This window comes from Pseudarthrobacter sp. S3 (assembly GCF_050156905.1).
In the GTDB taxonomy this organism is placed as follows: domain Bacteria; phylum Actinomycetota; class Actinomycetes; order Actinomycetales; family Micrococcaceae; genus Arthrobacter.
Genome location: NZ_CP189583.1, coordinates 788,145 through 1,246,410 on the forward strand (window position 1 = coordinate 788,145; position 458,266 = coordinate 1,246,410).

The following is a 458,266-nucleotide window of genomic DNA, read 5'->3' on the forward strand; positions in this document are numbered from 1 at the left end:
GGCAGGAACAGCAGGCGCCGGCCGAAAAGTCCCGTGACGGAGCGTGCCGCGACGTTGGCGCGCTCCTGCCAGTCGGCGGGCTGCCAGTTGGTGGGTTCGGCATCCGTCATCCGTTTAGCCTAGCGGGTGCGGCCCGCCCGAATTTCAGTTAAGATTCACTAACTTTTGTTTCGCGCCGGTCGCCGGTGTCGGAGCCGCATCAAGGAGGATGTATGGACGTCTTGGGTACTGTCGCGCTGATTACGGGTGGGGCGTCCGGCTTGGGGGCTGCCACAGCGAAACGCCTGTTCGACGCCGGCGCCTCGGTGGTGCTGATCGACCTGCCGTCCTCTGCCGGTGCGGCCTACGCCGCCGAGCTTAACGCCGCCGGCAGCGGTTCGGGGCCACGAGCGGCCTTTGTCCCCGCAGACGTCACCAACGAAGCTGAGGTGCAGGCCGCCGTCGACACCGCTGTGGCGCTCGGGCCGCTCCGCATTGTTGTGAACTGCGCCGGCGTCGCCACGCCGGGCAAGGTCCTGGGCCGGGACGGCGTCCTCCCGCTGGACACGTTCAACCGCGTCATCCAGGTCAACCTGATCGGGACTTTTAATGTGCTGCGTCTGGCGGCCGCGGCCATGGTTTCAACGGAACCTGTGAATACTGAGCTGGGCGGCCCTGAGCGCGGCGTCATCATCAACACCGCCTCCGTGGCTGCCTTCGACGGGCAGATCGGCCAGCCGGCCTACGCCGCGTCCAAGGGCGCCGTCGCCGCCATGACACTGCCGCTGGCCCGGGAACTGGCCCGATCCCTGGTGCGCGTGGTGACCATCGCCCCGGGCATCTTCGAAACGCCCATGATGGCGACGCTGTCTGACGAAGCCCAGGCTTCCCTGGGCCGGCAGGTTCCGCACCCGTCACGTCTGGGCAGGCCCGCGGAATACGCCAGCCTGGTGGCTCACATTGTGGAAAATGCGATGATCAACGGCGAAACCGTCCGGCTCGACGGCGCCATCCGGATGGGACCGAAATGAGCCGGCCCCGCACCGCCGAACCGCCCGCCTCCGAGCCGGCCATTTCGGGACCCGCAGCTTCGGGACCCCCAGCTTCGGAACCAGCTACCTCCGGGCCAGCGATCGACGACCTGCCCACTGCCGATTTTTTCGATTACGAGTCCTTCCTCAGCGCTAAGGAGCGGGCCAAGCTGGCCGAGCTGCGCGAGTTCCTGGCCACGGAGATCGCCCCGTACGCGTCGGACTGGTGGAACAAGGCGGAGTTCCCGGCGCACATCCTGCCCAAGCTCGCCGCTCTGGAGCTGAGCACGCCGGCTCAGCGCGGCTACAGCAATCTCTTCGCGGGACTGGTCATCGCCGAGATGACGCGCGTTGATACGTCGATCGCCACATTTTTCCTTGTTCACCACGATCTGTTTGTGGAGTCGCTCTACGGGTTTGGTTCGGCCGGCCAGAAGGCAAGGCTGCTTGCGGACGCGTCAAGCCTGCGCATCACCGGCGCGTTCGCGCTGACGGAGCCCGGCCATGGTTCCGATGTGGCCGGCGGCATGGAAACCCGTGCCCGGCGCATCTCCAGCGCAACGGGAAAGCCCGACGACGGCGGCGACTCGTGGGTGCTTAACGGCGCCAAGCGCTGGATCGGGAACGGGACGTTCTGCGACTACCTGCTGGTGTGGGCCAGGGACGAGGCCGTGGCCGCCGACGGGCAAGGTGCCGTCCGCGGGTTCATCGTTGATGCTTCATTGCCGGGTGTGAGCCGGAGCCGGATCGAGAACAAGATTGCGCTCCGGACCGTGCAGAACGCGGACATTGTGTTTGAGGATGTCCGGGTCGCCGAGTCCGACCGGTTCGCCGGCATCAGCAGTTTCGAGGACACCAACCAGCTCCTGCGTGGCTCGCGGATCATGGTGGCGTGGCAGGCCGTGGGGCAGCAGCTGGCGGCGTTCGACGTCGCCCGGCAGTACGCGGTCGAACGCCACCAGTTCGGCCGGCCGCTGGCGAAATTCCAGCTCATCCAGCAGCAACTGGTGACCATGCTGGGCAACGCGGTGGCGAGTATGGCCATGATGGCGCGTGTTGCCCAATTGCAGGACGACGGCGCGGCGGACATGCCGCAGGTGGCGCTCGCCAAGTCCTATACGAGTGCCCGGATGCGCGAGACCGTGGCGCTGGGGCGGTCCATCCTTGGCGGCAACGGGATCGTGACCGACTACAGGATGGCCAAAATCTTCGCCGATGCCGAGGCCATCTACACCTACGAGGGCTCGTTCGAAATCAACATGCTCATTGTGGGCCGGGCGGTCACCGGCGTCTCAGCGATCGTCTGACCCACCATTTAGCGCGAAAGGACACATGAGGCCCCGTTCCGCTGGGGCTTAAGTGTCCTTTCGCGCTCAATCAGCGAGGAGAAGCAGCTTTTCGCCGGCTTCGATCCTCGCATCCAGGCTGTTGCCTTTCACGGGCATGGGGCAGGTGCCGTACGGGGTGAAGGCGCTGGGGTAGTTGATGGCGCGGTTGAAGTCCAGAACCACAGTGGCCTTCCCTGACGCGTCAACCCGGGGCCGGGGGGTCGAGACTTTGCGCCATTCATCCGTTGATTCGCCGTTGGTTTCGTCATGGAACGTGATGGTCAGCGCCCCCAGTTGTTCCTCCTCGGCGTGCAGCCGGTACTCATGCTCAATCCCCGGTAGCCGGAAAACCACCTCACCCACCGAATAATGCACCCCGTCCACCAGCGGATTGGCGGTTCCGATCGGGATCGCCACAGGCTCGGGATACGCCTCGTAGGCTGCCTCGATCACCAGAGCCGGGTTGTAATCGAAGGTGGGAACGCCGTCGAACTCCGTCAGCACCGGCGACCCGGAATCGTGGGTCCGGATGGCGTACCGGTCCGCGCGCATGGCGAGTTCCACTACTACCTGCTGCCCGTCCGCACCGCCGAACTGCACCCACATCAAGGATTCCTCGTTGGTGAGGGAGGCCGTAATGGTCCCGTCCACGGGCTCGCTGGTTTCCGCCAGCGTCAGGCCGTGGTGCGCAGCAGCGGTGAGCGTCGCCGTCGTGCCGTCCGTTGACCAGAGGCCGGGGACCAGGTCGACGGCGGCGGGCCGGGATTCCAGCCACTGGAAGGAGGTGAGGGTCAGCCAGCCGTGGCGGGTGGCGAGGGCTTTGTTCCGGTTGGCGCGGAAACGCTGCCAGCGTTCCAGCTGCGCGGCGGCGTTGGCGGTGGTATTCATGATTCCTCCAAAAGGCGTCTGCATACAGTTCATTCCACCACGGCCGCGCTGCTGACGTGGCTCTTGTTCTGCCGGTAGCGGAGAGTAACGTCGAAAGCGGCGGAGTATCGTTCCAGAACTCCCACGGCGGAACTTGGAGGAACTATGAAAATCGCGGTCCTGGGTACGGGTTTTGCAGGCCGGACCCTGGCGGGCGCGCTGTCCGCGCTGGGACACGACGTGGTGGTGGGAACCCGCGACCCGGGCAAGACTCTTGCCCGCAGTGCGCCGGACGCCATGGGCACGCCACCCTTCAGCGAGTGGCACGTAGCCAACCAGCACATAGCACTGGAAACGTTCGCGGAGGCAGCAGCCGGGGCGGAACTGTTAGTCAATGCAACGAACGGCGCGGGTGCGCTCAGTGCCCTCGGTGCGGCGGGGTCGGCCAACGTGTCGGGGAAAGTGGTGGTGGACGTTTCCAACCCGCTCGACTTCTCCCAGGGCATGCCGCCGGTCCTGAACCCGGTCAACACGGACAGTAACGCCGAACGGATCCAGCACGCGTTCCCGGAGGCACGGGTGGTCAAAACCCTCAACACCATGAACGCCGGGCTGATGGTTGACCCCGGGCGGCTGGGCGGCGGGGACCACTCGGTGTTTGTCTCCGGCGACGACGCAGACGCCAAGAACACCGTGACGGCCCTGCTCCGGGAGCTGGGCCACCGCGATATTATTGACCTCGGAGACATCACCACCGCTCGTGGGACGGAGATGATGCTCCCGGTGTGGTTGCGCCTGTGGTCGGCGCTGGGGACTCCGGATTTCAATTTCAAGATCGTCCGCTGAGGTCCATTCCGGCAGGGCGGAGACCGGTGCAATATCTGAGACGGATTCCGCCTTCGCCATCCCGTGCAGGTAGCATCGATAGCTAGTAACGTGGCTCACAGTATCCAGCGCAGTGTACGAGCCAAGTCCGAACCCTCGAAAGACAGTTTCCATGGCTAACACTGCAATGAATTCCGCAACCGACCTCGCCTCTGAACTGAGGGCCGATGTCCGGCGCGTCTCCACTCTCCTTGGCGAATCCCTGGTCCGCCAGCACGGGCCCGAACTCCTGGATCTGGTGGAGCAGGTGCGCCTCCTCACCAAGGAATCCAAGGAAGCCGCCCGTGGCGGTGCCGATGCTACCGGCCCCTGGAGTGCGCACGACGTCGTCGAGCAGGTCCGCGAACTGCTCGGCTCCCTGCCGATCGAGCAAGCCACGGACCTGGTGCGTGCGTTCGCGTTCTACTTCCACCTTGCCAACGCGGCCGAGCAGGTCCACCGGGTCCGCGGCCTGCGGACGCGGCAGGAGAAGGACGGGTGGCTGGCCAAGGCCGTCACCGAAATCGCCGCGAAGGCGGGGCCCGAAGTCCTTCAGGAAGTGGTCAACGGGCTGGACGTCCGCCCCATCTTCACCGCCCACCCCACCGAGGCTTCGCGCCGTTCCGTGCTGGACAAGATCCGCAGGCTCTCCGATATCCTGGCCGAGCCCACGAGGGAAGGCACCACCGCGCGCCGCCGGCAGGACCGCCAGCTTTCGGAAGTCATCGACCAGATGTGGCAGACCGACGAACTGCGCCAGGTCCGCCCCACCCCGGTGGACGAGGCCCGCAACGCGATCTACTACCTCGGCGGCATCCTGACCGACGCCATGCCCGAGATGCTCTCGGACTTCGCGGAACTGCTCGGTGAGCACGGCGTCAGCCTTTCGTCCCAGGACGCACCCATCCGGTTTGGGTCCTGGATCGGCGGCGACAGGGACGGCAACCCCAACGTCACGGCGGCGGTCACCAGGGACATCCTGCAGATCCAGAACCAGCACGCCGTCCGCATCAGCATCGCGATGATGGACGAGCTGATCTCCATCCTGTCCAACTCCACCGCCTTGTCCGGCGCGGACCAGTCCCTGCTGGACTCCATCGACGCGGACCTGAAAAAGCTGCCGGGCCTGGACCGGCGCGTCCTGGAGCTCAACGCCCAGGAGCCTTACCGCCTCAAACTCACGTGCATCAAGGCCAAGCTCATCAATACGGGCAAACGGGTTGCCGCGGACTCCACCCACGAGCACGGCCGTGACTACATGTCCACAGAGGAACTCCTCAACGACCTCGAACTGCTGGAGCTGTCCCTCCGCAATCACTCGGCGTCGCTCGTTGCCGATGGCGCGCTGGCCCGGGTCCGCCGCGCCGTCGCCTCCTTCGGCCTGCACCTGGCCACCCTGGACATCCGAGAGCACGCCGACCACCATCATGACGCCGTTGGCCAGCTGATGGACCGGCTGGGCGGCCCCGGCATCCGCTATGCGGAACTGAGCCGCGTTGAACGCTTTGAGGTTCTCGGTTCGGAGCTGGCGTCACGCCGGCCGTTGTCCGGCCACCCGATTAAGCTCGACGGCGTTGCTGACGGCACGTACGACGTCTTCCGCGAGGTCCGCCGCGCTCTGCGCACATATGGCCCGGACGTCATCGAGACCTACATTATTTCCATGACCCGCGGCGCGGACGACGTCCTGGCCGCGGCTGTCCTGGCCCGCGAGGCAGGCCTGATCAACCTGTTCGGCGAATCTCCCTACGCCAGGATCGGGTTCGCGCCCCTGCTGGAGACCGTGGAGGAACTGCGAGCCTCGGCGGAGATCGTGGACCAGCTGCTGTCCGTTCCGTCGTACCGAGACCTGGTCCGGCTGCGCGGCGACGTCCAGGAAATCATGCTGGGTTACTCGGATTCGAATAAGGAATCCGGCGTGATGACCAGCCAGTGGGAGATCCACAAGACCCAGCGGAACCTGCGCGACGTGGCGGCCAAGCATGGCGTCCGTGTCCGGTTGTTCCACGGTCGCGGCGGGTCCGTGGGCCGCGGCGGGGGACCCACCTATGACGCAATCATGGCCCAGCCCAACGGCGTGCTCGAAGGCGAGATCAAGTTCACCGAACAGGGCGAGGTCATCTCGGACAAGTACTCGCTGCCGGAGCTGGCCCGGGAAAACCTGGAGCTGTCCCTCGCGGCGGTACTCCAGGGCTCGGCCCTGCACCGGGACCCGCGCACCTCGGATGACCAGCGCGAACGGTACGGGCACGTTATGGAGATTATCTCCGACGGCGCCTTCGACCGGTACCGGAAGCTGATTGACCACCCGGACCTGCCCGCGTACTTCCTGGCCTCCACCCCGGTGGAGCAACTCGGCTCGCTGAATATCGGCTCCCGTCCGTCCAAGCGCCCGGATTCCGGGGCAGGGCTTGGCGGACTGCGCGCCATTCCGTGGGTGTTCGGCTGGACGCAGTCCCGGCAGATCGTGCCGGGCTGGTTCGGTGTCGGCTCGGGCCTGAAGGCTGCCCGCGAGGCCGGAAACTCCGCCCAGCTGGTGGAGATGATGCAAAACTGGCACTTCTTCCGGTCCGTTGTCTCCAACGTTGAGATGACGCTGGCCAAAACGGACCTGGACATCGCCGGGTACTACGTGGCCACCCTGGTTCCCAAGGAATTGCACCACATTTTCGCGGCCATCCGTGAAGAGTTCGAACTCACGGTTACCGAGATCCAGAACCTGACCGGTGAGAATGTACTCCTGGACGCGCAGCCGACGCTCAAGCGTTCGCTTGAGATCCGTGACCAGTACCTGGACCCCATCAGCTACCTGCAGGTGGAACTGCTCCGCCGTGTGCGGGCTGCCCAGGGCGCCGAAGACGAGAGCATCAGCGGTGCCGAGATCGACGAACGTCTCCAACGGGCCATGCTGATCACCGTTAACGGGGTAGCGGCCGGCCTGCGCAACACCGGCTAACCGCAAACGCTCTCTCACTGGCCGCCGTAGTGCACCGCTACGGTCCGGCGGGTGTTGCGGCCGTCGACGTAGGCCATGGTGCTGACGCCCACGCCGTACAGGGCCGTGAGTTCCTTCTCGCTCAGGAGCTCCAGGGCATCACCGGTACGGGGACCGCCGGCCGTGAGCAGGACGGCCCGGTCCGCGAGGTACAGGGCGTGGTCCGGGTGGTGCGTGCTGAGGAGTACTGCCATGCCGTCGGTCATCAGTTCGCGCAGGAGCCGCAGGACGCGGACCTGGTTTTTCAAGTCCAGGCCGGTGGCGGGCTCGTCCAGCACCAGGACGGGGCAGCCGGCGGCGATGGCGCGGGCGATCAGGACCAGCTGCTGCTCGCCGCCGCTCAGGGTGGGGAAGAACCTGCTGCGGAGGCCGGCTATACCCACCCTGTCCATGGCCTCCAGGGAAACACTCCGGTCCGCCGCGCCGGGCGAGCGGAAGAGCCCGATCTGCCGGGCACGTCCCATCAGCACCATATCCAGGGCCCGGTAGGCGAAGGTACTGCCATGGGCCTGCGGGACATAGCCTGCCCTGGCCGCCCGCGTGACGCTGCCCTCGACTGGGTTCAGCAGGCCGGCGGCGCAGCGCACCAGCGTGGTCTTTCCGCTGCCGTTGGGACCGAGGACGGCGGTGGCGGTTCCCGGCAGGACCTGGAAGCTGACGTCCCGGAAGACCCAGTCCGTCCGGCCGTATCCGAAGCCCACGCCGTTGAGCTCAAGCACTTTCCCAGATCCTGTCCCGGTTCCGGCGCAGCAGGACAAAAAACACGGGCGCGCCGATCAGCGCCGTCAGCACACCGAGCGGGATCTCACCCGCGGTGGCGGTGCGTGCCACGCTGTCCACGAGCATGATGTATGCGCCGCCCAGGAGGAAGGACACCGGCAGCAGGACCCGATGGTCCGGGCCCACCCACATCCTGGCCAGGTGCGGGACCACCAGGCCCACCCAGCTGACTGCGCCGCTGACGGCCACCGCCCCCGCCACAATCAGTGCCACCGAAACCAGTACCACCCAGCGCAGCGGCCGGGGCCGGATCCCCAGCGCGGTGGCGTCGTCGTCGCCCAGCGAGAGCACGTTGATGCGCCACCGCAGGGCCAGGAGCACCAGCGCGCCCCCGACGACGGGAATGAGCGCCACCGCCACCTTGCCGAACGTGGCCGTGGCGACGCTACCCAGGAGCCAGAACACAATGGCCGGCAGGGTGGTGTTGGGATCCGCGATGTAGGTGACCAGGGCTACCAGCGCGGAGAAGAACGATCCCGTGACCACGCCGCCCAGCACAATCATGAGTAGGGGAGTCCCGCCGCGCCCCGACGTGATGAGGAACAGCATGGCCAGCGCGATCAGTCCGAATGCGAAGGAACTGGTGATCAGCGCGAACGTCCCCAGCCCCAGAAGTATCGCCAGCGCGCCGCCGAAGGATGCGCCCGCGGACACCCCGATGATATCCGGGCTGACCAGCGGATTGTGGAAGATGGCCTGCAGCGCGGCGCCGCCGATCGCCAGGCCGCCGCCCACCAGCAGCGCCAGCAGCACGCGGGGGAGCCTGACAAGGAGCACCACATTCTGCTCCGTGGCGGTGGCCTCGGAGGGGATCGGGACGGCCTGCCCCACTAGTATCTGCACCACGTGCCAGAGCGGAACGTTGTAGCGGCCCACAGCCAGGGCCACCAAAGTGACGGCAACCAGGAAGATGGTGCTGATGGCGATGGGTTTCAGGGCCGATGGGACTGGCCGCCCGTCACGCGCAGCGTCCCCATCCCCCTCACCGCCACCGGCCCGCTCATTGTTCCGGCCGGCGTCGTAGGCGTCCCCTGCGGCGCCGGTGTCCAGCTCCGGGCCACCGGGCGCACGGGCGCGGCTGGCGTCAAGCCGTTCGTCGCTGGCGTCATGCAGCATTGAACTGCCGGTAGTGGTCAGAACCAGCGTTGGCTGCGGTCCACAGGACCTTGTCCAGCTCCGCCGCCGTGGGCTTGTGGCTGTACAGGAAATCGAAGTACTCGGTGACCTTGTTCCGGAGGAGGGAGCGCTGTTGGGGGAACGCGATGTCGCTGAGCCAGTGCCACATCAGAGGTGACTCCTGCCCCGGCGGATCCCACCGGTACCCGCCCAGCGGCACCTTGTACACACGCCGGTTCTTGACCGCGGACACGGTCTGCCACACGGGGTCTGAGTAAAGATCCCGGGGCATGGCGGCGTCGAAATTTCCCAGCAGGATGATCTCAGGATCCCACCGCAGGACCTGCTCCACGTCCAGTCCCACCATCCCCGAGCCCTGCAGCGGATCGTCCCCGGTGGCGGGATTCGTGCCGCCCACCAGCTTGATGTAGAAATCGTTGTAGCTATTGGCCGCGGCCACCTTCAGGCCGCCGGTGAACCGGTTGAAGTACAGGATGCTGGGCCGCGCGGAGTTCCGGCCCGCCGCGATCTTCTTGATGGCAGCGAGTTCCATGTCGCTGCGGGTCTTGATATCCACGGCTCGTTCGGGCTTCCCCAGCATCGTGGCGAACATGGCCATCCACGCGTCCACGTCCTCCTGCTTGCCGGTGTTGGTCAGCCCGATGACGTTCAGACCGGCTTTTTCCAGCGGGTCGATCAGCTGGGCGTCGGACCACTGGATCACCACGTCCGGGTCCAGGGCCCGCACACTCTCCACATTGGCCGTGAAGTCCTGGGTGGCGATCTCGTGCGGCAGGTCCAGTGCCTTGGGAAAGATCGTGCCCATGATGCCGTCGCGCATGGCCACCCAGGAGGCGTTGTGCATGGCGGCGAGGTGGTCCGCCGTACGGTCCACCGCTACCAGCAGCGACGCCGCCGGCATGGGGATGGTCACCACCCGCGTCACCGGCCGGGAAAACGTAAGGGTTTTGCCGCGCTGATCGGTGACGCTGATCGCGCCACTGCCACCGCCACTGCCGCTGTTCCCCATGTTCGTTGCAGGGCCCGACGACGGCGGGGAACCGGGGGTGCCCGCGCATCCGGCCAGCAGGGCTGCAGAGCCTCCCGCCACCAGAAGTTGAAGGGCGGCGCGGCGGTTCAGGTCAGTGGTTGCCATGGTGCGTTACCCCTGCTTTCGGTCCGACAGCCGCCGCACAAGGTCGGAGGCTGTTAACGGTCATATTATGGTGCCCCGGTTGCTAACGCGCCCTTGTCCGGGACCGGCTGCGGTGCTACGTTCGAAAGACCCTCGGAGAAGGTGGCCACGCGATGGTTATCGACGGCGCCCAGATGTTTGTGCGGTATGCCTACCCGCCCAATTCGCGAGGCAGCTGCGGGCCTCCGGACAGTGACGCCCTGCTCCACTACGGCCAGTCCGGGGTCACCGACCAAGGCTTGCGGGAGCTCGCGAAGGGTTTTGCCGGCGCCTTTCCCTACTTGGAACTGATTGCCGGTGCCCACGGCATCCCGGACCCGCTCGACGCCCGCGTTGTGGAGGCTTACTGGGTGGGAAACAATCTGCTGGACACCGTGGGCATCAGCACCATGGGCAACTCGATGGAAGACCGGTTCCGCGCACGCACCGGTTGGCAGTTTCCGCACCTCGTGGAAGGCGTCCTGGCTGGCGGCGTCCCGCACCACAGCTTCCACGTCTTGGAGATCTATCCCTGGCTGGGCCTGCTGCGTGATGACCGCCGGTATGCCACTGCGCTGAACGTCCTGGACCGCTGCCGGATCCGGTGGGGCGAGGTCCTGGCCATCACGGGCGACGAAGCCGTGGTGAAGTCGCGTCCCCTGACCTGGGACGGAATGACCCTGGCCGTCGGCGAGCCTGTTGTGGAGACCGCCAAGTATGCCGTGAACGGAACCGGCTTCATTGCCGGACTCGTGGCGGGCGATGTGGTCTCGCTCCACTGGGACTGGGTCTGTGACCGGCTGACACCCCGCCAGCTGCAGCAGCTGAAGCTCTTCACCGGCAGGCACCTCAAGATCGCCAACACCGGAGTGGAGCATCGCGGCGCAGCCATCGCCCTCGAACGATAAATCGCACTGGAATGCTGAAGAGGCGAACGCTGGACGCCGTCCCATCCGCCTATCCGCCTTGGCTGACGTCGCCGGGTTGCCGTGGCTGGCCCATGAGTTCCAGGCCGCTCATGGCCCGTTCGGCGCCTGCATCATCCACCCGTTCAAGCGCAAAGCCCATGTGGATCAGGACCCAGCTGCCTGGGGGCAGCGGTCCGTCATCCAGGAGCCCGATGTTGATCTTGCGCTGCACTCCGGCCACGTCCACCAGGGCGAGCTGGTTGCCGTAGCCATCGATGGGGCCGATGACCTGGCCGGGGATTCCGAGGCACATGGTTGGTCCGCCTTAGGTCTATTTGGAGGTGTGCTGGCTGAGGAGCTTAACGACGGCGGCCATCGCCGCCGGGATGGCCGCAGACACGGGCGGGGTCAGTCCGATGCCATCGGTGACGTCGGCCGGAACGCAGCCCACCACATAGGTCACGGGGGCCTTGCCGCCCAGCGATCGGAGCCTGCCCAGGACGGCGGCAGGGTCCATGCCATGCGGGTCCAGCGTGGCGCCGGCGTCGAGATCTTCGCTGCGGATCCGGAGCACACGGAGGCTGCCGGGGGCTTTGTTGTGTTCGGTCCCGCGCTCCGGCGGCACGGCATCCACAAGCACCAGCATGTCCACTCCGGCCAGGAGATCGTAGGCCAGGTGCATGCCGCGGATGCCGTAGTCGGCTACCTCGACGCCGGGCGGCAGGTCCCCTTCCGAGGCCAACCGGCGGGCGACTTCCGGGCCGAAGCCGTCGTCGCGCAGGAACATGTTGCCCACGCCTGCCACCAGCACAGTCATACCGGGCTCACATCCGCCGTGCCTTCAGGTAGCGCTGGACGTCGGGGACCGAGCGGATCCCCACGTAGACGGCGCCGAGTGCCAACGCCGCCAGAAACGCTACGGTGGCCATTCCTATGATTCTCATGGCGGGCTTTCCTTTCCATCCTGCCCCAGGGGTTCGAGCTCTTCCGGTGAGTAGTAGAAGGACCGGCCGTAGCCCTCGTGGAGGTCTGCGGCGGGGTCCTGCTCGAGGACCAGGCCCACGTGGGTGCTGCCGTCAACATCGAAGTGCACGTTGGTAACGCGGCCCGTTTGCCCGGCGAAGAACAGGTCCTGTGCGTCGGCCCGCCGGCTCGGATTCACCCGGACCCGGCTGCCCCTGGCCACCGGAACCCCGTTGATCAGGACCGCATCCAAATGCGGCTGGACCAGGGCTTCGGCCTCGGGTGTCCACCATGCGGCGTCCGCACCGCTGCGTCCGGGTATGGGTTCCCGGCTGTCCAGGGCGACGTCCAAGGCAGCGACATCCAGGGCACCACTGTCCAGAGCGCCATCCATTGCAGCCCCGTCCAGGGCATGCGGACTGCGCAGGATGCCGTGCAGCTGCTGCAGTTCCGCCGGGGACATGGCCTCGCACCGGTCGATGATGGCCGCCGCCCGCGGATCCGTGGCCCGGGCTTCGGCTTTCTCCTCCTCGGTGAGGGTCAGCACCCGCAGGGTGAGGATCTCGTCGATTTCGGTGGCGTCGTACAGCGCCACCGAGCTTTCGGGCGCGACGGCGGGGTGGTCGTAGAGGATGATCGGGGATACCAGCAGCACATCCGACTGCCTTTCCGGACCGGCCAGGACGGGCCAGCACCGGTGCTGTACGCAGGCGGCCGCGGCGGCCTGCGCGCTCGGCGGTGGCTCAAGCAGGGAGACAAAATCACCGTCCTGGAGGCTCAGGAGCAGGTGCGTGCCAATGAAGGATTCCGCGATGGCATGCTGTCTTGTCCAGCCATCCGCCGCGCCTGACGCAGGGGCCGCTGCCGCCGTCATCGCCGCCACGTTGGCAACCCCGACGCGCATCCTGACCAGCGGTCCGCCGGCTGGCGAAGCTGCCAGCCTCACCTCGCCCTGAAGCGGACGACGACGGCGGACCAGCCGCCCGGTCAGCCGCCCCGAGGCGTCACGGAGTTCCTCGGTGTCCTCCCCGCCGGGAACCTCAACGGGCAGGACTGTCTTCTGCCCGCTGAACCCGGCCACGGCGAACGGTCCCAGCGTGACCTCCCGCTCCACTGCCTCGTCCCAGCTCAGCCAGCGGGCGGCACCGACCGTAAGCTCATCCACCGCCGTGAACCCGCCGTCGTCGTCCAATTTCTCGGCGGTCCGGCTCTGCAGCTGCAGGAAGCGCACGTGGATTTCGATGGCGGCCTGCGGACCGGGGGTGAGCAGGCAGTCCGCGAACATGTCCGGCTCTTCGCCGGTGCCGGCTGCGGCGGCGCCAGGCGGGCCGAGGATGCCGAACTGCCAGCGGGCCTGGTTCTTCTGCGAGGACGCACGGTACGGGTAGAGCAGGTAGCCCTCGTAGAGGACGGCATCGGCCACGGCGCGGGCCAGGCTCAGGCTCATGTTCATGGCCGACCGTCTCCTGACAGTCCCGCGGCGGCTGACGCCGCCGGAGCTACCGCTGCGGGTGACAATACTGCCGCGGACACCGCCGTGGCGTCCGCCAGCAGGCTCTCCAGGGTGGCGTCCCATGAGGTGAGGCCGCGGGCCGCCTTGTAGTGCGCCAGTGCGGTGAGCACGTCCCGGTCCAGGCGGAGCCAGCCGGTGTTGGGGAAGTACTGGTCCATGAGCCGGCGCCAGGCGTCCACGGGTAGCCGGTAGGAGGCTTCGAGGTCCCAGGGCACCTGTTCCACGCCGAAGCCAGCCTCGCCCCGGGTGAAGACCGTGCCGGAGAACAGCAGTTCCAGCGGGACCAGCCCGTCCCGCAGGGACTGCAGGTACTTGGCCGCGGAGACGTCGAAGTCAAAGGTGCAGGGTAGGGGCAGCCGCACCTCAGTTTCCCCGGTGAAGCCCTGGACCATGGTGCTGCACTGCAGCCAGAGGAAGGACTTCAGTGTGGTGGGCCACCGGCCGCGCTCGCCGAAGAGGTCCAGCAGGCCGGCCTCTTCCGCCGGCGTGTAGCCGCGGCGCTGGGGCAGGATCCGGACCTGGCAGCGCAGGGCGATGGCGTGCACAGCGGCTCCGGTGGACTCGGTCACCCGCAGCGTCGCGGTGAGCTGGGGTGCGGCCGCGTACGGCTCCGGCAGGATGTCCAGGACCTCGAATGCCAGCGCAATCACTGTGGGCCTCCGGAGGCTGATTCCCGGGTGGCTTCATGGACCGGCTTGCTGCGGCGGCTGACTTTTTCGAAGAAAGCGGTGAGCTGGTCGCGGGCCTCCTGGCCGCCGTCGAACCCCCGCCACAGGCGCCGCAGGTGTCCCACCAGCTCGTAGCAGGCGTCCACGGGGACCAGGTGGCAATCGGCCTGGGGATGGTCCCCGCCGGGGCCCCGGATCAGGAGCGCCTCGGTGTCCGGGGCCGCTATGGACAGGGCAGGATTCCGCGCCATCACGGCATCCCACGCGTCCAGGGGCAGCTCGGATTCGGTGGCGCCGGCAGGGCCCGGATAGAACGCAACCGTCCGCTCCATTCTGGAACTGCGGAAGAAGAATGCCAGTCCCACGGGTATCTCCAGCTCGTCCCACTGGCCCAGGCCCAGCTCGAAATCGGGGAAGGACAGGTACCGGTCCGGCACCGACCGGTACCGCAGGTGGGCGGTGCTGTCCGTGAAGAGCAGGTAGCACGGCCGGCACGTGCACATCATGGCGTGGCTGTCCAGGTCCACCACGTGCTGGTGTTCGGCAGCGATGGGCTCCCCGCACATTTCGCAGCGCTCGCCGGCGGGCGCTGCCGGTCTCGCGGCGGCGATCCGGCGGAGCAGTGTAACGGGCAGGCCGGGCGCCTCCATGTCAGCCGCGCTTTCCGGCCGCGACCGGCACAGCCACGGACATCACGCCGCTGCGCACGAGCAGGGGGAGCGGGTCCAGGTGCAGGCTGCGGTCTTCAAGGCAGGAGCCTGCCTGGCGGACGTCGAAGTGTGCTCGGCAGGTGGGGCAGCGGAGCAGGCCGCCGCCGGTAGGGGCGGCCAGGGCGCGCTGCAGGGCGGCGCCGGCCATGGACCCGTCGCAGCGCGGGCAGCGGTCCCGGTAGGCGTAGACGTCCTGCCCGGTCCGGCAGGCCAGGAGCGCATAGCCGCCCACCTGGAACCCGGCCACGTTGCCGGGTTCCAGATCGGCGACGCCGGGGACAGGCTCCCAGGACCCTTCCGGCAGGTCGGTACTGTTCAGCCGGACGAGCAGGGATTCCAAAGGGATGAAGGCCGGGGTGGCGGCGTGCTTTTCCGCCTCCACCACTTCGATGGCTGTGACCTCCGGGGCTGCCGTTTCAATCGCCTCTTCGACGGCGAACTTCAACGTAACGGACGACGACGGGCAGCCCTGGCAGGTGCCCAGCAGCTTCAACCGCACGACGCCCTCCGGGCTGATATCCAACAGTTCCACGTCCCCGCCATGGGAGCCCAGGTACGGCCGGACGCTGTCCAGGGCGCCGGCCACCCTCGTCTCCATCGACTCGGGATGCAGGCCGTGGATGATCAGCAGGCCGGACACCAGTTCGTCGGAGGCGAGCGCTGCCAGCGTCCCGCCGTCGAGTTTTCCCTGCTCATCCAGGATTTCCAGCATGCGTTCCAGTCCCGAGCCGTACATGTCGGTGACCTGCCGGACCAGGTCTTCGGCGCGGCCGCGGGCCACCGCCCCGCCGGCGCCGAGGGCGTCGAGGAGCGTGCCGATCCGTTCTCCGGGATGCAGTTCGCTGGTCTGCACCGGCCGGTCCGCGCCGGGCATGGCAGGTTACTCGCCGGTCAGGGTCTGCGTGGGCGAGTGCAACATGTCCAGGGTCTGGCCGTTGCCCAGGTACATGTGGACCCCGCACGGCAGGCACGGGTCGAAGCTGCGGACGGTCCGCATGATGTCGATCCCCTTGAAGTGCTCGCGGTCGTTCTCCTCGAAGATCGGCTGGCCCTGCACCGCGTCCTCGTAGGGTCCGGAAATCCCGGCCGAGTCCGTGGGGCTGGCGTTCCAGGGAGTGGGCGGATACGGATGATAGTTGGCGATCTTGCCGTCCCGGATCACCATGTGGTGCGACAGGACACCGCGGACCGCTTCGGTGAAGCCACAGCTGATGGCCTCGTCCGGAACAGTAAAGCTCTCCCAGGTCTTGGTCCGGCCGGCCCGGATTTCCTCCAGCGCCTTCTCGGCGAAGTGCAGCGCCGCCGCGGCCGCGTAGGCCTGGAAGTAGGTGCGGGCCCTGTTGCGTTCCAGCGTGTTGCTCCACTGCGGGATGTTCCATTCGAAGGAAACGGGACCCTTCAGGGCAGTCTTGGGGAGGTTGATCTGCACGCTGCTGCCGGTTGCCTTGATATAGCCGATGTCCACCAGCCCGGCCAGCGCCGTGGCCCAGAGCCGCGCCAGAGGTCCGCCGCCGGTGTCCAGTGCCAGGTTGTCCTGGCCGTCGAACCAGCGCGGGGACATGACCCAGCTGTACTTCTCTTTGAGGTCCCTCTTCTGTGGCCTGGGGTTGGTGTGCTGGTTCCAGGGGTGGCGGCGGTCCACCGGGTTGCCCAGGGGATCGTGGGTCACGAACATCTCCTGGTCTTCCCAGTCGTCGTAGTAGGAGGAGCCCAGCATGATCCGGATGCCCAGGTTGATCCGCACCAGGTCGGTGGTGACGAGCTTGCCGTCCACCACCACGCCCGGGGTGACGAACATCTTCCGGCCCCATTCGGTCATGTCCTTGTACTCGAAGTTGCAGTAGTCAGGGTCCTGGAGGGAGCCCCAGCAGCCCAGCAGTGTCCGGCGCAGGCCCACCTGCTCGTAGCCCGGCAGTGCCTCGTAGAAGAAATCAAAAAGATCGTCATGCATTGGCACGACCTTCTTCATGAATTCCACGTACCGCATAAGCCGGGTGATGTAGTCCGTCATGAGCTGGATGGTGGCCACGGTCCCCACTCCGCCGGGGTAGAGCGTGGACGGGTGCACGTGGCGGCCTTCCATCAGGCAGAACATCTCGCGCGTGGACCGGCTGACCTGCAAAGCCTCGCGGTAGAACTCCCCGGTGAACGGATTCAGCGAGCGCATGATGTCCGCGATGGTCCGGTAGCCGTGGTCCCCCTCGTGCGGGGCCCGCGTATTTTCTGCCTTTGCCAAGACGCCGGGGTTTGTCTCGGAGACCATCTTTTCGCAGTAGTCCACGCCGACCAGGTTTTCCTGGAAGATGTTGTGATCGAACATGTATTCGGCGGCCTCGCCCAGGTTGACGATCCACTCACCAAGGTTCGGCGGCTTCACACCGTAGGCCATGTTCTGCGCGTAGCAGGAACAGGTGGCGTGGTTGTCGCCGCAGATCCCGCAAATGCGGCTGGTGATGAAGTGGGCATCCCGAGGGTCCTTGCCCTTCATGAAGATGGAATAGCCGCGGAAGATCGAGGACGTGCTCTTGCACTCCACCACCTGGTTGTTCGCGAAATCGATCTTGGTGTAGATGCCCAGGCTGCCCACAATCCTGGTGATGGGATCCCAGGCCATCTCCACAAGGTTGCTGTTGTCCGTCCCGCTCCCGGACGGCATAGGAATCGTTGAGGTCATGTTCTTCACCTGTCTGGAAGGGGGTGGATTTACCAGGTGCGCTGTGCGCCGGTCAGCAGTTCGGTGCCGGGCCGGCGCCACTTGGGCTCCTGGTCCAGCGTGTGGGTGGTGATGCCGCGCAGCGCCCTGATGGCGGCGCCGTAAGGACGGATGGCGCTAGTGGAGAGCTTGCCGCCGGGTGGCTCGTCCATAAACGGCATGAACTTGTCCGGGAAGCCCGGCATGGTGCAGCCGATGCAGATGCCGCCCACGTTGGGGCAGCCGCCGATCCCGTTCATCCACCCGCGCTTGGGCACGTTGCACTTGACCACCGGACCCCAGCAGCCAAGTTTGACGATGCACTTGGGGGAGCCATACTCGGTGGCGAAGTCGCCCTGCTCGTAGTAGCCCGCCCGGTCACAGCCTTCGTGCACTGTCTTTCCGAACAGCCAGGTGGGCCGCAGCGCATCATCCAGCGGGATCATAGGGGCCTGGCCGGTAGCCTGGTACAGCAGGTAGGTCATGGTTTCGGAGAGGTTGTCCGGCTGGATGGGGCACCCGGGGACGCAGACGATCGGGATGCCGGCCTTGGACTTCCAGTCATAGCCGAGGTAGTCCGGGACGCCCATGGCGCCGGTGGGGTTTCCCGCCATCGCGTGGATGCCGCCGTACGTGGCACACGTGCCGGCCGCGATGATGGCCGTGGCTTTGGGCGCCAGCCGGTCCAGCCACTCGCTGGTGGTGATCGGCTGGCCGGTGGCCAGGTCGTTGCCGAACCCGCACCAGTAGCCGCCTGGATCGTGGAGTTTCTCGTTCGGGATAGAGCCCTCAACCACCAGGACGAACGGCTCCAACTCGCCGCGGTCTGCCTTGCGGAACCACTCCAGGAAGTCGTCCGCCCCTTCCTGGGGGCCGCATTCGAAATCGATCAGGGGCCAGTGCATGGCAATGCGGGGCAGGCCGGGCAAAGCGCCGAGCGCGATCTCCTCCACGCTGGGCTGGGTAGCCGCTGTCAGGGCGACGGAATCGCCGTCGCAGCTCAGCCCTGCGTTGATCCAGAGCACGTGAATCAGGGTTTCTTCGGCCCTGAGGGAAGTTTCGGTAGGCATCGTTGCCTCTTTCCGCGGCCCGTGAGGGGGCTCAGTGTGCGTCTGTCAGGGACTCTTCCAGAGACCCTGTCAAAGACCCTCCGCGGGTCTCTGTCCGGGAGGGGCGGCCGTCCAGCCAGTCATACCAGGCGGCGACGCCGTCGCCGGTAGTGGCCGAGAGGACCAGGAATTGTGCGTGAGCATTCAGGCGACGGATGCGGCGAACGCAGGCGTCGACGTCGAACTCGACGTAGGGGAGCAGGTCCGACTTGTTGATGATCACCAGGTCGGCCGCGAGGAACATGTGCGGGTACTTCTGCGGTTTGTCATCACCTTCCGTCACTGAGACGACTACTACTTTCGCTGCTTCGCCCAAGTCGAACAGGGCGGGGCAGACGAGGTTTCCCACGTTCTCGATAAACACGGTGGAACCCATCGGGGGAGCCAGCGCGTCGAGTCCGCGGCGGAGCATGTCGGCGTCCAGGTGGCAGCCCGCTCCGGTGTTGATCTGCACCACGGGCCGCCCGGTGGCCCGGATTCGGTCGGCATCGAGGGAGGTTTCCTGGTCCCCTTCAATGACGCCGGCCTCCAGCCTGCCGCCCAGCTCCGTGAGCGTCCGCACCAGGAGTGTGGTTTTGCCGGAGCCGGGGGAGCTCATCATGTTCAGCGCGCGGACCTTCCTCCCGGCGAGCCAGCCGCGGTTCCGTTCCGCGAGGAGATCGTTCTTGGCCAGCAGGTTCTGTTCCAGCGGGATGAGTTCCGGGGCGTGTATGTGGCCGTCGGTGTGGGGGTGGTCGTGCTCGTGGTCATGGCTGTGAGGGTGGCTATGGGTGTGCCCGTCGTGCGTGTGCGAATGCCCAGGTTCGTGGGAATGCTCATGTGCCTGCGCCCCCGGCACTTCCAGGGAGTACACCCTGGGGGCGGCTTCATCGCCGCAGCCGCACGTTGCGCACATGTCGCTACGCCACCTCCACCGAAACAAGGTTGAGTTCCCGCCCGCTGACCACTGCGACGTCGGCGCTCCCGCAGGGGCATAAAAGGAAGATGTCCGTCATTGCGAAGTCTGTACCGCACTCGCGGCAATGCCCTCGGGCCTGCGGCTCGTCGATCCGGAGCCGCGCCCCGGCCAGGGTGGTACCCGCTGAAGCCACATCAAAACAGAAACGGAGGGCGTCCGGAAGCACTCCCGCTAACGGCCCGATCCGAAGGTTGACACCCATGACTGCCTGGCCGCCGGTCCTGTCCAACACCGCGTCAATAAGGCTCTGTGCGATCGAGAGTTCGTGCATGGATACTGCCCCCTCTCTGCCCAAGATAGGCTCGTCGAGGCCATAAATCAACCTCAATATTTGACAGCTGCGCATGCATCGACTAAAGGCGTATAGTCATCCCAGTATTCTGCCATGACGCGGAAACCGGAGGCTCGGTAATGCAGCAACCGGAAGCTGGAGGCAACACGCCGCCGCAGGCCAGGACGGGCCGGTCCAGCAACATGCCCGGACGGTCCAGGAACGCACTGACCGGCTGGGAACGGGCATCGATCGGTGGAATGGCGGCCGTTGTGTTGCTCCTGCATGCTGTGGGCTGGGGCGTTCTTTTGGCTGTTGTTGCAGCGGAGATCCCTCCGGCGGGTTCCTCGGGCGTTTTTGGGGTCGGCCTCGGAGTTGCCGCCTATACGCTGGGGCTTCGCCACGCATTCGACGCGGACCACATCGCCGCCATCGACAACACCACCCGGAAACTTGCAGGCGACGGACACCTGGGCGACGGGCGCTCCGGCGGCGCCGGCATCGGGAAAGCCCGAACCGGGAAAGCCCGTACGGGACAGCCGGGCAACCACCGGCCCATGACTGTGGGCTTCTGGTTCTCTCTGGGCCACTCGAGCGTCGTTTTTGGCCTGTGCGCGTTGCTGGCGGCCGGAATCCGGAGCATGTCGGACCAGGGCGGGATGGTTTCCGGCGAAACCGAGGCGGGCCTGCAGATCTTCGGGACGGCAGTCTCCGGCGTCTTTCTTTACCTCATCGGCGTCCTGAACCTGATAATCCTCCTGGAGGTGCTTCGGTCGGCGCGGCGGCTGCGGTCCAGCCAGGACAACGGCGCCGGACTGGAAAACCAGCCTGCCCCCGGTGGCCTGATGACGCGGCTTTTCGGCCGGTTGACCGGGCTGATCACCAAGCCCCGGCAGATGTATGGCGTGGGACTGCTGTTCGGTTTGGGCTTTGATACCGCGACGGAGGTGAGCCTCCTGATCCTGGCTGCCGGGGCCGCCGCCTCGGCGCTGCCGTGGTACGCGATCCTCACGCTGCCGGTCCTCTTCGCGGCGGGCATGAGCCTGCTGGACTCGCTGGACGGCTGCCTCATGACTTTCGCGTACCGCTGGGCACTTTCCCGGCCGGTCCGCAGGATCTACTACAACGTGGTGGTGACCGGGCTGTCCGTGGCCGTTGCGCTGGGCGTCGGCTCCGTGCAGCTGATTTCCCTCCTGGTGGACAGCGCCGGAATCCGGTCCGGGCCGCTGGCTGTGATCGGCGGACTCGACCTGGCCGCAGTCGGCTACACAACCGTGGCGCTGTTCATTTTCACTTGGCTCCTTGCCTTGGGCGTGTGGCGCTTCGGCCATATCGAGGAGCGCTGGTCATTGCCCCTCCCGGAGAGCGGCCCCGAGTAGCAGGACCGGCGGCAGGGCCGGCGGCGGACTGGCCGGTGGCGGGACTGGCCGGGCCAGCGGACAGCCGGGATAGGGTTGAAGGCATGCCTTCGTTCCAGACGCGCTTAAAAATCACCGGACTGAAACCTGGCAACCCGCCGGAAGCCGTGATGGCCGCCGCCGTTGAGGCATTGGAGATCCGCCACCATGTGGAATCCAACCAGATCGAACTGGCCGCCGGCATCCCACAGCTGAATCTCCGCTTCCTCGTGGAGGCGACCGAATACAGCGGTGAGAACCAGCAGGCACGCGAATCGGCAGCGATGATGCGCGACGCCGTCGAACGCGTTGCGCTCACCGGCTCACTGACGGTGCTCCGCCGCAACCGCGGCCGCTGGGCGCCTGTTTAGCTCACTCGCCGGGGGCGGGCTCGTCCACGGGCGAGCGGGTGCCACGCCGGCGGGTGACGATGATGCCGACGACGACGCCGATCACCAGGCCCAGCACCACACCGATCAGCGAACTCGCCCAGAACGGCAGCTTGGTTGCCGATCCCGTGAAGTAGCCCAGGCCCACTAGCCAGCTGGCCCAGAGGACCGCGCCGAGGCCGGCGCACAGGCTGAAACCCCGGGCGGAAACATCGGCGATGCCCGAAGCGGCCGACGTCGCCAGCCGCCCGCCGGGGATGAAACGGGCGCCGATGATGGTCCCGTAGGTGGAGGAGCGGCCAGCCTTGGCGATGGCCTTATGGATGCCGGTATGGACTTTGCGGCCCCAGCGCCAGCGGTCCAGGACATGGCTGAGCCGGCGTTTGAAGAGCTGGAACACCACCATGTCACCAATCCAGGACGCTACCGCGCACAGTGCCCCCACCAGGAAGACGTTGGCCCGGCCGTCGGCGGAGAGGGCCCCGCCGGTGATCACCAACATTTCTGACGGGATGGGCGGGAAGATGGCATCGCCGAGGACCGTGGGGATGATCCAGAAGTAGATCGCCGCCCCCCAGCTGTCGGCATCGCCAAAGTCCATGGCCATAAAGTACCGCACTTTTGCGCGGCCGCACGGCCTGAGCTGGCCGCCGGCACGGACTTCCCCTCACTGGGTTCAGCGAGCGTCCCAGTACTACGCGTCCCAGTACTACGCGTCCCAGTACTACGCGCGCCAGTACACGGACCTCAGTACCCGGCGCCGATTTTCCGGCGGCGTGGCCGTGGGACTCCTCCGCGAACTTCCCTGGGAACATGGCTGAGGTGCCGTCCCGCGAGGAAATACCAGTACGGCCACGCGACCCACGCGACGGCGCCCACGGCAATTCCGGCCCCGCCGAGGCCCCAGCGGATCCAGGCAGGCGCCGGTTCCAAGGCCGTCAGCGCGGCCAATGGCAGCGCCACCACTAAGGCGCCGCCGATAAACTCTCCCAGCTTCGCGAGATCCCGTGGACAGCCGCCCGACTGGAGCAGTGACCGGTGGGCCAGCAGGAACCAGCCGGCCTGGACCACCATTGCCCCCACCGAGATGCCGGTGGATACATTGAAATCGAGCTTCTTCGCGACGAGGAGGAACGAGCTTGCCGATCCTGCGGCGCTGGCCGCGATCACCAGCCATTTGGCTGCCTCGGAGCCGGGTGTACGGCGCAGGCGCCGGTGGACCTGGACGATCACCGGGATGATCGTCAGCTGGAAGACGCCGCCGGTGGCATCGTTGATGGTGCCGAAGATGTAGGGTCCGTTCCTTGGCACCTCGATGGCGAACATGGCGCCCAATGTTGCCACGCCCACTACGCCTATGCCCGCGGACGCGTAGGCGAACTTGGCCGCCGTTCGATCGCCCGGGATTTCGATGAGGGTATCCATGATGCTTCCTCGCTCAGTCTGGATTCTCGCTCAGTGTGGATTCCGGCTCGCGCTGTTCCCGGCTGGCCACCGTCAGGGTATTGCTGCCGCGGCGCAACCGGCAGCCCCCCAGCAGGCTTAATTCCCAACCCATGCGAGAGCCAGCGTAATGCCTATCCCCTTCAATCGACCGGACAACACGCGATACCCCAGATAACTATCGTGGCACTGGGGCGCATCATGTCAAGGCAGTTAGTAAAGGGGGTTTTGCTGGGTTGCCTGCAGGCAATCTCCATCATTTCTTGCTCCTGCCCGGATGACTGGAGATCAGGCGTGCTGCTGCGGTTATGCGGGGCCTTTGAGCCGCACCTCCTAAGTGGGAAACTGGCGGCATGCGGATCACCATCCTCCAAGGCGATATCACCACCCGCACCGTTGACGCGATTGTGAACGCTGCAAATTCCACGCTGCTGGGCGGCGGCGGAGTGGATGGGGCCATCCACCGGGCCGCCGGACCCGAACTGCTGGCCGCCTGCCGGGCATTGCGCAACACGGATCTGCCGCACGGACTGGCTGTGGGTGCCGCCGTCGCCACCCCGGGTTTCCGGCTCCCGGCCCGGTGGGTCATCCACACCGTGGGGCCGAACCGTCGCGCCGGGCAGACCAACCGGGCGCTGCTGGTGTCCTGTTTCAGCGAAAGCCTGCGGCTGGCGGATTCGCTGGGCGCGGCTTGCCTCGCACTTCCCGCTGTGGGCGGGGGAGTCTACGGCTGGCACCGGCGCCAGGTGGCGGAGGCAGCGCACGACGCCGTTACGGGGTTTGGTGCCTCACATCCGGCCAGCGCGCTCGAGTTGGTGGAGTTTGTCCTGTTCGGCCCCGAGATGGAGCTTGCCTTCAGGACCGTGTTTGATCAACGCGGTGCTTGAGCAGCCTCGCTGAGGTGGAGCCCGCTGCGGTACTCCACGGGCTTTTTGCTGATGGGGTCCACAAAGCGGATGCCGCGGGCCAGGAGCTGCAGCGGTTTGGAGTAGTCGTCCGGAGCTTTGTCCAGGAGGTCCGGGTAAAACGCGTCGTTCACGATGCCCAGTCCCAACGAGGCCATGTGCACCCTCAATTGGTGCGTCTTTCCGGAGTGCGGCTCCAGCCGGTACCGCGCCAGGCACGGCGTAGTACCCGCGTCCGCGTGGATGCCAGGGGCTCGGGCACCAGCGTCGCAGGTGCCGGCGGCACCCACGGAAGCGCCGCCGTCGAACGTTTCCAGCCGTTCGATCCGGGTTTCCGCGTTCGGCTCGCCCTCGATGACTTCGGCCAGCAGGTAGCTGCGGGACTTGGTCATCCGGTTCCGGACCACCACGGGGAATTCGACGGCGGGGTGTCCGGCGGCGGGCTCCGCGGCGGACACACACTCGTATTCCTTCTGCACCTGCCGCTTCTCGAAGAGTACCTGGTAATTTCCGCGGGTTTCCGGGTTGGTGGACAGCAGCAGCACGCCGGCGGTCATCCTGTCCAGGCGGTGCATGGGGATCAGGTCCGGCAGGTTGAGCTGGTTCCGGAGCCGGACCAGGGCCGATTCCTGGATGTAGGTGCCGCCCGGGGTGGTGGGCAGGAAATGCGGTTTGTCCACCACGAGCAGGTGATCATCCTGGTGCAGGATGCTGATGTCCACCGGGATGCGGGTCTCCGGCGGCAATGAGCGGTAGTACCAGATGAAGGTGTGGTCCTCGAGCCGGGTGGCCCGGTCCAGGGCGACGCCGCCCTCGCCCACGATCTCGCCGGCGTCGAACCTGTCCTCGATGCCCTGCGGATCGATGTGGCCCCAGCGGTGCATCATGTAGTCCATCGCGGTTGTCCACGGCCCCTCGTCCGGGAGGCGCAGGCGGGTGGCGTTCACGCCGTCGCGCACGGGGAGGGGGGATTGCATCACCGGTCCATTCTACTTATTCCTGCCAGGCGCGTGGAGGACCCCGACGTCGGCGGCCGGCCCGGCGGGATGCGGTCTCAGGCGATCGCGACGGCGGGCAGTGCTGAAGGATGGCGCCGCAGCGTCGGGGCCGAGTCCAGCCTGTCCTGGGCGGCACGAAGTGCCAGTACCGCGGTTTCCAACTGATCCGACGGCAACGTGAACGGTACGCGGAGATAGTGCTCCAAAGCGCCACCAACGCCGAATCGGGGACCGGCGGCGAGGCGGAGGCCGAAGTCCGGAGCGATGACGGCAAGTGCAGTGCTGACCGGGGCCGGGAGGCGGCACCAGATGGACAGGCCGCCGTCGGGCCGTTCCGCCTGCCACGAGGGCAGATGCTCGGCGACCAATGACAAGAGGGCCTCACGGTTCTCGCGGAGCATGCCCAGGCGTGCCGGGAGCGGTTCGGTCAGGGAATTCACCAGATGGGCCGCAGCCAACTGTTCGACGACGGGTCCGCCCAGATCCAATGTGGTTCGTGCGGCGGCGAAGCGCTGGATCAGCGGCTCGACGGCGCGGATCCAGCCCGTCCGCAGGCCGGCCCAGTGCGACTTGCTGAGCGACCCGATCGAAACCACAGCCGGGCTGAAGGCAGCCATGGGAGTGGCCGCCTCTGCGTCGAGGTTCAGCTCCCGCAGGGTCTCATCCACCACCAGGACGGTGCCGGACGCCGCGGCGGCGCGGACAAGCCGGCGCCGCTGCGGATCCCGCATCAGCCGCCCCGTGGGGTTGTGGAAGTCGGGGACGACATAGGCCAGTGCCGGCCGCTGTTGCAGGGCAGAGTCCATTGCGTCCAGGTCCCAGCCTGAGGGTGGCCCCGCAGATGGTTGTCCTCGCGGCGCGGCCGGAGGCATCGCTACCGGCACCGGTCTGCAGCCTGCGGCCCGGATGGCATCGAGGGCATGGGGATAGCTGGGGTTCTCTACAAGTACCCTGTCTGCCCGGCCCGTGAGGGTGCGGAGGACAATGTTCAGGGCATGCTGCGCGCCGGAGGTGACCAGGATCTGCGCAGCGGCCGTCGGAACCCCGGCCGCGGAGTACCGCGCCGCAACCGCCTCCCGCAGGGCCTGGACACCAAGTGCGTCGTACCCGAATCCCGGAAGCAGGGCAGGAAGTTCTGTGAGCGCGGCGGCGAACGCCCGGTGGACGACTTCGCCGCTGGCAGGCAGCGAGGCATACGCCAGGTCAAGGAGTCCGTCTGGAACGGCCAGTCCAGGCCCGCCGCCGAGTCCTGGTCTTGTTGTCCGGACGGCCGCGTTGACCTCGGGCCCGGGGATGCCGGTCCTGCCCCGGCTGCCCTGGCCGCCCCGCAGAAGTCCTTGCTCCCGCAGCGAAGCATAGGCGGCCGTGACGGTGGTACGGCTGATGCCGAGGGCGGTAGCGAGGGAACGTTCACTTGGGAGGGCGACGTCGAGCGGAATCCGGCCGTCCAGGACCAGCAGGCGGACGACGTCGGACAACTCGCGGTACGCCGGGGCGGCGCCGGGATTCCACCGGCCGAGCAAGCGGGCGAGGGAACTGGGGGCAAGAGAGCCGGACATAGGGCCAGTATCTCAAACTGGCTATGGATTGCAAGGCCAGTTGCCGTCAGGATGGAGACATGATGACGCGCAGAATTCTCCAGCTCCTGATCGGCCTCGCCATGTACGGCATTTCCCTGGCGATGTTCATCCGGGCCGGGCTCGGGCTGGACCCGTGGGACGTGTTTCATCAGGGACTGGCCGGAAAGACGGGCCTGAGTATCGGCACTGTGGTGATCGTTGTCAGTTTCCTGGTCCTGCTGCTCTGGATCCCGCTCCGGCAGCGGCCGGGGTTCGGGACACTGAGCAATGCCGTGCTTGTGGGGGTCTTCGCGGATGTTGGCCTCGCGCTGATCCCGCAGATCACCCAACTAGGCGGACAGATCGGGATGCTCGGCGGCGCCGTGCTGCTCAACGGCGTCGCTTCGGCCTGCTACATCGGCGCCCGCTTCGGCCCCGGCGCCCGGGACGGGCTGATGACCGGCCTGGCCCGGCGCACCGGCTGGTCGGTGCGTACGTCCCGGACCGGGATCGAAGTCGTGGTCCTCGGCGCCGGCTGGCTGCTGGGTGGCTCGGTCGGCGTCGGGACCGTCCTCTACGCGCTGGCCATCGGCCCGCTGGTGCAACTGCTGCTGCCGCGGTTCATGGTGCCGGAAGGGCTGGTGCCCCAGGCCGCCGCTGCCGAACAGGAAGCGTCGCAACCGGTGGCCTCGGAACCGGGCGCATAGAACGAGGACACCTCGCCGGGTGTCGTTGACCCGGCCCGGCCTGGAAGCCGTTCGACTATAGGTCTTGACACTGCCAAAACGTTTTGTATAGAGTGTGAGCAACACAACAGCCAAAACGTTTTGTAAAGGAATGTCGAAGATGACAAGAGTCGGGATACGGGATGTGGCGAAGGCCGCCGGGGTTTCGGTCACTACCGTCTCCCACGCGCTCAACGACGTCGACGGCTCCCGGGTCAAAGCGGAAACACAGGACCACATCAGGGCGATCGCCAAAGACCTTGGCTATGCCCCCAACCGGCTCGCCAGCGGACTGCGCAACCAGCGCTCGCAGATTATCGGCCTGGTCAGTGACGAGATTGCCACCACCCCGTTCGCGGGTGACATGATCCGGGGGGCGCAGGACGCCGCCTACGAACGCGGCTACCTGCTCATGGTGGTCAACTCGGGCCTGGACCGGCGCCTGGAAGAGCACGAAATCCGGAGCCTGCAGCAACATCAGGTCGACGGGATTGTCTACGCCAAGATGTTCCACCAGTCGACGGAGGTTCCAGCTGGCCTGAAGGGCATCCCGACGGTCCTCTTGGACGGCACGTCGGGAAACCCGGAAGTTTCCTCGGTGGTGCCGGATGAGGTGGGGGCTGCGGAGGCCGCCGTCGAGGTACTGATCCAGGCCGGCCACCGCCGGATCGGGATGCTCAACAACGTCGACGACATTCCGGCAACGCATGGCCGCTACCAGGGCTACCGCAGCACATTGGAGCGCCACGGCCTGGCGTTCAATCCCCAATACCTGGCCACGGACCGCCCGGACGCCCGTGCCGGCCGGGAGCAGGCTTTGAAGATGCTTTCGACGGCGGAAGGTCCGACGGCCTTGTTTTGCTTCAGTGATCAGGTGGCCATGGGTGCTTACCAGGCCGCTGCGCAATTGGGTCTCCGGATTCCCGAGGACCTGTCCATCATCAGTGTGGACAACCTGGAGATCGTTGCGGGGGCCCTGTGGCCAGGGTTGACCACCATGGCGTTGCCGCACTACGACATGGGGCGTTGGGCAGTTACCCGGCTCCTTGACGACATCGCCACTCCTGGCCGTCCGCCGGAGCAGGAAGTACTAGCGTGCCCGCTCGTGTCCCGGGGGTCCGTCGGTCCGCCGCCGGGCTGACCCGGCGCCGAGTTCCGCCGCGAAATACCCAAATTTCAACCAAACCCAGCAGGGCTAAAAAAGGGGCGCGGCCGTTGCACCGGCCGCGCCCCCAGGATCCCTGCGCCCTCACCAATCATCAGAAAGGTTCACACGACATGAACAAGAAAGTCAGCCGGGTCCTGGTAGCCAGCGTAACGGCCGCCGCCCTCATCGGCACACTGGGTGCCTGCGGAAAAGGCAGCGCCTCCGCGTCCTCCGGGGATGCCAACGAAATCACCATGTGGACGCACAACGCCGGCAACGTCGAGGAACTCGGCGCCATCCAGAACATCGTGGATGCGTTCAACAAGGAGTCCGACGTCAAGGTCAAGGTCCAGGCCTTCCCGCAGGAGTCGTACAACGACTCCGTAGTGGCGGCCGCGTCCGCCGGCAACCTGCCGTGCATCGTGGACATCGACGGGCCGAATGTTCCCAACTGGGCCTGGGCCCAGTACCTGGCACCGCTCAAGCTGACCACCGACCTCAGCACGCACCTGCCCAGCACCGTCGCAAAGTGGGAAGGCGAGACCTACGCGGTGGGCTACTACGACGTCGCCCTGGCCATGATGGCCCGCGCCTCCGACCTGAAAGAAGCCGGAGTCCGGGTGGCAACCATCGAGCAGCCCTGGACCAAGGCAGAATTCGAGGACACCATGACCAAGCTGAAGGCCCTTGGAAAGTGGGACTACCCGCTGGACATGGGCACCGCCGGAACCGGTGAATGGCTGCCTTACGCCTATTCGCCGTTCCTGCAGTCCTTCGGCGGGGACCTCATCGACCGCAAGGACTACCAGTCTGCGGACGGCAAGCTCAATGGGGACGCAGCCGTCGCCTGGGCGGGCTGGTTCAAGGGATTGGCCGATCAGGGCTTTATGGCAACCAAGAGCGGCAAGGACAGCACCCAGGACTTCCTGAACAACAAGAGCGCCGTTCTCTACACCGGTTCCTGGGCTGCGGACAAGGCCCGCACCGCCCTCGGTGATGACCTCGTCGTAATGCCGACCGTTGACCTTGGCAAGGGCCCGAAGATCGGCGGCGCTTCCTGGCAGTGGGGCGTCACCACCGGCTGCGCCAACTCCCAGGCAGCGATGGACTACCTCTCCTTCTCCCTGAAGCCGGAAAACGTGGCCGCAGTGGCCACAGCGACTGGGACCATTCCCGCCAGCACCGAGGCCGCCGCGCTGATTCCCGCCTTCGCTGAGGGTGGCGTGAACCGCGACTTCCTGACCTACTCACGCGATTACGCCCTTATGCGGCCCGAGACCCCCGCGTACCCGATCATCGCCAACGAATTCGGCAAGGCAGTCCAGGACATCCTGGCCGGCGCCGACGCCAAATCCGCCCTGGACAAGGCCACAAAGTCCATTGACACCAACATCAAATCCAACGGCGGCTACAAGAACTAGCCAGCGCCTACGGTGCTGCGGGGGCGGGACGCTCCCGCCTCCGCAGCACCAGCCGCTGGGTTCACCCCCGCCGTTCCGTGTCTGGAGAATCTCATGGCCATTAGTCCACTTCCCACCCGTTCGCGGGCCAACCGCGCCGCTGACCGTGCCGCGTCCACGACGACGCCCGCTCCCACCCGTCGCCGGTCCCGCAACCTTCGCGAGCAGCTGCGCGGGTGGGGCATGATCGCCCCGGCCGCGATTCTGCTGCTCTTGTTTATCTTCCTGCCGGCGATCATCGGCTTCGGCCTGGCTTTCACGAACGCCCGGCTCATTTCGCCCCGTCCCGTCGAGTTCGTCGGAGTGGACAACTTTGCCCGGCTCTTCGCCGATCCCTCCTTCTGGCGGGCACTGCTGAACGTCGGGTACTTCGCCGTCGTCGTCGTCCCCGTCCAGTCCGCACTGGCCCTGGTCCTGGCGCTCCTGATCAACAAGAAGTTCCGCGGCGTGAACTTCTTCCGCACCGTCTACTTCCTGCCCGTCGTGACCTCCATGGTGGTGGTGTCCCTCCTGTGGCTCTTTATGTACAGCAAGGACGGGCTATTCAACGAAATCCTTAACAGGGTGACGTTCGGCCTCTTCGGCGGCATCGACTGGTTGAACGAAACCACAACGGCCATGCCGGCCATCATCATCCTGTCCATCTGGCAGGCTGCCGGATTCCATATGATCATCTGGCTCTCAGGGCTGCAAAGCATTTCCGGGGAGCTCTATGAAGCCTCGCAGCTGGACGGCACCAGCCGCTGGCAGCAGTTCAAATACGTGACGTGGCCGGGGCTGCGGCACACCCGCAGCCTGATCCTGGTGACGATCACCATCCAGGCCCTGGCACTGTTCGACCAGGTCAACGTCATGACCCAGGGCGGTCCGCTGGATTCCACCACAACCATTGTCTACGAGGCGGTCCAGGCCGGATTCAGGCAGCAGGACACCGCCTACGCGTCGGCGATTTCACTCGTCTTCTTCGCCGTCGTCCTGCTCATCTCAGTCGTACAGCGCCACCTGACCCGAGAAAAGGACTGATGTGAAAAACACACTCCGCCTCACCAATGCCGGAACCATGCTTGCGCGGATCCTTCTGGCCATCGCTGCAGTTTTTCCCATCGTCTTTATGCTGGTGTCATCGCTGAAGCCTGACACCCAGATCTTCGGCGACATGTCCTCTGTGGCCGCCTTCCTGCCGATCGGCAACATTTCGGTCGACAACTACACTGCGGTCTTTGACCGGGTTCCCGCGGCCAGGTTCCTGATCAACTCGATCGGCATCTCCGCCATCACAGTTGCCCTGGGCGTGGTCATCAACAGCATGTGTGCCTTCGGCCTCTCCCGCATGCAGGTCCGCGGCAAGCGGATCGTGTTCGGTGCCATCCTCGCCACCCTGATCGTGCCGTTCCAGACCCTCGCCCTGCCGCTGCTGTGGTGGGTCAACCAACTGCCCTGGCTCGAAATGAACGGCTTCAGCCTGGAACTCTCAAAGGGCTGGCTGGACACCTACCAGGTGCAGATCATCCCGTTCATTGCGAACGCATTCTCGATCTACCTGTACCACCAGTACTTCGAATCCATCCCGAAGGAATTGGACGAGGCAGCGCGGATCGACGGGGCGGGCTGGTTTAAAATCTACCGTCAGGTGGTTATGCCGCTCGCCGGTCCGGCGACAGCGACGGTCGCCATCCTGACCTTCCTGCCTGCCTGGAACTCATACCTCTGGCCGCTCATGGTGGTCCAGTCGGAGGAGCTCCGTCCCGTGATGGTCGGCATGCAGTACTTCTTCCAGCTCAACGTCTCCTGGGGCCAGGTCATGGCCTACGGCTCCCTGATCACCATTCCCGTGGTGGTGATGTTCATCGCCTTCCAGCGCTCGTTTATCAACAGCATCGCCTCCAGCGGCGTCAAGGGCTGACTCGGTCTTCCTCCTGCACCCCCCACAGAAAGCCACGAAAGTACCGAACAATGACCACACTTTCTGCTCCAGACAAACTCAACCAGGCCGTGGCCGCCGAATCTGCCGAAGTCTTACGTCCCGCCCTGCACTACACAGCGGACACCACCTGGCTCAATGACCCCAACGGCCTGATCTACCACGACGGGCTCTACCACCTGTACTACCAGAACAACCCGTCCGGCAACGCCTGGGGCAACATGTCCTGGGGTCATGCGACATCCACGGATCTGTGCACCTGGATCCAGCAGCCCGTAGCCATTGCATGCGACGATCAGGCCGACATTTTCTCCGGCAGCATCGTCTTCGACCGGCTCAACACCAGCGGTTTCGGTACCGGACAGGTGGCCCCGCTGGTGGCTGTGTACACCAGCGCCTTTAAGCCTGGATCGGGACTCGAAGGCCGTCAGGCCCAGTCGCTGGCGTACAGCCTGGACGGCGGCTACAGCTGGGAGAAGTACCGGCACAACCCGGTACTTGACCGCGAATCGACGGATTTCCGGGACCCCAAGGTATTCCGCTACGACGGCGACGCCGGAACCTACTGGGTCATGGTCGCCGTTGAGGCCCTTGACTACCAGGCGGTGCTGTACCGGTCGGACAACCTCAAAGACTGGGAGCTGCTGAGCACCTTCGGCCCGGCGAATGCCACCGGCGGAATCTGGGAATGCCCGGACCTGTTCGCCCTGCCGGTCGACGGTGACGAGGCCAGGACCAAATGGGTCCTGACAGTCAGCCTGAACCCGGGCGGCCCAAACGGGGGATCGGCGGGCCAGTACTTCGTGGGCGACTTCGACGGCGTCACCTTCACCTCGGAATCCACCGTCTCGGAAGGTCAGCACGAGAAGTCCCGACTGGCTGACTTCGACTGGCTGGACTGGGGCCGCGACTACTACGCAGCCGTGACGTTTGGCGACGTCCCTGACGGAAGAACACTCATGATGGCGTGGATGAGTAACTGGCAGTACGGCCACGGGATCCCGGCCTTCCCGTGGCGGAGCGCCATGGCGTTGCCGCGGGAGGTGTCCCTGCGCAGCGTCGGAGGTTCCTTGCGGCTGGTTCAGCAGCCTGCAGCGGAAGTGCTGGCCCTTCCTGCCTACGGACCGGTGTATAGCACCGGACCGGTTTCCATTTCTGAAGAATCGCGACTCCTTGACGGTGCGGCCGGTACGGTACAGCGGATCGATGCCCTCTTCACACCGGGAACAGCAGCTGAATTCGGCCTGATCGTCCGGGGCAAGGACGGACAGGGCACCAGGATCGGGATCCGTCCGCGCGATGGCAGGCTCACGGTGGATCGCCGGTCATCAGGGCAGACCGATTTCCACGAGACGTTTGCCTCGGTCGACGTCGCGCCGCTGGCGGCCAACAGCAGCAGCTACGAGCTGACGGTCTTCGTCGATGAGTGCTCCGTGGAGATTTTCGCCCAAGACGGCCAGGTGACCATGACGGAACTCATTTTTCCGGCAGAGGGAAGCACCGAAGTTTCCGTTTATGCGACGGGCGGCGCAGCCACAGCGACGTCGCTGACCGTCCGCCAGTTTGCCTGACCGCGGTGCCCTTGCGCACGACTAACCTCGCCGCCAGCGACGGCCTGCTTCGGCGGACGGTGCTGCGTCAGTCAGTGCGCGGAACCCGGCAGCGGCTGGCATTGGGGGCAGAAGTAGATGTCCCGTTCCTCGGTGCCCGTTCCTTTGGCGAGGACCCCGTGGCGCACCGGGGTCCGGCATTTAAGGCAGGCCTGGTGTTCGCGCCGGTAGACCCAGTAACCGGGCAATCCGGAGGTCCGGCCGACAGGTGTCCCGCGCGGGTTGAGTACGGTCACCCTGCGCCCTGGCCCCAGGTTGGCTTCCAGTAGGACCTTCGCGTCGGTGATCATGGCCGTGAGGTCCGGCACTGCGGACACCGGTGCGGCGGGGTGAACTCCGGAGAGAAAGCACGCTTCGCAGCGGTAGATATTGCCGATCCCAGCGAGGTTCCGCTGGTCCAGCAGCGCGACTCCGATCGGGACGTCGGGGTTGGCGCGGAGCCGGGCTTCGGCTTCTGCAAGGTCCCAGTCAGGCCCCAGCAGGTCGGGCCCGAGATGTCCCACCACAGTGTCCTCGTCCGAGGTGCGGACCACTTCGACGACTCCCAGCGAGAAACCCACGGCGTCCGCCGTGGCGGTCCGCAGTACGCACCGGGCCGTGAACCCCGGTTTCCGCCACCGGCCGCCCGGCGGATAGACCTGCCAGGCGCCCTCCATCTTCAGATGTGAGTGGATGGTCAGCCCCTCGTTTGCCCCGCCTGACCGGATTGGGCCGCCAGCGGCCAGGCTGCTGTCACCGGCCCGGCTGTCCGCGGCGCCGGCCGGGCGCCGGAGCCGCATCAGCAGGTGCTTGCCGCGCGGCACGACTTCGGTCACGGTCCAGCCGGCCAGGTTGAGCGTCGCGAAGCGCGGCACCCGGAAGTCCGAAGAGATGAGTTCCTGCCCCGCAAGGGCGGCATGCAACTGGGCGGTTGCCCGCCAGACGGAATCTCCCTCAGGCACGGATCCTCAATCCTTTCGGGGTGGAGTAGGCGCCCGCGTGGGCCAGAGCCGCGGCGACCGGTGTGTCCAGGATGCCGTGTCCGTTGACTTTTTCCATGATCAGCTTGTCCACCGCACGACGGGTCACGACGCCAACCAGGGCTTCTCCCGCGGCGGCAAGGATGTCGGAGTCGTCCGTGAATGCCAGCAGCGTCTTGCCGCCGCGTTCGACGTAGAGGACCAGAGCGCCGTCGACCAGCACCACGAGGGCACCGGCTTTCCGGCCCGGGCGGTGGCCGGTTCCTGCCTCGACGTCGAGGGCCGGCCACGGCAGGGCCGCACCGTAGGGGTTGGCGGGGTCAGTCGCCGCGAGGGCCAGCGCCACGGGATCGGGCCTGGACAGTTGGCTGTCCTCGGAGTAGGAGCGCAGCCGGTCGACGGTGGCGGGCACCGCGAACTGGGCAGCGCCGAGATGTTCGATGAAGTACCCCCGGCGGCAGCGGCCCGCTTCCTCCAACCGGGCCAGGACTTTATACATCAGGCCGAAGCCACCCAGGATGTTCTCCGCCATGACCGATCCGCGGGTCAGCACACCGTAGCGGTCCAGCAGTAATTCCGCGGTGGCCCGGGCATGGATGGTCGGGTCAAGCTCGGGGGCGGGTAACGCGGACCAGCGTCCGGCGGCCAGCGGGGGCGTGGGCAAACCTCCCCCGAGGGAGCCGTGGCGTCCGCCATCGAGTCCGGGCGACCCGAGCAGCCCGGTGCCGTGCGCCCTGCCCAAGCGGCTCAGCCTCGGCGCCCTGGCACGAGGTGCCCGCGCGGCCTGCCGGTGGGCGGTGTGCCCGCCGGCGATCATTGCCCGGACGGGGCCGAACGTGTCGCCGGTGATCCGGCCGGCCCATACGAGGTCCCACAGTGCGGACACGACGTCCTGATCGCCGAGCACGGCGTCCATTCCGCCGGCAATCTCCTTCAACTGCCGGTAGAAGTAGCCGCCGCCGTTGGTCTTCAGGTGCTCCAGCAGCCGCTGCTGGGCGTCCCCGGGCTCGTGGTCGATCAGAGGATTCAGTGTCAGCTCGGCAGAATCTGCCAGATGCAGGCTGATCCAGCCATCGTTCCCCGGCAGCGCCCCGGCGCCGGACCAGAGGACCTCCCCGGCGGCCATCAGTTCGTCCAGCATGGCCGGCTGATAGTCCGCCACGCGGCTGGCCAGGATCAGTGGTTCCCATGCTGACGCGGGGATGGGCACGCCGGAAAGCTGGTCGACGGCGGTGATAATTCCGTCGAGTCCGCGCAGGACCGACTGGCCCCGCTGGCTGCCCGGTGCGCGGACGTTTTGCCAGGCGGGGAGGAACCGGCCATAGGCGGCGGCGTCGACGGGCTCGACCTCGGCCCGCAGGGCTGCGAGTGAGCGGCGGCGAAGCTTGCGCAGCACCTCGGCGTCGCACCATTCGCTGGCTCCGGCGAGCGGCTGAGCGACGGCGGCGGGTGAGGGAATGACCGCCCCGGCGGCTCCGGCCCGGTCATCAGCGGTTGCAGCGGCCTCGTCCGTGACGGCCAGGTCCTCCGGCAGCGCGGAGTGCGGGCGGAACTCACCCTCGACCACGCGGCCGTCAGCTGCGAGCCGCTTCAGCGCAGTGCCCACGACGGCGACGCCGAGTCCGAGCCGGGCCGCCGCTTCGGCCGCGGTGAACGGCCCGTGGGTGCGGGCGTACCGGGAAACAAGATCACCCAGGGGGTCAGCGACAGGTTCGATAAACGCCAACGGCACGCCCATGGGCAGCGGAACACCGAGGGCATCACGCAGCCGGGCCGCATCCTCGACTGCGGCGTGGTGTTCGATGCCGCCGATGTTGACCTTGATGGCGCGGTTGGCCCGCAGCAACGCGGTCAGGTGCGCAGCAGCGTCGACGGGAGCTACCGCCGGCGCCGGAGCGCTCTCTGCGGTCACGGTCTCCAGCCTGGCGGCTACCTCGTCCGGGGCCAGCGGCCCGAGGAGGCGCAGCAGATCGGCGACGCCTTCCATGCCGCGTACCTTCCGGTCCGGCGCAAGCCGCTGCAGTTCCCGTTCCGTGGCGTCGATGACCTTGGCGTCGAGGAGCTCGCGCAACTCGACCCGGCCGAGGAGCTCGTTGAGCAGGGTCGAATCCAGCGCCAGCGCGGCGGCACGGCGCTCGGCAAGCGGCGAATCGCCCTCATACAGGAACTGGGCGACGTAGCCGAACAGCAAGGACTTCGCGAACGGTGAGGGCTGCTGGGTGGTGGTCTCCACGATCCGCAGTTCACGCCGTTCCACCGCGGCGGCGAGGTCCTTCAGCGCCGGCAGATCGTAGACGTCCTGCAGACACTCGCGCACGGTCTCGAGCACGATCGGGAAGGTCGGGTATTTCCGGGCGACGTCCAGCAGTTGGGCCGAGCGCTGGCGCTGCTGCCACAGAGGCTGCCGCTTCCCGGGGTTCTGCCGCGGCAGCAGCAGTGCCCGTGCGGCGCACTCACGGAACCGCGAGGCGAAGAGGGCGCTGCCGCCCACTTCCGCCGTCACGATCTGTTCCAGTTCCTCGGGATCGAAGAGGAACAGTTCCGCGCCGGGCGGCTCGTCCTCCATCATGGGCACCCGCAGGACGATGCCGTCGTCGGCAGCCATTGCGGAGCCGTCCAGCCCGTAGCGTTGCTGCAGCCGCTGGCCTACCGCGAGGGCCCAGGGAGCATGGACGGGCATACCGAAGGGGCTGTGCAGCACCACCCGCCAGTCACCGAGCTCATCGTGGAAGCGCTCGACGACGAGGGTTGTGTCGCTCGGGACCACCTCGGTGGCGAGTTTCTGCTCGGCCAGGTACTGGAGGAGGTTGTTGGCGGCGAAATCGTCCAGCCCGCTGGCCTTACAGCGTTCCGTGGCCGGCCCGACGTCGGACGCGGAGAGTTCACGGACGAACGCACCGAGGGCGCGGCCCAGATCGACGGGACGGCCCAGGGAGTCGCCCTTCCAGAAGGGAAGCTTGCCGGGCTGGCCGAAGGCGGGGGTGACCAGGACACGGTCGTGGGTGATGTCCTCGATCTTCCAGCTCGTCGCCCCGAGGGCGAAGACGTCCCCGACCCGTGATTCATAGACCATTTCCTCGTCGAGTTCGCCGACCCGTCGTCCGCCCTTGGCCGCGGCAGCGGCCGGGCTCGCGGCCCGTCCGTCGCCGCCCGCGGAGCCAGTGCCCTCGTTCTCGGTGCCAATGATGTAGACGCCGAACAGCCCGCGATCCGGAATCGTCCCGCCGGAAGTGACTGCGAGGCGCTGCGCGCCCGGGCGGCCTTCGATAGTGCCGGCGTTGCGGTCCCAGATGATCCGCGGACGCAGTTCGGCGAATTCGTCGGAAGGGTAGCGCCCGGCCAGCAGGTCCAGGGTGGCCTCGAACGCCGAGCGGGGGAGCGAAGCGAAGGGGGCGGAGCGCCGGACGGTCGCGAACCATTCCTCCACCTCGATCGCGCCGAGCGCGGTCGCGGCCACGGTCTGCTGGGCGAGGATGTCCAGGGGGTTGGCGGGGACGCTGAGCCGTTCGATCTTGCCGCCGAGCATCCGCTCGACCGTGATCGCGGTGTGCACGAGGTCCGCCCGGTGCTTGGGGAACAGGACGCCTTGGGAGATCTCGCCGACCTGGTGCCCGGCGCGGCCTACGCGCTGCAGGCCGCTGGCCACCGACGGCGGCGATTCGACCTGAACGACCAGGTCCACGGCGCCCATGTCGATGCCGAGCTCCAACGACGACGTGGCCACGACGCAGCGCAGCCGGCCGGACTTAAGGTCGTCCTCGATCAGGGCACGCTGGTCCTTGGATACCGATCCGTGGTGGGCGCGGGCCAGCACCGGATCGGCGCCGGCGGTACTGCCGGCCTGCGCCATCATGTGCGCCGGGGTGGCCGTCGACGTCAGCGCCAGCGCGGACCCGCCGGCCGTTCCCGCCCCGCCAGCCGCCCCGCCAGCCAGGCTGTCATCCTGCGGCGAATCCCATCCGCCACCGGCGGCCATGAGTTGGCGTTCAGCATAGATCTCGTTGAGCCGGGCCGTGAGCCGCTCGGAGAGCCGGCGCGAGTTGGCGAACACGATGGTGGACTGGTTGGCCAGCACCAGGTCCACGATCTTTTCCTCCACATGCGGCCAGATGGATGCCTGCGGCTGCAGGCCCGAGGCCGGGCCGGAATCGAATGCCCCCGCGGCGCCCTGGAGATCGGACATGTCCTCCACCGGCACGGAGACAGTCAGATCCCAGTTCTTCCGCGATACCGGCGCAACAATTTCCACCGGCGCCGAGCCGGCCAGGAACTGCGCCACGAGTTCCCGCGGCTCCACGGTCGCGGACAGGCCGATCCGCTGTGCCGGCTTGGGCAGCAGTGCATCCAGGCGTTCCAGCGAGACGGCGAGGTGGGCGCCGCGTTTGGTTCCGGCGACGGCGTGCACCTCATCAACGATGATGGTGTCCACCTCGGTGAGTGTCTCCCGGGCCTTGGACGTCAGCATCAGGAACAGGGACTCGGGTGTGGTGATGAGAATGTCCGGCGGGTGGCTGAGCAGCGCGCGCCGGTCAGCCGTCGTCGTATCCCCGGAGCGGACCCCGACGGTGATCAGGGGAGTAGGGAGGCCGAGTCGTTTGGCAGTCTGGGTTATCCCGATCAGGGGTGAGCGGAGGTTGCGTTCCACGTCAACGCCCAGTGCCTTTAGGGGAGAGATATACAGGACGCGGGTCTTGCGTTTGGGCGCACGGGCGCGCACGCCCTTGACGGGCGCCCCGACTGTCCCCCCGGCTTCGCCCTTCACCGGTGGGGCATCCATGCCGGGCAATTCCGGGGCCGCAGCGAGCAGCCGGTCCAGTGCCCAGAGAAAGGCCGCGAGCGTTTTGCCTGAACCCGTGGGTGCCACCACCAGGGCGTGCGCACCGGACGAGATGGCGTTCCACGCGCCGGTCTGCGCCGGGGTTGGCTCCGAAAATGCCCCAAGGAACCAGTCCCGCGTGGACTGGCTGAACTGGTCCATTTGAGCGCCGGGGAGGACGTCCGGACCAGTTCCAAGCGGCTTGATCTCCTGCATGCCTCCATCATGCCCTAACCCACTGACCTGATTACCTGCGGGGGCAGACCGCCGGCAACCGTCCGGATCAGGCAGGTCCAAGCCTCTGCAGATCCTTGGTGGCTGGGCCTTCGAGGAGCTTGCGCCGTTCACCGTAGAGACCGCCACCGGTCGGCTGCAGTCGCGGATAACCGTTGCCTCTCCGGTGGCCGTTTGGGCAGCGTTCGAGCGCGTTGGCGGGGTTCGGTCAGTGGCCATCCTGCCCCAGTCGCTGGCCAGCTGGCCGGCCACGCTGGCGTTTACAGCCATGGCAGCCAGAGCGCCGGAGGGCGCGGTGACGCGGTGATGAATCGTATTTGCGCCAAAGGAGGGCATCAGATTGGTGACCTGGTAGTCCTGGGCTGATCACATGTGCGTGGGCACGGCGCCGGGAAAGTGCGCCAGGAGCCAGTCCAGCAGACCCGACGCGTGGGACTTTTGGGAGTCGGTCCGCGCCACATGGTGCCCGTCTCCGCCTCCCAGCAGGAGCCGACGCCCCTCGGCCTCGTAGTCTTGCAGTGAGGTCAACGCAGGCCCCGACCTGCTTCTGCGGAAAACACCGGGCCAGGCTGGACGGGACGTCATAGACACTAGGTGTACTTACCGAGGCCGGCCGGGCCCAGAGCATCAGGCGGGCTGGAAGGCTCCGACGCTCAGGAGGGCGATGTTCGCATTTGTGCACGCGCTGGTGGGCTGCGGCAGGAACAACGACGCCGTATCTTCCGGCGGGTAGATGCGGTAACCGGCCGCGTCCGTCAGCGTGCAGTCGCTGTAATTCGCGGCCTGGGTGTAGCGGAGGACGGCGGTTCCGGTCTGGTCCGGCGCGAGCAGGACGTCCGCTACGGGGGTGGTTTCGTCGCGGGTCGCCGCCGCGCCAATCGGTGCGCCGTCGGCGTTGGCGGTCAGCGAAACCCCCGGGTATCCCTTGAGCAGGCAGGGCGCCGTGCCCGTGTTCGTGAGGTTCAGTTTCATGTAGACGCTGCCCGCCGCGCCCCCGCCGGACGCATCGGTAGCAGCCGACAGGGTGGCCGCCTTGCAGAGCGCGGGACCGGCCGGGGTGGTGGTGGACGACGACGGCGACTGGGACGCGTCCGGAGACGCCGGCGTGGCGGACGGGCTGGCGGAGTTGGTCCCCTGCGTTGTCGTCCCCGGCGTCGCGGTCCCCTGCGTCTGCGGCTGGCTCGGTCCGCAGGCGGTGAGCATCAGCGCCGCCGCCGCGACCGCCGTCGTAATAACAAACCCTTGTGAAATGCGCTGAGACGTCATGGCACCACCTTTGTTGCTGCTGTGACGGGAGTCAACGCTGCCACGGGCCTGCGGGAGGATTTGATGCCCGGATCGTGATCATCCGGGCATCAAATCCGGCGATGTTACGCGGCCGTTTCCTGTCGGCGCTTTGAGCTGCTGCGGGCGAAGGCCACCCCGCCAAGGGCGAGTCCGCCGAGACCGGCAGCAAGCCCCGCCCAGCTGCGGGCGTCCGCACCGCTGTCGGTCACTGCAGATGCCTGCTCGGTGGTGTGCCCCGCTGAAGCAGCGGCCCCGTGGCCTTCCGCGCTGGCCGCCTCGGTGATGGTGATGGACGGTGCCGGCGCCTTCAGGGAATGCGGGTCCTGGCCGTCCTTGGCGATCTCCGACCAGTCAGTCTGCCCGGTTTCGCACGACTGCAGCGTGGGGAAGTAGAGCGTGGAGCCGGCCGCGTCGGGCAGCCTGACCGACAGCACCAGGGCATCGCGCAGCTCGTGCTCCAGCGGAGCCTTGGCCGTGTACACAATCTGGCTGGTCCGCTTGGTGATGGACGTGCCGTCGGCCAGTTTCTTCGGCTCGGCAAGCTGTTCGGTCACCTTTTCCACGGTCCAGTTGGGGTTAACCGTGGGCTGGGCGTCGTTGAGTTCAGCCGGCAGGGTGATGGCCACCTTGGTGGTGCCGGACTCGTCGCAGCCGTGCGGGATGCCGAACGTGAGCAGGGCATAGGAATTGGCATCGGTTTTGTTCGGGGTGACGCCGACGTGGGCCGACGCGCCAGCTGCTCCGGTCAGGATCAGGACGGCTGCGCCGCCCGTGGCTGCTGCGGCGGTGAGGGTACGGCGAAGGAATGAGGTGGTCATGGGGTTGCCTTTCGGACGCACGCCGGTTGGGGGCGTGCGGGAGTACGGGGTGGGGCCCGCGGCCTGCGAAATTGCGGTGCGGGCGGAGTCAGGAAAGTACGACGGCGGAAGGCGGGCCGCGTCGGCTGTGTTGCCTGAGGTTCCGCCAGGGGCGGAGGGGGAGAACCGCTGATGGGCCGGGAACCGCCCGCGGCGTGCCGGCGTCGGGCGTTACTGCTTCGGGGAGCCGGACAAGCGGCCTCAGCCACGCGGCCAGTGCCCACAGCGCGGCCTCGCCCTTGGCAAGCAGGAGGGCGCACGCGCCGGTGGCGAGTGCGTGGGTCAGGAGCATCAGGATGCCCGCTGATCCGGAATCGTGGACGTGTCCGGCGGCCGTGATGACGGGTGCAGCGGCGCCCGCGAGGTGGGCGTTGTGGAGCCCGGAGGCAGCACCGCTCCCAGCCGTGCCCCATGAACTGAAGGCCGTGAAGGCTTCGTGCAGGATGAACTGTCCTGCCCCGAGAACGCTGAGCATGGCTGGAAAATTGAGCCGCAGCCTCGTGGCGGTGGTGGCCGCCAGCACTGTCATGGCGAGCACGGCCAGCAGGATGCCTGGGGCGGGAAGGCCGCCACCGCCGGCCACGTGGGCGCCGGCAGCAAGAGTCAGGACTCCCGTGGAGAGGGACGCGGTGCGAAGGAAACGGAAGGGTGGCCGGGCGTGGTTGGTGCGCACGGATCCTCCTTATTTCGTTGGCCGATGACGGTGTTCAGTCACCTTGTTACGATGCCTCTTCAGCAACGTTCAGATTCTACCGGCCTTTGGGCGGGCCGCCGGTGTGTGACCGGCCGTGCAGCGCGATCACGTTGGACGGTGATTCTGTGGCGTCGGATGGCTCGTCTGCCAACTTCAAGAAACCCATAGCAAGCTCGAGGCACTGGATGGCCACCGGGGGAACGCGGTAATCGGTCGCCGCCTCCACCAATCCCAGTTCGGCGAGCAGGGACAGCTTCTGCTGCGCCTGCAGGGCCGCGAAGGACGCATAGATCTCCTCTAGTGCTGTGTCCTTGAGCTCGGTGTTGTCCTCAAGGTCCATGTCCTGGCGCAAGGCGCCCTCAAGGTCCGGCGACGCCATCCGTTCGAGTTCGGCCACGAGCATGGGTTCATCGGTGGTGCCATAGGTGAGGACGGCCAGCAGTGTCCCGGCAACAGCTTCCTGGTCCCACTCGTCGTCCTCGTCGGTGAGCACTCCGACCAGAAGGACCACCGAAAGCTTCCGGCGGATGTCCAGCCGTTCTTCGATCCTGGTGCTGTTCCAGGCGGTCACTTCGGGGCCTGGAGTGGCTTTCGTGGATCCGAGACTGATCAGGCCTGCCCCCACCAGCGCTGACCAGATCTCGCGGAGTACCGGTACGTCGTGCATGGTTCCGACTTCCAGCAGCGTTTCGGGTTGGCTCCCGGCAGTTTCCAGATCGAAAAGTGGCGCGGCTCCACTCGCGCCGCGCTTTCCACGGGCCTGGACTCCTGCGGCTGCGGCGGCCGGCTCGATGTCCTTCAGACGTAGGGCACCAGTGCTGGTGATTTCCTTGCCGGTTCCGATCCAGTCCAGGAGGGCCGACGCACGCTGGATCAGCGGCATGGCATTGAAGGCAGCCTCCTGGTGGTCGTCGCTGAGGTCAGGTACCTGGATAGCCGGCAGTTGCGGGACTGCCGCGGCGATACCGTTTCCCAACACTGAATGGAGTTCCTCATAGGCGGCGTCCGTGCCGCTCCAACGGCCGGTGCCTTTCAGGAAATGGATGTACGAGTGAAGGGCAAAGTAGATGTCGTCGAAGGCCTCATCCATGTCGTCGGGGTCCAACGACGCCGCAATTGCTCCGGCCGCCTGATCCAGGCTTTCACTGTCGATGGCGGTGGCCGAGCTCGAACCGTTGATGGCGTGCTGGGAGGTGAGGAAGAGTTTGACCAGCTCGAGGCACTCGAAGGCACCGGCAGGATCAGGGTCTTCGGTCGCGTGCCATTGAATGAAGTCAAGAGCCATCGAATCAAGCACCCGGTGGTTCAGGACCAGCTGCAGGGGCATCTTGGGGGCCGAGGGTACGGCCTTGAGGTGCCGCCGGTCCTTGTTTCTACTCTTGGATTTGCCGGTCTTTTTCGTCAAGGATTGCCTCCGGTGTCAACGGGCGCTCGCCCCAGGTTCGCTGCCTGGGATAACCGCGGATGTATCGAGCTTACAAAATTGCGGTGCCGGCGAGCAGTTCGGCGAGGACGTCCGCGGCCGAGTCATGCCGGATCAGCGCTGCGGACTGCCCCGCCCAAAGCGACATGAGGTCCGTGTTCCCTTGGGCGGCTGCCTCCGGCCGGAAGCGGCCGGTGAGCCAGTTTTGGGCGGGGAACGGCGCTATTCTTCGCTCCGGGATTCCAGCCTCCGAGAGCCCAGCCGTTACCATGTTGGCCGCTGAGAGTTCGGCGATGAGGCGGTTGGGGATGCCGCGGGCAAGCCGTCCGCTGAGGGCACTTGTCAGCACCGTTTCCCGCGCGGCGGGGCTGTGGAGGACGGCCCGGTACGCAGGCACGGCCGCGGATTCGCGAGTGGCTAGGAACGCCGAGCCCACCTGGACCGCGTCGGCGCCAAGGGCCATGGCGGCTGCATAACCGCGGCGGTCCGCGATTCCCCCGGCAGCGATGACCGGGATGGTGACGGCATCAGCCGCCTGCGGAACCAGTGCAAAAGTTCCGATCAGGGACTCCTCGGCGGGCTTCAGGAACGAAACGCGGTGGCCGCCGGATTCCATGCCACTTGCGACCACGGCATCCACTCCACCGGCTTCCAGAGCAACAGCTTCCGCCACGGTGGTAGCGGTCCCCACCACGACTATGCCTCTCCGGTGCGCCGCCGCGATCAGTTCCGGCGCGGGCACACCGAACACAAAGCTGACGACGGCGGGACCGGCCGCCAGCGTTGCCTCCACCTGCTCTTCATAGTCGGGCAGGTAGCGGTCCGGCATGTGCGGAAGCGGAAGTGCCAGTTCGCCGAAGTACGGCTTCAGGGTTTCCAGGTACCGGTCGAAGGCCGCCTGGGGGAGCAAGGTGGTTTCGTCGCCGGTAGGAATCCAGAGGTTAAGGGCGAACGGCTTCGCCGTTGCCTTCCTCAGCTCAGCCACTGTGTTCCGGATGGCGTCGGCGCCATAACCGTACAGTCCGTAGGAACCCAGCCCGCCGCCGTCGCTCACGGCTGCTGTCAGCTCCACGGAAGAGACCCCGCCGAAAGGGCCCAGCACCACCGGAACGTCCGTACCGAACAGATCGGTGATGCGGTTTAGCCGGGCAGAGGTGCGGTGCTCCGGCGTCATACGGCGGCTCCTGAAAGGTCGATGGTTTGGCTTCAGGACCCAGTCTCGCAGGGCTGGGCGCTGCTGCCCAACCTATGGCCGGGGAGTCAGTCTGTTTCCGGGCCCGAGCAGTAGTGGCAGTCGTCGGGGCACGTATCGGTCACGTCTGGCTCCATTGGAGTTCGAGGCAGTCGCTGCCCCGGTCGCTGACCTGGAAGAGTCTGCGGCCGCCGAATAGCGCGATTCGTCGTCGAAGTCACGGTTCTTCCTTAATGATCGGGTGCCGGTCAGGCGTGCCGGTCCAATTCATCCAACCCGAAGGGCTCTGGTCAGCTCAATGGAGGATGTGACCAGGATTGCGGCATCCGTTTGTGCAGGCATCCAGTAGGGCCATGTACCGCGACACGGGGCAGGGCTAGACTGCTGGCGTAAGTCGCCAACCACCTCAGGGAGCACACGATGAACTACTCAGGAACTGGCAACGAGAAAGCCACCCCGGCCAGCGAACTCAACAGGACCCATGTGGGTCAGACAGTCAGTTTTGAGCCGGACGAATTCACACTGGTGTTCGGAAAAATCGCGGCCATCGCGCGCAAGGAAGGCAGCGTGACCATCGCTTTGCAGGGCGTTGAAGGAAGCGGCGGCCTGCAGTCCAGTTACAGCCTTCCCGGCAGTCGGCACGTGTATTTGCAGCCGGACATGCTCACCAATACCGAGTCCACCATCAAAGACCTCTTCGGCAAGGTCCAGGAGAACCTGCGCGGCGGGCACAAGGGCGATGACAGGACGGACAAGCTCTAGCGGGGGAACTATCCGTCGGGTACAGCAAATGTCGTTGCCTTCTAAGCCGGGGACGGTCCAAATTGGGCTGAGGCGTAGGGTTGACGTTAGACGGAAGGAGCACTTCATGAAGAAAATCCTCATGGTACTGACCAGCGTTTCCGAGATCGGCGATACCGGAGAGAAGACCGGGTATAACGTGGCCGAGGCTGCACATCCTTGGAAAGTCTTCAAGGATTCCGGTCATTTCGTCGACTTCGCGTCCATCCAGGGCGGCCAGCCCCCGCGCGACGAGGTGGACTCAAAAGATCCCATCCAGGTTGCCTTCACAGAGGACGAGACTACGCGCGCCGGTCTCTACAACACTGCCCGCGTCGACGTCGTTGATCCTGACCAGTACGACGCCATCTTCCTTGTGGGAGGCCATGGCACCATGTGGGACTTCCCGGACAGCGAAGGCTTGCGGAACCTTGTAGCCGGTGTCTACAACGCCGGCGGCGTGGTGGGCGCGGTCTGTCACGGGCCGGCGGGACTGGTGAACGTTGAGTTGGCCAACGGCTTTCGGCTGGTCGAAGGCAGGAAGGTCGCTGCTTTCACCAACGATGAGGAAGTTGCCGCAGGAAAGAACAAGGTCATCCCGTTCTTTTTGGCCGACCGGCTTGAGGAACAGGGTGCCACCCACGTCTCGGCTGGTGTCTTTGAGGAAATGGTAGTGGTTGACGACCGGCTGGTGACGGGTCAGAACCCGGCCTCAGCCGCTGGCGTGGCCAAGGAGATGGAGAAGCTCCTGGCAGAGGTCATCCACCAGGAAAAAGCCGAGGAACAGCACGAGGCGGAGGCGCTGCGCGCCGAAAAAGACGCCGAGAAGAGCGCCAAGAAGGCTGCTGCGGCAGGCGCCGAGCACTAATGCCCGCAGCGCGCTAAACTGGCGGCCGCCAGTCGGCCTATGTGCGCCGGCGACACCTCAGCAAAGCAAGCATCAGACGACGGTCCACGCCTATCGGGTCCGGACAAGACAGAAGTTTGTTACCGCTACGTTACTGTTGGCGTCTGGCGCGCAAAGCAAAAGGCCCTGCTTCCCTTTGTTTACAAGGGAAGCAGGGCCTTTCTCATTGGCGGTGACGGTGGGATTTGAACCCACGTTGGCTTTGACACCAAACAACATTTCGAGTGTTGCACCTTCGGCCGCTCGGACACGTCACCAACCTGAATAGGTTACCGGAGCATACCGCCCATCCACAAAACGGCATGTGTTCAGCCCCTCATGGCGAAGGGACACTTAGCGCAGCTCCATTGCGAAGGGGCAATTGAGTCCCACGCTTCAGCTCGAACGGACAGTCGACGGCCTCCAATGTAGCGCCCTCGACGTGCTGCACGATCAGGGGCCGAGGAAGGCCGCGGAGTTATGCACATAGCCATTGGGCTTCGGCGTTATTGTCGGACCCTCACGGGATGATTTGTGTATGGATAGCAGAGGAGCTGTGGCGGCGGCGGAGGCCCTTTCGGCGTCCTTCGCTGAGCTAGCAGTGGCGCTCCGCGGCGGGACCGTTTCCTCCGGGTCCTGGGATGCTGATCCGTTGCGCCGGGTAGCGGATGGTTTGCTGGACGGGCTGGCCGAGATCTCACGGTTGGACGCGAAAAGTGCTGCCCTGAAGGTCTGGCTGGCTGCCGGTTACAGCGCCGCTGCCGAGGCCCTGGCGGGCCCTGCTGAGTCGCCGCAGGACCATAGCGGGCAGGAGATGGCTGTCGTCGCTGAGGTCGCGTGCGTGCTGGCGGTCAGTGAACGCGCCGCCAGTGCGCTGCTCGCGGAGGCGCGCGCGCTGACCACGGCCCTGCCGCTGACGTTCTCGGCGTTGCAGGCCGGGGTCATTTCGTGGCAGCACGCCCGGATCATGGTCGATGAAACCACTAACCTCGACAGGGCGGCCGCGGCGGCCCTCGAAGCGCATTTCCTGGACCCGGACGTCGCGAATCCGGCCCGTGGCTTCGCCGGTGAGCTCATCCCCGGCCGGTTCCGGCACAAGGCCGGCACCTGGCGGGAACGCCATCATCCGGTCAGCATCGAACAACGCCACCTACGCGGTATCCAGGACCGGCGGGTGGAGTACGCCCCGGACCGTGACGGGATGGCCTGGCTCTCCGCGTACCTGCCCGCCGATCAGGCCGCGGGGATCTGGGACCGGACCACCGCCGCCGCCCGGGCCCTCCAGGGGCCTCATGAGGGCCGGACCCTCAGCCAGCTCCGCGCAGACTCCGTCGCGACCTGGCTCCTGACCAACGCCAGCGCCAGCGCCGGGGCCGGAACCGGTGATGAGGGTAGGGAAAACAGCGGCAGCGCGACCGGTGAAACGAGCCACCAAGAGACCGGGGGCATCGCCGTGAGCGGCGGTGTTCCCTCGCCGCGGGCACAGGTGTTGATCACCGTGCCGGTGTTTGCGCTGTTGGGCCTCACGGATGAACCGGCCATGCTCGACGGATACGGACCGATCCCACCGTCCATGGCCCGCCAACTCGTGGCGGAAGGTGCGGAGTCCTTTCACCGGGTCCTGATCGATCCGCGGGACGGTGCTCCGCTGGAGATCGGGCGGACCAGCTACCGGCTCACGAAAGCGCAACGCCAATGGCTACGGCTGCGGGACGGCAAATGCCCGTTTCCCGGCTGCAGCAACCACTCCGTCGACAACGAAGCCGACCACATCCTCCCCTGGTCCCACGGCGGCACCACCGGCATCAGCAATCTCGGTCAGCCCTGCCACAAACACCACCGACTCCGCCACACCACAGCCTGGAAACCCACCGCAGCCAACAAGAACGAGCCACCCGGCTGGATCTCACCCACCGGACGCCACTACACCAGCGAACACCCCGACTGGGAACCACCACACTGGCCACCACAACAGTCGGGCCAATGGTCCGCGCTGGCGCCCCGTGCAGATTGAGGAGTGCCCGAAGACGAAATTCCGGGCGAACCCGTGGGGGCGATCCCTTTCCCAAACTGGGACTTCTCCCTCACTGCCCGCAGCAACGTCTGACCACCAACCCCAAAGAGAATGCAGCGTTATGGCCGTGGCAGGACTGTAACGCGGGCAGGGTTAGGGCTGGCAAGGCTGAGGCGGGCAGTACAGGGCCGCCTCCCATTAACAGTGCGAACGGACAGTTACGGCCCCGATTTCAAGGGCTTCAAGTGTCATCTCGACCGGAGTGGGTGTCGCGGAGAGCGCCCGCGGACTAGATTCATAAGCAAGATGGCGAACTCAGACAAAGAGGCACAGGCAACCGCGTACTGGACTACGGGGCCGGAACACGGCGAGCTTCGGAACGAGGCTCTGCACGCCCCCGGACCCGGCGAAGCTTTGGTCCGCACGCTGTATTCAGGCATCAGCAAGGGCACGGAAATTGTGGTCCACACCGGCTCCGTCCCACCACGCGTGGCCGAGGAGATGCGCGCGCCGCACCAAGAGGGCACCTTCCCGTCGCCCGTGAAGTTCGGGTATCTTTCGGTGGGCATTGTGGAGGAGGGGCCCGGAAACTGGGCGGGCCAGAAGGTCTTCTGCCTCAATCCACATCAGGACCGCTACGTCATTTCCACAGACGCCCTCACCAGGATTCCCGACGGCGTCCCGGCCCGCCGCGCCGTCCTCACAGGCACCGTGGAAACCGCCGTCAATGCCCTCTGGGAAGCCGGACCGAGGCTGGGGGACCGGATCGCCGTCGTCGGCGCCGGTCTGGTGGGCGGTATGGTGGCCACACTCCTGCGCACGTTCCCGCTGGCACGCCTCCAACTGGTGGACCTTGACCCGGAACGTAGGCACCTGGCGGACAAGCTGGGCGTGGGGTTCGCCCACCCCGATGATGCCAAATCGGACTGCGACATCGTATTCCACTGCTCTGCCTCCCAGGAAGGCCTCGAACGCAGCCTGCAGCTGGCCGGCTATGAGGGGGAGATCATCGAGATGTCCTGGTACGCCAACCGCAAAGTCACGCTGCCGCTGGGAGAGGACTTTCATGCACGCAGGCTCTCCATCCGGGCCAGCCAGGTGGGAGTGGTTGCCCATGCGCGGCGCCACCGCCGGACCACGGCCGAGCGCCTGGAACTGGCTGTTGAGCTCCTCAAAGACCCCGTCTTCGATGCCTTCCTTACCGGCGCCTCTCCGTTCACGGACCTGCCGGCAGTAGTGCAGGATCTCGCCGATGGCAAGCTGGAAGCCCTGTGCCATGTGATCGAATACCCCAACGCTGACAGCCTTGGAGCGTACAACCCCGGGCACGACAGCCCGGCAAAACCGGCCCCAAAGACAGGAAGTAGCCAGTGTTCAGCCTGACCGTCCGACGCCACTTTATGATCGCCCACAGCCTCCCGCGGGAGGTATTCGGCCCGGCCCAGGCCCTCCACGGGGCGACGTTCGTGGCGGAGGTGACATTCCGCCGTCGTGCGCTGAATCCGGACTCGATCGTCCTGGACATCGGGGCTGCGGGCGGCATAATCGAGGACGTGCTGTCCGGCCTCAACTACAAAAACCTGGACGAACATCCGGACTTCGTGGGCAGGCTTAGCACCACCGAGGCACTCGCGGAATACATCGCCCACGCCGTCGCAGCCAAGCTCAGGGATGACGACGACGGCCGCGGGCTCGCGGGAATCGACGTCACGCTGCGCGAAAATCCGGACGCCTGGGCAACTTACGTATACGATCTGTCCGCCTGATCCCATGCTGGTCAGGTTCCTGGTCCCCGCCAATATCCGCCACAACTCCGGCGGCAATATCTACAACGCGCGGCTCACCCACGGACTGAGAACGCTGGGCGTTCCTGTGGAGACCCTGACGGTGGAGGGTTGCTGGCCGGAGGCCAGCGCCACGGAACGACGGCGGCTGGGCGGCCTGCTGGGCGCCTGGGACCCAAAGGTGGACGCGCGGCAGGCAAACGTCACTCCGGAAACGGTCACGCTCGTAGACGGACTGGTTGCGTGCGGCGCCCCCGACGAACTGGAGTATGCCGCGGCTGCCGGACAACACACCTGGGTCCTGCAGCACATGCCCTCGCCCAGCCACCCCGACGGCGAAGGGCGCGCGCTCCGGGCGGCTACCGGAGTGATCTGCACGAGTTCGTCCGCCGCCGCCTCGGCGTCGGAAAAGCACCGGCTCCCCGCCAGCCGGGTTGCCCTGCCCGGGACGGACCCCGCACCGGTGGCGCCGGGTTCGGCGCCGCCACACATCGTTGCGGTGGCAGCGCTGCTGCCCAACAAGGACCAGTTGCTGATTGTGGCGGCGCTGGCCAGGCTCCAGGACCTCGCCTGGACAGCGTCCCTGATCGGAACCGACGACGCCGATCCCGCCTATGCGGCACAGGTCCGGGCGGCCATTGCCTCCTCTGGAATGGAGGACAGGGTGCGCGTGACAGGCCAGCTCGCCGGGACCGCACTGGCGGACGAATGGAACCGGACAGACCTGAGCATTCTTGTGTCCCGGGCCGAAGCCTTTGGGCTTGTGGTGACGGAAGCGCTGGCCCACGGCATCCCTGTCATTGTGCGGGAGGGAACCGGCGCCGTGGACGCGTTGGGACTGGCCGCGAGACTTGGCGGCAGGCTCGCGGGAAGACCGGACGGCGAGCGTGGTGGTGAACGTGATGGCGGGATATATGCGGTGCCAGGTGCCGCCGTCGGACTCGCCGGATCCGAAGGCGACGCACCTCGTGGCAATGGACCTGAAGACCACCACGCGGACGTGCTCGGTTCAGTGATCCGGCAGTGGTTGGTGGACGAATGTCTCCGCGCTGCCTGGCGTGCGGCTGCCCTCGCTGCACGGGAACGGCTGCCCGGCTGGGACTCCACGGCCCGGAACGTCCTTGAAATCCTCGGTGGATCTGCTGAAGCAGTGACTGCCGAAGGGAAGCCTATCGCCACGGGGACGGCCGGTGGACAATAAGCCATGACCACGCTCCCAAGCTCCGCCACCGTCTTGATCCCACCGGCGATCCCTCCGGCAGTAAGCCACGATGCCCCGGATCCGCAGGTGCTCACTCCAGAGCTCCTCAGGGCTTGGGCCTGGCACAAGCAGGGCCTCGATGGCACACTGCTGGGCGCGGACGCCGCCGACGTGTATAGCAGGGCCGGCTGGGCCCGTTCCGTCGGCGGAGCCAACCCCTACCTCACGCTCTTTGCCCGCGCCGGCACCAGCCGCGCGCAGGCGGATGCCGACGTCCTGGCGCTGAAAATCCATGAGCTGCCCACCGCCCGCGGCTGCACCTATGTGCTGGGTCGGGATGACTTTGCGTGGGGCCTCCAGATCGGCCGGGACGCCGCCGTGGCGCCGTTCCGTGTGCTGGCAAGAATGGGCGTTGAGCGTGGCGAGATCACGCTCCTGGAGGAGGAAATCCTCCACGCCCTGGCCGAGTCCGGCAGCCCGCTGGACCCCAAACAGCTCAAGGACCTGCTGGGCGCCTCGGTCCGGAACCTCGGCGAGGAGGGCAAAAAGAAAGGCGCCGCCACCACGTTGCCCACGGCCTTGGGCCTCCTCCAAGCGGACGGCCGGATCCGGCGCGTACCCGCCAACGGCCGGCTGGATCAGCAGCGCTACACCTACACACTGTGGGGTCTGGCGCGCACCGCCATGGACGACGACGCCGCCCGCAGCCTCCTGCTGCAGCGCTATCTCGGCTGGACTGGCGGTGCCACGGTCAAGCAGTCGCAATGGTTCACCGGGTTCACCCTGGCCCATACCAAGGCTGCGTTGGCCGCCACCGGGGCGGTGGAAATTCCCACCGCCAAGGGCGAGGTGCTATGGGTGCTGCCCGACGACGTCGGACGGCTTGCGTCGTTCGAGGCGCCGGCCGAGGAACAGATTCAGCTGCTGGCCGGCACTGACTCGTTGGTCCTGCTCCGCAGGAACTCGGGGGATCTGTTTGCCGAGCAGGACAAGGGAAAGCAGGTCCTGGGGTCCACGTTGGCGTTGCAGGCTGATCTGCCGGACCACCCCATCTTCGACCGCGGCCGGATCATCGGACTGTGGCAATACGATCCGGGGGAATCCCGGATCGCCCATTGGCTGTTTGGCGGGGCCACGCCCGCAGTATCCCGGCGCATCGGCGAGGTAGAGGCCTAGATCCGGGAGGAACTGGGCGACTTCCGCTCCTTCAGCCTAGACTCACCAGCCTCGCGCCAAGACAGGATCGACGCCCTTGATGCCGCCGGCTAAGCCGCGTTACTGCTGGCTGCGGTGCGCAGCGAAAAAGTCCCTGAGGACCGTTCCGCACTCCTCTTCCCGGACGCCGCCGTACACCTCAACCCAATGGTTGAGCCGGCGCTCGCGGAGGACATCGAACACGGAGCCCGCCGCTCCGGCCTTCTCGTCCCAGGCTCCGAAAACCACGCGGGGAATCCGGGCCAGCACCACCGCGCCGGCGCACATGGGGCACGGTTCCAGGGTCACCACCAGTGTGCAGTCCGCAAGCCGCCAGCCATCCCCGGTGCCGCCGTCGAGCTTGGACAAGGCACGCAACCTTTCCGCGGCCTGACGGATGGCTACCACCTCGGCGTGGGCGGTGGGGTCTCCCAGTTCCTCCCGCTGGTTCCGTCCGGTACCCAGCACGGCGCCGTCGGGCCCTATCACCACTGCGCCGATGGGCACGTCATCGGTGGCCAGGGCGCGCCGGGCTTCGTCCAGGGCAAGACCCATCCATTCGAGGTGGTTTTTTCCTGCAGCGGCCATGGCTCAATGATAGTTTCGAAGGATATCCATCCTTGACACCCACTGACGCCAGGAGGAATGCGTGGACGGCGATACATTCAGGGGCCGTGTAGGCCAATGGTTCAAGCCGTATGCCGCCTTGTGGCTCACCATGCTGGTGGGTGGTGTGCTGGTGGTCATCCTGGCACTGCTGGGTGCTGAGGTTTACGACAACGTAGTGGACGACGCGGGACTGACGTCGTTGGACCTGCCCGCGCTGGAGCTGTCCCAGAGCCTGCGGAGCCCGGCACTGGATGCCGGGGTAACCGCTTTTACCAACATCGGCGGGGGCATTGGCATGCCCATCCTGGCCAGCATCCTGACCGGCTGGCTGACGTTCCTCAGCCGGACCTGGCGTCCGATCATCCTGGTGGGCGGTGCCGCGGCTGTCTCCACAGTGGCTACCACTGTGGGCAAGCGCTTGGTTGGCCGTACCCGCCCGGACCACTCCGAAGCGGTCCCGCCCTTCGAGACTTCGCCGTCCTTTCCCAGCGGCCACACCCTGAACACGACGGTGGTGATCGGCGTCGTGGTGTACGTCATGTGCCTGCAGTTCGAAATGCTGTCGGCGCGCATCACTGCCATCACCGCCGGGGTGATCTTCATCATCGCCATGGGCCTGAGCAGGGTGTTCCTGGGCCACCACTGGCTCACGGATGTGATGGCCGGCTGGTTCCTGGGCCTTGCCTGGGTTGGCATCGTGATCCTGGCGCACCGGCTCTTCCACGTGCTGCGGAAACGCGAGCACGCGGGCCCGGCGCCGACGTTCGAACACCCAGTCCTGCGGGATGATCCGTCGAGCTGATTCCCGGCCTGAGGCTGCCCGCGTGGGTGATAGTTTTGACGCATGCGCACTCTCGTTGTGGACCACCCGCTGGTCGCCCATAAACTCACCGTCCTGCGGGACAAGAACACTCCGTCGCCGGTCTTCCGGCAGCTGACGGAAGAGTTGGTGACCCTTCTGGCCTACGAAGCCACCCGCGAGGTCCGCACCCAGCCGGTCACCATTGAGACGCCGGTCAGCACCACCGTGGGCACCGCTTTCACCAAGCCCACGCCGCTGGTGGTTCCCATCCTGCGCGCCGGGCTCGGCATGCTCGAGGGCATGACCAAACTGGTCCCCACCGCTGAGGTGGGCTTCCTGGGCATGGCCCGCGACGAGGAAACTTTGGACATCATCACCTACGCGGAGCGGCTCCCGGAAGACCTGACGGACCGGCAGATCTTTGTGCTGGATCCCATGCTTGCCACCGGCGGAACCCTGCGCGAAGCCATCAAGTTCCTGTTCAAGCGCGGCGCCTCAGACGTCACGTGTATCTGCCTCCTGGCCGCGCCGGAAGGCCTGGCCAAGCTCGAAGAGGAGCTCGCCGAGGCGAACGTCACCATCGTCCTGGCGTCCATCGACGAACGGCTCGACGAGAAGTCCTACATTGTTCCGGGGCTCGGCGACGCCGGCGACCGCCTGTACGGCATTGCCGGCTAGTTATGCGCTGCTCCAGAATTTAGGTCTTCCGCTTTCCCGCCGCCGCAGTTAACGTGTGGCCGAGGGAAGGCCTCCGCTTCGTCCAGCTGACCCCGCCGGGTTCCGCCTGCTCCATCTGTCTCGGCGAGGGCCTCAATGACGCCCCTCCAGGCACGGCGCCAAGCCTGCAGATGGTGGTCAGTGACATCCAGGCCGCCCACGACCACCTCAAGGGCAAGGGGGTGGAGGTCAGCGACATTGACGTGCAGGGCTGGGGGGCACTTCGTCTACTTTGCGGATCCCGACGGCAACAAGTGGGCGGTGCAGTACATCCCGGGCCGTGACGCCTAAGCCCGTGGCGTGTGAGGCAAAATAGGCAGCATGAACATCCCCACACCTGCCGCCACACGAACACCTGCCGCCACACGAACACCTGCCGCCACACGAACACTGACCTGTCGTGCCGTCCTTTTCGATATGGACGGCACTTTGGTGGACTCCACGGCAGTGGTAGAAGAGGTATGGGGAGAATTCGCCGCCAAGTATGGTCTGGACATCGCCGAAATCCTGCGCACTTCGCACGGCATCCAGGCCGCGGATACGGTGCGCCGGTTCGCGCCGGCCGGAGCCGACGTTGTGGCGCTCACTGCCGAACTCGGCGCCGTGGAAAGGGTGCGGACTTCCGGTATCGTCGCGTTGCCTGGGGCTGCCGAGCTGCTTCGAAGCCTCCCGGCCGAGGCCGTGGCACTGGTGACCTCAGCGGACAGGACCCTTGCAGACATCCGCATGGACGCCGCGGGACTCGCCATGCCAGCCACGGCCGTGACGGCGGAACTGGTCACACGGGGCAAGCCGCACCCGGAAGGGTACCTGAAGGCAGCCGGGCTGCTGGGCGTGCAGCCGGCGGACGCCCTTGTGTTCGAGGATGCACCCGCCGGAATTGCGGCAGGTGTTGCCGCGGGGATCCGGACTGTGGCCGTGGGCCCCAACACAGGCGCATTGCCGGCAGGAGTGCTCCACATCCCGGACTACGGTGCAGTGACAGTCTCCGTTGAACCGGACGCCGCGGGCCGGCAGATCATTTCTTTCCGGCTTTGACGCCGGCCTTTAACGCCGGCAGATCAGCTTCGTGATCCGCTGGCGCAGCTCAGCGACGCCGGCCGCCGCCGCCGCTCAGCCGGCCTAGTACCAGTTGTGCGACAGGTGGAAGTTCAGGGCGCCGCACGGTGACTGGTAGCGCTCCTGGATGTAGTTCAGGCCCCAGTTGATCTGCGTGCGGTAGTTGGTGAGGTAGTCCCCGCCAGCGCTCGCCATCTTCTCAGCGGGCAACGACTGGACGATGCCGTACGCGCCGCTGCTGGCGTTGGTGGCCGTGGTGGTCCAGTCGGATTCCTTGGTCCACAGCGTCTGCAGGCACTGCATCTGGTCAGCGGACCAGCCGTAGGTCTCCAGTTGACCGGCGGCGTAGGCCTGGGCTCCTGCGGGGTCGTTGACTGCCACAACAGGTGCCGGGACAGGCTCGGGAGCCGGCGCCGGGACGGCCTCGGGAGCCGGCGCCGGGACGGCCTCGGGAGCCGGCGCCGGGACGGCCTCCGGGGCAGGTGCGGGGGCAGGTGCCGGTTCGGCAGCCTGGGGCGCGACGTTGATCTCGGCCGGTGCAGCTCCCGGGGCGGCCGGGGTCTGGATCTGGGCTGCTTCGAAGCTCAGCTTCGACTGGGCGCTGGCTTCTTCGGCGGACTGGTCCGCGCTGGCTGCAAGCGACGCGGATTCGGAAGCGTGTGCTGCGGCGCTGACGCCCACCAGGAGGGCGCACGCCGTCGCAAACACGGCGACGCGCTGGCCCACGGAGGGAATCCGGGCCGCCTTGGACAGTGGGGACATAGCTGCACCGACGCGGGTCTGCTTGCGGCGGCGGTTGGACTGTGGGTCGCCCTGCGGGCGTGTTTCTACCTTGAATTCAGACATGGTGGATCGCCTCTCACACCTGCGGAGTTAGCTGTCGGGTTCGGATGAGGGCATCCGGCCACACGGCACAATCACGTGTTGGCTTAACCCCAAAGGGCACTTGGTGCCCGGGACGGTGGGTCCCCCGCCTCTGCCTCTGAAACGGGAATCCGGGAAGCGGCAGAGCTTGGCGTCATCCGGATATGCGGCCCGAACGGGATCCGCACCTGTTCGACGGTACAGGAGCTGGAAGCTTAAGTCACATTTCGGTAACAGGAATCACGACGACGGTGTGTCGCCTTGCTGTGCTCGCGCTTCAGCTGGTTGCGCCACCGCACCGGCTGGGAGGAGTAAGGCGAACTCTGTCCGCCCGGCCCGCGATGTCACGGCCACGCTACCGCCGTGCGCCGCCATGATGGACTGGACAATGGACAGGCCCAGGCCGCTGGTGCCCTCCGATGCCCCGGAGCCCGAGGCCGGTGCCGTGCCCTTGCGGGCCGCGTCTGCGCGGGCAAACCGGGAGAAAATGTGGTCCACGAACTCCGCAGGGATGCCGCCGCCGTCGTCCGTTACCGTCACCGCTGCGCTGCCATCGGCAGATCTCGTAACGGCGGTGACCACGGTGGTCCCGGGCGGCGTGTGCTTGCGCGCATTCGAGAGCAGGTTGACCAGCACCTGACGCAGTTGGGAAGCATCACCGGTGACGGCGAGCGGTTCGTCAGGCAGTTCAAGGCGCCAGCGGTGGTCCGGGGCTATGACTTTCTCGTCACTGACGGTTTCGATGACAAGCTGTGTGAGGTCCACCTCACTGAGTTTCAGGGGCTGCCCCTCATCGAGCCGGGCCAGCAGGAGCAGGTCCTCCACCAGGGTGGTCATGCGTTCGGACTGGCTCTGGACCCGCGCCAGGGATTTCCGGCCGTCCGGCGTGAAGTCCTCGGTCATCCGCATCAGCTCCGTGTAGCCGCGGATGGCGGTCAGCGGGGTGCGCAGTTCGTGGGACGCGTCCGCAACGAACTGCCGCACCTTGGTCTCGCTCCGCTGCCGCGCCTCGAGTGCGTTGGCGACGTTATCCAGCATCAGATTGAGGGCGTGTCCTACGCTGCCCACTTCGGTTCCGGGGTTGGAGTTCGACGGCGGGACGCGCACCGCGAGTGCCACCTCGCCCGCATCCAGCGGGAGCCGGGCCACCCGGGTTGCAACCTCGGAAAGCTGCTCCAACGGCTTCATGGTGCGCCGGATGAGCACGGTTCCTGCCAGCCCGATCAGCGACAGGCCGCCAAGGGAAACGAACACAAAAGTCCAGACCAGCGACGTCAGCGTGCTCTCCTTGGCAGCGAGCGGAAGTCCCGTGACCAGGATATCGCCGTAGCCGGTGTCCACGGCCACAATCCGGTAATCCCCGTTGGACAGCGAACGGTCCACAGGAAAGCCGGTCCGGGTCAGCGCCAGCAGGGTTTGCTTATCTTCCGGGTCGAGCGCCAGGCGTGCGGTGTCCGAGTTCAGGAAGCCGCCGCTGGGGATCTGGCCGTCCAGAATCCGCGCATTCAGCGTTCCCACGCTCTGCCCGCGGGCGTCGAGCGGGTCTGTCCGGCCGTTGAATCCGCCCAAACCCGGACGGCCAGGACCGTTCGAGAGTTTGGCGGCCTGGCTCAGTTGTTCATCCAGCTGGCCGGTCAGAAAGTTGTCCATGGAAGTGTAACTGAACAGGCCCACAGCGCCGCAGATGGCCACCAGCAGTGCCATGGCCAACAGGATCAGTCGCGTGCGCAGATGCCACGTGTCAGGTTTCAGCCAGCTCCGGGCCGGTGTTGGGGTTGCTCGCGGTGAGGACATGGCCTAGTCCGCCGGCTTGATGACGTATCCGGCGCCGCGAACAGTGTGGATCATGGGCGGATGTACGGCATCCACTTTCTTTCGCAGATATGAGATGTAGAGTTCCACGATGTTGGCCTGGCCGCCGAAGTCGTAATTCCAGACGCGGTCAAGGATCTGGGCCTTGCTGATGACGCGTTTAGGATTCTCCATGAGGTACCGGAGCAGTTCGAACTGGGTGGCCGTGAGCTGGAGGTCATCGCCCGCACGGGTCACGTCGCGGGTGTCGATGTTGAGGACAAGATCGCCCACCACAAGTTCGGCTGTGTCCATCGCCGCAACGCCGGACCGTTGGACCAGGCGGTGCAGCCGCAGCAGGACCTCCTCCATGCTGAACGGCTTGGTCACGTAGTCGTCCCCGCCGGCCGCGAGACCCAGGATCCTGTCCTGGACGGCGTCCTTGGCGGTCAGGAAAAGCGCAGGCACCTCCGGGGCGAAGGTGCGGATCCTGCCCAGCAGCTCAACGCCGTCGAAGCCTGGCAGCATCACGTCCAGTACCAGGACGTCCGGGCGGAACTCCTTGGCGAGCTTCACGGCCTCGGGGCCATCGGCGGCAACGGCAACAGACCAGCCGGCCATGCGCAGCCCCATGCTCATCAGTTCGGAGAGGCTGGGTTCATCGTCAACCACCAGGGCACGGATGGGGGAGCCGTCCGGGTGGGTCAGTCGCGGAAGGTTGTTGGTCATGGAGTGCGAAGTGGCCATGGGACAACTCTCCGATCATTGAGTTAGCCCGCGCCATGGGGTTCCTGTGCGCACGCTGTGAATCCCAGCCTAGCGAGCTGAGTGCTCAGAGATGGGTGCAGATAATGCACGGGCTGGAGCCGTTTCCGCCGGACAGGCGGCAAAAGGCAGTAAGCAATTTCAGGAAGCCATACTGCGGTGAATTTGAAGGACTTAAAACTGCGAATGGACGAATATTGTTCGCAAAAATGGGCTATTTGCACACCTTCGACGGACAACAACCGCTATTTTGTCGTCATATCAGAATGGTGATCCATGACACAAATCCGCATTGTGTCTCACTATGCGGAACAACGCACCCATTGTTACTTGCAAGTTCTCATTGTTACGTTGCACACTTTGAATTGTGAACAAGAACTCAACAGCACCTGCAGCCGCAGAATATTGGTCCAGCACATCCGCTGCTGCCGACATGCGCTGTTGTCGAATGCACGCCTGACCTTCAGACCCCACGGAGTTCCTAGGCATTCGCCCCCAAGCCCAGCGCCCCCAAGCCCAGCGTAGGGCGCCCTCCCCAGATCTCATTGCGGGGAAATTCAGCATTCGAGCCGCGATGACGGCCATTCACATTGAGGTAAGCATTCATGTCAGTTGCATCCGGATACGTCCATATCTCCGTCCGTAACGCAGGCAAGGCGGGCCAGGCCTCCGGCCTCCGCCAGGGCTTCGGCGCCCGGCCGGCATTCGTCCCGGCAGCCCCCGGCGCCAGCTTTCCTGCCCCCGGCTACGCACCGCAAGGCTACAATCCAAATTCCTACGGCCAGCTCCGCGCTGTCCAGCCTGCCGAAGCCGCGCCGCTGACCGCGCCCACCCCGCTTATCGCTGGTCCAAACGCCGTGCGGCCGGTCGCCAACGACACCGTTGCCCGTGGATTTGTCCTCTACATGGGCATCGACGAGGAAACCGCAGCGGCTGCCGGCACCTCCATTGCCAAGCTTGCCCAGGAAATCCGCACTTACGCACAGTCACTCGTGACCGGCGCCGAAAGCTACGCCGCCGTTGCCGTGGCCCCGGCCGGCACCACCGGTTCCGCGCTCGACGTCGTCCGGTCCACCTTTGGTGACCCCACCGTGAATGCACAGAAGCGCACCGAGACTGCCCGGCTTCAGCAGCCCCAGGACCCGCGTCCGTCCGGCGTCCTGATCGACCTTGCCCGCCGCGAAGTCCACCTTGACGGCGAGTCCCTGAACCTGACCTTCAAGGAATTCGAACTCCTGAACTACCTGGTGGAAAACGGTACCCGCACGGTTGGCCGCGATGAGCTGCTTGAGGGCCTGTGGCGCAACGCCGAGGAAGTCCCCAACGAGCGCACCATCGACGTCCACATCCGCCGGCTCCGCTCCAAGCTGGGCCGCCTCGCCAACACCGTCCGCACCGTCCGCGGCCAGGGCTACCGCTTCTACGAGCATCCCGAAGTGATTGTCTGGGCCGCTCCGGAATACTCGATCTAGTCCTTACTTCAGTACCGCGAAAAGGCGCCACGACCCCTCTGCGCCTGTTGCTCGACGGCGGCGCCGTGGGTCCTGCGGGTCTAGGCTTGGGGGATGAGCGACCACCACATCAAACGCCTGGTGATCATGCGGCATTCCAAGGCTGACTGGCCCGGAGGCGTGGCGGATCATGAGCGGCCGCTGGAGGAACGGGGCCACCGCGAGGCGCCGCTGGCCGGCAAGTGGCTGGTCAAGCACGGTATCCTCCCGGATTTCATCCTGTGTTCCAGCGCGCTCCGCACCCGCCAGACCTGCACCTGGGTGTGCTCCGAGCTGGGGGACAAGGCCCCGACGCCGAAACTTGAGGACGGCCTCTACGCGGCCTCTGCGCTGCGGATGCTCGCCGTGGTCAACCATGTGCCTGACACTGTGACCACGCTGATGCTCATCTCGCACATGCCTGGCGTCCAGGACCTCGCCATGCACCTGGCCGCACGCGACTCAAACCACGACGCCTACATGGATGCCGCCACACGCTACCCCACCAGCGCGCTCACGGTGCTGGAAACGGAAAAGCCCTGGGCCGAGCTGGACGGGCAGGACGCACGGCTAACCAAGTTTAAAGTCCCGCGAGGCCACTGACCGCAGGGGCCCGGCAGCTCCGGGAGTCGCGGCGACCTCGCGCAGCAGTCCGGCGACGTGCTGGACGCCCGGGCTGGCCGCCATGGTCCGGCGGTACACGATGCCCACCTGCCTGACCTGCATGGGGTTGACCAGGGGCAGGGCGACGACGTCCGCTGGCAGCGCGGGCCGGCCGAGGCGGGGGACCAGCGCAACCACGGCCCCCTGCTCCACCAGGGCGATGTGGGTTGCAAAGTCAGGATCGTAGACCCGGATGTTCGGCACCCGGCCTCGATCAGCGAAGATCCGCAGCAGGGCCTCGTTGCAGATGGCACCGTGCGGTGTGCTGATCCACCGTTCGTCGACGAGGTCGGCCGGTTGCACCTCGCTGCGTCCGGCCAGCGCATGGTCGCGGTGCACCAGGACGTCCGCAACGTCCTCGCCAAGCCAGTCGAGCGCCATGTGCTCCGGTATCACCAGCGGGACAGAGTTCCAGTTGTGGACCACACCCAGATCCGCCTCCCCGTTGGCCACCCGCGCTACCGCTTCCCGCGGGTCCTCCGCCAGCACGCTGATGTCCAGGTCTGCTCCGGATGAAGCCAGCCGTCCCAGCAACGGCCCCACCAGGCCCCGGCAGGCGGTGGAAAAGGACACAACCTTCAGGTGGCCTGTGGGTTTGGTCGGATCCGCCAAGAGGGTGGATTCCAGCTCCTCGAGCTCCGACAGGATGCGCCGGCCGTAGGCTGCCAGGGTGAGCCCGCGCTCGGTCAGCAGCACGCCGCGGCCGCGGCGCTCCAGGACGGGGAACCCGGTCTGCTTCTCCAGCTTTTTGATCTGCTGGGAGACGGCCGAAGGACTGAAGCCCATTACCTCCGAGGCCGCTATGACCGAACCGTGTTGTTCAATCGCAGCCAATGCCCGGAGCGAGCCGATCTCAATCATGAAGCAAACGTACATGATGTGAGGCAAAATTCAACGCTGGTGCTTCATCTGCCCTTCTGCGAGAGTGGGACCGTGAACCTCCGCCACTCCCTCCTCGCCGCCCTCGTCGCCGTCCTTTGGGGCCTGAACTTCGTGGCCATCGACGTCGGCCTTCATGCGAACGGCGGTGAGGTTCCGCCGCTGCTGTTTGTGGCCCTGCGGTTCCTCCTCGTGGTCTTCCCCTGGATTTTCTTCATCAGGAAGCCGGACGTCAGCTGGAAGGCGATCATCGGCGTCGGCGCCTTTATGAGCGCGGGCCAGTTCGGCCTCCTCTACCTGGCCATGGCGCTGGGCATGCCGGCAGGGCTGGCCTCCCTGGTCCTCCAGGCGCAGGTGCTGCTCACGGTGCTTCTGGCTGCCGGGTTACTGCGCGAGCGGCCCAGCCGGAGCCAACTGGCCGGCGTCGTTCTCGGCGTTGCGGGCCTGACCGTGGTAGCCGTCGGCCGCAGTGCCGTGGCCCCGCCGCTGCCGCTCATCATCGTCCTGGGAGCCGCGCTGTCCTGGGCTGCCGGGAACGTCATTGCTCGGCAGGCCAAGGCCGCCTCCGGGCTGGGGCTGGTGGTCTGGTCCGGAGCAGTAGTGCCCCTGCCCCTCGCCGGACTGTCGCTGCTGGTGGACGGCCCGGAGGCGGTGTTCAGCACCCTGGCAGACCTCCAGCCGGCCACGGTCCTGAGTGCGCTGTACACAGCCATTTTCGCATCGCTGGTGGGGTACGGAATCTGGAACCGGCTCCTGGCCAGCTACCCGTCGTCGGCCGTGGTGCCTTTTACCCTGCTGGTTCCCGTGGTGGGCATGAGCGCTGCCTGGCTGGCACTGGGGGAGGTCCCGACGCCGGCTGAACTGGCTGGCGGGCTGCTCCTCTTGGGAGGAGTGGCGACGGCGGTACTCGCTGGCCGAGGCCGGCGCGGCCTGCGGCTAAGTCAGCGGCGGGGTGCCGGTTTGGCGCCCGTTGTGGTGCCCGGTTTGGGTGCCGGCTTGCGGACCGGGGAAGCGGACGACGACGGCCGCTTGGCTGCCGAGGCAGGCATCCGGGCGGGTGCGCGGAGCCCTGACGCGCGCTGAGCTGTGGCCGCACCCCGTGGTGCCGCGCCACGGGTGGCCGCGGTCCGTGTGGCGGTGCCCCCTGCTGCCGGGCGCCGCCCAGCGGGCCCTCCTGCGCCGGACGCGCGCCGCCGCTTGGCCGGTGAGGGCTTCCGTTTCACAGTTCCCGGACGCCTTCCCGCGGGCCAGACGGTGCCAAGGAAGAGGATCACGAGGGTGGCAACTGCTGAGGCCGCACCCCAGTAGAAATAGTTGTCCGGATCCCCGGTGGGGAGCGGTGTGCTGAAGAACGATGATTGCTCGGCGAAGGCCAATTCCCAGGTGCTGACGAAGGCCAGGGAGAAGGCAATGGTGAAGCTGGAACCCGCAGCGGTGGCCATCAGCACAAAGCGGCGCCCGCGGGCCAGGACCTCCGCTATGGCCGCCACGTAGGCCAGCGCAACCAGGCCCAGGAACGTGACCATCACGGCTTCTTGCAGGGTGATGGCGGTGAGCACCAGCATGCCCAGGGCGGCGACCGCCGCGATCACGGCGAACTTCCCGCTGTTACCCATGTGGCGCATGTGTTCAATCATCCTGCTACTTCACGACATAGCCATGCATGATTGCCATGATTGCTGCAACGCTTTGGTCACGGGTGCGTTCGGGGTTGTAGGTCTGCCGGTCCAGCCCCACCACAAAGCAGGCGCCAAAGATCGCCGTTTCCAGGCTGCCCCGCGAGATCGTTTCGTCCACCGGATAGACGGCAGCCACGTTCTCTATGGCCGCGCCGATCACTGCCAGGAGTTCAGCCCGGAGCGCCGCGAACGTGTCCCGCCATTCGCTGGGAGTCCGCCAGTTTTCGCTCATCCACAAACGGGCGAAGGATGGGTAATCGGCCATAAAATCCATGGCCTGCCCGATCATTGCCTCCATGGACACCAGCGGATCGGAGCCGGGCTGCCCGGCCTCGCTGATCAGGCGTGCCTTCAGGATGTCCACGCCGTGCCGCAGCAGCTGCGCGATCAGGTCCGACTTGCTGCCGAAGTTGTAGTAGACGGTGCCCTTGGAGACACCCGCCGCCGCGGCGATCTCATCCACGGTGACGCCAGCTGCGCCACGCTGGCCGATCAGCTCCATGGATGCGTCGAAGAGCTTCTGCCGGGTGGCGTTGGTCCGGGCCGGGCGGAGTTTCTTCTCGGCCGGCCCATGCAGGGCCGGCTCGGGCCCGGCGAGAACATGGTCAACAGGATCGTGGACACCAGGATCAGACACCCCAGCTCCGGGCACGGGCTGGCTCATACCGCGATCTCCGGTTTGAGCGTTTTGAGCGTCCAGTACTTGTGCTTCCGGACCGCAAAGGTGGACATCGCAGCGCCCAACAACGTGTAGCCGAGCAGCCCCAGGACAGTGGGCACGATCCCGGACAGCTCCGCGCCGTAGATGAGGTGCCGCATGCCCGTGACCACGTAGCCCATTGGCAGGATTTCGTGAACCACGTGAAGCGGCTGCGGGGTGGTCTGCCAAGGGAACGTGCCGCCCGAGGAGACCAGCTGGAGCACCAGCAGGATCAGCACCACCAGCTTGCCGGGCGACCCCAGCAGCGCCACGATGCCTTGGATGATGGCGCTGAAGGCCATGGCCGCGGCCAGCATAAACAGCCACATCAGCACCGGATGAGCGGGGTTGAGGCCCAGCGCCAGATCCACCACGAGGGTCAGCAGGCTCGCCTGCACCACCGAAACGGCCAGGAACGGAAGCCATCCGCCGACGGCGATCTTCCAGGCCGGGGCGTTCGACGCCAGGGCCCGCTGGGTGATGGGCCGCATCGCCTGGACCAGCATGAAGATGCCGATCCACAAGGCGAGCGTCAGGAAGAACGGTGCCAGCCCGGCACCGTAGGAGTCCGCCTTTGCCTGCGAGACGTTGCTGACCGCAACCGGATCAGCAATCACCGCTGAGAGGCTGCTCTTCTGCGAATCGTCCGGGTTGGGCACCTGGCCGGCTCCCTTGGCAATTTCGTCGGCCAACGTCCGTGAGCCGTCAGCTGCGGTGGCGGCCCCCGCCTCAAGCTGCCCCGCGCCGGCGTCGAGCGTTTGGGCTCCCTGGACGAGGTGCCCGGTGCCGTCCAGCGCAGACTGCTCGCCGGTGGCCAGCGTGGCCGCCCCGGTATGGAGCTGGTCTGCGCCACCGGAGGCCTGAACAACGGCGTCCTTCAGGGCCGGGGTGGCCGCTGCCAGCTGTGCTGCGCCGACGCTCACGGCCTCGGAACCGTCCGCGATCTGCTGGATCTGAGCGGCGTCGGCCTGGATCCGGGTTTTCGCTGCGGCCACGGGGCTGGAGGCTGCCACCGTATCGAAGTCGGCCAGGATTTTGTCTGCCTGCAGCTGGGTGATCGCTTCGGATGCAACCAGGCGGGCATTCGATTCGATCACCCGCGTCCGGAGACCCTGGTCCGCGGCATCGAGCTCGGTGACGACGTCCTGGACCTTGGTGTTCAGCTGCGCATTCCCCGCGGCCACCTGGGCCGCGCCGTTGGCGAGGGTCCGGGTGTCGGTGGGCAGCGTGGCCGTCTTGTCCTTCAGGACGGCGAGCCCGCTGCTGAGCTGCCCGGCGCCGTCGGTCAGCTGATTGGCGCCGTCACGCAATTTCAGCTGCCCGTTGTAGAGCTCGCCGGCTCCAGCGCTGAGCGCGCTCGTGCCCTTATGCAGGGTGACCATCCCGTCGCGGAGGGTTGCCACGCCGTCCGCCAGCTGCCCGGCGCCGTCTGCCGCCTTGAGCATCTGGGCGTGGATGGTACCGAAGCCGGTGAGCAGCTGGTTCGCCGTCTCTTCGCCCACTTCCTTGGCCACAGTTGTGTGCACCGCGGTGGTCAGTTTGTCCACGATGGTGCTCAGCAGATAGTTGTTGGCATCGTTGGTGGTGACGTTCAGCATCGCCTGGCTGGCTGAATCGAAGCTGCCAGGTGAGACCAGGTTCGCCGAGAACTCCGCCGGGATCTTCAGCGCAAACGCGTACTTGCCGCTGCTGACCCCTGCATCGGCCTCAGCCGCCGTGGGGACCGCCTGCCAGTTGAAGACGTTGCCCTCCACGAGGCCGTCAGCCACCTTCTTGCCCGCCTGGAGCTCGGTGCCGTCGCTGGACGTGGCGCCGGTGTCTTCAACCACCAGGGCGGCCTCGATCTGGTTCAGGTTCCCGTAGGGATTCCAGTTGGCGTACAGGTACACGGCCCCGTACAGGAGCGGCACCATGATCAGGGCCAGGATGGTCAGCTTTGGCAGCAACCCGCCGGTCATCCGCTTGAGTTCGGAACGGGCCAGCCGCAGCACGGTCACTTGGCATCCTCGGTTTCAAGTAGGAGGGATTCGGTTTCTTCGTCTGTGAGAGCCGGCGCATCGGGTGCTTCGTCGGCGTCGGGGACGGCGTTGCCGATCACCGCGGCCGGCCCCGTCCACCCTGCCGGGAGGGCAGTAAGGGTGACGACGACGGCGAGCGGCCGGCCGGCGTCGTACGCCATCTCCTCAAGCCGCGGGAGCCAGTCCGCGGAGTGCGCACCGTGCCTGTCGGGGGAGTCCACCACCAGGAGATCGGTGTGCGGGTTGGCGAGGGCCAGGGCTGTCAGCAGTTCCGTGCGCCGGTCCGGGGCCAACTGCTCAGTCCACAAGTCCGCGATGTCCTCGAAACTGTTGACCTTGAGCCAAGGCTTGCTGAGCAGCGCGCCCCGGTATCGGCGGGGGATCAGCGCGAGGTCCTCGGTGACAAGGTCCCGGACGCTGAGGTGCTGTTCGGGCTCATTCACATTGGGGGAATCCACCAGGGCGCTCGCGAGCCTGAGGGATTTGGTGCGTTCGTTGGCGTCCCACGAGATCCGGCCGCCAGTGGGTTTCATGCGCCCGCTGATGGTCAGGGCAAGGGCTGTCCGCTGGTCCTGGCGTTCGGCGGTGACGAGGAGGAGCTCACCCCGGCCGACCCGCAGAGAGGTGGGCGGGAGCAAATCGTCGCGCCGGCCTTTCACTTGGAGCTGCTGTACGGAGAGCAAGAATGGCCTTTCGACGGGGTATGTCCGCCTCCAGCCTAACTGAACTGACTGGTCAGTTCAAATAGAAGGCAGAGTGGCGCAGGGGAGCAAACCAGCCCGAACGGACACTTGCGGCCCCGACTACAAGCCGTACTTCTCCAGGAGCCGCAGCCACACCTCGCTGACGGTGGGAAACGACGGCACCGCATGCCACAGCCGCTCCAGCGGGACCTCGCCCACCACGGCGATGGTGGCGGCATGCAGCAACTCACCCACGTCCGGGCCGGCGAAAGTGGCTCCCAGCAGGACCCGCCGATCCTCGTCCACCACCAGCTGTGCCCAGCCTTCGTAGTGTTCCGAATGCAGCGACGAACCCGAGACCTCGATGGGCAGTTCCACGGACGACACGTTGTAGCCGTCCCGCCTCGCCTGTTCCACCGTTCGTCCCACGGCTGCCAGTTCGGGATCCGTGAACACTACGTTGGGGACGGCATGTTCGCTGGCGGTCTGGGCGTACCGGCTCCAGGCCGCGGGCGCGCCGCGGAGCTCGCCCTTGGCGCGGGCCGCGATGGCGTCGCCAGTAGCGCGGGCCTCGTACTTGCCCTGATGGGTGAAAAAATTCCTGCCGGCGGCGTCGCCAACTGCGTAGAGCCAGGGCTCCGCGCCATCCGGGCCCTGCTCGCCCTGAACGTTCGGGGTGCCCTGAACGTTCGGGGTGCCCGGGACGTCCGGGAGGTCCTGGACTAGTCCAGTGGAGTCGGTGGTGAGTTTCAGCGGCTGCCCGTCCTGGGCCTCGAAGCCCAGGCTTTCCAGCCCAAGTCCTTCAAGGGCGGGATGCCGGCCCGTTGAAACGAGGACCTTGTCGGCAGTGACAGTGGTTCGCCCGTCCGGCGTCCCGTCCTGAACCGTGAGGGTGAACGTGCCGTCGTCGTTTTCCCGGGCACTTTCGGTGGACGTGTTGAGGCGGACCGCAACGCCGTCCGCGCGCAGCCCCGCGACCACAAGCCTGCTGGCCTCCGCGGGAAATGCGCCCAGCAGTCCGCTCCTGGCCACCAGTGTCACGTCCGAGCCCAGGCGCGCGAATGCCTGCGCCAGTTCAGTGCCCGCCACGCCGCCGCCGATCACAGCGAGTCGCTCCGGTACCTCTTTGGCCGAGGTGGCTTCTCGGGTGCCCCAGACCTGCAGGTTCGCCAGTCCGTCGATGGGAGGTGTGGTTGGCCTGGAGCCGGTGGCGAGGACGACGGCGTGACGCGCCTTGAGCTCGTAAGTGTTGCCGTCCAGCCCGGCTACTTCAACGGTGCGTGGTGCGGTGATCCAGCCGTGGCCGCGGATCAGCTCAATCCCAGCATCTTCCAGCCACTTCACCTGGCTGTCGTCCTGCCAGTTAGCGGTGAAGTAGTCCCTGCGCTTAAGGACTGCCGCTGCATCCAGTGTCAGGGTGATGGCTTCCACCGCGCCCGGTACGGACTGTGCTCCGTGCAGGGCTGTGCCCGGTCGAAGCAGGGCTTTGGATGGCATGCAGGCCCAATATGAGCATTCGCCACCCACCAGTTCAGCTTCAATGAGCACGGCAGTCAGGCCGCCCTGGACCACCCGGTCGGCGACGTTTTCCCCCACGGCACCGGCGCCAATCACAATGACATCGAATTCACGTTGCAGCGTTGCAGGCGTCATTCGTCCAGCCTACGCCCGCCTCCTTCGAGGCGGGGAGTGCCGCCGTCGTCATTGCGGTGACGCGGAACTGCGTGACTTAAATGACTAAAGGCCCGTATCGGCGAACCGATACGGGCCTTGATCTGTGCGCCCAGAGGGATTCGAACCCCCGGCCTTCTGTTCCGTAGACAGACGCTCTATCCAGCTGAGCTATGGGCGCATCTTGTGTTTCGCGGAGTTTCTTGCTCCCCGAACCTCGAATTACTTTACGCGAGGGAGGCCCGGAGTTCCAAATCGGGAAGCCTGTAATCTAGCCGACTAGACCGGTCTAGGTGACCTTCCTCACTTAATTTCGGCAAATTGTCCGCTTTTTCCTTGAATTTGCGCGGTTTTCGGTTCAAACGCTCACCAACGTGCACGGTTGGTCCAGTTTGGGGACCCTGGTGGCCAATAGCATTTAGTCCACACCGATGAACCCGAGGAAGGGAACCGCAATGGGCGATCTCGCAAGACTGCCGCTGCTTGAGAAAGCACCCACCACGCATGCTGGCCTGCTGGCATGGGTCGAAGAGGTTGCTGAACTTACTCAGCCGGACCGCATTTACTGGGTTGACGGTACCGAAGAGGAAAATACGCGTCTCACTGACGAACTCGTCGCAGCAGGGACGCTGACGCGCCTGAACCAGGAGCTCTTCCCTAACTCTTTCGCTGCATTCTCTGATCCCGCGGACGTAGCCCGTGTGGAAGAGCAGACCTTCATCTGCTCCGAGAAGGAGCACGACGCCGGCTTCACAAATAACTGGATGGCTCCGGTCGAGATGAAGCAGAAGCTGCGCGGATTGTTCGGCGGCTCCATGCGCGGCCGCACCATGTACGTGATCCCGTTCGTCATGGGCCACCTGGATGCCGAAGATCCCAAGTTCGGCGTCGAGATCACCGACAGCGCCTACGTGGTTGCCTCGATGCGCATCATGGCCCGCATCGGCACCGACGTCCTGAACCGGATGACCGAGACCGACGCCTTCTTCGTGCCGGCCCTGCACTCCCTGGGTGCGCCGCTCGAAGCCGGCCAGGCCGACGTGCCCTGGCCGTGCAACCCGGACAAGTGGATCGTGCACTTCCCCGAGGAGCGCTCCATCTGGTCCTTTGGTTCCGGCTACGGCGGCAATGCGCTGCTGGGCAAGAAGTGCTACGCCCTCCGCATCGCCTCCGTGATGGCCCGCGACGAAGGCTGGCTGGCCGAGCACATGCTCATCCTGAAGCTGACGTCCCCGGAGCAGAAGACATATTACGTCTCGGCTGCCTTCCCGTCCGCCTGCGGCAAGACCAACCTCGCACTGCTCGATCCCACCATCGAGGGCTGGAAGGTGGAAACCCTGGGCGACGACATCACCTGGATGCGGTTCGGCAAGGAAGGCGAACTCCGCGCCGTCAACCCCGAGGCCGGCCTCTTCGGCGTTGCCCCGGGCACTGGCTGGGGCACCAACCCTAATGCGATGCGCGCCATCGCCAAGGGCAACAGCATCTTCACCAACGTCGCACTTACCGACGACGGCGGCGTGTGGTGGGAGGGTATGACTGAGGAAGTGCCCGCTCACCTGATCGATTGGCAGGGCAATTCCTGGACCTCGGACTCCGATAAGCCGGCAGCCCACCCGAACTCTCGCTTCTGCACGCCGATCGACCAGATCGACATGCTGGCCGAGGAGTACAACAAGCCGGACGGAGTGGAGCTTTCCGCGATCCTGTTCGGCGGCCGCCGCAAGACCACCATCCCCCTGGTGACCGAGGCCCGCAGCTGGTCAAACGGCATCTTCATGGGTTCCACGTTGTCCTCCGAGACCACTGCCGCGGCAGCCGGGGCAGTGGGCGTGGTTCGCCGCGATCCCATGGCCATGCTGCCTTTCATGGGCTACGACGCCGGAGACTACCTGAACCATTGGGTCAACCTGTCCGCCAAAGGCAACCCGGAACGCCTGCCCAAGATCTTCCTGGTCAACTGGTTCCGCCGCACGGCCGAGGGCGGCTTCGCCTGGCCTGGCTTCGGCGATAACGCCCGCGTCCTTAAGTGGGCCATCGAGCGCCTCGAAGGCAAGGCAGACGCCGTCGAGACGCCGATCGGCTTTGTCCCCACGGGCGAATCCATCGATCTTAAGGGCCTGGATATGACGGCCGCACAGGTCGAAGAGGCTGTCCGCGTCGACCCGGCAGAGTGGGCCACCGAGCTCGCATCCATCGAAGAGTGGTACGCCAACTTCGGCGATTCCCTCCCCGAGGCACTGCAGTCCGAGCTCGCCAGCCTGAAGTCCCGTCTGGGCTGAGGTTCCCGCTAATCACGACGGCGGCCCCGCACCTTTGCAATAAAGGTGCGGGGCCGCCGTCGTTCCCCACCGGCCCCCTGGCCTCGCAAGCTCGGCCAGGGAACCCTGCCGGCGTGGGCCCATCAGTGTATTAGCTGGCGAGCCAGATGTCCGGTCCGAAGACCTCGTAATGGATTTTCGTGGCCGGGATGCCGGCGTTGATGGCCTCGTTGCGGATGTGCTTCATGAACGGCATCGGCCCGCAGAGGTACAGCGACGCGTTGGCGGGAAGGTCCACTTCACGCAGGGACATAAAGCCTTTGTTGGCCCCGTCGCGTGGCTCTTCAAGCCACAGCTGCAGGTCAGCACTGTCCAGGCGTTCGACGTCATCCGTCATCTGACCGCGCAACGCCCAGCTGTCCAGCGTGCTTTCCGCGTGCAGCACCAGCACCTGCCGGTCCGAGCCCGACTCGGCAAGGGACCTGAGGATCGACGCCGTGGGCGTGCAGCCGATGCCGGCCGATGCCAGGACCACCGGGCCGTCGCCACCCTTCAGGGTGATCTCGCCGTAGGGATTCGAAATCTCCAGGACGTCGCCAACCTTGACGGCGTTGTGCAGCACAGGGGAGACCTCGCCGCCGTCGTCGAGCTTGGTGGTGAAGCTGCGGCTCGTGCCTGCATCGCCCGAAAGTGAGTACTGCCGGACCTGGCGCAGGCCGTCGGGGAGTTGGACCTTGACGCTGACGTACTGGCCGGCCAGGGCGGGTGTGACCGGGGTGTCGTCTGCGGGTTCCAGGGTGAAGGTCATGGAGCCGATACCGGCATGGTTCTTTGAGGCAACCTTCCATGGCGTCCACATCTTGCCGTTGGCCTGTGCTGCGTAGAGACCCTTTTCGAGCTTGATCAGAGCGTCGGCCATCAGCCAGTAGACTTCGGTCCAAGCTTCGGCGATCTCCGGGGTGATGACCTCGGCCAGATCCTCCGCGATGGCCGCGAAGAGGTGCTTATAGACCACCTGGTACTGGGGCTCAGTGATGCCGAGTGATGCGTGCCGGTGGGCGATACGGGACAGCACGGTTTCGGGGAAGGTGCCTGGGTTGTTGACCAGGTGCGTGGCGAAAGCGGCGATGCTTCCGGCCAGCGCCTGCTGCTGGTCGCCCGAGCGCTGATTGGAGCGGCTGAACAGGCCATCCAACAGTTCCGGGTGGGCGGCGAACAGTCGTGCATAGAACTTGGGAGTGATGGCGCCGATCCGGGAACCAACGAGCGGCAGTGTGGCCTCAATGACGGGGCGGGATTTGTCCGAGAGCATGTGTACTCCTGCGATAGGGACCGGGTTTTCGCCCGGTCAATGTGAATACTAACATTTGAAATGCGTATATTCGTACCTCAAGTTCTACACCTCGTAGAAGTTGGAATCAAATCGGCGGTGAGCGGGGGCGCGGGGCTACAGGCCGGGGCGCAGGCCGATCATCTGGAAGACGGGTGCCATCTGCCGCGAGCCGGGAAGTTCGGCCACAACCACTGCATCAAGTTCCCGGTAAAAAGCTTCACGGGCGCGGGCCAGCGCGGCGCGAAGCCTGCATTCGCGGATCAGCGGGCAGTCGCCGCCCGGCGTGACGCAATCGGCCGCGTCCGTCCGGGTGTCAAGGTCCCGCAGGACCTGGCCCACCGTTGCCCGGCGGCCAGCGGAGCTGAGCCGTGATCCGCCCGACCTGCCGCGCTCAACGTCGATCAGGCCCAGTGTCCGCAGCTTGGCCATCGCCTTGCTCACGTGGTTGTACGGAGTGCCCACGGCATCGGCGATGTTCTGTGTAGTCAGGAGGGTGCCCCCGGGCGCGGCGGCCAGGACCATCAGCGCCCGGAGGCTGACATCTGCGAAGGCGTTGATTTTCATGGCAACCGGGGCGCGGTCTAGTCCACCCAGACGGTGGGTTCGCTGGTGTCAGCGGCGAGCTGGCCAAACTCCCACTCGTGGGTCCCGGTGTTGGCAGCATAGGGGAGGACCGCGGCGAAGACGGATCCATCGCGGTGTTCGGCAGCCACATGGATGGCATCTGTATCCTCCTCGATCAAGAGGATGTCGCAGACAATAGCGGCCGCGCGGAAATCAGCCCGGTTCTGCCGGAGCAGCTCGGTGAGGTCGCTGATCATCGTGTCCGCGTCGAAGTCAGCGTCGGAGCCGTCCTGGGCATCAGCCGGGGTAACGGCCACGAGGCGGACTTCGCCGTCGTTCTCCACCACCAGTGCGAATGGCAGGAAGCCGCCATTTCGCTCAAGCTGTTCCTGGGCTGCGCCGACGCCAGTGCCCAGCAGGTTTTCCAGGTCCGTGGCCGAGGCCTCCGGAACGGAATCCCGCCACGAAGCCACCGCCACCGGGCCGTCGGTTTCCATGGCTTCGCGGGCCACTTCCGGCTTAGCGCCTGACATTGGAGAGCACGCGGTCGCGAACGCGTTCCATCGTGGACCGGTCCGTTGCTTCCACGTTCAGGCGGAGGAATGGTTCCGTGTTGGACGGACGCAGGTTGAACCAGAAGCTGCCGTCATTTGCGGTGAAGGTGCTGCCGTCCATGGTGTCTACGGTGATGTCCTCGGCGGCGAAGTCGGTGCGGACGCGCTCAACGGCGCCGGCCTTGTCCTCGATTTCGGAGTTGATCTCACCGGAGGAGACATACGGCTCGTACTCGCGGCCGAGCTCGGACAGCGGTCCGTCCTGCTCACCGAGGGCAGCGAGCACGTGCATTGCTGCGAGCATCCCGGTATCTGCGTTCCAGAAGTCGCGGAAGTAGAAGTGGGCAGAGTGCTCGCCGCCGAACACGGCACCTTCCTCGGCCATGACTGCCTTGATGAAGGAGTGGCCCACCCGCGTGCGGACGGCGCGGCCGCCGTCGTGCGCTACCAGTTCCGGCACCGCACGGGAGGTGAGCAGATTGTGGATGACCGTGGGCGTCGCCTCGCCCTGGGCCTGGGCGCGGGCGATTTCGCGGCGTGCCACCATACCGGTGATGGCCGACGGCGAGACGGGCTCGCCCTTTTCGTCGATGACGAAGCAGCGGTCAGCGTCGCCGTCGAATGCCAGGCCGAGATCGGCGCCGTGCTCAATGACGGCCGCCTGCAGGTCGCGGAGGTTTTCCGGCTCGAGGGGGTTGGCCGGGTGGTTCGGGAAGGAGCCGTCCAGTTCGAAGTACAGGGGGATGATCTCGAACGGCAGCTTGGGCAGGAGGGCGTTGCCCAGCACCGCCGGCGTGGTGAGGCCGGCCATGCCGTTGCCTGCGTCGACAACTACCTTGAGCGGCCGGGATCCGGAGAGGTCCACCAGCTGGCGTAGGTACTCGGAGTAGTCCTTCAGGACGTCGTGGACGCCGATCAGGCCGCGCGCGGGGGCCGCCGGGATGGAGCCTTCGTTGAGGTACTGCTCGGCGAGTGCCTGGATCTCTTTGAGGCCTGATTCGGAGGAGATGGGCTGCGCGCCGGCCTTCGACATCTTGATGCCGTTGTATTCGGCAGGGTTGTGGCTGGCGGTGAACGTGGCGCCGGCGGCGTTGAGGGAACCGCAGGCGAAGTAGAGCTCATCGGTGGAGATCAGGTCAAGGAGCTTGACGTCGGCTCCGCGGGTGGCCGCACCGTCGGCGAAAGCCTTGGCGAACTCGGGCGAGGAGGGACGCATATCGCCGCCCACCAGGATCGTCTGTCCTGCCAGTTCCAGGACATCAACGAACGCGGCGCCCACGGCTTCGACGATTTCAGCGGTGATGGATTCGCCCACGATGCCCCGGACGTCGTAGGCCTTGAAGGATGCCGAGAGGTCAAAAGTCTTTGTCTGTTCGCTAGTCACGGGTCTTATCTTACGTGGACCCGCGGACCTTCCCGGTTGTCCACATACGGAGGTCCCGGCTTTATGGGTGTCGGTGCGGGCTGGGATACTGAATCAATGGTTGATACCCAGAACGCCGCCCTTCTTTCCGCTTCCCCTGACTCGCCGTCCGCCACAAAAAGCCAGGCTTTGGAGGTTCTCCGCGAACTTGTGGGGCATCCGGAGGCGGATTTTCACGACGGACAGTTTGAGGCTATTGAAGCGCTGGTCGACGGCGGCCGGCGGGCTTTGGTGGTCCAGCGTACCGGTTGGGGAAAATCGGCGGTGTACTTTGTGGCGTCCCTGCTGCTCCGGCGCCGCGGGGCCGGCCCCACCCTGATAGTTTCGCCGTTGCTCGCCCTGATGCGGGACCAGGTCGCTGCCGCCGCCCGCGCCGGAGTGCGTGCTGTGGCCATCAACTCGGCGAACCAGCTGGAATGGGACACCGTCCGGGAACAGCTCGCCGCCGATGAAGTCGACGTGTTGCTGGTGTCCCCGGAACGGCTCACCAACCCGTCCTTCCGTGAGAACCAGCTGCCGGAGCTCATCCGGCGGACGGGCTTGCTGGTGATTGACGAGGCACACTGTATTTCGGACTGGGGCCACGATTTCCGGCCGGACTACCGCAGGATAGCTGACCTAATCACCCAGCTGCCGGAGTCCGTTCCTGTCCTGGCTACCACTGCCACAGCGAACTCGCGCGTGGTCCACGACATCGAGGAACAGCTTGGTGCGGGCGTCCTCACTATCCGCGGAACCCTGGGCCGTGATTCCCTGCGGCTGGGCGTCCTCACACTCCCGAATTCGCGCGAACGGCTGGGCTGGCTCCTGACGCACCTGGCCGACCTGCCCGGCAGCGGCATCATCTACACGCTGACCGTTTCCGCCGCGGAGGACACCGCCCGGCTTCTCGCCGAAGCCGGGCACACCGTACAGGCCTACACCGGCAGGACCGATCCCGCTGACCGGGAGCGAGCAGAGCAGATGCTCAAGGACAACCAGGTTAAGGCGCTGGTGGCCACCTCGGCGCTCGGCATGGGCTTCGACAAACCGGACCTTGGCTTCGTCGTCCACCTCGGGGCACCGTCCTCCCCGGTGGCGTACTACCAGCAGGTGGGCCGTGCGGGCCGTGGCGCGGCGAACGCAGACGTGCTGTTGCTGCCAGGTTCTGAAGACCGGGATATCTGGCAGTACTTCGCCACCGCCTCCATGCCCTCGGAGGAAAAAGCCACAGCGGTGCTGACGGCGTTGGCTGACGCCGGAACTGCCGTGTCAACGGTGGCTTTGGAGGCCCGGGTTGACCTCCGCCGCACCCCGCTGGAGCTGCTGCTGAAGGTCCTGGCCGTGGATGGCGCCGTGGAACGTGTCGGCGGCGGGTGGCGTTCCACCGGCCAGCCCTGGATCTACGACGCCGAGCGTTACCGCCGAATCGCCGAGGCCCGGGTGGACGAGCAGGACTCCATGGTGATCTACCAGGACACCGCCGGATGCCGGATGGAATACATCACCTCGGTCCTCGATGACGAGACCGCGCACCCCTGCGGGAAGTGCGATAACTGCGCAGGCCGCTGGTTCCGGGCTGACATAGCCGCGGATGCCACGGCGGCGGCGGGCCAGACCCTCACCCGCGCCGGAGGCGTCCTGGAGGCACGGCTGCAGTGGCCCAGCGGCATGGACCGCCTGGGCGTTCCGGTCAAGGGCAAGATCAAGCCGGACGAAGGGCTGGCGGACGGCCGCGTGCTGGCAAGGCTGACTGATCTCGGCTGGGGCGGCGCGCTGCGGGAACTTTTCGCGGCCGGGGCCGCGGACCGGCCGGTGGATCCCGCCATGCTGCAGGCCTGTGTCCAGGTCCTGCGGGAATGGGCTACCGGTGACGGCCGGAACCCGGGCTGGAGCGGTGCAGGACGGCCGGCGGCGATCGTGAGCATGCCCTCCCGCAGCAAGCCCGAACTGGTCCGGTCCCTTGCCCAGGGAATTTCTGAAATCGGCCGGATCCCTTACCTCGGCGAGCTGGCCCTGGGCCATGGCGGACCCACGGGAAGCCGCGGCGGTAACAGCGCGTACCGGCTGGCGGGCGTTTGGGACCGTGTGGTGGTGGGCCCGGAGTTGGAAGCCGCCATGGCAACACTTCGTGGCCAAGGCGTGATGCTGATCGACGATCTCGTGGACAGCCGGTGGACCGTTACCGTTGCTGGACGTGCCCTGCGCCAGGCGGGGGCTGGGGCTGTTCTTCCGCTGGTGCTTGCCCAGGCCGGCTGACCTCGGCGCCAGCCTGCCGGTGCAGGGACAGGCTGTCCGCCGTACTCAAGAGCATCAGGACGGCCATGGTGAGGAAGGCTCCGCGGAAGGGTCCGGCGTGATCGGCGGGGAAGGCCCCCACGCCGTCGAAAATCCGGATCAGCAGGGCGCCAACAGCGATGCCGGCCCCTGCGGCGAGCTGCACCAGGGTCGCCGACACGGAATTGGCCGACGTCAGCTGTGCGGGCGCGATGTCCGCGTACTGCACTGACGCGTAGGCGGAGAAGCCGATGGAGCGGAAAGCCCCGCTGCAGACCAGCAAGGCGAAAATCAGGGCCTGCGGTGTGTCCGGAGTGAGTAGGGCGCACAGTGCGAAGGTCACCGCCGAGGCCAGGGAGCCGAAGACCAGGATGGCCCGGAAACCGAAACGTCGGATCAGCGGCGTGGTGGCCGGCTTGATGCCGATGTTGCCGATGAACACGGCCGCCACCATGATTCCCGCGTGCAGGGGCGACCAGCCGAAGCCGGTCTGGAACATAAGCGGCAGGAGGAACGGCACCGAACTGATGGTCAGGCGGTAGACAAACCCGCCGGTAGCCATGGCCCGGAATGTGCGCGTTGAAAAAACACTGAGGTCGAACAGCGGATTTTTGGCCCGCTTCATCCACAGTACGGCCGCAATGAGGGCACACCCGCCTGCAGCGGCGCTCAATGCAGCCCATGGACCGTTGGGGTGTGCGGTGGCCAGTTCCAAGCCAACCACCAGTGCGCCCACGCCGGTTGTGGTGAGGAGCAGGCCCAGCCAGTCGAGCCGGCGGGTGCTGTCTCCTGCGCCGGTTGGAACCAGCTTCAGTGCGGCGATGAAGGCTGCCGCACCCAGTGGCAAATTGATGAGGAAGATCCAGTGCCACGACAGGTAGGTTGTCAAGGCGCCGCCCACCAGCGGCGCCAGTACGGGCGCCAGCAGCGCCGGCCACACCAGGAAGGCTGTGGCCCGCAGGAGCTCCGACTTGGGTGTGCCGCGCAGTACCAGGAGGGTGCCGACAGGAACCATCATGGCCCCACCGGCGCCCTGCAGGATCCGGCTCAGCGTCAGCACGGTCAGGTCGGGGCTTATGGCGCAGGCCAATGAAGCGACCGTGAACAGGGCAATTGCGAAGCAGAATACTTTGCGGGCCCCCACGCGTTCTGCAAGCCAGCCGCTGAGCGGGATTCCCATTGCTACGGTCATGAGGTAGGCCGTCATGGTGATGTTTACGTCGGCGGCTGGAACGCCAAAGTCGTTGGCGATGTTGGGGATGGCAGTGGTCAGGATGGTGCCGTCCAGGAACTCCATAAAGAACGTGGCAGCCACCAGTAGCGCCAGCCGGGGATTCCACGCCGGGCTTGTGCTGGTTTCCGTCCCTGGGGCCTTGCTTGCTGCCATCCCACTATCCTGCCACCGCCGCCCCGGGTGGAGCCCCACACCCGGCTCCCGCCCCGGGAACGCAAAAGGCCCCGGTCCAGGACCGGGGCCAAACGCGGAGACGGGGGGATTTGAACCCCCGGTGGAGTTGTGCCCCACACTTCATTAGCAGTGAAGCCCATTCGGCCGCTCTGGCACGTCTCCAATGGCTATTACTAGCCCACCAAGGATACGCAGAACGGGGCACGCAGTGCAAAACGGCCGCCGAACGCCTGGCTCAGCCCTGGCGCCCTGCCCCACGGTATGCCTTGCGCCGGGCCCAGGAACAGTGCCCTACGCTCATCCGCCAGCCAGCGTCCGCCACAGGAAGTGCTGGCTGCGGGCCTGCAGGGCGGCGGCCTGCCGGTTGTCCGACGCCCCGGCGTGGCCGCCTTCGAGCGCCTCGTGGAACCAGACATTCGGGATGCCCATCGCCTGCATCCGGGCAGCCATCTTGCGGCCCTGGACCGGCCCCACCCTGTCATCCGACGTGGCCGTCCAGATGAATGTTTCGGGGTACTCCACGCCGTCCTTGAGCAGGTGGTACGGCGAGAAGGTCTTGATGTATTCCCATTCCGCCGCCACATCCGGGTCGCCATATTCGGCGATCCAGGAGTGCCCGGCGGAGAGCCGCGTGTAGCGCCTCATGTCCAGCAGCGGAACGCCGCAGGAGATAGCTCCGAAAAGCTCCGGGTAAGTCGTGAGCATGTTGCCCACCAGCAGCCCGCCGTTGGACCCGCCCACGCAGCCAAGCCGCTCGCGGGAGGTGACGCCGCGGTGGACGAGGTGCTGTGCCACGGCGGCAAAGTCCTCGAAGGCGCGGTGCCGGTTTTCCTTCAGCGCGGCCCGGTGCCAGGACGGCCCGTATTCGCCGCCGCCGCGGATGTTGGCCACCACGTAGACACCGCCGCGGGAGTGCGCTGCCTCGCCGGGCCCGCCGGAAGTGGCGGTACGGCGCTCCAGCCACGCCCTGCCGACGGTTCCGCTGTACGCAGGGGTCCGGGAAACCTCAAAGCCGCCGTAGCCGGAGAGCTGCGTCGGGTTCTGCCCATCCAGGACCAAGTCCCGAGATGCCACCTGGAAGTACGGGACCCGGGTGCCGTCCGCGGACACGGCGAAGTGCTGCTGCACCTCGTACTGGTCGTCGTCAAAGAACGACGGCGACACCTTCACTTCCGCATGATGGCTCACCACGCTAGTGGTCGCCACAGCAGCGGTCACCCCGACCGTGCCCGCTTCATCGCTGCTGCCGGATCCAGCGCGCTCCAGTGTTCCGCGCATCAGTGTGCTGGGAGTGGTGAAGCCGGTGGCGACCAACCAGAAATCGTCGCCGGCACCGCCGTCGGCCGGTCCTTCGTCTTCGTCGTCCACAGCGTAGGCGTTGACGTCGTGCAGCGGCGGACAGGCGTCCAGCAGCGAGGAAGCCCAGGCGCCCCCGTTGGCCGTGCCCCGTTTGGTCGCGCCGCCATCGGCCGCACTCCCGTCCGTTGCTGCACCGGGCGCGGAAGGATCCAGCACCCGGATTTCGGACGAGACATCCCGCAGCAGGTTCAATAGCAGGAAGTTCCGGGTCCAGCTCCACGACTGCAGCGACGTGTGTGCATCCGGGGCAAAGAGCACCAAAAGTTCCCGTGCCCCGGCAAGGTAGTCTGCGAACTTCGCGGCCAACAAGGACCCGGCGGGGTACGTTGTGCCGGCCAGTGACCAGTCCTGCTGCGGCCGGAACAGGAGCCACTCGCGATGCGCGCTGAGGTTCACATCTGTCGGCGCGTCGATCTCGAGCCAGGCGTCGTCCCAGCGGATAAAGGTGCTGCGGTTGTAGAAATCGATGTAGTCCACAGCGAACGTGCGCTCGAAGCCGGGAGTGGAATCATGCGCCACCACGGCCATCATGTGGTCCTCCGGCACCTGAAAAAGCCGGGCAGCCGCGGCGAGGGTTTCGCCGCGCCGCAGGGTGACGGCCGTCCGGGCGTAGGAGGAGGCGGTCCGCGGCAGGTTCCCGGCCGTAGAGGCGACCAGCAGTGTGTCCGCGTCCAGCCACGAGACGTTTCCCTTGGCCGTCGGCAGGTCAAAACCGCCGCTGGCCGGGTCAACGAACGTTCGGGTCCCGACGTCGAACTCGCGGTAACGGTTGGCGTCGCCGCCGTCGGGGGAGAGAGCCAGCAGGGCCAGGCGGTATGGTTCGCCGGCGGCAGGGCGCAGGAACGTGGCACCGTGGAAGACCCACTCCTCACCCTCAGCGGCGGCGAGGGCGTCCACATCCAGCAGGACATCCCAGTCGGGGGAGTCCGTCAGGTAGCTTTCCCAGGTGGTGCGGCGCCACAGCCCCTTCGGGTTCGCCTGGTCCTTCCAGAAGTTGTAGTACCACTCGCCGCGTTTGCCTACCATGGCGATCCGGTCCGTGGAGTCCAGCACCTCCAGGATGCTTCCTTCCAGTCCTGCGTAATCGGCGTCCTCCAGGAGGTCCTCGGTGCGTGCGTTCTGTTCGCGGACCCAGGCAAGCGGTGCCTCGCCGTAGATTTCCTCCAGCCAGACGTTCTCATCTGTGGGTTCGGGGGCGGGCGATGAACCGGGCGCTTGATCAGCTGCAGTGGTGGTCATGCGCCCCATCCAAACAAGAATTTCGCGCCGCAGGCAAGTCAAGTGCCTGTAGCGCATGCCGATACTCTGGATGCCGTGGGTAAATCGAAGAGCATCCGGGCAGCCATCATCGGCGCCGGACCCCGGGGAACCAGTGTCTTGGAGCGCTTGCTCGCACACGCGGCGGCACACGCCGCTGCCCATCCCGGCTCCGCAGCCCTTCATATCGACGTCATCGACCCCTATCCGGCAGGTCCGGGGCATGTCTGGCAGCCGGGCCAGTCCCGGCTGTACCTCATGAACACCCCGTCCTTCTATCCGACGGTTATTCCGGAGGACCCCCGGCTGGCTCCGCCCGTCGCGGGCACCACGTTCGACCACTGGCGAGCCCGCCAGCAGCGTGAGCCGATGCCTGCCCTGACGTTGAACGAGCGGTCCGAACTGGCTGCGTTGGGATCGCGGGACTTCCCCAGCCGGGCACTCTACGGCCGCTACCTGCGCTGCACGCTGGACGAGTTGACGGCAAAACTGCCCGACGGCGTCACCGTCAGTTTCCACGAAACCACCGCCGTGTCGGTGCGCCCTTCAGACCACGGAACAGCGGGGACGCCGGGGGAGGCAATCCCAAATGCCGGAGCGTTCGACGTCGGACTCGGCAGCGGAGGTTCGCTCACGGTCGATTCCGTGGTGCTGGCCTTGGGGCACCTTGCGTCCCGGCTGAACCCCGAGCAGCGCGAACTCCAGGCATCGGCCGCGCAGCTGGGCCTGAGCTACTTTCCGCCTGCGGTCCCGGCGGACGTCGACTGGGCCGCGGTTCCGCCCGGCGAACCGGTTCTGGTCCGGGGTATGGGGCTGAACTTTTTCGACGTGATGGGCCAGCTCACGGAGGGCCGCGGCGGAAAGTTCATCGACGCCGGAACCCGGCTTGACTATCAGCCTTCCGGCCACGAGCCCCGGATCATTGCCGGCTCCCGCCGCGGCGTCCCGTACCGGGCCAAGGCGGCGCTGGCCGGTTACTACCCGGCGTCGGTCACCCTGCGGTACCTGACCGAGGCCGCGCTGGAGCGGTTCGCGGCCACCGGGATCCGTCCGGGTTTCGACCACGATCTCTGGCCCCTTCTGCACCGCGACACACTCTGGGCCTACTACTCCACCCTGGTGCGCTCGCAGCCGGCGGCCGTCCCCGACGCATCCGCGTTCCTGGCCGCGCTGGATGAGGCGCTGCGCCCGCATGCCCACAGCGCCGTCAACTGGGAGGCCGCGGTGGAGAGCGTCCTGGCCGTGCACGTCGGGCCGCGGCACCGGCTGGATCTGCGGGGACTCGCATCTCCCCTGGCGGGCAGGTCCCTCGGATCGCGCGCTGAACTGGACGCCGCCGTCGTCGAGTACCTGCTCGACGACGCCCGCCGCTCCGCCCTCGGCGAGGAGGATCCGGTGAAGATGGCCATCGGCGCCCTGCATCACGGGCGCTCGGTGCTGAAAACGGCAGTGGCCGACGGCGGTATCACCGATGAGTCCTGGGTGGCCGGCCTGCGTGGCTGGTTCGAGTCGTTTGTGGAGGGCCTGGCCAGTGGGCCGCCTGCGCTGCGCGCTGAACAGCTGGCCGCCCTGGCGCGCGCCGGCGTGGTCAGCTTTGTGGGGCCAGACCCCCGGTTCAGCGTGGACCGACGGACTGGCCGCTTTGCCGCCGTCTCACCATGGGTGAGCGGTCCGCCGGTGGCGGCGAAGACCATGGTGGAGGCCCTCGCGCCGGCCAACCGCGTGTCCGCGAACGATTCACCGCTGCTGGAACAGCTCCTCGCGGACGGGATGGTGCGGCCCCGGCTGATGATGACGGCGGAAGGCGCGCCGGTGCAGGCCACCGGGCTCGACGTTGCGCCGCACCCGTACCGGCCGCTTGCGGCCAACGGCTCGGTCACGGATGGCTTGTTTGTGCTGGGCCTGCAGCTATCTGCCACCCAGTGGGGCACGGCCATTGCCGCGGAAGCGCTCCAGCCTGGCGGCCCCACGTACGCCAGCGGGCAGCGGACCCTCCGCGACGCCGACGAAATCGCGCAGGCGATCCTCGGACGCTGAAGCCTGCCGCTATTGCTTCAAGGGAATTCATTTATGCGATGATCTTGAACGTCGCTCCGGTGGGGTCGGCCAGCGAGGCGAGGCGGCCGAACGGAGAATCCTCCGGCCCGTCAATGACGGTCGCTCCGAGCGAAACGGCCTTCTCAATCGAAGCGTCCGCATCCTCCACGTTGAAGTAGACCTGCCAATTGGACGGAACGTCAGCGGGCAGGTAGCCGGAGGCGTCCATAATGCCGGCCTTCGCGGAGTCCCCGGCGCCCAGGGTGGTGTACCGGAACTCCGGTGCATCGCTCATAACATCCGTGTCCCAGCCGAACACGACCTGGTAGAACTTCACGGCCGTGTCGTAGTCCTTGGTATGGAGCTCGTGCCAAGCGGCAGCGCCGGGCTCGGCTACGAGCTCATACCCTTTCATTTCGCGCGGCTGCCACACGCCGATGGCCGCGCCGGCGGCGTCACCGAAGATGGCCATGTGGCCCTGTTCCGGAATATACATGGGCGCCATGTAGACCTGGCCGCCGTTGGCCGCGACGGCGGACGCGGTGGCCTCGGCGTCGTCCGAGCGGAGATAGGTGGACCAGACGTCCGGCATGCCTGATTGGTCCGCGTCCTTCTGCATCAGCCCGGCCACGGTCTTGCCGTTCTTCCGAGCGGTGGTGTAACCGCCGTACTTCTCCGCGTCTCCGGTCTCGTATTCCCAGCCGAACAGTTCGCCGTAGAATCGGCGGGCGGTGGCGATGTCCGATGTCATAAGGTCGATCCAGCAAGGAGCGCCGGGGGTGATCTCGGGTGCAGGCATGGCGGGGCTCTTTCTGTCGATGGGTGGCAACAGGAACGACCCTATGTCCAGGCTCCGACAGTTTCAATGGGTCCGGTGTGGGGCCCGTGAGCCGGTTAAACGAAGAAGCCCCGGCCCGCCATCATGTGGCGTACCGGGGTTCCATTCGCGGAAGGTAAGAGATTCGAACTCTTGGTACGGGGTTACCGCACACTAGTTTTCAAGACTAGCTCCTTCGGCCGCTCGGACAACCTTCCCTAACGAGTAGTGTTTCATAGGCAGTTGGCTGCAACAAAACAGAGTCTGCCGTGCGTCCGGTGCACACTGGTTCTGGGGCACGAATCAGCTAGAAAACGGGAGTCCGCCATGAAAGCCGTCTACATTGTCGAACCCGGTGGTCCGGAAGTGCTGGAAATCCGCGAGGTGGACGCGCCGGTGCCCGGGCCAGGCGAGGTGTTGCTCGACGTCGTCGCCGCCGGCCTGAACCGGGCAGACGTGCAGCAGCGCCGGGGTTTTTACCCGCCTCCGCCCGGTGCCTCCGAGATCCCCGGGCTGGAAGTCTCCGGGCGGATCGCCGGCTTTGGTCCGGGAGTCACCAAAGCCTTCTCGGTGGGTGACAAAGTAGTGGCTCTGCTGTCCGGCGGAGGCTACGCGGAGCAGGTAGCGGTGCCGGCGGAGCAGGTCCTGCGGATTCCCGACGGCGTTGATGTGGTCACCGCTGCGTCGCTGCCGGAAGTCGCAGCCACGGTCTACTCCAACCTGATCATGACGGCGCAGCTGCAGGCGGGAGAGACCGTCCTGATCCACGGCGCCACCGGTGGGATCGGCACCATGGCGATCCAGATGGCCAAGGCCTTCGGCGCCAGGGTGGCCACCACCGCGGGGACAGCGGAAAAGGTGGGAACGGCGAAGGCGTTCCTGGGCGCAGACATCGCCATCAACTACACCGAAGAGGACTTTCCGGACAGCCTGCGGCGGCAGAACGGCGGCAAGGGTGCCGACGTGATCCTCGACGTCGTCGGTGCCAAGTACCTGGCGCAGAACGTTGATGCGCTCGCTGACTACGGCCGGCTCATAGTCATCGGCCTGCAGGGCGGTGCCAAGGGCGAGTTGGATCTTGGCCAGCTCCTGCGGAAGCGTGCGGCAGTGGTGGCCACGGCACTGAGGCCGCGCCCGGTGGCGGAGAAGGGCGCCATCATGAACGCGGTGCGCGAATCCGTGTGGCCACTCATTACGGATGGCCGGATCCGCCCGCTGGTGGCCAAGACCTTCCCGCTGGACCAGGCTGCGGCCGCGCACCGGTACTTCGATAGCGGCGACCATGTGGGCAAGATCCTGCTGGTTGTGTAGCCCGGGCAAATACTGAGTATTGCTATGTGCGGCGGACTCGGTTAGCCTCACTCTATACGCGGTATGCACTGGTCTTGAGGGTCCGTGCATACCGACGCTCACGCCCCCGCTAGGAGCATCATGTCCATCCGTCACAGCCTCCTCGCCCTGCTGCAGGACGAGCCGCGGTACGGCTACCAGCTCAGGGTTGAGTTCGAAAACCGCACCGGGTCCACCTGGCCCCTGAACATCGGGCAGGTGTACACGACCCTGGACAGGCTGGAACGCGACGGACTGGTCAGCAATGACGGCAGTGACGGCGAAGGCCACGTGGTCTACAGCATCACCCCCGGGGGCAACGCGGAAGTGCAGAACTGGTTTGCCGCGCCCGTGGAGCGCAACAACCCGCCCCGGAACGAGCTGGCCATCAAACTGGCGCTCGCGGTCACGCTGCCCGGCGTCGATGTGCAGTCCATCATCCAGGCCCAGCGGGTGGCGTCCATCCGGGCGCTGCAGGACTACACCAAGGCCCGCCGTGACACGGCCGCCAACCAGCGGGCGGCGGATACCGCCTGGCTGCTGGTGGTGGACTCGCTGATCTTCCAGACGGAAGCGGAAGTCCGCTGGCTGGACCTATGCGAGGCCCGGATGCTGCAGCAGGCGCAGACCGCAGGCCACGCATCACCCCGTAAATCGTCCAACGGGGTCACTGTGGAAGAGGCTTCCCCGGTCATCGCCGACAACCGCCGATGAGCGTCCAGGGGCCGCAGGTCCTGGAACTCGCCAAGGTCAGCAGGACGTTCGGTGAAGGCGCGACGGCGGTCGCCGCGTTGCGCGAGGTTGACCTCAGTATCAGCGCCGGCGAGTTCGTCGCGGTGATGGGCCCGTCAGGTTCCGGGAAATCCTCCCTTCTGGCGCTGGCCGGGGGACTTGACCGGCCGACGTCGGGCGATGTCTTTGTGGAGTCCACGCCACTGGGCGGGCTGGGACTGAACGATCTCGCCCGGTTGCGCCGCCGCGCCGTCGGCTACGTCTTCCAGGACTTCAACCTTGTCCCCACCCTGACCGCGGCTGAAAACGTGGCGCTGCCGCTGGAACTGGACGGGTCGGCCCACCCGGAAGGCGCAACGCCAGGCGTTGGATGCGCTGCGGCAGGTGGGAATCCCGGAACTCGCGGACCGCTTTATGGACCAGATGTCCGGCGGCCAGCAGCAGCGGGTGGCCATTGCGCGGGCCATCGTGGGCGACCGCCGGCTGATCCTGGCCGACGAACCTACGGGAGCCCTGGATTCCACCACCGGCCACGGCGTGATGGAAGTGCTCCGTGCACGTGCCGATGCCGGTGCGGCCGTGATGCTGGTGACCCATGAGGCCAGGAGACCGCAGCCGAGCGCGTGCAATACCAGCTCGGCGCCACCCAGGCGCGGTTCCGGCCCATGCTCGTGGCGCTGCTGATCGCGGTGCCGCTCACCGGTGCGGTCCTGGCTTGGCTGTTTACGCGGGCGAGGCTTCCGGTGTCCCGCCGGGAGGTGGGGACCTGAGCGGTCTGCCGCGGCAATGGAGGAGTGCGGGGGAGCCGGACAGCTGGGTTGGGCCGTGGAGTTGGGCAGGGCCTGTAATTAGGTCACACAGTTGGGTCTTTTTGATTGGGCCCAGCGGGCCTACCGTGGGGCCTAGGGCGCTGTCCCTCCCGGACAGCCGAAGTTCGGAGGGACCTCATATGACAACCCATGTTGCCGATTGCAGTGTTACCCGTTGCTCGTTTAATGACCATGAAGGCTGTACGGCCCAGGCCATCACGGTTGGCGGGAGCAAAGACCACGCCAGCTGCGCCACGTTCATCGACACCGGGACGCACGGCGGGCTGCCCAAAGTCCTGGCGGATGTTGGAGCATGCCAGCGCTCCGAGTGCGTCCACAATGACCACCTGATGTGCAATGCCCCGGAGGTCCATGTTGGCCCGGGCGCTGACAACGCGGACTGCCTTACGTACGCACACGCTTAGCCACTGCTCCCGCGTGCGAGCAGACATTGAAGCCCCCGTCCAGGAAACCCTGTACGGGGGCTTTTGCGCCGCCCGGCGCCTGCAGCCCGCCGTTCACCGCAAATGGCACTCGGTGCGTGCACAATGCCATTTCCACGTCTGCGTGGCGTTGGTAGGGTGCCGTTGAGCAACCCACCGAAGCACAGAATCTCAAGGAAGAGACATGGTCAGCAGGCCTGACGACGCGGTAAGAGAAGCGCAAGGAGGCGGGCCGCTGATCGCAGATCCGAAGCTTCCGCCAACGGCCGTGGATGCGGCCGTCAGCGAGGCCGAAGACAGGAAATGGACCCCTGCCAAGATCGCACTGTGGTCAGCCATCGCGCTGCTCGGTGGCGTCGCCTGGTTCATGCTGGCGATCGTCCGTGGCGAGACCGTCAACGCGATCTGGTTCGTCTTTGCCTCGGTCTGTACCTATCTGATTGCCTACCGCTTCTATTCCAAGGTGATCGAACGCCTCATCACCAAGCCGGATGACCGCCGTGCCACGCCCGCGGAATACAAGGCTGACGGCAAGGACTACGTCCGCACCGACCGCAACGTGCTGTTCGGCCACCACTTCGCTGCCATCGCCGGCGCCGGCCCGCTCGTCGGCCCGGTCATCGCCGCCCAGATGGGGTACCTGCCCGGCACCATGTGGATCATCCTCGGCGTCGTCTTCGCCGGCGCCGTCCAGGACTACCTGGTGATGTTCTTTTCCATGCGTCGCGGCGGACGTTCCCTGGGCCAGATGGCACGCGAGGAACTCGGCGTCATTGGCGGCACCGCGGCCCTGGTTGCCACGCTGCTCATCATGGTCATCATCGTTGCAATCCTGGCCCTCGTTGTGGTCAACGCCCTGGGCGAAAGCCCGTGGGGTGTCTTCTCCGTCGGCACGACCATCCCGATTGCCCTCTTTATGGGCGTGTACCTGCGTTACCTGCGTCCTGGCAAAGTCATGGAGGTCTCCATCATCGGCTTCGTCCTGCTGATGGCCGCCATCATCGGTGGCGGCGCCGTCGCCGGCACCGAATGGGGCGCCGCGATGTTCCACCTGGACAAGGTCACCATCGCCTGGGGCCTGATTATCTACGGCTTCATCGCCGCGATCCTGCCCGTGTGGCTGCTGCTGGCCCCGCGCGACTACCTTTCCACCTTCATGAAGATCGGCGTCATCGGTATGCTTGCCGTCGCCATCATCGTGGTGCGCCCGGAAATCAACGTTCCGGCCTTCAGTGAGTTCGCCAGCCGGGACAACGGTCCGGTCTTCTCCGGCGCACTCTTCCCGTTCCTGTTCGTAACGATCGCCTGCGGCGCATTGTCCGGCTTCCACGCACTCATCGCTTCCGGTACTACGCCCAAACTCATCGAGAAGGAACGCCAGACCCGGTTCATCGGTTACGGCGGCATGCTGATGGAGTCCTTCGTTGCGATCATGGCCCTGGTAGCGGCGCTGTCGATCGACCGCGGCATCTACTTCGCGATGAACGCCCCCGCGGCCCTGACCGGCGGCACCGTGGAAACGGCGGCCGTTTGGGTCAACTCGCTGGGGCTCTCCGGTGTGAACCTCACCCCGGACATGCTGGCGCAGACCGCGAAGGACGTGGGCGAGCAGAGCATCATCTCCCGTTCCGGCGGCGCCCCGACCCTCGCCGTCGGCCTGGCGCACATCATGCAGCAGTTCATTGGCGGACCGGCCATGATGGCCTTTTGGTACCACTTCGCCATCATGTTCGAGGCACTCTTCATCCTGACCGCCGTCGACGCCGGCACCCGCGTCGCGCGGTTCATGCTGCAGGACTCGATCGGCAACGTCATCCCGAAGTTCAAGGAACACTCCTGGCGGATCGGCGCCTGGCTCACTACCGCGGTCATGGTGGCGGCCTGGGGCGCTGTGCTGATGATGGGCGTCACCGACCCCCTCGGCGGCATCAACACGCTCCTGCCGCTGTTCGGCATTTCGAACCAGTTGCTCGCAGCCATCGCGCTGTCGGTGTGCATGGCCATCGCGGCCAAGCGGGGGTCGTTCAAGTACCTGTGGATCATCGTTGTACCGTTGGCGTTCGCTGCGGTCGTGACCATTACGGCCAGCTTCCAAAAGATCTTCTCCACCACGCCAGCGGTGGGCTACTTCGCCAACAATGCCGCGTTCAGCAAGGCGCTGGCCGACGGCAAGACCTCTTTCGGCTCCGCCAAGACCCAGGCGGCCATGGAAGCAGTGGTACGCAACACCATGATCCAGGGCATCCTGTCCATTGTGTTTGTGGTGCTCAGCCTGATCGTGATCGTCGCCGCGATCCTGGCAACTATCAAGGCCTTCCGCGACCACACGGCAGGTATGCCCACGGTGGACAACGAGGACCGTCCGAGGGCATCCCGTGTCTTTGCTCCCGCCGGACTCATCCCGACGCCGGCTGAACGGGAACTGATGGCGAAATGGGACGAGCTGCCGGCCGATCAGCGGCTGGATAAGGCGGGGCACCACTGATGGGTGCGGTTGCCGGTGGTTTCCGTGGGTTCGCCACGTACTTCAAAGGGATCATGGGCGCCGATGCCTACACGAAGTACTTGGAGCACCACAACGCTTCCGGCCACGCGGAAGCGCCGATGACCGAACGCGAGTTCTGGCGCGACCGGACCGACCGACAGGACTCCAACCCGCAGGGCCGGTGCTGCTGATGTTGACGGCCCGCCAGCCTTCACCAGCTGGCCGGCTTCATCGACTGGGCTGCGCAGTCGTCCGCTCGTGAGAGTATGAACGCATGAGCGATCCCACAGACACTCAGCCTGATGATGTCCCCGTTGAGGGCAGGACCCTCGACAACGGCGAACCGGTCATGCCCGCCGCGGCCAGCCCGGCGGGAGCCGGTGCCGGTCCCGGCGCCCCTGGCCCGGTCAGTACCGACCCGGCGGCAAACGGCAACGCCAAAGGCAGCAACCTGCAGGACCTCGTGGACGAGCCCGCGAAAGTCATGCGGATCGGCACCATGATCCGCCAGCTCCTGGCGGAGGTGAAGTCAGCTCCGTTGGACGACGCCGCGCGCGAACGCCTGGCCGAAATCCACGAGCGTTCCATCAAGGAGTTGGAGGATGGCCTGGCGCCGGAACTTGTTGAAGAGCTGGAACGGATCAGCCTGCCCTTCCCGGAGAACGCCACGCCGTCCGACGCCGAGCTTCGGATCGCCCAGGCGCAGCTGGTGGGGTGGCTGGAGGGCCTCTTCCATGGCATTCAGACGGCTATCGCGGCCCAGCACGCGGCACGGGAGCAGGCCGCCGCGCAGCTGCACCTAAGGCAGCTTCCGCCGGGCACCATGATCGCCCCTGGTGTGGTTATCGGGGAGAACGGCGAGCCTCAGCGGGCCGCCGCAGGCCAGCGTTCTGGTCCGGTACCGTCCGGGCAGCCAGAGGACCCGGACCACGGCCCCGGCCAGTACCTTTAGGTTCCTGCGTGGGATTCTTTTCTGCCGCCCGCCAAGGGCGCAAGGACGATACTGAGCTGGGGAAGGGCCTTTGGCGCCGCGCCCATGATCGTTTCCACCGGGGCCTGGACCGCTATCACCAGGTCCTCGAAGGTGTCGAAGACGAGCAGCTTTACGCAGAACTCGTGGAAGTAGCCAACGAGCTGGCGGGGCTTATGGAACGCGTCCGTGTCGTTTGCGTCGAGGCCCAGCGGAAGTCGCCCAGCGAAGGCCTGGACATTCCCGGGGACTTGGCAGGTGTACACCGGTCGCTGTCGAAGGCGGGCAATTCGCTGGCCACCACCGCCGAGGCTGCCGCTATGCTGAGGCTCGCCGTCGGTCCCGTCCCGGTAGGGGCGGCTTCGGTGCGCCGCCGTGCGGAATCGGTGTTTGAGCAGGTGGCCGACGCTGAACGCCGGCTCGCCGAGGATGCCGCCGCCAGTGGCCAGCCGGAGAGCCTTTCTGGCTAACCGTCAGGCGGCGATCCTGGCCTGTCCGACGGCAACAGCGTCGATGACAGCCCAGGATTCCTCGCTGCCGCAGTTCCGGCTGGCGAAATGCTCGGCTTCCTCAAGGGAATCGAAGCCTTCACTGATGATCCGGCCGCAATCAGCGTCGAAGTACGTGACGTGAAATTCCTGTGCAAGTTGGTTTTCCATAAATCCAGTCTGCGACCGGGGTCTGACAATAATCGTTCATCAGTCCCGTGTGTTGCCAAGGCGGAGCACCCGCTCCTGCGCGAGCATGGCTGAACGCTTGGCCTTATCTGCTGTCCGCGCCGCTTGCCTGGCCTCGGCTGCCGCCGTGCCCAGACTCTTCCTGGCACTATCGAGCTGCTCTTCCGCGGCTCTGAGTTTGTCTCGCAGCTCACGTGTTTCGCGGGTCAGGTCCGAAACTTCCGCCTCCGTATCCGCCAGCTGCCTCCGCCGGTCCGCGGCCAGCCCGGCTGACTCCGCCTCGGCAGCCTGGGCCTCGGCCAGGGCAGCGCTGGCATTCTCCAAGGCGGAGGGGGACACCGGCCGCGGAGTCTCCCGGACTGCCTTAAGCCGTGGCTGGTCCGCAGGCCTGCGGGCGCCGCGTTCCGGCGCCGGCACTGCGCCCGGAAGAGCCACGGCCCCGTCAAGTTCTACGGTGTCCACGCCGTCGGCGGACAGTGCCTGGACCAGCAGTCCGCTTTGGACGGCGGCGGTGGCCCCTTCGTCGGCCGTCATTGCCTGCAGGGTCCGCCCGACGTCGGCCGCGATCGTTGCGCTGATGGTGCGCCCCTGGCGCTCGGCAACGGCGCGGGCGGTGTCGACGGCGATCCCCAGCAGGGTGCGGCGCTCACGTGCCAGTTCCCTCAGTGCGGCGGCGTCGAGGGATGCCTGGGCCCCTCGCATCCTTTGGCCGAGCTCGGCAAGCTGCGCGAGGACTCCTGGCTCATGGCTGGCCAGCATGTTGACGGCCCAGGCCGCCACTGATGGTTTTGGCAAGGCCTTGACGGCTGCCGGGAGCTCCTTTCCGGAACCGGCGGAGGCCTTGGCTGCCGCCGTCCGGGCAGCCACAAATTCCTCGAAGGGCAGGGCGTACAGTTCGAATGCGATAGCCGCCAGCGCTTTGTCATCCATGCACGCCATCATAGGTGGAGCGGCTGGGCGCGGCCGGGAAGCCGTACAGCCTAGACTGGCCGCATGAGAGGAGTGTGGGGGCTCATTGTCCGGCTGGCGGTTCTGATGTTGGCCGTTTGTATTCCGGTGGCGGGATGCTCGAACGTCTGTCCGGCCATGGGGTGGGTCAACTCCGTCACGGTTGAATTGTCGGGTGATGTCTCGCGGGTAGGCACCGTGCCGCTGTGTGCTGATGGCGCGTGCTCGGAGTTGCGGCCGGAACCCGGGACAGCAGTGCCGCGTATTGTCGTGACAACACCGCTGGATGCCGAGGCTTCTCTTGCACCGGAAGCTCAGCCGGCCATGGTCCCGTTTTACGCTGAACGGATCGATGCCGATACCTGGCGGTTCCAGTTCAATGTGAGCTTCCCTGACCATGTGACCGCGAAAGCGCTGTCTGCCACAGGCGAGGTCATTGCCGAGACGGACGCCGACCTGGACTGGAAGCGGGTGGGCGGCTCAGCCCAGTGCGGCGGGCCTGTGGAAGCTTCGCCGGTGCGGCTAGCGGTGCCCTAAACCTGAAAGTTCGGGCGAGCTGCGGGGGCTTCACGTGCGGTTCCCGCACGGCAGCTTCTTCCAGGAGGGCACGCCTGGGCGGTAAGCGGCTTCCCTGTTTAACCAGCGAAAAACCCCCTAAAAACCTTGGTTTCTAGGGGGTTTATCCCGAGCTTCCTATCAGAATCGAACTGATGACCTTTTCATTACGAGTGAAACGCTCTACCGACTGAGCTAAGGAAGCACCGCACAAATTCATCCGGCGTAACCGGGCGGTTCATGCAAGAGTCAACTGTAATAGAGTCCCTGCGCCCGGGTCAAAATGGGGTTCGAAAAACGTCAGCAGACCGTGTTGTCGGTGGGAACCGTTCCGTCCACGAGGTACTTGTCCACGGCATCTTCGATGCAGCTGTTGGCCCGGCCGTAAGCGGTGTGGCCTTCTCCCTGCCAAGTCAGCAGCGAGGCGTTGCCCAGCTGTTTGCGCAGGGACGCCGCCCATTCCACGGGGGTGGCAGGGTCTCCGGTGGTTCCGACAACTACAATCGGGGCTTCGCCGGCATATTCCACCGGGGCAGGAGTCCGCAGGCTTTTATACGGCCAGTCCAAACAGTTGGTGCCGCCGTAGGCGAAGAAGTAGCCCAGAGTGGGGGAGGCCTGCATAAGCCGTTGTTGTTCGGCGCGCATCGCTGCCGTGTCGGACACCATGGGGTAGTCCAGGCAGTTGATGGCGCCAAAGGCGAAAGTCGAGTTGGACGTGTACTTCCCGTCGGCGCCGCGGTCAGCGCCGAGGTCGGCCAGACGGAGCATCAGGCTCACGTCGCCCGTAGTGGCGGCCTCCAGGGCCTGGGTCAGGGCAGGCCAGCTCTGGTCGTTATACAGCGGGGTGATGAGGCCACTGACGAACATCGTGGCGTTCACCAGGCGGCCGTCCTTGGCCAGCCTGGGTGTCGACTGGACGGCGTTGATGATGTCGCGGATCTGTTGGACGCCGCTGTCCACGTTCCCGGTGAGCGGACACGAGGATTCCTGCTGGCAGCTTGCCACATAGGCCCTGATGGCCTTTTCGAAGGCCACCGCCTGGCCGCTGGTCAGCTCCTCGTTGCTGATGGAAGGATCCAGGGCACCATCGAGGACCATCCGGCCCACATTGTCCGGGAACAGTGAGGCGTAGGTGGAACCGAGGAACGTGCCGTAGGAGTACCCCAGGTAATTGAGCTTCGCGTCGTTGACCACAGCCCGCAGGACGTCCAGGTCCTTGGCCGCGCTGACCGTGTCCACATGGCCCAGTACAGGCCCGGTCTTTTCGGCGCACTGCTCCGCGATGGCCTTGTTGTCAGCCAACGCGGCGGCCAGCCCGGCGTCGGTATCCAGGGCGTAGACCTTGGCCCGTGACGCGTCCCGTTCGGCATCCGTCAGGCAGGTCACCGGGGCGGAGCGTTTGACGCCGCGCGGGTCGAATCCCACCAGGTCGTAGCTGGCCCGGACGGACTGCGAGAAGTGCGTTCCTGCCGCATCCTTGACGAAGTCGTAGCCTGACCCGCCCGGACCGCCAGGATTGACCAGTAGGCTGCCGGTTTTCTTGCCCGTGCTGGGAGCCCGCAGCGCAGCTATTTGGATCGTGTCGCCATCCGGCTTCGCGTAGTCCATGGGCACGGTGACCTTGGCGCACTGGAAGCCGTTTTCGCAAGGCTCCCACACGACCTCCTGGGCATAGAAAGCATCCAATCCGGCGGGCGCGGACGCCACGATGGACGGGTCTGCCTTGGCCCTGGGAGGGGCTGCGGCCGGGGTATTCCCGCCCAGGAGGCTGCACGAGGCCAGCGTCAGGGCCAGGATCAGGGCGCCGGCAGCCCGCAGCCCAATCACCAGGGATCGGGAGCGTGCGGGCAGGGGGCGTGCAGTCATCGAGCGGTCTCCTAGTAGTTGCTAGATCAGGCTGGCTGCCATCGACTCAATGGTCAATAGCGGAGCAACGTTAGTGGTGGTAATTCGTTGGCGGGCTTTGTTGATCGCGTCCATGCGGGCGAGGGTGGTCTCCGGGGCAGACCGGGCAGCGAATTCCTCCAGCTCACCCGTGAGCTCAACGTTCACCAGCTCCACGGCGTTCCCGAACTGGATGATCAGCACATCCCGGTAGAACGAGAGGAGGTCCGTCAGTGTCCGGTCCAGGGAGTCCGTGATGGATCGCTTGGCCCGCCGTTTCTGGTCGTCTTCCAGCTGCCTGACCTGGCTGCGCAGCGATGGCGGGAGCATCCCTGACTCCGGGGCGCCCAGGGTGGCCAGCAGCGCAGCCCTCTCGGCGGCGTCGCGCTCTTCATTGGAACTGCTGGCTTCCGCGGTGGCGATCTTCACCAGCTTGTCCGCCATCATCACCGCCGCGGTCACACCGCGCAGACCCAGCGGGAATCTCACGGTTTCCAGCCGGCGTTCCCTCGCCTCAGGGTCCCGCGCCAGCCGGCGGGCGATCCCAACATGGCTTTGCGCCGCGCGGGCCGCACGTTCGGCGAGGACCGGATCCACCCCGTCGCGCTTGACCAGCAAAGCGGCGACGTCGGCGGCCGGAGGAAGGCGCAGGGCCACAGTGCGGCAACGCGAACGGATGGTCACCAGGACGTCAGCGGGCGATGGTGCGCACAGCATCCAGATGGTCCGCGGAGTGGGTTCCTCGATGGCCTTCAGCAACACGTTGGTGGTCCGCTCGGCCATGCGGTCGGCGTCTTCCACCACAATGATGCGCCAGCGCCCGGAAGAGGGCCGGTTGCCCGCCTTGGAGACCAGGTCGCGGGCTTCATCGATGGTGATGGTGACCTTCTCGGTCCTGACGTAGGTCACGTCCGAATGGGTTTCGCCGAGGATGGTCAGGCAGGCTGGACACTCGCCGCAGCCGCGCCTGGCGACGTCGTCCTGGTCGCAGTTGAGGGCCGCCGCGAAGGCCTTCGCGGCGTTGGAACGCCCGGAGCCGGGCGGGCCGGTGAACAGCCAGGCATGGGTCAGTCCCTCTCCCCGCGAGGCCTGCCGGAGCTGTTCGACGACGGCGGGCTGGCCCTGAAGGTCGTCCCAGACAGTCACGCGGCGCCCCTGCCTGCAGACGCGAGCAGGGTATCCACCCGGGCGAGGATGCGCGCGGACAGTTCGGCGACAGGCAGGTCCGCCGGCAGGACCAGATAGGCCGCCGGCCGGCCGGCGGCCAGTGCGAGGAACGCTCCGCGGATTGTTGAATGGAACTCATCGGCCTCTGACTCAAGGCGGTCTTCGGCCGCGTCGCCGGCTGTTCGGCGGCGGCGGCCGTCAGCGGGATCCACGTCCAATAACACCGTGAGATCGGGCTGCAGCCCCGTCGTCGCCCATTCGTTGAGGGTACGCACGGCATCGGCACCCAGATCCCGGCCGGCCCCCTGGTACGCCACGGACGAATCAATATAGCGGTCCGTCAGGACAACCTCGCCGCGTGCCAGCGCCGGGCGGATGACCTGGCTGGCATGGGCTGCGCGGGAGGCGGCGAAGATGAGGGCCTCGGTGTGGGCGTCGATGTGGCCATGGCCGTGGTCCAGGACCAGGGCGCGCAGTTTTTCGCCAATGGGCGTCCCGCCGGGTTCGCGGGTCCGCAGGACCGTCAGGCCACGTGTTTCCAGGGTTTCGGCAAGCCGGCCAGCCTGGGTGGACTTGCCGGCGCCGTCGCCGCCCTCGAAGGCGATGAAAAATCCAGGGCTGTTGGTGGTCACTGCTCAAGACTACCGACTTCGGACACCGCTGCACGTCCAAGTACGCTTTCTCCATGAGTCTCCCGGAACAGTACGCAGCCTCCCTCTCGGCCGAAACCGTGGTGGTTGCCGCCGGCCGGCCGCCGCGTGAACGGGACGAGCCCGTCAACCCGCCCATCGTGCTGTCCTCGACATACTTCGGCACAGGAGCGCTGGGCGACGGGGACCGGGGCTATGGCCGCTATTCCAACCCCACCTGGGATCCCTTTGAGGAGGCCCTGGGCCAGCTTGAAGGATCCGACCTGCCCGGTCTGCTCTACGCGTCCGGACTCGCAGCCGTCAGTTCCGCGCTGTCCCTACTGCCCGCCGGAGGCGTCCTGGTGATGCCATCGCACAGCTACGCGGGCTCGCTGGTGATGGCCACGGAGCTGGCGCAGAAGGGCTTCCTGGAACTGCGGACGGTGGATATCGTGGACACAGACGCGGTCAAAGCACAGCTCGCCCCGCAGGGCCCGGACGCCAAGGCAGCCAGGATGCTGTGGCTTGAGAGCCCCACCAACCCCATGCTGGGCATCGCCGATATCCGGGAACTTACTGCGGCGGCCCATCGGGTGGGCGCCATTGTGGTCACGGACAATACGTTCTCAACGCCGCTGGTCCAGCAGCCGCTGAGCCTGGGTTCAGACGTCGTTCTTCACTCGGTGACCAAATACCTGGCCGGGCACTCCGACGTCGTCCTCGGTGCCCTGGTGACCTCCAACCCCGACATCCGGGCAGCGCTGTTGCACCACCGCATAATCCATGGCGGTATTGCCGGGCCGTTCGAGGCATGGCTGGCACTGCGCGGGCTGCGGACGCTTGCCCTGCGTATTGACAGGTCGCAGGCATCCGCCGCGGTCCTGGCCGAACGCCTCAGCGTGCACCCACTGATCGACAGCATCCGGTTCCCGGGCCTGCCCGCGGATCCCGGCCACGAACGGGCCAAGACCCAGATGACGGGTTTCGGTTCGATTGTGTGCGTGCAGATCGCGCCCGTTGCCGGCCTGAGCGGTGCGGATGCCGCGGATAAGCTGGTCCGCGCGCTGCAGCTCTGGCTCCCGGCCACATCCCTGGGCGGGGTGGAATCGCTGATCGAACGGCGCCGCCGCCACTCCGCTGAGCCGCTGAGTGTTCCGGACAATCTGGTGCGGCTGAGCGTCGGCATTGAGAATATTGAGGACCTCTGGGCCGATTTGAAGCAGGCACTGGACTCGCTGGGCCGCTAGGCTTGGACGGTGGACGGTGAACTGATAATTCGGCCTGTAGAGCTGGCAGTGTTTTTTATCCTTGCCCTGGTGGCATTCGGACTTGAAGTGTGGGCTCTGCTGGACTGCGTCAGGCACAAGTCCGCCGCCTTTGAAGCGACGGGCAAACGAACCAAGACCTTCTGGCTGGCACTGACCGGCGGCGCCACCCTGATCGGCGCCATCTCGCTCTTCAGTGGCGGCGGAATCTTCGGCACACTTGGCCTCTTTGGGCTCGCGGCCGTGGTTTCAGCCTCGGTGTACCTCGCCGACGTCCGGCCGGCGGTCAAGGACGCGGGCCGCGGCGGCAGCCGCAACACGGGGCCCTACGGCGGCTGGTAGTCCCCACCGGCCCCCTCAGGTCGCAAGCTCGCTGAGGGAACCCTGCCGGCGTGGGCCCACCACCGGCCGCCACCTAACCCAGTGGCGCCACAGCATCCCAGGCCACCGTCAGTTCGCCCAGGCGCCACCGCGACGGCCCGTCCTGAAGCGGCCACCCGCTGTCGAGCAGTGCCTTGCACATGGCGTGCCAGCGCTGCCTGTTACCGAATGACGCCAGCGGCGCCGACTCCAGCCAGGCCCGGTCCATGGCTTGCATCAGCCGGTGAACAGGCTCACCGGGAACGTTGCGGTGGATCAGCACCTTCGGCAGCCGCTCGGCAATTTCCGAGGGCAGGTCAAAGCTGCCGAACCGCACGGACATGCTCAGGGACAACGGCCGCTCGGCGTCGAGGGCAACCCACGTCACGCGCCGCCCGATCTCATCGCAGGTCCCGTCGATAAAGAGCCCGCCGGGGGCAAGCCGGCCCTGGACCAGCCGCCAGATCCCCGCCACGTCAGCCTCTTCATACTGCCGCAGGACGTTGAACGCGCGGACCAACACCGGGCGCCCGGGCAGCGGCAGCTCGAAACCGCCCACCTGGAAGCTCAGGCCCGGCCTTTCAAGCATTTTGGCCACCCGGACGCGCTCCGGCTCGATTTCGATGCCACACACCCGCACGTCCGGCCGGACGGTGCGGAGGCGTTCAAAGAGTTCGACGGCGGTGGCCGGCGTTGCACCGTAGCCCAGATCAACCACGAGTGGGTCTTCTGCGGCGCGCAGGCGCGAGGCCTGGGGGCCGGTGAGCCAGCGGTCCACCCGCCGCATCCGGTTGGGATTGGTGGTGCCCCGGGTGACGTTTCCAACAGGCGTGCCTGGCTTGGCGGGTTTGGCTGGCCCGCCGGCGGTTCTGCCCGAGATCTGGGCGTTTGCCACCCGTTCAGCTTTTTGCACCACCGCCCCACTGTATCTTCCAACGCGGAGTCACTTACGGCCCATCCAACGCTCCGCCATGGGCCGTAAGTGACCCCGCGTTGCAGAACGTAACGCCCGGCGGCGCCTCAGCAGATCAATTAGGATAAAAATCATGACTTACAAGCTGATTCTGCTGCGCCACGGCCACAGCGAATGGAACGCCAAGAACCTGTTCACCGGCTGGGTGGACGTTGACCTGAACGACCAGGGCCGCGAGGAAGCAGCACGCGGCGGCGAGCTCCTGGTTGAGAACGATCTTCTCCCGGATGTCCTCTACACCTCGCTCCTGAAGCGGGCCATCAACACCGCCAACAGCGCCCTGGACAAGGCAGACCGCGGCTGGATCCCCGTCAAGCGGGACTGGCGCCTGAACGAACGCCACTACGGCGCCCTGCAGGGCAAGGACAAGGCACAGACCCTGGCCGAATACGGCGAGGACCAGTTCATGGAATGGCGCCGGTCCTACGACACCCCGCCGCCGCCCCTGGCCGATGACTCCGAGTTTTCCCAGGCCCGCGACCCCCGTTACGCGGACCTCGGCGACTCACTGCCCCGCACCGAGTGCCTCAAAGATGTCCTGGTCCGCCTGCTTCCTTACTGGGAATCAGATATCAAGGAAGACCTCAAGGACGGCAAAACGGTCCTGGTCACCGCCCACGGCAACTCGCTGCGCGCCCTGGTCAAGCACCTGGACGGCATCAGCGACGACGCCATCGCCGGCCTGAACATCCCGACGGGCATCCCGCTGGTCTACGACCTGGACGAGGACTTCCAGCCGGTCAAGCCGGGCGGCACCTACCTGGACCCGGACGCTGCTGCGGAAGCCATCCTGGCAGTGGCCAACCAGGGCAAGAAGTAGGACTCCGCAGGTTCTTCGCCGAGTGCTCGGTCGTTCCTCCCTTAGACGCACTCCGGCCGAAGAACCCGCTGCGTTGACGGTTAATTGACGACGGCGGGTCGGTCACCGCAGGTGACCGACCCGCCGTCGTATGTGGTTCCGGAGTAGCTAGAAGCCCTGCGGCTGCCATTCGCCGGTGACCAGGTATGTGACCTTGCGGGCCACCGACACACCGTGGTCGGCGAAGCGTTCGAAGTAGCGGCTCGCAAGGGCCACATCCACCGTGGTGGCGGGGGACTCGGCCCAGTCCGGCGCGGCGATCGCCTTGAAAACGCTCAGGTGAAGGTCGTCGATGGTGCTGTTGGCCTTGAGGATGTCGCGGGCTACTTCGAGGTCCCGGGACTCCAGCAGCACAATGAGCTTGTCCGCGATCAGTTGGTCCTGCTCGGCCATTTTGTTAAACGTCTCCGTCATGGAGGCAGGAATCACAGTCGACGGGAAGCGCAGCCGGGCCAGCTGGGCGATGTGGCGGGCCAGGTCACCCATCCGCTCCAGGGAAGCGCTCATGCGCAGGGAACCCACGATCATCCGCAGATCGCTGGCGACCGGCCCCTGCAGGGCAAGGATATCGATGGCACGCTCATCGAGACTGGTCTGCAAAAAGTCGATACGGGCGTCCGCGGCAATGACATCCTCCGCCAGATCAACGTCGGCAACCTGGAAGGACGTAGCGGCCTTCCCCATTGCCTCGCTGACCAGCTTCGAAATCTCCACCAGCTGCTCACCCACCTGGGTCAGCTCTTCCTGAAAAACCTTACGCACGTGGGCGTCCTTTCTTTGGAACTCCGCCCCTCACGTGGCAGACGGAACTCTTGTCGCCATTCGGCACTCCAACGTATAACGCTGTCAGCGTCCGGTAAACGTTAAGTCGCTTGTAGATGAACGTTAGTTGAACCGTCTCCCCTAAGGACCAAGACGCACCGTCCGGCAATGAACCACGGCCTAAGCTGGAGCTGTGGATCCTATGCTCATCGGTGTCATCGCCGGCCTGGTCGGCCTGTCACTCGGCACTTTTGGTGTGCTCGCCTTCAGGATCAGTGAAAAGCAGCGCAAGCTTGTCGACGTCGACATGGACGAACCTGCCTTGCCTGCCGGCGCCGCGGAGGTGCTGGCCGTCGTCGGACGGGCTTTTGTAGTGGTGGACGCCGTGGACGGTGTGGTGCGGGCCAGCCCCGCAGCTTATGCGTACGGACTGGTACGCGGCCATACGGTGGTCCACAAGGAGCTGCTGGACATGACGGCCGGAGTGCGCCGCGACGGCGTGATCCTGGAGAAAAAGCTGGAGCTGCCGCGTGGCCCGCTGGGCCAGGGAACCATCATCGTGCAAGTCCGGGCAGCCATGCTCGGCGAGGAATATATTGTCCTGCTGGCCGACGACCGCACCGAAATCACCCGCACTGAGGAGATCCGCAACGACTTTGTGGCCAACGTGTCCCACGAGCTGAAGACCCCGGTGGGCGCAATTTCCCTGCTGGCCGAGGCGCTGGAGTCCTCAGCCGACGACGAACAAGCTGTTCGCCGTTTCGCCAAGCGGATGCACAAGGAATCGGGCCGCCTGGCCGCGCTGGTCCAGGACATCATCGAACTTTCCCGCCTCCAGGGTGCCAGCGTCTCCCAGGAGGGCAAGGCAGTGGACATCAACACGGTCATCACCGAAGCAGTGGACCGCTCCCAACTCCCCGCCGAAAGCAAGAACATCCGGATCGTAGTGGGTGACCGGGTTGAAGCAACTGTCTTCGGCGACCGGGACCTGCTGGTGACCGCACTGCGTAACCTGATCGACAACGCCATCCGCTACTCCCCGGAAAACACCAGGGTGGGCGTGGGCGTCCGGTCCAAGGAGGGGCTGATTGCCGTTTCCGTCACGGACCAGGGCGAGGGCCTGACCCCGGAGGACCAGGAGCGCGTGTTTGAGCGTTTCTACCGGGTGGATGCGGCGCGTTCGCGCCACACGGGCGGAACGGGCCTGGGCCTGAGCATTGTCAAGCACGTTGCCTCCAACCACGGCGGTGAAGTGACCTTGTGGTCCCGGCCCGGCCAGGGTTCCACTTTCACCCTGCGGCTGCCTGAGATGGAAAGCCGGGACGAACCGGATACTGCAGGTGCCAAACAACGAGTCGTACCCGAGCGTGTTAAAGAACGCGGTGTACATGAGCAAGGAGCCAGCTCTTGAGCAGGATTTTGATTGTTGAAGACGAAGAATCTTTCAGTGATCCGTTGTCCTATTTGTTGGGCAAGGAGGGATTCGAGGTTGAGGTTGTAGACAACGGCTTGGACGCCATCACCGAATTCGACCGTAATGGGGCTGATCTGGTGTTGCTGGATCTGCAGCTACCCGGCCTGTCAGGCACTGAGGTCTGCCGCCAGCTGCGGCAGCGCTCCAGCGTTCCGGTCATCATGCTGACGGCCAAGGACTCCGAGATAGACAAGGTGGTTGGCCTGGAGCTGGGTGCTGACGACTACGTCACCAAGCCCTATTCCTCCCGCGAGCTTGTGGCCCGCGTGCGGGCCGTGCTCCGCCGGCAGGGTGAACCTGAGGAGCTCATCTCCGCCACGGTGCAGGCCGGACCTGTCCGGATGGATATCGAACGGCATGTGGTCAGCGTGGAGGGACAGCAGGTCCTCTTGCCACTGAAGGAATTCGAGCTGCTGGAAATGCTGCTGCGCAATTCCGGCCGCGTGCTGACCCGCGGGCAGTTGATCGATCGGGTCTGGGGTTCGGACTATGTGGGGGACACCAAAACCCTTGATGTGCACGTCAAGCGGCTGCGCGGCAAGATCGAGCCGGACCCGTCCGTGCCCCGCTACCTGGTAACAGTCCGCGGCCTGGGCTACAAGTTCGAGCCGTAGGCTTCCCTACCGGTAAGGCATACAAAGCTTCAAGTGCACAAAAGGAGGGTCTCCCCGCGGGGAGACCCTCCTTTTGTGCTTTGTTGCTGTTTAGTGGGCCGCGGCTGTGCCGGTGGCCGACGGCGACGGGCTGGGTGTGGCGGAACCGGTCGGTTCGCTGCCAGCCGGCAGGTACTCCTTGTACTCCGCCAGCGAATCATCCAGGACAGGGATCCGGACAGTCTTGCTCACGTTGGTGCCGTCTTCAGTGACCTTGACGTCCACCAGTGAACCGGCGATGCCGCCGCTGGTGCTGAGCATGGCCTTGTCCGTGGAGTCGTTGAGCAGGGTGTAGGAGTTGGCTTTCACCGGCACCTGTGTCTGCGAACCCTCGGCACCGTTGACCGTGAGCTTGACGTCCTTTGAAGAGGAGTTGTAAACCGCGCCGAGCAGGCGGCCGGGCTTGTCTTCGCCGGCGGAGACTATCAGCATGTTGCGCAGCTGCAGCGGACCCAGGTCGGCGCGGATACCGTCCGACGCCGCGTACTGGTGAGAAGTCTGTTGGGGGTTGATGTAGCCACAGCCGGTCATCGTCGCCAGGACGAGGGCCAGGGATCCTGCCGCCAGTGCCAGTTTTCCGCCCTGGGCCCGGTTCATCGCAGTGAAACGCACGTCACGTACTCCTCGAGAGTCTTGAAACATTATTCAGCCATAGCCTAACGGCAAACCGGGCCAAACGAGGATTCCGTGCGGTCACATTGCCCTTGGCAGCAGGCCGCGCATGCACTATTATCTGCATCCGTCAAGGGGTCCAAGGGGGTCTATTCTGCCCATTTTCCGCGTATTTCCGGGGTTCCGGGGCCGGTTGGAGGCCAGTCATATGCCTGGATCGTGATAAACTGGTCTGCGGGAAAGGGGAATGTTTACATGGTATTTGAGGTCGGCGAGACAGTAGTTTACCCTCACCACGGTGCTGCAAAAATTGAAGAAATCAAGATGCGCACTGTCAAGGGCGAAGAGAAAATGTATCTCAAGCTCAAGGTGGCTCAGGGTGATCTGACCATTGAAGTTCCAGCAGAGAACGTTGACCTTGTTGGGGTCCGTGACGTTGTGGGCAAGGAAGGTCTGGAGCACGTATTTGACGTGCTGCGGGCCGAGTTTACTGAAGAACCCACCAACTGGTCGCGCAGATACAAGGCAAATCTGGAGAAGCTTGCTTCCGGTGACGTCATCAAGGTAGCAGAGGTTGTTCGCGACCTCTGGCGCCGTGATCACGATCGGGGCCTTTCCGCAGGTGAGAAGCGCATGCTGGCCAAGGCCCGTCAGATTCTGATTTCAGAACTTGCATTGGCTGAAAAGACTGATGAAGAGAAGGCTGCAAGCGTTCTCGACGAGGTCCTGGCTTCCTAAGAATTGAACCCCGGGGGCACGCAAGTGCCTCCGGGGCTTCTTTTTGCCCTTTTTCGGACCACGATCGGACCACGTCCGATGCGCCAGGCGCGTCGGACGGTCGGGATTCGGCAGGCCGGGCAGGCGGGCACGTAGGCTGGGCAGCATGAACAACGGACTTCCGCGCCCCGTCACCGCCGTCGTCATAGTGGCTGCCGGTTCCGGCGAACGGTTGGGTTATGGCATACCCAAGGCGCGTGTGCCACTGGGGAGCGACACCATCCTCACCCATGCCCTCCGGGGCGCCGCCGCAGCCGGCGTTGCACGCCAGATCTGTGTGGCCCTTCCGCCCGGCGATGCCGTCCTGCAGGAATTGTGCGAGGACTTCGCCGAGGAACTCCGGGCAGCGCACGACGGAAACCCGGACAGCGCTCCTCCTGTTCTGACAACGGTCGACGGCGGCGCCACCCGTGCCGCGTCCGTCCGGTCAGCGTTGGCCGCCTTGCTGGACGGCACCGAAGCCGTGCTGGTCCACGACGCCGCCAGGGCGCTGACGCCCGAGTACGTCTTCCACCGGGTAGTTGATTCCCTGGCTGCCGGCGCCGTTGCGGTGATTCCGACGGTACCGGTGGTGGATACAGTGAAGATGGTTACCCCCACCACCGGTGACGACACCAGCATCGCCCCGGAACTCGTGACGGGTACTGCCCCGCGGGAAGAGCTCCGCGCGGTCCAGACACCCCAAGGGTTCCGCCTGTCCACGCTGATCCAGGCCCATCAGGCGGCGTCGGGCTTTGATGAGAAACAAGCGGCCGCGGTCACCGACGACGCGATGCTGGTCGAACTGCTGGACGTTCCGGTGCACGCGGTCCATGGCTCCACGCAGTCATTGAAAATCACCACGCCGCTGGACCTGATTATTGCCGAGGGCCTGCTGGAAGGTCCGCTGGGTATCCGCTGGGTGGAAGGTTAGTCGTGAGTGAAACCAAGATGATCCTGCCCCGCACCGGAATCGGCCTTGATGTCCATGCCTACGCCTCCGATGACCTTCCCCGTCCGCTCTGGCTGGGCGGTCTGTTCTGGGAAGGCGAGCGTGGCCTGGCCGGGCATTCGGACGGAGACCCGGTGGCTCATGCCGCCGCCGACGCACTGTTCTCGGCCGCCGGCATCGGGGACCTCGGTACACACTTCGGCACCGACCGCCCGGAGTTCGCCGGCGCCTCCGGCGTCACGCTGCTGGGAGAGGCGGCCAGGATTGTCCGTGCTGCGGGATTTGAGATCGGCAACGTGGCTGTGCAGTTCGTGGCCACCCGGCCCAAATTCGGCCCACGGCGGGAAGAGTCCCAACGCGTGCTGAGCGAGGCGGCGGGGGCTCCGATCAGTGTCACTGCCACCACCAGCGACGGACTGGGTTTCACCGGCAGGGGCGAGGGCATCTCCGCCATCGCCACCGCTTTGGTCTATCCGCGCTGATACACCCGGGCTGTTCAGTCCGGATAGGGCGTGGGAGCCGGCGCGCAGGCCTTTTCCGCTAATCTGGAGCGGTGACTCTCCGCTTCCATGACACCGCTGCCGCCGAAGTCCGTGACTTCGTTCCCCTCGTCCCGGGAAAAGCGAGCCTGTACTACTGCGGAGCCACCGTGCAGGGCATGCCGCACGTGGGCCACATCCGCTCGGCGATCGCCTTTGACCAGCTCACGCGCTGGCTCGAGTACCGGGGGCTGCGGGTCACCGTGGTCCGCAACGTCACGGACATCGATGACAAGATCCTGACCAAGTCTGCAGAGTCGTTCGCCCCGGACTTCGAAGCCGGCCCGGACGCCGTCCGCGAGGAGGAATGGTGGGCACTGGCCTACCGCTACGAGCAGGCGTTCCTGCAGGCCTACGACACGCTCGGTGTTGCCCGGCCCACCTATGAGCCCCGGGCAACCGGGCATATCCCCGAAATGCATGAGCTGATCCAGCAGCTGATCGACCGGGGTCACGCCTACCCGGCGCTGGACGACTCCGGGGATGTTTATTTCGACGTGCGCTCCTGGGATAAGTACGGGTCACTGACGCGCCAGAACATTGACGACATGCAGGGTGCCCCGGACGCCGATCCCCGGGGCAAAAAGGACCCCCGCGACTTTGCGCTGTGGAAGGGCTCCAAAGACGGAGAGCCGACGACGGCGATCTGGGCGTCGCCCTGGGGCCCCGGCCGCCCGGGCTGGCACCTGGAATGCTCCGCCATGGTCACAAAGTACCTCGGCACCGAGTTTGATATCCACGGCGGCGGACTGGACCTGCGCTTCCCGCACCACGAAAACGAGATGGCACAGTCCCAGGCCGCCGGGCACGGGTTCGCCAACTTCTGGATGCACAACGGCATGGTCACCTACCAGGGCGAAAAGATGTCCAAGTCCATCGGCAACACCATCAGCCCTGCGGAGATGCTGGACCTCGCGTCACCGCGGGTGGTCCGCTACTACCTTGGGCAGGCGCAGTACCGCTCGGTCCTGGACTACCAACCCACGTCCCTGCAGGACGCCGCGGCCGCCGTCGAACGGATTGACGGGTTCATCAGTCGTGCGCTTCGGAGCACTATGACTCATGACGGCGCTGCCGGCTTCTTCAGCTACGGCACCGTCCCGGAGGCTTTTGCCGCGGCCATGGACGATGACCTGAATGTCCCAGCGGCCCTTGCGGTCCTGCACGAGACTGTCCGGGCCGGGAACACCGCGCTCACCGCCGGGGAACTCGACGACGCCCGGCAGGCGCTCGCATTCGTGACCGACATGCTCCGTGTCCTTGGTCTCAGCGCCACCGCGGCGCCCGTCGCCACTGGCCAGGCGGACAGGGCCCTCGAGGTGCTCGTCGAAGCCCAGCTCGCCGCGCGTGCCCAGGCCCGGGCCGGCAAGGACTGGGCAGCCTCCGACGCCATCCGGGACACGCTGAAGGCGGCCGGCGTCGTCGTCGAAGATGGCCCGGAAGGCGCTACCTGGAGCCTGCAAAGGAACTGAACTGGCGATTTTACTTGATTCAGTAGACTGGTAAGCAGACTCAGTCAAACAATCAAGGGTGGAAAATCATGGCCAACAACGGTCGCCGGTCGGTCAAAGCAAAGAAGGGGCCAACCATCGGAACCGGTGGTCATGGCCGCAAGGCTCTGGAAGGCAAGGGCCCCACGCCCAAGGCGGAGGACCGCCCGTACCACAAGGCGCACAAGAGTAAGCAGCTGTCCGAACGTTCGGCCGCCAAGCGCGGCACGGGCGCTCGCAGCGCCGGCGCCTCGCGCTCAGGCCCCAAAGGCCGTGCCACCGAGGAAGTTGTCACCGGCCGTAACTCGGTTGTCGAAGCCCTCCGCGCCGGGATCCCCGCGAAGGCCCTGCACATCGCCATCCGGATTGAAATGGATGACCGTGTCAAGGAGTCGCTGAAGATCGCCGCCGAACGCGGCATTCCGCTGCTCGAGACCGGCAAGATCGAGTTGGACCGCATGACGGAAGACGCCGTGCACCAGGGCCTGGTCCTGCAGATCCCGCCCTACGAGTACCAGGACGCGTACGAGCTGGCCGAGGAAACTGTGGACCGCTGGAAGAAGGGCCACGTAGCCAACGCGCCGCTGTTTGTTGCCCTCGACGGCATCACGGACCCGCGCAACCTCGGCGCCATCATCCGCTCCGTCTCGGCCTTCAGCGGCCACGGCGTCATCGTCCCGGAACGCCGTTCCGTCGGCGTCACGGCATCGGCCTGGAAGACCAGCGCGGGCGCGGCCGTGCGCGTTCCAGTGGCACGTGCCGGCAACCTGAACAGCGCGCTGAAGCAGTTCAAGAACATGGGCATCTTTGTCCTGGGGCTCGACGGCGACGGCGACGTTTCGCTGCCTGCCCTCACCCTGGCCACGGAGCCCGTGTGCATTGTGGTCGGGTCCGAGGGCAAGGGCCTGAGCCGCCTGGTCCGCGAAAACTGCGACCAGATCGTCTCCATCCCGATCAACTCCGCCATGGAATCGCTCAACGCATCCATGGCCGTTGGCATCTCGCTGTACGAAATCTCCAGGCAGCGCGCCGTCAAGTAGTCCTCGCTGCGGCTGCCGCTCCGGTGGGCGAGCCTGTCGAGACCCCTCATGCCACATCACGGCAGGAGGGGTCTTGCTCTCGGGTTGGAACACCCGGCGGCTCCCGGAACACAGCCCCAAGGCCAGCGGGCGGCGTCACAAAAGCGGCAGTGCAGTCCAACAGCCGCTGGCCGCTACCATTGACCTGATGGTCATGCCGCTTTTTGATACCGCTTCCACCAAGGATGCCTCTTCGGCGCACCCGCTCGGTGTCAGCGTTCCGCGCCCGGGTTCGGGGGCGGATCATGCCGCGCAGTCCAGCGCGAATGTGGCCGTGTACGCTCCGGCCGTGGAGAACCTTGAAATCGCCTACAAGGCCGCCGGGGGTGATTGGCATCTTCAAGCCTTGCCCAACGTCACCCACGGCGTGCATCACGGAATTGTTGAGGATTTCCCGTACGGATCGCTGTACGGGTTCCGCGCCACTTCCAAGGCCGAGACGCTGCCGCTGGCAGTTCCCGTTATTGATCTGGACGACGACGGCGGGCAGCCTCTCCTGCTCGATCCCTACGGCCGGGCGGTGGACCAGGGGGAAGGCTTCCTGACGAGTGTCCGGATGGCCGGCGATTTTGACTGGCGCAACGACGAACGGCCCCGGACGCAGTGGCGAAACACCATCATCTATGAGGCGCACGTCCGCGGCCAGAGCATGCTCCACCCCGATGTCCCGGAGGAACTGCGCGGCACGTACGCAGGTATGGCCCATCCGGCCATCATCGAGCATTTCAAGAGCTTGGGTATCACCGCTGTCCAGTTGCTCCCGGTTCACTTCCATCTCGATGAGCTGCACCTGCAGAACCTCGGCCTGACCAACTACTGGGGCTACAACACGGCAGCGTTTTTCGCACCGCACCCGGCCTATGCAACGCAGGCTGCGCAGGATGCCGGACCGCACGCCGTCCAGGACGAGTTCAAGGGAATGGTCAAGCTGCTCCACGCCGCCGGGCTTGAAGTGATTCTCGACGTTGTCTACAACCACACTGCAGAGGGTGGCCCCGACGGCCAGGCCATCAGCTTCCGCGGACTAGGCGATGACACGTACTACCGCACGGACGGCCACGGTAAGTACATCGACACCACGGGCTGCGGCAACACACTGAATTTCGGCCAGCCCCGAGTGGTCCAGCTCGTGCTGGATTCACTCCGGTACTGGGTGGACGAATTCCATATTGACGGCTTCCGCTTCGACCTGGCAGTGACGCTCTGCCGTAATGCGGACAACGACTTTGATCCCCGGCACCCGTTCCTGGTGGCCGTGGCCGCCGATCCTGTGCTGTCCGACGTGAAACTGATCGCCGAGCCCTGGGACGTCGGCTACGGTGGCTGGCAGACGGGACGATTCCCCGGCGGCTGGGTTGACTGGAACGATCACTTCCGGGACGGCGTCCGTTCATTCTGGCTGGCCGACCGTGCGGCCATCGATGCCGGCGGCCAGGGCGGCTCCGTGGCGCGGCTGGCTGATGCCCTGTCGGGATCGGCCGGGCTGTTTGAGGCGTCGGGCCGGTCCCGGCTTGCGTCGGTCAACCTCATCACGGCACACGACGGCTTCACGCTCAACGACCTAGTGTCATACGACCGCAAACACAACGAGGCCAACGGCGAACAGAACCGGGACGGTCACGGGGATAACCGCAGCTACAACCACGGCGCCGAAGGCCGGAGCGAGGACGAAGGCATCGTGGCGAAGCGGGCGCAGTCCCGGCGGAACCTGATGGCATCCCTGATGATCTCCCTCGGCGTGCCGATGATCACCGCAGGTGACGAACTCGCGCACACGCAGCAGGGCAACAACAACGCCTACTGCCAGGACAACCCCTTGGCCTGGCTCGACTGGACGCGGACCCCGGAATCCGCGGAGATGCTCCGCAGCACCAAACGCTATGTCCGACTGCGCAAGGAGTTCCTGGCGAGCCAACCCTATGATTTTCCCGCTCGGGATGAGCAGTCCTATCTCTACTGGTTTGACCACGCCGGGCAGCCCATGTCCATGGATCAATGGAATGATCCCCGGCACCGTGTCATGCAGCTCCTGCTTGGCTCTGACGACGGTACGCTGGCAGGTCTCGTGGTGGTCAACGGCAGCACCTCCGACGTGAAGATCACCCTTCCGGAACTCAAGAACGACGACGGAACGCCCCGCAGAATCTTTGAACTCCGGCTGACCACCTCGCCACTCCACGAGCTTCGGCAGGGCGTCCGCGTGACGTCCGGCGAGACAGACAGCATCGAGGCAAACTCGATCAACATCTACCGCATGTAACTGCGGAGGGGACCAAGATTGCGCAACCGCTCCTTTGCCCTGCTGCTGACCGTTCTGTTGGCCATAGCGGTGATCGCTTTTGGCGGCAGCGGGCTCCTCGATGCACTGACGGGAGGTTCGACGCCGGCGGCCAGTTCCAGCGCGGCCCCGCGTCCAAGCGCTCTCACGCCCGGTCCCGTGGAGGTTCCAGCCCCGGCGGTAATACCCGCTAACCCAACCGGCCTGCCCGCGGTCAAGGAATCCCAGCTGCCGGACGAAGCCCGGACGATCCTCACCGCGATCCGGGCCGGCGGTCCCTACCGCTACAGCCAGGACAACAAGACGTTCGGCAACTTCGAGCGTATCCTTCCACGGCAGGACTCCGGCTATTACCGTGAGTACACGGTGCCCACACCGGGTGAATCGGACAGGGGAGCCCGACGCATCATCACGGGCTCCGCGGGCGAGAAGTACTACACCCAGGACCACTACGACTCGTTCAAATTCATTGCAGAAGGCAGCTGAACACCCTCATGAAAATTTACTCCGCCGATACCTGGACCATCGAAGAACTCCGGGAACAGGTCGCCGACGCCGGCCGCCGCAGCCTGATGGTCCCCGCTGCCGACAGCAAGAGGGCTGTCCTGGAAACGTTCGGCGAAGTGCTCGCATTCCCTGAGCACTATGGCGTGAACATGGACGCCCTGAACGATTCCCTGCACGATTTCGCGGACAGCATTGGCGAGGACGGGGGCACCCCGGTCACCGTCATCTGGGAGGTGGCCGCAGCGTTCCGCGGTGACCGGTCCTTCGGGATCATCTGCGAGGTCCTCCAGGATGCCGAGAGCTACGCCGGCCGTGACCTGGCGGTCACGGCCGTGCTCCTCTAAATGTGACGCTGCTAGATGTGACGCTGCCCGTCAGGCGTTGACGATCAGCCCCAGCTCGGCTTTGGAAGCCAGTGCCTCGTGCCGGGGCATGACGCGGACGGTGTAGCCGAACGGACCGGACCGGTCGATCAGCAGGGAGCCGCTGAACAGGTGGCGTCCGTCGCCCAGGTCCTCTTTCGAGCTCAGTTCCATCAAGGTGACGTCCGCCAGGGTGTCGCTTTCCTCGGCGCGGCCATAGGCCACCTCCACTGATACATCGTCCGGAGACAGGGTGTGCAGCGCGATGTAGGCGTTCACCTGCAGGGTGTCCCCGATCTGCGGATCCTCGGAAACTCCCACGGAGTCGACATGTTCAACGTGCAGCAGCGGCCACGCGGAACGCACCTTGGCCGTCCACGCCGCGAGGACACGGGCCTGGGCGTAGGAGTCGGCAACTGCCCTGCGTCCGGCCTCGGCTGCCGGGCGGTAGAGCAGGTTGACGTAGTCGTGAAGCATACGCTCGGCGGAAACGGCCGGGCCCAAATGCGACAGCGTGTGCTTGATCATTGACACCCAGTGCGTGGGGACTTTCTCCGTACCCGTGGTGGACGGTCCGGCAGCACCTGCACTGTCAGATACCGTGTTCCCGTAGAAGCGCGGCGCCACCTGCGTTTCCAGGAGTCCATACAGCGCTGCCGCCTCGATGTCGTCCCGCTCCTCGGGGGACGCGTCATTGTTGGCGGTGGGGATCGCCCAGCCATTCTCGCCGTCGTACATTTCATCCCACCAGCCGTCCATCACAGAGAGGTTCAGCGAACCGTTGATGGCGGCCTTCATGCCCGACGTGCCGCACGCCTCCAGGGGGCGGAGCGGGTTGTTGAGCCACACGTCGCAGCCCGGGAAGAGTGTCCTGGCCATCGCAATGTCGTAGTTCGGCAGGAATGCGATGCGGTGGCGGACCTCGGGGTCGTCGGTGAAGCGGACCAGATCCTGGATCATCTTCTTGCCGGCGTCATCTGCCGGGTGGGACTTTCCGGCGATCACGAGTTGGATCGGGTGCTCCGGGTGCAGCAGCAGCGCCTTGAGCCGGTCCGGCTCGCGGAGCATCAGCGTCAGGCGCTTATATGTGGGGACACGGCGGGCGAAGCCGATGGTCAGCACATCGGGGTCCAGGACGCTGTCGGTCCAGCCAAGCTCGGCGTCGGCGGCGCCGCGCTTCTTCCACGCGGCGCGGAGGCGGCGGCGCACGTCCTCCACGAGTGCTGTGCGCATTTCACGGCGCAGCCCCCAGACGTCGGCGTCGCTGACGTTGTAGGCAAGGTCCCAGCGGCCCATGGCTTCGGCCTCGGAGCCGAACTGTTCCCGCGCGAGCCGGGAGATACGACTGTCCACCCAGGTGGGCACGTGCACGCCGTTGGTCACGGACGTGATGGGCACCTCGGAGTGGTCGAACCCGGGCCACAGGGCCGAGAACATCCCGCGGGATACCTCGCCGTGCAGCTTGGCGACTCCGTTGGCCCGCTGTGCCAGCCGGAGCCCCATCACGGCCATGTTGAAAACTGAGGGATTGCCATCGGCGTAGTTTTCCCGGCCCAGTTCAAGGATCCGGTCCACCGGTACCGCGGGCGCGAGCCCGGCCTGGAAGAAGTGGTGGATCTGGGAAATTTCGAAACGGTCGATTCCGGCGGGAACGGGCGTGTGGGTGGTGAAGACCGTTGACGCCCGGCCGGCGGCGAGGGCTTCATCGAAGCTGAGGGCGGCGTCGCCGGCCATCAGTTCCTGGATGCGCTCAATCCCCAGGAAGCCGGCATGGCCCTCATTGGTGTGGAATACTTCGGGCGCCGCGGTTCCGGTGAGCTGCTGGTAGGCGCGCAGGGCCTTGACTCCGCCCATGCCCAGCAGGAGCTCCTGCTGCAGGCGGTGGTCGCCGCCGCCGCCGTAGAGGCGGTCCGTGATGCCGCGGGCCGCGTCGTCGTTGCCGGGAACGTTGGAGTCCAGCAGTAGCAGGGGAACGCGTCCGACGTCGGCACGCCAGATGTGTGCCAGCAGCCGGCGCCCGTTGGGGAGCGGGAGCGAGATCTGCAGGGCCCGGCCGTTGCCGTCGGCGGACGGCTCACGGAGGAGCGTGAGCGGGAGCCCGTCAGGGTCGAGGACCGGATAGGTCTCCTGCTGCCAGGCATCGCGGGAGAGCGATTGCTTGAAGTAGCCGGCCTGGTACAGCAGGCCCACGCCGATCAGGGGCACGCCGAGGTCCGAGGCGGCCTTAAGGTGGTCGCCGGCCAGGATGCCCAGGCCGCCGGAGTACTGCGGCAGGACTTCGGTGATGCCGAATTCGGGGGAGAAATATGCGATGGCGGCGGGGGCTTCCCCGCCCAGGCTCTGATACCAGCGGGGCTGCTCAAGATACCGGTCAAGGTCCTCGGCGGCGGCCCGGACCTGGTCAACGACTGACTGCTCGGCGGCGAGGCGCTGGAACTCTTCGCGGCTGACCCGGCCCAGGAAAATGATGGGATCCTGGCCGGATTCTTCCCAGATGCGGGGGTTCAGTGCCGCGAAAAGTTCCCTGGTGGGCCGGTGCCAGGACCAGCGCAGGTTGGTGGCCAATCGGGCCAGCGGCCTGATGGGTTCCGGGAGGACTGTTCTGACGGTAAATCTGCGGATTGCCTTCACCTGCGCCACACTAACCGACAACATCAACGTCTGGAACCGCTTTGGCTTTCTTTTAGGTAAATGACAGTTGGCGTGGCGGATAAGTCGAATCGCGGGGGCAAAAAGCAGAGCACACTTAGCATTCTGGGCCATTTCTCGCTAACGTCGAGGCTGTGACGACTAACTCAGCAACCCCTGCCGCCTTGAAGAAAAAGCCGAAAGGCAAAATTACCGACGGGCTTAGATTTGGCCGTTTTCCGATCACCGCCGTGCAGCCTGCGGTGGAGGGTGGAAAGTATCCTGCCAAGGCTTTGCCGGGGGAGGGAATTGTGGTGGGCGCCACCGCGTTCCGCGAGGGTCATGACCAGCTGGGTGTCAGCGCGGTCCTCCTGGATCCCCGGGGGAAGGAACGCCAGCGCGTCAGGCTGGCACCGCCCAAAGGGGAACGCGGCCTTGGTACGGACCGCTGGGAGGGCATCCTCACGCCGTCGGCCGTTGGAAACTGGACCTTTCTCATTGAGGCGTGGCACGACCGCTACGGAACCTGGCACCACAACGCCGAGGTCAAGGTGGCGGCAGGCATCGACGTGGAGCTAATGCTCGCCGAAGGTTCGGCGCTGCTCTCAGAAGCGGCGGCCGACGCCTCCCGTAATGCGTCGGACCGGCGCACCCTGCGCATAGCGTCTTCCATCCTGGCCAACGGAGCCCTCACCGATGAGGAACGTCTGGCAGCCGGCTTCGGCGCCGACGTCGCCGGCGTAGTGGAACGCCAGCCGATCCGGGAGCTGGTCACCGTTTCCGAACAGTTCCCGCTGCTGGTGGAGCGCGATCTCGCAGGCCGCGGTGCCTGGTACGAGTTCTTTCCCCGGTCCGAGGGCGCCGTCAGGGACTCCGCTACGGGGGCCTGGACGTCCGGGAATTTCAGGACTGCAGCGAAGCGGCTGGACGCGGTGGCGGAAATGGGCTTCGACGTGCTCTACATGCCGCCCATCCACCCCATCGGCATCCAGCACCGCAAGGGCCCCAACAACACCCTGATCGCCGGCCCGCACGATCCCGGCTCGCCGTGGGCGATCGGCGCCAAGGAGGGTGGCCACGACGCCATCCACCCGGAGTTGGGCTCGTTCGAGGACTTTGACGCCTTTGTTGCCCGCGCTAAGGAACTGGGCCTGGAAGTCGCGCTTGATCTGGCGCTGCAGGCAGCGCCCGACCACCCCTGGGTACTATCCAACCCGGAATGGTTTACCACCCGGGTTGACGGGAGCATCGCGTATGCGGAAAACCCGCCCAAGAAATACCAGGATATTTTCCCGCTCAATTTCGACAATGATCCGGAAGGGCTTGCGAAGGAAATCCTGCGGGTCGTGTTGCTGTGGGTCAGCCATGGCGTGAAGATCTTCCGGGTGGATAATCCGCACACCAAACCGGTGTGGTTCTGGGAATGGCTCATTGGCCAGGTCAACAAAAAGACTCCCGGCGTGGTGTTCCTCGCGGAAGCGTTTACGCGCCCTGCGATGATGCACGCCCTGGGCCGTGCGGGCTTCCAGCAGTCATACACCTACTTCACGTGGCGGAACACCAAGAAGGAATTGGAAACCTATTTCGCGGAGGTCAGCCACGACTCGCCGGCGTATTTCCGGCCCAACTTCTTTGTCAACACGCCGGACATCCTCACGGAATACCTGCAGTTCGGCGGTCCGGCGGCGTTCAAGATCCGCGCCGCATTGGCCGCCACCGCCAGCCCGCTGTGGGGCGTTTACGCCGGCTACGAGCTCTATGAGCATGTTGCCCGCCCCGGTGCGGAAGAGTATATCGACAACGAGAAATTTGAATACAAGGCCCGTGACTGGGACGCTGCCGCAGCCTCAGGCCGGACCCTGGCGCCGTATCTGACCAGGCTCAACGCCATCAGGCACAGCCACCCGGCGCTGTTGGACCTGCAGAACCTCACGGTCCACCAAAGCACCGACGACGCCACGGTGGTGTATTCCAAACACAAGACCCTGCCGGACGGCACCAAGGACACCATCATTGTGGTGGTCAACGTCGATCCGCACGGCACCAGGGAGAGCACCATTTCCCTGGACCTGGCTGCCCTTGAACTTGACCCCGAGGACCTGTCCCCCAACGGCGGGTTCTGGGTGGAGGACCTCATTTCCGGAGAATCCTGGGAATGGGGCGAATACAACTACGTCCGCCTGGATGCGCACGTTGAACCCGCACACATCCTGAGCGTGAGGAGAATTCATCAGTGAGCTTTAACCCGCAGAGTTCCAGCCAGCATTTCACCCCCAAGAGCACATTTGAGCTACATGCGCCGGGCCTGGCCCACGATCCGCTCTGGTATCGTAAGGCCGTCTTCTATGAAGTGCTGGTCCGGGCCTTCGCGGATGCGAACGGCGACGGTTCGGGCGACTTCACCGGCCTGATCGACCGGCTGGACTACCTGCAGTGGCTCGGCATCGATTGCCTGTGGCTTCCACCATTCTTCCAGTCGCCGCTGCGTGACGGCGGCTATGACATCTCGGACTACAATTCCGTCCTGGATGAATTCGGCACCATCAGCGACTTCAAGCGGCTGGTGGCGGAGTCCCATGCCCGCGGCGTCCGGGTCATCATTGACCTGCCGCTGAACCACACCTCGGACCAGCACCCCTGGTTCCAGGAATCGCGCAAGGACCCGGACGGCCCCTTCGGCGACTTTTACGTGTGGAGCGATACGGACGAGAAGTACCAGGATGCCCGCATCATCTTCGTGGACACGGAGGAGTCCAACTGGACGTTCGACCCCATCCGCAGGCAGTTCTTCTGGCACCGCTTCTTCAGCCACCAGCCTGACCTGAACTTTGAAAACCCCAAGGTGATCGAAGCGCTCTTTGACGTGGTCCGTTTCTGGTTGGACCAGGGGATCGACGGTTTCCGGGCGGACGCCATCCCGTACCTCTTCGAGGAGGAGGGGACCAACTGCGAAAACCTGCCGGCCACCCATGACTTCCTGCGCAAGCTGCGGGCCATGGTGGATGAAGGCTACCCGGGCCGCGTCATCATCGCCGAGGCCAACCAGCCGCCCAACGAGGTGGTGGAGTACTTCGGAACAGCAGAAGAGCCCGAGTGCCACATGGCCTTCCACTTCCCCATCATGCCGCGCCTTTACTACGCCCTGCGCGACCAGAAGGCCGCTCCGATCATCGAGACCATGCATGACACTCCGGAGATCCCGGAAGGGGCGCAGTGGGGAACCTTCCTGCGCAACCACGATGAACTGACGCTGGAGATGGTCACTCCCGACGAGCGCGCGGCGATGCTGGGCTGGTACGCGCCGGACCCCCGGATGCGCGCCAACATCGGGATCCGGCGGCGCCTTGCACCGCTGCTGGATAATTCCCGGGCCGAGATCGAACTGATCAATGCCCTGCTGCTGTCGCTGCCTGGCAGCCCGTTCCTGTACTACGGGGACGAGATCGGCATGGGGGACAACATCTGGCTCGACGACCGCGACGCCGTACGCACTCCCATGCAGTGGAATCCGGACCGGAACGCTGGATTCTCCAACGCTGATCCCGGCAAGCTCTACCTGCCGGTCATCCAGTCACTGGTGTACAACTACAACATGGCCAATGTGGAAGCCGAGGCCGCCCACTCCGGCTCGCTGCTCCGCTGGACCCGGCAGATCCTCAGCGTCCGCAAGAACCACCCGGTCTTCGGGCTTGGTGCGTTCAAACATGTCGAAGCGGACCACGACGCCGTGGTGGCATACCTCCGGGAACTTTCGGATGACAACACTGCGGGGCTGCCCGGCGAAACTATTCTGTGCGCCTTCAACCTTTCGCAGCACCCCGTCGCGGCAAAACTGCGGATTCCGCAGTTTGCCGGCCGCGGACTGCGCGATGTGTTCGGGGGGCAACCGTTCCCCGGGATCGACGACGACGGATCATTGACGCTGACCCTGGGAAGCCATGATTTCTTCTGGCTGCGGATCCGCTCTGCGACGTCCAACCCGGCCTCCCCGTACACGCAGGCACTGCCTATCCTGTCCATCGAGAACTGACATGGCCCAGCCCACTCTCACGGCCCCACTGAGCGCCGTCCTCCGCGATTGGCTTCCGCGCCAGCGCTGGTTCCCAATGAAGACAGCCGAATTTTCGCTGGAACAGGCAGGCAGCCTGAGCCTTGAGGATGCCGCCGGGCAGGCCCGGCTCGAGATATTCCTGCTGGCTGTTTCCTCAAGGACGCCCGACGGCGGACTCCGGACTGAGGTGGTCCAGGTCCCGCTGAGTTACCGGGCAAGTCCGCTTGCCGGAGCGGAGCGGGCACTGGTCGGCCAAGCTCCCGAGGCCGGCATGGCGTGGATCTACGACGCCGTGCACGATCCTTCCTTCGTGTCCTCCTGGCTGGAGCTGATCCGGTCTGAAGCAAGCTCGAGCACAGGCTCGGCGACAGGCCACCGCACCCGGTCGGAGCACCGGCTGCCCACCGCCCACGGAATGGTCAAAGTCCTCTCCGGCGAGCAGTCCAACAGCTCGGTCATTGTTGACGACGGCGAGTCAGCGGCTATCGTGAAATTCTTCCGCGTCCTCTCTGAAGGGGTTAACCCTGAGGTCGAGGTTGGCGCGGCACTGACCGCCGAGGGCACCTCCGAGGTTCCGGCCACCCTGGGGTGGGTCCGCGGGGAATGGCAGGCGCCGGCGTCATCGGGGCTACCGGCACAGGCGCCATCGCAGGGCGAGCTTGCCGTAGCCCACGAATTCCTCGCCGGCGGCCGCGATGCCTGGCGCCTTGCCGTGGATGCCGCGCGCACCGGCGCCGATTTCACCGCCGAGGCGCATGCCCTGGGCGCTGCCACGGCCACGGTCCACCTCCGGCTGGCGGAAGCGCTCGGCACAGCGGTTGAACCGGCCCCGGGTCAGCACATTGCGCCCGGAGTAGCCCAGCGGGTCCGGCAGGCATGGACGGAAGCCGGCGCCGCCGTCGGGCCTTACGACGACGCCTTGGGGGCTTTGCTTGGCGAGCTCGACGGCGTTCCGGCAGGGCCGCTGCAGCGGATCCACGGCGATCTCCACCTTGGCCAGATCCTGCAGGTCCCCGGTCACGGCGGCCAGCCCGGCCGGTGGGCCATCCTTGATTTTGAAGGTGAGCCACTCCGGCCCATCGCAGAACGCAACTTCCCCGATGTTCCCCTCCGGGACGTAGTCGGAATGCTGCGCTCCTTCGACTACGCGGCAGGCGCTGCTGAACGCGAATATCAGGGTGCCCGTGTTCCGGCGTCTTGGGTCGATGATTGCGCGGACGCGTTCCTTGCCGGCTACGCCGCAGTTACACCCGGCACCATCGACCGGACTTCACCGCTCTTTGTGGCATTGTGGCTGGACAAGGCCCTTTACGAAGTCGTTTATGAATTGCGGAACAGACCTGACTGGCTGGCCATTCCAACGAATGCCTCCAGGCGGCTCCTCAGCGTTAAAGGCTCCGGCGATCAGGCCCGGGCAGCATCGGAAGGTATCAAAATGACAGGCTCAGCACCTACAGACCGGCCCCGTGTGCCCCTACACGTGGACCCGGAAACCTTGGTCCGCGTGGCGAACGGCGAACATCACGCCCCGCACTCGGTGCTGGGTGCCCACCTGGACGACCACGGCCATGTGACTGTCCGGACCGTCAAGCACCTCGCGGAGGCAGTAAGCGTGGTGACTGCCGTGGGTGCGGTGCCCATGACCCACGAGGATAATGGCGTTTGGGTGGCGGTCCTGGAGCCGCTGCAGGCCGGCCACGTGCCCGACTACCGGCTGGAGGTCACCTATCCTGGTGCCGCGCCGCTAACTGTGGATGAGCCGTACCGCTACCTGCCCACAGTGGGTGAAGTGGACCTGCACCTGATCGGCGAGGGCCGGCACGAGAAGCTCTGGGAAGTCCTGGGCGCGCACGTTCAGCACTATAAGTCCTCACTGGGCGATGTTGACGGCGTCTCTTTTGCCGTGTGGGCGCCGAACGCGCAAGCAGTCCGCGTCAAGGGCGACTTCAACGCCTGGGACGGCCGGCAGAACTCACTCCGCTCGCTGGGATCCTCCGGCGTGTGGGAAGTCTTCCTGCCGGGTGTTTTAGCAGGGGCGTGCTACAAGTTCGAGATCAAGACCAAGGCCGGCTACTGGGTCGAAAAGGCCGATCCCCTGGCCTTCGGTACCGAGGTCCCGCCGCTGACAGCCTCCAGAGTGGTGGAGCAGTCGTACGCGTTCAAGGATGCAGAATGGATGGAGGCACGCGCGCAGCGTGACCCGCACAATTCGCCGATGAGCGCCTACGAAGTCCACCTCGGATCCTGGCGCCTTGGCCTGGGCTACCGTGAGCTCGCCAAGGAGTTGGTGGACTACGTCAAATGGCTGGGCTTCACGCACGTTGAGTTCATGCCCGTGGCCGAGCATCCCTTCGGCGGCTCCTGGGGCTACCAGGTGACGTCCTACTTTGCGCCGACCTCGCGCTTTGGCCATCCGGATGAATTCCGGTTCCTGGTGGACTCCCTGCACCAGGCCGGAATCGGCGTGCTGCTCGACTGGGTCCCGGCGCACTTCCCCAAGGATGCCTGGGCGCTGGCCCAGTTCGACGGCGAACCCCTGTACGAACACGCCGACCCGAACTTGGGCGAGCACCCAGACTGGGGAACGCTGATTTTCGACTTTGGCCGCACCGAGGTGCGGAATTTCCTGGTGTCCAACGCGCTGTACTGGCTTGATGAGTTCCATATCGACGGACTCCGGGTGGATGCTGTGGCCTCGATGCTGTACCTCGACTACTCACGCGAAGAGGGGCAGTGGTCGCCCAACCGCTTTGGCGGACGCGAAAACCTGGAGGCCATTTCGTTCCTCCAGGAGGTCAACGCCACTGTGTACAAGACGCACCCCGGCGCGGTGATGATCGCTGAAGAGTCCACAGCTTTCCCCGGCGTCACCGCCCCGACAAGCCAAGGTGGCCTGGGCTTCGGGCTCAAGTGGAACATGGGCTGGATGCACGACTCGCTCAAGTACGCCTCCGAGGACCCCGTCAACCGGAAGTGGCACCACGGCACGGTGACGTTCTCCATGGTCTACGCGTTCACCGAGAACTTTCTGCTTCCCATCAGCCACGACGAAGTAGTGCATGGCAAGGGCTCCATGCTCCGAAAGATGCCGGGGGACCGGTGGCAGCAGTTGGCTAACCTGCGCGCCTTCTTTGCATACCAGTGGGCTCACCCGGGCAAACAGCTCATTTTTATGGGCACCGAGTTCGGCCAGGAGGCTGAATGGTCCGAGCAGCATGGGCTGGACTGGTACCTGGCAGAGATTCCGGCGCACCGCGGAATGCAGCTCCTCACCAAGGATCTCAACGAGATCTACAGCTCGACGCCGGCCCTCTACTCCCGTGACAATGAGCCGGGCGGTTTCCAGTGGATCAACGGTGGGGATGCCGACCGCAATGTCCTGACGTTTATCCGCTGGGACAAGGAGGGCAATCCGTTGGTGTGCGCCATCAACTTCTCCGGCGGTCCGCATGTGGGCTATGCCCTCGGCGTTCCCGCTGCCGGGGCCTGGACCGAAGTGCTGAACACCGACGCCGCGGCCTATGGCGGTTCGGGTGTTTTGAATAGCGTTGAGCTGGTTGCCCTGGACGAAGGGCTCGATGGCCAGCCGGCAACGCTTACCGTGACGCTGCCGCCCCTGGGGGCCGCGTACTTCAAGCCCGTTCCTTTGGCGGCGGGCTGACCGATTCGTGTGAGCCCGCTCTCTTAAGCGCGGCGCGAAAGGCCCGGAATTCCTTGAGATTCCGGGCTTTTTGCTGCCCACGGGGTAGTGCCGCAGGGACACCATCGGGGCCTGGTTGGTCATCAGGGCAAAGTGGTGGTATAGTTTATTTCCGCGCTGCTCCACAGAGTCAGACCGAAAAAACCGACACGAAAGCTTCAAGCTGACGAAGTCGCGGACGCCGGTTTGACAAGTTGGAGAGCAGCCGGTAAGCTTGAAAAGTTGCTCCGGAGCGATCCACGGCCGTTTGATTGGTTGTGGTGGTGCCGGGTGTGTCTGTTGTTTGAGAACTCAATAGTGTGCCAAGTTTGTTGATACCAATTGTTTTATTGATTGGTTGTTTTGGCCAGGCCTGTCCACCCCGTGGATTGGGTTTGGTTTTTACAGCTGGTTTCAAATTTTGCAGCTTTCTTCTTCCGTTATTTCCGGGGGTGTTGGTTGTGTTCGTTTTTGTTTTACTTCAACGGAGAGTTTGATCCTGGCTCAGGATGAACGCTGGCGGCGTGTTTAACACATGCAAGTCGAACGATGAACCTCACTTGTGGGGGGATTAGTGGCGAACGGGTGAGTAACACGTGAGTAACCTGCCCTTAACTCTGGGATAAGCCTGGGAAACTGGGTCTAATACCGGATATGACTCCTCATCGCATGGTGGGGGTGGAAAGCTTTATTGTGGTTTTGGATGGACTCGCGGCCTATCAGCTTGTTGGTGAGGTAATGGCTCACCAAGGCGACGACGGGTAGCCGGCCTGAGAGGGTGACCGGCCACACTGGGACTGAGACACGGCCCAGACTCCTACGGGAGGCAGCAGTGGGGAATATTGCACAATGGGCGAAAGCCTGATGCAGCGACGCCGCGTGAGGGATGACGGCCTTCGGGTTGTAAACCTCTTTCAGTAGGGAAGAAGCGAAAGTGACGGTACCTGCAGAAGAAGCGCCGGCTAACTACGTGCCAGCAGCCGCGGTAATACGTAGGGCGCAAGCGTTATCCGGAATTATTGGGCGTAAAGAGCTCGTAGGCGGTTTGTCGCGTCTGCCGTGAAAGTCCGGGGCTCAACTCCGGATCTGCGGTGGGTACGGGCAGACTAGAGTGATGTAGGGGAGACTGGAATTCCTGGTGTAGCGGTGAAATGCGCAGATATCAGGAGGAACACCGATGGCGAAGGCAGGTCTCTGGGCATTAACTGACGCTGAGGAGCGAAAGCATGGGGAGCGAACAGGATTAGATACCCTGGTAGTCCATGCCGTAAACGTTGGGCACTAGGTGTGGGGGACATTCCACGTTTTCCGCGCCGTAGCTAACGCATTAAGTGCCCCGCCTGGGGAGTACGGCCGCAAGGCTAAAACTCAAAGGAATTGACGGGGGCCCGCACAAGCGGCGGAGCATGCGGATTAATTCGATGCAACGCGAAGAACCTTACCAAGGCTTGACATGAACCGGTAATACCTGGAAACAGGTGCCCCGCTTGCGGTCGGTTTACAGGTGGTGCATGGTTGTCGTCAGCTCGTGTCGTGAGATGTTGGGTTAAGTCCCGCAACGAGCGCAACCCTCGTTCTATGTTGCCAGCGCGTTATGGCGGGGACTCATAGGAGACTGCCGGGGTCAACTCGGAGGAAGGTGGGGACGACGTCAAATCATCATGCCCCTTATGTCTTGGGCTTCACGCATGCTACAATGGCCGGTACAAAGGGTTGCGATACTGTGAGGTGGAGCTAATCCCAAAAAGCCGGTCTCAGTTCGGATTGGGGTCTGCAACTCGACCCCATGAAGTCGGAGTCGCTAGTAATCGCAGATCAGCAACGCTGCGGTGAATACGTTCCCGGGCCTTGTACACACCGCCCGTCAAGTCACGAAAGTTGGTAACACCCGAAGCCGGTGGCCTAACCCCTTGTGGGAGGGAGCTGTCGAAGGTGGGACTGGCGATTGGGACTAAGTCGTAACAAGGTAGCCGTACCGGAAGGTGCGGCTGGATCACCTCCTTTCTAAGGAGCACCTACAGCCACCGCGCCGGATGTACTGTCCGTGTGGTGGGGTTGTCAGGAGTATATGCCCGTTGCGCAGACGATTGTTCTGCGGCGGGTGCTCAAGGGTGGAATATCAACGGATAGCGGCTGCTTGTTTCTTTCCTTGCCTAGTACGGATGTCCTCTTGAGGGTGTCCTGGAACGGTGTGGGTTGGGGGTGGGTGGTTTAGTGTTTGGCACACTGTTGGGTCCTGAGGCAACAGGGCCGGTGGGATGTGCTGCGGCCTTTTGGGTTGTGGTGTGTTTTGTCGGGTTTGTTTGTTTCTGGTTTCCTGGCTGCATCGATCGCACGGTTGACCTTTTGGGGTTGTGTGTGGGGTGTGTGGTTTGGGGTTGTTGTTTGAGAACTACATAGTGGACGCGAGCATCTTTTATAAGAAGCAATTTCCAAGAATATATGAACCTGGATCTGTCCGGGCGTCTGTTGCTGTGGCCTTTTGGGGTTGTGGTGGTGGTGTCCGGGTGGTTTTCGTGGTTCTCTCGAAAATTAGCGTTTTGATCTTTTGTGGTCAAGTTTTTAAGAGCACACGGTGGATGCCTTGGCATTAGGAGCCGAAGAAGGACGTAGGAATCTGCGATAAGCCTGGGGGAGTCGATAACCGGACTTTGATCCCAGGGTCTCCGAATGGGGAAACCCCGCCAGGGGAGCGATCTGCCTGGTGACCCGCATCTGAACACATAGGGTGTGTGGAGGGAACGCGGGGAAGTGAAACATCTCAGTACCCGCAGGAAGAGAAAACAATAGTGATTCCGTTAGTAGTGGCGAGCGAACGCGGATCAGGCTAAACCGTTCCATGTGTGATAGCCGGCGGGCGTTGCATGGGCGGGGTTGTGGGACTTTCCGTATCAGTTCTGCCGGACTGGTGAGGTGTGATGTGCAGGCATAGGTGAACGGTCTTGAAAGGCCGGCCAGAGAGGGTGTGAGCCCCGTAACCGAAATGTTTTGTGCCGCCTGGAGAGTATCCCAAGTAGCACGGGGCCCGAGAAATCCCGTGTGAATCTGTCAGGACCACCTGATAAGCCTAAATACTCCCTAATGACCGATAGCGGACCAGTACCGTGAGGGAAAGGTGAAAAGTACCCCGGGAGGGGAGTGAAACAGTACCTGAAACCGTGTGCTTACAATCCGTCGGAGCATCTGCAGCTTGTCTGTATGGGTGTGACGGCGTGCCTTTTGAAGAATGAGCCTGCGAGTTAGTGTTACGTCGCGAGGTTAACCCGTGTGGGGAAGCCGTAGCGAAAGCGAGTCTGAATAGGGCGTTGCAGTGGCGTGATCTAGACCCGAAGCGAAGTGATCTACCCATGGCCAGGTTGAAGCGACGGTAAGACGTCGTGGAGGACCGAACCCACTTCAGTTGAAAATGGAGGGGATGAGCTGTGGGTAGGGGTGAAAGGCCAATCAAACTTCGTGATAGCTGGTTCTCCCCGAAATGCATTTAGGTGCAGCGTTGCGTGTTTCTTGCTGGAGGTAGAGCTACTGGATGGCTAATGGGCCCTACAAGGTTACTGACGTCAGCCAAACTCCGAATGCCGGTAAGTGAGAGCGCAGCAGTGAGACTGTGGGGGATAAGCTTCATAGTCGAGAGGGAAACAGCCCAGACCACCAACTAAGGCCCCTAAGCGTGTGCTAAGTGGGAAAGGATGTGGAGTTGCGAAGACAACCAGGAGGTTGGCTTAGAAGCAGCCATCCTTAAAAGAGTGCGTAATAGCTCACTGGTCAAGTGATTCCGCGCCGACAATGTAGCGGGGCTCAAGTACACCGCCGAAGTTGTGGATTTCAGATATTAGCTAAGCCGCCCCTTGTGGGTTGGTTCAGGCGTCTGGAGTGGTAGGGGAGCGTCGTGTGGGCAGTGAAGTCGCGGTGTAAACCAGCGGTGGAGCCTACACGAGTGAGAATGCAGGCATGAGTAGCGAAAGACGGGTGAGAAACCCGTCCGCCGAATGATCAAGGGTTCCAGGGTCAAGCTAATCTGCCCTGGGTAAGTCGGGACCTAAGGCGAGGCCGACAGGCGTAGTCGATGGACAACGGGTTGATATTCCCGTACCGGCGAAAAACCGTCCATGTTGAACAGGGGATACTAACCGCCCGATACCTGCCCGCCCACCCTTTTGGGGTGATGTGGGTTTTGGTGGAGCGCGGGACCTGATCCTGGGAGGCAAGCGTATTAACAGGTGTGACGCAGGAAGGTAGCCAAGCCGGGCGATGGTTGTCCCGGTCTAAGGATGTAGGGCGAACGGTAGGCAAATCCGCTGTTCATGATGCCTGAGATCTGATGGGACCCCCTCACGGGGGGATTTGGTGATCCTATGCTGCCGAGAAAAGCATCGACGCGAGGTTTTAGCCGCCCGTACCCCAAACCGACACAGGTGATCAGGTAGAGAATACTAAGGCGATCGAGAGAATTATGGTTAAGGAACTCGGCAAAATGCCCCCGTAACTTCGGGAGAAGGGGGGCCCCAACCTTGAACACCACATGCTGGTGGGAGGGGATCGGGGCCGCAGAGACCAGGGGGAAGCGACTGTTTACTAAAAACACAGGTCCGTGCGAAGTCGCAAGACGATGTATACGGACTGACTCCTGCCCGGTGCTGGAAGGTTAAGAGGACCGGTTAGCCTCACGGCGAAGCTGAGAATTCAAGCCCCAGTAAACGGCGGTGGTAACTATAACCATCCTAAGGTAGCGAAATTCCTTGTCGGGTAAGTTCCGACCTGCACGAATGGAGTAACGACTTCCCCGCTGTCTCAACCATAAACTCGGCGAAATTGCAGTACGAGTAAAGATGCTCGTTACGCGCAGCAGGACGGAAAGACCCCGAGACCTTTACTATAGTTTGGTATTGGTGTTCGGAGTGGCTTGTGTAGGATAGGTGGGAGACGTTGAAGCCCGGACGCCAGTTCGGGTGGAGTCATCGTTGAAATACCACTCTGGTCACTTTGGACATCTAACTTCGGCCCGTAATCCGGGTCAGGGACAGTGCCTGATGGGTAGTTTAACTGGGGCGGTTGCCTCCTAAAAAGTAACGGAGGCGCCCAAAGGTTCCCTCAGCCTGGTTGGCAATCAGGTGTCGAGTGTAAGTGCACAAGGGAGCTTGACTGTGAGAGAGACATCTCGAGCAGGGACGAAAGTCGGGACTAGTGATCCGGCGGTACATTGTGGAATGGCCGTCGCTCAACGGATAAAAGGTACCTCGGGGATAACAGGCTGATCTTGCCCAAGAGTCCATATCGACGGCATGGTTTGGCACCTCGATGTCGGCTCGTCGCATCCTGGGGCTGGAGTAGGTCCCAAGGGTTGGGCTGTTCGCCCATTAAAGCGGTACGCGAGCTGGGTTTAGAACGTCGTGAGACAGTTCGGTCCCTATCCGCTGCGCGCGCAGGAAATTTGAGAAGGGCTGTCCTTAGTACGAGAGGACCGGGACGGACGAACCTCTGGTGTGTCAGTTGTACTGCCAAGTGCACCGCTGATTAGCTACGTTCGGATGGGATAACCGCTGAAAGCATCTAAGCGGGAAGCTCGCTTCGAGATGAGATTTCCATACACCTTGTGTGTGAGAGGCCCCCAGCCAGACCACTGGGTTGATAGGCCGGATGTGGAAGCGAGGACTAACGACTCGTGAAGCTGACCGGTACTAATAGGCCGATAACTTACACCACACACCAATGCGTGAACGGCATTCAAAAGACGTTCACACCAAGCACTGGTACGAAGATAACAAGACTGCTTGCGTCCACTATGTGGTTCCCAAACAACAAACCCGACACGGGTTCGTTGCAGGGAACAAAAAACACAACATAATAACAACACCACACCTGCAACCAAAAGTTGCAGCAAAGCATGTTGTAACCACTGATTTCCCACACACCCCCTCGGGGTGTGACGGGTAAAAGGGTTACGGCGGTCATAGCGTGGGGGAAACGCCCGGTCCCATTCCGAACCCGGAAGCTAAGACCCACAGCGCCGATGGTACTGCACCCGGGAGGGTGTGGGAGAGTAGGTCACCGCCGGAACATCATTACAGGTCGAGAACCCCCCAACCACCAGGTTGGGGGGGTTCTCCCACGTTAACCACCCAACACCAAAAACCACCCGGTGGATCCGCGTAGAGTGGACGTCCATGGATAACCTTTTCAGCCACGCGGATGATGCCCTACCTGTCTCTGTTGAGACCGCAGAGAGCCTGGAAGCCGTCATCTGCACGGTCACGGTGCCGGGGCCGGTGGCCCAGACGTTCGCCGGCTTCACGGATCACACGCACCTGTGGTGGCCACTCGATTCACATGGTGTGTACGGGGCAGGATCCTACGTCGAGTTTGAAGAGAACCTCATCGTTGAAACAGCTGACGACGGCAGGAGCGCGGTCTGGGGCTCCATAGATGACTGGCAGCCGCCGCTTTCCTTCCATGCGTCCTGGCATCCGGGGACTACTGCTATTTGGTCCACAGAGCTGCGCGTCGCGTTCAGGGCGGTGGAATCCGGGACGGAGCTGCGTCTGGTCCACAATGGCTGGGAAGGTGCGGAGGTTCCTGCCGCTACGCGCGCGTCCTATGCTGCAGGCTGGCCGAAGGTGTTGGACCGTTTCGTAAGGTTTATGGGCGGGGAGTCACAGGCCTGACGGTCGCCCCAGAACAGAGCGAGCTCAGAACAGATCTGCGATGCAGCATCAGGCCGGTGGTACGGCCGTGCTGTTCCGGATCAGGAACTCTGTGGGATACTCCAGGTCAGTCGCCGCCGGCGACGGTGGTACGCCCGTGGCATGCTGCTTTGCGCCGGCGTCGAGCGTTTCCAGCAGCATACGGGCCGCCAGGGCGCCCTGGCCGCGCGCATCCTGGTTGATGGTGGTCAGCCCAAAGACCTCACCGAGTTCATGCCCGTCCATGCCGATCACGGAGAGCTCCTCCGGTACACGCAGGCCGAAGTCGCGGGCGGCGAGGATGGCGCCGATGGCCATCTCATCGGATGCCGCAAAAATTGCAGTGGGCCGCCCGGCCGCGGAAGCCAGGAGCTTTCGGGCACTCGCGTAGGCGCCCTGGATGGTGAAGCCCGCGGACACTACCCACTCGGGGCGGACAGCATGCCCCGCGGCTTGCATTGCTGTCTCGAAGCCGTCCCGTCGTATCCCTGGCAGTTTGAAGTCCTGGTTCAGTTCGGCACTGCCGGTGATGTGTGCGATTCGGGTGTGGCCCAGCCCGAGGAGGTGTTCGGTGGCGGTCCGGGCAAGGCGGGCGTCGTCAATCCTGATGGTGGAGGCGCCGGCCAGGGCGCCGCCGATGCCTACAATTGGACGGCGGAATGCCAGCAGCTGCTTGATTTCGGCGTCGCTGAGGACGAGCGCTACCGTGATGACTGCGTCTAGCCGCTTCCGGAGCAGGAAGTCGCTGAGGACGCTGCGGCGGCGTTCCGGCCGGTCACCCATGTTGTACAGGGTGAGGTCATAGCCGGCATCGAGCAAAGTGCCGGACACGCCTTCCAGCACCGACGAAAAGTACCAGCGGTGGATGGACGGGACCACCAGCCCCACGTTGTGGTTACGCCCTGAAGCTAGGCTGGACGCATGGTATGACGGGACGAAGCCCAGTTCGTCCGCCGCTGCCTTTGCCAGCTGCCGGCTCTTGGCGGACACATTGGCTTTGCCGCTCAGTGCCCGAGACACTGTAGCGATTGACAGCCCGGCGCGGTCGGCAACATCCTTGATGCCCGCAAGTCCCACTATGCTGCGTCGCCCCCGCCAATCCGCAGCCATGCGGTCTCGCCGGAAGCCAGGAAGCGCGCTGCACCCGGCTCGGAGCCAGAGTCAGAGCTGCGGACGAGGACGCTGCCGGCCGGCATTTCCAAGGGTTCGTGGTTGAGGTTCATGAGCACCAGCGTATCGCCGTTGAGGTATGCCAGGGACGAACCGCTGCACCAGTCCTCGGCCCATGCCAGTGATCCCCTGCCCAAACCCAGCTCACGGCGCAGGGCCAGCATGTTCCTGTAAAGGGAAAGGTGCGACGCCGGCGATGCGGCTTGCGCGTCCCGTGCCAGTTCCGCGAAGCTCGCCGGCAAGGGAAGCCAAGGATCCTCGCCGGAGCCAAAGCCCAGGTGCCGTTCTGCAGTTCGCCACGGGAGGGGAACCCGGCAGCCGTCGCGGCCCAGCCGGGCGCCTCCGGTGCGGGCAAACGTGGGATCCTGCCGCAGGTGCTCCGGAATATCGATGCCGTCCGGGAGCCCGAGCTCCTCACCCTGATAGAGATAGGCGGCGCCGGGCAGTCCCAGCATAAACAATGAGGCGGCGGCTGCTCGACGGCGGCCCAGGGCGAAACGACTCATGTCAAGATGCACGCGAAAGTGTCTTGCTTGCCTCATCTAATTGTGCTCGCGTGGATGATGCTTCCAGTGCCCGTGTTTTCGCTGCGGCGAGTGCGATCAGCTGGGTCTGGATCTTGGTGATGCCGCGGGTGAGGTCGGCCGGGTTGGTGATCTCCATCAGCTCGGCGAGTTCCGCGGCTTTAGCTCCGGTCAGGATCCCGGAATCGATCACGCGTTGGTACGGGGTACGCGGTTTGTCATAGATGCGGGCCTTCTTCCCGTGCTTATTGGAGCGCCAGCCGACCGCTTTCGTGGTGGCGGTGAAGAGGTTCAGCCGTACCCGCACGAGGGCGTAGAGGGCGTTGAGCAGCTTCAGCTCCGCGGCGGTATCGTAGCGGTAGTGGAAGGCGTGCCGGCGGACCACGTCGCCGTTTTTCTGCTCGACGTGGGCGTTGTCGTTGGACTTGTACGGCCGGGACCGGGTGAAGTAGATGTCCTTGTCATCGACCCATTTGATCAGGGCGTAGTTGATGAACTCTCCTCCGTTATCCGCGTTAAGCCGAATTCGGCTTAACGCGGATTATGCCGAGGAAAACGCTAAGCCGAGGAACTGTGTTGTGGGCCGTGCTACTCGGGGAATCGGGATTCTTTCTTCGGCTTAGCATTTTTGAGGTTACCGGAGCGTGTAGAGGATTTGTAGTCTTTCTTCGCTGAGCCATTCGGTGTCAGCGTGGCTGATTCCGGGGGTTGCGGCGTTCATGGCTTTCGTCATCATGTCCAGGGTGGCAAAGGCGTAGAAGGCCGAGGTGGTGCTCATGCTTTCGTGTCCGAGCAGTTGCATGATGATCGGCAGCGGAATCCCTTGCTTGTAGAGGTCCATGGCCTTGGTCTTGCGCAGCATGTGGCAATTTAGCTTGTCCGGAATTGACGGACAGGATCCCCGCGCGATTTCCCCGGCCTTCTTGAGGATCGCCGAGACACTGTCTTCCGAGAGCCTGGTAGGTTCCCCGAAATGGGTGCTGTTGAACAGCGGGCGCGTGGCCGGCAGGCTCGCCCGCCGGGAATGAAACTCCTCCAGATAGACCTGCAGGTGCTCGACCGTTTTATCGCCCAGGGGGACGACGCGGCTCTTGTTCCCTTTACCGGTCAGCGTCAGGTGCGCCGACCGTGCCAGCTGCAGGTCCCCGAGGGTCAGACCGGTGATTTCACTGACGCGTGCCGCGGACTCGTAGAGGAGTATCAGGAGCATGCGGTTGCGCCGCGACTTCACGCTTGCGCCGGTGAAGGCCGCAAGGATCGCCGCGGTTTCGTGCTGCTCCAAGTATTCGATGGGCTTCTTCGCCACGGCTGGGGCTTGAGTGTCTTGGCCGCATCATGCAACGCCACCAACCGAAGGTCCTCTTGGGAGGCGTAGCGCAGGAACGCCCTGATCGCGGTCAGACGCAGACCCAGGGTTTTTGGCTGATAGTTTTTGCTCTCCCGCATCCAGATCAGCCAGCCCTTGAGGAAGCGTCGTTCGAAGTGGTCAAAGCCGATGTCCTCGTGCTGGATATGCTGCTCGGTGACGAGGTAGTCCACGAAGCACTCCAATGAGATCCGGTAGGCTTCGATGGTTTTTGGGGACAGGTCCCTGACTTTGGGCATGTATTCGTGCAAATAGTTACGCGCGTATCCCCAGAAGTTCGGGGTATCGCTGCTGGTGTCTCGTTTCATTCGAATCCCACCTCAGGCAGTATCTTCTGGCCTTCACGGACGATGTCGGCGTAGCCGCCCATGAAATCCGCGGATGTATGGATGTAGTAATAGGTGCTGTCTAGCGACGCGTGGCCCATGTACCGGGCCAGGTAGGGCAGCATGGCATTGACGTCAACGCCTTCGGCCATCCACCGCTCGATGTTGGCATAGGCATAGTGATGTCTCAGGTCATAGGGCCTCGGTTGCTTCCCTTCAAGGGGCCGCGGCAGCCGGGCCTGGTCCCAGATCCTGGTGAACATCACCCCAACGGATACCGGGTCTACCGGGTTGCCGGTGGAGGAAGCGAAGAATGCGGCTCGTTTTTTGCCCAGGGTCCGCTCCAACGCCCGATCGCATTCAGCCAGGATGCCAACGACCTGATCGGTGATCGGAAGCTGGCGGCTGCGGTTGCCCTTGGACCAGCGCACGTCGATGAACCTTTCATCAAGGTTCACATCGTTTACTGCCAGGCGGCGCACCTCGCAGGTGCGCAGCCCGCACGAATGCATGAGGGCGAAGAACGCGAGCCCCTGCCACTTCCATGGCGAGATGCTTTCCAACCGTGCCGCGGCATCGAAGAACCTGCTGACTTCTTCGTGCGAGAACAGATACGGCTGGATGCGGATGCGTTTGCTCTTCCACTGATCCGATAACACGTACGCATTCTCGTTGCCGTTGATGCGCTCCCAGCGCCCGAAGTCTCTGATGTATGACATCCACGACCGGCAGGAATTCGGCCGGCCCGAAAGCCTTGAGGTGACCCATCCTTCAAGGGCGGACCGGTCAAAATTCTGCAGGCCGTGGTCTGTGCAGTAGCGATCGAAATTCTTCAAATACCACAGCCGGGATGCGCAATGAATGCCCATGCTTTCCTTGAAGCCAAGGAAACGTTCAAGATCGGGCGCGAACACACTGGTGAACCTGGGCCCGTTCACCGGATGACTCCTTGCCGGATCGGGAGCGGGAGCACGCACGCGCGCATATGCTCGGTGTCAGTACTCAAATAGACGTCGGTGGAATCAGGGCTTGAATGGCCCAAAACCGCCGATATCGTTGGCAGCGGTGTCCCTGCACGCAGGAGCTTGGAGGCCGCATTGTGGCGTAGCAACCTTGTCCCCACCCTTGTACGTTCCAACCCTGCTGTTTTGAACACCCGCGCGGTCACTCGATAAATCGCCGCGTGGCCCGCCAGTTCAGTATGGGGCGCCACCACACGCAAAAACACGTGCTCGTCCACAACGTTCGGCCGCTCACCAAGGACGTACTCTGCAAGTTTCCCCGCGATCGCAGGAGGCAACGGCATTGTCAGCGGATTGCTGGTCTTCTGTTGGACGATCCCGACCGTCCGCCCTCGCCAGTCGATGTCCTGCAAACGCAGGGAAACAAGATCACACGCCCTCAGGCCGGTCACCAGCGCCAGCAGTGTGATCGCTGCGTCACGTGCGGAAACTTGCCCATTCATGCAGGCTTGAACAACAATTTCTTCTTCGTCGTTGCCCAGCAAGGGAACGATGCCGTGGTGACGTTTCACCCCGGCCATTTTCAGTGCATTGAGCAGGTCGACACGTTGGGTGAAGTTCAGGAACGGACGGAAACTCGTGACCGCAGACCACAACGCAGTTTTCGCCCAGCGATCGCTCAATGATTCCAGGAACCCAAATACACTGGCCCCGTCGGCCTCCTGAAGGGACATGATTCCGTTGGCCTCCAAATAGAGGAGGTAATCGCACGCGGCACGACTGTAAGCGCTCTGGGTGGCCACTGCCAGACCGCGCTGCTCCATCTCCGCCGACCACGCAGCCAAGAGCACGGTGAAATCCTTTGACTGCGGAACAACCCGACCACCGCCGTGCCTTTTCGCCGAAAGGTCCACCTGCCCGGTGAACACGTAGGAGTCGAAGACTCCAGCCAAGCGGGCAAAGTCCGCACGCGGCCTCGGACTGAATACCTTTCCAGTGCGTGGGTCTGCAGTCATCACGGCAAAGTCGGCACCTAACGCAGGCGAATATTCTTCACCACGATCTTGAGCGAGTATTTCCAACCACCGAATTGCGTTGCGGTACTGGACAATCGTTAGCTTCGCATGGCCGTCGGCTTCCAACGCAGCAACAACCCGCTCGCCAATCTCTCTGACCTTCGTATCCATGACATTCCCCTTTCACCGGGTCTATGGATACGACGACGGTAACCCCGCAATGAGTCCCCAGCACTAAGCCGAAGAAAGAATCCCGATTCCCCGAGTAGCACGGCCCACAACACAGTTCCTCGGCTTAGCGTTTTCCTCGGCATAATCGGTATCCAACCCGACCATGGGGAACGGCAGCCGTGCCACGACCTCATCCATTGCCTCCAGCACCCATTTGTGCGCGCCGTTGCGGACCGCGACGTTCTCGGTCCAGCCGGTGAACACGTCCGTGGCGGTGAGGGTCCTGGCGAATTCCCCGGCCAGGGTGGGGCCGCAGTGGACGACCATGTCGGCTTCGATGAAACCGGGAGCCTGTTCGTGTTCATCCCCGGCCTTGCGGACCGTGATTGAGTTGCGCAGCAGGGGCCCGGCCTTGGTCGCGGACAGGCCTTTAGGCCTGCCGGCGTCCTTGGTCGGTTTGAGCAGCCGGTCGATGGTGGCACCGGAGACCTTCAGCAGCTGCGCCCTCACCTCAGGGGTCAGCCTGTCCTTGTCCAGTTCCCCGAAGGCCTCAAGCTTGGGCAGCCACAGGTCCATGGTGGCGGCCAGGTACTTACCCGACGGCATCCCCGCGAACCGCCACACCTCGATCAGGACCTTGAGGGTGCCGTAGCCGTAAGTACGTCCCCGCGGCTTCCGCACAACAGCCTTCGCAGGACCCTTACGCTTACGGGCCGTGGACAGCGCCCGACGGGCATTGGCCCTTGACCAGCCGGTGACGGCCACCAGCTCATCGAGCACCGCCCCCTTGGCCTTCTTGGCTCCTTTCGCATAATCGCGTGCGTACTGCTTCGTGATTTCCCTACGCGTACCCATCGACAGGCCCATCCCTCATCGTCACCGCCGTGCCCGTGGCGGCCCGTGATTTACGCGAGCGTTTCTCAAATGAGGCACGCACCCCATCTCGCGAGCACTATTGATGAGTCTGGTCGCAGGGTTGTATCCGGCTGAGGATCCGCCGGACCAATACCGTCACCATCACGCGGACCGGATCCGTTGTAGCCAAAGCGGCTGGAATGGCGGACCACATCGTGGTTGGATAGCACCCATGTACTGGGGGCTCCCACGGCGTCCAGGGCGGTCAGTGAGTCCGTGATAACACTGCGCAGCCGGTAAACATCCAGTCCGGCGTGCAGGTAAGGAAAGTTGAAGGCCTGGTGCATTTCATCGGACCGGACCCATTCGGCGAGGCGCGGAAGCGGATCCACGTTGGCTTCCGCGCACAGTATGCGGTCCGGGCCGTAGCCGTCCAGGATGAGGCGCCATGCCCGGAAGATGTCATGAAGGGCCGGCTGGCCGAACATCGGAGCCTCATGGCCGGGGAAGCCGTCCGAGCTTCCGCCGTCGGCCCGGCCGCCCCAGGCGGGCAGCCCCGGGGCTTTGACCAAGGCGTGGGCGACGTCCACCCGGAAGCCGGAGACGCCGCGGTCCAGCCAGAAACGGAGCACCCGCTCAAATTCGGCGTGCACGGCCGGATTGTCCCAGTTGAAGTCAGGCTGGGAGGAATCGAACAGGTGCAGGTACCACTGGTCCGGCCGGCCGTCAGGACCGGTTACCCGGGTCCAGGCGGGGCCGCCGAAGTGGGACTGCCAGTTATTGGGCGGTTCGTGGCCTTCGGGCCCCCCTCCGTCCCGGAAGATGAACATGTCGCGTTCCGGGGTCCCTGCACTGGAGGCTAGGGCTGCCTGGAAAGCCACGTGCTGGTCCGAGCAGTGGTTGGGAACCAGGTCCACGATGACCCGAAGACCCAAGCGGTTGGCCTCGGCAATCATGACGTCAAAGTCGCCCAGGGTGCCGAAAATCGGATCCACGTCGCAATAGTCGCTGACATCGTAGCCGGCATCGCGCTGCGGCGATTTGTAGAAAGGTGACAGCCACACGGCGTCCACGTCGAGCTCGGCCAGCTGCGGAAGTTCCACAGTAATCCCGGCGAGATCGCCGATTCCATCGCCGTTGAGGTCGCGGAATGACCGCGGGTACACCTGGTAGATGACGGCGGAGCGCCACCAACCGGGGGCATTGTCGGAATCGTGGATAAGGGACAGCCGGCCCATCAGTGGGGCGGTGGCGGCAAACGCTGTATCTACAGACATGGAGGACAGCCTAGACCCTAACCGGCGGGAAACTGTAAACGTTTCCAGGTCAAGGTCTGCAGGTCTACTCATCAGTATGTTTCGGATGTTCGACACTTGCTGGAAACGCTTACAGCCGATAGGAGATCACGGGCCAACGAGGAACCCCGGCCTAGACTGTGCAGAAGCGCAACGACAACAACGACAAGGAACGGGGAGGCCGCGTGGGTGGCTTGGTTGAAGAGCTGGTGGGCGCCCTCGGCGCAGGGCAGGTCAGTACCGAGGGTGAACTGCTCGCGAGGTATGCCGTGGACCAGGCCCCCGTCCTGGATTTCCAGCTGCCCGAAGCGGTGGTCTTTGCCAGGTCTGTCACGGACGTACAGGCTGCGGTCAGGCTGTGTGCGGCCCACAACGTCACCGTTGTTGCCCGCGGAGCAGGAACAGGAGTTTCCGGCGGCGCGCACGCGAGCAGGAACTGTGTAGTCCTGTCCCTGGAACAGATGAACCGCATTCTTGACCTGAACCCCGACGACGAGACCGCCGTCGTCGAGCCAGGAGTGGTCAATGCGGCTCTCAACGAGGCGGCAGCAGAGCATGGCCTGATGTACGCGCCGGATCCGGCGAGCTTTCGTTCCTCCACGATCGGCGGCAACGTTGCCACGAATGCCGGCGGATTGCGCTGCGCCAAGTACGGGGTTACCCGGGACTCGGTGCTGGCGCTGGAGGTGGTGCTGGCTGACGGGTCCCTCATCCGCACCGGCCACCAGACGTTCAAAGGCGTTGCGGGTTACGACCTGACGGGGCTGTTTGTCGGTTCGGAGGGCACCTTGGGGATCGTGGTGGGGGCGACCGTCCGGCTCAAGTACCTGTCCCGTGACGTGCGCACCATCGCCGCGTTCTACCCGGACTTCCGGCAGGCCGCTGCCGGCGTCCTGGCGGTGGGGCGGGCCCGGGTGCAGCCGGCCATCATGGAACTGCTCGACGGCGGCACACTGGCCCAGCTGGATGACCTCCACGGCTCCGACCTGAGTTCACGCGGCCGTTCGCTGCTCCTGATTCAGACTGACGGGTTCGGGGCAGCCGCGGAGGCCGACGTCGTGCGTTCCGTCCTCGCCGCCAGCGGGGCAATAGTGAGCACAGAATCCACGGCGGAAGCCGAGCAACTCGTGGAGCTGCGCCGGAACAGCCGGGGTGTGGAAGTGGATGACGAATACCGCGTCGGCGAGGACGTGGCCGTGCCGCGCTCGCGCCTGGTGGATTACGTGGCCGCGTTGGAAGACCTCGCGGCAACGCACGGCGTGAGCCTGAAGGTGGTGGCGCACGCCGGCGACGGCAACCTGCACCCCACCTTCTGGATTGACAGGCAGGGCCATGCGGTGGACGCTGACGCCATGAGGCGGCTGAACTTAGCCCTGGATGCCTCTATCGAAGCTGCGCTCGAAATGGGCGGCACCATCACCGGGGAGCACGGGATCGGGCAGTACAAACTGCGCTGGCTGGGCCTGGAACAACCGGAACCCGTCCGGGAGCTCCAGCGCAGGATCAAGGAGCTCTTTGACCCGGCGGGGATCTTGAACCCGGGAAAGGCCATTTAGCGACTGGTGCTCCACCAACAAGCAGGGTCGTGTTAACACAACGGTGCTGCCACCGGCGCCGGCCCCGGGGCACGTCAGTCGTCGACGTCCGGGTAATCTTCGATGGATTCGTCGGCACCATAACGGGATTCCTCGGTTTCGACGTCGAGGATCTTGAGCATCGCCGTGTCCGGGTTGAGCATGATGGCGGCCTCGTCCCTGCGGTGGCGCAGGACGGACTCTATATAGGACTGCACAGCCTCGGCGAGAGGAATGTGGCGGGCCTGCTCCTCTGACATATACCAACGGTGTTCCAGCACCTCGTGGACTGCCTCCGCCGGCTCAAGCTTGCGGGACAGGTCGCGCGGGATCGACCGCACGATCGGCTCGAAGACCTGGCTGACCCAGAGGTGCGCGCTGTATTCCTCGTCCATCCCCGGGTTGTTGTCCGCCCGGAAGGAATCCATGTCATTGAGCAGGCGCCGGGCCTGGTTTTCCTGGGCGTCGAGCCCGGTCAGCCGCAGCAACCGGCGCTGGTGATGGCCGGCGTCCACCACCTTGGGCTGGAGCTGGATGGTGGAACCGTTCTGGGTGGTCTTGATGGCGTATTCCTCGACGTCGAAGCCCAACTCGTTGAGCCTGCGGATACGGGCGCCCACACGCCACCGTTCGCCGAGTTCAAAAGATTCCTTCTCCGTCAGTTCCGTCCAGAGACGCCGGTAGCTTTCCATGATGAGTTCGCTGGTGGCCACAGGGTCCACCTTCTCTTCGATCAGGCCGCCATCCAGTAGATCCATCAGCTCACCGGCGATGTTGACCCGGGCAATCTCGAGATCGTACTCCCGCTGGCCGGTGGAGAGATCTGGATACAGCTCGCCGGTTTCGGCATCAACTAAGTAGGCTGCGAAGGCGCCCGCATCGCGGCGGAAGAGCGTGTTGGAGAGCGAGACGTCCCCCCAATAAAAGCCGATGAGGTGCAGCCGGACCATGAGCAAAGCCTGGGCATCGATGAGCCTTGTCAGGGTGTCTTTGCGCAGCATCTGCGAGAACAGGGCCCGGTACGGCATGGAGAACTTCAGGTGGCGGGTAACCAGCACGGGGTTCAGTGGCCGCCCATCCAGGGTGGTCCGGCCCGTGATGACTGCCACCGGTACAACACACGGGACATCCAGGCGGGCCAGCTTCCGGAGCATATGGTACTCGTGGCGGGCCACATGCTCCGATGTTTCCTTGATGGCGATGACGGAGCCGCCCAGGTGGGCGAAACGCACGATGTGCCGCGAAATGCCGCGTGGCAGCGCTGCCAGGTTCTCAGCCGGCCAGTCCTCCAGGGCGATGTGCCACGGCAGGTCCAGGAGCTCCGGGTCAGCCGCGGCGGCCGTGATGTTCAGGTTACTGGAAACGCTGGAACTCTTGGCGTCGTTGGCGCTGGCAGCTTCAAACCGAGGGAGTTTGCCGATCTGGCCGTAGTCGGTGGGTTCGTCGTGCCATTGGGCGCTGCTTTCCTCGGTCATGTGCCAATTCTTCCGTACGTAGGGGCGGGGTGCCTAAACAAAGTCAGGAAAGCCACGCTTAAACCACGACGGCGGCCCGTCCGGTAAGGAGGGGCCGCCGTCGGTTGGTGCAGAGCGGGGCCGATCAGGTGGTGACAGCAGGTGCAACCACCGGATTCAGGCTCCGCAACCGGGATTAGTCGCCCAGGCGCAGACCGGTCTTGGTGTCGAACAGGTGTACGTGGCCCGACTGCGGACGGAAGTAGATGGTCTCGCCCTTCATCGGGGGGCGGCGACCGTCGACGCGTGCCACGATGTCGTGGTCCTTGCCGTCCAGCGTGGTGTGGCCGTAGATGTAAGCGTCGGCACCGAGTTCTTCTACGACGTCGACCTCGACCTGGAGGCCTTCGCCCTGCGGGGCCTGCTCGAGGTCCTCGGGGCGGCTGCCCAAGGTGACGGTGCTGCCGTGGGCCTCTTCGAGGATGTTGCGCGGCACGGGGTAAACCGTTCCGCCGAACTGGACGCCGCCGTCGACCACGGGCAGTTCGAGCAGGTTCATGGCGGGCGAGCCGATGAAGCCGGCAACAAAGACGTTCTTGGGCTTGTCGTAGAGGTTGCGCGGGGTGTCAACCTGCATCAGCAGGCCGTCCTTCAGCACAGCCACGCGGTCACCCATGGTCATGGCCTCGACCTGGTCGTGGGTGACGTAGACGGTGGTGACGCCGAGGCGGCGGGTCAGGGATGCGATCTGTGTACGCGTCTGGACACGGAGCTTGGCGTCGAGGTTGGAAAGCGGCTCATCCATGAGGAAGACCTGCGGGTTACGCACAATGGCGCGGCCCATGGCAACGCGCTGGCGCTGGCCACCGGAGAGTGCCTTCGGTTTGCGGTCCAGGTAGGGCTCGAGGTCAAGAAGCTTGGCGGCTTCACGGACTCGCTCGGCGCGCTCTTCCTTGGAAACGCCGGCGATCTTCAGCGCGAAGCCCATGTTGTCTGCAACCGTCATGTGCGGGTACAGTGCGTAGTTCTGGAAAACCATTGCGATGTCGCGGTCCTTTGGCGGAACGTCGGTGACGTCGCGGTCGCCGATAAGAATCCGGCCGGCGTTGACGTCCTCAAGGCCTGCGAGCATGCGCAGGGAGGTGGACTTACCGCAACCGGAGGGTCCTACGAGGACCAGAAATTCGCCATCGGCGATTTCAATGTTGAGCTTGTCAACAGCGGGCTTCTCTGTGCCCGGGTACAGACGCGTAGCGTTATCAAAAGTAACTGTAGCCACAGTTATCAATCCCTTCACCGGCAGGTACGTGCCGGACGATCCGTTGTGAATGGTTCATGTAATTCAGTTATCCACGGCATTGCAGCCGTGTACTCCCCGGCCGAAGCCGAGGAGTATCACGTGACGCCGCACGGTTCCTGTGCGCCACATCACAACCAAGAGTATGTCAGACGAATGGCGTATTGGTGCAAATGTTACGGAGGTCACATGTGAGGTTGGACATGTCCCCGAGGTTCAGGCAGTGCCGGGCTCTTCTTCAGCCACGACCAGGCTCCGTTCCTGCAGGAGTGCTTCAAGCAGTTCCGCGACGTGGGCCGGCGCTTCCACCCGGAACTGGGCCTGGGTGAAGTCCAGGCCCACCTTGACGCCCACATCGCCGGATTCCAGCCGGGCCAGGGCGTCCTCGTCCGTGACGTCGTCGCCGGCGAAGAGGACTGCAGTGGCCCCGGTGATCTGGCGCAGGAACGTCAGGCCCTCGCCCTTGGAGGCGTTGACTACCGACGTTTCCAGGACGCGTTTGCCGTTCTTCAGGAAAACGCCCTTGCGGTCCTGGAGAACGGAACGGGCAGCAGCCACCGCGTCCTCGGCGACATCGTCAGTCGCCAGCCGGGTGTGCAGGACCACGCCTGCGGGCTTGTCTTCGAGCAGCGTGCCCGGCGCCTGCTCAACGATCTCTTCGAGGACGCTGCGGACTTCGGCCAGCAGCAAGCGCTGGGCTTCGTCCAGTGTCAGCTCCGTGGAGCCGGGGCCCAGCCACGCCTCGGCGCCATGGCTGCCGATCAGCAGCGTGTCCACCGGGGGCGAGGCTGCCGCGCGCAGGCTGGCGAGGGCCCGTCCCGAGATGAGTGCCGTCGTCGTGCGTGGAAGGGCGGCGAGCCCGGCGAAAGCGGCGGCCGAGCGGGGAAGCGGGCGGGCGTCGTCGGCGCGGTCAACCAGCGGGGAGATGGTGCCGTCAAAGTCCATGGCCACCAGCAGGTGTTCCGTCCGGGCGATCCGCCGGGCGGCCTGACGCAGTTCGGGGGACAAGGTGAGCGGGCCTTTGGCGGGCCGGGCGTCAGGAGTCATCTCGCACAACTTTCTCGTTCAGGGCGGCCAGGAAGTCAGCTGACCAATGGTCGACGTCGTGCTCCAGGATCTGCTTGCGCATGGAGCGCATACGGCGCGCGGCGTCTTTGGGAGGCAAATCGACGGCCCGCATGATGGTGTCCTTGAGGCCGTCGATATCGTGCGGGTTCATCAGCAGCGCCTGCTTAAGCTGGTCAGCGGCGCCGGCGAACTCACTGAGGACCAGGGCGCCGTCGTTGTCCTTGCGGGCGGTGACGTATTCCTTGGCCACGAGGTTCATGCCGTCCCGCAATGCCGTCACGAGCATGACGTCGGCAGCGAGGTACAGCGCCACCATCTCCTCCACGGGGTAGCTATGGTGCAGGTAGCGGACGGCCGTGTTCTGGAAGGTGTCATAGGTGCCGTTGATGTGGCCGACGGTACCTTCGATTTCCTCGCGCAGGAGGCGGTACTGCTCCACCCGTTCACGGCTGGGGCTGGCTACCTGGATCAGCGTTGCGTCGCCGACCGTCAGCTTGCCTTCGTTCAGGAGTTCCTCAAAGGCCTTGAGCCGGTGCCGGATCCCCTTAGTGTAATCGAGCCGGTCTACGCCCAGGAGGACGGTCTTTGGGTTGCCGAGGTCCTGGCGGATCTGGCGTGCACGCTCGATGATTTCGGGGTTGTGGGCCAGTTCGCTGATCTGGGCCACGTCGATGGAGATGGGGAAGGCCTGGGCCCTGGCGATGTGCGTGATTTCGCCGTCCTTACCCTTCACGTGCACCTGCTGCTGCTTGACGCTGGCGCCCAGGAACCGGCGGGCGGAGCGCATGAAGTTGCCGGCGTCGCTGGGGCGCTGGAAGCCCACCAGGTCCGCGCCCATCAGGCCGTCGATGATGGCACGCCGCCACGGCAGCTGCGCGAAAATCTCCGGCGGGGGGAAGGGGATGTGGTTGAAGAACCCGATCCGCAGGTCCGGCCGCGCCTGGCGCAGCAGCCGCGGCACCAGCTGCAGCTGGTAGTCCTGGACCCACACCGTGGCGCCCTGGCCTGCATGGCGCACGACGGCGTCGGCGAACCTTTGGTTGACCTTGCGGTAGGCGTCCCACCAGGTCCGGTGGAACTCCGGCGGGGCGATGACGTCGTGGTAGAGGGGCCACAAGGTGGCATTGGAGAAACCCTCATAGTAGAGCTCGACGTCCTCGTTGCTCAGCTGGACGGGGACCAGATCCATGCCGCCGTGGCTGAAGGGCTCGACGGTTTCGTCCGGGGCGCCGTGCCAGCCCACCCACGCGCCGTCGGTCTTGGTCATCATGGGTGCGAGGGCGGTCACCAGGCCGCCGGGGGATCGGCGCCAGCCGGAGCCGTCGTCGCCGCTCTCGCCTGGCGCGCAGCGGTCAACCGGCAGCCTGTTGGAGACAACCATAAAATCGTATGTGGCGACTGTGCTGTGGCTGCTCGCGGCGGCGCCGGTGGCAGGTACAGCTGTTGGTTTTTCTTGGACGGGTGTTTGCATTGCGGCCCCCTGGGGTTGCTTGTGCCTTTAAACCACCTTAATAGGATGGAATCTTCGGGGCTATTCGTCCGTCGCTTATTCGGGCTGAATACTTGAAAGCGCAAGCTCTCAGGTTTGTCCCCTAAAATGGTGGAGTCGCCACAGAGTGGTCCCCCTATGTCGATCGACCCAAGGAACACATGAGCCCCGCAAATGAAATACGCAAGTCCAAGGCTGAACGAACCTCGGAGGCGCGCGAGAAGGCACGCCTGATCCGTGAGGCGCAGCTGAAGAAGGACAAGCGCAACAAACTGCTGATCGGCTGGGGCATTGTGGTGGCCGTGGTGGCCATCCTTGTGGTGGTGGGTCTGGTGGTGACCACAACGATGCGGCAGAACGCCCCCATCGCTGACCAAGGGCCGTCGCCCGCGAATGGTAACGCCTACGGTGGCGTCACCTTGCTGGCAAATACCGACGTCGCGAAGCTGGAACCGGCCGCCGTTGACGCAGCCTCCGTGGGGGAGCCCCCGAAAACCGCGCCGGCGTCGGTTGTGGCTCCGGGCGCCGAAGCTGAGGCCGGAAAGCCGGTCAAGGTGGTCCTGTACGTTGACTTCATCTGCCCGGTTTGCAAGAACTTCGAGACACAGTACAACGAGCAGCTGACGACGCTGCGCAACGAGGGCAAGATCACGGTGGAATACCGGGCGCTCGGGTTCCTGGACAACCGGTCCTCCACGAACTACTCCTCCCGTGCAGCCAACGCCGCCGCGTGCGTAGTGAATGACTCCCCGGAAAAGTACGCGGAGTTTGTGGACTCGCTGTTCGCCAACCAGCCTGCCGAAGGCAGCGCCGGACTTTCTGACGACAAGCTTAAAACCATGGCGACAGACATCGGGGCCAAGAACATCGGCACCTGCATCGACGAGAAGACCTACCGTCCGTTCGTGAAGTTCACAACCAAGCAGGCCGCCGCGATCGGTGTCACCGGCACGCCCACCGTGTTCGTAGACGGCCAGCAGTGGGGCAAGGGTGCCAGCGCGCAGACCCCGTTCCCGGACTTCCTGCAGGCAGCGATCACCGCGAAGGGTTAGGTCCTTCCACCCAGGGGACCTGCCTCCGGATCGATTCCGGCGGCAGGTCCTTTCTTTTACTTCCGGTTCGCCCTGGCTGGCGTTTTTACGAGCGGGCGGACTTGGGCTAACCTTATCTAGCGCCGTTGCGGCGCACGCCCAGTTGGGCGCGCCTCCTTAGCTCAGTTGGCCAGAGCACCGCTCTTGTAAAGCGGGGGTCGTCAGTTCGAATCTGACAGGAGGCTCCAGTTGTGGCTTTGACCTGCGGGGTCAGACTTGAGGCCGTGCTTCCAACGGCTCGCGACCGCCGCGGATCTCCAACGCCTCATGAATCTGCAAGCGCACTGGAACCGGCCTCGAATACAAGCCCGTGAGCGGCTGGGTTGCCACTGCCCGACCTGGGCTGGGCTGCCTCGTCGAATCTTCGATCACAAGATGGGCCGGCCTGCAGGAGCCAAGAGCGGCGAGTTCCTTTCAAAAATATTCGAAAAATCCCCTCTGGTTTCGGCGTCCAACCCTTAGGATCAGGAAAGTGCCGGTAGGCGCCACCTGACCGGCGGATTAGCACCCGCCTTGCCGATTGCGGGGGACTGATCGCCATGCCCAAAACCTTGAGATCCATCGCGGCAGTGGTTGGGCTGGGTGTGGCTTTGGGACTGATGCCGGCCCAGGCAGCCCAGGCAGCGCCTGCCACAGGCCGGATCTCCCTCAGCCCGGCCACTGGACCGGCAGGATCCGCCGTCACAGTCAGCGGAACGGGGTTCAAAGCCTCCACCACGGGTTCGGTGATCGCCGGTGCCACGACTTTTCCCATGAAAACGGCAGCCTCCGGTGCCTTCAGCACGTCGATCACTATCCCGTCCGCAGCCACGGGGTCGTTGACCATCACGGCCAAGACCTCGTCTGTCGAGGCCTCGTCGGTGTTCACAGTGACCGCACCGGACGCTACGCTCCCTCCGATCAGCACAGCCGCACTTCGGTTCGGGGTGGCCACGGCCGGCGGCCCACTGGCCAGCGGCGAACTGGATGAAGTGGCGCAACTGGCCGGCGAAAGCCCGTCCACCATTCTCTTTTACAAGGACTTCCTCCAGGCGCCTCCCATCACCGAAATGAGCTCCGTCCGGGCACGAGGTGCCGTTCCGCTCATTACCTGGGAACCCTGGGCCTGGGGCGGTGGAACAGAACAGCCGGCATACTCCCTTGACCGAATTGCCGCCGGCGACTTTGACGCCCACATCACGCAGTGGGGCCAGGCGCTCGCTGCCTGGGGCCACCCGGTCCAGCTCAGGTTCGCCCATGAGATGAACGGAAACTGGTATCCGTGGGCTGAAGGCGTCAACGGCAATCAGGCCGGTGACTACGTAAGTGCCTGGCGTCATGTTCACGACGTTGTCGCTGCCACCGGCGCCGGCAACGTGTCCTGGGTCTGGAGCCCGAATGTTCCGTACTACGGTTCCACCGATCTCGCCGGCCTCTTTCCCGGTGTCGGATACGCGGATGTTGTAGCCCTCGACGGGTATAACTGGGGCACCTCCGCTTCATGGAGCGGCTGGATATCGCCGCAGGATCTTTTCGCTCCGGGCATAGCCCAGGTGCGTGCTCTGGCACCCGGAGTTCCCATCCTGATCAGCGAGACGGCATCCAGCGAGGCAGGCGGCAACAAGGCTGCCTGGAACGCTGGGCTTGTGTCCTATCTTGCCGCCCAGCCCGATGTGGTGGGCTTCGTTTGGTTCCATCTCCAGAAGGAAACCGACTGGCGCATCAACAGCAGCGCCACCTCAGCCTCCGCATTCAAGTCCGCACTTGAGGCGCGCCGGACTCCCTGACCCAATGCTCAATCTCCCGGTGATCAGGGACTCGACTTGCTGTCCCGACGGACCACACCCGGGTAGCCACGGCAGAATCGGAAGCGACGCTTCTTAGATTTCGCCCCCGGATACTGTCAAGGTTGCACCAATACGGTTCCGGCCGCGCCTTGGACAAATCCTGCATAGGGCGAAGCAACCAAATCTGTCTGGTCGGCCACACTATTGCCCAAGAAGCGACATAATGACCTAAACTGCTTCACTGAGGCGCCTGAAATGGTGCCGTGCAGCGACGAAAGTGAACATGCCATGGCTACCGATTACGACGCTCCACGCAAGACCGACGACGAGGCTTCTGCCGAGTCGCTGGAGGCCCTGCAGGCATCCCGCAGCGGCAGTGCCCAGACCGCTGTCATCGACGTCGAGGAGACCGACACCGCCGAAGGCATCGACCTTCCGGGAGCCGATCTCTCCGGCGAAGAGCTGACCGTCATTGTGGTTCCCGAACAGTCCGATGAGTTCACCTGCTCATCCTGCTTCCTGGTCCGCCACCGGTCCCAGGTTGCACGCGAAAAGAATGGCCTGAAGTACTGCATCGAGTGCGAAGGCTGAACGCCCCACGCCGGCACTCCGGTGAGGCGCGCCGGCGTCGTTATTATGCATAACGGTAGGGTGCAGAAACGGTGTTAATAGCGTATCGATGGCCCCGTTAAGTGCTTCAGAATTACGCCCGCGTGACCGGAACCAAGGCCGATTAACGGTTCCGCGCCGAAGCGGCAACAACCCTGTTGAGTGGCTCCGGAGGCTCCTACGCTTGAGCTACCTAATCACTCGAAGGGTGGCCCACAATGAAAAAGATTCATACGTGGCTGACAGTCATTTTGATGACCGTTGGATTGGGTTTCCTGGCTCCGGGGCCCGCCTCGGCAACCACATCCTACTGCGGACTTGTATGGGGATCGCTGGCCCAATCAAACCCGGCGATGAGTACCGCATCAGTAACCAACGTTCGGACGGGGCAACACTACTGCTTCGACCGGATGGTGGTTGATCTCAACGGCCCTGTGGCCGGCTACACTGCCCGTTACGTTCCCGTAGTGGTCCAGGACGGTTCAGGTTTCAGTATTCCCCTGCTGGGCAGCGCGTTCCTCCAGGTGACTGTGAACGCGCCTTCCTACGACGTGGAGACAGGCAACGTCACGTACAGCCCGGCCGCAAAAGCCGAACTGTCCAACGTGGCGGGATACCAGACCTTCCGGCAGGTTGCATACGCGGGGAGTTTTGAGGGCTACACCAGCATCGGACTGGGCGTACGTGCCCGGCTCCCGTTCCGGGTGTTCACACTGGACGGTCCCGGGTCCGGGTCGCGCATGGTGGTGGACGTAGCGCACTTCTGGTGACCGGCGGTTCGCTGCTGAACCGAAGTTGAGACAAGATCAGGAAAACCAAAAAACGGCGCCCTGCTTCGGAGACTTTCCTGCAGGGCGCCGTGCTGTTGTTGGGGCAACTACTCAGGCACTACCAGCGCAGGGGTGTCCCGGCGGATGGTTTCGCCGCGGAAGAACCCCGGGGCGAGGCGGGCCATGATCAGCATCAGCACTGCCCCCAGCGCCAGGATCCCGATGCCCAGGACAAACACCAGCCCGACGCCGAAGACCTCGGAGCCGCTGCCGAACTCCGGCGCCCAGCTGTCCACGGCCGTCTGCAGGAAAACCACAAACAATCCGGCGCCGCCCAGCACGGGGCACAGGAGCCGCAGCACGAAGTTGCGGACGCTGCTGAACACGCTGTTCCGGAAGTACCAGGCGCAGGCGATGGCGGTCAGGCCGTAGTAGAAGCAGATCATCAGGCCGAGGGCCAGGATGGTATCGTTCAGGACGTTTTCGCTGATCACGTGCATCGCCGCGTAGAACCCGGCGGACAGGATGCCCGCCGTCACCGTTGCGAAGCCCGGCGTCGAGAAACGCCTGCTGATGTGGCTGAACGGCGCGGGCAGCGCACCGTAGTGCGCCATGGCCAGCAGGCTGCGTGAGGGCGACGTGAACGTCGACTGCAGCGAGGCTGCGGAGCTGGACAACACCGCGAGGGACATCAGGATGGCGAACGGTCCCATGACGGGGGAGGCCAGCGCGGTGAAGACGTTTGCGCTGTTTTCCGCGTTGTTCAGGCCGATTCCGGTGTCCCCAACGCCGGCGAACATCATGGTGGCGATGCTCACCAGAAGGTAGATGCCCAGGACAGCGACGGCGGTCAGCGTGCCGGCGAGGCCGGCGGTCTTCTTGCCGTTGGCGGTTTCCTCGTTCACCGTCAGGCACACGTCCCAACCCCAGTACACGAAGATGGACAGCGAGATGCCGGCCGCGATCTGGCCGAAGGTCTCAATCCTGGTGACGTCGAACCATTCCCAGCTGAACGGGATGGCCGTTTCCGACGTGGACCAGTTGGCGAATGCCATGGCCACGAAAAGGCCAAGGACCAGCAGCTGGAAGCCCACCAGACCGTACTGGACGATCTTGGTGCTGTGCAGGCCTCGGTAGCTCACCCACACGGCGAGGGCCACAAAGACGAAGCACGTCAGGACGTTCAACGGCTTATTGGCCGCGAGGTCCGCGAGTTCAGGCGCACCCGTCAGCTGTGACAGGAAGAGGTAGAAGAAGTCCACGGCCACGCCCGCCAGGTTGGACAGGACGATGATGTTGGCGGCAAGGAGTCCCCAGCCGCCCATCCAGCCCACCCAGGGGCCAAACGCTTTGGTGACCCAGGTGAACGTGGTGCCGCTGTCCGGGGAATCGGCGTTGAGTTCCCGGTAGGCGAGCGACACCAGGATCATGGGGATGAACCCGATCAGGAAAATGACGGGTAGCTGGAGCCCCGCCTCGTTAACCGTGGGGCCGAGGGCGCTGGTCAGCGTGTAGGCCGGCGCGATGGTGGAAATGCCAAGAACGACGACGGCGAGGAGGCCCAGCTGCCCGCCCTTCAGTCCCTTTGCGGTGATGCCGTGCGCCGAGCCGGCCGTGTCGGTCCCGGATGGCTGGCCTGCGGGGGTGCTATTGCGGATGGTTTGGGTCATTGTCCGGCGCTTTCTACGAGGCAGCAGGCTGCTGTTGGGTGATGCAGTGGATACCGCCGCCGCGGGCGAAGAGCTCACGGGCGTCAATGCCGACCACACGCCGGCCGGGGTAGGCCTCTGCCAGGATCTGCAGCGCCTTGTCATCGTGGGGGTCCGCGAAGGTACAGGCGATGACCCCGCCGTTGACCACGACGTGGTTGACGTAGCTGTAGTCGACAAAACCCTCGTCATCCCAGAGCACCTCCGGGGCGGGGACTTCGATGATGGTCCACTCCCGGCCGGCCGCGTCCTTCGTGGTGCGGAGGTGCTTGATGATGTCGCGGCTCACCTGGAAGTCCGGGTGGCGGGGGTCCTGCTGGGAATGCACCAGCAGCGTGCCGGGGGAGGGGATGGCGGCCACGATGTCCACATGACCGCGCGTGCCGAACCGTTCCGAGTCCCTGGCCAGTCCGCGGGGGAGCCAGACCGCATGGGTGGCGCCGATGGTCCGGGCGAGCTCGGCCTCGACGTCGGTGCGGCTGAGTCCCGGGTTGCGGCCCGGATCCAGCTGAACGGTTTCGGTCACCAGCACGGTTCCCTGACCGTCCACCTGGATGCCGCCGCCTTCGTTGACCAGCGCAGACAAGAGATGCGTGGCGCCGGCACGGCCTGAGACTTCACCGGCGATCAACGCGTCCTTGTCCCAGCGCGCCCAGTCCTGGGCGCCCCAGCCGTTGAAGACCCAGTCGACGGCGCCGAGGCGCCCGTCCTGGTCCAACACGAAAGTGGGGCCGATGTCCCGCATCCACGCATCGTTGAGCGGGGCGGCAAGTACCTCGACGTTCGGATGCAGATAGCGGGCGGCGATGCCGACGTCGTCGGGGTCCACCACCACGGTGACCGGCTCAAATTCGACGGCGGCGTTGGCCACCGATGCCCAGATGGACCGGGCAGCGTGGGCGTCTTCCTCCGTCTCGCCCAGCGTGTAGCCGCCGGCGGGAAAAGCCATCCACAGACGCTCCTGCAGAGCGGTTTCGGCGGGCATGCGCCAGGTGCTCATGCGGTTACCTTCTGACGGTTGATTGAGCCGGAGTGCCCGGTGACTGAGCTTGGGGCCACGACCGCAGGGTTCCCTGACCGAGCTTGCGAGATTAGGGGGCGGGTGGGGAGCGAAATCCCGCCGGGCGGCTGGGCGTGGCGTACGGGTTCGGTGAGCGGGCCGTAGGTATCGGGGCGGCGGGTAGCTAGAAACGGGAAGAGCGTGAGCCAGTCCTGGCGCTGGTCCAGGTCGAGGTCTGCCACCAGCACTGCGGAGGCGTCACGAGGGGCCTGGGCCAGGATCCTGCCGTAGGGGTCGGAGATGAAGGAGGAACCGTAGAAGTTCAGTATTCCTTCATCACCCCAGCGGTTCGGCGCCACCATAAACAGTCCGTTGGCGATGCCGTTGCCCACAATCACCTGCTGCCACAGCGGCTGGGTGTCGAAATCCGGGTGGTCCGGCTCTGAGCCGATCGCCGTGGGGTAGACCAGGATCTCTGCGCCACCGAGGGAGTAGAGCCGGGCAACCTCCGGGAACCATTCGTCCCAGCAGGTGGGCATGCCGAGCCGGGCGCCGCCCAGTTCTGCCGGCGCGTGGACCTCGTAGGCGTCAGCGGCCGCCGGCCCGTGGCGGAAGAACTTGTCTTCGTAGTAGCCGGCGGTCACCGGAATGTGCAGCTTGTGTGTGCGGGCGAGCAGCTCACCGTCGGACGACACAAGGATGGCGGTATTCAGTCCCAGGCCGTCGTCGCTGCCGTCCGGGTTCTCCGCCAGCTGGTACAGCGAGGCGTGGAGGGCCACCCCGTGGCGACGGGCGGATTCGGCGGCAAACCGGAAGGTGGGCCCGGTGAGCAGGTCTTCTGCGGTGTCCGACGGCCTGGGGCGGACCGCGCCAGGCTGTACCGCTCCGGGCGGGGGAGTGTCGTTTTCGGGGCGGGTGTCCGCGGGGTAGCGGGAGAGGGTGAGTTCGGGCAGGAACACCACCTTGGCACCGAGCCGGGCGGCCCGGCCGATTCCTTCATCGAGTTCGGCCTGCAGGACGGCAGTGTCTGCATGCCAGCGGTGTTGAACGACGCCAACCCGCAGGGCTGGGCGGTGGGACGGCGTTGTCCGGGCCAGGGAGGTGGGTGAGTCGAGGCAGGAAATTTCAATCATGTGCTTACTTCCAGTGAGACGACCGTCACTAAATGAATGACGTTCATTTAGTATGGAGGGCGAACGGCTTTCGCGCAATGGGTTAAATGAATCCAATTCTTTTATGACGCTCCGGCCGGATTAGTAAGCTCACTAAGAAATTTGCTTTCGGCCCGGCGCGATCGATCCCCTGGCTGATAGCGTCGGGACTACTGGACCAATCGAGGAGGATTCATGAAAGCTTCACCGACCCTGACCAACAACCTGCAGGCCGTACTTGCGGACCTGATCGAGCTGCACATCCAGGGCAAGCAGGCCCACTGGAACATTGTGGGAACCAACTTCCGGGACCTTCACCTGCAGCTGGACGAAATTGTGGATGCCGCCCGGCAGTTCGCGGATGATATGGCCGAGCGGATGCGCGCCCTCCATGCACTGCCTGATGGCCGCAGTGCTACGGTGGCGAAATCCACCAGTCTGGCCCAGTTCCCCGAAGGCCTCATTAACACCAAGGACGCCATCGAGCGGATCGTCGCTGCGCTTGAGGCAGCCGTGGGCACCATGCGCAAGGTCCATGACGAAGTGGATGAAGAGGATCCCACCACCGCGGACCTGCTCCACGAATTCATCGCCAAGCTGGAACAGTTCGCGTGGATGGTGAACGCAGAGACCATGAAGGCCTCCGCCAGCGTCACCTCCCCTGACGCCAAGTAGACCCGGCCGATTGTGAGGCCACAAGTGCCCGGCGCCGGAAATGATTTCGGACGCCGGGCGCTTTTGTGCGCTCGCCGGCTTGCCGGCGGCGGGTGCCTAGTCCGCCGTCGGAACCTTCCGGAGTGCGACGGCGGCGAGGACTGCCGCGCTCGCCATCAGTACCAGCGCAATTGCCGCAGTGGTGTGGACGCCGGAGTCAAATGCCAGGCGCGCTGCGCCGCCGAGCGCTTCGGCCAGCGGCGCAGGCAGGGTGCCGGCCAGTTCCACGGCGCCCGCCAAAGTTTCGGCGGCCTGGTGCACCGCAGTGCCTGACGCCGTTTCCTCCACCCCGGCCGGCAGCAGGAGATTGCGCTGGTAGGAAGCGGTCAGGATGGAGCCCAGTACCGCCGTCCCCAGCAGGGACCCCACCTCATAGCCCGTCTCCGAGATGGCGGCCGCCGCTCCTGACTTCTCCGCTGGGACGGAGCCCAGGATTAGGTCATTGGAAATGGTTTCCGCTGTGCCCACCCCCAGGGCGAGGATCAGCAGCGCGGCCAGCAGGAGGGCCGGGCCGGAGCCGTGATCGCCAAAGACCACGATTCCGTAGCCGGTGGCACTTAAGGCCAGGCCACCCGCCACCACAAAGCCCGGACGCACTTTCCGGACCAGCGGCACCACTGCCAGCCCGGCCAGCACTGTGGCCACCAGGGCCGGGATCATGGCTATTCCGGCGGCCGAAGGTGTCATCCCTTCCAGGAGCTGCAGGTGCTGGGCGAGGAAGAGAATGAAGCCGTTAAAGGAGAACAGGGCCAGCACGTTTGCTGTGATGGCGGTTCTGAAGACCCGGTTGCCGAACAAGGACATGTCCAGCAGGGGGCTGGCCAGCCGCTGCTGGCGGCGGACAAAGACGACGCCCATGGCCAGGCCAAAGGCAACAAGTCCCAACGGAGCGGCCCCGAAGCCTTCGGTCGCCAGTTCCTTGATGCCATACACGACGGGCACCATAACCAGCAGGGACAGGGCGATGCTGGGCACGTCCACCCGTCCGGGGTGCGGATCTTTTGATTCCGGGATGCACGCAGGACCAAACACCAACAGTGGCAGCATGATGGGCACGGCGACCAGCAGGATGGCGCCCCACCAGAACTGCTCCACCAGCCACCCGCCGAAGATGGGACCCAGGGCGGCGCCGCCGGAGAAGCCGGCAGCCCAGATGGCGACGGCCAGCCGACGCCGGTTTGGGTCCGGAAAAATGTTGCGGATCAGCGACAGGGTTGAGGGCATCAGCATGGCGCCGAAAAACCCCATCGATGCCCGTCCCGCAATCAGCCACTCCGCGCTGGGGGCAAAAGCTGTTGCTGCCGAGACCGCGGCGAATCCAATGCTGCCGGTCAGCAGCAGCCGGAGGCGGCCGATCCGGTCTCCCAGGCTGCCCATGGCAACCAGCAGGCCGGCCAGCACCAGGGGATAGGCGTCCACAATCCACAACAGCTGGACTCCTGTTGTGTCCAGGCTGCTGGCAATGGCCGGAAGCGCAAACGTCAACGCAGTGTTGTCCACCGCAACCAGGAGCACCGGGAACATCAGCAGGGTCAGCGCAAGCCAGTCGCGCCAGGGCGCCTTGGCGGGCCCGGACGGCCGGAGATCGACCGCCGTCGGAGATGTGATTGGGGTGTTCTGGTTGGACTGGGTAGACAGCGTCATGTCAATAACTATACCGTCCAGACGGTATAGTTAAGAAACGGAGCCCGGACCGTGCATGATTGAAGACATGGCCAGAAATCCCGTCGCACGCGATGCAGTCCTTGACGCTTTTGAAGAACTCCTGATCGATGTGGGGGAGCGGGCTGCCACATTGGACGCGGTTGCCAAACGGGCCGGCGTGTCCAAAGGCGGACTGTTGTACCACTTCCCCAACAGGGAAGCGCTGATCGCTGCCGTACTGGAACGGATGGATCGCCTGGCCGTTGAGGACCTCACGCTGATGGCCGCAGCCGCCGAAGGTGCGGCAGCATACTTCATCCGTTCCTCGCTCTGGTCCGACTCCCCGATGGACCGCTCCTTCGTGGCCGTCACGCGCCTCGCCGAAGTAGCCCATGAAGAGGCGCGGCGGCGTTTTGCCGCGATCCAGCAGCAGTGGTTGGACCTGATCGCGTCCGACGTCGGCCCGGCCATGGCGAAAGCCGTGCTCTACATGGGGGACGGGCTGTATTTCAACGCCATGTGGGAAAGCGGCACTGGCGGGGGCGGCCGGGGCAGGCATGGAGACATAGAGGAGCTTCTTGCCGCCGTGGAGCGGCTGCGGGGCTGAATCCGATGACCTCATTTGCCCGGCAGCCCGGGGAGTAGGAGAATTGGACCTCGTGGCGGCCTTCTGCTTCCGGCACAATATCGAATACTAAACCTGAATATGCCTTTTCTCTCAGGCCCACGTACCGCCGCGGCCAGGCAACTCTGGAAAGCGGCAGGCCATTAGTAATGGAGTTCCCTGTGAGTGTTAATTCGGCCTCGGCCACGTTCGTTGACCGGCATATTGGCGCCCGCCGCCAGGCCGATGTTGACACCATGCTCAAGGCCGTCGGCTACGGTACTGTGGACGCGCTGGTGGATACTGCTGTCCCAGACTCCATCCGCCAGGCCAAGCCGCTGGCCCTCAAGGACGCCCTGAGTGAGGTTGAGGTTCTTGCCGAGCTGCGGAAGCTGGCTGCGAAGAATAAGACTGCTGTGCAGATGATCGGGCAGGGTTATTACGGCACGGTGACGCCTGCGGTGATCCGCCGGAACATCCTGGAGGCCCCGGCCTGGTATACCGCGTATACCCCGTACCAGCCGGAGATTTCGCAGGGCCGGTTGGAGGCGTTGCTGAACTTCCAGACCATGGTCCAGGACCTGGTGGGCCTGCCGATCGCGAACGCCTCCCTGCTGGATGAAGCCACGGCGGTGGCTGAGGCTGTGCTGATGATGCGCCGGGCGAACAAGAACAAGGAAGCCCGGGATGGCAAGACGGTCCTGGATGCGGATTGCCTGCCGCAGACCATCGCGATCGTGAAGGGCCGCGCCGAGGCCCTCGGGTTCGAGGTGGAGGTCGCTGACCTGTCCAGGGGCATGCCGGAGGGTGTCATCAATGGTGTGGTGCTGCAGCAGCCGGGTGTGTCCGGCCGGGTCTTCAACCACACCACCGTTATTGCCGCTGCCAAGGAGCGCGGCGCGCTCGTGACCGTTGCCGCTGATCTGTTGGCGTTGACGCTGATCACCCCTCCCGGGGAGCAGGGTGCGGACATCGCGGTCGGTTCGACGCAGCGTTTTGGGGTGCCGTTGTTCTTCGGCGGCCCGCACGCGGCGTATATGGCGGTGGCGAAGGGCCTGGAACGGTCCATGCCCGGCCGCCTCGTCGGTGTCTCCAAGGACGACGCCGGTGTCCCGGCGTACCGTCTGGCGCTGCAGACCCGTGAGCAGCACATCCGCCGTGAGAAGGCCACGTCCAACATCTGCACCGCGCAGGCACTGCTGGCCATCGTCTCCTCCTTCTACGCCGTTTACCATGGCCCCGATGGCCTGAAGGCAATCGCGGAGCAGGTCCATCACAACGCCCGCACCCTGGCCACCACGCTGAAGGTCGCCGGCCGCGACCTGGTTACCGAGACCTTCTTCGACACCGTCACGGTCCGCGTCCCGGGCAAGGCGGCCAAGGTCATCGCCGCCGCCGAAGCGCGCGGAATCAACCTGCGCCAGATCGATGCGGACACCGTCGGCGTCTCCGCTGATGAAACCACGACGACGGATGTTCTCTCCGCGATCGCCGTCGCCTTCGGTGCCGGTCCGGTGGTGGAGGCGAAGGGCTTTGAACTGCCCGAGTCCGTGCTCCGCACCTCTGAGTATCTGCAGCACCCGGTGTTCAACACGCACCGTTCCGAGACGCAGTTGCTGCGCTACATCCGCAGGCTCAGTGACCGGGACCTGGCGCTGGACCGGACCATGATCCCGTTGGGTTCGTGCACCATGAAGCTGAACGCCACGGCGGAGATGGAAGCCATTTCCTGGCCGGAGTTCGCCTCCATCCACCCGTTTGCCCCGGATTCCCAGACCGTGGGCTGGCGTGAGCTGATCGGCGGGCTGGAGTCTGACCTCGCGGAAATCACCGGCTACGATCAGGTGTCGCTGCAGCCGAACGCCGGGTCCCAGGGTGAGCTCGCGGGCCTGCTGGCGATCCGTGGCTACCACCTGTCCCGCGGCGATGACCAGCGGACGGTGTGCCTGATCCCGGCTTCGGCGCATGGCACCAACGCGGCCTCGGCTGTCCTGGCCGGCATGAAGGTGGTTGTGGTGGCGACCGCTGCGGATGGCAGCATTGATCACGCGGACCTGAACGCCAAGATCGAGGCGAACAAGGACGTCCTCTCGGCGATCATGATCACCTACCCCTCCACCCACGGTGTGTACGACGCGGACGTGACCGAAATCTGCGACGCCGTGCACACCGCCGGCGGCCAGGTCTACGTGGATGGTGCCAACCTGAACGCCCTCGTGGGTCTGGCGCAGCCGGGCAAGTTCGGCGGTGACGTCTCGCACCTGAACCTGCACAAGACGTTCTGCATCCCGCATGGCGGCGGCGGACCCGGTGTTGGTCCGGTCGCAGCGAAGGCGCACCTGGCACCGTTTATGCCCGGTGACGCTAACAAGTCAGCCCACGAAGCGGGCCACGGCGTGGCCATCAGCGCATCCAACTACGGTTCCGCGGGCGTGCTGCCGATCTCGTGGGCGTATGTGAAGCTGATGGGTGCCGAGGGCCTGACCGAGGCGACGAAGTCGGCGCTGCTGGCGGCGAACTACGTTGCGGCGCGCCTGAACGAGTACTTCCCGGTCCTTTACACCGGTGAGGGCGGACTCGTGGCGCACGAGTGCATCCTGGACCTCCGGGATCTGACGGCGAAGACCGGCGTTACGGCTGAGGATGTAGCCAAGCGCCTCATTGACTACGGTTTCCACGCCCCTACCCTGGCGTTCCCGGTTGCGGGCACGCTGATGGTGGAACCGACGGAGTCCGAGGACCTGGTGGAGATCGACCGGTTCATCGACGCGATGATCACCATCCGGAAGGAAATCGCCCAGGTGGCCAGCGGCGATTTCAGCGTCGAGAACAGCCCGCTGCGCCACGCACCCCACACCGCGTCCGCCGTCGTGAATTCCGATTGGAACCGCGCGTACCCGCGCGAGCAGGCAGCCTTCCCGCTCCACCACCTCAAGCAGGACAAGTACTTCCCGCCCGTAGGCCGGATCGACGGCGCAGCCGGGGACCGCAACCTGATCTGCTCCTGCCCGCCGCTGTCCGAGTTCGAAGACTAAAACACCGGCCAGCAGCTGGTACGTTGGCTAGTTAGTCAGCGCTGCCCACAGGTTGAGGGACGACGCGAACACGATCCAGGTTATGTAAGGCAACAACAGGATCCCGGCCAGCCTGCTGATCGGGCCGAAGCGGACCACCGTAACCGTCACCGCCAGGATCAGCGCCAGGATGACCGCAAAAGCCAGCCACAAAGCGGCCGTCCCGATCAGCGGATACAGGCTGAAGAAGACAGGTGTCCACACAAGATTCAGGAACAACTGGATTCCGTAGATAACCAGGGCCGGACGCGACTCCGGACTGCCGCGGCGCCAGACCAGCCACGCGGCCACGGCCATGGCTGTGTAGAGGATCGTCCACACTGGCCCGAACAGCCAATTGGGTGGCGACCAGGGAGCCTTGTCGGCGTCGACGTACCACCCGTTCACGTTGTTGACCGTGGCAAAGGCACCCAGCCAAGCGACCAGGGCGGAGGCCGCAAGGAAGAGCGCGAGGGCAGCCACCTGCACGCCGCGCCCGCGGATCCCGGTGGCGTTTTGGCGGTGGTGGATGGACCTGTCTGATGGCGACTCCATGGGTCAACCCTTGCGAAGCGCTGCCTGCCGGTCAAGGTAGTCCCGGGACCGGGCTGAAACGCCCGGGCCAGATCAGGCTTTAGACTTGTGGCTACATGTCCGCACGTAGCCACGAGTACAGAACCGCGCACAAACCCCTGAGATTGGACACGGCCCCCTTGCGAGAATTCACCGCCCGCTTTGCCACAGCGGAGGAAATTGAGAACTGGGACAAGCACGTCACGGCCAACCCGAACGGCGGCAACATGCTGCAGTCCGCCGCCTACGCGTCCGTGAAGAACGGCAGCGGCTGGACCGCCCGCTTCCTGGTCCTGGAGTCTGCCGGGACCGCCAGCTACAACCTGGTGCTGGAGAAGAAATTCCCGGTGCTGGGCGTCCTGTGGTACCTGATCAAGGGCCCTGACCTGGGTGCCGTCGAGGACCTCAAGCCGGTGTTGGACGCGTGCGCTGCGTTCGCCCGGAGCCGGAACCTCAACGTCTTCACCATCAAGATTGAACCCGACGTTGTGTCCACCCCGGAAGCCCGGGCGCACGTCGCCGCCGCCGGCTTGGTGAAGGCCCCGAACATCCAATCCAATGACTCCACCGCCCTGCTGGACATCGCGGCACCGGAGAACCAGGTGTTCCGGTCCATCTCCTCCCGGGCCCGCAACGCCATCCGCCGGGCAGAGCGTGAAGGCTGCGCGGTGGTGCAGCAGGAGCCCGGCCCGGAAACGTACCGGGCGCTGTATGACCTGATGGCGGACACCGTCAACGCCAAGGGCTCTATGCCGTTGCGCAGCCTCGAGTACTACACCCGGTTCTGGGAGGAATTCTGCACCCGCGGCCAAGGTAACTTCTTCTTCGTTTATGAGGACGGCAAACCCAGTGTGGGCGCCTTTGTGATCAACTACGGATCCAAGGCAACCTACAAGGACGGCGGCTCCACTCAGAACAGGAAGCAGTACGGCGATTCGCACCTGGTCCAGTGGCAGGCCATCCGAAGAATGCAGGAACTCGGCTGTACCGAGTACGACTTCTGCGGCACCCCGCCGTCCAGCCTGATCAAGGACAGGTCCCACCACCTGTACGGCATGGGCATGTTCAAGACGAGCTTCACCAAAACGATCACGGACTTCGTCGGCTGCTACGACTACGTGCTGTCGCCCGTCAGGCATGCCCTGTGGGTCAAAGGCGCGGAACGGATCTTCCGCAGGCTGGAAACCGCACGCAGCGGCCAGCAGTTCTACTGACAGTCCGCCAGCCACGCTCACCATCCACACCACGAAGGCCAGCGCCTGCCCCATGCGGCAGCGCGGCCATAGATGAGGTTACTTCCGTGAATCCCACCAAAGCCGGAGCCGGTCTCCAGCTCAGCGTCCTCAGCGACGCCGAGTTTGAGTCCTTCTCCCTCAAGCACCCGCAAAACAACTTCATCCAGTCCGCTGACTTCACCCGCTTCCAGAGCGCCCGCGGCCAGGCAGTGGAGCTGTTCGGTGTCAGGCGCGACGGCGTTCTGGTCGCAGCCGGCAAGTTGAATTACACCACCAACCGTTGGGGCTACAGGGTGTGCGAATGCGCCAAGGGCCCCCTCCTGGACTACACGGACGCCGCCCTGGTGAGTGACGTCGTCGGACTCCTTAAGGAACGTGCCGCGGAGCGCAAGGCTGCCGAACTGCGGATTTCCCCGAACCTGACGTACATCGCCCGCGATGCCGACGGTGCCGAACACCCCGAGATCCTTGACAACAGGCCGCTCGTGGCGGAACTGGCGGCCCTGGGTCTTGAACACCAGGGCGCGGACATGAACTTCGCCAACGTGAACTGGATGTTCATCAAGCAGCTCGAGGGCATCACGGACGCCGAGGAGCTCATCATGGGCACCAACTACCGGACCCGGAAGGCCATCCGGAAGGCCGAAAAGAACGGCGTGTTCCTGGAACAGGCGACCCTTGAAACCCTCGACGAGTTCTACGATGCGCTGAGCACCGCGGGGGACGAGAAGGGCTTCTTCTACCGGGAACGCGAATACTACGAACAGCTCCTGCGGACCACCTCGGCCGAGTTCACCAAGCTCATGATGGCCAAGATTGACATCCCCGAGTACCGGAAGTCCATCACCGAGCGACTGGAAGCGGAAGCGGCGTCCGCAGTCGAACTCCGCCGTGAAGTGGAAGAGACCGGCAGCAAAAAGAAGGCTAACCGCCTCAAAGTGGTCCAGGACCTCGTGGACAGCTACGAACGCAGCCTCAAGGACATCGAGCGGTTCCCGGACTCCGTGGGAGTGGCAACAGTGGCCGCCATCCACTTCGTCTGCTTCGGCGACGAGGTGGTCTGCGTTATCGGCGGCACCAAGCAGGACTACATCTACTTCAACGGCGCCACCTCGCTGTACTGGGGGATGATGCTGCACGCCCTGGACAAGGGCTACTCGCGCTACAACTTCTACGGCACCTTCGGCATCCAGGGACAGGACGAAGAAGGTCACGGCGGCTACGAGTTCAAGAAGGGCTTCGGTGGCGACGTGGTCCAGCTGCTGGGTGACTTCGTGATGCCCGTGCGGCCGGTAGCCTTCCAAGCCAACCGCCTGGTCCGCACGGCCATCGCTGCTGCCCGCACGCTGCTGGGCAAACTGCCACTCAAACGCCGGGCTTAGCACCAATCCACGAACTGCCATAAAGGGAGGAGCACCAAGGTGACCGATCGACCTGAAAATCCAAGGCGCAGGCCTCCCACCAGCGGCCTGCCCAAAACAGAGCCGCTGACACCCTCCCAGCTCCACCAGGATGCCGCGGCCAAGAGGATGCTGCGGCGCCTGGTACGGGGGGAAGACCCGCCGACGGCGCCGCTGAGCATCGTGGACAGGCTCGCCGGCAGCCCCTACGCCAACCCCATGATCCAGGTGGGAGGCGTGGACACCTCCGCACGCAAGACCCTTGACTTCTCCCTGCACCTGGCCGAGACCATGTTCCGGTACGGGGCAGGTGCCCTGGAAGTGGAGACGAGCATCATTGCCGTCACCGCGGCGCTGGGGCTCAAAAACATTGAAGTGGACATCACCAACCAGTCGGTGGCCATCAACTATGCGCCCAAGGACCAGACGCCCATCTCGCTGCTTCGGGTGGTGCGGTCCTGGACCAACAACTATGCCGGCCTGGCCAAGGTACACCGGCTGGTGACGGACATTGTGGCCGGGGGAGTGGGCCGCGATGAAGCCATCCGCCGTCTGGACGAGGCCATCACCAGCCCCAAACCGTTCCCGCGCTGGATGGTCACCATAGCGTTCGGCGTGTTCGCCGCAGCTTTTGTGGGCGTGCTCGGCGGAGGACCGGTTTCCTCGGGCATTGCCTTCGCGGCCAACATCGGCGTCAGCCTGCTCGCCCGCCAGTTGGGCCGGTGGCGGGTTCCGGACTTCTTCACGACGGCGGCATGCGCCTTCGGCGTTACGCTCACCGCGTTGCTGTTGTGGCGCTTTGAACTCACCAATGCACCATCGATTGTGGTGGTGGGTGGCATCCTCCTGCTCCTGCCCACGGGACGCCTCGTCTCCTCGGTCCAGGACGCCATCAACGGTTTTCCCGTGACCGCAGCGGGACGGTTCCTGTCCACCGTGCTGACGTTCGGCGCGATTGTGTCCGGGATTGCAGTGGCCTTTGTGGTGGGCCAGATGACCGGAATGCAGCCCATTAGTGTCACGCAGACGTTCCCGCCTGCCTACGACCTTTGGGTCTTGGTGATCTTTATCGCCGTCGCAGTGATGGCCATCGGCGTGACCGAGCAGACCTCCTGGGAGCTGCTGCTGCCCACCGCCGGTGTGGGCGTGGTGGGCTATTTTGTGCTGCTGGGCGCCGCGTCCTTCGGCGTCGGGGACCGGTTCTCCCCGGCGCTCGCCGCCGTCGTGATCGGCCTGCTGGCGCGCGTGGTGGCGCTTAAGATGGGCGCACCACAGCTGGTGGTAGCGGTCCCGGCGGCACTGATCCTGCTGCCCGGGCTGACCATCTTCCGGTCCATGTATGTGTTGACCATGGAGGAATCAGAAGTTCTCCTTGGTGCTGGCGGCATGCTCAACGCCGGCGCGATCGTCCTGGGCACAGCCGGCGGAATCGTGCTCGGCGACACCCTGGCGCGGCCGCTGACACGCGGCCTGGCCAGCAACGAGCGGCGCCGCGCCCGGAGGCGCTAGCTAGCGCCAGCCACTAAAGCCCGCGCCTAGCGCTCAACCGCGAAGGCATCGGTGACGGTGGACCCGGCAGCCGGCACAAAACGTGCGTCCAGGCGGGGGAGTCCGTTAGCTTCACGTCCAGGGTTCCCAGGGTCCGCTCTCTGTTTTTCCCTGTCCAGACAGCAAACAGGCCGGCCTCAGGATCATCGGCTTGGACGTCGTGGTGCCCGGCGCCGCCCACGCCGACCGTGACAAAGACCGTGCCCTGCCTCTGGCAAGGTGGTTGTCGGAGTCGGCCACACAATCGTCCCGGGCCTCTCCGGGGACCAGCACGGGGCAACGTTCAGTCAGGCGGAGTTGACGTGTCCGCTGATAGACATGTTGGTGGCCGGTGAGCACGAGGTCCACGTTCTTGCTCACCAGCATGTTCGTCAGTCGCTCCCCGGGCTGGCAGCCGTAGTCTCCCATACTGAAGCACGGGGTGTGCATGCCCACCACAGTCCAGGGGATGTTTGCGGCTCGGGCACCGTCGATGGCAGATTCGGTCCAGCGCCAGCGGTTGCTGCCCTGCGAATAGTCCAGGGGCTGTCCGCCGGGAAAATCAATCCCGGGAGAAATGAGGATGAATCTCACCAGGGGGCGGTCCCGGGGCACGTCGACGTACCATTGCGTACCGTACGTGCCTTGCGACCCGGGCAGCCTGTTGGGCAGGCAATGGGCGAACGTGCCGATAGCGCCGTCGTGGCCGTCGCTTTCGTGGTTCCCCGTGATCAGCTCGTACGGAAAATCCTGGCCAAGTTTCGCTGTCACCATGTCGCAGAACGGCTGCCCAGTGCCGGTCTGGTAAGAGAGGTCGCCGAGCACTAGGTTTAGATCCGGCTTCAGCCCGGCGATCACGTCGAGCACTGCCTTGGCGCCGCCGCCCATGCCGATGTCCCCGGCTGCGGTGAAGTGAACAGACCTCGAGTCGGAGTCAGGCTGTTCTTCGGAGGCTGGCTGCTCCTGCGGCTGCACGGGTGGGCCCTCCGGCGCCGCTTGGCACGCCGAAGCCCGCAAGGTAGATGAGGGTGGCCCAGGACAGGGCCGCCCAGATCCGGGCCGGGGCGGATGCTGACCGGGCGACCATTGGCGCGAACACTGCTGTTTTGACCACTGCGCGGCAGAAGGTAAACACCCGGCGGAGGAATCGCCTGGTCGTAGCATTCATGACGGCTCCCCGGGACGCTCGAACGGCGTAACCGAAAGCCCGATCAGCAGCTGCCGGAGGGCCATTTACGGTGAGTCTAGGCCTGTGTGGTGCGCCGGACAAGATTTGGACCATTTGTTGGGCGATTGGTCAGAGTCCGCTAAGTGCTGGCTACGGGTCAGACCTTCCCTACGGGGAGCTTCTTTTCGGCCTGGAAGTCGTCCTCCACCCGGCCCTGGGCCCAGTAGCCGGACAGCGAAACCTGGTTCCGTTCCAGGCCGCGCTGGACGAAAAACACGTCCCGCAGGCCCTTCATGTAGCCGCGCTCGCCGTGGGCAAAAACGTCAACCCGGCCGGCAGGCCATTCGGCGCCGGCCACCGCTGAGACCAGAAGGTCCCCGACGCCGGCCGGTGCGCCGTTGCGGCGTAGCCAGGTCACCTGAACCCCGGCAGGGGACGCGACGGACTGGATGTCGGCATCGCTGTCCACCTCGATAAATGCCAGGCCGGCCGCTTCAGCAGGCAACGATTCAATGGCGGCGGCGATCGCAGGAAGTGCGGCCTCATCGCCGGCAAAGAGGTACCAGTCCGCGTCAGGCGCCGGGTTGTAGGCGCCGCCCGGCCCGGTGAAGGTGATGGTGTCGCCGGGCTTGGCAGCAGCCGCCCACGGACCCGCCAGCCCCTCGGCGCCGTGGATCACAAAGTCGATGGCAAGTTCCTGCGCCTCGGTGTCCACCCAGCGGACCGTGTAGGTGCGGGTGAAGGGCCACTGCTCGCGGGGCATGGTTTCGCGGATGGTCCACAAGTCCAGGGGCTGGGCATAGTTAATGTGGGGCTGCGGGAAGACAATCTTGACGTAGCGGTCCACGAAGCTGTTGTTCACGTAGGCGGCGAAACCCTTGCCGCCGGCCACGATCCTGACCATGTGGGGCGAGAGTTCTTCCCGCCGAATGACCGTGAGACCGATCTGCGGACGTGTATTTTTTGTGGCGCTGGTGACGGCCGGAACAGTGCTCATAAGGTAACCCTAAGCTAGGGGACCGGAGGGAGTGCCCAGGTTACGCCAGGGCAGCCCTGGTCCTGCAGCAGCTGGTTGATGGTGCTGAAGGGCCTGGAGCCGAAGAATCCGCGCGACGCAGACAAGGGGCTGGGGTGTGCGCTGGACACGACCGCCGCGCCTGGCAGGAGGGGCCGGACGCTCTCCGCGTCCTTGCCCCACAGCACCGCCACCAGCGGCGCCGGGCCGCCGTCGGACGTCTGCCGGCCGGCAACCGCGGTGACAGCCGCCGTCGTGATGGCCTCCCAGCCTTTGCCCCGGTGGGAGCCGGCAGCCCCTGCCCGGACGCTCATGACCCGGTTCAGCAGCAGGACCCCTTGGCTGGCCCAGGCGGACAGGTCACCGTGGACGCGCGCGGGAAGGCCAAGATCGGCCTCCAGTTCGCGGTAGATATTCGCCAGGCTCCGCGGGATGGGCCGGGTCCGCCCGTCAACGGCGAAGGACAGGCCGATCGCATGGCCCGGCGTCGGGTAGGGGTCCTGGCCCATTACCAGGACTTTCACGCTGGCCAGCGGCTGCCGGAAGGCGCGCAGAACGTTCGACGGCGCTGGTAGCACGTGGTGCCCCGCGGCAACTTCGGTCGCCAGGAAGTTCAGGACGCCACGCAGTTCACCCTCAACGGGGCCCAGCGTCTCCGCCCAGTCGGCCGCCATCAGCGCACTGAGCGGCAAAACGGCCATCTCGGCAAAGCCGACGGGCTCGGCCGGGTCTGCCGTCAGTTCGAACAGCGCGTCAGAATCAAACACGCTCCCATTCTCGCAGGGTTACCGGCCACTGCAGCCGGGGCGCAAATGACATCGGTGTTATTTACGCCGTAACATGGGGAGCAGATTTTGAAACTTAACCGGTGATTCAGCAAGACCAGCGAAGGGGTGTTCCGTGGCGGAACCTGCTCGGGAGCGCGTGCCGGAGCCTGAGAAGCGCGGCTCTTTGCTGGCGGATTTTACCCTCCGTGACTCTCCCCTGAGCGAGCGCGACCAGCAGATGCTGGCACTGGAGCGGCAGTGGTGGAAATACGCGGGGGCCAAGGAACAGGCCATCAGGGAGCTGTTCGACCTGTCCGCGACCCACTACTACCAGCTGCTCAACGCCCTTATTGACACCGAGGCAGCATTGGCCCACGACCCCATGCTGGTCAAGAGATTGCGTAGACTACGTACGTCGCGTCACCGGGCACGCACTGCACGACGCCTGGGTTCCGACGCCTGACCACGCTCGTGCTGAGCCATCAGCAGCAATCAACAAGGACGTCTCCCCACCATGACCAAATACGCTCGGGATGAATTCGACAAGGTTCCGGAGTCCGCCTCGCGGCAGGGCGTCCACCGTGCGGCCTCGGCGCCGGCCCGCCGCAAGCTGTGGCCCATCCTTGCTGTGGGGATTGTTGCATTGGCCATCGGAATGGTCTCCTTCCTGATCCTTCCCAAGCTCGGGTTTACCCAGGCCGGCAGCGAAGCCTCAACCAGCCTGGAATCAACCGCGGCACCCGAGGCAAGCGCGGCACCGTCCGTCACCGCTGAATCTTCCGCGGACCCGGAGCCCTCGAAGAGCCCGGACGCAGAGCCCAGCGCTTCGCCCAGTAACGTCCCCTCCGCAGCTGTGCTGGACAAGACCCAGGGCGTTGCCATCTACAACGCGGCAGGTACGGCCGGGCTCGCCGGACGCATCAGCTCGATGGTCCAGGCCGATGGCTGGACCCTGGGTCAGGTGGGAAACTGGGGCGGCGCTCCGCAAAAGACATCCGCAATCTTCTATGCAGGCCCGGCGCAGAAAGCCAACGCAGAAGCACTCTCGAAACTCCTGAACGTCCCCACGCTGGTGGAGACCCAGGAATTCCAGGTGCCGTTGGTTGTTGTCCTGGGGCCGGGCTACAAGTGATGCCGCGCGGTCACGCCTGAATAACTTTTGGGCACCGGAGCGGCCGTGTGGCTCGGCCCGCCGGATGGCTTGTCGCTAGAGTGATTTCAGGCTTCGGTCCGTAACAAGCGGCACACTTCCGACGGGGACCGACGGCACGACGGAAAAGAGCGGACATCATGGCATTGGGAACGGTTAAGTGGTTCAACGCCGAAAAGGGCTACGGCTTTATTACGGTGGACGGCTCCGGGGACGATGTCTTTGTGCACTGGTCGGCCATTGAGGGCGAAGGTTACCGGGCCTTGGATGAGGGCCAGCGCGTCGAGCTTGAGGTCGGCGAAGGCGAGAAAGGCCCGCAGGCAGAAAACGTCCGGCCCGCTCAGTGATCTCCCGCAGCTTGCGCGCAACAATCGTCCGCACAACTACAGGGGCGGCACTCCTGCTGGCCTTGGCCGGCTGCGCCGGGGCAGGCGGCAACGCCCGGGTTGAATCGGCTGAAGCATCCGGTGACGGCACGCTGCGGATCGGGCTGATTCAGGACAGCACAGGGAAACAGGCCTTCCTCAACGACTCGGAGCTCGCTGCGGCCCAACTCGCCGTCAAGGAAATCAATGCGGCCGGCGGCCACAAGGGCAGGCCTGTTGATCTCGTGGTGGGCACCGGCGAGGGCGCCGACGCCCAGGCCAGGAACCTGGCCTCAGTCAAAGTTGATGCGGTGATCGGACCGACCGATTCGAGCCACGCCGCCGCCGCCATCGACGTCCTCTCAGCTGCGGGCGTCACGCTCGTCTCGCCGGCCAACTCCGCTGCCGGCCTGTCCCGCTACAAAAGCGGCGGCTATTACTTCAGGACGGCGGCAGCGGACGTTGCCCAGGCATCGGTGCTGGTGAAACTGGCCAAGGACGGCGGCGCCAAGAGCCTTGCCGTGGTCCACCAGGACTCGAGCTACGGAAAAGATGTAGCTGCCGCGGTGGCCGGCGCCGCCAAGAACGCCGGACTGGTCACCGTCTCCACCACCGCCTTCAAGCCCGGCGACGCCAGGAACGCGGCAGCCGCTGCCAAGGCCGCCACGCCTGACGCGGTGGTGCTGATCGCCAGGGACGACGCCCATGGTGCCCTCGCAGAGCTCAACAACGCAGGGCTCTCGGGCAAGAGCATCATCCTGAGCGACGGCGCCTTCGCCCAGTACGGTTCGGGGCTGGGATCCAAGGCCCTCGACGGTGCCCGTGCAGTGGCACCGGGTCTGTTGCCGTCCGCGGACTTCCAAGCCCGTCTTGTGGCGGTCAACCCTGCGCTGAAAGACCTTTCGTTCGCCGCAGAGACCTACGACGCCGTGAATCTCGCCGCCTTGGCCGCAGCGAAGGCCGACGACGATGCCGGCCGCTCCATTGCCGCGAACCTGATCGCCGTCTCCGGCGGGACAGCAGGCGGGCAGCCCGCCGCGCAGGCCTCTGGCCCGGCCGCCAAGCCATGCCTGTCCTACACCGATTGCCTCGCGGTCCTGAAGACCGGGGCGGGCATTAATTACGACGGCGAATCGGGGCCGGTTGCCTTCGACACCAACGGTGATATCACCACGGCCAACTACATGGTGTTCACTTACGGCGCAGACAACAGGGCGGTGCTCACCGGCCGTGAGGCTGCAGGCCGGGTCGCAGGCTGATCGCCGGTGGCGAACGGGCCGCCTGGACGGCGCGATTTGCGGGGCCTTTCGCTTGCACTCTCACCTAGGGAGTGCTAATTATTGAGTTAGCACTCTTACGTATCGACTGCTAAAGCAACGTCCGGTTTTCCGGCATCGGAGCTTGGCGGCGGTCGTGGAGCGAGAGAAATACCTAGCTGGAGTGAGATCCCCAGCCACGGCATACAGAGGCCGCCGGTGAAGGATCGTCCGTCGCGGGCACTGCAGTGAGGTTCATTCTTAACGACTGTCCCGAAAGGACTACTGCCGTTATGGCCAAGATCATTGCATTTGATGAAGAGGCACGCCGCGGCCTTGAGCGGGGCCTGAACATCCTCGCCGACGCCGTCAAGGTCACCCTCGGCCCGCGTGGACGCAACGTCGTCCTCGAAAAGAAGTGGGGCGCCCCCACGATCACCAACGATGGTGTTTCCATCGCCAAGGAGATCGAGCTGGACGACCCTTACGAAAAGATCGGCGCCGAGCTGGTCAAGGAAGTTGCCAAGAAGACGGACGACGTCGCTGGCGACGGCACCACCACGGCTACCGTGCTGGCGCAGGCTCTGGTCAAGGAAGGCCTGCGCAACGTCGCGGCCGGCGCTGACCCGCTGTCCCTCAAGCGCGGTATCGAAAAAGCTGTAGCGGCCGTCACGGTTGAGCTGCTGGCCTCCGCCAAGGAAATCGAAACCAAGGAAGAGATTGCGGCTACCGCCTCCATCTCCGCCGGTGACGACGAAATTGGCGCCCTGATCGCTGAAGCCCTCGACAAGGTGGGCAAAGAAGGCGTCATCACCGTCGAGGAGTCCAACACCTTCGGCCTGGAGCTCGAGCTCACCGAAGGCATGCGCTTCGACAAGGGTTACATCTCCGCTTACTTCGTTACCGATACTGAGCGCCAGGAAACGGTCCTTGAGGACCCGTACATCCTGATCGTCAACTCGAAGATCTCCAACGTCAAGGAACTGGTCGCTGTCCTGGAAAAGGTCATGCAGTCCAACAAGCCGTTGCTGATCATTGCCGAGGACATCGAGGGCGAGGCCCTGGCCACCCTGATCGTCAACAAGATCCGTGGCACCTTCAAGTCCGTTGCCGTCAAGGCTCCGGGCTTCGGCGACCGTCGCAAGGCCCAACTGGCCGACATCGCTGTACTCACCGGTGGCCAGGTCATCGCTGAGGAAGTCGGACTCAAGCTGGAGACCGCCGGACTGGAACTCCTGGGACGCGCCCGCAAGGTTGTTGTTACCAAGGACGAGACCACCATCGTTGAAGGTGCCGGCGACGCCGACCAGATCGCTGGCCGCGTTTCCCAGATCCGTGCCGAGATCGAAAACTCCGATTCGGACTACGACCGCGAGAAGCTGCAGGAACGCCTGGCCAAGCTGGCCGGCGGCGTTGCAGTCATCAAGGCCGGTGCCGCAACCGAAGTTGAGCTGAAGGAACGCAAGCACCGCATTGAGGACGCTGTCCGCAATGCGAAGGCTGCTGTTGAAGAAGGCATCGTCGCCGGTGGCGGCGTTGCACTGATTCAGGCCGGCGCCAAGGCGTTCGCGAACCTGAACCTGACAGGTGACGAAGCAACCGGTGCGAACATCGTCCGCGTTGCCATCGACGCCCCGCTGAAGCAGATCGCCTTCAACGCCGGCCTCGAGCCTGGCGTTGTTGTCGACAAGGTCCGCGGCCTGCCTGCAGGCCACGGCCTGAACGCAGCAACCGGCGAATACGTCGACCTGCTGGCTGCCGGCATCAACGACCCGGTCAAGGTAACCCGCTCTGCCCTGCAGAACGCGGCTTCCATTGCTGGTCTGTTCCTCACCACCGAGGCCGTTGTGGCCGACAAGCCGGAGAAGAACGCTCCGGCCATGGGTGGCGGCGACGACATGGGCGGCATGGGCGGCTTCTAGCCCCACTTTCCCCACAGTAAGACGCACTACGGCGGTCCTCACCAAACGGTGGGGGCCGCCGTCGGCGTTAACGCCTCCCCCCAAACAGGAAGTTGCTCTATCAGATATGGTCCCTTAGAGGGCCGGTTGGCAACCAAAAGTGATAGAGCAACGGCGGCCGGTGGCCATGGCCTGTCAGGGAACTCTGGCAGGATGGTTCCGTGACAATTACTGCAGCGGCCGACGGTTCGGCTTTAGGAAATCCCGGCCCGGCCGGTTGGGCCTGGTATGTGAACGACGACTGCTGGCGCGCCGGGGGATGGCCGCACGGCACCAACAACCAGGGCGAGCTAATGGCTGTGCTGGATCTGTTCCGTGCCACCGCGCACGTCCCGGAAGAGGACCTGAGGGTTCTCTGCGACAGCCAGTACGTGATCAACTCCATCACAAAGTGGATGCCGGGGTGGAAACGCAAGGGCTGGCGGAAGGCCGACGGCAAACCTGTACTGAACGTGGAGCTGCTCAAGGAACTTGACCGGGAAATCGCCGGCCGGAAATACACCTTCGAATGGGTCAAGGGCCACGCCGGCCACGACCTCAACGAGGCAGCCGATGTCCGCGCGCGTGCCGCCGCCACGGCATACCAGCAGGGTGTGGCAGCGCGGTCAGGCCCAGGCTTCGCTGGAGCCCCGGAAGCTGTTGGCCCAGCAGTTGATAGCCGCGTTGCCGTCAGCTCCGGGGCAGGTCCTGCGCTGGCCGGCCCCGACGCCGTCACTGCAGCCGGCCTGAAGGCGGCCACCACAGCCGGTGGTGCTGGTGCCGGCCGTCAGGCCTCGTACGGCCAGGACCTCGTGAACCAAGACGCCTACGACGAGCCGGACCTCTTCAGTGAACTGGAGAGCGAATCGTTCATCCCTGCGGAGTCCGCCGGGGCTGAGATGAGCCCAGAGGCGATCGTCGAGGCCCTCGAACGCGAATTGTCGGACCCCGACATCCGTGGCGACATCGGCCGTACCGGTGTCCTCCTCCACCCTGATTTTATGGAAATCGGAACCTCGGGCAGAGTCTGGACCCGTGACGCGACGATGATGGCGCTTGAAGAGGAACCGGTGCAGCATACCGAGCTGGAGATCCTGGGTGCGGACCGCATCGGCACCAACGCGATCCTGCTGACGTGCCGAAGCTACTCGCGCTCAGGCACGGCTCTCCATAGCTCACTCTGGGTTTTGGACGGCAACAGATGGCGGCTCCGGTTCCGCCAGGGGACCCCGGAGGCCTAGAGGGCATTTCGGCCACGGACTCAGCTGAAGCGCTGGGTGTTGCCCTGCTCGGCCTGTGCGTAGGTGGACGCTGCCGATGCCAGGGCCATGTTGATGGATGCCAGCGACGCCTCCACCTTGCCTTGGGTGAGGGTCCACTCGGTCACCAGGGCCTGGAAGTTGTTGGCAGCCGAGCCCCGCCAGGTGGACTGCAGTTCGTCCAGGCCTCGCTTCATGGTCTGGACGTCCGAGCTGATCCGGTCCACGGTTGCTTTGACGTTGGCCGACTTGAGCTGAAGGAGTTCGGTGTCGACGGAAATGATGCTCATGGCTAGCTGCCTCTCGAAGTAGTGGGACAGCATCTGCTGCCCGCCCGGCTGCGCCGGGCCACTACAGCGAGCCTACGGACGGGTACTGCCCGCGCGCCACGCTCCATGGCTATATGTGGATAACCTCGTCATCGCCGGAGTGGGCATTGCCCGTTTGAGCCTCGTCGGTGGCGTCTTCCCTAACAGGCAGGCTGACCACCAAGGTAGCCCCGCCGCCGTCGGTCGTTTCCACCCTGACGGACCCGCCGTGCGATCCCACGATGGCCGCGACAATCGCGAGCCCCAGGCCGCTGCCGCCGGTCTCCCGCGTCCGGGACGTGTCCGCCCGATAGAAACGCTCGAACACCTTGGATGCATCCACTTCTGAGATGCCGGGGCCATGGTCCCGCACCTCGATCACGGCGACCGGCTGCCCGCCGTCGGAGGTCCGGACCCCGACGGCGAGTTCAATCGGGCTGCCGTCCGGGGTGTAGCGCAGGGCGTTCCCCACCAGGTTCCCCACCACCTGTCGCAGTTTTGCTTCGTCACCGAGCACGGGAGCGGGTGCGGCCCGATCCTCACCAAGGCCGGCCAGGGAGATGGGACGGGAGCGGTCGCTTGCCTGTGTGTCCACCACCGCGTCATGGGCGATCAGCTGCAGGTCAACGGGCTTTTGCTGGAGCGGGCGCTGTTCGTCCAGGCGCGCCAGCAGGAGCAGATCCTCCACCATTGAACCCATCCGTTTGGCTTCGCTTTCGATCCGCCCCATGGCCGTGGCCACGTCCTCGTCGGTGGCCAGCGCACCATGGCGGTAAAGCTCGGAGAAACCCCGGATGGTCACGAGTGGGGTACGCAGCTCGTGGGAGGCGTCTGCTGCGAACCGGCGCATTCTGCCTTCGGAGGCTGTCCGGGCGGCGAAGGCCGTCTCGATGTGCGCCAGCATGGCGTTGAGTGAACTGCCGAGCCGCCCCACTTCGGTGCCGGGATTCTCGACGTCCACGCGCCTGGAGAGGTCGCCGGCGGCGATCGCGGCCGCGGTCTTTTCCACTTTGGCCAGCGGCCGGAACGACCGCGACACGGTCCAACTGGCGATCAGGGAGGCCAGCAGCAGGGTGAGCAGGCCGACGCCGGTGACCACCAGGGTGGCGTGCTTGAGGACATCGTCCACGCTTTGCAGTGGCAATCCGATGACAACAACGGCGGGTTGGCCGATATAGAGCACGGTCACCGCGACCACCCGCCAATTATGGCCGTCCGTGCCACGCACCTGGTAAGGACGCGCGCCCCTGTCCTGGGCGTCCTCAACGGAGATGGTTGAGATGTCGGGGTGGTCATCCGGATTGCCGCCCAACAGCTGCGGGTCCCCACCGGGGGTGTGAAGGATCAGCGAGTAGTCACTGGGGACCATTGGGTTGGTGGGTGCCTGTAACTGGGTGAACGAGCGCTGCTTGCTGGCCAGGTCGACGGCGGCGTACAGCTTGTCATCCACCTGTGCCTGGAGGTAGCTGTGCAGCAGCGTCAGGGTGCCGGCGCCGGTCGCAGTCAGCGCAATAATCAGCAGAGCCATGATCATGGCCACCAGCTGGGACCTCAGTGAGGCCGATTTCCACCGCTGCAGCAAGGTCAGCGCTTCTCTGCCGTCCGGAGCACGTAGCCCACTCCGCGTTTGGTCTGGATCAGTGCCGGTGCGTCCGGATCAATGTCCACCTTGCGCCGGAGGTAGGAGATGTAGGACTCCACGATCGAGGCGTCGCCATTGAAGTTGTACTCCCAGACGTGGTCCAGGATCTGGGATTTCGACAGCACCCGGTTGGGGTTCAGCATGAGGTAGCGGAGGAGCTTGAATTCCGTGGGGGACAGTTCAATCACGGTCCCGCCGCGGCGCACCTCGTGGGCGTCGTCGTCGAGCTCCAGGTCGTCCACCCGGATCACGGCGTCGTCGTCGAGCATGGGCTGGGTCCGGCGCAGGACCGCGCGGATGCGGGCCACTACTTCGTCCAGGCTGAACGGCTTGGTGACATAGTCGTCACCGCCCACCGTGAGGCCGGTGACCTTGTCTTCGGTGTCGTCCTTCGCCGTAAGGAACAGGACCGGGAAGTGCTTGCCCGAAGCCCGCAGCTTGCGGGTGACGGTGAAGCCATCCATGTCCGGCAACATCACGTCCAGTACCGCCAGATCGGGCGTGTGGAGCTCGGCGGCGGCCAGGGCGTCGCGGCCGTTGGCGGCAGATATCACCTCAAAGCCTGCGAAGCGGAGCGAGGTGGACAGCAGCTCGCGGATGTTGGGTTCGTCATCAACAACTAGCAGCTTGGCTTCTGGGCCGGTCTTCTTCATGCTCCCATCATGCTCCCAGAAACTGTGAGTTTTCTGGATGACTGGTGTGAGCGCGGTGGGAGCTGTGGCCCGCAGGGGTCCGGGCGTTCCGTGGCTTCATTGGCGGACAGGAGGCTGGACATGGCCGCTTTATCCTCCCGCGGCTGGATAATGTGCAGCGGTGGGAGCCAGGGGAACCCTTTTTTGTCCCGGAACGTTCACCGCTTCCAGGGTTTCGCCGTGTCACGGCCGGGGCTACGCTGGGGCCAGCGGGCTAGCCTGAGCCGCGCTGGGGTTTCAATCATCGCCTAATGAAACGGGAATGACCATGTCTGACATCATCGCAACAGAGAGCACCGCTACTTCTGACCGCAGCATCCGCGACTGGGCCGACCTCGCGGAGGAGATGTGGTCGTACCTGACCGGTAAGGGTGCGGCCATCAACTATGAGTTCATAGACATGACTGTGGAGGTTCCGCGCGATATCGGAAGCGACGCACCGCGGGCAACCTGGAAGCTCAACGGAAGCCTGCGGGTGACAACGAGTGACAAGGACGCCGCAGGGTCCGACAAGAACCGAGGGTGAGCCACGGTGGTCCGATACCGCTTGGACATGGATTTGGACTTCTCGTACACGGACGAGTCGGGGACCGTAGTGCAGGGCAGTGCACGGGCGGCCGGAAGCTCAGTCGCGGTCTCCCTAGACGCCATTGACCCGTTCTTGTCGGGCAGGGCGCCGTCCCTGGACCAGATAAGGCCCCTGGCCCAGACGTTCGCTGAGCAGGGACTCACTGTGACCGTGGAGGGTCCGGACGGACACATTGTCAGTATCGGCGCGGTTCACAGCCCGCCTACGCAGCGGCTGATCACGAGGTCTCCCAATATCAAGCTGGGGAACCTAGGCGCCTTGATGCCGCTGATCAGGCCGGGCAGGAGGCGTGCTGCCCAGGGATTTTCGCTGCTGCCGCCCCAGACACTGCTGCCCGTGATGCCTACGGTCAGGCGCAACATCGTGCGCCGCGCCACCACCACCCACTACACCCGTGGGAGCGGACGGCCGAGACTGATCTTTGTCCAGAATTCGTCCACGTGGACCGGCCAGATTCCGCGGGAGGTCAATCTGGACAAGGAGACGTTGCTGATCGGCAGCGACCCCGGCTCGGACCTGCAGCTTGCGGGCCTGGACGCGCTGCACGCCCAGATCAGACACAGCGACGCTGACGAGTACATCCTGGTTCCGCACGGTGAGGTCGGCGGAAGTGTTTCCCCAACAGGTGAGTCCGTGCTCCGCACAGGTGCGCGGATCCAGATGGGGCAGTGGTGCCTCGCCTTTTTCCGGGAAGAGTTCGCTGACCACGGCCGGCCGTTTGGGGGACGCAGCGGCGGTGAACTAGCCTACCAGCGGCCGCAGTTCGACCCCCGGACAGGTGCCACAGAACGGGACGCGTCCCAAGGGGTCTCGTGATGACGCGGGAGGCCCGCTGATCTGAATCAATTGACGTTGGAGGCGGCCGGGCCGCGAGGGACGCCGCTCAGCCGGGCTGCTCGACATCCTTGGCGTCCATGATCCGGTAGGCATACCCCTGCTCAGCCAGGAAGCGCTGCCGCTTGGCCGCGAAATCCTGGTCCAGGGTGTCCCGGGCCACCAGCGAGTAGAATCGGGCCGCCCGGCCGTCCTTCTTCGGCCGCAGCAGCCGGCCCAGCCGCTGGGCTTCCTCCTGCCGGGACCCGAAAGATCCCGAAACCTGGATGGCCACCGAGGCCTCCGGCAGGTCGATGGAGAAGTTGGCCACCTTGGACACCACCAGGGTGTTCACGTCACCAGCGCGGAAGGCATCGAAGAGCTTCTGCCGGTCCTTGACGGAGGTGTCGCCCTTGATGACGGGAGCCTGCAGGCGCTCGCCGATCTCATCCAGCTGGTCAATGTATTGCCCGATCACGAGCAGTTGCTCGCCCTGGTGCCGGGCCACAAGCTGTTCCACGATCAGGGTCTTGGACTCGGAGGTGGCGCACAACCGGTACTTGTCCGCGTCCTCGGCCATGGCGTACGCCACGCGTTCGTCTCGGGGCAGGTCAATGCGGACCTCCACGCAGTCCGCGGGCGCGATGTAACCCTGCGCTTCGATGTCCTTCCAGGGTGCGTCATACCGTTTGGGTCCAATCAGGCTGAAGACCTCGCCTTCGCGGCCGTCCTCGCGGACCAGGGTGGCGGTGAGGCCCAGCCGGCGGCGCGCCTGCAGGTCCGCAGTCATCCGGAAGATCGGAGCCGGCAGCAGATGGACTTCGTCATAGATGATCAGGCCCCAGTCGTGGCCGTCCACGAGCTCCAGATGCGGGTAGAGGCCACCGCGCTTGGTGGTGAGGACCTGGTAGGTGGCGATGGTGACCGGCCGGACCTCCTTGACCGCGCCCGAGTACTCGCCGATTTCATCCTCCGTCAAGGACGTCCGCTTGAGCAGTTCGTCCTTCCACTGCCGGGCGGCCACGGTGTTCGTCACCAGGATGAGGGTTGTGGTGGAACTCGTGGCCATGGCCGCGGCACCCACCAGGGTCTTTCCCGCACCACAGGGCAGCACCACCACGCCGCTGCCGCCGGCCCAAAAATTCTCGGTGGCGAGCTGCTGGTACGGGCGGAGCTTCCAGCCGTCCTCGTTCAGGGCGATCAGGTGGGGTGTGCCGTCCACATAGCCGGCCAGATCCTCCGCCGGCCAGCCGATTTTCAGGAGCAGCTGCTTGAGCTGGCCGCGCTGTGAGGAATGGACCACAATGGTTTCGCCGTCGATCCGCGGACCCAGCAGCGGCTGGATTTTCTTGGCCCGGATGACCTCTTCCAAGACAGGGTAGTCGTCCGTGCGCATCACCAGGCCGTGCTGCGGGTCCTTTTCCAACCGCAGCCGCCCGTACCGGGACATGGTTTCTTCGACGTCGATCAGCAGCGAATGCGGCACCGGGAACCGCGAGTATTTGAGCAGGGTGTCCAGGACCTTCTCCGCGTCCAAGCCGGCGGCGCGCGCGTTCCACAGGCCCAGGGGGGTCAGCCGGTAGCTGTGCATGTGCTCCGGAGCGCGCTCCAGTTCGGCGAAAGGCGCGATCGCGTGGCGCGCCTCGGTGGCCAGTTCGTGGTCCACTTCGAGCAGGATGGTTTTGTCACTTTGGACGATCAGCGGGCCGTCGTTCACGCGGGGCCGTCCTTCACTGGCGCAGTTCTTCTGCGGCCTCGATATCGATGATGCGGTGGATGGAGAGCACGCGTTCGGTTTCCTTGACAGGATCGAAGACCCTGACGCGTCCGCCGGTTACGGAGAGGGGAACAACTGTCTCCAGGCAGCAATTCCCCTGGCTGTCCACTACGTTCATGCTCACGCGCTGCTTAAGCCGGATAGCCCGCTGCAGGGTCTCCAGGCCAAGCTGGGTTGCGGCTTCGCCGGTACCCGGCACTGCCCGTGTGTGGTTTCCGTTGGCTGCGGGCCGCCCGTTCCGCAGGACGGCGAGCTGCGCAGCGACGTCGTGCTCCGCTGGCGCGGTCCGCGGCGCTGTGTAGACGGGGCGGGTGCTGCCCGGAACGCCGGTGGTGCGCCGGAGCCGGACCACTCCGGGCTGGGCCTGATCCACCGACGGCGAGAGGCCCAGCCCGCGCAGGACCTGCGCCGTTTCCCGCGGCGGAGCAGTGGAGATCAGCACGGTCGGCGCAATCCGGGCCAGCCCCAACCCGGCTGCTTTGGACTCGGCCGCCAGCTCCAGCACCGTTGCCTCATCATCGCTTTGGATAAAGCTGGCGGCCGTTCCCACCCGGAGCCGGCCGTGCCGGGACGCGGTGTCCTCCACCAAATATTCCAGGGGTTGGGGCACTGCCGTGGCCGAGTGCTCACGCAGGAACACCAGCAGGCTCGATGCGTCATGCCCGGCATCCAGGGCGCGCCGGACCGAGTTGGCCGAGAACCGGTAGATGGTGGCGGGCCCCTGCCCCTCGGCGTCGGCCATCAACAGCAGCTTTTCCGCCAGCTCCGGAGCCAGGTAACCCGGGGCAACTGCCGTCAGGTCCGCCTGGAGCAGCACGTGGTTCAGCGCCGCGGGCAGGTGCTCGCCCAGGATGCCCAGGGCCTCGTCCGGCTTGTCTTCAGCAATGGCGCTGCCCAGCTGGCTCAACGCACCGGAGCCGATCAACCCCAGCAGCTCTGCTTCCGCCAGCACACCTCTGATCAGGGAACTGAACCGGCGGGCCATCCGGGGCTGCGTCCATTCAGCCCGCTGGAGCACTGCCGCGGCGTCGAGGACTGGCGCCGTGCCGTCCGCAGCGGCAGCTTCCTGCGTGAGCTCTTCCAGAATTTCCAGGATCCGCTTCCTGACCACCGGGGCATCCGGCCGCTGCGCTTCCGCTGAAAGGGCATTGACGGTATTCCCAGCCACGGCACGGTGCACGGCGGGAACGCCGCCCGGGCCGGTAACGGGCTGACCCACGAGTGAGGGCACACGCTCGCTCGCGAGCCAAGCGTTGACCAGCCACAGCCACTGCTCCTGGCGGGGGAGGGACAGCCACTCCAGCTGCGGGGGCTGCACCCAGGAGGACGAGTCCACATCGAGGCGCAACAGGCCGGCGAGGGCGCTGATCTCCAGCAGCAGGCCCGCCCGGTGCTGGTCGATGCGCAGTGTCTCGGCCAGCCGCTTCATTTCCCGGACGCCTACGCCGCCGCTTCGCAGCGTGGCCAGCGGCTGTTCGCGGACGGCATGGAGCAGATCCCCCACCTGCCGGAGGGTTTCAGCGATGGCGCCCAGCGCCGCGTTCCGACGAAGTGCGGCGGTAGTGCTGCCCAGTTCCGGAACCGGAGGGGAAAGGGAGAAGTCATTGATGATGGCGCCGTCACGCAACGACAGCCCCACGCTGTGCGGCAGTTCCACGTGCGCGGCGTCCAAGGGGACCAGCAGGCCGCGGGCCAGGAGCCAGTCCACGGGCCCGACGTCGGCGCCCTGGTTCGAGACCGAAGCTTTCCGTTGCGCCTGGGGGACGGCACCCATGGCCCAGTTGCGGAATTTGGCGAGCAGCGCCGTCGTGCGTTCCGGGGCTCCGGCCAGAGCCGCGCTGAGTGCCTCGGGCGAGGATGTCCAATGCTGCAGCGCCAAGGCTGCCTCCATGGGGGTGGTGGCGTTCTGGATGGAGACGCCGCTGCGGTGCAGCTCCGCAACGAGCTGGACAACCCGCTGGGCAAACGCGGGCTGAAGCCTGACCAGCTCGGTGTAGCTGCGCCCCAGCCCCGCAGGATAGATTCCCACCACGTCCTTGAGGCTTCCCACCGGCAGGTAGTAGCGCTGCCGATGGCCCGAGGCCGCCGTTCCATGCGGCGGCTCGGCCCGGTGCACCAAAGCCAGTTCCTGGAGCGAGGCCAGGATGCGTTCCAGCGCCACCACCGTGGATCCTGCAATGAGTTTCCGGACGCCCGCCGCAGATGCGCTGTGTTCGGTGTCCGTGTTGGTGCACAGATGCAGGGTTTCCAGCACCTGCATCTGCGGCCTGTTCAGCCGTTCGAGCGCCCGCTGGACGCTGACCCGCGCGCTTGCCCGGGCGGCCAGGGCTGAAAAGTCAGGAACCGCGGGGGACATAAGGTCCGGCCGCGCTGCGAAGAGCGCTCGCAACGAGTCATCGCTGCGTGCTTCCAGTTCTTTGCTGAGCGCGCGGATTAGGGACATCAGTCCAACGTTACCGCCCGCTGGACTTTCCTGCCCGGCGCCGGCCGGCCACGCTGTCCAGCACCAGGAAGAGCATCAGCAGAAACGCCACAGGCAACCCGTACAAGGCAGTGGCGGTGACCCAGGCCGGAGCGGGGGAGCCTGCGAAGGCCAGCGCCATGACGGCGCCCACTGCCACGAGGGAAAGCATGGCAACAACCGCTGCGCAGATCATCAGTGGGCGCCGGTATCGCGAGGGTGTCATGCAGGTAACGCTAACAGCCGGGCGACCGGTAACCTTGAGGAACAGACCAACACGGTCCGTTGCCGTCATACCCTGAACCCGCACATCAGTGCGGATGCGGTGACTGCCGGCCGTGTCAGAAGACGTCAGAACGAAGAAGGTTGATTACGTGCCTACCGGCAAGGTCAAGTGGTATGACAAGGAAAAAGGTTTCGGATTCCTCGCAGGCGAGGACGGCCAGGAAGTCTTCCTGCCCAAATCATCGCTGCCCGACGGCATCACGGAGCTGAAGGCAGGCACACGCGTTGAGTTCGGCGTTGCCGACGGCCGCAAGGGCGCGCAGGCCCTGGGCCTGCGAGTCCTGGACAAAACGCCGTCAATCGCCAAGGCCAAGCGGCCCAGCGCCCGGGACCTCGCGCCGCTCGTCCAGGACCTGGTCAGCGTGCTGGACAACCTTTCCGGAACCCTGTCCGCGGGCAAGTACCCGGAAGGCAACAAGGGCAAGGCCATCGCGGCTGCCCTGCGTAAGGTTGCCGACGAGCTGGACGTTTAGGTCTTGGCCATGGACACGGAAGCTGAACAGCCGGACACCACGGCACCGGAGACGGTGGGCGCCAAAGCCGGGGCCAAGTCCCGGACCGGCGTCCCCGTATGGCGGACCGGCAAGCCGGACGCCTTCCTCGCTGCTGCCGTTGGTGAGGCGCGGACCGCAATCGAAGGCATCACGGCGGCGTCGGACATCGGTGCGCACCTGGCTGCCAAAAGTGAGGGCGACCGCCTGGTCACCCACCTCTTCGAATCAAAAATGGCCGGCTACGACGGCTGGCAGTGGTATGCGGTCCTGACCAGGAATTCCCGCTCCAAGGTGGTCACGGTCAGCGAGCTTGGCCTCCTGCCGTCCGAGGATTCCATCCTTTCCCCGGAGTGGGTGCCGTGGGCAGAGCGCGTCCGCCCCGAGGACGCACAGGCGGCAGAGGAAGAGGAACCGCGCGCAGCTGTTGCTTCCGCTTCGGAGCCGGAGACTTCGCAGGCCGACGCTTCGCCGGCCGAGGCTGACGCTTCCGGGTCCGATGACGAAGACGCCGAGGACGACGAACCCGCCGGCGAGGCTGACTAAGCAGTTGAGAATGCGCAGGGTTGAGGACCAAGAAGGCCGGCACTGATGTCCACCTTCAAATCCCTGCACATCCTCAATTACCGGATCTGGTTCATCGGCGCACTGGTTTCCAACATCGGAACCTGGATGCAGCGGACGGCCCAGGACTGGCTGGTGTTTGACCACCTCACCGAGCACGACGCCGGGGCCATGGGCATTACCATGGCGCTGCAGCTGGGACCGCAGCTCTTCCTGGCGCCCATCGCCGGCCTCGTGGCTGACCGGTACAGCCGCCGGCAGCTGCTGATCATGACGCAGTCAATGATGGCCCTCCTGAGCGCCGGACTGGGCCTCCTGGTGGTGCTCGGCGCCGGCCAGTTGTGGCACGTCTACGGCTTTGCCTTGCTGCTGGGCATGGTGTCCGCGCTCGATGCCCCGGTCCGTCAGACCTTCGTTTCCGAACTCGTGCGGGACGACTACCTGCCCAACGCAGTGGCCCTGAACAGCGCCTCCTTCAATGTCGCCCGCATGATCGGACCCGCCGTGGCCGGCGTGCTCACCGTGGCGGTTGGTCCTGGCTGGGTGTTCCTGATCAATACCGCCACGTTCCTGGCCATGCTCCTAAGCCTGTGGAAAATCCCCTCCGCGTCGCTGCGCCGGCTTCCCCGGGCCGCTCCGGGCAAGGGCCGCATCAGGGAAGGGCTGCGCTACGTCCGGTTCCGGCCGGACATTCTGGTGGTCCTCGTAGCCGTGTTCATCGTGGGCACACTCGGGCTGAACTTCGTACTGTTCATCGCCGCGATGGTGGGCACGGAATTCGGGTTGGATGCCAGCGCCTTTGGGCTTATGAATTCCATCATGGCCATCGGGTCCGTGGCGGGGGCGCTGCTATCCGCCGGCCGCGGCAAACCCCGCCTTCGGATGATCTTCGGCGCGGCGGCTGCCTTTGGCGTGACGTCGGGGCTGGCGGCGCTTGCCCCGAACTACTTCTGGTTCGGCGTAGCGCTGGTGCCGGTGGGCCTGTTCGCGATCACCATGATGACCAGCGCCAACGGCTACGTCCAGACCACCACCGATCCCGTCATGCGGGGCAGGGTTATGGCGTTGTACATGGCCATCTTTATGGGCGGCACACCCATAGGCGCCCCCCTGGTGGGATGGGTGGCCAACGTCGCTGGCCCCCGGTGGTCCCTTTCCGTGGCGGCCGCGTCCGGGATCATCGCCGCCGTGATCGGAATGATCTGGATCATCCGCGCCCAGCAGCTCCGGCTCACCTTCAACCGCCGCGCCCGCGGCCTGCGGTACTTCGGCGTCGTCTCGCATCTGGGCGTCCAACAACCGGGGGACAACGCAAACGGCGCCGCCTGGGACGAAAACCCGGACGACGCCGTCGAACGCTGACAGCTGGCGTCACCACAAAACAGTGCGAACGAACACTTGGGGCCCCGGTATCTGGGCCCCAAGTGTCCGTTCGCGCGGGTGCGCTACTTGCGCAGCTCGCCCACCACGTAATCAATGCTTGCCAGCAGCGCAGTGACATCAGCCGGCTCGATGGCCACAAACGTGGCGATCCGGAGCTGGTTGCGGCCCAGCTTGCGGTACGGCTCGGTGTCCACGATCCCGTTGGCGCGCAGCACCGTGGCAATCGCGGCGGCGTCGATCGAGTCGTCGAAGTCGACGGTGGCGATGACGTTGGAACGGTCTTCCGCCTTGGCCACAAACGGGGTGGTGTACTCGGCGGCCTCGGCCCAGGAGTAGATCCGGCCGGCGGAGTCAGCGGTGCGGGCGGACGCGAAGTCCAGGCCGCCGTTGGCGTTCAGCCACTGCACCTGCGCGTCGAGGGTCACCAGGGTGGAGAGCGACGGCGTGTTGTAGGTCTGGTTCAGCTTGGAGTTGTCGATGGCGGTCTGAAGGTCCAGGAAATCCGGGATCCAGCGGCCACTGGCCTTGATCCGGGCGGCGCGTTCCAGCGCGGCGGGGGAGAAGAGGCCCAGCCACAGGCCGCCGTCGGATGCGAAGTTCTTCTGCGGGGCGAAGTAATAGACATCCGTCTCTGAGACGTCCACGTCCAGGCCGCCGGCTGCGGAGGTGGCGTCTACCACGACCAGGGAACCGGCATCGGCGCCCGCAACGCGCTTGACCGGAGCGGCGACGCCGGTGGAGGTTTCGTTCTGCGGCCAGGCGTAGACATCCACGCCTGCCTCGGCGGCCGATGCCGGGCGGGTGCCGGGCTCGGACGTGATGATGGAGGAGGCGTCCAGGAACGGGGCCTTGTTGGTGGCCGAGGCGAACTTGGAGCCGAACTCGCCGAAGGACAGGTGCTGGGCCTTCTTCTCCACCAGACCGAAGCTGGCGACGTCCCAGAATGCTGTAGAGCCGCCGACGCCGAGGACCACTTCGTAGCCTTCGGGGGCGCGGAAGAACTGGCTGAGGCCTTCACGGACGGAGCCTACGAGGTTCTTGACGGGGGCCTGGCGGTGGGAGGTGCCCAGGATGGTCTTGGACGCCACTAAGAGCGCCTCGAGCTGCTCCGGCCTGACCTTGGACGGTCCCGCGCCGAACCGTCCATCCTTTGGCAAGAGGTCGGCAGGAATAGTGATGCTGGTTTCGCTCACGGGGGCTCCAATTTCGACATGGACGTCGCTCACGTCCGGACGGTGGGGTGGCCGGTAGTCGGCAGTGACTGCATTAAGGGCCTCCCTTATTCTGCCTGAACCCCTCGAGTGGGCAGGAACCGGCACCGTCATAGTCCGGCCAATGAGACCATGTGGGCCCCGTCCGGGGATTATCCGGACAAACTCAAAATAGGCTAAGCTTTTTACCGGACCTCGCCGCTGCTGGACGCGATACGGTGGGACAACGCAAGGTACTGCGCTCGAGGAGCTGAGCTGGATGACGGATCTGATCGATACTACGGAGATGTATCTTCGGACCATTTTGGAGCTTGAAGAAGAGAACATCGTTGCTCTTCGCGCCCGCATCGCCGAACGCCTGCGGCATTCCGGCCCCACCGTGTCCCAAACCATCGGCCGGATGGAACGCGACGGACTGGTGGTGGTCTCCGGAGACCGCCACCTGGAACTGACCGGGGCCGGGCGGAAGCGCGCCACGGAAGTGATGCGCAAGCACAGGCTGGCGGAACGGCTCCTGGCGGACGTGATTGGCCTGGACTGGGCCTACGTCCACGATGAGGCGTGCCGCTGGGAGCATGTGATGAGCGAACGCGTTGAGCAGCGCATTTACGAATTGCTCAACCACCCCACCGATTCTCCCTACGGCAATCCCATCCCCGGGCTGGCGGCCCTGGGCGGGCCGGCGTCGGCGCTGCCTGATGCCGGAGTGATTAATCTCCTTGACGCGATGCAGGCCTACGGGCCGGCGTCGAACGTGACGGTAAGCCGGTTGGCCGAGCCCATCCAGGTGGAGCCTGAGTTGCTGGTCCAGTTGGACGAGGGCGGAATCAGGCCCGGCGCCTCGGTGTCCCTGGAGCGCGTGGGGGAGTACATCTCCGTGCGGGTTCCGGGCATAGAAGGGGCGCTCGAGCTGCCCCCGGAAGTGGCATCGCACGTCTTCGTTTCCATCCGCTGACGGGACGTCGGCTCCCTCGCGTGGGGCCGCGCACTAGCGCAATGGCGCCAGGTTCCGCAAAGATAACGGAATTGTTACTGTCCAACTTAATCGCCTATAGTTGAAACGCAGCGTCGATACAAAAGCGTTACCTGATCCGGAGCCGAGCTCTGCCAGCGGATCAGGTGCACGAGTCACCAACTGGCAGAGGCGGGGGAACCACAACCGGCAGTCGCGAGACTGCCTTGGGGTGAAGTCCGTCAGCAGCAAGCCTCTTCCAGCGAAGGATCCTCACGGGATATCTCTGCGTCAAGTGCTTGTCACGGCGGACCGGGTCTTTGAACTCTCTGACCCGAATCCGACAGCTAACTTCGCAGGCTATCCAGAGAGGAACATTCTTGACCACGCAATACTCCAGGGGCCGCCGTCGCGCGGTTGGCCCCGCTTCGGCGCCGAGAGTGGCCGAGGATTTCACCGCGGAGAGGCCCCGCGACCCACAGCGGGAAGCCCGCCGCCGCCGGGGACCCTTCCGGCAGATGACGGACTTCGCCGCTGCCAGTGGCCTGGGCCAGAAGGCCGGCATCGCCCTGGCGGCAACAGGCCTGGCTCTCACCGTGACGGTTCCTGTGACCGGCCCCGTGATGGCAACTCCTTCACCCGGCCAGGCCGCGTCGGCCGTTTCCGCGGCTCCGCAGCCTGAAGTCACTGCCGAAGCCGCCGCCCAAATAGATTTCAGCCGCTCGTCCGTGGTAACCCAAGGTGATCCCGACGGCAAACTGAAGCAGCTGCTGAGCGCCCAGTCCGCGGGATCCATTACCCGCGCCGCCTCTGCCGGAAGCCTCGGCCCGCCGCTGGCCCAGCTGGCTACAGTCTCTCCCTTCGGATTCCGGGTCAGCCCCATCACCGGCGGCTCCGGCGACTTCCACCGTGGCCAGGACTTCGCAGCGCAGTGCGGAACCTCTGTCCTGGCTGCTGCCAGCGGCACCGTGACCTTCGTTGGCTGGCACCAGTACGGTGGCGGCAACCGCGTGGTGGTGGATCACGGCAACGGCCTTGAAACCACGTACAACCACCTCTCCTCCGCCAACGTCAAGATGGGCCAGACGGTCAGCCGCGGCGATGTGGTTGCCCTCAGCGGCACCACGGGCGCCTCCACGGGCTGCCACCTCCACTTCGAGGTCCAGGTAAACGGCGAAGTCGTTGACCCCAGCGGCTGGCTCTGAATCAAATGATGGCAAACTCTCGAATCGCCGCGACCTGCCGTGACCTGAATGTGACATTGGCGCTGAACTCCTGTAACGTCTAAAGCGCGTCAACTTTTCCGAAGTTGACGTTCTTGAGTGGATTGCCTAGCTCTGCCACCGCTCAAGGTCCGTTCGCATGACATCGTCTGGCAGGGGCGGGGGAACCAATTTTGGTCTTCGAATCTGAAGGCCTTGGGGTTAAGTCGCAAAGCTTCCACTGTGAAGCAGCGTGGCCGGGTGACTCCCATCCGAATCCGACAGCTCACCTCGCAGGCATTGGGAGAGGCTACCTTCGTGTCTTCACGCCATAATTCTGCGCGCCACCGCGCACTACTGGTTCGCACCAACCCCTTGGGATCCGTGTCCAAGGCGGTCAGTGCCAACGCCGGGACCGTAGGTCGCCAGGCTGCTGTTATCGCAGCTGCATCAGGTCTGATCCTGAGCATGGGACTTCCGGCCAACGCCGCGGATACCACCGCCGGTGTTTCCGCCTCTACCGAGTCCGGTTCCGCGCAGACGGCACTTGCCGTAACTGCGGCGCCCACGGCTACCGTTTCCTTCGAGCGCCCCGTGATCAAGACCACGCCGGCACCGAAGGTTGAGACGGTCCGTGCGCAGTCCACGGCCTCCGAAACCGGGGCTCAGGGTGCTGCGGCAACCGAGGTCGCGGCCTCCAAGCTCGCCGACGCCTCCAAGCTCGCTGACACTGTCTCCTCCGCCGCCGCTTCGGGTCTGGCAGCAATTGCCTACACCGGTATCGGCCACCCCTACGTCTGGGGCGGCACCACTCCCAACGGCTGGGACTGCTCAGGCTTCACGCAGTGGGTCTACGCCCAGGCCGGCATCAGCATTCCCCGCACCAATGCCTGGACAGCCATGCGGCCCACCGCCACACCAGCTCCCGGTGACCTGGTCATGCAGAATGGCGGCGCCCACGTTGGCATTTACGTCGGCAACGGCATGATGATCAGCGCACTTAACCCGTCACAGGGCACCCTGCTCCACTCCGTGGCATCCACGGGCTCGTCCGCGTTCTTCACGCTGGCCCCGTAGTTCCCGCCATCCGGCAGTTCCTGCAGCCCTGCGCTGACGGAATGGATTCTTCGCCGGAAACTTTTCGCTAAATCCCCGTTCGGGGCGTGCCGGCGTACCCCCAAGATGCCGGCGCGTCCAAAGCCCTTGGGCTGCCCACGCGGTCCTGAGGAAAACGAAAGAGAGAAATTAATGACTACACGTGCAACTGTTGCACGGCACCGCGCCGAGGTCACCAAGACCAACTCGCTGGCTGTCATTGCCAAAGCTGTCGGCGACAACGCCGGCGGCATGGGCCGCCAAGCTGCGGTTATCGCTGCTGCCTCCGGTCTTGTCCTGACCAGTGGTATCGCTGCGAACGCGGCAGACTCCGGAGTCCAGCGTGAAGCTGCTTCCGCTTCGAACCTCGAAGTTGGGGTTTCCGCGCCTGCCATCATTTCGGCTGCCTCCACCATTGCCATCTCGTACGAGAAGCCAGCCGTGACCACCACGCCGGCTCCTGTTGAGGCTCCCGCGCCGGTTATTGAAGCTCCGGCTCCGGCGAAGCCCGCGGCAACCATCAAGGTCGCGTCGGCAACGCCGGCTGCTCCCTCGGCCCCGGTAGCTGCCAGCGGCAAGGGTGCTGCTATCCTCTCTGCTGCGTACGCCCAGCTGGGTGTGACGCAGGACTGCACCATGCTGGTGACCAACGCCCTGGCCGCCGTGGGTATCAACTACCACGGCTGGCCCGCCGGCTACCTGTCTCTGGGCGCGACCGTTAGTGCAGCCGAGGCCCAGCCCGGCGATCTGTTGTACTACGCAGATGGCGGCGCCGGCGTTGCCCACATTGCCGTCTACGCCGGTAACGGACAAGCCGTGCACGGCGGCTACAACGGCAACCAGACTGTTGTGTTCAGCGCCAACGTTGGTTCAGGACCGGTCTACATCCGCGTGCGCTAGCACCAAAGTCGATCTTCAAAGGACCCCTGCCTCACGGCTGGGGTCCTTTGTTGTTGGCAGGGCTGCTGCAGCGACCCGGACGCGTGTCCCGATCCGACACGTGACTGCTGCTGCGTCCGAAATTAGTTGATCCCGGGATTCTTTGTTTACTCTTGTGGTGTCGATCCATAGCCCGGATATGCCGGGGGCAGCCGGCCCTCGTGCCCCTGACGGGTGCGGCCACGAAGAGGTACGTGCATGCGCACTCTCGTTCTGAATGCTGGATATGAACCGCTGGCGGTAGTCACCTTCCGCCGGGCGCTGGTGCTTGTGCTCACGGGCAAGGCCAGCGTTATTGCCGAAGGCGATGACCCTGTGGTGGGGCCCCAGGAGATTCTGGGCCGCCCGTCCGTGATTCTCCTGAACCGCTACATCCGCCCGAGATACAACCAGGGCACTGCGGTCAGCCGCCGCGGAGTCCTGCGGCGGGACGGTCACCGGTGCGCGTACTGCGGTAAAGGTGCCCACACCATTGACCATGTGCAACCGAAATCACGTGGCGGCGCCGACTCCTGGGAAAACCTGGTGGCTGCCTGCCTTCGCTGCAACAACACCAAAGGCGACCACACTCCGGCTGAAATGGGCTGGAAGCTCAGGTTTGTCCCGGAACCGCCTCATGGCACTATCTGGCAGATCAAGGAACTTGAGAAGCCCACGCCGGCCTGGGACCCGTTCCTGTTGCCGGAACGGGCCGCCTGAATTCCGGCCGCTAGTGCCAGCCCCGCACAGTATTCCAGCCCCCGCACCGTTAAGCTGGGTGGGTGGACGCTGACCCCCTCGACTTCGATGCCGTCATCCTCGCCGGCGGCCGTTCGTCGCGGCTCGGTGGTGTGCCCAAACAGAGCCTGACGTACGACGGCGACTCCCTGTTGCGCCGCTCCGTGGCCGCTGCCGGGGGAGCCCGGGCCGCCGTCGTAGTTGGTCCGGACACTGGGGAAGTGCCTGGCTGGAAAGTACCGGCCGGGTTTCTGCGCTGCCGCGAGGAACCGCCGTTTAGCGGTCCAGCGGCTGCCATTGCGGCCGGGCTGGCGGCCCTGGCTGCTGCGGACGGCAGCCGCCCCGCGCTGACGCTGGTGCTGGCCTGCGACATGCCCAACGTGGGGCAGGCGGTGGCGGTACTGAAGGCTGCGTTGCGTGCACGAGGCCCCGGTGCGGAAAGCTCCGAGGGTCAGCACCCGGGCCGGGAACCGGACGGCGTGTTGGCCGTCTCGGAGGATGGCCGCAGCCAGCCACTGGTTGGCTTTTATAGCACAGCCGCGCTACAACGATCTGTCATCCAACTGGAAACCGCAGGACGATTAATTAATGGGTCGGTGCGGGCACTCCTTGCTAGTCTGGACGTGCAGCATGTCGCCGTTCCGGCCGGCTCCACGGCCGATGTGGACACCTGGGACGATGCCGCCGCACTTGGTGTGGCCGGTTCGGATCCCCTAAGCGGGCTCCGGGGCAACACTGCCGCAGACAATTTGGGAGGCAGCGCGTGAAAAGCCAGGAAGAGACGCTGGAAGAGTGGTGCAGGTCCTTGCTCCAGGCGTATGAACTGGAGGACGTCCAGATCGATGTCAACACCATTCTGTCGCTGGCCGGTGTGGCGGCACACTCAGTGGTCCGCCCGGCCGCCCCTCTCACCACCTTTATTGCCGGATTCGCCGCCGGCCTGGCTGCTGGATCGGGACAGGCTACGAACGCTGCCGCCATGACCGCCGCCATGGACCGTGCCCGCACCCTCGCTGCTGACTATGATGCCGAATCTGCCAGGACCCCCGTCGAATGACTTCCGTTCAGTGACCGCCGCCCCCGGCGACGTATCCGAAAATCCCCAGCAGCAGGCAGCCCCGGCAAAGCACCTTGCCCACACCTGGGAGGAGGCGCGCAAGGCCGCTTTTGATATCGCCACCCCGATTCCGCCGGGCCGGGTTCCCGTGGGCCAGGCGCTGGGCAGGGTCCTGGCCGGCGACATTACGGCGTTGCACGACATGCCGCACTACGCGTCATCTGCGATGGACGGCTGGGCCGTCAACGGCAGCGGTCCGTGGATCGTGGCGGAGACCGGCCAGCGGCTGGCACCCCACCAGGCCAGCCCCATCGTCACCGGCGGGCTGATCCCGCCCGGGGCTAAATCCGTCCTGCGCAGCGAAAGTGCAGTGCTCGTTATGGACGACGACGGCCTGCCGCTGCTGATGACCGGCGGCGCTGCACGTCCCGGCGAGCCCGGGAACGGCCAGCACATCAGGAAGGCCGGCGAGGAAGCCGCCGCGGGAGAAGTGCTGGTCAAGGCCGGCGTAACGCTGAACCCGGCCCATCTGGCGGTCGCGGCCCTGGCCGGGCACGATGACCTGCTGGTCCGGGGCAAGCCGGTGGTTAAGCTCCTGCTGACCGGCTCCGAAGTTGTAGCCCAGGGGCTGCCGGTCCCAGGGCAGGTCCGCGACACCTTCGGTCCGCAGCTCGCTGGCGTTGTGGAAATGCTTGGCGGCATCGACGGCGGCCAGGAACGGATCGGCGACTCTTACGCTGAGTGGCTGGGCGGTCTGGCGGACCTCCCACCCGAGGTTCCCGACCCCTCCGCGCTGCCGGCCGACGTCGTGATCACCACCGGCGGTACGGGCGTCTCGGACACCGATCACCTCCGCCGCGCTGTTGCGGAACTGGGCGGGCGGCTGGTTATCGACGGCATCGCCATGCGCCCCGGGCATCCGGCTGTCCTGGCCGAACTCCCCGATGGGCGCTTTGTCCTGGGGCTCCCCGGAAACCCGCTGGCCGCCATGATGGCACTGTCCACGGTGGGCGAACCGCTGCTGGCCGCGCTGGGCCACGGCGCCATGCCGCCGGTGCAGGAGGTCCCGTGCGGGACCACCATCGAGGCTGAGCCGGGGCGGACCAGGCTGATGCCGTTCCGGCTTTTGTACGGGATGGCGTCACCGGCCAAACACACCGGTCCCGGGATGATGCGCGGACTGGCGTCGGCGCACGGGGTGATGGTTGTTCCGCCGCATGGGGTGCAGCTGGGCGAACCCGTCCCGGCGTTTGCCTTGCCGTGGGGACCGCCGGTGCCCACGCCCGATCAGCCGGGCAGCAAGACCAAGAGTAGGTCCGGCGCGAAACCAGCCACCCGGGCAGCTGGCAAGGACACTGCGAAGCCCGCCGGTCCGGTGGACTGGAGTGCCCTGCTTGGCTAGGCGACGTCCTGCGGAATCCCGTACGCCACAGTTCGGCCAGTGGTGCAATGATGGACCTATGAACAGCGCCAGCCGGCAGGTCCGGAAAGTCCACGGGGCCCTTCAAGACAGTCTGGCGGTTCGCTGATGGGGCGAGTGACGCAGCGCCGCAAGGTGCACAAGTATGTTTTGGATGGCTCGCCCAATGCCCTCGAGTTCCCGGTCCGCCACCGCGAGGACGTCCTCGCCGTCGAAGAGCCGCTGGAAATCCGGCTCGGTCCGCTGTCATTCTCGGTGACCATGCGGACGCCCGGGGACGACTTTGACCTGGTGGCCGGCTTCCTGGTGTCCGAGGGGATTATCTGGGCTCCCGAGCAGCTGGTATCGCTGCGGTTCTGCGCCGGCGAGGACGAAGACGGCGTCCAGACGTTCAACGTGGTGGAAGCCCAGCTGCGGCCCGACGTCGAACTCCCCGCGAAAGGACGGAACGTCTTCACCTCAAGTTCCTGCGGTATCTGCGGCACGGACTCGATCGAGGCAGTGCGCAAGTCCTCCCATTTCAGCCCCGCGGCGGATCCATTGACCGTGCCCGCCCACGTGCTGGCTTCACTGCCAGGACGGCTCCGCGAAGCCCAGGACGTTTTTGACGTTACCGGCGGAGTGCACGCCGCGGGCCTCTTCCGCATAACGGACGACGGCGGCGTGCAGCTCTTGTGCCTCCGCGAGGATGTGGGGCGCCACAACGCCGTGGACAAGGTGGTGGGCTGGGCTCTGCGGGAGCGGTTGCTTCCGCTGACCGGGCTGGTCCTGCAGGTCTCGGGCCGCGCATCGTTTGAACTCGTCCAGAAGGCAGCGTTGGCGGGCATTCCCGTACTGGCGGCAGTGAGTGCGCCGTCGAGTCTTGCTGTGGAGCTGGCGGAGGCCAGCGGCATGACCCTGGCAGGATTCAGCCGGGGCACGAGCCTGAATGTCTACGCCGGGCAGGGCAGGATTACGCTGTCCGCCACGCACGTTCCTGCGCAGGTTCCGGAGCCGGTTCCCGGGAAGGCCGCGGACGAATTAGGCGCGAACGCGCCCGGATAACAGCGGTGCCGGCCCCTTCGGCGGAGATTTACCGTGGTGCTTGGCTATTGAGCTACTAGCCGGTAGATTTTATCCATCGATTGGAAGCTTTTGGTCCGGACTCGAATACTCCAGTTCAAGCACCTAAGAGGGTTTACATTGCATGACGACCGCCGGATCACCGAAGTCCGCTTGGACCGGTTTGTCCGCGAGCGGATCAATCCCGCCGTTTACGCGCGCACCGTTCCGCTCAACCTGAGCAGCTGGGACGCCCCCGGCGAACCGGTGCCCGTGTTGGATGCACTGCGGAATCACTTCGAGCCGCAGGAGCACGGTGCCGCCTGGGGCAAGCCGTGGGGCACCAAGTGGCTGCGCCTCCAGGGCGACGTCCCGGAGGCGTGGGGCACCGGACCGGACACCGCGGTGGAAATCGTGGTGGACCTTGGCTTCATCAACGAAGCCCCCGGATTCCAGTGCGAGGGCATCGCCTGGCGCCCGGATGGCTCCATCATCAAGGCGATTTCGCCCCGGAACCAGTACATTCCCCTGAAACTCCTGGGCAGCGGCATGTCCGTTGACTTCTACGTTGAGGCGGCCGCCAACCCGGACATGGCGCAAGGTTGGACCTTCGCCGCCACACCCTACGGGGATAAGGCAACATCAGGCACGGCGCCGCAGTACCGGCTGGGCAGGATCGCCATCGCCGAACTCAACCAGACGGTCTGGGAACTACAGCAGGACATCGGGACCCTCGCCGGGCTCATGCACGAACTCTCCACCGAGCAGCCGCGGCGCCATGAGATCCTCCGTGCGCTGGAGCGCATGATGGACCAGATGGATCCCGACGACGTCCCGGGCACCGCCGGAGCCGGGCGGGCAACCCTGGCGGAAGTCCTGTCCAGGCCCGCCTATGCGTCCGCCCATCAATTGGTGGCTACGGGCCACGCCCACATCGACTCCGCCTGGCTCTGGCCGGTGCGTGAAACTATCCGCAAATGTGCCCGGACGTTCTCCAACGTGGTGGCGCTGATGGATGAGGATCCGGGCTTTGTGTTCTCCTGCTCGTCAGCCCAGCAGCTGGCCTGGATGAAGGAGTTCTACCCTGAGCTTTTCAGCCGGATCCGGGAAAAGGTCAAGGCCGGTCAGTTCGTCCCGGTGGGCGGCATGTGGGTCGAGTCGGACACCAACATGCCCGGCGGCGAGGCCATGGCACGGCAATTCATTGAGGGCAAGAACTTCTTCCTCGACGAGTTCGGCCTCGAATGCCGCGAAGCCTGGCTCCCGGATTCCTTCGGCTATTCCGCGGCACTGCCTCAGATCGTCAAGTCGGCGGGCAGCCGCTGGTTCCTGACGCAGAAGATCTCGTGGAACCAGGTCAACCGCATGCCGCACCACACCTTCAACTGGGAAGGCATCGACGGCACCCGGCTGTTCACGCACTTCCCGCCCGTAGACACCTACAACGCCGAGCTCAGTGGACGCGAACTGGCGCACGCCGAGCGGAACTTCCGCGACCACGGGCACGGCAACAGCTCGCTTGTCCCGTTCGGCTACGGCGACGGCGGCGGCGGGCCTACGCGCGAAATGCTGGCGGCCGCCAGCCGCACCGCGAACCTCGAAGGCTCGCCCAAAGTCAGGGTGGGGTCCGCCGAGAGTTTCTTCACCCAGGCGGAGGAAGAGTACTCCTCCCTGCCCGTCTGGGTGGGGGAGATGTACCTGGAGCTTCACCGCGGCACGTACACCAGCCAGGCCCAGACCAAGCGGGGCAACCGGCGCAGCGAACACCTGCTCCGCGAGGCCGAACTCTGGTGCTCCACCGCTGCCGTCCGCAACCCCGGTTCGTTCGAGTACCCGGCAGCAGAGCTGAAGCGGCTATGGCGGCTGGTGCTCCTGCAGCAGTTCCACGACATCCTGCCCGGCAGTTCCATAGCCTGGGTCCACCAGGACGCGGAACGTAACTACGCCGCCATCAGCGCCAGCCTGGAAATCCTCATTGGGAAGGCGGCGGCCGTGCTCCTCGGCGGGGGATCGCGGACCTTCCTGCTCAACGCCGCACCGCACGCGCGCAACGGGGTTCCGGCGTTGGCGGCCGCAGAGCTTTCGCCGACCGGCCGGCCGGTCCAGGCAACCGCGCTGAATGGCGGCCATGTGCTGGACAACGGCATCATCAGGGCGGTCCTGGATGCCGATGGCCTGCTTGCCTCCCTGACCGACTACGCCACGGGACGCGAAGCCATCGCTCCAGGTGCGCGCGGCAATCTGCTGGAACTGCACCGGGACACGCCCAACCAGTGGGACGCCTGGGACATCGATGAGTTCTACCGCCGCAACGTCACGGCCCTCACAGCGGCGCAGGCCATCCGGCTGGAGCATGCCGGAACCAGTGCCGTTGTGGTGGTGGACCGGGTTGCCGGCTCGTCACCGGTCACCCAACGGATCACGCTGGATGCCGGAAGCGGATCCCTCACCATCACCACGGCCGTGGAGTGGCAGGAGAGCGAGAAGCTGCTGAAACTGGGCTTCCCGTTGGACGTCAGGGCCGACCGCTCCGCTTCGGAAACCCAATTCGGTCATGTCTTCCGCCCCACCCACGTCAACACCTCGTGGGAGGCTGCCAAATTCGAGATCTGCGCGCACCGCTGGATCCACGTGGCCGAGCCCGGCTACGGTGTTGCGATTTCCAATGCTGCCACCTACGGACACGATGTCACCAGGAGCGTGCGGAATTCCGACGGCGGAACCACCACTTCGGTGCGTCTCTCCCTGTTACGGGCACCGAAGTTCCCGGACCCGACGTCGGACCGCGGCCATCAGGAACTGACCGTGACCATCCGCCCTGGTGCCGGAATCGCCGAAGCCGTGGAGGAGGGGTACCGCACCAACCTTGTGCCCCGGCTGGTCAAGGGCACGCACGGCGCGGAGCCGCTGTTCGCCGTGGACAACCCGGCCCTGGTCATCGAGGCGGTCAAGCTTGCCGAGGACGGTTCGGGCGACGTTGTGGTACGCCTCTACGAGTCCCTCGGGCAGCGGTCCGCCGGCGTGCTCACGGCGAACTTCCCGGTCACGGCCGTTCAGGCCACGGACCTGCTGGAGCGGATCATCGAGGCCCCCGGGGTCAACGCTGCCGCGGCAGAGCAGTCGGTGGAGCTTTTGCTGCGCCCGTTCCAGCTGGTGACGTTGAGGTTCGCGCGGTAGGTGCGGCATGGATGCCGACCGTTCCGCCGCACTCGGGCGGGGCAGCCCTGGGGTGAGTCAGCACTCAGGCGGGGCAGTAAATGCTGACTGGCCGTTAAACGGCTGAGTGGGGGCGGTCCCCAACGGCCCGCCACCACTCATCCCCCCAAAGAATGCAAAGACTCAACGGGCCCGGCGTCCAGAATCTATCCCCGTTCGTGAACAACCGGCACCCAACTTCACACATTCATGATTGTGCCATGTCTAATGATTTTGTGAAAGCACGCAGGGTTACTTTCCGGTAGAAGTCTTTTTCCCAGGCGCATTCAACCCGGACCGCAGCTTGGCTACCCAGATCAGCGCCAGCCCGATGACAAAGCACAGGACGGCGGTGTAGTTGATGACAAACTCCACTGAGTCAAGCGCCGGTGGGAACACCGGGAACAACAGACTCACGCCAATGGCAACCGATCCGAGAACCAGCAGCAATGCCGCCACCCGGATCAAGGCCGGAAGGTTGCTCCGGCAGGCCTGGACCATGGCCGGCAGCAGGACCAGTGAAACGTAGGCAGGGTAGGCACGGCCTGCTGCACCGTAGTACTCCACCAGTAGACCGTTCCTGGCATTCTGGCCTGACATGGCGATTAATCCCGCGGAGGACCCTGCCGTATCCATCATGAGAAACAGTACAAGCACAGCGAGGGAGATCAGGCCCAGGACGGCCATCCCGATCCGTCCCGTGAGCAGCCGGTAAGCGCTGTCGGCCCCAAAGCCCCGGGTGACGCGGATACCCACGAAGAAAATAGCGGCGAAGATGACAAAGCGGAGCAGCAGATTGGCCGCGTTAACCCCGCCGAGCGCCTGGTCGATGGCAAAGTACGGCGCCCGGATGCTGAGCAGGGTGGCGAGCGTCATCAGGGCAAAGATGTAGAAGACTGTCCTGTTCTTCCCCCTCAGGGCACTGGGAACGCGCGCGATGGCCGCCAGGCCGCAGACAGTCAGCGTGGACCACTGCAGGATTTCGATCATCCCAGGTTCTCCCAGATCTTTTCGGTTTTTTCATGGTCATGTTCCTGCCGGCGGAGGGCGCGGCCGAGTGTCTGCAGCCGGTCACCTGCCAGCGTGGTCAGTTCGCCGTCGGATAGGCTGTCGAGCGCGGACTGCCGGGCTTCGGGAAGCCAGCCTGCCTCCGCCTCCGTGACCAGCCCGGTGGCCACCAGGCCGCTGGCAGGGCCGACGCCGGCGGCAAGGGAGGTGGCAACCGCCAGTTCCGGCGCCAGCCGGTTCGCGGTCAGTTGCGCCGAATAGTTCTGCGGGGCGATTCCGGTGGCAACGGAGACCCGGTGCCGCAGTTCGCCGTCGTCGATGGCCTCCACCCAGTTCTTGACCGAGGTGGCGTGCGGGGCCGGCTCCAACGCCGACGAACCGGCCGGCTCGGCAGCCTCGGCAGGCGCCGGCGCGCCGCCCGGGTCCGCGTCTGAACGCGCCAAAACTGCCCGCAGGAGGTCCGCGGTGGAGATCTGGCTGACCAGTTCTGGCCTTGTAGGCGGGTGCGGGTCCGTGAGCAGGCTGTAGGCATCGAACGCCGCCAGCGCAGACACGGGGTTGACGTTATACGCGCGGCTGATGTTGACCACAGTTGTCTCTGCTACCTTGCCCCGGACAAGCTGCTGGGCCAGTGTTGTGCGCTTGATGCCGGACACGCGGCAGACGTCTGCCGTGCTCGTGTGGGGGGCGATGCCGTGCAGCCAGCGCTGGAACGCCTTGGCAGGAATGGGCATATCGGCTCTCTACTGAACGGATGGTCGCTTCCAATTTTAGCCTGATCCCGCAGACGGTTTGTTGCGGCGTGCTGGTTCGACTATGCTTGATGGTCGAGCCCGTTGGTCCGTACACCCCCCAAGTCCGGACCAGCGGGCTCTTTAGTGCCCCGGCACTTTTCGGGGCGGCACATTGCGGATTCACCGCAGTTTCGGGCCGATTTAAGCGGGCTCCTCCGGCCGGGCGGCGGGAGAGGATGGACCAACCTATGACTGCAACCCTTGTTGCCAAAGATCTTTCCGGCGGCCATGACCACCGGACACTGTTCGCCAAACTTTCCCTCACGGTGGCCCCGGGCGACGTGGTGGGCGTGGTGGGCGCCAACGGCGCCGGCAAATCCACCCTGCTGCGACTGCTGGCCGGCGTGGACCAGCCCCAGTCCGGTAGCGTCAGCCTCGCGCCTGCCGATGCCTTTGTGGGCTGGCTGCCCCAGGAACACGAGCGCGTCGCCGGCGAGACTGTGGCAGGTTACATTGCGCGCCGGACCGGCTGCGCCCAGGCCACCGTGGAGATGGAGTCCACCGCCGAGGCTTTGGGTTCCGGCGCACCGGGAGCCGATGACGCCTACTCGCTGGCCTTTGACCGTTGGATGGCCTCCGGCGCGGCAGACCTCGACGAACGCATCCCGCCCGTCCTGGCCGACCTCGGCCTGGACACCGGAGCGCACGCTCCCATGACCGGGCTCTCCGGCGGCCAGGCCGCCCGCGTGGCACTCGCCGCGCTCCTGCTCAGCCGTTTCGATGTTGTGCTGCTGGACGAGCCCACCAACGACCTTGACCTCGCCGGCCTGGCCAAACTGGAAGCTTTTGTCCAGGGCCTGCGCGGCGGTGTGGTGCTGGTCTCCCATGACCGCGAGTTCCTGGCCCGCTGCGTCACCACCATTGTGGAACTGGACCTGGCGCAGAATTCCGTGGCGGTCTACGACGGCGGCTACGATGCCTTCCTCGAGGAGCGCGCCGTGGCGCGGCGCCACGCGAGGGAAAAGTTCGAGGAGTTCGCCTCCACCAAGGCAGACCTGGTCTCCCGTGCCCGGACCCAGCGCGAATGGAGCTCCCAGGGCGTGCGGAACGCCATGAAGAAGAGCCCGGACAATGACAAGATCCGCCGGGCCGCCAGCACCGAGTCATCGGAAAAGCAGGCACAGAAGGTCCGGCAGATGGAATCCCGGATTGCCCGGCTGGACGTGGTGGAGGAGCCGCGGAAGGAATGGCAGCTGCAGTTCACCATCGGCCAGGCGCCGCGCTCCAGTGCGGTGGTGGCCACCTTGCGTGACGCCGTCGTGAAGCAGGGAAGCTTCACGCTGGGCCCGGTGAACCTGCAGCTTAACGCGGGGGAGCGGATCGGGATCACCGGCCCCAACGGAGCCGGCAAGTCGACGCTGCTGCGCCTGCTCCTGGGCGTGCAGATGCCCGACGCCGGCAACGCGGCCATGGGCGCCTCGGTAGCCGTCGGCGAAATTGACCAGGCCCGCGGGCTGCTGGCCGGCCATCTCAATCTTGGCGACGCCGTCGAAGCCGTGCTCACGGACCTGACGCCGGCGGAGGTCCGTACCCTGCTGGCCAAGTTCGGGCTGAAGGCGGACCACACCACACGCCCGGTGGATTCACTGTCGCCGGGGGAACGCACCCGCGCCGCCTTGGCGTTGCTGCAGGCACGGGGAGTGAACCTGCTGGTCCTGGATGAACCCACCAACCACCTGGACCTGCCCGCCATCGAGCAGCTGGAAGAGGCCCTGGAAAGCTACGAGGGCGCGCTGCTCCTGGTGACGCACGACAGGAGGCTGCTGGAGAACGTGCGGCTGGATGTACGGTGGAATGTGGACAACGGAACGGTAACTGAACTGATGGCAGACGCAACGGAGCAACAGCGATGAGCATGGACGGCGTTGCCTGGCACTCCCTATACAACATCTCCCGGGCCAAAAACGGCTCCCGGCCCTTCTCCAAGGCAACGCTGAAGCGGGTGCTGGGTTTCGCCCGCCCCCACCGGACAAAACTGATCGCGTTTGTGGCGCTGTCCATTGTGATGGCGTTCCTGGCTGTCGCCACGCCCGTGCTGGCCGGCCAGGTGGTTGACACCATCGTGGCCAAGGCGGGTACCGACGAAGTGATCCGGCTGGCGATGCTGATCGCCGTGGTGGCCGTAGCCGAAGCAGGGGTGGGACTCGTCAGCCGCTGGCTGTCCTCCAACATCGGCGAAGGCGTGATCGTGGACCTGCGCACCCGGGTCTTTGACCATGTGCAGAAGATGCCCATTGCGTTCTTCACCCGTACCCGCACCGGGGCCCTGGTCAGCCGGCTGAACAACGACGTCATCGGCGCCCAATCCGCCTTCGCGGGAACCCTTTCCGGTGTGGTCAGCAACGTGGTGGCCCTGATCCTGACGCTGATCGTGATGCTCGGGACCTCCTGGCAGGTCACGGTGCTCGCCATGATCTTGCTGCCGATCTTCCTCATCCCCGCCCGCCGGATGGGCTCCCGGCTCGCGGACCTGCGCCGTGAGGCCGCAGACCACAACGCAGCCATGGGCACCCAGATGACCGAGCGGTTCTCCGCTCCGGGCGCCACGCTGGTGAAGCTCTTCGGCCGGCCGGATGAGGAATCCCGCGAGTTCGCTCTCCGGGCCGGCCGCGTCCGGGACATCGGCGTCCGCACCGCCATGCTGCAGTTCACCTTCGTCACCGCGCTGACGCTGGTCTCCGCGCTCGCCTTGGCGCTGGTCTACGGGCTGGGGGGCTGGCTGGCCATTGGCGGGCAGCTCGCCGCGGGCGACGTCGTGGTGCTGGCACTGCTGCTGACCCGCCTGTACGCCCCGCTCACCGCCCTGTCCAGCGCCCGCGTGGAAATCATGAGTGCACTGGTCAGCTTCGAGCGGGTCTTCGAGATCCTGGACCTCAAGCCCCTGATCCAACAGAAGCCCGACGCCGTGGCCATCCCGCCGGGACACGTTTCGGTGGAGTTCGACGACGTCCGCTTCGCCTACCCCTCCGCGGACAAGGTCTCACTGGCCTCGCTCGAGGAAGTATCCACGCTGGACACCCGCGGCGGCGAAGAGGTGCTCCATGGCATCAGTTTCCGCGTGGAACCGGGGCAGACCGTTGCCCTGGTGGGTTCATCGGGTGCCGGAAAGTCCACTATCGCGCAGCTGCTTTCCCGGCTGTACGACGTCGATTCCGGCGCTGTGCGGCTCGGCGGCACCCTTCCCGGGACCGGGCTGGACGTCCGGGACGCCACCTTCGATTCCCTGCGGGACACCCTGGGTATGGTCACCCAGGACGGGCACCTGTTCCACGAATCCATCGCCTCCAACCTCCGGCTCGCCCGGCCGGACGCCACCGAAGAGGACATGTGGGACGCCATCCGGCAGGCCCGCCTCGAAACCATGATCCGGTCCCTGCCCGACGGACTGGACACCGTGGTGGGGGAGCGCGGCTACCGGCTCTCCGGCGGCGAACGCCAGCGCCTCACCATCGCACGGCTGCTGATCTCCCAGCCCCGCGTGGTCATCCTCGACGAGGCCACCGCCGCACTGGATTCCACGAACGAAGCCGCCGTGCAGGCGGCCCTGGGCGCCGCGCTCGAGGGGCGCACCGCCGTCGTGATTGCCCACCGGCTGTCCACCATCCGCGCCGCCGACGTCATCCTGGTGGTGGAGGACGGGCAGATCGTGGAGCGCGGGAACCACACGGAGCTGCTGGCCGCCGATGGCCGGTACGCCGAGCTCTACCAGACGCAGTTCGCCGAGGCCTCGGCAGTGGCAGCGGAAGCCGTTCCGGAGTACTAGCCCAAGTTCTCAGCGGCGCAGCGCAGCCAGTTCCGGAAGGATGTGGTCGGTGAGCAGTGGGGCGAGGTCCGCGGGCAGCGGCGCGCCCCGGTCCAGCGCTGCCAGGTCCAGCCAGCGGATCTCGGCGATCTCAGCTGAGGGGTGTGCCGTCCAGGTTCCGGGTGCCGTAAACACGGTGGCCTCGATGTCCGTGGCGGCCTCGTTGGCGGCGTCGGCGATCCAGACGCCCATCAGCTCCAGCTCGCGCGGATCCACAACGATCCCCACTTCCTCCTGAAGTTCCCGCGCCGCGGCGTGCACGGCGGTTTCACCGGCTTCGGGTTTGCCGCCGGGGTGCATAAACATGCTGGTGCCGCGCTTGCGGACGGTCAGGAGCCGGCCGGCGTCGTCGAAGACACAGACGGCGGAGACAACGATGCGGGCTTTCACGGTACCGAGCCTAGCCTGTTCCGACGGGCCGCTTCAGGCAAGTCGCTTCAGACCAGCCGCTTCAGCGCGGACGTCAGCAGCAGGTCCTTGCGCGGGCCGGTCACATCCCAGGTGTAACTGAATGCGTCCGCGCCTTCGTAGTTGTACGCCACGCGGTACGTATCGGGATCGCACCAGTGCCGGTCCTGGCTGGCCTCCGGGCTGAAACTCATCTGGTGGAAGGGCCGCCCGTCGGCAAAAAACACGTCCAGGGCATCCGGCCGGGCGGCGGGTTTCAGGACGTATTCGCGCGAGGCTGGACCGGTAAAGGTAGGCCACCGCATGGTGCCTTCTTCACGGAAGTCCAGGCCGCCGTCGTGCGTGGGGGAAAAACGAACGACGCCGGCAAAGGTCCCGTGGGTGCCGGTGGACCGGTCCAACAGCAGCCGTTCGACGGCCCAGTTCCCCTGAACGGGAAGGTTCCCATAGGGCCGGGGGCCATGCAGGTATGCGCGGAGGTCGAACTCCGGGGAAGGAAGATTCAAGTGCCCTCGATTGGAATCGAACCAACGACACCGGCTTTAGGAGAGCCGTGCTCTATCCACTGAGCTACGAGGGCGCATGTCCGCCATACCGGCAGGGCCGGTCCGTCCGGACACGGATACAAGCATACAAGGTGGTGGGCCGTACTACGCTCTTGGCATGAGATCAGCCCCGACATCCGCCCCCGCCGGGGCCTACCTCCCGGACACAGCCTCCACCCGCCAGTACATCGGCGCCTGGTCCGTCCTGAGTGTCCTGCAGTATTTTGTGGCGGAAACGGCCGTGATCGGAGCCTGGGGCGGCCCGCAACCCTACGACCGCCGGACCGGATACATCAGCGACCTCGGCGCGCTTAACTGCGGGATCTACGACGGACGGGACGTGTGTTCGCCGCTGCATTGGCTGATGAACGCCTCGTTTGTGGTCCAGGGCCTGGGGATGTTGCTTGGTGCAGTGCTGCTGGGCTCGGGGTTGCTGTGTGTCGCTGCCCGGGCCGGGGCCAGGGTCCAGCCGGCGCGCCGGAAGCCCTGGTTGGCTGCGGTCGGGGTTCGGATTCTGACCGGCGCCGCCGGTGCCGGGACCATAATCGTGGGGCTGGTGCCGGAAGACGTCGGCTCCGGCTGGCACTTCGTCGGCGCGTTGATGTACTTCCTGGCCGGCGCGTTGGCACTGCTGCTGCTGGGCGTGTTGTGGCTGCGGCAGACGCCCCTGGGGTGGTTCGTGCTGGTGTGCGGGCTGGTGTCGCTCGCCGCACTGGTGACCGGCGGCCTCACGCGTTTGGACGTGCCGGAGCCGGGCACGCTGGAACGGCTGATGGGTTATCCGGTCACCGTAGGCGTAGCGGCCGCGGGCCTCGTGATCGCCCAGCGGGTGCGCCGGCAGCGCAAAGTCGGGCGCGCTACTGCTGCCGCGCGGGCCTAGTCGGTTTTTGCGGGCTTTTTGCGCAGGAACACTGCCGCGGCCCCGGTCAGCAGGCTAAGAACGAACAGCACCCACCCCGCAACCGTAAGCCCGGACGCCAAGGCGACCTGGCCGGCGTCGGCCGTTTCCGATCCCAGCGCGGCGTCGATGGCGACATTGCCCCACAGCCGGACCACCACAAACAGCAGCGGCCCCGCCCAGAGAGCCCAGCGGAGCGTCTTCCTGGCGGCGTTGGTCCCGATCAGGAGCAGCCATGTGAAGCCGAAGATCAGGGGGAACAGCGTGCCGGCCGTTTTGTGGACGTAGTTGAGCTGGCCGCGGGCGTCGTCATCCATGACGGCGTTCAGTTGGCCGATGTAGCCGGCGTCAAAACCTCCCACGAGCGAGTCGGGCATGGCCAGGCCGCCGGAGAGTTGGGTGAGCTGCTGCAGCGTGAGCAGGTGGACGTACCAGAACAGGAACAGGCTCACCGTCACGCCCGCGATGAGGATCAGGTTGGTGTTGTTCTGGGCCTTCTGCGGCGAACGGCCGGTGGTGGGGTTGATCACCGGCGGAAGGCTGTGCTGCGGAACAGCCGCCTTGGAGCCGTGCTTCTTGATCCGCTGCGCTGGGGTTTTGGCCATGGCACCATTATCACTCCACCTAAACTGGGTCCATGACCATTGGCCGGCACAGCACCCTTGAACTTGACCCCGCCCTGGACGACTACCAACTGGCATCCGCCCTGGTGCGCGAAGCCGGGCAGCTCGCCCTCCTGATGCGCATGGCCGGACTGCAGTCCCAGCAGAAAACCTCCATCTCCGACGTGGTGACCGCCGCGGACCACGCCGCGGAGTCCTATGTGCTGGAGCAGCTGCAGCGCTGCCGGCCGGAGGATGGCATCCTGGGGGAGGAGGGCGCCTCAGTGGCCGGCACCAGCGGCCGTACCTGGGTGATCGACCCCGTGGACGGCACCTACAACTTCCTGCACGGTTCAACGTACTGGTGCTCGGCCATTGCCCTTAAAGACACATCCGATGTACTGCTTGGCGCGATATTCCAGCCGGAGGAGGACAAGCTCTGGCTCGGCGGCACGGCCCACGCGGCCACTCTGAACGGCGGGGCCCTCACCACTTACCATGGCCCGGGCGCTGTCCCGGACGGGGGGGCGCGTAACGCGACCGCACTCGCCGAACTCGGCGCGGCCACGTATATCCACCCCACCTGGCTGATGGATCCGCTCTGCGCCATGCCGTGGCACGCGGCCGCCACGTCCGCCGCGGCGCTGCGGATGTTCGGCTCCGGGTCCTGCGACCTGGGCAGGGTGGCCGATGGCCAGCTGGGATGCTGGTTCCAGCACAGCTGCCCGGAATGGGACTGGCTGCCCGGCAAAGCAATCGTCCGGGCCGCCGGCGGCGCCACGGACACGGTCCGGGTCAACGGGCTGGACTGGTTTATGGCGGGAGGCACGACGGCGGTGCGGGAGTTGCGTGCCGCCCTCGAATCGGGCTCCGCGGCCTGAGGCCGGGCCGCCTTTGAGCGCCTCCGGGGTTGGCTCGCGGTGTTATCCACAGGGTTGGACCTGAGTGTCAGCCCCACCGCCTAGACTTGGAGGCACCATGGATATGTTGTTTGACCCGTACTCGGACGGACCCTTCAAGGCCGCCACGCCAGCCTCCGCCCGCACCAAATCGCGCCCGGAAGGCCTTGCTGCGGCCGCCGAATTCGGTGGCGGCAGGCCTGGCAGCGCGTCCGCCAACGGCTCCGAACGCGCAGCAGGACAAGGCGCCCAGCACGCGGGCGGCTGGGCCAACCAGCAGCCCACGCGTGACGGCAACGGCGAGCCGGACCACCACCGGCCGAGCGCCGAGGAACTCCTGCAGGGACTGAACCCGCAGCAGGAAGACGCCGTTAAGCACGCCGGCGGAGCCCTGCTTATTGTGGCCGGCGCCGGTTCGGGAAAAACCCGCGTCCTCAGCAACCGGATCGCCTACCTCATTGCCACCCACCGTGCGCATCACGGTGAGATCCTGGCCATCACGTTCACCAACAAGGCCGCCGCAGAGATGCGGGAGCGCATCGCTGCCCTGGTGGGTGGACGCGCCAAGATCATGTGGATCTCCACGTTCCACTCGTCCTGCGTGCGAATCCTGCGCCAGGAGGCCGCCAACGTGGGCCGGAAGTCGAACTTCTCCATCTACGACTCCGCGGACTCGCTGCGGCTGGTTATCCAGGTTTCCAAGAGCCTGGACCTGGACCCCAAGAAGTTCGCGCCCAAGGCCATCCAGCACAAGATCTCCGCGCTCAAGAACGAGCTCATCGACGCCGATTCCTACGCGTCCTCCGCGAACCACAACGATCCCTTCGAGTCCGCCGTGGCTGACGTCTTCAAGGGCTACACCCAGCGGCTGCGCCAGGCCAACGCCATGGACTTCGATGACCTCATCGCCGAGACCGTCTACATGTTCCGCGCCTTCCCCGCACTCGCCGATTCCTACCGGCGGCGTTTCCGGCACGTCCTCGTGGACGAATACCAGGACACCAACCACGCCCAGTACGCACTGGTCCGCGAGATCGTGGGTGAGGGCCCCGGAGCATCCGAGCTCACCGTCGTCGGCGACTCCGACCAGTCAATCTACGCCTTCCGCGGCGCTGACATCCGCAACATCGTCGAGTTCGAGAAGGACTACCCGGACGCCCGGACCATCAAACTGGAGCAGAACTACCGCTCCACCCAGAACATCCTCAGCGCGGCCAACTCCGTGATCTCGCGCAACCCCAACCGTCCCGACAAACGGCTGTGGACGGCCGAGGGTGACGGGCACAAGATCATCGGCTACGTGGGCGAGAACGAGCACGCCGAAGCCCAGTTCATTGCCAAGGAGATTGACCGGCTCCAGGACGAGGACAACCTCCGCCCCGGTGACGTTGCCATTTTCTACCGCACCAACGCCCAGTCACGCTCCATAGAGGATGTGCTGGTCCGGGTTGGCCTGCCGTACAAGGTAGTGGGCGGCACGCGCTTCTACGACCGCAAGGAAATCAAGGACGCCCTCGCGTACCTCCGGGTTCTGGTGAACCCGGACGACGACGTCAACCTGCGCCGGGTGCTCAACGAACCCAAGCGAGGCATTGGTGACCGAGCCGAAGGCGCCGTGGCTGCGCTGGCCCAACGCGAACGGATGTCATTTATGGCCGCCGCCCGGCGGGCGGAAGAAGCTCCCGGCATGGCCACCCGTTCCGTCAACGCTGTCCTCGGGTTTGTGAAACTGCTGGACGACCTCGCAGAGGTAGCCTCGGGCTCGGGGGCCGCCGCAGCGCTGGAAGCCGTCCTGGAACAGACCGGTTACCTTGCCGGGCTGCGTTCCAGCACTGATCCACAGGACGAGTCCCGCGTGGAGAACCTGGCGGAACTCGTCGCCGTCGTGCGTGAATACGAACAGGAGAACCCGGAAGGGTCCCTGGGTGCTTTCCTGGAGCAGGTGTCCCTGGTGGCGGATGCCGACCAGATCCCGGATGCGCCGGGCGCAGACATCGATGCCGCCGTGGCGGAAGCCAAACGCCTCGGGGTAGTCACGCTGATGACCCTCCACACCGCCAAGGGTCTCGAATTCCCGGTGGTGTTCCTGACCGGTATGGAACACGGGCTGTTCCCGCATCAGCGCTCGGCCACGGACCCCAAGGAACTCGCCGAGGAACGCCGGCTGGCCTACGTGGGCCTGACCCGCGCGCGCAAGCGCCTCTACGTCACCCGTTCCGAAGTCCGCAGCATGTGGGGCCAAAGCCAGTACAACCCGGCCAGCCAGTTCCTCGAGGAGATTCCCGCCGAGCTGCTGGAATGGAAACGCGAAGGCACCAGCAAGCAGTCCGGCGGGTGGGGGAGCAGCGCCTCGATCGGCTCCAGCCGTTACGGCGGATCCTTCTGGGGCGCCGGCACGTCCCGCGGTGCGGCGGCCGACTCGTCGGCAGGCTTCAACGCGGACGTTCCCGCAGCCATCGCCAAGAACCGGGTCCAGCCGCAGAAGGAGATTGTGGCCGTCGGTGTGGGTGACAAGGTCAACCACACCAGCTTCGGCAACGGCACGGTGCTGGCGCTGGAAGGCGCGGGGGACAAGACGGTGGCCAAGGTGAAGTTCAGCGTCGGCGAAAAGCGTCTCCTGCTCCGTTACGCGCCTCTGACGAAGCTCGACGCCTAGCCGCGGGTGCCCTTGTCCGGGCACGGCGCTTGGCTTACAGTTCAGGAACGCGCCGGTAGCCGGAAGCCGCCGGTTGCCGGGAAACCGCCGGTTGCCGGGAAACCGGTTAAGCGCAGGCCACTTGGGCACAGCAGATCCTGAGCACAGCAGATTCGGGGGCTCCACCGTGAAGATCCTGTTCGCCAGCCAGGCCATTGACGGCCATTTCAACCCCATGACCGGCGTGGCGATGCGGCTCAAGGACCGCGGCCACGAGGTGGCCTGGTACACGGGGCCTGTTTATGCAGACAGGCTCGGCGGGATGGGAATCCAGCACTTCCCCTTCCGCAGGGCCACAGAGCACCGCGCGGACAACCTCAATGAGCTCTACCCGGAGCGGGCCAAGCTGAAAGGCCCACGGGCCATTGGCTTCGACGGCGAGAAAATCTTCGCCAGCAACGTCAGCCACTTCTTCGAGGACATCCGCGAAGTAGCGCAACAGGATCCCTTCGACGTATTGGTGGCGGACAGTTCCATGTTCATTCACCGCCTCGTCTCCCATCTGATGGGCACGACGGTGTGAACTTTGTCGCGATCCCCAACATGGAAAGCGATCCGCAGGTGCCCCCGCTCTTCTTCGGGTTCCGGCCGCCCCGCAATCCCATGGAGAAAGCGATCCAAGGCCTGGCGGGCCTGCTGTCCGACAAGGTCATCCTTCGGCCGGCCAGCCAAAGCTACCGGCGGCAGCACACCGCCTACGGCCAGGCTGTCCCGCGGGAAGGCCGGCTGACGGACGAACCCTACCGGTGCTCGGACGCCATCATCCAGACCGGCCCGGAATCCCTGGATTTCCCGCGGCGCCGGGTCAACCCTAAAGTGCACTACGTCGGTGCGCTCCTGCCGTACCGGTCGGCAGGCCAGTCCGTGGCAGGTCGAGGCGCTGGCGATGGGCTGCCGCGAAACTACCCCGCAACACTCGTAATAACCCAGGGAACCGTGGACAACCTCGACCAGGACAAACTCATCGTTCCGGCGCTTGAAGAGGTCAAGGACATGGACGCGTTGGTCATCGTCGCAACCAGCGGGCACGGCACCGAGGCGTTGACAGCCCGCTTCGCGCAACCCAACGTGGTGGTGCGGGACTACGTGGACTTCGCGGAGGTCTTTGACTTCACGGATTGTTTTATCACCAACGGCGGATTTGGCGGTGTGCAGCTGAGCCTGTCCAAGGGTGTTCCGTTGGTGGTGTCGGGGATCAACGAGGGCAAAAGTGATGTTAACGCCCGGGTGGAATACGCCGGCGTCGGCATTAACCTCAGAACGGAATCACCCAAACCCGCCGACATTGCCGCTGCAGTGGGAAAGATACTGGCCGATCCCGGCTGGAAAAGCCGCGCACGGAAGATGCAGGAGCAGTTCGAGGGTGAGGATCCCGCTGAAGTCGCTGCCGCAGTGGTGGAGGACGCGGGCAGGCGTACGCCGGGCTGAGACCGGCACCGGGGCATAATGGAGGCCCTACGACGGACTGTATTGGGAATCCTGGCCGCCCTCTTCCTGCTGGCGGGCACTGCCTGCAGCATCACCACCGAGGACCCGGGCTACGTGGCGCCGCCCCCGCTGCCGGCCATCAAGCAACTCGAACAGGCAGCCCTGACTGACCCCGCCGCGTTCAGGGCCAGCGGAGACGCCCTGTCCTTCATTACGGAGGATCGGAACATTCTCTGCTTCCTTGAGGTCGGCCCGTGGGGAACACCTCAACCTCCCGTACGAGTCGAACAGCTTCAGTGACGCGGCCAACAACAAGCTCGCGACCGTCCCCGTGGCGCATTGAGAGCTTGCCGGATACCCCAAACCTGCCGCGAGCGACATCAAGGACGACTGCGCCGGCACCGGCCTGGGCTACCTGGGCGGGACGGCGCTGCTCAGCCCGGACAAGGCAACGTACGGGGAGTGCCGTTCCGGCGTCACACAAATGGAGGCAGCGTACGGACCCAAGGGGAACAAGGCCGGTCCGCTGACGGAACTGGCGGTCCTCGCCGAGGGCCAGAACCTGGAACGGAACGGACTGCGCTGTACCGCCTACAACGGCGGCGTGGCATGCGGAAACGTCTCGGCCGGCGTCGGGTTCTTTGTGGCCCGGGACCGCTACGGACTTATTTCCAAGGCAGCGGCAACGGCCTCCAGGGCGCCCGCAGAGGCCTCGAAAACCCCGTAATCTAGGCGTTTTTCTACGCTCCATAGAATAGTGTCGTTACTCACATAAGCGGTACTGTGGAACGGGCCGGTCCTCGGAGAGGACTAGAGTTCCGAATGGAGCATTGCGCTGTGTGGCCCGTTTTCGAACTGGCCCCAGGTGCAGGCAATCCGCAGCCCGGTCATCGTCTTCGGCGGTGCCCGACTGTACAGAAACTACTTCGACGTAGAAGGACACTAAACCGTGGACCTGTTTGAATACCAGGCGCGCGATATGTTCGAGGCGCACGGTGTACCCGTGCTTGCCGGCATCGTGGCGTACACCCCAGAAGAAGCAAAGGCAGCTGCCGAGAAAATCGGCGGCGTAACTGTCGTTAAGGCCCAGGTTAAGGCCGGAGGCCGCGGTAAGGCTGGCGGCGTCAAGGTTGCAAAGACCGCCGATGAGGCGTTTGAGCACTCCACCAACATCCTGGGCATGGACATCAAGGGCCACACCGTCAACAAGGTGATGATTGCCCAGGGTGCCGACATTGCCGAGGAGTACTACTTCTCCGTCCTGCTGGACCGGGCCAACCGCAACTACCTGGCCATGTGCTCGGTAGAAGGCGGCATGGAAATCGAACAGCTCGCCGTCGAACGCCCCGCGGCGCTCGCTAAAATCGCCATCGATCCCGCTGTGGGCATCGACCAAGCCAAGGCTGACGAAATCGTTGCAGCTGCAGGCTTCGATGAGGAACTGCGCGGCAAAGTCGCCGCCGTGATCCTCAAGCTCTGGGACGTCTTCGAGAAAGAAGACGCCACCCTGGTTGAGGTCAACCCGCTCGTCAAGACCGGCGCCGGCGACATCGTGGCACTGGACGGCAAGGTCTCCCTCGACGAGAACGCCGACTTCCGCCACGCCAAGCACGCCCTCCTTGAAGACAAGGACGCTGCAGATCCGCTCGAGGCCAAGGCCAAGGCGCAGGACCTGAACTACGTCAAGCTGGACGGTGAAGTGGGCATCATCGGCAACGGTGCAGGCCTGGTCATGTCCACGCTGGACGTTGTTGCTTACGCCGGTGAAAACCACGGCAATGTCAAGCCCGCCAACTTCCTGGACATCGGCGGTGGAGCTTCCGCCGAGGTCATGGCCGCTGGCCTCGACGTCATCCTGGGCGACCCGCAGGTCAAGTCCGTGTTCGTGAACGTCTTCGGTGGCATCACCGCGTGTGACGCTGTAGCCAAGGGCATCGTTGGTGCGCTGGCCGAGCTGGGCCATAATGCGAACAAGCCGCTGGTAGTCCGCCTCGACGGCAACAACGTTGAGGAAGGCCGCCGCATCCTGGCCGAGGCCAACCACCCGCTGGTTACCCTGGCCGCCACCATGGACGAGGGCGCCGACAAGGCCGCCGAGCTCGCCAACGCAGCTAAGTAAAGGGACGCACCATGTCTATCTATCTGAACAAGGACTCTAAGGTCATCGTCCAGGGCATCACCGGCGGCGAAGGCACCAAGCACACCGCCCTGATGCTGAAGGCCGGCACCAACATTGTTGGCGGCGTCAACGCCCGTAAGGCCGGCACCACGGTGCTACACGGCGACACCGAGGTCAACGTTTTTGGCACCGTCAAGGAAGCCATTGCCGAAACCGGCGCCGACGTCTCCATCGTCTTCGTCCCGCCGGCTTTCACCAAGAACGCCGTGGTTGAAGCCATCGAAGCAGGGATCGGCCTGGTTGTTGTCATCACCGAAGGCGTGCCCGTCCAGGACTCCGCCGAGTTCTGGGCTCTGGCCCAGTCCACGGTTGACGCCGACGGCAAGCAGGTCACACGCATCATCGGACCGAACTGCCCCGGCATCATCACGCCCGGCGAAGCGCTGGTTGGGATCACGCCGAACAACATCACGGGCAAGGGCCCCATCGGCTTGGTTTCCAAGTCCGGAACCTTGACCTACCAGATGATGTACGAACTGCGCGACCTGGGCTTCTCCACCGCCATCGGCATCGGCGGCGACCCCGTCATCGGTACCACGCACATCGACGCCCTGGCCGCGTTCGAGGCTGACCCGGAGACCAAGGCGATCGTCATGATCGGCGAAATCGGTGGCGACGCCGAAGAGCGTGCTGCCGACTACATCAAGGCACACGTCACCAAACCCGTTGTTGGCTACGTTGCCGGCTTCACTGCTCCCGAAGGCAAGACGATGGGCCACGCCGGCGCCATTGTCTCCGGTTCCGCCGGAACCGCCCAGGCCAAGAAGGAAGCCCTCGAGGCTGCAGGCGTGAAGGTCGGCAAAACGCCGTCCGAGACCGCCAAGCTGCTGCGCGAAGTCTACGCAGCGCTTTAGCACCAAGAAGTACAACGCGGGGTCATTTACGGCCCATTCCACTCGGTGGGATGGGCCGTAAGTGACCCCGCGTTGCTTGTTTAAGCTGAAGTTACGTTGGTCCTTTCCTCGTTTTCCTTCTGGATTCCGGGGGAAGGACCATTTTTGTACCGACATTTGTAGCCACTAAATTATTTTGAAAATCTCTTCACTTCGACCGCGGTGAAGCGTATTGTCGGGGTATGACCAAGGCAGCGCCTGCCATGCATGTAGCCGTGAATACTTCCCGCCGGACGAACAAGTCCGGGGTGGAGGTCGAGTACCGCTCAGTGCTGCTGCGCCGCTCCTTCCGGGAGGACGGGAAGGTCAAACACGAAACCCTCGCCAACCTCTCGGCGCTGCCGGCTCCAGCCATTGACACGCTGAAGGCGTCGTTGGCGGGCAAGACGATGGTGGAGGCCGGAGTGGCGTTGCAGATCACCCGCTCCCTGCCCCACGGCCATATCGAAGCCGTGTACGCCATGGCCCGAGGACTCGGGTTCGAGGCGATGGTGGGGCCAGCGTGCCGGGAACGGGATCTGGTCATGGCGTTGCTGGCCGCACGGATCTGCGCGCCGTCCTCGAAGCTGGCGACCCTGTCCTGGTTCGCCGACTCTACCCTCGGGGCTGACCTGGGGCCGGTGAGCACCGATGACCTGTACCGGGCCATGGACTGGCTCGGCACCCGCCAAGCACAGATTGAAAAAGCCTTGGTCCTCACCTATCTGCGCCCGGAGGCGAACCCGGAGAAACTGGCCCTGTTTGATCTTTCCTCCTCGTGGGTGACCGGCACCCACAACCCCCTGGCCGCGCATGGCTATTCCCGGGACAAAAAGCGCGGGGTGGAGCAGATTGAGTACGGGATGCTGGCCACCCGTGCCGGGATCCCCGTCACGGTCCGCGTGTTACCGGGGAACACGGCGGATCCGACCGCTTTCATTGCCATCGCTAAGGAAATCCAGGCCCTCGCCGGGGTGGAAGACATGGTCATGGTCGGGGACCGGGGCATGATCACCTCCGCCCGCATCCAGGACCTGAAAAACACCGCCCTGGGCTGGGTCAGCGCCCTGCGCAACACCGCCATCCAGGCCCTCGCCGAGGACCAGGGCCCCTTGCAAATGAGCCTGTTCGATCAGCAGAACCTCGCCGAAATCAGCCACCCGGACTACCCGGGGGAACGGCTGATCGCCTGCTACAACCCCGCCCTGGCTTCCCTGCGCAAACACAAGCGCGAAGAGCTCCTTGACGTGACCGAAGAACGGTTGAAAACCATCCAGAAAGCCGTGACCGCGGGCCGGCTCAAGGACGCCGGGAAGACCGGGCTCAGAGTCGGGAAAACCCTGGGGAAGAACAATATGGCCAAGCACTTCACCCTCACCATCACCGACACCACCCTGGCCTGGGAACGGAACCCGGAAACCATCGCCAGGGAAGCCGATCTGGATGGGATCTATGTCATCCGCACCAGCGTCAACGAGGACACCATGGGCGCCGCCGAGACGGTCCGGGTTTACAAGTCCCTGGCGAACGTGGAAAAGATTTTCAAAACCCTCAAATCCCGGGACCTGCACATCCGCCCGATCTACCACCACACCGAGGAACGCACCCGCGCCCACGTGTTCCTCTGCATGCTCGCCGGGCACCTGACCTGGCACCTGCGTCAGGCCCTCACACCCCTGACCTTCACCGACGAAGACCGGCCCGTCCCCGAGGAGCCCGTCGCCTCCGTGCACCGCTCCACCGCCGCCGCACGGAAGGCCAGCACCCGCACCCTGGACGACGGCACCCCGGCGCGCTCCTACCAAGCCCTTCTCCGCCACCTCGGCACCAGGACCAGAAACACCATGAAAATGACCGGCACCACCGGCACCTTCGAGCTACTCGCCGCGCCCACCGAAACCCAGCACCAAGCCCTAAACCTCATCCACGACCACGCCACCAACCACAGAAAGTAGCCAGACACCCCAAACCAAAAGACAGGAAGATCCCCGGCAACCCGGGGATCTTCCTGTCTTAACTCACGTAACTTCAGTTTAAGTACGACGGCGGACGGTCACCTTTCCCGCGAAGGTCACCGTCCGCCGTCGCCCGCGTTTAGGTGCTGTGCTAGACCTTGGCGCCGCTGAGCAGTTCGTCGAGCCGCTCGTAGCCCTCGGTCATGCCGCCTTCCATAGCGGATTGCGCCATGCCGTCGCGGGCTTCCCGGGTGGGGTAGACGGAGTGGCCCCGGACGCGGGACCGGCCGTCGCCGAGGTCCTCGAACGTGAGGAACTCGATGCTGACCACGTCGGGGTAGCCGCCGAATTCGAAGGTCTGGACGGCAAATTCGTTCTCGCGGACGGTGTGATAGACGCCGCTGAATTCGTAGGCGACGCCGTCGGGCCCGGTGTGCAGGTAGCTGTAGCTGCCGCCGGTGCGGAAATCGAAGTGGTTGATTTCCATCTTCATACCGCGCGGGCCGAGCCACTGGACGATGAGGTCCGGGTCCTTGTGCGCGCGGAACACGTCCGCTACCGAGAAGTCGAATTCGCGGTCGTAGTCGATGAAGGGGAGTCCTTCAGGAATGGTGAGGTTCAGTGGATTGCTCATGATGATTCCTTGGGGTGGGTGCCGCCGTTGGCGGCATTGGACCTGAGCACGGCGTCCAGGCTGCGGAACTGCTCTTCGCGGACCAGCCGGTACTGGTCGATCCACGCGGTGAGTGCCTCCAGCCGTGCGGGATTCAGGTGGACGGGCCGGCGCTGGGCTTCCCTGCTGCGGGTAACGAGCCCCGCCTGCTCGAGGACCTGGATGTGCTTCGAGACCGCCTGTTTGGTGATCGCGAAGGGTTCCGCTAATTCGTTGACTGTTGCCTGTCCGCGGCTGAGCCGGGCGATGATCCGCCGCCGTACGGGGTCGGCCAGGGCCATAAAGGCCGAGTCCAGGGTGCCGTCGTCGGGGTTCATCGTGGTGCAGGCCTTTCATAATCGGTAATCAAATAACTCATTTATCAACCATTTGGTTGTTTAACCGTACCGCTGCCACTGCCTGTGCGGAAGGGGTTTCCGGGGATTTCCTTGCCCCTTATCCTGTATGTTTGTTAGTATGTCAGGACAATCTTTAAGGGAGATGAAAAAATGCCACTGGTTCGAATCGATGTTAATCAAGGGCGCAGCTCCGAACAGTTGCAACGCCTAAGTCGCGGAATCCACGATGCCATCCTCGCGGAGTATGCCATCCCCGAGCGCGACTATTTCCACGTCCTCACGGAGCATCCGCAGGGCCAGATTGTCGCCCAGGATGCAGGGCTCGGCTTCGAGCGCACCGCCGATGTGGTGATGATCCAGATTTTTACCCAAGGTGGCCGCAGCCAAGCGGCCAAACAGTCCCTCTTTGCCGCGATCGCTGCCCGACTCGTGGAACTTGGTATTGCCGGCGAGGACGTATTCATCGGTTATGTGGAGAATGCCGCCAGCGACTGGTCATTCGGCTTTGGGCGGGCGCAGTACGTCACGGGCGAACTGGCGGTTCCCCCAAAGTAATCCCGAGGGCGCCAATCCGGCACCTTTATGCAGGTTGTAAATATGTCAGTACAAACCTTTGACAGGACAATGATTCTAGGGCAAGGTAGTGGTTGTGGTCCCGCTCACGGGGGCCCGGCCAGGAACCGGAGTTCTAGCTCTTGCTGTACAGGGTATGGAGCTCAAACAGAAAGGTCCGCGATTACCGTGACCCACGAACTGCTCACGATCGGGCGCATCAGTGTCGATATCTACCCGAACGATATAGGGGTGGATCTGGAGGACGTCACGTCCTTCGGAAAGTACCTCGGAGGTTCCCCGTCTAATGTGGCCGTGGCCGCGGCTCGGCATGGCCGCAATGCAGGCGTGATCACGCGCACGGGCGACGACGCCTTCGGGAAATACCTCCACCGTGAACTGCGCAAGTTCAACGTGGACGATACGTTCGTTACACCGGTGAAGGAATGGCCCACCGCGGTGACGTTCTGCGCCATTATGCCGCCGGAAGATTTTCCGCTCTACTTCTACGGGCGTTTCCCCACGGCCCCTGACCTTCAGATCAAGGCCGCGGAGCTGGACCTGGACGCCATCCGTGAAGCCGGGATCTTCTGGTCCACCGTGACTGGCCTGTGCCAGGAGCCCAGCCGCGAGGCCCACCTGGCTGCCCATGCGGCGCGTCCGCGGACCGGTCTCCGGGCAGGCCAGTACACCATCCTGGACCTGGACTACCGGCCCATGTTCTGGGCCTCCGAAGCGGATGCCCGGGCCGAGGTTGCCAAGATCCTGCCGCACGTCACGGTAGCCATCGGCAACGACAAGGAATGTGCCGTCGCCGTGGGCGAAGGTACCCCTGACGAGCAGGCCGACCGATTGCTGGCCGCCGGCGTCGAGATCGCCGTGGTCAAGCTTGGCCCGGAAGGCGTGATGGCAAAGACCCGCACCGAACGCGTTGTCTCGGCGCCGGTCCCGGTGGAAACCCTTAACGGCCTCGGTGCCGGCGACTCGTTTGGCGGAGCCTTCTGCCACGGACTGCTGTCCGGCTGGCCGCTGGCCCAGGTCCTGGATTACGCAAATGCCGCCGGCGCCATTGTGGCTTCCCGCCTTTCCTGCGCAGACGCGATGCCGACGCCGGAGGAGGTCACCTCGCTGCTGGCCGAACGCGGCCGCTTGGCACCGGCCCTGGCCGGTGCCGCCGCTTCACAACCGTCCCACACCACAGTTTCCGAAGGAGCAGCGTCTTGAGCGCCAACGATGATCCCCGCCGCTACCAGCACCTGAGTGCCCTCCGGCTGGAAGATCCCGAGGCCGTTGCCCGCGCGGCAGCCACCCGTCGCCGCCATCCGGGGCTGAAGTATGGTGTGCAGAACTTCATCGTTGCCGCCGACCACCCGGCCCGCGGCGCCCTCTCCGTGGGAAACGCTCCGGTGGCCATGGCGGACCGCCTCGATTTGTTGGACCGCCTGCAGATTGCCCTGGCAAATCCCGCCGTCGATGGTGTCCTGGCGTCCCCGGACATCATGGATGACCTGCTCCTGCTGGGGGCCCTGGAAGACAAGCTCGTTTTCGGCTCGATGAACCGCGGGGGCCTGGCCGGGCTCGTCAACGAAATCGACGACCGCTTCACCGGCCACACGGCCGCGGCACTGGAAGCCTTGGGCGCCGACGGCGGCAAGATGCTGACCCGCATCTGCCTCGGCGACCCGGACACCGCCTCCGCCCTGGAAGCCACGGCACGCGCCGTCGACTCCCTCGCTGCACGCAAGCTGATCGCCATGGTGGAACCCTTCCTCTCGGTCTGGAAGAACGGGAAGGTCCGCAACGACCTCAGCCCGGACGCCGTCATCAAGTCCATCGCGATCGCCCAAGGCCTAGGCTCCACGAGCGCCTACACCTGGATGAAGTTGCCCGTGGTGGCGGAGATGGAACGCGTCATGGCGGCCACCACGTTGCCCACCGTGCTCCTCGGCGGGGATCCGGAAGGCACCCAGGACAAGGTCTTCGCCAGCTGGCAGGCCGCCCTGGCCCTGCCCGGCGTCCAGGGCCTCACCGTGGGACGGACGCTCCTGTACCCGGCCGACGGCGATGTGGCCGGGGCCGTCGCCACCGCCGCCTCGCTGCTCAAGACGTCTGAGCTGCAGTCATCAGCGAAAGTATCGGAGTAACGTCCCAATGGGAACAGCAACACGCAGAATGACAGTGGCCCAGGCCGTCGTCGAGTACCTGTCCAAGCAGTACACGGTGGACCGCATCGGTACCGAGGACTATAGGGAGCGGCTGATTCCTGGGACGTTCGGCATCTTCGGCCACGGCAACGTTGCCGGCGTCGGCCAGGCGTTGAAGCAGTACCAGCAGCTCGATCCGGCGATCATGCCGTACTACCAGGGCCGCAACGAGCAGGCCCAGGTGCACCAGGCCGTCGGCTACGCCCGGCATACCCGCCGCCGCCAGACGTTTGCCATCAGCACCTCGATCGGTCCGGGATCCTCGAACCTGCTCACCGGTGCGGCGCTGGCCACCACCAACCGCCTGCCGGTGCTGCTGCTGCCGAGTGACACCTTTGCCACCCGCGCCGCGGACCCGGTCCTGCAGCAGCTCGAGCAGCCGTACGCCTACGACATAACGGTCAACGACGCATTCCGGCCGCTGTCCAAGTTCTTTGACCGGGTCTCCCGCCCGGAGCAGCTGTTCTCGGCCTTCCACCACGGCCTGCGCGTCCTGACGGATCCGGCCGAAACCGGTGCCGTCACCATCTCGCTGCCGCAGGACGTCCAGGCCGAAGCCTTCGAGGTGCCTGAGGAGTTCCTGGCCGAACGCGAATGGCGCATCCGCCGCCCCGAAGCCGAGGACGAGGACATCCGCCGCGCCGCCGAGGCCATCCGGGCCGCGAAACGCCCGCTGATCATCGCCGGCGGCGGCGTCCTCTACGCCTACGCCAACGAGGAACTCGCTGCCTTTGCCGAGTTGACGGGCATCCCGGTGGGCAACACCCAGGCCGGCGTCGGCGTCCTGCCGTGGGACCACAAGTTCTCGCTCGGCGCCATCGGCTCCACGGGTACGACGGCGGCCAACACCATCGCCGCCGAGGCGGACCTGATCATCGGCATCGGTACCCGCTACGAGGACTTCACCACTGCCTCCCGGAGCGCGTTCCAGAACCCCGACGTAAAGTTCATCAACATCAACGTCGCCGCGATTGATGCGTACAAGCACGGCACGTCCCTGCCGATTGTCGCGGATGCCCGCAAGGCCCTGGTCAAGCTGAACCAGGCCCTGGGCGGCTACCGCGTCGGCGCGGACCTCGAAGCGAGGATCGCCGCGGAGAAGAAGCGTTGGGACGCCAAGGTGGACGAAGCCTTCGACACCCGCTTCACGCCGCTGCCGGCCCAGAATGAGATCATCGGCGCCACACACCGGGCCATGGATGCGGCCGACGTCGTCATCTGCGCGGCAGGTTCCCTGCCCGGTGACCTGCACAAGATGTGGCGGGTCCGGGACCCGTTCGGCTACCACGTGGAATATGCGTATTCCTGCATGGGCTACGAAATCCCGGGCGGGCTCGGCGTTAAGCGCGCCGCACTGGCAGAAGCCGCCCGCGGTGGCACGGACCGGGACGTTGTGGTCATGGTGGGGGACGGCTCCTACCTGATGATGCACACCGAACTGGTCACCGCCGTCGCCGAACGCATCAAGCTGATCGTGGTCCTGATCCAGAACCACGGCTACGCCTCCATCGGCTCGCTGTCCGAATCCCTTGGTTCGCAGCGTTTCGGCACCCAGTACCGGTCGCTGAACGAGGAGCAGCACAGCTTCGACGAAGGCGAAACCCTCCCGGTGGACCTGGCCCTGAACGCCGAAAGCCTCGGCGTGAAGGTGATCCGGATCGAACCGGGGGAGAAGGTCATCGCCGAACTCGAGCAGGCCATCCGGGATGCCAAGGCCGCGCCTGAACGCGGCGGCCCCATCCTGATCCACGTTGAATCGGACCCCATGCTGGACGCTCCGAGCTCCGAATCATGGTGGGACGTTCCCGTCTCGCAGGTCTCGGACCTCGACTCCACGCAGCAGGCCTTCAAGACCTACACCGACCACAAGAACCGCCAGCGCAAACTGCTCGGCTGATTTCCCAGACACACAGCCCCCACAGACCGAAGGAAGTCCAACACCATGTCAAAGACGACCGTCACCACCACCATCAACCACTTCATCAACGGGGCCGAAACCGCCGGCGTTGGTACCCGCACCCAGCCCGTCTACAACCCCGCCACCGGCGCCGTCTCCGCGGAGCTGCGGCTGGCCAACCGTGCGGACCTGGACGCCACGGTCGCAGCCGCCCGCGCCGCCGCCGACTCCTGGGGCGACATCTCCCTGGCCAAGCGCACCAATGTGCTGTTCAAGTTCCGCGAGCTCGTTGCCGCCCACGTGGACGATCTTGCCGAACTGATCACGGCTGAGCACGGCAAGGTCCTCTCCGATGCCAAGGGCGAGATCGGCCGCGGCCTGGAGGTCGTCGAGTTCGCCTGCGGCATCCCGACGCTCCTCAAGGGCGACTACTCGGACCAGGTCTCCACCGGGATCGACGTCTTCTCCTTCCGCGAGCCGCTCGGCGTGGTGGCCGGGATCACCCCGTTCAACTTCCCGGTCATGGTCCCTTTGTGGATGGCCCCGATGGCTATCGCCGCCGGCAATGCCTTCATCCTCAAGCCCTCCGAGCGTGACCCGTCCGCCTCGATGCTGTTGGCCAAGCTGTGGAAGCAGGCCGGTCTGCCCGACGGCGTGTTCCAGGTCCTGCACGGCGACAAGGAAACCGTGGAGGGGCTCCTGACCCACCCGGACGTGGACGGCATCTCGTTCGTTGGCTCCACTCCGATCGCCCAGTACGTCCACGAGACCGCCACCAAGCACGGCAAGCGCGTCCAGGCCCTGGGCGGGGCGAAGAACCACGCGATCATCATGCCCGATGCCGACCTGGACAACGCGGCGGACCACCTCGCGGCCGCCTCCTTCGGTTCCGCCGGCGAACGCTGCATGGCCATCTCCGTGGCCGTCGCCGTCGGTGAGGCCGCGGACCTGCTGGTCAAGAAGGTCGAAGAGCGCGCCCTCGCCGTCAAGGTCAACAACGGCACCGCGCCCGACGCCGAAATGGGCCCCGTGATCACGCCCGCTTCCAAGGAACGCATCGTCAGGATCGTCACCGAGGCCGAAGCCGCCGGCGCGGCCATGGTGGTGGACGGCCGCGACCTGGTTGTCCCCGGCCACGAGGACGGCTTCTGGGTTGGCCCCACGGTCATCGACCACGTCAAGACCGAAATGACCGCCTACACCGAGGAAATCTTCGGACCGGTCCTGGTGGTGGTCCGCGTCGAGGACCTGGACGCAGGCATCGCCCTGATCAATGCCAACCCCTATGGCAACGGCACCGCGATCTTCACCTCCTCCGGCGCCATTGCCCGCAAGTTCCAGCGTTCGGTGACCGTGGGCATGATCGGCATCAACGTGCCGCTGCCTGTGCCGGTGGCCTACCACTCCTTCGGCGGCTGGAAGGCCTCGCTGTTCGGCGACAAGCACATCTACGGCCCGGAAGGCGTGTCCTTCTACACCCGCGGCAAAGTAGTCACGTCCCGCTGGCCCGAGCCCACCCACGCCTCGGGTGCCTCCTACAACTTCCCGTCCAACTAATCCCCACCGCCGCCCTCGCCTCGCAAGCTCGGCCAGGGAACCCTGGCGGGGTGGGCCCACCCAAAAGCAGAAAGACACCGCTGTTATGACTGAGAACAAGCTGATCATCGGCACCGCGCCGGACTCCTGGGGCGTGTGGTTCGCGGATGACCCCAAGCAGACTCCGTGGGAACGCTTCCTCGACGAAGTGGCCGAGTCCGGTTACAAGTGGATCGAACTGGGTCCGTACGGGTACCTGCCGAACGATCCCACCCGGCTGGCCGAGGAACTCAAGGCCCGCGACCTCAAGGTCACCGCCGGAACGGTCTTCACCGCCTTCCATCGCGGGCTGGAACAGTGGGAAACCGCCTGGGAACCTGCCCGCAAGGTGGCCGAACTGACGGCTGCCATGGGCGGAGAGCACATAGTTGTCATCCCGGCCATGTGGCGTGACGATGTCACTGGCGAAGCTGTGGAGAGCGGCCAGCTCACTGAGAAGTCCTGGAGTGACCTTTTCGCCGGCCACAACCGCCTGGGTAAGACGCTGCTGGAGGACTTCGGCCTCAAGCAGCAGTTCCACTCGCACGCCGATTCGCACGTCGGTGCCCAGGGAGACATCGAAACCCTGCTGGCCGCGACGGATCCCGAATACCTGAATCTGTGCCTGGACACCGGCCACGCCGAATACTGCGGAGCTTCCAGCCTGGAGCTCATCAAGAACTACCCGGACCGCATCGGCTACCTGCACCTGAAGCAGATCAACCCGGACATCCTGAAGAAGGTCAACGACGAAAACATGACCTGGGCGGCGGCCAACCTGGCCGGCGTTATGACCGAGCCGCCGAACGGCCTCCCCGACCTGCGCGCCGTCATCGAGGCGGTGGAGGGGCTTAACCGCCCGATCTTCGGCATCGTGGAGCAGGACATGTATCCAGTGGCGTTCGACGTGCCGATGCCCATCGCCAAGCGAACCCGCAACTACCTGTTGTCGTGCGGCTCCCGCACGGCAGTCAATTAACAGCCGCCCCGGAATCCGATACCTAAGGACAGAAACAATGACTGACATTCTCCGCGTTGCCGTCATCGGCGCAGGCCGCATGGGTGCGGACCACATTAAGCGGCTCAGCACCCGCATCCACGGCGCCGAAGTGGCCGCCGTCGTCGACGTCGACCTCTCCCGGGCGCAGGCCGCCATCGAAGGGATCGACGGCGCCGTGGCCCTGGCCAGTGCCGACGAGGCGCTGAACAACGGCGACGTCAACGCCGTGCTGATCGCCACGCCGGGCTTCCTCCATGAGGAAATCCTGTACAAGGCGCTCGAGAAGGGCTTCCCGATCCTCTGCGAAAAGCCGCTCACCCCTGATGCCGAATCAGCGTGGAAGATCGTGCAGGCCGAGGAAAACCTCGGCCATAAGCGCGTCCAGGTGGGCTTCATGCGCCGCTTCGACGCCGAATACGCCGCCTTGGGCCAGCTTATCCATGGACACGACCTCGGCGAACTGCTGATGCTCCACCACCAGCACCGCAACCCCACCACCCCGCCGGGCTTCACCAACGAAATGCTGATCAACGACTCCGTGGTCCACGAATTCGACGCAATCCGGTTCTTCACCGGTGAGGAAATCACCTCCGTTCAGGTCCGGCTGGGCAAGGCCACGCGCAACGCCCCGAACGGCCAGCACGATCCGCAGCATGTCCTGCTCGAAACCGAATCCGGCGTTCTGGCCGACGTCGAGATCTACGTCAACGCCAAGTTCGGCTATGAAGTGGCCACCCAGGCCTCCTTTGAAGACGGCATCGTGAACATCGGCGGCGACACGGGCCCATACACCCGTAGCTCCGGCCGCTGGGGCGGCAAGGTTACCCCCGGCTTCGAAGAGCGTTTCGGCGCGGCGTACGACGTCGAAATCCAGTCCTGGGTTAACGCTGCGGTCCGCGGCGAAATCGGCGGCCCCACCGCCTGGGACGGCTACGCCACCGCCGCCTGCTGCGAAGCCGGCGTCGAGGCGCAGAAGTCGGGCGAAAAGGTCAAGGTCCGGCTGAACACCAAGCCGGACCTCTACAAATAACAGCCCGCGCCCGCTCCCGTAGTTTTTGTCCAGATAATGCGGCTTTGAGATCCTTCTCGGCGCATTATCTGGACAAAAACTTTAGATCAATGACGCATTTACCAAGGAGTGACCATGAAAATCGCCCTGGATCCCACCCCGTTCCACCACAGCCACAGCCTGCTGGAATTTCCGCGCGTGGCCGCCGATCTCGGTTACAACTACCTGCAGCTGACCCCGCACGCGGACATGATCCCGTTCCATAACCACCCCAAAGCCGACGACGAGCTGGTGGCCCGGATGAACAAGGCATGCAAGGACGCCGGCGTCGAAATCGCGTCCGTCCTGCCGGTTCTGCGCTGGTCCGGTCCGGACGAGGATGCCCGCGAGGCGGCGGTCCGCTACTGGAAGCGCGCCATCCAAATTGCCGTGGATCTGGGCGTCAGCACCATGAACACCGAATTCAGCGGCCGCCCCGAAAAGGCAGAAGAGTCCGAGCGCGCCTTCTTCCGCTCCATGGAAGAGCTGCTGCCGATCATCGAGCGTGAAGGCCTGGACGTCCTGATCGACCCGCACCCGGACGACTTCGTCGAAGACGGCCTGGCCGCCATCCGCGTCATCCGCGGCATCAACTCGCCCAACATCGGCATGGTCTACGTGGCCTCGCACTCGTTCCACATGGGCAACAAGCCCCTGGAAATCATGCGGGCCGCCGGGGACAGGCTGCGCCTGGTCCACGTCTCGGACACGATGGACCACCACGCCTCCCACGGCCTGCGCTACATCACCAACCCGCCCGGAAATGCCGTGCGGGTGCACCAGCACCTGAAGATCGGCGACGGCGACGTCAACTGGGACGAGTTCTTCGGCGGTCTCAAGGAAATCGGCTTCCTGGAGAAGGACAACACCGTGATGGTGTCCAGCGTCTTCGCCGAAGACGACAACGCCAAGGACGTGTCCCGCTACCAGCTGGAGACGATGAAGGAGCATATCCAGAAGGCGAGCGTATGACGGCGCCGGGTGCTTCCCGGACGTGGCCCGGAAACCGCCTGTCAACCACAAACGCGCCCTGCGGACTGTCACCATCATTTCGACATTCGGGGGCCTGCTGTTCGGCTAGGATGCCGGTGTCATCAACGGAGCGCTGCCTTTCATGCAGGAAGATCCGGGGCTGACGCCGCTGACCGAAGCTCTGGTCACGTCCTCGCGCCAAGCACCGGGTGATTGCCGCACGCTTTCGTGTTGGGTCTGGCCGTGGGCGGTGCGTCCGTGACCGTCCTTGTGTACCTGGCTGAAGTTTCACCCAGCGCACGGCGCGGGCGCATCGTCACGCAGACCGAGTTGATGATCGTCACCGGGCAGTTGCTGGCCTTCATCTTCAACGCGTATCTCGGCAACACTTTTGGTGAGACCGGTGGATTCTGTCGTTGAATGCTCGTCATCGCCGCGTTGCCCGCGATCGCGCTGTGGGTCGGGATGAACTTCATGCCGAAAAGCCCCCGCTGGCAGGACCTCGGAATTCCCTGGCTCCGCCGGAATTTCCGTCGGTATAAAGGCCGCCCTGCTACTGATCGGCTTCTTCTCGCTGGTCCTGCTTAAAGGTATAGGCCGCGGCTTCGTGATCCTGGCTTTGACCGTCACCTTCCTGGCCTTCCAGCAAGGTGCCATTTCGCCGGTCAGCTGGCTCGTGTTGTCCGAAATTAGACCGCTGAAGATCCGCGGTCTCGGGAGGGGAGCGTCGGCATTTCTGGTGTGGACCGTAGACTTCATGGTTGGCTTCGGCTTCCCCCAGTTACTCGCCGCGATCGGACTCTCCAGCCCATTCTTCGTGTTCGCAGTGCTGGGCGTTGGCGCCATTGTGTTGCTGCCACGTACGTTCCGGAAACAAAGGACAAGAGATTGGAAGACGTGCAGCACTACTTCAAGAATGTTGCCGGCAACAAAGCCATGGCTGGCGGCCCAGCCCCCCGACCTGCCCTGCCGACGCGGTCCGGACACCGGCATCCCTGACCTTATTACGTCAAAACATCCTAATGTCAGGACAAACTATTGACTTATGTGAATTGAGTCACCATGATCGTTGTAGAAGGCCGACTGACTGGCGCAGCGAAGCGTCCCCAGGGGCCCGGATCAAAGGAGATAATTCGTGACGAAGTTTTCGTGGCGTAAGGCGGCCCTCGTGGCCACTGTGGTGCCCATGCTGGCCCTGAGCGCATGTTCCAGCACTGGCGGTAAGGCCCCGGACGCGGCCGGCGGTGCAGCCGGAGGGCAGGTCGTCAGCACGCCGAAGCTGAAGATCGCATTGATCACGCACGCGGCCCCGGGAGATACCTTCTGGGACATCGTGCGCAAGGGAGCCGAGGAGGCCTCGGCGAAGGATAACGTGGAGTTGCTTTACACGTCCGATCCTGAGGGTGGCCGGCAAGCCCAGCTGATCGAGCAGGCCATCAACCAGAAGGTCGACGGGATCGCCGTGACCCTGGCCAAGCCCGATGCGCTTAAAGGCGCCCTGCAGAAAGCCACGGAAGCCGGCATCCCCGTAGTCAGCCTCAATGCGGGCGAATCGGTTTCGGCACAGCTCGGTGCCTTCACGCACTTCGGCTCGAATGAAAAGCTGGCCGGTACAGCTGTTGGCGACAAGCTCCGGAGCGAGGGTTTGTCCCACCCCATCTGCGTCATTCAGGAGCAGGGCCACGTTGGCCTTGAAGCCCGGTGCGCCGGCGTTAAGGAAAAGCTGCCCGCAACGGAAATCCTCTATGTCGCCGGCACCGACATGACCCAGGTGTCCTCCACCGTGACCGCCAAGCTGCAGGCCACCGCGGACGCTGACTCGATCGTCGGCCTGGGCGCCCCCTTCACACTCACCATCCTGAAGGCCGTCAACTCGGCCGGCAGTAAGGCCAAGGTGGCCTCCTTCGACATGAACGCCGAGCTTGCCCAGAAGATCGCCGACGGCGAGATCCTCTTTACCGTGGATCAGCAGCCGTGGCTGCAGGGGTACGGGGCGATTGATGCGATCTGGCAGAACAAGCGTGGCGGGTTCGAGATCGGCGGCGGCCAGCCGGTACTGACCGGCCCGTCCATCGTCGACAAGGCCGCAGCGGCTGACGCACTCAAATTCGCCAAAGAAGGCATCCGCTAAGGATCCTTTGAGCCGGGTTCCGGGGCCCTTGCGGGGCCCGGAACCCGGCCCGGAGTAGGAGAAGCACCATGACCCAGACCATTTCCAAGACACCGCCATCGAAGACACCGGCGCCGGTCACTGATGAACGTGTCGGCAAACGCAATCCGCTACAGAAGCTCCTGGGCCGCCCGGAAGTCGGCGCCCTGGTCGGGGCGATCGTGCTGTTCGTGTTTTTCGCCTCGGTCTCCCAGACCTTCATCCAGCCCAACGCGTTCGCGACCGTGCTCTACGGCAGCTCCACGATCGGGATCATGGCGGTCGGGGTATCGCTGTTGATGATCGGCGGGGAATTCGATCTCTCCACCGGTGTCGCCGTCATCTCGTCCGCGCTGGCCGCATCAATGTTTTCCTGGTACTTCGCCACGAACGTCTGGGTCGGCGTGGCCCTGGCACTGGTGGTATCCCTGGCGGTCGGGCTGATCAACGGCCTGATCCTGATCAAGACCAAACTCCCATCCTTCATCGTGACCCTCGCTTCGTTCCTGATGCTGACCGGCCTGAACCTGGGCCTGACCCGGCTGATCGGTGGATCCGTGTCCTCCCCGTCGATCTCGGACATGGACGGCTTCGCGTCCGCGAAGGCCGTATTCGCCTCCTCCGTCCCGATCGGGGACGTGGACGTGAAAATCACCGTGTTCATCTGGATCGGCCTGGTTGCGGTCGCGTCCTGGATCCTGCTGAGGACCAAGGTCGGGAACTGGATCTTCGCCGTCGGCGGCGACGCGAACGCCGCCCGCGCCGTCGGCGTCCCGGTCAACAAAACCAAAATCGGTTTGTTCATGGCTGTCGGGTTCTGCGGCTGGATCCTGGGCATGCACAACCTCTTCGCGTTCGACTCCGTCCAGTCCGGTGAAGGCATCGGCAACGAATTCCTCTACATCATCGCCGCGGTCATCGGCGGCTGCCTCCTGACCGGCGGCTACGGCTCCGCGGTGGGCGGCGCGATCGGTGCCTTCATCTTCGGCATGGCCAACAAGGGCATCGTCTACGCCCAGTGGAACCCGGACTGGTTCAAGTTCTTCCTCGGCCTGATGCTGCTGCTGGCCACCATCGTCAACCTCATCGTCAAACGCCGCGCGGAACTCAAGTAAAGGGGCCCGGGAACATGAATGCCAAAGAAATCGACCAGCAAACACTGCTCCAGAACGAAAAAGACCCCCTCACCCACACCCCCGTCCACCTCCTCTCCCTCGAGGCAGTAGGCAAGCACTACGGAAACATCATTGCCCTGAGCGATGTCACCATGGCCGTGGACAACGGCCGCGTCACCTGCGTCCTCGGCGACAACGGCGCCGGTAAGTCCACCCTGATCAAGATCATCGCCGGCCTGCACCAGCACGACGCCGGGATCCTGAACATCATGGGCGAGGAACGGAAATTCACGTCCCCCCGTGACGCCCTCGACGCCGGCATCGCCACCGTCTACCAGGACCTCGCCGTGGTGCCCCTGATGCCGATCTGGCGGAACTTCTTCCTCGGCTCGGAGCTGACCAACGGCTTTGGCCCGTTCAAGAGCCTGGACGTCGAGAAGATGAAAGCCATCACGCTCAAGGAACTCGCCGAGATGGGCATCGACCTCCGCGATGTGGAGCAGCCCATTGGCCAGCTTTCCGGCGGTGAACGCCAGTGCGTCGCGATCGCCCGGGCCGTGTACTTCGGCGCGAAGGTCCTGATTCTGGATGAGCCGACGGCGGCCCTGGGCGTCAAGCAATCCGGCGTGGTCCTGCGGTACATCCTGCAGGCCCGCGACCGCGGCCTCGGGGTCATCTTCATCACCCACAACCCGCACCACGCCTTCCCCGTCGGGGACCGGTTCCTGCTGCTCAAACGCGGCAAATCAATCGGCTACTACGACAAGAAAGACATCACCCTCGACGAACTCACCGCCCAAATGGCCGGCGGCGCCGAACTCGCCGAACTCGCCCACGAACTCGAACAACTCGGCGGCCACAGCGACATCGTCAAAGAAGTCCAGGCGGAGGTGGCGGGGGTGGCCGACGTCGCGGATGCCGTCCAGGCAGGCGCCCCAAGACACGCCTAGCAGCGCCGGCGGAAGGGGCCCTCCGGCGGACTGCCGGCGGGCCCCTGCCTTGCCACGGGCAGCTATTAATCGACGTACAGAACCACGATGGACAGGACAGGACCAACATGCCGATCCGGGTAGGCGTCATCGGCGCCGGAATCATGGGCGCCGACCACATCAGGAATCTCCCCACCACCATCGGCGGTGCCGAAGTCACCTATGTGGCTGATATCGACGCCAGCCGTGCCGCGGCCGCTGCGCCACCGGCCGCCCGCATCAATACCGATCCTTCCGAGCTGATCAATTCAAGCGAGGTGGACGCCGTCGTGGTTGCCTCGCACGACTCCACGCACGCCGGGGTGGTGCTGGAATGCTTCGAGGCGATGACCCCGGTGTTGTGCGAAAAGCCAATGGCACCCACACTCCTTGAAAGCCTTGAGGTGGTAGCGGCGGACGCAGATATTGTGGCAGCCACCGGCGCATCCTTGCTCTCACTGGGCTTTATGCGGCGCTTCGACCCCGGCTACGTGGCCGTGCGCCAGTCCGTGCAGGACCGGGTCCAAGGTGAGCCTCTGCTGGTTCACTGCACCGGCCGCAATGCCGCTGCGGGCCCCGGCACCACCTCGGAATCGGCCATCACCAATTCGGCCATCCATGAGCTGGACATCATTCCTTGGTTGCTGGACTCGCAGATCACGGAGGTGTCATGGCAGGCCGGACGGAGCTCACGCCATGCCGACGGCGGCCTGAAGGACCCAGCCTTTATGATGCTCCGCACGGCCGACGGCACGGTGACCACGCTGGAGCTGTTCCTGAACGCCCAGTACGGCTACACCACGCGCTGCGAGGTTGTCTCGGAACGGGGTACCACCGGATTGCAGAATTCCGCACTGCTGGGGGTCCAGCAGGCGGGCCTCAGCCAGACGGCGATACCCGCAGACTGGCGCCCTCGGTTTGCCGACGCGTACCGGCTGCAGCTGCAAGCGTGGATCTCAGCCCTGGCCGAGGGGGAACAGCCGCCCCTGGCCGAAGCGCAGGACGGTCTGAACGCCTCGCTCGTGGCCCAAGCCCTGATCCAGTCCCTGCGCAGCGACGGTACCTACACGAAAGTGAGCTACTCATGACCGCTACAGCCCTCCCACAGTCCCGAGTGCCTGGATCCTGGGATGCCCCCGTGCTGCGCTGGGGCATCATGGGACCGGGCTGGATCGCCGAACGCTTCACCGAATCCGTCCAGGCGCACACGGACCAGGTGATTGCCGCCGTCGGGTCCCGTTCGCTCAGCCGGTCCAAGGCATTCGCGGACGCTTTCGACGTGCCCGCGGCCTACGGCAGCTATGAGGAGCTGGCCGCCGCCCCGGACATCGACATCGTCTACGTCTGCACGCCGCACAACTTCCACCACGAGGCCGCGGTGCTCGCCGTCGACGCCGGCAAACACGTTCTGGTCGAGAAGCCGATCGGCCTCAACGCGGCGCAGGCCCGGGACATCGCCGCCCGGGCCGAGGCCGCCGGGGTGTTCGCCGCCGAGGCCATGTGGAGTTTCTTCCTGCCCAAGTTCGACGTGATCCGGCAGATCCTCGACGCCGGGACCCTGGTCACCGAGGTCCTGGGCCTGCCGGAAGAGCTACACGCCATCGGCCAGCCCCACGAATCCGGGGTCAACGCCCAGCTGTCCGCCATCATGCGGTTCGCCGGCGGCGCGCAGGCCGTCGTGAACACCCACCTGCACAACTTCACGCCCACTTCCGCCACGATTGTCGGTTCCGAAGCCACGCTGACTATCGACGGGCCCTTCAACATGCCCGGTGGCTTCGAGGTCCGCTTCCCGGACGGGGCCCGGCTGCGCCATGAGGAACCGGCCGGCGGCCACTTCGAGGGACTGCACTACGAAGCCGCGGCCGTGGCCCGTGCCGTGGCCGCCGGGCAGACGCAGGCCGGCCAGCGGACCCTGGCAGCCTCCATCCGCACCCTGGAAGTAACCGATGAGATCCGCCGCCAGCTGGGAGTGGTGTTCCCGGGCGAAAATGTCCCCGGCGAGGAAACCCCATGCCCCTGATTCATTATCCGTTCTAACCATCGAAAGGACGGGCCCACCCATGGCCTACATCGAACAGCACTCCGACGGACTCCCCGCACCCGTAAAAGTCGGGCTCATCGGCTCCGGCTGGATGGGGGCGTTCCATGCCGAAAGCATCGCCCGCCGGGTCCCGGGCGCCGTCCTGGCGGCCATCGCAGACCCTAATGTGGAATCCGCGAAGGCCCTTGCCCAAGCGTTGGGCACGGTAAAGGTGACGGCCAACGCAGAAGACATCCTGGCGGATTCGGAGATCGATGCCGTGGTGATCGCGAGCCCGGCACGCTTTCACTCCGCCCTGATCACCCAGGCCGCCGCCGCGGGGAAGCACGTCTTCTGCGAGAAGCCCGCGGGCCAAGGGCTCGACGAACTCGACGCCGCGCTTGCCGCCGTTGAAAAAGCCGGGGTGCATTTCCAGATCGGCTTCAACCGGCGCTACGCGGATGACTTCCAGGCCGCCAAGAAAGACCTCGCCGCCGGCATCGCCGGCCAGCCGCAGCTCCTGCGCTCGCTGACGCGCGATCCGGGCAACGGCAGCATCCCGAACGCGGCCAGGGTCCCCGCGTGGACGGTCTTCCTGGAAACCCTGATCCACGACTTCGACACCCTGAACTGGTTCAACGAAGGTGCCGAGCCGGTGGAGGTCTATGCCGTGGCCGACGCCCTCGTGGAACCGGAGCTGCGCGATCAGGGCTTCCTGGACACCGCAGTGGTGACCATCCGCTACAGCAACGGCGCCATCGCCGTGGCGGAAGCAAACTTCAGTGCCCTCTATGGCTACGACATCCGCGGAGAGGTCTTCGGTTCCAAGGGCATGGTCCAGGCCGGCCGTGCCACCGAGACGGCGGCCCGGCGTTACACGGCGGAGGGACTGTCCGCGGACACCCCGCGCCTCAACGTGGAACTCTTCCGGCAGGCCTACACGGACGAACTCGCGGATTTCGCCGCCACGGTTCGTGCGCAGCGTGACGGCACCCCGCCGCCGTCCGGCGCGTTCACCCTCACTCCCGGGGCCGCAGACGCCCGCCGCGCGCTGGCCATGGCGCTGGCGTGCATCGAATCGGTCAAACAGGGCGGTCCGGTGGCTGTGGCTGCTGCCCCGGTGCCGGCGCTCCGTGACGACGCCCGGGCCGGCGTCTGATGCGCCTTGCCATCTGCGCGGAAATGGTCTTCACGGACCTGCCGTTTGTGGAACGGGTGCAGCGGCTCCACGACGCCGGATTCGACGTCGAGATGTGGGACTCCAGGGGCAAGGACCTCGCCGCGCTCAAGGCCACCCGCGCGGTGTTCTCTTCGATGACCGGGTACACCTCGGGAAGCCTCGTGGACCCCGACACGGCCGACGACGTCGTGCGGACCGCGGGGTCGCTGATCCCCACGGCCTTGGAGCTCGGCGTCAGCCGCATGGTGGTGCACTCCGCGGAGCTCATCGATGGCCAGGCGGCCCGCCCCCTCTACCGTTCCACCGGTCCTATGTGGAGTACCGGCGCGCGGACGCTGGAACGCCTCGGCAAGCTGGGGGAGAAGTACGGTGTGACGTTCTGCCTGGAGAACCTCAACACCATCCTTGACCACCCAGGCATCCCGCTGGCCCGGGCCAAGGACACGCTGGCGCTCGTGGAAGCAGCCGGGCACCCCAACGTGAAGCTCATGCTGGACCTGTACCACGCACAACTGGGGGAGGGGAACCTCATCGAGCTCGTGCGGACCGCCCTGCCGCACATCGGCGAAGTCCAGGTAGCGGACGTACCGGGCCGCTGCGAACCCGGCACCGGGGAAATCCACTACCCAGCCGTGGCCAGGGCGCTCGCGGACGCAGGCTATGAGGGAACCGTGGGCATGGAAGCCTGGGCCAGCGGCGATGACGAGGAAGCCCTTGCGGCCTTCCGGGCAGCGTTCACGGTGCCAGGCACTAAAACTTTTTCAACGGAAGGAACACTATGAAGGACGTCATTCTCGGTCTGGTCGGAGTGGGGCGCATCGGCGTCATGCACGCCAAAAACATCGCCGCTCTCAACGGAGCTCTTAACCCGGAAGGCATCAACGTCAGCCTCCTGCTGACCGACGTCGCCGCGGACCACGCCAGGGGCATTGCCGCGGGCCTCGGTGCCGGCTTCCTGCCCTCGGTGGCGGAAATCATCGCCGCCGGCGTGGACGGGCTGGTCATCGCCACGGGGACCGGAACCCACCCCGAACTGATCAAGGCGGGCGTGGACGCCGGGATTCCGGTCTTCTGCGAAAAGCCGGTGGCCATGAACGTGGCGGACGCCCTGCCGGTGCTGGACTACATCCGCGACAACAACGGCGTGGTGCAGATCGGCCACCAGCGCCGCTTCGACCACGGCTACCTTGAGGCCAAGCGTGCCTACCAGGCGGGCGAGCTGGGTTGGATCCACTCCCTGCGCGCCGTCACCTGCGACATGGCGCCGCCGCCCGTGGAGTTCCTCGCCAGCTCCGGCGGTCTGTTCCGCGACTGCTCCGTCCACGACTTCGACATCCTGCGCTGGCTGACCGGCCGCGAGATTGTGGAGGTCTACGCAAAGGGCTCCAACAACGGCGACCCGGCCATCGGCGCCGTGGGCGACGTGGACACGGCGCTGGCGCTGGTCACGTTCGACGACGGGACGGTCGGTACCGTGTCAGCCACCCGCTACAACGGTGCCGGCCACGACGTCCGCCTGGAAATCCAGGGCTCCGGCCGTTCGCTGATGGTTGGGCTCGATGAGCAAACGGCCATGGCGTCGGCCGAAGCCGGGATCGCCTTCCCCGCCGGGGCACCCCACCGGACCTTCGCCGAGCGCTTCGACCAGGCGTACCGATCGGAAATGGCCGCGTTCGTGGAGCTGATTCTGGGCCGCCGGGAGAACCCCTGCACGCCGGAGGACGCCGTGGCCGCTTCCCGCGTGGCTGACGCAGCCCAGGAATCACTGGCCACCGGCGTCCCGGTCAAGGTGGTGCTGGCCGCGGCCAAAGCTGGCTAGGCGAGCGTACGGCTCCCATGCAAAATGCCCCTCCGGAATCCGTTCCGGAGGGGCATTTTCCTTGATCTCTTCGGATCTCTACGCTCCGAACGGCAGCCGGGGATCGATGTCCTGGCCGTCCCAGCTTTGGCGGACCCAGCCGTGGTGCGGGTCGTCGCTGATGAGCCATTCACGGACCGGTCCGGGGCCGGCCATCACGTTCAGGTAGTACAGGTCGTAGCCCGGGGCTGCCATGGCGGGGCCGTGCCAACCGTAGGGGACCAGCACAACGTCGCCCGTGCGGACCTCGGCCGCGACGTCGATGGGACGCTCATCCGAGGCGTACACACGCTGGTAGCCGATGGCATCGGCGTCGGCGGGTGCCCCGGAGCCGGCAGCCACCTGCGTCTCGAAGTAGTAGATCTCCTCGAGGTTCGTTTCGCCGTCCTTTTCCTCATCATGTTTGTGCGGAGGGTAGGAGGACCAGTTTCCGGCGGGGGTGAGGACTTCACACACGATGAAACGGTCAGCCTCGAGGGCCGCCGGCGTGCCGAAGTTATGGACCTGGCGGGAACAGTTGCCGGCGCCGCGCAGTTCCACAGGCGTTTCCGCCGCCGTGACCAGGCGGGTCGGATAGGAGGCCTTTGCCGGTGCCGTGGCGACCGCCACCCGTCCGCCGTCGGATGAGCTGACGGTGACGGCACAGGAAGTGCCCGAATACAGCACGTCGCTGGGGCCGTGGAACACGGACGGCCGCCCCTTCAGGACATACTGGTCACCGTCCACGGAGACGGTGAAGGAGCCGTTGAGCGGAACCACTATGCGCTCCTCGTCCGCTGCTGGGAGAACGACGGCGGCACCTGCAGTTAAGGTGGCCACCTTCAGGCCCGTATGGGCCCAGCCGTCCACGGCCATGGTTGAATCGGAGGTTCCGAGCGAGATGTCCCAAGCGCCGTCGGCGGCGCTGCCCAAGGGGTAGACCCAGTTAGCCATTGATATTCCTTGCGCTATCGCTGTACGAGTGTCATTTCAAAGCTGTACGAATCCGCCCGGTACACGTGGTGCCCGGTTTCCACGCGGCGGCCCGCATCGTCCGTTGCGGTGCGCTCCATGGTGACCAGGGCGGAACTGACCTCGGCCCCCAGCAGTCGGGCCTGGTAGTCGTTGGCGATCATGGCGCCGATTCGTTGCGAGGCCAGGCGGAAATTGACTCCGCCGCGGCGGAGAATGGCGTAGAGGCCCTCAGAGGCGAGCGTGGCTTCGTCCATGGTGACGATGTCGTCCCGGACCCAGTTCTCCATCAGGGCCAGGGGCTTGCCGCCCACTTTCCGCAGGCGGGTGAAGTGGTACACCTTCGAGCCTGCAGGAAGTTCGAGGGTGGCGAGCGTCGCCGCATCGGCCTCCAAATGGGAGAAGGTCAGCACCTGCGTGGTGGGCTTCTTGCCGTTGTTGGAGAGATCATCAAACAGGCTGGAGAGCTCCAAGGGGCGGCGAACCTGGCTGGAGACCACCTGGGTGCCCACGCCACGCTTGCGGACCAGCAGCCCCGAGCGGACCAGTTCATCCATGGCTTTGCGCATAGTGGGCCGGGACAGGTTCAGCTGGGCAGCGAGATGGATTTCGTTCTCCAGCCGGCTGCCGGGTTCCAGGATTCCGCTATTGATAGCGTTCTCGATGCCCTGGACCACCTGGTGATACAGGGGCACGGGCGAGGAACGGTCGATGATGAGACCAAGTTGATTCGCCACTAAATACTCCTCGTTCCATGCCGGACGCTGGTGCCTGCCCGTGGTTCGGGCGGACATCCATGTCCTAGTATGTTCGCTTGATAGGACATACTACCTTAGTTGATAATATCAGCGGAATTTTGGCGGTCAAGGCTGCCACTGGCGGGCGACCCTCCATTCGTGCCCGTGGTCTTAGGCTGGGGGAATGAATAACCGATATCTCGTCTCCCGCGAACGCTTCATCGCCGCTCCGGCCCAAGTGATCTTTGACGTCCTGGCCACGCCGGCGCTGCACAGTGCGATCGACGGATCCGGCACGGTGAAGGGCGCCCAGCCGCACGGCCCGGAACGGCTGGGCCTCGGAGCCCGGTTCGGCATGGAAATGAACATGGCCGTGGACTACAAGATCCTGAACACGGTCTCCGAGTTCGAGGAGGGCCGGCGCATCGCCTGGCGCCATTTCTACGGTCATGTCTGGCGTTACATCCTCGAACCGGCCACCGGTGCCGATGGTGCTGCCGGCACGCGCGTCATCGAACAGTGGGACGCCAGGGAGGTCCGCGGCAAGGTCTTCCTCCGGCTGGCAGGTTACTTGCGCCGCCACCCCGTCAGCATAGAAAAGACGTTGGCCCGGTTGGACGAGCACGTCACCGGCGCTGCCGGAGCGGCACGCTAGTGTTCCCGGCGTGAACCCCTCCGGCGGACTGGTTCCCAGCCCGCGGACCCTGGAGGTTGAGAGCCTCGAGGCCTTCGATCGGCTGGTCGCAGCCGGCGCGGTGGCCATGGGCGGCTGGCACGCCCAGTCTCTGGATCTGCGTGGCCGGAACGCGGCGCTGGAAACCCTGGACGTGGAAGGTGCCATTTTCCTGGGCTGTACCTTCGACCAGGGCGTGGAAGAGGGGCTTCGCCGCCGCGGCGCACTGATCTTCCCCAGGCTGCAGGGTGTGCCGTTCGATCCCTACCGGGCACGGCTCTACACGCCGCAGGAACTGTATGCCGGCCTGGAAACTTCACCCTATGAGGAGCTGCCTGATGCCCTGGTGTACCAGTGGAGCATCAGCCCGGGGCAACGCAGCCGGTTGGATGCCACCCTGGCCTCGGCGCTGCATGACCACGCCATCGGGGACGCCCTGGACGAGTTCACGCACTCGGACCTACTCGCCGGCCGCACCACCGTGGGCGTGATGGGCGGCCATTCCGCCCAGCGGGGCACCCCGGACTTCGCCCAGGCAGCCGAGCTGGGCAGGCTCCTGGCGCAGAGCGGGCGGCGGGTGGCAACCGGCGGCGGCCCCGGTGCCATGGAAGCGGCCAACCTCGGCGCCTATCTCAGCCACGTTCCGCATGCGGAATTCACGGCGGCACTGGCCGGGCTTGGATCCGTCCCCGGCTTCCGCCCCTCGGTGTCCGCGTGGGCACGCGAGGCGGCTGCCGTCGTCGAACGCTATCCGGGCGGAACACCATCGCTGGGAATACCCACCTGGTTCTACGGGCACGAGCCGCCCAACTACTTTGCCACCCACATCGCCAAGTACTTCGCGAACGCCATCCGCGAGGCGATCCTGCTGGAACTGTGCGACGGCGGCATCATCTTCCTGCCGGGCGCGGCCGGGACCGTGCAGGAAATCTTCCAGGACGCCTGCGAGAACTACTACAGCGCGCGCGAAGCTGTGATGCCGATGGTGCTGGTAGGGCGGCAGCAGTGGAAGTACGAGTATCCCGCGTGGCCCATGCTCCAGCGGCTGGCGGCCGGACGTGCCATGGAGGACCGGATCTTCCTGGTGGACAGTGCGGACGAGGCGCTCGCGGTGCTGGGCGCCCAGCCCATTTCCGGCAGCGGCTAGCCCACCGCGGTGCCGAAGGCCAGCCCCAGCACGTAGGTCACAGCGGCGGCGCCCAGGCCGATGCCCAACTGGCGCAGCCCGCGCGTCAGCGGCGACGTCCCGGACAGCAGGCCCACGATTCCGCCGGTGGCCAGCAGTGCCAGCCCCACCAGCACCGCGGCCACCACCAGGGCGGCCACCCCGGTCAGGCCGAACAGGAACGGCAGGATGGGGACCACGGCGCCGGACGCGAAGAAGCAGAAGCTGGACATTGCCGCCCCCCACGCAGTGCCCACGGCCTCGTGCTGGTCCTCCAACTCCGGCAGTTCGGCTTGCAGCGACAGGCTGGGATCGCAGTCGCAGCTCAGCAGCCCCATGCGTTCGGCCACGCGGTGTTCGGCGGCCTCGTGGGACATGCCGCGCGCCAGGTAGACGAGCATCAGTTCGTTGTGTTCGATGTCCAGTTTCGGGGCGGCGGCGAGGGTGATCTGGGTGGGACGGGTGGCGGCGAGGAGCTCGCGCTGGGACCGGACGGAGACAAACTCGCCCGCGGCCATGGACATGGCGCCGGCGAGGAGCCCGGCTACACCGCTGAGCAGCACCACACCGCTCGCCACTCCGGAAGCGGCCATGCCCACCACGAGTGAGAGGTTGCTGACCAGGCCATCGTTGGCGCCAAAGACGGCGGCGCGGAAAGTCCCGGCGAGCCGATTGCGGCCGCGCGTTGCCAGGCCGCGGACCACCTCCTCGTGGATCTGCTCATCCGCTGCCATGGCGTCCGTGGCGTTGGGATCCAGGGCATACGGGGAGCGGCCTTCAGCGCGCTGGGCGAGGGCCAGGACAAAAACGGAACCGAAGTGGCGGGCCAGGAATCCCAGAAACTGGCTGCGGAGCGATGCCGGCCGGGACTTTTGGGCGTGGTCGCCGAGGAGCCGCAGCCAGTGGGCCTCGTGCCGTCCTTCGGCTTCGGCGAGGGCCAGCAGGATGGCACGCTCTTCGCCGTCGCGGTTCTGGGCGAGGTCGCGGTAGACGGCGGCCTCTGCCCGTTCGTCTGCCAGGTATTGGCGCCACCGGCGGAGGTCCGCCGGTGTGGGCTGCGGCGGTGATGGATTGGATTCCGCGGGCGCGGCTTGGTGGGGATTGTGGTGCTGAGACACGCAAGGCTCCTGTGCTGGATGGGGAAGGTTCGGCCCCATTGCACCGCCCAGCTTACCGCGGAATGACGCGGTTTTTCGGCTGGCTGACCTCACTGCGGAGTTTAGGTTTCCCTCAATAAATGGCGGCCTGCCGGGTGTGCCCGGACGCGTTGCGGCGGGTCTTGACCGGGCCCACCGGCGGTGCTGTGATGAAGGAGTGGCGTCCGCCCGCGCCCACCCACAAAAGCACGTCAGGCGAACAATCGGAGGTCAAACCATGAGCACCACCGGACAGCACCCGGACATGCCGCACCTGGATTCCGTTGAAGCGGATCCCGCCTATGACTACGCCGAGGACCTACCAGTCAGCGAGGAGGACTGGGACGCCGACGAGGAGTTCCTGGACGCCGAAGAAGTGGTGGTTCCTACGCCTCCGGTAGTAGTCGACGCCGAGGAGCGCGTGGTCCCACTCGATGAGGACGAGTTCCGCGGAACGGAATGAAACGAACGACGGCGGCACACCGGTTCGCCGGGGAAGCGAAGGGAGTGCCGCCGTCGTACTCTGCGTTGGTTGAGCCTTATCTCCGGAATGAGCCTTATCTCCGGTGATGGAGCCTGTCAGTAATGACCCTAATGGGTCCGGTGGCTGGCGACCGGTGATCCTCCATGGGTAGTTCTTCGGTGACAGCTCCCGCGACCCACGATGCCGGAGGTCTGGGTGGCGCGTTTGGCCGTAGCGCAGGCTGAGCATCTGGGAGACCGTGTAGATCTTCAGCCGCTGGATGGTGCCTGCGAGGAGCAGGCTCAGGAGGAGCACCCGAGCCGATGGGATGTTGACGAAGTGAGCGTCCATTTGGGGCTCCTTGGAGCTGATTTGCAGCTTGGCGGGTATCCCGGCGGCGCTGCTGGGGACGCCGGTTTTCCGCTGCTCCTGTTGAGTGGGGAGGAAGAGTTCCTCAGCCATTAGGATTGCTCCAGAGATGGGGCCGCACCGCCGGCCATGAAAGGTCCGTACATGAAGGCACTTCCAGTTGAGCCGAGCAACGTCCCCGTTGCCATCGGTTCCCGAATCCGTGCCGCCCGGCAGTCCCAGCGGCTGACCATCGAGCAGGTTGCCGACGCCACAGGCCTGACCAAGGGCTTCCTGAGCCGCGTGGAACGTGACCTCACGTCGCCGTCGGTCGCGTCCCTGGTGACCCTGTGCCAGGTCCTGTCCATCTCCATCGGCGATTTGTTTGTTGCCCCGGAAACGCACCTGACCAAGCGGAACGATGGGCCCCGGATCTCCCTCGGCGGCGAAGGCATCGTGGAGCGGCTGCTGACGGCCCGTTCCGAACGGCGCATCCAGATGATCCAGGCCGTCATCGAGCCGCATGGCCGCGGGGAGACTGAGCTTTACGCCGTGGACTGCGACGTGGATGTGCTCCATGTGATCAAGGGGCGCATCCGGCTGATCCTGACCAACGAGGAATACGAGCTCAGCACCGGCGACACCGTGACATTCCCGGGCCGCGAACCACATACGTGGGTCAATCCCACCGACGAGGCTGTTGAGGTTCTCTGGGTCCTGGTCCCCGCCGCCAGCCGGTAGGTTGCCACTGCCCGCCTACTGGCTGCCCGCTTCCTGCTTCTAGTTGCTTGCGTGGCAGCGCTCCGTTGCGTGTTCCTGCCCGGTTTGTGGCCGGCCTCCTCTTTCCTGCGGGCCGGCAGCCCGCCTCGGCTCCGCGGCGTGAAGGCCTGCCCCTGCCGAAATTGCCGACCCGCGGGAGCGATCAGCGGGACCCTCGCCAAAGAGTTTGTAAACAACTGATACGCATAAGAAAACTTCAGGCTATGATGGCTGTCACCCCCGCCGATCAATCCTCGAAGGAGAGGCTCATTTTGAAAGAGCTGCGCATCGAAGCCAACGGCAACCTTGGCCCCATCGATTCATCCCGTATCCCGCGCTATGCCGGCGCTGCAACGTACGCCCGGCTGCCGCGCCTGGACCAGGTGGCCAAGGCTGACGTGACGGTGGTGGGAGTGCCCTTCGACTCGGGTGTTTCTTATCGTCCCGGCGCCCGGTTTGGCTCCAATCACATCCGCGAGGCCAGCCGCCTGCTGCGCCCGTACAACCCCGCGTGGGACGTCAGTCCGTTCGAAAACATCCAAGTGGCCGACGCCGGCGATATGGCGGTCAACCCGTTCAACATCAACGAGGCCATCGAAACCATCCAGCAGAACGCCCTGGACCTCACCGCGGCCGGCAGCAAACTGGTGACGCTCGGCGGGGACCACACCATCGCCCTGCCGTTACTCCGCGCGGCTGCCGAGCGCGCCGGCGGCCCTATCGCGATGCTCCACTTTGACGCCCACCTGGACACCTGGGACACCTACTTCGGTGCCGAATACACGCATGGCACCCCGTTCCGCCGGGCCGTTGAAGAAGGCATCCTGGACACAGAAGCCATCAGCCATATCGGCACCCGCGGCCCGCTCTACGGCAAAAAGGATCTCGACGACGACCACCGCTTCGGGTTCGGCATCGTCACCTCCGCTGACGTCTACTACCAGGGCGTCCTGGAGACCGTGGCCAAGGTCCGCGACCGGATCGGCAAGCGCCCGCTCTACATCTCCGTGGACATCGACGTCCTGGACCCCGCGCATGCGCCCGGTACCGGAACCCCGGAGGCCGGCGGCATCACCAGCCGCGAACTCCTGGAGATCATCCGCGGCTTCCGCGGCATGAACCTGGTGGGCGCCGACGTCGTCGAGGTTGCTCCCGCCTACGACCACGCCGAAATCACCGGCGTGGCGGCCAGCCATGTGGCCTATGAACTGATCACCCTGATGGCGGACAATGCTGTTGAAGGTGACCGGTTCGGGACCGCCAGCGGCTACGCCGCCCAGGCTTTCGGCCAAGAAGCCCGCCAACCTGCCGGTTTCGCCGCCGGAACCAAGGAGTAGCCACCATGATTGATTTCGATCCGGGCACGGCAGCTGCGCCCGCAGGGGAGAGCAAGGGGAGAAGTCAGCGCAACGGCGGGGACCTCGTCGTCGAAACCCTTGAAGCCCTCGGCGCCAAGACCGTCTTCGGCATCCCGGGCCAGCACGCACTCGGCCTGTTTGACGCCATGGGCCGCGGAAACCTGCACTTCGTGTCCTCCCGCGTGGAGAACAACAGCGCCTTCGCCGCGGACGGGTACTCCCGCGCCACCGGTGAAGTGGGTGTGCTGTTCCTGTCCACGGGACCCGGCGCGCTGACGTCCCTGGCCGGCCTGCAGGAGGCCTACGCCACGGGAGTGCCCATGGTGGTGGTGGCCAGCCAGATCCCGCTCGACGGCCTGGGCGCCCGCCGCAAGGGCATGCTGCACCAGCTCGATGACCAGAAGGCCTCGGCCGCGAACGTCACCAAGAGCCAGCGCCTGATCCAGCACGCGTCGGGCATTCCCTCAGCCATCCAGGATGCCTGGACTGAAGCCATCTCCTCGCCGCAGGGGCCGGTCTGGCTGGAAATCCCGCAGAACGTGCTGCTGGATCCCATCATGGTGCCACCGGTGGAGGATGCACTCGCCGAAGCAGCGGACAATCCGCCCCGCGTGGAGCTGGTCCGGGAAGCGGTGAAATGGCTGTCGACGGCGGAACGTCCCGCCATCATCGCCGGCGGCGGTACGCGGCGGGGCCGGGCCGAAAAATCGCTGCTCTCGATTGCCGAGAAGCTGCGGGCGCCGGTCATCTGCACCCCGGGCGGCAACGGCGCCTTCCCCTGGACCCATGAGCTTTCGCTGCAGTCCTGGATCGAGGACCGCCACATGACGGACCTCCTTGAGGATGCCGACGTCCTGATTGTCATCGGCTCGTCTCTCGGTGAAGTAACGTCCAACTACTTCACGTTCACGCCCCGCGGCCGCATTATCCAGATCGACGCCGAACCGCGGGTCCTCGAATCGAACAGCCCCGGCCTGGGCATCCGTGCCGACGCCGGCCAGGCGCTCGCCGCCCTCGACGACGCCCTGGCAGCGCCGGTGGACGCCGCCCGCAGCTGGCACGGGACCACCCCCGAGGACCTGGTGAAGGAATCCCTCGCCAAGGTCAAGGCAAGGCTCGAATCCCAGGACCTGGGCAAAGAGCTGATGTTCATGTCGGACATCCGCGAGGCCGTCCCCGCGGACATGCAGACCTTCTGGGACATGACCATCTCCGCCTATTGGGGCTGGAGCTGCTGGGATGCGCGGCAGGGTCAGTTCCACTCCGCCCAGGGCGCAGGCGGCCTGGGCTACGGCTTCCCGGCAGCCATCGGCGGCGCCGTCGGGCTAGAAACACTGGGCAAACCGGGCCGTGTTCTTGCCGTGTCCGGTGACGGTTCATCCATGTACTCCATCTCCGAACTCGCCACCGCCAAGCAGCACAATGTCCCGGTCACGTGGCTGATCGTGGACGACGGCGGTTACGGCATCCTGCGTGAATACATGGTGGGCGCGTTCGGCAAGGCCACGGCCACCGAGCTCGCACGCCCCGACTTCGTGAAATTGGCGGAGGCGTTCGGTGTGCCGGCCACGCGAGTGGCCCCCGAGGACGTCGGGGACGCGCTTAAAGCGGGCTTCGCGGCGCACGGACCTAACGTTGTCGTCGTCGAAACCCTGCTCAAGATGTTCGCTCCCACCCACCAGGACGGCTGACCAGCACGCACCAAAGCACCCGCTCCACCACAGCGCGAGAGGACACTTGAGGCCCCATTCCAAAGGGCCCCAAGTGTCCTCTCGCGCTTTTGTTGTGAGGGTATGTGCCACCGCACCCAGCTCTTTAGTTTCCCAAAGCAACCAGTTAAGGATATAGTTGCCTTAGGCAAACAAAAGAGGAGAGCTCAACCATGGCAGTTGCCCCGGATACCGCAGCGGACCTTGTCTACCGCATTTTCGACCTCCAGCGGGTGGTCCGATGTGTGGCCGCGGCGAGCTTCCGCGGACAGGACACCGGGGTTGCGCTGCAAGGCGTCCTCAGGTTCGTGGGGGAGGGGGAGTCCCGCGCCACCCAGCTTGCGGAGCGGCTCGGCGTCAGCGCCCCCGTCCTCAGCCGCCACATCGCGGACCTTGAAGAGCAGGGTTACGTCATCCGTCGGCAGGATCCCGACGACGGCCGTGCCCAGTTGGTTGCCCTTTCGCCGGCCGGCGCGGAAAAGCTCCGGAAGATCGAGGAGCACCGCACGGCCACGCTGCAGGATTACCTCAGCGACTGGAGCCAGGAGGATGCCGAAGATACGGCACGGATTCTGACGAAACTCTCGGAGTCCCTCAAGCATTCAGCCCGGGAACATGCAGTCCCGGCACTTTCAACCATGGCAACAGCCGCCGCAAACCAGACCTTCCAGGAGCACTGATTATGTCGAGCCAACCGGCCGCACCCCCCTTGGCGATGACCCACCGCCAGATCATGGAAGCCCTGACCGGGCTCCTCGCGGCGTTCTTCACCGCCATCCTCAGCAGCACCATCGTGGCCAACGCGTTGCCCACCATCATGTCCGATCTGCACGGCACCCAAACCGACTTCGCCTGGGTGATCACCGCTGCCCTGCTGGCCAACGCCGTCACCACCCCGATTTGGGGCAAGCTGTCGGACCTCTTCAACAAGAAGATTCTGGTCCAGCTGAGCATCGTCATCTTTGTGGCCGGCTCGGTCATGGCCGGACTCTCCGAGACCATCCCGCTGCTGCTCACCGCACGCGTTATCCAGGGTGTGGCCATGGGCGGGCTCACCGCGCTGGCGCAGGCCATCATCGGCACCATGATCCCGCCGCGGGACCGCGGCAAATACTCCGGCTACATGGGTGCCGTGATGGCGGTAGGCACTGCCGGCGGCCCGCTGCTGGGCGGATTCATCGTGGACAGCCCGCTGGGCTGGCGCTGGACCTTCTTCGTCTGCGTGCCGCTCGCCGTCGTCGCGCTCATCCTGCTCCAGATCACCCTGAAAATCGAGCACATCAAACGCCACGTCAAGATCGACTGGCTTGGCTCCATCCTGCTGACCTCCGGTGTCAGCCTGCTCCTGATCTGGGTGTCCTTCGCCGGCAACCCCGCCTACTACGACTGGGTTTCCTGGCAGTCGGCCGCCATGGTGGGCGGCGGCGTGGTGCTGCTGGCCCTGCTGGTGCTGGTGGAGTCCAAGGTTGAGCAGCCCATCATCCCGCTGAAGATCATCTCCGAGCGCACCACCGCTTTGGCCATCATCGCTTCAGTGGCCGTGGGCATCGCGATGTTCGGTTCAACCACCTTCCTGGGCCAGTACTTCCAGGTGGCCCGCGGGGCCACCCCCACCGAAGCCGGGCTGCTGACGCTTCCGATGATCGCCGGCAACCTGACCGGTTCCGTCGTTTCCGGTCTGCTCATCAGCCGCACCGGAAAATGGAAGGGCTATCTGATCGGCGGGTCCATCCTGCTGATCGGCGGCCTCGGCCTCGCAGGGACCATGGACCACACCACCGAACTGTGGCAGGCCGGGATCTTCACGGCCATCCTGGGCCTGGGCCTCGGCATGCTGATGCAGAACCTGGTCCTTGCGGTGCAGAACACCGTCCGGGCGTCAGACATCGGTACGGCCAGCTCGTCCGTGGCATTCTTCCGTTCGGTGGGCGGCGCCATCGGTGTCTCCGTGCTCGGCGCCGTCCTCAGCAACCGGGTCAGCGAACTCGCCACGCAGGGCCTGGCCGCGGCCGGCATTCCTGTGGCGGGCGGCTCTGCCGGCGCCAGCATGGACCTTGTTGATATGCCCGCACCGGTGCGCGAGATCATGCGCGCTGCTTACGGCGACGCCACCGCCGAGGTCTTCCTGATCTCCGCCGGCGTTGCGGTGATAGCCCTGATCTCGGTCCTGCTCATCAAGGAGCGCCCGCTGCGGCGCACGGTTGACATCCAGCCGGCTGCTGAACCAGGGGCGGGGGCAGCGCCGGGGACAGGCGCAGGGGAAAGCGCTAAGGAAAACGCCAACGCTGACAGCACGACGCCGGAACTCGCCTCCGCGAACCGCTGACCTGAGCGCGAACGGCTGATCGCCGCGCGAACGGACACTTGAGGCCCCATGGATCCGGGGCCGCAAGTGTCCGTTCGCGCAGGTGAGTGGTGGAGGAACGTGTGGGGGAGTACGCCGATCGGATGATATTTACCGTAGATGTTTCGCCGGGGCAACGGATTTCGTAGAGTAGGTAGGCTGAGAAATGTCAGCCCCGTCTGCTACTACTTATCCTCATCATTTCGCGCTCTCTCCCTAAGGAATCAAGGGCATGCTCCTCACCCTCATACGGCGCTACTCCAAACCGTATATGCCATACATCGTGGCCGTCGTAGTGTTCCAGCTGGCATCCACCATCGCAGCGCTTTACCTTCCCAGCCTCAACGCCCAGATCATCGACGAAGGCGTTACCCGCGGGGACACGGATTTCATCTGGCGGACCGGGTCCGTGATGCTGCTGGTGGCCATTGTCCAGGTGGGTACCGCCATCGCCGGCGTCTACTACGGCTCCAAAACGGCCATGGCCGTGGGCCGGGACCTGCGCCGCGGGGTGTTCCGCAAGGTCACCAGTTTCTCCGCCAAGGACGTGAACAGGTTCGGTGCCCCCACCCTCATCACGCGCGGCACCAATGACGTCCAGCAGGTCCAGATGCTGGTGCTGATGGGACTGAACTTCATGGTGGCCACCCCCATCATGTGCATCGGCGGAATCATCATGGCGCTGCGCGAGGATATCAGCCTGTCGTGGCTGGTCTGGGTCTCCGTGCCCGTGCTGTTCGTTGTGGTGGGCTACCTGGTGGTCCGGCTGATGCCCCTGTTCCGTTCCATGCAGAAGAAGATCGACCGCATCAACGCTGTCCTGCGCGAGCAGATCATCGGCATCCGGGTGGTCCGCGCCTTTGTCCGCGAACCGTACGAAACTGACCGTTTTGGCGTCGCCAACAAGGACCTGACCGACGTCTCCTTGAAAATCGGGGCCTTGTTTGTCCTGATGTTCCCGGCCATCGGCATGATCCTGCACCTGTCCACGGCAGCTGTGCTGTGGTTCGGCGGCCAGCGCGTGGATTCAGGCGAGATGCAGGTGGGCTCCCTGACCGCGTTCCTGCAGTACCTGTTGCAGATCCTCATGGCCGTCATGATGGGCACGTTCATGGCCATGATGATCCCGCGGGCCTCGGTCTGCGCGGACCGCATCGGTGAGGTGCTCGACGTCGAACCCTCCATCCACGATCCCGAACGTCCCGAGACTCCCGCCACAGTGGCCGGGGTAGTCGAGTACCGTAACGTCACCTTCGCCTACCCAGGTGCCGAGACGCCGGTGCTGAGCAACGTCAGCTTCACCGCCAGGCCAGGCGAGACCGTTGCGATTATCGGTTCCACCGGCGCAGGCAAGACCTCGCTGCTGGCCCTGCTGCCGCGCCTCTACGACATCGCCGAGGGCGAAGTCCTCCTGGACGGCGTCTCCGTCAGCAACCTGGACCGCGCCGAGATCACCAAGCGCGTGGCGCTCGTCCCGCAGCGGCCGTACCTCTTCTCCGGCACCATCGAACACAACCTGCGCTTCGGCAAGACCGAAGCCACGGACCAGGAACTCTGGGACGCGCTGCAGATCGCCCAGGGCGGGGACTTCGTCCGCGAGAAGAAGAACGGCCTGGACGCCCGCATCGCACAGGGCGGCACCAACGTCTCCGGCGGCCAGCGGCAGCGGCTCTGCATCGCCCGCGCGTTGATCACCAAACCCAAGGTCTACCTTTTCGACGATTCGTTCTCAGCACTGGACGTGGCAACCGACGCCAGGCTCCGCGCAGCCCTGAAACAGACCACCGCCGACGCCACAGTGATCATCGTGGCCCAGCGGATCTCCACCATCACCGACGCGGACCAGATCCTGGTCCTGGACAACGGCCGGATCGTGGACCGCGGAACGCATGAGGAACTCCTGGAAACGTCACCCACTTACCAGGAAATTGTTGAATCCCAGCTGAGTGTGGAGGAAATGGCATGAGCGCCGCCAAGAAGGTCTCGACGCGCTCGACCACCGAAACGAACCCGGATTCCGTAACTCCCGAAGACCTCCTGGAGGACGACGGGTTCTTCGAGGAGGAGTACAAACCTTCCGAAGCCGACGGCGATATGTTCGGCGGTATGCCCGCCAAGAAGGCCGAGCACTTCTGGCCCTCGGCGAAGCGCCTGCTGGGGCTCCTGAAGCCTGAGGCTGTGGGCATCTACGCCGTCGTGGCCCTGGTGGTGGTCTCGGTGGTCCTGAACGTCATCGCCCCCAGGATCCTGGGCCAGGCCATGGACGTCATCTTCGGCGGCGTAGTGGGCAAGCAGCTCCCCGCCGGCGCCAGCAAGGACCAGTTCGTGGAAGGCCTGCGCCAGCAGGGGCAGGAAAACTTCGCGGACATGGTGTCCCGGATGGAGCTGGTTCCAGGCACTGGGATCAACTTCCAGAAGCTCTCGGTCCTGATCGCCATCGTGCTGCTGATGTACTTTGTGGCCAACATCTTCCTCTGGCTGCAGGGCTACGTGCTGAACCGCATCGTGATGAAGGTGATCCGCAGGCTCCGGGACGACACCGAAAAGAAGCTGAACCGGCTCCCGCTGAACTACTTCGACACCCGCCAGCGCGGCGACGTCCTCTCCCGGGTAACGAACGACGTCGACAACGTCCAGCAGGCGCTGCAGCAGGCCTTCGCGCAGCTGATCAGCTCGCTGCTGACGGTCATCGGCATCGTTATCATGATGTTCATCGTCTCGTGGCAGCTCGCCCTCATCGCCCTGGTGGCGCTGCCGCTGTCCGGCGTGGCGGCCGGCCTGATCGGTTCGCGCAGCCAGAAGCTCTTTGCCGCCCAATGGAAGAACACGGGCGAGCTGAACGGCCAGATCGAGGAATCCTTCTCCGGTCACGATCTTGTGCGGGTTTTCGGCCGTGACGCTGACATGCTGGAACGCTTCGAAGAGCGGAATGAGGCCCTGTACAAGGCCAGCTTCGGAGCCCAGTTCGTCTCCGGCATGATCTTCCCGGTCATGCAGTTCGTTTCCTACCTCAGCTATGTGGGCATTGCCGTCGTGGGTGGTCTCCGGGTGGCCTCGGGCTCGATGTCCCTGGGCGACGCCACGGCATTCATCCAGTACTCGCGCGAATTCACCCAGCCGCTGGGCCAGATGGCCGGCATGGCCAACATGCTGCAGTCCGGCGTGGCGTCCTCGGAGCGGGTGTTCGAATTCCTCGACGCCGATGAGCAGGACCCCGAGTCCGTCACCGAGCACCTGCCGGCCAAGACCGACGGGCATGTGGCGTTCAACGACGTCACGTTCAGTTACACCGAGGACAAACCCCTGATTGAAAACCTGTCCTTCACGGCGGAACCCGGGCACACCGTGGCAATCGTCGGTCCCACGGGGGCCGGCAAAACCACCCTGGTGAACCTCGTGATGCGCTTCTACGAGCTCAACTCAGGGTCCATCACCCTGGATGGCGTGGATGTCACGCACCTGAGCCGCTCCGAGCTGCGGTCCAAGGTTGGCATGGTACTCCAGGACGCCTGGCTGTTTGGCGGGTCCATTTACGACAACATCCGGTACGGCAACCTGGATGCCACCGAGGAGCAGGTCATGACGGCCGCCAAGGCCACCTTCGTGGACCGCTTTGTGCGCGCCCTGCCGGATGGCTACGACACCATCATCGATGAAGAAGGCAACAACGTCAGCGCCGGTGAAAAGCAGCTGGTCACCATCGCCCGCGCATTTGTGGCCAACCCGTCGCTGCTCATCCTGGACGAGGCAACCAGTTCGGTGGATACACGCACTGAACTGCTGGTCCAGAAGGCCATGGCGGCGCTGCGGACGGACCGCACCAGCTTTGTGATCGCCCACCGGCTGTCCACCATCCGCGACGCCGACACCATCCTGGTGATGGAGAACGGCAAGATCGTGGAGCAGGGTAACCACAAGTCACTCCTGGCGGCGGAAGGTGCCTACTACCGGCTGTACATGTCCCAGTTCGCCGGTTCCGACGTTGAGGACACCGTTGTGGACGATTCGACGGCGGTCCACAGCTGAGCGCCCTGGAAGCCGGAGCCGCCCGGCGCATTGAGGTCCTGGTCCCGATGCGCTGGGGTGACATGGACGCCTACGGGCACATCAACAACGTCCAGATTGTCCGGATGCTCGAGGAGGCGCGGATTATGGCGTTTGGGCCTCCCCGGGGCACCGGTCTGCCGGGCGTTGAGCCGGAAATGTCGCTGTTCAACGACGTTCCGGAGGGAACCCTGGCGCTGGTGGTGGACCACAAGATCCGCTACGTCAGGACGCTCGAATACCGCAACATCCCGGCAGTGGTCCAAGTGTGGATCGGTGCCGTCAAGGGCGCCAGCTTCGACATCCACTACGTGGTGCAGGACCCGGTCACCCGGGAGGACTGCGTCCGGGCCAGCAGCCACCTGGCGTTTGTGGACGAAGCCTCCGGCCGCGTCCTGCGCCTGACACCGGAGCAGAAGGAGCGGCTGGCGCCGTTCACTTTTTGAGCCGTTCACTTTTGAGCCGTTCACTGTTTGAGCCGTTCACGTTTTGACCCGTAAGGCGCCGTTCGTGCGCATCCGTTGCGCAGGCACGGCGGACACCGGAAACTGGGAATATCCACTAAGGAGCGTTTGATCATGGCCAAGAAAACCAAAAAGACCTGGAAAGAGATGTCACCGGCGGCACGGGCAGGATTTGTGGCCATCGGAATCGCGCAGGTGTCACTGATGCTGGCCGCCCAGCGGGACATTTCCAAGCGCCCGGCTGACCAAATTAACGGGCCAAAAGCGGCCTGGCGCGTGGCTGCCCTGATCAATTTCATCGGGCCGATGGGCTACTTCATTCTTGGGCGCAAGCGGTCTGGTGCCGGGGCCGTGTCAGTCAAATAGCGGGCCTGTGAACTGCAGACCGCCAGGGACTTCGGAGCGGGCATCCAGCTTGAGCCTGTAAATTTGAACCCATGACCCCAAACCCCAAGACTGCCATGCACCGCGCCCTCGGTGTCTCAAAGGAGATCGAGGACGCTGCGTGGTTTGTGCTGGGACCGGGCTTGCAGGGCAAGCCGTCAGCTTTGGACGGAAACACGCTGACCTGGACCGCGGAGGCTGCGGCAGAGCTGCTGGAACGCCTGGACCGGGGAACCGCGGACGCCAAGGCGCCCATGATGACAAACCTCCGGCAGAACCTCGAAGACGCGTCCCGGGAGGCCAAGCAGCTGGCCGTCGAGCTGCTCTTCCTGCAGTCGCTGCCCCTGGCGCACGAGGTGAAGTCGCTCAAGGTCAAGCGTGCCCGCGTGGCTGAGGCCGCGTCCTGGCTGGAAACACCGTTGGAAGCACCGCTGGAGCTGCCCGAGGAACTCTACAAGGGCATGACTGACCACGGCGTGATCAGGGACCGCACCGCCGAATTCAACTGGACCATTTGGGACCACCTCAAATGGCTCTGCCGCTTTGTGCAGCACGTGGACCAGCAGATTCCTGCAGCCATCGCCAAGGCGCTGAAGGACCCGCTCAATTTCCACGAGCTCGCCGCGGGCACACCGGGGGACCAGCCGGCTATCCGCCGCAGCATCGAGTACCTGGCGTGGCCGAGCTACTTCGAGCCCGTTGTGGCGGACGTGGAACGGCAGGAAATCCGGGACGCGTTCGCCTCCCTGGTGGGCGGGGCCAAGGGCGACAGTGATGAAGACATCACCGCGGACATCCACCGCATCCGGCTGCATTTGGATGAACAGGCCGGCCAGCGGATCGACTGGTACGCCCGCCAGCTGGTCAGCCAGTGGCGCAAGGTCGGGGACCCCGGGCGCCGCGCGTGGCTGCTGCGTACCCACAGCGACAACGCCGAGCTCCTCACCGCGTGGCAGGAAGAGGAGAAGGTGACGCTCGACGTCGAACATCTCCGCCATCTGGACCCCGGGGTGACCGCCGGGCTGGTGCAGCACGCGGTGGACGAGGATTACAAGCACCTGGGCTACGTGGAGCGGGAGGACACCAAAACAGCGGTGTTCGCCTTCCTCACCGTCATGAAGCCCGGCGACCTGGTTCTGTTCCAGCATGCCGGCACCGTGCGGCTGGGCGTCGTGCTGGGCGAGCCCGAGCACAACGATGACAACCGTCGCCTGCGGCGCAAGGTGCGTTGGCTGGACGACGGCCACGCCACCACCGATCTGCCCCGTCACGTCCAGCGGCAGCTGGCCACCTCGGGGATCGTTGTTGACGTCACCAAAGTGGTGCAGGCGCTCCAGGCGCTTGTGCCGGCCGAGGCGGAACCGGAGGACGACGGCGACGCCGAACCTGCCGCCGTCGTGCCCCCTGTGCAGGAGGGCTTCCGCCCGCTGAGCCGCGACTTCGCGGAGTCGCTGCACATGGACCTGGAGCCGCTGCAGGAGATCGCGGAACTGCTGGAGGAGAACCGCCAGTTGGTCCTGTACGGGCCGCCCGGAACCGGCAAGACGTACCTGGCCAAGCATCTCGCGGCGGAACTGGCCCAGGACAGCACGGACGAACGGGTGAAGCTGGTGCAGTTCCACCCGTCCTACGCGTACGAGGACTTTTTCGAAGGCTACCGGCCGGACAAAACGGACGAGGGCCAGGTGGCCTTCAAACTCGTGGCGGGGCCGCTGCGCCGCCTGGCCGAAGAAGCCGCCAAGCCCGGGAACGAGAAGAAGCCCTATTTCCTGATCATTGACGAGATGAACCGGGCCAACCTGGCCAAGGTGTTCGGCGAGCTTTACTTCCTGCTGGAGTACCGCGATGACCGGATCTACCTGCAGTACAGCCCCAACGAGCCGTTCACGCTGCCGGACAACCTGTACATCATTGGCACCATGAACACCGCGGACCGCTCCATCGCCATGATGGATGCCGCCATCCGCCGCCGGTTTGCGTTCATCGAGCTGCATCCGCAGACGGAGCCGGTGCAGGGGTCGTTGCTACGGTTCCTGCAGGCGCGGAACCTGGACACCACGCCGGCACTGCTGCTGGATGCGCTCAACGCCGCCATCGACGAGTGGGACCGGGACCTGATGATCGGCCCGTCGTACTTTATGAAGACCGCCGCCCAGACGCCCACGGGGCTGCGCCGGATTTGGAAATATGAGCTGATGCCGCTGCTGGAAGAGCATTACCACGGCCAGCTGACGCGCGCGCAGCTGGAGGAACGGTTCGGTCTGGAGCAGCTGCTGGGGCGCCTTGTTACCAGCTAAGCCAACCCATACTCCCGCCCACGGCGGCGCCGCGTCAGGAGGGGCTGTGCAGGGGCGCGCAGCGCAGGGTGGCGCAGCGTTGGGCGGCGCCCAGCAGCGTGGTGGCGGCCCCGCAGTGCGCCACCTGGTCCTCGATGAGCTGTGCAAAGGCACCGTGGAACGCCTCGATGCGGCCAGCGCGGCCTTTATGAACGCCAGTGGACTTGCCAAGGCCTCCCCGATGGGCATGGGTTTGTACCGGATCGAGCCCGCGGGCAAGGTGGGTTCGGTCCGCACGGCCACCCTGCAGCTGGATGTGCGCCCCAAAGACCGGCTGGGTCTGAGCCGGCTGCTTTTCCTCCTCAGCTACGCCGGCAACCAGGGCTTCCGAGCCGACTCCGTGGCCGCAACCGAGGACCGCGAACTCTGGAGCGCCCTGGCCGAATCCTTGGCGCAAATGGCAGAGCGTGCCCTTGGGCGAGGGGTGCTGCAGGGCTATCTGACCGTTGATGAGTCCCTCCGCACGGTCAAGGGCCGCATCCGGATTTCCGACCAGATCTCCCGCCGCCCCGGCATGCTGGTGCCGCTGGAAGTGTCCTACGACGAGTTCACCGAGGACATCGCCGAAAACCGGATCCTGCGCGCCGCGCTGGAACGGATGGGCCAGGTGCCCCGGGTCCGCCCCGAAGTGCTGAGCCGCCTGCGCCAGCTGAAGGGAAAGCTCGACGCCGTCACCCGCCTACCTGCCGGTGCGCCCCTGCCACCATGGACGCCGAGCCGGATGAACGTTCGCTACCAGCCAGTGCTGCGCCTCGCTGAGCTGATCCTGAAGAATGCGTCTGCTGAGGCGGGCGAGGGGAAGCAGCAGACGGCGTCGTTTGTGGTGGACATGGCCCAGGTGTTCGAGGATTTTGTGGGCACGGCGCTCCGCGAGGCCATGGCGGCGTATCCGGGGGAGATGCGGCGGCAGTTCAACGCGCTCCTGAGCGAAGCTGTCCATGATGCCGACCGGCTATCCGTGCGCCCGGACGCAGTGCACCTGCTGGGCGGCCGGCCGGTGGTGGTCTACAACGCAAAGTACAAGGCCGCCACGGACTTGGGCGCCTCCCTGACCGCCGACCACTACCAGATGCTTGCCCACTGCACCGCCCTGGGTGTGCCCACCGCCTGGCTGGTCTATGCGGGGGTGGGCGAGATGAAGCTGCGGAGGATCCTCAACACTGACATCGACATTGTGGAGTTTCCGCTGGATCTGTCGATGCCGCCGTCGGACATTCTGGCAGCGGTGGCGGACCTTGCGCGGCAGTCCTGGGGTGAAGTGGTCCGGACCGCCCGCGCGGTCCGGTGATCGTACCCGCCTCCCGGTGATCGAGCCTGTCAGATCCAGGAAACCTAGACCGGCATCCGGAACGTGAACGTGGTGCCCTGTCCCAGTTTGCTTTCCACCTGGATGGTTCCGCCGTGGGCTTCCACGATGGCCTTGCTGATGGGCAGGCCCAGGCCTACACCGGGAATCGATGTATGGCGGACGTTGCTGGTCCGGAAGAACTTGGCGAACACCTGGGCCTGGTCGTTGGCGCTCATGCCCATGCCCGTATCACTGACCCGGCAGGCGAGGTGGCCGTCGTCGTGCTCCAACGACACCACCACGTTCCCGCCGTCGGGCGAATATTTGATCGCGTTGGAGACCAGATTGTCCAGCACCTGGGAGATGCGGGGGCCGTCCACATGGGCATCCAGCCGCGCTGGCGTGTCGGCTGTCAGCGCCACGCGGGAGACGTCGGCCCTGGGCATCGCGGCGGACACGCTGGCACGCACCAGTTCAGCGACGTCGACGGCGTGTGGGGTCACGATCAGTTGCCCGTTTCTGGTGGCTAGGAGGTCGGACACCAAGGTGAGAAGCCGTTCAGAATTGCGCCTGATGATGTTCAGCGGTTCCAGTTGGTCGTTGCCGGGATCGTCCTCCAGGAGGAGTTCCACGTAGCCCAGGATGGAGGTCAGCGGGGTCCTGAATTCGTGGGACACGCTGGCGACGAAATCATCCTTGGCCGCCAGGGCGTCCACCAGGTCTGTCACGTCGCTGAACACGATTACCGAGCCGGCGAACGTTCCGTCCGGGTCCGTCATGGCCCGGGCGCTCGTAGTGATGGCCCGCTGTTCCGTGCCTGCGCCCAGCCAGACAAGGTAGTCGGTGAAGGTCTCGCCGAGGACAGCCCTGCGCACAGGTCGGTCCTCCACCGGGACAGGGGTGGTACGGTCCGCGGCGAAGACCAGCAGCTGGGACTCGTTCGGATCATCGATGTCCTTTGGGCGGGCCAGTTCGTGGTTGGCGCGCTGTTTCCGGTTCATCAGGATGTCGTGGCCGTCTGCGTCGACGGCGAGGACGCCCAGGTGCACAGTGTCCAGAACGGAGTTGAGTAAAGCCTCCTGTCTCCTGGTGCCGAGCAGGCTGGCTTGGAGCTGTTTATCTTTCTCTTCCAGGATCCGTTGCTGCCGCGTCATGCTCAGGGTCAACACGCTGACTGATACGCCGATTCCGAGCATCATGACAGGGAGGAGAAGGGGCTTGACCAGGGTAGGGCCAGACACATCTAGGCGAATCAGCAGCGGAACCCAGATCATGGCCAATGGCACGAAGAAGGACAACCACAGGGAAGTCCGGGGATAGTAGCCTGAGGCACATAGCCAGATGACGGGGAAGACTGCCAACAGACTGATTCCGGCCAGGCTCTCCTGCCCGCCTTCCCGGCCCACGCCGATGGAGGCGAAATCCAACAGCGGGACAACCAGGAAGCTAGTGTACGGCAGGCGGTCCCACGGCACCACGTAGCACAGCACCATGAGGGCCAGCTGGGAGAAGAGGAACGCCACGAATAGCGCGTTGTCCATGGTCCGGGGGAAAAACGCCGACACGAGGACCACGGCCAGCAGTGTGGTTATGAAAAGCGGCATTTGGCTGAGGGCAACTCTTTCCGTCAGCCGGTATTCATGGAAGGGTTTCCGGAAAAACCTAAGGTGGCCCGCGGCCCACGTTGCGGGTTCAGTCATGAACGTCGGCCTGAAGTGGGAGGATAGGGGAATACATACCAGCAGGATATCGGCAGCGGGCTATACTTCTCACGTTGTCAAGCTGGTTGAGGGGACTGGTATGAGTGAAGCACGAGTTGGTCTGGTCATCGAAGACGATCAGGATATCCGGGAGTTGGTACGGGCGGTCCTGACGCAGGCGGGTTTTGACGTCACAGTGGCGGGCAGCGGATTCGAAGGGGTCAAGGCTGCCAGAACCTTGAATCCAGACGTCATAACACTTGATTTGGGACTGCCGGATATCGACGGATTCGAGGTCTCCCGCCAGATCCGCGAGTTTTCGGATGCCTACATAGTGATGCTCACGGCACGGGCTGAAGAACTGGACACTTTGATCGGCCTCGAGTCCGGGGCTGACGACTACCTCACCAAGCCCTTCCGCCCACGTGAGCTCCGCGCGCGGATCGCGGCGATGATGCGCCGCCCCCGAGCGCTTCCGGACGCGGGGGAGAGCGCCCCTCCAGTATCTGATCGCCCGGTCGACCTCGGCACTGGCAGCGGAAACGGTCATTACAGCCACAATGGCTTGGATCTGAACTACGCCTCACGGTCTGTCGCTGTGGACGGCCAGGAGCTCAACCTGACGCGGACGGAGTTTGAACTCCTCTATGCCTTGCTCGAGGCGGGCCGGACTGTCCGGACCAAATCGGATTTGGTGCGTCGGCTCCGGGACGAGGATTACGACGTCGGAAGTTACATCAGCGAAGCGGACGAACGTTCGGTGGAGGTGCACATGGGCAACCTCCGGAAGAAGCTTGGTGATTCACCGCAGCAACCGCGCTGGCTGCAGACGGTCCGCGGTGTGGGTTACCGGTTGGCACCAGGCGGGCGCTGAGCCTGGAGCCGGTACAGGGTCTGGCGGCTGCACTGGTTGATCGGCCGGAGGTAGTTGGCGGCCAGTTGCGGCAGTGCAACGGATGGTTCCGCGCGCGGTGACTCTTCCCGGATGGAACGTTCAAGGGCCATGGCCAGCCCCGCCAGCCGTTCGGCGCCCACCATTTGGCTCGAAGTCTTGAGGCTCAGGACCGCGTCCACCGCCCCGTCCAGGTCTCCCGTGGTGAGAGCGAGCCGCAGCTTGCCGATCCGCAACGGCAGGCAGTCGATGAAGTTTCCCACGAACATGCTGCAGTAGCCCTCGTCTTCGTCGAGTTCGACGCGTAGCCGGTCAAGGACGGAGGGATCTACCAGGGGGCGCCCTGCGTCGTCGGATGGAGCCATGTCCGTCCCTTCCGCTCGCGACTGCCGCCCGGGTAGGGGGCTGTGACTTGGGTTTGTGTCCACTTTCAGCGTAAATCTGTTCCCTGAAGATGCAGCCGTCCGGGACAAGGACTGCGGGATTCCTGAGGAAAATGCGGGTTTTTCATAGGAGCTCATCTTTGCTGGTGCCGATCAATTCGCGAGGCGGCAAAGGCTCAAGATTGCCTCAACTTCCGGCTGGCATTGTTTGCCTGCTGTGGGCTTGTCTGGCGTCGGCTTGCCGGGCACCGAGGAACTCCACAAGGTGGGCTTCGAGGGCGGAGCCGTCCTTCAACTCGCACTCCCACACGGTGAGGACCTCCCAGCCGGCGGCCATCAACTGTTGGCGCTGGTCGGCGTCGCGGTTTCTGGTGCGGGTGCGCTTGGCTTGCCAGAAGGCGGCGTTCGCTTTTGGCGCGTGCTGGCCTACCCGGCAGTGGTGGAAGTGCCAGAAGCAGCCGTTGATGAAGATGACCTTTCGACGGCCTGCGAATACCAGGTCCGGGCGACCGGGCAGTCGACTTTTGCCTGCCTTGCCGTGCAGGCGGTAGCGGTAGCCTTTGGCGTGGAGGAGGCGGCGCACCAGCAGTTCCGGCTTGGTGTTCGTGCCCTTGATGCGGGACATGTTCCAGCTGCGCTGCTCGGGAGTGAGCATGTCCGCCATGATTCCAGTCTAGGAGCTCCTAGATTTCGCGCTCCGGCTGGTCGCCCAGTTCAAAATGGCGGCCGCTGACGGACGTCGGCACGATTTCCACGTAGAAATCCTTTAGCGTCGGCACCCAGGATTTCAGGCCAATTTCCTCGACGGCGGCGAGCTCCGTTGAGTTGGCCAGGACGCGCGCCGTGCCCCGGAGGACTACCGACCACGCCTCATCTGAGAGAATACCGTCCGTTTCGAGCAGCACGCGGGAGTTGATGGTGAGCTGCGCCAGCTTGTTGCCTGGCGCGGTGCGGAGGTAGATTTTCCGGTCCGAGGTCAGGTAGTTGACGGGAAAGATATCCGGTTCGCCGGCCACAGAGACCACCAGCCGGCCGTGCTTTGTTGCGTCCAGGAGTTTCCAGGACTGCTCGTCGTCGAGCTCAAGAACGGGGTTGCCATCTGCGTGCGTAAACATCATGCACGCCATTCTTCTACGTTCGGTAGAAGAATTCTAGGGTTTTGGCGCGGAGATTCTGCACCAGGGTCCTGGCGTGCGATTGTCCGTGTGACTTTTTATTGGTCCTTGGCGGTGGTAGAACCGATGGCGGGTGGCTGTGGATAACTTTCATCGCTCAAATGTGTCCTGGGCTACCCTTAAGGTCATTGTTCGGAGCGAAACGTCTTGAAACTATCGGGGGATTAGCTGCCCATGACATCGCACATCACTTCCACGGCCAGGCGTTTGCGCATGCACTTTGTTGCTGCTGTTGCCGTGTCCGCTTTGCTTTTGACCGGATGTAACCCGGGTGGCGATCCTGGGGGCACCTCGTCCGAGGCTCCGACCGCGAGCTCCACGGCCAGCCCTAGCCCCAGCCCAACCCCGACGGCGACTCCGGTCTATGTGCCGGCTTCGGCTAGCGGCCGTGCTCAGAATGTGCCGGTGCCGGTGCTGCCCGAGGTCGCAAAGACGGAGACGAAAGAGGGTGCTATCGCGTTCGCCCGCTACTGGTTCGAGGTCCTTAGCTATTCCTATGAGACGGGAGAGCTTTCACTTCATGAAAGCCTGACACCTCAAACATGCGCGCCATGCCAAAAGTCCTCGGAGGCGATTAGAGCTTGGCATTCCGAAGGCAGGTGGATGGTCGGAGGACAGATCAGCACGCCCGCGGTAGATACGACGTTCTCCCGTGATGAAGCTGGGAAATACAAGGTCTCTGTCCAAGTCCATCAGACTCCACTGTCATATGTCCGCGCAGACGGGACAGTTGCGCATACCGACCCGCAAGGTGCAGACCAGGGCAACTTGCTAATCATTTCGTACAGCTCCAATTCGTGGCGGCTGGACGAAGTCGGAAGCATAGTTGGATAAGAGTGCGTACCGGTCGACCGCTTGGATATCACGGAATGGTACTTACCGCGTGGCTGCTCGTAACGCTCTCTGCATTACCAGCTCACGGTGCCGGTAATGACGATCCTGAATTTAATGGCGCTTGGACACCGGACTCAGCCGGCATCGGCGGTTATGTGTGGGACGCCGAGGCCAACGACTTTGTTCAGCAAGCACCCGGGGCCCCAATTTTGGATCCCAACAACTATAAGTACGAACTCCAGTGCCACCTTGGCGGGGGCGACTTCGATTCTGTGTGCTTACGTGATCAGGTTGAGTGCACGAACGGGCCGGACGGCGAAGACGGAATCCCGGTCATCTGGTATTCCATACCGCGAGGCGTTCCTGGAGCCGTCTGGGCAATCCATTCGGGCCCAACTTGCCTCTACGACGCCAAACCCGAGGACCTCCTGCCGCGTATAGCCGCCCAGATCCAACAGCAGTTCGAGAGCCTCCCGATCAACGCCGGAGCCGTTGTCGCGCAGCCCAGCCCAAACACGCTCCGCGGTGCTGAGACGAACTTCTACGCCGACGCGTCCCAGCAACAGTTCGACGTGACGATGTTCGGGCAGAAGGTGCACGTTGTCGCGACGCCGGTTCAGTACACCTGGAACTACGGAGACGGAACCGTCTTCGGCCCGCAGCCTTCCATGGGTGGGCCGCTGCCCCAGGACCGCTGGGGTGAAAAGACCCGAACAAGCCACGTCTACGCGGACACGGGCGACTTCCAGGTTGTCCTCACAGCGTCCTTCCAAGGCACGTATTCCGTGAACAACGGACCACCGCTGCCTATACCGGGCCAAGGCCAGTTCAGCGCACCACCGCAGCCCATCAGCGTCTGGCGGTCCATCACACGGAACTATGCCGACGACTGCAACGAGAACCCGCAGGGTCAGGGATGCCCGGGCATCGCATCGCCCCGATAGGACGCCTCCGACGACGCGACTGAGACGGCTGGCAACGGCGCCGGGAAACCCTCGAAGCCGCCCCCGCAAAGAGTGATCCGCGCCTCCATCGGAATACTTGCACGCGCCGGGCAGTTGGGCACAGCAGTACCAATTCACCTCGAAAGGAACTGCGCATGCTGTTTTCCCCCTTGACTCTTGGCGAGCTTGAACTGCCCAACCGCCTGGTCATGGCGCCCCTGACCCGCCTCCGCTCAGGCGAGGACGGTGTTCCGGGTGCCCTGGTCGTGGAGCATTACCGGCAGCGCGCCTCACTGGGACTCATCGTCAGCGAGGGCACGTACCCCAGCCCCGCAGGACGCTCCTACCCGGGTCAGCCCGGTCTGGTCACCACGGAGCAGATTGCTGCCTGGAAGAAGGTCACCGACGCGGTGCACGCTGAAGGCGGCCGGATTTTCGCGCAGATCATGCACGGCGGGCGGGTTTCCCACGCGGACATCACCGGCTGCCACACCATCGTTGGTCCGAGTGCTGTTGCCATCGAGGGTGAGGTCCGCACGCCGTCCGGCAAGCAGCCATACCCCGTCCCGCACGCATTGACCACCGACGAGTTGCCCGTTGTGATGCAGGAAATCGTTGCAGGCTCGGTCAACGCCATTGAAGCAGGATTCGACGGCGTGGAGCTGCACTCGGCCAACGGCTACCTTCTCCACGAATTCCTGGCTCCGAACTCCAACGTCCGGGACGACAGCTACGGCGGTTCGCCGGAAAAGCGAGCCCGCTTTGTGATTGAAACGGTCAACGCCGTGGTGGCCGCTGTGGGTGCGAACCGCGTGGGTATCCGCATCTCGCCGGAGCACGGCGTCCAGGGCATCGCCGAAACGGATGCGGCCGATGTCCGCGCCACGTACGAGGTGCTGGTGGACAGCATTGCGCCGCTCAACCTCGCCTACGTCAGCATCCTGCACCACGAGCCCACCAGCGAGCTGGTCCAGGATCTCCGGGCGCGCTTCAACGGCACCTTCCTGGTGAACTCCGGCTTTGGCACCATCACCACCCGTGAGGAAGCAGCCGCGCTGGTGGCCGACGGACATGCGGACGCGGTGGTGGTGGGGCGGCCCGCCATTGCCAACCCGGACCTCGCGCGTCGCTGGAAGGAAAGCCTTCCGCTGAACGAGCCGGACCCGTCCACCTTCTATGCTGACGGCTCCATAGGCTACACGGATTACCCCGCGTATTCGGCTTAGCGGTCAATTTTCGCCTTGACCGGAGCTTAACGACGACGGCGGCACCCGGCTTGGGTGCCGCCGTCGTTGGCTGCTCGGTGTGCTGTCCCGGCAGCCCGCGCCAATAGGCCATCCGACGGCTGTTTTGGCTCATTTTCTACGTTGGCCCGCCCAGATTCACAAGTGCTGAGCGGTAACTTCAGAATACTCCAGCGAATGGATTATTGCTAGGAAAACTATAAATACGCCTCCCGGCCCGTCCCCTCGCGCATCACCAGCTTGTCATCCTGAATGGAGACGAGCAGGCTTTTGGGCTTTCCGCTGACTTTGGTGATGGCTTTCAGGCCCCGGTTGGTGACTTCCACACCTACCTGCGCCCCTTTCGCGGGAAGCTCCACGGATGTTTCATAGGCTTCCCCCAGCAGCGGGTTGGTGGACACCCCCATATCGCGGCGGACCTCCTTGCCGTTGACCATGACGGTGATGTTGGCCTCGTCGAATCCTTCCTGAAAGACGATGAGCAGTTCCCGCATGGTGGGCCTCTTCCTCGAAGTGATTGCCTTTGGCGGCATATCAACTACAGCACTTCGCGGCCCGGAGCGGAATACCCCGGCCGGCTGCCCGGCAGAGCGTCGCTGGAGACCATCAGGCCCGTAGGGCAAAATGTTCAGGTGACCCAACTCCCGCACGTCCCGTCCGCCTCCTCGTCTGCCTCCACTCCGGACGGGGCCATCCATGCCCAGATCGCCGCCGAGCTTGGCGTGAAGACCTGGCAGGTCAAGGCTGCAGTAGACCTGCTCGACGGCGGGTCCACCGTTCCGTTCATCGCCCGGTACCGCAAGGAAGCCACCGGGACGCTCGATGACACGCAGCTGCGCGAGCTCGACGAACGCCTGCGCTACCTCCGCGAACTTGAGGACCGCCGTCGTACTGTCCTCGAAGCGATTGCCGCGCAGGGGATGCTGACCCCCGAACTGCAGGCAGCGATCCTTGTCGCGGACACCAAGTCCCGGTTGGAGGACATCTACCTTCCGTTCAAATCCAAGCGCCGCACCAAGGCCCAGATTGCCCGCGAAGCCGGGCTGGAGCCGCTCGCTGATGCCCTACTGAAGCGTCCCGAGCTGGACCCGGAACGCGAGGCTGCCAGGTACCTGAGTGCCGAACACTCCATTGATGGCGCGGCCGCGGCGCTCGCCGGCGCCCGTTCCATCCTGGTCGAGCGGGTTGCGCAGGATCCGGACCTCGCAGCGACCCTGCGCGAGCGGCTGTGGACGCAGGGGCGGATGGTGTCGCGGGTCAAGAAGGGCAAGGAATCCGACGGGCAGAAGTTCGCCGACTACTTTGACTTCGCCCAGGCGCCCACCGGGATGCCCTCGCACCGAGTGCTTGCGATGCTGCGCGGTGAGAAGGACGGCGTCCTGGAGCTGGATCTCGCCGAGGCGGATCCGAACGACGACGACGCCCTGGCCGCTGCGCGTTCCCGCTATGAATCGGCCGTGGCCAGATGCCTCGGGATCGCCGACCGCGGCCGGCCTGCTGACATGTGGCTGATCCAGACCGCGCAGCTCGCCTGGCGCTCGCGGGTACTGGCCCGGCTGACTGCCGACCTCCGGGGAAGGTTGTTCACGGCCGCCGAGGACGAAGCTGTCCGCGTATTCGCCGCGAACCTGCGTGACGTACTCCTGGCGGCACCCGCTGGAAACCGCGCCACTCTTGGGCTGGACCCGGGACTGCGGACCGGCGTGAAAGTTGCCGTTGTGGACGGCACGGGCAAAGTGGTGGCCACCGACACCGTGTACCCGCACGCGCCTGCCCGGAAGTGGGACGAGGCCCTCGCAACGTTGGTGCGGCTGGCCCAGAAGCACAAGGTAGAACTGGTGGCCATCGGCAACGGAACCGCGTCCCGGGAGACGGACAAGCTTGCCGCGGAACTGATCAAGCTGCTGCCGGCCGCGGATGCGAAACTGCAGAAACTGGTGGTTTCCGAGGCTGGGGCGTCGGTGTACTCCGCGTCGGCGCTGGCCTCGGCGGAGCTGCCGGGCATGGATGTGTCCCTGCGCGGGGCCGTTTCCATTGCGCGGCGGCTGCAGGACCCGCTGGCGGAATTGGTGAAGATCGATCCCAAGTCCATCGGCGTGGGGCAGTACCAGCACGACGTCACTGCAGCGAAGCTGGACCGCAGCCTGGACGCGGTGGTCGAGGACTGCGTGAACGCTGTCGGCGTTGACGTGAACACGGCGTCGCCGGCGCTGCTGAGCCGTGTGGCCGGCGTAGGGCCGTTGCTGAGCGAGAACATTGTGGCCTACCGGAACGAACACGGGCCGTTTGCCAAGCGCAGCGAACTGAAGAAGGTGCCCCGACTGGGTGCGAAGGCGTTTGAGCAGTGCGCAGGCTTCCTGCGGATCACCGGGGGAGCAGAACCTTTGGACGCGTCGAGCGTGCACCCCGAGGCGTATCCGATTGCCCGGAAAATCCTGGTTGCGGCTGGCTCTGCGCCGGCGTCGTCCCTGGACCCGCGGGCCTTCGTGGACGGAACGTTTGGCCTTCCCACCGTCCAGGACATCCTGGCCGAGCTGGACAAGCCCGGCCGCGACCCGCGGCCAGCCTTTGCCGCGGCGACGTTCTCCGAGGGCATCGAAAAAATCTCCGACCTCAAGCCCGGCATGGTGCTCGAGGGGACGGTGACCAACGTTGCTGCGTTCGGCGCCTTCGTTGACCTGGGAGTGCACCAGGACGGCCTTATACACGTGTCCGCCCTGGCCAACCGCTTCATCTCCGACCCGCGCGAAGTGGTCAAGTCGGGGCAGGTTGTGCGCGTGAAGGTGCTGGAGGCCGATCCGGAGCGGAAACGAATTTCCCTGACGTTGAGGCTCGACGACGAGCTGCCGCCCTCGGGCGGCAACCAGCGGGGAAACGAGGGCCAGCGTGGCGGGCGGAACGCAGGCCACCGTGACAGCGGCTCCGGCGGCGCGCGACGGCCCGGCGCCTCCGGTGGGCCCCGCCCCCGCAGCCAGAACGTTGAACCGGGACGGGGATCGTCCGGCAAACGTCCCGACAATCGGCCTCAGGCCAGCATTCCGGCTCCTGTCGATACAGCCATGGCTGAGGCGCTTCGCAAGGCCGGCCTCGGCAAGTAACCTGTCATGCTGGCTGGACGCCTAGCACCGGTAGCGGCGGGGCCAGCCAAAGCTGCTAAGGAAGCAGCACGCGGGGGCGCCCGAACTGGGTCCGAACTCCGGGGGAGAAGAGGACAGAGTCAGGGGGACCGGACACATTGATTCCGGCGGCGCTGATCAATTCGTCGTTGAGTCTTGTCACCTCGGCCCGGTGAAGGGGCCACGCCGCATGCGTGTTGGGAACGTACAGCGTGCGGCGCCCGATGGTGGTGTGGAGGCCGAACCTCGCTGTCAGGTGAACGGACAGCGGATCGGCAGCGACGGTGTCCAAATCGGGTACGGCGCCGAAGTCGCTCCGGGCCCCGTCCCTGAACCGGCGGACAGTGAAGCCGATGGAGTCATCTATCGCCGACCGACGGAAGCCCGCGCGGGACCAGACGTAGGGGATTCCCGCCGCCCGGGCCGCCAGGACCACAGCGAGCCGGTTGGCGTCCAGGCTCAGGAACACCACGCCTCGGGTGCCATCCGGTTCTCGGGAGTAAAGACGGACATTGATCTCGTTGAAGTCCCCGAAGAAGGGTATCGCGGGACCGCTGCCGAGCCCGGCCTTCCGCATGCGGAAACCTATCAGGCCCACCCACGACGAGCCGTCGAAGACGTCAGGTACCACCCCGGGCGGCATGAAGTGTGCTGCCTCGGCTTCAGGCAGACGCCAGTGCAGGAACAAGGCATCAGTCCAACGCTGGTCCATGATGATGGGCCCCGGTAGTTGGGGCGCGTCCGGCCAAGGATCCAGCTCGTTCGCGTGGGAAATCATCACTACTGCTGTCCTCCTTACTGTCTTTCCGCTGGTGGGGGCTTATGCGTCCGTTCGCGCCGTACCCGCGGGTGCTTTCTGCCACGGCCATCGTCCCGTGATTTCCAGCTCCAGCGAGAAGCTCAGGAACGTACGGATGAGGACGATGATGGCCAACACCCCGACGCTCTCGAAGGTGGGCGTCACGGCTACCGTCCGGATGATGTCGGCGGCCACCAGGAGCTCCAGGCCCAGCAGGATGGACCGCCCCAGCAGTTGCCGATAAGCGCGGTATACCGTCAGCTTCTCGGCCCCGGCCGGCAGTTTTCGCGGCTGATAACCGCGTAGGGCCATCGGAATGGACACCACAGCGCCGATAACCATCACGGATACCCCCGCCAAGTCCATGAATTTACCCACGGCCTCGATGATCTGCTGGAAATCCACCCTGCTCCTCGTGTGTAACGTGCCTGCCACCCCTTGGAAGAGGTGCCTTACGACAGCAGCCTACGGGTGGCGGACTCCAGTTCCGGCAAAGACCTCGCGGTAGCCCTCACGGAAGGTTGGATAGGCGAACTGGAAACCCGTGGACCGAAGCAGCGCGTTGCTGCAGCGTTTGTTGCCCCCGCGGGCTTCGCCTGCCGGACCGACTGGCGGTTCCGGATAGCCCATTTCGGCGGCCAGGAACCGCAGCACGTCCCCAAGTTCGGCGGGAGAGTTGTCCACACCGACATATACCGGCGCGGGCATAGCTTCCATGCAGGTCAGGCGCACCATCGCAGCAGCGGCGTCGTCCCGGTGGATCCGGTTGGTAAAGCGTGGCTCGTCGGGAACCACGGCATTCCCCCCGCGGACCTGATCAATCAAACGGGTCCGGCCCGGACCATAAATCCCGCCAAGCCGCAGCACAACGGGCGAAGTGCCCGTGCCGCGCAACCGCGAAACCAGGAGTTCCTCCGCTTCGAGGAGGATGCGTCCCGAGAAACTGCCAGGCGCCGCCGTCGTACTCTCGTCAACCCAGCCACCGGCGGCGTCCCCGTAAACAGCGGTGGAGGACACAAAAAGTACCCGGCGCGGCGTCACGCCGTCGCGCTCCAGGGCGTCCAGGACGTGCGTCAGCCCGTCCACATAGGCGGCCCGGTAGGCCGCTTCCGTGGGTGAGTCGGCCGCTACGGCCACGACGACGGCCGTAGCGTCCGCCGGGACGGTGGGTAGGTCCGTGGAGACCAGGTCCGCTGCCACGCCTTCGATCGCAGAGGGAAGTTTCTCGGGCGAACGGCGCCAGCCCACCACCCGGTGTCCGGCCGCGGCGAAGCGCAGGCCCGCTTCGGTGCCCAGATCGCCGCAGCCGGCCAAGAGAATCGTCATGGTGAAAGTCTGCCACTCCCACCGTCGTGACTCGCATTCGCGGCTTGATCAGGGCGCTGGAAGGGTGGAAACTACCGCTGGCGCGGGAACCGGGACTCTCTGCGGCTGGTGCGAAAGTTGTGAGAGCACGTTGGAGAGCACACCGAGAGCGACAATGATCAGTGCCAGCCGAAAGAGCACCCCCAGGCAGCTCGTCCTTTTCCTGCGTGCAGGCTTTGGTCGAGCGCTAACTGGAGGGCGTATGGTGCGTGGGTCATCGGAGGGGTCGCGTGCAGTGCGCCACCGTGCCAAGGATGTGGCAGGGCCTGCAGCATGCATGATATCCGAAGGCCCAGTCGGAACACTTCCAGTGGTTAGAAGCGGTGGACTTGACGTTCCGGCAAGCAGGTTGGTCAGGAATTGGTGAATGGCTTCGACTGTGTTCGCATCAAGCACGGCCGGCACAGCACCTATGGCGCGGCATACGGTGTCGATGCCCTGGACCCGCGCACCGCTGGCGGTGGTGCCCTGCAGATCGGGTTGTCCAACCATGCACAGCCACGCTTGAACGTAGCGGCGGTGCCGCGGTTCCAGGAGGGCTGCCACCGCTGAGCACTGCTCTACCACCCCGGAGACTTCACTCTCGCGTGAGTAACCGTTTTGCCGCAGGACGCCGCTCCGGATCTGGACGTCACCGGACCAGTTCTTTGCATCGATCACGATAACGCCGCCCGGGCCTATCAGGACATGGTCCAGATTGGCTTTGGGGCGTCCGGGCCAATGCACGTCATGAAGGGCCATCCAGCCCTGGGGCTGCAACGTTTCCAGGATCGCCGCAACACGGGCTTCACCCGCGGCACCCGCGGCCCACGCCCGTTCCGCCCGTTCTGCGTGCTCGAGTTGCCGTCGCAGTTTGGCCGCTCGTTCCGCCGCCATCCGCGCCTGCTCAGCCGCGCCGCCGCCTGCCCCCATTTTCGCCCCCAAGCCCGTTGGTGCCTACTGACAGCACTCGAGGCCTACTTTAGGCGAAAAGTCGCGCGCGGGGAGCAGGCAGGCCTCCTCAGGGGCGAGAGGCCGGGCGTGGTGCCTCAGAGAGCGGTAATCGGGAAGAACACCCGGGGGTCCTGCAAAAGCGCGGGGTAATCGAACGCGGACCGGTCAATTACCTCGGTGACGCCGAATGTGCGGCCGAACCGGCCGTCGTCGAGCGTGATGGGACGGCCCAGCACCTGCCCGACGGCGAACTTGGTGCCGTCCTCAAATGAAACGGCAACGGTGGTCTTGCCGGGGAGGGTGGCGAACGCTTCCTCCTGCGCCTGGCGCTTGCGGGTGGGCTTCTTCACGAGCTGCTTGGGCGGCAGCTTGCGCGGCTGCTTGGACGGGCGGCGGGAGCCGTCGTCGACGTAAACGGGGGAGTAGCCATCCTCAGGTGCGGCGGGTGCAACAGCGCCGGCGCGGCGGATCGGAGGCAGTGCCACGGTATCCAGCGTCTGCGGATCGATTTCTGCGTGCGGGTCGCGGAGAATCCAGAGGATGTCGCCGTCGGGTTCTGCCGGATAGAACTCGTGCTTGGGCTCAGGCCAAATGAAGTCCAGGTCCAGGTCGGCGTCAGGAAACACCGTCTTGTAGAACTTTGGTTCCTTGCGGAGCAGCTTCGCGCGGTGGCTCAGGTGGAAATCGGGGTTGCCGAGCCACTCCGGCAGCGGAATCTTGGCCGCGTACTCCGGGTGTGCTGCCTGGGGCGCGAACTCGGTGATGTTGGCGCGGGTATTGTCCGCATGGCCGCGGGAGGTCCATTCGTCCACCATCGCCAGGCCGTACATGGTGAGCGCCGGAACGTGGCCCATCCACATGCGGACGGCGGGGTGGTCCAACCAGCCGTACTCGGGAATCACCAGAGCCCGGAGGGTCTGCAGCGCCTCAACACGCTGCTTGCCAAGCCTGGCGGTGTCCAGTGCTGCGGCACTCTGCCGGAAATCGGGATACGGAAGGAAGGTTTGCATCCCTTCAGTCTGACGGCAGGCGGCGGATGTGCCAATTGCAGTGCCCGGCGCCACACGCGCATGCCCGGTGGCGGGGTCCTGGAACCACAAAGGCGCAACGAAATAGTTCACATAGTGGACCAATACATACAGCGGGTATCGCCAGCCACTAGGATCACCGAAACGCCCCACCGTCCCGGAAGCCCCCAATGACAATTTCTCCTGCTGTGACCACCGGTTCAACGCAGCTGTTTGTGCCCAAGTTCGGGCAGATGCTGGATCCGGAGGCCAAGGGCATCCTGGTCCTTGATGAATTTACCCTTGACCCGGCCGCGGCGCGGACCGAGCAGCACGGTTTTCGTGCGGCCATGGCCTCCGTTGCCCTGACCCTTCGCCGGATCGTTGCGCTGCGGATCGTGATCGCGCTCGTGGCCATCGGCAACCTGCCACTGTTCCTGATGTCCAGCGGCTGGTGGATCTACGCCGTTTCGCTCGCGCTGGTGATCGGTGTGCACCTTGCCGTCTCCTGGCTCAACAAGCACGAGCCCAAAGTGCGCCAGCGCCAGATGCTGGAACTTCACCTGCACCGGGAGAAGAGCGCCAACTACCGCAAGGTCCGCGACGCCGTGAAGTACATGATTGATACCCCCAGCCGCATGAACGAGCACCTCTACCTCGAACTCCTGGCGGCCAAGCGGGTGGCATTGAACCTCGCCCACGGCACGGTGGCCCTGCTGGACACCAGCGATGACGCCGCGTGGAAGGTCCGCATCATCCGAGAGATTCCGGCCGCAAAGGCAGCAGCCTAAGGTAACAGAACGCGGGCTGGCGGCCAGGAAGGTCAGGCGCCTGCCCTCCAGTCAGAACACAACGGACGACGCCGGAGCTCCCCAGTGAGGGGCGCTCCGGCGTCGTTGGTTCCCGGCGTTGCTGCTGCCGGGTTTTGCTGTTTCCGCGGAAAGTCGGTCTGGGGGAAAGTGCGGTTTCCGCGGAAAATGTTGAAGCTTAGGCGGGAAGCTGGAGGACTTGCCCGGAGAACACGAGGTCCGGGTTGGCAATCGTGTCCATGTTGGCGTCCGCGAGGCTCTGCCAGCCGCCCTCGACGCCCAGCTTGTCGGCGACCGTGCTCAAGGTGTCGCCGGGCTCGAGCGTGTAGGTCTCGCCGCTCAGTTCCACGGGCGCGGCGTGCTGCGGAGCGGTGACGGCATCAGCGGGGACCTGTACGGCAGGAGCTTGCTCCACCGGGGCCTGCGCCGGCGCACTCTGGACTGGCGCACTCTGGACCGGCGCACTCTGGACTGGCGCGCTTTGGGGGGTTACCGCCGTCGTGCCCCCTCCGCCGCTCAGGCCGAGCTCCGCGGCGCAGGACGGCCACGCTCCCCAGCCCTGCGATGCCTGGACCTGTTCGGCCACGGCGATCTGCTGTTCACGGCTGGCATCGGCCGCGGAACCGGTGCCGCCGTAGGCAGCCCAGGTTGTGGCGCTGAACTGCAGGCCGCCCGAGTAGCCGTTGCCGGTATTTGTGGCCCAGTTTCCGCCGCTTTCACATTGCGCCAGCGAGTCCCAGGTTGCGCCGTCGGTGGCCGCGTTGGCTGCGGTGACGGAGAGTGCAAGGCCGGCTGCGGAAATGGCGGCGACGGCTACTCCACGGCGTGCGGCAGTACGGATGGTGGTGTTGTTCATGGTGGGATGCTCCTAAAGGCCACCAGCGCTCGGTCCGTCCCCGGAGGTTATTGCGCCACTGCCCGCCCCTGACGATATAGAGGTCAATTTTCGGTGTCTGCCGGCCGGGCAGTTCTGGTGGAGGCAGCACCGGGCATTCATGTCGCCCGAAGAACGGGCTTACATTTCACGCTAGGACATCGCTGGCCCGTTATCAAACCGAGATGATTTCTGGTGGTCAGCTGGTGACCGGCTGGGGAAGCGCGGCGGCCAGGTAGGGCGCGGTCCGGCTGGCGGTGGAACCCGCGACGTCGGCGGCGGTGCCGGTGGCGACAATCCGGCCGCCGGCGTCCCCGCCGGAAGGGCCAAGGTCAATGACCCAGTCCGCCGCCGCCACAACGGCCATTTCGTGCTCTACCACCACCACGGTGTTGCCGCTGTCCACCAGGCCGTGGAGCTGGGCCATCAGGAGTTCGACGTCGGCGGGGTGGAGCCCGGTGGTGGGCTCGTCCAGGAGGTAGAGGGTATGTCCCCGCTGGGCTCGCTGCAGCTCGGTGGCCAGCTTGATGCGCTGGGCCTCGCCGCCGGAAAGCTCCGTGGCGGGCTGGCCCAGCCGGAGATAGCCCAGGCCCACGTCCCCGAGGCTCTTCAGGCTGCGGGCCGCGGCCGGAACGTCGGCCAGGAACGTGGTGGCCGCATCCACCGTCAGGCGCAGCACTTCCGCCACATTCTTGCCCCGGTACGTCACCTCCAGGGTTTCGGGGTTGTAACGGGACCCGTCGCACTCAGGGCACGGCCCGTAGCTGCCCGGGAGGAACAGCAGTTCAACCGCCACAAAGCCTTCGCCCTGGCAGGTTTCGCAGCGGCCTCCGGCCACGTTGAAGGAGAACCGCCCGGCGCCGAACCCGCGCGCCCTGGCCTGCTCCGTGGCCGCGAATTCCTTGCGCACCGCGTCGAACAGGCCAGTGTAGGTAGCGAGGTTGGAGCGGGGGGTTCGCCCGATGGGTTTCTGGTCCACAGTGACCAGCCTGTCGATCCGTTCCGCGCCGCTGACCCGTCCCACGGACAACGCCGTGGCTGGGCCCGCATCATCAGGTTCGGACAGCTGCGGGGCCTGGTGGTTCTTCAGCCCGGATCCCACAACTTCGCCGAGGACATGCGTCACCAGGGTGGACTTACCGGAGCCGGACACACCCGTGACTGCCGTCAGGACGCCCAGCGGGAACCGCGCATCCAGGTCCTTGAGGTTATGCCGGGTAATCCCGGCGAGTTCCAGCCAGCCGTCGGGCTCCCGGGCGTCGCCGGCATGTGGTGCGCCGCCCGCCCGAGGTGCCGTGCCGCCGTCGGAAGCTCCTCGGGGCCCTCCGTTGCCGCGCGACCCGTTGCCGCGCGCCACGCCGTCGTTGAACAGGAAGGGCCGCGTGACTGACGCTTCGATGGCCGCGAGCCCGTCAACCGGCCCGCTGTAAAGCACCTCGCCGCCGCCTTCTCCGGCGCGGGGACCAACGTCCACCAGCCAGTCGGCCCGGCGGACCACGTCCATGTTGTGCTCCACCACAAACACCGAGTTGCCGGACGCTTTGAGCTGGTCCAGGACCGCCAGGAGCGGTTCGGCGTCGGCCGGATGGAGGCCGGCGGACGGTTCGTCGAGCACGTAGATCACGCCGAACAGTCCAGACCTGAGCTGGGTGGCGATCCGGAGCCGCTGCATCTCGCCGGGGGAGAGAGTGGGAGTGACACGGCCCAGCGCCAGGTATCCGAGGCCCAGATCCAGGAGCACGGTGATGCGCTGCAGGAGATCGGCGGTGATGGCCACTGCCACCTCGTTTTCCTCGCCGGAGGACTGCCGCCGTGACGCGGTCCCGGCTTCCTTGAGCCCGGCGGTGGGGCGGATGATTTCGGCGAGCTCCGCCATCGGCGTGGCGTTGAGGGCTGCGATATTGTGGCCGCCGAAGGAGACCGCGAGGGCTTCGGGCCGGAGCCCGGTGCCGCCGCAGCGCGGACACGGTCCGGACTCCATAAACGCCAGGACGCGTTCGCGCATGGCGGCGCTCTGGGAGTCCGCCAGGGTGTGCAGGACGTAGCTTTTGGCGCTCCAGAAGCGACCCTTGTATGGCTTGGCCACGCGGTCCCGCTCCGGCGTGACTTCCACAACGGGCTGCTCGTCCGTGAACAGGATCCAGTCGCGATGCTTCCTGGGCAGCTTCCGCCAGGGCACGTCCACGTCGTAGCCCAGGTGGCTGAGGATGTCGCGGAGGTTCTTGCCCTGCCAGGCGCCGGGCCACGCCGCGATGGCCCCTTCCCGGATGGTCAGGTTGGCGTCCGGGACCAGGGATTCCTCGCTGACGGTGTGCGCCACCCCCAGTCCGTGGCATTCAGGGCAGGCGCCCGCCGCGGTGTTCGGCGAAAACGCGTCGGAGTCCAGCTGCTCGGCACTGGCCGGGTAAGTGCCCGCCCGGGAAAACAGCATGCGAAGTGAATTGGAGAGCGTGGTCACTGTGCCCACGGTGGAGCGGCTGCTGGGGGCGCCGCGGCGCTGTTGAAGCGCGACGGCGGGTGGCAGCCCGGAGATCATCTCCACCTTGGGGTTGTGGCCCTGCTGAATGAGGCGGCGTGCATAGGGGGCCACGGATTCGAAGTAGCGGCGCTGGGCTTCGGCGTAGATGGTGCCGAAAGCGAGGGAGGACTTTCCCGAGCCGGAGACCCCCGTGAAAGCCACAATGGAGTCGCGGGGCACATTCACGTCCACGTTCCGCAGGTTGTTCTCCCGCGCGCCCCGGACCCGGACGAAGCCGTCCGCCAGATGGCCGGGAGTGGGAAGGGAAAGATCGTCAGCCTGTTGAGGGTTCCGCATCGATCCGACTCTAGCCGGGAACCGGCCGGCGGGCGATATCCTGACCCGATGGACAACAACAGGGACACAGCCGCCGATCCGCTGCCACAGGCCGATCCGCTTCCACAGACGGGACTACCAGCCACGGAAGTGCCTGGGACGGGACTTTTAGGGACAGAGCCTTCGGCGACGGACCTGCCGGAGACGGAAGCGGCGCAGCTCCTGCCCGTCGCGGAACTGCACCTGCACATTGAGGGCACTCTGCAGCCGGAGCTGATCTTCGAACTGGCCGAGCGGAACGGCATGACCCTGCCGTACTCCGGCCTGGAGGAGCTCCGCGGACTGTACGAGTTCAGTGACCTGCAGTCCTTCCTGAACCTGTACTACGCCAACATGGCGGTGCTGCAGACCGAACAGGACTTCGCGGATATGACCAGCGCCTACCTGGCCCGCGCCGCCGCTGCAGGGGTCCGGCACGCGGAGATCATGATGGACCCGCAGGCCCACCTCTCCCGCGGTGTCAGCCTTGAAACCTGCGTCAACGGCGTGGCGTCGGCCCTGGCCACCTCCCAGGAGGACTTTGGCATATCCACCCTCCTGATCGCCGCGTTCCTGCGGGACCTGTCCGAGGAATCCGCGCTGGAAGTCCTGGACGGCCTGCTTGCCATGAACGCCCCCATCGCGGCCATCGGTCTGGATTCCGCTGAGGTGGGCAACCCGCCGGCCAAATTCGAGCGGTTGTTCGCCAAAGCACGCGAAGCGGGCCTGCGGCTGACCGCCCACGCAGGCGAGGAGGGGCCGCCGTCGTACATCATCGACGCTCTGGACATCCTCGGAGTGGAACGGATTGACCACGGCATCCGATGCATGGAGGACCCCGAACTGGTGGAGCGGCTGGTGGCGGACCGGATTCCGCTGACGGTCTGCCCGCTCTCGAACGTCCGGCTGCGTGCCGTGGACACCCTGGCGGACCATCCGTTGCCGGCCATGCTCGCCGCCGGGCTCAACGTCTCCGTGAACTCGGACGATCCGGCGTACTTCGGTGGGTACGTGGACGACAACTTCTCCCAGCTGAAGGCCGTTTTTGACGTTTCAGACTTCGACATGGCACGGTTGGCGGCCAATTCCATCCATTCGTCGTTCGCCTCCGAGGAGCGCAAAGCCGAGCTTCTGGACGAGCTGAACGCCGGCTAGCTCTCGGCTAGCTCCGGTCTGCCCTGCTCGCTAGACTGGTGCGCGAGAGCGGCCGGAAAGAGTCCGGCGATACCCGGAATTTGCGCTCCAGGGTTGAGTAAACAGCCTCCTAGCCGAGACTCCTGCCTCACTTCTGCTGTAATCCGCGTCATAGTCGGTCACGACACGCAGAGTTAACCAATTAAAGTCGCGCGATTTAACAGGGACTTGGCAGGATGCCTAGTGACAGATCGCATTATGCAAGGGGAAAAATGGCCAAGTCCATCGCAGATAACACCGACCTCCGACTCAAGACCGTGCTGCACGTCCTGACGGAAGGCGTCTGGTCCGGCGGTTCACTCAACGCTGGCGAGGTTCTGGCGGAAGCCACTGCGCGCGTGCCGTTCAGTGAACACGAGGCCACGCTGCTCAGCGGCGGCATCCCGCGTGGACACAAGACGCTCACCTCCGCCACGGCCAAGCTGGTCAAGGCCGGCTGGCTGGTCAAGGGCCGTTCCGGCTGGACCATCACCGATGACGGCATGCGCGCCACGGTGGCCTTCCCCGATGCGGATTCGTTCGCCACGGCGCTCGACGCCGGCACTCCGGTTCCTGCCGACGTCGCCATTCCGCCGGCCCCGGCCCCTGCGCCAGCAGCGAAGGCGGCACCCGCCAAGAAGGCCCCGGCGAAGCTGACTCCCGCCAAGAAGGCCGCCGACGCCGTCGGGAAGGCCGCCAAAGCAATCGAAGTCGCCATTGAGGACGCCGTGGAGCCTGTGGTCAAGGCCGTCCGCGCACGCAAGGCAGCACCCAAAACTGCGGCTAAGGCTGCGCCCAGGGCCGAAGCTTCAGCTGTGGAGACTTTCCCCCAGCCCGAGGCTGTAGCGGTTGCCGGCGACTTCAACACCATTTTGGGCGCGCCGGAGAACTGGGCCCCGCAGTACGACGAAGCCCAGCTGACGCTCGATGCCCTGGATCAGCTGTGGAAGATCAGCGCCGACCTGCCTGCCGGCTCTTACACCTTCAAGATCGCGCTGAACCGTTCGTGGGACGAGAACTACGGCGCATTCGGCACGTTCGATGGCCCCAACCACGAACTGCACCACGACGGCGGCACGGTCACCATCCGCTACGATCACCGCACGCGGGACATCACCATCAACTGACCGCACGCGTCCCCCGCTGAGTTTTTGACCATGTAACCGTATCTGCGGGCGGATTTTGGGTCAGTATCTGGACAAAAACTCCGGAGTGAAGCAGTGTGGAAACCGGCCGTCCTGGCCGGTTTCCACCCCACTGTTTCCCACCAAGGAGATGCGAAAGTGACCCTACCTTCAGGCCTTACCTCGGGCGTCTGGACCCTGGACATGTCGCACAGCGAGATCGGCTTCACTGTCCGGCACGCGGGTATCAGCAAGGTCCGCGGACGTTTCACGGACGCCTCGGCCGAAGCCCGCGTTGGCTCATCCCTGGCCGAGGCTTCGCTTCACGCCACGGTCAAAACGGCCAGCTTCGATTCCGGCGACGCCAACCGCGACGGACACGTGAAGGGGGCGGACTTCTTCGATGTGGAGAAGTACCCCGAGATGACGTTCCGTGCCACCTCGGTAGAGGGCGACGGCGAGGATTACACGCTCACTGGCGATCTCACCATCCGCGGAATCACCAAGCCGGTGGAGCTGGAGGTTGAGTTCTCCGGGGTAGCCGTGGACCCGTTTGGTGCCACCCGCGCAGGGTTCTCCGCGGAGTGCGAGATTAGCCGCAAGGAGTTCGGCCTGACCTGGAACGCTGCCCTGGAAGCCGGCGGCCTGCTGGTCAGCGACAAGGTAAAGATCAACGTCGAAGCGGCGCTGGTCAAGCAGTCCTGACAGCCATGGGTTTTTCCTGGCGCCGCCACGACTCCGGCCGGGATATCCCGGCTGGGGATATCCCCGGCCGGGATAACGGCGACATCCGGCTCTCCGCCCGCGTCTTTGGCGTGGTGCAGGGGGTCGGATTCCGTTTTTGGACGATGGGCAAAGCCGACGAACTGGGGCTTAAGGGCGTAGTGAGGAACCTCGACGACGGCTCGGTGTCCATCGAGGCCGAGGGGCCGGAACAGCAGGTCCACAAGCTCCTGGACTGGCTGAGATCGGCGAACGCCCCCGGCCGGGTGGAACGGGTGGAGGAGTCCATCTCCGCCGCCGACGGATCGTACCGGGATTTCAGGGCCCGCTGACGCGCTCTTTTGGCCCCGGCGGGTAGGAGTGCCGCCGTCCCGTGAGGATCAGCGCAAACGCGACGACGGCGGGGATGGCGGCGGCGATCGGGACCAGAAGCGGCCCCGCAACGGTGAGGGCAGCGGCGCCGAACATCGCGCCGATCATGATCCCGATCTGGATGGTCAGTACCGTCAGCCCGTTGGCGGCGTCTCTGTACTCGCCGCCGGCGCGGAGGATAGCGGACTGGTTGTATATCCCCATCGCGCCGATGCCTGTGCCCCAGACCAGCATCAGGACCAGCGTGACCGGCAGCGCCAAGGCCGGCAGGACGCTTCCCACCAGCGGGAGCAGGGCCACGGAAACTACAACGCCGGCGACAGTGATCAGGAGCCAGCGCCGGGGCCGGGAGTCCACGGTGACGCCGGCGATCCAGATGCCCACCAGCCCGGCAACACCGAGGACACTGATGGACAGCGGGATGCTGAAGTCAGGCAGCCGGACCTCGCGCAGGAACGGCGCAATGTAGGTGAACAAGGCGAAGTGGGCCATAAGCATCAGCGGCCAGGCAACGGCGACGGTCTTCACTCCCGGCTGGCCGATTGCCTTGCGGATTGATGGGTGCGCAGCATCGGGGATACGCCGCACCGGGGGAAGCAGCCACACGGCAAGGAGCGCCAGCACCACCCCGGAGGCGGCCAGGACCAGGAACGCCGCGCGCCAGCCGACGACGTTGCCCAGGGCGGTGCCCACCGGGGCGCCGATGGCAAGTCCCAGGCTGTTGCCGCTGAAGACGATGGCCAGCGCCTTGCCCACTTTGTGGGCCGGGACGATCCGCGCCACAAACGGGGCCATGGCGGACCACAGCAGGCCGTGGGCAATGCCGCCCACCATCCGTGAACCCATGGCGGCACCGAAATCGGAGACGATGGCCACCAGTGCGTTGCTGGCCGCGAAGAACAGGATCAGCGCGATGAGCAGGTAGTGCCGGGGGACCCGCGACAGCAGCAGCGACAACGGGATCACGGTGACCACGATGATGGCCGCGTAGCCCGCCGTCAGATACCCGGCGGTGGCCTCAGAGACCCGGAAGTCGGCGCTGATCTGGGGCAGCAGGCCGGAGGGCAGGAGTTCGGTGGTGATGGCGGTAAAGCCGATGGCGGCAAGGACGATCAGGGCGCCGACTGGCAACCTGTTGCTCTGGGACGTCACTTCATGAACCTACCGTGATTCAGCGGTGAGAACACGGTTTCTCCGGGTGTTGCGCGGGCCGTGAGTACCTGGGCCATGGATACCCGCGCTGAGGCCGATGAAGGCGCCGAGCTCCTCCAGTACCGCCGGTTTGGTCGGCATGTAGTTCGTGAGCTCGGGGGAGCGGATGATCACGGCACGCCACTGGCCCCGCGACACGGCCACGTTGATCCGGTTCCGGTTCAGCAGGAAGTCGACCCCGCGCGGAGCTTCGGCAACGGCGGAGCAGGCCATGGACACCAGGACCACCGGCGCCTCCTGGCCCTGGAACTTGTCTACCGTGCCCACCCGGACACCGGGCAGGCCGGCGTCGTGCAGCGCCTGCCGGATCAGCTGGACCTGGGCGTTGTAGGCGGCCACCACCAGGATGTCCTCCGGGTTCAGTGACCTGGCCGGTTTGTCGTCGCCCGGAAGCCATTTAAGCCCGATGTGCCGCTGGGCCTGACGGACCACCTCGGCAGTTTCTTCTACGGAGGACTTGGTGTTCCCGCTGTGGTCCACAAAGACTGTTTCCACGCCGGCCGGCAGCTCCGCGAGGCTGCGGAGGGATGCCGCCGGCGCAGCTTCCAGCTTTCCGTCGTAGCTGAGGACAGACACCGTCCGGCACAGGTCCGGGTGCATCCGCCAGCTGTCCGCCAGGAAATAGCCCAGTTCGCGGGGGAGCGTGGCGTGCCCGGCAGCAAGCCAGCCCAAGGCGGACTCGTCCACGGGCTCCGGGTGCGAGCCCTGCGTGACCTGAGGCAGCTGCTGCGGGTCACCGAGGAGCAGGAGGCACTTGGCGGCGCGAGCCACGGCCAGTGTGTTGGCCAGCGAGAATTGGCCGGCCTCGTCGATGACCAACAGGTCCAAGGATCCTGCTGGGACGGACTTGCCCGTCATGGTCCACGCTGTGCCGCCCACCAGACAGCCGCCGGGGGAACCCAGCAGGGCCGCGACGTCGTCGTCGGAGGTGCGGTGCCACAGCACCGGATGCGGGGCGGCCAGCTTCTTCGCCACCCGCGCAGGATCCACTCCGGCGGTTTCGATCGCTGTGCAGAGCATGTTCTCCACCACCGCGTGGGACTGCCCCACCACCCCGATCTTCCAGCCCTGTTCCACCAGCCGGGCAATGACGTGGGAGCCGACGTAGGTCTTGCCCGTGCCCGGAGGGCCCTGCACTGCAAGGTACGAATGATCGAGGTCCAGCAGCGTGGCGGTGATCGCCGTGACGTAGTCCGCTGCACCGGCGGCGTCCGTGCCGACGGCTGCGGGACCTGGCATCGAATGGAAGCGCGGGGGCATCTTGCGCAGGATGTCGACGCCGGGATGTTCCGGAAGCGAGGGCACCGAGGCGCCAACACTCTGGGCCAGTTCGGCCAGGGCGGCCTCGATGCTGGCGGTGCGGATGGGCTGGTCCTCGGTGAGCGCCACCGGAATGTGCGGGTAAGCGGGGACTTTTCCTGTTTCCCGTTCCTCGATGGTGATCATGGTCTGGCCGGCAACCCGCGGGTGGTCCTCCACCGCGGTCACGAGCGTGCCGAAGGTGAACCCACGGCCCGTGGCGGTGCCCAGGGGATCCTCCAGGCCATCGGGGACCGGCGCATCGTAGAGCCGGCACCAGGTGCTCCCGGGCTTGAACTCCGACCCTTCACTCATGACCCCCGTCAGCCTCAGCGTGCGGGTGCGCATCCTGGCCGTAGGCTTTGCGAGCTCCCAGTCCGTCAGTATCTCCGCGGTATCCACCACAAATACGTTGCGGTGCTCGGACCAGTGGTCGATCTCGGAATCGGTGCGGTCGAAGTGTTCCCACCAGAACTGCTTGCGCTCGCGGCGGTGGTATCCGGTGGCTGCGGCCACCATTGCGATGGCCCGTTCGTCGTTGGTCCAGGGCCGGTTGTCCGGCAGGCCGGACAGATACTCCAGGAGGCGGCGCTCCTCGGGTGTTGGCTCGGGTTCCGGTAGCGGTGGCGAGGCCGCAACAGCGGACGACGACGTCGACGACAACAATGCCGGCTGCCCGCCGTCGTCGGAAGTTCCGGTTGTCGCCGTGCGTGCGGCAGGCGTCCCACGCAGACCCAGCAGCCAGTCGCGGAGGCGGAGCGTGGAGAGGCAGTCGTACTCGTTGTAGTCGGAGATGGAGGCCAGGATGTGCGCGGCCGTGGCGTCGTCGTCGTCCCGGGCGGCGCAGTAACCGGCATACGCCACCACGGAGGCTCCGGCGTCCTTGACGTCCCCGGAGCGGAGGTTGTCTCCCATGTACAGGGGTTCAAGCTTCTTGATGGAGTAGGACGGCTCGGAGATCCGGAGCGAATGCCGGGCGGTGGCGTAGAGGTCCACAAGGAGGCCGTTGCGGAGCCAGTTGTCCACAATGTCCTCGCCGGCTAGGTGCGTCACGGACAGGTTCCGGAGCGCGGATTTCTCGTAGGCGGCGTAGTGGTAAACGTGCATGTCCGGGTACCTGGCGCGCCGCGCTTCCACATAGGCGAGGAAGTCCAGGAATGCCTGCCGCTCCTCGTTGCGCGAATGCGCCCAGAAGGGCCGGAAGACGGGTTTGTCATCCACGACGGGCTTGCCCGCTGCGTGGGCGTTTGCAGCGTCACCGTCAAACACGGGCGCCTCGATCACGCCGAACAGGTACTCCAGCCCCCATTTGCCGGTGGCTGGGTCCTGCCAGAGGGGATCGCCCTCGAAGTCGAAGAAGATGTCGCCGGGACTGGGCTCCGGAATCGCTGCCAAGGCATTCTCCGGCAGCACCTTGAACGTGACGGTGTGCTCCTCGCCGTCCTTGAAGTAGGTGCGGGAACCGTCCGGAACGTCCCGGCCCAGCTGCATGCGGGCCTGGTCGCGGAGCCGGACAAGCGAGCCCGTGGCCTTGCCGGGCGGGAGATCGGCCAGCTCGTCGATGGTTGTGATGTGATCGGCGATGAGTTTCCTCCGCCGGAGGGTGGTCATGCCGCCCACCAGCAGGAGGTCGCGGTGGGACCGGACCTGCTCAGCGCAGTAGTTGCACCGCCCGCAGTACGCGACGCCGGGCTGTTGCCACTGCACCGCTGCACCGGCCTCGCGGTGGGCGCCGGTCAGGGCGCGGAACCGGTCGCGGCGCTCGCGGAACACCGGCAGCAGGTCCGGCAGGGAGTGGTGGCTGCGGACGTAGTCGCCGTCCACCACGGCGCCCAGCACCAGCGTGACCCGGGGCGAAGGCTCCAGGCCCATGCCGATGAGCTGGTCTCCGTAGGCGGCGAGCTGCAGCAGCGCGCCCACCTTGGCGTGCCGGGCGAGCTTGGTGTCCCAGACCTCGTAACGGCCAGGGTTTCCGGTTCCGGCGGCCTCGTTGACGATGAAGTCCGCGTAGCCCAGGAACTCGCCGTCGAAAAAGGTTGCCTGGAAAACGACGTCGGCCCCGGCACGGAGCGCGAGTTCTGTTTCAGCGTGCCGTGCCAGCAGTTCGCCGCGGGTGTTCTCCCCGCGCTCGATCGAGTACACCCCGGCGCTGCGGCCGGCGTCCCAGACGCCGTACTGCGCGATCAGGCCGGCCAGGACCGTGGCCTCGTGCTTGTCGCCGAGCGCCCCGGCGCGGCGCTGCATTTCGTCGTCGGGAAACTGCGCTTTGGGGGACCGGCCCAGTTTCTCGTCCAGGATGCGGAGCGTGCGGTACTCGCATTCGCTGGCGGCCACCAGGTCGCTAGCGGAAAACACCAGGTCCTGCGGTGCGCGGGGGCCGGAATCGGCTGAACTGGAATCCACACTGCGGGGATCAACACTGCGGGGATCAACGCTGGCTGGATCGAGCAGAAACACGGGGCCTCCTCATAAACGTGCCTGGTGACGTGCCTGGCCGGTGGACGGTTCCCCTGGCGCTGGTTTGAATCTAGCAACAGCCACTGACAACGCGGGGTCACTTACGGCCCATCACGGGCCTCTGGATGGGCCGTAAGTGACCCCGCGTTGCTTTAGGGGTTCGCTGCCCTGACCTGGGCCTCGTCGTGCTCGGTGTGGGCCTTACGGAGGAGGTCCATGAATTCGGTTTCGTTGCGGATGAGCCGTTTGTACTTCTCCGGCAGGCTGCGGAGCTGGTCTTCCTCCCGGACCATCCGGGCAAACAGCTTGTCACGCTCCGCCATGTCCGTTTCGTAGTTGAGGTCCAGGTATTCGGTGGCGTGCCGTTTGGCCCCGGACACCGCGTTTTTGGCCTTGCCCTTGGGGCTGAAGATCGAGGCCAGTACGGTGACCACCAGGACGCCCAGGATCACGGTCAGGGAAACATTGGTGCTGACCTCCACCACATTGACGGGCTCGCCGTCGTTGATGAACGGCAAGTTGTTCTCGTGCAGGGCATGCAGGATGAGCTTTACGCCGATGAAGCCGAGAATGGCGGCGAGGCCGTAGGCAAGGAAAATCAGCCGGTCCAGCAGCCCATCGATGAGGAAGAAGAGCTGGCGCAGGCCCATCAGCGAGAACGCCGTGGCCGTGAAGACGATGAAGACGTTCTGGGTGAGGCCGAAGATGGCGGGGATGGAGTCCAGCGCAAACAGGATGTCGGTGCCGCCGATGGCCACCATCACCAGGAGCATTGGGGTGAGGACGCGCTTGCCGTTCTCCATCGTGAACAGTTTGTCGCTGTCGTAATGTTCCGACGCCGGGAGGTACTTTTTGGCGAGCCTGACCACCAAACCTTCCGCGTCGTCGTCGTGATTGTCCGGCTTGAGCAGGTTCCCTGCGGTGATCAGCAGGATCAGGCCGAAAATGTAGAACACCCACGCGAAGCTGTTGATCAGGGCGGCGCCGAGGAAAATGAACGCGGTCCGGGCGATCAGCGAGAAGACGATGCCGAACAGCAGCACCTTCTGCTGGTCCGCGCGGGGGACCTTGAAGCTGGCCATGATGATCAGGAACACAAAGAGGTTGTCCACCGAGAGGGCCTTCTCCGTGACGTACCCGGCGAAGTATTCGGTGCCCATGGTGGTGCCGCCGAACAGCAGCACCCCCAGGCCGAAGAGGAGGGCGATCCCCACGTAGATGGAGGACCAGATGGCCGATTCCTTGAGTTTGGGCGTGTGGGCCTTGCGGACATGGAAGAAGAAATCGAAAGCCAGCAGGCCCACGATTCCCGCGACGGTCAGGGTCCAGACAAGGGGAGGGACGTCCATCTGTCCACCCTACCCAGACGTTTGCCGTTAGTCCTTCTTGACTTGGATGAACCCCTCGATAGGGTGGAATGGGACCGTCGCACTGTAGAAAACCGGTGCGTCAACGGCGAGAGAGCTTGAACCAAGGAGAGTGCAACGTGGCACGCAAGAACCCGCGCGTGAAAGAGGCCAACGAGGCTGAGATCGAGGTCAGCGGCCACCCGAAGTCGTGGGCCGCCGGAGTCCCGGGCGTCTACCATTCCCTGGAGCCGGCCGTGCAGCAGATGGGGGCGGTCAGGACCGCGAAAACTTTGCTGGCACTGAACCAGAAGGATGGCTTCGACTGCATGAGCTGCGCGTGGCCGGACCCCAGCCACCGGAAGACGTTTGAGTTCTGCGAAAACGGTGCCAAGGCGGTCACCTGGGAGGCCACACCGGTGGTGATCGGCCCCGAATTCTGGGCTGAGAACCCGGTCAGTGAACTTCGGCAGCGGTCCGAGTACTGGCTGGGGATGCAGGGGCGCCTTACCAAGCCCGTGCACAAGCCCGCAGGGGAGGACCACTACCGTCCCGTCAGCTGGGAGCAGGCTTTTACCATCGTCGCGGACAAGCTCAAGGGACTGCCCAGCCCGGACCAGGCCACCTTTTACACCAGCGGCCGGACCTCCAACGAGGCCGCGTTCCTGTACCAGCTGTTCGTCCGGGCCTACGGAACCAACAACCTGCCGGACTGCTCCAACATGTGCCACGAGTCTTCGGGCTGGGCCATGGGGCAGACCATCGGCATCGGCAAGGCTACCGTCTCCGCCGACGACTACGCCAAAGCGGACCTGATCATCATCATGGGCCAGAACCCGGGCACGAACCACCCGCGGATGCTGACGGCCCTGGAAGAGTGCAAGGAATCCGGCGGGGAGATTGTGGCCATCAACCCCCTGCCGGAGGCGGGGCTGCGCCGCTATAAGAACCCCCAGAAGGTCAAGGGAATCATCGGGCACGGGACACAGATTGCGGACCAGTTCCTGCAAATCCGGCTTGGCGGCGACATGGCACTCCTCCAGGCCGTCTCCAAGCGCGTGCTCGACGCCGAGGCCAAGAATCCCGGCACGGTGCTGGACCATGACTTCCTGGCGGAGCACTGCCACGGGCTGGAAGAGCTGAAGGCGCACCTCGCCGAACTGGACGAAGCCGCCGTCCTGGCGGCTACCGGGCTTCGGACCGAGGAAATCGATGAGCTGGCGGACCGCTACCTGAAGGCCGAGAAAGTGATCATCACTTGGGCCATGGGAATCACCCAGCACAAAAAGGGTGTGGCCGCGATCAAGGAGATCATCAACCTCCTGCTGCTCCGTGGCAACATCGGCAAGCCGGGTGCCGGCGCCTCACCCATCCGCGGGCACAGCAACGTCCAAGGTGACCGGACCATGGGCATCTGGGAGCAGATGCCGCCGTCGTTCCTGGACGCACTGGGTAAGGAATTCAGCTTCGATCCGCCGCGTGAACACGGCGCGGACGCCGTGGAAACCATCCGGCAAATGCGCGACGGCGGAATCAAGGTTTTCGTGGGGATGGGCGGCAACTTCGTTGGAGCCATGTCCGACACGCAAACGGCCATAGCTGCGATGGAAAAGACCGAAATGTCGGTCCAGGTTTCCACCAAGCTCAACCGCTCGCACACTGTCACCGGAGCCGAAGCACTGATCCTGCCCACCATGGGCCGCACCGAGATCGACCTGCAGGAATCCGGGCCGCAGTTTGTATCCGTGGAGGACACCGTCTGCGCTGTCCATGGCTCCCATGGCGCGGTCCCGCCGGTGGCGCCCGGGCTGCTGTCCGAGGTGGCCATCCTCAGCAGGCTGGCGCAGAAGGTGGTGGGCGACCGGGTCAACGCTGACTGGGCCGGGTTCGAGAAGAACTACGACCTCATCCGGGACCACATCTCCCGCGTGGTCCCCGGGTGCGCGGACTACAACGGGAAGATCCGGCAGAAGGGCGGCTTCGTGCTGCCGAACGGTCCCCGGGACTCGCGCACATTCGACACCCCCATGGGTAAGGCGATGCTCACGGTCAACCAGCTCGAACACGTCGAACGCCCTGCTGGCACGCTGATTCTGCAGACCATGCGTTCCCACGACCAGTTCAACACCACCATCTACGGCAACAACGATCGTTACCGCGGCATCAAGAAGGGCCGCGAAGTGGTGTTCGTCAGCCCGGAGGACCTGGCCGGGCTGGGCCTCAGCGACGGGCAGCACGTGGACATTCACGGCGTGTACCAGGACAACATGGAACGTGTGCTGCACAACTACCGGGTGGTCTCGTACCCCACCGCGGCGGGCTGTGCAGCCGCTTATTATCCCGAGGCCAACGTCCTGGTTCCGCTGGAGAGCGTGGCCGAGGGCAGCCAGACACCCGTATCCAAGGCAGTGATCGTCCGGCTGGAGCCAGCCAAGGCACACGCGCCGGCGGACGTGGCCGCCGGCTGACTACTGGGCGTGACTACTTCGCGGGCTGATTACTGGGGCCGGCGGACTACTGGGCGCTGTGCGTCCAGCCCTTCGCGCCGGGCTCCGGGTGGGGATTTCCCTGCTGGCGGGCGTTCTCACAGAGGCTGAAAGCGACGTCGGCTGCTTTGGTGATGGACGCCGCCGAGGCTGTCTTGGAACCGGCGCTTCCGGTGCCGGCCTCGAGGGCCGCGGCGTAGCCCACCAGAAACGCGGTGATCGGGGCTGCTGCGTGCGTTACGGAATCTGCGGATTTCCGGGCCAGCTCAAGAATCAGCTCCTGATCGACCTTCAGGTCCAGGATCTGCAAGGCTTGGGTCAGCTTGTGAGTCCACTGATCCAGGATCTGAGCTTCGTTCTCGTCAACAGTCATGTTCGCTCCTACGTTCCCGGTTTGCTGCTTTTGGGCGGTAGGGGGAGTCCTTGCCCATTGCCCACGACACTACAAGGCTTGGGCCGCTGAGTCACCGACATGCCGCGGCGTCGAGGCTGGTTTCGATGACTGGCAGTCGCTCGAGTTGGCCGAAGCATCGGTGGCTGCGATCGATCTGGCCTTCCAGAGGGCGACGAAATAACGGCGGGGGTGCCAGGGTTAAGCTGAAGCGAAAGCCGAACCGAGGTGATCCCATGCAGGATGTCACCATCCGCCACAACCCGGAGCGGCAGCGCTTCGAAGTGCTGACGGGCGGGAACGCAAAAAACATTAGGCCCGTAACCCTAGACCCCGCCGAGCTGCCGTGCCTAGACTGACCGAACCCCCGACGTCAGGAAAACATCAAACTGCTCAAGCAACGGGCAGGCCTGCACGTAGGGGATCCATTGCAACACTTCACAGCTCACGGCTGCCTCACGAAGACACGCCGTGCCGACGCGAGGAGAGCATGATGACAGGGAACAAAGCCGTTGCCTACAAGGAGCCCGGCAAGGTCGAGCTGATCGACATCGACTATCCAACCTTCGAACTGAAAGACGGACCGGGCGTGAACCCCGCGAACGTGGGGCGCGCGGTCAACCACGGGGTAATCCTGAAGACCGTGGCCACCAACATCTGCGGATCGGACCAGCACATGGTCCGTGGGCGTACCACTGCCCCGGCCAACCTGGTGCTCGGGCACGAGATTACCGGCGAGGTAGTGGAGGTGGGCCGCGACGTCGAGTTCATTAAAGTCGGAGACCTCTGTTCGGTTCCATTTAATATCGCCTGCGGCCGGTGCCGGAACTGCAAGGAACGCAAGACAGGCATCTGCCTGAACGTGAACCCGGACCGCCCGGGCAGCGCCTACGGGTACGTGGACATGGGTGGCTGGGTGGGTGGCCAGGCGAATTACGTGCTGGTGCCGTACGCCGACTGGAACCTGCTGAAGTTCCCGGACAAGGACCGGGCCATGGAGAAAATCCTTGACCTGGCCATGCTGTCGGACATTTTCCCCACCGGCTTCCACGGGGCCGTTTCCGCCGGGGTAGGCGTCGGTTCCACGGTGTATGTGGCTGGCGCGGGTCCTGTTGGCCTCGCAGCGGCTACCAGCGCGCACTTGCTGGGTGCCGCCGTCGTGATTGTGGGGGACCTGAACGAGGAACGGTTGGCGAGGGCACGCAGCTTTGGCTGTGAAACGGTGGATCTGACCAAGGGAGACCCGGCGGAGCAGATCGAACAGATCCTGGGTGTGCCGGAGGTGGACTGTGGCGTGGACGCCGTGGGCTTTGAGGCGCGCGGTCACGGCCATGACGCCAAGGAGGCGCCCGCCACGGTGCTGAATTCGCTGATGGACATCACCGCCGCCGGTGGTGCCCTGGGCATCCCGGGCCTGTACGTCACCGGCGATCCGGGCGGAATTGACGAGGCTGCCAAGACTGGTTCGCTCAGCCTCAGCCTGGGTACCGGATGGGCGAAGTCGCTGAGCTTTACCACGGGGCAGTGTCCGGTGATGAAGTACAACCGTCAGCTGATGATGGCCATCCTGAACGACAAGGTGAACATCGCCAAGAACGTCAACGCCAAGGCGATCACCCTTGAAGAGGCGCCCAAGGGCTACGCCGAATTCGACGCCGGTGCAGCCACGAAGTACGTCCTCAACCCGAACGGATACCTCAGCTGAGCCCCTGCCGGGTTTGACGCGGCGGCGGTGCGGCTGCGCCGGGTAAGGCGGCGCAGCTGCGCCGGGTAACCGGGCGGCGGCCAACTCACCGCAGCGGCGGTGCCTCCACTTCAAATGGAGGCACCGCCGCTACCAGGTGCAGGTCAGCGCTAGAGTTGCCGCGGATCCAGCGGCTGCGGAACGATCGGCTGGTCGTTGGCCATCAGATCTATGCCCAGGTCCTTTGCGAAGACCAGCCGGGTCTCCTTGTAGATTCCCTGGTGGTTCTCATCCAGCTCGAAGACCCGTGCCCCGCGCAAACGGTTCCGTTCGGCGCCGGGGAGCCCGTAGGCGCCGAATCCGGTGCCGGGCGAGTAACCGAGCTGCACACCGTAGTAGTTGCCCACGTACGTGTTGACATGGTCGTGGCCCACAAAATAGCCCAGGACGTCCCCCCGCTCCAGGAAGGCGTTGAACAGGCCGGAGTTGATGGGACCGGGGCACTCGTCCTCGTTTCGTTCACCAATGATGTTGTGCTTCGTGAGGGCCCGGGCGTGATCCGCGTTTGTCCGCGAGTCGAGGCTGGCGAACCACATGTTGCGGTGCTCGTGGAGCGCAATGTGGCCCCACATCAGGGAGGGGACCTTCTTGCCGTACTTTTGCTCGGTAGCGATCGACAGATTGCGGTACCAGGTGACCTGGTCCATGCGTACCCAGTCCCAGTTCGGGTAGCCTTCGAAGTCCTGTCCGCTGATGGCGTCCGGGGCATAGCGGCCGGTGTCCATGAGCCACAGGCCGAAGGCCGGCGCCTTGGACTTGGCGGACTGAACGAGCAGCAGCGAGTTTGATGTCCCGGTCAGGCCCGGCGTGGAGTCGCCGTTCATATTGAAGTCGTAGGTTTGGAGGAACTGCAGCATCCTGGCCTCGGTCATGCCGGTCCGTGCCACGGAATCCTCGTCGTGGTTGCCGAACGTGACGGCCCACGGGATAGGCCGGCCAGGTAGCGGGCGCCGGAACAGGTGGTGAACACAAGAACTGTTGCCCCTCCGGGGCTGGCGGATTCACCCGCCCTTCCGCCTATGATTGCGGCATGTCCACTTACGAAGTCACTCGCAATGCCCTTATTCCTGCGCCTGCGGAAGACGTGTTTCCGTTGGTCAACAGCTTTCTCGAGTGGACCAAATGGTCGCCGTGGGAGAACGTGGATCCGGAATTGAACCGTTCGTATTCGGGCAGTGACGCCGGTGTGGGGGCCAAGTATGCCTGGAGCGGCAACCGCAAAGCAGGCAGCGGCAACATGGAGATTGTCGAGTCCGAGTTCCCCCGGAGTATCAAGGTCCGCCTTGAGTTCACAAAGCCGTTCAAGGCTGTGAATCCCACTACGTTTACGTTCACACCGGGCGACGGCGGCACCCAGGTCACGTGGCGGATGACCGGGGAGAACAAGGGCCTCGCGAAGGTTTTTGCCCTGTTTATGAACATGGACAAGATGGTCGGCGGCGATTTCGAGCGTGGGCTGGCTGCACTCTCGGCCGCAGCGACGGCCAACAAGGCCTGACACGAGCTTGACCGGGCGGGGCTGCCGCCGGTGCGCTGACGCTGGCGGTTGCCGCGGAGCACGTCGTCGAGATCCGACAACGACGTTCTTCGCTTGGCGCGATTGTTCGCAAGCCTCCCGGTGGGCCTGCTGGACGCTGGCGATGGTGTCCCGGTCCGTGAGGATGAACGACTCGTCCGGTGTGGCCGGGGCATCCCCGAAGTATTGCAATGGCAGGGCCCCGCGGCAATGCGGATCCCGGAGGAGGGCCCGACGTCGGCCGCTCACCCATGGTGATCGCCCCGGCGCACGCTTATGGTGAGGTTATGTCTGACTCCTTTTCGTCCTTTGTGGACACCTTCAAAAACATCGGCGTCACCAAGGCCTATGGCCCAGGCCATCCAGGTGGCGGCCGTAGCGGCACCCGCCGCTAAGTCACTAGCCGGATGCACGCCGGTTGCGAGCCTGGCGCGCCAGCCGGATGAAGCCGTAGACAAAGACGGCCTCGATCAGCGCCATCAGCCCGAGCAGCAGCCACTGGCCCTGGGCGATGAAGACCACGGCGCCGGTGAGGACCAGAGTGGTGCCGAGCGCTAGCGCGTACACGGCGAAGCCGAAGGCCACTTTGGCGCTGCGCACACCCGTCCGGAAGCCAAAACCCACGGGTTCGCCGCCGGGATAACCGGCCACGCGGTCCGGGACTGCGGGCTTGAGCCGGTCGAATTCAGCCCAGGGGTCCGGGTCTTGATTGCTCATGCTTCCATTATCCCGCGGTTCCCGGACCGCCCACCTCCTGTTGCTCTATCAGGTACGGCTGCTAAACCACGGTTTTGGGGACTACAAGTGGTAGAGCAAACCAGGGGAGACTCGTCGATGCCTTGCCTAATATGTTAGTCTACACTAACGTATCCAGGGTGCCCGACCTTCTCGAAACTGCCGCGGAACCGAACAGGCGCCGACTGCTCCAACTGCTGGCCCGTGGCGAGCAGTCCGTCATGGAACTGGCGTCCAACTTTGCCGTCAGCCGGTCCGCCATCTCCCAGCACCTGCTGCTGCTGGCCGACGTCGGTCTGGTGCATGCCAGGAAGGTCGGACGCAACCGGTACTACAGTCTCGACTCCGGGGGAATGCGGAGTCTAAGGGAATCCCTGGATATTTTCTGGACCGACGAACTGGATTCACTGGTGGCCGAGGCCACCACCCTGCAGCATCCAAACCTCAAGGCGAACCCTGATGACCACTGACAAGTCCGTCTTCATTCCGGTCGACCCGGACACTGCTTTTGCCCTGATCACCCGGCCGGAGCGGTTGCGGCGATGGCAGGCCGTCGCCGCGCGCGTGGACCTGCGCGTTGGTGGAGAGTACCGCTGGACCATCACGCCGGGGCAGTCCGCCGCGGGCACGTTTACGGAAATTGAACCCGGCAAGCGCGTCGTCTTCACCTGGGACTGGGAGGGGTCCACGGCCCCGGCCGCCGCTGCCTCCAAGGTCACCATCACACTGGCAGCGTCGACGGCGGGACCAACGTCCGCCTCGTCCACGAGGGCCTCAGTCTCGAAGCCGCAGCCGGCCACACCGAGGGGTGGAACCACTACTTCGGACGCCTGGCCACACTGGCCACTGCGGCAAGGCCCTGGGCGTCGCCATCGTCGACCAGCCGGATGCTGCACCGGAGGTCCGAGTCGCGGACGCCGCCCAGCCCACGCTCGAAGCGTTCCAGGTCCGCGGCCTGGAGGGAACCATCGACATGGGCTTCGCGGAACTGCCGGCCTCCATGGTGGCCAACATCCTTAACCTGGAATTCCTGGTCCACGCTTGGGACTTCGCAACGGCCACCGGCCAGGAACTGGAAGTTTCGCCGGTGCTGTCCGGCTACGTCCTGGGCCTGGCGCGAAACACCATCAGCCCGCAGATGCGCGGCAAGAGCTTCGCCGATGAACTCATGGTGGAAGAATCGGCGGCGAGTACGGACCGGCCGGTGGCGTTCACCGGCCGGCGGGTCGCGGCCAACTGATCGGCGTTGGTCGCTAAATCACGGGGCTGGGGACCAAAAGTGATAGGTCGTCCGGGGTGCTCGGCTCGTAGAAGGGCGGCTCCTGGTGCGTAATGACGACGGCGTCGCTCACCACGTCAGCCAGCCTGCCGTGGCGGGCGTAGGCCTGCCGCTGCAGCTTGGCGCCGGTTCCGTTGCTGAAGATCCGGTGCAGGGATGCCTCGACGTAGGCTTCGTCGCCTGCCTCCACCAGGGCGTCGCGGACATGGTTATGGAGCGCGGCGATGACCTTGCGGGCGGACTCCGGCTTGTGGGTCAGCGGGTTCAGCAGGTCTCCCTGGATTCCCCACCGGCTGGCCAGCCAGGAACCCTGGCGCAGGATGATGGCCGAAACCATGTCCGGCCCCTGGCCGGATTTCCATTCCCGGGCCGCGGTCTCCACCAGACCCCGGACCAGGGCGGCGATCAGGACAGTGTCGCGGGGATCGAGGCAAACATCGGACACCCGGATCTCCACGGTGGGGTGGCGGGCGGAGAGGCGGGCATCAAAATCAGGGTTGTTGACTACGCCCGTGCCGGCCAGGTCCGCCACGCGCTGGTGGTAGGCCTGGGCCGAGCCGAAGATTTCAGTCGGGCCGGCGGAGGACCACCGGTTCCAGGCCTGGGTGCGGTAGCTGGCATAGCCGCTGTCAGCGCCGTCCCAGAACGGCGAGTTGGAGGTCAACGCCATCAGTGGCGGCAGCCAGGACCTGATGCGGTCAAGGATGGCGACGCCTTCCTCGTCAGAGTCAACGGAGACATGGACGTGGCAGCCGCAGGTCAGCTGCTCACGCGCCGTAACAGCAAATTTTTCCAGCAGCGCATCATAGCGGGCGTCGCTGGTGGAATGAGGTGTCACCGCCAGCGGGGACGTGGCGAGGGCGGCGATCCTGGCGCCCGCTTTCCGTGCGAGCGAGTCCGCGAGAGCGCGGCCGGACAGTATCTCGGCGGAGAGCCCGCTCAGGGTGCTGTGCGGGTGGGTGATCACCTCGATCTGTTCCTGGTGAAGCTCGACGGCGAGCATCGGGTGCGTGGAAAGGTCCGCCGGTTCGCCCGGGTCCTGGAGACGCAGCAGGTCTGCGGCCAGGGGCAGGGGACTGCCGTTGGAGGGATCAACGATCAAAAATTCTTCTTCTACACCAAAAGTACGCACTAGCTAAGTGTGCGGCACCAAAAGCAGCCCCAGATCCACACTTGTTCCAGGCCTCCGTGGGGGCATCTGGGAGGGCCGCCTGAAGCTGTTGAAATTCCCTATATCCGCGGGTGCCCTTTCAGTTCCATAATGGCCACATAGGCTTCGGGGACGCTCGTGCCGATGATGGCTGGCGCGGCGCAGGAGAGTCCCAGGTGGCAGCTCCGGCACTTGGCGCAAGGGGCGGCCACGCGGTACCGGACAACGATGTTCCGGAGCCGCACCCGGGGGAGAGCATCGCCACCGACGCGAAAGTAAGGCACAAAGGTAATCATCATGCTCAAGGATTCAACCATCATGGCTGTCCTCGCTGCCAAGGACATCAACAGGGCGAAGGATTTCTATCGGGACAAGCTGGGCCTGGATCCGTCCGTTTCCATGGAGGACGGCAGCCTGTATTACAGCGGCGGCAACGGAACCGGTTTCCTGATCTACCAGACAGAGAATGCCGGGACGGCCAAGAACACCCAGATGGGCTGGGAAACGGACAACCTCCAAGGCGAAATGGAGGAGCTGCGGGGCCGCGGCGTCGTCTTTGAAGACTACGATTTCCCCGGCCTGAAGACGGAGAACGGCGTCGCCGACAATGACTGGGGGAAGTCCGCCTGGTTCCTCGACAGCGAAGGGAACATTCTCAACATCTCCCAGCGCACGTCGCCAGCGGCGAGCTGATTGGCGCAGGGCTGAGTGGCGCGCGAGGGGCCGCACCTGCCGCGAAGGCAAGTGCGGCCCCTCGTGCGCCACGCTAAGGAATCGACGCGGTTCGCCGCCCCAGCAAAGATGGGTAACGGTTCTATTATTCCGCGCTATCCGGCGGTGGGTCAGCGTGTAAGCATGGGGCTCAGTCAAAACGGTACGTCGAGGAGGACCTGATGAAATCCAACGAACTGCTGCTGGACGCGTTCCGCCGGATCAGGGAGACGGTGGAGGCCACTCTTGAAGGGCTCGACGACGGGTCGCTGGTCCGGCGGCCGGCGGGAACCGGCAACTCGATTGCATGGTTGGTCTGGCATCTCGCCCGCGTGGAGGACGCCCAGGTGGCCTCCGCCGCGGGCCTGGACCAGGTTTGGACGTCACAGGACTTTGCGGGCCGTTTTGGCCTCCCGCTGACAGACCGTGACACCGGCTACGGTCACTCGACCCACCAAGTCGACGCGGTGCAAGCCCGGCCGGAACTTCTCCTTGAGTACTACGACGCCGTCCACCGGCAGACCAGGAATTTCCTGGAGACTCTCACCGATGAGGACTTGGACCGCATCGTTGACAAACGTTGGGATCCGCCCGTTACCCTCGGCGTGCGGCTGGTCAGCACCCTTGCCGATTGCCTCCAGCACGTGGGGCAGGCCGCGTACGCCAAAGGGTTGAACGCCGAGTAGGGGAGAGGGCGGCTTCCCAGCATCAGGCCGTCCCGACCGGCTGGCTTCCGAGGACGAGCTGGGTAAAGGAGCAGGTGGCTACGCTGGGGCCATGGACTTTCTCATCAGGCAGGCCACCCCCGAGGACGCTGAAGCCGTGGTGCACATGCACACCCTGGCCCACGAGGAGACCTATGGGGACCGGCTGTCAGCGGAGTTCTTCCGCACGCGGCGGGCCAGCATTCCCGAACGGGTGCAACGCCGTCGGCCATATCTGGCCGGCAGCGACCCGCGGGTCATCGCCATGGGCGCCAACAATGAGGTCGTAGGACTCGCCGACTCGGGTCCTGGACGGGATGAGGACGGCCCGGAGGCGCTGGAGCTGTATTCGCTGTACACGCTCCGGCGGACGCACGGCAGCGGGCTGGGCGCCACGTTGCTGAGCGCGGCCATCGGAGAGAGTCCGGCCTATCTCTGGGTGCTGGAGAACAATCCCCGGGCGCTCGCCTTCTACCTCAAACACGGCTTTCGGCCCGACGGCGGGCGCGGGCAGCTCCCACCCGAGTGGGAAGAACTGCCCGAGATCCGCATGGTCCGTCCGGGGCGCGGCTGGTCGTGATCATGCGGACAGGGTCATTGCCGGATAAGGGGTCACTACCGCGCTGGGCCAGGATCGCCGTCGTGGTTTATCTGTCCGTGCCGGTTGCCATAGTTGGCGTTGCCCTTGTCACCGGCTCCCTCGACTTGGATCTGGATGAGACGGCCAGAGAGTGGCTGATGCGGTCCTTGATGATCCTGACGCTGCCCGTTTCGGCAGCGTATTTCGCCGTGGGCTTCCTCTTTGATTCCTCGGGTCCGCCGGCGTCGGGCGGGCTGCGGCCGACGGCGGTTTTTTACTATCTGGGACACCTCGCCCTTGCGGTGGTCAACGCAGCGCTCTTCCGATGGATCGTCCTGAGCATCCGGAGGCCCGTTCCGGCCGCCGCGACAGCAGCTGCGCCTTCCGCCGTGCCTCAGGTTCCGGTGGTGACATTTCACGGGGTCACCCGGAACGTCCGGAACCTCTGGTGGACAGTGCCTCTCGCTGTCCTGCTGAGCCTTCCGCAATGGCTCGTGGCGGGACTTGCCTGGTGCGGGATCAGCGGCTGCAGTGGCGGAGGCTTCGGGGTGTCCGCCGGGACCGAATGGTTGGCGGTCACCATGAGTGTGGTGAACGGGCTGATTCTCGCGCTGGCTGTTTTTTCAGTCCGCTGGCTGTATCCCACGCGGCGTCGCGCCCTCATTGCCCTGGCGGCCGGATCGCTGTTCGGACTTCTGGGTGCTGCGGTCACGCACGGCTGAGCACCGCCGGAACGAAGGATGAACGGCACTCGGCAAGGCCGGCAATCGTCGGTACGGTTACGTCATGCAAAAGATATCGATTGAGGCTTTGGCCCGCCAGCAGATCAGCGCCGCCGTCGCGGCTCCCAGCGGGCGGGCAGCCGACACAGCGTACGGCGGGCATGAGAAGAAACTACGCCAGACCGTCATGGCCTTCCGTGCCGGCACGCAGCTCAGCGAGCACCAGAACCCCGGCGAGGCCACGGTCTACGTGGTGAAAGGATCGGTCTGGCTCAGGGCGGGCGGGGAATCGTGGCAGGGCAAGGCCGGGGATCTGCTGATCGTGCCGGACGGGCTGCACAGTCTTGAAGCGGAAGAGGACTCGGCGGTGCTGTTCACGGTGGTCAAGACGGACCGCTAGAGAACACGGCGGCTCCGCTGAGTTGGGTGCTGGGCTGGTGCTTGACTCACCCGAGCGAGGCGAGGAACGCCGTCGTATCTTCTGCCACCTGCTCCGGACACTCCCACAGCACCAGGTGCGCCACCTCGGGGTAGACCTTCAGGACGGAACCGGGGATCCGGGCGGCCAGGGTTTCCTGATCGGCGCGTGGCAGCAAGCTGTCCCCGGCGCCCCACAGGATCAGCGTGGGCGTCTGGATGGTTCCCGATTCCGTGGGTGGGGTAGCTGAACATAGGCCGTTCAGGATGCCTTTCCACACGTGGGCCGGCATCCTGAGACCGTCGCGCACACGGTCCTCGAGGAACCACTGCGGAACCTCGTGCAGCAGGGGAAACCAGGCCAGGGAATCCCGGACCCAGGCCTCGTCGAGGGGGTCCGTCAGGCGGTCCACTTCATCGGCGAAGGCGGGCCGCCCGTGGAGGCTCAAGGGCGCGCCCACTAGCACGAGTGCCGCAACCTTCTGGGGATGGGCGATGGCCAGCTGCTGGGCGACGTAACCGCCGCTGGAGGAGCCGACGACGGCGGCGCTCGTCACGTCGAGGGCGTCCAGGACCGCTGCCGCGTCCTCGGCCTGTTCCGCCAGGGAGTAACCACCCTCTGGTTTGTCCGCCTCGCCTTGCCCGCGCAGGTCCGGGGCGTAGACCCTGAACCCGGTCAGCAGCGGTATCAGGAGGTCAAAGCGGCCGCTTGACTCGCCCCATGCGTGTAGCAGCAGCACCGGCGTCGCATCGGCGTCGCCGTGGATTAGACACGGTACCGTGATGCCCGTGCGGAGCCTGGGATACCGGACTTCGGAGTCCATGGAATCAGGCTACGCCACGGGCTGCGCGGCCGGCCGCGAGCACCCGAGCCACGTCCGGGTCGCCGACTCGGCGGAGGACGTAGTGCAGGACCCGTTCGTGCTGGGCAGCATGCGGGAGATGAACTCGGCTTCCCGATGCAACATCATCACGCTGCCCTCGCTCGTTTGCGGCCCCGTTTCCCCCTACCCCTCATGTTTCCGCGGTGTTCTACCGCACGCAAAGAACCGTGACGGACGGCAAATACTCAGCCGTTCTTATTTTTGCCTTTGCCCTCGCCTTTTGCCGGTTCGGGTGCAGGGGCTGGTGCAGGTACCGGCACGACGGGCGCCGTGTATTCCTGGGCGGCCTGCGCGGCGGCTTCCGCGTCCGCCTTGGTCTTCGCCGCTTCTGCCGCGGCAGCCGCTGCTTCGTCAGCTGCTTTCGCTGCCGCTGCGGCGGCTTCTGCGGCGGCTTTGAGGTCGGCCCTGACAGCGGTGATGCTGGTCACGATGCTCCGGCGCCGTTCTTCGGAAACCCGACCGCTGCCGGCTGCGGACGCCACGTCCGTTTCCAGGCTGTCCAGCGTCTTGAGCGCGGCAGCGTGATCGGCTGCAGCCGCTGCCTGGCTCACGCCGAGCACGAGTTCCTGGAGCTTTTGGGCGGTGTCGCGCTGCAGGCCGGTATCGGCCGGGCCGCAGCCGGCGAGCGCCGCCGCCAGCATCACGGTGACGGCAAGGCCGGCTCCCCGGGCGCCGGCGCGCTTGCCCCTGGAATGGGGGCGGGTCATGGTTCCACACTCTTCTGAAGTTCCAGGAGGTGGTCGCCCAGCGTGCCGCTTACAGCAGGGTAAGTGACGACGCCGGATGTGGCCTCTGGCGCCTGGCCCGCTGTCAGTACCGCGGCCCCGCCCGCCAGCGCGAGTACAACCGGGATGGCCACTGCCCAGAGCCGCGCCTTCTGTCCGGCACGGAACGACTTCCGCCGGCGCCTTCCCCGAGGGTCGCGGCGCTGATCGGCACCCGGCGCAGGCCCCGTCTTGGCTGTGACGGACGGCGTCCTGAACGGCATGGCCGGCAGCACACGCGTGGTTTCCGGTACTAGTTCGCCGGGAGTGGACGTCGGCGAGACAAGGGCCTTCCGCAGCACCGTCTCGACGTCCGCTGCTGCTGGGCGTTCCAGCGGCTCGATTGCAGTCATGGCGCGGATCAGGTCGGTCCACTCGGAGGGGAGATCCGTGGGAATGCTGGGCGCGCGGTGCAGCCTGGCCACGGCGGATTCCACAGCGCTGCCGGGGTATTCCATCGTCTGTTTGATGCATTCGAGCAGGACCAGCCCCAGTGAGTAGATGTCTGTGGCAGGGGTGAGGGGGGAGCCCACGGCCTGTTCGGGGCTGAGGTACGCTGCGGTGCCCACCATTGCTCCAGTTGCGGTTAGGCGGGTTGCGTCGGCGATTCGTGCTATGCCGAAGTCGGCCACCTTGGCCCGCAGGGGCTCCCCGGGCCGGGTCTGCACCAAGAGGATGTTGCCCGGCTTGATATCGCGGTGGAGGATGCCAAGGCCGTGGACATAGGCGAGTGCGTCAGCGATGCCGGCGCCTATGACGGCGAGCTCGTCCAGTGGGATCTCGCTGTGCCTGATCCGGCTGCGCAGATCCTGTCCCTCCACCAGTTCCATCGTCAGGAAGGGGCGGGGTTCATCCGGGATGCGTGCGTCAACGCCGACGTCGAACAATGTCACGAGGCTGGGATGGTTCAGCGTTGCCAGCAGCGTGATCTCAGCTTGCTGGCGTTTCAACTCGTCTGCGTCCGGGGCCTGGGGTGCGAAAAGCTTCAACGCCACGTCCCGGCCCAGGTTCTCGTCCCGAGCGCAGTAGACGGACGACATGCCGCCGCGGCCGATCACCTCGCCCAGCCGATAACGTCCGCCCAGCACTTCAGTCCTGCTGGCGCTGCGCGATTCCGCCACCATATCCGTTCCTCCCGGTGCACTGCGGCACTATTACCTAAAATCATAAGGCAACTTACTATGTTCGGGAGCTTCTTCGAATCACGGCAGCCCGTAGACGCCAATCCGTTTGTGTCCGTGGCTACGAATTGTGTCCGAAGCGATGTCTCCCGGCCGGGTGAGGCGCTGTCAAGGACGATTCCGGCAGGCGAAGAGTTCCCGGAGCGCAGCGTGTGTTCTGGGCCGCGATGGCGCAGAGCGGGCACCATCAGCGCCGGCGCCACGCAGGCCACTACTTCAGGCCGGGGCTGGGCATGACCGGCCCGGCGGCCGTGGATTACATCCTGTCGAGCCAGCCGAGCCTGGTCTGACCGTCCTGTCGAGGAGTGCCCGCGGCGTGAGGTGCGCCGGTCCTCCCGGTCCAGCCTGTCTCAGCCCGCGGTTGTGGTCGGAACTGGCGTGGGAGCGACCGGTGCTGGTTGGGTCGGCTCCGTGGTGGGAGCTACTTGCACGGGGCTGCTTTCCGGTGCCGCCCCGCCGGTGGCAGGCGCCGGGGGAGGGGGCGCCGCCGTCGTCGTTCCGGACGGCAAGGATGCCGGGGCGGTGGCGCCCGAAGTGGGCGCGGCGCTTGATCCGGCCGTTGAGCCGGGTGACGGGGTGGCTGGTGTGGACGGCGTCGTGGAGGTGCCGGTTCCCTTTGTGGCGTTGGGGTCGCTTTGGATGATCTCCTTGATCTGTTCCCTGAATGCGTTAAGGCGTCCCTGGATTTCGGACAGGGGGACGTTCTGGAGGTTCCGTCCGAATTCAGCAATTTCGGCCCATAGGGCATTGAGCCTGGCCGTTCCGCCGTCACTCAGCGGCCCGTCGAGCGTGAGAACGAGCTGACTGGCCACTGCGTACGTCAGGCAGCGGAGGCAGTTGTAATTGGCGGCCGCGGACAGATTCTCCGGCACGATCACATCCGCCTGACCCACGATGAGCACCACCTGGAAGCCCACAGCCACGGCAGCGCAGTCGGCGCAGCTGGCGAACGCATAGGCCTCGTTGGTGGTGTCCACGTTGAACGGGAATACCCACGACGGCGCCGGGGCGGAACCGGCCGTGGTGCCAGCCGCGCTGTCCCGGCCCCGGCAGGAGCGGTGCGGGGCATCAGGACCGTGCTGAGCTGGGGGTTTTCCCGCGTCGGCTTCGCTGCTCCTGCGGGCCACAGGGCCACCCTCTTCCCGGTCCCGCCTTCCCGCAGGGCGGAGTACGCCGCCGTCGGAAATACGGCTGTGGTGACGTCGGCCAGAGTGCCGCGTTCGTACGGCTGCACCGGCCGATAGGTGTCTGCTCCGGGCCACCAGGCCCAGGCCAGCCCGGCGGTCACCGCTGCGATGGCGGCCATTGCTACGGCCCGCTGCCGCGTCTTGCCGCGGGTTTTCTGCCAGAGTCCGGTGGTCAGCTGCCGGACCAGCCGGAGCAGGATGTAGCCAACGCCCAGGATGGGAAGTACGACGGCGGCGATCGCCAGGGTGCGCACCGCGGCTCCGGCGATGTCCCCGGCCGCCAGGCTTTCGGACAATTCCGACTGCTGTTTCAGGACGCTGGCCCATGCCGTGCCCAGGAGCCGCGGCAGCGAGAGGACCGTCATGACCAGGCTAAGTACCAGCAGTGGCACCGTGACCAGCACCCAGACCGTGACCACTGCCCGTGCCCATGGCTTGAGCGCCTGGGCTGCGGGGTCCGTCCGGCGCCACGGCAGCAGTCCCAGCAGGGTCGGTTTGATGCGCTGGAAGAGGTCCGGAACTCCGGTGGCGTCGGCCAGGATGTGGTAACTGTCAAACCGCACCAACGGAAGCAGCTGCCGGATCATCTGGAGAATTTGGGTGACCACCACCAGCAACAGGGCGTCAAAGCCGGTGGCCCACCAGACACCAGAGGCCGGCTCCCATGGCTCCCGGTGTTGCGCCGCCACGGCGTGCGGCGGCAGCGTGGCCGAACTCGTGGAAACCCGCGGACAGGACAGCCACGGCCAGGACCAGCAGCACAAGGGCCGGGTTGGCGAACGCATCGTGGGTTGCGGAGGCGAGGCCCTTGACCATGAGCACCCACCAGCACGCGGCGATGACGGCTGCGCACACGGCCGCGACGATGAGTGGGTTGAAGAGCGAAGCAAAGACTGTTGAGTGTTCGTTGCGCACAGTACATCCGGCGGCGGTAGTGTGAGGCGCATGGAGATGCGCCTTGAAGTTGTCCAGGTACCTGTGGCCGATGTCGACAGGTCGAAGTCGTTTTATACGGAGAAGCTGGGCTTTGTCCTAGACCACGATGTGGAGCACATCCCGGGAATGCGAGTCGTGCAGCTGACGCCGCCGGGTTCGGCCGCCTCGATAGTCATTGGTACAGGAATGACGAGCATGACGCCGGGCAGCCTCGAGGGCCTGCAGCTCGTGGTGCCCGACATTGGCGGGGTCCGGGCCGAGCTCGTCCGCCGGGGTGCCGAGGTCAGCGAAATACAGGACATGGGCGGAGTGCAGTTTGCGTACTTTGCTGACCCGGATGGCAACCGCTGGGTCATCCAGGGCGCAACACCATCGGAGGTACGGGACGCGCACCTCTGATCGGGGCCGTGTCATGGACCGCCGGTACCGGCGGGGGCGTAGGATGCCGCTATGGGACTAATAATTGGGCTTCTGGTCATCTGGCTTGTTCTGTCGATCGTAGGCTTTGCCGTGAAGGGCCTCATTTGGCTGGCTATCATCGGCCTCATCCTGTTCGTCGCGACGGGCGTGTGGGGCTGGGTCAAGCGCAAGGCCAACGCCTGACGAAGGGGATGACGCGGACCTTCCTCGAAAGCGGTGGGTTATCCGTTAAGGGCATCAGCGCCATGAACGAACCTGACTGGGTCCAGCACGCCATCTGGTGGCAGGGGCACACCATCGCGGACTGCGCATACTGCTCGACGGCGTCTTCAACCACACCGGGCGCTCCTTTGCGCCGTACCAAAATGTCCTCGTACGCGGGCCGGAGGCGGACACTGCCTCGTGATTCTTGCTGGAGTGGCCCGAGGGTGCTGTTCCCGGCGTCGAACCCGCGTACCGCGACTTCGAAGGCCACCACCACCTCATGGCGCTCAACCATGACGAGCCAGCTGTCGCCGATTTCGTAGTCGAGGTCATGGAGCACTGGCTGCGCCGGGGTTCGGACGGCTGGCGACTCGACGCCGCCTATGCCGTCCCGTCCTCGTTCTGGGCCCCGGTCACCGCGCGCGTCCGGTCATCCCATCCGGACGCGTACTTCGTGGGCGAGTACATCCACGGCGACTATGCAGCCGAGGTTCGGTCCGGCGGACTCGATTCCGCCACGCAACACGAGCTCTGGAAGTCCGTCTGGAGTTCGCTCAACGACGCGAACTTCTTCGAACTCGCAGCCGCATTCGAACGACACAACGCACTCCTAGGCTCCTACGCACCGCTTACCTTCATCGGCAACCACGACGTCACCCGCATCGCGAGCAAGCTCACCGACGCAGCACTCGTGCCGCACGCCGTCGTCGTCCTGCTCAAGGGTGGCGGAACGCCGTCCATCTACTACGGCGACGAGCAAGGCTACCGGGGCGTCAAGGAGGACAGGGCAGGGGGCGACGACGACGTGAGGCCAATCTTCCCGTCCTCCCCCGGCCAGCTCTCGGCCCTGGGAGGACCTATCTTCGCCGTGCACCAGGAGCTCATCGGGGTGCGCCTCCGTCGTCGCCGGACAGGCGACCGTCGATGTCGGTGCGGACGCCGTCCTCGTGCCGCCGCGGGGATGGGCCGTCCTGGGCTAAGACGGTTGCGAGTGGCCGCTCTATCTGAGGTTGCGGCCGCCTTTCAGCGGACCACTCGATACCGCACGTGCGTCACGAGGCCGGTGCCGCTTACTTCCGTCGGCTCAAGCGTGACGTTCCCGACGCCGTCGAGCAGCCGTTCGCCCGCTCCCAGGATCAGGGGCGAGATGTGGAGCCGCAGTTCGTCCATCAGCCCCGCCGAGAGGTATTGCCGGGCGGTCTTCGCTCCGCCGGCAATGGCCACGTCCTTGCTGCCGGCGGCCTCCCGAGCCTGGGCAAGCGCCGATTCGATCCCGTCGGTCACGAAGTTGAACGTGGTGCCGCCCTGCAACTCCAGGGGCTCGCGTGGGTGATGGGTGAGGACGAAAACCGGTGCGTGGTAGGGCGGCTCCTCGCCCCACCAGCCCCGCCAGTCCTCATCCCACGGCGCTGGCCCGGGCCCTGCGAACATGTTCCGTCCCATGGTGAAAGCGCCGGCAGCGAGGATGCCCTCGATCGCTGCGGCATGGGCCTCAGGTTCCTCGAACTGCCACCTGTGAAGCAGCTCGCCATTCTCGCCCAAGGGCTCCGCGGTGCTTTGGTTCGGTCCGGCAAGGAAGCCGTCAAGGGAGATGGTCAGATCGCAAGTGACTCGGCTCATTCGCCCATCATGCCACCTGCAGCGAATCTGATCCCCACATACTGGCATTGCCGCCGGCAAGAGGCCGTAGCTCCACCGTGTCCTAGGATCAACTCCCGCCGTGGCACACATAAGCTCGGTATATGGGCAAAAACCAGCACAGCGAGTTGGAAGGGCAGACCTCCATTAACGAGTTGCTCGACAAGCCCATCGGCGACTCCCATATCCAGCTGGTGCTGCCCATCCATGTCCAACTCCGGCCCGGGGAATTCCGCCGCGTGTCCTGAGGCGGTGGAGAACTGCCGTAGCAGTGTTTATTGGTGCCGCTCCGGGAGCAGGGAGACGATCATAAAGCGGGTGACGTACTGTGCAAACCGTGGCAGGGACCAGCCTCGCTTCATCACCAGCAGTTCGTAGAGTTCCGCTGAGCTGCAGACCCAGAGTATGTCGGTCGCCTCGTCCTCGGTAACGTCCTGGCGGAGGTAGCCGCGGCCCTTGAGGTACCGGGTGTGGTGCCGCATCCGTTTGAGGCGCTCGCTGTCGATCTCATCGAGCAGGTGTGCCATTTCCTGATCGTTGATGGCGGCCGAACGCATTAGCAGCCGGATCGGGGTGACCAGTGCAGCTACTTCGGCCGTGAGGAGCCCCCACTCACGCATGACGGTCTTTGGATCGCTCTCGTGTTCGCGCATGTCGTCGGAGCGCTCGTAGGCGGGGACGGGTCCGGAACCGGCCAGGCCCCGCTCATAGATGGCGCGGACCAGCCCCGCCTTGCCACCGAAAGCCTTGTAGACCGTCTCGACTGAAACGCCGGCCTCTGCGGCCATGGCGGCTAATGTGGCGCCCGCGTACCCGAGTTCGCGGAACTGCCGCTCGGCTGCCTGAAGGATGGCTTCCCTGTTGCGTCGGGCCTGTTCCAACCGGCCGCTGGAGTCGTAGCGACGTTTGCTCTTGACGTTTGCCATTATTCGTTCCATGCTGAAGTATCAGATACAGACCACTGTATCAGAATCATTCGAGGAGTAGGAATGATCACCACAGCAGATGCCGCCGGAAAAATGCCGGAGCGCTTGCTTCGCTCAATAAACGCCCACAAACTGGACGATCTGGTGGCATGCTTCGCCGACGATTACGTCAATGAGACCCCTGCCCACCCTCAGCGGGGTTTCCGCGGACGGGATCAAGTGCGTCGAAACTGGACTGAGATCTTTTCCCAGGTTCCGGATATCCGCGCACGGGTGCACAGCACCGGGGGTCAGGGCGACACCCTGTGGACAGAGTGGGAGATGTCCGGGAGACGAAACGATGGCGCACCGTTCCTGATGCGGGGTGTGGTCATCTTCTTCATTATTGACGGGCTCATTTCCGCGGCCAGGTTCTACCTTGAGCCGGTGGAGGACGTCGGCGGCGGCGTGGACGCAGCAGTGAGCCGGGTGGTGGGCAAGACTCCCGAATCCAGAGAGAAGGAAACATCATGATTCTTGTCGTGGGGGCCACCGGGCAGCTGGGTGGCCTCATAGCTCAAACCTTGCTTGATGAGGGGTTCCACGTGCGCGTCCTGGTGCGCGAACGTTCGGCATACGACGCCATTGTGAGCGCAGGCGCTGAACCTGTGACCGGTGACCTGAAGGATCCCCCCTCACTTCTGGCGGCCTGCGCCGGGATCGACACGGTAGTTACAACAGCCAACTCATCCGCCCGTGGAGGCAGCGACACCGTGGATTCGGTGGATCGCATCGGCAACCGGAACCTGATCGAGGCGGCCGTCGACGCCGGCGTCCGGCGCTTCGTCTTCGTCTCCAACCTGGGTGCCAGCCCCGACAGCCCTATCGCCTTCATGGCCGCCAAAGGCGAGACCGAGCAGCTGCTTCGCAGCAGCGGAATGTCCTGGACCATTGTTCAGCCCAACCTCTTCATGGATAAGTTGCCGGTCATGGTGGTTGGCGTGCCGGCACTGACGGGTCAGGCGGTCACTCTCGTGGGGGAGGGGCGGCGGGTCCATTCGCTGGTGGCAATGCGCGATGTGGCACAGTATGTGCTGGCCGTCGTGAAGCATCCGGAGCAGGATGGCCAGCTGCTGGTCATCGGCGGCCCGGAGCCCGTCTCCTGGCGTGATGTGGTGACGGCATTCGAGCTCGAACTCGGGCTGCGGATTCCCGTGCAGACCGTTCCCCCGGGGCAACCGGTCCCCGGCCTGCCCGATCTGCTCAGCGGATTTCTCGCACTGCTGGAGACCTACGACTCACGGCTCGATGCGACCGAACTGAGCACGCGCTACGCAGTGGTGCCCACCACCCTTCAGGCCTGGGTGCACCGCTTTGTGCAGGAGTCCGCGGACACCTTCAAAAAGGCGTAATCCTGGCTGGGTGAGGCTCCCCACGGTTTGTCTCAGGTGTACATGAGGGAGCCCGGGGTGGTGAGTTTTTCGCCGCTTTCAAGCCAGGTTTTGAGGCCCGATAGGATCATGGGCCAGCCGCCGTAGAGCTGGTCGTTCGCGCCTTCGCGGAGTTGGTCGTGAGTGACAGTGAGGTGACAGGAGTCGCCTACGGGTTCGATCTCCCAGGTGATGCGGGAGGTGCCCTCGGCCTTGACGTCCTCGCCCCAGAGTGCCGTCATGGTTTGGACGAGCTTGCGCGGCGGGTCGACTTCGATGTTTTCGCCTTCGCCCAGGAGGCCACCGGCCTTCGGGTTGCCCATCTCGAAGCGCCCCCCGGGAGTCCAGTCAGACGTGACGGTGTTCCCGAACTGGTACTTGCCACGGATTTCGCTGTCCGTGATGGCTCCCCAGAGCAGTTCCGGGGTGGTCTTGATGTAGATTTCGAAGATCTTTTCCATGGGATTTTCCAATCTGGTTTTGAGGTCGCTGAGGGCAGCGGCCCATGGTTGTGCATATTTGCTGACCCAGCGGTCGTGGACCAGGCGGATGGGCACCGGATTGAGGAAATGGAGTTTCTCCCGGCCCCGACGGCGGGTGACCACTAGGCCCGCTTCCTCCAGCAGTTTGAGGTGCTTCATGACCCCGTAGCGGGTCATCTCGAAACGGGCCTCGAGTGCGTGCAGGGTCTGCCCGTCATTCCGGAAGAGCTCATCGAGCAGGTCCCGGCGGGTGGGGTCGGCGAGGGCTTTGAATACGGCGTCCACGGTTCAAGAATAGGTGACTGAATGGTCACATGTCTAGAGTTGCGTCAGCGTATCCGGATATTTGCTGGAGCTGTTGTCACACTGCCGTGGAGTGGGCCGACGGGCGGCCTTCTACGGAATGTAAAATCCAGAACCCTATATCGGTTTCTCCCAAATCGATAGAAATGTTAAATTGCGACATTTTTGGCTCTCCTGACTCTTCCGTGGGCGTTTTCAGCGCGCCTTAACGAACGCACGCCGCTTCCTGTCTAGGTTTCTGACTGTTCAAGGAACAGAAACTTTCAGACGGGAAAACGGCGTGCGAAATGCAAGACTATGGCGAACTCTGCTCGGTGTCGAGAAAACGGTCGTCGAGGCCATCGATCTGGACGAGGAAACGGGGATACTGGTCGCCTCTGTCAGGCCGACAGGCTCGATGCGGAACCGGTGCGGGATCTGCCGCCGCCGTTGCCCGAAATACGACCAGGGCCAGGGTCGACGCCGCTGGCGGGCACTGGACGCCGGGACGATCCGGGTCGAGTTGGAAGCCGACGCCCCGAGGGTGTCCTGCCGGGTCCACGGCGTGAGCGTCGCCGCCGTGCCCTGGGCCCGGCATCAGGCCGGCCACACCCACCATTTCGACGCGCAGGTCGCCTGGCTGGCCACGCAAACGTCCAAGACCGCCATCACGGAGCTGATGCGTATCGCCTGGCGCACTGTCGGCGCGATCATCACCCGGGTCTGGAACGACACGGAGAAGCTCCACGACCAGTTCGCCGGCCTGAGGCGGATCGGCATCGACGAGATCTCCTACAAGCGCGGCCACAAGTATCTGACCGTCGTCGTCGACCACGACAGCGGCCGGCTGGTCTGGGCGGCCCCGGGCCAAGACAAGGCCACCCTGGGCACGTTCTTCGACGCCATCGGGGCAGAACGCTGCGCCCGGATCACGCACGTCTCCGCCGACGGGGCCGCGTGGATCGCCGTTGTCGTGGCCCAGCGGTGCCCGAATGCGGTCCGCTGCGCCGACCCGTTCCACGTCGTCAAATGGGCCACCGAAGCCCTCGACGAGGTGCGCCGGGCCGCGTGGAACGACGCCCGAAAGGCAGCCCGGACCACCGAGGCCAGGCGCGGCCGCGGCCGGCCAGCGAAAGACGCGCCGCCCCGCCCGGACAGTGCCCGCGCAGCCGGTGTGAAGAACTCCCGCTACGCGCTCTGGAAGAACCCGGAGAACCTGACCGAGAAGCAGCAGGTCAAGCTCGCCTGGATCGTGCAGACCAACCCCACCCTCGGCCGGGCCTACTACCTCAAGGAAGGACTCCGGGTCATCTTCAAACTGCCCCACGACGAAGCCGCCGAAGCCCTCGATAAATGGGTCGCCTGGGCGCGCCGGTGCCGGATCCCCGCGTTCGTGAAGCTCCAACGCAGCATCGTCAACCACCGCGCCGCGATCCTCGCCGCGATCGAGCATGGGCTCTCCAACGGACGAGTCGAATCGATGAACACGAAGATCAGACTCATCACCCGCATCGCTTTCGGCTTCAAATCACCCGAAGCACTCATCGCCCTCGCGATGCTCAGCCTCGGCGGTCACAAACCGGTGCTCCCCGGCCGAAATTGACCCACGGAAGAGTCAGGAGAGCCACATTTTTCATCAATTTTTGCTCAAGTCTCAATCAATATTGTCTCAAAATCTTCGCACAGTCAGTTCCAAGGGCGCAGCAAGAAATAGGCTCGGCATCGACACAATGTGTCAACACAGAAGGTCGGGCTCAATTGCCGGGCCTTTATTATTGGGGAAATAATGTCGAATCATCAGACCCTTTTCGGGTCAGCATCGTCTGTTCCTGTGTCCGGGCCTAATCCGCCCCGCAGGCCACGCGCTTCCACGTACATCGTCGGGGGCATCACGGCCCTCTTCATGATGATTGGTGCTTTCAGCGGCGGTCTCCAGGGCTCCTGACACAGGAGGATGCTGGGGAGTGACTTCCGCGTGGTTCCGCTGATCTTGTCTGCGGGCTGGCTGTTAATTTTTCCCTGTTTGCGATAAAATCTAGACAAGATAATTGATCGTGATGAGCGGGGTGGGAAGATGGGTGCGATGACTGCTCAGCTGCCTCTTCCTGCCTCGATGGACGCCGGAGCCGTCCCGATAGGCGCCGCCGCGTCGCTGGTCGAAGACGAGGAAGGCGGCCGGGTTTTCGTCCATGGCGAGCTCTCCTACGGTTGGGATGCCGGGGATTCGGTGTCCCGTCGGTTCGCGGCGGCGAAACTGGCGGACATCAAAGCCGGTTCGGTCGCCGAGGTAGCTGCCGCGTTCGGAGTGGATCCGGGCACGTTATGGCGGTGGCGCCAGGACCTGGCCGCGGCCGGTGTGCTGGGCCTGTCCCCGGAAAAGTCCGGCCCGAAAGGGCCCAGCCGGCTGACGGACGCCGTGATGTCCCGGATCCGTTCCCTTCGTGCGACGGGATTATCCCTGCGCGCCGTTGGAGCGGCTGTGGGCGTCTCCGAATTCAGTGTCCGCCGCACCCTGGCCATGGAAACCCCGGCCCCGGAAGAGCCGGCTGCTGCGCACCCGGGTCCTCCGGTAACGGAGCCGGTCCAAGAGGAGTTGCCGGTGCTCCCTGCACCGGTGGACCGGTCCGGCGAACGGGCGTGGGCCCGGACCGGGTTGGTCCAGTGCGCGGCACCGGTGTTCGCACCCGCAGCAAGGGTGCCGCTGGCCGGACTGTTCCTGGCCCTGCCCGCCCTCGAGCGCACCGGGCTTTTGGAGTGCGCGAAGGAGGTCTTCGGGGCGTTGCCGAACGGGTTCTACGGGTTGGAGTGAATATTGGCTTGTGTGGGCTCCACCTGTGGTGCGGGTGAGCGCCATCGTCCGGTAGCGCGACTGGTGTGGTTGAGCACCACTGTTGGTGTGGTTGAGCACCGCCTGTAAAGCTCCTTCCACCATGTGACGGACACATGGTGGAAGGAGTACCGGTAATGGTACGGAAGATCAAAGCGAAGCTGGTGTTGCAGCTGCGTAATCAAAGCCTGTCGCGAAGAGCAATTGAGTCCGCTCATGGGATATCCCGTCACAGCATTCAGGCGGTCCTCGATGCGGCGGAGCTGGCAGGTCTCGGTTGGGATGACGTCGCCGAGCTGTCGGAGGCCGCGGTGTATGCGGCGTTGTTTCCCGGCCGTGGCGTCCGTGAGAGTGTCTTTGCGCAGCCGGACTGGCCTCGGGTGCACACCGAGCTGGCCAGGGTGGGGGTGACGTTGAAGCTGCTGCACCAGGAGTATGTCGACGCGTTTTCTCGCGCAGGACAGGCAGTGATGAGTTATGACCGGTTCTGCCGGCTCTACGGCGAGCACGCCGCCGTGACCGGGGCGTCGTCCCGGGTTGGTCATAAGGCCGGCCGCAGCATCGAGGTCGACTGGTCCGGGCCCACGATGCAGCTGCTGGATCCGAGTACGGGTGAGATCTCGAAGGTGTATTTGTTCGTCGCCTGCCTGCCCTTCAGCCGGTATGCGTTCGTGGAAGCGAGCCTGGATATGCGGCAGGAGTCGTGGCTACGCGCCCATGCGGCGATGTTCGCATTCTTCGGCGGCAGCGTCCCGCGCCTGGTTCCCGACAACCTGAAGACCGGGGTGATCTCCCACCCCCGCGAGGGAGAGGTCGTTCTCAACGACGCTTACCGCGAGATGGCGGCGCACTATTCGGCCGCGGTATTACCGGGCAGAGTTCGGGCTCCGAAAGACAAGGCGAGCGTCGAGAACACGGTCTCTCATGTCGCGACCTGGGTCATCGCGGGGCTCAGGCACGAGCAGTTCACATCTCTGGCGCAGTTGCGCACCCGGGTCTATGAGCAGATGGATGCCTATAACCGGCAACCGTTCCAGAAACGCGCCGGGTCCCGGCTGAGCGTCTTCACCACCGAGGAGCTGCCGCTGATGCAACCGCTGCCGGCAGCCCCGTTCGAGATCAGCACGTGGTCCTACCGGCGCAAGGTGAACAAGAACGCCCACGTGGTCTGGGCGAAGAACTTCTACTCCGTCCCCTTCAGTCACATCGGCTCCCTCGTTGACCTTCGCGTCACGGACACGATGCTGGAGGTCTATCGGGGTGATGAGCGTCTGACCAGCCACCTGCTGCTGTCGGCAAGCACGGTGAATCAGTATCAGACGAACGATGCGGACCTGCCCGAGGGGCGCAGCTTCCAGGCCTGGGACCGGGCCCGGATTGACGACTGGGGTGCCCGGATGGGCCCGGCCACGGTGACGGTGATCGGCAAGATCTTCGAGGCAGCCTCCATCGAGGAGGCCGGCTACGACCCGGCCCTGGCGGTCCTGCGCCTGTCGCGTAAGTTCTCACCAGCCCGGGTGGAAGCCGCCTGTCAGCTCGCGCTGCGAGGGCCGATCCGCTCCCCGCGGTATGCACACCTGAGACCGATTCTCGATACCGGGCAGGACAAGACCGGCCACGTCTCGGAGGAGCCTGAGTGCGATGATGGCGGTTACGTCCGCGGCGGCGCCTACTACGCCGGAGTGACCCGTTGAACCGCTTGGACGGGGAGACCAAACGCAAGCTGCGGGAGATGAACGCAGGCGAGCTGCTGGAGGTGATCGATACCCAGGACGAGACGCTGTCGATCAGTCTGTCGTTCGAAGAGCGAGTGAGGTTGGTCGTCGATGACGCCTACTCCACCTTCACGCACACCAAGGTCGCCGGGCTGATCCGACGGGCGGGGCTGCGTTATCCGAACGCGGATTTGCGTCGCATCGACCTGCTCGACGAACGCGGCCTGAACCGGCAGCTGCTGACCCAGCTCGGCACCTGCTCGTTCGTGGCCCGGCAGCAGAACGTCGTCTTCCAGGGGTTCACCGGGTCGGGGAAGTCGTATCTGGGATGCGCGATTGGTAAACGCGCCTGCGAGCACCGCATCCGCGCCCACTACGTCCGCATGCCCGACCTCGAGGAAGCCTGGGTCGCCGCCCAAGACACCCCCGGCGGGGCCGGGAAGTTCCTGCGCAAATACGCCGCATTCACGTTGCTCGTTATTGACGAGTGGTTGCTGGACCGGCCGACGGAGTCGATGCGCACCATGCTGCTGGAGCTGATGGAGCGCCGTTACGGCGAAACGTCGACGGTGTTCTGCACCCAGTATTCGCAGAAGGACTGGCACCAGCGGCTCGGCTCCGGTGTTCATGCGGACGCGATCATGGACCGGATCATCCACAACACGATCTGGGTTGAGACGGGCACCTACAACATGAGGGAGCACACCGCGCTGGCCAGCGCGTAATCGATGACGGAGAGCGTCAGTGGCTCCCAGCCACACCACCACTGGCGCTCTCTCGCACGATCGGTGGTGCTGAACCGCACGATTGGGCGGTGCTCAAAGCCTCAAATACTCATTGGAGACCATCCTGACCGGCGCCGTGTTCCAGGCCCTGGCGGGGGAACCACGCGCCGAGGGGATCACCCGGATCGACCCGGCAGCGCTCGGCAGGGTCCTGGGCCTGGACCGCGCCCCGGAAGTGAAAACCCTCCGCCGTAAAACCGCCGCCCTGGCCACGAAAGGCAAGGCCGGAGAGCTGCTGACCGCCATGGCTGCCAGACACCTCAATGGCAGTCACGACGAGGGCGGGGATCTGGCTGCTGTGCTCTATGTTGATGGGCATGTCCGCGCCTACCAGGGCACGCGGAAGATCGGGAAAGTCCATTCAACGAGGTTGAAGTTCCCGGTCCCGGCGACCGAGGAAACCTGGGTCGCCGACGCTGCCGGCGCCCCCGTGCTGGTGGTCATGGCCGAGCCCGGGGCCGCGCTGACCGGGGAACTGCGCCGTCTCCTGCCGAGACTGCGCACCATCATCGGGGATGACCGCCGGGTGCTGGTCGGGTTCGACCGGGGCGGCTGGTCCCCGGCACTCTTCAAACACATGGCAGAGAACAACTTCGATGTGTTGACGTGGCGCAAAGGCACCACCGAAGACATTCCGTCATCCCTGTTCACCGAGGTCGCCCACACCGACGAACACGGACAAACCCGGACCTGGGAAGCCGCCGACACCGCCGTGGAGGTGCCCGTCGGGACGACCGGTGAAGTCTTTCCGATGCGCCAGCTGTCCCGCCAGGTCAACACCCCCGGCGGCGGGTCACGGCAGATCCACATCCTCACCACCACCGGCATGCCCGCCGGAGAGATCATCTACCGGATGGGCGCCAGGTGGCGGCAGGAAAACTACTTCCGCTACGCCAGGATCCGCTTCGCCCTGGACTCCCACGACGCCTACACATCCACCGATGATGATCCGGAACGGTCAGTGCCGAACCCGGCCAAACGCCTCGCCTACCAGCAGGTCCTCGCCGCCAGGACCCGGTACGAGAAAACCCTGGCCGAGACCGACGCCGCGATGCTCGCCGCCCGCACCCCGCCGCCCGGAACCACCACAATCCTGATCACCAACACCATCCACAACAAGATCACCGCGGACCTGCTCAGCGCTGAAACCGCTCTCGAGACCGCGCAGGCAGCGCACCGGGACATCCCCGCCCGGGTACCCCTCGGCGAGATCGCCGCCGGCCAGCAGGTCCTGGAAACCGAGACGAAACAACTCACCCACGCCATCCGGATGGCCGCGTTCAACACCGCGTCCACCCTGGCCCGCGAAATCCGGACCAACACCCGCTACGCCCGCGGCGAGGACGAAGGCCACGCCCTGATCCGGCAGGCCCTCACCGGCAGCGGCGACATCGACCCCCGCATCGACGGCTACCTCACCATCCGTCTCGATCCGCTCCCCACCCAACGGGCAACCACCGCGATCAGCGAGCTCTGCACCCACCTCACCACCACCGAAACCCGTTACCCGGGCACGGACCGGATCCTACGATTCGAAATCAAAAACAAAGAAACGTCACTCAAAAACTAAATCGCTACGTCCAGAGTCCTGGGTCTCGGGGGCGCTCTGGTTTTCCTTGCTATCTCGGCAGCCCTTACCGGCCTCTACATTCTGGTGACCGGGCGTCGTTCCTGGGCGTGGCTTCCTGCCAAGCGGAAGGCAGGGGGCATCGCCCTGGCGGTCTCTTTCGCTCTTTTCATCGCCGGCGCCGTCGCGTTGCCCCGGACCAACGCGGAGGATCTTCAGGCAGCCTCCTCGGACTCGAATGCCTCGCCAGGAACTGCAGCAGCGAGCGCATCCGCAAAAGTGACTCCGACGCCGTCGTCCGCTCCATCCGCGCAGGCGACGGGCGTCCCGCTCGATCCTGAGACTCCGAGCCTCGTTGCGAACGGCGTTGCGGCTCCGAGGACGCAGCCCGCTTTTGCTACCAAGGCGATTGACCTGCTGGCCACCCTTCCCGTCAAGGGCCGGGCGCCGAAGACGGGATATGACCGCGCGCTCTTTGGACAGGCGTGGGCGGACGTCGACCGCAACGGCTGCGACACGCGGAACGACATGCTCAAGCGCGACCTTTCTGCGATCACGTACACCAACAGCGTGCCCTGCAAGGTTCAGTCCGGAGATCTGGCGGACCCCTATACGGGTACTACCATCAGCTTCCTGCGGGGGAGTGCCACCAGCAGCGCCGTCCAGATCGACCATGTTGTTGCCCTCAGTGACGCCTGGCAGAAAGGCGCGCAGCAGCTGACCACGGACCAGCGGACCGCCTTCGCCAATGACCCCCTGAACCTCCAGTCCACGGACGGTCCCACCAATATGAAAAAGGGCGACGGCGACGCCGCCACCTGGTTGCCTCCGAACAAGGGCTTCCGGTGCGAATACGTAGCGCGCCAGATTTCGGTGAAGGCAACGTACAGCCTGTGGGTCACCCAGGCGGAGCACGACGCGATGGCCAGAATCCTGGCCGACTGCTCCGGCCAGCTCGCACCAACCAACGAGAAGGGACCAGCCGTTGCGGCGACGGCGCCCGCACCCGAGCCGGTACCGGTGGTGCCCGCTGCTCCGGTAGCTCCCGCTCCTGCCCCGGCGGCCGTGGTGCCGGCCCCTGCCCCGGTTGCTCCCGCGCCTTTTGTTCCGGCACCCGCACCTGTTCCGGCGGCTCCGGCCGCCGTCTACTACGCCAACTGCACGGCCGCCAAGGCCGCCGGTGCCGCTCCCATCTATGCCGGACAGACCGGCTATAGAGCGGCGTTGGACCGCGACTCCGACGGTGTGGCCTGCGAGAGGTAGCCACGCCAGTCACTCCACCGTTTCAAAAATTTTCCAAGGGGGAAAAATGAAAAAGACACTGACATTAATTGTGCTGACCGGCCTCATGCTGACGGGATGCAGTGGTAAGCAGGCGTCATCAACGTCAACCACTGTTGCGGTGGTTGCAGATGCTGTCACGGTTCCAGGGGTGCTGAGCCTGACCTTGGACAAAGCCACGGAGCAACTTGAAGGTCTCGGGCTCAAGGTTGAGGCTGCGGACACCGCCGACGGCAAGACGATCATTTCAAAGAAGAACTGGCAGGTGACATCCCAAGACCCAACCGAAGGGGCACAGGTGGCAAAGGGCTCCACCGTGCACCTCGGCGTCAAGAACCTCGAAAAGGTTGCGGCCGAAAAGGCTGCCGCTGAGAAAGTCGCCGCCGACAAGGTGGCGGCAGCGGCGGCTGCACCAGAGGCGGCGGCTGCAGCAAAGGTTGTGGCGGACAGGGCTGCAGCTGAGAAGGCTGCGGCAGATCAGGCAGCCGCGCAGCAGGTTGCAGCCCAGAAAGCAGCCGAGGCAGCGGCACAGCAGGCGGCCGTAAAGCCAGCACCCGTAGTCCAGGCACCAGCCCCGGCTGCCGTCTCTTACGCGAACTGCGCAGCTGTGCGAGCAGCAGGTGCGGCGCCAATCTATGCCGGTACACCGGGATATGGGAAGCATCTTGACCGGGACGGCGACGGCGTGGCCTGCGAGAAATAGCGCTCCCTCTCGACTCAGCTTGCATGCGCTGATTTCGTTCGTGAACAGACCCGGGAGCCGAATGGCGTTCGACGACCCCGCGTACTATCTCATGGCCACCTCGGCCATCGCCGCAGTCACCATTTACTTTCTGCCGGAATCCGCCCGGCGGCACCTGCCAAGGTCAATGCCCAGTGTTGATTTGGACAAAGCTGCTCAGGAACTGGTGGCGACCCAGGACGATAACGCCATTCTGGACATGGATACGCTGCCCTTCGGTACCAGCTATGGGGCCGCAAAGGCGTCGCACTAGGGACCTGAAAAGTAGCGTGGGGGAGCGGTGAGGCGGCCGCCCGGGCGGTGTGCCGCCGTCGTGCCTTAATCAGGCGAGGACGTGGCTCCGCCGTGCGTCAGGCCCATGAACATCGTCCGGTGCAGGATGTCCACGTGCCTGCGTGAGACGTTCACGGCTTCCTGGATATCGCCGGCCCTCAGGGCTGCCACCAGTGCGGCGTGGTCGCAGTTTGATTTGTGCAGCAGCTCGATGGGGTAGGGGATGAAGAAGGCGTAGAGCTCGGTGAGCGTCTCGTGGTAAGCCTCGACGGCGGTACCCAGTCCGGACGCGGTGCCCACCAGCTGGTGGAACTGTTCGTCTGCCTGGTGATAGTCGGACCAGTCCGAGGACTCAGCCATGTCCCGGGTCAGCCGTTCGAGCTCGTCCAGCTGTTCGGCCGTGGCGTTGACCGCCGCGTAGTGGGTCACCGCGCATTCAAAAAGCAGCCGTCGGTCCACCAGCTTATTCACGGCCTGGGACTCCGCAGGTGACGCCGAGAGTTCGGCCAACACGCTCTGTGGAGGCTCGTCGGCCACGAAGGTTCCGCCGGCCCGGCCCCGCCGGCGGACCACCACGCCCTGTTCCGCCAGGCTCGCAAGCGCGCGGCGCGCGGTAATCGGGCTGACTGACAGGCCCAGGGCTACATCCTCCTGGTCGGGCAGGCGCTCGCCGGGTTTGAGCAGGCCGAGAGAAATGGCCATGCCGATCCGCAGCCGGACGGCGTCGATGGCACTGCGGCGGTCGATGCCGGCCAGCCTGCCGGCGCCGATGGGCGAGGGCTCGGCGGTGTCCTCCAGCTGACGGGTCATATCCGCTACTTTACGGCCCAAACCTGCCTCTTCCCATAATTAGATCATTCTGATCTAATATAAGTCAGATCACATCCCCAACATGGAGACAACCATGCAGCGCATCCTTCCCCTCATCGCAGCCCAGGCCCCGCCCCGGCTGATTGGTGAACCCCTGTCCGCCTTCGCCGACGAGGTCAAAGCAGCCCTGGCCGCCAAACCGGACAGCCGGCTGGTGGTCTTCCCGGAGCTGCACCTGTTCGGCGATTCATACCCGGACAGGCAGCGCACCGAGGCTCTGCAGGACTCCGCCGAGCCGCTGCACGGGCCCCGGGTCAAGGAACTGCGGCAGCTCGCCGCGGACCTGGGCATCTGGCTGGTCCCGGGCAGCGTCTGCGAGCGCGGTCCTGAAGGCCAGCTGTTCAACACCCAGCTGGTCCTGTCCCCGGGCGGGGAGCTCGCCGGCTATTACCGGAAGATCTTTCCCTGGCGCCCGTTCGAGCCCTACGACCCCGGCGACAGGTTCACCACCGTGGACCTGCCCGGCATCGGCAGGGTGGGCCTGAACATCTGTTACGACGCGTGGTTCCCCGAGGTGTCCCGCCAGCTCGCCTGGATGGGCGCCGAAGTCATCCTCAACGTCGTGAAAACCACCACGCCGGACCGCCGCCAGGAGCTGGTGCTCGCCAAGGCCAACGCCATCGTCAACCAGGTCTTTATGGTCAGCGTCAACTGCGCCGGCCCCACCGGAACAGGCCGGAGCATCATCGTGGACCCCGAGGGCAACACCCTGGCCGAGGCCCCGGACGACGCCCCGGCCCTGCTGACCGCGGAACTGGACCTTGCCGCCGTCGAGCATGTCAGAACATATGGAACTGAAAACCTCAACCGCCCCTGGTCCCAGTTCCGCGACGGCGAAGACGCCATTGAACTGCCCGTTTACCAGGGCCGGATCACCCCGGCCACCTGGGCTCCCCAGTCCTTCAACGCCTAAGGAAACACCGTGACAACAACACCCACCCTCACGCGCACGCTGAAACTGCCCTCCCTGGTCCTGTTCGGCCTCGCGTACTTGACCCCGCTGATCGTCCTGGGGATCTTCGGCATCATCGCCGAAGCCACCGGCGGGGCCTCACCGTCCGCGTATTTGGTGGCGCTCGTGGCCATGCTGTTCACGGCGCACAGCTACGGCCGGATGGCCGTCGCACACCCGGTGGCCGGGTCCGCCTACACCTACGTCCGTCGGTCCATCGATCCCAGGGTGGGGTTCCTGGTGGGCTGGGCCATCCTGCTGGACTACCTCTTCCTGCCCATGGTGATCTGGCTGATCGGCGGCTCCTATCTCAGCGCGCAGTTCCCCGAAATCCCCATCGGTGGCTGGGTCGTTGGTTTCATCCTCATCACCACGGCCCTGAATGTCCTGGGCATCAAGGTGGCGGACAAGGCCAACTACGTGCTGATGGCATTCCAGCTGCTGGTGATCGTGTTCTTTGTGGCGCTGTCCATCGGCAACGTGGTGTCCACCTCCGGTGCCGGCGGCCTGGCCAGCACCCAGCCGTTCTTCAACGACACCTCCAGCTTCACCACCATCTCCGCCGGTGCCGCCATCGCGGCGTATTCGTTCCTGGGGTTCGACGCCGTCACCACCCTCACCGAGGAGACCATCGAACCGCGCAAGAACATGCCGCGCGCCATCATGCTCATCGCCCTGATCGGCGGAGGCATCTTCGTGACCGTGTCCTACGTGACCCAGCTGGTCCACCCCGGCGGTGTGTTCGAGGACTCGGCTTCCGCGGCCAGCTCCATCGCACTGCAGATCGGCGGTCAGCTCTTCGGAGCCGTGTTCCTCGCCGGCCTGGTGGTGGCTCAGTTCGCCTCCGGCCTCGCCGCGCAGGCCAGCGCCTCGCGCCTGCTCTACGCCATGGGCCGGGACTCCGTGCTGCCCAAGGCGGTCTTCGGCCGGCTCAGCGCGAAGTTCCACACCCCGGTGGTGAACCTGATCCTTACCGGCATTGTCGGCCTGATCGCGATCTTCCTGGACGTGGCCACCTCGACCTCGTTCATCAACTTCGGCGCCTTCACCGCTTTCACCCTGGTCAACGTCTCCGTGGTGTTCCACTACGTCCGGCAGCGCCGCGCCGGGCAGAACCTGAACCCCGTGTCCTACGTGGTGGTCCCGGCGGTGGGAGCCATCATCTGCGCGTACCTGCTCTCCCAGCTGGACGGTAACGCGATTACGCTGGGACTGTCATGGCTGGTGCTGGGCGTCGTGGTCCTGGCCCTGATTACGCGTGGTTTCAAAGCGGCGCCGCCGGAAATGTCGGCCACGGAGAGGGCAACGGTTGAGGCTGCAGCCTAAGCCGGGCCGCCGCCTGACCAAAGGGAAGGAACAACTGTGAGGATAGCGCTCGGGCAGCTGGAGTCGGGCACCGATATCCTGGCCAACCTCGCCGTGATCGACCGGTTCGCCGCCGAGGCCGTGCGCGAGGGCGCCGAGCTGGTTGCATTCCCGGAATATGCCACGTACGAGAAGAAGAAGGTGGACGCTACGTTCCCCGTGATGGCTGAGCCGCTGGACGGTCCCATCTGCCAGGAACTGGCCGGCACTGCCCGCCGCCACCGCATCGCGCTGGTGGCGGGCGTGGTGGAACGCTCGGAGGAGCCGGGCAAGGCGTACAACACCCTGGTGGCGTTCGGGCCGGACGGAAGCCGGCTGGCCTGCTACCGGAAGATCCACCTGTTCGACGCCCAGGGCTTCGGGGAATCCCGATTCATCAAGCCGGGTCTGTCCACCAGCCCGGTGGTGTTCGAGCACGGGGGAACGCGCTTCGGCCTGATGACCTGCTATGATCTTCGCTTCCCGGAGCTGGCCAGGGAACTGGCCGACGCCGGCGCCCAGGTCCTGCTCGTCTGCTCATCCTGGGTGCCGGGCACCCATAAAACCGAGCAGTGGCTGGCGCTGAACGCCGCGCGCGCTATCGAGAACAGTGTGTACGTGGCTGGGGTATGCCAAGCGCCGCCCATCTCCGTAGGCCGGAGTATTCTGGTTGATCCTATGGGGGCCATTGAAGCCGATCTCGGACTCGAACCAGGTGTTCGGGCGGTGGACGCCTCGCTTGAAGCGGTGGCCAGGGTGCGGGAAGCCTTCCCCATGTTCCGGCAGCGCCGGCTATAGGCAGGTGGCGTGTCCTGCTTCCCCATGACCACGACGTCGCCGGGCTTCTGGCACTCGTTGTGCTCACCGACGCCGGTAGGGACGCCCAGCTCGATGAACACCGAGAACCTGTGCTGAGGGAGAACCAGGACCGGTCGAAGTGGGACCGGCGGGCCATCGAAAAGGGGCTGGTGCTCCTGCGTGAGGCGCTGAACTCGCGGCCCCCGGACCGCTTCGCCCTCATGGCGGCGATCGCAGCCGTCCATGACGAGAGCGAGACGTGGTCCCACGCTCACTGGCAGGCGATCCTGGGGCTGTACGACCCGGCTGAGCCGTCCCGGCGAAGTACGGGTTGCCTTCGAGGAAGCGTTGATCCTCACGGAGAACGACGCCGAACGGCGCTACCTCCGGACCCGACTGAACGAACTGGCGGGTTGAGCCGGGCCATCGAGGGCCGCGGGAGAGTACGACGGCGGCACGCCTTTTCGGTACGGCGGAGCGGGGGCAGTGGGAGGATGAATCCGTGGACCAATTCTTTGACTTCCTACGCCACTACTGGTGGCTCGTCTTCCCTCTCAGCGGAATGGCCGGAGGGTGGGCAAGGCAGTGGTCCAAGGCCAGCGAACGCCGGCACCGTCGCCGTCTGGAGCTGTACAAGCTCAAGAACCAGGCGGTGCAGGCCGAACAAGCCAGCCAGGCCCAGGTCGCCGCCTTGATGTCAGCGCACGACGCCGTGAACCGGCGGTGGCTGGACTATGAGCTTGACGTGGGGAAACTTATCGACTTCCCGCTCATGACGGATGTACGGGAACCCCTTACCGTCGCATTCCTCCGGGCCAAGAAAGCAGCGGACGGTGTGCGGCCGGCCAAGCCGGAGGAGATTACGACGGCGGCCCGGCTGGCTGAGTACCGGACGGCCGTTCACGGCTTCGAGCTGGCATTCGACGTCGCGGAGCGCGAAGCCAAGCGGATTAAGGACAGCAATTTCACGGGTCCCGAACGCCAGCGGCTGGCAACGGCAAGGAAGCTGCTCAACCTCGCCCTGGACAATGCCGCCACACCGGCGGAGCGGCAGACGGCCTACAGGCGCGCCCGTCGGGAGCTGGATGGGCTGATCGTCCTGCCCGAGGCAACGGTGGCGGCACTGGAAGAGAAGATTGCCAGGCAATTGGGTAGGCGGGCGGCCCCGGAATAGGTGCACGCCCGGACTGGTTAAACTTGCCGTTCGTCGCCTATACCTCGCCGCTCGGCGCATTAATAGTACGTTTGCTTATGATTTGCACCATGATTGCCCAAGGTGAAGGTTCGTCTTGAGGGTCCTGGTCCTCCAGATCGTTGGACACCGACGTCTTCGACAAGCAACGGGAGCAGAATATGAGCTGGCTGGACCGTGAACGAACTATTGCCCCGCCGGGATTCAATCGCTGGCTGGTACCGCCCGCGGCGCTGGCGGTCCACCTCTGCATCGGCCAGGCCTACGCGACCAGCGTGTATAAGACGGCATTGGTCAAGCACTTCGATGCCAGCCTGACCGAAATCGGCGTGATCTTCTCCATCGCCATTGTGATGCTGGGCCTCTCGGCCGCGATCATGGGCACTTGGGTGGACACGAACGGCCCGCGCAAGGCGATGTTCACTTCGGCCGTGTTCTGGGCCAGCGGCTTCCTGATCGGTTCGCTCGGCATCTTCAGCGGCCAGTTGTGGCTGGTCTACCTCGGCTACGGCTTCATCGGCGGCATCGGCCTGGGCATCGGCTACATCTCGCCGGTGTCCACGCTGATTAAGTGGTTCCCTGACCGCCCGGGCCTGGCCACCGGCATGGCCATCATGGGCTTCGGTGGCGGCGCGCTGATCGCCAGCCCGGTGTCAACGGCGCTGTTGAAGATGTACGACCCGAACTCCGATGCCAAGGGCTGGGTGGCCAGCGGCGACTCCGTCGGCAAGCTCTTCCTGACTCTCGCGGTCATCTACCTGGCCTACATGATGTTCGGTGCCTTCACCATTAAGGTGCCCGCCGACGGCTGGCGGCCGGCAGGGTTCGACCCCGCCAAGGTCAAGGCCGCCACGCTGGTCACCACGGAGAACGTGTCCGCCAAAAATGCCATCAAGACCAGGCAGTTCTGGTTGGTCTGGATTGCCCTGTTCTGCAACGTCACCGCCGGCATCGGGATCCTGGAACAGGCCGCGCCGATGATCCAGGACTTCTTCCGCCAGTCCGACGGCGTGTCCCTGGTCAGTGCCGCTGTCGCCGCCGGCTTCGTCGGGCTGCTCTCCATCGGCAACATGGCCGGGCGCTTCGCGTGGTCCGCCACCTCCGACGTCACGGGCCGCAAGCGCATCTACATGGTGTACCTCGGCGTCGGGGCCATGCTCTACACGGTGCTGGCGTTGGCCGGCTCCAGCACCACCGTTCTCTACGTGGCACTCGCATTCGTCATCATTTCCTTCTACGGCGGCGGCTTCGCCACCGTCCCCGCCTACCTGCGGGACCTCTTCGGTACCTTCCAGGTGGGCGCCATCCACGGCCGACTGCTGACTGCCTGGTCCGCCGCCGGGGTTGCCGGGCCGCTGATCGTCAACGCCTTCCTGGACGCCCAGGGCAAGCCCGGCCAGCTGAACGCCGCCTCCTATCAGCCGGCGCTGCTTACCATGGTGGCGCTGCTGGTGGTTGGTTTTGTAGCCAACCTGCTGGTCAAGCCGGTCGACGCACGATTCCACGAATCCCGCCCCGACCGCGGGCGGTCCCAAGCACCTGCCATGGAGGCCTGAGATGAGCACTGCACACACCCCCGGCGCGCAGGCGCCCAACAAAGTGTCCACCGGCAGAGTGGCCCTGGCATGGGCCCTGGTGGGGGTGCCGCTGGCCTACGGGGTCTACGAAACCCTGACCCGTGTGGCGGCGCTGTTCGGCTAGCGGTTGGCGAGCGTCAGAAGTTGCCTTCCGCCACGGCCCCACGAGGGGACGCAGTGCGCCTCGTCCACCACGAACAGCGGGACGTCCAAGGCCGCGAGCCGTTCCACGGTCCCGGTCTTGGCCAGCTGTTCGGGGCCAGGAAGACGACGGCGGCGTCGCCGCGCCTTGCGCTGCCAGGCGTCGAGGTCATCGGGGGTGGCGCTGAGGAGCGCTTTCCAATTCCCTGTTCTGACCGTGCCTTCCTCAGGCCTGGATGAATTCCTGGCGTTGGCGCCCGAGGCCTTCCACTTCAATTTCGAGGACGTCGCCGGACTTCAGGTACGGGAAGCGCCCTGACAACGCCACCCCTTCCGGGGTGCCGGTGCAGATCAGATCCCCGGGCTCCAATACAAGGTACTGGCTGAGGTGGTGGATGAGGGTGGCGACGTCGAAGATCAGGTCCCTTGTGGTGGAGTCCTGGCGCGGTTCGCCGTTGACCCAGCTGCGCAGCCGCAGGTTGCCGGCATCCACCTCGTCCGGGGTCACCAGATACGGGCCAGTGGGGCAGAACCCGGCGCAGTTCTTGCCCTTGGACCATTGGCCGCCGGACACTTCGAGCTGGAAGTCGCGCTCGGACAGATCGTTGACCGTGACGAAACCGGCGATATGGTCGATGGCCTCCGACGGGTTCGCGAGGTAGGAAGCACGCGCACCGATGACGACGCCGAGCTCGACCTCCCAGTCCGTTTTGCTGGAGCCGCGGGGAATCGCGACGGCGTCATGGGGCCCTGCGACGGTGTTGGGGGCCTTGTGGAAAAGAAGGGGGAAGGCAGGGGGAGCGGAGCCGGACTCGGCGGCGTGTCCTGCGTAGTTCAGGCCGATGCCATACACCGCGGAGGGCCTAGTAATGGGGGCGCCGATCCGGAGGCCGTCGGCCTCCAGCTCGGGCAATTCGCCGGCGGCCAGGGCTGCGGCGGCGCGGGTGGGCCCGCCGGACGACCAGAAGTCGGCGTTGATATCCGCAGTCAAGGACGCTAGGGAGTAGTACTTTTCGCCATTCACGATGGCGGGGATTTCGGAACCGGATGTACCCAGACGTGCGAATTTCATTGATTCAGCTCTTTCTCGGAAGGCAGGATCAGTCGTTGGTGCCGCATCTCGGCCCAGGCCTTGACGGCGAGGGGATGGTCAGCCGGCCGTATGGCCCGGGCCAGCAGTTCCAGAGGTGCTTTTCGTCATTCTAGGTGGGGCCAGCCGTAGTAACCGACTGTGACTGTGGCTCGGTTTTCAACACACCGACGTTCACCGCCCCGCCTGCCGTTGTCCCAGCCTGACAGCAACGCGGGGTCGCTCTTCGCCCATCCTGATGGCCGGGATGGGCGAGAAGTGACCCCGCGTTGGTTTGTGTCGCGAGGTGATACCCGGAGTCCAGTGGACCCCTGTGCGGTCAGCTCATGGCCGCGGCCGTCAGCTGCTCGCCATTGAGGTATTCGAGTTGCCAGCCGTCGGCGGGGTGGTGGTGGGCCAGGTTGAGCACAGCGTTGTCGATGCGCTCCAGCTGAAGCCCGATCGCACGGTTGAGGCTCAGCCGGATGAGCGTTCCGTGGGCGACGACGAGGATGCGGCCGCCGCGGAACTCCTCGGCCAGGGCTTCCAGCGCCGCGAGTCCACGGAGCGCTGCTTCGTCCTCGCTCTCCGCGCCACGGAAGCCGCCGGGGATGCGCAGTGCCTCCAGCTCGGGGCCGTCCTGGAGTCCTTCCGCTCGGCCAAAGCTGCGCTCGGCGAGTTCCGGCACATGCCGGTCGACGCCGAGCCGCAGCCCGCCGGCAATCAGGTCAGCAGTTTCCGCGGCACGGCTCAGCGGCGAGGACACGACGGCGTCCCATTCATAGCAGGAGAGGGCGTTGACGGCTTCCCGGGCCTGGCCGCGGCCGACGTCGTTGAGGGGAATATCGGTGGATCCCTGCAGCCGGCGCTGTGCATTCCAGTCGGTCTGGCCATGGCGGATGAGAGCGAAGGTTGTGAGGGTCATGCTGTCAATTGTCTCTGAGCTTCGATGGGCGCGGGAATCGTCCCTTCACGTAGCGCCGGAACCGGAAACGAGTATCAAGTTGCGGTTCTTGGTGTGAAGCTCAACGCCACCGAAGAGGTCGTTTCCAACAACATGTTTAACGACCCCCCGGAAGGAAGGTATGTCCTCGTCGACCTTGCAGTGACCTACGCAGGGGCTGATGAAGGAACACCGTGGATCGACCTGTCGCCGACCTTCGTAGGCACAGATGCACGACAATACGATGCCAGCTCGTGCGGCGCCTCTTTGAACAATGGGGCAATGCATGTACCGACGCTTGAAAAGGGCGGTCAGGCAAGCTATCAAGTCTGCATGGATGTGCTGGTTGGGGCGATTGAAGGAGGCCTTTGATCTGAGTAGGTCCGTGACCCAAGGCAACCATGCGCCAGACTTAGGAGCGTGACGAACAAACCCCGTCCTGGCCTCGCGATCGCCGCGCTCAGCCTCGGCACCGCCCTGAACCCGTTGAACTCCTCTATGATCGCCGTCGCGCTGGTGGTCCTGAGGGAGGATTTCGCGCTCGACGTCGCCACCGTCACCTGGGTGATCACCTCCTTCTACCTCGCATCCGCGGCCGGTCAGCCGCTGATGGGCAGGCTCGCGGACCGCTTCGGGCCGCGCCGCCTGTTTACCTTCGGGATGGCCCTGGTGGCCGTGACGTGCGCACTGGCTCCGTTCGCGCCAAACTTCGCGCTGGTCTGCGTGGCCCGCGCGCTCATGGCCGTGGGGACCGCGACGGCGTACCCGTCCGCCGTCGTGATGGTCACCGAACTGAGCCGGCTGGCGAAGCTGTCGTCCACCCGCCCGCTGGGCCGGATCCAGATGGCGAACACGTCGGCGGCCGCGGTGGGACCCGTCGTCGGCGGGTTGCTGGTGAGCCTGCTGGGCTGGCAGGCGCTGTTCGCCGTCAACGTGCCGCTCGCGCTGCTGGCGCTGTTTGTTGTGCACCGGGCGGCGCCCGCCGATTCCGGTCGCGAGAGCGGGAAGCTCTCAACCCTGATCCGCGACTCCGACATCCCCGGCATCCTGGCCTTCGTGGCCTCGCTGATGCTCGCGATGATGGCGCTGCTGAACGTGATGCCGGGATACCGCTGGTGGCTCCTGGGTGCCGCGACGGTCATTGCCGCGCTGTTCGCGTGGCGCGAGCTGCGCTTCCGCCCACCCTTCCTGGACTTGCGGCTGCTGGGCCGGAACCGGCCGCTGCTGCTGGTGTATCTGGTGTTCGTCCTCTTCAGCGGCGTCTACTACTTTGCGTTCTTCGGCCTGCCGCAGCTGCTGCAGGAGGCGGGGCATTACGACGCCGGGCTGGTGGGCCTGCTGATGTTTCCCCTGGCGGCGATGTCCGTGCTGGTCACCCCGGTGACCGTACGGCTGATTGAGGGGTTCGGCGTGCGTTCGGTGATGATCGGCGGTGCGCTGATCCTGCTGGTTGCCTCCGGCGGGCTGGGGGCGTTGACGTTGTCCCTGTGGCCGCCTTTGGTGTTTGGGCTGACCGCGTTGATGGGGGTTCCCTACGGCGTGATAAGCACGGCATCGAACCAGGGCCTGTACGTGTCCGCCCGGCCGGAGGAGAGGGGAGTGGCAGCCGGCATTTTCCAGACCTGCCGCTACCTAGGTGCCATCACGGCGACGGTACTGATCGGCGTGCTGTACGGGCCCGGAGTGAACCAGGCGAACTGGGGGCTGATGGTCCTGGTGATGCTGGGCCTGGGCGCCGTGGTGTTGGCGTTGACCGCGGCGTGGAAGCGGCAGCCAGGGGTGTAGGTGTGGCCTGGTGTCTGGCCGCCTGTGCCGGACGGGCGTAGGGTCTGGAGGACCATGACAGAACAGCAACCCTACGAGCTGGTCAACAGCTACCCGCACTTCGAGTTGCGCCGGTATTCCGCGCACGTTGTCGCCGAGGTGCACGTCAAGACCACCTTTGACCGCGCCGGCAATGCTGCCTTCCGGCACTTGTACAATTACATCAGCGGCAGCAATACGGCCCAACAGAAGCTGGCAATGACGGCTCCGGTCATCCAGGAGAGCGGGCCGTCACAGAAACTGGCGATGACCGCACCGGTGCTGCAGACCGGTCCGACGCCCGGCAGTGATGCGCAGGCTGATTTTGTGATCGCTTTTGTGCTCCCTGCGGGATTGACGGCTGAGACAGCTCCGGTTCCGACGAACCCTGACGTTCGGATCCGCACCATCCCGGGTTCACTTGCCGCAGCTGTTCGCTTCTCGGGCAGCGGCACCGGCGCGGCCTTTGCGCGCCGAAACACGGGGCTGCAGGACGCGCTGACCCTGGCCGGGCTGACGGCCGTGGGGGCGCCACGGTTTGCACGCTTTGATCCGCCGTTCAAGCCGTGGTTCCTGAGGCACAACGAGGTTATCCAGGATGTGCAGGAGTCCAACGCTCGTGAAACGACCGGCATCGCCCCCGCCTAGGTGCGCCGCACAAGTTCAGGCTGGACAGATGGACGAAGCTTTGCCACGCCGGCATTGTATCCAACGACTTTAGTATTACCTCGGACACCATTGACGCATGGCGCTGCGGCGAGGATGATATTGAATTGTAGGCAGTGGCAGCCGGAAAGGTAAGAGGCCCTGCTGGTGACATTCAAAAGGGATTTGCTATGACCCAGAATCAATTTCGGGAATGGCCCGCGCGATCACGCCACTGGCAGGATCGGCGAATAATTCCTTTTTGGATAAGTAATGGAGAGAGTATCGGGCTGGGCGATGCGGTTAAAGACCTGACAAACTTTGCCGGAATCCCGCCGTGCAGCGGCTGTGAACAGCGAGCAGCTTTCCTTAACAGGCTTTTGCGCCTGCCGCGGTTCCGGAAGCGGAACCGGTCCTAGGTATCGTGTTGCCCCGGCGCCATGCCGGGCTGCCGGCCTGCCCGCAGTGCGGCCGGCGGAGTGTCAGGAGGCGGCCATGCCGCAGCAAGTAGTGGTAACGGAACGTTATTGGTGTCCCGGGCCGTGGCCCTGGGAGTGGTTCGATACATGCACGCGCAAGGTGACCAAGTGGTGCTATGACTTCAGCTGGGTCGAGGAAACCGGCTACGGGCTGGCCAGCCATCTGAAAGGGTGCGAAAACGGAATTCTTTACAGTTGGTGGGCGTTTTCCTTCAATATCTGGGGCAGTACCCAGTATGGTCCGGGAAGAATGTGTTTTACCAGCAAATTGAGTTCATCGGGACGCTGCGCCGCATCGGCCGTTTCGGGGCTGACCGTGACGGCGGAAGCGCCGCGGATTCAATCCAGGGCCCGCCGCCAAATCCGCAGACCGGTACACCGGCCGTTACCGGATGAAAAAGAGCATTCCACGCGTGATGACGACGGTTCGAAGTAATTCCATGCGCGCCACACTGAATTTGGAAACGGTGCTGCAGAATGTCCATTGCCATGACGAGGGCGATGGGTGGGGAAATGCGGAGCCGTATATCTGGACCGTGTTCTTCAAGGTGGATGGGGACAACTACGCCGTCGAGGCCGGGTCCGGGCTGATCGGCTCACCCACCATCGTGTCCAGCAACGGAAGCCACGGGAACCTGGGTAACACGGACGTGGACGCCGGGGACGATGTGGCGGTGCCGGACGCCGTCGGCCTCTGGTCCACCAAGCTGAAACCTATCCCTGTCAACGATGCCGGGCTGCGTGCCTTACTCGGCGCGGATGACATCCCGGCCATCGCCGGCGTGGTGGTGTCCCTGATGGAGGAGGACGGCTGGCCGGACTCCCTGGCCAACACGGGGTACTCGGCGTTTGTGGATGCTGTCCAGCTGGCTGTGGTCAAGGTGGCCGCGAGTTTCCAACACGCGCTGGCGGCGCCTACACCACAGGAGATCAAGGACCAGATCGAGGTGGTGAAGGCCTCGGCCGCCACGTCGGTCAAGGCGGCAGTCAAGAACGCCATGTCCGGTTGGGAGCTGATCTGGTACGGGACGTTCGGGAACAATGACGACGGGATCGGCACCGAAGCGTTCACCACCACTAGCGATGAGCTGGTGGCCACACCGGTGATCGCGATCAACCGGCGGTGGTCGGGGGATGAATCCGGGGACGGGGATTGGGAGATCAGCGGGGTGTTCCGCGGCTTCCCGCAGCTGGACTGCCACCTCGAGAGGCTGTTCTCGTTCAGCGCCGGCAGCGAGGCCCGGCAGGAGGAGTCCCGAGCCAAAAGCTTCGACGCGATGCGGGTCTTCCGGGACGGTGCGTTCCGTGAGTCTCCGGGCCTGGGTGCTTGGTGGGCAGAATTCGCCGCGGCGAGCCCGGCCCTGGCCATGGTCGCGGAGCAGCGCCCGGACGTGCAGGAGGCACTGGACGGGCTGGTGCACGACGCCGGCACCTGGCTGGCGGACGGGGCGGAACGTATCGGCGGGCAGTCTCTGGAACGCCTGAACACCGTCCTGGATGCCCTGGCCGTGGACGCGCCCGGCCGCCAGGCCCGCGTGCTCCGGCAGGCCAAGCGCCTGGTGAAGCGAATGGACGGGGCCAGCTTCGAGGATGCCCTGCGGTTCGCCGCCGAGATGAAACCCGTGGGCAGGACACCGCGCAGGGACCAAGCCCAGCAGACCGGGATGCGTGCCTAGGAGGGCGCCCGGTCCGAACCGGAACTTTCGCCAGCGCACGGGGCAAAGCGGCGTCCGCGGGCCATGTCCATGATGCACCGCTGCCTGCTGGTGGCATCATGGTCCAATGAGCGAAAACAACGATCCCACGCTGCGTTCCGTCGAGCTGACCCGGACGGCAACTGCCCGTTACGTGGCGCGCAATGCCGCGGGCGCGGAACTTGAATTCGGCCACGGCGAAGGCCTGCTGAGCCCGGTGGAGCTGCTGCTGGCGGCGATCGCCGGATGTTCGGCCATCGACGTGGACACGGTGACGGCACGGAGCGCCGAGCCCACGTCCTTCCACGTCTCGGCGACCGGCCACAAGGTGGTTGAGGACGGTGCGAGCCGGGTGGAGGGCCTGCACCTGTCCTTCAACCTGGGCTTTCCCGATACGGCTGAGGGGCAGAAGGCCGCCGGCATGGTGGAGCGGCTGGTGGACCTCTCGCATGAGAAGTACTGCACTGTGTCACCGACAGTGGAGCACGGAACTGCCGTCACCAACGAGGTCCACGTCGCGGTTGGTGACACCGAGGGCTGACGGGGTGCCGGACGAAATCCGGCCACGGCACCCCTGTATCCTGAAATGTAGGTTGAAGGGCTCCAGCGGCCATCGACCAAGCTCAGTTCGTGACCGGATGACGGTCCGGAACCTTGGAACGGACCTCTTATCAGTACTGGCACACCAGCTTCCCGGGGAATCCCGACGTCGGCCCTCCAGACGGCGGGCACGGCTGCGGCGGATGATCCCGCCGTCGTGACCTGGGTCGAGGCTGGTGAGAGCATGACCGCGCGATGGCGTTCGGCGAACGGCAGACCGGTGCCGACGCGCGTCGAAGTGGTCACCGATTCCCTCACAGCCGATGAGGCGAACCGGATGGCGTCACAGGGGATCGCGATGCTCTGGCACGGTGACTTCCATAACGCACGTCAGATCCTTAACGCCATGGACCGGCGGGTCGGCGCCGGAAAGAAGATCGCAGGAACTCCGGCCGAGAAGTTCTATCGGCACCGCCAGTCCCGCTCGCATCGTGCACGCATGCTCGGCCTGCTGCTGATTCCTCTTGATCCGGGCCCGGTGGCGCCGCTGCGCCGCGCACCGGATATCCGGGAGGCCGCCGCTGAAGCGTACGGCGATATCGGCGAATCTTCCGTTGTGTCCCTGCATGAGCTGGTCGGGGCCATTGGCGCCCACGAGTGGCGGCGGAACGGCGTCTACGTCGATGCCCTGCAGGACCGCATCCACCCGCACTATGGCACGTTCTTCCCCACCCGGAGTGAATATGTGGATCTCGTGGCCGCCGCGCCACTGCCCTCTGACACGCTGGCGTTCGACGTCGGAACCGGCACCGGGGTGCTCGCTGCCGTCCTCGCGCGCCGTGGTGTCCACCGCGTGGTGGCCACGGACAATGAACCGCGTGCCATTGCCTGCGCCGGTGAGAATTTCCGGAACCTCGGTGTCCAGGACCGCGCTGAGGCCGTCCTGACCGACATGTTCCCGCCCGGACGGGCGCCGCTCGTTGTGTGCAACCCGCCCTGGATTCCGGCCACGCCGCATTCGTCCCTGGACAGCGCCGTCTACGACCCCGGCAGCAGGATGCTGTTCCGCTTCCTGAACGAACTCTCCGACCATCTGGAGCCCGGCGGTGAGGGCTGGCTTGTCCTTTCCGACCTGGCCGAGCACCTGGGCCTGCGCTCGCGTGAGGATCTGCTGGCCGCCATCGAGGCGGCTGGGCTGAAGGTGTTGGACCGGCTCGGCACCAAGCCAACGCACTCGAAGGCATCGGACCGCGACGATCCTCTGTTCGAGGCGCGCGCCGCCGAGGTCACGTCCCTGTGGCGGCTTGTCAGCCGATAGTCACAGGCTTCCCCGCAACGCGCGCTCCACAGGTGGAACGCTCCGATGCTGTTCTCTCGCCGATGCCAGGGACGAGGTTCGGGCCCGGAGTGGTATCCCCGTGTATTGACGGCCTGGAGCCCGAGGAATAGCGTCGGCGGTAGCGGGGTCATTCACCCCGTTTCCACGGAATAAGGGGCAAGATCTGGGCCGCTCCTGCACGGCCATGGAGCCAGGTGAGGAGGATTCTGTGCGGACGTCATCCTGTATCAAACGTACCCGGGGTCCGCGGATGCCTTCCGGATGGCCGCGGAATACCGGGACAGGGATCCAGGGAAGGAAAGACCATGCCGAAGTATCTGTTTGAAGCGACGTACGTGGGCCAGGGAATCAAGGGGCTCATGCAGGAAGGCGGCACCAAGCGGCGCGAGGCTTTGAAGGAGGCCCTCAGCTCCGTAGGGGGAACGCTGGAAAGCTTCTACTACGCCTTTGGCTACTACGACGTCCTCGGCGTTTTTGAGGCGCCGGACGATGCTAGTGCCGCAGCACTGTCGCTGCTCATCAATTCGACGGGGAACGTCAACGTCCGCCTGAAGCCGCTCCTGTCGGTGGAAGACCTCGACGAAGCAGCCAAGAAGACGCCGTCCTACCGGGCCCCAGGACAATAGGCGCCCGGGACAATAGGGAGTCTGGCACCCAGCCGGCGGGCCGCCGTCGTAAATTCCGACGGCGGCCGCTGGCTGGGTACGGACGGCGCGGCATGCGGGCCGGACGGACTTTGCAGGATTGTGCCCAAGATGGCCAACCCCGAATCTGATACTGGTCTCGATGCCGGCGCCGAAGCAGAGGCGCGGCGCAGGCGTCTTGAAGTCCTTTGTAAATGCCCTCACGGCGGCGTCGTAGGCAGGGTATTTGAGCCCGATGATCGTGAGGGCGAACGTCAGAACGTAGAAAACGTCCACATCCTCGGGAAACTCCCTAAGGCGACGAGGGGAGGCGGGCGCTCAGGAAGAACCCCCGGTTCCTGGGCCCCCATTCGATGCTTCCCCCGGCGACTTCCACTCTCTCCTTGAGCCCCAGAAGTCCATAGCCCGAAGTACCGTCAAGATGGTTCTCGGGCCTGCCGCCTCCGTCGTCGGAAATGTTGAGGGTCAGAGTACGGGGTTCCCACCGAAGATCGATGAGCGCGTTCGTTCCTGATCCGGCGTGCTTGGAGATGTTCGTCAGCGACTCCTGCACCACGCGGTACGCAGCGTGGCTTACGCTCGGGTCAAGCTTTCCAACCTCCCCGGATGCCTTCATGTCCACCTGCACTCCCGCTGAACGGACAGGCTCTATCAGCCCATGAATGTCGTTAAGCGTCGGCAGCGGGCTTTGCTGTTCTTCGTCCGCCGTCCCACCGTGTGGCTTCAGCAGTCTCAGAAGGCGGGCAAGTTCCTGCGCCGCCTCAGTGCCAACGGACTCGATCACGTCCAGAGCCTGGGCGGCACGTTCGGGATCGGTATCTATTACTTTGCGTGCACCGGCTGCGTGCAGCATCATCACGGTGACGGCGTGGGAGACGATGTCGTGCAGTTCCGCGGCGATGTGGGCACGTTCCTGGACGATGGCGGCTTCAGCCCTGCGTCGCTCCTCTTCCAGCGAGCTGATGCGGAGACGGTTTCGCGCCACAAAACGGCCGAATGCCCAGGATCCTCCCAGCCACACGGCTCCGGTACCGATGAACCACAGATCCTCATCAAAGGGCCTGCCGGGTGAAGTAACAAGGACAGGAAGGGCAATTGCGGTAATCCATGCTGTCAGGGACTGCCGCAGCGACATATCGGATGCCACTGCTGCCAGCGCCACCAGGACAGTCGTTATTGGCATGTAAGGGACGCGGTAAATCTCCGAGAAGTTGAAATAGTTCGGAGTGACGAGGACTACGAAGATCGCCTGATGCAGCAAGAGCCCGGTGAAAACCATTATGGGGGCGCGGTGCCTCCAAAGGAGCGGGATGAATCCGCCCGCCACGTAAACAAAAGCCGCCACGGCCAGGACTCCCGAGAGCGAGCCGGAGGTAGCCGGAAAAAAGCTGGCGAGCTCGAGGGCAAAAGCCAGCAGCACGACGGTGAAATCTGCCCGGGTGAAGCCATGTGACCGTTTCACCCCCGCCGAACCAGAATGTGCCACTTTGACCATCGAATATTTTTGGACCACTGCCCACCTCACAACGGGTTACCAGTCATGGCTATGCCTCTGTCCCTAGTGTGCGCCCGGGAACGATTGCCTTCATCCATCCTCCGTATGGGCGATGGCATACACCCCCGGGTGGACTCTTGCGGCAATCGGAGATGGCGTCTCAGACTCGAATGCTCAGCCACGTCCGTTCGGCTTGACCAGGCCCAAACGGTAGGCCGCCGCCACAGCCTGCGCCCGGTCCGCCACCCCAAGTTTCATCAGGATGCGGTGCACGTGTGTTTTCACGGTCGCCTCACTGAGGAACAGGTTTGCGGCGACCTCGGCGTTATTCATTCCGCGGGCAATCGCGGCCAGCACTTCCCGTTCACGGCGAGTCAGCTCATCCAACTCGGCAGGGGTGGGGAGAAACGGCTCCGGCCTGTTCGAAAATTCCTCGAGGAGTTTACGGGTGACATTCGGGTCAAGCCAGCCGGCTCCCTCGGCGAGGGCACGGATGGCGGATGCCAGGATGCGTGGCGCCGAGTTCTTGAGGATGAAGCCGGAGGCGCCGGCACGGAGGGCGGCATGGACAGCCTCATCTTCATTGAAGGTAGTCAGGATGAGGACCGGTATCGCTTCCCTGTGGCCGGTATTGAACTCTTCGGAGGTGAGGATGCGGGTAGCCGCGACGCCGTCCATGACTGGCATGCGAATATCCATCACCACGACGTCGGGCTGCAGCCCCGCGACCACCTCAATGCCGGCGCGGCCGTTACCGGCCTCCCCGACCACCACCATGTCCGGCTCTGACTCCAACAGCAGCGCCAGTCCTGCCCTGATCAGGGCTTCGTCATCAACAAGGACCACGCGGAGGCGGCCGTAGGCTTCACCGGCCGGCACGGGCGCACCTCTTCGTGTGCCATCCATGAGTGGACACTATCCATCCCCGAGCTGAAAAGCCACGGCCAAAATGTACCCGGGGGAACCGGGCGCCGCTACGCCGTGGGGTGTAGCTGATGACCGCGCCGCATCCCCTGCCGATGTACACCGGAATGGCTACCGGGGGTCGACGCGCCACTTGCGTTCCGTGATCAACACTGATGGCTATCAAGTCCATGAAAAAAAGGTCATGGACGAGAAAAACCAAGGAGCCCCGATGGCCTGGAAATCCGGACAACGAAGAGCATGGCTGACCATCAGCATCGTCTTCAGCCTCGGCCTCATTGGGACAGCGTCCTCCGGGACCGCACGGGAAAGCACAGTACCTCCAACATCAACGGACCGGCGGGACGTCCCAAGTCAACAAAATCATGCGCCCATACAGCTGAAAGGCTCACCGGAACTCTGGAAGTTCCGCCTCATCATCGACAGATGAACAAAGGAAAGGAATCATCATGAAAACCCGTCCAGACCCAGCAACCGACAAACAATCCGGGGGCCGTGGAGGCTCGGTACAGCCGGCGCCAAGGGGGGCCATGACCATCATGGACAGGGTCGGAGCCTTCAGCGGCGCCGCATATTTCATCGTGGCGAACGCTGCAATTGCCATAGGCGCAGACGCCGCAACGCCTGATGCGCCAACGGGGCAGGAGAGCCTCGATGCTTTGGCACGTATGGCCGCAAACCCGGCCGCCCAGGCGGCGATCAGCATCGAATTTCTGGCGTTCACGTTTTGGATGACTTTCATCGGTTACGTGTGCTGGCGCCTGCGCGCTGCGGGCTGGGTAGCTGCAGTGGCCCTGGTCGGCGGTGTTGTCGAGATTGCAGTGAAGCTGGGTTCCGCGGCCCCTCTCATTTCGGGCTATTCGCTGCGTGACCAGATTTCACCGGAGCAGGCCGCCATTCTCACCCAGATGAACAAGGCCGACTTTATGGTGGGACTGCTGCCGGCCGGTCTGTTCGTGCTCTGCGCCGCCATCGCTGCCCTCAGGACGAAGGAGTTGGGCCGCGTGCTGGCATTGTCCGGCATTGTCATCGGGGCGGGCAACATCGTCACTGCGTCGGTCAGTGGCGTGAATCTTCCGGAGTCCGGCTTCGCGCCGTCGTTCCTGCTGATCCTGGTCTGGGAGCTGGTGATCAGCCTGCGCTGGGGCTTCGCCCGCAACCACCCAAGGGTTCGGGCCGCCGTCAGCCCGGCAAACCCCGTCATCAGCTAGGGCCAGCGTCATTTCAACGGGAACCAAAGGCGGGCTGCCGTGGCTTCCCGCAGCATGTTTCGTCATTCTTCTGCCTTGCTGCATGGTCCTGTGCCTGGATCTTTATCCAGGCACCACCTATATAGATCACTTGTCCTCCTCGCTGGGCCTTCTCGCTGCGGGAAGCCTTCTGGTATTGAAACCACTCGCGGCCCAAGCGCTGCCCGCCGCCATGCCGGAGGGGCACCGGGACCAGATGAAATATGCGCTCCGCTCCGGAGTCCTGCCGCTGGCCACTCTGTTCAGTGACTGGCGCGATGAACTCACACAACAGGGGAGAGCGTATTCGCTGGTCCTCCGGGCACTGCCGGCCGGGACAGCGGTGGTCATCCTGATCGATGGCTACGGTATCCTTCGTGATCCCGCAGGGGGCCTCTTTTTCCTGTGCTGCGCCGTGGCCACCTCATTGTTGGGGGTTGCGGTGTTTGCATTCTCAGCGGTCCGGCTGAAGAACATTGACGCCGTGGAGGGCAAGCTGCGCGAACAGATCCGCCTACTGGATGCCCAGGCCTGACCCGTGTATTCACCGTGGACGCCATGGCGGGTTGACCAGGTCAGCTGCAGCGGGGCCCGTCCTTGCCCGCCCGCCCGTGCTAGCTCGCCGCCGCCTTGGCTGCCCGCGTGGCGATTCGAGGTCGGACAGGGGGCGCCCGGCCGGTCCGCATTCCGCTGGACGACGCTGAGGGCCATGATCTCGACGCCATGGCCGCGGCCATCACCGCGCCCCAAGATCATCCTGCTCTGCACCCCCAACAATCCGACGGGCGTGCCGATCACCACGAACGCGTCCAAGCCTTCCCGCAGTCCGTCTGCTCCGACGTCCTGGTGGTGATCGACGAGGCCTACGTGGAATATGCCGAAGCGGGCAGCGGCCGCGTGCCCCCGGAACTGCACCGCAAACTGGCGGTTGAGGCTGCCAATCACGGCGTGCCCCTCAACAAGTACGCAACGGAGCTTCTGACGGCTCACGAGGTTCCGGCGACAGGTGGATGATGACGTTATCGGCCGGCGGGAGCGCGTCAAGAACGGCACGGCAGGCACAAACCTTGCGCGTCCGCGGCGTCGATGCGAGTTGTCACCTCGGACCAGCAGATTCCCTCGATAACGCCGAAGCGTTCTAGGGCATGTGGCCCTCAGTGGGGAGACGCGCGGCAGCCCATTCGGGGAAGCCGTCTTCGAGGCGTGCGGCTTCAAGGCCGTTCCCGGTCATGATCCGGACCGCGTCGTCGGCGTACACGCAGTAGGGACCGCGGCAGTAGGCCACCACCTCGGCGTCCTCGGGGATTTCGCCAAGGCGTGACTGCAGGTCGCTGACCGGGATGCTGATGGCGCCGCGGATGTGGCCGGCGGCGTACTCAGGTGCGGGCCGCACGTCCAGCACCACCACGTTGCCGTCGCGTAGCCTGGTCTGGAGAGTGTCCCGTGTGATGGTGCGGAGCTGGCTCCGGTCGCCCACGTAGTCGGCCAGTAGTTGCTGCAGCCCTGCCACGTGCTCTTCTGCGAACTGGCGCATGGCCCGCCACAGCTCGTGCACTACGGGGCCGGACAGCGAATAGTAAACCCGTGTTCCCTCACGCCGGGTATTGACCAGCCCGCACCTCAGCAGCCGCTGCAGGTGCTGGGAAGTATTGGCCACGGTCTGGCCGATCTCGTTCGCGAGTTCCTCGACAGGCCGTTCGCCCTGGGCGAGAACGTCCACCAGCTCGGCCCGCCGGCCATTCGACAAGCCCTTCGCCGCATGCGCGAGTGAGTTGTAGAGCAGCGCCTTCGCCGCATGATCTGACATTGCGCCTCCTCTTCTGTATTCAAGTTTTCTCTTGACAATACACCCTTATAAGGTGTCCCATTCAAGAAAGCTATTGAGTTTGTTCAACAGTCCTGAAATCCCTAGCCGCCCGGGAGGATCAGGCTGGGGCCCCCAGCAGTTGCCGGGCTGACGAGGGCACTGGACGATTCCCGGACGGGGGGGGCGGACCGCAGCCCCGTATTCCACAGCAGAAAGAAAGAAAGAATCAGATGGCAAACAGGACGATGCCGCAGGTTAACGGAATCAATACCGCGGGGTGGGAAGCGTTCCGCAACGAGGTGCGGAAGGACTCCTCGGTGGCCGATAGACGGCCTACCGTCACAGCTCGCTGGGTGGGCGGATCTCGCTCGGAGGTTGAATTTGAAGGAAAGACCATGCACATCGGCGGTGACGGGGACTTCAATGCCATGCAGGCGGTTCTCGCAGCGCTGGCCGCCTGCGACGTCGACCTCGTGGCGCTGCACGCGGCATTGCTCGGACTCGAGGTGAAGGACCTGCGCGTCGAAGCCACGGGCCACTTCAATGTCCAGGCATATCTTGGGCTCGAGGCACCGGGCTCGGGGTACACCGGAATCTCCTACAGGATCATTCTTGACTCCCCGGGCGCCAGTAACGAACAGATCCGCCTACGGCGTGAACGAATCGAGCGCTCCTCTCCTGTCGGTGACTCCCTCTGCCGGTCCATCCCACTGACGATCGAGTTCAGCGCAAACTGAGGGCGCCGGCATCGCCGCACACCTAACAGACCACGAGCGGAGGAGTACCATCGTGAACCTGCATCTGATTCCCATCGTTGATGAGGGGCTGGGCAATTCCACCTACCTTCTGGATCTAGGTGCTGGATTGGCGCTGGTGGTTGACCCGGAGCGGGACGTGCGTCAGGTGCGGAAGGAGGCCCGCCGGCTCGGGCTGACCATTGCATTCGCCGCCGAAACACACCTGCACGCGGACTTCATTTCGGGGGTACGCGAACTGGCAGAAACCGAAGGAGCCACGGTTCTTGCACCGGAGGTTGGCCCCCGCGGATTCGCCCACACGGCGATGACGGACGGGGACAGGCAGCACCTGGGGGCGTATACCCTGCAGGCGCTGGCGACACCCGGCCATTCGCCCGAACACCTTTCCTATTTGCTGATCGACGGCGACGAGCTTGCCGGTGTGTTCACCGGCGGGTCTTTGATGGTGGGAAGCGCGGGACGGACAGACCTGGTCAGCCCGGAACTGACGGTGCCCTTGGCCCGGGCCCAGTACCGCTCGCTGCAACTGCTGATGGAACTGCCCGACGAGACCCTGGTGTGGCCCACCCATGGTGCCGGGTCCTTCTGTTCCGCGGGCTCGGCGGCGGAACGGACGACGACGATCGGCCGGGAACGGGCCACTAATTCGCTTCTGCAGGCCACGGGCGAGGACGCTTTTGTCGCTGCCCTGCTCGGTTCGCTCGGCACCTTCCCGGACTACTTCCTCCGGCTGGCGGAAATCAATCTGCGCGGACCCGCCGTGCTCGCAACCGCGAAGGCTCCCACTCCGCTTCCCCATCAGCAAGTCATCGAGCTCCAGGGCCAGGGCGCCCAGATTGTGGACACCCGGCGGCCGGCGGATTTTGCCGCCGGCCATATTCCCGGCTCCCTTTCCATCACGCTCCGCCCGGTGTTTGCCACCTGGCTTGGATGGCTGGCCGATCCGCAGCGGCCAGTGGTTATTGTGCGCAGCCCTGACCAGGATCCCGAGGACATCGCCTGGGCGGCGGCCAAGGTGGGCTTCGACACCCTTGCCGGGGAACTCGACGTCGGCCGTCCTGCCGGAGGTGATGCCTTCGAAGCAGCGACGTCGTCGTTGATCGGGGCCGGGCGCCTTCTTACAGGTCCCGAAGCGTCCTTCTCCGTCGTCGATGTACGCCAGGCCGCAGAATTCCGGACAGGCCGCATCACCGGCGCCCGGCATCTCGAATTGGGGGAACTCGCACACCGCCTCTCAGAACTGCCGCCCGGCCCCATCGTGGTGATGTGCCGCCACGGAGAGCGGGCCATGACGGCGGCGAGCATCCTCGAACGCGCCGGCCGCACCGACGTTGCGGTGCTGGACGGCGGTGCTGCCGACTGGGCGCGCGCTGCGGGCCGCCCCCTGGAACGGGGACGATAGCCCGCCCGGCACAAGCGTGGCAGCGTCGTCGAGGCGGACGATCTGCTGGCCACCTCGTCCGCGGCACCACCACCGGCAGTGCCGTGCAGCTCGCCACGTGGTGGCGCTCAGCGACGGGTGTGCGACTGCGCGCGGCCGCCGCTGAGGACGACGGCGCCCGTCGCCGGCGCTAATCGGACTCAATCATTTAGTCGGACTTGGCGTATGCGGCCGCACTCATGATTTCGTACCCCACGAACGTCTCGTCGTTTTCAACCCATGCGTCGTGGCCCGGCGGAATGGCGTAGGCGTCACCGGCGTGGATTGTGGTGCGGGTCCCGTCTTCCAACTGAACAGTGAGTGTGCCGGCGGTGCAGAAGCCCAAGTGGTTGTTCTGGCAGCTGTCGGTGTGGACCACGGTTTTGACCGTCTCGGACCAGCGCCAGCCCGGTTCGAAGGTGAACCTGCCCAGCGTGGTGCCGCCAATGTTGACCACGTCGACTTCGGTCTTTGGCGGACGGCGCTTTTCATCCGGTTCGTTGAAGGACTTTGATTCAAGGGTTGTCACAGTTACTGCAGGCATTTCAGTTCTCCTCAACAGGGAGTGGTTTATAACTGTTCCTCCGGAACGCGATTGGGGCTCCGGGAATGCAGGTCCGATGGGGCCCGGGAATGCCGTAAGGGCTGAACGAGACTTGCGACGGGAGGCCTCAGGAGGCCCGACGGCGGGACAACAGCTAGGGCGGTACGCCGCTGCGCTTTCCGCTGCCAAGGATCCTGGCGACGGAAGCGATTCCGGCAAAGATTTCCCTTTTCGCCTTACGGCCACCTGAATAGTGACCCATGAGAGTCACACTGCTCGGCGTGATCAGGGAAGCTACCTCGGCAGTGAGAAGGCCCCACTCCCGCATGACCGTCCTCGGGTGGGTCTCGCGTTCCCGCATGGCATCGGAGCGCTTGTACGCAGGGACGAGACCCGGCGCCGGCCAGGTTTCGGTCGTAGAGGGCGCGGACCAGTCCCGTCTTTCCACCGAAGGCTTTGTAGACCGTCTCGACCGAAACGCCGGCCTCGGCGGCGATGGCGGCCACTGTGGCGCTTGCGTACCCCCGCTCACCAAAGCTGAGGTGGCGAAGCCCCGATTCTTCTTGGGCGTGTGCTCCAGTGCCATCAGTGCGGCTCCGCCCCATTCACCGCCGACGGCGATTCCGTGGATCAGCCTTGCCTGCCGGCGCAACACTGTGCCGCTCCGCTGTAGGCCGGGATGGCCGGCTACCGGGCAGGGCTGGAAAACGGCGGTTACGGAGCAATCGATGAGGACCTAACCGTCGAACAGGCCCCTGACGTCGTCCGCGGACAGCGCTGAGGCGAACATCGCGTCGTCGTCCAGGACAGCGGTGAACAGCTTTGCCTTCTTTTCCTTGAGCGCCATGACTTTCTCTTCGATGGTGTCCTTGGCCACCAGCCGGTAGACCATAACGTTCCGTGTCTGGCCGATCCGGTGCGTGCGGTCAACGGCCTGCGCTTCCGACGCAGGGTTCCACCATGGGTCCAGCAAGAAGACGTAGTCCGCCTCGGTCAGGTTCAGGCCGAACCCTCCGGCCTTCAGCGAAATCAGGAAGACGGGTGCGGTGCCGGACTTGAACCGCTCGATCACCTCACCGCGCCGCCGGGTGCTGCCGTCCAGGTAGGCGTAGGGGATGCCTTCGGCGTCCAGCCGCGCCGCGGCCTTGCCCAGGAAACCGGTGAACTGACTGAAGATCAGGGCGCGGTGTCCCTCGGCCACGATGTCGCCGAGCTGCTCCAGCAGGGCATCGAGTTTACTGGACGGGACGGACGCGTACTTCTCATCCACCAACGACGCGTCCAGGCTGAGCCTGCGCAGCGTGGTGAGGGACTTGAAGATGGCGAAGCGGTTCTTGTCCATGTCTTCAAGCAGCCCCAGGACCTTCTGCCGTTCGCGCTGCAGGTGCCGCTGGTAGATGGTGCGGTGCCGGGGTGCCAGTTCCAGCTCCAGCACCTGTTCCTGCTTGGCGGGCAGGTCCTTGGCCACCAACTCCTTGGTGCGCCGCATCATCAGCGGCCGGATCCGCCGTCGTAGCTGCGCCAGCTTGTCCGGGTCCCCCTCCTTCTCCACCGGGATCCGGTAGTAGTCGCTGAAATTCTTCGACGACGGGAACAGGCCGGGGGCGGTGATGGAGAACATGGACCACAGCTCCATCAGGTTGTTCTCCATGGGTGTGCCCGTGATGGCGAGCTTGAACGGGGCCGGGAAGCGGCGGGCGTTCTGGCTGGCCTTGGTAGCTGGATTCTTCACGAACTGCGCCTCATCCAGCAGGAGCCCGGCCCATCGCCGGGCGGCGTAGGCCTCGTAGTCCAGGCGGAACAGTGTGTAGGAGACAATGACGACGTCGGCGCCGGCGGTGAGTGCCGCGGGATCAGTGCCGCTGCGCTGCAGCGTGTCCGTTACGGCTGTGACGCGCAGCCCGGGGGCGAACCGTACGGTTTCCGCGGCCCAGTTGGGCACCACGGAGGTGGGGGCGACCACCAGGAAGGGATGGCGTGCATCGGCGTCCCGGTCCGGGACGCCGATGCCGTTTTTTGCGTGGCAGACCAGGGCAATGGCCTGCAGGGTCTTGCCCAGGCCCATGTCGTCGGCGAGCACGCCGCCCAGGCCCTGCTCCCACAGGAAGGCCAGCCAGTTGAAGCCTTCCTGCTGGTAGGGGCGCAGCGACGCGTGGAGGCCTTCGGGCTGCGGCACGTCCTGGATCCCCGAGAACTGCAGCAGCCCGCCGACGCTCCGCCGCCAGGCATCCGCCTGCTCCGCGGTGGCGGCCAGTTCCTCAAATTCTTCCCAAAGCGCGGCCTGGTACCGGCTGATCCGCAACGGACCTTCCTGGTCCTGCAGGGCACGGGCTTCCTCGATCAGCCGGCGCAGCTGCAGGAATTCGGGTTGGTCGAGCCGGAAATAGTTCCCGCTGGAGAGCATCAGGTGTTCCTCGCCGGTGGCGAGGGCATGGAAAAGCTGCTGGAAGTGGACGTCTTCCCCGCCCAGGGTGACGCTGACGCCCAGGTCGAACCAGTCGCCGTCGTCCGTTTCCTTGGTGCTGACGCTGACCAGCGGACTGTCTGTCAGCTCGCTGTAGTCCGGGACCTCGCCGGCGATGACCACCCGGACGTACTCGAGCTTTTCCAGCAGCGGGAGCGCTTCGGTGGTGAACCGGGCGGCGGCGACGCTCTTGAGTACGGCCGGTTCGGTGCTGCCGGTGTGCCCGGACCGGGCGTCCGGGAACTGCTCCCGCCACGCTGCCGGGTACGCGGCCAGTGCAGCCGCCACGCCGGCCAGGAACTGGGCTTCGACCCCGGGGTCCCGGTGCCCGCCGCCGCCGGGGGTAAGCGGCTGGCGGGTGGTGGTGCCGGCTGAGGCGTACTCCCAATGCCATTGAAGCTGCAGGATGCCGGGTTCATGGGTGGCCGTCAGCACCAGTTCCGGAGGCAGGATCTGCGGCAGTTCCACCGAGCCGTCGCTGGATACGATGTCGGTTGCCTGCGCCAGCTGGGGGAAGGTCTCGCCCAGGAAGGAACTGCGGGCCGATGCCGGAACCAGCAGTTCCGTGCGGTGCCGGATCAGCGGCCGGAAGGTCTCCGGGACGGACGAAATGATCGGGGCGAGGTGGAAGCCGGCCGGGGCAGTACTGGTGCCCGGCCCTGTGGCGGGATCCCACCAGAACACGCCATGGCCGGGCCGGCCGATCATCCCCATCGCGCGGTGGTCGGGTGACTCAGTCCCGTCATTGACGGTGACGTGCGGGCTCAGCCGGAGGCCGCCGTCGTGCTCGCGGAGGTCCATGGAGATGGTGACGGGGTCGTGGATGGCCACAGCCTCTCCGGACTTTGCCGCGATCAGCGCCACGCCTGCTTCCTTCGCGTCGGCGAGGAGTTGCCAGAGCAGCGGGCTGTGGAATTGATCCACGGAAAGGTGCGTGCCGGTGCTGGGTACCCCTTCAATGGCGTAGACGCCGGCGAACGCGCGCATCCAGCGGATCTGTTCCGGCTTGAATTCCTCGAGTTGGTAGCCGTAGCTTGAACGTCCGAAGGTATCCCAGCGCAATTGGGCAGTGACCCACTTGCCCTTGACGCCCAGCTTCACGGGGCGGGCCGCCAGGCTGATGGCTGTGGCCGCCTGGCTGTCCCAGGGATCGTTCAGCCCCGGCGGGGACCAGGTCCGGCCGGGCGCTGTTTCCTGAAGCTCCAGTTGCACGCCGAGCTGCAGCGTACGTGCGGGGGTGGACCGGTTGGCGTGGGGGTTGAATGCCGTGTACCGGGGCGCGGCCTGCGGGTGCAGCAGGCTGTGGAGCTGCCGCTGCCACGGATGGGGCGGCGCCTGCTTCGTGGCTGCCTTTCCCACGGGTTTTTTGGCAGTCGGTGGGGTTTTCCCTTTCGGCTCAGGTGCCATCTCCAAGAGCATCGGCTGCTCCATCGCGGGTCCGCTGCTGATTTCCAGGAGCAGCGCAGCCACGTGCTTGCAGTTGTACGCCATGGGGCACGAGCAGTACCCCCATTCAAGGCGGAGGCCGTCTACGCCCTGCTTGAACGACGCCTTGGTTCGGTAAGGCGCGTCGCGGTTGCCCTGGACCTTGCCTTTTAGTTCCAGGTTCTTGGGATTCCATTCGACGTTGAAGACCGCAGCCTTGCGCGCGTAGGTACGCCCGCGGCTTAGCGAGGTGGCGCCCACAAGGGAGCTGATTACGGGATCGGCGAGCTGCGGCGGGTGCGTCAAAGTCACACGTAAACGGTACCGGGACGGCACGGTTAAACTGCCCAAGATTTCTTCCGCAACCTATACGCTACGGAGTAGCTAAATTGTACAATTTAGCTATGAATGAGGTCAGTGCAACAGTAGCCCGCCAGCGGTGGGCTGAAACCCTGGACTCGGCGCGCCGGGAACCTGTCCGTGTCCTGAGCCATGGCAGGACCGTGGCGGTGGTCATGGACCCGGAATTGGCGGAGAGGGCGCTTCAGGCGCTGGAGGATCTGGAGGACATGGCAGCAGCGGACCGCGCCCTGGCCGCGACGGAGGCCGGTGAGCCGACGTACTCGCTGAAGGATGTGGCAGCGGAACTCGGCATTGAACTTGGCGAATAGCCACTATGAAGTCCGGCTATCGACTGCAGCCCGCAAGCAGTTGCACAGATTTGACCGTCCCGTGCAGAAGTTCTTGCTTGACGCGCTAAGCCTGCTTGCTGAGAATCCCCGTCCCGTCGCCGCCAAGTCTTTGGTTGGGAGGCCGGGGCAGCTGCGCATCAGGGTCCGCGACTACAGAATCATCTATCAGGTCTGGGACCAGGAACTGATCGTTTTGGTGCTCTCGATGGGGCACAGGCGAGACGTATATGACAAATAGCCTCAGGTGTCCGCCCAGCTTGCCGATGATTCGCTCCCGGAAGGCCGGTTTTCCCTGCCCGCCCGGGTCAGTTACCCCGCCACCGCCGCCTTCGCCTCCTGCTTGGCCTTCATCCATTCGGTCAGCCAGGGGGCCCGGACGCTGGACGTGATCCGGCAGTCGGCCACGAAGGTTCCCTTGGCGCCGGCGTCGATCCAGTCCGTGAGCGCGGCAAGGTCCGCCAGTGAGCGGATGATCGCCGACTCGGCGCCGAGTGCGCGGGCGATGCCGCTGAAGTCCACCTCGGGGATCAGCATGGGCTTTTCGGTCAGGCCCTGGGAGCCGTATTGGTGGATTTCGGCCCCGTAGGCGGCGTCGTTGTAGATCACGACGACGGCGCTGCTGGCCGCGCCAATGAGCGATTCGAGGTCGGACAGGCCCATCAGGAAACCTCCGTCGCCCGAGGCCAGCACCAGGGTGCGGCCGTCCTCCAAGGCGCGGGCTGCACCGACGGCGCTGGCCAGGCCGAGCCCGATGGCCTGGTAGGCGGTCCCCACCATGACCAGGTCTTGGGGCCTCGGGATGCGCCAGTACATGGGTGCCCAGCCGACGAAGTGCCCGCCGTCCTGGACCACCGTGCGGCGCTCCGGTAGCACGGCATCCAGTGCCGTGGCAAGTGAACGCGGATCCAGCCGGCCGTCCGGGGTCTCGTCGGAGCCTTCCTGGTGGCCCGGTCCTTCGGCGAGGCGCCTGCGGGCTTCCGCGCGCCACGCGTCGGCGGAAGCAGAGTCGTCCAGCAGTTGGAGGAGGCGTCCCGCCGCGGACTTCGCGTCCGCGCTCACGAACAGGTCCACCCGGGGGTGCGTGGGCTGCAGGCCGGTGTCGATCTGGATGACGGTGCTGTCCGGGCCGAGCAGGTGCCCGAACCGCATGGTGAACGAGCTCAGGCTCGCCCCGGCCACGAGGACCACATCGGCCTCACCCATGAGCCCGGCCGCGGTGTCGGTGCCGAAACCGCCCGCGACGCCCAAGTACCCCTCGCCTTTGAGGAGGTTGAGTGCCAGGGCGGTTCCGGCGGTCAGTGCGCCGAGGCGGTCGGCGAGCTCGCGGAGCTCCGGGCCGGCGACGGCGAGGTGTGCGCCCCGGCCGGCCAGGATCAGCGGCCGCTTGGCCCCGGCGAGCAGGCGGGCTGCCTGCCCAAGGCTGCCGTCGACGTCGTCCGTCACCTTCGGTGCGCGCGGCGCCGGAAGTTCCTCTTCCGCAGCCTCAAGTGCCGCGAGGTCGTAGGGAATGGCAATCACGACGGCGGTGCGCCTGGTAAGTGCGTACTCCACCGCCTGCTGGGTGATGGAGCCCGCGGCGTCGCGGGTGACGGTGAAGGTCGCCGCGCCCAGGCCCGCGGCGATGGCCGCCTGGTCCACGTCCTGCGGGCGGGCGCCGCTGCTCGGAGCGTCGCCGGTGACCAGCACGACGGGGATTTGCGCCTGGACCGCCTCGGCGAGGGCGGTGAGCGCGTTGGTGTAGCCGGGGCCGTAGGTGGTGGTGCCCGCCGCGAGGCGTCCCGAGGCCCGGTAGTAGGCGTCGGCCGCGGCGATGGCCGCGCCTTCATGCCGAACGGGGGAGAAGCGCAGGCCCTGCTTCTCCGCGGCGTCCAGGAAGTAGACATTTCCGTTGCCCATGACGCCGAAGACATCGCTGAGGTAGCTGCTGAGAACCTGCGCCACACGGCCGGAGACGGTAAGAGTAGTCATGCAGGAAGCTTGTGGCGTAGTTCACGGATAGGCAAGAGAGCCGAGTTTGGTTGGGATTTTTGGCAGGGGACTGCCCGTAGAAGTGAAAATTTGCCCACTTGTGGCGTGCATCACTCGTAGTTAGTTGGAAGGGCGGGATTCCTGCCCGGAGAGCCGCGCCAGGAGGCCGTCGTAGCGGGGCGGCATGAGTTCCAGTACGGAAATGGCTGTGCTGGTCCGCTGGATCCCCTCGATTTCCAGGATCTGGTTGGTGATGCGGTAAAGATCGGCCGTACTGCGGGCCACCACCTTGGCCATGAGGTCCGCGTCCCCGGTGGTGGCGTGCACCTCGATGACCTCCGGGATCGCGGCGAGCCCGTCTTCCACGGCACCTGTCCGGGTCTGGCTGATGGACAGTGAGAGGAAGGCCATGAGGTCATAGCCAAGCGCGGCGGGGTCCAGCCTCCGGCTGAAGGAGCGGAGGGCGCCGCTGCGCTCCAGCCGTGCCAGCCGGGCATGGACGGTGTTGCGTGCGACGCCGAGTGTCCGGGAGAGTGCCAGGGCGCTGGCTTCGGGGTCCTTGTCGAGGGCCAGGATGATCCTGCCGTCGAGGGAATCCAGGGTGCGAGGGGGCTGGATGGTCATATTTTCACCACAGTCACTAGAAGTTGAGCAGAAGTCCCAATGGGTTGAGGGTATCTTGCATTGTGGGCCGGGTCACAACCATGATCGTTCCTCATGACCAGTGATCAGCTCCTCATCGCACCGGACACCGCGCTTCCCACCCTTCGTGGCGCTGTGGCCAGCCTTCCGTCCTACGTCCCGGGCCGCCGCGGCGCCGGGGCTGACATCGCAGCCCTCGCCAGCAACGAAAGCCACTACAGTCCACTGCCAGCTGCTGCCGCTGCGGTGGCAGAAGCGGCCAGCACCATGAACCGCTACCCTGACTCGGCCGCCGTCGAACTCCGTGAACGGCTCGCCCGGCACCTGGGCGTCACCGCCGGGGAGATCGCGGTGGGGCCCGGCAGCGTGGGGGTCCTCCAGCAGATCATCACCGGACTGTGTGACGCCGGGGATGAAGTGATTTTCGCGTGGCGCTCCTTCGAGGCTTACCCCATCCTGGTGGAGCTGGCAGGCGCCCGGCCGGTCCGCATCCCGCTGGACGACGCTGAGGGCCACGACCTCGAGGCCATGGCCGCTGCCGTCACCGACCGCACGAAGGTGATCCTGCTCTGCACCCCCAACAATCCCACTGGCGTGCCGATCGGCCACGAACGCATCGAGGCGTTCCTGCGCTCCGTCCGCCCGGACATCCTCGTGGTGATCGACGAGGCCTACGTGGAATACGCCGAAGCGGGCAGCGGCCCCGATTCCCTGGCGCTCTACCGCCAGTACCCGAACGTCTGCATCTTGCGCACCTTCTCGAAGGCCTACGGACTCGCGGGCCTGCGGGTGGGATACGCCGTGGCGGCGCCGGCCATCGCGGAGGGACTGCGCCGGACCGCGCTTCCCTTCTCGGTGAGCGCGCTGGCCCAGAAGGCGGCTGTCGCGTCGCTGGATGCGGGGGAGGAGATGGAAGCGCGGGTTGCCGCCGTCAGGCAGGAACGCTCACGGATGGCCGCGCAGCTGGAAGCCCAGGGCTGGAAACTGCAGGCGAGCCAGGGCAATTTCCTGTGGATCCGTGCGGATGAGAGCCTCCTGGCGAGGCTGGTGGACGCGTTCGACCGCGCAGGCATCCTGGTCCGGGCGTACCAGGGCGACGGCGTGCGCATCACCGTTGCCGACCCCGCCTCCAACGACCGCGTGCTCCGGCTCCTCGAAGCCCACGCCGCCTGATAACTGACCGACCTTTTACCAATCCGTTCCACCCACAACCAGAGGAATCCCCATGGAACAACAGACAATGACGTCTGCCCGCCCACTCGGCGCCGCCCTCAAACCCCGCCAGCTCACCATGATGGGTCTCGGAAGCGCCATCGGCGCGGGCCTCTTCATCGGATCCGGCGCCGGAATCCAGGCCGCCGGCCCGGCGGTCCTGATCTCCTACCTCGTGGCCGGTACCCTCATCATCCTGGTGATGTGGGCCCTGGGCGAGATGGCCGCCGCGAATCCGGACAGCGGCGCCTTTTCCGTCTACACCGCCAAAGCCTACGGGCCGGTGGCCGGTGCCACGGTGGGCTGGCTCTGGTGGCTGCAGCTCGTGGTGGTCATCGCCGCGGAAGCGCTCGGCGCGGCAGGCCTGCTTGCCACCATCTTTCCCGCCCTGCCGGTGTGGCTGATGGCCTTCGTGTTCATCGTGCTGCTCACCGCTGTGAACCTCACCAGCGTGAAGAACTTCGGCGAGTTCGAGTTCTGGTTCGCCCTGCTCAAGGTGGCGGCAATCGTCGGCTTCCTGCTGGTGGGCGCGGCGCTGCTCTTCGGCTGGCTGCCGGGCGTCCAGTCGCCGGGCCTGTCCCACTTCATGGGGGATGGATTCGCGACCAACGGTTTCGCCGGGATTGCCACGGCGCTCTTCGTGGTGGCGTTCGCGTTCGGCGGCACCGAGATCGTCTCGGTTGCGGCAGCCGAGACCGCGGAGCCGGCCCGCAGCGTGAAGAAGGCAGTCCGGACCGTGCTGTGGCGCATCCTGGTTTTCTACATCGGTGCGATCTTCGTGATCGCGGCGGTGGTCCCCGTGGGTTCGGCGGGGCTGAAGAGCCCGTTCGCCGCGGTGCTGGACGCTGCTGGCATGCCCGGCGCGGCCACCGCCATCACCCTGGTAGCCGTGGCAGCACTACTCTCCGCCCTCAACGCCAACCTCTACGGTGCCTCCCGGATGGCGTACTCCCTCGCCGAGCGGGGCGAAGCGCCACGTCTGCTTGCTTCCGTGTCGAAGGCCCGGGTACCTGTTGTCGCAGTCCTGGCCAGCGTCGCCTTCGGCGTAGTCACGGTTGTGCTGGAGTTGGTCTTCCCCGAAATGGTGCTTGGCGTCCTGCTCAACATTGTTGGTTCGACGTGCCTGCTGGTGTGGACGTCCGCGCTCCTGGCCCAGCTCGCGCTGCGTCTCCGTGCCGACCGCGAAGGAACGGAGCTTCCCCTGCGGATGCCCGGCTTCCCGTGGCTCACGGCCATGGGTCTCCTCATCCTCGCGGCGATCTTCACGGTGGGCTTCATCGGCGAGGATTCCCGTCCCCAGCTCCTGAGCACTTTCGCGCTCGTGGCGCTTCTGGCGGTGGCGAACTGGCTGCATCACCGGAAACGGAAGGTTCCCTCGGCTGTTGAAGCCTCGGAGGGTGCCAAGGAGTCGGTGCTGATCGACTGAATCAGGTACTTTGGACCCCTTCGTGGGTTCGTGTGAACAGAGGGCGCGTCTGGCATTGGCTCGGCGCGCCCTTCCGTCCTGTTGTGGCGAGCCGGCCATGGTGAGCATGAAATCGGCTGGTTACTGTTGATCCCGCCCGAAACGAAACCGTTTAGGTAACCGGCAGCCTGCAGGCCACGCAGCCTGCAGGCAACAAATGGGCAGATCATTGCGTTGCGTTTCGTAAACCGCGCCAGCCGGTCCGTCAAAAGGTACAGGGCTATTTACTTTGGGCAGACGGTAGTGACTTAGTCGAGGAGTTTGCACGCGCCGGGACCTGCTAGGCATGAATCCATGAATAGAATCGCCATAGATCCAAGTGCGGCACGGTCGGATTCGCGTCTGTGTGCTGCGTTCACACCTCCCGTCGAGGTGCAACCCAGAGGAGTAATCGATGACCAATATGGATAGCATCACGCTGGAGGCGGAGCTCGTCGGTGAGGACGCCACGCGTGACATTGCGAAGGCCGTCAGCGCTCGTCATTCGATCGCGCGCAAGTACGTCATGAGGCTCCGCCGGCGGCATCCAGACGCAACGCCCGCTGAGGTGATCCAGATGTTGGAGCGTCACTACGGAACCTCGATCACAACGGCGGGGGCCCTCATCAGCGCTGGCGCGATCGCGGCTGATATTGGTATCGCGATGATTCCAGGAGTCGGGGCGGCAGCAGCCGGGATGAAGAGTGCGGGACAACAGGCCGCCAAGAAGACTGGCAAAGAAGCCGTCAAACTTGCCGCAAAGAGCGCTGCGAAACAGGCCGCAAAGAACATGGCGCTGGGTACTGCGAAGAACGGTGCACAGCGAGCCGCTGCTCTCCTTCCGGCGGGCGATGAGCAGTTGCAGTTCGAGATCACCGCGGTTTTCGCGTTAGCTATTGCCGATATTCACGGAATGGACCTCGACAAAGACCAGGCGCTCGCGCTTGTCTACGGACTCTCGAACGAACGCGTTAGCCAGAAGCAAATCGCAACGATGGCGACGGACCTATCGAGCGCGTCGGTTGACGGCGTCGTCGGTGTTGGAAATAGGATCGCTGCTGGCCGCACGGACTGGTCGCACTGGGCGAACACGCTCGCGGACACTCTCCCTGGAGGCGCCGCGCAGAATTTGGTTCGGACCATGGAGACGGGTCAGCTGGACGTCGTGCGCGAAAATTTGAGTGGAAAGCAGCAGGCAACGATTGAATACGGAGTTGGAGCCCTGGCGGGAGGAGTCACGCGCTTCGTCTTCGGTCGCGACGTCATCGTCGCAGCCCGGGCGGCATTCGCCGATGCCCCTGACATGTTCCCCGAACATCTGGCCGTCGATATGAAAGACCTTTCTGACGAAGACAGCGAGGTCGATCAGAACCGGGCCCTCGCGGCAATGGAGGACGCCGCGAAAGCTACAGGAAACTGGATTGCTGACACTGCCAGCACGGTCGGAGGCGGCGTCGCAACGAGCGCTGTAGCAGTCGGCGCGGGGGTAGCAACCACAGCCGACACGGTATCGCGGGCGTTCCGGAGCGTAGACATCGACGGGGACGGAATCCCAGATGAGCCCCAGGCTCTCGCCGTGGTCAAAGGCGTCGGTGGCGCCATTGCCGGTACCGCGGGGTCGGTCGGCGGGAGCGTCGCAGGGTTGTTCAAGCGGAAGAAGCCCGGCAAACAGACGGCGGACGGGTTTGAGACCGGCAGCGAGGAAGCGGCTGAGAAGTAACCCCTGCGGTTAGTCGTCTGCGGACACGGTCCCGTTGCGCTGCCAGCTGAAGTACCTGCCAATCGACTACGACGGGGGCACTCGGGTGGAGCCTGATCCCGCCTTTTGCGCCAAGACGATCCATTAAAGGCAGAGGGGGCGGCCTCTAAGTGACCGCGCCCCCTCGTCGTGCTGCGACGAACTGGCGAAGAGGCTCTGGGAGCCTTTGTCCTAGGTCGCCCCATTACCCTGCGAACTCGGGCGAGTTGCCAGCCTAGTGGAACCCTGGCCGTCAGGCCTTCCAGTAGTGATCGGGGCTCAGCGAGAAGTAGACGACCCAGATAAGACCGATACCGCCGGTGAAAATTGAGATAAGGGTCCAAGCCATCGCGCTGTGCGAGGTTTGCTGACGATTGTAGACAACCTCGCGGATCACGTTGTAATTCGACGAGGGCGGCCCCATGGTGTGCTGGGGCTGCTGCCACTGCTGCGCGGGATAGGCAGGTGGGGCCGTCATTGCAGGAACATTCTGGAAATGGTCGGTCCACTGCGTTCCGTCAAACCAGCGTTGGCGGCCAGGAGTCGCTTGATCGTCGTACCAGCCAGCTGGTGGAGTAGTCATTGAGTTAACGGCCTTCCCGTTTTGAGGGCCCCCTTGGCCACAATTGCTCTGACTTTACGGCATTCCACGGTCCCAAAGGACCAGACGACACGCCCGTGGTGCTCAGTGAAGGTCCTGAACACGACTTCACTGTTTTTCCGTCGACTGGGTTACAAAAATTGCTAAGCCATAAAGGTTCGGCTGTAACTTTGAGGTGTCACTAATTGTCGGATCGTCCGCCTACAGTGCTCCCATGACTCCCGACGAAACGGCCCCTAGCCCGCAGCCGAAGAGGAAGCGCGCCGTCTCGCGCAAGTGTCCGGTTTGCGGCAGCGAGGCCTGGCTAATTGCCTACGGAATGATCATGCCGTCGGCGCGCCAAGCTATGCCGGAGAAGACCGAGTTCGCAGGCTGTGTCGTCATGGACGAAATGCGTGTTTACCCCGCCACCGGCAAAACTGAGATCGGCACACCCGAGTGGGCGTGCCAGAACCCGGAGTGCCGGCACCGCTGGTGGTGAGGCTCAGCTGATCCGGTACATCTTCCCCAGCGCCGGCATGTGGATCAGCGTCTCGACGACGGGCCGCCCGGTGATGGACTCAATCGCTTCGGCATACCCCCGCATCTGGCCGATGTACTTGTCCTTGATGTGGCCGACAGGATCTTTGCCCGGATAGGACTTATGATCCACCAGGACATATCCGGCAGGGGTCTCCAGCAGGAGATCGATCCACCCTTCCATGAGTTGGTTGTCGGCGTTCCGCCAGGCAACCGATTGTTCAGTGGTGACCGTCGCGCCAGGATAATGCTGGGCGAAGAAGGCGAGCATCCGTTCGCCCGCCTCCACCACGACGCTTGGCTCGACGGCGGAGGCCGCACCCCACCGGTCAAGGAGCCGCTGCGCAGCGCGAAGCCGGACGGAGGCGTCCATCTCCGCCAGAGGCAGGGCGAAGTAACCGTGGATGGCGGAGCCCACCTGGTCCCAGTTGGCAGCGCCGTGGGGAATCAACTGCGGGCCGAGGGCCGCCGCCTCGGTGACGTCCGCAGCGAAGCCGAAGCTCGCCAGGGAGCTGGCGGTTACCCGGGCTGGTTTATGCGAAACCGGCGCGTCGACGGTCAGGCCGTCCTCGTGCTCGACATTGGCATTGTCATCGGTATCGGCGGGTCCATCCGCTGGCTCGTAGGTAAACGCATCCACGGCGAGAGCGTGTTCGCCGTCGCGCCCTTGGACAGTCAGGGTTCCGTCGTTGCCGGCTCCCGCGGTCCACTCCACGATCGGTCCGGTCCCCAGCGAGTTCAACGACGCCGGGGCCGGGTTGGCGGCCGCCAGGCAGGTCACGCTGACTGAGCGGGTCAGGCCCACATAGAGCACGCGCGCGGAGTCGGCCTGGCGCCGCGCCAGGACCCGCTGCGCGACGGCTGATGAGTCGGCGACTGCGGACAGAGGCTTGAATCCCTTTCCGCCGAATGCCCACGGCCAGAAGCGGATCCAACGACCGGCGAGGGGGTCGCGGACGTCGATCTCGTCGACTCCTTCGACAGCCACACCCCACGGTTTTGCGGCGACGTCGCTGTCGAGACTCGCCAGCACGACGGCCGGCCATTCCAGTCCCTTGGCCTTGTGGTAGGTCAGCACATTGACGACGTCGTCACCAAAGTTCTCACTGCCGGCACTGTCGGCGTCGGCCAGGAACTTGAGCGAGCCGCTCAGCGTCACTGGCTTGCTGAGCGCGGCACACGATTCGTAGTACTGCTCTAGCAGGGAACGCAGGGCATCCAGATTCTTCAGCCGGGTTCCCGGGTTGCTCCACGACTTGATGAGCCGGGCAACCCCGAGCCGCGACGTCACCTCTTCCATGATCTCGGTGGGCGTGCACACCTTGGCCAGACCGCGGAGCTCGACCAACCCGGACACCAAAGGGTCGTTGGCCCAGCGCTGGAGCTCTTCCCCGGGCTCCTCGGCGTCGAACAGCGCAGGGACCCACTGGCCGAATTGGGGGTGGTCCGGATGCAGGTGGGCTAGCTCGGCCAGGGCTACCGTGTCGTCGTCGGACGCGACGAAGGCCATCCCGGCGCGCACCAGCTGGATCTCCCGGGCGGCGAACAAGGAGGAGGTGTTGGTGGTTGCCTTGATCCCGAGGGACGCCAGTTCGGCGGCGACGGCTGCGACGGCGTCGTTTGACCGGGCGAGGACTGCGACGTCGGACCCTTTGAGTCCACGCCGCTGGATGAGGTCGGCGACGCCGGCGGCGACGGCCCGGCGCTGCGCCGGCACGGTTTTCGCTGCCAGAGTCCAGGCCTCCCGGTCGCCGCCCAGTGCGTTCTTGGGATGGGACTCATCACGACGGGCTTCCGGAACGGTCAGCCTGACTTCTTTCTCGCCGAGCTCAGGGAACATGGCGAGGCTGATCTCGTTGGAGAGCTCGATGACGGCTTCTTTGGACCGCCAGGAATCATGCAGCTGGGTCTTGTTCTCCACGTGGGCGGCGACGGCTTTCATCAGCTCGGGGTCGGTGCCGCGGAATTCGTAGATGGCCTGCTTTGAATCGCCCACCCAGACCACTTTGTCCACCAGCTCGGCGAACTTGGTGAACAGCTGGAGCTGCAGCGGGCTGGTGTCCTGGAATTCGTCCACCACCATGAACTTGATGCGTCCGGCGATGGAGGCGCGGAACGTGGGATTGTGCTCCAGCAGATCCAGGACGAGAGTTTCCTGGTCGGCAAAGTCGATGAGCCCGTATTGCCGCTTGAATTCGGCGAACCGGTCCAGGCAGGAAGCGGCGCAGGCAAACACCAGTTCGGTGAATTCCCTCAGCTCGTTTTGGAAAGCAGGGTTGGAGACCAGGTCGACGTCGACCGCTGAAATAAAGCTCTCCAGCTGCCGTTTGGCGTCCGCGTTCGGGACGCCGGCCGCGTCGATCCAGAAACGCCAGGGGGCGTCCTCCGGCGACGCGTGGGTCAGGACGGGCTCAAGCAGGGCGATCGAGGCGTAGAGGTTCTTCGGGGGAGCCTTGCCGCCTTCGGCGATGTCAGCTGCCCGCCCGCGTAGGCTCATGATTCCCTGGAGGAGCTGGTTGGACCAGGATGCGCGGTGGTCGAGGCCCGCCGGACCCAGTACCTGTTGCAGCCCCTGCCAGGACAGTGCGGCGGAGTGGGCTAGTGCCGCGGGGTCGATCCGGTTGCTGCGGGCGGCGTCCGTGATGTTCCGGACGATTGTGCGCCAGTCGGTGTCGCTGCCCCGGATGTCGGATTCGCCGTCGTGCCCCAAGCGCCGGGCCAGTGGTTGGATCATGGGCGTGAACTCCGCGAACACATTGTCTGTAGCCAGCTGGAAGATCCGGAGTTGTTCGTCTTCGGCGATGACCTGCAGGGCCGGCGAAAGCCCGGCGTCGACCGCGTATTCCTGGAGCAGCCGGCTGCAGACGCTGTTGACCGTGCCCACCATACTGACGGACATCTGCCGGGCGGCGTCCGGGCGTTCGTTGCCGAAGAGTTCGGCCTGGACCCGGTCGATGAGTTCGGCGGCGGCCTTCTTGGTGAAGGTGGTGGCAAGGATCTGGCTGGGCTTGGTGCCGCTGTTAATAGCTGTGGCGATTTCGCCCATGAGGCTGTAGGTCTTGCCGGTGCCGGCGCTGGCGGTGATCATCGTGACGTTGTTCAGTGCATGGTTCATGACAGGTCCCCCTTGAGGCCGCAGAGCGCGGAAAAGTCGCAGAAGTTGCAGGGCGGCTTCTGGTAGAGCCTGCCGTCCGTAGCCGCAGTCTCCCGCTGTTCATCTGACGATCCCAGTTCCTGGCGTCCGGCGGCGAGGACCCGTCCGCCTACTACCTCAGAGATGGAGAATTCGGCGGCGCGGACAGAGCGTTGCCAGGTGCTCCGGCTGGACGCGGGGCTGGCCAGAGCCGGGCCGAAGAGCTTGCTGGTGGAGGCGAACTCGCCTTGTTTGAGCATGTAGTAAGACATTGCGGCGTCTTCGGCGACGGTGGACATGGAGTCCGGCCCGTCGTCCAAGGCCCAGTGGTACAGGGCAAGCTGCATCGCGTCACCCTGGGTGATCTCTTCGCGGCGGTACTTCGCGCGGTTGGTCCACTTGAGGTCGATCACTACGGGCTCGGCGTGCTGGTCCGCGGCAAGGACATCGATGTAGCCGGAGACCATTACTTCGAGCTGAGTTCCGTTGACGTTGAACAGGGCCGGCTTGCTGAACTCGTGCTCCGTGGCGCGGATGTAGACCCCTTGCGTTTGCAGGGTCTGGAAGAGCTTGATGACCGAGTTCTCTATGACAGGCCGGAGTCCAGCGAGTTTGCTGCCTCTGCCAGGCAGGAGCAGCTCCGAAGCGTAGTGGGGAACGAGTTGGTCCAGTTTCGCGTGGACTTCCGCCGGCTCGGGCACGGCCCGGTTCTCGGCGTAGAGCTCGCCAAAGAGTTCTTCGACGACCCTGTGGACCAGGGTGCCGATCATGGTGTTTCCGGTGGGGACTGACTGCGCGTCGCCCACCCTCAGCCGCCCCTTCTTCTCCAGGACCCACTTCATGGAGCAGCCGATCAACGTGCTCAGCTGCGAGTAGGAGAGCCTGTCGGGCATGAAGGCCGGGCGCGGGCCCAATTCGTGCGATGCCGGGATCGGCTGGGATTCTGAGGGCTGCACCGGCGTCAGCACTGCGGTTCGGCCGGCGAGGTGCCAGACGCCGTCGCGCACCAACTCCGTGGGAGTAGTGCTGAAGGCTGAAATGGCGTGTTCCACCGCCTTCTTGTTTTCCTCCGGGGTCCCGGGCAGGGGAGTCGGAAGGGTGCTGAAGGCCAGGGAGGACAGCACGGGGTGCGCCTTCGTCGGCTCCCCGCTGATCTCGGCGGCGCGGACCAGCAGCAGCCGATGGCAGTGCCTCGCGGCGTTCACTGCGACGGAGAGTTCCAGTTCGGCGAGGGCAGCAGGATCCGGCAGTACGACGCCGACGCCCAGCAGGGCCTGGCGTTCGGCGTCGTCCCAGTGCCGGGACCGGGCCTGGCCGTCATCCTGGCACCCCCACCAGACGAGCGTGTCGACGTCGTCGCACAGTTCGGCGAGGCCGCGCAGCGTGAGCCACGGCGCTGCCTCGTCGCCGGCCAGGGGACTGGAACTGGCGGGAACGACGGATTCCAGGATCCGTGCGATGGTCTTGCGGGTTACTGGCTCCGGCCCGTCGATCAGGGCCATGAATTCATTGAGCTGGCTGAGGACGGATTCGAGCTGGGGGTAGAGATGCACGCGACGCTTGAGCTGGGCGCGCAGCCACTGCGCGCGTTCGACGACGGCGCTGCCGCTGACGGTGCCGTCGTCGGTCAGCAGACCGGTGCTGAGCAGCTGGTCCAGTTCTGCCGCGACGGCGGAACCGAGGTTCTCGTCGGCGCTGATCTTCTGGAGGGCGGCGAGCCATTCCTCGCCGCCGGTGCCCGGTTGGGCGGCGAGGGCGCGCAGGAGATGCCGGGCGGCTGCACGCCGGACGGGGCCCACGGGGAGGTTCAGGAACTCGCCCAGCAGCTGGACGTCCACCGGCGCCCAGATCACGTTGAAGAAGAGGGGAATGATCTGGTCGATGGCCCGCCAGCGTGAACGGCTGCCGACACCGATCCGCGGCAGGCCGCGCAGCTGCAGTTCTTGGTCGAGCAGCGAGGTGCTCGTGGAAGCGACGACGGCGGAGCGGGCCGAGTCGGGTTTACCTTCGGTGGTAACTCCTGACGCGAGCCAGCGTGCCGTGTGCTCCGCCGCTTCCCATTCGGTTTTGGCGACGAGGGCGGTGACCTCGGCCACCGGCTCGGTCTGCGCGGCGGGCTCCACGACGCTCACTCCGCGGCGTTCGAGCGCGCCGATGAGGCGGTTCCAGATGGCCGGGAACGAGCCGCGTGGGTGCTGCAGTTTCATCTCAGAGATTCCGAGCGGCCAGTTGGCGGTGGCTTCGCTCTCGAGCTCATGGATGAGTTCCAGCGGGTAATCGGCGAACGCCCGGTCAAGGGGGAGTGTGCTCTGTTCCACGGAAGCGAGGGCTTTCAGCTTGGCGGTGGACCTGTCCGGAGCGAGGCCTGTCCATCCGTTGACCACCAGTTCGTCGCGCATGCTCAACAGGTCGATGGCCGTGGACCACGGATCGACGGAGAACGAACGGTGGAACCAGGTCTCCGGGGTGTCCTGCTCCGCGAGTCGGGCCATGTACTGCCGGATCCGCGTCGAATGGCGGGCATCGGGTCCGGAGAGCCCGAGCCGGGTCTGAAGCAGCTGGGTCAGCCCCAAGGGCCCGAGCCTGACCACGCCGAGCGCGGAATCACGGTAGGTCCACGGTGCGCGGTCCAGATACAGGCCAAACAAAACGTTCACATCATCCCCCGGGACGTGTTGGAGCGACAGTTCCTAGATCATATGGGCAGGGTCGGACAATGAACGGTGCGACGCGTCAGAGCCCCGGAGTGGGGCCGGTCTTGTCAGTCTGCGTCGAGGGTGGCCTGGAGCAGTCGGTCAAAGCTGGCCGTTCCGTACTCGGGCGGCGTGATGGTGATGAGCAGCCGGGTTGTGGTCACCTCTGGCGTGTCCCGGGGGGAGGGGTTCTTCTGGACCCGAGCTGGCTGCTTTCTTCCGGTCGCTGTGGATTGGCCGTCCTTGACCGCCGTCACCTCGAGGCCCGGCACGCCGTGGACAAGCAACGGAATGCGCTGCTCGTTCTCGATGAATCTCCTGAAGTCGTGTAGTGATAGTTGGTCGCCCGGATTTCCGGTCAGCTCGAGGATGGTTTCATTGACACTTTGGTTAACTCCAGTGAGGAACTTTTTCTCGCTTGACGCTTTCGCCATGACGAGGAATATTGTCAACGCGACTGCAAAAACAACGATAAAAAGTGTTGCGGTTCCGGGGTTTCGAAGGCCGGCGATGAAGATCATCAGGATCAGGCAAACGAAGAACCCGATGATTCCGAGCCCCAGACATGAATAGACGGAATCCTGTCCCGGCCGCCCGCTCCATTGCTGGGACGTGAAGGTCACGAGCAACCTTTGCTCGGGTTTAGGTAGTGACTTGCTCATTTTCCCTTCACTTCCAGGAGCGCCTCGGCGAGGACGATTGCCTCCCGGGCTTTCTTGAGATCGTCGAGAAGGCCGGCGTCAGAAAGGCCCCCAAAAGGGCCTTGCGCCGTGCCCGCCAATTGTGCAACGGCCCTGCTGAGATTGTCCCGCTCTTGCGCAAGCATTCTGGAGGAATCCAGTTTGGTCTTGCTTTTCTCAAGCTCCACAAGAGATTTTGTGAGTTCGTCGGAGCGGTTTCCGAGCAGAGCAAGCCGTTGCCCGATCCGTTCGGTTCGGTTGCGAAACATCGGCTCCATCCTGAGTGCGACCTCCAGGAGTTCCCTGAGGGATTCCGCTTCCGGCCTTTGGGGGTTTTTCTCCAGCAACTTGCTGGTATTCGCCCGCCGTTGCTCCCACGCCAGAAGGCCGGCGCGGTTCTGGTCCGCCAACAGGACAAGGATCTCGAGAGACGTGCTGAGGGAGTCGCGCCGGCTGCTCAGACTCTGCGTCGCTGCGTCTAGCCGCGCGATGAACTGGGCGTAGTTGTCGTTGAGCTGTGTTCCCTCTTTCATGGATCCCCCAAGAATCGTGTCCGATGCGACGGTTTCTGACTGAAGTGTGCCTCACCGCTCCGACATTTTAAGCCCCCGATGAGCTCCGGCATGGGGACTCACATGCCGACAGAGGCCGGGACCCAGGCCTCGGCCCGGGACAGGGCCGTTTTCAGGTCCCGTCCGCCAGCGCTCTCCAGCAACTCAGAGTCCCCGACCACCACCAGCAGGCTCCGGGCGCGGGACAACCCCACGTAAAGTTGCTCCGCGGCACGGTCCATGTCCTTAAACCCGTTGACACAGAGCACCACGGCCGAGCGCTCCAGGCCCTTGAAGCCGAGAACGTGGCCGTAGAAGACGTCGTTGTTCGCGTGGAAGTCCAGCCAGTACTCAGCGATGGTCCCGGCGTCGACGTGCTCCAAGTGCGCCGGGTGCCGCGACTTGGTGGTCAGGAGAGCAATCTGGTTGTTGCTCCAGCCCTCGTCCATCAGGGCCTCAACGCATTCGTCGGCGGCGTTGAGGGCATCATCCGTGGGGCATTCGACGCGGCGGACGGGCAGCCCCGTGCCGCCACGGGGAGTGAAGTGCTCGCCTGCGAAGGACCGGAATGTCTCGGCGATCTTCCGGGTGTTGCGGAGGTTTTCATCGATATGGATCGGCACTAGGTCCGCCGTCGGGTGCTTGCCGTCGGCGCCGGTCCCGCTCCACCTTTGGTAGACGTCCTGCCGGTCGTCCATGAACGCATAAACCTCGCCAGCCTCCGGATCAGTGGTGCAGGCGAGCAGCGCCTCCCACCACAGCGGGGCAAAGTCCTGCGCTTCATCGATGACGACGGCGTCAAGCCGCTCGTGCGGTTCCATGCGGCCCGCCAACTCCCGAAGGAGGCGGGGCATCTCCTCCTCGAAATAATCCTGCCCGGAGCCGTCCGGGACACCAAGCGCGCGGACGTACTCGTGAAACTCCCCTGTGAAGACCGGCTTGGCCTGCCGCCAGCCGGAGACCTGCTGCTGCAGGTACTGACTCAGCCCCTTGTTGTAGCAGAAGAGGCCCACACGCTTGCCTTCACGGCACAGCAGACGCGTCTTTTCGACCGCGAGCCAGGTCTTGCCGCTGCCGGCCCCGCCGGTGAATCGGACGCGGGGTAGGGAACGGGTCGCCCGCAACAGCACTAACTGCCGCACGGTGAGGTGATCCTGCGCGTCTTCGGCTTCGTGGGGGTCGGGGAGCTGGCTGGCATCGACGTCGAGGTCGCCGCCAAGCTTCCGGACGATCCGTTCAAGGAAAGCCGGGGTCAGCGTGGTGGCCCCGCTGCCTTCACGCTCGATGGCGTCGCGCACCCTGGCCACCAGCGACTCAGTGTCCGCCCGGTCCAGTATCAGCGAGCGAGGACACCCCGCCATGGCCCAGCCCCGCGGCACTTCCGAGTAGGGGAGACTGACAAGATACGCGAAGCGGCTGCTGAGCCGAGATCCGAGCTGATCCTCCAGCCAGTTCTTCAACGCATGCATCGACGCCTGCGACTGGACCACCGGGCTCTGGATGTTGTGCCGGCCCGCCTTGTCAGACTGATACCACTGCCCGTTCTCGACGCCGACCTTTCCGCCTTTGACCTCAATTGCGGCCATACCGACGCCGGGCCACAGGACGAGGATGTCGATCTCGTGTTCTGCCCGCCCGTCCCGCAGCTGGACTGAGTAGGCAAGTACGACGTCGTCCGGGAGACTGCTTTTCAGCGCGTCCCAGACCGCTTTCTCGGCCACCATGCCATCGCCGAATACGGGTTCTTCCGGAATGCATTTCATCGGTGCTCCATCAACTCGGACTTTGGCTAGGCAGCGTTGCTAAGTGTCTGCACAATACCGTTCAGCGCGTCATCAAGTGTGACGCCGCCGTCCGGACCGGGCCCGGTCGGAAATTCGCCGGTATGCCATTGAAGCTTGCTTGCATCGTCGCAGCCCCGGCCATATCTCAAACCTTCGAGTATCTGGTGCCCCGCTTCGATGTGTGGAATACCGTCCTTGTACCAGTTCGGAAAATTGCTATCGGGAGCCGACCATCGATTCCTGGTTAGGTAGCCCTTCTCGATTGGCCATTGGTCCGCGGGTAAATACTTCTCTGACACGATTTCGAACCAGACCCCATCAGCGCTGGGAACCGCCTGGGCATATGGTGCCAATCCTTCGGTGTCGTCGTCAGCGTACTGAATGCTGAGGAACGAGTTCCACGGCATGTTGGCGAGGACTTCGCTGACCAGTTCGCCGGCTTTAGCCCAGCCTTCCTGGACGTTGTTCCCGGCCCTGATGTGGTTGACCATGCCGTCGTACTCATCCTCGATTTCCGAAGGCATCACGGCGCCGATCACCGACTCCCAAGCAGCGAAATGCCTCATGATAGCGACTGCGGACGGCCGATCGCGTCCGGCGGCTGTCTCGGCAATCATCCAACTGTCATAGCTCGCCACCTCTTTCGGAGACCCAAACTGGTCATAGGCGCACATGAATCCTGCAGCCGCGTCGGCGAATTCGGCGGCATTGAACCGATCTCTGGTGGATGGGAGTTGCAGCCCCACGGAACCCAACGCGGTGTCCCAGAATCCTAGGCCCAGGCGGCGCCGGAGCTCGTCTGCCGGAGCCGGCCCGCTGGCTCCGGATGGTGTCCCGGCGTCGTCAAGATGCAGCGCGATTACCTCGGCCAACTCGCCGTACTCGGAGGACGATATTCCAGCCACATTGCCGGAGCGGATGGCCTGTGCCGTTGCTTCAATAATCCCTAGGATTCTGGCTGTATCCCGGTGGGGATGGCGGGTCCCCAGGAGGTCCCGGATGTCGGCGATGGATGAAACAGGCATCATCCCCAGAGCCATTTCACAATCTGGTTTCACGCCGCGGTGCAGACCCGTCACATACAGCAAACTGAGCGCGTCGGTGGGTGCTGCAATCCCCGCACCGATGCCCCCTTGTTGTTGTCGCACGCGATAAAGAATGTCCTTGAACATGTGTGTGCTCCGGAGCATCTCCACTGCGATGTCGACGTCGACCGGTGCCCCGAGCGCTGCCAGAACCTTCGGTATGTCCCTAAAGTCAATCCCGGCAGCATGAAGCTGCTCAAAGCGCTCGCGCTCGTGCCAAAGGGCAGCTCCCGTTGCGTAGCATCGATCCCGGATAGCCTTGGACCGCTGTTCCTCGGCCCGATCGGCGACGCGGGAACAGAGAAGACGCAGCATCTGGTAGCTATGCATGTTCGCCGCAGCCGCGATTGAACTCAGGGGATCACCCGCGCGAAACGATGCCATTGCTGGCCCAATCGCGTCTCGCGGGTCGGCCTCGGGCAGGAAATCTTCGGTTGGTGTGGTCATAATGTGATCCCCGTCGAGTGTGGTGTGTGTCGAGTGAAAAGTTTGCGCGCCTTCTCCAAGCGCTCTCACCCCGCATTTCGCAGAGTTTGGACTTCGCCGGCTAGAGCTTGCTCCATCGTCACGCCGTGATCCCGACCCGGTCCGCCTATCGGCTGCTTGGTACCCCAGCGCAGTTGCCAAGGGTCTGGGCATAGCCGGCCGAACCTCAGTCCTTTGAGAAGCTGATGCCCGGCTTCATGGAGGGCCACCTTTTCCTTGCACCACTGCGGAACTTCGTCGTCGGGGGCTAGCCAGTCCTCGTCTTCCAAATAGTCTGTGTCGATAGGCCACTGTTCGCCCGGCAAGAGGCGCTCGGAGACGACTTCGCACCATACGCCGTCAACACCGCGGATACCCTCCGCGAAGGGCGGGATAGAACCATCGACGCAGTCGCCGTAATGAATCAGGAGGGAGCGGTTCCGGGGCATGCTCGCAAGCAGTTCGCAAACGTACTCGCCCACGCGCACCCAGGCGGCCTCAAGGGCTGAATCAGTCCGGTCCAATAGCGCGGCGTCGATGGAGTCAGAGTTGGGAGCGGGAAGCTGTTGCTTCGCCTCGTACCCCGGGATGGTGCTGAGTGCCTCCTGCCAGCCGCCGTAGTGGACCATCAACTCGATGGCTGAAGGACGGTCGCCTCCCAGCGATACCTCTGCCGTAACCCAGCGGTCGTAAGTCTCGAGACTCACTGGGAAGTCACAATCGGCGCATTCCACCCCGTAATCCTGAATGGCCTGGATGAAATCGGTTTCGCCAAAACGGTCAGCGGCTTTGCGCAGTTGCAATCCCACTTTGCTCAACGCCTGATCCCAACACCCGCCGCCGAGGCGGCGGGTCAAGGCTGAGACAGGGGTAGGCCATGCGGCGGCTTCATCAAGGATATGGCCCCTGAACCGCCTTGCCAGAGGTTCCGCCGTTGCCACGTATTCCTCAACGGACAATGATCTGGCAACCCGCGCTCGGATGGCCAGCTTGGTGGTCTCAGCGACTGCCAGGATCTCAGCGAAACGTCTCGGAGGAAAATCAGCCCTAGTCAAAAGCCGCAGCTCGGCGATCTCAGCCGTGGGCATCTGCCCCAGCGTCAGCTGATAATCGGGTTCGATCCCGTGGTGCTTGCCAGTGACATACAGCAGGCTCAGTTTGTCGCAGAGGAGTATTGGGTCCTGCAGAATTGTGGGATCGTCGCCGGGAATCCCGGGGACGTGCAATAGTTCGACGGCGACCTCGACGTCAATCTCCGTCCCAATTGCACGCAGGACCACCGGAATTTCCGAACGCTTGATTCCGGAATCGTCCAGTCTGGTGATCATTTCCACGTTGTCCCAGATGGACCCCATGGTGGTTTGGCCTCGCTGCCTGACGGAGCGGAGACGCTCAAGCTCGTTGTCCGGCAGCGTTTTGTCGATGAGCGCCTCACAAATGTCGAGGACGCTGCCGTCGTAATCATGCGCAATCGCTCGCAGGGGATCGCCCCTGCGATATGCCTCGACTAAGGCTTCGGGTCGAGTCCAATAGCCCGGCGCGCTTCGGCTGCCCGCAGTTGTCAGCTCGGCCCCCACAATGTCCACCAATTTCGCCGTCTACTCCTGCACTGACCGGACGGCGTCCATCCAGGTGCCGTAGATGTTCCGTACGGATGCACCGGACGGCCGTTCACGCCCCTCGGCGATCTCCTGTTTCACCCACACGTCATATCCTGCATACGTGGCATTTATATCGGCAGCCGAGGCGTAGAAGCAGAAATCGTGCACCGCGTCGTCGTAGTCTTCGCGGTGAACTTCAAAAGACCCTTCGGCCTGCCCTGAGTAGTGGTGCCTACGCCCATTGCTTCCAAGGCCTCGTTCCAGCCGCCGAAGCGTTTCGTGACGGTTTGGCGAGTCGGCGGCCAAGGGAACGCACCCTGCCGCGATACGAGGCCAAGGGCAACCACGAGTTCCTCACGGAGTTCCTGGTAGCGCTTGCCGGTGATGCTGGATGTGGGGTTGCTGGCGAGGTGCTTCTGCGCCGCACCGATGACTCCGAGGATTGTGGCGATGTCATCGAGGTCTGCTTCCGCGGACCCGAGTGCGGCCCTCAGCTCGCCCATCAGCGAAAGGTCCAGATTGACTGCTGCCCATCCACGGGCCGGGGCCAGCCGAAGTTCGGAACCGAGCAGATACCAGACGCCTGCGGCGACAGCTTCTTTGGAGAAGATGTCGTCAATCTGACTTTTGTCGAAGACGATGCTTGACTCCCGGAGAACGTCCTCGGCGAGATCAACATCGATCGCCGGGTAAAGCGCCTGCAGCTTCAGCACCGCGTCCGGCCGGGTGACGCCGCGCTTGGCCATCTGGCGCGCCAAGTCACCGTATTCCGTCAGAAACGCGTCGTGGGCAGCTTTTCGGGCCGCTTCGCGCGCAGAGATGCGGTTCTTTCGGGATTCCTCGGCGTTCGTCCCACCGACCTTGGCAATGATCTGCCGGACACGCTCGCGGGTGATGCCGAAGGTCTGGCCGATGGCATCAAGGGTCTCGCCATCCGAGTAGCGTTCCACCATTGCGGCATCGCGCTGCTCCCGGCTGAGTTCAGGAGTTGTAGTCATGGTCACATTCCTATCAGTAGGATCGGACATTTTGGGCAACCCCGGTCGTGGCTCCATCAACATGGAGTGCTGCGGCTGTTTCGGCTTCCTTCAGGAGTCCAAGGAACAACGCATTCGGGTTTGCTCCCGGCAGTACCCGTCGCACATCCTCCAGTGCCACCAAGGCGGTAACCCCAGCAACACGTGCACCGTACAGCGCCGCCACAGTGGGCGTCCGGGACTCGGCGCGGACGCAGTGCAGCAGCACCGTCTTGCCCTCCGCGCGGAAGCGTTCGACGGCGGCCGCCGCGTCCCGCAGGACGTACGCGGCGTCGGCGTTGTCCTCAGAGGCAGGGGAGTCGATGATCCAGAACGTGGCGTGGTCTTCCGGCGCCACGCCGGGCACGTCGGAAGTCCCCAGCCGGCACAACGACACCACGGCGTCGATCCCCAGCTCGGAAACCTGCGAGAGGGATCCGACGCCGCCCAGCCAGACGCCGTCGTCGCACGGGTGTTGGACCAGGACGTCGGTGCGGCCCCACATGCTGTAGTCCTGGCGTTCGGCGCGCGGCCAGGCTGCGGGCCGGCGGCCCACGCCGCGGCCCAGTTCCATGCCGAGCATCATGAGGTCGCGCGCCAAGAGTCCGGGCCAGCCGTGCAGACGCCGCCGCCACTCGAACGGCACCGCGGTGTAGCCGTAGGCGGCGCCGAGCAGCCCGCCGGCGATGGCGGCGACGGTGTCGGTGTCCCGGCCGCCGCGGACGGCCTCCTCCAGCGCTGCCCGCAGGTGGGCCGGGCCGGAGGCCGACAAACCGAAGTGGATGGCGCTCCAGGCGCCCTGGAATGCCTCGACCCCCCAGCCGTTATGGGTGAAGTCACGCGGCCGGGACCGCTCGGCCGCCTCGATCCGCTCCAGCCACAGCCCTGCCCGCGCGGCAGGAAGCAGCGGCAGCCCGGCCCGCACATCGAGCAGCCCGGTCAGCACCGCCTCCCGGATGGCGACGCACCAGAGGCCGCAAGCTTCCTGCGCGTCCGGGTCGGCGTGGGTCAGCGCGCTGAGCACCCCGGCCTCGGCCATCAGTTCAGCCGGATCCCGGTCCAGATAGGCCAGCGCCAGCGGAGCGGTGCGCATCAGCGAGCCGTTCCCGGCGCTTCGGCCGGTGCGGGCGTGGAAGTCCGCGGCCGCGGCGCTGAAGTCGGCGGCAGTCACCTCGCTCCGGCCCGCCGCAGAGGCCAGCCGGCGGGCGGCCGCGATGACGGCGCTGGTCTGGGCGCCCACGTCCTTGGCCTCGGCCGCCCACGCCGTCCAGGCCCGGACCACCATGGTGAGCGCGGCGGGTGAGGAAGATCCGGCGTCGGGCGCCGCCTCGAGCAATGCCTGCGCGATCGGGACGGCCATGGAGGTGTCGTCGGTCCACTCGGCCGGCGCGAACCCGAACGGCCCGCCGCCTTTCATAGTGACCTCGGCGCCGTCCGGCAGCGGAGCGCCGAACTCGTAGCCGGCGCCGAGGGCGTCGCCGGCGGCCAGGGCAACGAGGACGCCGGCCGCGCGGTCGTTCTGCAAGGGGGTCAGTTTCATGCCAGCTCCATCAGGGGGTGGTGGGTGTTCCAGCCGGTCAGGTGGGCCAGCTGGGGGCTGCGGGTGGGAAGTTCGACGGCGATGCCCGCGGCGGACACCGGGCCGGCGGCGCGGGAGATATTGCGGCTCCGGAGCGCACCGTGGCTCCGGACCTCGACAGCAGCCACGCCGCCGTCGAACGCTCCGAAGTCCAGCGCCTGGACCAGGGCGGCGAAGTCACGGGCCCGCTGGCCCGGCATGGGACCGGAGGCCAGCGCCTGGGGTGAGAGGAGCTCCAGGTCCAGCAGTGCGGAGTCGATCAGCTGTCGGTAGTGCCGGCGGAACAGCGTGCCGGTGCCGAAGACCTCCAGGAGGAGCGGCTGCGTGCCCAGCCCGAGCACGACGCCGCGCTGGCCCTCCAGCGGTGCGGGGGCATTGGCGGCGTCGAAGCGGTTGTGCGCGTTGTTCCTGAACAGGTCCAGGTGGTCCAGCAGGGAGCCGGTCACCGACGCGCCGCGGGCCGCATCGAAGCGGCTGACCCGCTCCCAGATCCGCCCCTGCCGGTCCCCGCCGCGCCGGCCGTCGAGGCCGTTGGCCAGCTCGGACCAGACGTTCAGCGGTGCGCGCCGCGCCTGCCGGCGGTGGCTGGACTTTCCGGCTTCCCAGCGGCCGGCCTCGACGCAGAAGGTGTCGATGTCGCGGGTTTCGCCGGGGCCCAGGACGACGTCGCGGGCGCAGGTCCGGTGCTGCTGTCCGCCCTCGAGCAGCTCGCCCTCCAGCAGCAGGGCCGGATGCGGGCCGTTGTTGGTCACGGTGAGCCGGGCCACCTGGGGGCCGCTGGCGAGCTCGGTAACGGCGACGTCGGCGTGGGTGCCGGTGCTGATGCCCAGGTTGCCGGACCCGGAGGTCCAGACGGGGAAGATGCTCAGCGGGCCGAGCCTGCTGCCGGCACCGACGTGAAGCTGTGGGATTTTCATGATGACCTCCATTTGATTTAGTGCACTTCTGCGCTAATTGACTTCAGTATGCACGGCTTGCATCTTTAGCGCAAGACTGCGATAAATAGTGATGTGAAGGATTCCAAGAACAGCCCTGCCGCAGCCCTGCTCGACTACCCGCGTCCCTCGGTGGCGGTGGACACGGCGGTGCTGACCGTTGCCGGCGGGGATGTGTGCGTGCTGCTCGTGAAGCGGCAGGAATCGGATCAGCATGGAAATTGGGCGCTGCCAGGCACCTTCCTGCGCGAATGCGAGACCCTCGCGGTTGCGGTGTTGCGGTGCCTGCGGGAGAAGGCCGGAATCTCCGGCCGGGTGCCCCGCCAGCTGCACGTCTTTGACGAGCCGGGGCGCGACGACCGCGGCTGGGTGTTGTCAGTGGCGCACGTGGATGTGGTGCCGCTGACGGCGTTGGAGGAGGCATTGAAGTCCGACGGCGTCCGGCTGACTTCCGTGACCGGGGAGCCTCAGCTGATCGCCGGGCTGCCGTACGGCCATTCGGAGATTGTGGCGAAGGCCGTGGAGTGGCTGAGGGCTGCCTACACGGAGGCCCCGGACCCGGGGGAGCTGCTGACCGAGCCGTTCACGCTGAAGGAGCTGCGGGACCTGCACGAGGCGGTGGCGGCTTCGACGTTGATGCGCGATACGTTCCGGCGGTTTATGGAGCCGAGGCTGCAGGGGACCGGGCAGATGTCCGACGGGACGCGGGGGAGGCCGTCGCGGTTGTGGGTGCGGGGACTGTAACCGTCCAGTGCTGGACTGAGTGCGTAGGCAGGATGCCGCTGCGTACGGGCGGGGCCAGGTTCTGAGTGACAATAACGAGCATCCGGACCCGCTACTCGTCTGTTTGTACCGTTTAAGTCGGACCTTCCCATCCGAGCTCCCGAAGCATCCGATGGACGACCGGCGTGACACTGCTGGCCTCGCCGGCAGCGGAGACCCTGGCGACTTTGAGCAAAGCATCCCTGAGTCCCGACTCTTCCTCCGTGAGGCCCTCTCCATAGTGCGGAGCCAAAAGGAATGAGTGGCTGTCTGAAGAGTGCGCGACGAGTGCGTCCAAGAAAATCTCAAGCCGTCTGGCTGGTTCGTCGGTAACGAACTCCGATGCATCCGGATTCTTCATATTGATCAAATTGAGGTGCTTTCCCCAAAGCTTTTCCTGCATCCCATCCTGCTCCAGCATTAGGGCTGATCCGAATCGATCGCCTCCTTTTTTGGCTGGCAGCGCCCGTCGAACATCGTGAACAATCTCATGGAAGTGGTCGTCGGTTAGTCCGAAGCCCACGAAGAGTAAGTGATGAGTTATGAGATGGGCCTTTACCAGGGCGGAGAGCGCTTCCCGTGTGGCGCTGTAGCCGAGGTAATCGTCTCTGGTAAGGACAATAGTTTCTGGCTTATCGACTGACCCGTGGAGCTTCAAGAGCCATCTCTTGCTTGCGGCCGTCTGGTCGTCCGGCTGATCGCCGGGAATAACAGTCCGGGGACTTCCTGCGTCCTTCGATGCTGTCTCGAAGAGGGTGTCGTAGTTGAGCGTGATCGCTCCGTCAGATGGGAGACAGGCGAGGAGGCTCGGTGCGAGGCCGTAATTCTTAACATCGACGGCGGCGGCCACTGCTTGGCCAAACCTGGCATCGCTGTCGCGGGGAAACTTATCCGAGAAGAAGGATCGGAGGACGTCGGCCTGATCCAAATTACTCAGTTTCTCGAGTGCCTCCTGTTCGGATAATTCGAGGCCTGCGGCACCGGCCAGACTCTGCAGCAGCTGGCGCCAGCTTGGGGCTCCCGCGCTAATGCTGACGCCAGCGCCCATGAATGGAACTAACCGGCCATCACGTGCGATCTCGGCCAATTCTTTCGCCTGGTTGAGGAGAGAAGGACCCAGGGATGACCACGCACCCCGGCGCTCCCTCCGTTGCTGTTGCGCGAGAGCGAACGCCGCAGGATCCTGGAAGACAAAGACGACGTCAACCCCAGCCTCGTCCGTGTGACGGTATGCCTCTCCAAGGAGAACGCGGAGAATTTCGCCCCGATAGATGTTTCCGCCACCTCCCCCGGTGCCGAAGAATGGCACGGCCAACACTGGGCGGGTCGCCGATTCTCCTGTTGATCGACGGCGCTCGGTCGTGGCAGCTGTGGCGGCCTCGAGGAACGCGCGGAAACGCGGTAGGAGCTGTTCGGCCTGGGATATTCCTGCCATCGGAACCGCCGTGAGAACCGGAATGGATGATTCTTTGTCCCGGATATTAAGAGGCAAAGCGAACACCGATTCGTTCTTTATCGCCTGGAGACTGCTGATTTCTAAGGCCTCCGCCAGCCCCGGCAACCTCTCTTTCCAGCGTTCTCCGGGCGAAGCCCGCCGGTCGACTGGCAGAAGCCAAGCATCCGATTTGAAGTTGAGCAAGTCGCCCATGGTGACGAAAACGTGGCCTTTGGTCATTGGGACGGTATATCAGCAGTCATCCACTACATCAACAGCTGCGTTTCTGCAGATAACGTGTCGTCTCACAAAGGTCACCGTTCAATTCTTGATGCACGCTGGGCACTAACGCCATAGACGTATTGATCTCAGCGGCTGCACGAGTTGGAATGGCTGCGTGCCTGGCTTCTGCGCGTCCAATCAGTAACTGTCAGTACCGCCCAGTAACCTGACCTGAAAGAGTTCCTTTGTACTGGGGGTACGTGTAAATGGTTGAACTGGCGGCAAACGATGTCGAGTTAGAAGTCCGTGTGGGCTACGAAGAGTGGAATGCCGCGTTGGCGCACAGATTCTTCGCTGCGGATCGGGCGGGCGAGCTCGTCTACTTGGACAAAGACGACGAGGCGTTTGCGCGTGTTTGCTCCGACGTTGGAGTGGACGCCGATGAGGCTGACGATTCGTTGGCGAACGCCATCAGGGCCAAGCTCTTCTGGAAAGATTCGGGCCGGGCCGCCTTCGCCGAGTTTGATCGAGTAACCTCTCTGTGGCTGGCCAGGAGGCGCGATGCACTTGCGAATGCGGAGCAGGTGCCCCCACCGCCTCATATCGCGCTTCTTACACTCTTCTCACTGGCCGCCGAAAGGATCGGCGGCGCCAACACGAACACAGGCGCTGTCGAATCCAGCTATTACTCCACACTGGAGGGACTTCTCTGTATACCTGCCAACGAATCGGGGAGATTTCGAACTTCTTTCACGAAATCCAGTGAAGCTTACTGGGAGTCGTTGAGCCTCTGGCTTGAGGACCTGGACGGCCACCGTGGTCTGCCGAGCGCGTACGCGCTAATGCACCGCTATGTTGGCTTGCCCATTTCGCAAGCCCTGGTGCGCGCCCGTGAACGAAGAAACCTGAAAAAGATGTTTGAAGAGCAGGGCTTCGTCGCTGGAATGACGGTGTCCCACACCGACATGTATGGGGCTATTGACGTCTGGATCAATTCTGCCAGGACCTCGGCAAATGCTGCACTCATCCAGATGTGGGTTTCACCCGAACTCAAGAGTCGAATAGTAGAAATCGCCTTGGCCGAGTTTGCGACTTGGGAAGGTGCTGCCCTGACCGGCGCAGGTACGAAGACGCCTGGACAGACATCCGGACGCTGTCTCCTCACCCTGAGGGATGGGCGTGTCATGCTTCGATCCGAACTACGATTCGGGTTGACGGTCGGTGGCTCGTCAGTCGTCGGGGAGACTTGCCATGTTGAAGGACTTAACGGTGCGGCCCGAGAGTTCACGCTGGAGGCCCTCGGAATCGGCTCGACAGGATTTGATTTTCGGGCGGTCGGGATCGATGCCGGTTCGGCCATCAACGGTGACTTGCGAATTGTTGTCGGGGCGGGCAAGGCTCTACGGCGCTTTCCAAAGAAGGTGGTCATCCTGACCCGTGACGCATTCTCCGCTGGCTATATCGAATCTGATCGAATAAACGCTGCGGCTTTGTCACGAATTCTGGTCAAGGACGAAGCGCAGCTCGTGTCGTCGGTGGAGAAAATCCTCAACGATGCGGCCCAGCCGGGATACTCGCGAACTCATGGGGGAACTGGCGGCGTTCCGCAAGGCTGGACGGTGTTCACGGACGTCATTCTGTTGCGGGCACCAGCGCCCGCACTGGTGACGGCGAACGACCTCTCAGCATTCCAACCGCGGCTTTCGACACAAATGACCGTCACAGGGGGACTCAAGCTCCCTGGTCACGTGCCGCGCTGGAGTGCGCTCAGCCCGATCCGGGTCATGATCGCCTCCGAAAGCGAAGAGCCCGTTGACGTCGTCTTGTTGACGCGAAACGCGGAAACACTCCAAACAGAAGAGCGTGTCATTCACCGTGGCTTGGCTGTTCCTGCAGTGGTTGACCTGGAAGAGCTGCCGGGGGACTGCAAGGACTTCACTTTGTCACTGCGCCGGGGAAAGACAACGCTCCAGAACCTGGCTGTGAAGCTGAGGAGTTCGTTGGTGCCAAGCCCGGACGTAACGGAGCGGTTCAGGTCTCTCTGCCACGACCTGGAAGATCCAGTTTGGCCCATGAAGTGTGTCGCCAGCGAAGACGCAGTCGTTCCCGGTCTCGACGGGTTGGCACTCTCAGCCCCGTCGGTGCCATACCGAAGCCGCCCTGTAGCCTCCCGCCCGAATTGGGCCGGCAACGGGCGGATGGGTCTCAGCGGACAGCTGCTTGTTGTGGCTGGACCGCCGGAGAACTCCTGCATCGTGACGGGGCATCACCGTTTCGACTTCCCAGCTTTTGATGGAAAACGTCCAAAATCGAGTTGGATGTATGGTGTCTGCACCCAATGCGGTATGAGTAAACGACAACCGACTTCAGTGCGCAAGTCGGCACCCGTCAACAAGATCCCGACCCGACGGACCCGGCATGCCCTGCCCGAGCTATCTGCCGCGGGACCGAGCTGGAGCGCTCTCATCGACTCCCTGTTCTTCCTGGGCGCGGGGTCACGTCGAGAATTCTCGACTCTTGCGAGGCAGATCGAAGACACTGCTATTTTCGAGAATCAGCTTCTACGCGATTTAGAGGCCCTGAGCATTATCGAGTTGGAGCGCAACGACGAACTCGACGTCACTCGGTGGGAATCCGCAGCGACCTGTTTTGGTGAATTAGCGGATGGATCTTGGATTCTCACAGGATTCTGGAACAGACAACTCAAAGGCGAAGCGATTGAGGCCCTGGAGGCGGCTGGGGCCACGATTTCAGTCAACGCCCCTACCCGCCAGTCCTTGCTCGTCGTCAACAATATCCCGCACGGCAAGATCGCCTCCATCGCTGAGGAGCTAGGGGTCGACTTAGTGCCGAATGCTTCGACGGCCCTATCCAGCGCGCTGCCTGCATTGTCCTCCGTTGGTGAAGGGCTAGTCCGCTGCGGCATGCCTTTCTCAGAATCATATGAGTACTTCAACCCACCGTCTGCATCATGGATGACGGCGGAAACCGCTGGACTGCCGGGGCTCTATCGGGTGTCTCGGAGTTTCAGTTCGCGGTACTTCTTCCGTAGCGCTCAAGACGTCGCCGACGGTGTCGCTGCGATGGTAACCGTGGAATTGGGAAAGCACCTGGCCGGGCTCTCGGCGAATCGCCCGCTGATTGCCTATGACGCGGCGGAAGCCACCTTGTCAGTGCCAGTGGGTGCCGAACTTCCAGGCATATACGGACGTGCAGCTGTCATGGGCGACGGTGGATTGCCCCAAATACAGCGGGCGGACCGTTCAACCACCTACTTTAATGTCCCTCCCGCCGCTGCAGAAGCGATTATTGGAAAGCTCACGTCATGACTCAGTATCCCAACCCGATCAGCGTAAGCGACGACCTCAAAGAAGCCTTTTCGCGATACTTCTCGACAAATTATCGCCTCCGATCCCCCGGGCTTGCAGCAGACCGTGATGAACTTCTTGCTGCGGCAGGACAGGTATTTCAGGAACCGTTAGTCGAGCCCGTCATTCCCTATCCCACAACGGACGACCTCGTCGACACAGCCACAGCTGCTGGATACTCGGAATCGGTTGGACGAGTAGTCGGCGACGCCTTCTTCCGCCAATTCGTAAAGCCCGGCGAGCGAATGGGAGTTCGCCGCCATCAAGCAACTAGCATCCTGACGAATAGGGGTGCTGGTGAGGCCGGCAAAAGAAACGTCGTCCTTACCTCGGGTACTGGATCCGGGAAGACTGAAGCGATCCTGCTGCCAATCCTGCTTCGGCTGGTGGAGGAGTCGGAGGAGTGGAGTAGACCCGGGCCGGTCAACACGTGGTGGACTGGGGACTCGTTCAGTCCGATGCGGAAGAACGAAACTCGCAAGGCAGCGGTCCGCGCCATGATCTTGTACCCCACGAACGCCCTAGTGGAAGACCAGCTAACCCGTCTCCGACTGGCCTTCCGGAGGATTTCCGAGACGCGACCCGAGGCGCGGCTCTGGTTCGGCAGGTACACGGGTGCAACGCCCGGAAACAATGTACTACCAAAACCGTCCGCAAAATCGGGGTCCGTTTCACGGGTCATTCAAGAACTTCGCGAAATGGCCGACGAGTACCAAAGCCTTGTCACTGCGGGGACAGTCGGCGAGAGCGATCTGTCGCTATTTACCGACCCAAGGGTTCACGAGATGGTCACGCGTTGGGACATGGTTCAAGACCCACCCGACGTTATGGTTTCAAACTTTGCAATGATCAACGCCATCCTTATGCGGGACTTCGAAGCGCCGCTCTTTCGGCAGACGCGCGAATGGCTTGCTCAATCCCCGGAGCACGTGTTCACGTTGGCAGTGGACGAACTCCACTCTTACCGAGGTTCCGCCGGCAGCGAAGTTGCACTACTTTTGAGAAGGCTTATGAGCCGGCTTGGCCTCGAACCGGACAGCCCACAGCTGCGCATCATCGCGGCCAGCGCATCGCTGAATCAGGATGATGAAGGCTTGAACTTTCTGGAGGAGTTCTTCGGAGCTTCGAAGAACAGCTTCGTAGTCACCGCAGGCCTATCCCGCGAAATTGTGAGCCCACTACCGATCAGTCGGGATCAAGTGCTGGCAGAGCACGAGGCGGGGACACTAGTGAATCGATCTGCGGAATTGTCGGAGGCAATCGCGGCGGCCTGCTTTGAGAAAGCGGACGGCAGGTACCGCGCGCAGTTCCTACAAACCATTTCTCAACGGTTGTTCGGCAGCGACGATCTTGAATTGACTGCACTGCAATCAGCATTCCAAGCTGTTGCACTCGGCGAACACGTTGGCATCCCGCTGCGTGGCCACATATTTGCCCGCGTCCTTTCCGGATTATGGGCCTGCAGTAGCGCCCAGTGTGCGGGTGTGTCTCCGGACCGACGCGACCAAGACCGAAACGTCGGCAAGCTCTTCGGGCAACCCGTATCAGTCTGCGACGACTGCGGCAGCCGAGTCCTGGAACTGATCCTGTGTGGCGAGTGCGGTGACACCAGCTTGGGTGGCTATGTCTTGCCGTTTAGCGACGGAACGGAGAGCCTGAGCGCAACGCCGGCCGGTATCTTGTCGGACGCCCCCGGATTGGTTACCCGTCGAAACCGGGGCATATATCGGTGGTTTTGGCCGGCTGTCGGCAACCAGCCGCCGGTTGGTGCGGGTGGCAAATGGTCAAGTCAGAGTTTCGACGTTGCCTGGGTCCGGGCAAGTTTGGATACCAGCGGACGCGTCGAAGTAGGGGCTCCTGAGGGCGCAAACGGCTGGGTGCTGCAGATCAGCGGCAAAGGCGACGCCACTGCGACGCCTGCCATCCCCGGTAGGTGTCCCCAATGCGGACAACAGGGTCGCCAGACGGCTGAATTTGTTCAGGGCCAAGTCGCCTCCCCCCTTCAAGGCCACGCTACGTCGCCTGCTCAGACGACTTCGGTATATCTCCGTCAGCTGCCTCGGACACTCGGTGAGCGTCCGGAGGACTACCGAACCATAGTGTTTACAGACAACCGAGATTCCGCGGCGCGGACTGCCGCTTCATTGGCCACCCGGCAATATAGCGACATCTTGGTGCAGATGCTCCGAAGGGGCCTCTCCGATGCGGCGGCCACAGATATCGTTGACATCCTTCGACGCTTCACCTCCGACCAATCAGTTCTGAAGCCTGCTGAACTCGCCCAAGCACAACACTTACTGCAGACCAACCCCGGCGCCCTTATGGCTGTCATGCGCGAAACGGCGGGCGTCGCCACACCCATGGACAATGAATTGTTGTCAGCGCTCAACTCAACGGGTTCCGAATCCATTGCATGGACGGACCTCCGGGTTCGGATCGAAACCCAGATGATTGACTTGGGGATCAGCCCGGGCGGCCCGTCGCCCTTTGCACAGAACTTCAACAAGGAGCCTTGGTACACGTTTTACGCGCCGCCGGAGCCGGGACTCTGGACCAAGGCCGATGCAGCCTCCTCTGCCGTCGCGCAAGAGAAGCTTGGAAACATGCTGGACATGGAGTTGGCACGGCAAGTCTTCGACTCCGGCCGGCGCGACGTTGAATCGACCGGACTTGCCTGGGTCCGTGCAGAAGTCTCAGGGTCCGGGTCCGGTCTGAGCGACGAACTCGCAAGCGAAGTTGCGGCAAGCTGCGTGCGCTTGTTGGGTCTCGACCTCAACTATGAAGGGTCCTTCGCTGCCGGGTCGGACGGGATCAAAACGCCGACCGCGGTGAAAGACTACCTCAAACGAGTTTCGCTCCTGCATGGCGTCGACGTCGGGACACTCGAGGCATGGGCATTTGGCGTGCTTAAGAGCCAGGGCCTGACACACGACGGTTGGATTCTAAAAATTCACGGTTCGACGAACCACATCCGCTTTGCCCCTCCATCGGGCCGAGTGTGGACTTGCGACCGTTGTGGTTTTGTCCATCTACAAGGCTCTGCGGGAGTCTGCGCCAACAAGGGCTGCGACTCCACCGCTTTGTCACAACGCGAACGGCTCGCGGGCGGTGGCGATTACTATGGGTGGCTTGCGAGCCAGGACCTGAGGCGAATAGCAGTCGCCGAGCTGACAGCACAGACTAAGCCTGCCAGCGAACAGCGTAAGCGCCAGCGCTGGTTCAAGGGCATCCAGCTGCCAGCGCCCAAGGAGAACCCACGCACCTGCCAGCTCGATGTTCTAAGTGTGACTACGACCATGGAGGTCGGCGTGGACATCGGAGCGCTCAACGCAACTCTTATGGCTAACATGCCGCCCCAGCGGTTCAACTATCAGCAGCGAGTCGGCCGCGCTGGCCGCGCGGGGCAGGCGTTCTCATTCGCCATCACATCGTGCCGCGACTCTGCCCACGATGAGTATTACTTCAACAATGCTTATCGTATGACGGGCGATCTTCCGCCACAGCCGTTCCTTGACCTGGGACGACCTCGAATCGTGCAGCGCGTCGCCGCATCCGAGCTGCTCAAGCGGGCCTTCTCATCGTTGGCAGAGAAGCCAGAATGGACTCCTGAGAGCCTGCATGGATCATTCGGAAAGGTAGATTCCTGGCCTAGCTACAGGCCCGGGGTCGCTAACTGGCTTGACTCGCACCCGACCGTGCGCGACGTCGTGCGGCAGCTGAGCCGATACACGAGGCTTAGCGACGCACAGGTCCTGGAGATCGAGCGTTGGGCCCGCGTCGAACTCGTCGCAGAGGTTGATCGCATAATTGGGTCGCCGGAACGAAGCGAGGAGGAACTTAGTCTGGTCTTGGCCCTGGGTGGGCTGCTTCCCCTCTTCGGATTCCCCACGAGAGTCCGCAATCTCTACGACGGCCAGGTGATGGGCAGGGTACTGGACAACAATGTTGTAGCTGACCGTCCCCTGGCAATGGCTGTTACAAACTACGCGCCGGGCGCGGAAATTGTCAGGGACGGTCTCGTTCACACGGCGGCAGGCTTTGCCCACTACGAGAAGACCGGCAGATCATGGTCCCCAGCCGACCCCATGGGAGCGGCCCACGAAGTCGTCTCGTGTCCGGAATGCGCCACGACCTTTATCGACCGGAAAGTCGGTGACGTCTGTGAGAATTGCGGCCGTGAAGTGGTTCGGTTCTCAATGTTTGAGCCGCGAGGATTCAGAACGACCTACAAACCGCGTCCCTACCGTATCGACGGCTCGCGAGCACAGTCCAAGAGCCTGCCAACGTTCGTTTCTGCCCAGAAGGAAACGGCCCGGGAAGAAGTACTCGGCGTGGACGTCCGCCTGTATGAGCAGGGCAAGTTGCTGCAATACAACGACAACAGAGGGAGGCTATTCGACCTAAAGCGTCAGGGCGACGGGTCCGTTGTGGCCGCCGATAAGGCCATCTATCCGCGGGGTTGGAAGGACATGCCGACGACAGGGATCGACATCGGAAAGAGTGCCATCGGAGAAATTCGCACAACCGATGCCGTGACTGTCGCGTTCACCCGGCTGAAGACGCCAACCGGCGGCCTTCCCACATCTTCCGGAGTACTGCCGGCAGGAATGTCTGCACTGTGGTCGCTGGCGGAAGTGATGCGTGCTGGCGTGAAAGCGCAGCTGGACATCGATCCACAGGAGATACAGGCGGGCCTTCAGCACCTCACGACAGCCGGCGAGCCGACGGCCAGGGTCTTCCTGGCCGACAGCCTGGACAACGGGGCGGGATATGCCGTGGAGATTGCCAAGCCGGCCAACTTCAAAGCCTTGTTGCACTCCACCCGTGAGACTTTGAGGAACATGTTCGAAGCCAACAGCCACGCCGCGTGTTCCACCTCTTGTCCCGACTGTCTGAGGTCCTGGGACAACCAACGTCTCCATGGCGTTCTCGACTGGAGACTGGCGCTCGACATGCTCGATTTGTGCGCGGGCGACGAGCTGAGACTCTCCAGATGGTTCGACCGCAAGCTGGAGCTCCAGTCGGCGGCGCAGTCCATCGATGCTGGCTGCGAGGTCGTGGTGGCTGGATCCATGGATGTCCCGGTCGTGCTATTGCCGGATGAGAAAGTTGGGGTGGTTGTGGGGCATCCTCTGTGGTTCCGGGGAGGCACTGCCAACTCAGATGTACGACGAGAAACCGCCATCGCTGAGGCAAAACTGGAGCTGCCCGGATACCGACTCTCAATCAGCGATCATTTCGAGTTCGACAGGCGGGCACTTCCTGTGCTCGTATCGGCGTTGGAGGGCGAAGCAGCTGTTATCTGAGTGGGCGTTCCGTCGGCTTGCCCTCTGCTGTGCCCTGGGTAAGCCGACAGAATGCGCGTGGTTGTCGGTGACGACTAGTACCCTGGCGCAGTGACTAATTTCATTGGGGGAGGGGCGGCGGAGCGGCTGCCCGAGGGCTTGTACGAACTTCTCAACACGGACGCGCTGGGCGAAGAGCTGAATCATCAGGCAGAACTTCAGCCGGTCTTCGCGGACATCGACGACGAAGACTCCCCGGACATCCTCTCCCGCCACGTCGGGGACGCCGTCCGGAAAGCCCTGGCCTCAGCCAAGCCCACCGAACGCGTCGCCCTGGCGAACAAGCTGCTCCAGCAATTGGACACGGAAGACCGCATCACCCCCGGTCCCACCCAACTCCAGTCCCTCCACCGCCCGGACACGCTCAAGCGCCGCAGCCTGCGCCGCCCCAGCACCAAACTCAGCGATTCGGCGCTGCTCACCAACAGCAAAGACGATCCCAACCTCGCCGCGGAACTCAGGACCGAGATCGAATCGGCTAACACTGTAGACCTGCTCTGCGCGTTTGTCCGCTGGACCGGGCTAAGACTCCTCGAACCAGCGCTGCAGCAGCTCAAGGAGCGCGGCGCCAAACTCCGGGTCATCACCACCACCTACATGGGCGCCACGGAACGCCGCGCCATCGACGAACTCGTCAACCGCTACGGCGCCGAGGTGAAGATCAACTACGAAACCCAGGCCACCCGCCTGCACGCCAAGGCCTGGCTGTTCCGCCGCAACTCCGGCTTCGACACCGCCTACGTCGGCAGCTCCAACCTCAGCCAGGCAGCCCTCCTGGACGGCCTCGAATGGAACGTCCGGCTCAGCTCCGTCGGCACGCCCACCCTGCTGCAGAAGTTCGAGGTCACGTTCGACAGCTACTGGGCGCAGCGCGCCTTCCAGAGCTACGATCCCGAACGCGACGGCGAAAAGCTCGACGCCGCTCTGGAACGCAACGGCGGCCGGCGAACAGCCGTCCCCGGGGCAGCCACCGGCCTCGAGCTCCAACCCTTCCTCCACCAGGAGGAGATGCTCGAAGATCTCGAAGCCGAGCGGCTCAAAGGCTTCAACCACAACCTCCTGGTCGCGGCCACCGGTACCGGCAAGACCGTCATTGCGGCGCTGGACTACAAGTCTCTCTGCGAAGCAGCGGGCAAAGACCTGAAGCTGCTGTTCGTCGCGCACCGCCAGGAAATCCTTAAGCAGGCCATGCGCACCTACCGCGACGTCATGCAGGACGGCGCCTTCGGCGAACTCTACGTCGGCGAGCACAAACCCCGGCAGTGGAAGCACATCTTCGCCTCCGTCCAGTCGCTGTCCGCTCTCGGCATCGACAAGCTGGAACCCGACTTCTTCGACGTCGTCGTCATCGACGAATTCCACCACGCCATGGCGCCCACCTACCGCCGGCTGCTGGACCACCTGCAGCCGCAGCAGCTCCTCGGGCTGACCGCGACGCCGGAACGCGGTGACGGTGTCGACGTCGCCCAGCAGTTCTTCGACGGCCGCACCGCCAGCGAACTGCGCCTGTGGGACGCCCTGGACGCGGATCTGCTGGTGCCGTTCCACTACTTCGGCGTCTCGGACGACGTCGACCTCAGCCAGCTGGAATGGAAGCGCGGCAACTACGACACCGCGCAGCTGAACACCCTCTACACCGGCAACGACGCCCGCGCCGCTAAGGTGATCCGCGAACTCCGGGACAAGGTCACCAGCACCGAACAGATGCGGGCCATCGGCTTCTGCGTCTCGGTCCAGCACGCCCACTACATGGCGGAGGTCTTCAACCGCGCCGGCATCGCCTCCGTCGCGGTCGACGGCAGCACCGACGACGCCGACCGCGCGGCGGCGCTGAAGCGTCTCGCCGCACGCAAGATCAACTGCATCTTCGCCGTCGACCTCTTCAACGAGGGCCTGGACCTGCCGCAGGTGGACACCATCCTGATGCTCCGGCCCACGCAGAGCGCCACGATCTTCCTCCAGCAACTGGGGCGAGGGCTGCGCCGCGCCGAGGGCAAGGCGGTGCTGACCGTCATGGACTTCATCGGCCAGCAGCACCGGGAGTTCCGCTTCGACCTGCGCTACCGGGCGCTCACCGGCTACGGGCGCAAGGAGCTGGAAAAAGCTGTCGAGGACGAGTTCCCGTACCTGCCGTCGGGCTCGCAGATCGTGCTGGACCGGGTGGCGCAAAAAGTTGTGCTGGACAACATCAGGGCCCAGCTGCGGTTTAACCGGGCCCAGCTGGTCCGGGACATCGCCTCGCACGCGGAGACGGAGCTGGAGGCCTATCTGGAGCGGTCCGGGAACGACGTGAAGTCGATTTACCGTTCCACCAGGGATTCGTGGACCGGCTACCTGCGCCAGGCCGGGCTGATCGAGGGGTTCTCGCCGTTGGAGAAGGTGCTCAGCGGCAGGATCCAGGAGCTCTCCCACGCCGATGAGAAGAGGCTCCTCGGCCGGATGGCAGCGCTGATCCACGTGGACGATCCGGAACGCGCCGAGGCGTATTCGATGCTCGTCGGCGCCGACGCGCCCCGCTTCGCAGAACTCGGCATGCGGGAGCAGACGTTCGCCCGCATGCTCTTCTACACGATATGGGACGACGGCGGCGGGTTCCCGTCGTACGACGCCGGCCTGGACTATCTGCGCGGCTACCAGTTTGTCTGCGGCGAGATCCGGCAGATCGTGAAGCTCGGAGTGGTCGCGTCCAAGCATGCCGCCAAGGGCCTCGGTGCGGGACTGCAGCACGTTCCGCTGCTGTCGCACGCGACCTACCGGCGCGAGGAGATTCTGGCGGCGCTCCAATACGGGTCGCTGGAGCTTGGCAAGAACGTACAGCACCGCGAGGGCGTTGCCTGGTGCCCGGCGACGTCCACGGATGCCTTCTTCGTCACGCTCAACAAGGACGACAAGAAGCACTCGGCGACGACGATGTACAAGGACTATGCCATCAGCCCTGAGCTGTTCCACTGGGAGTCTCAGAATGCGACGTCGCCCGGAAGTCCGACGGGCAGGCGGTACCTGAACCGGGCAGCGCACGGCTCGAAGGTCCTGATCTTCACGCGCGACACATCAGAGGACGAGACCGGGCTGACTGTTCCGTACACATGCCTCGGCCAGGTGGACTATGTGCAGCACGCGGGGGAGAAGCCGATCGCGATCACCTGGAAGCTTCACCGTCCGATGCCGGCTGATGTGTTCGCGACTGCGGCCGCGGTGGCCCAGTAGGCGATGGTCCGCCCCTAGAAGGGTTCGGAAAGTTGGTTTGACCACCGATGTGCACGCGCTGTGCGACGTAGGCCGCTAACCGTCACAATCTGGTGCCGTCGTTATGGCTTTGACGATGAAACTCGAAATTCTCCGTGGTTGCCTCTGAAAATGCCAGACAGTGGAAACCTCCAAGCTTGTCCAGCACCCGCAGCAACTCGGGGTCATCCGTGGGCGTAGTCCGAACGAGGCCGCCGTCATCCACAGTGAGATACCCCTGTTCGAACAGTGCATCGCACCCCAAGGAACAGGCGAGCATGGCCGCCGCATCAAAGTTGAGCCGATCTGCTTCGCTCGATTCGGAACGAAGCTTGATGTGGGCGGCGATTAGCAGGTTCATGGGGAGAAACCGCCCACAGAGAGCGCATTGATTGCCGTAGCGGGCGAGCAGTGCCTCTCTGAGGTAGCGTTGTTCCGCACGTCGGAACATTGACCCGGCTATGTCAGTGGTCGCCAAGTCTAATTGCTGGCTGGTATCTCGCTCACCCTTGGACTCAGCCACTTGTACTCGAGACTGCTGCATCGGCAGAGACCCGGCACTGAGATAGCGCGCCAAAGGCTCACCTACCGCGGGCGGGATTGCGGCTATATAGACCCTGCCCGGATTCCCGGTCCTGTTCATGGGGCCCACACCCGGAGGAAAGACCGTCTTGAGGACGTCGAGACGCACTTCCATATCAACAATGCAGGGCTCAACGAGTACCAGCGTGCCATGCAAATGTCCGGTGTACCCCGGCGGACGATCGGCTTCGACTCCCGCTGCAACAACCAGTGAAATGGCCTTGAACTGCTGAGCGGCGTAATGAAAGACCACATCCCCCGGCAGCATACGGTGTATCGACTGCCAATCCTCGTGTCCAGGTTTCCCGTCTATGCGCAGGTGTGGCGCCCAAAGCGAGCCTTGTTGGATGGCGGTGGAGTAGTTTTCTCCCTGGCTGACCCACCAATAGCCCCGTGAGTCGTGAGCCGAAGAGGGCGCGCCCTCGGCGTCGGGTTCAACGTGGCCATGTCCACTGTTTTTCAGGTGGTCGGTATCGATCCAAGGGACGCCACAACCATCAAGTACGCGCGTCGTCGCTACCCCGCCTGACGAGTTATCAGACGTGAGTTCAAGCGGCGGCATCAGATGCGCCGCCACGGCAGCCGACAAAGCTTTGCTGTCGAAGTGGTGCCCGGCAGCGACTGCGACGAACTTACTTGAGGGGCCAAAGCCGTACTTTCGTCTCAAACCGGTCCGACCCAAGTCAACCGCTTCGTCGAGGGCTTTCGACTTGGCCGTTCGGAGTTCCGACTCCGAGTATCGTCCAAAGAATGTTGCCACAATCTTCTCCTCATTCTGGAAGTTGCACTGGCCGCCGAGTCATGTGCAGAGACAGCTGAATGGAGCGTGGCACATCCTCCATCCGGCGCCGACCGTAGAGCCTCAGGAGTGTCCCATACTTCGCCGACAGAGTTACCTTCTTCGGTCTCCCAGTTCCCAGCCGATAATGTCCAGCGCACGTAAAGGGGTGATTTTCGGCCCCGGAGCGATCGCAGCGATTTCCTCCCAATGAGGAAACTGCGTCGTTAAGTCATTTTGGAGGGCGGTGAGCCATGCGCGCCGGTAGCCCGCGTAACTCCTAGTCTTTTCGTAAGGGACTGGGGCGCCGTCACACTCGCTGTAGCAGTAACGAATGTTTCCGTCGAACAACGGGAGGAGTTCTGGTCGCTTACGGTGCAGGACCTTCGACAGCGTGGTTAGCTGGACGTGTTTTGTCGGTTTCTCTTCGAGGATTCCGAACAGGTGCACAATCGCGTAAAGCGTTTCGGAGCTTGCTAGGGCCAGTTCGCCGCTGATCGCCGGATTGTTTAGTCGCTCGTTCATGAGCTCCAGAAGCCCTTCAAGCCCGTAGTACACGGGGATCGGGTTATTGGATACGTTAAGTAGAGCAATAGCCAGGAGGTCCTGACGGCCAACCGCGTCGCCTGGAGTACCTGGATATTCGTCGTAGGCCGGGTAAGCCGAAGTTCCTGGCCTTTCGACCAGATATTTCTTTGCCCAGGCCTTTGCTTCGTCAAGTCCGATCGTTGCCCCGCCAACCTTTAATGTCGTCATGGGGCTTAGCCTACGGGCAGGCGGTACCTCGACCGGGACGCGCATGGTTCGAGGGTCCTGATCTTCACCCGCGACACGTCAGAGGATGAGACGGGGCCGACCGTTCCGTATACGTGCCTCGGCCAGGTGGACTATGTGCAGCACACGGGGGAGAAGCCGATTGCGATCACCTGGAAGCTGCACCGGTGTGTTTCGTCAACTTTAAGTAGGCCATTTCAGCGCTAAGAATCAGGCCACGTCGGCGCGTTTCCAGGCCATTTGAGCGGGTTGCTCATTTCATGAGGGCATTTTTGACTCGGTAGGACTCGCCACGGAATTGGAGCAGGCGCCCGTGGTGGACGAGTCGGTCGATGACGGCGGCGGCCATGTTGTCATCCCCGAATACGGTTCCCCAGCGGGAGAACTCGAGGTTGGTGGTGATGATCAGGCTGCGCTTTTCGTAGCCGTCGGCGATGACCTGGAACAGGAGTCTGGCCCCTTCGGTGTCGATCGGAAGGTAGCCCAGCTCATCAATGGCCAGGAGCTGGTTTTTCGCCAGGGAAGCGAGTTCTTTGTCCAGCCTGTCCTCGTCTTTGGCCCTGCGTAGCATCATGACCAGGGCGGAGGTGGTGAAGAACCTGGCTGGGATGCCCTTCCGGCATGCGGCCGCCACCAGGGCGGTGGCCATGTGGGTTTTGCCGGTGCCTACGTCTCCGTAGAGGACCAGGTCCTGGGCCCGGTTGATGAAGTCCAGGGATTCGAGGGACTCACGGCCATAGCCCTCGGGGAACCTGACACTGGTGTAGTCGAATCCGGTGAGTGTTTTCAGGGCTGGCAGCCTGGCAGATTTCAGCAGTCTTTGGCGGCGTGATTCCTGCCGGGATTCCTGCTCGGCCAGCAGGACCCCGTGGAGGTATTCGCGTTGTTTCGGGGTGCCTTTCTCGGCCCATTCGGTCAGCACGCTGCCTGTCAGTGAGGCATGTTTGCCCGCTTCGAGGATGTCTTGGACGGTGATCGGGTTCATGCGACTTCTCCGGTGCTCGTGTTAAGGGTGGTGAAGGTGTCATAGACGCTCAAATCCACGTTCGCGGCGGCCGGTTCGGTGCCGTGGGCCAGCCGGCGGGCGAGCATGCCTAGGGTCGCCATGTCCGGGGTGTCCCCGCGGCGGATCAGCGTGTCGGCAGCGGCCATCGCGGCGTCGAAGCCAGCGGACCCGGACGCAGCATCCACCGCGTTAAGCAGCCGGCGCCGATCGGTGGCCGTCGCCTTGTCCAGCCAGTCGCGCACCGGATCGGTGACCAGGGCTCGTAGCGGGGAATGGCCCCACGCACCGGGCTTTGTCACCAGCAATGGCAGCAAGGACGCCGGTTCGAAGATCGTCTCGGTCTGCCGCCCGAAGGCCCGCGGGAAGGACCTGACGGGCTCGGCATGTTCATCAAGGATCTGCACCACGTCGTGGCGCAACCCGACGGTGAGGTTCCGGCCGTGGAAGGAGGACCCGGCGGCGTAGGTATTCCCGTCAATGAGCAGGTTCCCGGTCTTATCAGCCTTGCGTGACTCGTAGCGCACCGGGTCGAACCCGACCCCGGGCAACGCCAGACAGGATGCAATGTCCTGGGCGAACAACTCGCCCAAGGGCAGGCCTTTGCGGTAATGCGTGGTCGTAGCCAACGCATCGCACCGCGCCAGCAAAACCTCGTTGAGCCCGGCCAAGGTGGCGGCCTCGGGCTCGGGGACCATGAGGTTGCGGCGCAGGAACCCGACCGCGTTTTCCACGTTGCCCTTTTCATGTCCCGAATACGGGTTGCAGTAGCGGGATTCGGAGCGGTAGTGCAGCTTGAACGCGGCAAACAGCTTGGACTCCACGACCTTGGTGCCCACCCGGCGCCCGATGCCGGTGGCATTGTCAAAGACCAGGTGCCTCGGTGCGGCCCCGATGTGTTCGAACACCGTCCGCAGTCCGTGGCAGACGCATTCGGCGGTTTCGCCGCGGTAGGCCTGGACGAAGCGCATGTTCGAGAACGGGAAGGTCACCACCAGGAGGTGCAGGACCTGCCGGATCCCGGCGATGATGGCCTCGGCCTGCCCGAAGTCGACCTGCACCGTCCCTGCCGGCCACACCAGCTCGGTGAATCCCTCCCCGGCCTGCCGGTTGCGGGCAGTCCACTTCTTCACGTGGCGTTGGACCGGGGAATACGTGCCAGTGAAACCATGCTCGTCAACGAGCCGGTCGAAGATGCGTTTGGCAGTATGCCGCTGCTTGCGTGGCCGGCGCTGGTCCTCGGCGAGCCACGCTTCGATGATGCGCTCGAACCCGGTCAACACCGAGCCTCCGGGCCGGGCCGAAGTCGCCGGCGGTGCCGGGGAGAAGTCCTGCTGCTCGGCGTACTTGGCCACCGAATCACGGCTGACACCCAGTCTGCGGGCGATCTCACGCCCGGGGACTCCCTGGGAATCGAGCCTTCTGATATTTTCTTGAACGGACATGGGTACCGTCATCTGCTTTCCAGCCCTTCCGGCGCAATCGCTCTGTCAATAGCAGCGCCGTAAGGAACCTATCTGGGGTGGCGGGCCCATGTTCCCAACACTGGGAACCGCCCCGGGCCACCGGGTGATCTCAATCTCTGCGCAATCCCCAAAAACCATGATTTGAACGGGAACCGCCTGGCCTGATTCTTAGCGCTCTTTTGGTAGGAAACCAGCCACCAACTCGGCAGGATTCCTCGGCTGAAACGGCCTACAGATAGTCGATCACACACAACCGGCCGATGCCGGCGGATGTATTTGCGACGGCCGCCACGGTGGCCCAGTGACTTAACGACAAGACGGGGGCCTCAATCCCCTTATGCTGGGGTCACCATAAGGGGATGGTCTTGGGCATCGAGGGGGACGAAGTTGCATTCGAGTAATGGACGCCGGGACGGTTTGAATTCAAACCACATTAGCAAGACCGGTGGCGACTGGCCGGCCGGTGTTCGCCGTTCGCCGAGTGGGCGTATCCCGCAGTGGGCTATCGACGAAGCGCTCGGAAAGTTGCAGGAGCCTGCTGCCTGGCGCACAGACTCCTCCGAGAGAACGGGCGGGGAAACGGTAGGTAGCCGGCGCCTGAAAGGCGGCTCAGGAACCCGTCGCCTGAAAAGGAAGTCCACTCCGGCCGTCTTGGGCATTGCTCTCCTCGTGGGCCTGTATTTCAGCCCTACCCTGTTTGAGCGATTCGTTCTGCAGCCTTTCCGGCCGTACCTCCCCGGGGCTGCCATGCCTCCGCCGGGGGTCGAGGCGGCGGATTCCCCTCTCGGTCATCCACCCGTAACGTCCCCGTCCAGCGCATACGTCCTGCAACCCTCTCCGGATCCCGCCCAACCCTTCGTGGCCTACGACCCCTGCCGTCCCGTCCACTACGTCGTCAGACCTGACAACGCGCCAATCGGCGGGGAACAGCTGATTCATCAGGCAGTGGCAGAAGTTTCAGCTGCAACAGGGTTGCGGTTCGTGAACGACGGACCGACCTCTGAGGGCCCCAGTGAGCAGCGCAAGGCGTACCAGGCTGACCGCTACGGCAATCGGTGGGCGCCGGTCCTGATTTCGTGGTCCACTCCTATTGAAAGTCCGCAGCTGGAAGGCAAAGTTGCCGGGTTCGGGGGAAGCGGGCACGCCGGGGCCTCTGGGCGTCCCTTGGCTCTGGTTACTGGACAGGTGGCACTGGATGCCCCGGCTCTTGAAGAGATCATGCAGCGCCCGGACGGGCCGCTACTAGTTCGCGCGGTGATCATGCACGAACTGGGCCATGTCGTTGGACTTGACCACGTCGATGATTCGAAGCAGCTAATGAATGCGGACAACACCGGGATCACCGCTTTTGCAGACGGCGACCGCGCTGGCTTGGCTGTACTGGGTAGCGGGGCGTGCATCCCGGAACTTTGACCAGACCTGACCCACCGAAAAGCACGACGGCGGCAGCTGGAACGATGACCGGGACTCAACCTACGGCACCTCACGGCCGCAAATTTAGCGGCTTGATCTCAGTCCCGTCCTTGATTAGTCCCAGCAGATCATCCTGCCGGGCCTGGCCCAGCGTCAGCCGGTACTTTGCCAGCCCCGCAAGCATGTGTTTCGTCTTAGGCACGTCGCGGCTCAACGGGTGGTCCAGAAGCCGCCGCTCGATCTTGTGCGCCCCCGGATGAATCCAATGAGGAGCGAACTCGGTGCTGGAATCTTCCGCGCGCGCGGCAACGTCCGCTGCAGCAACGGAAAACAACGTTTCCCACGGATCGGTCACCCCGGGCTTCAGCACCTCGGCGCAATGGGCCTCCGCCACATTCTTCCGCACCGCGTGTCCCAGATAGCGGTGTACCCGGCCCTCGCGCTGTTCGAAATCAACGGGGTTGCCGGGCACGTTCCAGTGGATGACCGAGTGGGCCCACCAGTGGAAGTCGATGCCCTCCTGGCCCACCGACGTAGACGCAAGCACGAAGGGCCAGAACGGGCTGTTGAAGGCCCGGCGGACGTCGGGCATGCGGTTGCTGTCGCCGTCGTCCGTTTTGGCGTTGCTGTAGCGCACCGCGAAACGGCTGCCCATGCGGAGATCTTCATGCGAACCGTCCGGATACTTTGCGAGCATCTGCGCCGGTTTGAGGGACAACGAGCGCCGGATGTCATCGGCCAGCCCCCATAGCTGTTCGGCGGTGACCTCCCCGGGAGCCTGCTGGCTGCGGAGCTGGAACACGTACTCGTCCAGCACCGCCTGGAGGTTCCCGGCTTCGCAGTAGCGCAGGACCTTCTGCCAGTAGTCACCCTCGGGGTAGAGCTTGTCCAGCAGCTCGGTGGCGTCCAGCCGGTTGAACAGCGTGCGCAGGCCGGTTGCCGCGAACACTGCGGCCTTCCACAGCTCGGCGCCGTCAAGATCGGCCGGCACCACACGCTTCAGGGCACGGTAGAGGCAGTTGGCAGGGGAGTTGACGGCCAGATCTTCAATGCCGTCATCCCAGCCCGCCCGCTCACCGCGCACGGCGTCCAGCAGCCGGTCAACGTGTGCCAGGTAGAGGCCAGCCTCCGAGCCACCTTCCTGCTCGGTGTCCCCGCCGTCCGAGGCTTTGCCTTGCCGCTGGGTGAATTCGTCCAGCTCCCGCAGCTCCCGCGCGGCCAGCTTCGCGTCGTCGTTCCACGCCGCCGGCAGAGCGCCGGGCACCGAGAAATAGGAAGCCCATGCGCCGAGGCGGCTGGCCGGATCAACGACGGCGCCGCCAACCATGGCCTCTCCGGCCGCTGCCGCAGCACCCCGCGCCGCGTGTCCGGGCACCAAGGAACCGCGCAATGAGGCGCTTTCCAGCGGGTCACCCGCCAAGGCCAGGGCCGCGTGGGGAATGAACAGCGCCAGCGTGGACATGGCCTGCGGCTCACCGTCGCGGACACGGAACCTGAGCCTGCCACGGAAACGCTTGCGAGCCTCGGCCGTGTTTTCACCGTGCAGCGGCGACCCCTCGAGGATCTGCCGCTCGGCCTCGTAGGAGAGCATCGTGGTGATCGCCGTCGGGGCCGCGTTCCACGCCGAGAAGACCAGCTGCTTGGTGACGTCCGGACCCACCTCAGCGAACGCGCCGGAGGGCTCCACATACGGGAGCGACGGCGGCATCCACAGCAGCTTCCACCATCCCTGGCCGGTGGTGTATTCGCGCACGGCCCGGAACTTGGCGTTGTCAGTCTCGACGGCCCCATATCGGCGATAGGCCTCGGGGTCGATGGTTGCCAGGGCCGGCAGCACCGGGTCCACGGCTTCGCGATCGCAGTGGATCCTGCCGTCCAGCATCCTGCCAATCTTGTAGTCGGTGAGGAAGTGCGCGAACATCGGCACGGATTTCCAGTACTCCATGGGATTGCCGGTGCGCGCGGCCCGGAACAATGCGGAGAGGGACCTGTAGCTGGCGAGGTCACCGGCACGGACGTCCGTCGGTGCCATCTCGATCACGGACAGCATGTCGTCTTTGCCGAGCTGCGGCCGCTCCGTGCGGCTCATGAACAGCTTCAGGCCGTCCTCGATGCGGTGCGTCAGAGCATCGTCCGTGACCTGCTTCAGCAGCTGGGTCCGGCGGCCGTCGAGGTCTGCCTCAAGTCCTTCCATGTATCCCGGCCGTTCGCTGCTCAGGAAACGCAGCAGCTGCCGGAAGTCTGCGGCGTGATCGTCGCCGTCGTCCTCGTTCGCTCCCGTGTGCGCCTTGTACGGCGTGGCCGAGAGCAGAATCAGTTTGGCGCCCTTGTAGTTCAGGAACTGCCTCGCCAGCTCCGCCGCGGAATCCTCGTCGTCGGGCGCGGTGCCGGGGGAATACAGCAGGTCGCGGAAGCGCTGGAACTCGTCCAGGATGATCAGGTCGGGTTCCAGGCAATCAAGCCCGGCCTGGGCCAGGTCTCCCCGGAGCCCGCCGATGATGGCGCTCATGCGCGGCCGGACTGTCTCTGACCCATCACGCGCCGCCTCGCGCAGGGCCTTGCGGAAGGCGGGCAGGTTGCCGCTTTGGTGCGCCAGCGTGCGGAAGCGGTTCCGCACAGTCACGGCAAAACCGTCGGGGAACTGCTCGTGCATGTACTGGACGCGGCGCGCGAAGTTCTGCGGGGCCGAGCCCGCGCGCAGGAGCTCGACGGCGTCGTCGTGCTGTAACTCGCCGATCACGCCCAGCTGCGTGATGATGCGGAAGAGCACCGCGCGTTCCTTGGCCTGGCCCGTTGCCCCGCCGACGTTGAACGACGTGCCCGGAGTCAGCGAAATGAAGTTGACCCGCTTCCGTGTTCCAGGCGCGGCCGGAGCGTTGAGCTTGGCCAGTTCGGTGGGCAGCAGTGTGAGCCGGCCGGACTCGATGATGTCCTTCTGCCCGGTGACGTTCAGACGGCCGAGGTTCTGCTTGGCCAGGTCAGCGTTGGAGCAGACGTAGACGACGTCGATGCGGTTCACCCCGGAGTCGGGCCGGTCGAGCAGCTCGATGGCTTTGGCAATGACGCCCCGGGCCACCATGCTCTTGCCCAGCCCGGTCTCGTCCGCGACGAGGAAGCGGTCCGCCGGCTGGTCGTCCAGGTAGAGGCGCTTGAAGACGTGTTCCACGGTGCGGCGCTGAAAGCCCCGCAGTCCGTCCAGCGCGGGCGTTGCGTCAAACCCCATGAAGTTCCCCAATTTCCAATGCTTCGGTGGCTGCCGTCCAGAGCGCGTGCAGCTGCTGAATCTCCGGGTCATCGCTTCGAAGGGCGAGCAGCCGGTCCATGACGACCTTCAGATCCGGGAAGACCGAGCCGGCGTCCGGACCCGCCATGGCGCCCACCATCGCTTCGAAGAGTCCGGCGGTGGATCCGTCGCCGAACCCGGAACCGGCGAACCATCCCGTGCCAGTCCCCGAGCCCGGCAGGGCGTCTTCCGGGGTGAGGAACAACAGCAGGAACTGCCGGAGCTTTTGCGGGTCGTCGAGCTGGCGGGCGATGATCTCATCCAGCCGTCCGGCGGGATCGGTGCGCAGGACGCCCTGGATCACCGTGCTCTTGGATAGCCCGGCAGCCGTGTCTTCCAGCGTCAGCACCAGATACGGTGTCACGTCAGCCAGCGGTATGGCGTGGAAGACGTGTGCGTGCTGGCCCCCGGAGGGCTCGACGACGGCGCTTGGCTGGGGGAGCGAGAGGAGCCGCAGCGTCGCGGTGAACTCTGGCTTCGGTGACCAGTCATGCGAGACGGTCACGGCGAACGTGTTTCTGTTGTCACCCTCGGGGACAGCGTCGAGGAGGAACCGCTGCGCGGCGGCGTCCCGCAGCGCGTTCTCCAGCCGGAAGGCTGCCACGTCTTCTTCCGATCGGGCTGCGCCGCCGGTGCCCAGATAGTCGGCGAAGGGCACGTCCTTGAGACTCTCCCGGATGCGCTGCACCCCCAGGCGTTTCTTGGCTCCCCGCATTTCCAGTAGGAACTCCACGTTCCTGGTGAAGCCCGCCTCGGTGGCGTTGGCCGACCCGAGAAGCGCGTAAGTGAAGTGGTCGTAGTCGCAGAAGTAGGCCTTTGCGTGCAGGCCGGTGAGATCGTCGGCAACGCGCTGGAGTCCGGAATCGTCTACATCGCTTTGCCCTGACTCCGACGATTCTGGGATGCCGAGTTCGTCAAAGGCTTTGAATGAAGTGTGGGTATCAGTGATCGTCTGTTGTTGGAGAAGGTTCAGTTGATCGTCGCGCGAATAGACGTAGAGGTTCCGCGTCCACGTGTCCTGCAGTCGGCCCAGGAGTTTGTCATCAAGGAAGGGCGAGATGACCAGCTTGTCGTAGCCCAGGAAGGCGTCCTTCCCGGTCTTGTTGTTGAGAGCGATGAAGTTCTCTGGATCGCGGAGGTGCGCCACGATTGAGCCCTGTTCGAAGTCTTCGCCCATGCCCATCGGCCGGAACGCCAGCCGATGGATGTCCTCCGGCAGCTCCCAGCGGACGTCCGCCAGGCGGGACGCGAGGCCGCGCACCCTGGCCAGCCGCCCGGCGTCGGGAGTTACTGTGCAGAGGTCGGGGAGCCCGGCGATGAAGCGGGCCAGAGGTCCGCTGTCCGGGCCGGAATCCTCGGTGTCCTGCACGGGTTCGCCATCCAGCCGGACGAGGAGGTCCCAGCTGGCGTCGGTAGTGAGGTTGCGGCTGCTGCACAGGAAGCGGTAGCGGCGCTCGGTGTCGTTCTCGAATTCGAGGAGCCAGATTTTCGGGTGGAACAGCCCGCGCAGGACGCTGACCTGGTGGACCATCGGTTCCAGCAGCGCGAGCAGGTCCGAGGCGTCCGAGGGCGCCTTGATGTGGCCTGCCTGGCAGAAGATGTCTACGCGGTCGGAGACTTTGCGCAGGGCGCTGAGCACCGCCACCGGGTTGGTGAATTCTTCTCCTGAGCCCGCGACGAAGCTCAGCGGCACGGACAGGGCGCTGGTCATGTCCAGGGTGAAGGTGGTGCCCACGGCATGGGAGAGCCGGAATCCTGCCGGCGGGCGCAGCTGCTGGGTGAGTGCCTGCCTGTTTGCTGCCTCAAGCATTCGACTGCCCTTCCAGTGCGAGTCCTGCATGGATGTCCAGGACGTTTCGGCGCACCTGCGTCCAGCGGAAAGTCAGGGCTCCCACCCGGGCCGGCGGCTGCCAGGCGCGGAGCCGGCGTTCGTTGCGGAACCGCGAGTTGGACTTCTTCATGAGCTTCTCTCGGGTTTCGACGGCGGCACGGAAGTTCTGGTTGTCGATCAGTTTGCTGGGGCTCATCGCCGCGTTGGCCATTTGCCGGGCGAAGTCGGCGGTGTTGCTGTTGATGCCGCGGTTCAGTGCTTTGGCCCGGTCGATGTAGCCGTTCACATCCCACCCGGCGAGTAGATCGCGCTTGCCGTCCCGCTTGTCTTCCCACGCTTCGAGGAGTTCCTGCGTTGGCTCCTGGGTGTCCTCGCCGGCAGTGAAAACGGAGGCCGAGAGCTCGGCGAGCAGGTGCTGGTAGAGGATGGTGGCGCCGTTGTGGATGAAGGAGAACGCCTCTGCGTCCCTAAGCCACTGGGCGGGGTCACCTTCCGCGCCGCGGCACGCCGGGTCCAGCCAGGGGGCCCAAAGTCCCGGGGTGGGGCTGACTTCCGAGCCAGCGACGTGTGCCAGCATGGTGCCCGGGCAGGTGCTCAGGATGCGTTCCTGCAGCCAACGGGCCTCGTCATGGGAGAGCTTCAGTCCGCGGTCCTCTGTCTGCGGAAAGCCAGCCGGAGGCTTGGGGAGGGTCTGGTTCCAGACTGAGTAGCTGTTTTCGCCGTCCTCAGGCGCGGAGGCGTCTGCGCACATGAGCTGCGCGACGGCGGAGCGGTCGGTGTCCTGGGCGACGATGCCGTAGGTGCGGAGCGCGGTCCAGTAGGCCGCGGAGGGAAGCTGCATCACGTTCCGGCCGGCGTCGCGCCCGATGTAGCTTTCCTCGCCGATCGCTTTGAGCCTGCCGATTAGCTGTCGTTCGGATTCCTCGGACCGTTTCCGGAGCTCTTCCGGGTTCCTGGTGCTGCGGTGGGCAGTTTGGTAGGCCCACGGGACAAGCAACATATAGCGCGCACCTAGGTGCAGCACGGACGTGCCTGGGAACAGGCTGTTGCTGATCGCGTCGCGCAGCTGCCCCATGCCGAGGTCGTCGGTGGTTTCCGGCGTGCCGAAGAGCTTCACGAGTTCGCGCATCTTCGAGTTTTCCTCGGTGGACGCGTCGAGCCAGGATATGAGGGAGGTCATGTTGGTGATGTGCTCGCTTTCAAGTGACGACTTCGCCGTGCTCGCGACATGGATCGACGAAGCTGCTGCCTCATCGCTGCACTTCACCCGGTCGGGCTCCGATCAGCTCGCATCGCCTGTTATCGCGAACTCCGGTTGCGCAGTCCCTTGCGGTCCAGGACCAACGAGCTGCATCAGCTCGGTGTAGTTGGTGACGACGTCGTAGGTGACGTCCTTACTGGTTTTTTCGTTGAGGGACGCGAAGAACTTGCGGGCGCAGTCGATCTTGGCGTCCTCGACCCCTTTGAGCTGGAGCGTCGACAGGGATCCCTTGGTCTCCGCCACGAAGTAGACGTGCTTCACGCTTCCTTCGGTGAACGCGATAGCCCAGTCGGGGTTGTAATTGCCCACCGGGGTCGGGATGAAGAAGCCGCGGGGGAGCTTTGCGTACACCGCGACCTCCGTGCTGGTGTCCAGCTCGGCGACGAACGCCTGCTCGATCTTCGAGTCGGTGACGACGTAGTCGTAAATGTGCTTCGTCAGTTTCTTGCCCGCGTGAGTGAGGTCCTGCTTTGTCTGGTTGTCAGTGAAGATTGCCGAGTCGAATCTGTCCTCCAGCGCGTCATAGGTCAGGTGTTCGACGGTGACGGTCGCCTTCTGCTCATTGATCAGCCGGGCAGCCTCGGTGATGAACTGCTCAGGGTTGAGCCGGAACTTTGCGAACGTACCCGGGGCAACTCCACGGAAGATCGCGGCAATTGTGCGGCGGGTGAGCTGGGACTTCTCGGTGATCTCGCCGAGAAGGTCGTATTTTACCTGCGAGCCCACGCTGACGGTCTCGGTATGGGTCTTGGTGCTTGTGACCGCGAACCCTGCGCCGGTCGTGAGGTCGTCGGCCTCCAGCGACTCACGCTGCTGCCCAACCTGTATCACGTACTGCATCGCGGCCACGTTTAGGTGCTTGTCCAGCTGGGTAATGCACTTTTGAATGAGCTCTTGCGAATCGAACTCAACCTGGTAGACGGCCTTGTGGTTTATCCGCTCCCAGAGCGCCTGGAATTCCCTCCTGGCGAAGTTGGCCTGGTTGAGCGGAATTTTCTTCGGCTTTCGACCGTCGACCAGCTCAGGCACTTTGACGTACAAGGCGTCAACGAGCGGCAAGACGAAGTCGATAACCGGTCGTAGCACCTCGGAGGCCGTCTCAGCGAGCGTGCCGGATTGCTTCGCCTGCTTGTAGGTTTCCGAGATGGTGTCGTCTTCGTTGAGGTAGTCGTTCTTTATGAGGTACTTGTACAGCGCCTGCGCGAGCGGCTCCTCGACCAGGGACTTGCCGGATGGCGTCTGGAAGGTCTTGCGTGTGAAGAACTTGACGCTCGCCTTGCGAGGACGAGCAGCTAGGGTCTCGGCGATTTCCCTCTGCAAACCGGCCACGAAGTCGGTGTACGACTCGTCGGTGACCACGGTGAGTTCGTTGATGTCGTGCACGGTGACGGGGTTGTCCATCCGCTCGCCGTGCTGGTCGACAGCGAGACGGAGTCCCCGACCGATCTCTTGGCGACGAGAAGCCGTGTTGTCGCTCTTCTTGAGGATGCCTATGACAAACACGTTTGGGTTGTCCCAACCCTCGCGTAGCGCGGAATGGGAAAAGATGAACCTGACGGGTTCGGTGAACGACAGCAGCCGCTCCTTGTTCTTCAAGATTAGGTCGTATGCATCGACGTCCGTGGAAAGGCCAGCATCCTCGCCGCGCGCAGCAATCGAGGGATCGACCTGCTGCTTGGTCTTCTTGTCGATCGAAAAGTAGCCCTGGTGCACCGCGCGGACCTCGTCGCGGCGCAAGTAGTCCTGATAGGCAGCGGTCGGCGCGTCGAGTTCTAGCTCAGTAAGGACCTCTCCGGCAATCGCTGCATACTCCTCCTCGAAGACTCTGGCGTAGTCGCCGAGTGTGTCCTCGCGGTCATAATTCCTATACTTAGCGACTTCGTCGATGAAGAAAAGAGAGAGTACCTTGACCCCTTGAGCGAAGAGTTCACGCTCCTTGTCAATGTGAGCCCGGATGACCTCGCGGATCTGAATGCGACGCTTGGTCTCCTCAGTCACATCCCGATCCGCAAGCTGGCCAACGACGACGACGTCGCCGTTGCTCAGTTCGATCTCGTCGCGGTTCGCGTCGATCTCGGTGATGAACAACCCCTTGTATGCCTCGACGCCCCCTGAGACGTCGTGCAGGTTTGCCCCAACGTCGAGGCGCTTGACTTGCCGCTTGATCGGGCCTCCCTTCGTTTGCACCTCGATCTCCACACGGGCACGCGGCTTAGCGCCCTTGGCGATCTCAATCGTGTCGAGATAGAGATAGGCGGTCGATCCAGCGAGGCCCTTCACCGTGATGCCACGAACTGCGATCTTCTTCACGAGCTTCTGGTTGTAAGCGTCGAGTGCATCGAGCCGGTGAACTTTGTTGTAATCGTGGTGGGCCTTGTGAGTGGCGGAGTACCTCAGCACCACTAGTGAGTTGAACCGCCTCAGCGAGTCGATCGACTTCGAAGGTTTCGCCTTTGGCTTGCCAGTTTTCTCGTCGTACTCGACACCGAAACGTTGAGGTTCGTCGATAATCACGATGGGCCGATTTGCGGCGATGATATCGATCGGCTTGCGCGACTGAAAGTCATCTAGACCCTCCAGGACGGGCTCGCCTTTCGCGTTCAGGACGGGACGTCCGTCCGGCCCCTTCTTTGGGGTGCCGTAGATCCTTCGATTGTCGGCTCCACTCGAGTTGAAGGCCTGAATATTGATGATCATCACCTGCACGCCGGCATCGGAACTGAATCGCTCCAATTCGTGGAGCTGCGACGAGTTGTAGATGAAAGATCGGGGCTTGCTGCCGTAGGCCCGTTGGAAGTGCTCAGCGGTGACGTCGAATGATTTCTTGACGCCCTCTCGGATCGCCACCGACGGCACAACGATTATGAACTTGGACCAGCCGTAGCGCTTGTTCAACTCCATGATCGTCTTGATGTAAACGTAAGTCTTGCCGGTCCCTGTTTCCATCTCGATATTCAGATTCGGCGCGCCAACAGGAGCGGCAGCACTCTTCGTCAGTTCGGGCGAGGGAGTGAGGTTGCGCGACCGCTGAACGTCGTGGATGTTGTCGAGCAGTTGCGCGGGGCTAAGTTCGATCTCGGCGTTGCGCAAGCCCGCGTCAGGGGTCGTGCTGGTCTCGAACAGCGCAGGAGCCGCGACTGACTTCTGCTTGCCGGGGTCGATTCGGTAGGAGACACCGTCATGCTTCGGCTGGCCTGAAAAGACATCGACGACGGCATCGACGGCCTCGGTTTGGTATGGATGAACTTTGAACTGAAGCTTCATCTGTATCAGATCGCCTTCACGTCAGTCGCGGACGAGATCTCTCGGAATACCTGTTCCGCGTTGATGCGGGCGTCATCTGCGGCAAAGCCGGAGTCACGGAACACAGCGCGGAGCGGCTCCCGCTTTGCTATCGCTCGAACCAGCTCTGGGCTCACATCCGTATCGAAGCAGGCGATGAGCGCGTCGTCCTCAACGACTAGGACATCATGGTCCTCGATTGTCTCCGTGCCGAGCGGCATCGATAGGTCTAGGCCCCAGTCGAGAAGTACCTGGAACAGGAGGTCCTCAGCCGTCCGATCCGGCTTGACGCTGTCCTCCAGGCCTGTGAGTGCCTGTTGGTCGGTCTCGTCGGGCGTGCGGAGGACATCCACCATGTTCGTCGTGTCAACCTTCAGCGATCTGAAGCCGAGATCCAGCATCGGAGCCTTGTCGCGGAGCCTGTGACCCGCGAGCCGAAGCCGCTGCTTCCCGATCTCGGAAACTGTCGGTGGCTTGCCAAGGGTCGTGAGGTACCTGATTGCGTTAGTCGTGATCTGCTTGGCAGCACCCTTGGCCGTCTTCAGCGATGCATTCAGATCCTCAGCTACCTGGATGCCGATGAAATGCACCTCGGCACCGGTCGCGAGGTTGAGTTCCCACACCGCGTGAAGCGCGGACCCGGAACCTGCAAACATGTCGAGGACGATATCGCCGCTGGACACGCCAATGGCCTTGTAGATGTCCTTCAGGAGCAGCTCGTCTTTTGGATTCGTAAAGACCTTCTCGCCGAAGAGTCCAGCGAGCCGCTTGGATGCGGCGCGGCCGTCGACGTAGCGAATGCTTGTCAGACTCTGGTGCTCGGTGCTGGCGAGGTAAGTCTTGAGGTTCGGTACCGTCGTGTGGTCAGGCCCGAAGTGGATCCGCTTCTCCACGATTCGCTGTTCCAGTGACTCCTTGGGAAAAACCCAGCCTCGAGCTGGCGCCTTGCACGGGAGGCCCGTAGCGGGGTGCAGTACGTCGTAGACGTACTGGCCATCGTTCGGGCCCGAGATGTTGTCCGCGAAGTAGACCCCCCGTTCGTCCATGCGGGTGTAGTGCTTGCTTGCATACACGGGGTCTGATGGAGCAAATCCCTTGTACCAATCCTTCGCCGCTTCGTGGATGGCGTCCCAGTCCTCGCCGAACGTCTTTCGGAAGCCTTTGAAGGCGGCATAGATGCGGTCAAGCCCTCCCTTCTTCTCGCTCCACTCCCCGGTGTTGACCGACTTGTTCTTGACGAAGAACACAACGTACTCGTGCTGCATCGAGATGTACCGTTGATCGCTCCTACTGCTGTTCTTGACCACAATCTCGCCGACATAAGCGTCTATGCCGAACACCTCGGTGCCGATGTTCACCAGGTTGGCGTGCTCGTTCTCGTCAATGGAGACGACCAAAACGCCGTCGTCGGTCAGCAGGTTCCGCGCGAGCTTGAGGCGCGGGAACATCATGCTCAGCCAGTCCGAGTGGAATCGACCGTTCGCGCTCGTGTTGGCGACGAGCGGAACCCCGTCTTCGCTGACCTGGCCCGATCGCCGGAGTTCTTCGTCCTTGGTCGTCGCGAAGCTATCGGCGTAGACGAAGTCGTTGCCCGTGTTGTATGGCGGGTCAATGTAGATCAGCTTGATCTTCCCGAGATAGGACTCCTGGAGCAGCTTGAGTGCTTCGAGGTTGTCGCCTTCGATAAACAAGTTCTTAGTGGTTTCGAAGTCGACGGACTCGTGGCGGACTGGGCGGAGGGTCTTGGCGATGGGAGCATTGGCGGCAAACCACGCGGCTCGCTTACCGGGCCAGTCGAGCTGGTAGCGCTCCTGGGGGCCGTCGACGACGTGGTCGGAGAGCTCCTGGCGCAGGAGGTCGAAGTCGATGGCCTTCTTCGGGTTGCCATCAGCGTCGAGCGCCTCGGTCATGACGTTTGGGAACAGCTCAGCAAGTTTATCGATGTTAGCGTCAGTCAAGTCCGGCGACGTCATGCGTAATTTCTCCACGGATTACCTCTGTTGCTCTAGCTCTGATTGTTTTGTCTTGAGAGTGCGCCGCAGCTCGACCTTGCGGTTGATCTGAGGCTCGGTGCGGAGCTTTCGCTCCAGCGCGGTGATCTCGCGTTCGAGCTTGCGCACGGTTTGAAGCCTGGCCGCCAGCGCCGACAATTCTTCGCCCGGCCGGACCGGCACCGGAATCAGCGGGCCTAAGAGTGCGGTGTAGAGGGAAGACAGGGTGATTGCGGTCGGGAGTGGCTGCCGCTCCGTGTCGACTGGCTGCCACTCCGTCGAGTAGTGGGCGCTGAGCTTTGGCGCGCCGACGCTGAGCTGCTTGTGTGCCGCGACCATTCGAATGGACCGATTGGCGCCGAAGCCGCGGGTGACCTCGAAGACGGCCGGGAACGGGATCGCTTTGTCGATCGCAGTCAACACCGGCTCGGACACGTCGTCCATCTTAGCGTCGATCTGGAAGACCTGGACCTCAGGCACCGCAGGGCTGCCGGGGAGATTGATCGTGACTTCTGCGAGCTTGTACGCCCAGGTGATGCGCTGAACTTCGGTGACGAACTTCTCCCGGACGGCGTTGGTGACGTGGCCGTTCTCGTAGAACTTCTCCTTCGGCACGCGGATGCCAAACTTCGCCGATATTGGCCACCGGTACAGCAGGTTAGTCATCGACGGGCACCCCCATGTGCGCGTCGACGACGGCGACAAAAGCAATCAGTTCGAAGTCGTCCAGACCCGCGATGGTCTGGGTCAGGGCCGTCGTGTGGCCTCCAGTGAAGAGGCTGTCGATGTCGCGCTCCTCGGTGACGTCGATCATCGAGCGGATCGCTTCCGTGAGCAGTTCGGAGTACTTGCCCATCTCGGCTCCCTCGCGCGTACCTGCATTGAAAGCGTGCACGACGTCGGTGACGGGTTCGTCGTAGGGGCGGCAGCCCCCGCGGATGAGGTCGAGCAGGAGCTTGGCCTCGGTGTGGTCGGCGACGACGTTCCCCTCGTCGTCGAGGTAGACGAGGTAGTACGGGTGGAGCCGGTTGCCGCGGTTGATGTTCTCGTCGGTGTTCACGTTCCGCAACACGAAGATCACCCCGGGCTTCAGCCCGTTGGCGGGGTCGGCGGGGATGACGGCGTGGAGGCCTTTGGGGGCGGTGGCGAGGTCGCCGTACTCCTTGATGTAGCCGAGCAGGTCCATTCGGAAGTCGTTGAGGCCCAGATCGGTGATGGAGACACCGGCGCGAACGTCCTCCAGTTCGATGACCTCGTCCTGGAGCTTACGGAGCTGTTCTTTGCGGAACGCGGCGTCGGAGTCTTCGAGAGTGAGGACGTTGTCGTTCGCGGTGCCCGCGAGGTCGGCGATGACCATGCGGTTTTCGACGCGTTCTTTGAGGTTGATGTACTCGTCGAGGGAGATGTCGGGCCAGAAGTTGACCAGCTGAATTTGAGCGTTGATGGAGCCGATGCGGTCGATACGGCCGAAGCGCTGGATGATCCGGACCGGGTTCCAGTGGATGTCGTAGTTGATCAGGTAATCGCAGTCCTGAAGGTTCTGGCCCTCGCTGATCACGTCAGTGCCGATGAGCACATCCAGCTCGCGCGTCTCCTTAGGCATGGTCAGGTGACGCTGCTTCGAGCGCGGGGAGAACAGCGCCATCACCTGCTGGAAGTCGAACCCGGTACCCAAGCTCGTCTTAGAGCCGTGGCTTCCGCCCGTAATGACGGCGGCCTCGAGACCCGCCTTCTGGAGGGCAGGGGCAAGTTCGCGGTAGAGATAGTTGGCGGTGTCAGCAAAGGCTGAGAACACCAGCACCTTGCGGTTACCCGCATTGATTGGATGTTCGGCCTTGTCGGTGATGAGCTGTTTGAGCCTTTGCAGCTTCAAGTCGTGGGCCGGGACGACCTTGCGCATCTCGTCGAGGAGCTCGCGCAGAGTCTCGCGGTCGTTCCACAGGTCGCGCTGCCAGGATTCGATGTCGAGATCGTCGAGGTCGATCTTGATCTTCTCGCCGAACGAGAGCGCCTCGACGTTCGCGTCGTCGTCATCATCCACATCAAGGTCGAGACCCGCTAGGTCAGCGCTCACTTCCGTGAGCGGGCCTGCGTGGGAGTCAAGGCGCTGCAGGGTGCGGTTTACGGAGCCCTCGATCTTCGCCAGGGTCAGCCGGAATGCGTCAACCGAGCTCTCCAGCCGCTTGAGGAGGTTCACGGTCATGAGCTTCTTTAGGCCCTGCTCCCGCCCTTGCTGGCCGAGGTTAGAGCGGGCGCTGCCTGCGGTGACGTTGTAGAGGTCCTCATACTTGCTGATCCTGCTAGGAAACACGTAAGCCAGCGGAGTGTAGACGGCAAGGGTGAGGGCTTGGAGCTGCTCGAAGATGTCGTTGAAGCTTGGTGCGTCCGCCAGGTCGGTCAGCGGTTCACGGATGGACATGGGTGGCAGGCGTTCGGGGAACGCGCCAATCTCTGTGGTGTCGTAAAACGCCTGGATATGCTTCCGTGACCGAGCGATTGTCACGGAATCGAGGAGTTCGAAGAAGTCGAAGTCGAGCATCTGAAGGATGCGCTCGCTCGTGCGGTCCTCCGGAGAGAGCTTGGACCACTCGTTGAAGACGCGTTGGGCGTCGCTGAAGACTTTCTCGACCGTCGTCGATATGTTCAAGTGTTGGGCAAGGTTCTCTGACTCACCCTCGTAGGCGAGCTGCAGCTGATTCTTCAGGTCGTTGAATCGGTTGTTCACCGGGGTCGCCGACAGCATCAGCACCTTGGTCTTTACGCCTTCGCGGATGACTCGCCGCATGAGCCTCTGGTAGCGGGACTCTTTCTCCTCGGCGTAGTCGGCGTTGCGGAAGTTGTGTGACTCGTCGATGACGACCAGGTCGTAGTTGCCCCAGTTGATCCGGTCAAGTCGTAAGCCCAGGGACTCGCCACCCGTGCGCGAGAGGTCGGTATGGGCGAGGACGTCGTAGTTAAGCCGGTCTTCCGCAAAGATGTTCGTCGTGAGGTTGGCATTGTAGTTCGTCCAGTTCTCCGCGAGTTTCTTGGGGCAGAGCACTAGCACGGACTTGTTGCGCAGCTCGTAGTACTTGATCACCGCTAAAGCAGTAAACGTTTTGCCCAGGCCGACGCTGTCGGCGAGGATGCAGCCGTTGTAGGTCTCCAGCTTGTTGATGATCCCCGTCGCCGCGTCGCGCTGGAAGTTGTAGAGACTCTGCCAGACCTTCGTTTCCTGGTAACCGGTGCGGTCGTTCGGCAACACGTCCTCGTTGATCTCATCGAGGAACTCCGCAAACAAGTTGTAGAGAATCAAGAAATATATGCGAGCGGGGGAGTTCTCTGCGTACACGCTGGCGATATGGTCGTAGACCGCCTCGGTGACGTCATCGAGCTGTTCCGCGTTGTTCCAGATCTGGTCGAACAGCTGGATGTACTGCGCCGTCATCGGCGCCTCGTCGATGCGCTGCACCATGTTCGAGACCGCGTTGCCGCGCTCGTAGCCAAGGTCTGCGGTGGTGAAGCCCTGGAGCGGCATGTATGCGGCTTTGTCGTCCACGACAGCGAACTGCTGCATCGGGTTTCCAGTCGCGTTTGAGCGGAAGGTGACCTTGCGGCGCACCCAGTCGGCGCACTCCTTCGCGATTGCTCGCTGGGTGAGCTTGTTCCTGAGCCGAACCTCAAACTCGGAGCCGTGCAGGTTCGACTCGGCTCGACCGTCCGCGGGAATGAAGAACTCGCGCCGCTCTTTGGGGAGTTTGCCAGTGACTTGAGTCGTCAGGAACGACGGCGAAGTGAAAATGAACTCCAGCTCATTGACTTGCTCGAGTTCTTTGCGAAGAGCCTCGAAAGCGAAGATCGAGAACGTTGAAGCGGCGATGCGAACCTTTGACCCGGCTGTGACCTCGGCCTTGAGATCATCACCGAGCAGGTCGTTGACATTGTCGATGATCTTCACAGGCCCCCCGGCAGAATCTAGAACCTCTGCTCGTCCAGGGGTCACTCAGCCGAAACTTATCACGAAATTCGCTGGCGCCCCGGGATCGCCAAACATTCAGGGCTGTCCGCTTACGATAGGTATCGAGCGGGGTGTCCATGCGAGTTCTGCGGGTTCGGCTCTTGGGGAGTCGATTTAGAACCCGTCACGTGCGATATGCCTTGGGGGCGCATACAGCCTACGACGTCCACCTACCCGAGTCCCGCCAGATCCAAGGGGTCGTACGACGCCCGCGTGCAGGGGCCATGGACCGTGGCACGTGGTTCACCCAAAAGCGGACGCTTGGGGGACTGTCGGTTCCGAGACCTTTGCGTTCTGATTCGTTGGACTGGGTGCCACCGAGCGGCGACCTCGTCCTGACTGTGGACAACCCTCGTCCCAAGCTTGCCGGCCTGCGGTATCGCCCTGGGTTCAACCATCGGCCGCGGGCGCCCTGGCATCCCTTTCTGTCACATGTCATGTCCGTGTTCTTCGCCGTTACAACTCGCCCTGAACCGCGACCGGGGCGAGGCGATCCCGCTCCAACGCGTCGAATGTCCTGCCATCGACTGTCTTCCAGGCAGTTCGACCGTTGACGCTGCCGCCCACGACTGCGGCCGCGGCGCCGCTGGGACTGTTGAACTGGTGATCTAGCTGGAACACGATCTGAGTCCCCTCGATGGTCGCTATTCCTTGTGCGATCAAGGACTCCCGTCGCTTGATGAGGCCGGGCTCGGCGCTGGGTGCCGGCACAGCATTGCCGCGGGAGCCCCGTCTGACCACCAGACCCGACGCGTTGGCGTAGGCCGTGGCGTTGCAACCCCGCTCCCGGAGGATAAGTTCTTCGTGTTGAATGCCGACAGCCGCACGGGGGACGGATTGAAGCTCCTGATGAACGGGATAGCCCAAGGTTGCAAGGAGCATGGAGACCGTTTCCATGTACTCTTGGCATTCCCATTCGAGCGGAACCGGCGTGTGAGGGTTGCTAGCTGAGTTTCCGTTTTCTAATGTGAATCGGGCGGCAGCAGTAGCCCTTTGAATCGATAGCCACTCCAAGTAGGCAACGTGCGTGCTAGTCCAAGTGTTGGTCAGCGATACAGCAACGAGTGCCCTCTCCCAGAAGTCTTTTCCGGAAGCATGTTGAGCTAGCCTTGTGCCGACGTTCTGTGTTTGCCCGATGTAGCAGCGCGGGGCGTCTTCGTCGGACGGACCGAATAGGAAATAAAGTCCAACCTGCCCCGCCTCCGGCATCTTTGTAAATTCAGCCAGTAACGGGCGGGGGATTTCGAATACACGGACGGTCCTCGTGGTGATTTCAGCCTGGCGTATACCTGAAGGATCGCCCTGCGGAAGGAAGATCTGGATAGTTTGAGGTCGCGAATTCAACAAGGACTCCGATTCGAATGTTCGTTAGGGGCGGCGATCGAGAACGACGGTGCCATACTCGTGACCGTTGTGCCACATTCAAGTACATCGAGGCCCGCCGCATCGATGCTCTGGGACGAGTGGCCGCCCGCAGTGGCGAACCCGCAAGGGAGGTAGACCCACACAAGCCGGAGTCACACAAACCCGGGCGCCCACTGGCCGCCCGGCGCCGAGAGGTTCACCCTGCCTTTCCCGTGGAAGCGGAGGTTGGGTGTCGCTCCACCGAGTACTACTCTGGGCTGAGTTGAAGTGGGCGGCGCCGACGCAGGCGCCCAAGATGGGGGAACAAAATGGGGCTTTCCAACCGCGAGTACGTTGGTCGTGCTCTGGATACCTTGGCAGCCAGCCTTGGTTCACACATAGCTTCAGTTCTAGAAGGCGTCGCGCCTGGCGTTCCATGGCCGAAGCTTCTGGAGCACAAGGATGCCAGCGCCGGGAGAACGCCGATGACATACTCGCCGACGGATCTGAGCGTGCAACTCCGCGTCATGACCGAGTCCCTGGGCTCGCTCGGTTACCCCTTCAACCTGGCCCACGATGCCCGCAGCCACACCTCCGAGCTCCGGCAGATCCGCAACCTCTGGGCCCACAACGAGGGCTTCGATGACGCGGACACCTACCGCGCGCTGGACACCGCCGGCCGGCTGGCCAAGCACCTCCAGCTTGATGGTGCATCACAGTCACTCACTGCCCTGTTGGACGACTACAAGATCCGCAATGCAGGGGACGGCGCAAGCGAACCCACCGACGTCGTCGAGACTGGAATAGGGGACCCTGAAACTGGGGATGCGGAACGGTCCGCTGCGGCTGCGGAAAAAGAGCCGGTGAAACAACATTCGGTGTCCCTCGAGATCACGGCCGCCGAAGCCCTCAGCTATCCCATGGTGCACAACGATTTCAGGTTCTTGCGCCAGGTAGTGATTACCAACCCGGGCACGGAAATCCGCGGCGCCGTGATTCGGGTCGAGGTGCTCGCCAGCGCCGGCCGGATCTCGGAGGACTTCCAGCAGTACATCGACCTTGCGGCCGGACAATCGATCGTTCTGGACGATCTGGACGTCCACGTCGCAGCACAGACCATGTACGACTTGTCCGACAAGCAGCCGGGCCGCGTGGTGGTCACCGTCGAGTCCGGCGCGCCCGGTACCGGGACCCCGGAAATCGGCCGGTCCGAAGCCCGGATCCAGCTCCTCCCGGCCCAGCTCTGGATTGCCGGCAACGGCCTGGCGTCCTATGAGTTCCTGGCCGCTTTCGTCCAGCCCCATCACCCGGCCATCGGGACGCTGGTCTCCGAGGCGGCGGATCTCCTGGCGGCGGCGACCGGCAGCAGCAGCCTGGACGGGTACCTGGCCGACGCCGACCGCGTGGATCAAATCGTGTTCGCCGTGGCACAGGCGGCCAGCAACCGCGACATCCGCTACAGCATGCCCCCTGCCAGTTGGGGCCTGCAGGGCCAGCAGATCCGCACCCCCGCTCAAGTGCTGGAGGACCGACTCGGGACCTGTCTGGACACGACCGTCGTTATGGCTGCGGCCCTGGAATTCTGCGGCATCCGGCCCCAGCTCTGGATCGTCGAAGGTCATGCCTTCCTCGGGTACTGGCGCGAGGAGCGCGCACTGGATACGGCGGCCTCAGACGACGTGGTGGAACTCGTCAGTCTGGTGCAGCGGGGCCTCATCGGTCTGATCGAGACCACCCTGCTCACAGGTAATCAGCCCATCACGCCGGCCCTACTGCGCAAGGGACCGGAAGCGAACTACATCGAAGCGGGACACGGGGAAATTTATGCGGTCACGGATGTCCGCCGTGCCCGCCTGGACGGTATCTACCCGCTGCCCGCCCGGACCACGTCGGCAACCGGGGACACGGTAGTCACGAACTACGTCCCCGAGGCCAAGGCGGTCCCCGTCCTCCCCGTGAAGCAGGGAAGGGTCATCCGAAATGACGGGACCACCTCGGATGTTCCTCCGCGCGTTACCCAGTGGAAGAACGCACTGCTGGACCTTAGCCTGCGGAACCGCCTCATCAACTTCACGGACACGGCACGCTTCCCCTTGGCCGTTCCCGCTTCGTGGATCGGGGCCTTCGAGGACCTCATTAACAACGGCACCCCCATCAGCCTCATTCCGTCCAACCAGATCAGCGCCGTCCACCAGGAACGCGGGATCCGCTTCGGCCGGGACCTCCCGCAGGACGAACTGATCAGCATGCTCAGCTCGAAGAAGGCCGTCTTCGCCGAGGTCACCGAAGAGGCTTACAACTCCAAAATGCGCGGCCTGGCCTATAAGGCCAAGACCCAGACAGAAGAAACCGGCGCCAACAACCTGTACCTGGCCCTCGGCAGCCTGCTCTGGGAACTCGATGGCCGTACCCTGCGCTCTCCACTGGTTCTGGTCCCCGTAAATCTGACGTCAGCGGGAAAGAACGGGCTGTACCGCGTCACGCTGGACGAGGCCGGCCAGTCAACGCCCAACTACTGCCTGCTCGAGAAGCTCGCCCAATCCCACGGACTCAGGATCCCCGGGCTTGCCGCCCCGGCCGAGGACGGTTCCGGTATTGATCTGGACGCCGCGTTTGACGCCGTCAGGGAAGCGGTATCGGCCAAGGGCCTGGCCTTCCGGGTGGAGAACACCGTGGACCTGTCCATGCTCCAGTTTGCCAAGTTCAGGCTCTGGAAGGACCTGGACGAGAACTGGGAACAGTTCGCCGCGAACAAGCTCGTGGACCATCTCATCAGCACCCCGACGGAAGTTTTCCAGGACCCGGTAAGCGTCACTGACGACGTCGACCTCGACGCTCTTGCCGCACTGTGCCCGATTCCCGCGGACTCGTCGCAGCTGCAGGCCGTGGCGTCGGCCGTCGCCGGCAAGACCTTCGTGCTCGAAGGACCTCCCGGCACGGGCAAGTCCCAGACGATTACCAACCTGATCACCCGCGCAATCGTGGAAGGGAAGCGGGTGCTCTTCGTGGCAGAAAAGCGTGCCGCGCTGGACGTCGTCCAGAAGCGGCTCGCCGAAGTGGGAATGGCGCCATTCTCCCTGGACCTGCATGACAAGGGGAGCAAGCCCGCCATGGTCCGCGCCCAGATCAAGAACGCGCTCGAGCTCAGTCTGGCCGCTGATACCCAGCAGCTGGACACCGCAGCAACTGATCTGGCGGCCGCACGCCGGACGCTGATCCGCTATGCCGCCCGGCTGCACGAGGAAAACGGTGCGAAGCTGTCAATGTACAGCGCCCGGACCAAGGCCCTCACCTTCGAGTCCGATGATCCTGCCCTGAATCTGGGAGCGGGGTTTGCTGCGTCGGCCAACGACACGGTTTTGGAGTCCCTGCGAGCCCTGCTCCTGGAACTGCCGGAATTCACCGATCGGGCACGGCCCGCGGCGGACCACCCCTGGCGGTTTGTCGGCCGCCCGGTCACCGATGCCCAAGCGAATCAGCTGCTCACGCTCGGGCGCCGCATCGATGCAGCGCTCGACGCCGTTCGCTCCGTTGCGGGAATTGACGACGTTCTGCGGTCCGCCAAGCAGCCGTCCGACGTCAAGACGCTCGCCGCGCTTCTCTCAGACCGGACTGTGCCCGTAGAGACCTTGGATGTGATCCGTTCGGGCGAATGGTCCGCAGGCGCCCGGAACTTGGAGCAGCTGGTGACGGCCTTCGCCGCTGTCAACCACCCCGGCTTGGACAAAGTCGCGCCGGAGGCCATGGAGCTTCCCCTGCAGGAAATCCAAGGACGGGCGCAACAGGCGGCCGCCAGCGGTTTCTTCGGGCGCAAGAAGCGTCTGCGCGCCGTGGCTGCTGAGCTGGACACCGTGCTTCAAACTGGTGCCGAGATCCGGCCCAAGGAGCTCGTGCCCCTGCTGGCGAACCTGGTCGCAGCGCAGCACCAGGTCCTTCAGCTGCGGGCCGAGACTGCGTCTGTTCCCGGCGTCGGCGTCCTGCAGGCCTGGAACCCGCTCACAGCGGCTGATCAGGAGGCGTTAAATCGCCGGCTGGGCTGGCTGCGGTGGGCCGCTCAGGCAGTGCAACCCACCGTCACCGATGACGGTCCGACCTTCCAAACCGCGCTGCGCGACTTCCTGGAGCAGGGGCCGGCGGTCCACGAGAACCTGGTCGGCTGGCTCCGCGAACTCGCGGCCGCGTGGGACGCGTTTGCTACGGATGCCGCCGTCGAGGCTGCAGAACTCAAGCGTTGGACAGGAAACCAGGGTGTCCTGGACGTCTGGTCCACTACGCGGGCCGCTCGCGCGTTGGACGACGCAGGATCCCAACCCCTGCAGCGGTGGCGCGAGCTCCTTGCCCACGTTGAGCCGCTCCGCGGCGTTGGACTCCACGACGTCCGCGCGGCGATCCTCGATGGTTCGCTCGACGCCGACGATGCAGCGACGGCCTTCGAACGCGGGCTCGCCGAAAGCTCGCTCGAGGAGCGGCAGGCAGCGGCGGGTTTGCAGGACTTCGATGCCCAGGCTCACGAGCGGACTATCGAGAGGTTCACAACCCGAGCCACTGTTGTCCGGGAGCTATTGAAACGCAATCTGGCCGCCGGCGTCGTCGGCTCACGGAAGGTTTCGGCGTCGTCGAACAACGGCCGGATGGGGGAGCTGCAACGTCAGCTGAATCGGCAGCGGGGTGGCCTCACGGTCCGCAAACTCATGGAGGGTTACGCCGATCTCATCACGCAGATTATGCCTTGCACCCTGGTGAGCCCGGACTCGGTGGCGCGGTTCTTCCCCGCCAAGGCGGACCTTTTCGACATCGTCGTGTTCGACGAAGCTTCCCAGATCCGTGTGGCAGACGCCGTCGGCGCCATGGGCCGCGGTGCTTCCGTGGTGGTGGTGGGAGACAGCAAGCAGATGCCCCCGACGTCGTTCGCGGAGTCATCCGGGGACTCGCTGGACGACCTAGAGACGGATGCCACAGCGGTGGAGGACATGGAATCCATCCTGTCCGAATGTGTGGAGGCGCGGGTGCCCCGGCAATGGCTGTCCTGGCATTACCGGAGCCAGGACGAATCCCTGATCGCCTTCAGCAACCAGCAATACTACGACAGCAAACTCTCGTCCTTCCCCGGGCCGTCCCATGGGGCTCCCGACGCCGGGCTCCGCGGCCACGGCGTCAACTTCGTCAGGGTCGACGGACAGTTCCACCGCTCCGGAACGTCGAAGGTATTGCGGACCAATCCCATCGAAGCGAAGGCAATCGTCGAAGAGATTAGGCGTCGATTCGGCGCAGCCGAAGGCTCGCCGTCCGTCGGCGTCGTGACCTTCAACCTCCAGCAGCGCGCGTTGATCGAAGGCCTGCTGCGTGACACCGACGATCCCCGGATCATCAAGGCACTCGATGAGGACCCGGAAGGGCTCTTCGTCAAGAACCTTGAGAATGTCCAGGGTGACGAGCGCGACGTCATCCTGTTCTCCACCGGCTTCAGCAAGAACGACAAGGGCTACCTCCCGCTGAACTTCGGCCCGCTGAACCGTGCCGGTGGCGAGCGGAGGCTTAACGTCGCAGTGACCAGGGCGCGGCGGCAGGTCATTGTATTTTCGAGCTTCAGCCCGTCCGAGCTTCGTGCCGAGGAGACAAGTTCTGTCGGGATCAAGCACCTTCGCACGTACCTGGACCTTGCCGAGCAGGGGACCGGAGCGCTGCCCTATGACGGCCGGCGAAGCCTCGCAGTGGACCTGCACCGGGAGGAAATCGCCGACGCGCTGCGCGACCGCGGCTTTGCCGTCGCCACCGACGTCGGACTGTCTGATTTCAAGGTGGACATCAGTGTCGCCTCTCCGGACGCGCCGGGACGTCCGTTGATGGCTGTCCTCCTGGACAGCCCCGTGTGGGCGGCGCGGCGTACCGCGGGCGACCGGGACGGGCTGCCGGGCGACGTTCTGACCCGGATGATGCGTTGGCCCGCGGTGCAGCGGGTCTGGCTGCCCGCCTGGCTCAGCGACCGCGAAGCCGTACTGGACAAGCTGGAGACGACTCTCACTGCGGCGGCATCGGGATTGGCGGGTCCGGATGCGGAGCCTGCTCCCTCCTCGGGAACTGGGGGCTTGAACGACGAGCCGGCCGTTTCCATCCCCGGAGTCGCTTTGAACAGCCCGCTGCCTCCGGCTTCCGCGGCGTTCCCCGTTGGCTCGTCGGCCCCGTTGCTGGCTCCGGCGGGCGGTGGGCCCGGATCTGCGACGGCTGTCGTCGAGCGTGATCGCCCCGTGTACGAGCCGTGGACCGTCCGTCGCTTCGGTAGCAGAGACGTCCTGGACGCCCTGCCTTCCCGGCGGTCCGTGCTCGCCGTACGTGAAGCCCTCCGAACCATCGTTGACGCGGAGGGGCCGATTCATCAGGAACGGCTGGCCAGGCTCGCCTGCGCGGCGTTCAACCTCAACAAGATGAACGCGGACCGGGCCAATTCCGTCCTGGATGCTTTGGACTCATCGGTTCATCGCTGCGATCGGGACGGGTTTATCTGGGACGCTGCGGTTGACCGGGAGGCCTGGACACAGTTTCGGCCGAACAAGCCGGGGTCAGGCCGTGACCCGGAGGCCATTAGCGTCGTAGAGCTTAGAAATGCGATGGTCCATGTTGTCCGCGGCTCCGGCGGTATTTCCATAGGAGACCTGCACCGTGAGACTCTGCATCTATTCGGCAAGACCCGGCGTACGCCGGCAGTGACGGCCCGGCTTAACGAGGGTCTGCAGTATGGCGTCGATACCAATCGGCTTGAGCTGCGCGGTGATGTGGTGCACCTGGCTGGCTAGCGGCTGTTTCGCCGAATCAGCGGACGTCTACGGCCTTCGGGTTCGCAGGCTCCTCCGGAGTCTGCGAAGTAATATCTTTTGCGGGCGACCGCTGCGCCTCGATTTGGCTGGCTGCCCTGATCACAGCGTCACCGCCAGCCTTCGCGATCCCAGCTGGCACCGCCTTTGCAGCGGACGAAACCGCCGTCGTCGTGGTTTTGGCCAAATCGGACAAGGACTTCCGCCACGTCTCTCGCTCGACCTCTCCTTGGCTCAGGCCATCCAGTCCATAAATCTCTGCGAAGGTGCCGATCAGTCTGTTGGCGCTTTCAGCGGAGTCCAGTAGCGAACGGCTCTTCAGCGGGCTTCGAAGACGATTGAAGTCGCTGACGTTGGCGGCCGATGTCAGCGCATCCACCAAGGACTGCAGCCGGTTCGCAGCGGCGTCGTTCCGCTTGGCTGCGGAGACCTGGATGGATGCGGCATGTGCCTCGACCGCCTCGGGGTCGCGTTGGCGCAGATGAACAAGCTCAAGCGTCTCAAGACGCTGCTGATTCGCTTGGCAAGCAGCCAGAATCACGAGCCATGAACGCAGCTCGTTGTCCGCAAGGGTCTCGGCAGCGTTCACCTTATCGGCAAAGGAACGCGCCTTCAGAGATTGCGTCAGGGTCTCTATCTGGGCCAGCGCGTGTGAACTCGCCTGTGCAAGGGCCGTGGCATGACCTGCGACCTGGGACCAGGCAGTGTCAGTTATCTTGCCGGTTTCCTCATACAGCTCGAATGCACGGAGGAGCACCTGCGTGAGGCCCTGGATGTCGCCCAGTGCCTTGGCGCGGTTATCTTCAAGAAGGCGATCCAACTTGACGTCCATCGCCCGCGCTAGATCCTCGAGCTGCGCGACGGCGCTTTGAAGAGCCATCGTCGCAGTGAGCGTCGCGAGGTTCGATATGACCAGCGGGTTCATGCCGCCTGTCGTGAACTGGGCAAACGAATCAATTTGCCCCTTCGTTCCCCGGAAGGCTCCGCTGAACGTGCCCCCGGGGGAAATGTTGAAGTTTGCCAGCTCTATGAGCCTCTGATGGGAGTCCGGGGTGAGTTGCACCCAGCTGCCGTCCAGCGCCGAGACGACCGCCCCGATGCCCGTGGCCTGCGCTACGAGGTCGGCTGTCCCTCTGCCCGCCTTCTGTACCTGCTTAGCGTCAACATCCAACCGCGAAAGGAGGGCGCTGATTAGGTCTGGGTCTCCCACGAGAACAGCGTTGTTCTCGGAGACGCGGATACCGACTTCGTTGGTTGGTTCGATCACAGGAGGATTCTGCCACAGGGGTGGTTGCCTACGCGGACCCAGCACTTAGGGCATCAGGGTGTGTTCACTCTTCGGCGAACTGCGGTTCATCGCTTGGATTACGGCAGCCGGTCCGGGAGGAGCGGGCTCGTAGCACCAGCATCGGGACCAGATGTCACGCCCACTGGCTCATTCCTGCAATCTCAGCCATGGGCCCCGAGTACTTGAGGCCCCAGCCGGTCGACGGACTAGCTGGGGCCGTCCTTGCTGAATGCAGGCTACTTGGCGGGGTATGCCCATTCCCACCCTGCCGGCATGAATGCCTGCTTGTGGACGAGCACGCCAGTAGTTGTGGGGACGTCAAAAACGATCTTTCCTGTCGCCTTCTCGGCGGGACCGAGAGCTGATGGGAATCTTTCGGCTTCAGTGAGGCACATATACGACTCGAACGACGCAACATCGCCGTTGAATGTGGTCCCATTGTCGGCGATGGCCTTCCAGCCGTAGCCGGCAAGTCCAAACTGCGGGTTTACTGAGTCGGCAAGCGCGGGCATTGTTTCCATAGAAACATCCAATACAACGAAATGGCCGTTCTTTGCCCGCATAGCGGAGCTATTCGTGCACGCAGGGTCAACCAAGATGGAGTTGATTACAAAGCTGGCAACGGTCTTTTCCTTGTCCGTCACAGACGCGCCTTCACCTGGCGTCTTGACGATGTTCCCGCGGGAGGACTTAGCCGATGCCGCGCTTGCAGACGCGCCAGGGCTAGCTGCGTCAGTAGCCTGCGTAGATGTGGCGGGAGCGACAGTTGGCGCCGTTGGCGCGCTTGCGGGCGTGCCGCCGCAACCGGCGAGGAGGATCGGCAGGAGCGCTATGGCTCCAAGAGTCTTGGCTTTCAATGTTCCCCCAGTAGAGAATGCGAGTCAGTTTGCTCAGCTTAAGTGAGGGATACGACGCTCTTAGTTCGTGTTGATGCGGCGAACCGTCACAAACAGGTAGCAAGTCCGATCCGGGGCGCGCTGGTCCGGCCGGGACGGTAGCCATCTACGAAAGCGAGACGAAGACCGTCCGCTGCTTGGAGTGTGCCCCCGAGGCTACGGACAGTGTGCCTCCCGATCTGGAACCACCTGATGAGAAGTCATTGTCTACGGACTCCGGAGTAGCCGGGTCGTCCGCCCGCCGGGAATATGAGCGCCGAAAGGCGAAGGACGAGGAGAAGCTCCGCGAGAAGTGGGGCCGCTTCGGTGGCCTTGCAGTGGCCCTCTCTGACGAGCGGCAACATACGAAATCCTGGAATCAGGGCGCGCTCGGTGAGGAACGGCTCGGCGCTCGGCTCAATGCCCTATGCTCGGCCGGCCTGGCTGTCCTCCACGATCGGCGCATCCCCGGATCGAAGGCCAACATCGACCACATCGCCATCACTCCTGGTGGAATCTGGGTTATCGATGCCAAGCGGTACAAGGGCCGGCCTGAACTGAAGATCGAGGGCGGCATCCTTCGCCCACGCGTCGAGAAGCTCCTTGTTGGCCGCCGTGACTGCACGAAACTGGTGGACGGGGTGCTCAAGCAGGTGGACGTCGTGCGCGACCTCGTCGGGGATGTTCCGGTCACGGGGGTGCTGTGCTTCGTCGAAGCAGACTGGCCCCTGATCGGGGGCGCTTTCTCGACTCGTGGCGTTCACGTACTCTGGCCGAAACGGTTAGCCAAAGTGCTGACAGAGCAATCAGCCGGCGACGTTGATGTGGCACGGATGCGTGAGTCGATAGCGTCGCGGTTCGGGCCTGCGTGACGTCAATCATGGGTGTTTGAGGCCGTTCCAAAGGGAGCAGCGTTCCAAGCACGCACGGAAGATGACGGCGGGAAGCAAGTGCCGCCGTCGACCGTCCATCCTTCGGTGGTGCGGATCGACAAGGTGCTGGCCCGAACCGCCCAGCAGGCATTTGAAGCCGCCTATTAGGCCGCCCGGAGACTCTGGCTGAGGGCGGCATTTCTATCGGAGCTGCGCTCGCCCGGAAGGGCGGGGTCATTGCCAGCGGGCCCAACGACAGGGTCCAAAACGTCGATCCGTTGCACACAGAGAAATGTCGGCGCTCCGCGCCGCCGGCCGGCAGAAGAGTTACCGGGACACCACAGCAAGTAGAGCAGGTTCAGTAGCGGGGCTTCTCTGCGGTGAGCCGGGGCAGCGGTGCGGGATCGCTGTGTACGGCCTGGCTTCGGCAGCACATTGATTCATGCGCTGTGCAGCGCGCGTTTGCGTGAGTAGGCGCGTGCGGCGCGGACCCGGTCGCCGCAACGGGTTGAGCACCATTGCCGTCGTGCGTGGGTGCGGAGGAAGAATCGTTCGCAGGAGTCCGCTTCGCAGGACGCGAGCAGCGATGCTTGGTCGCCGCTGAGCAGCGAGGCGGCATCATCGGCGATGACGGCCATGACATGCTCGACGACCTGCGTCACGGGATGGTCGGCGCTACGGGTGAACCCCGCCGCAGGGTCGAACCGTAACAGCAGCGCGCCGGAGGCGGAGGTCAGCGCACGATTAAGGGCATGCACGGCCGCTGTCGTGGGCACGTCTCCAGTGATGTGCGCAGTGAAGAGGTCGCGCAGATCAGAGCGCAGTGCAGCGAGTCTGCCCCGGCAGTGCTCGTGCAGCACAGTGTCCGGTGCGATGAGATCGTACGCGATCAGCCAAGCCGCGGCGTCGTCAGGACCATCCAATTCGTCGTAGCGTTTGCCCCCGGGCAGTTCGCTTGCGCTGTTGACCAGTGCGAGGCTGGGATGCTCTTCGGCGCCTGGTACGGCTGCTAGCAGTGTTTCCGACATGATTCTCATGGTATCAGTTTCATTTAAGCGTGAGGCAACTGCTACGCTTCAATCACGCCAAAAACCATGTTTTTCCATGAGGAGTTTGTATGAAGTTCGGTCGACCATCGGGCAGGGCCCCGTTCACGCTGTCCGTGCTCTCCGCGGGCGGCACCGGCGTCGGGATCATCGCTAAGGAGGGGCTCGCGGGCACGATCTCGCTGGCACGGACGGCGGACCAGCGCGGCTATCACCGGTTCTGGATGTCTGAGCATCATGCGATGGGGGCGACCTCGGTGTCCTCACCGCCGTTGATGGCTGCCCGCCTCATCGCGGAGACGACGCGCATCCGCCTTGGCGCCGGAGGGGTAATGCTGCCCAACCACTCCCCGTTGCTGATCGCCGAGCAGTTCGGAATGCTTGAGGCTCTCGCCCCGGGCCGGATCGATCTCGGGCTGGGACGCGCCCCTGGCACTGATGGGGCGACTGCTGCGGCTCTGCGCCGGGGCGCGGATGCCAACGACGGATTCCCACAGCAGGTGCTCGAGTTGCTCGGGTTCCTGGGCGACGAGTTCCCTCCTGGACACCCCTACCGGGACGTCCACGCGGTTCCCGGCCCTTGGCAGGCAAAGGAAAACCGGGTGCCTGCGCCCTCGACCGCCCCGGAGGTGTGGGTGCTGGGCTCCTCTCCGTACTCAGCACAACTGGCCGGGCAGCTCGGCCGGCCGTATGCGTTCGCCCTGCAGTTCGGCGACGCTGACATCGACACGGCCCTACGTGTCTACCGTGAGAGCTTCCAGCCCTCCGACGTGCTCACCAAGCCCCACACCCTCGTCAGCGTACCCGCGGCGATCGGGGACGACCCGGCTGAGGCCAAACGGCAGGCGGCAACGTCGGCGATGGCGATGCTGCGCATGTTCAAAAACGAAGGCTACCTGCTCCTGCCCCCGGACGAGGTTGAGGCCTACCAAGCCACGATCCAGGAGCGGCAGATCCTCGACGCCTATACCAACCGCAGTTTCCATGGCACCGCAGCTACTGTCGCCGACCGTCTCGAAGCCCTGCACGAGCGCACCGGCGTGGATGAGGTGATGCTCGTCGTCGGCGGCCACTCGCCAACCCTCGACCAGCGCGGGATCACCCTGATCGCCGACCACTACGCACTGCCCCACCTGGAGGCGCCGCTTGCGGCCGCCGCGCAATAGCACCCATACCAAATTCCACACGTTCACAACCAACCCCATTCAAGGAGAACCCCATGACCGCACCGCGCCGCGCCCTGATCGTCATTGACGCCCAGCAGGAATACTTCGACGGACTGCTCCCGATCCAATACCCGGTCCGCGATGACTCCATCGCCAGCATCCAGACCGCGATCAACACTGCCCAGCAAACCGGGACGCCGGTGGTGCTCGTCCAGCACGAACTCCCGGCAGAGGCCCCGGTGTTCGCATCCGGATCGGCGACCTGGCAGAACCATCCCGAAGTAGCTGCCCACGAGAACGTAGCAGCCAAGCGCATCAGCAAGCAGTTCTCCAGCATCTTCGCAGGCACCGACCTCGAAGCCTGGCTGCATGAACAAGGCATCGGTACGATCACCCTCGTTGGGTACATGACAAACAATTGTGTGATCGCCTCCGCCGCGGCCGCCGAGCCCCTCGGCTTCGCCGTCGAAGTCCTTTCAGACGCGACCGGAGCGATCGACCTCGCCAACGACGCCGGCACCGCGCCCGCACGCCTGGTCCACGAGACCCTCATGGCGCTGCTGCACTCGAACTGGGCCGCCGTCACCGACACCGCGACTTGGACCGAAGCCTTGCGTACGAGCGTTGCGCTGCCCAAGAGCGACCTCATCACCTCCGCCGCGCAAGGGCGCAGCTCCCGGTAGAAACCCAGATACGGCCCCGGTAATGCTGGCAGGCGGGTGGCGCGGCAGCCGCAGGGGTTTTCAGGGGGGCTGTCACCCCTACCCAGCAGCAACGGACAGGGGCAAGATGACCCTATGAAAAAACTGCTTATGGCCGGCCTCGCCGCGATGATCCTGGTGCTTGGCACCATTACCAGTGCCGTCCCGGGCGCTGCGGCGGCAGCCCCTTCAGGCGCCGCGGGGCACATCATCGTCAAATTCCGCGACGGCGGTGCCGCCGCGGGTGTGCTGCGCCAGCACGGCCTGGGTGAAGGGCCCGGCGTCGGCAGCACCGGCGCCCACCTGATCACGGTGCCGGGAGGCAACGAACAGCAGCTCATCGACGCCTTGAGCCGGAACCCGGCGGTTGAATATGCTGAGCCGGACCACCAGGTCACCGCCTTGTCAACGGACCAGTACTTCCCCCGGCAGTACGGGCTCCAGAACGACGGGCAGGCGTTCACCAACACCAAGGGCGACATCCAGGTAGCCGCAGGTACTCCGGATGCCGATGTGGACGCCGTCGAAGCGTGGACCGTCACCACCGGCGCCGGCATCAAAGTTGCCGTCCTCGATTCGGGCGTCGACGGCAACCACGAAGACATCTCCTCGCAGGTTGTTGCCCGCGCCAACTTCAGCAGCTCAGCAACCAGGAGCGGCGACGTTGTGGCAGAAGACTATTACGGGCACGGCACCCACATGGCCGGCACCGTCGCTGCCATTTACAACAACTCCAAGGGCGTGGCGGGGGTATGCCCTGGCTGCAGCATCCTGGCTGGCAAGGTGCTCAACGACAGTGGGGTCGGCTCCAGTTCAAGCCTCGCCAACGGTATCAACTGGGCGGTCAGCAACGGCGCGCAGGTCATTAACATGAGTCTCGGTGTGCGGGCATCGCGCACCCTCGAAACTGCGGTCAACAACGCGTGGAGCAAAGGCGTGGTGCTGGTTGCCGCAGCAGGCAACGGCGGCAACCAGACGAAAATCTACCCTGGAGCATACCCGAACGTCATTGCCGTCGCCGCCACGGACAACAACGACCTGAAAGCATCGTTCTCAACCTACGGAGCCAGCTGGGTGGACATCGCAGCACCCGGAGTCAACGTGTACTCGACCTTCCCGAACCACGATTTCGCGCTGGCCGCGCCCAACAACCGGTCGTTGAATTACGACGTCGGCAACGGCACCTCGGTGTCCTCGGCCATCGTCGCTGCCACTGCCGCGCTCGCGTGGAGCACCAACCCTGGTGCCGGCAGTTCGGCAATCCGCGCCAAGGTTGAGTCAACCGCGGACAAAATTGGCGGCACCGGCACGTTCTGGGCAAATGGCCGGGTGAACGCGTTCAACGCCGTCAAGTAGTTCCACATGTAGTCCACGTGCGGCGGAGACCGTCGCGGCGGAGGCACCGGCCGCCGTCGACCTCTGCCCCCACCGTACAATCTGAGCATCCTGGTCATCGGGGCTCTGGTGATCACCGTGCTCGTGTACGGTGCCGTCGCACTCATCGTCAAGATGGACGACGTCGGCCTGCACCTGACCACCAAGGAATCCCGCGTACGGAGCGATCTGGAAGTGCTCCGAGAATGCGTCCGCCGAGAATTATGGTCGCTTACATGACCATTAAAGCTTCTATTGGTCATTTTTATGACCTTTATTGGTAGGATCTAAAGTGTGGCCACGAAGAGAACGTCCCTGAAGACGCAGCGGACTGCACGCACAATCGGCGAGCAGCTGGTTACCTGGCGAAAACTACTCGGCCTCACCGCCGAGCAGGTGGCCGACCGCGCCGGGCTCAGTCGCAACACGCTCCGCAAGCTCGAACATGGCGAGCTCGGAGTCGGTTTCGAGGCCTTCCTCGAAGTGGCGCGGGTCCTCGGCCTCGGAGATCAGCTCAACGTCGCCTTCGACCCCTACGAGAGCGACTTCGGCCGTGCGCGGGCAGACCAGGAATTGCCGCAGAGAGTGCGCCGATGAGTGAACCAATCGAGGTCGATCTCGAAATGGAATCAGGCACTGTGAACGTGGGCCGGGCTTTCATTGCGGCGAAGCGGGGAGTGGTCACCACCAACTTCACGTATGCCCTTGATTACCTCGCCTTGCCAGGCTCCTATCCGATCGACCCGGCCCTGCCACTCTCGGGCGGGAACCACGCAGTCAAAGGTCTCCCCGCTGCCTTTGACGACGCGTCACCAGACCGCTGGGGACGGCACATCATCACGAAACGGCTCCAGGCGGAGGCGCGACAGTTCGGCCGGAACGCCGGGACGCTCACTGCCTTGGACTTCCTCCTGGGGGTGTCCGACCGCACCCGGCAGGGCGCATTGCGGTTCCGGGTGGGGAACGGCCAATATCTGAGTGACGGAACCGACGTGCCCAAGCTCGTGCAGCTTCCCGAGCTCCGTCAGGCCGCTCAAGACGTCGAGAGCGATCCAGGCAACTTGAGTGCGCTCAAGAAACTGCTCGACGCCGGGACCGGCAGCCTTGGGGGAGCCCGCCCCAAGGCATCCGTGCAGGACGGAGGCCGGTTGGCGATCGCTAAATTTGGGCATCAAGGCGACCACTGGGCGGTCATAGCCTGGGAAGCGGCCCTGCTGCGAATGGCCGAAGCGGCCGGCATCTCCGTTCCCCGGCACCAGCTTGTGCCCCTGGGCGCCACGGATTCAGTCCTCGTTCTCGATCGCTTCGACCGGGACGGGGAGCGGAGGATCGGTTACTCGTCGGCGATGACGATGCTTGAACAGACCGATGGCGCGCACGGCGACTACCTCGATCTTCTGGACGTTATCGATGAGAACTCTGAGGCACCGAAGGCCGACCGCCAAGAACTGTTCCGGAGGATTGCCTTCAACATCGCGGTGAACAATACAGATGACCATCTTCGGAACCATGGCTTCCTCCGCGGGCGCAGTGGCTGGCGGTTTTCGCCGGCGTTCGACGTCAACCCGAATCCGGATATGGCGGCGGAGCGCAGCACCGCCGTTGACGGAGCGACCAGCCGGGAGGACGCAATGGCGGCACTCCTCGATTCGGCTGAATACTTCGTTCAACCCAGCCAACGGGATACGATCCTCGCCTCCGTGCGCAAGGCGTTGGGCGCTTGGCGGCAGGCGGCAGATGCCTGCCGGATACCTCGAACCGAGTTGGAGCTTTTTGCGCCACTATTCGACAACCCACCGCGGCGTTTGGGCTCTCAAACAGAGTGAACTCTGAAATCGTCCGGTAGCCACTTTCTCCTGCTCAGGGCTTGCGGGCCAAGGCAGTGGGCATCGGCCCCTGCGAGAATGGCGCCATGAGCCACGAGCAGCACGAATCCGCCGCGACGGAAGCACCCGCGGCCTTCCACCCCGCATTCGAAGCCGCCTACCAGGCCGCCCAGAAGAGCCTGAGTGAGGGCGGCATCCCCATCGGAGCGGCGCTCACCCGTGACGGTGTGGTCATTGCCAGCGGGCACAACGAACGGGTCCAGAACGCCGATCCGATAGCGAACGGTGAAATGTCCGCCCTCCGCGCCGCTGGCCGGCAGAAGAGCTACCGGGACACCACGCTCTACACCACCCTGGCCCCGTGTGCCATGTGCGCCGGAACCATCATCCAGTTCAAAATCCCCCGCGTGGTGGTGGGGGAAGCACACACGTTCGACGGCGAACTTGAGCTTCTGCGCTCACGTGGCGTTGAGGTGGTGGTCATGGATGACCGGCGTTGCGTGGACATGATGCGCACCTTCCAGTCCGACAACCCGGACCTCTGGGCGGAGGACATCGCCGAGTAGGACAGGACGAGCGCGGCCTACCACCCAGCCTGTGACCGTGCGCCGCACAGACAGCGCGGCGCACGGTGCACTTCGCACTAGTTCCGCGCCGGTTCCTTCTCGCGCTCGGCCGTCTTGTAGGACTCCCAGAAGGTGGCTCCGACGATGCCGAGGGGGCCGCGGATCGAACACCGGGTCGAGGCCAGGCTTCTGCTGCGCCTCGAAGTCCTTGAGTGCTTTGAATGCGGGTTTCTGCAGGATCAGGATGCCCACAATGTTCAGCCAGACCATCAGGCCCACGCTGACCTTGACGCCCGGAATGAGCTTGCTCGAGGAGTTGCCACCAGGAGGCGCGGGTTGGTTTCGGCCGTGTAGTAGTAGACGAAGACCGTGGTCAGGCAGAAGAAGATCAGTGTGATGGCGATGAACGCCAGTTTCCGAAGTCGTTTGCACGGAATATCCGAAGCCATCTGCGCTGGCTCCTCAACCCATTCCGCTAGATGGAAAGTTTATTTCCTATTGTGAAAATGTGTGACTTGGCTTACTGTTTAGCTACGCCCTCAACGATGAGGGCAGGTTTCAAGTGATTGGTCTGAATCCATGTACATCTCACAACCTGCGGGGCTGAAAGCGAGTTCGGTCCTTGCCGGGAGGAACGCAGCGCTGATGCGCCTCCTCCTGACCAGCTCTGATCGCCCCGGCGGCGCCTTCAGACCCCGATCGCCGTGGGCAGATCCCCGCAGCTGACAGGTTCGGAATTACAGGCGGCCCGTACCGCCGTCGCTTTGGCATCACCTACACGATTTTCCGTACATCCGATCTTCCTGAATTCCGGCTACTGACGCCATTTCCCCGGCGCAGTTTTCCCGGTGGACCGACCGGCCGACGTGCGGCCACGTCCCCACTCCTTCGTATACAGCATTTGGTATAGCCAAAATCTTCATTCCAGAGAGGCATTTCCATGAATATGGTGCCGGATACAACCCGTCCCGCAGATAAAGCGGTCCCCGAAGTCACCGTGGACCACCACCGCCATGAGCACCACGACCCCATCATGCACCAGCCGCCGGTCAGCGCCGAGGCTCTGGGCCTGTCGCCGACCAGTGCCCGGCTTTACAACCAGGATCTTGCCCCGACGAAGATGGCCGGGCGCAGGTGGACCGCGTACAGTATCTTCACCCTCTGGGCGAACGACGTGCACAGCCTGGGCAACTACGGGTTCGCGATCGGGCTTTTCGCCCTGGGTCTTGGCGCCTGGCAGATCCTGCTGGCCCTTGGTGTCGGTGCGGTGCTGCTGTTCCTGCTCCTGACCTTCTCCGGCTTCATGGGCCACAAGACGGGCGTCCCGTTCCCGGTCATGAGCCGTATCGCCTTCGGGATCCACGGGGCCCAGATTCCGGCGCTCATCCGTGGCGGCGTGGCAATCGTGTGGTTTGGCATCCAGACGTATCTTGCCTCGCTGGTCCTCAGGGTGCTGCTTATCGCCCTGGCGCCGGGACTCGCTGACCTGGACAAGAATGACATCCTGGGCCTGTCCACTCTGGGCTGGGCCGCGTTCGTCTTCCTCTGGGTGGTCCAGGTCATCATCGTCCGGTACGGCATGGACATGATCCGCAAATACGAAGCGTTCGCCGGGCCCATCATCCTGGTCACCATGGCCGGCCTCGCCATCTGGATGTTTCTCCAGGCCGGCGGGTCCATCGCTTTGTCCACCCACGATGCCCTCACCGGCGGCGCGATGTGGCGCGAAATCTTCGCCGGCGGCGCACTCTGGGTCTCCATCTACGCGACCTTCGTCCTGAACTTCTGCGACTTCACCCGTTCCTCCACTACCCGCCGGTCCATCATCAAGGGCAACTTCTGGGGCATCCCCGTGAACATGCTGTTCTTCGGCATCATCGTGGTCGTCATCACCGGAGCCCAGTTCAAAATCAACGGCGCCATCATCGGCAGCCCCTCCGACATCGTCCAGTCCATCCCCAACACTTTCCTGCTCGTGCTGGCCGCCCTCGCGCTCCTGGTGCTCACCATCGCGGTGAACCTGATGGCGAACTTCGTAGCCCCCATCTATGCACTGACGAACCTCATGCCCAAGCGGCTCGACTTCCGCCGCGCCAGCCTGGTCAGCGCCATCATCGGCCTGGTCATCCTGCCCTGGAACCTCTACAACAACCCCGCCGTGATCGTGTACTTCCTCGGCGGCCTCGGAGCCCTGCTCGGACCGCTCTTTGGCGTCATCATGGCCGACTACTGGCTCATCCGCAAGACCAGAATCAACGTCCCCGAGCTCTACACCGAAGTCAGCAACGGCTCCTACTTCTACCGCAACGGCGTCAACATGCGGGCCGTCGGCGCCTTCATCCCGGCCGCGGTCATCTCGCTCCTCATCGCCTTCATCCCCGCCCTGCAACCGGTCGCGGCGTTCTCCTGGTTCATCGGCGCCGGCATCGGAGCCATCGCCTACCTCGTCGTCGCCGACCGCAAACGGACCTTCCACGACGTTTCCGGGGAACCGATCGCCGTCCCCAGCCTCCACTGAGGCCGTCCCAGCCATACCGAAAGCCAACCGGAAAGTAACCATGCGCATCCTCGTCGCCAACGTCAACACCACAGCATCCATGACCGAATCAATTGCCGCCCAGGCCCGCGCGGCCGCTGCCCCCGGGACGGAAATCGTCGGCCTAACACCCCGATTCGGCGCCGACTCCTGCGAGGGCAACTTTGAAAGCTACCTTGCGGCCATCGCAGTCATGGACGCCGTTCTCGCCTACCCGGAACCGTTCGACGCCGTCATCCAGGCCGGTTACGGCGAGCACGGGCGGGAAGGGCTCCAGGAGCTGCTGGACGTCCCGGTCGTCGACATCACCGAAGCGGCCGCCAGCACGGCCATGTTCATCGGCCACAAATACTCTGTCGTCACCACCTTGGACCGCACCGTGCCGCTCATTGAAGACCGGCTAAAACTCGCCGGGCTGGACGCCCGGTGTGCCTCCGTCCGTGCCAGCGGCCTCGGTGTACTCGAACTTGAAGAATTCCCGGAGCGGGCTGTGGAAGCTATCCTTGCCCAATCCACGCACGCCGTTGAGGAAGACAAAGCAGAGGTCATCGTCCTCGGATGCGGAGGGATGTCGGGCCTGGATGCGCAGATCCGAACACGCCTCGGTGTCCCCGTGGTTGACGGCGTCGCGGCCGCAGTCACAATCGCAGAATCCCTGGTCCGCCTTGGCCTGTCCACTTCCAAGGTCCGCACCTACGCACCGCCCCGCCCGAAAACCGTAACTGGCTGGCCGTTCCCGGCCAACCTGCGCAACTCCGGCAACGCAAAGGTGAGCATCCATGACTGAAGCAACGGAATTCGCGTTTGACCTGGTCATCCGTGGCCAGCGCATCCTCACCACCGCGGGCATCACCGCCCGTGAAGTGGGCGTCCGCGGCGGCGTGATCGTCGCCATCGAACCGTTCGGCAACGGCCTCACCGGCGGCCAGGTCATTGACCTGGCCGACGACGAAACCCTGATCCCCGGCCTCGTGGACACACATGTCCACGTCAACGAGCCTGGCCGCACCGAGTGGGAGGGCTTCGCCTCCGCCACCCGCGCAGCCGCCGCCGGCGGTGTTACCACCATTATCGACATGCCGCTGAACTCCATCCCGCCCACCACCACGGTGGAGAACCTCAAGCTCAAGCGCGAGGTGGCCGAGGACCAGGCGTTTGTGGACGTCGGCTTCTGGGGCGGCGCCGTACCGGGCAACAAGAAGGACCTCCGCGGCCTCCATGACGAGGGCGTCTTCGGCTTCAAGTGCTTCCTGCTGCACTCCGGCGTGGACGAATTCCCGCACCTCGAAGCAGACGAGATGGAGGAGGACATGGCCGAGCTCAAGTCCTTCGACTCCCTGATGATCGTCCACGCCGAGGACTCCCACGCGATCGACCGCGCCCCGCACCCCGGCGGTGACCACTACGAAACGTTCCTGGCCTCCCGCCCGCGCGGTGCCGAGAACAAGGCCATCGCCGAGGTCATCGAGCGCGCCCGCTGGACCGGCGCCCGCGCCCACATCCTGCACCTCTCGTCCTCCGACGCGCTGCCCATGATCGCCAGTGCAAAGCGCGACGGCGTTCACCTCACCGTGGAGACGTGCCCGCACTACCTGACCCTGATGGCCGAGGAAATCCCCGACGGCGCCACCGCCTACAAGTGCTGCCCGCCGATCCGTGAGGCCTCCAACCGCGAGCTGCTCTGGAAGGGCCTGCAGGAGGGCACCATCGACTGCATCGTCTCGGACCACTCCCCCTCCACCCTGGACCTGAAAGACCTCGAAAACGGCGACTTCGCCGTGGCCTGGGGCGGCGTCTCATCGCTGCAGCTGGGGCTGTCCCTGATCTGGACCGAGGCCCGGCACCGCGGCATCACCCTGGAACAGGTGGTGTCCTGGATGGCTGAGAAGCCGGCCGCACTGGCCCGCCTGCACAACAAGGGCCAGCTTGCCCTCGGTTACGACGCGGACTTCTCCATCTTCGCGCCGGATGACGCTTTCGTCGTCGACGTCACCAAGCTCAAGCACAAGAACCCCATCACGCCCTACGACGGCAAGGCGCTCTCCGGCGTCGTCCGCAAAACGTTCCTTCGCGGCAGCGAGATCGACGGCCGCACGCCCAGCGGCAAGCTGATCCGCCGCGGCGGCGTCTGAGGCGCAGCGCGATGGCCGTAAACGTCCACGCCCCCTACCCGCGGCCTCGCGCCGGCGCCCGCGTCGGCTTCAGCCCGGGACCTGGCACGGGCTATTTTCACCCTCACACGCTCAACCGAAAAGGTGCCATCCTGAAGGCCGCCCACCATCCCAAGGTGTGCAGAGGACCTCTGACATCTGGATGTCAGAAGTGCCGTGCACGGTCATCCAAATCTTCAGAAGTCCCGTGCACCAACCACAGCAGCTACGGAGTCGAAACCTTGGCCGGTCTTCGATGCCGGGACCCAGCGGTAGAGGGTAGGTACAGAGACGCCGAGGTTTTTGGCGACTTCCTTGGGCGGAGTGCCCTCGCAGAGGAGCTTTCGTGCGTGTCGATCGCGTCGGTCAGGCTGATAAAACCAATTCCGCCCTCGCCTAACCCGCCGGCGAAGTGCGGCAGGTCTTTAACCCTCCGCCCGAGACGGTCCAGCTTCCATACGACAAGGGTGTCACCGTTGCGTAGTTGGTCCAGTGCTTAAGCGAGGCCGGGGCGCGTGGCTTTGGTTCCGCTGATGGTGATGACCTCGCGGTGCCCAGCACTGAGCCGGGCCAGTGCTTCTTCCATCAGCACCTTCATCAACAGCCCGTCCACGGGCTCGACCGCAACCGCCATCTGCTCCAGGTCCTCCGTCTGCGTTTGTTGGGGCCGGCGCTGCTGACGGCGGAAATTGTCGATGACGATGTTTCTGGCCGTCCGGAAAAGGTAACCGCGCATACTGTACCCGCTACGACGCCCAATGGCCGGGAAAAGTTCAGCCGTAAAAAATTCTGCCCCCGGTTGAACCATTCTCACCACCTGCGCCGTCTTAGGGTCTGTCCCAAAGATCTGTTTTTAGAGGAGTCATATTTCATGAACACGAGACTGAGCATAGCCATGGCGGCGCTGTCCCTTTCCGCTCTGGCCCTGACCGGCTGCGGCGCATCGACAACGACCTCCACCGGAACAACGTCAGCCCCGGCCGCGCCCGCCACCAGCGCCGCCCCCGCCACCAGTGCCGCCCCGGCAGATCTGGCGACCGCGAAAACCTCCCTGGGGACCACGGTTGTCAACAACAAGGGCATGTCCGTCTATGTTTTCGACAAGGACGTCAAAGATTCCGGTAAAAGTGCCTGCACCGGGGCCTGCCTGTCCATCTGGTCGGCGGTGACCGCCGGATCCGGGACCCCGGTAGTGGAGGGTGTCACCGGAAAGGTCGGCGTGATCACCACCGACGCCGGGACCAGGCAAGTCACACTCAACGGGATGCCCCTGTACATCTACACCAAAGACACCGCCCCGGGCGACGTCAAGGGCCAAGGCTTCAACAAGATCTGGTGGGTCATCAACCCCACCGGGGAAAAGATCAGCACCCCCGCCGGATAAGAGCTGCAACGCAGGGCCCCGGCCGCCGCATGCCGTCGCGGGTATTGTTTTCTCTCCTCCGAACCCGCGTGCCTGCGTCACTCCAGGGGCCGCCGAGCCCGTCAGGCAAAGCACTACAACCGCGCCGGGTTTCATGCCTTCCGGCGGGTGCTGGTTCCCGGAACAGCTCTGGCGGCGATGGCTGCCAGATCCCGGGCCGGCCCCGGCGGGGGTGTTGGGCCGGTCTGCCACAGGGCGGTCAGGGTGCGGCGCAGGGGCAGCCCACGGACGGGGACGGCGATGAGCCGGTGCAGGGCAAGGTCGTCACGGACGGCCAGTGCGCTGAGTACTCCGGGGGCCGTGCCGGCGGCGATGGCGGAGCGGACGGCCGCCGTCGTGGATAGTTCCACCAGCGGCTCTGCCAGGGGCGGGGTCCCGGCGGTGGTGAGCAGGTGCTCGAGGGCGTCCCGGGTTCCGCTGCCGTGTTCCCTGGTGACCAGCGCGGTTGCTGCCAGTTCGCCTGCTGTGACGGGTGTCCGGCGCCGGGCCCAGGGATGCTCCGGTGCGACGACCAGGACCATGTCATCGTCCTGCACCGCCGTGGCGCTCAAGTCCGGGGGAAGGTGCGGGCTTTCGATGAAACCGATGGCTGCCTGTCCGGAGCGGACCAGGGCTACGGTGGCTTCACTGTTGTTCACCGTCAGCTCCACGACCGTGGGGACGAGTCCGAGACTCTCCTGCTGGCGGCGCAGCGCGACCAGCCATAGGGGCAGCAGGTGTTCGGCGATGGTCTGGCTGGCCGCGACCTTCAGCTGCCGGACGGTGTCGGAACGCAGCGAGGCGATTCCGGCGTCGAGCCGTTCCGCCGCTGAGAGGACCTCCGCCGCCCACCCGGCGACCAGTGCACCTGATTCTGTCAGGGTGGATCCCCGCGGGGTCCGGGTCAGCAGGGCGGACCCGATCTGGGACTCCAGGGAACGCATCCGGGAGGAGACAGCCTGCTGGGACAGTCCCAGGTGTTTCCCGGCGGCGGAGAGGGATCCCAGATCATGGACCGCGGCCAGCATTTCCAGGGCGGAGAGCTCCGGTATCCGGGGGCTGAGCATCGGGGAATCTCCTTCAGAAACGTCACGTGCGGTACAAGTCCGGCTTGTACCCTGACAAGTCTATGCCCCCTACTGCGGCAGGTCCGGAACCGGAAGCATTGAAGACATGGGAACACTGCTGCTGACCGCCGACAACCACCACACCGCACCACCGGCACCGCCCCCGGGCGGGCGCACCGGGGACCGGCGCGTCCTGCGCCGTCTGGAGAAGCCGTCGGAGCTGTTTGCGAACCTGACCCCTAACTGGTTCGCCTCCATTATGGGTACCGGGATCGTCGCGACTGCCGCCGCCACACTGCCCGTCCAGCTCCCCGGCCTGCGCACCGGCGCCACCGTCGTCTGGGCCCTGGCGTCGCTGCTGCTGATCCTGTTGATGGCCGCGACCGGGGTGCACTGGATCCGGCACCGGGAAACCGCCCAAAGCCATCACAGCCACCCGGTCATGGCGCACTTCTACGGCGCACCGCCCATGGCGCTGCTCACCGTCGGCGCCGGGACCCTGCTGCTGGGCAAAGACATCATGGGAGAACAGTTGGCGCTCGGCATCGATGCGGTGCTCTGGACCGCCGGGACCCTGCTGGGGCTGGCCAGCGCAGTCGCGGTCCCGTACCTGCAGTTCACCCGGCACCAGGTCACACAGGACAGCGCGTTCGGCGGCTGGCTGATGCCCGTCGTCCCTCCGATGGTTTCGGCCTCCACCGGGGCACTGCTGCTGCCCTACGTCCCGGCCGGGCAGGCACGCCTGACCCTGCTGATGGGCTGCTACGCGATGTTCGGACTGAGCCTGCTGGCCTCCATCATCATCACCACCCTGATCTGGAACCGACTCGCCGGACACAAGATCGGGGCCGCCGCGGCAGTTCCCACCTTGTGGATCGTGCTGGGCCCGCTGGGCCAGTCCATCACCGCCGCGAACCTCCTGGGCGGGAACGCCCACCTCGCCGTGTCCGGGACCCTGGCCCGGGCGATGGAAGCCTTCGGCGTCCTGTACGGGGTGCCGGTCCTGGGCTTCGCGCTCATGTGGGCCGCACTCGCAACCGCCATCACCATCCGCACCGCCCGCCAGGGCCTGCCGTTCTCCCTGACCTGGTGGTCCTTCACCTTCCCCATCGGAACCTGCGTCACCGGCCTGACCGGCCTCGCCGCCCACACCCACCTCGCCGTGTTCGACGCGATGGCCGTTGCCGGCTACAGCCTGCTCGTGGCCGCCTGGATCATCGTCGCCGCCCGGACCTTCCACGGCAGCATCCTCGAAGGCAATCTCTTCCAGAAGCCCGTAACGATCGCCTCGTAGGCGGGCCGCAGCGGACCAACGGCCCAGCGGCTCCTCACCGGCAGTCCTCGCAAACAAGCACCTAGCGCCCGAAGGTGGCCTCATGAAACCCCGGACAACACCCGGCTCACAGCAACGCTCACCCAAACACAAAAGGGACCAATTCGCCCGCCCGATGGTGGCGACCGCTGAGCGCCGTCTGCGTGCCACTTATCCTCGCCGGCGGCGCGCTCACCTACGGGCCCACCGCAAACGGCACCGCCCCTCCGAACCCCAGAGCAGGGAAGGGCCCGCGATGGCGACGTTCCTGCTTTCCGTGATGGGGGCGTTCGCCGAGTTCGAACGGGCCCTAATCCGGGAACGGCAACGTGAAGGGATCACCTTGGCCAAAAAGGCCGGCGTCCACAAAGGAAGGGCGAGGCGCTGAACGCCGGGCAGGCGGCCGAGCTGGTACGACGTGCCGCCGCCGGCGAAGCGAAAGCCGCACTCGCCCGGGAATCCGCGGTCAGCCGCCAAACCGTCTACCAGTACCGTCAACCAGGCCCCCAGTAGATTGCTACAGAAGAATCATGAAGGCGTGTGCTGAGCAGATGGACGCCTTGTGCAGATGAGTATGGAAAGACCGCCGCTCAACACTCGCCTGCACAACCTCGGAAAATCAACCCACCGGTGCAGAAGACTTTTGAAAATGACACCCGCCCGCTGAAGCAAACTTGGCGCTCACCACACCTTCAGGAGGACCGAGCCCTCTAGATTGCCCCTGACGACACTCTCAGGAGTACCGGGCCTAATCGCGGGGGGTGCCGTTTGACCGCTCGCCGCGGTCAGGTTCGGCAAGCTAAACCACCGACGCGCGTCAGCGCACCCGGATGTTAGAAGGCTTCCCTGGAACGTCCAGCGGCTTCATGCCCGCGGCCCGAGCCTGCAGCACACACCACTTACGCAGCGGCATACCCAGCACCTTGGGTAGCGAACCGTGGTGCCGCTTCACCAGCGGCGTCCCCACGGACCCGAAAAGGGAGATGCTGATACCGGTCTCTCCATGGAGCAGCGGATCCGCAAGCACCAGCTTCCATGCTTTCGCCAGTGCCTTGGCTGCGGCGTCGGAGTTGCCGTTGACGCCTTGGAAGCTTTGCGCCAGGTGGGCGTTCATTCGCTGGTGCTCGGTCAGGGTAGGGGATACAGGCGCCGGGGCGGTCCTTGTCGCTGCAGGCCGCGGCTGGACGGTAACGGAGACCCGGGCGATCAGTGTGAGGTCGGCGAGTTCGACGTGCAGCGCGGCGATCTGCCGGTGAATGGCGCTGATCCGTTGGACGAAGTCGGTGTCCCCACCCGCCAATGGACCTCGCAGCTTGGCTTTAACTTCGGTAGGTAATGTTGTGCGGAACAGCGCACAAAGAGCGGTCGCTACGCGAAGCCGGGCGCCCTCTTCTGACATCACCAGCGGCGACCGGCTGGTCGAGTTCGAAATCACGGCAGCCAAAGCCGGAAGGCTGCCGTACACCTTGCCCCAGCGGATCCGCTCGATGGCGGTCCCCCCGTCCACCTGCGGCGAGTAGACGCTCTGCATAAGCAACAGCTGCTGCGGATCGAAGGCGGGGAAGTGCTGCGGAAGGATCTCGGCCCGCAGGACTGAGCGGACCGCATCGAGCTGCCGCGAGACCTGCTCTATCGGATTGGGGACCGCCATGCCGCCGTCAAGCCTCCAGGGTTCACCCGTATCGGTTGCCGACACCACGCGTTGCGGGAAACCCTTCCACTCGCTGACCATAAGTGTCCCGTGCCGCACGTTGTAGAAAAGCCAGTCAATTTCGGCAACAGGCTTGCCAGGGGCATCCACCCGGCAATTGCTGAACGCCCACACGTCGTCGCCCAGCAGCCCACCCAGGATTGCGACGTCGCGGTCAGAGGGACGGTGCGCCGCCGAATTGGCGGAAGGAAAATGCAGCAACGTAGGCCTTCTGGGGCGCTGGAACCGGCAGAGGGGACCCCGCGCCCACAGCCCGCAGCGCGACGTGCGCTACGCCATCATGACTGGGCGCACGTTCCATTCGCAAGTATCTCCAGCCGGGGAGTGGGGCCCGGAGGGATGAAGCCGGGAGTTACTGCGCCGGCTGGCGGGCAGGGGCGAGGCGGGCGGCCAGGCCACTGAGCAGGATGGTGATTCCCTCGTCGAGTTCTGCCATGCCGTCGTAGTCGACCAGGACGGGGGCGAGGGCGCGCAGGTGCGGGAACTCCTTGGCCGGCAACCGGTGCAGGCCCAGGCGGAGCAGGGCTTCATTTTCGTCCGGATCCACAACGAACTCCTGCAGCTCGTTGAGGATGTGACCGTACAGGTATCCGTAGTAGGCGCGGTAGACATGGAGGGCATCGGCCGGAGAAAAGCCGGCGTCGATCAACAGCGACAGGATCTGCTCCAAGGGCCGCAGCGTCCCCAGGGGGCGAAGGCCCAAGGGGGTGGACAGGGGGCGGGTCACCAGCAGGGGCACAACATTGGGGTGCCGGAGCGCCAGGAGGCGAAGATCGTGGGCGATGCGCCGGAGCTGGGCCCGCCAGTCCGGGTCGTCAGGAAAAATGGCCAGTTCGTCAAACACCAGCTCTGACACGCCGTCGAGGAGCGCCGCGCGGTTTTCCGCATAGCGGTACAGCCCCATGGGATCCCGGCCGAGTTCCTGCCCGAGCCGGCGCATAGTGAGCGCATCAAGCCCTTCGGCGTCCACCAGGTCCAGCGCCGCGGACAGCACAATTTCGCGGCTGAGCCGCTTCTTGCTGCCGTGCGTCGAGCCGGATATCGGGTTCTCTGCGGGGGGCATTGGGTTCCGTTCAGTGGAGGCGGATGACCCCTCAATAGAGGCGCCAATCGATGGGGAAATTCATGGGCAAACCCGTGCGGGCTTGTTTAACTTGTAGTCTACGCCTAAAGTCTACAGTGTAGAGAAAATGTTCAGCGCCCGTTACAGGCAACTAATCCTGGAACGCCTGGCCGTACCGGCCCGTCACGCGAAGCTGATTAAATTCATGCGGCGTGACCTAGAACCGCCCCCAATTTCACACCACTCCCGAAGCTGCAGTTCCGCAGATGCCGGGTTCCCCTTGACGCCGTGTGCGCAGTCAAGCATTGGCCGCCGCAACAACGCGGTGGCATGACCCTCCAAGCGGAAGAGACTTTCATGACGACCATCCACGCGGAAGAGGCTTCCCTGGCAGATTCGCAGTTCGACCAATTCCTTCAGGAAGCCACCGCCCTCGACCCGGCAACCGGTACAGCGCTCGGACGGAACCGACTGTACGGGCTCTACACGAGCTGGTGCTTCGTGTCCCATGGCGCACCGGGTCCCGAAGACGCATTTTGGGCGGCCATGAAGCAAAAAGGGATCCGCCCCGGACACACCCGGCTCCGCATGAAAGGGCCTGCGGCCACCGACTACATCCTGTCCACGTATCCCGAGATGGTGTGAGGCAGATGCGCATCGCCGCAGGCGCCGCGGCATTCCTGGCATCCCGCTTAGCCCGCCGGCAGGCGGCTTAACCGGCTGGCAGGCCGCCCAGCGCCGCCCATGCGAGCCCCGCTCCCACCCCCGCGACCAGGACCAGCACGGCCCCGGCAACGGCGGTCCGGCCAGCCCACGGGCGCGGGCTGAACTCCCCGGCGCCGGGGGAGTCCGGTGACGCGGCGCGGAACGCGGGGGCGAGCCAGCGCAGGTAGTAGAAGAGGCTGATCACGGTGTTGACCGCGGCCGCAAGCGTGAGCCACCAAAAGCCGCCGTCCCACGCGGCGGTGAAGACTGTCAGTTTCCCCAGGAAGACGGCGGTGGGCGGGGTCCCGACCAGGCTGAGCAGTGCCACCACCAACGCCACAGCATGCCATGGGCGGGCCGCGGCCAAGCCCTCATAGGCGCGGAGCTCCGTCCGGTCCGGGTACGCCGCGATCACGGCGAACGCGGCGAGGTTGGTGACCGCATACCCGGCCAGGAACACCACGAGCGAGGGCAGGGCAAGCGGTACGGATCCAGCCACCGCAACAGGCATCAGCAAATACCCGGCCTGGCTGACGGTGGACCAGCCCAGCAGCCGCCGCGGGTTTGACTGCGTGTACGCGGCCAGGTTGCCCAGCGTCATGGTGAGCACGGACAGCAACGCGATCAGCAGCGGCCAGCGCACCGTGCCGGGCATCATCTCCAGCAGCCGGTACGCGGCCAGGAAGCCGCCGATCTTCGGCACCGTCGTAGCGAACGCCGCCACCGCAGTGCCGGACCCTTCCGCGGCGTCGGGAACCCAGAAATGGCCCGGGACGGCCCCGGCCTTGAACATCAGCCCGGCGAGGACCCCCACCAGCCCCACACCGACGACGGCGGGCGCGGCCGCCGCCAGCGCGCCGCGGAGCCCGGCGTACGACGTCGTCCCCGAGACCGCGTACAGCACGGTGACGCCGAGCAGCAGCAGGATCCCGAACAGCGCCCCGAGCAGGTAGGTCTTCAGGGCGGCCTCGGCCCCGGCCTTGGTGCCGCCGATCCCGATCAGGGCGTAGAGCGGGATGCTGGCGAGCAGGAAGCCCACCGCCAGCACCAGCAGGTCCGCGGCGCCGGCCAGCACCACCGCGCCGAGGGAGGCGAGCAGGATCAGCACGTACGTTTCGCTTTCCCGGGCGGTACCGCGGAGCTCGTCAACGCCGAGGGCGATCACCAGCAGCGCGGAGAGCGCGACGACGAGCCGCCCGGCGGCGGTGCCGCCGTCGAGGATGTAGCTGCCGTCATAGACCGACATGGACTCAGCCACCGGCCCGGCGGCGGAGGCAACAGCGGCGAAAGCCACGCCGGCGGCCACGGCGCTCGCGGACAAGGCCACCACTGCGATCACCCTGCTGATCCACTGCCGCTCCCGGGCTGTGAACGATCCCGCCAAGAGCGCAAGGACAGCCCCGGCCAGCAAGAACAGTTCCGGCAGCAGGGCCAGCGCGTCGGCGCCTGAGTTCATCGACTCCACCGGCGCCTAGCCTCCTGCCACGCCGACGAGCGCCGCTGAGGCCGGGGCGATGACATCCAGCAGCGGGACAGGGAACAGTCCGATCAGCACCGAAAGCACCAGCAGGCCGCCCACGGACCAGGCCTCGGCCGGGCGCAAATCCTGGAAACCTGTGGACTTACCCTTGGTGCTCCCGGTGAAGACCCGTTGCAGCGCGCGCAGGAACAGCGCCGCGGTGAGGAGGATGCCCGGCAGCGCAATCGCCGTCAACGGGACGGTGCCGATGCTGCCGGCGAAGATCTGGAACTCGGCGATGAACCCGCTGAAGCCCGGGAGCCCCAGGGAAGCGAACGCGCCCACGGCGAAGAACGCGGCAAACCGCGGGGCGGGCGCGGCGAGGCCGCCGAACGCGCCCATGCTGTAGGTCCCGGCGCGGCTGTGCAGGACACCGGCCAGGAGGAACAGGGCGCCGGTGATCAGGCCGTGGCTGACCATCTGCGTCACGGCACCGGTCACCGCCGTCTCCCGCGCCGCCGTCGCACTTTCCCCCGCGGCACCAGCGGCACCGAGCGCGAGGACAATGTAGCCCATGTGGTTCACCGAGGTATAGGCGATCATCCGTTTCAGGTCGCTCTGCGCCAGGGCCACCAGCGCACCGTAAAGGACGGACACCACGCCGACGGTGATCAGCACTGGCGCCCAGGCCCGCCACGCATCGGGCAGCAACGGCATCGCAATCCGGACGAAACCGTAGGTGCCCATCTTCAACAGCACCCCGGCCAGGACAGCCGAGCCGGTGGCGGGTGCGTCGGTGTGCGCGGGCGGCAGCCAGGTGTGGAACGGCACCGTGGGGGTCTTGACCGCCAGGCCCACCACGATCGCACCCAACACCCACACCCCGGCAGGGTTGTTCCGCAACGCGTCGGCGCGGAGCAGTTCCGGAATGTCGAAGGTGTGCGGCTCGGCGCCGAGGTAAAGCCCGATGAACCCGAGCAGCAGCGCCAGCGAGCCGAGGAACGTGTAGAGGAAGAACTTCAGCGCCGATCGGGCCCGGTCCCCGTGACCCCAGCCGGCGATGATGAAGTACATCCCCACGATGGACAGGTCGAAGAAGAGGAAAAACAGGATCAGGTCCTGGGCGGCGAACAGCCCCACGCTGGTGGCCTCCAGAAAGAGGAACAGCGACGCCCGGGGCCGCGGCCGGTCCGTGGCGTTCCAGTCGTAGATGGCGCAGGCCAGGAAGATCACGGCCGTCAGGACGATCAGCGGGAGCGAGAGCCCGTCGACGCCCACGTGGTAGCTGCTGCCCACGTTCGGGATCCAGCGCAGCTGCTCCTCATAGGCCAACCCGCCGGCCCCCGGGTCACGGTACCCGGCCCAGAGCGCCGCGGTGAGCGCCACCTCGACGGCGGCCACCAGCACGAAGGCCAGGCGGGCGGCCCGTTCGGCGCGGGGCAGCGCCAGGATCAGCGCCGCCGCGGCCAGGGGGAGAAGGATGACAAGACTGAGCAAGCAGGCTCACCTCACGAGGATCAGGAGGACGGCGGCGGCCACCAGGACCAGGGCCGCCTGGACGTAGTAATGATGGACTTGGCCGGTCTGCGGACGCGGGGCGGCGGAACCGGCGCGCCGGACCACGAGGGCGAGGGTCTCGACGCCGTCGTCGATTTTCGTATCGACGATCGCCGAGCCGCCTGCCGCCCGCGACGTCGCGGTGGCGCTCGCCTCCACGCCCCGGTCCAGGACGGCGTCCGCGGCTGCGGCACCCCCGGCGGCCCGCAGCGCGAAGACGGCGGCCCGCTCGACGCCGCGGTCCAGGACGGCATCGTCAAAACGGGCCAGGTGCTGCGCGGCGGCCAGGACCGGGCGGACGACGACGGCATGCGCCGCGGCTTCCATGCCCAGCCACCCGTTCGCGGCGCCCAGGGCGGGGAGCCGGGCGGAGAAACGCCAAACAAGGACGACGACGGCGAGGGCCAGCGCGGCGGATACGGCCAGTTCCAGCGGCCCGGACTCCACACCGTCTCCCGGAGTCCCGCGGCTGAGCGCATCCCGCAGCGCGTTGCCGCCGGGGCCGAACACCAACAGTCCCGCCACGGCCGCGCTCGCGGCGAGGATCAGCACTGGGACTGTCTGCCCGGAGGTGATCCGGCGGCTGCCGGGTTGCTCGGCGTCGTATAGGGCGGAGGTCTCCGGCAGCACCGGCTTCCAGACGAGGGCAACGGCCTTGGCGGCGTAGGCGGCGGCGAGGACGGCGCCGGCCAGGCCCGCCACGTACAGCGGCACCGAATGCTCCAGGGCTGCGGTGAGGACGTTGTCTTTTGTGGCCCACAGGGACAGCGGGGCAATCCCGGCCAGGCTCAGGGCGCCCACGGTAAACGCGGCACCAAGGACCGGCCAGCGGCGTCCCGCGCCGCGCAGCCCGGCGAGCTTCTTGGTCCCGAGCGCGGCCAGCCAGGCCCCGGCGGCGAGGAACAGCCCGCTCTTGGTGGCAGCGTGGGCCATCAGGTGCGCCGCGCCACCGGCAACGTTCCCAACCCCGGCGGCCATCACCACATAGCCCAGCTGCGCCGCGGTGGAGGCGGCCAGAAGTTGTTTCAGGTCCGTCTGGGCAACGGCCACCACGCCAAGCACGACGGCGGTGGCGGCGCCGGCCCAGGCCGCGGCAGCCGCCGCCCACCCGGTCGCAGCAAGCAGCGGCTCGACCCGCAGCAGCAGGTAGCCGCCCATCGCCACCATGGCCGCCGAGTGCAACAGGGCGCTGACCGCGCTGGGACCGTCCATGGCCCGGGACAGCCAAAAGCTGAACGGCAACTGCGCGGCTTTGCCCAGCCCGGCGGCCAGGAGACCGGCCGCGGCGATGTCCCGCCAGGGCTCGGGCAGCCCGGCGAGTCCGGCCAGTGCCATGGACCCGGTTCCGGCGGCTATGCCTGACCCGGCTGCGCCTGACCCCGCTGCGCCTGACCCGGCTGCGCCTGACCCCGTCTGGGCAGCACCGGCCAGGGCCGCGCCGGCGGCGAGATACAGCCCGAGGTCCGCGGTGCGGGTGGTGAGGAACGCCGTCAGCCCGGAGGACATCCGGTGCTGGTCGGACCAGTGGAAGCCGATCAGAGCATAGGAGGCCGCGCCCATGATTTCCCAGGCGAAGAGCAGCGTGGGCAGGGTCGTGGCGGTCAGGGTGATCAGCACGGCCGCGGTGAAGATCAGCATGAGGCCGTGGAACCTGGCCGGATTCGTGGTTCCGGCGGCGGAGGCAAAGAGCAGGACCAGCAAGGTGACGCCGGCCACCGCAGGGAGCAGCACCGCACTCAACGCGTCGGCCTCGACGCCAAACGCGGACCCGGCCATAAACGGCGCCTGAAGCGCGGGGCCGGCGGCCGCGGCGGACGCGGCGGCGGCGGACGCGGCGGCGGCGGACGCGGCGGCGGTCATGCCCGCCAACGCGAGCACCAGGACGGCGACGACGACGGCGACGGCCGGCGCCGCACGGTCGGCCCGGCGTCCGGCGGTGGCCAGGACCGTCCCGGCTGCCGCCGGGAGTACGATCAGCCACAGCAGCAGCACGCTCATCCGGAGAGCTCCGAGGCCATCTCGGTCATGTCGGTATTCCGTGCACGGTGCAGCAGGGTTGCCACCGCGAAACCCATCGCCATTTCAACGGTCATGGCCGCGATCACCACCAGCAGCAGGACCTGGCCGTCGGGCGCAGGGGCGAGGAACCACCAGAACCCGGCGGCGGCGAGGATGACGCCGTTGATCATTAGCTCCAGGCCCATCATCACCATGACCACCACCTGCTGCGACAGCGCACCGAAGAGGCCCACGCTGAACAGCCCGGCGGCCGCGATCAACACGATTTCCAGGGTCATGAGTGGGCACCGCCCGGGTGCTGGTGGTGGCCGTCATGGCCACCGCCCTGGTGAGTGCCGCCGTCGTCGTTCTCCGGTTCAACCGGAACCACCGGGGACGGTGCGTAGCGGCCGCGGGGATTGGCGAGCACCAGCGCGGAGACCAGCGTTGCGAACAGCACCGGGCTGACGGTCAGCATCACCAGCATCTTGGGCCCCATGATCGCCTCACCCAGGGATGCCGTCAGGTCAACCGCCGGGACGCCGCGCCGGGCCGGCCAGTCCGCCAGCAGGATCCCGGCAGTCAGCAGCGCGAAGACGCCGGCCGCGATACCGGCGGAGGCTTTTTTGTTGTGGACCATGTCCATCGGCATCAGCGCCGGATTCATGCCCATGAACATGACCATGAAGATCGCCATGATGGCCATTTCCATCACCATCATCAGGATCGTGATGACGCCGATGTACTCCAGCTCGAACTGCAACAGCATAATCCCCACGGACACGAAGGACACCGCGAGGGCGTACGTGGCCCGCGCCATCGAGTCAGTCCGGAAGACAATGACGCCGGCGGCAATGGCCACCACAGCGAGGACGACGAACAGAACGGCACTCAGCACGGCTTAACCTTTCCCAGCGACGGCGGCCACCGCGACAACGAGCACCTGCAGCAGGACCAGCGGCAAGCCGACCATCCACGCCGGCGCCATGAGCTGTTCGGGCCGGAGCGCCGGCACGCGGCGCCGGACGGTAAGTAGCAGCCAGAAAAGCACCAGCGTCTTGGCCAGAAACCAGGCCCAGTCCGGCAGGACCGGCCCGGCACCGCCGCCCAGGAACAAGGCCACTCCGAACCCGGAACCGGCGGCCAGCAGCAAGTACCGCCCGGCCAGCAGCAGGAGCCGCTCCACCCCGGAAAGCTCGGCCAGCACACCGCCGGCGATGTCAGGGGAGAGCGGCGCGGTGAACGGCCGCTGCAGGGAAAACGCCAGCACCGCGGCGCAAAAAACCAGGAACGCGACCGGCATCCAGACCACAAACCACAACCCGTCCTGGGCGGCAACAATATCGCCCATCCGCAGGCTGCCCGCCGCGACCGCCGGCGCCGTCAACGCGAACATCAGCGGCAGCTCATACGCCAGTGCAAGCGCCAGGAAACGGTACCCGCCCACCAGCGAATGCACGCTGTTCGGGCCCCAGCCGGCCAGCCACACCAGCGCCCAGACCATCACGTCCATCGTGTTGAACCAGACCAGCCCCACGGACAGGTCCGAGACCACCCACGCCCCCACCGGCAGCACGGCCACCTTCAGCGCCGCGGCCACCGGAAGACCGACGACGCCGACCCTGCGCAGCAGCGTGTCCGCCGCGACCGTGCCGCGCGGCCGTTGCCGGAGCAGCCTGGCCGTTTCCGCCACCGGTGCGAAGCCGCCGCCGCGGCGCCCCTCAGCCCGGGCCGTCACGAGCCCATCCGCGGCCGCCCCGCTCAAGGCCACGAGCACCAGCAGGGCGAGTGCGGCCACCGCACCCCAGGCCGGGAGCTGGTGCACCAGGGAGCCGTTCATCCGGACACCCCCGCGGCCCGCGCCGCGGGGGCCAGATCGAAGCTGGCAACGATCAGGCGCACCACCGAGAGCTCCTGGCCACGGACGAGGTCCGGGAGTTTCTGTGCCGGATCTCCGGCCCCGCGTGGTCCTGTGGTGTGGGCAGCTGCCTTGGTTCCGGTGGCCGCTGCAGTGCCGGCCGCTGCCGTCTCGAACATGCCCACCAGCCTGTCCCAGACGTCGGTCCCCTCAAGGCCGGGTAGTCCTGAGCCGCCCGGGATGTGGCCGATGCCGCGCAGGGTGCGGCGCAGCAGCCAGTTCTTCCGGATCCTGGCCAGCTCGGACTGCAGCTCCGTTCGGCACTGGTCCAGTGCTGCGCCGTCCAGGGCGGAATTGCGGATCAGGCGGGTCCGGGTGGCGCTGGCGGCGGCTCCGGCGAGGCGGAGCAGCCGCGACGCCAGATCCAGCTGATGAATGACAGATGCGCGCTCATCGGGGCCGGGCGCCGGTCCGGTCTCTGGCGCCCCGAAGGGAAAATCGATGGCGGAACCGAAGACGACATCGCCCTGCAGCTCGCAGTGCAGCACCAGTCCCGCGGGCCAGAGTGGAAGGTAGGGGCCGAGCGGTACCTTCAGGACATCCAGGTTCAGGCCGTCCCGGTCTGTCCCTTCGCCGGCCAGCGGAATGCCGCCAGGCATGGGCATGTCCATCTGCCCGTGGTCCATCTGCCCGTGGTCCATTCCGGAGTGATCCATCCCGCCGTCGTCCATTCCGGAGTGGTCCATTCCGCCGTCGTCGCTATCGTCGTCGTCCGGCTGCACCCAACGCTCCGCTTCCTGGCGGCGTTGACCGGCGGTATCCAACAGTTCGGCGACGCAACCGTCCAGGCGGGCGCCGGCGTCGTCCGTTTGCTCGACACTCACCCGCGCCCGGGGGCCGGGGAGCTGGTCCCAGAGCCGGTGGATAGCGTCCGCCTGGCCGCCGGGGACCTCGCCACAGACGCAGAGGATGTCGGCGTCGGCCGGGGACAGGGCTTCCACCCACCCGCGGCGCGCCAGCTCCCGCTCCACGGCCATCCGCGGCGCGGCACCGTCCAGGGCCTCCGCCAGGAAAACGTGGCAGCGGGTCACGGCGGCCCGCGCCAGGACGCCGTTCAAGCCCATTTGAACGCACCTTCCCGCCAGGCCCACAGCACACCGGCCATCAGCACGCTGAGGAACACAAACATCTCAATCACGGCGGACGCCCCGAGCCGGGCAACCACCACGGCCCACGGGTACATAAAAAGCATCTCGACGTCGAACGCGAGGAAAATCAGCGTCACCGGATAGTAGCGGGCGTGGTAGCGGGAGAGCGCATGCTGCTCAGGGATCCAGCCGCTGGCGAAGGGCTTGCTGATCAAAGGGTTGTTAGCGACTGCATTGAGGCGGTGCAGGGCGTAGAGTCCGGTCACGCCGGCCACTGCTACGAGGAGGGACATCGCCAGGCCCAGATACGCCGACATGTGTCTCCTTCCTCCCTGGAACTCCCTGCCGGGTGCTCGCGGTTATCAGTCTGCTTACCTTATCGGCGTTCCGTGCCGGGGTGAAGCTTGAGGACGACGATCAGCACGTCACCACAGCCTGTTAGGCCTCAGCGCTCGTCTTGCTCCAGGGTGACGGGCCCGGGCGGGGGCACCAGTTCGTCGCCGCCGAGGTCTGCGGCTTCACGCGGCAGAGGCTCGGCGTGGCGCATGCGCTGCAACCGGACCAGAGCAGTGATGGCGATGGCGCACCAGGCAATGTTGGTGGCCACCGAAGGCCACGCGCCATGCCAGGCGCCGTTGACGAGCAGGGCCAGGGCGCCTATCAGGTTTGCGCTTTGATACGTCCTGCCGTTGGGGATCCGGCCCAGGGAAAAGAGCAGGTAGCCCGCGAGGACGGCCAGCGCACCGAACCAGCCGGAGGTTTCGGCCAGATATTCCATCGCACTAAGCTCCTTTTTGCAGAGGCGGCGTGACCGGTGCCGCGGGGTGCCGGCGGCCGTGTACCGGTCCGGTGTACCGCAAGTGCGGTGTCGGGCCCCCGGAATGGACCCGGGTCATCGTGCGGTGAAAGCCGGTTCGGCCAGCTCCGACACTCGTAGCTCGCGTCCCCTCAGCACCACTTCGGCGAACTGCCACAGGATGGCGCCTGTTGGAGCGTGGATGACCATGCCCCGGCGCAGCGGCATCTGGAGGATCGGGCCACCGTCTGGCCGGGGGTGCCATCTCGGGACGCCGTCGGCAGTCAGCGCCTCGAGTGGCAACGGATGCAGCGAGGCCACTTCGGCCGGATGCCGGCGGGGCCGTTGCGGCTCATCAAGCAGGACAATTACAGGGGTAATGACTATGCCCCGGCTGGCCGGGAAATCGTCCAGCACACCCACCACGTCGGTGCGCGACGCCATGATCCCGGTCTCCTCGTGCAATTCGCGCAGCGCAGTGTCCACGAGGTCTTCGCCCGGATCCATGCGGCCGCCCGGCAGCGCCCACTGCCCGGCGTTGGAGCCCCTGGCTGCACGTTTAATGATGAGGACGTGCAGGGAGCCGGATCTTGCGTAAACGGTGATGGCGACAGCGGCACGGCGCACTCCCGGGTGGTCTTCGCCGGCAATATGGCGGGCCCGGTGCTCCAGACGGGAACGCCACAGGGAACGAAGCTCGCTGTTCGGCCCCGCCACCTGCGCCACGGTCAGGCCACGCTTGCGGACAGGGTGAGCTCCCTGTCAACGATGGTTACCAGCATGGTCCGCATGCCATCAATGGACATGTCAGGGGCTCCGGTGAGGATTTTGATGGCCGCACCGTCAGTGGCGGAGGTCAGCAGGCGTGCGAATCCGACGGGATCGAGGTCGCGGAAGATACCTTGGCGCTGGCCGCGGCGGACGATGCTGACCACCGCGTCCATCCAGCGGGCATAAAAGTCGTTGTGGATAGGCCTGAGTGAAGGGTTAAGGCAGGTTTCGGACCAGAACTGGAGCCAGATGGACCACTCGTTGCGAACTTGGGTGCCAATGGGCAGTTGGAGTTCAATCAGCGCCAGCAGCCGCTTGTGCGCGTTATCAATCTGGCTCAGCACCGCACCCTGGCGGTCGAAGGCCTGGTCCACGCAGTAGCGCAGCGCTTCACGCAGGACATCGTCCTTGCCGGGGAAGTAGTAATGGATGGTGCCGGTACTGGTGCCGCAGATCCTGGCTATGTCCTGCACCCGGACGTGATGGTATCCACGCTCAGCGATCAGCTGCCACGCGGCTTCGAGAATGGCGTTCCTGCGTTCCTGGGATCCCTTGGCATCGCCCGAATCAGTCATGGCAGTTCCTTCCGCGGACTGGCGCATCATTTGTACCGATGACTATAGCTTAGCGGCAAAACTGACGCACCAGTCAACTTTATCGCTCGAATTTTGGTTCTCAGGTCAGTCCGCCAGCTACTTGCGCCGGATTGTGACCGGGTCAGATTTCCCGCAATATAGGCGTTTTTAGGGCCTTACGTGGATTGAGTCTTGACAGACTGTGATCCGAGACACGAAGCTTGGGTCAATGACCGACGCGTCAGTCAACGCGTCAAGGTCCCCGATCCTTCCTTCATCGCCGCAGGAGGCACACCATGACCGCCCACCGACGTCACAAGAGTTCCCACCTCATCACCGCTTTGGCCCTGGGCTCGCTCATGGCTCTGTCCGCATGTTCTTCCGGAGCGTCAGCGGTCCAGGCCGGGGCAGACTCCGTGTCTGACCCCAAACCCGGCGGTAATCTGCGCGTGGGCATCGTGGGTGGATCGGCCAAAGATAGCCTGGATGCCCACGCCCCGGTGACCCATCCGGACCAGGCGCGTGTCATCCAGCTCTATGACACGCTCGCCAGCTACGACAACGAGCACAAGATCCAGATGGCGCTCGCCGACTCCATCACGCCGTCCGCGGATGCCACCACCTGGACCGTCCACCTTCGGGACGGGCTGAAGTTCAGCGACGGCAGGCCGCTGACGGCAGAAGACGTCATCTTTACATTTCGCCGCATCACGGATCCTGCCTCCCCGCAGAGCGGAGCTTCGGCACTGTCCACGCTCAACCGAGATGCTTTGAAGGCCACCGATTCCCAGACCGTCGTCTTTAGCTTCAACGCTCCCAACTCGACCTTCCCGGACACAGCGGCCCAATACTCGCTCGGTATTGTGCCGGCCGATTACGATCCCAAGAAACCGATCGGCGCGGGGCCGTTCATGATGGAAACTTTCACGGCGGGCCAGCAGAGCGTGTTTGTGAAAAACCCGCATTACTGGCAGGCCGGGCAGCCGCTCGTGGACAAGGTCACCATCATCGACTTCCCGGACGACACCGCCCGCGTCAACGCTCTCCTGGGCGGCCAGGTCGACGCGATCGACCAGCTTCCCCTCGGCCAGGTTAACGTCGTCAAGGCCAATCCGGCCATGAAGGTCCTGGAATCGGCCACCGGGTCCTGGCTGCCGTTCACCATGCGCGTGGACCAGGAACCGTTCAACGATCCCAAGGTCCGGCAAGCCTTCCGCCTGATCATTGACCGCCAGCAGATGGTGGATCAGGTCCTTGGCGGCCACGGCACCGTTGGCAACGACATGTACTCACCGCTGGACCCGTGCTATCCGTCAGACACCCCGCAGCGGACCCAGGACATCGAGAAGGCCAAGCAGCTTTTGGCGGAGGCCGGTAAGAGCAGCCTCACCGTTGACCTGGTCACGTCGCCAGTGGCCGCGGGACTCGTGGAGGCAGCACAGGTCTTCGCACAGCAAGCCAAGGCCGCCGGCGTCACCGTCAACGTCAAGAAGGTTGATCCGGGAGAGTTCTACGGCGACCAGTACCTGCAGTGGACGTTCGCCCAGGACTTCTGGTTCACCCGCGACTACCTTTCGCAGGCATCGAACTCGGGCTTCGCCACGTCGCCGTACAACGAAACGCACTGGGCCGACCAGGAATGGACAGAGCTCGTCACCCGGGCACAAGCCACCACCGACTCCGAGACGCGCTGCGGACTCATCAAGAAAGCACAGCAGATCGAATTTGAGCGCGGCGGCAACATCATCTGGGGTTTCCCGAACAGCGTGGACGCCTACAGTGCCACGGTCCAGGGCCTGACCCCGGACAAGAGCGGCATACCGCTGACGTCATTCGGGTTCCGCAACGCCTGGCTCAATAAGTGACGGCCGCGCAGGGAGGGGGCATGCGCCGGCTGCTGTTCAGGCGCACCCTGTTCGGACTCTTTACCCTCTGGGTGGTGTCGCTCGTTGTCTTCCTCGCAACGCAGGCGCTGCCGGGTGACGCTGCCCAGGCCATCCTGGGTCGCGAAGCAACTCCGGAGCGGCTGGCCGCCCTCCGGGAGCAGCTCAACCTTGGGGGTTCGCTGCCGGAACAGTACTTCGGCTGGCTCGGCCAGCTCCTTAGTTTCAATCTCGGAACCTCCCTGGCCGGGGGGACTCCGGTGGCGTCGGCCGTGGGACCCATGCTCCTGAACTCGAGCATATTGATGCTGTGCGCGGCCGTCATAGCGATCCCGCTCGCCATCGGCATCGGCACGTGGACCGCGCTGCGGAAAGACTCCGCCGTGGACCACGTCACCGGCATCATCACCCTGGTGCTGGCCTCGCTGCCGGAATTCGTGGTGGGCGTGCTGCTGGTCCTGCTTCTGGCCACCGGGGTGTTCCACCTCTTCCCGGCTGTGTTTGTCCTGGTTCCCGGAGAACAGGTATGGAGCAACCCGGCCCAGCTGGTGCTGCCCGTACTGACCCTGGTGCTGGCCGTGTCCCCGTACATCATCCGCATCATGCGGGCCACCATGCTCGAGGTGCTGGAGAGCCAGTACGTGCAGCAGGCCCGGCTCAAGGGTCTGCCGGAGCGCACCGTGGTCCTGCGCCACGCCTTGCCGAACGCCATCGGCCCGGTAGCCCAGGTGATCGCCCTGCAGCTCGCCTGGCTGATCGGCGGCGTGGTGATTGTGGAGTTCCTCTTCCGGTTCCCGGGAGTCGGCTTCCAGCTCATTGACGCAGTCACCAACAGGGACCTGCCCGTGGTGCAGGCACTGGTGATCGTCATCGCCATCTTCTACGTAGCGGTGAACCTTCTTGCAGACGTGGTCACCCTCGCCGCCAACCCTAAAGTAAGGACGGCATCATGAGCATCGGCATGAGCACCCGGCCGGCCGGCAACTCCGCCCAGGCAGGCTGCACCCCCCGGAAGCAGGGGCTCCTCCGGCGGGCACTTCAGTCCAAACGCACCGTTGTGGGCTTGGTGCTGACCCTGGCCGTCCTGGCCGTGGCATTCCTCGGCCCCTACCTGGCACCACATTCCGCCACGGAATTTGTGGCGGCACCCTTTTCACCAGCTGGTACCGGCGGGCCGTTCGGCACCGACAACCTGGACGGGACGTACTTTCCCGTTTCCTTGCCGGCGGGCAGACCCTGATGATCCTCGCGATCATCGCCACCGCCGTCGGCGTGGGCCTGGGCGCCCTGGTGGGAGTGCTGGCCGCGTACCGGCGGGGCTGGCTGGATGAATTGCTGATGCGTGCCGGCGATGTGGCACTGGCATTTCCCCAAATTGTGCTGGCTCTCCTGTTCCTGTCCATCATCGGTCCGGAGCTGTGGCTGCTGGTACTGATGGTGGGTTTCGGCCACCTTCCCCGGGTTGCCCGGGTTGTCCGGGGAGCCGCGTTGTCGGTGGTGGAGCGGGACTTCGTCAAGGCCGCCGAATCTGTCGGAATTCCCCGTTGGCGCATCATGATCGGCGAAATAGTCCCCAACATCAGCAGCACACTGGCGGTGGAATTCGGTCTGCGCCTGACGTACTCGATCGGGCTGGTTGCAGGTCTGAGCTTCCTGGGACTCGGAATGCAGCCGCCCGCCGCGGACTGGGGCCTGATGATCAATGAAAACCGGATTGCCCTGACAATTTCCCCGTGGTCCGTTGCATTACCCGTGATCGCGATCGCCCTCCTGACAGTCGGCACCAACCTGGTGACCGATGGCCTCGCCAAGGCATCCATTGGCAGCGACAAAGGAGTCACGGTATGAGCACCGCCGCGCCCACCCTGGAAGTGGAGGATCTGAAAATCATCGGCATCCCGTCGATGGCCGCCATCGTCGAGGAACTCTCCCTTGAAGTCCGTCCCGGCGAGATATTGGGGGTGGTGGGAGAATCGGGATCCGGTAAGACCACACTTGGGCTGGCCCTGCTGAATTACTGCAAGGAAGGCACCCGGCTCGGCGGTGGCAAGGTGAGCGTCGCCGGCCAGCAGTTGGCCGGATTGAACTGGCGGCAGGTGCGTCAGCTCCGTGGGCGCACCGTTGCCTACATCCCGCAGTCGCCGGCGTCGGCGCTGAACCCCGCCCTTCGCATCAGCACCCAGCTGAAGGAATGCCTTTCAGGCCCCGCGGCCCAGGTGCTGGAACGGGTCCGGCAGGTGCTGCGGGAGGTGGCATTGCCCGACGACGATGCCTTCCTGGCGCGATACCCGCACCAGCTTTCCGGCGGCCAGCAGCAGCGGGTGGCCATCGCCATGGCATTCACCGCGCGGCCGGCCCTGATTGTGATGGACGAACCCACGACCGGTCTGGACGTCAGTACCCAGGCCCATGTGCTGGCCACGGTACGCTCCATGTGCAGGACCTATGATTGCGCCGCGGTCTACATCAGCCACGACATGGCCGTAGTTGCCGAGCTTGCTGACCGGATTGCCGTGATGTACTCAGGCCGTATCGTGGAAATCGGCGGCGCAGCGGAGGTATTGTCCAATTCACGGCACCCATACACCCGGCGCCTGCTGCTGGCGGTACCTGATCTCCTAGCCAAGCGCCCCATGATCGGTATTCCCGGCCACGCCCCATCACCGCTGGCCCGGCCGCAAGGCTGCGCCTTCGCGCCACGCTGCCCGCTCGCGGACGCCGGCTGCGGCACGGTTGCCCCCGCTGCCACCGAGGTTGGTCCCCGGCACACTGTGCGGTGCTTCAAATCCGAGCAGCCCCTACCGCCTCTGCAGCTCCGGAACCCATCCATTTCGTCGGCCCCGGCCGCCGGACGGAAACCGGTGATAAAGATCGAGGGGCTGACCGCCGGCTACGGCAGCAAAACTGTCCTGGAAGGCATAAACCTGCAGGCGTATGCCGGAGAATGCCTGGCGCTGCTGGGAGAATCCGGATCCGGGAAGACCACCTTGAGCCGGTGCATCGCAGGGTTGCATCATAACTACACCGGCGACATCTCACTGGACAACAGCACCCTGGCACCGAGCAGCTTCAAGCGCACCAAGGATCAGCGACGCCGCGTCCAATACATCTTCCAGAACCCCTACGAGTCACTGAACCCGCGGCGAACGGTGGAGGAACTGATTCTCCAGCCCGTCACCGCCGTACGCGGCAAGGTCAGCAATGCCCGCGAGATCGTGGCCACGGCTCTGGAACGTGCATCGCTGCGGCCGGACCACGCCAGACGCTATCCGGACCAGCTTAGCGGCGGGGAACGCCAGCGCGTGGCGATCGCCCGCTCCCTGGCCACCGAACCCGAGGTCCTCATCTGCGACGAAATAACCTCGGCCCTGGACGTGTCGGTGCAGTCCACGCTGGTGGACCTGCTGCGCGGGCTGCAGGCCGAAATGGGGCTCACCCTGGTCTTTATCACCCACAACATTGCCCTGGTGCGCAACATCGCGCAGCAGGTGGCCGTCCTTGAGCGCGGCCGGATCGTCGAATTCGGAGAGGTGGAACGCGTGTTCGCAGACCCCCAGCATCACTACACACAATCCCTGCTCACCGCGACGCCCAACTTCCAGCTTCCCGACCGTCTGAGCACCCCGTGAACGGGGCACCGGTACCCGGACCCAGCTTCCACCCAGAAGCACTGGCAGGACAGGTTGTCCTGATCACCGGCGGCGGCACCGGCATCGGCCGGGCCACGGCCCTCGCCATGGCCGGGTGCGGCGCGAAACTCGTGCTCGCCGGCAGGCGGGAGGTCCTCCTCAAGGAAACCGCCGAGCTGGTCCGCCGGTCCGGCAGCGAGGCCATCGCCGTCGCAGGTGATATCCGCGAGCCGGAGCACGCCACCGAACTTGTGGACGCCGCGCTCGCCGCCTTCGGCCGGATCGATGTCCTGGTCAACAACGCAGGAGGCCAGTTCCAGTCCCCGGCGGAGGACATCTCGCTCAACGGCTGGCGCGCCGTGCACCGGCTCTCGGTGGATTCTGTCTGGAACCTCACCCGCGAAGTGGCCACGCGGACCATGATTCCCAACCGCTCGGGCCTGCTGGTCTTTATGGCTTTCTCGCCCCGGCGCGGTATCCCGGGCATGGTCCATGCGACGGCCGCACGTGCCGCCGTCGAGAATCTCGCCTCCGGGCTGGCGCTGGAGTGGAGCCGGTTTGGCATCCGCTCGGTGGCCGTGGCCCCGGGCAGCATCCTGAGCGAAGGCCTGGAGCAGTACTCCGCCGAGGCACGTTCCGAATGGGAACAGGGAGTCCCGCTTGGACGTCTTGGCCGTCCGGAAGACGTGGCAGACGTTATTACATTCCTGGCCACCGACGCTGCGCGCTACATCACCGGAACCACCATCACCATCGACGGCGGGGCGGACGCCTGGGGCTCAGGCCGTCCCGTCCCCGCAAAGGAGCTCTCATGACCTCAACCATGGACCTGCCGGTCCTCCCCGCCGCCGAGGCCTGCGACCTTGCCGCGCTGTTCGCCCCCAACGCCGTGGCCATCATCGGTGCCAGCGATGACACCCGCAAATACGGAAACTGGATCGCCGTCCAGGCGCTCAAAGGCGGCATCCCGGTCCATTTGGTGAACCGGACCAGGTCCACAGTGCTGGGCCGCACCGCCGTCCCCAGTGTCGCTTCGATCGGCAGCCCCGTCGAACTGGCGGTCATCGCCGTTCCGGCAGCCGGATTCGAGGATGCCGTGGACGACGCCCTGGCCGGAGGCGCCAAGGCCATCGTGGGAATCAGCGCGGGCCTGGGCGAGGCCGGGGGAGATGGCCTGCTGCTGCAGGAGCGCATCACGGCCAAAATCCGTGCCGCAGGCGCCCGGCTCCTGGGTCCTAACTGTCTGGGAGTGCTGGATCACAGCAGCTCGCTGATGCTCGCCTCCAACGAGTTCCCGGTCGGCAACATCGGCGTCATCTCCCAGAGCGGAAACCTGGCCCTGGAACTGGCCACCCTCCTGGTGGACCATGGGCTGGGCGTTTCCCGTTTCGCGTCGCTGGGCAATCAGGCGGACCTCGACGCCGCAGACCTGATCGACGCCTTCGTGAAGCATGAGGGCACCGCGGCCATCGCCGTGTACTGCGAGGATTTCCGCGACGGCCGCCGTTTCGCCCGAGCAGCCCAGCGCGCCGCCGAGGCCGGCAAACCGGTTGTCCTGCTGACCGTCGGAGCCACGGATGCCTCGGTCCGCAACGCGAAGTCCCACACGGGCGCCATGGTGTCCTCCGGGATTGTCGTTGAGGCTGCCTGCCGAGCCTCCGGGATCGAACAGGTCTCCTCGCCTGCCCAGATGGCGCATCTGCTCCAGGCCCTCGTCCGCAGCCGGGTACCCTCCGGCGCCCGCACCGCCGTATTTGCCGACGGCGGCGGGCAGGCATCCGTAGCCAGCGACAACGCAGCCGAACAGGGCCTCGACGTGGTCGAGTTCGGCGCCGCTCTGCAGTCGGCTATCGCAGCGGAACTGCCGCCGACCGCGGCGGTCAGTAATCCGGTGGACGTCGCCGGCGGCGGTGAGCAGGACATCATGTGCTTTCAACGGGTCCTGGGTCACCTGATGGCCAGCGACGACGTCGATGCCACCCTCATGAGCGGCTACTTCGGCGGATACGGAAGCTACGGGCCCGAACTCGCGGCACGTGAAATAGAGACCGCCCAACGGATGGCCGCGGAGACGGCCGCGGTCGGCGGCACGGTACTCGTCCAGACGATGAACTGGCAGTCAGCGGCGGCCTCCGCCCTCCGCGACGGGGGCATCCCCGTCTACCGCGGCATTGAGGAGACCGCATGGGTCCTCGGACGGCTCGCACGCCGCCGCACCGAACCGGCCACCGGAATTCCTGCCCTGCCACTTCCGGCGAAGCCCGTGGAAGATACGGGCTACTACGCCTCACGCCAGCTCCTGGCCGACGCCGGTATTCCCTTCGTAGGGGCAGCCGAGGTGTCCGGCGAGGCCCAGCTCCTGGCCGCGGCGGCCACACTGCGCTACCCGCTTGTCCTCAAGGCCCTTGGGGACGAACACAAATCCGACCGCGGCGGCGTCATCCTCAACATTGCCGACGAGGCTGCCCTGCTCGCGGCCTGGCGGGACGTCGACGCAAGGCTCGCGCCGCCGTCGTGCTCCATCGAAGAGATGGCGGACCTCGCCGGAGCGGTGGAACTGCTGGTGGGGGTCCGGCGCGATCCGCGCTTCGGGCCGCTGGTGCTGGTGGGCTTGGGCGGGGTCTTCGCCGAAATCCTCGGTGACGTGCGCTGCGCCCTCGGCCCGGTGACCGCCGCTCAGGCCAAGGACATGCTGCTGTCGCTGCGCGGCGCGGCGCTCCTGACAGGAGCCCGGGGACGGGCGCCGGTGGATATCGACGCGGCGGCGGACATCGTCGCCCGGCTTTCGACGGTAGCCGCCGCCCACCCGGAGATCGCTGAAATCGAATGCAACCCGGTGGCCGCCACGCCCGCCGGCGCCATCGCGCTGGATGCCCGGATCGTACTCGACTGACCGTTCCGCCAAAAACCAAGCAGCACCAACATACTCAAGAAAGAGGACCCGTGGACTTTCGCATGACTTCCCGCCAGATCGAAATCAAGCAGCGTGCAATCGCCTGGACAAACGAGATGTACCAGTACGAGCTCGACTGTGAAATGAATAACGGGCTCACGGCTGATCAGCACGCCAAGGTCAGGCAACTGGTCATCAACCACGGGCTCGCCGCCATCAACATGCCGGCCGAGTGGGGCGGCGCAGGGCTCAGCGTGCTGGAGCACGCGATCGTCTCCGAAGAAGTGGGAAAACTGACCGGAGCACTGTGGGACACGCTGTGGCGTCCGGCCAACGCGCTGAAGGCTTGCACCCCGGCCCAGCGCGAGGAATACCTGCTCCCCGAGATCCGCGGTGAGCGCCGCGACGCCGTGGCCATCACCGAGCCGGAGGCCGGCTCGGACCCGCAGAACATCCAGACCACCGCGGTCAAGGATGGCGAGCACTACATCATCAACGGTGAAAAGCTCTTCGTAACCGTGGGGGATGCAGCGGACTTCATCCTGGTGCTCGCCAGCGTGGAGGGTGCCCCCACCATGTTCCTGGTGGACAAGGACCTACCGGGTGTCTCCGTCACCCGCACTCCGCGCTACACGCACACCTTCGTCTACGAGCACCCCGAGTTCCTTTTTGAGGACGTGCGCGTGGGGGCAGACAAGATCCTGGGCGAGATCGGCCAGGGCTACGAACTGACGCGAGACTGGTTCGTGGAGGAACGCCTCATGATTGCCGCCCGCACCATCGGCGCCGCTGAACGGGCTACCTTGCTCGCAGCCGAGTTCGCGAAATCCCGTGTGCAGTTCGGCAAGCCCATCCTGGAATTCCAGCTCATCCAGAACATGCTCGCCAAGAACACCGTGGACATCATGACCAACCGTGTCCTGACGTATCAGGTGGCGTGGGAAGCGGACCAGGGAATGGACCGCAAGCTCCTCAACGCCAAGGCCGCCGTCATCAAGCTGGGCGCCTCCGAGGCTTCCAACCGCTGCGTTGACAACGCCCTGCAGATCTTCGGGGGCCGCGGCTACATGCGGGAAAACCCGGTGGAACGCCTGTGGCGAGAGCTCCGCGTGGACCGCATCTGGGAAGGCACCTCGGAAATCCAGACGGTCATCATCGGCAACGAAATCAACAAACGAGGCGCCGAGGGGCTGCTGGGCTACGCCGGCGCGGTGGCGCGGTGACGTCACAGCCACAAACTGCAGGACCGCACTCAGCCGTGACCGGCCCTGCAGCCCAGGATTCCGGGCCTGAACCCCTCGTCAAAGTCCGGCGCCAGGGCAAAGTGGCGGTGGTGCAGCTCAACCGTCCCGGCAAACTCAATGCCCTGTCCACCGCCCTGGAGCAGGCTTTGCTGGACGCCCTGCAGTCGCCGGAAGTGGCGGGTGCTTCGGCGATCGTCTTCGCGGGATCGGACCGGGCCTTTTCGGCCGGTGCTGATACGTCCGAGCTGCCGGAGATGACCCCGCAGAGGATAGCGGCCTACTACCGTGGCAGCGGATCGCTGTATGAGGTCGTCTCCCGGTTGCCGCAGCCCACCGTAGCCGCGGTGTCGGGCTACTGTCTTGGCGCCGGCTTCGAGCTTGCCCTGGCCTGTGACATCCGGATCGCGGACCAGACCGCCAGCTTCGGCCTGCCTGAGGTGGGGCTCGGGATCCTGCCGAGCTCCGGCGGGCTGACCCGCCTGGTCCGTGCGGCCGGCCCGGCCATTGCCCGGGAGATCATCCTGTTCGGCGAGCGGTTCCCGGCGGCCGAGGCTTACCGCCTGGGCCTGGTGCGTGAAGTGGCGCCAGCGGGAGATGCGCTGACCGTCGCCCTTGCGCGGGCTGAGTTCCTGGCCGGTCAGCCGGCCATGGCAGTGGCCTGGACCAAAGCGGCCATCGACGCCGCCGTGGAGTCTTCGGCCTCGGCGTCGATGCTCATCGAACAGCTCGCCTACGCCGCGCTCAACCGCCCCGCAGGGGATCCCGAATGAGCGTGGGCGAATTTGAGCGGGTAGGGGTGCTCGGGTGCGGCCTCATGGGTTCAGGCATCGCGGAGGTCTGCGCCCGGGCCGGTGCCGGCGTTGTGGTTGTTGAAGCCAACGACGCCGCCGTGGCCGCCGGGCGCAAGCGCCTCACGGCGTCCATGGACAAGGCGGTGGCCTCCGGCCGTCTGGACGCCGCGGACAGGGACGAGGCGCTGGCCCGGATCAGCTTTGGCACCGACATCGAGGCGTTCGCGGACCGCCGCCTGGTCATCGAGGCCGTCCCGGAAATCATGGACCTCAAACTCGACGCGTTCCGGCGCATCGACGCCGTCATCCAGGATCCCGAGACGATCCTGGCCTCCAACACCTCCTCCATGCCCATCGGCCGCATCGCCGCGGCAACCCGGCGGCCGGAAAACGTCCTGGGAGTGCACTTTTTCAACCCGGCACCCGTCCAGTCCCTGGTGGAACTGGTCACCGGCCTGCAAACAAGCAGCAGGACCCTGGCGCGGGCCAGCGCTTTCGCGGCAGGTCTCGGCAAGGAAGTCATTGTGGCCAAGGACCGGGCAGGGTTCGTGGTCAATGCCCTCCTGATCCCCTACCTGCTGTCCGCCATCCGCATGGTGGAGGCAGGCCATGCCAGCGCTGCGGACATTGATACCGGCATGGTGGCCGGCTGCGCACATCCAATGGGTCCCCTGAAACTGACGGACCTGGTGGGGCTGGACACGACGCTGCACGTGGCCGCTGCACTGTACGAGGAATTCAAGGAACCGCACTACGCCCCGCCGCCGCTGCTCCTGCGCATGGTGGAGGCAGGCATGCTGGGCCGCAAGAGCGGGCGCGGTTTCTATGACTACGGGTGAGGGAGCAACATCCGCGAAGGCCGTGAGGGACGCCAGTGAAGCGTTCCAGGTCCGGAACACCGGCTTCGATCCGATGGGCCCTGTGGTGTGCTCCAAAGTTGTGGGGTCCGGCCGCACGGTGAACTACATCGACGACGGCGGCGCCTGGGCTGTCCCGCTGCTTTTCCTCGGCGGCGCAGGAACAACGGTCAGGGCCTTCAGGCTCCTGGAGTTCGCCCGGTCCTTCCGGCGCGAATTGGGGATCCGAGTGGTGTCTGTAGAGCGCAATGGGCTGGGGCAGAGCGTGTTCGATCCCGCCGTCGGATTGGATGAGTACGCCGCGGACGTGTGGTCTCTGCTGGACACCTTGGGCATCGGGCAAGTCTCCGTCCTAGCGATTTCCGGTGGCGGACCCTACGCCGCCGCGATCATCGCGGCGCGCCCGGCGCAGGTCCGGTCCCTGCATCTGGCTTGCGCCTTCGCTGAGAGGCCCGAGCGCGCGGACGCGCTGATGGAGGCGGACGCTGTTGCTGCGGACCCGGTGGCCTGGTGGAGGTTCCCGGCCGACAGTTCTATCCACTCCATTCCCGGTTTCGTTGACTCGGTGATCGAGGAAGCCACACGGGGACTCTTCGCGAAGGGGCGCGACGTTCCGCCCGACGGGCTGAGCCAGGCCTTTCGCCTGTACGAATCCGAGCCGCTTCGGGACCTGACCTCGGTCCAGGCCCCGGCGTTCCTGTATTGGGGGAGTGCAGACGAGCTGGTCCCGCTGGAACAGATGGGGCGCTGGACAGCTGCCCTTGCCGGGACCGCAATGGTGGAACGGGTCTACGCGGGCGAGGGCCACGATGTGCAGTACCGCCACTGGGACCAGATCCTGGCCGATGTGAAGTTCCTCGGTGGGCGCATCGTGGCCAGCCGCGGCGGGCGGACGCAGCTCATCGTGCCCGAGGAGGAAGCAGAATTCCTCGCAGCGGGTGGCATTCTTGGCATCGCCGCCTGGCAAAGGCCCACGGACGCGCCGCCTGAGCCCTTCCTGGGTCCGACGCTTCAGCGATAGCGCCGCGGACGCCACGCCAGGACAATTTACCCGGCAGGGTCAGCTGGAGGGCGCCAGCAGTCCTGCCGCGACCAGAAGAGCCAGCAGAATCATGATGATGTCGATGACTCCGAAGATGCCGATGACTCCGAAGATCCAGATCCGGCTGGATTTCCCCTTCGGCGCCCGCCAGATGGCGATGACCGCCGCGAGGAGCAAACCCGCGGCGACCGGGATGAATGCGAGCTGCCGGGGTTCGGTGTCGAGGGGGAGGGGCCGGTCGGCACCGTAGAGGGGCGGGACCCACGGCCGAAATGCCGAGGCCGAGGGAGGCGACGGCGGCAAGGGTGTTGAACGCGGCCTGCTCTACGCCGCGGGCTACCACCGTGCGCATGTTCGCATCTTCTGCCACTTCCCACGCCACGGGAGTACCGTCGTCGTAATCCGCTACGACGACGGCGGCCCGTCCTGCACCCTCGGTATCATCTGGAAGTTGGAACCTGTTCCAGGTCCTCGGCATTGTTTTCCGAATCATTGTCCGACGAGTTGGCAGCGGATGCTCCGTTGTCCCAGCGCCCCGATTCGCGCTGGGAGTAGAACCAAATGGGTATATAGAGCGCCAGAACGAGGAAGCCGAGCCAAGTTGAAGTCCAGCCAATCTCCTGGCTGTTCAGGTAGACCACACCGACCAGACACAGGGGCAGGTTGAACAGGCCAAAGATCATGGCGACGTTTTTCCAGCCCTTGGGTGCTTTGAAGGGCCTTTCCAGGCTAGCGAAGGCGGGGTGTTTCCTGGCTCTGACATAGGCGAACAGACTGATGCCGTTGGCGCAGGTGTAGCCAATGGCGGCGGCCGCGAGAATTGCGGAGAGGGAGCCCATGGAGATCAGGACCAAGTTAAAGGCCGCGGTGACGAGCAAGGCAATAAAGGGAGTTCCGTGGCGATTCGTTTTGCCAAAGACCTTGGGAAGGTTTCCTTCCGTCGTCATGGAGTGCAATGCCCGGGACGAACCCAGGTAAGCCGTCTGGATGATCAGGATCATCGCGGCGATCAGCATGATGATGGTGACGATTGAGCCGGACTCGCCAAAGACTGCCTGGGCAACTGGAATCAGGGGCGATACAGGCTCCGCCATCACACCTTCAACACCGAGCACGCCGATTACTGAAGCCTGCACCAGTACGTACGAGAGGAAGCAGATGATGCCGCAGGAAAACAGCGCTTTCGGGACATCTTTGGAAGGGTTTTTGTATTCAGGGGCGTAGATGGCTGCCGTTTCCCAGCCACAGGCACTCCACTGTGCAATCGCAAAGATGCCAAAAAGGATGAGGATGTGGTGCATGTCCCAGGCCCAGTCAGCCGGCCACCAGTTGCCGGTGATATTGGCAAAGTCGACGTGTCCGGTAGCAAAAGGCGCCACGGTGAGGATAACCAGCGGTATCAGGGAAACCGCCGCCAGGATGTAGCCCAGGATGGCGCCGTCCTTGAGGCCGAACCAGTTAACGATGAACAATCCGGTAAAGATCACCAGACCGGAGATCAACGCGAGCTGATACTCGGTAAATGTCTCGGCCAGAACCGGAAAGAGCCCGTGCAGGTAACCGCCCACCAGGATGGCGAAGATCGCCAGGACCGGGTTCCAGGCAAACCAGTAGCTCCATGCGGAGAAGCCGCCGATCAGTTTGCCCTTGTCGTACTTGCCTTTGAAGTTCTCGGTGCGAAAAACATGCTGCGCGAAACCTGGCAGACCAGAGGCCTTGGGAAAGGTTGTAGCCATTTCAGCGTAGGCAGCGTTCTGTATGAAACCCTGGATGACCGACAACCCCCAAACCAGGATTGCTGCGGCAGCCATATACATCGGCAGGTAGCCCAGGGACGGCAGAATCAACAAGGGGACCCCCAATGCTATGGCCAAGCCCTGTTTCCAGTTGATCGATCTTTCCAGATGGCCAACACCGTCCGAAATACTTTTACTCATAACAGTCTCCTTAGACGGCTTCACGTCGTCTGATCTTTTAGGTTAAATAACCGGGTTCATGCCATTCGCGCAGCTTTCACGATGTGTAGATGAAAATGCATGCGTGCGCAATGGGACAAGCCATGCGTTTGTATCTTCAAACTTTTAGGCTCGGCTAGACCTGCAACCGCGATCTGCAGTTGCATGTATTACCATGAGCGAGAATGAATTACGGCGCGCAAATTTCCGCCCAACCCAGAGGCAGAAAGGGATTCCGAGGGTCTGTAGGGGCGACATAAGATGCTGCCTGCCGTTCAACGGCGTTTGATTTGCAGAAATGCAGAAGCACTTATCGTTGTGATTGGGCGGAACTCTGCGGCATCTATGTCAAGGCTTGAACGGCCATATCGCTTCGTAGTCGATTGCGTCGTCCACGGTGGCGTCTAAAGCTCAGATTTCGTAGTACCGGAAGGAATGCGACTCCGCGCCCTCGGGGTTGGGGCCATAGACGGTAACCATACGGGCGTACGTGGGTGCCCAGTATCGGCCAAGTTGTCCGGGATTTACCCGCGCCGAGTCGCCGGGTCTGAGGACGACAGTCTTGCCCTCAGACTCGATGTAGAGCTCGCCCTCCACAACGAAGTTCGTTTCGCTGTGAGGGTGAAAGTCTTCCCATCCGCAGGCTTCCATTTCCCATTCTGAGAGCCGGAAGTCATCCCAACGTCCTACGGGATCTGCGTTTATAAATCTGCAGCGCAATCGCGGCCATTCATCCTTCATGACCTGCATGGACATCGCTGACCAAAAGTCGATCGGTTCCCCCGTCGTCAGTGCCGGGGGCTGGGTGGCTGTGGCCATAATCTTTCACCGTTCTTCAGTTGGAACTCTGATTTGCGGAACATATCGGTGAAGCAAAAATCAATTACATCAACGTGATGTGAATCACGGACTTTCAATACTCTGACATTGACGATCGTTCTAGTCAAGAGTTCAGGAGCAGGAAGAGGGAACTATTCTCGGTCGAGGATCCGAGCGCCGGTTCACAAAAAGAATCTCGCAGAAATCTTTCCTGAACGATTGACTCGTACGGGTGTTCATGTAAAGGTCGGTGGATGACGAAACGTGATTCACTTCACATCGGAATAGCTCGAGGAGGAGCTCAACCGGTCCGTTGAGAATCAAGAATGTCGGATTTGCGACCATTCCTCACGGAGCCATAACCCGGTTTCAGGGGTGACCTTCAATGCAGTCCCTTATGCGCCAAAAGCGCTGTCCCCTATGGCTATTTATGCCCTAAATGAAGAGTTCTGAAGAACTCTTCACCCAATTCACAGGAGAGACCATGGAAACCACCCTCGTAGGAACACTCAGCAAGGCCGGATCCATCCACAAGGTAGAAAACGGCTTCATCGGGCTGCCCTCGATGAACGAGCCGGGGACGGACGCCGCGATCGGTGACGCCCTCCACAACCCCGCCGGCTCTGTCATGTGCGCCGGCTTCTTCGAGCTGGAGGCTTCCGAACCATTGGTGTACACGTACACCTATGACGAGATGAAGGTGGTCATCAAGGGTGAGTTCATCCTCACGGACCAGACGACAGGAGAAGTCACCCACGCCAGGGAACGCGATGTGCTGTTCTTCCCCAAAGGCACCACCGTCAAGTTCGAGACCCCGGAGTACGGCCTGGGGTTCTTCGCCGGCGACCGCACCTTCGCACCCTAGATGAGTAATTCCGATTGGCTTGGTCGGTGTGGAGGCTTTTAAAGTCAGGCGGAGAGTGTTAAACCCAGTATGTGAACCCCGAATTGAACACTCTCCTGACCACACTCTATGTCCTTCTTACCGACCGTGTCCTGCCGGATCTTGGCGTGTCACGCGACCGCCGGCCTGGGCGCAAGCCCAGCCTGTCGGATGCAGAACTGCTGTGCCTGGCAGTGGCCCAGCAACTGCTGGGGTACTCCTCCGAAACCAGGTGGATCCGGTACGCCCGGACGCACCTGACCGGCATGTTCCCCTCCATTCCT

402 protein-coding genes, 7 tRNA genes, 3 rRNA genes, 13 pseudogenes and 3 riboswitches (2 of these 428 only partly in view) are annotated in these 458,266 nt (G+C 64.8%); of the genes and pseudogenes, 235 read left to right on the forward strand and 190 right to left on the reverse strand.

What is annotated here, in order from left to right; translation table 11 throughout:
- Positions 1-110, reverse strand: partial view of a glycoside hydrolase family 76 protein gene (locus ACQCSV_RS03900; protein ID WP_354154714.1) — the 5' portion only. The gene continues 1,102 nt to the left of window position 1, outside the view; 110 of the gene's 1,212 nt are visible here — the first part of the coding sequence; it begins with the start codon at positions 108-110; its stop codon lies beyond the left edge, outside the window.
- Between the two features lie 102 nt (positions 111-212).
- On the opposite strand from ACQCSV_RS03900, the gene ACQCSV_RS03905 reads away from it, so the two are divergent.
- Positions 213-1,010 (forward strand): SDR family NAD(P)-dependent oxidoreductase, encoded by a 798-nt coding sequence (locus ACQCSV_RS03905; protein WP_354154713.1) that lies wholly within the window; start codon positions 213-215, stop codon positions 1,008-1,010.
- Positions 1,007-2,317, forward strand: coding sequence for an acyl-CoA dehydrogenase family protein (locus ACQCSV_RS03910; RefSeq protein ID WP_426939179.1), 1,311 nt, complete (start codon positions 1,007-1,009; stop codon positions 2,315-2,317). The genes ACQCSV_RS03905 and ACQCSV_RS03910 overlap by 4 nt, the downstream gene beginning before the upstream one ends.
- 66 nt (positions 2,318-2,383) lie before the next feature.
- On the opposite strand, the gene ACQCSV_RS03915 is transcribed toward ACQCSV_RS03910, so the two are convergent.
- Complete coding sequence (locus ACQCSV_RS03915; protein WP_354154712.1) at positions 2,384-3,226, reverse strand: DUF1684 domain-containing protein; 843 nt, start codon at positions 3,224-3,226, stop codon at positions 2,384-2,386.
- A gap of 144 nt (positions 3,227-3,370) precedes the next feature.
- Here ACQCSV_RS03915 and ACQCSV_RS03920 point away from each other — a divergent pair, with 144 nt between their 5' ends.
- Both ACQCSV_RS03920 and ppc read left to right on the forward strand, forming a co-directional pair.
- A complete protein-coding gene (locus ACQCSV_RS03920; protein WP_354154711.1) occupies positions 3,371-4,051 on the forward strand; it encodes an NAD(P)-binding domain-containing protein in 681 nt (226 codons plus the stop codon).
- A gap of 151 nt (positions 4,052-4,202) precedes the next feature.
- Positions 4,203-7,025 (forward strand): phosphoenolpyruvate carboxylase, encoded by a 2,823-nt coding sequence (gene ppc / locus ACQCSV_RS03925; RefSeq protein WP_426939180.1) that lies wholly within the window; start codon positions 4,203-4,205, stop codon positions 7,023-7,025.
- Positions 7,026-7,039: 14 nt separating this feature from the next.
- Here ppc and ACQCSV_RS03930 read toward each other — a convergent pair whose 3' ends face one another.
- Genes ACQCSV_RS03930 through ACQCSV_RS03940 form a run of 3 tightly spaced genes read right to left on the reverse strand, consistent with a single transcriptional unit; the run spans position 7,040 to position 10,116 of the window.
- On the reverse strand, positions 7,040-7,783 hold the full coding sequence (locus tag ACQCSV_RS03930; RefSeq protein ID WP_354154709.1) for an ABC transporter ATP-binding protein: 744 nt from the start codon (positions 7,781-7,783) through the stop codon (positions 7,040-7,042).
- Positions 7,776-8,960: an iron ABC transporter permease gene (locus tag ACQCSV_RS03935; RefSeq protein ID WP_354154708.1), complete on the reverse strand. Its 1,185-nt coding sequence runs from the start codon at positions 8,958-8,960 to the stop codon at positions 7,776-7,778. Before ACQCSV_RS03935 ends, ACQCSV_RS03930 begins: the two co-directional genes overlap by 8 nt.
- Positions 8,950-10,116 carry an ABC transporter substrate-binding protein gene (locus ACQCSV_RS03940; protein WP_354154707.1) on the reverse strand — a complete coding sequence of 389 codons (1,167 nt, stop codon included), beginning with the start codon at positions 10,114-10,116 and terminating at the stop codon, positions 8,950-8,952. Before ACQCSV_RS03940 ends, ACQCSV_RS03935 begins: the two co-directional genes overlap by 11 nt.
- Before the next feature lie 152 nt (positions 10,117-10,268).
- On the opposite strand from ACQCSV_RS03940, the gene ACQCSV_RS03945 reads away from it, so the two are divergent.
- Positions 10,269-11,042 (forward strand): DUF6390 family protein, encoded by a 774-nt coding sequence (locus tag ACQCSV_RS03945; RefSeq protein ID WP_354154706.1) that lies wholly within the window; start codon positions 10,269-10,271, stop codon positions 11,040-11,042.
- Between the two features lie 49 nt (positions 11,043-11,091).
- Here the strand turns inward: ACQCSV_RS03945 and ACQCSV_RS03950 are convergent, their stop codons facing one another.
- From ACQCSV_RS03950 to ACQCSV_RS04000, 11 genes are read right to left on the reverse strand one after another with little or no spacing between them, the layout of a single operon-like run.
- Positions 11,092-11,355 (reverse strand): HypC/HybG/HupF family hydrogenase formation chaperone, encoded by a 264-nt coding sequence (locus ACQCSV_RS03950; RefSeq protein ID WP_354154705.1) that lies wholly within the window; start codon positions 11,353-11,355, stop codon positions 11,092-11,094.
- Between the two features lie 18 nt (positions 11,356-11,373).
- Positions 11,374-11,859, reverse strand: coding sequence for a hydrogenase maturation protease (locus ACQCSV_RS03955; RefSeq protein WP_354154704.1), 486 nt, complete (start codon positions 11,857-11,859; stop codon positions 11,374-11,376).
- 7 nt (positions 11,860-11,866) lie between these two features.
- Positions 11,867-11,986 (reverse strand): DUF6893 family small protein, encoded by a 120-nt coding sequence (locus ACQCSV_RS03960; RefSeq protein ID WP_426939181.1) that lies wholly within the window; start codon positions 11,984-11,986, stop codon positions 11,867-11,869.
- The gene (locus ACQCSV_RS03965; RefSeq protein ID WP_426939182.1) at positions 11,983-13,458 is read right to left on the reverse strand and encodes a hypothetical protein; all 1,476 of its coding nucleotides are present in this window, start codon (positions 13,456-13,458) and stop codon (positions 11,983-11,985) included. The genes ACQCSV_RS03960 and ACQCSV_RS03965 overlap by 4 nt, the downstream gene beginning before the upstream one ends.
- Positions 13,455-14,168 carry a DUF6084 family protein gene (locus tag ACQCSV_RS03970; RefSeq protein ID WP_354154702.1) on the reverse strand — a complete coding sequence of 238 codons (714 nt, stop codon included), beginning with the start codon at positions 14,166-14,168 and terminating at the stop codon, positions 13,455-13,457. The genes ACQCSV_RS03965 and ACQCSV_RS03970 overlap by 4 nt, the downstream gene beginning before the upstream one ends.
- Entirely contained in the window at positions 14,165-14,836 is a 672-nt protein-coding gene (locus ACQCSV_RS03975; RefSeq protein WP_426939183.1) for a DUF5947 family protein, read from the reverse strand. Before ACQCSV_RS03975 ends, ACQCSV_RS03970 begins: the two co-directional genes overlap by 4 nt.
- A gap of 1 nt (position 14,837) precedes the next feature.
- Positions 14,838-15,770, reverse strand: coding sequence for a NifU family protein (locus ACQCSV_RS03980; protein ID WP_354154700.1), 933 nt, complete (start codon positions 15,768-15,770; stop codon positions 14,838-14,840).
- A gap of 6 nt (positions 15,771-15,776) precedes the next feature.
- Positions 15,777-17,570: a nickel-dependent hydrogenase large subunit gene (locus ACQCSV_RS03985; RefSeq protein ID WP_354154699.1), complete on the reverse strand. Its 1,794-nt coding sequence runs from the start codon at positions 17,568-17,570 to the stop codon at positions 15,777-15,779.
- Between the two features lie 29 nt (positions 17,571-17,599).
- Positions 17,600-18,658, reverse strand: a complete 1,059-nt coding sequence (locus ACQCSV_RS03990; RefSeq protein WP_354154698.1) for a hydrogenase expression protein HypE — start codon at positions 18,656-18,658, stop codon at positions 17,600-17,602.
- A 31-nt stretch (positions 18,659-18,689) separates the two neighbouring features.
- The gene (gene hypB, locus ACQCSV_RS03995) at positions 18,690-19,592 is read right to left on the reverse strand and encodes a hydrogenase nickel incorporation protein HypB (protein ID WP_426939184.1); all 903 of its coding nucleotides are present in this window, start codon (positions 19,590-19,592) and stop codon (positions 18,690-18,692) included.
- 4 nt (positions 19,593-19,596) lie between these two features.
- Positions 19,597-19,926, reverse strand: coding sequence for a hydrogenase maturation nickel metallochaperone HypA (locus tag ACQCSV_RS04000; protein WP_354154696.1), 330 nt, complete (start codon positions 19,924-19,926; stop codon positions 19,597-19,599).
- A 140-nt stretch (positions 19,927-20,066) separates the two neighbouring features.
- Between ACQCSV_RS04000 and ACQCSV_RS04005 the strand changes: the two genes are divergently transcribed.
- Together ACQCSV_RS04005 and ACQCSV_RS04010 are read left to right on the forward strand one after the other, a co-directional pair.
- Positions 20,067-21,305 (forward strand): HoxN/HupN/NixA family nickel/cobalt transporter, encoded by a 1,239-nt coding sequence (locus tag ACQCSV_RS04005; protein ID WP_354154695.1) that lies wholly within the window; start codon positions 20,067-20,069, stop codon positions 21,303-21,305.
- A gap of 83 nt (positions 21,306-21,388) precedes the next feature.
- The gene (locus tag ACQCSV_RS04010; protein WP_354154694.1) at positions 21,389-21,694 is read left to right on the forward strand and encodes a hypothetical protein; all 306 of its coding nucleotides are present in this window, start codon (positions 21,389-21,391) and stop codon (positions 21,692-21,694) included.
- A 1-nt stretch (position 21,695) separates the two neighbouring features.
- Here the strand turns inward: ACQCSV_RS04010 and ACQCSV_RS04015 are convergent, their stop codons facing one another.
- Complete coding sequence (locus ACQCSV_RS04015; RefSeq protein ID WP_354154693.1) at positions 21,696-22,319, reverse strand: VTT domain-containing protein; 624 nt, start codon at positions 22,317-22,319, stop codon at positions 21,696-21,698.
- Positions 22,320-22,459: 140 nt separating this feature from the next.
- Complete coding sequence (locus ACQCSV_RS04020) at positions 22,460-23,137, reverse strand: hypothetical protein (RefSeq protein ID WP_354154692.1); 678 nt, start codon at positions 23,135-23,137, stop codon at positions 22,460-22,462.
- Positions 23,138-23,508: 371 nt separating this feature from the next.
- On the opposite strand from ACQCSV_RS04020, the gene ACQCSV_RS04025 reads away from it, so the two are divergent.
- Positions 23,509-24,042 (forward strand): O-acetyl-ADP-ribose deacetylase, encoded by a 534-nt coding sequence (locus ACQCSV_RS04025; RefSeq protein ID WP_354154691.1) that lies wholly within the window; start codon positions 23,509-23,511, stop codon positions 24,040-24,042.
- Here the strand turns inward: ACQCSV_RS04025 and ACQCSV_RS04030 are convergent.
- Together ACQCSV_RS04030 and ACQCSV_RS04035 are read right to left on the reverse strand one after the other, a co-directional pair.
- Positions 24,027-25,037: an RluA family pseudouridine synthase gene (locus ACQCSV_RS04030; RefSeq protein WP_354154788.1), complete on the reverse strand. Its 1,011-nt coding sequence runs from the start codon at positions 25,035-25,037 to the stop codon at positions 24,027-24,029. The genes ACQCSV_RS04025 and ACQCSV_RS04030 overlap by 16 nt on opposite strands.
- Positions 25,038-25,114: 77 nt before the next feature.
- Positions 25,115-26,617: a PLP-dependent aminotransferase family protein gene (locus ACQCSV_RS04035; protein ID WP_354154690.1), complete on the reverse strand. Its 1,503-nt coding sequence runs from the start codon at positions 26,615-26,617 to the stop codon at positions 25,115-25,117.
- Positions 26,618-26,676: 59 nt separating this feature from the next.
- Here ACQCSV_RS04035 and ACQCSV_RS04040 point away from each other — a divergent pair, with 59 nt between their 5' ends.
- The 6 genes from ACQCSV_RS04040 to ACQCSV_RS04065 all read left to right on the forward strand — a co-directional run bounded on the left by ACQCSV_RS04040 (position 26,677) and on the right by ACQCSV_RS04065 (position 33,441).
- Positions 26,677-27,324, forward strand: coding sequence for a hypothetical protein (locus ACQCSV_RS04040; RefSeq protein ID WP_354154689.1), 648 nt, complete (start codon positions 26,677-26,679; stop codon positions 27,322-27,324).
- A 139-nt stretch (positions 27,325-27,463) separates the two neighbouring features.
- The gene (locus ACQCSV_RS04045) at positions 27,464-28,483 is read left to right on the forward strand and encodes a LacI family DNA-binding transcriptional regulator (RefSeq protein WP_354223624.1); all 1,020 of its coding nucleotides are present in this window, start codon (positions 27,464-27,466) and stop codon (positions 28,481-28,483) included.
- 137 nt (positions 28,484-28,620) lie between these two features.
- A complete protein-coding gene (locus tag ACQCSV_RS04050; RefSeq protein WP_354154687.1) occupies positions 28,621-29,910 on the forward strand; it encodes an extracellular solute-binding protein in 1,290 nt (429 codons plus the stop codon).
- A 93-nt stretch (positions 29,911-30,003) separates the two neighbouring features.
- Positions 30,004-30,972: a sugar ABC transporter permease gene (locus tag ACQCSV_RS04055; protein WP_354154686.1), complete on the forward strand. Its 969-nt coding sequence runs from the start codon at positions 30,004-30,006 to the stop codon at positions 30,970-30,972.
- Positions 30,973-31,009: 37 nt separating this feature from the next.
- Complete coding sequence (locus ACQCSV_RS04060; protein WP_282330050.1) at positions 31,010-31,852, forward strand: carbohydrate ABC transporter permease; 843 nt, start codon at positions 31,010-31,012, stop codon at positions 31,850-31,852.
- Between the two features lie 50 nt (positions 31,853-31,902).
- On the forward strand, positions 31,903-33,441 hold the full coding sequence (locus ACQCSV_RS04065; RefSeq protein WP_354154685.1) for a glycoside hydrolase family 32 protein: 1,539 nt from the start codon (positions 31,903-31,905) through the stop codon (positions 33,439-33,441).
- Positions 33,442-33,512: 71 nt separating this feature from the next.
- Here ACQCSV_RS04065 and ACQCSV_RS04070 read toward each other — a convergent pair whose 3' ends face one another.
- The 8 genes from ACQCSV_RS04070 to ACQCSV_RS04105 all read right to left on the reverse strand — a co-directional run bounded on the left by ACQCSV_RS04070 (position 33,513) and on the right by ACQCSV_RS04105 (position 44,924).
- Positions 33,513-34,421: an Fpg/Nei family DNA glycosylase gene (locus ACQCSV_RS04070; RefSeq protein ID WP_354154684.1), complete on the reverse strand. Its 909-nt coding sequence runs from the start codon at positions 34,419-34,421 to the stop codon at positions 33,513-33,515.
- A complete protein-coding gene (locus ACQCSV_RS04075; RefSeq protein ID WP_426939185.1) occupies positions 34,414-39,471 on the reverse strand; it encodes an ATP-dependent helicase in 5,058 nt (1,685 codons plus the stop codon). The genes ACQCSV_RS04070 and ACQCSV_RS04075 overlap by 8 nt, the downstream gene beginning before the upstream one ends.
- A 384-nt stretch (positions 39,472-39,855) precedes the next feature.
- A complete protein-coding gene (locus ACQCSV_RS04080) occupies positions 39,856-40,017 on the reverse strand; it encodes a hypothetical protein (RefSeq protein ID WP_354154682.1) in 162 nt (53 codons plus the stop codon).
- A gap of 99 nt (positions 40,018-40,116) precedes the next feature.
- Positions 40,117-40,755: a DUF4232 domain-containing protein gene (locus ACQCSV_RS04085; RefSeq protein ID WP_354154681.1), complete on the reverse strand. Its 639-nt coding sequence runs from the start codon at positions 40,753-40,755 to the stop codon at positions 40,117-40,119.
- Positions 40,756-40,859: 104 nt separating this feature from the next.
- Complete coding sequence (locus ACQCSV_RS04090) at positions 40,860-41,594, reverse strand: YcnI family protein (RefSeq protein ID WP_354154680.1); 735 nt, start codon at positions 41,592-41,594, stop codon at positions 40,860-40,862.
- Positions 41,595-41,682: 88 nt separating this feature from the next.
- A complete protein-coding gene (locus ACQCSV_RS04095) occupies positions 41,683-42,306 on the reverse strand; it encodes a hypothetical protein (RefSeq protein WP_354154679.1) in 624 nt (207 codons plus the stop codon).
- Positions 42,307-42,382: 76 nt separating this feature from the next.
- Positions 42,383-43,732, reverse strand: coding sequence for a hypothetical protein (locus ACQCSV_RS04100; RefSeq protein WP_354154678.1), 1,350 nt, complete (start codon positions 43,730-43,732; stop codon positions 42,383-42,385).
- A 70-nt stretch (positions 43,733-43,802) separates the two neighbouring features.
- Positions 43,803-44,924 carry an NAD(P)H-dependent flavin oxidoreductase gene (locus ACQCSV_RS04105; protein ID WP_426939186.1) on the reverse strand — a complete coding sequence of 374 codons (1,122 nt, stop codon included), beginning with the start codon at positions 44,922-44,924 and terminating at the stop codon, positions 43,803-43,805.
- A gap of 438 nt (positions 44,925-45,362) precedes the next feature.
- Between ACQCSV_RS04105 and ACQCSV_RS04110 the strand changes: the two genes are divergently transcribed.
- Positions 45,363-45,704, forward strand: a complete 342-nt coding sequence (locus ACQCSV_RS04110) for a hypothetical protein (RefSeq protein ID WP_185262540.1) — start codon at positions 45,363-45,365, stop codon at positions 45,702-45,704.
- Positions 45,705-45,810: 106 nt separating this feature from the next.
- Positions 45,811-46,590, forward strand: a complete 780-nt coding sequence (locus ACQCSV_RS04115; RefSeq protein WP_354154676.1) for a type 1 glutamine amidotransferase domain-containing protein — start codon at positions 45,811-45,813, stop codon at positions 46,588-46,590.
- 206 nt (positions 46,591-46,796) lie between these two features.
- Here the strand turns inward: ACQCSV_RS04115 and ACQCSV_RS04120 are convergent.
- A tRNA-Ser gene (locus ACQCSV_RS04120) sits at positions 46,797-46,886 on the reverse strand.
- 260 nt (positions 46,887-47,146) lie between these two features.
- Here ACQCSV_RS04120 and ACQCSV_RS04125 point away from each other — a divergent pair.
- From ACQCSV_RS04125 to ACQCSV_RS04145, 5 genes are all read left to right on the forward strand, one after another.
- Positions 47,147-48,622, forward strand: a complete 1,476-nt coding sequence (locus ACQCSV_RS04125) for a DUF222 domain-containing protein (protein ID WP_426939187.1) — start codon at positions 47,147-47,149, stop codon at positions 48,620-48,622.
- Positions 48,623-48,928: 306 nt separating this feature from the next.
- Complete coding sequence (locus tag ACQCSV_RS04130; RefSeq protein ID WP_426939188.1) at positions 48,929-50,005, forward strand: zinc-dependent alcohol dehydrogenase; 1,077 nt, start codon at positions 48,929-48,931, stop codon at positions 50,003-50,005.
- The gene (locus ACQCSV_RS04135; protein WP_426939189.1) at positions 49,993-50,388 is read left to right on the forward strand and encodes a 6-pyruvoyl trahydropterin synthase family protein; all 396 of its coding nucleotides are present in this window, start codon (positions 49,993-49,995) and stop codon (positions 50,386-50,388) included. The genes ACQCSV_RS04130 and ACQCSV_RS04135 overlap by 13 nt, the downstream gene beginning before the upstream one ends.
- Before the next feature lie 4 nt (positions 50,389-50,392).
- Complete coding sequence (locus ACQCSV_RS04140) at positions 50,393-51,607, forward strand: glycosyltransferase (RefSeq protein ID WP_354154672.1); 1,215 nt, start codon at positions 50,393-50,395, stop codon at positions 51,605-51,607.
- 3 nt (positions 51,608-51,610) lie between these two features.
- Positions 51,611-52,783 (forward strand): DNA glycosylase AlkZ-like family protein, encoded by a 1,173-nt coding sequence (locus tag ACQCSV_RS04145; protein WP_426939190.1) that lies wholly within the window; start codon positions 51,611-51,613, stop codon positions 52,781-52,783.
- 99 nt (positions 52,784-52,882) lie between these two features.
- Here ACQCSV_RS04145 and tadA read toward each other — a convergent pair whose 3' ends face one another.
- On the reverse strand, positions 52,883-53,389 hold the full coding sequence (gene tadA, locus ACQCSV_RS04150; protein ID WP_354154670.1) for a tRNA adenosine(34) deaminase TadA: 507 nt from the start codon (positions 53,387-53,389) through the stop codon (positions 52,883-52,885).
- 130 nt (positions 53,390-53,519) lie between these two features.
- Between tadA and ACQCSV_RS04155 the strand changes: the two genes are divergently transcribed.
- The 4 genes and pseudogenes from ACQCSV_RS04155 (at position 53,520) to ACQCSV_RS04170 (ending at position 55,967) form a co-directional block, all read left to right on the forward strand.
- A complete protein-coding gene (locus ACQCSV_RS04155) occupies positions 53,520-54,212 on the forward strand; it encodes a phosphatase PAP2 family protein (protein ID WP_354154787.1) in 693 nt (230 codons plus the stop codon).
- A 42-nt stretch (positions 54,213-54,254) separates the two neighbouring features.
- Positions 54,255-54,890, forward strand: coding sequence for a uracil phosphoribosyltransferase (gene upp, locus ACQCSV_RS04160; RefSeq protein ID WP_056342624.1), 636 nt, complete (start codon positions 54,255-54,257; stop codon positions 54,888-54,890).
- A gap of 59 nt (positions 54,891-54,949) precedes the next feature.
- A pseudogene (locus ACQCSV_RS04165) lies at positions 54,950-55,220 on the forward strand (VOC family protein); the annotation flags it as partial.
- 30 nt (positions 55,221-55,250) lie between these two features.
- A complete protein-coding gene (locus ACQCSV_RS04170) occupies positions 55,251-55,967 on the forward strand; it encodes an HAD-IA family hydrolase (RefSeq protein WP_354154669.1) in 717 nt (238 codons plus the stop codon).
- Positions 55,968-56,051: 84 nt separating this feature from the next.
- Here ACQCSV_RS04170 and ACQCSV_RS04175 read toward each other — a convergent pair whose 3' ends face one another.
- The 3 genes from ACQCSV_RS04175 to ACQCSV_RS04185 form a co-directional block, all read right to left on the reverse strand.
- Positions 56,052-56,834 (reverse strand): hypothetical protein, encoded by a 783-nt coding sequence (locus ACQCSV_RS04175; RefSeq protein WP_354154668.1) that lies wholly within the window; start codon positions 56,832-56,834, stop codon positions 56,052-56,054.
- A 5-nt stretch (positions 56,835-56,839) separates the two neighbouring features.
- Positions 56,840-56,992, reverse strand: a riboswitch (cyclic di-AMP (ydaO/yuaA leader).
- A gap of 100 nt (positions 56,993-57,092) precedes the next feature.
- Entirely contained in the window at positions 57,093-58,646 is a 1,554-nt protein-coding gene (locus tag ACQCSV_RS04180) for a HAMP domain-containing sensor histidine kinase (RefSeq protein WP_354154667.1), read from the reverse strand.
- Positions 58,647-58,649: 3 nt separating this feature from the next.
- On the reverse strand, positions 58,650-59,390 hold the full coding sequence (locus ACQCSV_RS04185) for a response regulator transcription factor (RefSeq protein ID WP_354154666.1): 741 nt from the start codon (positions 59,388-59,390) through the stop codon (positions 58,650-58,652).
- Between the two features lie 623 nt (positions 59,391-60,013).
- Here ACQCSV_RS04185 and ACQCSV_RS04190 point away from each other — a divergent pair.
- Positions 60,014-60,880 carry a winged helix-turn-helix domain-containing protein gene (locus ACQCSV_RS04190; protein ID WP_354154665.1) on the forward strand — a complete coding sequence of 289 codons (867 nt, stop codon included), beginning with the start codon at positions 60,014-60,016 and terminating at the stop codon, positions 60,878-60,880.
- Between the two features lie 93 nt (positions 60,881-60,973).
- A complete protein-coding gene (locus ACQCSV_RS04195) occupies positions 60,974-61,501 on the forward strand; it encodes a histidine phosphatase family protein (RefSeq protein ID WP_354224098.1) in 528 nt (175 codons plus the stop codon).
- On the opposite strand, the gene ACQCSV_RS04200 is transcribed toward ACQCSV_RS04195, so the two are convergent.
- Complete coding sequence (locus ACQCSV_RS04200) at positions 61,469-62,422, reverse strand: LysR family transcriptional regulator (RefSeq protein ID WP_426939191.1); 954 nt, start codon at positions 62,420-62,422, stop codon at positions 61,469-61,471. The two genes, ACQCSV_RS04195 and ACQCSV_RS04200, sit on opposite strands and share 33 nt — an antisense overlap.
- Before the next feature lie 72 nt (positions 62,423-62,494).
- Between ACQCSV_RS04200 and ACQCSV_RS04205 the strand changes: the two genes are divergently transcribed.
- Positions 62,495-63,523, forward strand: coding sequence for an EamA family transporter (locus tag ACQCSV_RS04205; protein WP_354154660.1), 1,029 nt, complete (start codon positions 62,495-62,497; stop codon positions 63,521-63,523).
- 558 nt (positions 63,524-64,081) lie between these two features.
- On the opposite strand, the gene ACQCSV_RS04210 is transcribed toward ACQCSV_RS04205, so the two are convergent.
- The 5 genes from ACQCSV_RS04210 to ACQCSV_RS04230 form a co-directional block, all read right to left on the reverse strand.
- Complete coding sequence (locus ACQCSV_RS04210; RefSeq protein ID WP_426939521.1) at positions 64,082-64,696, reverse strand: TetR/AcrR family transcriptional regulator; 615 nt, start codon at positions 64,694-64,696, stop codon at positions 64,082-64,084.
- A gap of 83 nt (positions 64,697-64,779) precedes the next feature.
- Positions 64,780-66,816 (reverse strand): YhgE/Pip family protein, encoded by a 2,037-nt coding sequence (locus tag ACQCSV_RS04215; protein WP_426939192.1) that lies wholly within the window; start codon positions 66,814-66,816, stop codon positions 64,780-64,782.
- A complete protein-coding gene (locus ACQCSV_RS04220) occupies positions 66,813-67,520 on the reverse strand; it encodes an ABC transporter ATP-binding protein (RefSeq protein WP_426939193.1) in 708 nt (235 codons plus the stop codon). Before ACQCSV_RS04220 ends, ACQCSV_RS04215 begins: the two co-directional genes overlap by 4 nt.
- A gap of 120 nt (positions 67,521-67,640) precedes the next feature.
- Entirely contained in the window at positions 67,641-69,173 is a 1,533-nt protein-coding gene (locus ACQCSV_RS04225) for an NAD(P)/FAD-dependent oxidoreductase (protein ID WP_354166590.1), read from the reverse strand.
- A gap of 125 nt (positions 69,174-69,298) precedes the next feature.
- Positions 69,299-69,372 (reverse strand) — tRNA-Arg (locus ACQCSV_RS04230).
- Positions 69,373-69,646: 274 nt separating this feature from the next.
- Here ACQCSV_RS04230 and ACQCSV_RS04235 point away from each other — a divergent pair.
- The gene (locus ACQCSV_RS04235) at positions 69,647-71,473 is read left to right on the forward strand and encodes a phosphoenolpyruvate carboxykinase (GTP) (protein ID WP_426939194.1); all 1,827 of its coding nucleotides are present in this window, start codon (positions 69,647-69,649) and stop codon (positions 71,471-71,473) included.
- 130 nt (positions 71,474-71,603) lie between these two features.
- Here the strand turns inward: ACQCSV_RS04235 and ACQCSV_RS04240 are convergent, their stop codons facing one another.
- The 4 genes from ACQCSV_RS04240 to ACQCSV_RS04255 form a co-directional block, all read right to left on the reverse strand.
- On the reverse strand, positions 71,604-72,764 hold the full coding sequence (locus ACQCSV_RS04240; protein WP_354154654.1) for a globin domain-containing protein: 1,161 nt from the start codon (positions 72,762-72,764) through the stop codon (positions 71,604-71,606).
- A 135-nt stretch (positions 72,765-72,899) separates the two neighbouring features.
- On the reverse strand, positions 72,900-73,349 hold the full coding sequence (locus tag ACQCSV_RS04245; RefSeq protein ID WP_354154653.1) for an Rrf2 family transcriptional regulator: 450 nt from the start codon (positions 73,347-73,349) through the stop codon (positions 72,900-72,902).
- A 17-nt stretch (positions 73,350-73,366) separates the two neighbouring features.
- Positions 73,367-73,846: a hypothetical protein gene (locus ACQCSV_RS04250; RefSeq protein ID WP_354154786.1), complete on the reverse strand. Its 480-nt coding sequence runs from the start codon at positions 73,844-73,846 to the stop codon at positions 73,367-73,369.
- 22 nt (positions 73,847-73,868) lie between these two features.
- Positions 73,869-75,287 (reverse strand): phosphomannomutase/phosphoglucomutase, encoded by a 1,419-nt coding sequence (locus ACQCSV_RS04255; RefSeq protein ID WP_354154651.1) that lies wholly within the window; start codon positions 75,285-75,287, stop codon positions 73,869-73,871.
- 96 nt (positions 75,288-75,383) lie between these two features.
- Here ACQCSV_RS04255 and ACQCSV_RS04260 point away from each other — a divergent pair, with 96 nt between their 5' ends.
- Positions 75,384-77,564, forward strand: coding sequence for a RecQ family ATP-dependent DNA helicase (locus tag ACQCSV_RS04260; RefSeq protein ID WP_354154650.1), 2,181 nt, complete (start codon positions 75,384-75,386; stop codon positions 77,562-77,564).
- Here the strand turns inward: ACQCSV_RS04260 and ACQCSV_RS04265 are convergent.
- The 3 genes from ACQCSV_RS04265 to ACQCSV_RS04275 form a co-directional block, all read right to left on the reverse strand.
- On the reverse strand, positions 77,488-78,969 hold the full coding sequence (locus tag ACQCSV_RS04265) for an MFS transporter (protein ID WP_354154649.1): 1,482 nt from the start codon (positions 78,967-78,969) through the stop codon (positions 77,488-77,490). The genes ACQCSV_RS04260 and ACQCSV_RS04265 overlap by 77 nt on opposite strands.
- A 95-nt stretch (positions 78,970-79,064) precedes the next feature.
- Positions 79,065-79,152 (reverse strand) — tRNA-Ser (locus ACQCSV_RS04270).
- A gap of 135 nt (positions 79,153-79,287) precedes the next feature.
- On the reverse strand, positions 79,288-81,588 hold the full coding sequence (locus tag ACQCSV_RS04275) for a prolyl oligopeptidase family serine peptidase (protein ID WP_426939195.1): 2,301 nt from the start codon (positions 81,586-81,588) through the stop codon (positions 79,288-79,290).
- 75 nt (positions 81,589-81,663) lie between these two features.
- Here ACQCSV_RS04275 and ACQCSV_RS04280 point away from each other — a divergent pair, with 75 nt between their 5' ends.
- Positions 81,664-83,643 carry an FAD/NAD(P)-binding protein gene (locus tag ACQCSV_RS04280; protein ID WP_426939522.1) on the forward strand — a complete coding sequence of 660 codons (1,980 nt, stop codon included), beginning with the start codon at positions 81,664-81,666 and terminating at the stop codon, positions 83,641-83,643.
- Between the two features lie 31 nt (positions 83,644-83,674).
- Here the strand turns inward: ACQCSV_RS04280 and ACQCSV_RS04285 are convergent, their stop codons facing one another.
- Entirely contained in the window at positions 83,675-84,442 is a 768-nt protein-coding gene (locus ACQCSV_RS04285) for a VOC family protein (protein WP_354154647.1), read from the reverse strand.
- A gap of 148 nt (positions 84,443-84,590) precedes the next feature.
- A tRNA-Ser gene (locus ACQCSV_RS04290) sits at positions 84,591-84,678 on the reverse strand.
- A gap of 109 nt (positions 84,679-84,787) precedes the next feature.
- Here ACQCSV_RS04290 and ACQCSV_RS04295 point away from each other — a divergent pair.
- From ACQCSV_RS04295 to ACQCSV_RS04330, 8 genes and pseudogenes are all read left to right on the forward strand, one after another.
- Positions 84,788-85,771 carry an NAD(P)H-quinone oxidoreductase gene (locus tag ACQCSV_RS04295; RefSeq protein ID WP_354154646.1) on the forward strand — a complete coding sequence of 328 codons (984 nt, stop codon included), beginning with the start codon at positions 84,788-84,790 and terminating at the stop codon, positions 85,769-85,771.
- Between the two features lie 120 nt (positions 85,772-85,891).
- On the forward strand, positions 85,892-86,503 hold the full coding sequence (locus tag ACQCSV_RS04300; RefSeq protein WP_426939196.1) for a PadR family transcriptional regulator: 612 nt from the start codon (positions 85,892-85,894) through the stop codon (positions 86,501-86,503).
- Positions 86,500-87,127, forward strand: a pseudogene (locus ACQCSV_RS04305) (ABC transporter ATP-binding protein); the annotation flags it as partial. The gene ACQCSV_RS04300 and the pseudogene ACQCSV_RS04305, both read left to right, overlap by 4 nt.
- Positions 87,128-87,470: 343 nt before the next feature.
- Positions 87,471-87,755 carry a DUF1540 domain-containing protein gene (locus tag ACQCSV_RS04310; protein ID WP_354154644.1) on the forward strand — a complete coding sequence of 95 codons (285 nt, stop codon included), beginning with the start codon at positions 87,471-87,473 and terminating at the stop codon, positions 87,753-87,755.
- A gap of 202 nt (positions 87,756-87,957) precedes the next feature.
- On the forward strand, positions 87,958-90,258 hold the full coding sequence (locus tag ACQCSV_RS04315; protein WP_354154643.1) for a carbon starvation CstA family protein: 2,301 nt from the start codon (positions 87,958-87,960) through the stop codon (positions 90,256-90,258).
- Positions 90,258-90,449, forward strand: a complete 192-nt coding sequence (locus ACQCSV_RS04320; protein WP_354154642.1) for a YbdD/YjiX family protein — start codon at positions 90,258-90,260, stop codon at positions 90,447-90,449. The genes ACQCSV_RS04315 and ACQCSV_RS04320 overlap by 1 nt, the downstream gene beginning before the upstream one ends.
- Positions 90,450-90,532: 83 nt before the next feature.
- A complete protein-coding gene (locus ACQCSV_RS04325; RefSeq protein WP_354154641.1) occupies positions 90,533-91,210 on the forward strand; it encodes a bacterial proteasome activator family protein in 678 nt (225 codons plus the stop codon).
- 8 nt (positions 91,211-91,218) lie between these two features.
- Positions 91,219-91,698: a hypothetical protein gene (locus ACQCSV_RS04330; RefSeq protein ID WP_282330000.1), complete on the forward strand. Its 480-nt coding sequence runs from the start codon at positions 91,219-91,221 to the stop codon at positions 91,696-91,698.
- Between the two features lie 3 nt (positions 91,699-91,701).
- Here ACQCSV_RS04330 and ACQCSV_RS04335 read toward each other — a convergent pair whose 3' ends face one another.
- Both ACQCSV_RS04335 and ACQCSV_RS04340 read right to left on the reverse strand, forming a co-directional pair.
- Positions 91,702-91,887, reverse strand: coding sequence for a hypothetical protein (locus ACQCSV_RS04335; protein ID WP_354154640.1), 186 nt, complete (start codon positions 91,885-91,887; stop codon positions 91,702-91,704).
- Between the two features lie 39 nt (positions 91,888-91,926).
- Positions 91,927-92,835, reverse strand: a complete 909-nt coding sequence (locus ACQCSV_RS04340) for a hypothetical protein (RefSeq protein ID WP_426939197.1) — start codon at positions 92,833-92,835, stop codon at positions 91,927-91,929.
- Positions 92,836-92,898: 63 nt separating this feature from the next.
- Between ACQCSV_RS04340 and ACQCSV_RS04345 the strand changes: the two genes are divergently transcribed.
- Positions 92,899-93,390: a hypothetical protein gene (locus ACQCSV_RS04345; RefSeq protein ID WP_354224107.1), complete on the forward strand. Its 492-nt coding sequence runs from the start codon at positions 92,899-92,901 to the stop codon at positions 93,388-93,390.
- 150 nt (positions 93,391-93,540) lie between these two features.
- Here the strand turns inward: ACQCSV_RS04345 and ACQCSV_RS04350 are convergent.
- The 4 genes from ACQCSV_RS04350 to tmk all read right to left on the reverse strand — a co-directional run bounded on the left by ACQCSV_RS04350 (position 93,541) and on the right by tmk (position 97,091).
- A tRNA-Thr gene (locus ACQCSV_RS04350) sits at positions 93,541-93,613 on the reverse strand.
- Positions 93,614-93,708: 95 nt separating this feature from the next.
- Positions 93,709-95,274: an alpha/beta hydrolase gene (locus ACQCSV_RS04355; RefSeq protein ID WP_354154637.1), complete on the reverse strand. Its 1,566-nt coding sequence runs from the start codon at positions 95,272-95,274 to the stop codon at positions 93,709-93,711.
- 21 nt (positions 95,275-95,295) lie between these two features.
- Positions 95,296-96,438, reverse strand: a complete 1,143-nt coding sequence (locus tag ACQCSV_RS04360; protein ID WP_354154636.1) for a DNA polymerase III subunit delta' — start codon at positions 96,436-96,438, stop codon at positions 95,296-95,298.
- On the reverse strand, positions 96,435-97,091 hold the full coding sequence (tmk, locus tag ACQCSV_RS04365) for a dTMP kinase (RefSeq protein ID WP_354154635.1): 657 nt from the start codon (positions 97,089-97,091) through the stop codon (positions 96,435-96,437). The genes ACQCSV_RS04360 and tmk overlap by 4 nt, the downstream gene beginning before the upstream one ends.
- A gap of 53 nt (positions 97,092-97,144) precedes the next feature.
- Here tmk and ACQCSV_RS04370 point away from each other — a divergent pair, with 53 nt between their 5' ends.
- Together ACQCSV_RS04370 and ACQCSV_RS04375 are read left to right on the forward strand one after the other, a co-directional pair.
- Positions 97,145-98,335, forward strand: coding sequence for an aminotransferase class I/II-fold pyridoxal phosphate-dependent enzyme (locus ACQCSV_RS04370; RefSeq protein WP_354154634.1), 1,191 nt, complete (start codon positions 97,145-97,147; stop codon positions 98,333-98,335).
- 9 nt (positions 98,336-98,344) lie between these two features.
- Complete coding sequence (locus ACQCSV_RS04375; protein ID WP_354154633.1) at positions 98,345-98,695, forward strand: DUF2516 family protein; 351 nt, start codon at positions 98,345-98,347, stop codon at positions 98,693-98,695.
- Between the two features lie 73 nt (positions 98,696-98,768).
- Here ACQCSV_RS04375 and ACQCSV_RS04380 read toward each other — a convergent pair whose 3' ends face one another.
- Positions 98,769-99,629 (reverse strand): class I SAM-dependent methyltransferase, encoded by an 861-nt coding sequence (locus ACQCSV_RS04380; protein WP_354224109.1) that lies wholly within the window; start codon positions 99,627-99,629, stop codon positions 98,769-98,771.
- Positions 99,630-99,759: 130 nt separating this feature from the next.
- Here ACQCSV_RS04380 and ACQCSV_RS04385 point away from each other — a divergent pair, with 130 nt between their 5' ends.
- The gene (locus ACQCSV_RS04385) at positions 99,760-100,506 is read left to right on the forward strand and encodes a phosphoglyceromutase (RefSeq protein ID WP_354154631.1); all 747 of its coding nucleotides are present in this window, start codon (positions 99,760-99,762) and stop codon (positions 100,504-100,506) included.
- 147 nt (positions 100,507-100,653) lie between these two features.
- Here the strand turns inward: ACQCSV_RS04385 and phoU are convergent, their stop codons facing one another.
- Positions 100,654-101,307: a phosphate signaling complex protein PhoU gene (gene phoU, locus ACQCSV_RS04390; protein ID WP_354154630.1), complete on the reverse strand. Its 654-nt coding sequence runs from the start codon at positions 101,305-101,307 to the stop codon at positions 100,654-100,656.
- Positions 101,308-101,509: 202 nt separating this feature from the next.
- On the opposite strand from phoU, the gene ACQCSV_RS04395 reads away from it, so the two are divergent.
- Positions 101,510-102,718, forward strand: a complete 1,209-nt coding sequence (locus ACQCSV_RS04395; RefSeq protein ID WP_354154784.1) for an ATP-binding protein — start codon at positions 101,510-101,512, stop codon at positions 102,716-102,718.
- Entirely contained in the window at positions 102,715-103,395 is a 681-nt protein-coding gene (locus ACQCSV_RS04400; RefSeq protein WP_185262586.1) for a response regulator transcription factor, read from the forward strand. Before ACQCSV_RS04395 ends, ACQCSV_RS04400 begins: the two co-directional genes overlap by 4 nt.
- A gap of 90 nt (positions 103,396-103,485) precedes the next feature.
- On the opposite strand, the gene ACQCSV_RS04405 is transcribed toward ACQCSV_RS04400, so the two are convergent.
- Positions 103,486-104,031, reverse strand: coding sequence for a hypothetical protein (locus ACQCSV_RS04405; RefSeq protein ID WP_426939523.1), 546 nt, complete (start codon positions 104,029-104,031; stop codon positions 103,486-103,488).
- Between the two features lie 270 nt (positions 104,032-104,301).
- Between ACQCSV_RS04405 and ACQCSV_RS04410 the strand changes: the two genes are divergently transcribed.
- From ACQCSV_RS04410 to ACQCSV_RS04445, 8 genes are all read left to right on the forward strand, one after another.
- Positions 104,302-104,784: a CarD family transcriptional regulator gene (locus ACQCSV_RS04410; RefSeq protein WP_026266570.1), complete on the forward strand. Its 483-nt coding sequence runs from the start codon at positions 104,302-104,304 to the stop codon at positions 104,782-104,784.
- Between the two features lie 145 nt (positions 104,785-104,929).
- Complete coding sequence (gene ispD / locus ACQCSV_RS04415) at positions 104,930-105,736, forward strand: 2-C-methyl-D-erythritol 4-phosphate cytidylyltransferase (protein ID WP_354154628.1); 807 nt, start codon at positions 104,930-104,932, stop codon at positions 105,734-105,736.
- A gap of 17 nt (positions 105,737-105,753) precedes the next feature.
- Positions 105,754-106,236 carry a 2-C-methyl-D-erythritol 2,4-cyclodiphosphate synthase gene (gene ispF / locus ACQCSV_RS04420; RefSeq protein WP_354154783.1) on the forward strand — a complete coding sequence of 161 codons (483 nt, stop codon included), beginning with the start codon at positions 105,754-105,756 and terminating at the stop codon, positions 106,234-106,236.
- Positions 106,237-106,307: 71 nt separating this feature from the next.
- Complete coding sequence (gene cysS, locus ACQCSV_RS04425) at positions 106,308-107,765, forward strand: cysteine--tRNA ligase (protein WP_426939198.1); 1,458 nt, start codon at positions 106,308-106,310, stop codon at positions 107,763-107,765.
- Positions 107,766-107,833: 68 nt separating this feature from the next.
- On the forward strand, positions 107,834-108,823 hold the full coding sequence (rlmB, locus tag ACQCSV_RS04430) for a 23S rRNA (guanosine(2251)-2'-O)-methyltransferase RlmB (protein WP_282330035.1): 990 nt from the start codon (positions 107,834-107,836) through the stop codon (positions 108,821-108,823).
- A 187-nt stretch (positions 108,824-109,010) separates the two neighbouring features.
- Positions 109,011-111,122, forward strand: coding sequence for a glycogen debranching protein GlgX (gene glgX, locus ACQCSV_RS04435; RefSeq protein ID WP_426939524.1), 2,112 nt, complete (start codon positions 109,011-109,013; stop codon positions 111,120-111,122).
- Positions 111,123-111,140: 18 nt separating this feature from the next.
- Entirely contained in the window at positions 111,141-111,626 is a 486-nt protein-coding gene (locus tag ACQCSV_RS04440) for a ribonuclease domain-containing protein (RefSeq protein WP_354154626.1), read from the forward strand.
- A gap of 8 nt (positions 111,627-111,634) precedes the next feature.
- Positions 111,635-111,991 (forward strand): barstar family protein, encoded by a 357-nt coding sequence (locus ACQCSV_RS04445; RefSeq protein WP_282330038.1) that lies wholly within the window; start codon positions 111,635-111,637, stop codon positions 111,989-111,991.
- Positions 111,992-112,021: 30 nt separating this feature from the next.
- Here the strand turns inward: ACQCSV_RS04445 and glgP are convergent, their stop codons facing one another.
- A complete protein-coding gene (gene glgP, locus ACQCSV_RS04450) occupies positions 112,022-114,640 on the reverse strand; it encodes an alpha-glucan family phosphorylase (protein WP_354154625.1) in 2,619 nt (872 codons plus the stop codon).
- Positions 114,641-114,792: 152 nt separating this feature from the next.
- Here glgP and ACQCSV_RS04455 point away from each other — a divergent pair, with 152 nt between their 5' ends.
- From ACQCSV_RS04455 to ACQCSV_RS04465, 3 genes are read left to right on the forward strand one after another with little or no spacing between them, the layout of a single operon-like run.
- Complete coding sequence (locus ACQCSV_RS04455) at positions 114,793-116,874, forward strand: alpha-1,4-glucan--maltose-1-phosphate maltosyltransferase (protein ID WP_354154624.1); 2,082 nt, start codon at positions 114,793-114,795, stop codon at positions 116,872-116,874.
- Positions 116,871-118,667, forward strand: coding sequence for a maltose alpha-D-glucosyltransferase (gene treS / locus ACQCSV_RS04460; protein ID WP_354154623.1), 1,797 nt, complete (start codon positions 116,871-116,873; stop codon positions 118,665-118,667). The genes ACQCSV_RS04455 and treS overlap by 4 nt, the downstream gene beginning before the upstream one ends.
- A 1-nt stretch (position 118,668) precedes the next feature.
- The gene (locus ACQCSV_RS04465) at positions 118,669-122,349 is read left to right on the forward strand and encodes a 1,4-alpha-glucan branching enzyme (RefSeq protein ID WP_426939199.1); all 3,681 of its coding nucleotides are present in this window, start codon (positions 118,669-118,671) and stop codon (positions 122,347-122,349) included.
- Positions 122,350-122,518: 169 nt separating this feature from the next.
- Here the strand turns inward: ACQCSV_RS04465 and ACQCSV_RS04470 are convergent, their stop codons facing one another.
- Complete coding sequence (locus tag ACQCSV_RS04470; protein WP_426939200.1) at positions 122,519-122,785, reverse strand: hypothetical protein; 267 nt, start codon at positions 122,783-122,785, stop codon at positions 122,519-122,521.
- Positions 122,786-122,848: 63 nt separating this feature from the next.
- On the opposite strand from ACQCSV_RS04470, the gene ACQCSV_RS04475 reads away from it, so the two are divergent.
- From ACQCSV_RS04475 to ACQCSV_RS04490, 4 genes are all read left to right on the forward strand, one after another.
- A 16S ribosomal RNA gene (locus ACQCSV_RS04475) occupies positions 122,849-124,371 on the forward strand.
- Positions 124,372-124,919: 548 nt separating this feature from the next.
- A 23S ribosomal RNA gene (locus tag ACQCSV_RS04480) occupies positions 124,920-128,067 on the forward strand.
- A 237-nt stretch (positions 128,068-128,304) separates the two neighbouring features.
- Positions 128,305-128,421, forward strand: a 5S ribosomal RNA gene (rrf, locus tag ACQCSV_RS04485).
- Together the 16S, 23S and 5S rRNA genes form the textbook arrangement of a ribosomal RNA operon.
- 107 nt (positions 128,422-128,528) lie before the next feature.
- Positions 128,529-129,026, forward strand: coding sequence for an SRPBCC domain-containing protein (locus tag ACQCSV_RS04490; RefSeq protein WP_354155831.1), 498 nt, complete (start codon positions 128,529-128,531; stop codon positions 129,024-129,026).
- Between the two features lie 48 nt (positions 129,027-129,074).
- On the opposite strand, the gene ACQCSV_RS04495 is transcribed toward ACQCSV_RS04490, so the two are convergent.
- The 9 genes and pseudogenes from ACQCSV_RS04495 to ACQCSV_RS04535 form a co-directional block, all read right to left on the reverse strand.
- Positions 129,075-130,121 carry a LacI family DNA-binding transcriptional regulator gene (locus ACQCSV_RS04495; protein WP_426939201.1) on the reverse strand — a complete coding sequence of 349 codons (1,047 nt, stop codon included), beginning with the start codon at positions 130,119-130,121 and terminating at the stop codon, positions 129,075-129,077.
- Positions 130,121-130,705 (reverse strand): annotated as a pseudogene (locus tag ACQCSV_RS04500) (alpha-amylase); the annotation flags it as partial. The pseudogene ACQCSV_RS04500 and the gene ACQCSV_RS04495, both read right to left, overlap by 1 nt.
- A 16-nt stretch (positions 130,706-130,721) precedes the next feature.
- Positions 130,722-131,123, reverse strand: a complete 402-nt coding sequence (locus tag ACQCSV_RS04505) for a hypothetical protein (protein WP_426939202.1) — start codon at positions 131,121-131,123, stop codon at positions 130,722-130,724.
- 249 nt (positions 131,124-131,372) lie between these two features.
- Positions 131,373-132,044 (reverse strand): tyrosine-type recombinase/integrase, encoded by a 672-nt coding sequence (locus ACQCSV_RS04510; RefSeq protein ID WP_426939203.1) that lies wholly within the window; start codon positions 132,042-132,044, stop codon positions 131,373-131,375.
- The gene (locus tag ACQCSV_RS04515) at positions 131,966-132,412 is read right to left on the reverse strand and encodes a site-specific integrase (protein ID WP_426939204.1); all 447 of its coding nucleotides are present in this window, start codon (positions 132,410-132,412) and stop codon (positions 131,966-131,968) included. Before ACQCSV_RS04515 ends, ACQCSV_RS04510 begins: the two co-directional genes overlap by 79 nt.
- Positions 132,409-133,149, reverse strand: coding sequence for a tyrosine-type recombinase/integrase (locus ACQCSV_RS04520; protein WP_426938916.1), 741 nt, complete (start codon positions 133,147-133,149; stop codon positions 132,409-132,411). The genes ACQCSV_RS04515 and ACQCSV_RS04520 overlap by 4 nt, the downstream gene beginning before the upstream one ends.
- A 215-nt stretch (positions 133,150-133,364) precedes the next feature.
- Positions 133,365-134,579 carry a tyrosine-type recombinase/integrase gene (locus ACQCSV_RS04525; RefSeq protein ID WP_426938917.1) on the reverse strand — a complete coding sequence of 405 codons (1,215 nt, stop codon included), beginning with the start codon at positions 134,577-134,579 and terminating at the stop codon, positions 133,365-133,367.
- A gap of 63 nt (positions 134,580-134,642) precedes the next feature.
- Complete coding sequence (locus tag ACQCSV_RS04530; RefSeq protein ID WP_426939205.1) at positions 134,643-135,434, reverse strand: hypothetical protein; 792 nt, start codon at positions 135,432-135,434, stop codon at positions 134,643-134,645.
- A gap of 116 nt (positions 135,435-135,550) precedes the next feature.
- Positions 135,551-136,672 (reverse strand): annotated as a pseudogene (locus tag ACQCSV_RS04535) (alpha-amylase family glycosyl hydrolase); the annotation flags it as partial.
- A gap of 242 nt (positions 136,673-136,914) precedes the next feature.
- On the opposite strand from ACQCSV_RS04535, the gene ACQCSV_RS04540 reads away from it, so the two are divergent.
- Positions 136,915-138,285: an FAD-linked oxidase C-terminal domain-containing protein gene (locus ACQCSV_RS04540; RefSeq protein ID WP_354155835.1), complete on the forward strand. Its 1,371-nt coding sequence runs from the start codon at positions 136,915-136,917 to the stop codon at positions 138,283-138,285.
- A 74-nt stretch (positions 138,286-138,359) separates the two neighbouring features.
- On the opposite strand, the gene ACQCSV_RS04545 is transcribed toward ACQCSV_RS04540, so the two are convergent.
- The 4 genes from ACQCSV_RS04545 to ACQCSV_RS04560 all read right to left on the reverse strand — a co-directional run bounded on the left by ACQCSV_RS04545 (position 138,360) and on the right by ACQCSV_RS04560 (position 143,593).
- Positions 138,360-139,778, reverse strand: coding sequence for a DUF4032 domain-containing protein (locus tag ACQCSV_RS04545; protein WP_354155828.1), 1,419 nt, complete (start codon positions 139,776-139,778; stop codon positions 138,360-138,362).
- A gap of 175 nt (positions 139,779-139,953) precedes the next feature.
- Positions 139,954-141,036, reverse strand: coding sequence for a sn-glycerol-3-phosphate ABC transporter ATP-binding protein UgpC (locus tag ACQCSV_RS04550; RefSeq protein ID WP_354155827.1), 1,083 nt, complete (start codon positions 141,034-141,036; stop codon positions 139,954-139,956).
- Between the two features lie 234 nt (positions 141,037-141,270).
- On the reverse strand, positions 141,271-142,101 hold the full coding sequence (gene otsB / locus ACQCSV_RS04555) for a trehalose-phosphatase (RefSeq protein WP_354155826.1): 831 nt from the start codon (positions 142,099-142,101) through the stop codon (positions 141,271-141,273).
- Positions 142,091-143,593 carry a trehalose-6-phosphate synthase gene (locus tag ACQCSV_RS04560; RefSeq protein ID WP_354155825.1) on the reverse strand — a complete coding sequence of 501 codons (1,503 nt, stop codon included), beginning with the start codon at positions 143,591-143,593 and terminating at the stop codon, positions 142,091-142,093. The genes otsB and ACQCSV_RS04560 overlap by 11 nt, the downstream gene beginning before the upstream one ends.
- Before the next feature lie 179 nt (positions 143,594-143,772).
- Here ACQCSV_RS04560 and ACQCSV_RS04565 point away from each other — a divergent pair, with 179 nt between their 5' ends.
- The 5 genes from ACQCSV_RS04565 (at position 143,773) to ACQCSV_RS04585 (ending at position 147,847) form a co-directional block, all read left to right on the forward strand.
- On the forward strand, positions 143,773-144,663 hold the full coding sequence (locus tag ACQCSV_RS04565; RefSeq protein WP_426939206.1) for a DsbA family protein: 891 nt from the start codon (positions 143,773-143,775) through the stop codon (positions 144,661-144,663).
- Between the two features lie 150 nt (positions 144,664-144,813).
- Positions 144,814-144,890, forward strand: a tRNA-Thr gene (locus ACQCSV_RS04570).
- A gap of 351 nt (positions 144,891-145,241) precedes the next feature.
- On the forward strand, positions 145,242-146,468 hold the full coding sequence (locus ACQCSV_RS04575) for a glycosyl hydrolase (RefSeq protein ID WP_354155823.1): 1,227 nt from the start codon (positions 145,242-145,244) through the stop codon (positions 146,466-146,468).
- 288 nt (positions 146,469-146,756) lie between these two features.
- Positions 146,757-147,059 (forward strand): DUF4193 domain-containing protein, encoded by a 303-nt coding sequence (locus ACQCSV_RS04580; protein ID WP_248762310.1) that lies wholly within the window; start codon positions 146,757-146,759, stop codon positions 147,057-147,059.
- A 236-nt stretch (positions 147,060-147,295) separates the two neighbouring features.
- Entirely contained in the window at positions 147,296-147,847 is a 552-nt protein-coding gene (locus tag ACQCSV_RS04585; RefSeq protein ID WP_354155822.1) for an AMIN-like domain-containing (lipo)protein, read from the forward strand.
- Positions 147,848-147,954: 107 nt separating this feature from the next.
- On the opposite strand, the gene ACQCSV_RS04590 is transcribed toward ACQCSV_RS04585, so the two are convergent.
- From ACQCSV_RS04590 to ACQCSV_RS04600, 3 genes are read right to left on the reverse strand one after another with little or no spacing between them, the layout of a single operon-like run.
- Positions 147,955-149,517, reverse strand: coding sequence for an APC family permease (locus ACQCSV_RS04590; protein ID WP_426939207.1), 1,563 nt, complete (start codon positions 149,515-149,517; stop codon positions 147,955-147,957).
- A gap of 13 nt (positions 149,518-149,530) precedes the next feature.
- On the reverse strand, positions 149,531-150,556 hold the full coding sequence (locus tag ACQCSV_RS04595) for an agmatine deiminase family protein (RefSeq protein ID WP_426939208.1): 1,026 nt from the start codon (positions 150,554-150,556) through the stop codon (positions 149,531-149,533).
- Positions 150,553-151,689, reverse strand: coding sequence for a nitrilase-related carbon-nitrogen hydrolase (locus tag ACQCSV_RS04600; protein WP_426939209.1), 1,137 nt, complete (start codon positions 151,687-151,689; stop codon positions 150,553-150,555). The genes ACQCSV_RS04595 and ACQCSV_RS04600 overlap by 4 nt, the downstream gene beginning before the upstream one ends.
- A gap of 213 nt (positions 151,690-151,902) precedes the next feature.
- Here ACQCSV_RS04600 and ACQCSV_RS04605 point away from each other — a divergent pair, with 213 nt between their 5' ends.
- A complete protein-coding gene (locus tag ACQCSV_RS04605) occupies positions 151,903-152,382 on the forward strand; it encodes a DNA starvation/stationary phase protection protein (RefSeq protein WP_354155818.1) in 480 nt (159 codons plus the stop codon).
- 96 nt (positions 152,383-152,478) lie between these two features.
- Here ACQCSV_RS04605 and ACQCSV_RS04610 read toward each other — a convergent pair whose 3' ends face one another.
- Positions 152,479-154,065, reverse strand: coding sequence for an MFS transporter (locus ACQCSV_RS04610; protein ID WP_354155817.1), 1,587 nt, complete (start codon positions 154,063-154,065; stop codon positions 152,479-152,481).
- Positions 154,066-154,132: 67 nt separating this feature from the next.
- Between ACQCSV_RS04610 and ACQCSV_RS04615 the strand changes: the two genes are divergently transcribed.
- Positions 154,133-154,672, forward strand: a complete 540-nt coding sequence (locus ACQCSV_RS04615) for a helix-turn-helix domain-containing protein (protein WP_354155816.1) — start codon at positions 154,133-154,135, stop codon at positions 154,670-154,672.
- Positions 154,673-154,851: 179 nt separating this feature from the next.
- Positions 154,852-157,704: an aminomethyl-transferring glycine dehydrogenase gene (gene gcvP / locus ACQCSV_RS04620; protein WP_426939210.1), complete on the forward strand. Its 2,853-nt coding sequence runs from the start codon at positions 154,852-154,854 to the stop codon at positions 157,702-157,704.
- Between the two features lie 27 nt (positions 157,705-157,731).
- Here the strand turns inward: gcvP and ACQCSV_RS04625 are convergent, their stop codons facing one another.
- Positions 157,732-158,277, reverse strand: coding sequence for a TspO/MBR family protein (locus ACQCSV_RS04625; protein WP_354222564.1), 546 nt, complete (start codon positions 158,275-158,277; stop codon positions 157,732-157,734).
- 158 nt (positions 158,278-158,435) lie between these two features.
- On the opposite strand from ACQCSV_RS04625, the gene ACQCSV_RS04630 reads away from it, so the two are divergent.
- The 3 genes from ACQCSV_RS04630 (at position 158,436) to ACQCSV_RS04640 (ending at position 162,439) form a co-directional block, all read left to right on the forward strand.
- Positions 158,436-159,509 carry a lipid II:glycine glycyltransferase FemX gene (locus ACQCSV_RS04630; RefSeq protein WP_426939211.1) on the forward strand — a complete coding sequence of 358 codons (1,074 nt, stop codon included), beginning with the start codon at positions 158,436-158,438 and terminating at the stop codon, positions 159,507-159,509.
- A gap of 86 nt (positions 159,510-159,595) precedes the next feature.
- Positions 159,596-160,912: a peptidoglycan bridge formation glycyltransferase FemA/FemB family protein gene (locus ACQCSV_RS04635; protein ID WP_354155811.1), complete on the forward strand. Its 1,317-nt coding sequence runs from the start codon at positions 159,596-159,598 to the stop codon at positions 160,910-160,912.
- Positions 160,913-160,951: 39 nt separating this feature from the next.
- Entirely contained in the window at positions 160,952-162,439 is a 1,488-nt protein-coding gene (locus ACQCSV_RS04640; RefSeq protein WP_354155810.1) for a threonine/serine exporter family protein, read from the forward strand.
- 111 nt (positions 162,440-162,550) lie between these two features.
- Here ACQCSV_RS04640 and ACQCSV_RS04645 read toward each other — a convergent pair whose 3' ends face one another.
- The 3 genes from ACQCSV_RS04645 to ACQCSV_RS04655 all read right to left on the reverse strand — a co-directional run bounded on the left by ACQCSV_RS04645 (position 162,551) and on the right by ACQCSV_RS04655 (position 165,407).
- Complete coding sequence (locus ACQCSV_RS04645) at positions 162,551-163,432, reverse strand: metallophosphoesterase (RefSeq protein ID WP_354155809.1); 882 nt, start codon at positions 163,430-163,432, stop codon at positions 162,551-162,553.
- A 350-nt stretch (positions 163,433-163,782) separates the two neighbouring features.
- Positions 163,783-164,622: a siderophore-interacting protein gene (locus ACQCSV_RS04650; RefSeq protein ID WP_354155808.1), complete on the reverse strand. Its 840-nt coding sequence runs from the start codon at positions 164,620-164,622 to the stop codon at positions 163,783-163,785.
- A gap of 14 nt (positions 164,623-164,636) precedes the next feature.
- Positions 164,637-165,407 (reverse strand): uracil-DNA glycosylase, encoded by a 771-nt coding sequence (locus ACQCSV_RS04655; RefSeq protein ID WP_354155807.1) that lies wholly within the window; start codon positions 165,405-165,407, stop codon positions 164,637-164,639.
- Between the two features lie 133 nt (positions 165,408-165,540).
- Here ACQCSV_RS04655 and ACQCSV_RS04660 point away from each other — a divergent pair, with 133 nt between their 5' ends.
- The 6 genes from ACQCSV_RS04660 to ACQCSV_RS04685 all read left to right on the forward strand — a co-directional run bounded on the left by ACQCSV_RS04660 (position 165,541) and on the right by ACQCSV_RS04685 (position 171,359).
- Positions 165,541-165,870 carry a DUF3263 domain-containing protein gene (locus ACQCSV_RS04660; RefSeq protein WP_354155806.1) on the forward strand — a complete coding sequence of 110 codons (330 nt, stop codon included), beginning with the start codon at positions 165,541-165,543 and terminating at the stop codon, positions 165,868-165,870.
- A gap of 51 nt (positions 165,871-165,921) precedes the next feature.
- A complete protein-coding gene (locus tag ACQCSV_RS04665) occupies positions 165,922-166,539 on the forward strand; it encodes a LytR C-terminal domain-containing protein (RefSeq protein WP_354155805.1) in 618 nt (205 codons plus the stop codon).
- Between the two features lie 158 nt (positions 166,540-166,697).
- The gene (locus tag ACQCSV_RS04670) at positions 166,698-166,904 is read left to right on the forward strand and encodes a cold-shock protein (RefSeq protein ID WP_141139551.1); all 207 of its coding nucleotides are present in this window, start codon (positions 166,698-166,700) and stop codon (positions 166,902-166,904) included.
- A gap of 11 nt (positions 166,905-166,915) precedes the next feature.
- Positions 166,916-168,181: an ABC transporter substrate-binding protein gene (locus ACQCSV_RS04675; RefSeq protein ID WP_354222568.1), complete on the forward strand. Its 1,266-nt coding sequence runs from the start codon at positions 166,916-166,918 to the stop codon at positions 168,179-168,181.
- 290 nt (positions 168,182-168,471) lie between these two features.
- Positions 168,472-170,100: a chaperonin GroEL gene (groL, locus tag ACQCSV_RS04680; protein ID WP_058929984.1), complete on the forward strand. Its 1,629-nt coding sequence runs from the start codon at positions 168,472-168,474 to the stop codon at positions 170,098-170,100.
- A gap of 200 nt (positions 170,101-170,300) precedes the next feature.
- Positions 170,301-171,359 (forward strand): RNase H family protein, encoded by a 1,059-nt coding sequence (locus ACQCSV_RS04685; RefSeq protein WP_426939212.1) that lies wholly within the window; start codon positions 170,301-170,303, stop codon positions 171,357-171,359.
- Between the two features lie 20 nt (positions 171,360-171,379).
- Here the strand turns inward: ACQCSV_RS04685 and ACQCSV_RS04690 are convergent, their stop codons facing one another.
- The 3 genes from ACQCSV_RS04690 to ACQCSV_RS04700 form a co-directional block, all read right to left on the reverse strand.
- Positions 171,380-171,667, reverse strand: coding sequence for a WXG100 family type VII secretion target (locus ACQCSV_RS04690; RefSeq protein WP_058932786.1), 288 nt, complete (start codon positions 171,665-171,667; stop codon positions 171,380-171,382).
- Positions 171,668-171,776: 109 nt separating this feature from the next.
- Positions 171,777-173,267: an ATP-binding protein gene (locus ACQCSV_RS04695; protein ID WP_426939213.1), complete on the reverse strand. Its 1,491-nt coding sequence runs from the start codon at positions 173,265-173,267 to the stop codon at positions 171,777-171,779.
- 2 nt (positions 173,268-173,269) lie between these two features.
- Positions 173,270-173,980, reverse strand: a complete 711-nt coding sequence (locus tag ACQCSV_RS04700; RefSeq protein ID WP_354159306.1) for a response regulator transcription factor — start codon at positions 173,978-173,980, stop codon at positions 173,270-173,272.
- Positions 173,981-174,287: 307 nt separating this feature from the next.
- Between ACQCSV_RS04700 and ACQCSV_RS04705 the strand changes: the two genes are divergently transcribed.
- Entirely contained in the window at positions 174,288-174,545 is a 258-nt protein-coding gene (locus ACQCSV_RS04705; RefSeq protein ID WP_282331085.1) for a hypothetical protein, read from the forward strand.
- Positions 174,546-174,572: 27 nt separating this feature from the next.
- Positions 174,573-175,424 carry an FHA domain-containing protein gene (locus ACQCSV_RS04710; protein ID WP_426939214.1) on the forward strand — a complete coding sequence of 284 codons (852 nt, stop codon included), beginning with the start codon at positions 174,573-174,575 and terminating at the stop codon, positions 175,422-175,424.
- Positions 175,425-175,491: 67 nt separating this feature from the next.
- Here the strand turns inward: ACQCSV_RS04710 and ACQCSV_RS04715 are convergent, their stop codons facing one another.
- The 3 genes from ACQCSV_RS04715 to ACQCSV_RS04725 are packed head-to-tail and all read right to left on the reverse strand — an operon-like array spanning position 175,492 to position 179,885.
- Positions 175,492-177,138, reverse strand: coding sequence for a DNA repair helicase XPB (locus ACQCSV_RS04715; protein ID WP_426939215.1), 1,647 nt, complete (start codon positions 177,136-177,138; stop codon positions 175,492-175,494).
- A 13-nt stretch (positions 177,139-177,151) separates the two neighbouring features.
- Entirely contained in the window at positions 177,152-179,641 is a 2,490-nt protein-coding gene (locus tag ACQCSV_RS04720; RefSeq protein WP_426939216.1) for a helicase-associated domain-containing protein, read from the reverse strand.
- A 10-nt stretch (positions 179,642-179,651) separates the two neighbouring features.
- Entirely contained in the window at positions 179,652-179,885 is a 234-nt protein-coding gene (locus ACQCSV_RS04725) for a hypothetical protein (RefSeq protein WP_354155797.1), read from the reverse strand.
- Positions 179,886-180,033: 148 nt separating this feature from the next.
- Between ACQCSV_RS04725 and ACQCSV_RS04730 the strand changes: the two genes are divergently transcribed.
- The 3 genes from ACQCSV_RS04730 to ACQCSV_RS04740 are packed head-to-tail and all read left to right on the forward strand — an operon-like array spanning position 180,034 to position 182,361.
- Positions 180,034-180,417, forward strand: a complete 384-nt coding sequence (locus ACQCSV_RS04730) for a cold-shock protein (protein WP_160677866.1) — start codon at positions 180,034-180,036, stop codon at positions 180,415-180,417.
- A 9-nt stretch (positions 180,418-180,426) separates the two neighbouring features.
- Positions 180,427-180,981: a DUF3027 domain-containing protein gene (locus ACQCSV_RS04735; protein ID WP_426939217.1), complete on the forward strand. Its 555-nt coding sequence runs from the start codon at positions 180,427-180,429 to the stop codon at positions 180,979-180,981.
- Between the two features lie 45 nt (positions 180,982-181,026).
- A complete protein-coding gene (locus ACQCSV_RS04740; RefSeq protein WP_426939218.1) occupies positions 181,027-182,361 on the forward strand; it encodes an MFS transporter in 1,335 nt (444 codons plus the stop codon).
- Between the two features lie 83 nt (positions 182,362-182,444).
- On the opposite strand, the gene serC is transcribed toward ACQCSV_RS04740, so the two are convergent.
- Positions 182,445-183,575, reverse strand: a complete 1,131-nt coding sequence (gene serC, locus ACQCSV_RS04745) for a phosphoserine transaminase (protein ID WP_426939219.1) — start codon at positions 183,573-183,575, stop codon at positions 182,445-182,447.
- Positions 183,576-183,852: 277 nt separating this feature from the next.
- Between serC and ACQCSV_RS04750 the strand changes: the two genes are divergently transcribed.
- From ACQCSV_RS04750 to ACQCSV_RS04795, 10 genes are all read left to right on the forward strand, one after another.
- Complete coding sequence (locus tag ACQCSV_RS04750; protein WP_354155793.1) at positions 183,853-184,548, forward strand: metal-dependent transcriptional regulator; 696 nt, start codon at positions 183,853-183,855, stop codon at positions 184,546-184,548.
- Positions 184,549-184,703: 155 nt separating this feature from the next.
- Positions 184,704-184,922: riboswitch (cyclic di-AMP (ydaO/yuaA leader) on the forward strand.
- A gap of 3 nt (positions 184,923-184,925) precedes the next feature.
- A complete protein-coding gene (locus ACQCSV_RS04755) occupies positions 184,926-185,750 on the forward strand; it encodes a M23 family metallopeptidase (RefSeq protein WP_426939220.1) in 825 nt (274 codons plus the stop codon).
- Positions 185,751-185,898: 148 nt separating this feature from the next.
- A riboswitch (cyclic di-AMP (ydaO/yuaA leader) is annotated at positions 185,899-186,061 on the forward strand.
- Positions 186,062-186,131: 70 nt separating this feature from the next.
- Positions 186,132-186,824, forward strand: coding sequence for a C40 family peptidase (locus ACQCSV_RS04760; RefSeq protein ID WP_426939525.1), 693 nt, complete (start codon positions 186,132-186,134; stop codon positions 186,822-186,824).
- Between the two features lie 171 nt (positions 186,825-186,995).
- Positions 186,996-187,742, forward strand: coding sequence for an NlpC/P60 family protein (locus tag ACQCSV_RS04765; protein ID WP_426939221.1), 747 nt, complete (start codon positions 186,996-186,998; stop codon positions 187,740-187,742).
- Positions 187,743-187,979: 237 nt separating this feature from the next.
- Entirely contained in the window at positions 187,980-188,480 is a 501-nt protein-coding gene (locus ACQCSV_RS04770) for an HNH endonuclease (protein ID WP_104062827.1), read from the forward strand.
- 62 nt (positions 188,481-188,542) lie between these two features.
- The gene (gene mobA, locus ACQCSV_RS04775) at positions 188,543-189,265 is read left to right on the forward strand and encodes a molybdenum cofactor guanylyltransferase (protein WP_426939222.1); all 723 of its coding nucleotides are present in this window, start codon (positions 188,543-188,545) and stop codon (positions 189,263-189,265) included.
- On the forward strand, positions 189,262-189,555 hold the full coding sequence (locus ACQCSV_RS04780; RefSeq protein WP_354159323.1) for a DUF6457 domain-containing protein: 294 nt from the start codon (positions 189,262-189,264) through the stop codon (positions 189,553-189,555). Before mobA ends, ACQCSV_RS04780 begins: the two co-directional genes overlap by 4 nt.
- A gap of 10 nt (positions 189,556-189,565) precedes the next feature.
- Positions 189,566-190,957: a molybdopterin molybdotransferase MoeA gene (locus ACQCSV_RS04785; RefSeq protein WP_426939223.1), complete on the forward strand. Its 1,392-nt coding sequence runs from the start codon at positions 189,566-189,568 to the stop codon at positions 190,955-190,957.
- Between the two features lie 126 nt (positions 190,958-191,083).
- A complete protein-coding gene (gene fdhD / locus ACQCSV_RS04790) occupies positions 191,084-192,019 on the forward strand; it encodes a formate dehydrogenase accessory sulfurtransferase FdhD (protein ID WP_354155787.1) in 936 nt (311 codons plus the stop codon).
- Between the two features lie 138 nt (positions 192,020-192,157).
- A complete protein-coding gene (locus ACQCSV_RS04795; RefSeq protein WP_354155786.1) occupies positions 192,158-195,193 on the forward strand; it encodes a glycoside hydrolase family 38 C-terminal domain-containing protein in 3,036 nt (1,011 codons plus the stop codon).
- Between the two features lie 270 nt (positions 195,194-195,463).
- Here the strand turns inward: ACQCSV_RS04795 and ACQCSV_RS04800 are convergent, their stop codons facing one another.
- Positions 195,464-196,201 (reverse strand): hypothetical protein, encoded by a 738-nt coding sequence (locus ACQCSV_RS04800; RefSeq protein ID WP_354155785.1) that lies wholly within the window; start codon positions 196,199-196,201, stop codon positions 195,464-195,466.
- Positions 196,198-196,953 (reverse strand): hypothetical protein, encoded by a 756-nt coding sequence (locus tag ACQCSV_RS04805; RefSeq protein ID WP_354155784.1) that lies wholly within the window; start codon positions 196,951-196,953, stop codon positions 196,198-196,200. Before ACQCSV_RS04805 ends, ACQCSV_RS04800 begins: the two co-directional genes overlap by 4 nt.
- Before the next feature lie 248 nt (positions 196,954-197,201).
- Between ACQCSV_RS04805 and ACQCSV_RS04810 the strand changes: the two genes are divergently transcribed.
- Both ACQCSV_RS04810 and ACQCSV_RS04815 read left to right on the forward strand, forming a co-directional pair.
- On the forward strand, positions 197,202-198,866 hold the full coding sequence (locus ACQCSV_RS04810) for an ABC-F family ATP-binding cassette domain-containing protein (protein ID WP_354155783.1): 1,665 nt from the start codon (positions 197,202-197,204) through the stop codon (positions 198,864-198,866).
- Complete coding sequence (locus ACQCSV_RS04815) at positions 198,863-200,776, forward strand: ABC transporter ATP-binding protein (RefSeq protein WP_354155782.1); 1,914 nt, start codon at positions 198,863-198,865, stop codon at positions 200,774-200,776. Before ACQCSV_RS04810 ends, ACQCSV_RS04815 begins: the two co-directional genes overlap by 4 nt.
- A 9-nt stretch (positions 200,777-200,785) precedes the next feature.
- Here ACQCSV_RS04815 and ACQCSV_RS04820 read toward each other — a convergent pair whose 3' ends face one another.
- From ACQCSV_RS04820 to ACQCSV_RS04830, 3 genes are all read right to left on the reverse strand, one after another.
- Positions 200,786-201,205: an NUDIX domain-containing protein gene (locus tag ACQCSV_RS04820; protein ID WP_354155781.1), complete on the reverse strand. Its 420-nt coding sequence runs from the start codon at positions 201,203-201,205 to the stop codon at positions 200,786-200,788.
- 47 nt (positions 201,206-201,252) lie between these two features.
- The gene (locus tag ACQCSV_RS04825; RefSeq protein ID WP_354155780.1) at positions 201,253-201,729 is read right to left on the reverse strand and encodes a DUF6314 family protein; all 477 of its coding nucleotides are present in this window, start codon (positions 201,727-201,729) and stop codon (positions 201,253-201,255) included.
- A gap of 1 nt (position 201,730) precedes the next feature.
- A tRNA-Arg gene (locus tag ACQCSV_RS04830) sits at positions 201,731-201,803 on the reverse strand.
- A gap of 83 nt (positions 201,804-201,886) precedes the next feature.
- On the opposite strand from ACQCSV_RS04830, the gene ACQCSV_RS04835 reads away from it, so the two are divergent.
- Positions 201,887-202,648 carry a DUF998 domain-containing protein gene (locus tag ACQCSV_RS04835; protein ID WP_354155779.1) on the forward strand — a complete coding sequence of 254 codons (762 nt, stop codon included), beginning with the start codon at positions 201,887-201,889 and terminating at the stop codon, positions 202,646-202,648.
- Here ACQCSV_RS04835 and ACQCSV_RS04840 read toward each other — a convergent pair.
- The gene (locus ACQCSV_RS04840; RefSeq protein WP_426939224.1) at positions 202,645-203,271 is read right to left on the reverse strand and encodes a hypothetical protein; all 627 of its coding nucleotides are present in this window, start codon (positions 203,269-203,271) and stop codon (positions 202,645-202,647) included. The two genes, ACQCSV_RS04835 and ACQCSV_RS04840, sit on opposite strands and share 4 nt — an antisense overlap.
- Before the next feature lie 32 nt (positions 203,272-203,303).
- Here ACQCSV_RS04840 and ACQCSV_RS04845 point away from each other — a divergent pair, with 32 nt between their 5' ends.
- The 8 genes and pseudogenes from ACQCSV_RS04845 to ACQCSV_RS04880 all read left to right on the forward strand — a co-directional run bounded on the left by ACQCSV_RS04845 (position 203,304) and on the right by ACQCSV_RS04880 (position 213,296).
- Entirely contained in the window at positions 203,304-204,149 is an 846-nt protein-coding gene (locus ACQCSV_RS04845) for an inositol monophosphatase family protein (protein ID WP_426939225.1), read from the forward strand.
- Between the two features lie 103 nt (positions 204,150-204,252).
- The gene (gene pcrA / locus ACQCSV_RS04850; protein ID WP_426939526.1) at positions 204,253-206,823 is read left to right on the forward strand and encodes a DNA helicase PcrA; all 2,571 of its coding nucleotides are present in this window, start codon (positions 204,253-204,255) and stop codon (positions 206,821-206,823) included.
- A 166-nt stretch (positions 206,824-206,989) separates the two neighbouring features.
- Entirely contained in the window at positions 206,990-207,385 is a 396-nt protein-coding gene (locus ACQCSV_RS04855; protein WP_426939226.1) for a glycosyltransferase, read from the forward strand.
- A complete protein-coding gene (locus ACQCSV_RS04860) occupies positions 207,382-208,290 on the forward strand; it encodes a glycosyltransferase (protein ID WP_426939227.1) in 909 nt (302 codons plus the stop codon). Before ACQCSV_RS04855 ends, ACQCSV_RS04860 begins: the two co-directional genes overlap by 4 nt.
- 18 nt (positions 208,291-208,308) lie before the next feature.
- A pseudogene (locus tag ACQCSV_RS04865) lies at positions 208,309-209,017 on the forward strand (hypothetical protein).
- Between the two features lie 222 nt (positions 209,018-209,239).
- A complete protein-coding gene (gene sucC, locus ACQCSV_RS04870; RefSeq protein WP_426939228.1) occupies positions 209,240-210,409 on the forward strand; it encodes an ADP-forming succinate--CoA ligase subunit beta in 1,170 nt (389 codons plus the stop codon).
- Between the two features lie 11 nt (positions 210,410-210,420).
- Positions 210,421-211,323, forward strand: a complete 903-nt coding sequence (gene sucD, locus ACQCSV_RS04875; protein ID WP_426939229.1) for a succinate--CoA ligase subunit alpha — start codon at positions 210,421-210,423, stop codon at positions 211,321-211,323.
- A gap of 221 nt (positions 211,324-211,544) precedes the next feature.
- On the forward strand, positions 211,545-213,296 hold the full coding sequence (locus ACQCSV_RS04880) for an IS1634 family transposase (RefSeq protein WP_426939230.1): 1,752 nt from the start codon (positions 211,545-211,547) through the stop codon (positions 213,294-213,296).
- Positions 213,297-213,447: 151 nt separating this feature from the next.
- On the opposite strand, the gene ACQCSV_RS04885 is transcribed toward ACQCSV_RS04880, so the two are convergent.
- On the reverse strand, positions 213,448-213,930 hold the full coding sequence (locus ACQCSV_RS04885) for an SRPBCC family protein (RefSeq protein ID WP_354155771.1): 483 nt from the start codon (positions 213,928-213,930) through the stop codon (positions 213,448-213,450).
- Entirely contained in the window at positions 213,927-214,286 is a 360-nt protein-coding gene (locus tag ACQCSV_RS04890) for a metalloregulator ArsR/SmtB family transcription factor (RefSeq protein WP_354155770.1), read from the reverse strand. The genes ACQCSV_RS04885 and ACQCSV_RS04890 overlap by 4 nt, the downstream gene beginning before the upstream one ends.
- Before the next feature lie 171 nt (positions 214,287-214,457).
- Here ACQCSV_RS04890 and ACQCSV_RS04895 point away from each other — a divergent pair, with 171 nt between their 5' ends.
- The 18 genes from ACQCSV_RS04895 to ACQCSV_RS04980 all read left to right on the forward strand — a co-directional run bounded on the left by ACQCSV_RS04895 (position 214,458) and on the right by ACQCSV_RS04980 (position 232,809).
- Positions 214,458-214,862: a tautomerase family protein gene (locus ACQCSV_RS04895; protein ID WP_354222575.1), complete on the forward strand. Its 405-nt coding sequence runs from the start codon at positions 214,458-214,460 to the stop codon at positions 214,860-214,862.
- 186 nt (positions 214,863-215,048) lie between these two features.
- A complete protein-coding gene (iolC, locus tag ACQCSV_RS04900; protein ID WP_354222577.1) occupies positions 215,049-216,083 on the forward strand; it encodes a 5-dehydro-2-deoxygluconokinase in 1,035 nt (344 codons plus the stop codon).
- The gene (locus ACQCSV_RS04905; RefSeq protein ID WP_354154192.1) at positions 216,080-217,003 is read left to right on the forward strand and encodes a Cgl0159 family (beta/alpha)8-fold protein; all 924 of its coding nucleotides are present in this window, start codon (positions 216,080-216,082) and stop codon (positions 217,001-217,003) included. Before iolC ends, ACQCSV_RS04905 begins: the two co-directional genes overlap by 4 nt.
- Positions 217,004-217,010: 7 nt before the next feature.
- Positions 217,011-218,960, forward strand: a complete 1,950-nt coding sequence (iolD, locus tag ACQCSV_RS04910) for a 3D-(3,5/4)-trihydroxycyclohexane-1,2-dione acylhydrolase (decyclizing) (protein ID WP_354154191.1) — start codon at positions 217,011-217,013, stop codon at positions 218,958-218,960.
- A gap of 45 nt (positions 218,961-219,005) precedes the next feature.
- Positions 219,006-220,517 (forward strand): CoA-acylating methylmalonate-semialdehyde dehydrogenase, encoded by a 1,512-nt coding sequence (locus tag ACQCSV_RS04915; RefSeq protein WP_354154190.1) that lies wholly within the window; start codon positions 219,006-219,008, stop codon positions 220,515-220,517.
- Positions 220,518-220,602: 85 nt separating this feature from the next.
- Positions 220,603-221,514, forward strand: a complete 912-nt coding sequence (locus tag ACQCSV_RS04920) for a sugar phosphate isomerase/epimerase (RefSeq protein WP_354154189.1) — start codon at positions 220,603-220,605, stop codon at positions 221,512-221,514.
- Between the two features lie 37 nt (positions 221,515-221,551).
- A complete protein-coding gene (locus ACQCSV_RS04925) occupies positions 221,552-222,565 on the forward strand; it encodes a Gfo/Idh/MocA family oxidoreductase (protein WP_354154188.1) in 1,014 nt (337 codons plus the stop codon).
- Between the two features lie 114 nt (positions 222,566-222,679).
- Positions 222,680-223,555 carry a sugar phosphate isomerase/epimerase gene (locus ACQCSV_RS04930; RefSeq protein ID WP_354154187.1) on the forward strand — a complete coding sequence of 292 codons (876 nt, stop codon included), beginning with the start codon at positions 222,680-222,682 and terminating at the stop codon, positions 223,553-223,555.
- A 258-nt stretch (positions 223,556-223,813) separates the two neighbouring features.
- The gene (locus ACQCSV_RS04935) at positions 223,814-223,975 is read left to right on the forward strand and encodes an MFS transporter (RefSeq protein ID WP_354154186.1); all 162 of its coding nucleotides are present in this window, start codon (positions 223,814-223,816) and stop codon (positions 223,973-223,975) included.
- 172 nt (positions 223,976-224,147) lie between these two features.
- Entirely contained in the window at positions 224,148-224,597 is a 450-nt protein-coding gene (locus tag ACQCSV_RS04940; RefSeq protein WP_354222696.1) for an MFS transporter, read from the forward strand.
- Positions 224,598-224,690: 93 nt separating this feature from the next.
- The gene (locus ACQCSV_RS04945) at positions 224,691-225,686 is read left to right on the forward strand and encodes a substrate-binding domain-containing protein (protein WP_354154185.1); all 996 of its coding nucleotides are present in this window, start codon (positions 224,691-224,693) and stop codon (positions 225,684-225,686) included.
- Positions 225,687-225,754: 68 nt separating this feature from the next.
- Positions 225,755-226,819: an ABC transporter permease gene (locus ACQCSV_RS04950; RefSeq protein ID WP_354154184.1), complete on the forward strand. Its 1,065-nt coding sequence runs from the start codon at positions 225,755-225,757 to the stop codon at positions 226,817-226,819.
- A gap of 14 nt (positions 226,820-226,833) precedes the next feature.
- Complete coding sequence (locus tag ACQCSV_RS04955) at positions 226,834-227,769, forward strand: ATP-binding cassette domain-containing protein (RefSeq protein ID WP_354154183.1); 936 nt, start codon at positions 226,834-226,836, stop codon at positions 227,767-227,769.
- A 107-nt stretch (positions 227,770-227,876) separates the two neighbouring features.
- Positions 227,877-228,875, forward strand: coding sequence for a Gfo/Idh/MocA family oxidoreductase (locus ACQCSV_RS04960; RefSeq protein ID WP_354154182.1), 999 nt, complete (start codon positions 227,877-227,879; stop codon positions 228,873-228,875).
- Positions 228,872-229,810: a Gfo/Idh/MocA family oxidoreductase gene (locus ACQCSV_RS04965; RefSeq protein ID WP_354154181.1), complete on the forward strand. Its 939-nt coding sequence runs from the start codon at positions 228,872-228,874 to the stop codon at positions 229,808-229,810. Before ACQCSV_RS04960 ends, ACQCSV_RS04965 begins: the two co-directional genes overlap by 4 nt.
- A gap of 40 nt (positions 229,811-229,850) precedes the next feature.
- On the forward strand, positions 229,851-230,969 hold the full coding sequence (locus tag ACQCSV_RS04970) for a Gfo/Idh/MocA family oxidoreductase (RefSeq protein WP_354154180.1): 1,119 nt from the start codon (positions 229,851-229,853) through the stop codon (positions 230,967-230,969).
- Positions 230,969-231,772 carry a TIM barrel protein gene (locus ACQCSV_RS04975; RefSeq protein WP_354154179.1) on the forward strand — a complete coding sequence of 268 codons (804 nt, stop codon included), beginning with the start codon at positions 230,969-230,971 and terminating at the stop codon, positions 231,770-231,772. Before ACQCSV_RS04970 ends, ACQCSV_RS04975 begins: the two co-directional genes overlap by 1 nt.
- Positions 231,769-232,809: a Gfo/Idh/MocA family oxidoreductase gene (locus ACQCSV_RS04980; protein ID WP_354154178.1), complete on the forward strand. Its 1,041-nt coding sequence runs from the start codon at positions 231,769-231,771 to the stop codon at positions 232,807-232,809. The genes ACQCSV_RS04975 and ACQCSV_RS04980 overlap by 4 nt, the downstream gene beginning before the upstream one ends.
- Positions 232,810-232,887: 78 nt before the next feature.
- Here ACQCSV_RS04980 and iolB read toward each other — a convergent pair whose 3' ends face one another.
- Both iolB and ACQCSV_RS04990 read right to left on the reverse strand, forming a co-directional pair.
- Positions 232,888-233,781 carry a 5-deoxy-glucuronate isomerase gene (iolB, locus tag ACQCSV_RS04985; protein ID WP_354154177.1) on the reverse strand — a complete coding sequence of 298 codons (894 nt, stop codon included), beginning with the start codon at positions 233,779-233,781 and terminating at the stop codon, positions 232,888-232,890.
- A 14-nt stretch (positions 233,782-233,795) separates the two neighbouring features.
- Complete coding sequence (locus ACQCSV_RS04990) at positions 233,796-234,536, reverse strand: GntR family transcriptional regulator (protein ID WP_354154176.1); 741 nt, start codon at positions 234,534-234,536, stop codon at positions 233,796-233,798.
- A 184-nt stretch (positions 234,537-234,720) separates the two neighbouring features.
- On the opposite strand from ACQCSV_RS04990, the gene ACQCSV_RS04995 reads away from it, so the two are divergent.
- Positions 234,721-235,191, forward strand: a complete 471-nt coding sequence (locus tag ACQCSV_RS04995) for a polyketide cyclase / dehydrase and lipid transport (RefSeq protein WP_354154175.1) — start codon at positions 234,721-234,723, stop codon at positions 235,189-235,191.
- 10 nt (positions 235,192-235,201) lie between these two features.
- A complete protein-coding gene (locus ACQCSV_RS05000; protein WP_354222582.1) occupies positions 235,202-236,356 on the forward strand; it encodes a Rossmann fold nucleotide-binding protein in 1,155 nt (384 codons plus the stop codon).
- Here the strand turns inward: ACQCSV_RS05000 and ACQCSV_RS05005 are convergent.
- The gene (locus tag ACQCSV_RS05005; RefSeq protein ID WP_354154173.1) at positions 236,353-237,492 is read right to left on the reverse strand and encodes a VIT1/CCC1 family protein; all 1,140 of its coding nucleotides are present in this window, start codon (positions 237,490-237,492) and stop codon (positions 236,353-236,355) included. The two genes, ACQCSV_RS05000 and ACQCSV_RS05005, sit on opposite strands and share 4 nt — an antisense overlap.
- 256 nt (positions 237,493-237,748) lie before the next feature.
- On the opposite strand from ACQCSV_RS05005, the gene ACQCSV_RS05010 reads away from it, so the two are divergent.
- Complete coding sequence (locus ACQCSV_RS05010) at positions 237,749-237,973, forward strand: hypothetical protein (RefSeq protein WP_354154172.1); 225 nt, start codon at positions 237,749-237,751, stop codon at positions 237,971-237,973.
- Positions 237,974-238,170: 197 nt separating this feature from the next.
- On the opposite strand, the pseudogene ACQCSV_RS05015 reads toward ACQCSV_RS05010, so the two are convergent.
- Positions 238,171-238,288, reverse strand: a pseudogene (locus ACQCSV_RS05015) (sodium:solute symporter family transporter); the annotation flags it as partial.
- 198 nt (positions 238,289-238,486) lie between these two features.
- Between ACQCSV_RS05015 and ACQCSV_RS05020 the strand changes: the two are divergent.
- The 11 genes from ACQCSV_RS05020 (at position 238,487) to ACQCSV_RS05070 (ending at position 253,007) form a co-directional block, all read left to right on the forward strand.
- Positions 238,487-239,062: a cupin domain-containing protein gene (locus tag ACQCSV_RS05020; protein WP_354154171.1), complete on the forward strand. Its 576-nt coding sequence runs from the start codon at positions 238,487-238,489 to the stop codon at positions 239,060-239,062.
- 290 nt (positions 239,063-239,352) lie between these two features.
- Positions 239,353-240,417, forward strand: a complete 1,065-nt coding sequence (gene speB, locus ACQCSV_RS05025) for an agmatinase (protein ID WP_354154170.1) — start codon at positions 239,353-239,355, stop codon at positions 240,415-240,417.
- Between the two features lie 5 nt (positions 240,418-240,422).
- Positions 240,423-242,129: a thiamine pyrophosphate-binding protein gene (locus tag ACQCSV_RS05030; RefSeq protein WP_354154169.1), complete on the forward strand. Its 1,707-nt coding sequence runs from the start codon at positions 240,423-240,425 to the stop codon at positions 242,127-242,129.
- A 191-nt stretch (positions 242,130-242,320) separates the two neighbouring features.
- Positions 242,321-242,827, forward strand: a complete 507-nt coding sequence (locus ACQCSV_RS05035; protein ID WP_354154168.1) for a MarR family transcriptional regulator — start codon at positions 242,321-242,323, stop codon at positions 242,825-242,827.
- A 2-nt stretch (positions 242,828-242,829) separates the two neighbouring features.
- Positions 242,830-244,473: an MFS transporter gene (locus tag ACQCSV_RS05040; RefSeq protein ID WP_354154167.1), complete on the forward strand. Its 1,644-nt coding sequence runs from the start codon at positions 242,830-242,832 to the stop codon at positions 244,471-244,473.
- A 250-nt stretch (positions 244,474-244,723) separates the two neighbouring features.
- Positions 244,724-246,457, forward strand: coding sequence for an ABC transporter ATP-binding protein (locus ACQCSV_RS05045; RefSeq protein ID WP_354154166.1), 1,734 nt, complete (start codon positions 244,724-244,726; stop codon positions 246,455-246,457).
- Positions 246,454-248,517, forward strand: coding sequence for an ABC transporter ATP-binding protein (locus ACQCSV_RS05050; protein WP_354154165.1), 2,064 nt, complete (start codon positions 246,454-246,456; stop codon positions 248,515-248,517). The genes ACQCSV_RS05045 and ACQCSV_RS05050 overlap by 4 nt, the downstream gene beginning before the upstream one ends.
- A gap of 47 nt (positions 248,518-248,564) precedes the next feature.
- Positions 248,565-248,981 carry an acyl-CoA thioesterase gene (locus ACQCSV_RS05055; protein ID WP_354154164.1) on the forward strand — a complete coding sequence of 139 codons (417 nt, stop codon included), beginning with the start codon at positions 248,565-248,567 and terminating at the stop codon, positions 248,979-248,981.
- Positions 248,982-249,113: 132 nt separating this feature from the next.
- Positions 249,114-249,365 (forward strand): PLDc N-terminal domain-containing protein, encoded by a 252-nt coding sequence (locus ACQCSV_RS05060; protein ID WP_354154163.1) that lies wholly within the window; start codon positions 249,114-249,116, stop codon positions 249,363-249,365.
- Between the two features lie 71 nt (positions 249,366-249,436).
- On the forward strand, positions 249,437-251,680 hold the full coding sequence (locus tag ACQCSV_RS05065; RefSeq protein WP_354154162.1) for an AAA family ATPase: 2,244 nt from the start codon (positions 249,437-249,439) through the stop codon (positions 251,678-251,680).
- Positions 251,681-251,867: 187 nt separating this feature from the next.
- The gene (locus ACQCSV_RS05070; RefSeq protein WP_354154224.1) at positions 251,868-253,007 is read left to right on the forward strand and encodes a 5-methylcytosine restriction system specificity protein McrC; all 1,140 of its coding nucleotides are present in this window, start codon (positions 251,868-251,870) and stop codon (positions 253,005-253,007) included.
- Between the two features lie 44 nt (positions 253,008-253,051).
- On the opposite strand, the gene ACQCSV_RS05075 is transcribed toward ACQCSV_RS05070, so the two are convergent.
- Complete coding sequence (locus ACQCSV_RS05075) at positions 253,052-254,707, reverse strand: HAMP domain-containing sensor histidine kinase (protein ID WP_354154161.1); 1,656 nt, start codon at positions 254,705-254,707, stop codon at positions 253,052-253,054.
- 100 nt (positions 254,708-254,807) lie between these two features.
- Between ACQCSV_RS05075 and ACQCSV_RS05080 the strand changes: the two genes are divergently transcribed.
- Positions 254,808-255,581, forward strand: coding sequence for a response regulator transcription factor (locus ACQCSV_RS05080; protein WP_354154160.1), 774 nt, complete (start codon positions 254,808-254,810; stop codon positions 255,579-255,581).
- Here the strand turns inward: ACQCSV_RS05080 and ACQCSV_RS05085 are convergent.
- The 3 genes from ACQCSV_RS05085 to ACQCSV_RS05095 all read right to left on the reverse strand — a co-directional run bounded on the left by ACQCSV_RS05085 (position 255,554) and on the right by ACQCSV_RS05095 (position 257,100).
- Entirely contained in the window at positions 255,554-255,964 is a 411-nt protein-coding gene (locus ACQCSV_RS05085) for an Hpt domain-containing protein (protein ID WP_354154159.1), read from the reverse strand. The genes ACQCSV_RS05080 and ACQCSV_RS05085 overlap by 28 nt on opposite strands.
- A 205-nt stretch (positions 255,965-256,169) precedes the next feature.
- Positions 256,170-256,646 (reverse strand): very short patch repair endonuclease, encoded by a 477-nt coding sequence (locus ACQCSV_RS05090; protein WP_354154158.1) that lies wholly within the window; start codon positions 256,644-256,646, stop codon positions 256,170-256,172.
- Positions 256,647-256,665: 19 nt separating this feature from the next.
- The gene (locus ACQCSV_RS05095; protein ID WP_354154157.1) at positions 256,666-257,100 is read right to left on the reverse strand and encodes a pyridoxamine 5'-phosphate oxidase family protein; all 435 of its coding nucleotides are present in this window, start codon (positions 257,098-257,100) and stop codon (positions 256,666-256,668) included.
- Between the two features lie 270 nt (positions 257,101-257,370).
- On the opposite strand from ACQCSV_RS05095, the gene ACQCSV_RS05100 reads away from it, so the two are divergent.
- From ACQCSV_RS05100 to ACQCSV_RS05110, 3 genes are all read left to right on the forward strand, one after another.
- Positions 257,371-257,991, forward strand: a complete 621-nt coding sequence (locus tag ACQCSV_RS05100; RefSeq protein ID WP_426939527.1) for a DUF6318 family protein — start codon at positions 257,371-257,373, stop codon at positions 257,989-257,991.
- Between the two features lie 35 nt (positions 257,992-258,026).
- Positions 258,027-258,935: a PKD domain-containing protein gene (locus ACQCSV_RS05105; RefSeq protein ID WP_426939231.1), complete on the forward strand. Its 909-nt coding sequence runs from the start codon at positions 258,027-258,029 to the stop codon at positions 258,933-258,935.
- Between the two features lie 155 nt (positions 258,936-259,090).
- Entirely contained in the window at positions 259,091-260,161 is a 1,071-nt protein-coding gene (locus ACQCSV_RS05110; protein WP_426939232.1) for an alkene reductase, read from the forward strand.
- Between the two features lie 215 nt (positions 260,162-260,376).
- Here ACQCSV_RS05110 and ACQCSV_RS05115 read toward each other — a convergent pair whose 3' ends face one another.
- Positions 260,377-260,673: a hypothetical protein gene (locus tag ACQCSV_RS05115; protein ID WP_354154153.1), complete on the reverse strand. Its 297-nt coding sequence runs from the start codon at positions 260,671-260,673 to the stop codon at positions 260,377-260,379.
- Between the two features lie 138 nt (positions 260,674-260,811).
- Here ACQCSV_RS05115 and ACQCSV_RS05120 point away from each other — a divergent pair, with 138 nt between their 5' ends.
- Entirely contained in the window at positions 260,812-263,277 is a 2,466-nt protein-coding gene (locus ACQCSV_RS05120) for a Tex family protein (RefSeq protein WP_426939233.1), read from the forward strand.
- Between the two features lie 55 nt (positions 263,278-263,332).
- Here ACQCSV_RS05120 and ACQCSV_RS05125 read toward each other — a convergent pair whose 3' ends face one another.
- The 5 genes from ACQCSV_RS05125 to ACQCSV_RS05145 form a co-directional block, all read right to left on the reverse strand.
- Positions 263,333-264,073 carry a YqjF family protein gene (locus ACQCSV_RS05125; RefSeq protein ID WP_426939528.1) on the reverse strand — a complete coding sequence of 247 codons (741 nt, stop codon included), beginning with the start codon at positions 264,071-264,073 and terminating at the stop codon, positions 263,333-263,335.
- Between the two features lie 42 nt (positions 264,074-264,115).
- Positions 264,116-264,499, reverse strand: a complete 384-nt coding sequence (locus ACQCSV_RS05130) for a DUF1622 domain-containing protein (protein WP_282330909.1) — start codon at positions 264,497-264,499, stop codon at positions 264,116-264,118.
- 60 nt (positions 264,500-264,559) lie between these two features.
- A complete protein-coding gene (locus ACQCSV_RS05135; protein WP_426939234.1) occupies positions 264,560-265,420 on the reverse strand; it encodes an SDR family oxidoreductase in 861 nt (286 codons plus the stop codon).
- A 48-nt stretch (positions 265,421-265,468) separates the two neighbouring features.
- Positions 265,469-266,371: a nuclease-related domain-containing protein gene (locus ACQCSV_RS05140; RefSeq protein WP_354222592.1), complete on the reverse strand. Its 903-nt coding sequence runs from the start codon at positions 266,369-266,371 to the stop codon at positions 265,469-265,471.
- Positions 266,372-266,487: 116 nt separating this feature from the next.
- Entirely contained in the window at positions 266,488-267,402 is a 915-nt protein-coding gene (locus tag ACQCSV_RS05145) for an MSMEG_6728 family protein (protein WP_354154150.1), read from the reverse strand.
- A 251-nt stretch (positions 267,403-267,653) separates the two neighbouring features.
- Between ACQCSV_RS05145 and ACQCSV_RS05150 the strand changes: the two genes are divergently transcribed.
- Positions 267,654-268,190, forward strand: a complete 537-nt coding sequence (locus ACQCSV_RS05150; protein WP_354183889.1) for a hypothetical protein — start codon at positions 267,654-267,656, stop codon at positions 268,188-268,190.
- A gap of 196 nt (positions 268,191-268,386) precedes the next feature.
- Here the strand turns inward: ACQCSV_RS05150 and ACQCSV_RS05155 are convergent, their stop codons facing one another.
- Positions 268,387-269,064, reverse strand: a complete 678-nt coding sequence (locus ACQCSV_RS05155) for a transglycosylase family protein (protein ID WP_426939235.1) — start codon at positions 269,062-269,064, stop codon at positions 268,387-268,389.
- 217 nt (positions 269,065-269,281) lie between these two features.
- The gene (locus tag ACQCSV_RS05160) at positions 269,282-271,897 is read right to left on the reverse strand and encodes an ABC transporter (RefSeq protein WP_426939236.1); all 2,616 of its coding nucleotides are present in this window, start codon (positions 271,895-271,897) and stop codon (positions 269,282-269,284) included.
- 48 nt (positions 271,898-271,945) lie between these two features.
- On the opposite strand from ACQCSV_RS05160, the gene ACQCSV_RS05165 reads away from it, so the two are divergent.
- The 4 genes from ACQCSV_RS05165 to ACQCSV_RS05180 all read left to right on the forward strand — a co-directional run bounded on the left by ACQCSV_RS05165 (position 271,946) and on the right by ACQCSV_RS05180 (position 275,267).
- Positions 271,946-273,070, forward strand: a complete 1,125-nt coding sequence (locus ACQCSV_RS05165) for an adenosine deaminase (RefSeq protein WP_354154146.1) — start codon at positions 271,946-271,948, stop codon at positions 273,068-273,070.
- A 251-nt stretch (positions 273,071-273,321) separates the two neighbouring features.
- Complete coding sequence (locus ACQCSV_RS05170; protein WP_354154145.1) at positions 273,322-274,215, forward strand: glycosidase; 894 nt, start codon at positions 273,322-273,324, stop codon at positions 274,213-274,215.
- A gap of 156 nt (positions 274,216-274,371) precedes the next feature.
- Positions 274,372-274,917, forward strand: coding sequence for a YceI family protein (locus ACQCSV_RS05175; protein ID WP_354154144.1), 546 nt, complete (start codon positions 274,372-274,374; stop codon positions 274,915-274,917).
- A 5-nt stretch (positions 274,918-274,922) separates the two neighbouring features.
- Positions 274,923-275,267 carry an acylphosphatase gene (locus ACQCSV_RS05180; RefSeq protein WP_354154143.1) on the forward strand — a complete coding sequence of 115 codons (345 nt, stop codon included), beginning with the start codon at positions 274,923-274,925 and terminating at the stop codon, positions 275,265-275,267.
- Here the strand turns inward: ACQCSV_RS05180 and ACQCSV_RS05185 are convergent.
- From ACQCSV_RS05185 to ACQCSV_RS05195, 3 genes are all read right to left on the reverse strand, one after another.
- Entirely contained in the window at positions 275,254-276,459 is a 1,206-nt protein-coding gene (locus ACQCSV_RS05185) for an MFS transporter (protein WP_426939237.1), read from the reverse strand. The two genes, ACQCSV_RS05180 and ACQCSV_RS05185, sit on opposite strands and share 14 nt — an antisense overlap.
- Before the next feature lie 9 nt (positions 276,460-276,468).
- Positions 276,469-280,221, reverse strand: a complete 3,753-nt coding sequence (locus ACQCSV_RS05190) for a TM0106 family RecB-like putative nuclease (protein WP_426939529.1) — start codon at positions 280,219-280,221, stop codon at positions 276,469-276,471.
- 206 nt (positions 280,222-280,427) lie between these two features.
- Positions 280,428-281,624 carry a TerC family protein gene (locus ACQCSV_RS05195; protein WP_354154141.1) on the reverse strand — a complete coding sequence of 399 codons (1,197 nt, stop codon included), beginning with the start codon at positions 281,622-281,624 and terminating at the stop codon, positions 280,428-280,430.
- A 137-nt stretch (positions 281,625-281,761) separates the two neighbouring features.
- Between ACQCSV_RS05195 and ACQCSV_RS05200 the strand changes: the two genes are divergently transcribed.
- Complete coding sequence (locus tag ACQCSV_RS05200) at positions 281,762-284,089, forward strand: FdhF/YdeP family oxidoreductase (protein ID WP_426939238.1); 2,328 nt, start codon at positions 281,762-281,764, stop codon at positions 284,087-284,089.
- Between the two features lie 46 nt (positions 284,090-284,135).
- Here the strand turns inward: ACQCSV_RS05200 and ACQCSV_RS05205 are convergent, their stop codons facing one another.
- Positions 284,136-284,480, reverse strand: a complete 345-nt coding sequence (locus ACQCSV_RS05205; RefSeq protein ID WP_354154139.1) for a DUF6457 domain-containing protein — start codon at positions 284,478-284,480, stop codon at positions 284,136-284,138.
- Between the two features lie 511 nt (positions 284,481-284,991).
- Between ACQCSV_RS05205 and fdhA the strand changes: the two genes are divergently transcribed.
- The gene (gene fdhA / locus ACQCSV_RS05210) at positions 284,992-286,203 is read left to right on the forward strand and encodes a formaldehyde dehydrogenase, glutathione-independent (RefSeq protein WP_354154138.1); all 1,212 of its coding nucleotides are present in this window, start codon (positions 284,992-284,994) and stop codon (positions 286,201-286,203) included.
- A gap of 149 nt (positions 286,204-286,352) precedes the next feature.
- On the opposite strand, the gene ACQCSV_RS05215 is transcribed toward fdhA, so the two are convergent.
- The gene (locus ACQCSV_RS05215) at positions 286,353-287,129 is read right to left on the reverse strand and encodes a phosphoesterase (RefSeq protein WP_354154137.1); all 777 of its coding nucleotides are present in this window, start codon (positions 287,127-287,129) and stop codon (positions 286,353-286,355) included.
- Positions 287,130-287,272: 143 nt separating this feature from the next.
- Here ACQCSV_RS05215 and ACQCSV_RS05220 point away from each other — a divergent pair, with 143 nt between their 5' ends.
- Complete coding sequence (locus ACQCSV_RS05220; RefSeq protein ID WP_426939239.1) at positions 287,273-287,740, forward strand: SRPBCC family protein; 468 nt, start codon at positions 287,273-287,275, stop codon at positions 287,738-287,740.
- Between the two features lie 417 nt (positions 287,741-288,157).
- Here ACQCSV_RS05220 and ACQCSV_RS05225 read toward each other — a convergent pair whose 3' ends face one another.
- The gene (locus ACQCSV_RS05225; protein ID WP_354154135.1) at positions 288,158-288,475 is read right to left on the reverse strand and encodes a hypothetical protein; all 318 of its coding nucleotides are present in this window, start codon (positions 288,473-288,475) and stop codon (positions 288,158-288,160) included.
- 158 nt (positions 288,476-288,633) lie between these two features.
- On the opposite strand from ACQCSV_RS05225, the gene ACQCSV_RS05230 reads away from it, so the two are divergent.
- The 3 genes and pseudogenes from ACQCSV_RS05230 (at position 288,634) to ACQCSV_RS05240 (ending at position 289,733) form a co-directional block, all read left to right on the forward strand.
- Complete coding sequence (locus ACQCSV_RS05230) at positions 288,634-288,963, forward strand: ArsR/SmtB family transcription factor (protein WP_426939240.1); 330 nt, start codon at positions 288,634-288,636, stop codon at positions 288,961-288,963.
- Positions 288,953-289,216, forward strand: a pseudogene (locus ACQCSV_RS05235) (SRPBCC family protein); the annotation flags it as partial. The gene ACQCSV_RS05230 and the pseudogene ACQCSV_RS05235, both read left to right, overlap by 11 nt.
- An 85-nt stretch (positions 289,217-289,301) precedes the next feature.
- Positions 289,302-289,733 carry a TIGR03086 family metal-binding protein gene (locus tag ACQCSV_RS05240; RefSeq protein WP_426939241.1) on the forward strand — a complete coding sequence of 144 codons (432 nt, stop codon included), beginning with the start codon at positions 289,302-289,304 and terminating at the stop codon, positions 289,731-289,733.
- 13 nt (positions 289,734-289,746) lie between these two features.
- On the opposite strand, the gene ACQCSV_RS05245 is transcribed toward ACQCSV_RS05240, so the two are convergent.
- Positions 289,747-290,904 (reverse strand): glutamate--cysteine ligase, encoded by a 1,158-nt coding sequence (locus ACQCSV_RS05245; RefSeq protein ID WP_426939242.1) that lies wholly within the window; start codon positions 290,902-290,904, stop codon positions 289,747-289,749.
- 315 nt (positions 290,905-291,219) lie between these two features.
- Here ACQCSV_RS05245 and ACQCSV_RS05250 point away from each other — a divergent pair, with 315 nt between their 5' ends.
- From ACQCSV_RS05250 to ACQCSV_RS05270, 5 genes are all read left to right on the forward strand, one after another.
- Positions 291,220-291,615, forward strand: a complete 396-nt coding sequence (locus ACQCSV_RS05250; protein WP_426939243.1) for a VOC family protein — start codon at positions 291,220-291,222, stop codon at positions 291,613-291,615.
- Between the two features lie 200 nt (positions 291,616-291,815).
- Positions 291,816-292,319 (forward strand): mycothiol transferase, encoded by a 504-nt coding sequence (locus tag ACQCSV_RS05255; protein WP_426939244.1) that lies wholly within the window; start codon positions 291,816-291,818, stop codon positions 292,317-292,319.
- A gap of 91 nt (positions 292,320-292,410) precedes the next feature.
- A complete protein-coding gene (locus ACQCSV_RS05260) occupies positions 292,411-292,917 on the forward strand; it encodes an N-acetyltransferase family protein (RefSeq protein WP_426939245.1) in 507 nt (168 codons plus the stop codon).
- 62 nt (positions 292,918-292,979) lie between these two features.
- Positions 292,980-293,639 carry a hypothetical protein gene (locus ACQCSV_RS05265; protein ID WP_354165516.1) on the forward strand — a complete coding sequence of 220 codons (660 nt, stop codon included), beginning with the start codon at positions 292,980-292,982 and terminating at the stop codon, positions 293,637-293,639.
- Positions 293,640-293,703: 64 nt separating this feature from the next.
- On the forward strand, positions 293,704-294,039 hold the full coding sequence (locus ACQCSV_RS05270) for a cupin domain-containing protein (protein ID WP_354154128.1): 336 nt from the start codon (positions 293,704-293,706) through the stop codon (positions 294,037-294,039).
- Positions 294,040-294,085: 46 nt separating this feature from the next.
- Here the strand turns inward: ACQCSV_RS05270 and ACQCSV_RS05275 are convergent, their stop codons facing one another.
- The 6 genes from ACQCSV_RS05275 to ACQCSV_RS05300 all read right to left on the reverse strand — a co-directional run bounded on the left by ACQCSV_RS05275 (position 294,086) and on the right by ACQCSV_RS05300 (position 298,987).
- Entirely contained in the window at positions 294,086-294,880 is a 795-nt protein-coding gene (locus tag ACQCSV_RS05275; RefSeq protein WP_426939246.1) for an alpha/beta fold hydrolase, read from the reverse strand.
- Between the two features lie 245 nt (positions 294,881-295,125).
- A complete protein-coding gene (locus tag ACQCSV_RS05280; RefSeq protein ID WP_426939247.1) occupies positions 295,126-295,647 on the reverse strand; it encodes a hypothetical protein in 522 nt (173 codons plus the stop codon).
- Entirely contained in the window at positions 295,644-296,828 is a 1,185-nt protein-coding gene (locus ACQCSV_RS05285) for a serine/threonine-protein kinase (protein WP_426939248.1), read from the reverse strand. Before ACQCSV_RS05285 ends, ACQCSV_RS05280 begins: the two co-directional genes overlap by 4 nt.
- 407 nt (positions 296,829-297,235) lie before the next feature.
- Positions 297,236-297,862 (reverse strand): hypothetical protein, encoded by a 627-nt coding sequence (locus ACQCSV_RS05290; protein ID WP_354222603.1) that lies wholly within the window; start codon positions 297,860-297,862, stop codon positions 297,236-297,238.
- On the reverse strand, positions 297,760-298,659 hold the full coding sequence (locus tag ACQCSV_RS05295; RefSeq protein WP_354222604.1) for a hypothetical protein: 900 nt from the start codon (positions 298,657-298,659) through the stop codon (positions 297,760-297,762). The genes ACQCSV_RS05290 and ACQCSV_RS05295 overlap by 103 nt, the downstream gene beginning before the upstream one ends.
- A 37-nt stretch (positions 298,660-298,696) precedes the next feature.
- The gene (locus tag ACQCSV_RS05300; protein ID WP_354154123.1) at positions 298,697-298,987 is read right to left on the reverse strand and encodes a hypothetical protein; all 291 of its coding nucleotides are present in this window, start codon (positions 298,985-298,987) and stop codon (positions 298,697-298,699) included.
- A gap of 30 nt (positions 298,988-299,017) precedes the next feature.
- On the opposite strand from ACQCSV_RS05300, the gene ACQCSV_RS05305 reads away from it, so the two are divergent.
- Positions 299,018-299,407, forward strand: coding sequence for a VOC family protein (locus ACQCSV_RS05305; RefSeq protein ID WP_354154122.1), 390 nt, complete (start codon positions 299,018-299,020; stop codon positions 299,405-299,407).
- A 51-nt stretch (positions 299,408-299,458) separates the two neighbouring features.
- Positions 299,459-299,611, forward strand: coding sequence for an LPXTG cell wall anchor domain-containing protein (locus ACQCSV_RS05310; protein ID WP_185262737.1), 153 nt, complete (start codon positions 299,459-299,461; stop codon positions 299,609-299,611).
- Here ACQCSV_RS05310 and ACQCSV_RS05315 read toward each other — a convergent pair.
- Positions 299,589-299,972, reverse strand: coding sequence for a hypothetical protein (locus ACQCSV_RS05315; protein WP_426939590.1), 384 nt, complete (start codon positions 299,970-299,972; stop codon positions 299,589-299,591). The two genes, ACQCSV_RS05310 and ACQCSV_RS05315, sit on opposite strands and share 23 nt — an antisense overlap.
- Between ACQCSV_RS05315 and ACQCSV_RS05320 the strand changes: the two are divergent.
- Positions 299,964-300,350: pseudogene (locus tag ACQCSV_RS05320) on the forward strand (alpha-amylase family glycosyl hydrolase); the annotation flags it as partial. The gene ACQCSV_RS05315 and the pseudogene ACQCSV_RS05320 overlap by 9 nt on opposite strands.
- Here ACQCSV_RS05320 and ACQCSV_RS05325 read toward each other — a convergent pair.
- Together ACQCSV_RS05325 and ACQCSV_RS05330 are read right to left on the reverse strand one after the other, a co-directional pair.
- A complete protein-coding gene (locus tag ACQCSV_RS05325; RefSeq protein WP_354154228.1) occupies positions 300,243-300,506 on the reverse strand; it encodes a hypothetical protein in 264 nt (87 codons plus the stop codon). The pseudogene ACQCSV_RS05320 and the gene ACQCSV_RS05325 sit on opposite strands and share 108 nt — an antisense overlap.
- Before the next feature lie 149 nt (positions 300,507-300,655).
- Positions 300,656-301,252, reverse strand: coding sequence for a dihydrofolate reductase family protein (locus ACQCSV_RS05330; RefSeq protein WP_426939249.1), 597 nt, complete (start codon positions 301,250-301,252; stop codon positions 300,656-300,658).
- Positions 301,253-301,374: 122 nt separating this feature from the next.
- Between ACQCSV_RS05330 and ACQCSV_RS05335 the strand changes: the two genes are divergently transcribed.
- Positions 301,375-301,518, forward strand: coding sequence for a hypothetical protein (locus tag ACQCSV_RS05335; RefSeq protein WP_282331639.1), 144 nt, complete (start codon positions 301,375-301,377; stop codon positions 301,516-301,518).
- Positions 301,519-301,545: 27 nt separating this feature from the next.
- Here the strand turns inward: ACQCSV_RS05335 and ACQCSV_RS05340 are convergent, their stop codons facing one another.
- Positions 301,546-302,196: a TetR/AcrR family transcriptional regulator gene (locus ACQCSV_RS05340; RefSeq protein ID WP_354154120.1), complete on the reverse strand. Its 651-nt coding sequence runs from the start codon at positions 302,194-302,196 to the stop codon at positions 301,546-301,548.
- Between the two features lie 63 nt (positions 302,197-302,259).
- On the opposite strand from ACQCSV_RS05340, the gene ACQCSV_RS05345 reads away from it, so the two are divergent.
- Entirely contained in the window at positions 302,260-302,709 is a 450-nt protein-coding gene (locus ACQCSV_RS05345; RefSeq protein ID WP_354160223.1) for a nuclear transport factor 2 family protein, read from the forward strand.
- A complete protein-coding gene (locus tag ACQCSV_RS05350; RefSeq protein ID WP_354160221.1) occupies positions 302,706-303,587 on the forward strand; it encodes an SDR family oxidoreductase in 882 nt (293 codons plus the stop codon). The genes ACQCSV_RS05345 and ACQCSV_RS05350 overlap by 4 nt, the downstream gene beginning before the upstream one ends.
- A gap of 32 nt (positions 303,588-303,619) precedes the next feature.
- On the opposite strand, the gene ACQCSV_RS05355 is transcribed toward ACQCSV_RS05350, so the two are convergent.
- A complete protein-coding gene (locus ACQCSV_RS05355) occupies positions 303,620-304,372 on the reverse strand; it encodes a metalloregulator ArsR/SmtB family transcription factor (protein WP_354154117.1) in 753 nt (250 codons plus the stop codon).
- 298 nt (positions 304,373-304,670) lie between these two features.
- On the opposite strand from ACQCSV_RS05355, the gene ACQCSV_RS05360 reads away from it, so the two are divergent.
- The 8 genes from ACQCSV_RS05360 (at position 304,671) to ACQCSV_RS05395 (ending at position 313,539) form a co-directional block, all read left to right on the forward strand.
- Complete coding sequence (locus tag ACQCSV_RS05360; protein ID WP_354156530.1) at positions 304,671-305,972, forward strand: ISL3 family transposase; 1,302 nt, start codon at positions 304,671-304,673, stop codon at positions 305,970-305,972.
- Positions 305,973-306,452: 480 nt separating this feature from the next.
- Entirely contained in the window at positions 306,453-307,178 is a 726-nt protein-coding gene (locus tag ACQCSV_RS05365; RefSeq protein ID WP_426939250.1) for a helix-turn-helix domain-containing protein, read from the forward strand.
- A gap of 155 nt (positions 307,179-307,333) precedes the next feature.
- Positions 307,334-308,890 carry an IS21 family transposase gene (gene istA, locus ACQCSV_RS05370; RefSeq protein ID WP_354156390.1) on the forward strand — a complete coding sequence of 519 codons (1,557 nt, stop codon included), beginning with the start codon at positions 307,334-307,336 and terminating at the stop codon, positions 308,888-308,890.
- Entirely contained in the window at positions 308,887-309,636 is a 750-nt protein-coding gene (locus ACQCSV_RS05375; RefSeq protein ID WP_426939251.1) for an ATP-binding protein, read from the forward strand. The genes istA (ACQCSV_RS05370) and ACQCSV_RS05375 overlap by 4 nt, the downstream gene beginning before the upstream one ends.
- 112 nt (positions 309,637-309,748) lie before the next feature.
- On the forward strand, positions 309,749-311,266 hold the full coding sequence (locus tag ACQCSV_RS05380) for a putative transposase (protein WP_426939252.1): 1,518 nt from the start codon (positions 309,749-309,751) through the stop codon (positions 311,264-311,266).
- Positions 311,267-311,350: 84 nt separating this feature from the next.
- Complete coding sequence (locus tag ACQCSV_RS05385; RefSeq protein WP_426939253.1) at positions 311,351-312,526, forward strand: GmrSD restriction endonuclease domain-containing protein; 1,176 nt, start codon at positions 311,351-311,353, stop codon at positions 312,524-312,526.
- Positions 312,527-312,572: 46 nt separating this feature from the next.
- Complete coding sequence (locus ACQCSV_RS05390; protein WP_354165495.1) at positions 312,573-313,247, forward strand: excalibur calcium-binding domain-containing protein; 675 nt, start codon at positions 312,573-312,575, stop codon at positions 313,245-313,247.
- A 61-nt stretch (positions 313,248-313,308) separates the two neighbouring features.
- Complete coding sequence (locus ACQCSV_RS05395) at positions 313,309-313,539, forward strand: hypothetical protein (RefSeq protein WP_354160214.1); 231 nt, start codon at positions 313,309-313,311, stop codon at positions 313,537-313,539.
- A 65-nt stretch (positions 313,540-313,604) separates the two neighbouring features.
- Here the strand turns inward: ACQCSV_RS05395 and ACQCSV_RS05400 are convergent, their stop codons facing one another.
- A complete protein-coding gene (locus tag ACQCSV_RS05400; RefSeq protein WP_354154114.1) occupies positions 313,605-314,369 on the reverse strand; it encodes an FCD domain-containing protein in 765 nt (254 codons plus the stop codon).
- Positions 314,370-314,463: 94 nt separating this feature from the next.
- Here ACQCSV_RS05400 and ACQCSV_RS05405 point away from each other — a divergent pair, with 94 nt between their 5' ends.
- The 8 genes and pseudogenes from ACQCSV_RS05405 (at position 314,464) to ACQCSV_RS05440 (ending at position 320,416) form a co-directional block, all read left to right on the forward strand.
- Positions 314,464-315,342 (forward strand): carbon-nitrogen hydrolase family protein, encoded by an 879-nt coding sequence (locus tag ACQCSV_RS05405; RefSeq protein ID WP_354160210.1) that lies wholly within the window; start codon positions 314,464-314,466, stop codon positions 315,340-315,342.
- 9 nt (positions 315,343-315,351) lie between these two features.
- A complete protein-coding gene (locus ACQCSV_RS05410; RefSeq protein WP_354154112.1) occupies positions 315,352-316,707 on the forward strand; it encodes an APC family permease in 1,356 nt (451 codons plus the stop codon).
- Positions 316,708-316,743: 36 nt separating this feature from the next.
- Positions 316,744-317,523 (forward strand): carbon-nitrogen hydrolase family protein, encoded by a 780-nt coding sequence (locus ACQCSV_RS05415; protein WP_354154111.1) that lies wholly within the window; start codon positions 316,744-316,746, stop codon positions 317,521-317,523.
- A gap of 59 nt (positions 317,524-317,582) precedes the next feature.
- Positions 317,583-317,651, forward strand: a pseudogene (locus ACQCSV_RS05420) (hypothetical protein); the annotation flags it as partial.
- Between the two features lie 115 nt (positions 317,652-317,766).
- Complete coding sequence (locus ACQCSV_RS05425) at positions 317,767-317,940, forward strand: hypothetical protein (RefSeq protein ID WP_354154227.1); 174 nt, start codon at positions 317,767-317,769, stop codon at positions 317,938-317,940.
- A gap of 85 nt (positions 317,941-318,025) precedes the next feature.
- On the forward strand, positions 318,026-318,697 hold the full coding sequence (locus ACQCSV_RS05430; protein ID WP_354165491.1) for a hypothetical protein: 672 nt from the start codon (positions 318,026-318,028) through the stop codon (positions 318,695-318,697).
- A gap of 179 nt (positions 318,698-318,876) precedes the next feature.
- The gene (locus ACQCSV_RS05435; RefSeq protein ID WP_354154109.1) at positions 318,877-320,271 is read left to right on the forward strand and encodes an OFA family MFS transporter; all 1,395 of its coding nucleotides are present in this window, start codon (positions 318,877-318,879) and stop codon (positions 320,269-320,271) included.
- Between the two features lies 1 nt (position 320,272).
- On the forward strand, positions 320,273-320,416 hold the full coding sequence (locus ACQCSV_RS05440; RefSeq protein WP_354154108.1) for an MFS transporter small subunit: 144 nt from the start codon (positions 320,273-320,275) through the stop codon (positions 320,414-320,416).
- Here the strand turns inward: ACQCSV_RS05440 and ACQCSV_RS05445 are convergent.
- From ACQCSV_RS05445 to ACQCSV_RS05455, 3 genes are all read right to left on the reverse strand, one after another.
- Positions 320,413-320,709 (reverse strand): hypothetical protein, encoded by a 297-nt coding sequence (locus ACQCSV_RS05445; protein WP_426939254.1) that lies wholly within the window; start codon positions 320,707-320,709, stop codon positions 320,413-320,415. The genes ACQCSV_RS05440 and ACQCSV_RS05445 overlap by 4 nt on opposite strands.
- On the reverse strand, positions 320,660-321,505 hold the full coding sequence (locus tag ACQCSV_RS05450) for a fumarylacetoacetate hydrolase family protein (RefSeq protein WP_354154107.1): 846 nt from the start codon (positions 321,503-321,505) through the stop codon (positions 320,660-320,662). The genes ACQCSV_RS05445 and ACQCSV_RS05450 overlap by 50 nt, the downstream gene beginning before the upstream one ends.
- Positions 321,506-321,842: 337 nt before the next feature.
- Positions 321,843-322,427 (reverse strand): histidine phosphatase family protein, encoded by a 585-nt coding sequence (locus ACQCSV_RS05455; protein ID WP_354160202.1) that lies wholly within the window; start codon positions 322,425-322,427, stop codon positions 321,843-321,845.
- Between the two features lie 93 nt (positions 322,428-322,520).
- On the opposite strand from ACQCSV_RS05455, the gene ACQCSV_RS05460 reads away from it, so the two are divergent.
- The 8 genes from ACQCSV_RS05460 to ACQCSV_RS05495 all read left to right on the forward strand — a co-directional run bounded on the left by ACQCSV_RS05460 (position 322,521) and on the right by ACQCSV_RS05495 (position 329,571).
- A complete protein-coding gene (locus ACQCSV_RS05460; protein WP_426939255.1) occupies positions 322,521-322,817 on the forward strand; it encodes a hypothetical protein in 297 nt (98 codons plus the stop codon).
- Between the two features lie 48 nt (positions 322,818-322,865).
- A complete protein-coding gene (locus ACQCSV_RS05465) occupies positions 322,866-324,230 on the forward strand; it encodes an MFS transporter (protein ID WP_426939256.1) in 1,365 nt (454 codons plus the stop codon).
- A gap of 54 nt (positions 324,231-324,284) precedes the next feature.
- Positions 324,285-324,896: an SOUL family heme-binding protein gene (locus tag ACQCSV_RS05470; RefSeq protein ID WP_426939257.1), complete on the forward strand. Its 612-nt coding sequence runs from the start codon at positions 324,285-324,287 to the stop codon at positions 324,894-324,896.
- A gap of 492 nt (positions 324,897-325,388) precedes the next feature.
- Positions 325,389-325,808, forward strand: a complete 420-nt coding sequence (locus tag ACQCSV_RS05475; protein WP_354160196.1) for a hypothetical protein — start codon at positions 325,389-325,391, stop codon at positions 325,806-325,808.
- Between the two features lie 4 nt (positions 325,809-325,812).
- Positions 325,813-327,048, forward strand: coding sequence for a hypothetical protein (locus tag ACQCSV_RS05480; protein ID WP_426939258.1), 1,236 nt, complete (start codon positions 325,813-325,815; stop codon positions 327,046-327,048).
- Between the two features lie 106 nt (positions 327,049-327,154).
- Positions 327,155-327,607: an OsmC family protein gene (locus tag ACQCSV_RS05485; RefSeq protein WP_426939259.1), complete on the forward strand. Its 453-nt coding sequence runs from the start codon at positions 327,155-327,157 to the stop codon at positions 327,605-327,607.
- Positions 327,608-327,850: 243 nt separating this feature from the next.
- Positions 327,851-328,924, forward strand: a complete 1,074-nt coding sequence (locus ACQCSV_RS05490) for a methyltransferase (RefSeq protein ID WP_426939260.1) — start codon at positions 327,851-327,853, stop codon at positions 328,922-328,924.
- Between the two features lie 326 nt (positions 328,925-329,250).
- Complete coding sequence (locus tag ACQCSV_RS05495; RefSeq protein ID WP_354154098.1) at positions 329,251-329,571, forward strand: GYD domain-containing protein; 321 nt, start codon at positions 329,251-329,253, stop codon at positions 329,569-329,571.
- A 310-nt stretch (positions 329,572-329,881) separates the two neighbouring features.
- On the opposite strand, the gene ACQCSV_RS05500 is transcribed toward ACQCSV_RS05495, so the two are convergent.
- Complete coding sequence (locus tag ACQCSV_RS05500; protein ID WP_354154097.1) at positions 329,882-331,051, reverse strand: histidine kinase; 1,170 nt, start codon at positions 331,049-331,051, stop codon at positions 329,882-329,884.
- 207 nt (positions 331,052-331,258) lie between these two features.
- Entirely contained in the window at positions 331,259-331,963 is a 705-nt protein-coding gene (locus ACQCSV_RS05505) for a response regulator transcription factor (protein ID WP_354154096.1), read from the reverse strand.
- Between the two features lie 187 nt (positions 331,964-332,150).
- Here ACQCSV_RS05505 and ACQCSV_RS05510 point away from each other — a divergent pair, with 187 nt between their 5' ends.
- The 4 genes from ACQCSV_RS05510 to ACQCSV_RS05525 all read left to right on the forward strand — a co-directional run bounded on the left by ACQCSV_RS05510 (position 332,151) and on the right by ACQCSV_RS05525 (position 334,251).
- Complete coding sequence (locus ACQCSV_RS05510; protein ID WP_426939261.1) at positions 332,151-332,438, forward strand: hypothetical protein; 288 nt, start codon at positions 332,151-332,153, stop codon at positions 332,436-332,438.
- A 100-nt stretch (positions 332,439-332,538) separates the two neighbouring features.
- Positions 332,539-333,219, forward strand: coding sequence for a hypothetical protein (locus ACQCSV_RS05515; RefSeq protein ID WP_354154094.1), 681 nt, complete (start codon positions 332,539-332,541; stop codon positions 333,217-333,219).
- 175 nt (positions 333,220-333,394) lie between these two features.
- The gene (locus tag ACQCSV_RS05520) at positions 333,395-333,772 is read left to right on the forward strand and encodes a hypothetical protein (protein ID WP_354154093.1); all 378 of its coding nucleotides are present in this window, start codon (positions 333,395-333,397) and stop codon (positions 333,770-333,772) included.
- Positions 333,773-333,879: 107 nt separating this feature from the next.
- A complete protein-coding gene (locus ACQCSV_RS05525) occupies positions 333,880-334,251 on the forward strand; it encodes a toxin-antitoxin system HicB family antitoxin (protein ID WP_354183882.1) in 372 nt (123 codons plus the stop codon).
- A gap of 124 nt (positions 334,252-334,375) precedes the next feature.
- On the opposite strand, the gene ACQCSV_RS05530 is transcribed toward ACQCSV_RS05525, so the two are convergent.
- Entirely contained in the window at positions 334,376-335,044 is a 669-nt protein-coding gene (locus ACQCSV_RS05530; RefSeq protein WP_354154091.1) for a metalloregulator ArsR/SmtB family transcription factor, read from the reverse strand.
- Positions 335,045-335,439: 395 nt separating this feature from the next.
- On the opposite strand from ACQCSV_RS05530, the gene ACQCSV_RS05535 reads away from it, so the two are divergent.
- Both ACQCSV_RS05535 and ACQCSV_RS05540 read left to right on the forward strand, forming a co-directional pair.
- Positions 335,440-335,781 (forward strand): OsmC family protein, encoded by a 342-nt coding sequence (locus ACQCSV_RS05535; RefSeq protein ID WP_426939262.1) that lies wholly within the window; start codon positions 335,440-335,442, stop codon positions 335,779-335,781.
- Positions 335,782-335,833: 52 nt separating this feature from the next.
- Positions 335,834-337,204 (forward strand): MBL fold metallo-hydrolase, encoded by a 1,371-nt coding sequence (locus ACQCSV_RS05540; protein WP_354160176.1) that lies wholly within the window; start codon positions 335,834-335,836, stop codon positions 337,202-337,204.
- A gap of 187 nt (positions 337,205-337,391) precedes the next feature.
- Here the strand turns inward: ACQCSV_RS05540 and ACQCSV_RS05545 are convergent, their stop codons facing one another.
- The 3 genes from ACQCSV_RS05545 to ACQCSV_RS05555 all read right to left on the reverse strand — a co-directional run bounded on the left by ACQCSV_RS05545 (position 337,392) and on the right by ACQCSV_RS05555 (position 341,967).
- Entirely contained in the window at positions 337,392-337,766 is a 375-nt protein-coding gene (locus tag ACQCSV_RS05545) for a cupin domain-containing protein (protein WP_354154088.1), read from the reverse strand.
- Positions 337,767-338,002: 236 nt separating this feature from the next.
- Complete coding sequence (locus ACQCSV_RS05550) at positions 338,003-338,272, reverse strand: TetR/AcrR family transcriptional regulator (protein WP_354154087.1); 270 nt, start codon at positions 338,270-338,272, stop codon at positions 338,003-338,005.
- Between the two features lie 230 nt (positions 338,273-338,502).
- Entirely contained in the window at positions 338,503-341,967 is a 3,465-nt protein-coding gene (locus ACQCSV_RS05555) for an SNF2-related protein (protein ID WP_426939263.1), read from the reverse strand.
- 92 nt (positions 341,968-342,059) lie between these two features.
- Here ACQCSV_RS05555 and ACQCSV_RS05560 point away from each other — a divergent pair, with 92 nt between their 5' ends.
- On the forward strand, positions 342,060-342,326 hold the full coding sequence (locus ACQCSV_RS05560; protein WP_354154085.1) for a type II toxin-antitoxin system Phd/YefM family antitoxin: 267 nt from the start codon (positions 342,060-342,062) through the stop codon (positions 342,324-342,326).
- On the forward strand, positions 342,289-342,585 hold the full coding sequence (locus ACQCSV_RS05565; protein ID WP_354160172.1) for a type II toxin-antitoxin system RelE/ParE family toxin: 297 nt from the start codon (positions 342,289-342,291) through the stop codon (positions 342,583-342,585). The genes ACQCSV_RS05560 and ACQCSV_RS05565 overlap by 38 nt, the downstream gene beginning before the upstream one ends.
- 71 nt (positions 342,586-342,656) lie before the next feature.
- Here the strand turns inward: ACQCSV_RS05565 and ACQCSV_RS05570 are convergent, their stop codons facing one another.
- Both ACQCSV_RS05570 and ACQCSV_RS05575 read right to left on the reverse strand, forming a co-directional pair.
- Positions 342,657-344,315 (reverse strand): thiamine pyrophosphate-binding protein, encoded by a 1,659-nt coding sequence (locus ACQCSV_RS05570; RefSeq protein WP_426939264.1) that lies wholly within the window; start codon positions 344,313-344,315, stop codon positions 342,657-342,659.
- Positions 344,316-344,435: 120 nt separating this feature from the next.
- The gene (locus ACQCSV_RS05575) at positions 344,436-344,939 is read right to left on the reverse strand and encodes an Lrp/AsnC family transcriptional regulator (RefSeq protein WP_426939265.1); all 504 of its coding nucleotides are present in this window, start codon (positions 344,937-344,939) and stop codon (positions 344,436-344,438) included.
- 93 nt (positions 344,940-345,032) lie between these two features.
- Here ACQCSV_RS05575 and hisC point away from each other — a divergent pair, with 93 nt between their 5' ends.
- From hisC to ACQCSV_RS05590, 3 genes are all read left to right on the forward strand, one after another.
- Positions 345,033-346,130 carry a histidinol-phosphate transaminase gene (hisC, locus tag ACQCSV_RS05580; protein WP_426939266.1) on the forward strand — a complete coding sequence of 366 codons (1,098 nt, stop codon included), beginning with the start codon at positions 345,033-345,035 and terminating at the stop codon, positions 346,128-346,130.
- Between the two features lie 52 nt (positions 346,131-346,182).
- Positions 346,183-347,595, forward strand: coding sequence for an amino acid permease (locus ACQCSV_RS05585; RefSeq protein WP_426939267.1), 1,413 nt, complete (start codon positions 346,183-346,185; stop codon positions 347,593-347,595).
- Between the two features lie 433 nt (positions 347,596-348,028).
- Positions 348,029-349,333, forward strand: a complete 1,305-nt coding sequence (locus ACQCSV_RS05590; protein WP_426939268.1) for a hypothetical protein — start codon at positions 348,029-348,031, stop codon at positions 349,331-349,333.
- Positions 349,334-349,604: 271 nt separating this feature from the next.
- Here the strand turns inward: ACQCSV_RS05590 and ACQCSV_RS05595 are convergent, their stop codons facing one another.
- Positions 349,605-349,934: a DUF2510 domain-containing protein gene (locus ACQCSV_RS05595; protein WP_426939269.1), complete on the reverse strand. Its 330-nt coding sequence runs from the start codon at positions 349,932-349,934 to the stop codon at positions 349,605-349,607.
- Positions 349,935-350,166: 232 nt separating this feature from the next.
- Between ACQCSV_RS05595 and ACQCSV_RS05600 the strand changes: the two genes are divergently transcribed.
- On the forward strand, positions 350,167-350,433 hold the full coding sequence (locus tag ACQCSV_RS05600; protein ID WP_426939270.1) for a hypothetical protein: 267 nt from the start codon (positions 350,167-350,169) through the stop codon (positions 350,431-350,433).
- 3 nt (positions 350,434-350,436) lie between these two features.
- On the opposite strand, the gene ACQCSV_RS05605 is transcribed toward ACQCSV_RS05600, so the two are convergent.
- From ACQCSV_RS05605 to ACQCSV_RS05650, 10 genes are all read right to left on the reverse strand, one after another.
- Complete coding sequence (locus ACQCSV_RS05605; RefSeq protein ID WP_426939271.1) at positions 350,437-353,586, reverse strand: UvrD-helicase domain-containing protein; 3,150 nt, start codon at positions 353,584-353,586, stop codon at positions 350,437-350,439.
- Positions 353,583-356,261, reverse strand: a complete 2,679-nt coding sequence (locus ACQCSV_RS05610; RefSeq protein ID WP_426939272.1) for a PD-(D/E)XK nuclease family protein — start codon at positions 356,259-356,261, stop codon at positions 353,583-353,585. The genes ACQCSV_RS05605 and ACQCSV_RS05610 overlap by 4 nt, the downstream gene beginning before the upstream one ends.
- Positions 356,262-356,365: 104 nt before the next feature.
- On the reverse strand, positions 356,366-356,920 hold the full coding sequence (locus ACQCSV_RS05615; RefSeq protein ID WP_426939273.1) for a hypothetical protein: 555 nt from the start codon (positions 356,918-356,920) through the stop codon (positions 356,366-356,368).
- A 35-nt stretch (positions 356,921-356,955) separates the two neighbouring features.
- Entirely contained in the window at positions 356,956-357,510 is a 555-nt protein-coding gene (locus ACQCSV_RS05620) for a hypothetical protein (RefSeq protein ID WP_426939274.1), read from the reverse strand.
- Between the two features lie 98 nt (positions 357,511-357,608).
- The gene (locus ACQCSV_RS05625; RefSeq protein ID WP_426939275.1) at positions 357,609-359,291 is read right to left on the reverse strand and encodes an NERD domain-containing protein; all 1,683 of its coding nucleotides are present in this window, start codon (positions 359,289-359,291) and stop codon (positions 357,609-357,611) included.
- 26 nt (positions 359,292-359,317) lie between these two features.
- Positions 359,318-360,844 (reverse strand): TY-Chap domain-containing protein, encoded by a 1,527-nt coding sequence (locus ACQCSV_RS05630; protein WP_426939276.1) that lies wholly within the window; start codon positions 360,842-360,844, stop codon positions 359,318-359,320.
- Positions 360,845-360,909: 65 nt separating this feature from the next.
- Entirely contained in the window at positions 360,910-362,448 is a 1,539-nt protein-coding gene (locus ACQCSV_RS05635) for a TY-Chap domain-containing protein (RefSeq protein ID WP_426939530.1), read from the reverse strand.
- A 143-nt stretch (positions 362,449-362,591) separates the two neighbouring features.
- A complete protein-coding gene (locus ACQCSV_RS05640; protein WP_426939277.1) occupies positions 362,592-363,461 on the reverse strand; it encodes a sigma factor-like helix-turn-helix DNA-binding protein in 870 nt (289 codons plus the stop codon).
- Between the two features lie 13 nt (positions 363,462-363,474).
- On the reverse strand, positions 363,475-365,019 hold the full coding sequence (locus ACQCSV_RS05645) for an ADP-ribosylglycohydrolase family protein (protein WP_426939278.1): 1,545 nt from the start codon (positions 365,017-365,019) through the stop codon (positions 363,475-363,477).
- A complete protein-coding gene (locus tag ACQCSV_RS05650; protein ID WP_426939279.1) occupies positions 365,016-365,975 on the reverse strand; it encodes an ARPP-1 family domain-containing protein in 960 nt (319 codons plus the stop codon). Before ACQCSV_RS05650 ends, ACQCSV_RS05645 begins: the two co-directional genes overlap by 4 nt.
- A gap of 93 nt (positions 365,976-366,068) precedes the next feature.
- Between ACQCSV_RS05650 and ACQCSV_RS05655 the strand changes: the two genes are divergently transcribed.
- Positions 366,069-366,737, forward strand: a complete 669-nt coding sequence (locus ACQCSV_RS05655) for an NUDIX hydrolase (RefSeq protein WP_426939280.1) — start codon at positions 366,069-366,071, stop codon at positions 366,735-366,737.
- Positions 366,738-366,849: 112 nt separating this feature from the next.
- Here ACQCSV_RS05655 and ACQCSV_RS05660 read toward each other — a convergent pair whose 3' ends face one another.
- Positions 366,850-368,430: an SIR2 family protein gene (locus ACQCSV_RS05660; RefSeq protein ID WP_426939281.1), complete on the reverse strand. Its 1,581-nt coding sequence runs from the start codon at positions 368,428-368,430 to the stop codon at positions 366,850-366,852.
- Positions 368,431-368,678: 248 nt separating this feature from the next.
- Between ACQCSV_RS05660 and ACQCSV_RS05665 the strand changes: the two genes are divergently transcribed.
- The 3 genes from ACQCSV_RS05665 (at position 368,679) to ACQCSV_RS05675 (ending at position 380,332) form a co-directional block, all read left to right on the forward strand.
- Positions 368,679-371,741, forward strand: coding sequence for a hypothetical protein (locus ACQCSV_RS05665; protein WP_426939282.1), 3,063 nt, complete (start codon positions 368,679-368,681; stop codon positions 371,739-371,741).
- Positions 371,738-377,086 carry a DEAD/DEAH box helicase gene (locus tag ACQCSV_RS05670; protein WP_426939283.1) on the forward strand — a complete coding sequence of 1,783 codons (5,349 nt, stop codon included), beginning with the start codon at positions 371,738-371,740 and terminating at the stop codon, positions 377,084-377,086. The genes ACQCSV_RS05665 and ACQCSV_RS05670 overlap by 4 nt, the downstream gene beginning before the upstream one ends.
- Positions 377,087-377,176: 90 nt before the next feature.
- A complete protein-coding gene (locus ACQCSV_RS05675) occupies positions 377,177-380,332 on the forward strand; it encodes a DUF3427 domain-containing protein (RefSeq protein WP_426939284.1) in 3,156 nt (1,051 codons plus the stop codon).
- An 82-nt stretch (positions 380,333-380,414) separates the two neighbouring features.
- Here the strand turns inward: ACQCSV_RS05675 and ACQCSV_RS05680 are convergent, their stop codons facing one another.
- From ACQCSV_RS05680 to istA (ACQCSV_RS05695), 4 genes are all read right to left on the reverse strand, one after another.
- On the reverse strand, positions 380,415-381,692 hold the full coding sequence (locus ACQCSV_RS05680; RefSeq protein ID WP_426939285.1) for a hypothetical protein: 1,278 nt from the start codon (positions 381,690-381,692) through the stop codon (positions 380,415-380,417).
- A gap of 132 nt (positions 381,693-381,824) precedes the next feature.
- Complete coding sequence (locus tag ACQCSV_RS05685) at positions 381,825-382,466, reverse strand: DUF6308 family protein (protein WP_426939286.1); 642 nt, start codon at positions 382,464-382,466, stop codon at positions 381,825-381,827.
- Between the two features lie 271 nt (positions 382,467-382,737).
- Positions 382,738-383,469 (reverse strand): IS21-like element helper ATPase IstB, encoded by a 732-nt coding sequence (gene istB, locus ACQCSV_RS05690; RefSeq protein WP_426939287.1) that lies wholly within the window; start codon positions 383,467-383,469, stop codon positions 382,738-382,740.
- Complete coding sequence (istA, locus tag ACQCSV_RS05695) at positions 383,466-384,932, reverse strand: IS21 family transposase (protein ID WP_426939288.1); 1,467 nt, start codon at positions 384,930-384,932, stop codon at positions 383,466-383,468. The genes istB and istA (ACQCSV_RS05695) overlap by 4 nt, the downstream gene beginning before the upstream one ends.
- Positions 384,933-385,934: 1,002 nt before the next feature.
- Between istA (ACQCSV_RS05695) and ACQCSV_RS05700 the strand changes: the two genes are divergently transcribed.
- The gene (locus ACQCSV_RS05700; RefSeq protein ID WP_426939289.1) at positions 385,935-386,366 is read left to right on the forward strand and encodes a matrixin family metalloprotease; all 432 of its coding nucleotides are present in this window, start codon (positions 385,935-385,937) and stop codon (positions 386,364-386,366) included.
- 70 nt (positions 386,367-386,436) lie between these two features.
- Here the strand turns inward: ACQCSV_RS05700 and ACQCSV_RS05705 are convergent, their stop codons facing one another.
- From ACQCSV_RS05705 to ACQCSV_RS05740, 8 genes are all read right to left on the reverse strand, one after another.
- On the reverse strand, positions 386,437-389,589 hold the full coding sequence (locus ACQCSV_RS05705) for a DEAD/DEAH box helicase (protein WP_426939290.1): 3,153 nt from the start codon (positions 389,587-389,589) through the stop codon (positions 386,437-386,439).
- On the reverse strand, positions 389,579-391,459 hold the full coding sequence (locus ACQCSV_RS05710) for a phospholipase D family protein (RefSeq protein WP_426939291.1): 1,881 nt from the start codon (positions 391,457-391,459) through the stop codon (positions 389,579-389,581). The genes ACQCSV_RS05705 and ACQCSV_RS05710 overlap by 11 nt, the downstream gene beginning before the upstream one ends.
- Entirely contained in the window at positions 391,452-392,660 is a 1,209-nt protein-coding gene (locus ACQCSV_RS05715) for a DUF6361 family protein (protein WP_426939292.1), read from the reverse strand. Before ACQCSV_RS05715 ends, ACQCSV_RS05710 begins: the two co-directional genes overlap by 8 nt.
- 102 nt (positions 392,661-392,762) lie before the next feature.
- Complete coding sequence (locus ACQCSV_RS05720; protein ID WP_426939293.1) at positions 392,763-396,005, reverse strand: type III restriction-modification system endonuclease; 3,243 nt, start codon at positions 396,003-396,005, stop codon at positions 392,763-392,765.
- A gap of 5 nt (positions 396,006-396,010) precedes the next feature.
- On the reverse strand, positions 396,011-397,996 hold the full coding sequence (locus ACQCSV_RS05725; RefSeq protein ID WP_426939294.1) for a site-specific DNA-methyltransferase: 1,986 nt from the start codon (positions 397,994-397,996) through the stop codon (positions 396,011-396,013).
- 18 nt (positions 397,997-398,014) lie between these two features.
- Positions 398,015-398,680: a DUF4391 domain-containing protein gene (locus ACQCSV_RS05730; RefSeq protein WP_426939295.1), complete on the reverse strand. Its 666-nt coding sequence runs from the start codon at positions 398,678-398,680 to the stop codon at positions 398,015-398,017.
- The gene (locus ACQCSV_RS05735) at positions 398,673-401,951 is read right to left on the reverse strand and encodes a helicase-related protein (RefSeq protein ID WP_426939296.1); all 3,279 of its coding nucleotides are present in this window, start codon (positions 401,949-401,951) and stop codon (positions 398,673-398,675) included. The genes ACQCSV_RS05730 and ACQCSV_RS05735 overlap by 8 nt, the downstream gene beginning before the upstream one ends.
- Before the next feature lie 516 nt (positions 401,952-402,467).
- Positions 402,468-403,355: a GIY-YIG nuclease family protein gene (locus ACQCSV_RS05740; protein WP_426939297.1), complete on the reverse strand. Its 888-nt coding sequence runs from the start codon at positions 403,353-403,355 to the stop codon at positions 402,468-402,470.
- Positions 403,356-403,684: 329 nt separating this feature from the next.
- On the opposite strand from ACQCSV_RS05740, the gene ACQCSV_RS05745 reads away from it, so the two are divergent.
- The gene (locus ACQCSV_RS05745; RefSeq protein WP_426939298.1) at positions 403,685-410,146 is read left to right on the forward strand and encodes a DUF4011 domain-containing protein; all 6,462 of its coding nucleotides are present in this window, start codon (positions 403,685-403,687) and stop codon (positions 410,144-410,146) included.
- Between the two features lie 16 nt (positions 410,147-410,162).
- Here the strand turns inward: ACQCSV_RS05745 and ACQCSV_RS05750 are convergent, their stop codons facing one another.
- Positions 410,163-411,431, reverse strand: a complete 1,269-nt coding sequence (locus tag ACQCSV_RS05750; RefSeq protein ID WP_426939299.1) for a hypothetical protein — start codon at positions 411,429-411,431, stop codon at positions 410,163-410,165.
- 257 nt (positions 411,432-411,688) lie between these two features.
- The gene (locus ACQCSV_RS05755; protein ID WP_426939300.1) at positions 411,689-412,096 is read right to left on the reverse strand and encodes a hypothetical protein; all 408 of its coding nucleotides are present in this window, start codon (positions 412,094-412,096) and stop codon (positions 411,689-411,691) included.
- Positions 412,097-412,551: 455 nt separating this feature from the next.
- On the opposite strand from ACQCSV_RS05755, the gene ACQCSV_RS05760 reads away from it, so the two are divergent.
- Complete coding sequence (locus tag ACQCSV_RS05760) at positions 412,552-413,199, forward strand: nuclease-related domain-containing protein (RefSeq protein ID WP_426939301.1); 648 nt, start codon at positions 412,552-412,554, stop codon at positions 413,197-413,199.
- Positions 413,200-413,322: 123 nt separating this feature from the next.
- A pseudogene (locus ACQCSV_RS05765) lies at positions 413,323-413,542 on the forward strand (nucleoside deaminase); the annotation flags it as partial.
- A gap of 97 nt (positions 413,543-413,639) precedes the next feature.
- Here ACQCSV_RS05765 and ACQCSV_RS05770 read toward each other — a convergent pair.
- Positions 413,640-414,236 carry a CGNR zinc finger domain-containing protein gene (locus ACQCSV_RS05770; RefSeq protein WP_426939302.1) on the reverse strand — a complete coding sequence of 199 codons (597 nt, stop codon included), beginning with the start codon at positions 414,234-414,236 and terminating at the stop codon, positions 413,640-413,642.
- An 80-nt stretch (positions 414,237-414,316) separates the two neighbouring features.
- Here ACQCSV_RS05770 and ACQCSV_RS05775 point away from each other — a divergent pair, with 80 nt between their 5' ends.
- The 7 genes and pseudogenes from ACQCSV_RS05775 (at position 414,317) to ACQCSV_RS05805 (ending at position 419,878) form a co-directional block, all read left to right on the forward strand.
- A complete protein-coding gene (locus ACQCSV_RS05775) occupies positions 414,317-415,411 on the forward strand; it encodes an LLM class flavin-dependent oxidoreductase (protein WP_426939303.1) in 1,095 nt (364 codons plus the stop codon).
- A 53-nt stretch (positions 415,412-415,464) separates the two neighbouring features.
- On the forward strand, positions 415,465-416,094 hold the full coding sequence (locus ACQCSV_RS05780; protein WP_426939304.1) for a cysteine hydrolase family protein: 630 nt from the start codon (positions 415,465-415,467) through the stop codon (positions 416,092-416,094).
- Positions 416,095-416,208: 114 nt separating this feature from the next.
- Complete coding sequence (locus ACQCSV_RS05785) at positions 416,209-417,468, forward strand: S8 family serine peptidase (protein WP_426939305.1); 1,260 nt, start codon at positions 416,209-416,211, stop codon at positions 417,466-417,468.
- 87 nt (positions 417,469-417,555) lie between these two features.
- Positions 417,556-417,660, forward strand: a pseudogene (locus tag ACQCSV_RS05790) (DUF808 family protein); the annotation flags it as partial.
- A gap of 120 nt (positions 417,661-417,780) precedes the next feature.
- Positions 417,781-418,083 carry a helix-turn-helix domain-containing protein gene (locus ACQCSV_RS05795; RefSeq protein ID WP_426939306.1) on the forward strand — a complete coding sequence of 101 codons (303 nt, stop codon included), beginning with the start codon at positions 417,781-417,783 and terminating at the stop codon, positions 418,081-418,083.
- Positions 418,080-419,312, forward strand: coding sequence for a type II toxin-antitoxin system HipA family toxin (locus ACQCSV_RS05800; RefSeq protein WP_426939307.1), 1,233 nt, complete (start codon positions 418,080-418,082; stop codon positions 419,310-419,312). Before ACQCSV_RS05795 ends, ACQCSV_RS05800 begins: the two co-directional genes overlap by 4 nt.
- An 86-nt stretch (positions 419,313-419,398) precedes the next feature.
- Entirely contained in the window at positions 419,399-419,878 is a 480-nt protein-coding gene (locus tag ACQCSV_RS05805) for a nucleoside deaminase (protein ID WP_426939308.1), read from the forward strand.
- Here ACQCSV_RS05805 and ACQCSV_RS05810 read toward each other — a convergent pair.
- Positions 419,771-420,148, reverse strand: coding sequence for a hypothetical protein (locus tag ACQCSV_RS05810; protein ID WP_426939309.1), 378 nt, complete (start codon positions 420,146-420,148; stop codon positions 419,771-419,773). The two genes, ACQCSV_RS05805 and ACQCSV_RS05810, sit on opposite strands and share 108 nt — an antisense overlap.
- Complete coding sequence (locus ACQCSV_RS05815; RefSeq protein ID WP_426939310.1) at positions 420,148-420,327, reverse strand: hypothetical protein; 180 nt, start codon at positions 420,325-420,327, stop codon at positions 420,148-420,150. The genes ACQCSV_RS05810 and ACQCSV_RS05815 overlap by 1 nt, the downstream gene beginning before the upstream one ends.
- Positions 420,328-420,911: 584 nt before the next feature.
- On the opposite strand from ACQCSV_RS05815, the gene ACQCSV_RS05820 reads away from it, so the two are divergent.
- From ACQCSV_RS05820 to allB, 3 genes are read left to right on the forward strand one after another with little or no spacing between them, the layout of a single operon-like run.
- The gene (locus tag ACQCSV_RS05820) at positions 420,912-422,396 is read left to right on the forward strand and encodes an NCS1 family nucleobase:cation symporter-1 (protein WP_354154219.1); all 1,485 of its coding nucleotides are present in this window, start codon (positions 420,912-420,914) and stop codon (positions 422,394-422,396) included.
- Between the two features lie 40 nt (positions 422,397-422,436).
- Entirely contained in the window at positions 422,437-423,201 is a 765-nt protein-coding gene (locus tag ACQCSV_RS05825) for an aspartate/glutamate racemase family protein (RefSeq protein WP_426939311.1), read from the forward strand.
- The gene (gene allB, locus ACQCSV_RS05830) at positions 423,194-424,546 is read left to right on the forward strand and encodes an allantoinase AllB (RefSeq protein WP_426939312.1); all 1,353 of its coding nucleotides are present in this window, start codon (positions 423,194-423,196) and stop codon (positions 424,544-424,546) included. The genes ACQCSV_RS05825 and allB overlap by 8 nt, the downstream gene beginning before the upstream one ends.
- A 215-nt stretch (positions 424,547-424,761) precedes the next feature.
- On the opposite strand, the pseudogene ACQCSV_RS05835 reads toward allB, so the two are convergent.
- The 3 genes and pseudogenes from ACQCSV_RS05835 to ACQCSV_RS05845 all read right to left on the reverse strand — a co-directional run.
- A pseudogene (locus ACQCSV_RS05835) lies at positions 424,762-424,872 on the reverse strand (hypothetical protein); the annotation flags it as partial.
- 83 nt (positions 424,873-424,955) lie between these two features.
- Positions 424,956-425,057, reverse strand: a pseudogene (locus tag ACQCSV_RS05840) (recombinase family protein); the annotation flags it as partial.
- 3 nt (positions 425,058-425,060) lie between these two features.
- Positions 425,061-425,300 carry a hypothetical protein gene (locus ACQCSV_RS05845; protein WP_426939313.1) on the reverse strand — a complete coding sequence of 80 codons (240 nt, stop codon included), beginning with the start codon at positions 425,298-425,300 and terminating at the stop codon, positions 425,061-425,063.
- A gap of 135 nt (positions 425,301-425,435) precedes the next feature.
- Here ACQCSV_RS05845 and ACQCSV_RS05850 point away from each other — a divergent pair, with 135 nt between their 5' ends.
- Positions 425,436-425,948 carry a COG4315 family predicted lipoprotein gene (locus ACQCSV_RS05850; RefSeq protein WP_426939314.1) on the forward strand — a complete coding sequence of 171 codons (513 nt, stop codon included), beginning with the start codon at positions 425,436-425,438 and terminating at the stop codon, positions 425,946-425,948.
- Positions 425,949-426,079: 131 nt separating this feature from the next.
- Here ACQCSV_RS05850 and ACQCSV_RS05855 read toward each other — a convergent pair whose 3' ends face one another.
- Positions 426,080-427,033, reverse strand: coding sequence for a LysR family transcriptional regulator (locus tag ACQCSV_RS05855; RefSeq protein ID WP_426939315.1), 954 nt, complete (start codon positions 427,031-427,033; stop codon positions 426,080-426,082).
- A gap of 106 nt (positions 427,034-427,139) precedes the next feature.
- Here ACQCSV_RS05855 and ACQCSV_RS05860 point away from each other — a divergent pair, with 106 nt between their 5' ends.
- The 3 genes from ACQCSV_RS05860 to ACQCSV_RS05870 all read left to right on the forward strand — a co-directional run bounded on the left by ACQCSV_RS05860 (position 427,140) and on the right by ACQCSV_RS05870 (position 428,858).
- Positions 427,140-428,327, forward strand: a complete 1,188-nt coding sequence (locus ACQCSV_RS05860; protein WP_426939316.1) for a TDT family transporter — start codon at positions 427,140-427,142, stop codon at positions 428,325-428,327.
- 298 nt (positions 428,328-428,625) lie between these two features.
- Positions 428,626-428,733: a recombinase family protein gene (locus tag ACQCSV_RS05865; protein ID WP_426939531.1), complete on the forward strand. Its 108-nt coding sequence runs from the start codon at positions 428,626-428,628 to the stop codon at positions 428,731-428,733.
- Between the two features lie 20 nt (positions 428,734-428,753).
- Positions 428,754-428,858, forward strand: a complete 105-nt coding sequence (locus tag ACQCSV_RS05870) for a helix-turn-helix domain-containing protein (protein ID WP_426939532.1) — start codon at positions 428,754-428,756, stop codon at positions 428,856-428,858.
- Between the two features lie 304 nt (positions 428,859-429,162).
- On the opposite strand, the gene ACQCSV_RS05875 is transcribed toward ACQCSV_RS05870, so the two are convergent.
- Together ACQCSV_RS05875 and ACQCSV_RS05880 are read right to left on the reverse strand one after the other, a co-directional pair.
- The gene (locus tag ACQCSV_RS05875) at positions 429,163-430,257 is read right to left on the reverse strand and encodes a hypothetical protein (protein WP_426939317.1); all 1,095 of its coding nucleotides are present in this window, start codon (positions 430,255-430,257) and stop codon (positions 429,163-429,165) included.
- Positions 430,258-430,408: 151 nt separating this feature from the next.
- Entirely contained in the window at positions 430,409-431,119 is a 711-nt protein-coding gene (locus ACQCSV_RS05880; RefSeq protein ID WP_354224309.1) for a TetR/AcrR family transcriptional regulator C-terminal domain-containing protein, read from the reverse strand.
- Between the two features lie 357 nt (positions 431,120-431,476).
- Between ACQCSV_RS05880 and ACQCSV_RS05885 the strand changes: the two genes are divergently transcribed.
- Positions 431,477-431,764, forward strand: a complete 288-nt coding sequence (locus ACQCSV_RS05885; protein ID WP_354224311.1) for a hypothetical protein — start codon at positions 431,477-431,479, stop codon at positions 431,762-431,764.
- A gap of 67 nt (positions 431,765-431,831) precedes the next feature.
- Here ACQCSV_RS05885 and ACQCSV_RS05890 read toward each other — a convergent pair whose 3' ends face one another.
- From ACQCSV_RS05890 to ACQCSV_RS05940, 11 genes are all read right to left on the reverse strand, one after another.
- Entirely contained in the window at positions 431,832-433,280 is a 1,449-nt protein-coding gene (locus tag ACQCSV_RS05890; protein WP_426939318.1) for an NADH-quinone oxidoreductase subunit N, read from the reverse strand.
- A gap of 15 nt (positions 433,281-433,295) precedes the next feature.
- Positions 433,296-434,780 carry a complex I subunit 4 family protein gene (locus ACQCSV_RS05895; RefSeq protein ID WP_426939319.1) on the reverse strand — a complete coding sequence of 495 codons (1,485 nt, stop codon included), beginning with the start codon at positions 434,778-434,780 and terminating at the stop codon, positions 433,296-433,298.
- A 6-nt stretch (positions 434,781-434,786) separates the two neighbouring features.
- Entirely contained in the window at positions 434,787-436,838 is a 2,052-nt protein-coding gene (locus ACQCSV_RS05900) for a proton-conducting transporter membrane subunit (RefSeq protein ID WP_426939320.1), read from the reverse strand.
- Complete coding sequence (locus tag ACQCSV_RS05905) at positions 436,835-437,137, reverse strand: NADH-quinone oxidoreductase subunit NuoK (protein ID WP_426939321.1); 303 nt, start codon at positions 437,135-437,137, stop codon at positions 436,835-436,837. The genes ACQCSV_RS05900 and ACQCSV_RS05905 overlap by 4 nt, the downstream gene beginning before the upstream one ends.
- Entirely contained in the window at positions 437,134-437,736 is a 603-nt protein-coding gene (locus tag ACQCSV_RS05910; protein ID WP_426939322.1) for an NADH-quinone oxidoreductase subunit J, read from the reverse strand. Before ACQCSV_RS05910 ends, ACQCSV_RS05905 begins: the two co-directional genes overlap by 4 nt.
- Before the next feature lie 3 nt (positions 437,737-437,739).
- Positions 437,740-438,678 (reverse strand): complex I subunit 1 family protein, encoded by a 939-nt coding sequence (locus ACQCSV_RS05915; protein ID WP_354224321.1) that lies wholly within the window; start codon positions 438,676-438,678, stop codon positions 437,740-437,742.
- Positions 438,675-439,820, reverse strand: a complete 1,146-nt coding sequence (locus tag ACQCSV_RS05920) for a hypothetical protein (RefSeq protein ID WP_354224323.1) — start codon at positions 439,818-439,820, stop codon at positions 438,675-438,677. Before ACQCSV_RS05920 ends, ACQCSV_RS05915 begins: the two co-directional genes overlap by 4 nt.
- The gene (locus tag ACQCSV_RS05925) at positions 439,811-440,161 is read right to left on the reverse strand and encodes an NADH-quinone oxidoreductase subunit A (protein WP_426939323.1); all 351 of its coding nucleotides are present in this window, start codon (positions 440,159-440,161) and stop codon (positions 439,811-439,813) included. The genes ACQCSV_RS05920 and ACQCSV_RS05925 overlap by 10 nt, the downstream gene beginning before the upstream one ends.
- Positions 440,162-440,289: 128 nt before the next feature.
- Positions 440,290-440,622: a CBU_0592 family membrane protein gene (locus ACQCSV_RS05930; protein ID WP_282330974.1), complete on the reverse strand. Its 333-nt coding sequence runs from the start codon at positions 440,620-440,622 to the stop codon at positions 440,290-440,292.
- Positions 440,623-440,736: 114 nt separating this feature from the next.
- Positions 440,737-441,357 (reverse strand): CoA pyrophosphatase, encoded by a 621-nt coding sequence (locus ACQCSV_RS05935; RefSeq protein WP_354224327.1) that lies wholly within the window; start codon positions 441,355-441,357, stop codon positions 440,737-440,739.
- A gap of 11 nt (positions 441,358-441,368) precedes the next feature.
- Positions 441,369-441,986: a TetR/AcrR family transcriptional regulator gene (locus ACQCSV_RS05940; protein ID WP_354224329.1), complete on the reverse strand. Its 618-nt coding sequence runs from the start codon at positions 441,984-441,986 to the stop codon at positions 441,369-441,371.
- Positions 441,987-442,282: 296 nt separating this feature from the next.
- Between ACQCSV_RS05940 and ACQCSV_RS05945 the strand changes: the two genes are divergently transcribed.
- The 11 genes from ACQCSV_RS05945 (at position 442,283) to ACQCSV_RS05995 (ending at position 454,304) form a co-directional block, all read left to right on the forward strand.
- The gene (locus ACQCSV_RS05945; RefSeq protein ID WP_354224331.1) at positions 442,283-443,851 is read left to right on the forward strand and encodes an ABC transporter substrate-binding protein; all 1,569 of its coding nucleotides are present in this window, start codon (positions 442,283-442,285) and stop codon (positions 443,849-443,851) included.
- Between the two features lie 20 nt (positions 443,852-443,871).
- Positions 443,872-444,822, forward strand: a complete 951-nt coding sequence (locus ACQCSV_RS05950) for an ABC transporter permease (protein ID WP_185262824.1) — start codon at positions 443,872-443,874, stop codon at positions 444,820-444,822.
- Positions 444,819-445,109 (forward strand): hypothetical protein, encoded by a 291-nt coding sequence (locus ACQCSV_RS05955; protein ID WP_426939324.1) that lies wholly within the window; start codon positions 444,819-444,821, stop codon positions 445,107-445,109. The genes ACQCSV_RS05950 and ACQCSV_RS05955 overlap by 4 nt, the downstream gene beginning before the upstream one ends.
- The gene (locus ACQCSV_RS05960; protein WP_426939325.1) at positions 445,109-445,717 is read left to right on the forward strand and encodes an ABC transporter permease; all 609 of its coding nucleotides are present in this window, start codon (positions 445,109-445,111) and stop codon (positions 445,715-445,717) included. Before ACQCSV_RS05955 ends, ACQCSV_RS05960 begins: the two co-directional genes overlap by 1 nt.
- Entirely contained in the window at positions 445,714-447,498 is a 1,785-nt protein-coding gene (locus ACQCSV_RS05965) for an ABC transporter ATP-binding protein (RefSeq protein WP_354224335.1), read from the forward strand. Before ACQCSV_RS05960 ends, ACQCSV_RS05965 begins: the two co-directional genes overlap by 4 nt.
- Positions 447,495-448,313 carry an SDR family NAD(P)-dependent oxidoreductase gene (locus tag ACQCSV_RS05970; protein WP_282330981.1) on the forward strand — a complete coding sequence of 273 codons (819 nt, stop codon included), beginning with the start codon at positions 447,495-447,497 and terminating at the stop codon, positions 448,311-448,313. The genes ACQCSV_RS05965 and ACQCSV_RS05970 overlap by 4 nt, the downstream gene beginning before the upstream one ends.
- Complete coding sequence (locus ACQCSV_RS05975; RefSeq protein ID WP_354224337.1) at positions 448,310-450,391, forward strand: acetate--CoA ligase family protein; 2,082 nt, start codon at positions 448,310-448,312, stop codon at positions 450,389-450,391. Before ACQCSV_RS05970 ends, ACQCSV_RS05975 begins: the two co-directional genes overlap by 4 nt.
- A gap of 62 nt (positions 450,392-450,453) precedes the next feature.
- Positions 450,454-451,614 carry an acyl-CoA dehydrogenase family protein gene (locus ACQCSV_RS05980; protein ID WP_219729685.1) on the forward strand — a complete coding sequence of 387 codons (1,161 nt, stop codon included), beginning with the start codon at positions 450,454-450,456 and terminating at the stop codon, positions 451,612-451,614.
- 35 nt (positions 451,615-451,649) lie between these two features.
- Positions 451,650-452,405: an enoyl-CoA hydratase/isomerase family protein gene (locus ACQCSV_RS05985; protein ID WP_354224339.1), complete on the forward strand. Its 756-nt coding sequence runs from the start codon at positions 451,650-451,652 to the stop codon at positions 452,403-452,405.
- A complete protein-coding gene (locus ACQCSV_RS05990) occupies positions 452,402-453,265 on the forward strand; it encodes a 3-hydroxybutyryl-CoA dehydrogenase (protein WP_354166526.1) in 864 nt (287 codons plus the stop codon). Before ACQCSV_RS05985 ends, ACQCSV_RS05990 begins: the two co-directional genes overlap by 4 nt.
- Positions 453,252-454,304: an alpha/beta fold hydrolase gene (locus ACQCSV_RS05995; protein ID WP_426939326.1), complete on the forward strand. Its 1,053-nt coding sequence runs from the start codon at positions 453,252-453,254 to the stop codon at positions 454,302-454,304. The genes ACQCSV_RS05990 and ACQCSV_RS05995 overlap by 14 nt, the downstream gene beginning before the upstream one ends.
- A gap of 39 nt (positions 454,305-454,343) precedes the next feature.
- On the opposite strand, the gene ACQCSV_RS06000 is transcribed toward ACQCSV_RS05995, so the two are convergent.
- The 3 genes from ACQCSV_RS06000 to ACQCSV_RS06010 all read right to left on the reverse strand — a co-directional run bounded on the left by ACQCSV_RS06000 (position 454,344) and on the right by ACQCSV_RS06010 (position 457,099).
- Positions 454,344-454,628: a hypothetical protein gene (locus ACQCSV_RS06000; RefSeq protein WP_354154028.1), complete on the reverse strand. Its 285-nt coding sequence runs from the start codon at positions 454,626-454,628 to the stop codon at positions 454,344-454,346.
- Between the two features lie 137 nt (positions 454,629-454,765).
- A complete protein-coding gene (locus tag ACQCSV_RS06005) occupies positions 454,766-456,262 on the reverse strand; it encodes an APC family permease (RefSeq protein ID WP_426939327.1) in 1,497 nt (498 codons plus the stop codon).
- Positions 456,263-456,691: 429 nt separating this feature from the next.
- Positions 456,692-457,099 carry a cupin domain-containing protein gene (locus ACQCSV_RS06010; RefSeq protein ID WP_426939328.1) on the reverse strand — a complete coding sequence of 136 codons (408 nt, stop codon included), beginning with the start codon at positions 457,097-457,099 and terminating at the stop codon, positions 456,692-456,694.
- A gap of 484 nt (positions 457,100-457,583) precedes the next feature.
- Between ACQCSV_RS06010 and ACQCSV_RS06015 the strand changes: the two genes are divergently transcribed.
- The gene (locus tag ACQCSV_RS06015) at positions 457,584-457,964 is read left to right on the forward strand and encodes a cupin domain-containing protein (RefSeq protein WP_354154026.1); all 381 of its coding nucleotides are present in this window, start codon (positions 457,584-457,586) and stop codon (positions 457,962-457,964) included.
- 71 nt (positions 457,965-458,035) lie between these two features.
- Positions 458,036-458,266, forward strand: the 5' end (the start) of a protein-coding gene (locus ACQCSV_RS06020; protein ID WP_426938844.1) for an IS982 family transposase. Its footprint extends 672 nt past the window's final position; only the first 231 of its 903 coding nucleotides appear in the window; the start codon lies at positions 458,036-458,038; its stop codon lies beyond the right edge, outside the window.

Bases quoted from the DNA above. Each gene is read 5' to 3' on its own strand.
- ACQCSV_RS05595 (WP_426939269.1), bottom strand. From the start codon at position 349,934: ATGACTACTCCACCAGCTGGCTGGTACGACGATCAAGCGACTCCTGGC.
- ACQCSV_RS04720 (WP_426939216.1), bottom strand. From the start codon at position 179,641: ATGTCCCTAATCCGCGCGCTCAGCAAAGAACTGGAAGCACGCAGCGAT.
- ACQCSV_RS05845 (WP_426939313.1), bottom strand. From the start codon at position 425,300: ATGCGCGGTTACCTTTTCCGGACGGCCAGAAACATCGTCATCGACAAT.
- ACQCSV_RS05125 (WP_426939528.1), bottom strand. From the start codon at position 264,073: ATGATTTCCCACGCGAACGAGCTGGATCCTTGGCCGGACGCGCCCCAA.
- tadA (WP_354154670.1), bottom strand. From the start codon at position 53,389: ATGGCCGCTGCAGGAAAAAACCACCTCGAATGGATGGGTCTTGCCCTG.
- ACQCSV_RS05100 (WP_426939527.1), top strand. From the start codon at position 257,371: ATGCACTTTGTTGCTGCTGTTGCCGTGTCCGCTTTGCTTTTGACCGGA.
- ACQCSV_RS05455 (WP_354160202.1), bottom strand. From the start codon at position 322,427: ATGACCCTCACAACCTTCGCTCTCATCCGCCATGGCCAGACCGACTGG.
- istB (WP_426939287.1), bottom strand. From the start codon at position 383,469: ATGAACCCGATCACCGTCCAAGACATCCTCGAAGCGGGCAAACATGCC.
- ACQCSV_RS03935 (WP_354154708.1), bottom strand. From the start codon at position 8,960: ATGCTGCATGACGCCAGCGACGAACGGCTTGACGCCAGCCGCGCCCGT.
- ACQCSV_RS05800 (WP_426939307.1), top strand. From the start codon at position 418,080: ATGAGTGAACCAATCGAGGTCGATCTCGAAATGGAATCAGGCACTGTG.
- ACQCSV_RS04355 (WP_354154637.1), bottom strand. From the start codon at position 95,274: ATGACTGCACGCCCCCTGCCCGCACGCTCCCGATCCCTGGTGATTGGG.
- ACQCSV_RS04965 (WP_354154181.1), top strand. From the start codon at position 228,872: ATGACCGCTACAGCCCTCCCACAGTCCCGAGTGCCTGGATCCTGGGAT.
- ACQCSV_RS05850 (WP_426939314.1), top strand. From the start codon at position 425,436: ATGAACACGAGACTGAGCATAGCCATGGCGGCGCTGTCCCTTTCCGCT.
- ACQCSV_RS05915 (WP_354224321.1), bottom strand. From the start codon at position 438,678: ATGAACGGCTCCCTGGTGCACCAGCTCCCGGCCTGGGGTGCGGTGGCC.
- ACQCSV_RS06015 (WP_354154026.1), top strand. From the start codon at position 457,584: ATGGAAACCACCCTCGTAGGAACACTCAGCAAGGCCGGATCCATCCAC.
- ACQCSV_RS04060 (WP_282330050.1), top strand. From the start codon at position 31,010: ATGCTTGCGCGGATCCTTCTGGCCATCGCTGCAGTTTTTCCCATCGTC.
- ACQCSV_RS04565 (WP_426939206.1), top strand. From the start codon at position 143,773: ATGAGCCCCGCAAATGAAATACGCAAGTCCAAGGCTGAACGAACCTCG.
- ACQCSV_RS04145 (WP_426939190.1), top strand. From the start codon at position 51,611: ATGACCACGCTCCCAAGCTCCGCCACCGTCTTGATCCCACCGGCGATC.
- ACQCSV_RS04105 (WP_426939186.1), bottom strand. From the start codon at position 44,924: ATGACGCCGGAGCACCGCACCTCTGCCCGGCTAAACCGCATCACCGAT.
- ACQCSV_RS04975 (WP_354154179.1), top strand. From the start codon at position 230,969: ATGCGCCTTGCCATCTGCGCGGAAATGGTCTTCACGGACCTGCCGTTT.
- hisC (WP_426939266.1), top strand. From the start codon at position 345,033: ATGACCAGTGATCAGCTCCTCATCGCACCGGACACCGCGCTTCCCACC.
- ACQCSV_RS05705 (WP_426939290.1), bottom strand. From the start codon at position 389,589: ATGGGGTTTGACGCAACGCCCGCGCTGGACGGACTGCGGGGCTTTCAG.
- ACQCSV_RS05960 (WP_426939325.1), top strand. From the start codon at position 445,109: ATGATCCTCGCGATCATCGCCACCGCCGTCGGCGTGGGCCTGGGCGCC.
- ACQCSV_RS05865 (WP_426939531.1), top strand. From the start codon at position 428,626: ATGGGGGCGTTCGCCGAGTTCGAACGGGCCCTAATCCGGGAACGGCAA.
- ACQCSV_RS04560 (WP_354155825.1), bottom strand. From the start codon at position 143,593: ATGCAAACACCCGTCCAAGAAAAACCAACAGCTGTACCTGCCACCGGC.
- ACQCSV_RS05115 (WP_354154153.1), bottom strand. From the start codon at position 260,673: ATGCGGGAACTGCTCATCGTCTTTCAGGAAGGATTCGACGAGGCCAAC.
- ACQCSV_RS05600 (WP_426939270.1), top strand. From the start codon at position 350,167: ATGACTCCCGACGAAACGGCCCCTAGCCCGCAGCCGAAGAGGAAGCGC.
- ACQCSV_RS04735 (WP_426939217.1), top strand. From the start codon at position 180,427: ATGGACACGGAAGCTGAACAGCCGGACACCACGGCACCGGAGACGGTG.
- otsB (WP_354155826.1), bottom strand. From the start codon at position 142,101: ATGACTCCTGACGCCCGGCCCGCCAAAGGCCCGCTCACCTTGTCCCCC.
- ACQCSV_RS05535 (WP_426939262.1), top strand. From the start codon at position 335,440: ATGCACATCGGCGGTGACGGGGACTTCAATGCCATGCAGGCGGTTCTC.
- ACQCSV_RS05820 (WP_354154219.1), top strand. From the start codon at position 420,912: ATGCACCAGCCGCCGGTCAGCGCCGAGGCTCTGGGCCTGTCGCCGACC.
- ACQCSV_RS04110 (WP_185262540.1), top strand. From the start codon at position 45,363: ATGAACTACTCAGGAACTGGCAACGAGAAAGCCACCCCGGCCAGCGAA.
- ACQCSV_RS05950 (WP_185262824.1), top strand. From the start codon at position 443,872: ATGCGCCGGCTGCTGTTCAGGCGCACCCTGTTCGGACTCTTTACCCTC.
- ACQCSV_RS04995 (WP_354154175.1), top strand. From the start codon at position 234,721: ATGAATAACCGATATCTCGTCTCCCGCGAACGCTTCATCGCCGCTCCG.
- ACQCSV_RS04260 (WP_354154650.1), top strand. From the start codon at position 75,384: ATGGTTGATACCCAGAACGCCGCCCTTCTTTCCGCTTCCCCTGACTCG.
- istA (WP_426939288.1), bottom strand. From the start codon at position 384,932: ATGTCCGTTCAAGAAAATATCAGAAGGCTCGATTCCCAGGGAGTCCCC.
- ACQCSV_RS05990 (WP_354166526.1), top strand. From the start codon at position 452,402: ATGAGCGTGGGCGAATTTGAGCGGGTAGGGGTGCTCGGGTGCGGCCTC.
- ACQCSV_RS04530 (WP_426939205.1), bottom strand. From the start codon at position 135,434: ATGGGTACGCGTAGGGAAATCACGAAGCAGTACGCACGCGATTATGCG.
- ACQCSV_RS05350 (WP_354160221.1), top strand. From the start codon at position 302,706: ATGATTCTTGTCGTGGGGGCCACCGGGCAGCTGGGTGGCCTCATAGCT.
- ACQCSV_RS05625 (WP_426939275.1), bottom strand. From the start codon at position 359,291: ATGAAATGCATTCCGGAAGAACCCGTATTCGGCGATGGCATGGTGGCC.
- ACQCSV_RS05810 (WP_426939309.1), bottom strand. From the start codon at position 420,148: ATGGTCTGGCTGAACATTGTGGGCATCCTGATCCTGCAGAAACCCGCA.
- ACQCSV_RS04895 (WP_354222575.1), top strand. From the start codon at position 214,458: ATGCCACTGGTTCGAATCGATGTTAATCAAGGGCGCAGCTCCGAACAG.
- ACQCSV_RS04960 (WP_354154182.1), top strand. From the start codon at position 227,877: ATGCCGATCCGGGTAGGCGTCATCGGCGCCGGAATCATGGGCGCCGAC.
- ACQCSV_RS04370 (WP_354154634.1), top strand. From the start codon at position 97,145: ATGAGTCTCCCGGAACAGTACGCAGCCTCCCTCTCGGCCGAAACCGTG.
- ACQCSV_RS04275 (WP_426939195.1), bottom strand. From the start codon at position 81,588: ATGACCACCACTGCAGCTGATCAAGCGCCCGGTTCATCGCCCGCCCCC.
- ACQCSV_RS05940 (WP_354224329.1), bottom strand. From the start codon at position 441,986: ATGACTGATTCGGGCGATGCCAAGGGATCCCAGGAACGCAGGAACGCC.
- ACQCSV_RS05660 (WP_426939281.1), bottom strand. From the start codon at position 368,430: ATGACCAAAGGCCACGTTTTCGTCACCATGGGCGACTTGCTCAACTTC.
- ACQCSV_RS04580 (WP_248762310.1), top strand. From the start codon at position 146,757: ATGGCTACCGATTACGACGCTCCACGCAAGACCGACGACGAGGCTTCT.
- groL (WP_058929984.1), top strand. From the start codon at position 168,472: ATGGCCAAGATCATTGCATTTGATGAAGAGGCACGCCGCGGCCTTGAG.
- ACQCSV_RS04325 (WP_354154641.1), top strand. From the start codon at position 90,533: ATGAGCGATCCCACAGACACTCAGCCTGATGATGTCCCCGTTGAGGGC.
- ACQCSV_RS05065 (WP_354154162.1), top strand. From the start codon at position 249,437: ATGACCCCAAACCCCAAGACTGCCATGCACCGCGCCCTCGGTGTCTCA.
- ACQCSV_RS03960 (WP_426939181.1), bottom strand. From the start codon at position 11,986: ATGAGAATCATAGGAATGGCCACCGTAGCGTTTCTGGCGGCGTTGGCA.
- ACQCSV_RS04845 (WP_426939225.1), top strand. From the start codon at position 203,304: ATGACCATTGGCCGGCACAGCACCCTTGAACTTGACCCCGCCCTGGAC.
- ACQCSV_RS05530 (WP_354154091.1), bottom strand. From the start codon at position 335,044: ATGTCAGATCATGCGGCGAAGGCGCTGCTCTACAACTCACTCGCGCAT.
- ACQCSV_RS04750 (WP_354155793.1), top strand. From the start codon at position 183,853: ATGACGGATCTGATCGATACTACGGAGATGTATCTTCGGACCATTTTG.
- ACQCSV_RS03915 (WP_354154712.1), bottom strand. From the start codon at position 3,226: ATGAATACCACCGCCAACGCCGCCGCGCAGCTGGAACGCTGGCAGCGT.
- ACQCSV_RS05135 (WP_426939234.1), bottom strand. From the start codon at position 265,420: ATGACGATTCTCTTGGCCGGCTGCGGCGATCTGGGCACCGAAGCGGGC.
- ACQCSV_RS04765 (WP_426939221.1), top strand. From the start codon at position 186,996: ATGACTACACGTGCAACTGTTGCACGGCACCGCGCCGAGGTCACCAAG.
- ACQCSV_RS04805 (WP_354155784.1), bottom strand. From the start codon at position 196,953: ATGCCCATTCCTGCCAAGGCGTTCCAGCGCTGGCTGCACGGCATCGCC.
- ACQCSV_RS03920 (WP_354154711.1), top strand. From the start codon at position 3,371: ATGAAAATCGCGGTCCTGGGTACGGGTTTTGCAGGCCGGACCCTGGCG.
- ACQCSV_RS05160 (WP_426939236.1), bottom strand. From the start codon at position 271,897: ATGCGGAACCCTCAACAGGCTGACGATCTTTCCCTTCCCACTCCCGGC.
- rlmB (WP_282330035.1), top strand. From the start codon at position 107,834: ATGGCCAACAACGGTCGCCGGTCGGTCAAAGCAAAGAAGGGGCCAACC.
- ACQCSV_RS05515 (WP_354154094.1), top strand. From the start codon at position 332,539: ATGACCATCATGGACAGGGTCGGAGCCTTCAGCGGCGCCGCATATTTC.
- ACQCSV_RS04690 (WP_058932786.1), bottom strand. From the start codon at position 171,667: ATGAGCATCATTTCCGTCGACACCGAACTCCTTCAGCTCAAGTCGGCC.
- ACQCSV_RS05165 (WP_354154146.1), top strand. From the start codon at position 271,946: ATGGACAACAACAGGGACACAGCCGCCGATCCGCTGCCACAGGCCGAT.
- ACQCSV_RS05305 (WP_354154122.1), top strand. From the start codon at position 299,018: ATGGAGATGCGCCTTGAAGTTGTCCAGGTACCTGTGGCCGATGTCGAC.
- ACQCSV_RS05480 (WP_426939258.1), top strand. From the start codon at position 325,813: ATGCGCGCCACACTGAATTTGGAAACGGTGCTGCAGAATGTCCATTGC.
- ACQCSV_RS04575 (WP_354155823.1), top strand. From the start codon at position 145,242: ATGCCCAAAACCTTGAGATCCATCGCGGCAGTGGTTGGGCTGGGTGTG.
- ACQCSV_RS05255 (WP_426939244.1), top strand. From the start codon at position 291,816: ATGAAATCCAACGAACTGCTGCTGGACGCGTTCCGCCGGATCAGGGAG.
- ACQCSV_RS05345 (WP_354160223.1), top strand. From the start codon at position 302,260: ATGATCACCACAGCAGATGCCGCCGGAAAAATGCCGGAGCGCTTGCTT.
- ACQCSV_RS05180 (WP_354154143.1), top strand. From the start codon at position 274,923: ATGGGTTTTTCCTGGCGCCGCCACGACTCCGGCCGGGATATCCCGGCT.
- ACQCSV_RS04345 (WP_354224107.1), top strand. From the start codon at position 92,899: ATGAGAGGAGTGTGGGGGCTCATTGTCCGGCTGGCGGTTCTGATGTTG.
- ACQCSV_RS05220 (WP_426939239.1), top strand. From the start codon at position 287,273: ATGTCCACTTACGAAGTCACTCGCAATGCCCTTATTCCTGCGCCTGCG.
- ACQCSV_RS04590 (WP_426939207.1), bottom strand. From the start codon at position 149,517: ATGACCCAAACCATCCGCAATAGCACCCCCGCAGGCCAGCCATCCGGG.
- ACQCSV_RS05330 (WP_426939249.1), bottom strand. From the start codon at position 301,252: ATGAGCCGAGTCACTTGCGATCTGACCATCTCCCTTGACGGCTTCCTT.
- ACQCSV_RS05090 (WP_354154158.1), bottom strand. From the start codon at position 256,646: ATGGCGGACATGCTCACTCCCGAGCAGCGCAGCTGGAACATGTCCCGC.
- ACQCSV_RS05275 (WP_426939246.1), bottom strand. From the start codon at position 294,880: ATGGACTCCGAAGTCCGGTATCCCAGGCTCCGCACGGGCATCACGGTA.
- ACQCSV_RS03985 (WP_354154699.1), bottom strand. From the start codon at position 17,570: ATGACCTCAACGATTCCTATGCCGTCCGGGAGCGGGACGGACAACAGC.
- ACQCSV_RS05620 (WP_426939274.1), bottom strand. From the start codon at position 357,510: ATGAAAGAGGGAACACAGCTCAACGACAACTACGCCCAGTTCATCGCG.
- ACQCSV_RS05545 (WP_354154088.1), bottom strand. From the start codon at position 337,766: ATGCCTGCAGTAACTGTGACAACCCTTGAATCAAAGTCCTTCAACGAA.
- ACQCSV_RS05055 (WP_354154164.1), top strand. From the start codon at position 248,565: ATGCGCTGGGGTGACATGGACGCCTACGGGCACATCAACAACGTCCAG.
- ACQCSV_RS05565 (WP_354160172.1), top strand. From the start codon at position 342,289: ATGTGGCAGCGGAACTCGGCATTGAACTTGGCGAATAGCCACTATGAA.
- ACQCSV_RS04340 (WP_426939197.1), bottom strand. From the start codon at position 92,835: ATGGATGACAAAGCGCTGGCGGCTATCGCATTCGAACTGTACGCCCTG.
- ACQCSV_RS03975 (WP_426939183.1), bottom strand. From the start codon at position 14,836: ATGGAGGCGCCCGGCCTGCCCGTTACACTGCTCCGCCGGATCGCCGCC.
- istA (WP_354156390.1), top strand. From the start codon at position 307,334: ATGGTACGGAAGATCAAAGCGAAGCTGGTGTTGCAGCTGCGTAATCAA.
- glgX (WP_426939524.1), top strand. From the start codon at position 109,011: ATGGTCATGCCGCTTTTTGATACCGCTTCCACCAAGGATGCCTCTTCG.
- ACQCSV_RS05975 (WP_354224337.1), top strand. From the start codon at position 448,310: ATGACCTCAACCATGGACCTGCCGGTCCTCCCCGCCGCCGAGGCCTGC.
- ACQCSV_RS05285 (WP_426939248.1), bottom strand. From the start codon at position 296,828: ATGGTGGCGGAATCGCGCAGCGCCAGCAGGACTGAAGTGCTGGGCGGA.
- ACQCSV_RS04130 (WP_426939188.1), top strand. From the start codon at position 48,929: ATGGCGAACTCAGACAAAGAGGCACAGGCAACCGCGTACTGGACTACG.
- ACQCSV_RS05085 (WP_354154159.1), bottom strand. From the start codon at position 255,964: ATGGCTCCATCCGACGACGCAGGGCGCCCCCTGGTAGATCCCTCCGTC.
- ACQCSV_RS05195 (WP_354154141.1), bottom strand. From the start codon at position 281,624: ATGGACGTCCCTCCCCTTGTCTGGACCCTGACCGTCGCGGGAATCGTG.
- ACQCSV_RS05860 (WP_426939316.1), top strand. From the start codon at position 427,140: ATGGGAACACTGCTGCTGACCGCCGACAACCACCACACCGCACCACCG.
- ACQCSV_RS04490 (WP_354155831.1), top strand. From the start codon at position 128,529: ATGGATAACCTTTTCAGCCACGCGGATGATGCCCTACCTGTCTCTGTT.
- ACQCSV_RS05670 (WP_426939283.1), top strand. From the start codon at position 371,738: ATGACTCAGTATCCCAACCCGATCAGCGTAAGCGACGACCTCAAAGAA.
- ACQCSV_RS05710 (WP_426939291.1), bottom strand. From the start codon at position 391,459: ATGCTTGAGGCAGCAAACAGGCAGGCACTCACCCAGCAGCTGCGCCCG.
- ACQCSV_RS05885 (WP_354224311.1), top strand. From the start codon at position 431,477: ATGACGACCATCCACGCGGAAGAGGCTTCCCTGGCAGATTCGCAGTTC.
- ACQCSV_RS04615 (WP_354155816.1), top strand. From the start codon at position 154,133: ATGGCCAGAAATCCCGTCGCACGCGATGCAGTCCTTGACGCTTTTGAA.
- ACQCSV_RS04835 (WP_354155779.1), top strand. From the start codon at position 201,887: ATGAGATCAGCCCCGACATCCGCCCCCGCCGGGGCCTACCTCCCGGAC.
- ACQCSV_RS05485 (WP_426939259.1), top strand. From the start codon at position 327,155: ATGAGCGAAAACAACGATCCCACGCTGCGTTCCGTCGAGCTGACCCGG.
- ACQCSV_RS05470 (WP_426939257.1), top strand. From the start codon at position 324,285: ATGACAGAACAGCAACCCTACGAGCTGGTCAACAGCTACCCGCACTTC.
- ACQCSV_RS03965 (WP_426939182.1), bottom strand. From the start codon at position 13,458: ATGAACATGAGCCTGAGCCTGGCCCGCGCCGTGGCCGATGCCGTCCTC.
- ACQCSV_RS05150 (WP_354183889.1), top strand. From the start codon at position 267,654: ATGCTGGATCCGGAGGCCAAGGGCATCCTGGTCCTTGATGAATTTACC.
- ACQCSV_RS05080 (WP_354154160.1), top strand. From the start codon at position 254,808: ATGAGTGAAGCACGAGTTGGTCTGGTCATCGAAGACGATCAGGATATC.
- ACQCSV_RS05110 (WP_426939232.1), top strand. From the start codon at position 259,091: ATGCTGTTTTCCCCCTTGACTCTTGGCGAGCTTGAACTGCCCAACCGC.
- ACQCSV_RS04520 (WP_426938916.1), bottom strand. From the start codon at position 133,149: ATGTCATACATCAGAGACTTCGGGCGCTGGGAGCGCATCAACGGCAAC.
- ACQCSV_RS05020 (WP_354154171.1), top strand. From the start codon at position 238,487: ATGAAGGCACTTCCAGTTGAGCCGAGCAACGTCCCCGTTGCCATCGGT.
- pcrA (WP_426939526.1), top strand. From the start codon at position 204,253: ATGTTGTTTGACCCGTACTCGGACGGACCCTTCAAGGCCGCCACGCCA.
- fdhD (WP_354155787.1), top strand. From the start codon at position 191,084: ATGGGGCGAGTGACGCAGCGCCGCAAGGTGCACAAGTATGTTTTGGAT.
- ACQCSV_RS05260 (WP_426939245.1), top strand. From the start codon at position 292,411: ATGGACTTTCTCATCAGGCAGGCCACCCCCGAGGACGCTGAAGCCGTG.
- ACQCSV_RS04050 (WP_354154687.1), top strand. From the start codon at position 28,621: ATGAACAAGAAAGTCAGCCGGGTCCTGGTAGCCAGCGTAACGGCCGCC.
- ACQCSV_RS04045 (WP_354223624.1), top strand. From the start codon at position 27,464: ATGACAAGAGTCGGGATACGGGATGTGGCGAAGGCCGCCGGGGTTTCG.
- ACQCSV_RS04065 (WP_354154685.1), top strand. From the start codon at position 31,903: ATGACCACACTTTCTGCTCCAGACAAACTCAACCAGGCCGTGGCCGCC.
- ACQCSV_RS05045 (WP_354154166.1), top strand. From the start codon at position 244,724: ATGCTCCTCACCCTCATACGGCGCTACTCCAAACCGTATATGCCATAC.
- ACQCSV_RS05170 (WP_354154145.1), top strand. From the start codon at position 273,322: ATGGCCAAGTCCATCGCAGATAACACCGACCTCCGACTCAAGACCGTG.
- ACQCSV_RS04595 (WP_426939208.1), bottom strand. From the start codon at position 150,556: ATGAGCACCTGGCGCATGCCCGCCGAAACCGCTCTGCAGGAGCGTCTG.
- ACQCSV_RS05920 (WP_354224323.1), bottom strand. From the start codon at position 439,820: ATGGGCTTGAACGGCGTCCTGGCGCGGGCCGCCGTGACCCGCTGCCAC.
- ACQCSV_RS05685 (WP_426939286.1), bottom strand. From the start codon at position 382,466: ATGACGACATTAAAGGTTGGCGGGGCAACGATCGGACTTGACGAAGCA.
- ACQCSV_RS05965 (WP_354224335.1), top strand. From the start codon at position 445,714: ATGAGCACCGCCGCGCCCACCCTGGAAGTGGAGGATCTGAAAATCATC.
- ACQCSV_RS05070 (WP_354154224.1), top strand. From the start codon at position 251,868: ATGAACGCCAGTGGACTTGCCAAGGCCTCCCCGATGGGCATGGGTTTG.
- ACQCSV_RS05490 (WP_426939260.1), top strand. From the start codon at position 327,851: ATGACCGCGCGATGGCGTTCGGCGAACGGCAGACCGGTGCCGACGCGC.
- ACQCSV_RS04085 (WP_354154681.1), bottom strand. From the start codon at position 40,755: ATGACGTCTCAGCGCATTTCACAAGGGTTTGTTATTACGACGGCGGTC.
- ACQCSV_RS04240 (WP_354154654.1), bottom strand. From the start codon at position 72,764: ATGCTCTCGGACAAATCCCGCCCCGTCATTGAGGCCACACTGCCGCTC.
- ACQCSV_RS05575 (WP_426939265.1), bottom strand. From the start codon at position 344,939: ATGACCATCCAGCCCCCTCGCACCCTGGATTCCCTCGACGGCAGGATC.
- sucD (WP_426939229.1), top strand. From the start codon at position 210,421: ATGTCTATCTATCTGAACAAGGACTCTAAGGTCATCGTCCAGGGCATC.
- ACQCSV_RS05925 (WP_426939323.1), bottom strand. From the start codon at position 440,161: ATGTCGGCGTATCTGGGCCTGGCGATGTCCCTCCTCGTAGCAGTGGCC.
- ACQCSV_RS04625 (WP_354222564.1), bottom strand. From the start codon at position 158,277: ATGGAGTCGCCATCAGACAGGTCCATCCACCACCGCCAAAACGCCACC.
- ACQCSV_RS03980 (WP_354154700.1), bottom strand. From the start codon at position 15,770: ATGCCCGGCGCGGACCGGCCGGTGCAGACCAGCGAACTGCATCCCGGA.
- ACQCSV_RS04405 (WP_426939523.1), bottom strand. From the start codon at position 104,031: ATGAACCGGGCCCAGGGCGGAAAACTGGCACTGGCGGCAGGATCCCTG.
- ACQCSV_RS05440 (WP_354154108.1), top strand. From the start codon at position 320,273: ATGAGCACTGCACACACCCCCGGCGCGCAGGCGCCCAACAAAGTGTCC.
- ACQCSV_RS05105 (WP_426939231.1), top strand. From the start codon at position 258,027: ATGGTACTTACCGCGTGGCTGCTCGTAACGCTCTCTGCATTACCAGCT.
- ACQCSV_RS04250 (WP_354154786.1), bottom strand. From the start codon at position 73,846: ATGGAAACCGACGGCCCGGTGGCGGTGGCTTCGTGGCGGGATTCCGTT.
- ACQCSV_RS05095 (WP_354154157.1), bottom strand. From the start codon at position 257,100: ATGATGTTTACGCACGCAGATGGCAACCCCGTTCTTGAGCTCGACGAC.
- ACQCSV_RS04605 (WP_354155818.1), top strand. From the start codon at position 151,903: ATGAAAGCTTCACCGACCCTGACCAACAACCTGCAGGCCGTACTTGCG.
- ACQCSV_RS04915 (WP_354154190.1), top strand. From the start codon at position 219,006: ATGTCAAAGACGACCGTCACCACCACCATCAACCACTTCATCAACGGG.
- ACQCSV_RS04000 (WP_354154696.1), bottom strand. From the start codon at position 19,926: ATGCACGAACTCTCGATCGCACAGAGCCTTATTGACGCGGTGTTGGAC.
- ACQCSV_RS04930 (WP_354154187.1), top strand. From the start codon at position 222,680: ATGAAAATCGCCCTGGATCCCACCCCGTTCCACCACAGCCACAGCCTG.
- ACQCSV_RS04235 (WP_426939194.1), top strand. From the start codon at position 69,647: ATGGGCGATCTCGCAAGACTGCCGCTGCTTGAGAAAGCACCCACCACG.
- ACQCSV_RS04020 (WP_354154692.1), bottom strand. From the start codon at position 23,137: ATGGATACCCTCATCGAAATCCCGGGCGATCGAACGGCGGCCAAGTTC.
- ACQCSV_RS04185 (WP_354154666.1), bottom strand. From the start codon at position 59,390: ATGGCCACTTCGCACTCCATGACCAACAACCTTCCGCGACTGACCCAC.
- ACQCSV_RS04155 (WP_354154787.1), top strand. From the start codon at position 53,520: ATGCTGGTGGGTGGTGTGCTGGTGGTCATCCTGGCACTGCTGGGTGCT.
- ACQCSV_RS05225 (WP_354154135.1), bottom strand. From the start codon at position 288,475: ATGAGCAATCAAGACCCGGACCCCTGGGCTGAATTCGACCGGCTCAAG.
- ACQCSV_RS05730 (WP_426939295.1), bottom strand. From the start codon at position 398,680: ATGACTAACCTGCTGTACCGGTGGCCAATATCGGCGAAGTTTGGCATC.
- ACQCSV_RS04195 (WP_354224098.1), top strand. From the start codon at position 60,974: ATGAGCGACCACCACATCAAACGCCTGGTGATCATGCGGCATTCCAAG.
- ACQCSV_RS04885 (WP_354155771.1), bottom strand. From the start codon at position 213,930: ATGAGCAATCCACTGAACCTCACCATTCCTGAAGGACTCCCCTTCATC.
- ACQCSV_RS05905 (WP_426939321.1), bottom strand. From the start codon at position 437,137: ATGACCCTGGAAATCGTGTTGATCGCGGCCGCCGGGCTGTTCAGCGTG.
- ACQCSV_RS05715 (WP_426939292.1), bottom strand. From the start codon at position 392,660: ATGACCTCCCTCATATCCTGGCTCGACGCGTCCACCGAGGAAAACTCG.
- ACQCSV_RS04515 (WP_426939204.1), bottom strand. From the start codon at position 132,412: ATGAAACGAGACACCAGCAGCGATACCCCGAACTTCTGGGGATACGCG.
- ACQCSV_RS05035 (WP_354154168.1), top strand. From the start codon at position 242,321: ATGGCAGTTGCCCCGGATACCGCAGCGGACCTTGTCTACCGCATTTTC.
- ACQCSV_RS05570 (WP_426939264.1), bottom strand. From the start codon at position 344,315: ATGACTACTCTTACCGTCTCCGGCCGTGTGGCGCAGGTTCTCAGCAGC.
- ACQCSV_RS05140 (WP_354222592.1), bottom strand. From the start codon at position 266,371: ATGGGGGCAGGCGGCGGCGCGGCTGAGCAGGCGCGGATGGCGGCGGAA.
- ispF (WP_354154783.1), top strand. From the start codon at position 105,754: ATGATCCTGCCCCGCACCGGAATCGGCCTTGATGTCCATGCCTACGCC.
- ACQCSV_RS04315 (WP_354154643.1), top strand. From the start codon at position 87,958: ATGGTCAGCAGGCCTGACGACGCGGTAAGAGAAGCGCAAGGAGGCGGG.
- ACQCSV_RS04525 (WP_426938917.1), bottom strand. From the start codon at position 134,579: ATGGATACGAAGGTCAGAGAGATTGGCGAGCGGGTTGTTGCTGCGTTG.
- ACQCSV_RS05145 (WP_354154150.1), bottom strand. From the start codon at position 267,402: ATGCAAACCTTCCTTCCGTATCCCGATTTCCGGCAGAGTGCCGCAGCA.
- ACQCSV_RS04175 (WP_354154668.1), bottom strand. From the start codon at position 56,834: ATGTCTGAATTCAAGGTAGAAACACGCCCGCAGGGCGACCCACAGTCC.
- ACQCSV_RS04005 (WP_354154695.1), top strand. From the start codon at position 20,067: ATGCAGCAACCGGAAGCTGGAGGCAACACGCCGCCGCAGGCCAGGACG.
- ACQCSV_RS05335 (WP_282331639.1), top strand. From the start codon at position 301,375: ATGGGCAAAAACCAGCACAGCGAGTTGGAAGGGCAGACCTCCATTAAC.
- ACQCSV_RS05640 (WP_426939277.1), bottom strand. From the start codon at position 363,461: ATGACTACAACTCCTGAACTCAGCCGGGAGCAGCGCGATGCCGCAATG.
- ACQCSV_RS04010 (WP_354154694.1), top strand. From the start codon at position 21,389: ATGCCTTCGTTCCAGACGCGCTTAAAAATCACCGGACTGAAACCTGGC.
- iolB (WP_354154177.1), bottom strand. From the start codon at position 233,781: ATGGCTAACTGGGTCTACCCCTTGGGCAGCGCCGCCGACGGCGCTTGG.
- ACQCSV_RS05665 (WP_426939282.1), top strand. From the start codon at position 368,679: ATGGTTGAACTGGCGGCAAACGATGTCGAGTTAGAAGTCCGTGTGGGC.
- ACQCSV_RS05495 (WP_354154098.1), top strand. From the start codon at position 329,251: ATGCCGAAGTATCTGTTTGAAGCGACGTACGTGGGCCAGGGAATCAAG.
- ACQCSV_RS04285 (WP_354154647.1), bottom strand. From the start codon at position 84,442: ATGCCTGCACCCGAGATCACCCCCGGCGCTCCTTGCTGGATCGACCTT.
- ACQCSV_RS05590 (WP_426939268.1), top strand. From the start codon at position 348,029: ATGACCAATATGGATAGCATCACGCTGGAGGCGGAGCTCGTCGGTGAG.
- ACQCSV_RS05280 (WP_426939247.1), bottom strand. From the start codon at position 295,647: ATGACCCGCCCCCATTCCAGGGGCAAGCGCGCCGGCGCCCGGGGAGCC.
- ACQCSV_RS05945 (WP_354224331.1), top strand. From the start codon at position 442,283: ATGACCGCCCACCGACGTCACAAGAGTTCCCACCTCATCACCGCTTTG.
- ACQCSV_RS04200 (WP_426939191.1), bottom strand. From the start codon at position 62,422: ATGATTGAGATCGGCTCGCTCCGGGCATTGGCTGCGATTGAACAACAC.
- ACQCSV_RS04295 (WP_354154646.1), top strand. From the start codon at position 84,788: ATGAAAGCCGTCTACATTGTCGAACCCGGTGGTCCGGAAGTGCTGGAA.
- ppc (WP_426939180.1), top strand. From the start codon at position 4,203: ATGGCTAACACTGCAATGAATTCCGCAACCGACCTCGCCTCTGAACTG.
- ACQCSV_RS05425 (WP_354154227.1), top strand. From the start codon at position 317,767: ATGACGAGAGCGAGACGTGGTCCCACGCTCACTGGCAGGCGATCCTGG.
- ACQCSV_RS05560 (WP_354154085.1), top strand. From the start codon at position 342,060: ATGAATGAGGTCAGTGCAACAGTAGCCCGCCAGCGGTGGGCTGAAACC.
- ACQCSV_RS03905 (WP_354154713.1), top strand. From the start codon at position 213: ATGGACGTCTTGGGTACTGTCGCGCTGATTACGGGTGGGGCGTCCGGC.
- fdhA (WP_354154138.1), top strand. From the start codon at position 284,992: ATGACAGGGAACAAAGCCGTTGCCTACAAGGAGCCCGGCAAGGTCGAG.
- ACQCSV_RS04115 (WP_354154676.1), top strand. From the start codon at position 45,811: ATGAAGAAAATCCTCATGGTACTGACCAGCGTTTCCGAGATCGGCGAT.
- ACQCSV_RS04665 (WP_354155805.1), top strand. From the start codon at position 165,922: ATGACCAAATACGCTCGGGATGAATTCGACAAGGTTCCGGAGTCCGCC.
- ACQCSV_RS04925 (WP_354154188.1), top strand. From the start codon at position 221,552: ATGACTGACATTCTCCGCGTTGCCGTCATCGGCGCAGGCCGCATGGGT.
- ACQCSV_RS05770 (WP_426939302.1), bottom strand. From the start codon at position 414,236: ATGAGAATCATGTCGGAAACACTGCTAGCAGCCGTACCAGGCGCCGAA.
- ACQCSV_RS04035 (WP_354154690.1), bottom strand. From the start codon at position 26,617: ATGTCCGGCTCTCTTGCCCCCAGTTCCCTCGCCCGCTTGCTCGGCCGG.
- ACQCSV_RS05395 (WP_354160214.1), top strand. From the start codon at position 313,309: ATGGCGTTCGACGACCCCGCGTACTATCTCATGGCCACCTCGGCCATC.
- ACQCSV_RS04610 (WP_354155817.1), bottom strand. From the start codon at position 154,065: ATGACGCTGTCTACCCAGTCCAACCAGAACACCCCAATCACATCTCCG.
- ACQCSV_RS04800 (WP_354155785.1), bottom strand. From the start codon at position 196,201: ATGATCGAAATCCTGCAGTGGTCCACGCTGACTGTCTGCGGCCTGGCG.
- allB (WP_426939312.1), top strand. From the start codon at position 423,194: ATGACTGAAGCAACGGAATTCGCGTTTGACCTGGTCATCCGTGGCCAG.
- ACQCSV_RS05205 (WP_354154139.1), bottom strand. From the start codon at position 284,480: ATGACTGTTGACGAGAACGAAGCTCAGATCCTGGATCAGTGGACTCAC.
- ACQCSV_RS05585 (WP_426939267.1), top strand. From the start codon at position 346,183: ATGGAACAACAGACAATGACGTCTGCCCGCCCACTCGGCGCCGCCCTC.
- ACQCSV_RS05880 (WP_354224309.1), bottom strand. From the start codon at position 431,119: ATGCCCCCCGCAGAGAACCCGATATCCGGCTCGACGCACGGCAGCAAG.
- ispD (WP_354154628.1), top strand. From the start codon at position 104,930: ATGAACAACGGACTTCCGCGCCCCGTCACCGCCGTCGTCATAGTGGCT.
- hypB (WP_426939184.1), bottom strand. From the start codon at position 19,592: ATGTGCGCAACGTGCGGCTGCGGCGATGAAGCCGCCCCCAGGGTGTAC.
- ACQCSV_RS04190 (WP_354154665.1), top strand. From the start codon at position 60,014: ATGTCAGTTGCATCCGGATACGTCCATATCTCCGTCCGTAACGCAGGC.
- ACQCSV_RS05805 (WP_426939308.1), top strand. From the start codon at position 419,399: ATGAGCCACGAGCAGCACGAATCCGCCGCGACGGAAGCACCCGCGGCC.
- ACQCSV_RS03940 (WP_354154707.1), bottom strand. From the start codon at position 10,116: ATGGCAACCACTGACCTGAACCGCCGCGCCGCCCTTCAACTTCTGGTG.
- ACQCSV_RS05040 (WP_354154167.1), top strand. From the start codon at position 242,830: ATGTCGAGCCAACCGGCCGCACCCCCCTTGGCGATGACCCACCGCCAG.
- ACQCSV_RS05475 (WP_354160196.1), top strand. From the start codon at position 325,389: ATGCCGCAGCAAGTAGTGGTAACGGAACGTTATTGGTGTCCCGGGCCG.
- ACQCSV_RS04090 (WP_354154680.1), bottom strand. From the start codon at position 41,594: ATGACCACCTCATTCCTTCGCCGTACCCTCACCGCCGCAGCAGCCACG.
- ACQCSV_RS04890 (WP_354155770.1), bottom strand. From the start codon at position 214,286: ATGAACCCCGACGACGGCACCCTGGACTCGGCCTTTATGGCCCTGGCC.
- ACQCSV_RS05405 (WP_354160210.1), top strand. From the start codon at position 314,464: ATGCAGCGCATCCTTCCCCTCATCGCAGCCCAGGCCCCGCCCCGGCTG.
- ACQCSV_RS03955 (WP_354154704.1), bottom strand. From the start codon at position 11,859: ATGACTGTGCTGGTGGCAGGCGTGGGCAACATGTTCCTGCGCGACGAC.
- ACQCSV_RS05650 (WP_426939279.1), bottom strand. From the start codon at position 365,975: ATGAAAATCCCACAGCTTCACGTCGGTGCCGGCAGCAGGCTCGGCCCG.
- ACQCSV_RS04810 (WP_354155783.1), top strand. From the start codon at position 197,202: ATGACTGCAACCCTTGTTGCCAAAGATCTTTCCGGCGGCCATGACCAC.
- ACQCSV_RS04040 (WP_354154689.1), top strand. From the start codon at position 26,677: ATGATGACGCGCAGAATTCTCCAGCTCCTGATCGGCCTCGCCATGTAC.
- ACQCSV_RS05785 (WP_426939305.1), top strand. From the start codon at position 416,209: ATGAAAAAACTGCTTATGGCCGGCCTCGCCGCGATGATCCTGGTGCTT.
- ACQCSV_RS04920 (WP_354154189.1), top strand. From the start codon at position 220,603: ATGACTGAGAACAAGCTGATCATCGGCACCGCGCCGGACTCCTGGGGC.
- ACQCSV_RS05295 (WP_354222604.1), bottom strand. From the start codon at position 298,659: ATGATCCGGCAGCTGCTTCCGTTGGTGCGGTTTGACAGTTACCACATC.
- ACQCSV_RS04700 (WP_354159306.1), bottom strand. From the start codon at position 173,980: ATGAAGAAGACCGGCCCAGAAGCCAAGCTGCTAGTTGTTGATGACGAA.
- ACQCSV_RS04970 (WP_354154180.1), top strand. From the start codon at position 229,851: ATGGCCTACATCGAACAGCACTCCGACGGACTCCCCGCACCCGTAAAA.
- ACQCSV_RS04225 (WP_354166590.1), bottom strand. From the start codon at position 69,173: ATGACGCCTGCAACGCTGCAACGTGAATTCGATGTCATTGTGATTGGC.
- ACQCSV_RS05390 (WP_354165495.1), top strand. From the start codon at position 312,573: ATGAAAAAGACACTGACATTAATTGTGCTGACCGGCCTCATGCTGACG.
- ACQCSV_RS05450 (WP_354154107.1), bottom strand. From the start codon at position 321,505: ATGAAATTCGCACGTCTGGGTACATCCGGTTCCGAAATCCCCGCCATC.
- ACQCSV_RS04265 (WP_354154649.1), bottom strand. From the start codon at position 78,969: ATGGCAGCAAGCAAGGCCCCAGGGACGGAAACCAGCACAAGCCCGGCG.
- ACQCSV_RS04140 (WP_354154672.1), top strand. From the start codon at position 50,393: ATGCTGGTCAGGTTCCTGGTCCCCGCCAATATCCGCCACAACTCCGGC.
- ACQCSV_RS04170 (WP_354154669.1), top strand. From the start codon at position 55,251: ATGAACATCCCCACACCTGCCGCCACACGAACACCTGCCGCCACACGA.
- ACQCSV_RS05050 (WP_354154165.1), top strand. From the start codon at position 246,454: ATGAGCGCCGCCAAGAAGGTCTCGACGCGCTCGACCACCGAAACGAAC.
- ACQCSV_RS05075 (WP_354154161.1), bottom strand. From the start codon at position 254,707: ATGACTGAACCCGCAACGTGGGCCGCGGGCCACCTTAGGTTTTTCCGG.
- ACQCSV_RS04840 (WP_426939224.1), bottom strand. From the start codon at position 203,271: ATGGCCAAAACCCCAGCGCAGCGGATCAAGAAGCACGGCTCCAAGGCG.
- ACQCSV_RS05780 (WP_426939304.1), top strand. From the start codon at position 415,465: ATGACCGCACCGCGCCGCGCCCTGATCGTCATTGACGCCCAGCAGGAA.
- ACQCSV_RS04740 (WP_426939218.1), top strand. From the start codon at position 181,027: ATGTCCACCTTCAAATCCCTGCACATCCTCAATTACCGGATCTGGTTC.
- ACQCSV_RS03910 (WP_426939179.1), top strand. From the start codon at position 1,007: ATGAGCCGGCCCCGCACCGCCGAACCGCCCGCCTCCGAGCCGGCCATT.
- ACQCSV_RS05155 (WP_426939235.1), bottom strand. From the start codon at position 269,064: ATGAACAACACCACCATCCGTACTGCCGCACGCCGTGGAGTAGCCGTC.
- ACQCSV_RS04410 (WP_026266570.1), top strand. From the start codon at position 104,302: ATGGTATTTGAGGTCGGCGAGACAGTAGTTTACCCTCACCACGGTGCT.
- ACQCSV_RS05745 (WP_426939298.1), top strand. From the start codon at position 403,685: ATGGGGCTTTCCAACCGCGAGTACGTTGGTCGTGCTCTGGATACCTTG.
- ACQCSV_RS05060 (WP_354154163.1), top strand. From the start codon at position 249,114: ATGGCCAAGAAAACCAAAAAGACCTGGAAAGAGATGTCACCGGCGGCA.
- ACQCSV_RS03945 (WP_354154706.1), top strand. From the start codon at position 10,269: ATGGTTATCGACGGCGCCCAGATGTTTGTGCGGTATGCCTACCCGCCC.
- ACQCSV_RS04600 (WP_426939209.1), bottom strand. From the start codon at position 151,689: ATGATTGAAATTTCCTGCCTCGACTCACCCACCTCCCTGGCCCGGACA.
- ACQCSV_RS04650 (WP_354155808.1), bottom strand. From the start codon at position 164,622: ATGAGCACTGTTCCGGCCGTCACCAGCGCCACAAAAAATACACGTCCG.
- ACQCSV_RS05855 (WP_426939315.1), bottom strand. From the start codon at position 427,033: ATGCTCAGCCCCCGGATACCGGAGCTCTCCGCCCTGGAAATGCTGGCC.
- ACQCSV_RS05775 (WP_426939303.1), top strand. From the start codon at position 414,317: ATGAAGTTCGGTCGACCATCGGGCAGGGCCCCGTTCACGCTGTCCGTG.
- ACQCSV_RS05400 (WP_354154114.1), bottom strand. From the start codon at position 314,369: ATGACCCGTCAGCTGGAGGACACCGCCGAGCCCTCGCCCATCGGCGCC.
- ACQCSV_RS04980 (WP_354154178.1), top strand. From the start codon at position 231,769: ATGAAGGACGTCATTCTCGGTCTGGTCGGAGTGGGGCGCATCGGCGTC.
- ACQCSV_RS05435 (WP_354154109.1), top strand. From the start codon at position 318,877: ATGAGCTGGCTGGACCGTGAACGAACTATTGCCCCGCCGGGATTCAAT.
- ACQCSV_RS05340 (WP_354154120.1), bottom strand. From the start codon at position 302,196: ATGGCAAACGTCAAGAGCAAACGTCGCTACGACTCCAGCGGCCGGTTG.
- iolD (WP_354154191.1), top strand. From the start codon at position 217,011: ATGGGAACAGCAACACGCAGAATGACAGTGGCCCAGGCCGTCGTCGAG.
- ACQCSV_RS05980 (WP_219729685.1), top strand. From the start codon at position 450,454: ATGACTTCCCGCCAGATCGAAATCAAGCAGCGTGCAATCGCCTGGACA.
- ACQCSV_RS04335 (WP_354154640.1), bottom strand. From the start codon at position 91,887: ATGGAAAACCAACTTGCACAGGAATTTCACGTCACGTACTTCGACGCT.
- ACQCSV_RS04445 (WP_282330038.1), top strand. From the start codon at position 111,635: ATGAAAATTTACTCCGCCGATACCTGGACCATCGAAGAACTCCGGGAA.
- ACQCSV_RS04180 (WP_354154667.1), bottom strand. From the start codon at position 58,646: ATGTCCTCACCGCGAGCAACCCCAACACCGGCCCGGAGCTGGCTGAAA.
- ACQCSV_RS04125 (WP_426939187.1), top strand. From the start codon at position 47,147: ATGGATAGCAGAGGAGCTGTGGCGGCGGCGGAGGCCCTTTCGGCGTCC.
- ACQCSV_RS04310 (WP_354154644.1), top strand. From the start codon at position 87,471: ATGACAACCCATGTTGCCGATTGCAGTGTTACCCGTTGCTCGTTTAAT.
- ACQCSV_RS04025 (WP_354154691.1), top strand. From the start codon at position 23,509: ATGCGGATCACCATCCTCCAAGGCGATATCACCACCCGCACCGTTGAC.
- ACQCSV_RS04705 (WP_282331085.1), top strand. From the start codon at position 174,288: ATGTCTGACATCATCGCAACAGAGAGCACCGCTACTTCTGACCGCAGC.
- ACQCSV_RS03990 (WP_354154698.1), bottom strand. From the start codon at position 18,658: ATGCCTACCGAAACTTCCCTCAGGGCCGAAGAAACCCTGATTCACGTG.
- ACQCSV_RS05825 (WP_426939311.1), top strand. From the start codon at position 422,437: ATGCGCATCCTCGTCGCCAACGTCAACACCACAGCATCCATGACCGAA.
- upp (WP_056342624.1), top strand. From the start codon at position 54,255: ATGCGCACTCTCGTTGTGGACCACCCGCTGGTCGCCCATAAACTCACC.
- ACQCSV_RS05270 (WP_354154128.1), top strand. From the start codon at position 293,704: ATGCAAAAGATATCGATTGAGGCTTTGGCCCGCCAGCAGATCAGCGCC.
- ACQCSV_RS05630 (WP_426939276.1), bottom strand. From the start codon at position 360,844: ATGACCACACCAACCGAAGATTTCCTGCCCGAGGCCGACCCGCGAGAC.
- ACQCSV_RS04300 (WP_426939196.1), top strand. From the start codon at position 85,892: ATGTCCATCCGTCACAGCCTCCTCGCCCTGCTGCAGGACGAGCCGCGG.
- ACQCSV_RS05310 (WP_185262737.1), top strand. From the start codon at position 299,459: ATGGGACTAATAATTGGGCTTCTGGTCATCTGGCTTGTTCTGTCGATC.
- ACQCSV_RS05995 (WP_426939326.1), top strand. From the start codon at position 453,252: ATGACTACGGGTGAGGGAGCAACATCCGCGAAGGCCGTGAGGGACGCC.
- ACQCSV_RS03950 (WP_354154705.1), bottom strand. From the start codon at position 11,355: ATGTGCCTCGGAATCCCCGGCCAGGTCATCGGCCCCATCGATGGCTAC.
- ACQCSV_RS04395 (WP_354154784.1), top strand. From the start codon at position 101,510: ATGCTCATCGGTGTCATCGCCGGCCTGGTCGGCCTGTCACTCGGCACT.
- ACQCSV_RS05365 (WP_426939250.1), top strand. From the start codon at position 306,453: ATGACTGCTCAGCTGCCTCTTCCTGCCTCGATGGACGCCGGAGCCGTC.
- ACQCSV_RS04465 (WP_426939199.1), top strand. From the start codon at position 118,669: ATGGCCCAGCCCACTCTCACGGCCCCACTGAGCGCCGTCCTCCGCGAT.
- ACQCSV_RS04815 (WP_354155782.1), top strand. From the start codon at position 198,863: ATGAGCATGGACGGCGTTGCCTGGCACTCCCTATACAACATCTCCCGG.
- ACQCSV_RS04320 (WP_354154642.1), top strand. From the start codon at position 90,258: ATGGGTGCGGTTGCCGGTGGTTTCCGTGGGTTCGCCACGTACTTCAAA.
- ACQCSV_RS04670 (WP_141139551.1), top strand. From the start codon at position 166,698: ATGGCATTGGGAACGGTTAAGTGGTTCAACGCCGAAAAGGGCTACGGC.
- ACQCSV_RS05605 (WP_426939271.1), bottom strand. From the start codon at position 353,586: ATGAACCATGCACTGAACAACGTCACGATGATCACCGCCAGCGCCGGC.
- ACQCSV_RS04955 (WP_354154183.1), top strand. From the start codon at position 226,834: ATGAATGCCAAAGAAATCGACCAGCAAACACTGCTCCAGAACGAAAAA.
- ACQCSV_RS04030 (WP_354154788.1), bottom strand. From the start codon at position 25,037: ATGCAATCCCCCCTCCCCGTGCGCGACGGCGTGAACGCCACCCGCCTG.
- ACQCSV_RS05930 (WP_282330974.1), bottom strand. From the start codon at position 440,622: ATGGAATATCTGGCCGAAACCTCCGGCTGGTTCGGTGCGCTGGCCGTC.
- ACQCSV_RS05010 (WP_354154172.1), top strand. From the start codon at position 237,749: ATGAGCACCACCGGACAGCACCCGGACATGCCGCACCTGGATTCCGTT.
- ACQCSV_RS04055 (WP_354154686.1), top strand. From the start codon at position 30,004: ATGGCCATTAGTCCACTTCCCACCCGTTCGCGGGCCAACCGCGCCGCT.
- ACQCSV_RS04245 (WP_354154653.1), bottom strand. From the start codon at position 73,349: ATGAAAATCAACGCCTTCGCAGATGTCAGCCTCCGGGCGCTGATGGTC.
- ACQCSV_RS06010 (WP_426939328.1), bottom strand. From the start codon at position 457,099: ATGGCCACAGCCACCCAGCCCCCGGCACTGACGACGGGGGAACCGATC.
- ACQCSV_RS05955 (WP_426939324.1), top strand. From the start codon at position 444,819: ATGAGCATCGGCATGAGCACCCGGCCGGCCGGCAACTCCGCCCAGGCA.
- ACQCSV_RS04880 (WP_426939230.1), top strand. From the start codon at position 211,545: ATGACCAAGGCAGCGCCTGCCATGCATGTAGCCGTGAATACTTCCCGC.
- ACQCSV_RS05645 (WP_426939278.1), bottom strand. From the start codon at position 365,019: ATGAAACTGACCCCCTTGCAGAACGACCGCGCGGCCGGCGTCCTCGTT.
- ACQCSV_RS04710 (WP_426939214.1), top strand. From the start codon at position 174,573: ATGGATTTGGACTTCTCGTACACGGACGAGTCGGGGACCGTAGTGCAG.
- ACQCSV_RS04015 (WP_354154693.1), bottom strand. From the start codon at position 22,319: ATGGCCATGGACTTTGGCGATGCCGACAGCTGGGGGGCGGCGATCTAC.
- ACQCSV_RS04725 (WP_354155797.1), bottom strand. From the start codon at position 179,885: ATGACACCCTCGCGATACCGGCGCCCACTGATGATCTGCGCAGCGGTT.
- ACQCSV_RS04950 (WP_354154184.1), top strand. From the start codon at position 225,755: ATGACCCAGACCATTTCCAAGACACCGCCATCGAAGACACCGGCGCCG.
- ACQCSV_RS05250 (WP_426939243.1), top strand. From the start codon at position 291,220: ATGCTCAAGGATTCAACCATCATGGCTGTCCTCGCTGCCAAGGACATC.
- ACQCSV_RS05890 (WP_426939318.1), bottom strand. From the start codon at position 433,280: ATGAACTCAGGCGCCGACGCGCTGGCCCTGCTGCCGGAACTGTTCTTG.
- ACQCSV_RS05725 (WP_426939294.1), bottom strand. From the start codon at position 397,996: ATGACGTCGCCGGACTTGACTGACGCTAACATCGATAAACTTGCTGAG.
- ACQCSV_RS04770 (WP_104062827.1), top strand. From the start codon at position 187,980: ATGCGCACTCTCGTTCTGAATGCTGGATATGAACCGCTGGCGGTAGTC.
- ACQCSV_RS06005 (WP_426939327.1), bottom strand. From the start codon at position 456,262: ATGAGTAAAAGTATTTCGGACGGTGTTGGCCATCTGGAAAGATCGATC.
- ACQCSV_RS04585 (WP_354155822.1), top strand. From the start codon at position 147,296: ATGAAAAAGATTCATACGTGGCTGACAGTCATTTTGATGACCGTTGGA.
- ACQCSV_RS04385 (WP_354154631.1), top strand. From the start codon at position 99,760: ATGACTTACAAGCTGATTCTGCTGCGCCACGGCCACAGCGAATGGAAC.
- ACQCSV_RS05030 (WP_354154169.1), top strand. From the start codon at position 240,423: ATGATTGATTTCGATCCGGGCACGGCAGCTGCGCCCGCAGGGGAGAGC.
- ACQCSV_RS05720 (WP_426939293.1), bottom strand. From the start codon at position 396,005: ATGAAGCTTCAGTTCAAAGTTCATCCATACCAAACCGAGGCCGTCGAT.
- ACQCSV_RS04075 (WP_426939185.1), bottom strand. From the start codon at position 39,471: ATGCAGGAGATCAAGCCGCTTGGAACTGGTCCGGACGTCCTCCCCGGC.
- ACQCSV_RS04545 (WP_354155828.1), bottom strand. From the start codon at position 139,778: ATGACCGAGGAAAGCAGCGCCCAATGGCACGACGAACCCACCGACTAC.
- ACQCSV_RS05815 (WP_426939310.1), bottom strand. From the start codon at position 420,327: ATGGCTTCGGATATTCCGTGCAAACGACTTCGGAAACTGGCGTTCATC.
- ACQCSV_RS05900 (WP_426939320.1), bottom strand. From the start codon at position 436,838: ATGAGCGTGCTGCTGCTGTGGCTGATCGTACTCCCGGCGGCAGCCGGG.